Origin of the sequence: Paenibacillus sp. FSL K6-1217, from assembly GCF_045040735.1 — a bacterium.
Classification (GTDB): Bacteria; Bacillota; Bacilli; order Paenibacillales; family Paenibacillaceae; genus Paenibacillus_AQ.
The window spans coordinates 1,955,558-2,416,930 of the sequence record NZ_CP150271.1; the positions used below are offsets into that span (position 1 = coordinate 1,955,558).

At 52.4% G+C, this 461,373-nt stretch carries 446 protein-coding genes, 1 tRNA gene and 2 pseudogenes (1 of these 449 running past the window's edge); 83 read left to right on the plus strand and 366 right to left on the minus strand.

Annotated elements, in window-relative coordinates; translation table 11 throughout:
• Positions 1 to 989: the 5' portion of a Ger(x)C family spore germination protein gene (locus MHH28_RS08615; RefSeq protein WP_405113951.1), read on the minus strand. The gene continues 235 nt to the left of window position 1, outside the view; the window shows 989 of its 1,224 coding nt (coding positions 1-989); its start codon is at positions 987 to 989; its stop codon lies beyond the left edge, outside the window.
• A gap of 1 nt (position 990) precedes the next feature.
• Positions 991 to 2,499 carry a spore germination protein gene (locus MHH28_RS08620; RefSeq protein ID WP_405113953.1) on the minus strand — a complete coding sequence of 503 codons (1,509 nt, stop codon included), beginning with the start codon at positions 2,497 to 2,499 and terminating at the stop codon, positions 991 to 993.
• 175 nt (positions 2,500 to 2,674) lie between these two features.
• Between MHH28_RS08620 and MHH28_RS08625 the strand changes: the two genes are divergently transcribed.
• From MHH28_RS08625 to MHH28_RS08635, 3 genes are all read left to right on the plus strand, one after another.
• Positions 2,675 to 3,775, plus strand: a complete 1,101-nt coding sequence (locus MHH28_RS08625; protein WP_405113956.1) for an endospore germination permease — start codon at positions 2,675 to 2,677, stop codon at positions 3,773 to 3,775.
• A gap of 125 nt (positions 3,776 to 3,900) precedes the next feature.
• Complete coding sequence (locus tag MHH28_RS08630) at positions 3,901 to 4,758, plus strand: helix-turn-helix domain-containing protein (RefSeq protein WP_405113958.1); 858 nt, start codon at positions 3,901 to 3,903, stop codon at positions 4,756 to 4,758.
• Between the two features lie 122 nt (positions 4,759 to 4,880).
• A complete protein-coding gene (locus MHH28_RS08635) occupies positions 4,881 to 5,987 on the plus strand; it encodes a glycoside hydrolase family 88 protein (protein WP_405113960.1) in 1,107 nt (368 codons plus the stop codon).
• Between the two features lie 420 nt (positions 5,988 to 6,407).
• Here MHH28_RS08635 and MHH28_RS08640 read toward each other — a convergent pair whose 3' ends face one another.
• Positions 6,408 to 8,525: a glycoside hydrolase family 52 protein gene (locus MHH28_RS08640; RefSeq protein WP_405113962.1), complete on the minus strand. Its 2,118-nt coding sequence runs from the start codon at positions 8,523 to 8,525 to the stop codon at positions 6,408 to 6,410.
• A 175-nt stretch (positions 8,526 to 8,700) separates the two neighbouring features.
• Between MHH28_RS08640 and MHH28_RS08645 the strand changes: the two genes are divergently transcribed.
• The 4 genes from MHH28_RS08645 (at position 8,701) to MHH28_RS08660 (ending at position 12,020) form a co-directional block, all read left to right on the plus strand.
• Complete coding sequence (locus MHH28_RS08645; protein ID WP_405113965.1) at positions 8,701 to 9,669, plus strand: helix-turn-helix domain-containing protein; 969 nt, start codon at positions 8,701 to 8,703, stop codon at positions 9,667 to 9,669.
• On the plus strand, positions 9,669 to 10,037 hold the full coding sequence (locus MHH28_RS08650) for a cupin (RefSeq protein ID WP_405113967.1): 369 nt from the start codon (positions 9,669 to 9,671) through the stop codon (positions 10,035 to 10,037). The genes MHH28_RS08645 and MHH28_RS08650 overlap by 1 nt, the downstream gene beginning before the upstream one ends.
• Before the next feature lie 374 nt (positions 10,038 to 10,411).
• Positions 10,412 to 11,164 carry a YdcF family protein gene (locus MHH28_RS08655; protein WP_405113970.1) on the plus strand — a complete coding sequence of 251 codons (753 nt, stop codon included), beginning with the start codon at positions 10,412 to 10,414 and terminating at the stop codon, positions 11,162 to 11,164.
• Between the two features lie 34 nt (positions 11,165 to 11,198).
• A complete protein-coding gene (locus MHH28_RS08660) occupies positions 11,199 to 12,020 on the plus strand; it encodes a phosphotransferase (protein WP_405113972.1) in 822 nt (273 codons plus the stop codon).
• Here the strand turns inward: MHH28_RS08660 and MHH28_RS08665 are convergent.
• From MHH28_RS08665 to MHH28_RS08690, 6 genes are all read right to left on the minus strand, one after another.
• Positions 12,017 to 13,162 (minus strand): choline esterase, encoded by a 1,146-nt coding sequence (locus MHH28_RS08665; protein ID WP_405113974.1) that lies wholly within the window; start codon positions 13,160 to 13,162, stop codon positions 12,017 to 12,019. The two genes, MHH28_RS08660 and MHH28_RS08665, sit on opposite strands and share 4 nt — an antisense overlap.
• Positions 13,163 to 13,196: 34 nt before the next feature.
• A complete protein-coding gene (locus MHH28_RS08670) occupies positions 13,197 to 13,856 on the minus strand; it encodes a TetR/AcrR family transcriptional regulator (RefSeq protein WP_405113976.1) in 660 nt (219 codons plus the stop codon).
• A 167-nt stretch (positions 13,857 to 14,023) separates the two neighbouring features.
• Positions 14,024 to 14,500, minus strand: coding sequence for a Cys-tRNA(Pro) deacylase (gene ybaK, locus MHH28_RS08675; RefSeq protein WP_405113978.1), 477 nt, complete (start codon positions 14,498 to 14,500; stop codon positions 14,024 to 14,026).
• A 12-nt stretch (positions 14,501 to 14,512) separates the two neighbouring features.
• A complete protein-coding gene (locus MHH28_RS08680; RefSeq protein ID WP_405116946.1) occupies positions 14,513 to 14,785 on the minus strand; it encodes a YolD-like family protein in 273 nt (90 codons plus the stop codon).
• A gap of 85 nt (positions 14,786 to 14,870) precedes the next feature.
• Positions 14,871 to 16,286 carry an aspartate ammonia-lyase gene (aspA, locus tag MHH28_RS08685; protein ID WP_405116948.1) on the minus strand — a complete coding sequence of 472 codons (1,416 nt, stop codon included), beginning with the start codon at positions 16,284 to 16,286 and terminating at the stop codon, positions 14,871 to 14,873.
• Positions 16,287 to 16,534: 248 nt separating this feature from the next.
• The gene (locus tag MHH28_RS08690) at positions 16,535 to 18,208 is read right to left on the minus strand and encodes a hypothetical protein (protein WP_405113980.1); all 1,674 of its coding nucleotides are present in this window, start codon (positions 18,206 to 18,208) and stop codon (positions 16,535 to 16,537) included.
• Positions 18,209 to 18,501: 293 nt separating this feature from the next.
• Between MHH28_RS08690 and kduI the strand changes: the two genes are divergently transcribed.
• Genes kduI through kduD form a run of 3 tightly spaced genes read left to right on the plus strand, consistent with a single transcriptional unit; the run spans position 18,502 to position 20,912 of the window.
• A complete protein-coding gene (gene kduI, locus MHH28_RS08695) occupies positions 18,502 to 19,335 on the plus strand; it encodes a 5-dehydro-4-deoxy-D-glucuronate isomerase (RefSeq protein ID WP_340940149.1) in 834 nt (277 codons plus the stop codon).
• Between the two features lie 34 nt (positions 19,336 to 19,369).
• Positions 19,370 to 20,125: a DeoR/GlpR family DNA-binding transcription regulator gene (locus MHH28_RS08700; protein WP_405113982.1), complete on the plus strand. Its 756-nt coding sequence runs from the start codon at positions 19,370 to 19,372 to the stop codon at positions 20,123 to 20,125.
• Positions 20,126 to 20,156: 31 nt separating this feature from the next.
• Positions 20,157 to 20,912, plus strand: a complete 756-nt coding sequence (gene kduD / locus MHH28_RS08705; RefSeq protein ID WP_405113984.1) for a 2-dehydro-3-deoxy-D-gluconate 5-dehydrogenase KduD — start codon at positions 20,157 to 20,159, stop codon at positions 20,910 to 20,912.
• A 90-nt stretch (positions 20,913 to 21,002) separates the two neighbouring features.
• Here kduD and MHH28_RS08710 read toward each other — a convergent pair whose 3' ends face one another.
• The gene (locus MHH28_RS08710; RefSeq protein WP_405113986.1) at positions 21,003 to 21,533 is read right to left on the minus strand and encodes a hypothetical protein; all 531 of its coding nucleotides are present in this window, start codon (positions 21,531 to 21,533) and stop codon (positions 21,003 to 21,005) included.
• A gap of 236 nt (positions 21,534 to 21,769) precedes the next feature.
• Between MHH28_RS08710 and MHH28_RS08715 the strand changes: the two genes are divergently transcribed.
• Complete coding sequence (locus MHH28_RS08715; RefSeq protein WP_405113988.1) at positions 21,770 to 22,396, plus strand: NUDIX domain-containing protein; 627 nt, start codon at positions 21,770 to 21,772, stop codon at positions 22,394 to 22,396.
• A 135-nt stretch (positions 22,397 to 22,531) separates the two neighbouring features.
• On the opposite strand, the gene MHH28_RS08720 is transcribed toward MHH28_RS08715, so the two are convergent.
• Positions 22,532 to 24,610 (minus strand): beta-galactosidase, encoded by a 2,079-nt coding sequence (locus MHH28_RS08720; RefSeq protein WP_405113990.1) that lies wholly within the window; start codon positions 24,608 to 24,610, stop codon positions 22,532 to 22,534.
• Positions 24,611 to 24,801: 191 nt separating this feature from the next.
• On the opposite strand from MHH28_RS08720, the gene MHH28_RS08725 reads away from it, so the two are divergent.
• A complete protein-coding gene (locus tag MHH28_RS08725) occupies positions 24,802 to 25,674 on the plus strand; it encodes a helix-turn-helix domain-containing protein (RefSeq protein WP_405113992.1) in 873 nt (290 codons plus the stop codon).
• Between the two features lie 623 nt (positions 25,675 to 26,297).
• On the opposite strand, the gene MHH28_RS08730 is transcribed toward MHH28_RS08725, so the two are convergent.
• The gene (locus MHH28_RS08730) at positions 26,298 to 28,037 is read right to left on the minus strand and encodes an ABC transporter ATP-binding protein (RefSeq protein ID WP_405113994.1); all 1,740 of its coding nucleotides are present in this window, start codon (positions 28,035 to 28,037) and stop codon (positions 26,298 to 26,300) included.
• A complete protein-coding gene (locus MHH28_RS08735) occupies positions 28,034 to 29,773 on the minus strand; it encodes an ABC transporter ATP-binding protein (protein WP_405113996.1) in 1,740 nt (579 codons plus the stop codon). The genes MHH28_RS08730 and MHH28_RS08735 overlap by 4 nt, the downstream gene beginning before the upstream one ends.
• Before the next feature lie 161 nt (positions 29,774 to 29,934).
• On the opposite strand from MHH28_RS08735, the gene MHH28_RS08740 reads away from it, so the two are divergent.
• A complete protein-coding gene (locus MHH28_RS08740; RefSeq protein WP_405116950.1) occupies positions 29,935 to 30,804 on the plus strand; it encodes a LysR family transcriptional regulator in 870 nt (289 codons plus the stop codon).
• Positions 30,805 to 30,970: 166 nt separating this feature from the next.
• Here MHH28_RS08740 and htpG read toward each other — a convergent pair whose 3' ends face one another.
• On the minus strand, positions 30,971 to 32,854 hold the full coding sequence (gene htpG, locus MHH28_RS08745; protein ID WP_405113998.1) for a molecular chaperone HtpG: 1,884 nt from the start codon (positions 32,852 to 32,854) through the stop codon (positions 30,971 to 30,973).
• Positions 32,855 to 33,068: 214 nt separating this feature from the next.
• On the opposite strand from htpG, the gene MHH28_RS08750 reads away from it, so the two are divergent.
• Positions 33,069 to 33,527, plus strand: a complete 459-nt coding sequence (locus tag MHH28_RS08750) for a GyrI-like domain-containing protein (protein WP_405114000.1) — start codon at positions 33,069 to 33,071, stop codon at positions 33,525 to 33,527.
• On the opposite strand, the gene MHH28_RS08755 is transcribed toward MHH28_RS08750, so the two are convergent.
• Together MHH28_RS08755 and MHH28_RS08760 are read right to left on the minus strand one after the other, a co-directional pair.
• Positions 33,490 to 34,209 (minus strand): MBL fold metallo-hydrolase, encoded by a 720-nt coding sequence (locus MHH28_RS08755; protein WP_405116952.1) that lies wholly within the window; start codon positions 34,207 to 34,209, stop codon positions 33,490 to 33,492. The two genes, MHH28_RS08750 and MHH28_RS08755, sit on opposite strands and share 38 nt — an antisense overlap.
• 45 nt (positions 34,210 to 34,254) lie before the next feature.
• Positions 34,255 to 35,151 (minus strand): LysR family transcriptional regulator, encoded by an 897-nt coding sequence (locus MHH28_RS08760; protein ID WP_405114002.1) that lies wholly within the window; start codon positions 35,149 to 35,151, stop codon positions 34,255 to 34,257.
• Positions 35,152 to 35,270: 119 nt separating this feature from the next.
• On the opposite strand from MHH28_RS08760, the gene dapA (MHH28_RS08765) reads away from it, so the two are divergent.
• Positions 35,271 to 36,176 carry a 4-hydroxy-tetrahydrodipicolinate synthase gene (dapA, locus tag MHH28_RS08765; protein WP_405114004.1) on the plus strand — a complete coding sequence of 302 codons (906 nt, stop codon included), beginning with the start codon at positions 35,271 to 35,273 and terminating at the stop codon, positions 36,174 to 36,176.
• A gap of 100 nt (positions 36,177 to 36,276) precedes the next feature.
• Here dapA (MHH28_RS08765) and MHH28_RS08770 read toward each other — a convergent pair whose 3' ends face one another.
• From MHH28_RS08770 to sleB, 19 genes are all read right to left on the minus strand, one after another.
• Complete coding sequence (locus tag MHH28_RS08770; protein WP_405114006.1) at positions 36,277 to 37,809, minus strand: DEAD/DEAH box helicase; 1,533 nt, start codon at positions 37,807 to 37,809, stop codon at positions 36,277 to 36,279.
• A 319-nt stretch (positions 37,810 to 38,128) separates the two neighbouring features.
• Positions 38,129 to 38,701, minus strand: coding sequence for a phosphate propanoyltransferase (gene pduL, locus MHH28_RS08775; protein ID WP_405114008.1), 573 nt, complete (start codon positions 38,699 to 38,701; stop codon positions 38,129 to 38,131).
• A gap of 161 nt (positions 38,702 to 38,862) precedes the next feature.
• On the minus strand, positions 38,863 to 39,849 hold the full coding sequence (locus MHH28_RS08780; RefSeq protein ID WP_405114010.1) for a dipeptidase: 987 nt from the start codon (positions 39,847 to 39,849) through the stop codon (positions 38,863 to 38,865).
• A gap of 157 nt (positions 39,850 to 40,006) precedes the next feature.
• Positions 40,007 to 40,267 (minus strand): stage V sporulation protein S, encoded by a 261-nt coding sequence (locus MHH28_RS08785; RefSeq protein WP_019910496.1) that lies wholly within the window; start codon positions 40,265 to 40,267, stop codon positions 40,007 to 40,009.
• Between the two features lie 233 nt (positions 40,268 to 40,500).
• Positions 40,501 to 41,295 carry a TIGR00282 family metallophosphoesterase gene (locus MHH28_RS08790; protein ID WP_341023368.1) on the minus strand — a complete coding sequence of 265 codons (795 nt, stop codon included), beginning with the start codon at positions 41,293 to 41,295 and terminating at the stop codon, positions 40,501 to 40,503.
• A gap of 219 nt (positions 41,296 to 41,514) precedes the next feature.
• A complete protein-coding gene (gene rny, locus MHH28_RS08795; RefSeq protein WP_405114013.1) occupies positions 41,515 to 43,056 on the minus strand; it encodes a ribonuclease Y in 1,542 nt (513 codons plus the stop codon).
• 309 nt (positions 43,057 to 43,365) lie between these two features.
• A complete protein-coding gene (locus MHH28_RS08800) occupies positions 43,366 to 44,094 on the minus strand; it encodes a regulatory protein RecX (protein WP_405116954.1) in 729 nt (242 codons plus the stop codon).
• A 114-nt stretch (positions 44,095 to 44,208) separates the two neighbouring features.
• Positions 44,209 to 45,273 (minus strand): recombinase RecA, encoded by a 1,065-nt coding sequence (gene recA / locus MHH28_RS08805; RefSeq protein ID WP_405114015.1) that lies wholly within the window; start codon positions 45,271 to 45,273, stop codon positions 44,209 to 44,211.
• A gap of 294 nt (positions 45,274 to 45,567) precedes the next feature.
• Positions 45,568 to 46,857, minus strand: coding sequence for a competence/damage-inducible protein A (locus MHH28_RS08810; RefSeq protein WP_405114017.1), 1,290 nt, complete (start codon positions 46,855 to 46,857; stop codon positions 45,568 to 45,570).
• 58 nt (positions 46,858 to 46,915) lie between these two features.
• A complete protein-coding gene (gene pgsA, locus MHH28_RS08815) occupies positions 46,916 to 47,503 on the minus strand; it encodes a CDP-diacylglycerol--glycerol-3-phosphate 3-phosphatidyltransferase (protein ID WP_405114019.1) in 588 nt (195 codons plus the stop codon).
• Positions 47,504 to 47,652: 149 nt separating this feature from the next.
• A complete protein-coding gene (locus MHH28_RS08820) occupies positions 47,653 to 48,144 on the minus strand; it encodes a YajQ family cyclic di-GMP-binding protein (RefSeq protein WP_405114021.1) in 492 nt (163 codons plus the stop codon).
• Between the two features lie 232 nt (positions 48,145 to 48,376).
• Positions 48,377 to 48,538 carry a hypothetical protein gene (locus tag MHH28_RS08825; RefSeq protein ID WP_179090467.1) on the minus strand — a complete coding sequence of 54 codons (162 nt, stop codon included), beginning with the start codon at positions 48,536 to 48,538 and terminating at the stop codon, positions 48,377 to 48,379.
• A gap of 83 nt (positions 48,539 to 48,621) precedes the next feature.
• A complete protein-coding gene (locus MHH28_RS08830) occupies positions 48,622 to 49,566 on the minus strand; it encodes a RodZ domain-containing protein (RefSeq protein WP_405114023.1) in 945 nt (314 codons plus the stop codon).
• Positions 49,567 to 49,620: 54 nt separating this feature from the next.
• Positions 49,621 to 50,388, minus strand: coding sequence for a DUF3388 domain-containing protein (locus MHH28_RS08835; protein ID WP_405114025.1), 768 nt, complete (start codon positions 50,386 to 50,388; stop codon positions 49,621 to 49,623).
• Positions 50,389 to 50,535: 147 nt separating this feature from the next.
• Positions 50,536 to 50,796 (minus strand): DUF3243 domain-containing protein, encoded by a 261-nt coding sequence (locus MHH28_RS08840; RefSeq protein WP_036692667.1) that lies wholly within the window; start codon positions 50,794 to 50,796, stop codon positions 50,536 to 50,538.
• Between the two features lie 136 nt (positions 50,797 to 50,932).
• The gene (gene ymfI / locus MHH28_RS08845) at positions 50,933 to 51,700 is read right to left on the minus strand and encodes an elongation factor P 5-aminopentanone reductase (RefSeq protein ID WP_405114028.1); all 768 of its coding nucleotides are present in this window, start codon (positions 51,698 to 51,700) and stop codon (positions 50,933 to 50,935) included.
• Entirely contained in the window at positions 51,700 to 52,980 is a 1,281-nt protein-coding gene (gene yfmH, locus MHH28_RS08850; RefSeq protein WP_405114030.1) for an EF-P 5-aminopentanol modification-associated protein YfmH, read from the minus strand. Before yfmH ends, ymfI begins: the two co-directional genes overlap by 1 nt.
• A 2-nt stretch (positions 52,981 to 52,982) precedes the next feature.
• Positions 52,983 to 54,263: an EF-P 5-aminopentanol modification-associated protein YfmF gene (yfmF, locus tag MHH28_RS08855; protein ID WP_405114032.1), complete on the minus strand. Its 1,281-nt coding sequence runs from the start codon at positions 54,261 to 54,263 to the stop codon at positions 52,983 to 52,985.
• Positions 54,264 to 54,410: 147 nt separating this feature from the next.
• The gene (gene sleB, locus MHH28_RS08860; RefSeq protein ID WP_405114034.1) at positions 54,411 to 55,262 is read right to left on the minus strand and encodes a spore cortex-lytic enzyme; all 852 of its coding nucleotides are present in this window, start codon (positions 55,260 to 55,262) and stop codon (positions 54,411 to 54,413) included.
• A 172-nt stretch (positions 55,263 to 55,434) separates the two neighbouring features.
• Between sleB and MHH28_RS08865 the strand changes: the two genes are divergently transcribed.
• Entirely contained in the window at positions 55,435 to 57,411 is a 1,977-nt protein-coding gene (locus tag MHH28_RS08865) for a helix-turn-helix domain-containing protein (RefSeq protein ID WP_405114035.1), read from the plus strand.
• Between the two features lie 73 nt (positions 57,412 to 57,484).
• Here the strand turns inward: MHH28_RS08865 and MHH28_RS08870 are convergent, their stop codons facing one another.
• From MHH28_RS08870 to MHH28_RS09260, 79 genes are all read right to left on the minus strand, one after another.
• Positions 57,485 to 60,157 (minus strand): DNA translocase FtsK 4TM domain-containing protein, encoded by a 2,673-nt coding sequence (locus MHH28_RS08870; RefSeq protein WP_405114037.1) that lies wholly within the window; start codon positions 60,155 to 60,157, stop codon positions 57,485 to 57,487.
• A gap of 97 nt (positions 60,158 to 60,254) precedes the next feature.
• The gene (locus MHH28_RS08875) at positions 60,255 to 60,470 is read right to left on the minus strand and encodes a YlzJ-like family protein (protein WP_405114039.1); all 216 of its coding nucleotides are present in this window, start codon (positions 60,468 to 60,470) and stop codon (positions 60,255 to 60,257) included.
• A complete protein-coding gene (locus tag MHH28_RS08880; RefSeq protein WP_405114041.1) occupies positions 60,467 to 61,261 on the minus strand; it encodes a ClpP family protease in 795 nt (264 codons plus the stop codon). Before MHH28_RS08880 ends, MHH28_RS08875 begins: the two co-directional genes overlap by 4 nt.
• Before the next feature lie 165 nt (positions 61,262 to 61,426).
• A complete protein-coding gene (locus tag MHH28_RS08885) occupies positions 61,427 to 62,446 on the minus strand; it encodes an anti-sigma factor (protein WP_405114043.1) in 1,020 nt (339 codons plus the stop codon).
• Complete coding sequence (locus MHH28_RS08890; RefSeq protein ID WP_405114045.1) at positions 62,443 to 62,943, minus strand: RNA polymerase sigma factor; 501 nt, start codon at positions 62,941 to 62,943, stop codon at positions 62,443 to 62,445. The genes MHH28_RS08885 and MHH28_RS08890 overlap by 4 nt, the downstream gene beginning before the upstream one ends.
• Before the next feature lie 153 nt (positions 62,944 to 63,096).
• Positions 63,097 to 64,779, minus strand: a complete 1,683-nt coding sequence (locus MHH28_RS08895; RefSeq protein WP_405114047.1) for a ribonuclease J — start codon at positions 64,777 to 64,779, stop codon at positions 63,097 to 63,099.
• A 646-nt stretch (positions 64,780 to 65,425) separates the two neighbouring features.
• The gene (dapA, locus tag MHH28_RS08900) at positions 65,426 to 66,301 is read right to left on the minus strand and encodes a 4-hydroxy-tetrahydrodipicolinate synthase (RefSeq protein WP_405114049.1); all 876 of its coding nucleotides are present in this window, start codon (positions 66,299 to 66,301) and stop codon (positions 65,426 to 65,428) included.
• A 16-nt stretch (positions 66,302 to 66,317) separates the two neighbouring features.
• Positions 66,318 to 67,538 (minus strand): aspartate kinase, encoded by a 1,221-nt coding sequence (gene dapG, locus MHH28_RS08905; protein WP_036692638.1) that lies wholly within the window; start codon positions 67,536 to 67,538, stop codon positions 66,318 to 66,320.
• Positions 67,539 to 67,706: 168 nt separating this feature from the next.
• Positions 67,707 to 68,303: a dipicolinate synthase subunit B gene (locus tag MHH28_RS08910; protein ID WP_405114052.1), complete on the minus strand. Its 597-nt coding sequence runs from the start codon at positions 68,301 to 68,303 to the stop codon at positions 67,707 to 67,709.
• Entirely contained in the window at positions 68,304 to 69,200 is an 897-nt protein-coding gene (dpsA, locus tag MHH28_RS08915) for a dipicolinate synthase subunit DpsA (protein WP_405114054.1), read from the minus strand. It lies immediately after the preceding gene.
• 179 nt (positions 69,201 to 69,379) lie between these two features.
• Positions 69,380 to 69,826: a dUTP diphosphatase gene (dut, locus tag MHH28_RS08920; RefSeq protein WP_405114056.1), complete on the minus strand. Its 447-nt coding sequence runs from the start codon at positions 69,824 to 69,826 to the stop codon at positions 69,380 to 69,382.
• Positions 69,804 to 71,069, minus strand: coding sequence for a M16 family metallopeptidase (locus MHH28_RS08925; RefSeq protein WP_405114058.1), 1,266 nt, complete (start codon positions 71,067 to 71,069; stop codon positions 69,804 to 69,806). Before MHH28_RS08925 ends, dut begins: the two co-directional genes overlap by 23 nt.
• A 79-nt stretch (positions 71,070 to 71,148) precedes the next feature.
• A complete protein-coding gene (locus MHH28_RS08930) occupies positions 71,149 to 72,135 on the minus strand; it encodes a polysaccharide deacetylase family protein (RefSeq protein ID WP_405114059.1) in 987 nt (328 codons plus the stop codon).
• A gap of 264 nt (positions 72,136 to 72,399) precedes the next feature.
• A complete protein-coding gene (pnp, locus tag MHH28_RS08935; RefSeq protein WP_405114061.1) occupies positions 72,400 to 74,502 on the minus strand; it encodes a polyribonucleotide nucleotidyltransferase in 2,103 nt (700 codons plus the stop codon).
• 224 nt (positions 74,503 to 74,726) lie between these two features.
• Entirely contained in the window at positions 74,727 to 74,996 is a 270-nt protein-coding gene (gene rpsO, locus MHH28_RS08940) for a 30S ribosomal protein S15 (RefSeq protein WP_019910460.1), read from the minus strand.
• Between the two features lie 149 nt (positions 74,997 to 75,145).
• Positions 75,146 to 76,093 (minus strand): bifunctional riboflavin kinase/FAD synthetase, encoded by a 948-nt coding sequence (locus tag MHH28_RS08945; RefSeq protein ID WP_405114063.1) that lies wholly within the window; start codon positions 76,091 to 76,093, stop codon positions 75,146 to 75,148.
• Between the two features lie 36 nt (positions 76,094 to 76,129).
• Positions 76,130 to 77,044, minus strand: a complete 915-nt coding sequence (truB, locus tag MHH28_RS08950; RefSeq protein ID WP_405114065.1) for a tRNA pseudouridine(55) synthase TruB — start codon at positions 77,042 to 77,044, stop codon at positions 76,130 to 76,132.
• Positions 77,041 to 78,018 carry a bifunctional oligoribonuclease/PAP phosphatase NrnA gene (locus MHH28_RS08955; protein ID WP_405114067.1) on the minus strand — a complete coding sequence of 326 codons (978 nt, stop codon included), beginning with the start codon at positions 78,016 to 78,018 and terminating at the stop codon, positions 77,041 to 77,043. Before MHH28_RS08955 ends, truB begins: the two co-directional genes overlap by 4 nt.
• A gap of 26 nt (positions 78,019 to 78,044) precedes the next feature.
• Positions 78,045 to 78,392 (minus strand): 30S ribosome-binding factor RbfA, encoded by a 348-nt coding sequence (rbfA, locus tag MHH28_RS08960; RefSeq protein ID WP_036692621.1) that lies wholly within the window; start codon positions 78,390 to 78,392, stop codon positions 78,045 to 78,047.
• 18 nt (positions 78,393 to 78,410) lie between these two features.
• The gene (infB, locus tag MHH28_RS08965) at positions 78,411 to 81,062 is read right to left on the minus strand and encodes a translation initiation factor IF-2 (protein ID WP_405114070.1); all 2,652 of its coding nucleotides are present in this window, start codon (positions 81,060 to 81,062) and stop codon (positions 78,411 to 78,413) included.
• A complete protein-coding gene (locus MHH28_RS08970; RefSeq protein ID WP_036724725.1) occupies positions 81,055 to 81,378 on the minus strand; it encodes a YlxQ family RNA-binding protein in 324 nt (107 codons plus the stop codon). The genes infB and MHH28_RS08970 overlap by 8 nt, the downstream gene beginning before the upstream one ends.
• A complete protein-coding gene (rnpM, locus tag MHH28_RS08975; RefSeq protein WP_036692616.1) occupies positions 81,371 to 81,679 on the minus strand; it encodes an RNase P modulator RnpM in 309 nt (102 codons plus the stop codon). The genes MHH28_RS08970 and rnpM overlap by 8 nt, the downstream gene beginning before the upstream one ends.
• Before the next feature lie 30 nt (positions 81,680 to 81,709).
• Positions 81,710 to 82,807: a transcription termination factor NusA gene (nusA, locus tag MHH28_RS08980; protein WP_405114073.1), complete on the minus strand. Its 1,098-nt coding sequence runs from the start codon at positions 82,805 to 82,807 to the stop codon at positions 81,710 to 81,712.
• A 26-nt stretch (positions 82,808 to 82,833) separates the two neighbouring features.
• Positions 82,834 to 83,301 carry a ribosome maturation factor RimP gene (gene rimP, locus MHH28_RS08985; RefSeq protein WP_405114075.1) on the minus strand — a complete coding sequence of 156 codons (468 nt, stop codon included), beginning with the start codon at positions 83,299 to 83,301 and terminating at the stop codon, positions 82,834 to 82,836.
• A 202-nt stretch (positions 83,302 to 83,503) separates the two neighbouring features.
• Positions 83,504 to 87,835: a PolC-type DNA polymerase III gene (locus tag MHH28_RS08990; protein WP_405114077.1), complete on the minus strand. Its 4,332-nt coding sequence runs from the start codon at positions 87,833 to 87,835 to the stop codon at positions 83,504 to 83,506.
• A gap of 171 nt (positions 87,836 to 88,006) precedes the next feature.
• Entirely contained in the window at positions 88,007 to 89,455 is a 1,449-nt protein-coding gene (gene proS, locus MHH28_RS08995) for a proline--tRNA ligase (protein WP_405114079.1), read from the minus strand.
• Between the two features lie 94 nt (positions 89,456 to 89,549).
• Positions 89,550 to 90,824 (minus strand): RIP metalloprotease RseP, encoded by a 1,275-nt coding sequence (gene rseP / locus MHH28_RS09000; protein ID WP_405114081.1) that lies wholly within the window; start codon positions 90,822 to 90,824, stop codon positions 89,550 to 89,552.
• Between the two features lie 149 nt (positions 90,825 to 90,973).
• On the minus strand, positions 90,974 to 92,113 hold the full coding sequence (locus MHH28_RS09005; protein WP_405114083.1) for a 1-deoxy-D-xylulose-5-phosphate reductoisomerase: 1,140 nt from the start codon (positions 92,111 to 92,113) through the stop codon (positions 90,974 to 90,976).
• Positions 92,114 to 92,136: 23 nt separating this feature from the next.
• Complete coding sequence (locus MHH28_RS09010; protein ID WP_405114085.1) at positions 92,137 to 92,940, minus strand: phosphatidate cytidylyltransferase; 804 nt, start codon at positions 92,938 to 92,940, stop codon at positions 92,137 to 92,139.
• A gap of 20 nt (positions 92,941 to 92,960) precedes the next feature.
• Positions 92,961 to 93,728, minus strand: coding sequence for an isoprenyl transferase (locus MHH28_RS09015; protein WP_405114087.1), 768 nt, complete (start codon positions 93,726 to 93,728; stop codon positions 92,961 to 92,963).
• Positions 93,729 to 93,806: 78 nt separating this feature from the next.
• Complete coding sequence (frr, locus tag MHH28_RS09020; protein WP_405114089.1) at positions 93,807 to 94,361, minus strand: ribosome recycling factor; 555 nt, start codon at positions 94,359 to 94,361, stop codon at positions 93,807 to 93,809.
• Entirely contained in the window at positions 94,362 to 95,090 is a 729-nt protein-coding gene (pyrH, locus tag MHH28_RS09025) for a UMP kinase (RefSeq protein WP_036692582.1), read from the minus strand.
• A gap of 103 nt (positions 95,091 to 95,193) precedes the next feature.
• Positions 95,194 to 95,844 carry a translation elongation factor Ts gene (tsf, locus tag MHH28_RS09030; protein WP_405114092.1) on the minus strand — a complete coding sequence of 217 codons (651 nt, stop codon included), beginning with the start codon at positions 95,842 to 95,844 and terminating at the stop codon, positions 95,194 to 95,196.
• 144 nt (positions 95,845 to 95,988) lie between these two features.
• Positions 95,989 to 96,690, minus strand: coding sequence for a 30S ribosomal protein S2 (gene rpsB / locus MHH28_RS09035; RefSeq protein WP_036692565.1), 702 nt, complete (start codon positions 96,688 to 96,690; stop codon positions 95,989 to 95,991).
• A 161-nt stretch (positions 96,691 to 96,851) separates the two neighbouring features.
• The gene (locus MHH28_RS09040; RefSeq protein WP_405114094.1) at positions 96,852 to 97,481 is read right to left on the minus strand and encodes a hypothetical protein; all 630 of its coding nucleotides are present in this window, start codon (positions 97,479 to 97,481) and stop codon (positions 96,852 to 96,854) included.
• Complete coding sequence (locus MHH28_RS09045; protein ID WP_405114097.1) at positions 97,478 to 98,050, minus strand: hypothetical protein; 573 nt, start codon at positions 98,048 to 98,050, stop codon at positions 97,478 to 97,480. Before MHH28_RS09045 ends, MHH28_RS09040 begins: the two co-directional genes overlap by 4 nt.
• A 69-nt stretch (positions 98,051 to 98,119) precedes the next feature.
• Positions 98,120 to 98,428 (minus strand): hypothetical protein, encoded by a 309-nt coding sequence (locus MHH28_RS09050; protein WP_405114099.1) that lies wholly within the window; start codon positions 98,426 to 98,428, stop codon positions 98,120 to 98,122.
• Positions 98,429 to 98,497: 69 nt separating this feature from the next.
• A complete protein-coding gene (locus MHH28_RS09055) occupies positions 98,498 to 99,901 on the minus strand; it encodes a DUF342 domain-containing protein (protein ID WP_405114101.1) in 1,404 nt (467 codons plus the stop codon).
• A 30-nt stretch (positions 99,902 to 99,931) separates the two neighbouring features.
• Positions 99,932 to 100,720 (minus strand): FliA/WhiG family RNA polymerase sigma factor, encoded by a 789-nt coding sequence (locus tag MHH28_RS09060; RefSeq protein ID WP_405114103.1) that lies wholly within the window; start codon positions 100,718 to 100,720, stop codon positions 99,932 to 99,934.
• Between the two features lie 76 nt (positions 100,721 to 100,796).
• Positions 100,797 to 101,210, minus strand: a complete 414-nt coding sequence (locus tag MHH28_RS09065; protein WP_405114105.1) for a hypothetical protein — start codon at positions 101,208 to 101,210, stop codon at positions 100,797 to 100,799.
• A 2-nt stretch (positions 101,211 to 101,212) separates the two neighbouring features.
• The gene (locus tag MHH28_RS09070) at positions 101,213 to 101,710 is read right to left on the minus strand and encodes a chemotaxis protein CheD (RefSeq protein WP_405114107.1); all 498 of its coding nucleotides are present in this window, start codon (positions 101,708 to 101,710) and stop codon (positions 101,213 to 101,215) included.
• Positions 101,703 to 102,329: a chemotaxis protein CheC gene (locus MHH28_RS09075; protein WP_405114109.1), complete on the minus strand. Its 627-nt coding sequence runs from the start codon at positions 102,327 to 102,329 to the stop codon at positions 101,703 to 101,705. Before MHH28_RS09075 ends, MHH28_RS09070 begins: the two co-directional genes overlap by 8 nt.
• A gap of 3 nt (positions 102,330 to 102,332) precedes the next feature.
• Positions 102,333 to 102,794: a chemotaxis protein CheW gene (locus MHH28_RS09080; RefSeq protein ID WP_036692546.1), complete on the minus strand. Its 462-nt coding sequence runs from the start codon at positions 102,792 to 102,794 to the stop codon at positions 102,333 to 102,335.
• Positions 102,795 to 102,821: 27 nt separating this feature from the next.
• A complete protein-coding gene (locus MHH28_RS09085; RefSeq protein WP_405114111.1) occupies positions 102,822 to 104,912 on the minus strand; it encodes a chemotaxis protein CheW in 2,091 nt (696 codons plus the stop codon).
• Between the two features lie 34 nt (positions 104,913 to 104,946).
• Positions 104,947 to 106,335, minus strand: a complete 1,389-nt coding sequence (locus tag MHH28_RS09090; protein ID WP_405114113.1) for a chemotaxis response regulator protein-glutamate methylesterase — start codon at positions 106,333 to 106,335, stop codon at positions 104,947 to 104,949.
• A gap of 34 nt (positions 106,336 to 106,369) precedes the next feature.
• Positions 106,370 to 107,251: a MinD/ParA family protein gene (locus tag MHH28_RS09095; protein WP_405114115.1), complete on the minus strand. Its 882-nt coding sequence runs from the start codon at positions 107,249 to 107,251 to the stop codon at positions 106,370 to 106,372.
• Entirely contained in the window at positions 107,248 to 108,594 is a 1,347-nt protein-coding gene (flhF, locus tag MHH28_RS09100) for a flagellar biosynthesis protein FlhF (RefSeq protein ID WP_405114117.1), read from the minus strand. Before flhF ends, MHH28_RS09095 begins: the two co-directional genes overlap by 4 nt.
• Positions 108,591 to 110,624: a flagellar biosynthesis protein FlhA gene (gene flhA, locus MHH28_RS09105; RefSeq protein WP_405114119.1), complete on the minus strand. Its 2,034-nt coding sequence runs from the start codon at positions 110,622 to 110,624 to the stop codon at positions 108,591 to 108,593. The genes flhF and flhA overlap by 4 nt, the downstream gene beginning before the upstream one ends.
• A 20-nt stretch (positions 110,625 to 110,644) precedes the next feature.
• Positions 110,645 to 111,739, minus strand: a complete 1,095-nt coding sequence (flhB, locus tag MHH28_RS09110; RefSeq protein ID WP_405114122.1) for a flagellar biosynthesis protein FlhB — start codon at positions 111,737 to 111,739, stop codon at positions 110,645 to 110,647.
• A gap of 22 nt (positions 111,740 to 111,761) precedes the next feature.
• The gene (gene fliR / locus MHH28_RS09115; protein ID WP_405114125.1) at positions 111,762 to 112,553 is read right to left on the minus strand and encodes a flagellar biosynthetic protein FliR; all 792 of its coding nucleotides are present in this window, start codon (positions 112,551 to 112,553) and stop codon (positions 111,762 to 111,764) included.
• A 4-nt stretch (positions 112,554 to 112,557) separates the two neighbouring features.
• Complete coding sequence (gene fliQ / locus MHH28_RS09120) at positions 112,558 to 112,827, minus strand: flagellar biosynthesis protein FliQ (RefSeq protein WP_405114127.1); 270 nt, start codon at positions 112,825 to 112,827, stop codon at positions 112,558 to 112,560.
• Between the two features lie 22 nt (positions 112,828 to 112,849).
• Positions 112,850 to 113,614, minus strand: a complete 765-nt coding sequence (gene fliP, locus MHH28_RS09125) for a flagellar type III secretion system pore protein FliP (protein ID WP_405114129.1) — start codon at positions 113,612 to 113,614, stop codon at positions 112,850 to 112,852.
• Positions 113,611 to 114,141, minus strand: a complete 531-nt coding sequence (locus tag MHH28_RS09130) for a flagellar biosynthetic protein FliO (RefSeq protein ID WP_405114131.1) — start codon at positions 114,139 to 114,141, stop codon at positions 113,611 to 113,613. Before MHH28_RS09130 ends, fliP begins: the two co-directional genes overlap by 4 nt.
• A 9-nt stretch (positions 114,142 to 114,150) precedes the next feature.
• A complete protein-coding gene (locus tag MHH28_RS09135; RefSeq protein WP_036692515.1) occupies positions 114,151 to 114,516 on the minus strand; it encodes a response regulator in 366 nt (121 codons plus the stop codon).
• Between the two features lie 26 nt (positions 114,517 to 114,542).
• Positions 114,543 to 115,877, minus strand: coding sequence for a flagellar motor switch phosphatase FliY (fliY, locus tag MHH28_RS09140; RefSeq protein WP_405114133.1), 1,335 nt, complete (start codon positions 115,875 to 115,877; stop codon positions 114,543 to 114,545).
• Positions 115,867 to 116,865, minus strand: coding sequence for a flagellar motor switch protein FliM (gene fliM, locus MHH28_RS09145; protein ID WP_340753176.1), 999 nt, complete (start codon positions 116,863 to 116,865; stop codon positions 115,867 to 115,869). The genes fliY and fliM overlap by 11 nt, the downstream gene beginning before the upstream one ends.
• A gap of 40 nt (positions 116,866 to 116,905) precedes the next feature.
• The gene (locus MHH28_RS09150) at positions 116,906 to 117,373 is read right to left on the minus strand and encodes a flagellar basal body-associated FliL family protein (protein ID WP_405114136.1); all 468 of its coding nucleotides are present in this window, start codon (positions 117,371 to 117,373) and stop codon (positions 116,906 to 116,908) included.
• Entirely contained in the window at positions 117,370 to 117,594 is a 225-nt protein-coding gene (locus MHH28_RS09155; protein ID WP_036724671.1) for a flagellar FlbD family protein, read from the minus strand. Before MHH28_RS09155 ends, MHH28_RS09150 begins: the two co-directional genes overlap by 4 nt.
• Before the next feature lie 113 nt (positions 117,595 to 117,707).
• Positions 117,708 to 118,526 (minus strand): flagellar basal body rod protein FlgG, encoded by an 819-nt coding sequence (flgG, locus tag MHH28_RS09160; protein WP_405114138.1) that lies wholly within the window; start codon positions 118,524 to 118,526, stop codon positions 117,708 to 117,710.
• A gap of 125 nt (positions 118,527 to 118,651) precedes the next feature.
• The gene (locus MHH28_RS09165) at positions 118,652 to 119,035 is read right to left on the minus strand and encodes a TIGR02530 family flagellar biosynthesis protein (protein WP_341185372.1); all 384 of its coding nucleotides are present in this window, start codon (positions 119,033 to 119,035) and stop codon (positions 118,652 to 118,654) included.
• Positions 119,032 to 119,568 carry a flagellar hook capping FlgD N-terminal domain-containing protein gene (locus MHH28_RS09170; RefSeq protein WP_405114140.1) on the minus strand — a complete coding sequence of 179 codons (537 nt, stop codon included), beginning with the start codon at positions 119,566 to 119,568 and terminating at the stop codon, positions 119,032 to 119,034. Before MHH28_RS09170 ends, MHH28_RS09165 begins: the two co-directional genes overlap by 4 nt.
• Positions 119,569 to 119,595: 27 nt before the next feature.
• Positions 119,596 to 121,080 (minus strand): flagellar hook-length control protein FliK, encoded by a 1,485-nt coding sequence (locus MHH28_RS09175; protein ID WP_405114142.1) that lies wholly within the window; start codon positions 121,078 to 121,080, stop codon positions 119,596 to 119,598.
• 27 nt (positions 121,081 to 121,107) lie between these two features.
• Positions 121,108 to 122,055, minus strand: a complete 948-nt coding sequence (locus MHH28_RS09180) for a MotE family protein (RefSeq protein ID WP_405114144.1) — start codon at positions 122,053 to 122,055, stop codon at positions 121,108 to 121,110.
• Positions 122,056 to 122,073: 18 nt separating this feature from the next.
• Positions 122,074 to 122,517, minus strand: coding sequence for a flagellar export protein FliJ (gene fliJ / locus MHH28_RS09185; protein ID WP_405114146.1), 444 nt, complete (start codon positions 122,515 to 122,517; stop codon positions 122,074 to 122,076).
• A 6-nt stretch (positions 122,518 to 122,523) separates the two neighbouring features.
• The gene (fliI, locus tag MHH28_RS09190; protein WP_405116956.1) at positions 122,524 to 123,837 is read right to left on the minus strand and encodes a flagellar protein export ATPase FliI; all 1,314 of its coding nucleotides are present in this window, start codon (positions 123,835 to 123,837) and stop codon (positions 122,524 to 122,526) included.
• Complete coding sequence (locus tag MHH28_RS09195; protein ID WP_405116958.1) at positions 123,830 to 124,678, minus strand: FliH/SctL family protein; 849 nt, start codon at positions 124,676 to 124,678, stop codon at positions 123,830 to 123,832. The genes fliI and MHH28_RS09195 overlap by 8 nt, the downstream gene beginning before the upstream one ends.
• Positions 124,671 to 125,687, minus strand: a complete 1,017-nt coding sequence (fliG, locus tag MHH28_RS09200) for a flagellar motor switch protein FliG (RefSeq protein WP_405114148.1) — start codon at positions 125,685 to 125,687, stop codon at positions 124,671 to 124,673. The genes MHH28_RS09195 and fliG overlap by 8 nt, the downstream gene beginning before the upstream one ends.
• Positions 125,688 to 125,691: 4 nt before the next feature.
• Positions 125,692 to 127,281, minus strand: coding sequence for a flagellar basal-body MS-ring/collar protein FliF (fliF, locus tag MHH28_RS09205; RefSeq protein ID WP_405114150.1), 1,590 nt, complete (start codon positions 127,279 to 127,281; stop codon positions 125,692 to 125,694).
• 34 nt (positions 127,282 to 127,315) lie between these two features.
• Positions 127,316 to 127,624, minus strand: coding sequence for a flagellar hook-basal body complex protein FliE (fliE, locus tag MHH28_RS09210; protein ID WP_405114152.1), 309 nt, complete (start codon positions 127,622 to 127,624; stop codon positions 127,316 to 127,318).
• A 29-nt stretch (positions 127,625 to 127,653) separates the two neighbouring features.
• Positions 127,654 to 128,100: a flagellar basal body rod protein FlgC gene (gene flgC / locus MHH28_RS09215; protein ID WP_036692480.1), complete on the minus strand. Its 447-nt coding sequence runs from the start codon at positions 128,098 to 128,100 to the stop codon at positions 127,654 to 127,656.
• 6 nt (positions 128,101 to 128,106) lie between these two features.
• Entirely contained in the window at positions 128,107 to 128,514 is a 408-nt protein-coding gene (gene flgB / locus MHH28_RS09220) for a flagellar basal body rod protein FlgB (protein WP_405114154.1), read from the minus strand.
• A gap of 376 nt (positions 128,515 to 128,890) precedes the next feature.
• Positions 128,891 to 130,291: an ATP-dependent protease ATPase subunit HslU gene (gene hslU, locus MHH28_RS09225; RefSeq protein WP_405114156.1), complete on the minus strand. Its 1,401-nt coding sequence runs from the start codon at positions 130,289 to 130,291 to the stop codon at positions 128,891 to 128,893.
• 33 nt (positions 130,292 to 130,324) lie between these two features.
• Positions 130,325 to 130,867, minus strand: a complete 543-nt coding sequence (gene hslV / locus MHH28_RS09230; protein WP_405114158.1) for an ATP-dependent protease subunit HslV — start codon at positions 130,865 to 130,867, stop codon at positions 130,325 to 130,327.
• Positions 130,868 to 130,907: 40 nt separating this feature from the next.
• Positions 130,908 to 132,287 carry an FADH(2)-oxidizing methylenetetrahydrofolate--tRNA-(uracil(54)-C(5))-methyltransferase TrmFO gene (trmFO, locus tag MHH28_RS09235; RefSeq protein ID WP_405114160.1) on the minus strand — a complete coding sequence of 460 codons (1,380 nt, stop codon included), beginning with the start codon at positions 132,285 to 132,287 and terminating at the stop codon, positions 130,908 to 130,910.
• Between the two features lie 23 nt (positions 132,288 to 132,310).
• The gene (gene topA / locus MHH28_RS09240) at positions 132,311 to 134,407 is read right to left on the minus strand and encodes a type I DNA topoisomerase (protein WP_405114162.1); all 2,097 of its coding nucleotides are present in this window, start codon (positions 134,405 to 134,407) and stop codon (positions 132,311 to 132,313) included.
• Positions 134,408 to 134,507: 100 nt separating this feature from the next.
• Positions 134,508 to 135,626 (minus strand): DNA-processing protein DprA, encoded by a 1,119-nt coding sequence (gene dprA, locus MHH28_RS09245; RefSeq protein WP_405114164.1) that lies wholly within the window; start codon positions 135,624 to 135,626, stop codon positions 134,508 to 134,510.
• A gap of 174 nt (positions 135,627 to 135,800) precedes the next feature.
• Positions 135,801 to 136,730 carry a succinate--CoA ligase subunit alpha gene (gene sucD / locus MHH28_RS09250; RefSeq protein WP_341185361.1) on the minus strand — a complete coding sequence of 310 codons (930 nt, stop codon included), beginning with the start codon at positions 136,728 to 136,730 and terminating at the stop codon, positions 135,801 to 135,803.
• 35 nt (positions 136,731 to 136,765) lie between these two features.
• Positions 136,766 to 137,923 (minus strand): ADP-forming succinate--CoA ligase subunit beta, encoded by a 1,158-nt coding sequence (gene sucC / locus MHH28_RS09255; protein ID WP_340940063.1) that lies wholly within the window; start codon positions 137,921 to 137,923, stop codon positions 136,766 to 136,768.
• Between the two features lie 419 nt (positions 137,924 to 138,342).
• A complete protein-coding gene (locus MHH28_RS09260) occupies positions 138,343 to 138,813 on the minus strand; it encodes a MarR family winged helix-turn-helix transcriptional regulator (RefSeq protein WP_405114166.1) in 471 nt (156 codons plus the stop codon).
• A 148-nt stretch (positions 138,814 to 138,961) separates the two neighbouring features.
• Between MHH28_RS09260 and MHH28_RS09265 the strand changes: the two genes are divergently transcribed.
• Entirely contained in the window at positions 138,962 to 139,390 is a 429-nt protein-coding gene (locus MHH28_RS09265) for an organic hydroperoxide resistance protein (RefSeq protein WP_405114168.1), read from the plus strand.
• 119 nt (positions 139,391 to 139,509) lie between these two features.
• On the opposite strand, the gene MHH28_RS09270 is transcribed toward MHH28_RS09265, so the two are convergent.
• The 11 genes from MHH28_RS09270 to MHH28_RS09320 all read right to left on the minus strand — a co-directional run bounded on the left by MHH28_RS09270 (position 139,510) and on the right by MHH28_RS09320 (position 149,102).
• Positions 139,510 to 141,201, minus strand: coding sequence for a YifB family Mg chelatase-like AAA ATPase (locus MHH28_RS09270; RefSeq protein ID WP_405114170.1), 1,692 nt, complete (start codon positions 141,199 to 141,201; stop codon positions 139,510 to 139,512).
• Positions 141,202 to 141,413: 212 nt separating this feature from the next.
• On the minus strand, positions 141,414 to 141,923 hold the full coding sequence (locus MHH28_RS09275; protein ID WP_405114172.1) for a phosphoesterase: 510 nt from the start codon (positions 141,921 to 141,923) through the stop codon (positions 141,414 to 141,416).
• Between the two features lie 35 nt (positions 141,924 to 141,958).
• On the minus strand, positions 141,959 to 142,177 hold the full coding sequence (locus MHH28_RS09280; RefSeq protein WP_405114174.1) for a hypothetical protein: 219 nt from the start codon (positions 142,175 to 142,177) through the stop codon (positions 141,959 to 141,961).
• A gap of 330 nt (positions 142,178 to 142,507) precedes the next feature.
• The gene (locus MHH28_RS09285; RefSeq protein WP_405114177.1) at positions 142,508 to 142,894 is read right to left on the minus strand and encodes a YraN family protein; all 387 of its coding nucleotides are present in this window, start codon (positions 142,892 to 142,894) and stop codon (positions 142,508 to 142,510) included.
• The gene (locus tag MHH28_RS09290) at positions 142,891 to 143,193 is read right to left on the minus strand and encodes an EscU/YscU/HrcU family type III secretion system export apparatus switch protein (protein ID WP_405114179.1); all 303 of its coding nucleotides are present in this window, start codon (positions 143,191 to 143,193) and stop codon (positions 142,891 to 142,893) included. Before MHH28_RS09290 ends, MHH28_RS09285 begins: the two co-directional genes overlap by 4 nt.
• A complete protein-coding gene (locus MHH28_RS09295) occupies positions 143,190 to 145,385 on the minus strand; it encodes a hypothetical protein (RefSeq protein ID WP_405114181.1) in 2,196 nt (731 codons plus the stop codon). The genes MHH28_RS09290 and MHH28_RS09295 overlap by 4 nt, the downstream gene beginning before the upstream one ends.
• 167 nt (positions 145,386 to 145,552) lie before the next feature.
• A complete protein-coding gene (locus MHH28_RS09300; RefSeq protein WP_405114183.1) occupies positions 145,553 to 146,185 on the minus strand; it encodes a ribonuclease HII in 633 nt (210 codons plus the stop codon).
• Between the two features lie 367 nt (positions 146,186 to 146,552).
• Entirely contained in the window at positions 146,553 to 147,416 is an 864-nt protein-coding gene (ylqF, locus tag MHH28_RS09305; protein WP_405114184.1) for a ribosome biogenesis GTPase YlqF, read from the minus strand.
• A 36-nt stretch (positions 147,417 to 147,452) separates the two neighbouring features.
• Entirely contained in the window at positions 147,453 to 148,073 is a 621-nt protein-coding gene (gene lepB, locus MHH28_RS09310; protein ID WP_036701218.1) for a signal peptidase I, read from the minus strand.
• A 203-nt stretch (positions 148,074 to 148,276) separates the two neighbouring features.
• Entirely contained in the window at positions 148,277 to 148,621 is a 345-nt protein-coding gene (gene rplS, locus MHH28_RS09315) for a 50S ribosomal protein L19 (protein ID WP_036701215.1), read from the minus strand.
• Between the two features lie 154 nt (positions 148,622 to 148,775).
• Positions 148,776 to 149,102: a hypothetical protein gene (locus MHH28_RS09320; protein WP_405114187.1), complete on the minus strand. Its 327-nt coding sequence runs from the start codon at positions 149,100 to 149,102 to the stop codon at positions 148,776 to 148,778.
• A gap of 246 nt (positions 149,103 to 149,348) precedes the next feature.
• On the opposite strand from MHH28_RS09320, the gene MHH28_RS09325 reads away from it, so the two are divergent.
• The gene (locus MHH28_RS09325) at positions 149,349 to 150,293 is read left to right on the plus strand and encodes a hypothetical protein (RefSeq protein WP_405114189.1); all 945 of its coding nucleotides are present in this window, start codon (positions 149,349 to 149,351) and stop codon (positions 150,291 to 150,293) included.
• A gap of 106 nt (positions 150,294 to 150,399) precedes the next feature.
• Here the strand turns inward: MHH28_RS09325 and MHH28_RS09330 are convergent, their stop codons facing one another.
• Positions 150,400 to 150,657: a hypothetical protein gene (locus tag MHH28_RS09330; RefSeq protein ID WP_405114191.1), complete on the minus strand. Its 258-nt coding sequence runs from the start codon at positions 150,655 to 150,657 to the stop codon at positions 150,400 to 150,402.
• Positions 150,658 to 150,885: 228 nt separating this feature from the next.
• Here MHH28_RS09330 and MHH28_RS09335 point away from each other — a divergent pair, with 228 nt between their 5' ends.
• Complete coding sequence (locus tag MHH28_RS09335) at positions 150,886 to 151,080, plus strand: hypothetical protein (protein WP_405114192.1); 195 nt, start codon at positions 150,886 to 150,888, stop codon at positions 151,078 to 151,080.
• Positions 151,081 to 151,175: 95 nt separating this feature from the next.
• Here the strand turns inward: MHH28_RS09335 and MHH28_RS09340 are convergent.
• From MHH28_RS09340 to MHH28_RS09385, 10 genes are all read right to left on the minus strand, one after another.
• Positions 151,176 to 151,249: transfer RNA gene (locus tag MHH28_RS09340), tRNA-Pro, on the minus strand.
• Between the two features lie 535 nt (positions 151,250 to 151,784).
• Complete coding sequence (locus tag MHH28_RS09345) at positions 151,785 to 151,910, minus strand: hypothetical protein (RefSeq protein ID WP_405114194.1); 126 nt, start codon at positions 151,908 to 151,910, stop codon at positions 151,785 to 151,787.
• A 247-nt stretch (positions 151,911 to 152,157) separates the two neighbouring features.
• Positions 152,158 to 152,958 (minus strand): tRNA (guanosine(37)-N1)-methyltransferase TrmD, encoded by an 801-nt coding sequence (gene trmD, locus MHH28_RS09350; RefSeq protein WP_405116961.1) that lies wholly within the window; start codon positions 152,956 to 152,958, stop codon positions 152,158 to 152,160.
• Complete coding sequence (rimM, locus tag MHH28_RS09355) at positions 152,958 to 153,482, minus strand: ribosome maturation factor RimM (protein WP_405114196.1); 525 nt, start codon at positions 153,480 to 153,482, stop codon at positions 152,958 to 152,960. Before rimM ends, trmD begins: the two co-directional genes overlap by 1 nt.
• Positions 153,483 to 153,586: 104 nt before the next feature.
• Positions 153,587 to 153,817, minus strand: coding sequence for a KH domain-containing protein (locus MHH28_RS09360; RefSeq protein WP_020432321.1), 231 nt, complete (start codon positions 153,815 to 153,817; stop codon positions 153,587 to 153,589).
• 22 nt (positions 153,818 to 153,839) lie between these two features.
• Positions 153,840 to 154,112: a 30S ribosomal protein S16 gene (gene rpsP, locus MHH28_RS09365; protein ID WP_036701203.1), complete on the minus strand. Its 273-nt coding sequence runs from the start codon at positions 154,110 to 154,112 to the stop codon at positions 153,840 to 153,842.
• Positions 154,113 to 154,449: 337 nt separating this feature from the next.
• Positions 154,450 to 155,838 (minus strand): signal recognition particle protein, encoded by a 1,389-nt coding sequence (gene ffh, locus MHH28_RS09370; protein ID WP_405114199.1) that lies wholly within the window; start codon positions 155,836 to 155,838, stop codon positions 154,450 to 154,452.
• A 21-nt stretch (positions 155,839 to 155,859) separates the two neighbouring features.
• A complete protein-coding gene (locus MHH28_RS09375; RefSeq protein ID WP_405114201.1) occupies positions 155,860 to 156,216 on the minus strand; it encodes a putative DNA-binding protein in 357 nt (118 codons plus the stop codon).
• A 170-nt stretch (positions 156,217 to 156,386) separates the two neighbouring features.
• Positions 156,387 to 157,034: a hemolysin III family protein gene (locus MHH28_RS09380; RefSeq protein ID WP_405114203.1), complete on the minus strand. Its 648-nt coding sequence runs from the start codon at positions 157,032 to 157,034 to the stop codon at positions 156,387 to 156,389.
• A 150-nt stretch (positions 157,035 to 157,184) separates the two neighbouring features.
• The gene (locus MHH28_RS09385) at positions 157,185 to 158,702 is read right to left on the minus strand and encodes a carboxypeptidase M32 (RefSeq protein ID WP_405114205.1); all 1,518 of its coding nucleotides are present in this window, start codon (positions 158,700 to 158,702) and stop codon (positions 157,185 to 157,187) included.
• Between the two features lie 232 nt (positions 158,703 to 158,934).
• Between MHH28_RS09385 and MHH28_RS09390 the strand changes: the two genes are divergently transcribed.
• The 3 genes from MHH28_RS09390 (at position 158,935) to MHH28_RS09400 (ending at position 160,472) form a co-directional block, all read left to right on the plus strand.
• Complete coding sequence (locus MHH28_RS09390) at positions 158,935 to 159,513, plus strand: beta-class carbonic anhydrase (RefSeq protein ID WP_405114207.1); 579 nt, start codon at positions 158,935 to 158,937, stop codon at positions 159,511 to 159,513.
• Between the two features lie 237 nt (positions 159,514 to 159,750).
• The gene (locus MHH28_RS09395; protein WP_405114209.1) at positions 159,751 to 160,185 is read left to right on the plus strand and encodes a hypothetical protein; all 435 of its coding nucleotides are present in this window, start codon (positions 159,751 to 159,753) and stop codon (positions 160,183 to 160,185) included.
• The gene (locus MHH28_RS09400; RefSeq protein ID WP_036701193.1) at positions 160,185 to 160,472 is read left to right on the plus strand and encodes a YxcD family protein; all 288 of its coding nucleotides are present in this window, start codon (positions 160,185 to 160,187) and stop codon (positions 160,470 to 160,472) included. The genes MHH28_RS09395 and MHH28_RS09400 overlap by 1 nt, the downstream gene beginning before the upstream one ends.
• 85 nt (positions 160,473 to 160,557) lie before the next feature.
• Here the strand turns inward: MHH28_RS09400 and MHH28_RS09405 are convergent, their stop codons facing one another.
• From MHH28_RS09405 to MHH28_RS09415, 3 genes are read right to left on the minus strand one after another with little or no spacing between them, the layout of a single operon-like run.
• A complete protein-coding gene (locus MHH28_RS09405; protein ID WP_405116964.1) occupies positions 160,558 to 161,517 on the minus strand; it encodes a pectinesterase family protein in 960 nt (319 codons plus the stop codon).
• Between the two features lie 46 nt (positions 161,518 to 161,563).
• Positions 161,564 to 163,066 (minus strand): extracellular solute-binding protein, encoded by a 1,503-nt coding sequence (locus MHH28_RS09410; protein ID WP_405114211.1) that lies wholly within the window; start codon positions 163,064 to 163,066, stop codon positions 161,564 to 161,566.
• A gap of 41 nt (positions 163,067 to 163,107) precedes the next feature.
• Entirely contained in the window at positions 163,108 to 163,965 is an 858-nt protein-coding gene (locus tag MHH28_RS09415) for an ABC transporter permease (protein WP_405116966.1), read from the minus strand.
• A 380-nt stretch (positions 163,966 to 164,345) separates the two neighbouring features.
• On the opposite strand from MHH28_RS09415, the gene MHH28_RS09420 reads away from it, so the two are divergent.
• Positions 164,346 to 165,230, plus strand: a complete 885-nt coding sequence (locus tag MHH28_RS09420) for a carbohydrate ABC transporter permease (RefSeq protein WP_405114213.1) — start codon at positions 164,346 to 164,348, stop codon at positions 165,228 to 165,230.
• A 140-nt stretch (positions 165,231 to 165,370) separates the two neighbouring features.
• On the opposite strand, the gene MHH28_RS09425 is transcribed toward MHH28_RS09420, so the two are convergent.
• The 3 genes from MHH28_RS09425 to MHH28_RS09435 all read right to left on the minus strand — a co-directional run bounded on the left by MHH28_RS09425 (position 165,371) and on the right by MHH28_RS09435 (position 169,183).
• Complete coding sequence (locus MHH28_RS09425) at positions 165,371 to 167,614, minus strand: AraC family transcriptional regulator (protein WP_405114215.1); 2,244 nt, start codon at positions 167,612 to 167,614, stop codon at positions 165,371 to 165,373.
• A gap of 180 nt (positions 167,615 to 167,794) precedes the next feature.
• Entirely contained in the window at positions 167,795 to 168,163 is a 369-nt protein-coding gene (locus MHH28_RS09430; RefSeq protein ID WP_405114217.1) for a hypothetical protein, read from the minus strand.
• Positions 168,164 to 168,343: 180 nt separating this feature from the next.
• Complete coding sequence (locus tag MHH28_RS09435) at positions 168,344 to 169,183, minus strand: DegV family protein (RefSeq protein WP_405114219.1); 840 nt, start codon at positions 169,181 to 169,183, stop codon at positions 168,344 to 168,346.
• Positions 169,184 to 169,334: 151 nt separating this feature from the next.
• Between MHH28_RS09435 and MHH28_RS09440 the strand changes: the two genes are divergently transcribed.
• Positions 169,335 to 169,565 carry a hypothetical protein gene (locus MHH28_RS09440; RefSeq protein WP_341185341.1) on the plus strand — a complete coding sequence of 77 codons (231 nt, stop codon included), beginning with the start codon at positions 169,335 to 169,337 and terminating at the stop codon, positions 169,563 to 169,565.
• A gap of 141 nt (positions 169,566 to 169,706) precedes the next feature.
• Here the strand turns inward: MHH28_RS09440 and MHH28_RS09445 are convergent, their stop codons facing one another.
• Entirely contained in the window at positions 169,707 to 170,576 is an 870-nt protein-coding gene (locus MHH28_RS09445; RefSeq protein ID WP_405114221.1) for a phosphotransferase family protein, read from the minus strand.
• 130 nt (positions 170,577 to 170,706) lie between these two features.
• Positions 170,707 to 171,393 (minus strand): metal-dependent hydrolase, encoded by a 687-nt coding sequence (locus MHH28_RS09450; RefSeq protein WP_405114223.1) that lies wholly within the window; start codon positions 171,391 to 171,393, stop codon positions 170,707 to 170,709.
• Positions 171,394 to 171,619: 226 nt separating this feature from the next.
• Here MHH28_RS09450 and MHH28_RS09455 point away from each other — a divergent pair, with 226 nt between their 5' ends.
• Positions 171,620 to 172,387: a PaaX family transcriptional regulator C-terminal domain-containing protein gene (locus tag MHH28_RS09455; RefSeq protein ID WP_405114225.1), complete on the plus strand. Its 768-nt coding sequence runs from the start codon at positions 171,620 to 171,622 to the stop codon at positions 172,385 to 172,387.
• 52 nt (positions 172,388 to 172,439) lie between these two features.
• Here the strand turns inward: MHH28_RS09455 and MHH28_RS09460 are convergent, their stop codons facing one another.
• The 11 genes from MHH28_RS09460 to MHH28_RS09510 form a co-directional block, all read right to left on the minus strand.
• Positions 172,440 to 174,542 carry a thioredoxin domain-containing protein gene (locus tag MHH28_RS09460; RefSeq protein ID WP_405114227.1) on the minus strand — a complete coding sequence of 701 codons (2,103 nt, stop codon included), beginning with the start codon at positions 174,540 to 174,542 and terminating at the stop codon, positions 172,440 to 172,442.
• A 333-nt stretch (positions 174,543 to 174,875) separates the two neighbouring features.
• The gene (locus MHH28_RS09465; protein WP_405114229.1) at positions 174,876 to 175,184 is read right to left on the minus strand and encodes a hypothetical protein; all 309 of its coding nucleotides are present in this window, start codon (positions 175,182 to 175,184) and stop codon (positions 174,876 to 174,878) included.
• Positions 175,141 to 175,545 (minus strand): hypothetical protein, encoded by a 405-nt coding sequence (locus MHH28_RS09470; protein ID WP_405114231.1) that lies wholly within the window; start codon positions 175,543 to 175,545, stop codon positions 175,141 to 175,143. The genes MHH28_RS09465 and MHH28_RS09470 overlap by 44 nt, the downstream gene beginning before the upstream one ends.
• Complete coding sequence (locus MHH28_RS09475; RefSeq protein WP_405114233.1) at positions 175,529 to 176,260, minus strand: HNH endonuclease; 732 nt, start codon at positions 176,258 to 176,260, stop codon at positions 175,529 to 175,531. The genes MHH28_RS09470 and MHH28_RS09475 overlap by 17 nt, the downstream gene beginning before the upstream one ends.
• A gap of 160 nt (positions 176,261 to 176,420) precedes the next feature.
• Complete coding sequence (locus MHH28_RS09480) at positions 176,421 to 177,251, minus strand: hypothetical protein (RefSeq protein WP_405114235.1); 831 nt, start codon at positions 177,249 to 177,251, stop codon at positions 176,421 to 176,423.
• Positions 177,252 to 177,388: 137 nt separating this feature from the next.
• On the minus strand, positions 177,389 to 177,670 hold the full coding sequence (locus tag MHH28_RS09485; protein ID WP_405114237.1) for a hypothetical protein: 282 nt from the start codon (positions 177,668 to 177,670) through the stop codon (positions 177,389 to 177,391).
• A 6-nt stretch (positions 177,671 to 177,676) separates the two neighbouring features.
• Positions 177,677 to 177,892: a hypothetical protein gene (locus tag MHH28_RS09490; protein ID WP_405114239.1), complete on the minus strand. Its 216-nt coding sequence runs from the start codon at positions 177,890 to 177,892 to the stop codon at positions 177,677 to 177,679.
• Positions 177,893 to 177,914: 22 nt separating this feature from the next.
• The gene (locus tag MHH28_RS09495) at positions 177,915 to 179,309 is read right to left on the minus strand and encodes an ADP-ribosylglycohydrolase family protein (RefSeq protein WP_405114241.1); all 1,395 of its coding nucleotides are present in this window, start codon (positions 179,307 to 179,309) and stop codon (positions 177,915 to 177,917) included.
• A 112-nt stretch (positions 179,310 to 179,421) separates the two neighbouring features.
• Positions 179,422 to 179,745, minus strand: coding sequence for a hypothetical protein (locus MHH28_RS09500; protein ID WP_405116968.1), 324 nt, complete (start codon positions 179,743 to 179,745; stop codon positions 179,422 to 179,424).
• 32 nt (positions 179,746 to 179,777) lie between these two features.
• Entirely contained in the window at positions 179,778 to 180,440 is a 663-nt protein-coding gene (locus MHH28_RS09505; RefSeq protein WP_405114243.1) for a hypothetical protein, read from the minus strand.
• A 76-nt stretch (positions 180,441 to 180,516) separates the two neighbouring features.
• Positions 180,517 to 180,687: a hypothetical protein gene (locus MHH28_RS09510; protein WP_405114245.1), complete on the minus strand. Its 171-nt coding sequence runs from the start codon at positions 180,685 to 180,687 to the stop codon at positions 180,517 to 180,519.
• 96 nt (positions 180,688 to 180,783) lie between these two features.
• Here MHH28_RS09510 and MHH28_RS09515 point away from each other — a divergent pair, with 96 nt between their 5' ends.
• On the plus strand, positions 180,784 to 180,963 hold the full coding sequence (locus MHH28_RS09515) for a hypothetical protein (RefSeq protein WP_405114247.1): 180 nt from the start codon (positions 180,784 to 180,786) through the stop codon (positions 180,961 to 180,963).
• A gap of 94 nt (positions 180,964 to 181,057) precedes the next feature.
• Here MHH28_RS09515 and MHH28_RS09520 read toward each other — a convergent pair whose 3' ends face one another.
• From MHH28_RS09520 to MHH28_RS09530, 3 genes are read right to left on the minus strand one after another with little or no spacing between them, the layout of a single operon-like run.
• Positions 181,058 to 181,918 carry a DUF1648 domain-containing protein gene (locus tag MHH28_RS09520; RefSeq protein ID WP_405116970.1) on the minus strand — a complete coding sequence of 287 codons (861 nt, stop codon included), beginning with the start codon at positions 181,916 to 181,918 and terminating at the stop codon, positions 181,058 to 181,060.
• A gap of 47 nt (positions 181,919 to 181,965) precedes the next feature.
• Positions 181,966 to 182,208: a helix-turn-helix domain-containing protein gene (locus tag MHH28_RS09525; protein ID WP_405114249.1), complete on the minus strand. Its 243-nt coding sequence runs from the start codon at positions 182,206 to 182,208 to the stop codon at positions 181,966 to 181,968.
• A 32-nt stretch (positions 182,209 to 182,240) separates the two neighbouring features.
• Positions 182,241 to 183,236: a hypothetical protein gene (locus MHH28_RS09530; RefSeq protein ID WP_405114251.1), complete on the minus strand. Its 996-nt coding sequence runs from the start codon at positions 183,234 to 183,236 to the stop codon at positions 182,241 to 182,243.
• Positions 183,237 to 183,578: 342 nt separating this feature from the next.
• On the opposite strand from MHH28_RS09530, the gene MHH28_RS09535 reads away from it, so the two are divergent.
• Together MHH28_RS09535 and MHH28_RS09540 are read left to right on the plus strand one after the other, a co-directional pair.
• Positions 183,579 to 184,280 carry a response regulator transcription factor gene (locus tag MHH28_RS09535; protein ID WP_405114252.1) on the plus strand — a complete coding sequence of 234 codons (702 nt, stop codon included), beginning with the start codon at positions 183,579 to 183,581 and terminating at the stop codon, positions 184,278 to 184,280.
• Between the two features lie 6 nt (positions 184,281 to 184,286).
• Positions 184,287 to 185,678, plus strand: coding sequence for a sensor histidine kinase (locus MHH28_RS09540; RefSeq protein ID WP_405114254.1), 1,392 nt, complete (start codon positions 184,287 to 184,289; stop codon positions 185,676 to 185,678).
• Here the strand turns inward: MHH28_RS09540 and MHH28_RS09545 are convergent.
• The 4 genes from MHH28_RS09545 to MHH28_RS09560 all read right to left on the minus strand — a co-directional run bounded on the left by MHH28_RS09545 (position 185,577) and on the right by MHH28_RS09560 (position 189,951).
• On the minus strand, positions 185,577 to 186,020 hold the full coding sequence (locus MHH28_RS09545) for a YxeA family protein (protein WP_405114256.1): 444 nt from the start codon (positions 186,018 to 186,020) through the stop codon (positions 185,577 to 185,579). The two genes, MHH28_RS09540 and MHH28_RS09545, sit on opposite strands and share 102 nt — an antisense overlap.
• 5 nt (positions 186,021 to 186,025) lie before the next feature.
• Positions 186,026 to 187,945, minus strand: coding sequence for an FtsX-like permease family protein (locus MHH28_RS09550; protein ID WP_405114258.1), 1,920 nt, complete (start codon positions 187,943 to 187,945; stop codon positions 186,026 to 186,028).
• Complete coding sequence (locus MHH28_RS09555) at positions 187,932 to 188,699, minus strand: ABC transporter ATP-binding protein (RefSeq protein WP_405114260.1); 768 nt, start codon at positions 188,697 to 188,699, stop codon at positions 187,932 to 187,934. The genes MHH28_RS09550 and MHH28_RS09555 overlap by 14 nt, the downstream gene beginning before the upstream one ends.
• Before the next feature lie 154 nt (positions 188,700 to 188,853).
• The gene (locus MHH28_RS09560; RefSeq protein WP_405114262.1) at positions 188,854 to 189,951 is read right to left on the minus strand and encodes a VanZ family protein; all 1,098 of its coding nucleotides are present in this window, start codon (positions 189,949 to 189,951) and stop codon (positions 188,854 to 188,856) included.
• A gap of 368 nt (positions 189,952 to 190,319) precedes the next feature.
• On the opposite strand from MHH28_RS09560, the gene MHH28_RS09565 reads away from it, so the two are divergent.
• Complete coding sequence (locus MHH28_RS09565; RefSeq protein WP_405114264.1) at positions 190,320 to 192,206, plus strand: PAS domain S-box protein; 1,887 nt, start codon at positions 190,320 to 190,322, stop codon at positions 192,204 to 192,206.
• Positions 192,207 to 192,337: 131 nt separating this feature from the next.
• On the opposite strand, the gene MHH28_RS09570 is transcribed toward MHH28_RS09565, so the two are convergent.
• The 4 genes from MHH28_RS09570 to MHH28_RS09585 form a co-directional block, all read right to left on the minus strand.
• On the minus strand, positions 192,338 to 193,264 hold the full coding sequence (locus MHH28_RS09570; protein WP_405114266.1) for a hypothetical protein: 927 nt from the start codon (positions 193,262 to 193,264) through the stop codon (positions 192,338 to 192,340).
• Between the two features lie 193 nt (positions 193,265 to 193,457).
• Positions 193,458 to 193,838, minus strand: coding sequence for a hypothetical protein (locus MHH28_RS09575; protein WP_405114268.1), 381 nt, complete (start codon positions 193,836 to 193,838; stop codon positions 193,458 to 193,460).
• A gap of 235 nt (positions 193,839 to 194,073) precedes the next feature.
• The gene (locus MHH28_RS09580; protein ID WP_405114270.1) at positions 194,074 to 194,766 is read right to left on the minus strand and encodes an SAM-dependent methyltransferase; all 693 of its coding nucleotides are present in this window, start codon (positions 194,764 to 194,766) and stop codon (positions 194,074 to 194,076) included.
• A gap of 221 nt (positions 194,767 to 194,987) precedes the next feature.
• Complete coding sequence (locus MHH28_RS09585) at positions 194,988 to 195,161, minus strand: DUF4275 family protein (protein ID WP_405116972.1); 174 nt, start codon at positions 195,159 to 195,161, stop codon at positions 194,988 to 194,990.
• A 1,104-nt stretch (positions 195,162 to 196,265) separates the two neighbouring features.
• Between MHH28_RS09585 and MHH28_RS09590 the strand changes: the two genes are divergently transcribed.
• Positions 196,266 to 196,754 (plus strand): hypothetical protein, encoded by a 489-nt coding sequence (locus MHH28_RS09590; protein WP_405114272.1) that lies wholly within the window; start codon positions 196,266 to 196,268, stop codon positions 196,752 to 196,754.
• Positions 196,755 to 196,814: 60 nt separating this feature from the next.
• Here the strand turns inward: MHH28_RS09590 and MHH28_RS09595 are convergent, their stop codons facing one another.
• The 3 genes from MHH28_RS09595 to MHH28_RS09605 all read right to left on the minus strand — a co-directional run bounded on the left by MHH28_RS09595 (position 196,815) and on the right by MHH28_RS09605 (position 199,292).
• A complete protein-coding gene (locus MHH28_RS09595; RefSeq protein WP_405114274.1) occupies positions 196,815 to 197,507 on the minus strand; it encodes a metallophosphatase in 693 nt (230 codons plus the stop codon).
• Between the two features lie 76 nt (positions 197,508 to 197,583).
• Complete coding sequence (locus MHH28_RS09600; RefSeq protein WP_405114276.1) at positions 197,584 to 197,796, minus strand: hypothetical protein; 213 nt, start codon at positions 197,794 to 197,796, stop codon at positions 197,584 to 197,586.
• A 14-nt stretch (positions 197,797 to 197,810) separates the two neighbouring features.
• Positions 197,811 to 199,292 (minus strand): serine hydrolase domain-containing protein, encoded by a 1,482-nt coding sequence (locus MHH28_RS09605; protein ID WP_405114278.1) that lies wholly within the window; start codon positions 199,290 to 199,292, stop codon positions 197,811 to 197,813.
• A gap of 240 nt (positions 199,293 to 199,532) precedes the next feature.
• Between MHH28_RS09605 and MHH28_RS09610 the strand changes: the two genes are divergently transcribed.
• Both MHH28_RS09610 and MHH28_RS09615 read left to right on the plus strand, forming a co-directional pair.
• Positions 199,533 to 201,383 (plus strand): PA domain-containing protein, encoded by a 1,851-nt coding sequence (locus MHH28_RS09610; protein WP_405114280.1) that lies wholly within the window; start codon positions 199,533 to 199,535, stop codon positions 201,381 to 201,383.
• A gap of 118 nt (positions 201,384 to 201,501) precedes the next feature.
• Positions 201,502 to 201,768 carry a VOC family protein gene (locus tag MHH28_RS09615; protein ID WP_405114282.1) on the plus strand — a complete coding sequence of 89 codons (267 nt, stop codon included), beginning with the start codon at positions 201,502 to 201,504 and terminating at the stop codon, positions 201,766 to 201,768.
• A 2-nt stretch (positions 201,769 to 201,770) separates the two neighbouring features.
• Here the strand turns inward: MHH28_RS09615 and MHH28_RS09620 are convergent, their stop codons facing one another.
• The 3 genes from MHH28_RS09620 to MHH28_RS09630 form a co-directional block, all read right to left on the minus strand.
• Complete coding sequence (locus tag MHH28_RS09620) at positions 201,771 to 202,163, minus strand: VOC family protein (RefSeq protein ID WP_341185306.1); 393 nt, start codon at positions 202,161 to 202,163, stop codon at positions 201,771 to 201,773.
• 21 nt (positions 202,164 to 202,184) lie between these two features.
• Positions 202,185 to 202,454, minus strand: coding sequence for a DUF6809 family protein (locus tag MHH28_RS09625; RefSeq protein WP_341185305.1), 270 nt, complete (start codon positions 202,452 to 202,454; stop codon positions 202,185 to 202,187).
• A 276-nt stretch (positions 202,455 to 202,730) separates the two neighbouring features.
• On the minus strand, positions 202,731 to 204,017 hold the full coding sequence (locus MHH28_RS09630; protein WP_405114284.1) for an amidohydrolase: 1,287 nt from the start codon (positions 204,015 to 204,017) through the stop codon (positions 202,731 to 202,733).
• A gap of 78 nt (positions 204,018 to 204,095) precedes the next feature.
• Between MHH28_RS09630 and MHH28_RS09635 the strand changes: the two genes are divergently transcribed.
• The 3 genes from MHH28_RS09635 to MHH28_RS09645 all read left to right on the plus strand — a co-directional run bounded on the left by MHH28_RS09635 (position 204,096) and on the right by MHH28_RS09645 (position 206,256).
• Entirely contained in the window at positions 204,096 to 205,091 is a 996-nt protein-coding gene (locus tag MHH28_RS09635) for a methyltransferase domain-containing protein (protein ID WP_405114286.1), read from the plus strand.
• A 206-nt stretch (positions 205,092 to 205,297) separates the two neighbouring features.
• Positions 205,298 to 205,828, plus strand: coding sequence for an AAA family ATPase (locus MHH28_RS09640; RefSeq protein WP_405114288.1), 531 nt, complete (start codon positions 205,298 to 205,300; stop codon positions 205,826 to 205,828).
• 128 nt (positions 205,829 to 205,956) lie between these two features.
• Positions 205,957 to 206,256, plus strand: a complete 300-nt coding sequence (locus MHH28_RS09645; RefSeq protein ID WP_405116974.1) for an inositol monophosphatase family protein — start codon at positions 205,957 to 205,959, stop codon at positions 206,254 to 206,256.
• A gap of 38 nt (positions 206,257 to 206,294) precedes the next feature.
• Here MHH28_RS09645 and MHH28_RS09650 read toward each other — a convergent pair whose 3' ends face one another.
• The 3 genes from MHH28_RS09650 to MHH28_RS09660 form a co-directional block, all read right to left on the minus strand.
• Entirely contained in the window at positions 206,295 to 206,744 is a 450-nt protein-coding gene (locus tag MHH28_RS09650) for a GNAT family N-acetyltransferase (protein WP_405114290.1), read from the minus strand.
• 259 nt (positions 206,745 to 207,003) lie between these two features.
• On the minus strand, positions 207,004 to 208,326 hold the full coding sequence (locus MHH28_RS09655) for a sensor histidine kinase (RefSeq protein ID WP_405114292.1): 1,323 nt from the start codon (positions 208,324 to 208,326) through the stop codon (positions 207,004 to 207,006).
• Positions 208,327 to 208,328: 2 nt separating this feature from the next.
• On the minus strand, positions 208,329 to 209,042 hold the full coding sequence (locus MHH28_RS09660) for a response regulator transcription factor (RefSeq protein WP_405114294.1): 714 nt from the start codon (positions 209,040 to 209,042) through the stop codon (positions 208,329 to 208,331).
• A 182-nt stretch (positions 209,043 to 209,224) separates the two neighbouring features.
• On the opposite strand from MHH28_RS09660, the gene MHH28_RS09665 reads away from it, so the two are divergent.
• Together MHH28_RS09665 and MHH28_RS09670 are read left to right on the plus strand one after the other, a co-directional pair.
• Positions 209,225 to 210,124, plus strand: a complete 900-nt coding sequence (locus MHH28_RS09665) for a trypsin-like peptidase domain-containing protein (RefSeq protein WP_405114296.1) — start codon at positions 209,225 to 209,227, stop codon at positions 210,122 to 210,124.
• A 117-nt stretch (positions 210,125 to 210,241) separates the two neighbouring features.
• The gene (locus MHH28_RS09670) at positions 210,242 to 210,658 is read left to right on the plus strand and encodes a hypothetical protein (RefSeq protein ID WP_405114298.1); all 417 of its coding nucleotides are present in this window, start codon (positions 210,242 to 210,244) and stop codon (positions 210,656 to 210,658) included.
• A 176-nt stretch (positions 210,659 to 210,834) separates the two neighbouring features.
• On the opposite strand, the gene MHH28_RS09675 is transcribed toward MHH28_RS09670, so the two are convergent.
• A complete protein-coding gene (locus tag MHH28_RS09675; protein WP_405114300.1) occupies positions 210,835 to 211,443 on the minus strand; it encodes an ankyrin repeat domain-containing protein in 609 nt (202 codons plus the stop codon).
• Between the two features lie 8 nt (positions 211,444 to 211,451).
• Positions 211,452 to 212,036, minus strand: coding sequence for a TetR/AcrR family transcriptional regulator (locus tag MHH28_RS09680; RefSeq protein ID WP_405114302.1), 585 nt, complete (start codon positions 212,034 to 212,036; stop codon positions 211,452 to 211,454).
• A 169-nt stretch (positions 212,037 to 212,205) separates the two neighbouring features.
• On the opposite strand from MHH28_RS09680, the gene MHH28_RS09685 reads away from it, so the two are divergent.
• Positions 212,206 to 213,192, plus strand: a complete 987-nt coding sequence (locus MHH28_RS09685) for an NADP-dependent oxidoreductase (RefSeq protein WP_405114304.1) — start codon at positions 212,206 to 212,208, stop codon at positions 213,190 to 213,192.
• Between the two features lie 154 nt (positions 213,193 to 213,346).
• Here the strand turns inward: MHH28_RS09685 and MHH28_RS09690 are convergent, their stop codons facing one another.
• Genes MHH28_RS09690 through MHH28_RS09700 form a run of 3 tightly spaced genes read right to left on the minus strand, consistent with a single transcriptional unit; the run spans position 213,347 to position 215,235 of the window.
• The gene (locus tag MHH28_RS09690; RefSeq protein ID WP_405114306.1) at positions 213,347 to 213,823 is read right to left on the minus strand and encodes a DUF6756 family protein; all 477 of its coding nucleotides are present in this window, start codon (positions 213,821 to 213,823) and stop codon (positions 213,347 to 213,349) included.
• Between the two features lie 56 nt (positions 213,824 to 213,879).
• Entirely contained in the window at positions 213,880 to 214,497 is a 618-nt protein-coding gene (locus MHH28_RS09695; RefSeq protein WP_405114308.1) for a CPBP family intramembrane glutamic endopeptidase, read from the minus strand.
• Between the two features lie 30 nt (positions 214,498 to 214,527).
• Positions 214,528 to 215,235, minus strand: coding sequence for a MerR family DNA-binding transcriptional regulator (locus MHH28_RS09700; RefSeq protein WP_405114311.1), 708 nt, complete (start codon positions 215,233 to 215,235; stop codon positions 214,528 to 214,530).
• Between the two features lie 148 nt (positions 215,236 to 215,383).
• On the opposite strand from MHH28_RS09700, the gene MHH28_RS09705 reads away from it, so the two are divergent.
• Positions 215,384 to 216,268, plus strand: a complete 885-nt coding sequence (locus MHH28_RS09705; protein ID WP_405114314.1) for an alpha/beta fold hydrolase — start codon at positions 215,384 to 215,386, stop codon at positions 216,266 to 216,268.
• 115 nt (positions 216,269 to 216,383) lie between these two features.
• Here the strand turns inward: MHH28_RS09705 and MHH28_RS09710 are convergent, their stop codons facing one another.
• The 9 genes from MHH28_RS09710 to MHH28_RS09750 all read right to left on the minus strand — a co-directional run bounded on the left by MHH28_RS09710 (position 216,384) and on the right by MHH28_RS09750 (position 228,671).
• On the minus strand, positions 216,384 to 217,610 hold the full coding sequence (locus MHH28_RS09710) for a glycoside hydrolase family 5 protein (protein ID WP_405114316.1): 1,227 nt from the start codon (positions 217,608 to 217,610) through the stop codon (positions 216,384 to 216,386).
• A 576-nt stretch (positions 217,611 to 218,186) separates the two neighbouring features.
• A complete protein-coding gene (locus MHH28_RS09715; RefSeq protein WP_405114318.1) occupies positions 218,187 to 220,487 on the minus strand; it encodes a glycosyl hydrolase in 2,301 nt (766 codons plus the stop codon).
• A gap of 458 nt (positions 220,488 to 220,945) precedes the next feature.
• Positions 220,946 to 221,500, minus strand: a complete 555-nt coding sequence (locus MHH28_RS09720; protein WP_405114320.1) for a hypothetical protein — start codon at positions 221,498 to 221,500, stop codon at positions 220,946 to 220,948.
• 117 nt (positions 221,501 to 221,617) lie between these two features.
• Positions 221,618 to 223,033, minus strand: coding sequence for a M56 family metallopeptidase (locus MHH28_RS09725; protein ID WP_405114322.1), 1,416 nt, complete (start codon positions 223,031 to 223,033; stop codon positions 221,618 to 221,620).
• Positions 223,034 to 223,041: 8 nt separating this feature from the next.
• Positions 223,042 to 223,401, minus strand: coding sequence for a BlaI/MecI/CopY family transcriptional regulator (locus tag MHH28_RS09730; protein WP_405114324.1), 360 nt, complete (start codon positions 223,399 to 223,401; stop codon positions 223,042 to 223,044).
• A gap of 107 nt (positions 223,402 to 223,508) precedes the next feature.
• Positions 223,509 to 225,269 carry an ABC transporter ATP-binding protein gene (locus MHH28_RS09735; RefSeq protein WP_405114326.1) on the minus strand — a complete coding sequence of 587 codons (1,761 nt, stop codon included), beginning with the start codon at positions 225,267 to 225,269 and terminating at the stop codon, positions 223,509 to 223,511.
• Positions 225,266 to 227,008, minus strand: a complete 1,743-nt coding sequence (locus MHH28_RS09740) for an ABC transporter ATP-binding protein (protein ID WP_405114328.1) — start codon at positions 227,006 to 227,008, stop codon at positions 225,266 to 225,268. The genes MHH28_RS09735 and MHH28_RS09740 overlap by 4 nt, the downstream gene beginning before the upstream one ends.
• A 280-nt stretch (positions 227,009 to 227,288) precedes the next feature.
• Positions 227,289 to 228,383 (minus strand): radical SAM protein, encoded by a 1,095-nt coding sequence (locus MHH28_RS09745; protein ID WP_405114330.1) that lies wholly within the window; start codon positions 228,381 to 228,383, stop codon positions 227,289 to 227,291.
• A gap of 9 nt (positions 228,384 to 228,392) precedes the next feature.
• Positions 228,393 to 228,671 carry a PqqD family protein gene (locus MHH28_RS09750; protein WP_405114332.1) on the minus strand — a complete coding sequence of 93 codons (279 nt, stop codon included), beginning with the start codon at positions 228,669 to 228,671 and terminating at the stop codon, positions 228,393 to 228,395.
• Between the two features lie 244 nt (positions 228,672 to 228,915).
• Between MHH28_RS09750 and MHH28_RS09755 the strand changes: the two genes are divergently transcribed.
• Complete coding sequence (locus tag MHH28_RS09755; RefSeq protein ID WP_405114335.1) at positions 228,916 to 229,668, plus strand: LytR/AlgR family response regulator transcription factor; 753 nt, start codon at positions 228,916 to 228,918, stop codon at positions 229,666 to 229,668.
• A gap of 2 nt (positions 229,669 to 229,670) precedes the next feature.
• Entirely contained in the window at positions 229,671 to 230,369 is a 699-nt protein-coding gene (locus tag MHH28_RS09760) for an ATP-binding protein (RefSeq protein WP_405114337.1), read from the plus strand.
• 43 nt (positions 230,370 to 230,412) lie between these two features.
• Here MHH28_RS09760 and MHH28_RS09765 read toward each other — a convergent pair whose 3' ends face one another.
• Entirely contained in the window at positions 230,413 to 231,600 is a 1,188-nt protein-coding gene (locus MHH28_RS09765) for a CynX/NimT family MFS transporter (RefSeq protein WP_405114339.1), read from the minus strand.
• Between the two features lie 126 nt (positions 231,601 to 231,726).
• On the opposite strand from MHH28_RS09765, the gene MHH28_RS09770 reads away from it, so the two are divergent.
• A complete protein-coding gene (locus MHH28_RS09770; protein ID WP_405114341.1) occupies positions 231,727 to 232,614 on the plus strand; it encodes a LysR family transcriptional regulator in 888 nt (295 codons plus the stop codon).
• Between the two features lie 47 nt (positions 232,615 to 232,661).
• Here MHH28_RS09770 and MHH28_RS09775 read toward each other — a convergent pair whose 3' ends face one another.
• From MHH28_RS09775 to MHH28_RS09795, 5 genes are all read right to left on the minus strand, one after another.
• Positions 232,662 to 233,513, minus strand: coding sequence for a MurR/RpiR family transcriptional regulator (locus tag MHH28_RS09775; protein WP_405114343.1), 852 nt, complete (start codon positions 233,511 to 233,513; stop codon positions 232,662 to 232,664).
• 61 nt (positions 233,514 to 233,574) lie between these two features.
• Positions 233,575 to 234,312 carry a MupG family TIM beta-alpha barrel fold protein gene (locus MHH28_RS09780; RefSeq protein WP_405114345.1) on the minus strand — a complete coding sequence of 246 codons (738 nt, stop codon included), beginning with the start codon at positions 234,310 to 234,312 and terminating at the stop codon, positions 233,575 to 233,577.
• A 74-nt stretch (positions 234,313 to 234,386) separates the two neighbouring features.
• Complete coding sequence (locus tag MHH28_RS09785; protein ID WP_405114348.1) at positions 234,387 to 235,805, minus strand: PTS transporter subunit EIIC; 1,419 nt, start codon at positions 235,803 to 235,805, stop codon at positions 234,387 to 234,389.
• Positions 235,806 to 235,831: 26 nt separating this feature from the next.
• The gene (gene murQ / locus MHH28_RS09790) at positions 235,832 to 236,719 is read right to left on the minus strand and encodes an N-acetylmuramic acid 6-phosphate etherase (RefSeq protein ID WP_405116976.1); all 888 of its coding nucleotides are present in this window, start codon (positions 236,717 to 236,719) and stop codon (positions 235,832 to 235,834) included.
• 196 nt (positions 236,720 to 236,915) lie between these two features.
• Entirely contained in the window at positions 236,916 to 238,073 is a 1,158-nt protein-coding gene (locus MHH28_RS09795) for a copper amine oxidase N-terminal domain-containing protein (protein ID WP_405114350.1), read from the minus strand.
• Between the two features lie 150 nt (positions 238,074 to 238,223).
• Here MHH28_RS09795 and MHH28_RS09800 point away from each other — a divergent pair, with 150 nt between their 5' ends.
• Complete coding sequence (locus tag MHH28_RS09800; protein ID WP_405114352.1) at positions 238,224 to 239,198, plus strand: helix-turn-helix transcriptional regulator; 975 nt, start codon at positions 238,224 to 238,226, stop codon at positions 239,196 to 239,198.
• A 34-nt stretch (positions 239,199 to 239,232) separates the two neighbouring features.
• Here MHH28_RS09800 and MHH28_RS09805 read toward each other — a convergent pair whose 3' ends face one another.
• Both MHH28_RS09805 and MHH28_RS09810 read right to left on the minus strand, forming a co-directional pair.
• The gene (locus MHH28_RS09805) at positions 239,233 to 239,592 is read right to left on the minus strand and encodes a hypothetical protein (protein WP_405114354.1); all 360 of its coding nucleotides are present in this window, start codon (positions 239,590 to 239,592) and stop codon (positions 239,233 to 239,235) included.
• A 219-nt stretch (positions 239,593 to 239,811) separates the two neighbouring features.
• Positions 239,812 to 240,726 (minus strand): hypothetical protein, encoded by a 915-nt coding sequence (locus tag MHH28_RS09810; protein ID WP_405114357.1) that lies wholly within the window; start codon positions 240,724 to 240,726, stop codon positions 239,812 to 239,814.
• Positions 240,727 to 240,866: 140 nt separating this feature from the next.
• Here MHH28_RS09810 and MHH28_RS09815 point away from each other — a divergent pair, with 140 nt between their 5' ends.
• Positions 240,867 to 241,382 carry a GNAT family N-acetyltransferase gene (locus MHH28_RS09815; RefSeq protein ID WP_405114360.1) on the plus strand — a complete coding sequence of 172 codons (516 nt, stop codon included), beginning with the start codon at positions 240,867 to 240,869 and terminating at the stop codon, positions 241,380 to 241,382.
• Positions 241,383 to 241,389: 7 nt separating this feature from the next.
• On the opposite strand, the gene MHH28_RS09820 is transcribed toward MHH28_RS09815, so the two are convergent.
• On the minus strand, positions 241,390 to 242,982 hold the full coding sequence (locus MHH28_RS09820; protein ID WP_405114362.1) for a PucR family transcriptional regulator: 1,593 nt from the start codon (positions 242,980 to 242,982) through the stop codon (positions 241,390 to 241,392).
• 132 nt (positions 242,983 to 243,114) lie between these two features.
• On the opposite strand from MHH28_RS09820, the gene MHH28_RS09825 reads away from it, so the two are divergent.
• The gene (locus MHH28_RS09825) at positions 243,115 to 243,900 is read left to right on the plus strand and encodes an acetoacetate decarboxylase family protein (protein ID WP_405114364.1); all 786 of its coding nucleotides are present in this window, start codon (positions 243,115 to 243,117) and stop codon (positions 243,898 to 243,900) included.
• Positions 243,901 to 243,913: 13 nt separating this feature from the next.
• On the plus strand, positions 243,914 to 244,678 hold the full coding sequence (locus MHH28_RS09830) for an SDR family NAD(P)-dependent oxidoreductase (RefSeq protein ID WP_405114366.1): 765 nt from the start codon (positions 243,914 to 243,916) through the stop codon (positions 244,676 to 244,678).
• A 93-nt stretch (positions 244,679 to 244,771) separates the two neighbouring features.
• Here the strand turns inward: MHH28_RS09830 and MHH28_RS09835 are convergent, their stop codons facing one another.
• The 4 genes from MHH28_RS09835 to MHH28_RS09850 form a co-directional block, all read right to left on the minus strand.
• Positions 244,772 to 245,392, minus strand: coding sequence for an HAD family hydrolase (locus tag MHH28_RS09835; RefSeq protein ID WP_405114368.1), 621 nt, complete (start codon positions 245,390 to 245,392; stop codon positions 244,772 to 244,774).
• Positions 245,393 to 245,521: 129 nt separating this feature from the next.
• Positions 245,522 to 246,133 carry a pyridoxamine 5'-phosphate oxidase family protein gene (locus MHH28_RS09840; RefSeq protein ID WP_405114370.1) on the minus strand — a complete coding sequence of 204 codons (612 nt, stop codon included), beginning with the start codon at positions 246,131 to 246,133 and terminating at the stop codon, positions 245,522 to 245,524.
• A 74-nt stretch (positions 246,134 to 246,207) separates the two neighbouring features.
• Positions 246,208 to 246,600 (minus strand): VOC family protein, encoded by a 393-nt coding sequence (locus MHH28_RS09845; RefSeq protein WP_340939924.1) that lies wholly within the window; start codon positions 246,598 to 246,600, stop codon positions 246,208 to 246,210.
• A 37-nt stretch (positions 246,601 to 246,637) separates the two neighbouring features.
• Complete coding sequence (locus tag MHH28_RS09850; RefSeq protein ID WP_405114372.1) at positions 246,638 to 247,102, minus strand: hypothetical protein; 465 nt, start codon at positions 247,100 to 247,102, stop codon at positions 246,638 to 246,640.
• Positions 247,103 to 247,322: 220 nt separating this feature from the next.
• Here MHH28_RS09850 and MHH28_RS09855 point away from each other — a divergent pair, with 220 nt between their 5' ends.
• Entirely contained in the window at positions 247,323 to 247,694 is a 372-nt protein-coding gene (locus MHH28_RS09855; protein ID WP_405114374.1) for an iron chaperone, read from the plus strand.
• 68 nt (positions 247,695 to 247,762) lie between these two features.
• Here the strand turns inward: MHH28_RS09855 and MHH28_RS09860 are convergent, their stop codons facing one another.
• From MHH28_RS09860 to MHH28_RS09880, 5 genes are all read right to left on the minus strand, one after another.
• On the minus strand, positions 247,763 to 248,260 hold the full coding sequence (locus tag MHH28_RS09860; RefSeq protein WP_405114376.1) for a YcxB family protein: 498 nt from the start codon (positions 248,258 to 248,260) through the stop codon (positions 247,763 to 247,765).
• An 88-nt stretch (positions 248,261 to 248,348) separates the two neighbouring features.
• Positions 248,349 to 249,272: a hypothetical protein gene (locus tag MHH28_RS09865; RefSeq protein ID WP_405114378.1), complete on the minus strand. Its 924-nt coding sequence runs from the start codon at positions 249,270 to 249,272 to the stop codon at positions 248,349 to 248,351.
• Between the two features lie 14 nt (positions 249,273 to 249,286).
• The gene (locus tag MHH28_RS09870; RefSeq protein WP_405114380.1) at positions 249,287 to 250,411 is read right to left on the minus strand and encodes a PTS transporter subunit EIIC; all 1,125 of its coding nucleotides are present in this window, start codon (positions 250,409 to 250,411) and stop codon (positions 249,287 to 249,289) included.
• 112 nt (positions 250,412 to 250,523) lie between these two features.
• Entirely contained in the window at positions 250,524 to 252,080 is a 1,557-nt protein-coding gene (locus MHH28_RS09875) for an ABC-F family ATP-binding cassette domain-containing protein (RefSeq protein WP_341147865.1), read from the minus strand.
• Between the two features lie 102 nt (positions 252,081 to 252,182).
• Positions 252,183 to 252,644 (minus strand): DUF3888 domain-containing protein, encoded by a 462-nt coding sequence (locus MHH28_RS09880; protein WP_405114382.1) that lies wholly within the window; start codon positions 252,642 to 252,644, stop codon positions 252,183 to 252,185.
• A gap of 133 nt (positions 252,645 to 252,777) precedes the next feature.
• On the opposite strand from MHH28_RS09880, the gene MHH28_RS09885 reads away from it, so the two are divergent.
• A complete protein-coding gene (locus MHH28_RS09885) occupies positions 252,778 to 253,296 on the plus strand; it encodes a hypothetical protein (RefSeq protein ID WP_405114384.1) in 519 nt (172 codons plus the stop codon).
• 86 nt (positions 253,297 to 253,382) lie between these two features.
• A complete protein-coding gene (locus MHH28_RS09890; protein WP_405116978.1) occupies positions 253,383 to 253,907 on the plus strand; it encodes a GNAT family N-acetyltransferase in 525 nt (174 codons plus the stop codon).
• Positions 253,908 to 254,314: 407 nt separating this feature from the next.
• Here MHH28_RS09890 and MHH28_RS09895 read toward each other — a convergent pair whose 3' ends face one another.
• The 12 genes from MHH28_RS09895 to MHH28_RS09950 all read right to left on the minus strand — a co-directional run bounded on the left by MHH28_RS09895 (position 254,315) and on the right by MHH28_RS09950 (position 263,228).
• Positions 254,315 to 255,127: an ABC transporter permease gene (locus tag MHH28_RS09895; RefSeq protein ID WP_405114386.1), complete on the minus strand. Its 813-nt coding sequence runs from the start codon at positions 255,125 to 255,127 to the stop codon at positions 254,315 to 254,317.
• Positions 255,124 to 256,146: an ATP-binding cassette domain-containing protein gene (locus tag MHH28_RS09900; RefSeq protein WP_405114388.1), complete on the minus strand. Its 1,023-nt coding sequence runs from the start codon at positions 256,144 to 256,146 to the stop codon at positions 255,124 to 255,126. The genes MHH28_RS09895 and MHH28_RS09900 overlap by 4 nt, the downstream gene beginning before the upstream one ends.
• A 181-nt stretch (positions 256,147 to 256,327) precedes the next feature.
• Positions 256,328 to 256,759, minus strand: a complete 432-nt coding sequence (locus tag MHH28_RS09905; RefSeq protein ID WP_405116980.1) for a hypothetical protein — start codon at positions 256,757 to 256,759, stop codon at positions 256,328 to 256,330.
• Positions 256,760 to 256,933: 174 nt separating this feature from the next.
• Complete coding sequence (locus MHH28_RS09910) at positions 256,934 to 257,848, minus strand: phosphotransferase (RefSeq protein WP_405114390.1); 915 nt, start codon at positions 257,846 to 257,848, stop codon at positions 256,934 to 256,936.
• A 22-nt stretch (positions 257,849 to 257,870) separates the two neighbouring features.
• On the minus strand, positions 257,871 to 258,713 hold the full coding sequence (locus tag MHH28_RS09915; protein ID WP_405114392.1) for a GNAT family N-acetyltransferase: 843 nt from the start codon (positions 258,711 to 258,713) through the stop codon (positions 257,871 to 257,873).
• A 114-nt stretch (positions 258,714 to 258,827) separates the two neighbouring features.
• Entirely contained in the window at positions 258,828 to 259,448 is a 621-nt protein-coding gene (locus MHH28_RS09920) for a DUF2185 domain-containing protein (RefSeq protein ID WP_405114394.1), read from the minus strand.
• Positions 259,449 to 259,555: 107 nt separating this feature from the next.
• Complete coding sequence (locus tag MHH28_RS09925; protein WP_405114396.1) at positions 259,556 to 260,437, minus strand: GyrI-like domain-containing protein; 882 nt, start codon at positions 260,435 to 260,437, stop codon at positions 259,556 to 259,558.
• A gap of 72 nt (positions 260,438 to 260,509) precedes the next feature.
• A complete protein-coding gene (locus MHH28_RS09930; RefSeq protein WP_405114398.1) occupies positions 260,510 to 260,842 on the minus strand; it encodes a DMT family transporter in 333 nt (110 codons plus the stop codon).
• A gap of 2 nt (positions 260,843 to 260,844) precedes the next feature.
• Entirely contained in the window at positions 260,845 to 261,168 is a 324-nt protein-coding gene (locus tag MHH28_RS09935) for a DMT family transporter (protein WP_405114400.1), read from the minus strand.
• A 12-nt stretch (positions 261,169 to 261,180) separates the two neighbouring features.
• The gene (locus MHH28_RS09940; RefSeq protein ID WP_405114402.1) at positions 261,181 to 261,714 is read right to left on the minus strand and encodes a TetR/AcrR family transcriptional regulator; all 534 of its coding nucleotides are present in this window, start codon (positions 261,712 to 261,714) and stop codon (positions 261,181 to 261,183) included.
• A gap of 123 nt (positions 261,715 to 261,837) precedes the next feature.
• Positions 261,838 to 262,974: an SGNH/GDSL hydrolase family protein gene (locus tag MHH28_RS09945; RefSeq protein ID WP_405114404.1), complete on the minus strand. Its 1,137-nt coding sequence runs from the start codon at positions 262,972 to 262,974 to the stop codon at positions 261,838 to 261,840.
• Entirely contained in the window at positions 262,971 to 263,228 is a 258-nt protein-coding gene (locus MHH28_RS09950; protein ID WP_405114407.1) for a hypothetical protein, read from the minus strand. Before MHH28_RS09950 ends, MHH28_RS09945 begins: the two co-directional genes overlap by 4 nt.
• A 176-nt stretch (positions 263,229 to 263,404) precedes the next feature.
• Here MHH28_RS09950 and MHH28_RS09955 point away from each other — a divergent pair, with 176 nt between their 5' ends.
• Both MHH28_RS09955 and MHH28_RS09960 read left to right on the plus strand, forming a co-directional pair.
• The gene (locus MHH28_RS09955; protein ID WP_405114409.1) at positions 263,405 to 265,288 is read left to right on the plus strand and encodes an LTA synthase family protein; all 1,884 of its coding nucleotides are present in this window, start codon (positions 263,405 to 263,407) and stop codon (positions 265,286 to 265,288) included.
• Positions 265,289 to 265,553: 265 nt separating this feature from the next.
• Positions 265,554 to 266,351 (plus strand): lipase family protein, encoded by a 798-nt coding sequence (locus MHH28_RS09960; RefSeq protein WP_405114411.1) that lies wholly within the window; start codon positions 265,554 to 265,556, stop codon positions 266,349 to 266,351.
• 175 nt (positions 266,352 to 266,526) lie between these two features.
• Here the strand turns inward: MHH28_RS09960 and MHH28_RS09965 are convergent, their stop codons facing one another.
• The 8 genes from MHH28_RS09965 to MHH28_RS10000 all read right to left on the minus strand — a co-directional run bounded on the left by MHH28_RS09965 (position 266,527) and on the right by MHH28_RS10000 (position 275,121).
• Positions 266,527 to 268,296 (minus strand): glycoside hydrolase family 2 protein, encoded by a 1,770-nt coding sequence (locus MHH28_RS09965; RefSeq protein WP_405114413.1) that lies wholly within the window; start codon positions 268,294 to 268,296, stop codon positions 266,527 to 266,529.
• Between the two features lie 166 nt (positions 268,297 to 268,462).
• On the minus strand, positions 268,463 to 269,401 hold the full coding sequence (locus MHH28_RS09970) for an ArsR/SmtB family transcription factor (RefSeq protein ID WP_405114416.1): 939 nt from the start codon (positions 269,399 to 269,401) through the stop codon (positions 268,463 to 268,465).
• Positions 269,402 to 269,421: 20 nt separating this feature from the next.
• On the minus strand, positions 269,422 to 270,147 hold the full coding sequence (locus MHH28_RS09975; RefSeq protein ID WP_405114418.1) for an MOSC domain-containing protein: 726 nt from the start codon (positions 270,145 to 270,147) through the stop codon (positions 269,422 to 269,424).
• Between the two features lie 43 nt (positions 270,148 to 270,190).
• Entirely contained in the window at positions 270,191 to 270,487 is a 297-nt protein-coding gene (locus MHH28_RS09980; protein WP_405114420.1) for an Rpn family recombination-promoting nuclease/putative transposase, read from the minus strand.
• A gap of 148 nt (positions 270,488 to 270,635) precedes the next feature.
• The gene (locus MHH28_RS09985; RefSeq protein ID WP_405114422.1) at positions 270,636 to 272,579 is read right to left on the minus strand and encodes an FtsX-like permease family protein; all 1,944 of its coding nucleotides are present in this window, start codon (positions 272,577 to 272,579) and stop codon (positions 270,636 to 270,638) included.
• Positions 272,576 to 273,331, minus strand: coding sequence for an ABC transporter ATP-binding protein (locus MHH28_RS09990; RefSeq protein ID WP_405114424.1), 756 nt, complete (start codon positions 273,329 to 273,331; stop codon positions 272,576 to 272,578). The genes MHH28_RS09985 and MHH28_RS09990 overlap by 4 nt, the downstream gene beginning before the upstream one ends.
• A 99-nt stretch (positions 273,332 to 273,430) precedes the next feature.
• On the minus strand, positions 273,431 to 274,435 hold the full coding sequence (locus MHH28_RS09995) for a sensor histidine kinase (RefSeq protein ID WP_405114426.1): 1,005 nt from the start codon (positions 274,433 to 274,435) through the stop codon (positions 273,431 to 273,433).
• Entirely contained in the window at positions 274,432 to 275,121 is a 690-nt protein-coding gene (locus tag MHH28_RS10000) for a response regulator (RefSeq protein WP_405114428.1), read from the minus strand. The genes MHH28_RS09995 and MHH28_RS10000 overlap by 4 nt, the downstream gene beginning before the upstream one ends.
• A 74-nt stretch (positions 275,122 to 275,195) precedes the next feature.
• Here MHH28_RS10000 and MHH28_RS10005 point away from each other — a divergent pair, with 74 nt between their 5' ends.
• From MHH28_RS10005 to MHH28_RS10015, 3 genes are all read left to right on the plus strand, one after another.
• Positions 275,196 to 275,501: a DUF6199 family natural product biosynthesis protein gene (locus MHH28_RS10005; protein ID WP_405114430.1), complete on the plus strand. Its 306-nt coding sequence runs from the start codon at positions 275,196 to 275,198 to the stop codon at positions 275,499 to 275,501.
• A gap of 87 nt (positions 275,502 to 275,588) precedes the next feature.
• On the plus strand, positions 275,589 to 276,170 hold the full coding sequence (locus MHH28_RS10010; protein WP_405116983.1) for a LysE family translocator: 582 nt from the start codon (positions 275,589 to 275,591) through the stop codon (positions 276,168 to 276,170).
• A 16-nt stretch (positions 276,171 to 276,186) separates the two neighbouring features.
• A complete protein-coding gene (locus MHH28_RS10015) occupies positions 276,187 to 276,960 on the plus strand; it encodes an AraC family ligand binding domain-containing protein (RefSeq protein WP_405114433.1) in 774 nt (257 codons plus the stop codon).
• A gap of 26 nt (positions 276,961 to 276,986) precedes the next feature.
• On the opposite strand, the gene MHH28_RS10020 is transcribed toward MHH28_RS10015, so the two are convergent.
• The 5 genes from MHH28_RS10020 to MHH28_RS10040 all read right to left on the minus strand — a co-directional run bounded on the left by MHH28_RS10020 (position 276,987) and on the right by MHH28_RS10040 (position 280,162).
• Positions 276,987 to 277,436 (minus strand): SRPBCC domain-containing protein, encoded by a 450-nt coding sequence (locus MHH28_RS10020; protein ID WP_405114435.1) that lies wholly within the window; start codon positions 277,434 to 277,436, stop codon positions 276,987 to 276,989.
• A 165-nt stretch (positions 277,437 to 277,601) separates the two neighbouring features.
• Positions 277,602 to 278,093, minus strand: coding sequence for an S-layer homology domain-containing protein (locus MHH28_RS10025; protein ID WP_405114437.1), 492 nt, complete (start codon positions 278,091 to 278,093; stop codon positions 277,602 to 277,604).
• The gene (locus MHH28_RS10030; RefSeq protein ID WP_405114439.1) at positions 278,077 to 278,757 is read right to left on the minus strand and encodes a hypothetical protein; all 681 of its coding nucleotides are present in this window, start codon (positions 278,755 to 278,757) and stop codon (positions 278,077 to 278,079) included. Before MHH28_RS10030 ends, MHH28_RS10025 begins: the two co-directional genes overlap by 17 nt.
• Before the next feature lie 200 nt (positions 278,758 to 278,957).
• A complete protein-coding gene (locus MHH28_RS10035) occupies positions 278,958 to 279,512 on the minus strand; it encodes a hypothetical protein (RefSeq protein ID WP_405114441.1) in 555 nt (184 codons plus the stop codon).
• 179 nt (positions 279,513 to 279,691) lie between these two features.
• Entirely contained in the window at positions 279,692 to 280,162 is a 471-nt protein-coding gene (locus MHH28_RS10040; RefSeq protein WP_405114443.1) for a GNAT family N-acetyltransferase, read from the minus strand.
• Between the two features lie 163 nt (positions 280,163 to 280,325).
• Here MHH28_RS10040 and MHH28_RS10045 point away from each other — a divergent pair, with 163 nt between their 5' ends.
• The 3 genes from MHH28_RS10045 to MHH28_RS10055 all read left to right on the plus strand — a co-directional run bounded on the left by MHH28_RS10045 (position 280,326) and on the right by MHH28_RS10055 (position 283,136).
• The gene (locus MHH28_RS10045; protein ID WP_405114445.1) at positions 280,326 to 280,820 is read left to right on the plus strand and encodes an RNA polymerase sigma factor; all 495 of its coding nucleotides are present in this window, start codon (positions 280,326 to 280,328) and stop codon (positions 280,818 to 280,820) included.
• Complete coding sequence (locus MHH28_RS10050) at positions 280,821 to 281,816, plus strand: anti sigma factor C-terminal domain-containing protein (protein ID WP_405114447.1); 996 nt, start codon at positions 280,821 to 280,823, stop codon at positions 281,814 to 281,816. It abuts the gene before it with no gap.
• 372 nt (positions 281,817 to 282,188) lie between these two features.
• Positions 282,189 to 283,136 (plus strand): serine hydrolase domain-containing protein, encoded by a 948-nt coding sequence (locus tag MHH28_RS10055; RefSeq protein WP_405114449.1) that lies wholly within the window; start codon positions 282,189 to 282,191, stop codon positions 283,134 to 283,136.
• Here MHH28_RS10055 and MHH28_RS10060 read toward each other — a convergent pair.
• From MHH28_RS10060 to MHH28_RS10080, 5 genes are all read right to left on the minus strand, one after another.
• Positions 283,129 to 284,202: an endospore germination permease gene (locus tag MHH28_RS10060; RefSeq protein ID WP_405114451.1), complete on the minus strand. Its 1,074-nt coding sequence runs from the start codon at positions 284,200 to 284,202 to the stop codon at positions 283,129 to 283,131. The genes MHH28_RS10055 and MHH28_RS10060 overlap by 8 nt on opposite strands.
• Positions 284,203 to 284,237: 35 nt before the next feature.
• Positions 284,238 to 284,462 carry a hypothetical protein gene (locus MHH28_RS10065; RefSeq protein ID WP_405114453.1) on the minus strand — a complete coding sequence of 75 codons (225 nt, stop codon included), beginning with the start codon at positions 284,460 to 284,462 and terminating at the stop codon, positions 284,238 to 284,240.
• Positions 284,459 to 285,661 (minus strand): Ger(x)C family spore germination protein, encoded by a 1,203-nt coding sequence (locus MHH28_RS10070; RefSeq protein ID WP_405114455.1) that lies wholly within the window; start codon positions 285,659 to 285,661, stop codon positions 284,459 to 284,461. The genes MHH28_RS10065 and MHH28_RS10070 overlap by 4 nt, the downstream gene beginning before the upstream one ends.
• Positions 285,662 to 285,663: 2 nt before the next feature.
• Positions 285,664 to 287,163, minus strand: a complete 1,500-nt coding sequence (locus MHH28_RS10075; protein ID WP_405114457.1) for a spore germination protein — start codon at positions 287,161 to 287,163, stop codon at positions 285,664 to 285,666.
• Between the two features lie 947 nt (positions 287,164 to 288,110).
• A complete protein-coding gene (locus tag MHH28_RS10080) occupies positions 288,111 to 288,869 on the minus strand; it encodes a CPBP family intramembrane glutamic endopeptidase (RefSeq protein WP_405114459.1) in 759 nt (252 codons plus the stop codon).
• A gap of 190 nt (positions 288,870 to 289,059) precedes the next feature.
• Between MHH28_RS10080 and MHH28_RS10085 the strand changes: the two genes are divergently transcribed.
• Entirely contained in the window at positions 289,060 to 289,428 is a 369-nt protein-coding gene (locus tag MHH28_RS10085; protein ID WP_405114461.1) for a hypothetical protein, read from the plus strand.
• A 151-nt stretch (positions 289,429 to 289,579) separates the two neighbouring features.
• Here the strand turns inward: MHH28_RS10085 and MHH28_RS10090 are convergent, their stop codons facing one another.
• From MHH28_RS10090 to MHH28_RS10100, 3 genes are read right to left on the minus strand one after another with little or no spacing between them, the layout of a single operon-like run.
• The gene (locus MHH28_RS10090) at positions 289,580 to 291,577 is read right to left on the minus strand and encodes a chemotaxis protein CheW (RefSeq protein WP_405114463.1); all 1,998 of its coding nucleotides are present in this window, start codon (positions 291,575 to 291,577) and stop codon (positions 289,580 to 289,582) included.
• Positions 291,578 to 291,592: 15 nt separating this feature from the next.
• Positions 291,593 to 292,018, minus strand: a complete 426-nt coding sequence (locus tag MHH28_RS10095; protein ID WP_405114465.1) for a chemotaxis protein CheW — start codon at positions 292,016 to 292,018, stop codon at positions 291,593 to 291,595.
• 23 nt (positions 292,019 to 292,041) lie between these two features.
• Positions 292,042 to 293,631 carry a methyl-accepting chemotaxis protein gene (locus MHH28_RS10100; protein WP_405114467.1) on the minus strand — a complete coding sequence of 530 codons (1,590 nt, stop codon included), beginning with the start codon at positions 293,629 to 293,631 and terminating at the stop codon, positions 292,042 to 292,044.
• A 308-nt stretch (positions 293,632 to 293,939) separates the two neighbouring features.
• Here MHH28_RS10100 and MHH28_RS10105 point away from each other — a divergent pair, with 308 nt between their 5' ends.
• Together MHH28_RS10105 and MHH28_RS10110 are read left to right on the plus strand one after the other, a co-directional pair.
• On the plus strand, positions 293,940 to 295,277 hold the full coding sequence (locus MHH28_RS10105; RefSeq protein ID WP_405114470.1) for an MFS transporter: 1,338 nt from the start codon (positions 293,940 to 293,942) through the stop codon (positions 295,275 to 295,277).
• Positions 295,278 to 295,655: 378 nt separating this feature from the next.
• Positions 295,656 to 296,411: a PIG-L deacetylase family protein gene (locus tag MHH28_RS10110; protein ID WP_405114473.1), complete on the plus strand. Its 756-nt coding sequence runs from the start codon at positions 295,656 to 295,658 to the stop codon at positions 296,409 to 296,411.
• 437 nt (positions 296,412 to 296,848) lie between these two features.
• Here MHH28_RS10110 and MHH28_RS10115 read toward each other — a convergent pair whose 3' ends face one another.
• Positions 296,849 to 297,679 carry a GNAT family N-acetyltransferase gene (locus tag MHH28_RS10115; protein WP_405114474.1) on the minus strand — a complete coding sequence of 277 codons (831 nt, stop codon included), beginning with the start codon at positions 297,677 to 297,679 and terminating at the stop codon, positions 296,849 to 296,851.
• Between the two features lie 127 nt (positions 297,680 to 297,806).
• Between MHH28_RS10115 and MHH28_RS10120 the strand changes: the two genes are divergently transcribed.
• A complete protein-coding gene (locus tag MHH28_RS10120) occupies positions 297,807 to 298,844 on the plus strand; it encodes an asparaginase (RefSeq protein ID WP_405114476.1) in 1,038 nt (345 codons plus the stop codon).
• Here MHH28_RS10120 and MHH28_RS10125 read toward each other — a convergent pair.
• The gene (locus MHH28_RS10125) at positions 298,841 to 300,220 is read right to left on the minus strand and encodes an ATP-binding protein (protein WP_405114478.1); all 1,380 of its coding nucleotides are present in this window, start codon (positions 300,218 to 300,220) and stop codon (positions 298,841 to 298,843) included. The two genes, MHH28_RS10120 and MHH28_RS10125, sit on opposite strands and share 4 nt — an antisense overlap.
• A 29-nt stretch (positions 300,221 to 300,249) precedes the next feature.
• The gene (locus tag MHH28_RS10130) at positions 300,250 to 300,957 is read right to left on the minus strand and encodes a response regulator transcription factor (RefSeq protein WP_405116986.1); all 708 of its coding nucleotides are present in this window, start codon (positions 300,955 to 300,957) and stop codon (positions 300,250 to 300,252) included.
• Between the two features lie 157 nt (positions 300,958 to 301,114).
• Here MHH28_RS10130 and MHH28_RS10135 point away from each other — a divergent pair, with 157 nt between their 5' ends.
• Positions 301,115 to 301,672: a hypothetical protein gene (locus MHH28_RS10135; protein ID WP_405114481.1), complete on the plus strand. Its 558-nt coding sequence runs from the start codon at positions 301,115 to 301,117 to the stop codon at positions 301,670 to 301,672.
• Positions 301,673 to 301,748: 76 nt separating this feature from the next.
• On the opposite strand, the gene MHH28_RS10140 is transcribed toward MHH28_RS10135, so the two are convergent.
• Entirely contained in the window at positions 301,749 to 302,864 is a 1,116-nt protein-coding gene (locus tag MHH28_RS10140; RefSeq protein ID WP_405114483.1) for an NADH:flavin oxidoreductase, read from the minus strand.
• A gap of 176 nt (positions 302,865 to 303,040) precedes the next feature.
• Here MHH28_RS10140 and MHH28_RS10145 point away from each other — a divergent pair, with 176 nt between their 5' ends.
• Complete coding sequence (locus MHH28_RS10145) at positions 303,041 to 303,637, plus strand: TetR/AcrR family transcriptional regulator (RefSeq protein WP_405114485.1); 597 nt, start codon at positions 303,041 to 303,043, stop codon at positions 303,635 to 303,637.
• 103 nt (positions 303,638 to 303,740) lie between these two features.
• On the opposite strand, the gene MHH28_RS10150 is transcribed toward MHH28_RS10145, so the two are convergent.
• The 4 genes from MHH28_RS10150 to MHH28_RS10165 form a co-directional block, all read right to left on the minus strand.
• On the minus strand, positions 303,741 to 304,433 hold the full coding sequence (locus MHH28_RS10150) for a cupin domain-containing protein (protein WP_405114487.1): 693 nt from the start codon (positions 304,431 to 304,433) through the stop codon (positions 303,741 to 303,743).
• 105 nt (positions 304,434 to 304,538) lie between these two features.
• Entirely contained in the window at positions 304,539 to 305,405 is an 867-nt protein-coding gene (locus tag MHH28_RS10155) for a methyl-accepting chemotaxis protein (RefSeq protein WP_405114489.1), read from the minus strand.
• A gap of 39 nt (positions 305,406 to 305,444) precedes the next feature.
• Positions 305,445 to 310,868 (minus strand): diguanylate cyclase, encoded by a 5,424-nt coding sequence (locus tag MHH28_RS10160; protein WP_405114491.1) that lies wholly within the window; start codon positions 310,866 to 310,868, stop codon positions 305,445 to 305,447.
• Between the two features lie 12 nt (positions 310,869 to 310,880).
• Positions 310,881 to 312,047 (minus strand): small-conductance mechanosensitive channel, encoded by a 1,167-nt coding sequence (locus MHH28_RS10165; protein ID WP_405114492.1) that lies wholly within the window; start codon positions 312,045 to 312,047, stop codon positions 310,881 to 310,883.
• A 370-nt stretch (positions 312,048 to 312,417) separates the two neighbouring features.
• On the opposite strand from MHH28_RS10165, the gene MHH28_RS10170 reads away from it, so the two are divergent.
• The gene (locus MHH28_RS10170) at positions 312,418 to 312,843 is read left to right on the plus strand and encodes a VOC family protein (protein WP_405114494.1); all 426 of its coding nucleotides are present in this window, start codon (positions 312,418 to 312,420) and stop codon (positions 312,841 to 312,843) included.
• A 204-nt stretch (positions 312,844 to 313,047) separates the two neighbouring features.
• Positions 313,048 to 313,452 carry a CBS domain-containing protein gene (locus MHH28_RS10175; protein ID WP_405114496.1) on the plus strand — a complete coding sequence of 135 codons (405 nt, stop codon included), beginning with the start codon at positions 313,048 to 313,050 and terminating at the stop codon, positions 313,450 to 313,452.
• Positions 313,453 to 313,542: 90 nt separating this feature from the next.
• Here MHH28_RS10175 and map read toward each other — a convergent pair whose 3' ends face one another.
• The 7 genes from map to MHH28_RS10210 form a co-directional block, all read right to left on the minus strand.
• Entirely contained in the window at positions 313,543 to 314,289 is a 747-nt protein-coding gene (map, locus tag MHH28_RS10180) for a type I methionyl aminopeptidase (RefSeq protein WP_405114498.1), read from the minus strand.
• Positions 314,290 to 314,502: 213 nt separating this feature from the next.
• On the minus strand, positions 314,503 to 315,591 hold the full coding sequence (locus MHH28_RS10185; protein WP_405114500.1) for an RNA-guided endonuclease InsQ/TnpB family protein: 1,089 nt from the start codon (positions 315,589 to 315,591) through the stop codon (positions 314,503 to 314,505).
• A complete protein-coding gene (tnpA, locus tag MHH28_RS10190) occupies positions 315,563 to 315,961 on the minus strand; it encodes an IS200/IS605 family transposase (RefSeq protein ID WP_405114503.1) in 399 nt (132 codons plus the stop codon). The genes MHH28_RS10185 and tnpA overlap by 29 nt, the downstream gene beginning before the upstream one ends.
• A gap of 252 nt (positions 315,962 to 316,213) precedes the next feature.
• Positions 316,214 to 317,929 carry an assimilatory sulfite reductase (NADPH) hemoprotein subunit gene (gene cysI, locus MHH28_RS10195; RefSeq protein ID WP_405114505.1) on the minus strand — a complete coding sequence of 572 codons (1,716 nt, stop codon included), beginning with the start codon at positions 317,927 to 317,929 and terminating at the stop codon, positions 316,214 to 316,216.
• A gap of 32 nt (positions 317,930 to 317,961) precedes the next feature.
• On the minus strand, positions 317,962 to 319,818 hold the full coding sequence (locus MHH28_RS10200; protein WP_405116988.1) for an assimilatory sulfite reductase (NADPH) flavoprotein subunit: 1,857 nt from the start codon (positions 319,816 to 319,818) through the stop codon (positions 317,962 to 317,964).
• 251 nt (positions 319,819 to 320,069) lie between these two features.
• On the minus strand, positions 320,070 to 320,534 hold the full coding sequence (gene lspA, locus MHH28_RS10205; protein WP_405114507.1) for a signal peptidase II: 465 nt from the start codon (positions 320,532 to 320,534) through the stop codon (positions 320,070 to 320,072).
• Positions 320,535 to 320,802: 268 nt separating this feature from the next.
• Complete coding sequence (locus MHH28_RS10210; protein ID WP_405114509.1) at positions 320,803 to 321,777, minus strand: aldo/keto reductase; 975 nt, start codon at positions 321,775 to 321,777, stop codon at positions 320,803 to 320,805.
• Between the two features lie 307 nt (positions 321,778 to 322,084).
• Between MHH28_RS10210 and MHH28_RS10215 the strand changes: the two genes are divergently transcribed.
• On the plus strand, positions 322,085 to 322,399 hold the full coding sequence (locus MHH28_RS10215) for a helix-turn-helix domain-containing protein (protein ID WP_340750738.1): 315 nt from the start codon (positions 322,085 to 322,087) through the stop codon (positions 322,397 to 322,399).
• Between the two features lie 5 nt (positions 322,400 to 322,404).
• Positions 322,405 to 323,337, plus strand: coding sequence for an IS3 family transposase (locus MHH28_RS10220; RefSeq protein WP_405104868.1), 933 nt, complete (start codon positions 322,405 to 322,407; stop codon positions 323,335 to 323,337).
• Between the two features lie 315 nt (positions 323,338 to 323,652).
• On the opposite strand, the gene MHH28_RS10225 is transcribed toward MHH28_RS10220, so the two are convergent.
• The 3 genes from MHH28_RS10225 to MHH28_RS10235 are packed head-to-tail and all read right to left on the minus strand — an operon-like array spanning position 323,653 to position 328,983.
• Positions 323,653 to 326,940: an ATP-binding protein gene (locus MHH28_RS10225; protein ID WP_405114510.1), complete on the minus strand. Its 3,288-nt coding sequence runs from the start codon at positions 326,938 to 326,940 to the stop codon at positions 323,653 to 323,655.
• Positions 326,927 to 327,298: a response regulator transcription factor gene (locus tag MHH28_RS10230; RefSeq protein WP_405116990.1), complete on the minus strand. Its 372-nt coding sequence runs from the start codon at positions 327,296 to 327,298 to the stop codon at positions 326,927 to 326,929. The genes MHH28_RS10225 and MHH28_RS10230 overlap by 14 nt, the downstream gene beginning before the upstream one ends.
• A 50-nt stretch (positions 327,299 to 327,348) precedes the next feature.
• Complete coding sequence (locus MHH28_RS10235) at positions 327,349 to 328,983, minus strand: diguanylate cyclase (protein ID WP_405114512.1); 1,635 nt, start codon at positions 328,981 to 328,983, stop codon at positions 327,349 to 327,351.
• 233 nt (positions 328,984 to 329,216) lie between these two features.
• Here MHH28_RS10235 and MHH28_RS10240 point away from each other — a divergent pair, with 233 nt between their 5' ends.
• Both MHH28_RS10240 and MHH28_RS10245 read left to right on the plus strand, forming a co-directional pair.
• Positions 329,217 to 329,486 (plus strand): ACT domain-containing protein, encoded by a 270-nt coding sequence (locus MHH28_RS10240; RefSeq protein ID WP_405114514.1) that lies wholly within the window; start codon positions 329,217 to 329,219, stop codon positions 329,484 to 329,486.
• Positions 329,487 to 329,510: 24 nt separating this feature from the next.
• A complete protein-coding gene (locus MHH28_RS10245; RefSeq protein ID WP_405114516.1) occupies positions 329,511 to 330,869 on the plus strand; it encodes a PFL family protein in 1,359 nt (452 codons plus the stop codon).
• Between the two features lie 109 nt (positions 330,870 to 330,978).
• Here MHH28_RS10245 and MHH28_RS10250 read toward each other — a convergent pair whose 3' ends face one another.
• From MHH28_RS10250 to MHH28_RS10260, 3 genes are all read right to left on the minus strand, one after another.
• Entirely contained in the window at positions 330,979 to 331,941 is a 963-nt protein-coding gene (locus MHH28_RS10250; protein ID WP_405116992.1) for a sigma-70 family RNA polymerase sigma factor, read from the minus strand.
• Positions 331,942 to 331,970: 29 nt separating this feature from the next.
• Positions 331,971 to 332,417 (minus strand): carboxymuconolactone decarboxylase family protein, encoded by a 447-nt coding sequence (locus MHH28_RS10255; RefSeq protein WP_405114518.1) that lies wholly within the window; start codon positions 332,415 to 332,417, stop codon positions 331,971 to 331,973.
• 154 nt (positions 332,418 to 332,571) lie between these two features.
• Positions 332,572 to 334,026 (minus strand): MFS transporter, encoded by a 1,455-nt coding sequence (locus MHH28_RS10260; protein ID WP_405114520.1) that lies wholly within the window; start codon positions 334,024 to 334,026, stop codon positions 332,572 to 332,574.
• Between the two features lie 168 nt (positions 334,027 to 334,194).
• On the opposite strand from MHH28_RS10260, the gene MHH28_RS10265 reads away from it, so the two are divergent.
• Positions 334,195 to 334,662, plus strand: coding sequence for a MarR family winged helix-turn-helix transcriptional regulator (locus MHH28_RS10265; protein ID WP_405114522.1), 468 nt, complete (start codon positions 334,195 to 334,197; stop codon positions 334,660 to 334,662).
• Positions 334,663 to 334,735: 73 nt separating this feature from the next.
• Here MHH28_RS10265 and MHH28_RS10270 read toward each other — a convergent pair whose 3' ends face one another.
• On the minus strand, positions 334,736 to 336,154 hold the full coding sequence (locus tag MHH28_RS10270) for a helix-turn-helix domain-containing protein (RefSeq protein WP_405114525.1): 1,419 nt from the start codon (positions 336,152 to 336,154) through the stop codon (positions 334,736 to 334,738).
• Positions 336,155 to 337,409: 1,255 nt separating this feature from the next.
• On the minus strand, positions 337,410 to 338,285 hold the full coding sequence (locus MHH28_RS10275) for an SMP-30/gluconolactonase/LRE family protein (protein WP_405114527.1): 876 nt from the start codon (positions 338,283 to 338,285) through the stop codon (positions 337,410 to 337,412).
• 172 nt (positions 338,286 to 338,457) lie between these two features.
• Here MHH28_RS10275 and MHH28_RS10280 point away from each other — a divergent pair, with 172 nt between their 5' ends.
• Complete coding sequence (locus MHH28_RS10280; protein ID WP_405114530.1) at positions 338,458 to 339,084, plus strand: GyrI-like domain-containing protein; 627 nt, start codon at positions 338,458 to 338,460, stop codon at positions 339,082 to 339,084.
• 2 nt (positions 339,085 to 339,086) lie between these two features.
• Here the strand turns inward: MHH28_RS10280 and MHH28_RS10285 are convergent, their stop codons facing one another.
• The 5 genes from MHH28_RS10285 to MHH28_RS10305 form a co-directional block, all read right to left on the minus strand.
• Complete coding sequence (locus MHH28_RS10285; RefSeq protein ID WP_405114532.1) at positions 339,087 to 339,758, minus strand: hypothetical protein; 672 nt, start codon at positions 339,756 to 339,758, stop codon at positions 339,087 to 339,089.
• Positions 339,751 to 340,437, minus strand: coding sequence for a hypothetical protein (locus MHH28_RS10290; protein WP_405114534.1), 687 nt, complete (start codon positions 340,435 to 340,437; stop codon positions 339,751 to 339,753). The genes MHH28_RS10285 and MHH28_RS10290 overlap by 8 nt, the downstream gene beginning before the upstream one ends.
• 37 nt (positions 340,438 to 340,474) lie before the next feature.
• The gene (locus MHH28_RS10295; RefSeq protein WP_405114536.1) at positions 340,475 to 341,113 is read right to left on the minus strand and encodes a DUF4004 family protein; all 639 of its coding nucleotides are present in this window, start codon (positions 341,111 to 341,113) and stop codon (positions 340,475 to 340,477) included.
• 173 nt (positions 341,114 to 341,286) lie between these two features.
• Positions 341,287 to 342,624, minus strand: a complete 1,338-nt coding sequence (locus MHH28_RS10300) for a vWA domain-containing protein (protein ID WP_405114539.1) — start codon at positions 342,622 to 342,624, stop codon at positions 341,287 to 341,289.
• Between the two features lie 202 nt (positions 342,625 to 342,826).
• Complete coding sequence (locus MHH28_RS10305; RefSeq protein WP_405114541.1) at positions 342,827 to 343,441, minus strand: 50S ribosomal protein L25; 615 nt, start codon at positions 343,439 to 343,441, stop codon at positions 342,827 to 342,829.
• Positions 343,442 to 343,792: 351 nt separating this feature from the next.
• Here MHH28_RS10305 and MHH28_RS10310 point away from each other — a divergent pair, with 351 nt between their 5' ends.
• Positions 343,793 to 344,068 carry a GNAT family N-acetyltransferase gene (locus MHH28_RS10310; protein WP_405114544.1) on the plus strand — a complete coding sequence of 92 codons (276 nt, stop codon included), beginning with the start codon at positions 343,793 to 343,795 and terminating at the stop codon, positions 344,066 to 344,068.
• 12 nt (positions 344,069 to 344,080) lie between these two features.
• On the plus strand, positions 344,081 to 344,938 hold the full coding sequence (locus MHH28_RS10315; RefSeq protein WP_405114546.1) for a GNAT family N-acetyltransferase: 858 nt from the start codon (positions 344,081 to 344,083) through the stop codon (positions 344,936 to 344,938).
• Positions 344,939 to 345,100: 162 nt separating this feature from the next.
• Here the strand turns inward: MHH28_RS10315 and MHH28_RS10320 are convergent, their stop codons facing one another.
• The 4 genes from MHH28_RS10320 to MHH28_RS10335 all read right to left on the minus strand — a co-directional run bounded on the left by MHH28_RS10320 (position 345,101) and on the right by MHH28_RS10335 (position 347,837).
• Positions 345,101 to 345,880, minus strand: coding sequence for a hypothetical protein (locus MHH28_RS10320; RefSeq protein ID WP_405114548.1), 780 nt, complete (start codon positions 345,878 to 345,880; stop codon positions 345,101 to 345,103).
• 2 nt (positions 345,881 to 345,882) lie between these two features.
• Positions 345,883 to 346,335, minus strand: a complete 453-nt coding sequence (locus MHH28_RS10325) for a flavodoxin (protein WP_405114550.1) — start codon at positions 346,333 to 346,335, stop codon at positions 345,883 to 345,885.
• 212 nt (positions 346,336 to 346,547) lie between these two features.
• The gene (locus MHH28_RS10330) at positions 346,548 to 346,913 is read right to left on the minus strand and encodes a VOC family protein (protein WP_405114552.1); all 366 of its coding nucleotides are present in this window, start codon (positions 346,911 to 346,913) and stop codon (positions 346,548 to 346,550) included.
• Positions 346,914 to 347,018: 105 nt separating this feature from the next.
• Entirely contained in the window at positions 347,019 to 347,837 is an 819-nt protein-coding gene (locus MHH28_RS10335) for a helix-turn-helix domain-containing protein (protein ID WP_405114554.1), read from the minus strand.
• Positions 347,838 to 348,038: 201 nt separating this feature from the next.
• On the opposite strand from MHH28_RS10335, the gene MHH28_RS10340 reads away from it, so the two are divergent.
• Both MHH28_RS10340 and MHH28_RS10345 read left to right on the plus strand, forming a co-directional pair.
• Positions 348,039 to 348,902: a class I SAM-dependent methyltransferase gene (locus MHH28_RS10340; protein ID WP_209993087.1), complete on the plus strand. Its 864-nt coding sequence runs from the start codon at positions 348,039 to 348,041 to the stop codon at positions 348,900 to 348,902.
• Between the two features lie 3 nt (positions 348,903 to 348,905).
• Positions 348,906 to 349,652 (plus strand): RluA family pseudouridine synthase, encoded by a 747-nt coding sequence (locus MHH28_RS10345; RefSeq protein ID WP_405114556.1) that lies wholly within the window; start codon positions 348,906 to 348,908, stop codon positions 349,650 to 349,652.
• Positions 349,653 to 349,746: 94 nt separating this feature from the next.
• Here the strand turns inward: MHH28_RS10345 and MHH28_RS10350 are convergent, their stop codons facing one another.
• The 19 genes and pseudogenes from MHH28_RS10350 to MHH28_RS10440 all read right to left on the minus strand — a co-directional run.
• Positions 349,747 to 350,190 (minus strand): MarR family winged helix-turn-helix transcriptional regulator, encoded by a 444-nt coding sequence (locus tag MHH28_RS10350; RefSeq protein ID WP_036732955.1) that lies wholly within the window; start codon positions 350,188 to 350,190, stop codon positions 349,747 to 349,749.
• A 213-nt stretch (positions 350,191 to 350,403) separates the two neighbouring features.
• Complete coding sequence (gene gyrA, locus MHH28_RS10355; RefSeq protein WP_405114559.1) at positions 350,404 to 352,845, minus strand: DNA gyrase subunit A; 2,442 nt, start codon at positions 352,843 to 352,845, stop codon at positions 350,404 to 350,406.
• Between the two features lie 379 nt (positions 352,846 to 353,224).
• The gene (gene parE / locus MHH28_RS10360; protein WP_405114561.1) at positions 353,225 to 355,207 is read right to left on the minus strand and encodes a DNA topoisomerase IV subunit B; all 1,983 of its coding nucleotides are present in this window, start codon (positions 355,205 to 355,207) and stop codon (positions 353,225 to 353,227) included.
• 73 nt (positions 355,208 to 355,280) lie between these two features.
• Complete coding sequence (locus MHH28_RS10365; protein ID WP_405114563.1) at positions 355,281 to 356,270, minus strand: ABC transporter permease; 990 nt, start codon at positions 356,268 to 356,270, stop codon at positions 355,281 to 355,283.
• Positions 356,263 to 357,246 carry an ABC transporter ATP-binding protein gene (locus tag MHH28_RS10370; RefSeq protein ID WP_405114565.1) on the minus strand — a complete coding sequence of 328 codons (984 nt, stop codon included), beginning with the start codon at positions 357,244 to 357,246 and terminating at the stop codon, positions 356,263 to 356,265. Before MHH28_RS10370 ends, MHH28_RS10365 begins: the two co-directional genes overlap by 8 nt.
• A 50-nt stretch (positions 357,247 to 357,296) precedes the next feature.
• Positions 357,297 to 358,223, minus strand: a complete 927-nt coding sequence (locus MHH28_RS10375) for a GDSL-type esterase/lipase family protein (RefSeq protein WP_405114567.1) — start codon at positions 358,221 to 358,223, stop codon at positions 357,297 to 357,299.
• 511 nt (positions 358,224 to 358,734) lie between these two features.
• A complete protein-coding gene (locus MHH28_RS10380; protein WP_405114569.1) occupies positions 358,735 to 359,511 on the minus strand; it encodes a CAP domain-containing protein in 777 nt (258 codons plus the stop codon).
• Positions 359,512 to 359,767: 256 nt separating this feature from the next.
• The gene (locus MHH28_RS10385; protein WP_405114571.1) at positions 359,768 to 361,729 is read right to left on the minus strand and encodes a WG repeat-containing protein; all 1,962 of its coding nucleotides are present in this window, start codon (positions 361,727 to 361,729) and stop codon (positions 359,768 to 359,770) included.
• Positions 361,730 to 362,658: 929 nt separating this feature from the next.
• On the minus strand, positions 362,659 to 364,164 hold the full coding sequence (locus tag MHH28_RS10390) for an alpha/beta hydrolase family protein (protein WP_405114573.1): 1,506 nt from the start codon (positions 364,162 to 364,164) through the stop codon (positions 362,659 to 362,661).
• Between the two features lie 436 nt (positions 364,165 to 364,600).
• Positions 364,601 to 365,608, minus strand: coding sequence for a galactose/methyl galactoside ABC transporter permease MglC (gene mglC / locus MHH28_RS10395; protein ID WP_405114575.1), 1,008 nt, complete (start codon positions 365,606 to 365,608; stop codon positions 364,601 to 364,603).
• Positions 365,609 to 365,718: 110 nt separating this feature from the next.
• Positions 365,719 to 367,230: a sugar ABC transporter ATP-binding protein gene (locus tag MHH28_RS10400; protein WP_405114577.1), complete on the minus strand. Its 1,512-nt coding sequence runs from the start codon at positions 367,228 to 367,230 to the stop codon at positions 365,719 to 365,721.
• 130 nt (positions 367,231 to 367,360) lie between these two features.
• Positions 367,361 to 368,431, minus strand: coding sequence for a galactose ABC transporter substrate-binding protein (locus tag MHH28_RS10405; RefSeq protein WP_405114579.1), 1,071 nt, complete (start codon positions 368,429 to 368,431; stop codon positions 367,361 to 367,363).
• A gap of 216 nt (positions 368,432 to 368,647) precedes the next feature.
• Positions 368,648 to 369,670, minus strand: coding sequence for a substrate-binding domain-containing protein (locus tag MHH28_RS10410; protein ID WP_405114581.1), 1,023 nt, complete (start codon positions 369,668 to 369,670; stop codon positions 368,648 to 368,650).
• Entirely contained in the window at positions 369,667 to 371,493 is a 1,827-nt protein-coding gene (locus MHH28_RS10415; RefSeq protein ID WP_405114583.1) for a sensor histidine kinase, read from the minus strand. The genes MHH28_RS10410 and MHH28_RS10415 overlap by 4 nt, the downstream gene beginning before the upstream one ends.
• 2 nt (positions 371,494 to 371,495) lie before the next feature.
• Positions 371,496 to 373,145 carry a response regulator gene (locus MHH28_RS10420; protein WP_405114585.1) on the minus strand — a complete coding sequence of 550 codons (1,650 nt, stop codon included), beginning with the start codon at positions 373,143 to 373,145 and terminating at the stop codon, positions 371,496 to 371,498.
• Positions 373,146 to 373,884: 739 nt separating this feature from the next.
• The gene (locus MHH28_RS10425; RefSeq protein ID WP_405114587.1) at positions 373,885 to 374,349 is read right to left on the minus strand and encodes a GNAT family N-acetyltransferase; all 465 of its coding nucleotides are present in this window, start codon (positions 374,347 to 374,349) and stop codon (positions 373,885 to 373,887) included.
• Positions 374,339 to 375,529, minus strand: coding sequence for a formate-dependent phosphoribosylglycinamide formyltransferase (purT, locus tag MHH28_RS10430; protein ID WP_405114589.1), 1,191 nt, complete (start codon positions 375,527 to 375,529; stop codon positions 374,339 to 374,341). Before purT ends, MHH28_RS10425 begins: the two co-directional genes overlap by 11 nt.
• A gap of 571 nt (positions 375,530 to 376,100) precedes the next feature.
• Entirely contained in the window at positions 376,101 to 377,924 is a 1,824-nt protein-coding gene (locus MHH28_RS10435; RefSeq protein ID WP_405114591.1) for a dynamin family protein, read from the minus strand.
• Between the two features lie 1,225 nt (positions 377,925 to 379,149).
• Positions 379,150 to 379,758, minus strand: a pseudogene (locus tag MHH28_RS10440) (dynamin family protein); the annotation flags it as partial.
• A 252-nt stretch (positions 379,759 to 380,010) separates the two neighbouring features.
• On the opposite strand from MHH28_RS10440, the gene MHH28_RS10445 reads away from it, so the two are divergent.
• From MHH28_RS10445 to MHH28_RS10455, 3 genes are all read left to right on the plus strand, one after another.
• The gene (locus tag MHH28_RS10445) at positions 380,011 to 380,325 is read left to right on the plus strand and encodes an SDR family NAD(P)-dependent oxidoreductase (protein ID WP_405114593.1); all 315 of its coding nucleotides are present in this window, start codon (positions 380,011 to 380,013) and stop codon (positions 380,323 to 380,325) included.
• Positions 380,294 to 380,425: an SDR family oxidoreductase gene (locus MHH28_RS10450; RefSeq protein ID WP_405114595.1), complete on the plus strand. Its 132-nt coding sequence runs from the start codon at positions 380,294 to 380,296 to the stop codon at positions 380,423 to 380,425. Before MHH28_RS10445 ends, MHH28_RS10450 begins: the two co-directional genes overlap by 32 nt.
• 160 nt (positions 380,426 to 380,585) lie before the next feature.
• Positions 380,586 to 382,874 (plus strand): DEAD/DEAH box helicase, encoded by a 2,289-nt coding sequence (locus MHH28_RS10455; protein WP_405114597.1) that lies wholly within the window; start codon positions 380,586 to 380,588, stop codon positions 382,872 to 382,874.
• Positions 382,875 to 383,130: 256 nt separating this feature from the next.
• Here MHH28_RS10455 and MHH28_RS10460 read toward each other — a convergent pair whose 3' ends face one another.
• From MHH28_RS10460 to leuC, 8 genes are all read right to left on the minus strand, one after another.
• Positions 383,131 to 383,397 (minus strand): hypothetical protein, encoded by a 267-nt coding sequence (locus MHH28_RS10460; RefSeq protein ID WP_036697991.1) that lies wholly within the window; start codon positions 383,395 to 383,397, stop codon positions 383,131 to 383,133.
• A gap of 2 nt (positions 383,398 to 383,399) precedes the next feature.
• Positions 383,400 to 384,107 (minus strand): endonuclease III, encoded by a 708-nt coding sequence (nth, locus tag MHH28_RS10465; RefSeq protein ID WP_405114600.1) that lies wholly within the window; start codon positions 384,105 to 384,107, stop codon positions 383,400 to 383,402.
• 212 nt (positions 384,108 to 384,319) lie between these two features.
• Positions 384,320 to 387,124, minus strand: coding sequence for an S-layer homology domain-containing protein (locus MHH28_RS10470; protein WP_405114602.1), 2,805 nt, complete (start codon positions 387,122 to 387,124; stop codon positions 384,320 to 384,322).
• A 34-nt stretch (positions 387,125 to 387,158) separates the two neighbouring features.
• Positions 387,159 to 387,824: a GerMN domain-containing protein gene (locus MHH28_RS10475; protein ID WP_405114604.1), complete on the minus strand. Its 666-nt coding sequence runs from the start codon at positions 387,822 to 387,824 to the stop codon at positions 387,159 to 387,161.
• Between the two features lie 105 nt (positions 387,825 to 387,929).
• A complete protein-coding gene (locus MHH28_RS10480) occupies positions 387,930 to 389,369 on the minus strand; it encodes an N-acetylmuramoyl-L-alanine amidase (RefSeq protein ID WP_405114606.1) in 1,440 nt (479 codons plus the stop codon).
• Between the two features lie 199 nt (positions 389,370 to 389,568).
• Complete coding sequence (locus MHH28_RS10485; protein WP_405114608.1) at positions 389,569 to 391,146, minus strand: N-acetylmuramoyl-L-alanine amidase; 1,578 nt, start codon at positions 391,144 to 391,146, stop codon at positions 389,569 to 389,571.
• 212 nt (positions 391,147 to 391,358) lie between these two features.
• On the minus strand, positions 391,359 to 391,961 hold the full coding sequence (gene leuD, locus MHH28_RS10490) for a 3-isopropylmalate dehydratase small subunit (RefSeq protein WP_405114610.1): 603 nt from the start codon (positions 391,959 to 391,961) through the stop codon (positions 391,359 to 391,361).
• A 30-nt stretch (positions 391,962 to 391,991) separates the two neighbouring features.
• On the minus strand, positions 391,992 to 393,416 hold the full coding sequence (leuC, locus tag MHH28_RS10495) for a 3-isopropylmalate dehydratase large subunit (protein WP_405114612.1): 1,425 nt from the start codon (positions 393,414 to 393,416) through the stop codon (positions 391,992 to 391,994).
• A 166-nt stretch (positions 393,417 to 393,582) separates the two neighbouring features.
• Between leuC and MHH28_RS10500 the strand changes: the two genes are divergently transcribed.
• On the plus strand, positions 393,583 to 394,494 hold the full coding sequence (locus MHH28_RS10500; protein ID WP_405114614.1) for a LysR family transcriptional regulator: 912 nt from the start codon (positions 393,583 to 393,585) through the stop codon (positions 394,492 to 394,494).
• Positions 394,495 to 394,707: 213 nt separating this feature from the next.
• Here MHH28_RS10500 and MHH28_RS10505 read toward each other — a convergent pair whose 3' ends face one another.
• From MHH28_RS10505 to MHH28_RS10515, 3 genes are all read right to left on the minus strand, one after another.
• On the minus strand, positions 394,708 to 396,588 hold the full coding sequence (locus MHH28_RS10505) for a collagen-like protein (RefSeq protein ID WP_405114616.1): 1,881 nt from the start codon (positions 396,586 to 396,588) through the stop codon (positions 394,708 to 394,710).
• 93 nt (positions 396,589 to 396,681) lie between these two features.
• On the minus strand, positions 396,682 to 398,550 hold the full coding sequence (locus MHH28_RS10510) for a collagen-like protein (protein ID WP_405114618.1): 1,869 nt from the start codon (positions 398,548 to 398,550) through the stop codon (positions 396,682 to 396,684).
• 243 nt (positions 398,551 to 398,793) lie between these two features.
• Positions 398,794 to 398,991: a hypothetical protein gene (locus tag MHH28_RS10515; protein ID WP_405114620.1), complete on the minus strand. Its 198-nt coding sequence runs from the start codon at positions 398,989 to 398,991 to the stop codon at positions 398,794 to 398,796.
• Positions 398,992 to 399,429: 438 nt separating this feature from the next.
• On the opposite strand from MHH28_RS10515, the gene proB reads away from it, so the two are divergent.
• From proB to proC, 3 genes are read left to right on the plus strand one after another with little or no spacing between them, the layout of a single operon-like run.
• Positions 399,430 to 400,533: a glutamate 5-kinase gene (gene proB, locus MHH28_RS10520; protein ID WP_405114622.1), complete on the plus strand. Its 1,104-nt coding sequence runs from the start codon at positions 399,430 to 399,432 to the stop codon at positions 400,531 to 400,533.
• Positions 400,534 to 400,562: 29 nt separating this feature from the next.
• Entirely contained in the window at positions 400,563 to 401,810 is a 1,248-nt protein-coding gene (locus tag MHH28_RS10525; protein WP_405114624.1) for a glutamate-5-semialdehyde dehydrogenase, read from the plus strand.
• A gap of 30 nt (positions 401,811 to 401,840) precedes the next feature.
• Positions 401,841 to 402,707 (plus strand): pyrroline-5-carboxylate reductase, encoded by an 867-nt coding sequence (proC, locus tag MHH28_RS10530; RefSeq protein WP_405114626.1) that lies wholly within the window; start codon positions 401,841 to 401,843, stop codon positions 402,705 to 402,707.
• Positions 402,708 to 402,950: 243 nt separating this feature from the next.
• Here proC and MHH28_RS10535 read toward each other — a convergent pair whose 3' ends face one another.
• The 24 genes and pseudogenes from MHH28_RS10535 to MHH28_RS10650 form a co-directional block, all read right to left on the minus strand.
• On the minus strand, positions 402,951 to 403,721 hold the full coding sequence (locus MHH28_RS10535) for a DnaD domain protein (RefSeq protein ID WP_405114628.1): 771 nt from the start codon (positions 403,719 to 403,721) through the stop codon (positions 402,951 to 402,953).
• 23 nt (positions 403,722 to 403,744) lie between these two features.
• Positions 403,745 to 405,040: an asparagine--tRNA ligase gene (asnS, locus tag MHH28_RS10540; RefSeq protein WP_405114631.1), complete on the minus strand. Its 1,296-nt coding sequence runs from the start codon at positions 405,038 to 405,040 to the stop codon at positions 403,745 to 403,747.
• A 21-nt stretch (positions 405,041 to 405,061) separates the two neighbouring features.
• On the minus strand, positions 405,062 to 406,270 hold the full coding sequence (locus MHH28_RS10545) for an acetate/propionate family kinase (RefSeq protein WP_405114633.1): 1,209 nt from the start codon (positions 406,268 to 406,270) through the stop codon (positions 405,062 to 405,064).
• Positions 406,267 to 407,139, minus strand: a complete 873-nt coding sequence (locus MHH28_RS10550; protein WP_036698052.1) for a 3-hydroxyacyl-CoA dehydrogenase family protein — start codon at positions 407,137 to 407,139, stop codon at positions 406,267 to 406,269. The genes MHH28_RS10545 and MHH28_RS10550 overlap by 4 nt, the downstream gene beginning before the upstream one ends.
• 132 nt (positions 407,140 to 407,271) lie before the next feature.
• Positions 407,272 to 408,774, minus strand: a complete 1,503-nt coding sequence (locus MHH28_RS10555) for an AAA family ATPase (RefSeq protein WP_405114635.1) — start codon at positions 408,772 to 408,774, stop codon at positions 407,272 to 407,274.
• On the minus strand, positions 408,767 to 409,309 hold the full coding sequence (locus MHH28_RS10560; RefSeq protein WP_405114637.1) for a hypothetical protein: 543 nt from the start codon (positions 409,307 to 409,309) through the stop codon (positions 408,767 to 408,769). Before MHH28_RS10560 ends, MHH28_RS10555 begins: the two co-directional genes overlap by 8 nt.
• A gap of 398 nt (positions 409,310 to 409,707) precedes the next feature.
• Entirely contained in the window at positions 409,708 to 410,229 is a 522-nt protein-coding gene (locus MHH28_RS10565; protein ID WP_405114639.1) for a DUF5590 domain-containing protein, read from the minus strand.
• A gap of 29 nt (positions 410,230 to 410,258) precedes the next feature.
• Positions 410,259 to 411,560, minus strand: coding sequence for an amidohydrolase (locus MHH28_RS10570; RefSeq protein ID WP_405114641.1), 1,302 nt, complete (start codon positions 411,558 to 411,560; stop codon positions 410,259 to 410,261).
• Complete coding sequence (locus MHH28_RS10575) at positions 411,550 to 412,200, minus strand: redox-sensing transcriptional repressor Rex (RefSeq protein ID WP_405114643.1); 651 nt, start codon at positions 412,198 to 412,200, stop codon at positions 411,550 to 411,552. Before MHH28_RS10575 ends, MHH28_RS10570 begins: the two co-directional genes overlap by 11 nt.
• Positions 412,201 to 412,379: 179 nt before the next feature.
• Positions 412,380 to 415,241: an ATP-dependent DNA helicase DinG gene (gene dinG / locus MHH28_RS10580; RefSeq protein WP_405114645.1), complete on the minus strand. Its 2,862-nt coding sequence runs from the start codon at positions 415,239 to 415,241 to the stop codon at positions 412,380 to 412,382.
• Positions 415,242 to 415,356: 115 nt separating this feature from the next.
• Positions 415,357 to 415,971 carry a hypothetical protein gene (locus tag MHH28_RS10585; RefSeq protein ID WP_405114647.1) on the minus strand — a complete coding sequence of 205 codons (615 nt, stop codon included), beginning with the start codon at positions 415,969 to 415,971 and terminating at the stop codon, positions 415,357 to 415,359.
• 138 nt (positions 415,972 to 416,109) lie between these two features.
• Positions 416,110 to 416,493, minus strand: a complete 384-nt coding sequence (gene panD / locus MHH28_RS10590; RefSeq protein ID WP_036727238.1) for an aspartate 1-decarboxylase — start codon at positions 416,491 to 416,493, stop codon at positions 416,110 to 416,112.
• Positions 416,486 to 417,376, minus strand: coding sequence for a pantoate--beta-alanine ligase (panC, locus tag MHH28_RS10595; RefSeq protein ID WP_405114650.1), 891 nt, complete (start codon positions 417,374 to 417,376; stop codon positions 416,486 to 416,488). The genes panD and panC overlap by 8 nt, the downstream gene beginning before the upstream one ends.
• A gap of 1 nt (position 417,377) precedes the next feature.
• Positions 417,378 to 418,244 (minus strand): 3-methyl-2-oxobutanoate hydroxymethyltransferase, encoded by an 867-nt coding sequence (panB, locus tag MHH28_RS10600; protein WP_405114652.1) that lies wholly within the window; start codon positions 418,242 to 418,244, stop codon positions 417,378 to 417,380.
• 664 nt (positions 418,245 to 418,908) lie between these two features.
• A protein-coding gene (locus MHH28_RS10605) for an IS630 family transposase (RefSeq protein ID WP_405114654.1) occupies positions 418,909 to 420,049 on the minus strand; the annotation gives its coding sequence in 2 pieces (ribosomal slippage) (positions 418,909 to 419,611 and positions 419,610 to 420,049; 1,143 coding nt in all).
• Between the two features lie 456 nt (positions 420,050 to 420,505).
• Positions 420,506 to 421,306: a biotin--[acetyl-CoA-carboxylase] ligase gene (locus tag MHH28_RS10610; protein WP_405114656.1), complete on the minus strand. Its 801-nt coding sequence runs from the start codon at positions 421,304 to 421,306 to the stop codon at positions 420,506 to 420,508.
• Positions 421,299 to 422,003, minus strand: coding sequence for a hypothetical protein (locus tag MHH28_RS10615; RefSeq protein WP_405116994.1), 705 nt, complete (start codon positions 422,001 to 422,003; stop codon positions 421,299 to 421,301). The genes MHH28_RS10610 and MHH28_RS10615 overlap by 8 nt, the downstream gene beginning before the upstream one ends.
• 81 nt (positions 422,004 to 422,084) lie before the next feature.
• A pseudogene (locus MHH28_RS10620) lies at positions 422,085 to 422,918 on the minus strand (CCA tRNA nucleotidyltransferase); the annotation flags it as partial.
• Positions 422,919 to 422,928: 10 nt separating this feature from the next.
• Positions 422,929 to 424,086 (minus strand): N-acetyl-alpha-D-glucosaminyl L-malate synthase BshA, encoded by a 1,158-nt coding sequence (gene bshA / locus MHH28_RS10625; RefSeq protein ID WP_405114658.1) that lies wholly within the window; start codon positions 424,084 to 424,086, stop codon positions 422,929 to 422,931.
• 94 nt (positions 424,087 to 424,180) lie between these two features.
• Positions 424,181 to 424,885: a bacillithiol biosynthesis deacetylase BshB1 gene (gene bshB1 / locus MHH28_RS10630; RefSeq protein ID WP_405114660.1), complete on the minus strand. Its 705-nt coding sequence runs from the start codon at positions 424,883 to 424,885 to the stop codon at positions 424,181 to 424,183.
• A complete protein-coding gene (gene mgsA, locus MHH28_RS10635) occupies positions 424,882 to 425,307 on the minus strand; it encodes a methylglyoxal synthase (protein WP_036727258.1) in 426 nt (141 codons plus the stop codon). Before mgsA ends, bshB1 begins: the two co-directional genes overlap by 4 nt.
• Before the next feature lie 15 nt (positions 425,308 to 425,322).
• The gene (gene dapB, locus MHH28_RS10640; RefSeq protein WP_405114662.1) at positions 425,323 to 426,126 is read right to left on the minus strand and encodes a 4-hydroxy-tetrahydrodipicolinate reductase; all 804 of its coding nucleotides are present in this window, start codon (positions 426,124 to 426,126) and stop codon (positions 425,323 to 425,325) included.
• Positions 426,127 to 426,158: 32 nt separating this feature from the next.
• On the minus strand, positions 426,159 to 426,680 hold the full coding sequence (locus tag MHH28_RS10645; RefSeq protein WP_405114665.1) for a tetratricopeptide repeat protein: 522 nt from the start codon (positions 426,678 to 426,680) through the stop codon (positions 426,159 to 426,161).
• A 59-nt stretch (positions 426,681 to 426,739) separates the two neighbouring features.
• Complete coding sequence (locus MHH28_RS10650) at positions 426,740 to 427,069, minus strand: nucleotide pyrophosphohydrolase (protein ID WP_036698080.1); 330 nt, start codon at positions 427,067 to 427,069, stop codon at positions 426,740 to 426,742.
• 167 nt (positions 427,070 to 427,236) lie between these two features.
• Between MHH28_RS10650 and MHH28_RS10655 the strand changes: the two genes are divergently transcribed.
• Positions 427,237 to 428,109: a YitT family protein gene (locus tag MHH28_RS10655; protein ID WP_405114667.1), complete on the plus strand. Its 873-nt coding sequence runs from the start codon at positions 427,237 to 427,239 to the stop codon at positions 428,107 to 428,109.
• Positions 428,110 to 428,186: 77 nt separating this feature from the next.
• Here MHH28_RS10655 and MHH28_RS10660 read toward each other — a convergent pair whose 3' ends face one another.
• The 40 genes from MHH28_RS10660 to MHH28_RS10855 form a co-directional block, all read right to left on the minus strand.
• Entirely contained in the window at positions 428,187 to 429,086 is a 900-nt protein-coding gene (locus MHH28_RS10660) for a sporulation protein YpjB (protein ID WP_405114669.1), read from the minus strand.
• Between the two features lie 55 nt (positions 429,087 to 429,141).
• Entirely contained in the window at positions 429,142 to 429,789 is a 648-nt protein-coding gene (locus MHH28_RS10665) for a DUF1405 domain-containing protein (RefSeq protein ID WP_405114671.1), read from the minus strand.
• A 103-nt stretch (positions 429,790 to 429,892) separates the two neighbouring features.
• Positions 429,893 to 430,768, minus strand: coding sequence for a c-type cytochrome (locus MHH28_RS10670; RefSeq protein ID WP_405114673.1), 876 nt, complete (start codon positions 430,766 to 430,768; stop codon positions 429,893 to 429,895).
• Between the two features lie 23 nt (positions 430,769 to 430,791).
• A complete protein-coding gene (gene qcrB, locus MHH28_RS10675) occupies positions 430,792 to 431,463 on the minus strand; it encodes a menaquinol-cytochrome c reductase cytochrome b subunit (RefSeq protein ID WP_036698729.1) in 672 nt (223 codons plus the stop codon).
• 4 nt (positions 431,464 to 431,467) lie between these two features.
• Positions 431,468 to 432,013 carry a ubiquinol-cytochrome c reductase iron-sulfur subunit gene (locus MHH28_RS10680; protein ID WP_405114676.1) on the minus strand — a complete coding sequence of 182 codons (546 nt, stop codon included), beginning with the start codon at positions 432,011 to 432,013 and terminating at the stop codon, positions 431,468 to 431,470.
• A gap of 221 nt (positions 432,014 to 432,234) precedes the next feature.
• A complete protein-coding gene (locus MHH28_RS10685) occupies positions 432,235 to 432,660 on the minus strand; it encodes a DUF2487 family protein (RefSeq protein WP_405114678.1) in 426 nt (141 codons plus the stop codon).
• Between the two features lie 152 nt (positions 432,661 to 432,812).
• Positions 432,813 to 432,992 (minus strand): IDEAL domain-containing protein, encoded by a 180-nt coding sequence (locus MHH28_RS10690; RefSeq protein WP_036698090.1) that lies wholly within the window; start codon positions 432,990 to 432,992, stop codon positions 432,813 to 432,815.
• Between the two features lie 18 nt (positions 432,993 to 433,010).
• Positions 433,011 to 433,517, minus strand: a complete 507-nt coding sequence (locus MHH28_RS10695) for a gamma carbonic anhydrase family protein (RefSeq protein ID WP_405114680.1) — start codon at positions 433,515 to 433,517, stop codon at positions 433,011 to 433,013.
• Positions 433,518 to 433,528: 11 nt separating this feature from the next.
• Positions 433,529 to 434,617 carry a hypothetical protein gene (locus tag MHH28_RS10700; RefSeq protein WP_405114682.1) on the minus strand — a complete coding sequence of 363 codons (1,089 nt, stop codon included), beginning with the start codon at positions 434,615 to 434,617 and terminating at the stop codon, positions 433,529 to 433,531.
• A gap of 91 nt (positions 434,618 to 434,708) precedes the next feature.
• The gene (locus MHH28_RS10705; RefSeq protein WP_405114684.1) at positions 434,709 to 435,296 is read right to left on the minus strand and encodes a histidine phosphatase family protein; all 588 of its coding nucleotides are present in this window, start codon (positions 435,294 to 435,296) and stop codon (positions 434,709 to 434,711) included.
• A gap of 168 nt (positions 435,297 to 435,464) precedes the next feature.
• On the minus strand, positions 435,465 to 435,911 hold the full coding sequence (locus MHH28_RS10710; RefSeq protein ID WP_339218728.1) for an anti-sigma factor: 447 nt from the start codon (positions 435,909 to 435,911) through the stop codon (positions 435,465 to 435,467).
• A gap of 152 nt (positions 435,912 to 436,063) precedes the next feature.
• Positions 436,064 to 436,651, minus strand: a complete 588-nt coding sequence (locus tag MHH28_RS10715) for a sigma-70 family RNA polymerase sigma factor (RefSeq protein WP_209993900.1) — start codon at positions 436,649 to 436,651, stop codon at positions 436,064 to 436,066.
• Between the two features lie 583 nt (positions 436,652 to 437,234).
• Positions 437,235 to 438,329, minus strand: a complete 1,095-nt coding sequence (locus MHH28_RS10720; protein WP_405114687.1) for a prephenate dehydrogenase — start codon at positions 438,327 to 438,329, stop codon at positions 437,235 to 437,237.
• Positions 438,330 to 438,385: 56 nt separating this feature from the next.
• Positions 438,386 to 439,483, minus strand: coding sequence for a histidinol-phosphate transaminase (hisC, locus tag MHH28_RS10725; RefSeq protein ID WP_405114689.1), 1,098 nt, complete (start codon positions 439,481 to 439,483; stop codon positions 438,386 to 438,388).
• Positions 439,484 to 439,541: 58 nt separating this feature from the next.
• Positions 439,542 to 440,363, minus strand: coding sequence for a tryptophan synthase subunit alpha (gene trpA, locus MHH28_RS10730; protein WP_405114691.1), 822 nt, complete (start codon positions 440,361 to 440,363; stop codon positions 439,542 to 439,544).
• Positions 440,360 to 441,559 (minus strand): tryptophan synthase subunit beta, encoded by a 1,200-nt coding sequence (gene trpB, locus MHH28_RS10735; RefSeq protein ID WP_405114693.1) that lies wholly within the window; start codon positions 441,557 to 441,559, stop codon positions 440,360 to 440,362. Before trpB ends, trpA begins: the two co-directional genes overlap by 4 nt.
• Positions 441,556 to 442,236 (minus strand): phosphoribosylanthranilate isomerase, encoded by a 681-nt coding sequence (locus MHH28_RS10740; RefSeq protein ID WP_405114695.1) that lies wholly within the window; start codon positions 442,234 to 442,236, stop codon positions 441,556 to 441,558. Before MHH28_RS10740 ends, trpB begins: the two co-directional genes overlap by 4 nt.
• Positions 442,229 to 443,059 carry an indole-3-glycerol phosphate synthase TrpC gene (trpC, locus tag MHH28_RS10745; protein ID WP_405114697.1) on the minus strand — a complete coding sequence of 277 codons (831 nt, stop codon included), beginning with the start codon at positions 443,057 to 443,059 and terminating at the stop codon, positions 442,229 to 442,231. Before trpC ends, MHH28_RS10740 begins: the two co-directional genes overlap by 8 nt.
• A complete protein-coding gene (gene trpD, locus MHH28_RS10750) occupies positions 443,049 to 444,089 on the minus strand; it encodes an anthranilate phosphoribosyltransferase (RefSeq protein WP_405114699.1) in 1,041 nt (346 codons plus the stop codon). Before trpD ends, trpC begins: the two co-directional genes overlap by 11 nt.
• A gap of 78 nt (positions 444,090 to 444,167) precedes the next feature.
• Positions 444,168 to 445,721, minus strand: coding sequence for an anthranilate synthase component I (gene trpE, locus MHH28_RS10755; RefSeq protein WP_405114701.1), 1,554 nt, complete (start codon positions 445,719 to 445,721; stop codon positions 444,168 to 444,170).
• 355 nt (positions 445,722 to 446,076) lie between these two features.
• On the minus strand, positions 446,077 to 446,448 hold the full coding sequence (aroH, locus tag MHH28_RS10760; RefSeq protein ID WP_076079179.1) for a chorismate mutase: 372 nt from the start codon (positions 446,446 to 446,448) through the stop codon (positions 446,077 to 446,079).
• Positions 446,442 to 447,545 (minus strand): 3-dehydroquinate synthase, encoded by a 1,104-nt coding sequence (aroB, locus tag MHH28_RS10765; RefSeq protein WP_405114704.1) that lies wholly within the window; start codon positions 447,543 to 447,545, stop codon positions 446,442 to 446,444. Before aroB ends, aroH begins: the two co-directional genes overlap by 7 nt.
• Before the next feature lies 1 nt (position 447,546).
• Positions 447,547 to 448,716 (minus strand): chorismate synthase, encoded by a 1,170-nt coding sequence (gene aroC / locus MHH28_RS10770; RefSeq protein WP_405114706.1) that lies wholly within the window; start codon positions 448,714 to 448,716, stop codon positions 447,547 to 447,549.
• A gap of 281 nt (positions 448,717 to 448,997) precedes the next feature.
• Positions 448,998 to 449,174 (minus strand): hypothetical protein, encoded by a 177-nt coding sequence (locus MHH28_RS10775; protein WP_405114708.1) that lies wholly within the window; start codon positions 449,172 to 449,174, stop codon positions 448,998 to 449,000.
• A 109-nt stretch (positions 449,175 to 449,283) separates the two neighbouring features.
• Positions 449,284 to 450,087, minus strand: a complete 804-nt coding sequence (locus MHH28_RS10780) for a CheR family methyltransferase (protein WP_405114710.1) — start codon at positions 450,085 to 450,087, stop codon at positions 449,284 to 449,286.
• Between the two features lie 27 nt (positions 450,088 to 450,114).
• Complete coding sequence (gene ndk / locus MHH28_RS10785; protein WP_405114712.1) at positions 450,115 to 450,558, minus strand: nucleoside-diphosphate kinase; 444 nt, start codon at positions 450,556 to 450,558, stop codon at positions 450,115 to 450,117.
• A 111-nt stretch (positions 450,559 to 450,669) separates the two neighbouring features.
• Positions 450,670 to 451,638 (minus strand): polyprenyl synthetase family protein, encoded by a 969-nt coding sequence (locus tag MHH28_RS10790; protein WP_405114714.1) that lies wholly within the window; start codon positions 451,636 to 451,638, stop codon positions 450,670 to 450,672.
• Positions 451,635 to 452,495: a menaquinone biosynthetic enzyme MqnA/MqnD family protein gene (locus tag MHH28_RS10795; protein WP_405114716.1), complete on the minus strand. Its 861-nt coding sequence runs from the start codon at positions 452,493 to 452,495 to the stop codon at positions 451,635 to 451,637. The genes MHH28_RS10790 and MHH28_RS10795 overlap by 4 nt, the downstream gene beginning before the upstream one ends.
• Before the next feature lie 3 nt (positions 452,496 to 452,498).
• Positions 452,499 to 453,044, minus strand: coding sequence for a UbiX family flavin prenyltransferase (locus MHH28_RS10800; protein WP_405116997.1), 546 nt, complete (start codon positions 453,042 to 453,044; stop codon positions 452,499 to 452,501).
• 53 nt (positions 453,045 to 453,097) lie between these two features.
• Positions 453,098 to 453,973: a UbiA-like polyprenyltransferase gene (locus tag MHH28_RS10805; RefSeq protein WP_405114718.1), complete on the minus strand. Its 876-nt coding sequence runs from the start codon at positions 453,971 to 453,973 to the stop codon at positions 453,098 to 453,100.
• The gene (locus MHH28_RS10810; protein ID WP_405114720.1) at positions 453,966 to 454,718 is read right to left on the minus strand and encodes a demethylmenaquinone methyltransferase; all 753 of its coding nucleotides are present in this window, start codon (positions 454,716 to 454,718) and stop codon (positions 453,966 to 453,968) included. Before MHH28_RS10810 ends, MHH28_RS10805 begins: the two co-directional genes overlap by 8 nt.
• Before the next feature lie 3 nt (positions 454,719 to 454,721).
• A complete protein-coding gene (locus MHH28_RS10815; RefSeq protein ID WP_405114722.1) occupies positions 454,722 to 455,591 on the minus strand; it encodes a heptaprenyl diphosphate synthase component 1 in 870 nt (289 codons plus the stop codon).
• 114 nt (positions 455,592 to 455,705) lie between these two features.
• Complete coding sequence (locus MHH28_RS10820; RefSeq protein WP_405114724.1) at positions 455,706 to 456,248, minus strand: hypothetical protein; 543 nt, start codon at positions 456,246 to 456,248, stop codon at positions 455,706 to 455,708.
• A gap of 106 nt (positions 456,249 to 456,354) precedes the next feature.
• The gene (mtrB, locus tag MHH28_RS10825) at positions 456,355 to 456,603 is read right to left on the minus strand and encodes a trp RNA-binding attenuation protein MtrB (protein WP_051478165.1); all 249 of its coding nucleotides are present in this window, start codon (positions 456,601 to 456,603) and stop codon (positions 456,355 to 456,357) included.
• 102 nt (positions 456,604 to 456,705) lie between these two features.
• Positions 456,706 to 456,978 (minus strand): HU family DNA-binding protein, encoded by a 273-nt coding sequence (locus tag MHH28_RS10830; RefSeq protein WP_019909963.1) that lies wholly within the window; start codon positions 456,976 to 456,978, stop codon positions 456,706 to 456,708.
• A gap of 354 nt (positions 456,979 to 457,332) precedes the next feature.
• Entirely contained in the window at positions 457,333 to 458,811 is a 1,479-nt protein-coding gene (gene spoIVA, locus MHH28_RS10835) for a stage IV sporulation protein A (RefSeq protein WP_036727319.1), read from the minus strand.
• A gap of 430 nt (positions 458,812 to 459,241) precedes the next feature.
• Positions 459,242 to 460,000, minus strand: coding sequence for a hypothetical protein (locus MHH28_RS10840; RefSeq protein WP_405114728.1), 759 nt, complete (start codon positions 459,998 to 460,000; stop codon positions 459,242 to 459,244).
• A gap of 52 nt (positions 460,001 to 460,052) precedes the next feature.
• Positions 460,053 to 460,421, minus strand: coding sequence for a 2Fe-2S iron-sulfur cluster-binding protein (locus MHH28_RS10845; protein ID WP_405116999.1), 369 nt, complete (start codon positions 460,419 to 460,421; stop codon positions 460,053 to 460,055).
• A 26-nt stretch (positions 460,422 to 460,447) separates the two neighbouring features.
• Positions 460,448 to 461,068 (minus strand): hypothetical protein, encoded by a 621-nt coding sequence (locus MHH28_RS10850; protein WP_405114730.1) that lies wholly within the window; start codon positions 461,066 to 461,068, stop codon positions 460,448 to 460,450.
• Positions 461,069 to 461,145: 77 nt separating this feature from the next.
• Positions 461,146 to 461,325 carry a DUF2768 family protein gene (locus MHH28_RS10855; RefSeq protein ID WP_405114732.1) on the minus strand — a complete coding sequence of 60 codons (180 nt, stop codon included), beginning with the start codon at positions 461,323 to 461,325 and terminating at the stop codon, positions 461,146 to 461,148.
• Positions 461,326 to 461,373: the final 48 nt, after the last annotated feature.

Here is a 461,373-nt window from a genome sequence, read left to right on the forward strand (position 1 = left end):
GCCTCCGTCTTCTCTTCAAGTGATCTGATCTTCGCCTCCGTATCCAGCTTATCCGCACCTTCAACTTCCTCCACATTGGATAGCGTTTCCACACTCAAAAAAATATGCGGCTCGCCGTCTATGATTTTCACCTTCCTGCTGGTAGCGGAGGTAAGCGCCTCTATAATAATCATGCTTCCGGTTTCGTCTTTGAAATGCCCTGTATTCTTGGTGACATTATCAGTCACATAATTGAAGCCAACCGTTAAGTTATCATCTATCCAGCCCACCAGCTTATCCTTTCGGAATACGGCCACACTCTCATAGCGAAGTTTCGTTCTGGGGTCTGTCTGTTCCACGTTGCTTTTCTCACTGCCTGCCTCGGGATCACCCTCCACCTCCACTCCGGTTAACACTGGACTCTCCCCTTGGAGGAGCAGGTCCTCGATGAATTGATCCAATGTAACCGCAACGGTCTTGGAAGAAATTTTGTAGGACTTATCCAGGGAACTGAATAATTTAGTAGCCGGCAGCCGGTCCAGCGGGGTCAGCACCTTCAGAACATTCTCGGCGGTCGTCTTCCGTGCAACCATCACATAGAAGTCCATGCGCGGCTCCCGGCTTCTTTTGATCACATCCAGCGTCTCGCCCACCCCCTCCCGCGCCAGCTCTTCTCCGATCACCAGTACCCGGATATGGCCCAGATACGGGGAGCGGGAGCTGATCAGATTGAACTTGCGGAGGGATTCATAGACCGTTGGCACTGTAAAATTATACACAACCACGGGAACCCCGCTTCCCCCTGTTCCTCCCGCATTCTGTGAAGAGATCGAGGAGGGTATGACCACCTGCATCGTTACGTTGTAGCCGTTCTCCGCTTTATCGAGACCCAGCGCCAGCACAAAAGCCAGTTCATTCAGCTCCTTCCTCTCCCAGCACCCGCTAAGCAGCAGCGAAATCAACAGGAGGGGAAGGCAAACAGCAACGGCTCTCTTTATTCGGCTTGTCATATCAGGAACCTCCGCGTTTGGATCTGTTCTGGCGGTGCAGATTCTGTGTTCTATTCTCTTGCGGTCTTGTTCTCAGGAACGGCCAGGGGAACCTAAAGATAGAATCCTTAAGGTCTGCCGGCCGGAAGGGCCCCAGCGGACTCATATAAGGAACGCCGAAGGAGCGCAGGCTGACCAGATGCAGCACTACTATGAATACTCCGCACAATATTCCGTACAGCCCCATGAATCCGGCCAGTGCAATCAGGAAAAACCGGATAATACGTGCGGCGATGGACATTCCGGCTTCGGGAATCACAAAGCTTGAGATCGCTGTAATAGATACAATGATGACCATAGCCGAGGAGATGAACCCCGCCGCAACCGCCGCCTGACCGATGACCAGCGTTCCGACGATGGATACAGCCTGACCCACGTTCTTAGGAATCCGCACGCCTGCTTCCCGCAGAATCTCATAGGTCAACTCCATCATCATCGCTTCGAGAAAAGTCGGAAACGGCACCGTCTCCCGCTGGGCCGCCAGACTGATCACCAGATTGGTCGGGATCATCTCCTGATGATAGGTTGTGATAGCCACATAGAACGCAGGGGCAAACAAGGTAAGGAAAAAGGCCAGAAACCGGATGAACCGCAGCAAGGTAGAGATATCCGCCCGCTGGTAATAATCCTCCGCCGACTGAAAGAAGGAGACAAATACGGTTGGGGCCAGCAGCACAAAGGGGGTGCCATCGACTAAGATAGCCACCTTCCCTTCCAAAATGCCCGCCGCGATGGTATCCGGCCGGTCACTGTTATAGATCGTGGGGAAGGGTGTCGCCACCTTGTCCTGAATAAATTCCTCGATATAGCCGCTCTCCAGAATACTGTCCGTATCAATGCTGTTCAAACGCCGCTTCACTTCCTGCACCAGCTCTTTATTCGCAATGTGGCTGAGATACATAATCGAGACACTGGTCTGGGTGACACGGCCGATCTGTATCGTTTCCAGCCACAATTGACTGTCTTTGATTTTACGCCGGATTAACGCAGTGTTGGTCCGCAGATTCTCGCTGAACCCCTCCATAGGTCCGCGGACCACAGACTGCGAGCTGGGTTCACTTACCCCGCGGTCTTCCCAGCCGGGCAGCCCGATCCGCAGCCCTGAGTCCGTCCCCTCCACCATCAGCATCACGTTGCCCGATAACAGGTCGTGTACGAACTCAGCGTAATCCTGAACCACGCTAAGATCGCCGGCCATCAGCACACGGCTGGTTAAGATTTCTATCTTCTTGTCCGGGTCCTGTTCTTCCAGGAGAGCCGAGGTCCGTCCCTCCTGGAGGGAATACAGAATTGAATTATGTAGCAGCTGATTATCTATCAGGCCATCAATATAAAAAATAGCCAGCTCCGTATGCTCTCCCAGCTTCAGCTGTTTTCTCACCAGGTCAGTGCTCTCGCCCAGCAGCTTGTACAGCTGTTCATTATTGACCTCCAGCCGGCTGGACAATTTCCCCTCAACCGTACTCTTCATCCAAGCAACCTCTCCTTCCCGTGAACATTCTATTCCGGTTAGTTTGGTAGCATTGCCTGATAATTATTCCTAAGATCAGACCCTTACTCGATTCACATAATTCTGGAAGGGGGTGCCATACTAAGAGGAGTTCCGGGTTAATAGGCCTGGAGGTCACATGTAAAGGGGGATAGAGATGAGCATTGAAAAAGAGCGGATCAGCACAGCACAGATGGTAATCCTCGGTCTTTTCACCTTTATCGGGGATATGGCCCTGGTCTATCCTACAACCATGACTGCCGAAGCCCATCAGGATGCCTGGATCGCCGCCTTGTTCAGCATTCCGCCGGGGATTGCACTAGTCTTCCTGTTTGTTGTAGTAGCGAATATCAGTCCGGACCAAAATATTATTGAGATCAGCAGGCAGGTACTGGGGAAATGGTTAGGCAGCGCGGTAGGCGGGTATTATCTGTTCTTCTTCATCATCGCGGCCTCTACGTATGTCCGGGAAATTGAGGATTTCATGTGTACCCAGATCTATGAGGGAACTCCCGGCGGCGTGATCCGGTTCATGAGCATTGTTCTGCTGGTGTACGGTCTGCGTCTGGGGCTTGAGACGGTCGGCCGGGCAGCGCAGGTGTTCTTTCCGCTGTTTGCCTTATTCCTGGTGGCCCTGATGGTGCTCTTATTTCCGCAGGTCCGGCTGGACCGTATCTATCCTATGATGACTACACCCCTGCCAGATATGCTGCATACGATCATGATCGGCGTATTTTATCCCTTCGGAGAGATCTGTGTATTCTTCATGGTCTATCCCTATACCCGCAAGAACAGTAAGATTAACCGTGATATCTTCATTGCGCTCTGCCTGGGTGCAGCAGGTCTGAACCTGATTCTGTTTCTCTCGCTGACCGTTCTCGGCGTCTATTTCTCCGAGCATAATTTCTATGCCGCTTATATCCTGGCCCAAAAAATCAATATCGCCAACTTTCTGCAGCGGCTCGAAGCACTTATGGCTACGGCCTGGATTATCACGACCTATTTCAAAACAGCACTCTACTTCTATGCCTTTGTACTCGGAACCGCGCAAATATTCAAGCTGAAAAGCCACCGCCCTCTAATCTTCCCTGTCGCGTTCCTGATCTACGGACTGTCTCAGCTTATCTCCAAGGACATCGTCTTCTATGTCAAAGAAATCCCCCCATTCTGGGTGGACTGGAATCTGACCCTTTCGCTCGGACTTCCCCTGCTTATTCTCGTAGTATACAAAGTGAGGCAGCGCGCCGCTGCCCCCTAAGCAGCTAGGAAGTCCCTGCCTAATGTAAGTTTGCTTTTTATTGTAGCGCCTGAAGGAGCAGAAAGTTATAATGGGTTATAATAAAATGTTTGTATTTTGTCTTATTGGAGGCGTCAGAGCGTGTTATGAAACAGCTGTTCGAGCCTGTACTGTTCGATTACCGGCAGTTGCTGATCTGGGAGTACCAAATCTATACCGACGATCATTACAAAGGGTATTACCACTGGCATCAGTGCTGTGAGATCATGTTCGTGCACCGCGGACAAGGAAGTATTGTAGTCAACCAGCAGATGTATGATATCCGTCCGGGGATGCTGTTTTTTTTCCAGCCTTATCAGCTGCACCGGATCTATTCGGAAGTCTCCCCGGAGCGACCGTTCGTCCGCACCATCTTCTATCTCGACCCGCAGTCTGCCGGACAGCTGCTACAGGACTTCCCCAAAAGGAAGGCCGTCTTCACTGCTCTATGGCAGGGCAACAATCCTTACTGCGGCTTCGATCTCAGCGACCGCAAAGAGACCATGGAGTGGATCTATGCCAATTACAACCAGTGCCGGAGCCAATCCTCCCTAGAAGAGACCGAGGATATCTCCATGCTGCTTCTGCAGATGCTTAGCTGTCTTGGTACGGGGGAGCAGTCACTGATTCATGCCGGAGAACGGCGGAAGCTCCGCTATTCGGAGCAGATCATGAACTGGATTGAAGCCCATTACCATGAAGAGATCAGTCTGGAGCAGCTCGCGGCGCAGACCCATCTGTCGAAATCCTACGTGTCTCGGGTCTTTCATCAGGAGACCGGCGGGCGGCTGGTAGATTATCTTACAGCCAGGAGGCTTAAGCAGGCCTGCCGGCTGCTGGAAACGACAGATCTGCCTGTGGAGCGAATCGGCATTGCTGTCGGATTCCCTAATCCTTCCTACTTCAACCAGCTGTTCAAGCGGGTGCTGGGAATCCCTCCGCTGCAGTACCGCAAGGGAATCTGAGAGGAGCTTGCGGGGAACATGACATAACAATAAAACAACATTTTGTCATATCAAATAACAACTTTCTGTCTCTGCGGGGCGTTATACTGAAGCCATAATCTTTTTTCATGTGGAGGCCTCAGATGACTACAGCTTATTGGCAGGAAGTAATGAACCGTCTGGACGCGAAGGTAACGAAGATGATAGAGCAGATCGGCGGGAGAAGCCCGCATCTGGCCGGAGAAGACGGCAGATACGACAGTCCCGCTACGGACTGGTGGACCTCCGGCTTCTGGCCGGGAATGCTCTGGATCATGCAGGACATGACTGGCAAGGAATTGTATAAGAACGCTGCGTGGGATTGGGACAAGACGCTGGAGCAGTGGTTTGTTAGGCCCAGCGAAGAGCTGCATCACGATGTCGGATTCCAGTTCCTGACCACAGCGGTGATCAAGAACACCCTGACGGGCGATGCGGATGGACTGCGCCGGGGGCTGGAAGCGGCCAACTTCCTGGCGGGACGCTATAACCCGGCGGGCCGGTTCATCCGGGCCTGGAACGGGGACAAGTACGGCTGGGTCATCATCGACTGCATGATGAATATCTCGCTGCTGTTCTGGGCCAGCCGGGTAAGCGGTGATCCGCGCTACAGACAGATCGCGGTCAGCCATGCCGAGACCGCCATGCAGTACGGCGTGCGTGAGGACGGATCGACGAAGCACATCCTCTCCTTCGATCCCGCAACCGGCGCTTATCTGGAGAACTTTGGCGGCCAGGGTTATTCCGCAGAGTCCTGCTGGAGCCGGGGCGCTGCCTGGGGGCTGTACGGCTTCATTAACACGTACCGCCACACCGGAGATGAGCGGTTCCTGAATACCGCCAAAAGAATCGCCCATTACTTCATCGCCGCCCTTCCGGAGGATCAGGTACCGCACTGGGACTTCCGGCTGGCTGACGACAAGCGCATAGCCAGAGACAGCTCTGCCGCAGCCATCGCGGCCTCCGGCCTGCTGGAGCTGGCAGACATCCTGCCTGCCGGTGAGAAGAGCCTGTACGCGAGTGCCGCAGAGCGGATTCTGCGTTCCCTGACCGAGAGCTATGCCACCTGGGATCAGCCCGGGCATGAAGCCATTCTGCTGCATGGCGCAGTCAGCGGCGACTCCCACATGGATGTGTCGCTGATCTACGGCGACTACTTCTACGTGGAAGCGGTCGCCAAGCTGAACGGCTGGAAGCACCGGATTTTCTAGTCAACTCTAAGAGAAGCGAACACCCGCGCTGCCAGCGGACAGCACGTAACACAAAGAGCGAATCTCCATTTTTAGGAGATTCGCTTGTTTGTGTTTGCAGCCCTGCCATATTTGTTCCGTGCAAGCTCGCCTGTGCACAATGTCTTCGGTTTTCCGCATACATTTGGCACACGCGCACTCATGCTGCTTCAATGTGTTCGGTTTTCCACATACATTCGGCCATACGCGCTCAAGCTGCTACAATGTGTTAGGTTTTCCGCATACATTTCGCCATCCGCACTCACGCAGACACATTGTGTTCGGTTTTCCGCATACATTTCGCCTCACACGCTCACACAGGCACATTGTGTTCGGTTTTCCGCATGCCTCTGAAGTCGCCTAAGTTAGCAGAAGCTGCATATGAGGGACAATAGTGCCCCTCTATCTCTTCTGCTCCTCCAGCCACAATATCGCCGTCACCCCGCGCGGGTAATATTTGCTGCCGGTGATCTCGCCGGAGATAATCTGGTCGCTCCAGCTCCAGATGGAGAGCTGCGGATGCGTAAGCCAGGCCGTGTGGGCACGGTCCGCTGCGCGTCCCTGCTCCTCCCATTCCAGGCCGAGAATCTCTCTGGCGATGAACTGGGAGAGATAGATTTTGCTCAGCCAGCTGTTGTTGCTGGTGGAGGAGATTTTCCAGCCGCCGTCTTCGAACAGGCAGACACCCTCAACAAGCACAGCCTTCAGATGATTGTCCAGCGCTGCGATATAATCGCCGAACCGTCCCCCGCGCTCCAACGCCTCCTTGCAGCCGGTGAAGTAAGGGAACACCAGGCCTTCGATGGCCGGGATAATCTTGGAGTCATTGCCTTCGCCGATAACCGCCGGGATGTAGCCGCCTTCGGTCACACTCGCCACAATCGTTGCCGCACACAGCTCAGCTTGCCGGCCGGCAGTCTGAGACAGCTCCGTATTGCCGTTGTCACGGAAAATCCGCTCCATCGCCAGATAAGCAGCCCAGCATTTTCCCGCCAGATAAATATTGTTGCGCGCCTGGCCCAATGAGACATCCAGACTGTCATAGGTCGTAATCTCCGCACCGCCCATGGTCCGCGAGCTGTCGAGTGCCATCACACCGTTACGCTGTGCCGGGTCGGGATGATCCCGGTTCAGCATGCTCTGCAGGCAGCTCTCCAGAACGGTAAGATTGCGCTCCATCCAGCTGCGGTCGCCCGTGTGCTCCACATAGGTTGCCGCAGTGAGAATCCAGTTGACCAACTGCTCGTGGGTCATATGCGAGAAGCAGCCGTCAATGCCGTACAGCTCATAAGAGGAATATCCCGGACGCGACACGGCGTTGGCTACTCCCATATCATGCGTGAAGCTAAGTCCGCCCGGATACTCGGTGCTATCTCCCGGGAAACGGACGGTGTCCACATAACTGAACCGGTCTACGAACATATCCAGCTCATTGCGTACGGTCCACGGGTTCATCTTCAGCTCGTAGAACAGCTGGTCTACCGTAAGATCGAAGGTGTTCATCATCCGGTATTCGCCTTCGTTGACGACCCAGAACGGCTGGTCTTTGTACTCCAAGAGTTCGGTTGAGCCGTAATAGCTGCGGATGGCGTGAGCAAGCATGAAGGTCTGGTCGTCACTGAGGCCCGTTCCCTCCAGCATCCCGTTGGCCTCTTCGGCCTGCTTCTTCAGCGCGTCGAACTGGGATAACGCGTATTCCGCAACAGCTTCTACATTGCTGTAATAGCGGTTATAGTAATAACTCGCATCCATTCCTGATGTCACATAGCCGGAGCGGTGGAAGCAGACGGCGAACTGGTACACCTTGCGCTCACCGGCGGGCACATCCATAATAAGCGCACCAACCTGCCCCAGCCCGAACGTCCAGTTCTCCTCCAGCTCCGCTGCAAGAATATCCTCCATCGTAAAATGCATTGCCGCCTTAACACTTCCCTGCTTCGCGGCAATCGCCAGGAACCGGCCCTGGCCGACACCCGTCAGCTCCTCCCGGCCGCCATCGAATCTTCTCAGGGCGTTATACGGGTCATTCCCCTGGAAGCCGAAGAAGGCACGGCGTGCAGAGCTGCCCGCAGTGTTATCGACTTCAAGCTCTACCAGCACGGCTGGCAGCAGCGCTTCCTTCATCTCTGCGTCCGTGGCTGTCTCAGGGTCCGGAACCGGCCGGACCGGCGACAGAATGCGGAAGGTCAGATCGCCCGCCTGCCAGCTGTCCGTAGAGAGCCGGAAATCGCGCGTAATCTCGTCCTCCCCGAAGTGAAAGAGAGTCTGCGGCTTATCCGGGCTCGGGTCCGGGTTCTCGATGTCGTAGCGCTTGCTCTCATCGTCGCTGCCCTGCTCATGGAAGGGCAAGGTATCGTAACCGCGGCCGTCCTTGCGCGCAAGGCCAATATATATGTTCTGTCTCGGCGGTCTGCCCAGTTCCAGGTCGAAGCCGCCGGACGCTCCTTGAAATCCGAGGGTGAAGCTTGAGAATGATCCAATCGGTGAATGATGGGCGTTGAAAAATTTGTTCGTTGGCATACAGTAAATGCACTCCCTCCAGGCTGTGTCCCGGCAGTGCCGGGCTCCTAGCTATAGGATAGCGTTACCTCCCCTCAGGCAACAGGCGCAAAGCCGCCAATTATTTGGACAAATCAATCGGACGCAGCGGCCTATGCTATAATAGATCCATCTTTTAACAAAGAAGAGGTTGAACATGAACGTATTAGATCCCGGCACACAGCATTCCATGGATGGACGCATGTCCCCGGATGTTCAAGCTGCCTTTCATCTCTTTGCCGCCCACTGGCGCAAGGTGAATAAGGAGTGGCAATATCCGGCCCACACTCACCCGATGTTCGAGATCAACATCGTTCTGCAGGGCTCGCAGCACATGGCCGTAGGCGGACAATCCTACATCCAGGAGAGCGGCGACATTCTGTTCATCCGCCCCGGTGTGCTGCATTCCAGTCTGGGCGCAGCCGCAGGGGATGAGATGTCTTATTATTGCCTCCACTTCGATATTGACGATCTGGTTCTGCGCCGCTCCTTGATGACGATGGATACCGTCAGTCTAAGCGGAGCCACCCCGGAGCTGAAGGCAATCCGTTCCTCCCTGGATGACATCATCCGCTCGACCATTCTCCCGGAGGCCAGCGATGCGCAGCGGGGCCGGCTGGTGATGCTGAATGCTTCGCTCCAGTTCTTCGCCGCCCTTACCGGCTGGGTGCTGGCTGCCCTGCCTTCCCCTGCCCGGAGCACCCTGCCAGGCGTGACGGAGAAGACCGTTGCCCTAGCGAATACCATTGAAGGACTGCTGCAGGAATCCGTCTTCACCGCTGCGGCAACCGGCAGCAGAGCTGGCAGCATCGAGGAGATCGCGGCCAGGCTCGGCTATAGCCCGAGCCACTGCAACCGTGCCTTCCGGCAGATCTACGGGCTGCCGCCGAGGCAGTATCTCTCCGATCTCATTATCCGCCATGCAAAGCTGCTGCTGCTGGACAACAGCCTGTCTGTAGAGAGCATCGCCTACCGGCTGGGCTACCGCGATGTGTCTCATTTCAGTAAGCAGTTCAAGCGCTGGACCGGCCTGCCCCCCATGGGCTACCGCCAGCTCACGGAGGAGCCGGGCAAGACGGACGGGCACGCGTTGTTCACCGGGAAGCACACACAAGGAGGTGTCTAATGGAGATCTATCATTTCGGCAGAGATACCGGTAAATCCATTTCCGCCTTCCAGTCCGACTTCATCCTCTCCCGTATCATTCAGACAGAAGAGCAAGCTCATATAGGTTGCGTATATCTAGGTGAGCAAGGAAACATCGGGTATCATCAGGCTGCTTCTTCACAACTGCTGCTGATTCTGAACGGTGAAGGATATGTGCGGGGAGAGGAAGCGGAATTCACAGCTGTTGTTGCGGGCCAAGCAGTCTTTTGGGAGCAGGGGGAGTGGCATGAGACCCGCACAGATTCAGGATTGACAGCGGTTATGATTGAAAGTGATTCACTAAACCCTGCCGCCTACATGACTCTAACTGACAAAGGAGCGGACTGAGATTCCGCTATATGAGCAAATCAGGTGAAATTCTGGGACAATCGGACTGAGATTCCGTTATGCGTCCTAACAGGTGTCCTCTGAGGCTCAAAATTACCTATTAGCGGATTCTCAGTCCGTTTCGGCCCTAACACACGTGATTTTGGCAAAATAGCGGAATCTCAGTCCGCTTCAGCTGGAAGATCACCGAGAGCGCGCATGGAGGGCACCTGAAGCACGAAGCAGCGCAGCGCCGGATCGCCAAATCAGCCCTGTGAAGCCGGAAACTCCAGACGGACCCGTAGAACCATACAACCAAAAATGACCTGCTATGCGGGTGAATTGGATTTCTTGTTAAATGTCTTATATCACAATCTCTAAAAGTTGGTGAACTCTTGATCTATCTCATTAAATTCGTATACAGCTTCGTCCTGCCGCCCGGGATATTCGTGCTGCTGCTGCTGGGAATGACAGTCTGGCTGTGGAGCAAAAACCGCCGCCCGGCGATAGTCCTGCTGGGCATCACCCTGCTGCTCTATCTGTCGATGACCTCTGCCGTCAGCGACACGCTGATCGGGAGCCTGGAGCGGAAGTACCCTCAGCCTGCTGCCGCAGAGGGGGATGTGATCGTAATCCTCGGCGGCGGAGCCACCTCCGGCACCCCGGATCTGGACGGGCAAGGCAATATGTCCGGTCCGGCGGCGAACCGGCTGCTGGCGGCCGTGCGGCTGTACCACAACACCGGCCTGCCGATCATTTTCTCCGGGGGACAGGTGTTCGCCGACAGCGGCAATGAAGCGGATATCGCCCGGCGGCAGCTCATCGGCCTTGGCATCCCCGCCGAGGACATCCTGCCGGAGAACCGCTCGCTCAACACCGAGCAGAATGCGGTCAACACCGCGAAGCTCATGCATGAACACGGCTTCAGCCGTCCCGTGCTGGTGACCTCCGGCTTCCATATGCCGCGCAGCATGGTCCAGTTCGAGCATGCCGGACTTACACCGCAGCCTTTTCCGGTAGATTTCCAGGCCAGCCGTCCTATGTCACTCTATGTAAGCAAATTCACTCCGTCCGCCGGAGCCGTCTCCACCACCGGACTTGCACTGAAGGAGTATCTGGGCTTAATCGCCGCGAAGCTGATGCCTTAGCCGGCCTACTAATAAAGCGAGGTATCTGTAACCAATGAACCCTTATGATGAAGAGAAGTTAACCGGAGGAAATATAAACGAGATTATCCGCAAGGGAGACACCGTCCGCCGTCCCACGGGGAGCTGGAGCACAAGTATTCATGCACTGCTACAGCATTTGGAGCAGCAGAATTTCGAAGGTGCACCAACATTCATGGGCGTGGATGAAGCGGGGCGCGAGATTCTATCGTTCATTCCCGGCGAGGTTCCTGGGAACACCTATCCTGAGCTGGAGCCCTACATGTGGTCTGAAGAGACCCTCACGGGCCTGGCGCGTCTGTTACGCAGCTATCATGATGCAACGGTTGGATTCGTGACGGATAGTATTCATACGGAGTGGCAGCTCCCTTATGCCGATCCAGCCGCTTATGAGGTGATCTGCCATAATGATGCGGCGCTGTACAACGTGGTGTTTCGGCATCATACACCCGTGGCGCTGATTGATTTCGACATGGCCGGGCCGGGCCCGCGCCTGTGGGATATTGCCTATACCCTCTACACCACTGTTCCGCTTGCCGGCTTCGCACCTGACTATCTGACAGGCTCCACGGTACCTTACCAGGCAGACCTGCATGCGGCGGACCGGCAGCGGCGGATTCAGCTGTTTTTTGAAGCCTATGGACTTCCTGTCCCTGAAGATCTGGATGCATGGGTGATCCGGCGGCTCACCGCAATGTGCGATACGCTGAAGCAGGGGGCCGAAGCGGGCAACCCCGCTTTTGTCAAAATGGTGGAAGAAGGCCACCTGGCACACTATGAGCGCGAAATCCGGATCGTAGCCGGCCATTACAGCGAATGGACCTTGCGCAATCCTTAAACCTTAGGTACGGTCTTCTTGATCAAGTCTACGCCATCGTATGCCAGACTTTCCACATTTGAAGCGTTCTGCAGGATATAATGACCAAAAAAGTTCTTCGAATAATCTGTAATCAAATTTCGCATCTCCCCGGCATCACGTTCGCCTCGGAGCTCCTCATTTACGCCTGTAAACACGATATCGCAGTAGTCTAAATGGGCCACACGGTCAACAGAGAAATAATAAGTCTCCCTGCTATTGTTAGCACCAATTATCGCATTCATATTATAGTTCGGTTCAGAAAACAATAGCAGGAATGGCTTGTTAAGGTTGCTGTCCAGAAGGCCGAACGCACCGCTATCCAAGCCAATCCCGCAGGCGAACCGCTCGTCATCCCGGCAAACCATCGCCGCCGTAAGCCCTCCATACGAATGTCCGACGATGCCCATGCCGGTGTCAAGGAGCAATCTGCCCTTAAAGATGGAGTCCACCTCTCCAGCGTCCAATGTGTACAGATAATCAGCTACAACCCGTACATCTTCTGCCTGCAATTCACTATACTCTGTAACATTGGAAATTACCGGGAGTGCAAGCACGTTGCGGTTCATCCGGATGGCCGTCTCATCGTCAGGCCGCATCTCCCTTGCACCAGCCAGCGCCAGCATCTGCGGATCTTCCCCCAACGACATAATGGCATCCGAGAAACCCTTGGATACATTGAACAGGCGCCCGTCTTTGCGCTTGTACATTGTGCTGTTCGGATGGCCGATGCTTACCACAACATATCCCAGGCTCGCCAAGTCTGTACAGAGCACTGTCCCCCACTCCGGAGAACCGCCCCCGCCGCAAACATAGAATAACACCGGATAGCGCTTGTCCTTTGCAGAGAGCGAAAGGTCATCGTAACACCGGGTCTTGACATCTATAGAGAAAATATCCCCTGTAATATACCCGGTGACGAGCGGCTGCTCCTTGAGCATCTCGCGGACTTCAGGAAACATGTAGACTGATGTAGTCTTACCTTCGCTACTGTCGGACGGATAGTACACAAACGCTGTCAGTTCTCTGGTTGAATGATCTGATGCCGTATACTCAAAATCCATCTGGGTTCGACCGGCAATATAACCGCCAACAGGTTCTGGAAATGCGTCATAAGCTTTCATTCTCTTGTTCCTCCTTCTATTCAGTGAATTCTGTCTATTCCTTAGCTTTCTTGAAATCCCTGACCATTTCAGCATATTTATGATCTTCCAGCAGCCCATGACCCATAAAGTCAGTGAAGTACCTGCTGATCTTCTGTTGCAGCTTAGCATCCTTAATATCAAATTCTCTAAAGAACATGATTAGATTAAACTGCATGGACTCAAACATAAAGGAAATCAGATCGTCGTCAATATCAGGCCGTAAATCTCCTTCAATCCTCATCCGGCGTAAAACATCCTTGATAAGGGGGAACGACTGCCCCTTGAGCACCTCCAGATAGACTTTTAGCAAAATGCTCTCGGGAATGTGTAAAAATGTTTCAGTGAGTTTGATCTCCAGTTCATTCAGCGGCTCGGTCAGAGCGCCATTAACGTTGCCCAATAAGCCTGTAAGGAAGAAACGGGAAAGGGAATCTTCATTACGGGTATTAAAAAACGCAGCTCTTTTCTGCATCACCTTACGGATCAAGTGACAATACAGATCATCCTTGTCTTCAAAATACCGGTAGAAGGTTCCGGGGTGCATGGACAAGCTATCCAAAACCATCTTCATCGATATATCCTCGTACAGATGATCAACAAAAAGCTGCATAGCACGATTGGCTAGTTCCTCGCGCTTTAGTTCATCCAAACGAAAGAAAGTATTTTTCGGCATAAATTCCTCCTTAATGAGAAGTGTGAACCTATTCACACTATAACGATAATTGATTCACATGTCAAACCGTCCAAAGCGTTGATCCGGGTACCCGCCGCCGCCAAATCAATCCCGAACGAATAACAAAAGCCGGAACCCTATACCCATAGGAGTCCCGGCTTTACCCGCTACAATTGCTCTTTAATCAAATCAGTAAATACTGCAGACACCGCTTCCGCCAGCAGCTTAGATTCAAGCTCCATCTGTACGCCAACCCGCCCTGCGCTGACCGCGATCCTCTGCTGCTCCTCGGCACTGCTGTGAATAAACGTAGGATAGAGCTTCTTCATCCCGACCGGGGAACAGCCCCCGCGGATATAGCCCGTGTGCTTCAACAGCTCCTTCAGCGGCAGCAGCTCGATCTTCTTCACGCCGGCGGCTCTGGCTGCCCGCTTCAGATCCAGTTCTTCCGCAACCGGAATCACATAGACATAAGGCTGCGGACCGCTATGTGCGACCAGTGTCTTGAATACCGTCTCAGGAGGCAGGCCAATCTTCTCAGCCACCGCCGTTCCGTGAATTAATCCGTCCTCATTGTCGTAGGTATGGATAGTGTAGCTTGTCTTCCTTGCATCCAGTATGCGCATGGCATTGGTTTTGTTCATTTGCCATTCCTTCTAATCCCGGGGATAATTGACTTGCATAATGTCCATGAACGGCACCTTGATAATCTCTTCGTTATTTCTGATATGCACCCTGCCGGTACGCGAATCCATCTCCACAATCACTCCGCGCACCTCTTCTTCCTTCCCCCAGACACTCAGCAGAATCTCGGAATCCTCCTGCTTCGCCTCTACCAGCTGGTTGCCCAGCTCCTCAAGCACGAATTCGTCGCGGGTTGGACGTTTTGCCACTTTTGCCTTCGCCACACTTTGCCTCCAGTAAGCCATTACAGAATTTAGGATCATGCCCGGTGTAAATGCTCCTGTCTATTATACCATGAGCGGAACGCTGATTTTACACAAATCGCGATGTTTATTCATGATTCAAAAGTGCAGCCCCCGCGATACCGGGATGGGTCATTTCATACGGATCCAGAATCAGATTCAGCTCTTCCTCGCTAAGCACATTGTACTTCAGACACAAGGCCCGTACCGATTCTCCGGTCAGAATAGCTTCCCTGGCAATACGCGAGACGACCTCATACCCCAGATGCGGATTCACGGCGGTAATGATGCCTACACTTCTCTCCACCTCGCGTGCAAGCTTCTCCTTGTTGGCTTCGATTCCTGCCAGACAATAGTCAGTGAACACCCTGAAGGAGTTGTTCATGATGCTGATCGACTGGATCAGATTGAACACCATCACCGGTTCCATGACATTCAGCTCCAGTTGACCGGCCTGGGCGGCGAGACAGATCGTATGATCATTGCCAATCACCTGAAAAGCCACCTGGTTAATCACCTCGGCCATCACCGGATTCACCTTGCCGGGCATGATGGACGATCCCGGCTGGCGGGCCGGCAGCGTAATCTCATTAAAGCCGGAGCGCGGGCCGGAGGCCATCAGGCGCAGGTCATTGGCGATTTTGGACATATTCATCATACAGACCTTCAGGGACGCCGAAACTTCGGTATAGGCATCCGTGTTCTGCGTGGCATCCACGAGATGCTCCGCGCTGACCAGCGGCAGACCGCTGATCTCAGCCAGCAGCTCGACGACCCGCGTAATATAACGGGGATCGGCGTTCAATCCGGTACCGACGGCCGTTGCTCCCATGTTCACCTCATAGAGATGGAACCGGGTATGCTCGATGCGCTGAATATCGCGCTCCAGCACCCGGCTGTACGCCTCGAACTCCTGGCCCAGACGGATCGGCACGGCATCCTGCAGATGGGTGCGGCCCATTTTGATCACCGGATCGAATTCGGCAGCCTTCTGCAGGAACACCTCATGCATCCTGCGCATGGTGATAAGCAATTGCTCCAGCAGAGAGAGCGTTGCGATATGTATCGCCGTCGGGAACGCATCGTTCGTCGATTGCGCCATATTTACATGAGTGTTCGGACTGAGCTGCAGGTAATCCCCCTTGGCCTTACCCAGCAGCTCCAGCGCGCGGTTCGCAATGACTTCATTGGCATTCATATTCAGCGAGGTGCCTGCGCCGCCTTGAATCGGATCCACGATGAACTGCTCATCCCAGGTCCCCGCAATCACCTCGTCTGCCGCTTGGACAATCACCTTACCCAGGCCTTTATAGAGCCGGCCGATTTCCATGTTGGCGAGCGCAGCCGATTTTTTGACAATCCCCATTGCCTTAATTAGCTCATGATGCACACGGTAGCCCGTAATCGGGAAATTCTCCACCGCCCGCAGGGTCTGTATCCCGTAATAGGCCTGATGCTCCACCTGTTTGCTGCCCAAAAAATCCTTCTCCAGCCGATATTCCATCTCTGTCACACTGCTCCCCCCATGTCTTCAGTAGTAGATCGTCAGCTGCAAATTCGTCAACTTATTCTTTCCTTGCAGCGCTAAAGATATTACCTTCATTGCTGCGCCGTGATGTAGCCTATGCGGGTAGCGCAAAGAACCCGGCAGCCATTGCTGAACCCCCGGGCTCTTTGTCCATTGTAGCTTAAAATTTGAGATAGTTCCAATCCGAAAAAATCCTGACTCCCTAGGGGAGCGCGCCCTCCCGTTCAGACCTTATAATGTTCAAAGGATACCGGCTGGCCGTTAATTAGCGCCTGTATTCCCGCATGTTCATTGCCTATGCTGAGCTGTAAATGCTCCTTCCCGCACCAGGCAGTATATGCTGCCGAGAGGATCTCTCCCTCCGAAAATTCCGGTGCCCGCCGCATGGCGGCTGCGGCAAATTCCTCCAGCCTGTGTATCCCCTGCTCCGCCGCCTGTTCTGCGCTAAGCGCTTCGACAACGACGCCTCCCGGCATCCCGGCACAGGTCACCTCAAGGTAGTTCTTCCGCTCCAGCAGCTCATACTCATGGGATAAATAGACGGCAAAATACACATGGCCCGCATAGCCAAACAACGCCTTGGGTTGTCTGACCCATTCGCCTGGCGGAAGTACACCGACAATAGCGGAGTCCTCTCCTTGCGGCACAGGGAACAGCGACAGGATGGTGTTCTGATGATACAGCACTTCCATATAAGGACTCTGGTGCCGGGGATCATTCGGCTGATACCCTTGACCGGGATGGAAAAAGTACAGCCGGTTCACACCTTCCGCTGCGCCGACCGGCAGCGAGAAGGCCCAGCGCAGCTGCTCATTGTCGAATTCCTCCACCCGCTCCCACATCCCGCCTGCCGCGTAATCCTTGCAGATGTAGGCGTAAGAATGCAGCTGCGGCTGGCGCTCCCCGGCTCCCTCAACCACCTTCTCCGTCTGCCTGCAGACCTCTGCCGGTAGCTGGCGGTTCAGGGCAGCGTTGCGTACCTCTTCTGGTGCCTCATAACAGAGGAATCCGGCATATTCAGTGCGGGGCATCTCCTTAGGAAGAGCGAAATCCCCGAACTGCACATAATCGTGCAGCAGGTTGCCGTCCGCCGGAACATCATGCGGCCAGCCCCGGGAATGGGCGCCCGCCCAGGCCCCTTGAAGATACCACTGGCTCCGCTCGGTCCACAGGAAGTCCAGCATCTCGCCAAGCTTGCTCTTGGTGCCGCTGTCCTCCTCCAGCTCCCGGGCGCAGGTGAATGCCTGCACCCAGTGCCAGAACCACGGCAGGCTGCCATACTCCGGCATGCCCTTCGCACGGATATGCGCAAGCGTAATCTCCAGGCTGTGACGGCCGTCTTCCCGCAGCTCCTCATCCTCGAACAACTGGCCGAAGATCAGCTTGGCCGCCGTATATTTCGCTTCATGGTGGCCGAAGGTCGCTACCTGCTTCCGGAAGAAGCCGCTGCGGTAGATATGGCCGAGCGCCGTATGGAACGCTACGCGCAGCCCCGCGCTGAACCGGGCGGAATATCGCTTGCAGAACCAGACCATCAGGCTGCCCATGATCTCGACCGGCAGCTCATGCGGTGCCGCCTCTCTGGGGACAGGACTCAGCCCAAGCGGCCAGTGTCCGTACAGCTTCGTTCCAGGCTGACGGTTCTGCAGCAGCACGGTCTCCAGCAGAACGGCATCTGCCTTGCGCTGCGCTTCCTCCCGCGCGAACGGGAGCTCCAGGCTATGATCCGCCGCAGCGGCAAATAAATAGGAAGCATAATAGAAGTTGTTACGCACATCATCGTGGAACCAGAGTCCGCTGCTATGCAGCGGGAGACGATCCGCCTCGACTGCGACTGCAAGAATAATTTCCTTCTGGCGTATTTCATAAGAAGTCTGATCGTGAAGCAGGTCTGCCATTTCTCTCACCCTCCAACCTATGTTTTCTGTATCATGAGTCCCCTATGCCGGGAGTCACACCTGAGTGTATATACATAGAACAAGCTCCCTTTTCTACAGGTACACTTCACCGGGTATTCTCAGTGCTTTCCAGCTCTATTGTGCATGCTTTCAGTTCATATGGCAATCTTATCGTCGAATAAATAAACTAAAATAAACGTACTAAAAAAGATTATGCTTGATAAATGAACATAAATGGATTAAGTTGTACCTATACGAACGAAAATATGTTTTCTAAGGAGACTGAATATTCGATGGAAAGACGTTTTGCATCACATCCGAATGAAGTGAAGCAGTTTGACACTGAGCGCCTGCGCAAGGAGTTCCATATCCCGGTTATCTTCGCTCCAGACGAGCTGAAGCTTGTCCTGACCCATGAAGACCGCATGATCGTCGGCGGAGCTAATCCGGTGAACGGCGAGGTGGCTCTGACCACGGACCTTAAGGAGCTTGGGGTAACCTACTTCCTGGAACGCCGTGAGCTGGGTGTTATCAATGTCGGCGGCAAGGGTTCGGTTGTTGTGGACGGAACGGAATATGAGGTTGATTTCAAGGAATGTCTGTATGTGGGCCAAGGCTCGAAGGATGTTATTTTCAAAAGCGCAGACAGCGCTAAGCCAGCCAAATTCTATCTGAATTCCGCTCCGGCACACCAGTCTTACCCTACTACAAAGACTACACTGGCTGAATCCGAATCCGGGGCCATGGGCGGTCTGGAGAATTCCAACGAACGTACGATTCACCGCTTCATCCATACGAACGGCGTGCAAAGCGCACAGCTTGTCATGGGCATGACCCAGCTGAAGCCGGGCAGCATGTGGAACACGATGCCATCGCATACCCATCCGCGCCGGATGGAAGCCTACTTCTATTTCGATCTGCCGGACGATTCCATCGTCTTCCACCTGATGGGCGAACCTACAGAAACCCGCCACATCGTGATGCACAATGAACAGGCTGTCATCTCCCCGAGCTGGTCCATTCACAGCGGTGTGGGTACACATAACTACACCTTCATCTGGAGCATGGCCGGAGACAACAAGCGGTATGACGATATGGACCCCGTAGGGATGAAAGAATTACAATAGAAGCAAATCAACTACGGAAAGATGAGGCAGGCGGATGAACCCGATACGGCGGCACGAGATGATTATGGAAGTTATGCTGAACCAGAAGGATGTAACGGTGAACGAATTGAGCGACAAGCTCCAGGTCACCGGCAAAACCATCCGCGAGGACTTAAGCAAGCTGGAGGAACAGGGACTGATTATGCGCGTCCACGGCGGCGCCGTGCTGGCACAGAGCGATCAGTTCGGCATTCTGCCCCTGCGTACCCCGCTGGATAAATATGCGGAGGAGAAGTCGGAGATTGCCCTGCGCGCGCTGGCACATATCGCCCCGGATGACATCATTGCCCTGGACGGCGGAAGCACGACGCTTGAGATTGCCCGGCGGCTTACGAATATGCCGCTTACGGTCATTACCAATGATGTCTACATCATCAGCGAGCTGGTTCTGAGAGATAATATCCGTCTGGTCGTGCCCGGCGGTTACCGTGTCCGCAATATGCTGGCCGGTCCCGAAGCCGTCTCTTATGTGCAGAAGCTTAATATTCAAAAAGCCTTTCTCTCGGCCACAGCCGTTCATATTGAACATGGCCTGTCCATCTATACCGGTGACTTAATCGATTTCAAACAGGCGTTAGTATCTACCGCCCGGCAGGTGTTCGCTGCCTGCGATCATCACAAATTCGGACAGACTGCGCTCCGCACCTTCGCATCTCTGCAGGAAGTCGATGTGCTGCTGACTGACAGCGGGCTTGCCCCGGAGACCGCAGAGCTGTTCCGCAAGGCGGGCGTCAACATTGAATGCGGCTAATTTAAGATAGCTCAAAGGAGAGAATAATCATATGTCATCATTATTTAGCTTGGCAGGTAAAACAGCAATCGTAACAGGCGCGGCCCAAGGTCTTGGACAAGGCATCGCTATTGCTTTTGCAGAGGCTGGCGCTGACGTAGTCTGCGTGTCCCTGAATGCAAGTGACGAGACCGTAGCAGCCGCTGAAGCTTTTGGCGTCAAAGCTCTGAGTATCTCCACAGACCTAAGCAATCATTCCACGCTTCAAGGCGTGTTCGACGAAGCAGTTGCCTTCACCGGCAAAGTCGATATCCTGGTGAACTGCGCAGGTATGATCCGCCGCGCTCCGGCCAAGGACCACAGTGAGAAAGACTGGTTCGATGTCATTAACCTCAACCAGAACACAGTATTCCTGCTGTCCCAGATCGCCGGACGCCACTTCCTGGAACGGGGCAACGGTAAAATCATCAACATTGCCTCCATGCTCTCCTACCAGGGCGGCATCAACGTGCCGGGCTACACAGCAAGTAAACATGCAGTTGCCGGTCTGACCAAAGCCTTCGCCAATGAATGGGCAGGTTCCGGCCTGAACATCAACGCTATTGCTCCAGGATACATGGCTACGGAGAATACCGCTCCAATCCGTGCGGATCAGAGCCGTTCCGACTCCATCCTTGACCGCATTCCAGCCGGACGCTGGGGAACTGCCGATGATGTGAAGGGCCCTGCCGTATTCCTGGCCTCCGCTGCTTCCGACTACCTGAACGGACATATCCTGAATGTGGACGGCGGCTGGTTGGCAAGATAAGTATTGTTTAGCCAGAGCCATTGACAGCTTAAAGAACCCCGGAGGCTTCGATTGAAGCTCCTCTGGGGTTCTTTTGCCGTTTAATAAAAATCAGGCTGTCTGCTCACTGAAGACCACGAATTCTTCGGGCCTCTCGCGGATATATTCCGCTATGATCTGCAGGCTGCTTGCTGTAATCTGCTGATACCGGGTGTAGAGCCTGCTTACCGCTGTTTGTAGCTCGATATCTATGTTCAGGTCTGGGATCGCCGCCTCGCCCCAGCCTCGTCCTACCCGCCGATTCCTCTCCGCGAATATCTCCTTAGACTCTTCCAGAAGCTGAATCAGCGCAGAGTCTCCAAAAAACTGCAGTCCCTCCAGCACCCCCTCCCAATGCCCGGGCTGATCCAGCAGATAGCAGATCCAGCCATAGTATTCTTCCGCAGAGTTAGAACTATGGCCATACAGAATCCGGAACATACAGAGTGCCTTCTGTCCTCTTCCAAGATACGAAATTGCCTCATTCTTCACCTCCGGAGATTTCGCGCGGATCTGCTGGAAGATCGGCTCCATACAGGCCCAGCCGAGCCGCTCAGCGCTTAGGGAATCGAAAAGAATACGGTCCATCTTTACCAGCGTCAATAACGTTCCTCCTCAATTGTTATACATATAGAACAGGAATCCGGCCAGAGCGAAGCCGAAGCCACAGCCTTCATGGCGCCCCCTGTTCAATCATCAAGCGCTCTAGGGTTCCACCCTCTAATTAACTGGATATTATTGTATTTCCTTGTTTATGGTAAACTGTTTATAAATTATCGTCAACTCCTGCGTGGTATCATGCACGGGATCAATTGGCATTTTGTGAAGGAGCAACTATGATGGCCCAGGAAATACTGACTACATTTGATGAACAAGGGAATCGTACGGGAACGGCTCCCCGGGACGAGGTTCACCGCCAAGGTCTCTGGCACGAGACCTTCCACTGCTGGTTCATCCGCAAGGATGACAGCGGGCTGAGGATCTGCCTTCAGCTGCGCAGTCAGCAAAAGAAAGATTATGCCGGGCTGCTCGACATCACCGCTGCCGGACATCTGCTGGCGGAGGAGACGGCCTTGGACGGTATCCGTGAGGTCCAGGAGGAGCTGGGGCTTGCGATTGCTTTTGACGAGTTGCAGCCGCTGGGGGTCATCCCCTATCAGATGAATTACGCCGGATTCATGGACCGTGAACGGGCGCATGTATATGTTTATGAGAGCCGCTATGCGCTCAGTGCATTCACCCCGCAGCTGGAAGAAGTGGCGGGAATTGTAGAGGCCCGCTTTGCTGACTTCCGCAGCTTCATCTCGGGAGCAGACAGCAAGCTTCATGTGCAGGGCTTCCGGGTCACCGCGAATGGTGAACGAACCTGCATCGACGAACTGGTGGACTTCACGCAATTTGTCCCGCATGAGCATGATTATTTCAGGCGGGTGATTGAGGGGATTGAGCGGTTGTATAGAGTATGAGGAACTAGCACCGGGCGGGGGCGTCATGGACAGAAATAATCAAAAGGCAGAACCCGACGATGGGGTTCTGCCTTCTGCATCTTAATGTATCTTTGCCCGATACATGTAACTATATTACGCGATTAGACGCTTCAATTAAGCTTTAACAGCCGCGCGCTTCAGAATCGCCAGTCCGTTCACTGCCAGCTTCAGCTCGGCCGGAGCGTCTGCGCCAGACTCTACATCTGTGTAAGCCTGTCCATCCAGCGTGACTACTTGCTCGGAGCCGCTGAAATTCTGCACGAAGACATACTCATGCTCGCCATCAGAGCGTAGCTGGGCAGTTACTCCGGTCGGAAGCTCACTGTTCAGTGTGCGGCTGATCCGCTCTTTTCCGGTAATTGCGGCGTACAGGTCCACATAGAACTGCGCGTCCTTCACGCGTGTTGCCAGATGATAAGCCTTACCCGCTCCCAGCTTGTTCACAGTCAGTGCAGGACGGCCCGCGTAGAAGTCACTGCGGTAATGGCCCAGCGCCTCAGCGCCTTCCAGATGAATCAGCTCAGCAATCTCATGCGCATCGTATTCGCCGCTCAGCTTCAAGCTGTTGCCCGGGTCCATCACCAGACCGTTCAGATCGCGGCTGTGCAGCCCTTCTGTCTCTTCGGCCCAAATGCCCAGTGTTCTGCGCAGCGGTCCAGGGAAGCCGCCCAGGTGACACAGATCAGTCTCGCCGACCACTCCCGACCAATAGGTTGCGAGGAAGGTGCCGCCCTGCTCTACGTATTTCTCAATCCGCTTCCCGTTCTCTTCGCTGATCAGGTACAGCATGGGAGCAATAACCAGCTTGTAGCCGGACAGGTCATCGCCTGAGCCCACCACATCTACCGGAATTCCCAGCTCCCACAGTCCCCGGTAATGCTGAAGCACGGTCTCTTCATATTTCAGGCCGGAATTGCGGATACCCTGGGCATCCTTCACCGCCCAGCGGTTATCCCAGTCGAACAGGATTGCGGTCTCGGCAGGAGTCGTGGTACCCACAACATCCTCCAATCCCGCCAAGGTACGGCCCACCTCTGCTACATCTTTGAAGACACGGGTCTCCGTATGTCCGCTATGGTCGATCACAGCGCCGTGGAATTTCTCGCTGGAGCCGCGGCTTTTACGCCACTGGAAGTATTGTACCGAATCTGAACCGTGTGCCACTGCCTGGAGCGAGGACAGCTTGTGCATCCCCGGACGCTTCAGCTTGCTGACAATTTGCCAGTTCGTGAGCGAGGGCGTGCTTTCCATGAGCAGGAACGGCTTCTTTTTGAAGCTGCGGTACATATCGTGGTGCATTGCTGTCCAGGCAGCCAGCCGGGCGTCATCATCGTCTTCAGTATATCCCCAGTCCGGGTAAGCATCCCAGGATACGACATCGAGGATCTTCGCCATCTTGCGATAGTCCACGCCGTCAATCATGTGCATGTTGGTCGTCACCGGCAGATCAGGGTTGAAGCCGCGCACCGCATCGATCTCATGCTGGCAGAAGTTGATCGTCTGATCACTTACGAACCGGCGCCAGTCCAGATTCAGGCCGTGAACCTGTGTCTCGCCATGCGGAGCAGGGGACTCGATCTGTTCCCAGGAAGTGTACGTATGGCTCCAGAAGGTAGCCCACCAAGCGTGATTCACCTCATCCAGATCATTATTGTACTTCACCTTAAGCCAGTCTCTGAAGGCATCCTGACAGTAATTACAGTGACATTCCCCGCCGAATTCATTACTGATATGCCAGCCGATTACCGCCGGGTGATGCGCGTATCGCTCCGCCAGCTTGGAGTTGATCAACGCTGTTTTTTCACGGTAGACCGGAGAAGTGAAGCAGTGATTATGGCGGACGCCGTGCAGGTTGCGTACCCGGTTGCGTTCCACCCGCAGCACTTCAGGATATTTCTCGGACATCCATGCCGGTCGCGCTCCGCTCGGAGTCGCCAGGAAGGCGTAAATTCCGTTGTCCGCAAAACGGTCCAGAAGCTGGTCCATCCACTCAAAGTTAAATACTCCTTCTTCACGCTCCAGTGATACCCAGGAGAAAATCCCTACAGACATGACATTACAGCCTGCCAGCTTCATCATGCGGATATCTTCTTCCAGCACCCCCGGATATTTCAGCCATTGCTCGGGATTATAGTCGGCACCGTGAAGCATTACAGGAGCCTTACAGCTGATTGCAGGAACTTTGCTGCTCATATGATTTCATCCTCTCGTTTATGTGTGATGTTAGATGTCAGGATGGGACTTTTCACTGATAGATTCTCTTGAAGTAGCTCTGTCCCTGTAGCTTGTTACCGTTTATACTATTTATAATATAGGATAATCTGTGATCAATGGTAGGATAATAATAGCGTTAACATAGCACAAAATGAATATGAGGTGTTCACATGCTCCCCTTCTCTCTTATTGAAATGCCGCGTGACCTGAGCGCTTTCCCGCTCTACCCGTATTCGGTCGGCCGACATATCCAGTATCACCATGTGCGTCCTGCCGGATTCCCGGTGCATCAGATTTTTCTGATCCGCAGCGGAAGCGGACGGTTCCGGGACCTGGAGGACGGCACCGAAACGCTATTGCAGCCGGGTATGGCCTATACGTTTCCGCCCGACCGCGGGCATGAATATTATCCGTTATCCCACGAACCGTGGCATGTCGGCTTCATCGGGTTCCACGGCAGCCAGTCTGCCTCTGTTCTGGAGGGTCTAAGTCTGCTGCCTCCGGCTCCGTTCCGCCCTGAACGGTTCGAGGACTGCTGGGAGATGCTCGGCGGGATCTGGCACACGGTGAACGGGAACAGCTCGGTGCGTCAGGAGGAACAATCGATGCAGGATTTGTCAGTGACGCTGTACCGGCTGCTGCTGATGCTGCGCAGAAGTGAAGTCTCCACTGGTGCAGCGACCCGGCTGGAGAACGAGAATGTCCGCAACGATGCGCTGAACAAAGCGGTCAGCCTGATCAACGAGCATTTCACCGAGCCGCTGCTGATCACCAATCTGGCGGCGGCCGTCGGTTATTCCGTCCAGCATTTCCAGCGTCTGTTCCTGCAAGAATACGGGGTCACTCCACATAAGTACCTGCAGAACCTGCGGCTACAGCGCGCCATGCAGATGCTGACCGAGGACCCGGAGCGTCCCGTGCAGGATATCGCCCTCAACCTCGGCATGGAGACCAATTACTTCATCCGGGTCTTCCGCAAGGCCCATGGAGTAACTCCCGGTGTGATGCGGAGCCGCCTGCATCCAGGCAAGGATCATTCCTGAGCTGCGCACGGAAGCCGATCAACCCGAACGGCCATGGCCTCAGGACCATGTGTTCGGTTTTCGGTATACATTTGGCCCAACTGCCTTCTCGACAGCGATTGTGCACCTCATTTCCGTCTTTCGCTCGCATCCATTGAAATCAGGTGCACTTCTGCACCTCATTTGCCCATTTGGCTAGCATCCGGTGAATTCAAGTGCACTTCTGCACCTCATTTACCCATTTGGCCCTCATCCGATGAATTCAAGTGCACTTCTGCACCTCATTTGCCCATTTGGCTAGCATCCGGTGAATTCAAGTGCACTTCTGCACCTCATTTACCCATTTGGCCCGCATCCATTGAATTCAGGTGCACTTGTGCACCTCATTTCCGCTTTTCGCTCCCATCCGATGAATTCAGGTGCACTTGTGCACCTCATTGTGTTCGGTTTTACGCATACCTTTGGTACAACTGCCTTCTCGCCAGCGATTGTGTTCGGTTTTCCGCATACATTCAAGTCGCTGTTCCTCGCCCTCAATTTTCCGGGGGCACTTCCCCTGTTCCTTCTTCTTTCCCATAAAATAAAAACAGCTGCGGCAGACTTCCGAAGAAGCTCTGCCGCAGCTGTTCAAGCTAACCGTATGCCTACACCGCCGTAAACTGGCTGTTGTACAAGCGGGCGTAGTAGCCCCCGCTCTCCAGCAGCTCGTCATGCGTTCCGCTCTCTACGATATCGCCATCCTTCATGAACAGGATGAGGTCCGCCTCGCGGATCGTCGATAGCCGGTGGGCAATCACGAAGCTGGTCCGCCCGGTGATCATCGCCAGGAACGCCTTCTGTATCCGCACTTCTGTCAGCGTATCAATGCTGCTCGTCGCCTCATCCAGAATGAGCATCGGCGGATCAACCAGCATGACGCGGGCAATGGTGAGCAGCTGCTTCTGGCCTTGGGAGAGATTGTCGCCCGAGGTGCTGATCTTGGTGTCGTAGCCTTCAGGCAGCCGCTTGATAAAACTGTGCGCATTCGCGGCCTTAGCCGCTGCAATCACTTCCGCTTCGGAGGCATCCGGTTTGCCGTAGGCAATATTATCGCGGATGGAAGCCCCATACAGCCAGGTCTCCTGGAGCACCATTCCGAAATTGCGCCGCAGACTGTCCCGGGTGATGGAAGTGATATCTATTCCGTCAATCCGGATCGTTCCGCTGTCCACCTCATAGAAGCGCATCAGCAGGTTGACCAGCGTGGTCTTGCCCGCCCCCGTCTGGCCGACAATCGCCACGCGTGTGCCCGGCTTCACCTCCAGACTGAAGTTCTTGATCAGCGGGCGCTCCGGTGTATAGGCGAAGCTTACCTTGTCGAAGGTGATCGTTCCCCGGCTGTTCTTCATCACATAGGCATCCTTCTGATCCGGGATCTCTTGCGGGAGATCCAGAATAGTGAAGATCCGCTGCGCAGAGGCGGTTGCGGACTGTAGCTGTGTGATGACACCGGTAATCTCATTGAACGGCTTCGCGAACAGACTGGAATAGATCAGGAAGCTGGACAGATCCCCGACGGAGAACATCTCTCCGATGACCAGCACACTTCCGATCATCGCAATCAGCGAGAAGGTGACATTGTTGACCAGCCGGGTGGTCGGGTTCGAGAGCGAGCCATAGAACTGCGATTTCGTCCCCGTCTTGTACAGCTCGTTATTCCGCTCGGCAAAACCTGCAAAGGAACGGTCCTCGTAATGGTAAGCCTGCACCACCTTCTGCCCGCCGACAATTTCCTCGACATAGCCGTTCAGCCCCCCGAGAATCTTGGCCTGCTCCCGGAACAGCTGCTGGGAGCGCATCGTAATGAAGCGGGCGACGAAGAAGGTCGCCGGAGCAGACAAGAGCACCACCAGCGTCATTACAGGGCTGATATAGAGCATCAGCCCGATGGCTCCGGCAATGGTGACGATCCCGGTCAGCAGCGTGGAGAAGCCTTGCAGCAGCCCGTCAGAGACCGCATCCATGTCATTCACGAACCGGCTGATGCTGTCGCCCTGGGGATGGTTATCATGGAACTTCAGCGGCAGCGCGTCCAGCTGATCGAACAGCTCGCGCCGCAGATCATAGACTGTCCGGAACGCCAGCTTATTCGTGTAATAAGTGAGCAGCCAGCCGAAGAAGCTGCCGACCAGATACACAGTGCCCAGGATCAGCAGCAGGCGCAGTATCTCCGGGAATGCTACCCGGTCCGGACCGATCATGTGGTCAATGGCGCGGCCAATCAGGAGCGGGCCGATCAGGCTGGCAACTACACTCAGGATTGCGCAGAAGATAGCGCCATACGTGATTTTCCGGTACTGGCGGGTATATTGAAACAGACGTTTCCAGGTCATCGTGCTGTTCATTGTAAAGCCTCCTCGCTTGAGAGCTGGGACATGCAGATTTCCTGATAGACTGCACAGCTCTCCAGCAGCTCCTCATGGGTGCCGATTCCGGCAATCCGCCCTTCTTCGAATACGATAATCTGATCGGCCTGCCTTACCGTGCTTACCCGCTGGGATACCAGCAGTATCGTCATATCCGTGCTGTTCTTGCTCAGTGCGCGGCGCAGGGCTGCATCCGTGGCGAAGTCCAGCGCACTGGAGGAATCATCCAGAATCAGGATCGGCGGACGTCCTACGACAGCGCGGGCAATGGTCAGCCGCTGCTTTTGCCCGCCGGACAGATTGTGTCCGCCGCGAACCACCAGCGTATCCAGCCCTTCGGGCAGCCGATCAATGAACTCCTCAGCCTGTGCAACCGCCGCTGCGGCCATGATCTCCTCCCGGGTAGCTGACGCCTTGCCCCAGCGGATATTCTCAGCAATCGTGCCGGTGAACAGCAGCGCCTTCTGCGGCACAATGCCGATTCGGCTGCGCAGCTGCTCCAGCCGGTAACCCCGTACATTTACACCCTCAATCCTCACTTCCCCCTCCACAGCGTCATAGAAGCGCGGAATCAGATTCACGAAGGTGGTCTTGCCTGCGCCGGTACTGCCGATCAGCCCCACCGTCTGCCCCTTGTGGATATCCACAGAGATATTCTCCAGGGCCAGCTCACCGGTGGTGTTATAGCCGAAAGAAACATTGCGGAAGGAAATCACCGGCGCCGTGTCGTCCCGCTTCGCAGCAGGTGTATCCGCGGGCACCTCGGCAACTGACGCCTTCATGGCCAGCACCTCATTGATGCGATTCGCAGACGACGAGGCTTTGGTGAACAGAATGACCAGATTGGAGACCACGATCAGGGCCAGCAGGATCTGGGTTACATAGTTAATGAATGCAATAATCTCACCCTGCGACAGGCTCCCGGCTTCAATATGAATGCCGCCTGCCCATAGAATAGCAATAATCGCTCCGTTCACTACCAGCGTCGTCATCGGTCCCAGCCAGGCGGAGATCCGTCCGACCCGGATGGCCGTCAGCGTCAGGTCCTCAGAGGCCTCATTGAAGCGCTGCTTCTCGCGGCGGCTCTCTGCGAAGGCCCGGATCACGCGGATACCCGAGAGATTCTCGCTGAGCACCAGCGCCAGCCGGTCCAGCTTCGCCTGATATTTGCGGTACATCGGCGAGCTGCGCGTAATGATGAAGTATAGAATAACTCCGAATACCGGAGTGGCGGCAACCAGGATCAGCGACAGGCGGAAATCCAGAATCATCGCCATAATAATGGCCCCGATACAGATGAACGGCGCACGGATTACCAGCCGGATCAGCATGGCGACTGCCACCTGCAGCTGGTTGACATCATTTGTGATGCGGTTGATCAGCGAAGGCGTACCAATAATATCCAGCTCGGCATACGACAGCGAAGAGATATGCTTGAACATTTTATTGCGCAGCGAGGTGCCGAAGCCCTGTGAGGCCCGTGCCGCATAATATTGACATACCATAGAGCAGCCGAAGCCCAGAATGGCCATGACCACCATCAGCGAGCCCATCCGGTAGACATAGCCGCTATCTTGCTTGGCGATTCCGTTGTTGATGATCAGGGCTACAATGGTCGGCAGCAGCAGCTCCAGAATGGCTTCCAGCAGCTTGAAAATCGGCCCGATCGTCACTTCTTTTTTGTACGGTTTTAAGAAAACAGCAATTTTGTGCACATTCATCCTCACCTAACTTAGCGTAGTATGTAATTCCTCTTGAAAATAACACAAGACCCGTTATGATTATGTCATACCTGCTTACATATTCATAATATTGGTTTCGTATCTATCCCATATGGATAACATATGTCATAACCCTTGAGAACGGAGGCTGCACCCTGGATATCCGCCAACTGAAATATTTCCTGGCCATTGCCGAGGAAGGACAAATTACCTCCGCCGCAAGGAAGCTGCAGATGGCCCAGCCGCCGCTCAGCCAACAGCTCAAGCTGCTGGAGGAGGAGCTCGGCGTCAAGCTGGTGGAACGCGGTCCGCGCAGCATTCAGCTGACGGATGCCGGCATCATTCTGCGTAACCGGGCCCAGCAGATCCTGGAGTTAACGGACTCCACCGCCCGGGAGATCAGTGATTACGCCAAGGGGCTGAAGGGCAGCCTGACCATCGGAACGGTCTCCTCTTCAGGCGCTACCCTGCTCCACGAGCCGCTCACAGCGTTCCACAAGAGCTATTCGGGTGTAACCTTTGAAATCCATGAAGGCAATACGTTCATGATTATCGACCTGCTGAACAGAGGCATTGTTGAAGTGGGCATTGTCCGCACCCCATTCAGCACCAGCAATCTGGAGTGCCTGTATTTCCATTCGGAGCCGATGATCGCGGTGATGACCACAGGTTATGACTGGGCCCCAAGCCAGAGTGCTGTCCAGCTGGGTGAGCTGCAGGCCAAACCGCTGATTATCTACCGCCGCTTCGAGCAGCTCATCCGCGAGACCTGTCTGGAGCATGGCTTCGAGCCGCAGATCTTCTGTATGAACGATGATGCGCGGACCACGCTGCTGTGGGCCAATGCGGGACTCGGGATCGGGATTGTGCCCAAATCAGCATTTGAGCTGGCCAACCACAGCAACCTGATCTATAAAGAGATCCTTTGCGAGAACCTGCGCACCCGCGTAGCTGCTGTATGGATGAAGGATAAGTATTTATCCTCCATGGCGGTCAAATTCATCGAGACCTTCAAGTCGCTATGAACACGCCCCGCTCAGTCCCTCCCTTCTGCAGGATGTCCTTTGTCCCCTCCCCTCATCCTGATGCCAGGATCTTCCTGGCTTGACAGCAAAATACCCCGCGCCGGCCTAAGCCGGTCGCGGGGTTTCTTATTAAGCCAGGGTCAACAAGCCGGCGGCACCGCCGCTGTTAGACCATGATTTTACAAATATCGTTCGTGAACTGTACCGGATCATTGACCTGAAGGCCTTCGATCAGGAGCGCCTGGTTGTACAGGAGGTTGGTATACAGACCCAGCTTCTCCTTGTCGCCTTCGGCCGCGGCCTTCAGCGATTTGAAGACATAATGGTGAATGTTGATTTCCAGCACCTTGTCCGCTTGCACATCCTGGCCGCCGTTCGGCATGGCCTTGAGGATTTTCTCCATCTCGATCGTCAGCTCGCCTTCGGTGGACAGGCAGACCGGATGGGATTTCAGCCGCTTGGAGGCTTTGACCGCCTTCACCTTGCCGGACAGAATGCCCTGCATAGCTTCGAACAAGCCCTTATTCTCGTTCTCTTCCTCTTCGGACGGCTTATCCTCCGCACTCTCTTCAATCCCCAAGTCACCGCTGGAGACATTTCTGAACTCCTTCTCCTTATAAGCCATGATCATCTTGATGGCGAATTCATCGATATCATCGGTGAAGTAGAGAATCTCGTAGCCCTTGTCCAGCACCATTTCCGTCTGCGGCAGCTTCTCAATACGCTCTACCGACTCACCGGAAGCATAGTAGATATACTTCTGGTCTTCCGGCATTCTCTCTACATATTCAGCCAGCGTAACCAGCTTCTTCTCCTTGGAGGAGTGGAACATGAGGAGGTCCTGGAGCGTTTCTTTTTCCATGCCATAGTCGTTATAGACCCCGAACTTCAGCTGGCGGCCAAAAGATTTATAGAACGTCTCATACTGCTCGCGCTCATCCTTCAGCAGGCTCAGGAGCTGGCTCTTGATCTTGCTCTTGATGTTCTTCGCAATCAGCGTCAGCTGGCGGTCATGCTGCAGCATCTCGCGGGAGATATTGAGCGACAGATCCTCGGAATCCACCATCCCCTTGACGAAGCTGAAGTAATCCGGCAGCAGATCCGCACATTTGTTCATAATCAGCACGCCGTTGGAATAGAGCTCAAGCCCTTTTTCATATTCCTTGGTGTAATAGTCGAACGGAGTATTCTCCGGGATGAACAGAATGGCGTTGTAGACCACTGCACCGTCGGCACTGATGTGGATGTGCTTCAGCGGCTTGTCGAACCCGTAGCGCTTCTCTGCATAGAAGTTATTGTAGTCTTCTTCAGTCAGCTCTTTCTTGTTCTTGCGCCAGATCGGCACCATGCTGTTGACCGTCTGCTCTTCCGTCACATCGATGAATTCATTCTCGGCGCCCTCTTTGGGCTGTCTGCCGGTGATGTCCATCTTGATCGGGAAGCGGATGAAGTCCGAATATTTCTTGATGATCAATTTCAGACGGTATTCTTCGAGGAATTCGTCGTAGTTATCGTCTTCGGTGTTCTCTTTGATCTTCAGCGTAATCTCGGTACCGACCGCATCCTTCTCGCAAGGCTCAATCGTGTAGCCGTCTGCACCCTGGGATTCCCACTTGAACGCCTGTTCACTGCCCAGCGCCTTACTGATCACCGTCACATCGTCCGCCACCATGAATGCGGAATAGAACCCGACCCCGAATTGACCGATGATGTTGTGGCCGTCCTTGGCTTCATTATCCTTCTTAAAAGCAAACGAGCCGCTGTTCGCGATAATCCCCAGATTGTTCTCCAGCTCTTCCTGAGTCATCCCGATGCCAGTATCGGCAATGGTTAACGTGCGGCTCTCCTTGTCGGCGGTTACTTTAATGTAGTAATCCTCTTTATTGAACACCAGGCCTTCGTCGGCCAGTGCCTTGTAATAGATTTTATCGATGGCATCACTTGCATTTGAAATCAGTTCCCGCAGAAAAATCTCGCGCTGCGTATAAATGGAGTTAATCATCATTTCCAGCAGTCTTTTGGATTCAGCTTTAAACTCTTTTTTGGCCATGAATAAATAAATCTCCTTTCAAAAATAACCTTCGGATTGCGGAGCATCGCTTAGCACTCCACAGAGCCGAGTGCTAACACTCCCTTTTATATAACATATTCTCGTTTTTGATGTCAATATCTTGCTGCCTAAGAAGTCCACAAAAAAAGAAATGAATTCTATTTTAGTCCATGTTAGCATTCGGATTGTACTCCATTTGACCACAGAAAGGATCATGAACAAGATGAACATTCAGCTCGAAAGCATTCCGGCAACACGCATAGCTTATGTACGGCAGACAGGTCCCTACGGGCTTGGCAACGCTCAGGCGATGGAACAATTGAAGCATTGGGCGCGCGAACACGGCTTGCTTCAAGGCTCGGCGGTGCTGTTCGGCATTCCGCAGGACAACCCTTCAACTACACAACCGGAGGATTGCCGATATGATGCCTGTATCAGCCTGCCTGAGAATCCTCCGGCCGGGGCCTCAATCCCCTACGGAGAGCTTCCCGGCGGAGCCTACGCGGTAATTACCATCCTGCATACAGCTGAGGCCGTTCAGCAGGCATGGGAGGAGATTCTCCCGGCCCTGTACAGCAGCGGCCATAAGCTTGATCCCGGGCGGCCGGTTATGGAGAGATACACGGAGGACAGGGTCAGCAGGCATCTGTGTGAGCTGTGTTTTCCCGTGTGATACGGTATTGTCCGCCATGGTAGCAGTAATAGGTATGTGCGTTAAGTGCTCGTAACCTCTCCAGAGATTGCTTTGCACGCTCCAGGTCCAGACAGTACTGAGGATTAGCCACTACCAGCTCATTCTGCTCGTGCGCCGCCGCATCGCCTGTAATCACACTGCCCAGCTCAGGACAATACAGCGAGATATGGCCAGACGTATGTCCCGGGGTGGCAAGGAGCTGAAGCCTAGAATTCAGAATCCACTCGCCATCCCTGACCGTCCGGTCTACCGCCACATGCTGCAAGGCCTGAAGCTCCTCTACAAACCTTGCGCCAAAAGCCTGCTCATCCTCCGCCATCTGCGCCAGCAGCGCTTTAGCCTGAACGAGCCGCTCCGATTCGGCCGCGCCCGAGATAGACGGGGCTTCTGCTTCGCTTGCGATAATGGCAACCGCCGGGTACTTCACCCGGAAATCATGCAAAGATCCGATGTGGTCGTCGTCGTAATGGGTGATGATGATGTGGCTCAGCTTCGCCGGATCATACCCTTGTTTCTGTATCTCTTCCTCTATTAGCGGCATGAACCCCGGATATCCGGCATCGACCAGCACCAGCTCTTCCCCGGATACGATCAGGCTAGGATAGATCAGATAAGGCTGTCCTTCATATTCAAACTTAATAGGCAATTCAATAATCTCCATAATGACCTCCGTAAGTGACATTGTCCTTCCTATTATAACACCGCTCTATATCACCGCCGTCTTCGCCTTGGCATCCTCAAGCAGCATCTGAATCAGCGACTGGAGGGGCAGTGACTTCCACTTCTTCGGGTGCAGCAGCAGTTGCAGATCGAAATGAATCTCCGGGTGGGCAAAAGACAGCTCGGACAGGTTCCCGCGCTCGATCTCCTCCTCAGCCACAATCCGCGGCAGCAGCGCTATGCCCAGGCCATTGCGTACACAACGTTTGATCGCTTCCAGATTGGACAGCTCAAAACCAATCCGGAACACGATCCCGTGGTCCCGGAGCAGGTTCTCGAACAGGCTGCGGTAAATGCAGCTCTCCTCGGAGACAATCAGCTCGCAGTTGTTCAGATCCTGAAGTGTCACGTGCTCCAGCCGGGCCAGCGGATGGCTGGCTGGTGCCACCAGGACAAGCGGCTCCTCGCGGATGATGGTCCGTGTAAGCGCGCTGTCCGCCGTGCTGCGGTCCAGCAGAAGGCCGATATCGACCTCGCCGTCCCTGATCTTGGAGATCAGATTGGCCTCCTGCTCGGTCTGCAGATGAATGTTCAGACCAGGGAACATCGTCCGCAGTTGCTGCAGGAACGGCGGCAGATAAAAAGCCGCCAATGAATCAATCGTTCCAATGGTCAGCGTTCCGCCAATCTGCTGGGCGATCGTTTCCTTGGAGCGGTCGTAGAGATCCAGAATCTCCACGAACAGCTTGAGCAGTTCTTCTCCCGGCGGGGTCAGCCGCAAGGCGCGGCCGTGACGTTCAATGAGCGGCACTCCATATTCCTTCTCAATTTTCTGTATCTGCATCGTGACGCTGGACTGTGCATAGCCCAGCTCCTCAGCCGCGCGCGTGAAGCTCTGCCGCTTGGCCACTTCGCGGAAGGTCCGCATATAAGTTAAGTCCATCGTCTCACCCTAACATCAATATTATTGATAGCCTACATCATTTATTATAGCTAACAACGATGCATTAATCCATGATACAGTAGAACAAAAGGATTTCACATTTTTGGAGGACGATATTCATGTTAACAGAAGAACAGATTTATGGAATCTATGTTCCCGTGGTCACCCCGTTCCATGCTGGCGGCGAGCTTGATCTCGAATCCTATCAGCGTTATGTGAACAACATCATCAAGAACAATATTCAAGGTCTGGTCGTCAATGGAACCACTGGAGAATCGCCGACAGTCAATATACAGGAATTACAGACACTCGTGGATGCCTCACGGAAACTCTTGAAATCCAGCTCCATCCCGCTCGTGGTGGGCACGGGCACGAATGATACTTACTCTACCGTAGCCCGTACTGAGCAGGCTGCGAACGCAGGTGCCGATGCCGCACTGGTGGTTGTTCCTTATTACAGCCGCCCTTCACAGGAGGGCATTATTGCTCATTTCCGTAAGGCGGCAGAGGTAGGCCTTCCCATTATGGCCTATGATATCCCCAGCCGCGCAGGGGTCGGCCTGACGCTGGACACCGCCCGTACTATCCTTGAGATGAATAATGTCGTAGGGTTAAAAGACTGCTCCGGCTCTCCCCTGCTGGTCTCCGAGCTGTCCAAGAGCGGCAGCAAGCCCGTGCTCTGCGGCGATGATCTGCATTTCTTCGAGATGCTGGGCTACGGAGCCGCCGGAGGCATGCTGGCCTCGGCCAACGTATATACCGGCTGCTTCATCAGCATCTACGAGCAGTACAGGGCTGGCCAGGTTGAGGCAGCGCAAGCCGCCTATGACCAACTGGTGCCGCTGATGAAGCTGCTGTTCAAGGAATCGAACCCGGCCCCGATCAAATGGCTGCTCAGTGCACTCGGAGAGCTCTCCTCAGACACACTCCGCCTGCCAATGACCTCCATCAGTTCCGCGCTGCGTGAAGAGCTGGGTGCATACCTTGCTGAAGAAGCGCTCAGCACCAGACAAGAAGCCATTTAACAGACAAACACCCGGCATTCTCAGTATCCTACTGAAAATGCCGGGTGTTTGTAGTTAGAGATGTCATAGCATTGCTGTACAGAGTAAGCCTGCTGCGCTACTACGAACGCCCCGCGTTAGCCGCCGGACGGCTGCCCTGACGTCCGCTTTGGCTGCCACCGGGTCTGCTGCCCGACTGGCTTGAACGGCCGTATGAGCTGCCGCCTGATTTCTGACCCTGGCTGCCGCCTGAGCGTCCTCCAGCATTGCCGCTGCCCGATGTACTTCTCGCTCCACCGCCTGTATAACCGCCGCCGCCAGTTGAAATTCTCGCTCCGCCGCCTGCATTACCGCTGCCCGAGGCACTCTTGGCACCACTTGCGTTGCCGCCGTTCTGCTGTTTGCCTTGCGCGAACCATTCCGACTTCGGCTTGCGGGCCGGATTGGTCTTGGCTTTCTGCGACGGCTTGACCTGTGCCTTGCTTGGACGGTCGGCCAGCAAAGCTAGATTGCTTTTGGACATCGGATACGCATGCTCCTTGATCTCCGGAATCGTCTTGCCGATCAGCTTCTGAATATCCTTCAGATACGGAATTTCCTCCGCTTCGCATAGCGAGATGGCAATGCCGCTCATGCCCGCACGGCCGGTCCGGCCAATCCGGTGAACATAGGTTTCCGGGATATTCGGCAGGTTGAAGTTGATGACATGGGAGAGCTCATCAATATCAATCCCGCGGGCGGCGATATCTGTAGCGACCAGCACCCGTGTCGCTCCGCTCTTGAAGTTTCTAAGCGCATTCTGACGCTCATTCTGTGATTTGTTGCCGTGAATGGCCTGTGCTGTAATATTGATGCGGGTTAAGTCCCGGGTTACCCGGTCCGCGCCGCGTTTGGTGCGTGTGAAGACCAGTGCCGATACAATCGACGGGTCCTGCAGCAGACGGTTCAGCTGATTCTGCTTATTTCCGTTCTCCAGCAGATAGATCGCCTGCTCGATTCTGTCCACCGTAGAGGATACCGGAGTAATCTCGATTTTGACCGGATTCACCAGCAGTGTCTTCACCAGTTGCGAGATCTCTGTAGGCATGGTTGCCGAGAAGAACAGGGTCTGCTTCTTAACCGGCATCTTGGCGATAATCCGCTTCACGTCGTGAATGAAGCCCATGTCCAGCATACGGTCCGCTTCATCCAGCACCAGAATCTGCACATGCTGCAGATCTACACGCTTCTGGCTGATCAGGTCGATCAGCCGGCCCGGTGTGGCAATCAGAATGTCGACACCGATCGCAAGCGCCCGCTCCTGGGCCTTTTGTGATACGCCTCCGACAATAGCTGTCGAACGGATCGTTGTGAACTTGCTGTAGGCCTGAATATTCTCCTGAATTTGCAGCGCCAGCTCGCGGGTAGGCGTAAGAATCAGGGAACGGATGCGCTTTCCGCTACCGGATCTGCCTGGCTGCTGGCTCAGCAGCTGGATGATCGGCAACGAGAAAGCCGCCGTTTTACCGGTACCCGTCTGTGCGCAGCCCAGAATATCTCTGCCGGCCAATGCCGCAGGAATAGATTCTTCCTGAATTGGGGTTGGGGATGTATAGTTTTCCAGGCTAAGCGCCTTAAGAATCGGGGGTATCAAATTCAAATCGTTAAATGTCATTTTATCTCCTTCATTGTGCATACATATATTAGCAAATCGTTCATTCCATTTACGAATACCTCTTTTGCGGCGTCTCCACATAGCGCTCAGCAAAGTTGTAACACATAATGATAACACAGAAATACAAATATGAAAACTTTCATTTCTTTCTTTTCAAGTGGAAACGGCATTGCCGTCCTTTTAGAGGACGGTACCGTTACAGCGAGAAAGATAAGGATAATTATAATGCGAAGCATATACATTCTTATCTTTCAAAAAAAAATACAACAAAAAAGCAGAGGAAGGCTCCCCTGCTCTTGTCTTAACTATAAGTAAGATACTAATCTACGATTTCAGCGAGATCCCCATTATTGGCACCGGCAGCGTTGGCTTCATCGGTATCAATGTGCATGTCCAGCTTGAAGTTGTCGGATACGCGTGCAATTACGTTCTCCAGCACCAGACCGCGTTCGCCGCCCAGACGTACCTTCAGGAGCTGCTTATCGGCAATGCCCCAAGCTTCTGCTTCCGAAGTGTGGAAGTGGATGTGGCGCGCTGCTACAATAACGCCAGTCTCCAGCTCAACTTCACCGGCAGGTCCTTTAATCGTAATTCCTGGTGTTCCTTCAATATTGCCGGATTCACGGACAGGTGCCTTCACGCCGAGGCTGAAGGAGTCTGTACGGGATACTTCCAGCTGCGAAGCCGGACGGGCAGGTCCGAGAATTCTCACTTTGTCGAACTTCCCTTTCGAACCAATGACAGCCACTTGCTCATTCGCTGCGAATTGTCCGGGCTGGGACAGGGGTTTGAACTCAGTCAATTGATAACCTGGGCCAAACAATGCTTCTACGTGCTCCTGCGTAAGGTGAATATGCCGGGCCGACACACCTACGGGTACAGTCTTGCTCATTTTTAAGTCACTCCTTGAATTTTCTCTAGTATCTGTACAAGCCACTGAACATTATACCTCTAATTACCCACAAATAAAAAGACCCGCATCACAATGCGAAGCTTTTTTCCGGGCATATTACGATTCTGTGAATGGGACATCCTGGTTTTGCCAGTTTCCAATCATTCCTTGGACAGAAAAGAGCTTGAACCTGCGGAAGAAGGCAACTGTTCCCTTAAGAACCCCAGCGCATTCTCATACAGCCAGCCCCGCACATCAGCCTCGGGATAATATTTCAGCAGCAAATCGGCGAACTCCGCATATTGTCCCGGATGCTCCAGCCCCTCCACCCACTTGTCAATTCCGTCAAAATCCGAGCCGAACATCAACTGTCCGCTCCCCCCAAGAGCACAGACATGCTCAATATGCCTCCGCATATCCTCCCGCTTGGCCCCTCCTCCATCCCGGACGAACCAGGGGACAAAGGTCAGCCCGATCCGCCCATCCTTTGCAATCAGTGCCTTTAGCTGATCATCACTCAGGTTGCGGGGATGGCTGCATACCGCAGCGCAATTCGAATGCGAAGCAATGAACGGCCGGGTGCTGTGCTCCAGCAGCTCCCAGAATCCTGCCGGAGCCAAATGCGACACATCCAGCAGCATTCCACTCCCGTTGCACCAGTCGATCAGCTTCCGCCCCTGCTCGGTGAAACCGCCGTTCCGCCGCTCCAGCACACCGTCCGCCGCCCAGTTGGCATAGTTCCACGTAATCCCCAGGCAACGCACGCCCAGCTCGAAGCACAACTGCGCATAGAACAGATTGCCCTCCAGACCGTCCACGCCTTCCAGAGAGAGCATTCCACAGGCCGGCGCAGTTAAGCCGCCTTCCCGCACTTCCTCCTTCCATCGCAGCCACTGGAGTCCTCCAAGACCGGCTACCTTTTGGTGGAAGCACTCAATTTGCCCGAGAATATCCTCGAATTTTGCCCTTCCGCGCACCGCAGACAAATAGATGGCAAACACCTGCAGTCCGACATTCCCCTCCGCCATCCGCTCAGCAGTCACATCCAGCCGGGGATCATCCCTGAAGTCGATCGCTGGATTCGCTTGCAGCTTGCTCAGGGCATCACAATGAAAATCCGCCACCTTCAGCTTCCTGTTTCCCACCATAGGTCAGCTCTCCTTCTTCCTTCACCTTCTGACTATCCGAATGAACCGGTGACAGCCCGCGTCTATTTGATATATATGCGCCTGACGGAGACATCAGTCAGAACAGCAAAAAGCCTGTTTACAGTGTAAACAGGCTTAATCTAAATGATTCACTTTATTATCTGGGTTCTACAATAAGTTTGATTGCCGTCCGGTCTTCCCCATCAATCACTATATCCGTAAAAGCCGGAATACAGATCAAGTCCACTCCGCTGGGTGCGACAAATCCCCGGGCGATGGCAACGGCCTTAACGGCCTGGTTCAGTGCTCCTGCTCCAATAGCTTGTAGCTCGGCCGATCCACGTTCGCGAAGAACACCTGCTAATGCGCCAGCAACGGAATTTGGATTGGATTTAGCTGATACTTTTAATACATCCATAGTAAGTACCTCCCCTGGGAAAATGATGGTGTTCTTCTTCCACTACAGTAGATGTTATTCGCTTCAGAAGAATTAATTCCTTCTTTTTGCGGACCTCTCTGGAGAAAATAGTTCAAAAGATACTCTTTTTCGATATAATAAATATCACACTTTACCCAAAACAAAATGAGTTTTACCGAATTACCTATTTGCAAGTAGAAACGGCATTACTGTCCTTTTAAAGGACGGTACTCCTAGCTCATCACCCATTCATCCTCACGCAGCCGGATCTTCTCCAGTCGTGTCGCTTTTCCTGTAGCTTCATCAAGTTCTGCGAATAAACCATGCAGCTGCCATTTGCCTTCGTCGACTACAAACCGGGAGGGAAGCTGAGTTGTAAATTTATAGATGATCGCATCCTTTTCCATACCCAGAATCCCTTCCCTTGAACCAACCATACCCGCATCGGTAAGATACGCCGTACCTCCCGGCAGGATCACATCATCATTGCTCTGGACATGCGTATGTGTGCCGACAACAATCGAAGCGAGCCCATCCATGAAATAACCCATCGCTATTTTCTCGGAGGTCGCTTCCGCATGGAAGTCCACCAGAATGCACTTATGCTCTCTGCGCAGTTCTTCCACAATCTCCTCGCCTACCCGGAATGGATCATCAATCGCCGGAAGAAAGGTACGGCCCTGCAGATTCACAATCGCCAGCTGTTTACCATTGCCCTTAACGACAGTATACCCGCGGCCGGGTGTCCCCGGCGGAAAGTTAGCCGGACGGATAATCCGCGGCTCGTCATCGATGAACTCAAAGATATCCTTATTGTCCCAGGTGTGGTTGCCCATCGTAATACCATGGATACCCCAGTTGAAGAATTCGTTCGCGATAGCAGCGGTGATGCCTCTGCCGGCAGCGGCATTTTCGCCATTGGCAATGATGATGTGCGGCTGATATTTACTTTTCAGGGAAGGCAGCATTTCACGCAGCGCTTTTCTGCCTGTATTGCCTACAATGTCTCCGATAAATAAAACTTTAATGATCTTCTCCTCCTACGTTTTTGTTTGTGAATGATTCGCCAACCAAAAATCGCTGCATAAGTATAATTTCACCTATTCTGCTCCAATCCAAACTTCAAGTCGCCTGCGGTGCTGAGAGCATGACGGATGGCCTGACAGGCTTCAGTGTAATTAAATATACCAGCAACTCCTGGCTTGCAAGCAAGAAAAAAGGCCCCGCAAGGGGGCCGATTTCCTGATTTATTTCGCATATTCAACAGCGCGTGTCTCGCGGATTACCGTAACCTTGATATGACCCGGATAATCCAGCTCACTCTCAATCATCTTCGTAATATCGCGGGCCAGACGGAAGCTTTCGGCATCATCAATCTTCTCAGGCTGTACCATTACGCGAACCTCGCGGCCCGCCTGAATGGCGTAGGATTTCTCGACGCCCTCGAAGGACTCCGAAATCTCCTCCAGCTTCTCCAGACGCTTGATGTACGTTTCCAGGGTCTCACGGCGTGCACCTGGACGGGCAGCCGACAATGCATCAGCAGCTCCAACCAGCATGGCAATCACCGAGGTAGCCTCGCAATCTCCATGATGGGAAGCGATACTGTTGATAACCACCGGATGTTCCTTGTACTTCTTCGCCAGTTCAACGCCAATTTCAACATGCGAACCTTCCACTTCATGATCAAGCGCTTTGCCGATATCATGCAGCAGTCCGGCACGTTTTGCAAGCACGATGTCTTCCCCAAGCTCACCGGCCATAAGTCCAGTCAAATAAGCAACCTCCATAGAGTGCTTAAGTACGTTTTGACCGTAGCTCGTGCGGAATTTCAGACGGCCCAGAATTTTGATCAGATCCGGGTGCAGACCGTGAACACCAACCTCGAAGGTAGCTTGTTCACCGTATTCGCGAATCCGCTCATCCACTTCTTTGCGGGATTTCTCCACCATTTCTTCAATACGTGCAGGATGGATACGTCCATCTGCCACCAGCTTCTCCAGTGCCGTACGGGCCACTTCGCGGCGGATCGGATCAAATCCTGACAGAATAACCGCTTCCGGCGTATCATCAATAATAAGATCAATCCCGGTCAGAGTCTCCAGCGCACGGATGTTGCGGCCTTCACGACCGATAATCCGGCCTTTCATCTCTTCATTCGGCAGTGTAACAACAGATACCGTTGTTTCCGCCACATGATCAGCCGCACAGCGTTGAATCGCCAGGGTAATAATCTCGCGGGCTTTCTTGTCCGCTTCTTCCTTGGCCTGCTGCTCGATTTCCTTGATCATCTGGGCAGTTTCATGGCGAACTTCCTGTTCTACATTACTGAGAATGATACTTCTGGCATCATCGATGCTTAGATTGGAGATACGCTCCAGTTCAGTAACCTGATTCTTGTAAATGACATCAATTTGCTGTTGGGTTTCATCAATTCGTTTCTCTTTGTTAGCTACTTGTTCTTCTTTTCGTTCAAGCGATTCCATTTTTTTATCCAGCGATTCTTCCTTTTGCAGCAAACGTCGCTCTTGCCGTTGGATTTCATTCCGACGTTCACGAGTTTCTTTCTCAGCTTCGGTACGGATTCTATGAACTTCGTCCTTAGCCTCAAGTACCGTTTCCTTCTTCAGCGCCTCCGCCTCTTTCTTCGCGTTCTCCACGATGACTACGGCTTCTTTCTCTGCGCTTGAAATTTTAGCTTCTGCAAGGGATTTACGAATAAAATAACCGAATCCAAAGAATGCTGCAGCTACAACGAGAACGATAATGACCCAGATCCATGATTCCATCTGTTCACCTCCTCGTTGATATCCTCCAAGGTTCTTCCCTTGGGTATTTGTGCAGTTGTTAAACTATCCGTTCATCACCATACAAAAAACCGGTAATACACCGATTGCCATACTGCACATGTTGCACATGCACATTGCCCGCCTTATCCGGCGATTACATTTCATATGAGTTGTACGCGAACCGGAACATAAGAGTCTGCTTTTTGGGAAGGAAAAAGGATTCTTAGTTTATGCCGATTCATGTTATATTTTATTATTTATAAAAAGACCTTGTCAAGAGAGTCGATAACCGCATTAAAGTCAAGAGAATCAATCCGGGAAGTAAAACTCCTCTTCTTCCCCCTCAGAATCCTCCTCACCCCGCAAAATCCCAATGACCTGACGCACCATTTCACCAGTAAATCCGCGGCGCATCAGGAACGCCCCTGTCTTCCGGCGTTTGTCATTCAGATCTCCCTGGAGCGTATTCCACTTCTTCCGTCCGGTCTGCAGTGCGCTCTCCAGTTCCTGCTCGGGGGTGATCTCATCCAGCGCTTCCGCAATCAGCGACTTATCAATCCCCTTCTGCCGCAGCTCCTGCCGAATCCACATCTTGCCCTTTCGCTGGTTCAGCATACGCTGCTCCGCCCATTGCCTGGCATACAGAGGGTCGTCAAGCAGACGTTCCTCCTGCAGCCGGAGCAGAACTTCGGCAATAACAGTCTCCCCTATTTCCTTCTCCCTTAAACGGCGGGCCATTTCCTGCGCGGTTCTGGGCTTCCGCTCCAGATACCTGAGCCCCTCGACATAGGCTCGCTGGCGCTCGTCAGCAGCAACGATGTCCTCCAGATCCGCCTTTACAAAAGTGCTTCCGGTAATCATCCGGTATTTAATCATGACATCTTCATGAACAGTCATGTTGTAGTCTCCGAAATGAATCAGATAACGGTAGTTCGACTTCTTGAGCCGCTCTACCCGTGTAATTACCAGCTCTACATCTGCCGGGAAATCCGCCAGCACCTGCTCATCCTGGTCTTCGGATTCTGAATCCAATTGTATAACCATCCTGTCAATCACCTACTTAAGCTAGAAATATTTACGAAAAGGCACCCTGTTATCTCTTCACAGGGCGCCTATCCATCTGGTCTTCATTATTCGATTAGAGCGGTTATATTACTCGATCTCAAGCAGCAGCTTCTCTTCTTCCTCTTGCTCCGCAGCCACAGCCGCTTCGGATGGCGCAGCTACCAGAGTCGTCAGATTGCTGGCCTCACGGATCTTGTTCTCGATCAGCAAGGCAATATCCTGATGTTCCTTCAGGAACTGCTTGGAATTCTCACGTCCTTGACCCAAACGTTCGCCTTCATAAGAATACCAGGCACCGCTCTTGTTGACGATATCCATCTCCGTGCCGATATCCACAAGGCTGCCCTCTCTGGAGATTCCTTCACCGTACATGATATCCACATCCGCTTGCTTGAACGGAGGCGCTACCTTGTTCTTCACAACCTTGATCTTCGTGCGGTTACCCACGACATCATTACCCATCTTGATGCTCTCTACCCGGCGCACATCCAGACGGACGGAGGAGTAGAATTTCAGAGCGCGTCCACCCGGAGTCGTCTCAGGGTTACCGAACATAACGCCGATCTTCTCACGAAGCTGGTTAATGAAGATCGCAATGGTGTTGGATTTGTTGATGGCACCCGACAGCTTGCGCAAGGCCTGGGACATCAGACGGGCCTGCAAGCCTACATGGGAATCGCCCATGTCGCCTTCAATTTCTGCCTTCGGTACCAATGCTGCTACAGAGTCAACTACAATGATGTCTACTGCTCCGCTGCGTACAAGCGCTTCAGCGATTTCCAGGGCCTGTTCACCCGTATCAGGCTGGGACAGCAGCAATTCATCAATGTTAACGCCAAGTGCCTTGGCATACTTGGGATCAAGCGCATGCTCAGCATCGATGAAGGCAGCTTGTCCGCCCTGCTTCTGTACCTCTGCGATTGCATGAAGCGCAACCGTTGTCTTACCGGAAGATTCCGGTCCATATACTTCAATGATACGTCCTTTGGGAAGTCCGCCAATACCTAGTGCAATATCAAGTGCCAAAGATCCGCTAGGTACAACTTCCACTTTCATGTGAGTGGATTCTCCCAGTTTCATTACCGAACCTTTACCGAATTGTTTTTCTATTTGACGAAGCGCCATATCAAGCGCTGCACGACGATCTGACAATCAGACCACTTCCTTCACTGTTTATAGTATTATAATAACGTGTTTTGGAGGTCTTGCCAAGTCTTTTTTAGAACATACATTCGTTTTTTTTGCTCCCAGGGATAATGCTCCCTTATATTGTAAGACCAAGGCCTCCTTCCGAATGTAGAACATAGCAGGTGTTGCTCTTCTGCCCGGTACATAAGGGACAACCCATAGAATCAATCGTGTACCCTATATAAAACAAAAAACCGCAGCATGATTGCTCAAGCCACGGTTCTTCCGCATAGATGAATTATATACCAGCCAGAACAGTTATTGCAAGGCCGAGCCTTCCAGCGGAGTAGCCACCTTGCGTTCCTCCAGCCGCCGCCACAGGCGGTACAGCAGTGCCTTGACTGTACGCAGGCGGATGTTCTCCCGGGTCCCCTTGAGGTTCAGCTCGAAGACCTCTGTCTTGCAGCCCCGCTCAGCCAGTCCGACGAACACAAGGCCTACCGGCTTGCGCTCAGAGTACCCCGGCCCGGCTACACCGGTAACCGATAAGCCGAAGTCCGTGTCGGCAATCATGCGGACCTGCTCAGCCAATACTTCTGCAACCTCGCGGCTCACCGCTCCCGGGGCATCCGGGCCTTCAAGCATGGCGGAAGGCACATTCAGCAGTTTTTTCTTAATATCATTGGAGTAACACACGATCCCCCCGGCAAACATGGAGGCGCTGCCTGGGATATTCGTAATGCTCTCCATCAGCAGCCCGCCCGTACAGCTCTCGGCAGCGCTCAGAGTGAGTCCGGCATCCGCCATCCAGTCCACGATCAGCTGCTCCAGCGGCACATCGATGTTGGCATACAGATTCTCCGGCAGAATGTCAGCAATTTTCTTCTCAAGCAGATCAAGCTTGACCATAGCCTCCCGCTCGGACGGCGCTTTGGTAGAGATGCGCACGGTCACTTCGCCTTCCTTGGCATAAGGGGCAATTGTAGGATCGCTCTGGCTGCGGATCAGGTCAATCAGTTTGTCTTCCAGTAGCGATTCGCCGATTCCTGCGAACTTAAGCATCTTCGAGTAGAGCGGCATTTCATTGGTCAGTGCATGCTGCTGCAGCCACGGCTTGGCCTTATCCGTGAACATCGGCTTCATCTCCCGGGGCGGACCCGGCAGCACGATATAATATTTGTCCTCTTCGGCAAAAGCAATCCCCACAGCAAGGCCGGTCTCATTGGACAAAGGGGTCGTCCCTTCAATGACAAGCGCCTGCTTACGGTTATTCTCCGTCATTACAATCTTGCGGTCATCAAAGAAGCGCTGCACATGGTCCATGGCCAGCTGGTCGATATGCAGGGTCCGGCCCAGCGCTGCAGCCAGCGCATCCTTGGTCAGATCATCCTCGGTCGGACCGATGCCGCCGGTGAATATGATAACATCCGCACGGCTCTGTGCAATCTTGATGGCCTCCAGAAGGCGGCTTTTGTTGTCTCCCACAACGGTCTGAAAATAAACGTCAATGCCTAATGCAGCCAGCTCTATTGAAAGAAACTGTGCATTGCTGTTCACGATTTGTCCAAGTAAAAGTTCTGTACCAACGGCAATAATCTCTGCTTTCATAGCTGGCGTCCTCCTCCTGATTGTCGAAATCCTGCAGGCTTCAAGCCGAACCGGCGGCTCAGGCTTTGTTCAAATCCAGCAGATCCTTGTTCTTCACGAAATAATCAATACCAGAGTAAATGGTGACAATGGCTGCTGCCCAGATGGCAATGTCATCCACAGGGATGCTGACGAACTGGAACGGGAAATTATTAAGCAGCAGCAGTGAAATGGCAACAATCTGAATCACTGTCTTTACCTTTCCCCATTTGCTTGCTGCCACTACCTTCCCTTCCAGCAGTGCCACCTGGCGCAGGCCGGTCACGGCAAACTCGCGGCTGATGATGACGATGGCAATCCAGGAGTCGCATCTTCCCAGCTCGACCAGCGAGATCAGCACGGCTGAGACCAGCAGCTTGTCTGCAAGCGGATCGAGCAGCTTACCCAGATTGGTGACCATGTTATACTTTCTGGCTATGTAACCATCAATTCCATCGGTACTGGCTGCCAGCAGAAAAATAACCGCCGCGACCAAATGATTAATTGAAAGCTGAAAGGAGCCCCAATGTATCGGTTCCGGATAGAAGCTGAAGTCCACCAGCAGAAAAAACATCATGATTGGGATAAGGCAAATGCGCGATAATGTGATACGGTTGGGTAAATTCACTGAAGGTTCCTCCCCTAGTCCATTCAAATCCGGTATTCCAGCATTTTCTTCAAAACTGCTTAGCTAGTATATTATAGCCATAAATAAGTGTCAAAAAAACATGAAGCACCCCGCAAGTAAGGTAAGTATACACTGCGGGGCACATGGTCTTACTTTAAATTGTTAAACTGTAAATCCAGCGGCAAATCAGCTTTGCGCAAGAGCTGGATAATCTGCTGGAGATCGTCGCGGCTTTTGCCGGTCACACGGATCTGGTCGCCCTGGATCGTGCTCTTGACCTTAAGCTTGGAATCGCGGATCAGAATATTGATCTTCTTCGCGTTCTCCTGATCTATTCCTTGCCGCAGCCCCAGCCGCTGGCGCACGGTGCCGAGTGATGCCGGCTCCACTTTGCCGAAATCCATATTCTTCAGCGTGATTCCCCGCTTCACCATCTTGGTCTGAAGGATATCAATCACTGCATTCAGCTTGTATTCATCCTCTGAGGCGACTACAAGCGCATCCTTCTCCAGCTTCAGGCTGCTCTTGCTGTTCTTGAAATCAAACCGGTTATCAATCTCCTTCTCGGTCTGATGAACCGCATTGGTCAACTCCTGCATATCCATCTTGGATACGATATCAAATGAACTTTCCGAACTCATCGTTCCACATCCTTTACTACAATTAGTCTGTTCCTATTATATGAGATAGGGGCTATTAAGTCTAATACTGGAAAAGAGTCAAGTGGAAACGGCTTTGCCGTCCTTTGTAAGGACGGTACCGTTTCAGCGAGAAATAGAAGGATAATTTATAGCGTGAACATATAAATTCTTATATTTACACCTAAAAACACGCCTCCCGGAACCCGTCCGGGAGACGCTTAACCTCTTAATATTATCTGCTGCGTGCAGGAGCCCGAAACATATCCAGAATCCCCAGCAGAACATGTGCCAGTCCAAAGCCCAGAATACCATATCCCCAGGCGCCCGGTGTTAAATAATACCCCAGGAGACTGACAATAATACCAAGCCCTGTTACAATCCAGCTGACGGTCATGAGAGAATACACCTCACTTTGGCGAGAGAACTGTTAAACACTTCTAGGTTCTCCATTCTGCCAAAGACTATACATCAGGTCTACTATTCTCCTGTAGTACTCCCGCCAGTAGCGCCGTCCGTCCCACTTTCCAGTTCAAGCAGCAGACGCGAGGAGGTTTTGCCGTCGGTGATAGCCTGTCCGTTGACCGAAATTGCCGTAGCCGGTGAATATCCCGATTTGATATACATTCCGCCGCTGTCCAGTGTAAAGCTCAGATTCTCGCCGGCCTTGGTGTTCCCGAAGCTGAGCTTCTCCCCCTTGGAGTTCTCGCCCTTGTACACTTCAAGCCAGCTGACTCCGGTAGCGGCAATCTGTACCTGAACCGGGGTTCCGGCAGGTGCAGAGACCTTGTAAATGGTCGTCTTGCCCGATTTGCGGTCCTGAGTCACAGTGACGGCCCCCGGGGAAGCAGATGGAGACGGCTCCGGAGTTGCAGAAGGCGCTGTTGTTGCCGCGGCCCCTGCATCAGCCGTAGCTGCCGCAGCAGCTGTCGCTGTCGGCACTGCACCGCCGCCGCCAGCAGTTGCCGTAGGCTTCACCTTGGCCGGATCCTGCGTTGCGGTAGTCAGGCTTCCATTATCTGCTTTGTCGGCCTCATCATTCATCGTTGAGGAGGCATATAAGTAGATGACCACCAGGATCAGCACCGGGAAGGTCCACATCAGCAAGGTCGGCAGCCACTTGGCGTTCCGTTCCGTTTCAGGCTTGCGGCTCCGCTTCTGGATCACGGTCTCCATGGTAGTATCGACGGGAGCGGCAGGCACATTGCCATGCTCCTCCATCAGCTCATCCGGGTTAACCCCGACCGCCTCGGCATAGGTTTTGATAAAGGCCCGGACATAAAAACTTCCCGGAAGCACCTTATAATCCCCTGCTTCGATGGCTTCCAAATATTTTTTGCGGATCTTTGTAACTTCCTGGACATCATCAAGGCTCATCCCTTTTTGCAGACGAGCCTCCTTCAAATGCCGGCCCAGTTCCGACATACCATCACCTCCTGAATGTTGTGTTGTGTGAGTTAGGATTCTAAAATAAATATATTAAAGATCTTCACTGTAGCTTGTCGTAAACGACTCGTACAATATCTCTTCGTTCGGTGCATTGCGCAGCTCAATAATGATATCGAAGTCATCAAAGGTGAATTCGGACTCCCGCACAAAAATATCAGGATGCTCAATCACCTTGGTGCTGTCCATGCTCATGACATTCTGCAGCAGGTTATAATGCTTCTCATTGGAGCGGATAGTGCTGACAATTCCGTCAATGATAAATACATTATGCGGATTCATCTCGTCTTCGGCGAGCTGGCTGCGGACCGTCTGGCGCAGCAGCGTCGAAGAGACAAACGTCCAGCGCTTCATCGCACAGACGCTGCCGGCAATGATCGATTCCGTCTTGCCTACCCGCGGCATACCACGTAGTCCTATAACCTGATTACCTTCCCTCTTAAACAGCTCACCGAGGAAATCCACCAGCAGCCCGAGCTCATCCCGGGTGAAGCGGAAGGTCTTGCGGTCGTCCGAGTCACGGTCGATATACCGTCCATGCCGGACGGCCAGCCGGTCGACAAGACGCGGTGTACGGAGCGCCGTAACCGTTATATTATCAACTTTCTTGAGCATCTCGCCCATCAGCATAATCTTCTCATCGTCGCTGGTTTCCAGCAGCATACCGCGCGTCTTGCCTTCTACGCCGTTAATCGTCAGAATATTGACTTCCAGCATCCCCAGCATAGACGCGATGTCGCCTAACAGACCGGGTCTGTTCTTATGTATCTTATACTCCATATACCACTGTTTATATTCCACTTGTGCGCACCTCATAGATTCCTTTTCCCTGCATGTTGTTTCAGATACACGGGTCATGTTAATGATATATAAAAAAAAATTGAAAGGCAAGGACACGATTGTAATAATTGCAGAAAAGCTCCCGCAAGGGGAGCTTCTTCCGCATCACTATGCGTTTTTCTTCGCCAGTTTGACCATGAGTCCGGCAATGGTATGCTTCTCGTCATCCGTTCCGACATCCCACAGCTCTTTGATGGCCCGGTTGGAATAGTTGCCCGGATCGACCTTCTTGTCGAGGAATTCCCCGATTTCGAACGCCAGCTTGGTGATGGTCTCGTCGCTCATCCCCATTTTTTCGGCCTGAATGACCCGGTCTCCCAGAAAGCTTTTCCAGGTATCAAAATTCTTCACTACGGAATCTGTTGACATCTTAAATCCTCCTCGGCTTTGTAATGATATTGAGATTTAGAAGCAACAGTTATAATATGTCTCAAGCCGGAAGGTCTTATGCTGGAGCATTTCTCCAGAGGGGCTCACGGTCACTGGCGTAACTTTATACCGGCAATTAAGTAATCCAGCCGCCGTTCGGACTGATGACCTGCCCGGTAATATAACCGGATTCAGGCAGGGCCAGAAAATAAACAAGTGAAGAAATATCCTCAGGGGTAGCCAGTCTCCCCGCAGGAATCTCCTCCTCCAGCATCTTTAACTCATCCTCCTGCAGATTAGCCAGCATGGCCGTGTGGACCGCTCCTGGCGCTACAGCGTTCACAGTGACCTTGGAGGGGGCCAGCTCCTTGGCGAGCGCCTTGGTAAAAGCATTCACTCCGCCCTTACTCGCCGAATACGCCACTTCACAAGATGCGCCCGAAATCCCCCACACTGAAGAGACATTAATAATCCGCCCGTACCGTTGCGAGACCATATAAGGCATGAAGATCTGACTGCACATGAACGTGCCCTTCAGATTCACCGCCATGATATCGTCCCACTCCTCTTCGGTCAGATCGGCTAACATGCCATAATGGGCTTTCCCGGCATTATTGACCAGGATATCCGGCATCATGCCGCTGCTCTCCAGCCTTTCGGCCATGCGCACAAGCTGACTGCGGTCCTTCATATCCGCCGCGACGGTCATGACCTTCGCTCCCAGCGCCAGACAGCGCCGGGCCACATCATTCGCCGCTTCGTGCGAGTTCATATAATGAATTACAATATTCATTCCCACCGAAGCAAAACGCTCGGCGATTGCCCCGCCGATTCCCCCGCTGCCTCCGGTAATGAGCACTGTCATTTCGCCAATCGGTTTGCTGTCCTCTCCCGGTAACGCCATTAAGGACTCACCACCAGCGACACGGCCAGCTGCTCCCAATTGACATGGTCGTGGAGCCGGGCATTGACTTCATCCAGGGTGATCAATTCATACAGGGGAAGCACTTCAAACAGATCTCCTCCACGGAACTGGTAACGCGTGAACTCATGGGCAATGCTCTCCGGCGAATTCAGCATCCGCAGGAAGCCGCCGATTTTCTTTTTGCGGGCCCGTTCGAAATCCTTCTCCGCGAAGCCCGTCTCCAGAATAAGTCCCACTTCTTCTTTAATCCGCGCAAGCAGCAGCCCCGGATCTTTGGTATCGCCGCCGATTGCCGAGAAGGCATACTCAGGGGAGCTGTTATATTCATGGCCGAAGCTGTCGGAGATTAATTCTTCGTCATAGAGCTTCTGATACAGCGCCGTACTGCTGCCGAAGAGCAGATCCAGCATCAGCTTGGTGGTCAGATCCCGGCGTACCGCCGCTTCACCGGTCAGTCCATCCACCTTTTCCTTGAATCCGAACATCATTTTGGGAATGGAGACAGCCAGCCTGCTCTCCACATGCTTGGAGGCTACCGCCTCAGGCTCCTCCGCGAAGATACGGGTAATTTCGCCCTGCTTCTCATAGCTCTTGCCCTGCTGGTTGCTGCGGATCAGTTCAAATACCTGCTCAGGGTCCACGCCGCCGACAACGAACAGCAGCATATTGCTGGGATGGTAGAAGGAATTGTAGCAGGTATACAGCGTTTCTTTGGTGATGGTTGAGATGGATTCGATGGTCCCCGCAATGTCGATGTGAACCGGATGAGTAGCATACATGGCTTCAATCAGACCGAAATATACACGCCAGTCGGGATTGTCGGCATACATATTAATTTCCTGGCCGATGATTCCCTTCTCCTTCTCCACATTCTCATCAGTGAAATAAGGACGCTGTACAAAATCAACCAGGGTACTGAGATTCTGCCCGATGTTCTCCGTTGCAGAGAAAAGGTAAACCGTCTGATCGAAGCTGGTGAAGGCGTTCGCAGACGCACCATTGGAGGCAAAGGTGGCAAAAATGTCGCCTTCCGGCTCCTCGAACATTTTATGCTCCAGGAAGTGGGCAATTCCGTCAGGCACAGTGGTCTCTTCGCCGCCCGCAACCTTGAAGTGATTGTCTACCGAACCGTATTTCGTGGCAAAGGTGGCATAGGTTTTGAGAAAAGCCGGCTTCGGCAGCACATACACCTGCAGACCGTTATCCATAACCTCGTGATACAGCGTTTCTTGAAGTCTTTCGTAATGGAGCTTCTCCATTCCTATTCCTCCTTCCCTGTCAGGAAATAAATCGTATCCAGCTCGAATGTGTCCGCCGCCGCCTTCACTTCAGCCGCTCCCATGCCGTCAACCTGATCCATCAGCTCCTGGGCGGAACGGTCTTTGCCGGATAACTGGCGGTTGAAATCGAAGGAGATCATCTCGAACGCGGAATCCTGAATCTCGGACAGCAGGTTGCGGATCATCGCCTTGGTCTGGCTAAGCTCCAGGTCACTGATATTGCCGGCCTTCAGCTCCTCCAGCTGTTTGCGGATAATATCCACGGCTTTGCCGTAGTTCTGGGTCTCGATCCCCGATTGAATCGTCCCGATGCCCTTGTGCCCGTCATAACGGGAGGAGGCGTAATAAGCAAGGCTCTCCTTCTCGCGCACGTTCACGAACAGCTTGGAATGCGGGTAACCGCCAAGAATGCCGTTGTACATCAGTGCAGAAGCATACCGGTCATCCTTGTAAGTAATAGAGGTCCGCAGTCCCATATTCAGCTTGCCCTGGCTCACATCCAGCTTCTCCTCCACCGTCCGCACTTCCGTAACTGCAGTTGGAGTGAAATTGGAGGTATACGGTGCCGATTCGGAAGAACGGGCCCGGCCAAAATGCTCCGTAACCAGCTTCTCGACTTCCTCAGGTGTGGTATCGCCCACTACGTACAGATCTAACGTAGCTCCATTCAGCCAGGAGGTATAGGTCTGGTACAGCGTCTCCGGAGTGATGGCATCCAGGTCGGCCCGCTGGCCGAGGGGATGCAGACGGTAAGGCTCGTTGCGGCACATTTCCTCAATGCAGCGTTCTGCCGCGTAGCGGATTTTGTCATTCACAATGGATTCCAGCTTCTTGCGGATCGTCTCGCGTTCTGTAGCTACATAAGAAGACCGGAAGGTTCCATTCTCAAGCAGGGGCCGGGTCAACACCTCTCCGAGAAAAGCAAAGGATTCCCCAAGCAGACTCTCCTTGCTCTGTACAAAGGAATCGTTGATCGTATCCATCCGGAACTGGACAATCTGGTAATCCCCGCGCTTGTAAATATCGAAGCCGAAGCCTGCACCGTAGAGTTCCTCCAGACGCTCGCGGAACTGGGTGGTCTCCGGGTAGGAAGCTGTACCCCGCCGGAGCACAAACGGTACCAGTGCGGTAGAGGTAACTGTACGTTCTTCAAGCGGAACGCCTGCGTACAGTGATATGGCGAACGTCTTGAACGCCTTGGTCGGCAGAACATGTATACGCATGCCTGCGGCATTGCCATGTTGAAATCCATTATTAGTCAAGTCCAAAACTCCTTTGCGGCGTGGATTGATGCTCTATAACAAGTTTATGAAGTATTATCCATTCTAAACCATTCCAAAGTAAGGAAGCAACCGGAGGACAGCGTACCGGTTGCTCTTACGGAAGGATGTATACAGGTCAGATGGAGGCTACATGCAGAAAATATGCTGGCCGATCGTCTTCACCTGCGGACGGGACCAGATCCACTTGGAGGTTGCCGTCTTAGGATTGAAGTAATAGATACAGCCGCCCGACGGATCCCAGCCGCTCAGCGCCTGTTGTACTGCCTTGCGTGCCTGTTCATTAGGCTCCAGATAGATCTGGCCGTCGGCTACAGCGGTGAAGGCTCCAGGCTGGAAAATGACGCCCGAAGGCGTATTCGGGAAGCTCGGTGATTTCACACGGTTAAGAATTACAGCGGCTACAGCCACCTGTCCCTCAAAAGGCTCACCGCGCGATTCGCCGTAAACCGCATTGGCCATAATTTTCAGATCATTGTCGGACAGACCCATCGTGTTGCCGGAGGAGAGCTCAGCCGTATTGGATTTGGCCGCGGCCGCGCCGGATGGCGCTTTTTTCTGGGCGGTAGTGGTCCCGGGTGCTGTAGGTTTCCACGCTTTGGTTGCATTGTACAGCTTAAGCTTCGTCTTGGCCCCGACTACCCCGTCGGATTTGAGGCCGAATTTCCACTGGAACCAGGTGACGGCATTTTTGGTTTTGGTGCCGAAGTGGCTGTCAATCTTCCCATTAAAATAACCGAGGTGCTTCAGTCTTCCCTGCAGCTCATAGACATCCTGCCCGGAGGAGCCAACCTTAAGCGGAGTTGTGCCGAACACGGGCATGGCCTCCTCCTCTTCATAAAGAGGTTCTGCGGCTGCCTGATCTGCGGCATACGGCTTGGCATAGATCACCTCATGATCTTTGAAGATGACACCCGCAAACGGTGCAGCTGCAAGGGCAAGGGTTACTGCGGCAATGATCCACTGCTTATGTTTTGTCATAGGATTCGCTCTACCTTTCTCTTGGAAGTTCTGCATGAATGGCTAAAGTTATTATGACGACTGGCAGGACTTCCTATGCATGACCGTAAGACTGGGAAGCGTAAATCCATTGCAAATGAGAACGATTATCAATTATACTTGAGTTATGAACCAACAGGAGTTGAGAACAATCATGGATTTTAAGGACCATATCGTGCTGTGGAACCATGCTTTAATAGAAGTTATGGATATCCGCAAGGCCTCGTTCACTTCCGTACAGCCTCCGCTGAAGTACCGCCTTCCGGCTAGTACATACATATATATCGTACGCGGCAGTGCAACTGTGCTTATAGATGACAGACCGTATGAACTCAGCGGCTCCAATGTCTTGCATGGGGGAAAAGGCGCCACCATCAAATTGCTGAAAACAGAGCAAATTCTGGATTATTACCTTATTATGTACCGCTCCACATTAACCCTGCCTGCACGGCGCAATCTGACAGCACTGCTGGAACGCAGCAAGCCTTTTACCGGGACATATCACTTCACTCCTGCCCACCCTCTGCCGCTGTATGAGATTATAGAGCAGATGTATGGTCAGTGGCAGACAGGCCGCAACCTTGAGCATCTGCATGTCAAAGCCCTGTTCTATCAGTGGGTTCATGAGCTGTTTCATCAGATGCAGGGGCAGGAGTTACAGCCTCTCAGGGCAGATACGCTCGACCAGGCTATACGCTATATGCACGATTCTTATAGTAAGCCGTTCACCCTGGATACACTGGCCGGCACGCTAGGCACCAGTCCGAGGACGCTATCAAGGTTATTCCGCATGCGGCTGAACACCAGCCCTGCCCAATATCTGGTTCAGCTCCGCATGGACAAGGCCCGTGAGCTGCTGCTTGGCACAGAGGCCACTCTGCACGATATTGCTGTGGCTGTGGGTTACCCGGATGCGTACTCTTTTGGCAAAATGTTCAGGAAGCACTTCGGAAACTCTCCGGTGAGATATAAAAATTCCCTGCAGGCTGCTTCCCTCTGGCCGGATGTGCCATCTGCGCTGTCTGTATATGACATTGCCGGTGAAGACACTCTCCGATATATTGATGATGATAATCATTATCAATATGAGCTAAAAGGAGCGTCATCTATGTTCAGAACGTCCAAGCCATCCCTAATGTTCACCTTGTTGTTATGCTTCACCATAGTATTAAGTGCCTGTTCCACCGGAAATGCCGGTTCCAATGCAGCAGGCAATGGCGGCCCGTCGCCAACCGCATCTCCCGCAGCCACTGCACTCGCCACACCTTCTCCCGACAACACGGCAGCCGAGACACAGACCCGGACAATCTCTACGGTAAAAGGAGACATCGAGGTACCCGCCGATCCTCAGCGTGTCGTTGTGCTGTACTTGCTGGGCGATGTTCTTGCTCTGGGAATTAAGCCTGTAGGTGTATCCAGTGTAAATGAAGGCGCTGCCTTCGAGAACGAATTGAAGGATGTACAGAATCTGGGAAGTTGGTTCGAGGCCAGCCCGGAAGCCGTTTTATCGCTTGATCCCGATCTGATTATCGTTCCTTCCGAGGAGACCTACAATGCATTGCATGACATTGCACCCACTGTGTTAGTACCTTATGAGAAAATGACGACTGCTGAGCGGGTCAGCTTCATTGGACACACTCTTAACAAGGAAAATCAGGCCACCAGCCTGTTAAACGACTTCAATACCAAAGTGGAGAATAGCAAGCAGAAGCTGCGGGAGGCGGGAATTCTAGATTCAACCATCTCCATCATGGAAGGCGGTGGAGAGCGGAGTATGTTAGTAATTATGAGCAAACAATATGGCCGGGGCTCGCAGGTCTTATATGAATATCTTGGCATGAAAGCACCGGAGAAGATTCAGCAAAAGATAGATAGTAAAACCGATGTTGGCGGTGAGTCTGTATCCTTTGAAGTCATTGCCGATTACAGCGGGGACTATATCTTCCGTTCCTCCTATGACGGGATGACTGACCTGACGGGAGACCCGCTCTGGAACAGTATTCCCGCAGTCAAAGAAGGCCGGCTGATGAATATCGACTTCGGATTATCCTATTACAATGACATCTACTCCCTGAACGCACAGCTTGATTACATTGTGGACGCCCTGCTTGCAGCACCACGGGTGAAGTAATACCGTTCAACCCCAATTCATAGTTGTAGCCAAAAAAGAGATGACCCGGCTTGCGGGTCATCTCTTTTGCAGTTTATGAACTCAGTCTATTGTGCTGATACTGCTCCAGCGACATCAGCACCTCACGCGGCTTGCTGCCCTCGTAAGGGCCGATGACCCCTCTGGCCTCCATGGAGTCGATTAAGCGTGCAGCGCGGGTGTAGCCCACCCGCATACGCCGCTGAAGCAGCGATACCGAGGCTTGCTTGGCTTCCAGCACGATCTGAACCGCTTGTTCATACAATTCATCCTGCGGCTCCTGGTCATCGCTCATGGTGTCGTCCACCTCCGGCACAAGCGATTCATCGTAATTCGCTTCCCCCTGGCTGCTGACATACTGGACAATCGTCTCCACTTCCTGATCGCTCATGAAAGCACCCTGAACGCGGATCGGCTTGGAAGCGCCCATCGGCAGGAACAGCATATCGCCGCGTCCCAGCAGCTTCTCGGCACCCGGCATATCCAGGATAGTCCGGGAATCCACATTCGAGGAGACGCCGAAGGCAATACGCGAAGGAATATTGGCCTTGATGAGGCCGGTAATAACATCCACGGAAGGACGCTGTGTAGCAATAATCAGATGGATTCCCGCCGCCCGTGCCATCTGGGCAAGCCGGCAGATCGCATCCTCCACATCATTGGCCGCAACCATCATCAGATCGGCAAGCTCGTCCACGATGACCACGATATACGGCAGCACCGCTGCCGGATTATCCTTCATCAAGTTGTTATAGCCTTCCATATTGCGTGTGCCTGATTTGGAGAACAGCTCATAGCGCTTCTCCATCTCCACCACAATCTTCTTCAAGGCCAGGCTGGCCCGCTTGGGGTCCGTAACGACCGGAGCCAGCAGATGCGGAATGCCGTTATATACATTCAGCTCAACCATCTTAGGGTCAACCATGAGGAATTTCACTTCATTTGGCTTAGCCTTATACAGAATACTGGTGATAATCCCGTTGATACAGACCGACTTACCGGAGCCGGTAGCTCCCGCTACCAGCAGATGGGGCATCTTGGCCAGATTGCCGATAATCGTCTGGCCGGAGATATCCCGCCCGAAAGCAATCGATAGCCGGGACTCCGCATCCTGAAAAATCTGTGTCTCCATCACTTCCCGCATGGTGACTACCGAGACCTCTGAATTCGGCACTTCGATGCCGATTGCGGATTTGCCGGGAATCGGCGCTTCCATGCGGATATCCTTGGCTGCCAGCGCCAGTGCAATATCATCGGTAAGATTGACAATCCGGCTGACCTTCACGCCGATATCCGGCTGAATCTCATACCGGGTCACGGCCGGTCCACGGACCACCTCCAGCACCTTCGCCCTTACACCGAAGCTCTCCAGTGTGGCCTCCAGCTTACGCGCCGTCTGCATGTAGTCATTCTGATCGCCTGCCTTCGCCCCGTTACTGGGCTTGGACAGCAAACGGAAGGACGGCAGCTTGTACGGCTTGGGCGGCGGAGGGGGCGGTATAATGGGAGCCGCCTCACCATCCTCTGCCGTTTCCAGCAGCCCGTCCAGCTCCACTGGCAGCAACTCTTCTTCGGACTCACCGCGCGAAGCAGGATCTGTTCCCGTTCTCGTCAGCTCGGCAGCGCCAGTACCTGTGGCAACACCGCCCCGCGCTGCCGGTGAGAATTCACTCCATTCCTCCCGGTCCTCGGCATTTAGCCCTTCAGAGCGGATATGCTCGAAGAAGTCACGGATGATCGGCGTAACAGGTTCAAGCTCCTCATCCGGGAAGTCCTCCTCCCCATACTCCTCAGGAGGAACCCCTCTTGCAGCTGTCAGCCCGGAGATTACAGGACCATTGCGAGGATCGGTAATGATGATATCCGGCAGTTCATCCTCCGGATCATCCATAATTTCCGGCTGACTCTGGCGGGCAGACCCGCCGAACCATCCGGTTATTCTGTCCAGCAGCTTCGACTGTCCGCGTCTTGGCAGCTGCTGCCCCGATCCGTCATCCTCTTCGAAATAATCGTCATCATCCGCAGGCTCAGGCACCGTGACTCTGCCGGCCTTGGCCGGTCTGCTGTTCACCACCGGAACAGCAGCCGGCCGGTTCGCCGCCCGCAGCTTTATACCTTCAATCAGCTTGACGGCTCTTACCCGGAGTAATGTAAACAGCTCCACATAGGACAGATTGGTAATCAGCATGAAGCTGATTGCCAGCAGGACAATCATCAGCAGCTTGGCACCCAGATTGCCGAACAGCCATAGGAGCGCAGCATATTCAAGTGCCCCGATGTACCCCCCGCTGATGTCCTTGCCGAGCATATACACGCTGCTGTCGCCGGCACCCGGCGAGAGGGCGCCGGATAGATCATTATGTATTTGAGACAGTACATTGCCCGGATGCAGCATCCCGAGCGGACCGAGCTTCTGCTGCATCGCCGATATGGTACTCATTAGGCACATAGACAACAGCAGGAGCAGGCCGCCGGTATAGCGGCTGTTCCAGGTAGACGGCCATTTCCTGTGAATCATCACCATCAGGCCATAAAAGGTTCCCGCCAGCGGCAGCACAAAATAGAATCTGCCAAGCAAATAACCCGCCATGCTTGAGAGCGAGCGGCCGACAGCCGCTTCCCCCGACAAAGCAATGACGGAAATCGTAATCAGCAAGATTCCGTAGATTTCATATTTTAAAACACTGCCCAGCAGCGCTTTCTTCTTCTTTCTTCTCCGTTTAGCCACGCCAGCCACCCCCGAGTCAACATTATACCATATAATGGCGTGGCGTACCTATGTTCTCTTTTGTCAGAATATGCATCTTTAGGGGGTTTGTTCGCCTTTAGCTGTCCAGTTGAATAATTGCACCCGGGGAGAAGGCGGCATCGAGATATTTATCCAGCGGACACTGCAGCAGCCGGACCACCTTCGCCTGTCCTCCGTCAAGCAACTCTACCTGCATCAGCATGCCTTGAACGGTTACCTCCTGCACAGGACTGGCATAGTTCAGCGCTCCCTCGAACACCTGCTCCATCGGCAGAATGGTATAAAAGGTCATTGGGTCAGCCCCCCTTGCGGAAGCGAATCGTTCGCCAGAGCGGGGGCAGCGGCAATCATCCGGTTCAGATGGGCCAGTGCGGCACCGATCCCGCCCACCTCATCCATCAGGCCGTACCTCACGGCATCCTGGCCGCCCACTGCGGTGCCGATGTCGCGGTTCAGCTCTCCGGTCTTGAACATCAGATCCTTGAACTGAGATTCCGTAATGCGGGAATGAGAGGTCACGAATTTCACCATCCGCTCCTGCATCCGCTCCATATATTCGAAGGTCTGCGGCACGCCGATCACCAGGCCGTTCATCCGGATCGGATGGATCGTCATGGTTGCACTTTCGGCAATAATCGAATAGGTGGAGGATACCGCAATTGGTACACCAATGCTGTGACCGCCGCCGATGACAACAGTGACCGTAGGCTTCGACAAGGACGCAATCATCTCGGCAATGGCCAGTCCGGCCTCTACATCCCCGCCGACCGTATTGAGAATAATCAGCAGCCCTTTAATCGTCTTGTTCTGTTCTGCTGCCACAAGCTGGGGAATAATATGCTCGTATTTCGTGGTTTTGTTATGCGGCGGCAAGACGAAATGACCTTCAATCTGTCCTATAATCGTCATGCAAAAAATATCCGGCTCCCCGGTCGGAACCGCCGTCTGCCCCAGCTCCTTCAGCACCCCTACAGGTCCAGGCATCCCTGGCGGAACTGGCTCATTCACTGCGGGTTTAATCTCGCCGGGCATAATCTCTTCGTTGCGTCCCCCGCCCGCCTTGCTTGCTTCTGTGATTTCCATCGTACACAGCGCTCCCCTTCTGCCTGCAACACCCGTGTGCTTCAGGTTTCTAATTTCTGTTAGTATGACATTCCGGGGGACTCCCTTATGCACTATATAGATTGTCCTTGTTTTTTTCTGTTGCTAAAACAGAGGACGGCCGTTTCATGAACGGCCGCCCTGCAATTAATACTTATCCACTACAGCCCCCAGCGCTGCTCCGCGCACGTAAGGCTGACCTTTCAGGCTCTTTAACCCGTCCGCCGTTCCGGTCACAACCACGCCCAGTATCCGTACATCCCCGTCCTGCGGTGCATCCTTGTCTTTTTTTAAATAATTGTAGATCCGCTGATACTCGCTGTGGTGATTGTCTTTCTTGTCTACCCCAATCTGCACTGCGCCGATGAAATCCTCGGGTTTCGCCTGATCCCAATCCGGCCGGTTCCCGAAGCCATAGACTCCATAATTCGCACTCATCGGGGTCGGATAGTTCATTTTAGCGGGATCATTCTCGTCCGGAAACGGTTTGAAGCTGAACCCCTCGCGATCATCATACGTATCGACCCAGTACCAGACCGGCTTCAACCCAGCGGGCAGCAGGCGGTTCACCTCTTCGAACGAATAGTCCTTGTCAAAAGATATCGCCAGCTCCACCCGCTTGTCTTCATTCATCTGGTCCAGCTCGGGAAGATCATTGATGATTTTTCCGTTGTAATCCACTCCCGGGATATAGAAGGCCATCTCTCTTTGACCATTGTCAGAATTATAATTCCGGTAGTACTCGTACCCCTCCTGTTCCATACGCGGATCTTCTACAGTCAAATTCGATGCTCCGCCGTACGCACCCGTTGTGAAAGGGAACCACCAGGGATTGTAATTGAGCCATCTGGTTTTCCAGGGGATAGGTACGTCATCGACGATTTTGTAGGTATTCATTTCCAGGACGCCTGACAAAAAACCGCGGTTGTCCTTGTAGCCGGACTCGTATTCATTGGGACTGCTGATCATCCTGTATTTCTGTTCGCTATAGTGGGCATTCATGGACAGATGACCTACAAGCTGCGCTGCTCCAAAGAAGACGATCAACAGCGTAAGTATACTGACTCCAAGTGAGATCAGAATGCTGCGGATCATGCTTTTCCGTTTGGTTTTCTTCAGGGTCTGGATAATATTCTGATCTTCTGCGTCTTCCCATGGGGCTGTCATTCGCCCTCACCTCCGTATAATTGTTGAAATTGCTGTCTGGCCCGGTAGAGTGTTGCTTTCACTGTTCCTTCGGAAATGCCGAGCAGAGCGGAGATCTCCTTGTAGGACAGCTCCATTTCATATTTCAGCAGAATCAGCTGCTTGTTGACCGGATTCAACCGGGCCAACACTCCCTCAATCTCCTCTTTCCGCTCCCTGCGCAGCAGTACCGCCTCCGGCAGCTCCTGCTCCTGGGACGGATGTTCTTCCACTTCCCCGCCGTTATATTGATATCTCTTCTGCCCTCGGCAATGGTCAAAATAACGGTTGATCGCAACCTTATACAACCAGGCGCTGAACTTGCGCTCATCGATCGCTTCCAAATACAGCAGAGCCTTGTACACGGTATCCTGCACTATATCCTCTGCATCTGAGGGCCCGGCGCCGAGGCGGATCAAGTAGCGGCGGATCTCCGCCATTTTGGGTTGGAGCACCTTCTCCATGTCTTTTGGCTCCATGCTGCACCTCCTTGCCTGTATAACGGTCAGGTTGCCCAAATGTTGTTCCGGCAGATGCAAAACATACAAAAAAACCCCTTCCCCCAGGAAACCGTCCAATATTTCCGGGAAAAGAGGCTATTGCCAAAGATATATTGTTAAGAAAAGCTTCTCTTATACTTCCATAATAATCGGCAGGATCATCGGTCTGCGGCGGGTCTGCTCATAGAGGAAACGGCCGAGCGAGTCTTTGACACTGGTCTTCAGGGAAGCCCATTCATTGACCTTCTCACTCATCAGACGCTGCAGCGTACCCGAGACAATCCGGTTCGCTTCGTCCAAGAGGCCTTCCGATTCCCGCACATACACGAATCCGCGTGAGATGATGTCAGGACCGGAGACAATCGCTCCGTTCTGCTTGCTGAGGGTAACCACAACCACCAGAATACCATCTTGCGACAACAGCTTACGGTCACGCAGTACAATGTTGCCGACATCGCCCACACCTAGTCCGTCGATCAGCACGTTGCCTGCAGTAACCTTGCCTGCTCTGCGTGCTGCTCCTCCGGAGATCTCAATCACTTCACCAAGCTCAGTAATGAAGATATTGCTTGGCTCTACGCCAACGGATTCGGCCAGAAGCGCATGCTTGCGCTGCATCCGGTATTCGCCGTGGATAGGCATGAAGTATTTCGGCTTCATCAGGTTGAGCATCAGCTTCAGCTCTTCCTGGCTGCCGTGACCGGATACGTGAACGCCGGAGTTGGAGCCGCTGTAGATAACATTGGCACCCAGACGGAACAGTTCATCAATGGTACGGCCAACATATTTCTCATTACCCGGTACCGGTGTAGCCGCAATAATAACGGTGTCGCCCGGCAGAATGTCCACCTTGCGGTGGCTGGAACGCGCCATACGCGTCAGCGCCGACATCGGCTCGCCCTGGCTGCCTGTACACAGCACCACTACGCGGTTACCAGCCATTCTGTTCATCTCTTCAGGCTCAATCAGCATGCCGTCAGGGATATGCAGATAGCCAAGCTCGGAAGCAATGGATACTACGTTAACCATGCTTCGTCCGATAACGGTAATCTTGCGTCCGGTAGCTTCCGATGCGTTCACGACCTGCTGGATACGGTGTACGTTGGATGCAAAGGTAGCAACCACTACACGCTGTTCAGCTTTGCGGAAAATATCCTCCAGCACGATGCCGACATTCTTCTCCGAAGGTGTAAAGCCCGGCTTCTCAGCATTGGTGCTGTCTGACAGCAAGGCCAGAACACCCTTCGAGCCGATCTCAGCCATCCGGTGGAGATTGGCAAATTGGCCGTTGACTGGCGTGTGGTCGAATTTGAAGTCACCAGTGTGGACTACATTGCCCTCCGGGGTTTCGACGCATACTCCGACAGAGTCTGGAATACTGTGATTGGTTCTGAAGAAAGTAGCCTTAAGGGAAGTACCCAGTTCCACCTCTGAATTCTCGTCAATCAGAATCCGCTTAGTTTCACCGAGCAGGTTCGCTTCCTTGAGCTTGTTCTCGACAAGTCCCAAGGTAAGTCTTGTTCCATATACAGGAACATTCAGGTTCTTAAGCACATAAGACAATCCGCCAATGTGATCCTCATGGCCGTGGGTAAGGACAATGCCTCTTACCTTGTCACGGTTCTCAGTGAGGTAGGAGATATCCGGGATTACAATATCAATACCCAGCATATCTTCTTCCGGGAATTTCAGGCCGGCGTCTATTACTACAATGTCATTGCCGTACTGAACTACATACATGTTCTTCCCAATTTCGCCGACTCCGCCAAGTGCGAATATCGTCAGTTTGTCGTTGTTGTTGTTTTTTTTGGACAAATGAATCTAACCCTCCTATGATGTTGGACGTCATACTTTTTATTTGTTAACAATGAGCTTCAATATTTCAGCGGCGCTGTAATATACATCAAAATGCTGTTAACTCCTTATTCGACAAGGAATTCCCGGTAAGTCTGTATAAGCGCAGGCCTAAACTCCCGAATCCGGGCAGTAATATCCTCTTGAAGCGGGCAATTGCCCTCAAAATTCCACCACCGCGCCCCTCGCGCGTAAATCCGGCATATTTAGCACAGACTTATTCAAGGACCTATCCTGTCTCACAATGCAACAATCCGCATTGCCGGAAGATTACCGCATATTCATTTAACCGCACCAAGTCACTTAAGATCATTATACATGATTTTTTTGGCAAAAGACAAGTCACCCTGTACCTGGTCCTATTCTTTCCTTAACATTCAGCTATTATTTGAGGAAAAGACAAGCAAAAAAGTGCTGGATTGCCTGACTTTTTTAACATAGAGTTCATCCGGCAGAAATAAAGGCCAAAATAAAATCAGCTGCTTGGGACATCCACAGCATACGCAAATCGTTATTCCCTAAATAAATTAAAAACCGGCCGCTCCTGTGGAGCGGCCGGTTGCCGTTGTTACTATCGTGGACTCAATCACTATCCATCCTGCCGGGACTACCTTAGCAGAGCTGCAATGAAGGCCGCCTCTTCTGCTGTCGGTGATACCAGCGGCAGGCGGACCGAGCCGACATCCATGCCGCGCAGCCCCAGCGCATACTTCACGGCTGACGGATTGGGCAGCGGCTGCGGACATTCGAACAGCCCCTTAAAGACGGGAAACAGCTGCCGGTGAAGCTCGCCGGCCCGGCGGACATCCCCGGAAGTGAAGGCTTCGATCATCTCCAACATCTGCGCCCCTACGATATGGCTGGCCACACTAATGATCCCATACCCCCCCACAGCCAGTGTGGCGAGGCCTGCTGAATCATCTCCGGAGTAGACATGGAAGTCTTCAGGACAAGCTGAGGCAATCCATGTAATCTGATCTACCGAGGCACATTCCTTCGTAGCGACAATATTAGGAATCTCCGCCAGTCGCAGGGTGGTCGCTACACTCATGCTTACCGAAGTACGGCCTGGCACATTGTACAAGATGCAGGGCAGGGAAGTCGCAGCAGCAATCGCAGAGAAATGCTGGTAGAGCCCTTCCTGATTCGGTTTATTGTAATAAGGGACGACCAGAAGCACACCGTCCACGCCGATTCTCTCAGCTTCCTTAGTGAGTTCTATGGAATGTCTGGTGCTGTTGCTGCCGGTACCGGCAATGATTTTACAGCGTCCGGCGGCCTGCTGCTTCACAAAGGAGAACAGCTTCAGCTTCTCCTCATCGGTTAAGGTCGGCGATTCGCCGGTAGTTCCGCAGACGACGAGCGCCTCGGACTTTTGTTCCTCGATCAGATAATCGACCAGCTTTGAAGTTGCTTCCCAGTTGATTTCTCCCTCCCCGTCAAACGGGGTTACCATTGCAGTGATCAGTCTTCCGAAATCCACTTTGAATTCCTCCTTGTCAGCGGTGCAATTCAAACTTGGCATGCAGGGCTCGAACCGACTGCACCATATCTTCTTTTTTCACAAGAACCCAGATGGTTGTATTGGAATCGGCGGACTGCAGGATCTGGATATTCTGCGAGCTGAGCGCTTCGACGATATGCGCCATGATTCCCGGAACGCCGTTGATACCTCCGCCGATGACGGAGACCTTAGCACAGCCGGACAGGCTCTTGGGACGCAGGCCCAACTCCTGCAGCGCGGCAATCGCCTGCTCCGATTTGTCGTCAAATACCGTATATACGGCCTCGGTCGGCGTCACATTGATGAAGTCCACGCTGATCCCGTTATCGGCCATGCTCTTGAAGATCTGCAGCTGCACACCGGTTCCGTTGCCCTCCGGACATTCCACCGAGATCTGCGTAATATTGCTCACATACGCAACCCCTGTGACGAACCGGTCCACGACTCCGTGGGATACATCACTGAAGCCTTCCGGATGGGTCACCAGCGTCCCTTCCGCTTCGGAGAAGGTCGAGCGTACACGCACCGGAATCTGGGCCTGCATGGCAATCTCCACAGCGCGCGGATGAATGACCTTGGCTCCCTGATACGCCATATTGCAAATCTCGGTGTAGCTGACATAAGTAAGCTGCCTTGCATCTTCGACAATTCGCGGATCAGCAGTAAGAATGCCGTCCACATCCGTATAGATGTCTACCATATCTGCACGCAGTGCCGCTCCCAGCGCTGTAGCCGAGGTGTCGCTTCCTCCGCGGCCGAGAGTGGTGAAATCACCAGCTTCCGTCTGACCCTGGAAACCGGTTACTATTACTACCTTATGCTCGCGCAGTTCGCGTAGAATGCGTTCTGTCCGCACATCCAGAATTCTGGCATTGCCATAGCTGTTGTCTGTCAGGAACCCAGCTTGCGCCCCTGTCAGCACCGTTGAACGAATCCCCTCCTGCTCCAGCAGACCGCACAGATTGGCCGCCGAGATGATCTCCCCGCAGCACATCAGCAAGTCCCTTTCCCGGTCCGGCAGTGAATTGCCGCTCTGAACCGCCAGATCAAGCAGTGTATCGGTAGCGTAGGGTTCTCCCTTGCGGCCCATAGCCGAGACTACAACCACCAGGCTGAACCCGCTGGCCAGCTCCCGTTTGACATGACGGATCACATGTTCTCTGGCCACCGGTGTGGAGAGTGAGGTTCCGCCGAATTTTTGTACCAAAATACCCATGTATAATTCCTCCATTGCTTCTCTCAGCAGGCCTACTGAACTCTACGTGAAATAAATCACCCCGCGGGGCGGAAGTATTCGTAGGCGCGATAACCTGACTCTTATTATAGCGTAAAATTGTTCGTGCCGCCCCCGGGTTGGGGACGGCAGAAATGAAGCTTATGTGAGCTATGCGGAATGAAACCGTTGTACCAGCATAGGCTGCAGCTGATTCCCCTGCAGGGCGGCATAGCAGGCCTCGGGAATGAGATCCATCTGTGCTACCAGCGAATTCGGCTTGCCCTCGGGATTATCCTGTCCGAAGGGGACGAAATAGATATGTTTGGCTACCAGAAGCTTCGCAATATTCGCGGCGTTCAGACCCAGGCCATCATTCGTCGAGATCGCCAGCACCAGCGGACGCTGGTTGCGCATCTGCGATTTGGCCGCCATCAGCACCGGACTGTCCGTCATCGCGTTCGCTAATTTGCTCGTGGTGTTCCCTGTGCAGGGAGCAATCGTCAGCACATCCAGCAGCTTGGAAGGACCCAGCGGCTCCGCTTCAACAATTGTAGAAATGATATCATTCCCTGTTATATCTTTCAACTGTTTTAACCAATTTTCCGAGGTTCCAAAGCGGGTATCCGTATTCAGGACCGAAGCAGAAATAATCGGCACCACATTCGCCCCTCCATCCATGAACCGCTGAATCTGCGGCATCACCTCAGCGAAGGTGCAGTGCGAGCCGGTAATGGCATACCCTACTGTTTTTCCGTGCCAATCCATTCATTCATCCCCCCTGATTAAAGTCTCGTCCGATATCGACTGTACCAGCGCACCTGCCATAATAATCCCGGCGCTCTTAGGGGCCACTATCCCGGGCAGGCCCGGTGCCAGCATCGCCTTGATCCCGCGCTTCTCGGCATAGCGGAAATCGCATCCGCCCGGTGCGGACGCCAAATCAATAATTACGCAGTGCGGCTGAAGCCGGGACAGGACCTGTGCGTTGATAATCATACTGGGAATGGTGTTAAAAATCAGATCCGCCTCAGGTGCATGCAGCAGCAGTTCCTCCGTCATAAAAGGCTTCCAGCCCATCTCCGCTGCCCTGGCATAATGCTCCTGCTTCCTGACGCCCACTTTGACCGTTGCTCCCATTCCCTGCAGGGTTCTGGCCATGGTGAAGCCGGTCCTGCCCATCCCCAGCACCATTGAGGTGGAGCCGTGTATTGTAAAATCCGTATGCTGGACAGCCATCACCACAGCTCCCTCCGCCGTCGGAATGGAGTTGTAAATCGCCACATCGTCCCTGTTCAGCAGCTCCACCAGCTTCAGCGAGTGTCCTGCACACAAGGCGCGCAAATAGCTCTTAGCCATACCGGTGTACACGATGGCCCTGGACGGCAGGGACGCGATATGCTCCTCCTGCAGCTGGAGCCGTTCCGAAGAATACAGCGCGTTAATATACCCTTCATCATCGCAGCCGACCGCCGGCAGCACCAGCACATCCGCCTTACCAAGCAGCTCGGTCGACAGCAGTTCCAGGCTTACCCCCGGGCTTGGGGCGTCCCACTTATCGAATCCGGCAACGCTTACGGCCGCATCCATTTCCACACATTTCCGAATCACTTCAATTTGTCTCGCGTCCCCGCCCAGGAACACGATCCTGATGCCAGTAAGCATAGGGATGACGCTCCTTTCCACAACCACATTCGACTATAGAGCATCTTATGCCGGAAGCGGCCGATGGGTGATGAGCGGAGAGGAATTCCCGGGAACATGACAAAAAAGCCTGCGGTCACGCACCCGAAGGCGGAGTTTCCGCAAGCTTGTATTAACTCTTCCAATATTATTCCCGTATACTATTTGCCAGTATGCCCGAATCCGCCGGCTCCGCGCGCCGTGTCAGTCAACTCATCCACTTCCACCAGAGTCACCTCAGGTATCGTCTGGAATACCATCTGCGCGATCCGCTCGTTGCGGGCAATCGCAAACGGCTCCTGTCCGAGGTTGACCAGCAGCACCTTAATTTCACCCCGGTAGTCCGCATCGATGGTGCCCGGAGTGTTCAGGCAGGTGATCCCGTGCTTCAGGGCCAGCCCGCTGCGCGGACGGATCTGCGCCTCCAGCCCTGCCGGCATCGCCAGTGATATTCCTGTGGGGATCAGCGTCCGCTCGCCCGGAGCAAGCACCACAGGCTCTCCTACAGCCGCATACAGGTCATACCCCGAGGCCTGCTCCGACATTTTGCAGGGCAGTGAGACATCCTCATTCCCCGGAAGCTTATTAATTTGTACGTAATGTGACAAGATCATCTCTCCTAACATTGGCTATCGCTTTATCCGTGGAGCCAACCATTGCCAGAGACAACGGCTGAGCGAACATGAAGTCGAGCAGAGCATTGATATCCTCCATGGTCACCGCCCCGATTTTGGCTATCATTTCATCCAGCGTATCCTGACGGCCGAGCATCAGCTCATTTTTGCCCATCCGGTTCATCCGGCTGCCCGTGCTTTCCAGACTGAGGATCAGGCTGCCCTTGAGCTGCTCCTTGCCTTTACGCAGTTCATCCTCGCTCAGTCCGTTCACCGCCAGATCGCGCAGCATCTCTTTGATCAGCTCGGTCACTTCCTTGGTCTGCTTCGGCGCTGTCCCCGCATACACCGTGAACAATCCGCTGTCAGCCTGGGCACTGTGATACGAGAAGACGGAATACGCCAAACCGCGTTTCTCGCGGATCTCCTGGAACAGCCGGGAACTCATGCCGCCGCCGAACGCATTATTCAGCAGCGCCATAGGATATTGCAGCGGACCGCCGCTTTGGACACCCGGCAGAGAGATACAGATGTGGTTCTGCTCAGTCTTCTTCTTGTGGAATACCAGTTCGCCCTGGTATGCAGGCTCGGTCAGCACCGGCGCTTCCCCATGATTCGTGAAGGAACCGAAATGCTGCTCCAGCAACGGGATCAGCCCGTCGTTAATATTACCGGCAACGCTGATAACTGTATTCTCAATGGTGTATTGCTCTTTCATATACGCACGCAGGTCGTCAGGGGTCATCTCCAGCAGACGTTCCTTGAGTCCCAGAATAGTGTAGGCCAGCGGGTGTTCGCCGTAAGCGGCGGCACACATCAGCTCATGGACCAGATCATCCGGCGTGTCCTCGCACATGGCGATTTCCTCCAGGATGACATTCTTCTCCTTGGCCAGCTCTTCGGCATCCATCCGTGAGCGGAAGAACATATCTGCCAGCACATCCACGGCAATCGGCAGATGCTCATCCAGTACTTTGGCATAAAAGCATGTATATTCCTTCGAGGTAAATGCATTAACGTTGCCGCCAATGGCATCGAACTCTTCGGCAATATCCTTGGCGCTATAGCGGTCGGTTCCCTTAAAGAGCATATGCTCGATGAAATGGGAAATCCCGTTGTTCAGCGGGTTCTCGTTGCGGGAGCCCGTCTTGACCCAGATTCCGAAAGATACGGACCGGCCGGTCGGGATCTTCTCGGTCACTACCCGGAGTCCGTTCGATAATAATATTTTGTCCAATGTGTAATCCTCCTGGCACAGCCTCTGGTTCTGTCTGTATTTATTATTCGCGCCTCTTATCCTATCAGATATAGAGCGTTCACTCAACTTCCGCAGTCACGATACGTTCAGGAGAGAGCGTCTGACTGACGGTTCCCAGCTGCAGACCCTTGGCCCTGATCCCCCGGATCATCCCTCTCAGTGCTTGTGAGGACGAGGCTGTGGGATGCATCAGTATCAGAGTTCCCGGCTCCACCCGGCTGCTGATCTTGGCCACCACCGACTCCGGGGACGGATTGCGCCAATCCACCGTATCGAGCGTCCACAATACCGTTTTCAGTCCCAGCGAGGCAGCGATCTCCACCGTCTGCTGGTTAAAGTCGCCTGACGGCGGCGCAAACCACCTGTTCGTCACACCCAGACTCTCCTTCAGCAGCTTCTGCGTCTTCTCAATCTCGGCAGCGGCACGCGTCCGGCTGAGCGCACTCATCTTAGGATGCGTATACGCATGGTTCTCCACCTCATGACCGCGTTTCAGCATCTCTGCTGCAAGCTCCTGGTTGCGGCTCAGCCAGCTTCCGTCCAGGAAAAAAGTCACCTTCACCTTCTCCGCATCGAGAATATCCAGCATCGGCCGGATGTATTCATTCCCCCACGCCACATTAATCATCATCGAGACCATCGGCTTCGCTGGATTCCCCCGGTAGATCGGCTGCGCCCCCAGATCATCCAGCGAGACCTTAGGCTTAATCTGGCGGTACATCAGCTTGAGGCTCTCCGCAGGTCCCCGCAGCAACGCGTTCCGGTAGGTTGCCTCCACATCGATCTCAAGCCCGTTATACCCCGGTATGGCTTTCCATACCCGGTCTACTACAGCATCCACCGGCTGCGCATTTAGTGCCTCGGCCCGGCGGGTAATCTGCGCGCGCAGATCATCCTCCGCCTGATTCAGAGCATAGCTCATCACGGCTGCATCCGCCTGCGGCTTAAACCCGGCGATCATCTCTTTCACGGGTCCGTTGGTACTCCCTATTCCGATTACAACTGCGATGCAAGCCAGCACAAGCGCCGCCTTGTCCGTCTTCATGACGTCTTACCTCCCCGGCAGAAACGGTCTGTTCCGTCCCCGCACAAGGGTCAAGCCGTGCAGGGACGCCTTGTCCCAGCCTATGTATGAATGGTGCAAATTATGCATACTGCATAGATTTCACCTTCAAGCGGGTAAGGCTTAGCCGTCCTGTCAGGAGCGTACCGATGCTTGGATTTCCAGAAAAAAAGAGCCAGAACGGTACTGCTTCTGTCTCTTCTTCCTATCTATAATTGGGATGACGGAAAAGCGGCGGCGTAACTCTTACGCCTTCGCTCCGCTCTCGGAAGTCAGAACCGCTTTACGCGAGAGGTTGACACGGCCCTGCTGGTCGATCTCCGTTACCTTCACGGTAATGGTGTCGCCAATCGCCACAACATCTTCCACCTTTGCCACACGATCTGTGGAGAGTTGGGAAATATGCACGAGGCCGTCTTTGCCAGGGATCAATTCAACGAATGCGCCGAATTTCTCAATGCGTCTGACGGTACCCACATAAATCTCACCAACCACTACTTCCTTCACAATCCCTTCAATGATGCCACGGGCCTTCTGGATCATGGCTTCGTCAGAGGAACCGATGAATACGCGGCCATCCTGCTCGATGTCGATCTTGACGCCGGTCTCTTCAATGATCTTGTTGATGATTTTACCGCCAGCACCGATAACATCACGAATCTTGTCCGGGTTGATATTGATGATGATGATTTTCGGAGCATATTTGGACAGGCTCGGTCTTGGAGCAGCGATCGCTTCATTCATTTTACCAAGAATGAACATACGGCCTTCTCTTGCTTGCTCAAGTGCCTCCTGTAGAATGTTGCGGTCGATGCCGTCGATTTTGATATCCATCTGAATCGCCGTTACGCCTTCTGCTGTACCCGCTACCTTGAAGTCCATGTCGCCGAGGTGATCTTCCATACCTTGAATGTCGGTCAGGATGGAGACATGGTCCCCGTCCTTGATCAGACCCATCGCCACACCGGCTACCGGCGCCTTGATAGGCACCCCTGCATCCATCATAGCCAAGATACTGGCACAGATACTGGCCTGGGAGGTGGAGCCATTGGATTCAATCGCTTCGGATACAAGACGGATGGTGTAAGGGAATTCTGTCTCGCTTGGAATCACCTTGGACAATGCGCGTTCACCCAGTGCCCCGTGGCCGATCTCGCGGCGTCCCGGTGCTCTCAATGGACGGGCTTCCCCGACGCTGAACGGAGGGAAATTGTAATGGTGCATGAAGCGCTTGGTTTCTGCCGGATCAATACCATCCAGAATCTGCACATCACCGAGTGCGCCCAGTGTACATACGCTGAGGATCTGTGTCTGGCCGCGTGTGAAAAGACCGGAACCGTGTGTGCGCGGCAGCAGGGCTGTATCGCATTCGATCGGACGGATCTCATCCAGCTTACGTCCGTCAGGGCGAACCTTGTCATGCGTGATCAGACGTCTGACTTCATCCTTCACGATATCATGCAGGGCTTCCTTAACATCCTTAAGAAGCTCCGGAGTTTCTATGTATTTCTCTGCGAAATACGCCACTGCTTCATTGTTCACCAGATCGATAGCATCCTGACGGGCATGCTTCTCAGCGATTCTTACGGCTTCCACCAGACGGCTCTGCGCAAAAGCACGAACCTCTGTATTCACATCCGCATTCACCGCATGCAGCTTCACAGCCATCTTCTCTTTTCCGGCAACGGCTACGAGCTGCTCAATCACAGCCACAATCTTGCGGACCTCGTCATGTCCGAACATGATCGCTTCGAGCATTACATCTTCAGTCACTTCGTTGGCCTCGGCTTCAACCATCATGATGGCGTCCTTGGTACCGGCGACAACTACATAGATATCGCTGACAGCCTGCTGGGCTACATCCGGGTTGATGACGAACTCACCGTTCACACGGCCTACAGCTACGCCCCCGATAGGACCGTTGAACGGCACATCGGAAATACTCAGCGCAGCGGATGTACCGATCATGGCGGCAATATCAGGCGCACAGTCCTGATCCACACTCATTACCAGGTTCAAGACTTGAACGTCATTGCGGAACCCTTCCGGGAACAATGGACGGATCGGACGGTCGGTCAGACGGCTGGACAGAATGGCTTTCTCGCTTGGACGTCCTTCACGTTTGATGAATCCGCCCGGGATTTTGCCCACTGCATATAATCTTTCCTCATAGTTCACTGTAAGCGGGAAGAAATCCAGATCTTTAGGCTCACTGGATGCTGTAACCGTACACAATACTGATGTATCCCCGTAACGCACCATCACGGCTGCGTTCGCTTGCTTGGCCAGACGGCCTGTTTCGAGCACAAGGCGTCTTCCGCCCAGCTGCATTTCCACACGTTGTTCCATAAAACCCCTCCTTGAATGGTATAATACGTTCCTGTATGTTCTACAAGCAAAAACGGCTTGTCCTCCGGAGAGGGGTATAGCCGTTTTTGCGAATGCTATCAACTTGTCAACTGTAAAAGTTTACCCGAAATTTTCAAAAAGCAACCCGGCTGTCCCGCTGTCGCTCGTAATGAAGGACATACGGTATACAACCAGGCTGCTTTAGGGCTCTTACTTATGGAATATTAACGACGCAATCCCAGTTTTTCGATCAGGGCGCTGTAACGTCTGATGTCTTTGTTCTTCAAATACGCCAGCAGTTTACGACGTTGTCCAACCATCTTCAGCAGTCCGCGGCGGGAATGATGATCCTTCTTGTGCGTACGCAAGTGGTCAGTCAAATTAACGATGTTCTCCGTAAGGATAGCAACTTGCACCTCAGGGGATCCAGTGTCGGATTCATGAGTTTTGTGCTCGTCAATCAATTGGTGTTTACGTTCTTGAGTCAATGCCATCCTGTTCACCTCCTTCATTATAATCGCCAGTAGCCTCGTCACCGTCGGTGAGAACAAGCAACCAAGCTAAGGTTCTGCTGCTGTCATTCCAGCAACGTTAATCAGTATAGCACCTTCGCAGGCAAATGTAAACGGCTTGTCCGGAAAGATCAGGAATGATATCCCAGAAGAGCTTTGGCCGTCTCAGCATCTGCACCGATCTGTGCAATCAAAGCATCAATAGACCCGAACTTGCGCTCAGAGCGGATATAAGACACCAGTTCCACCTTAAGCTCCTGCCCATAGATATCTCCGGCAAAATCAAACAGGTGAACCTCAAAGCTTGGCGTGGTCACGCCTTCGTGAAACGTTGGCTTCACCCCGACATTCATTACCCCGTACAAGATGTCTTCCTTATAAAAGACTTTCACGGCATATACGCCCTTGGCCGGAATAACATAGCGGTCTTCAAGCTGCAGGTTCGCCGTCGGAAAGCCGATGGTCCGGCCCCGCTTCTCCCCGTGCCCCACTACACCGCGCAGGTGATAACAACGTCCAAACCAGGCATTCGCCTTATCCAGATCCCCGCTCAGCAGGCTCTTGCGGATACCGGAGCTGCTGACCTTCTCTCCGTCAAGCAGGAACGGGGCGACTGTCTCTACCTTCATCGCACCCTGTCCCAGTTCCGCCAGCATGTCCGCATCCCCCCCGCCCCTGTAACCGAAGCGGAAGTCGAACCCTACAACCGCAGTTATAATCTGCAGCGGCCGCAGCATTACAGAGACAAAGTCTGCCGGACTCACCCGGGAGAGTTCTTCATTAAATGCAATGATATATAAAAGCTCAACACCCATTCCGGCAAGCAGCTCCTGCTTATCCTTGGAGGGTGTCAAATATCCCTCGTAATCCCCTTTGCCCATAACATCCTTGGGGTGGGGGTAGAAGGTCATTACCGCTGCGGGTACGCCTGCCTCGCCGGCAAGAGCAACAGCAGATGTGATGACACTGGCATGCCCGAGGTGCAGTCCATCGAACTGTCCCAGGGCAACTACTTGAGGCTGCGCGTACTGCGCCGCCGTCTCCGGCAGCATCGGATAGTTTAACGTTACGGTTCTCACGCTGTTTCTCACCTACATTCGCAAATAAATTAAAGTTTAGAGCTGGGCAAACACCTTGACCGGGGCAATAGCACCGGCAGCCTCCAGAGCATAGATACCGAGGAACTCCCCTTGCTGATCATAGAGACGGAAATCTCCGGCTTGTGACACTTCCGGCATCACCGAACGAATCGACAGGCGCTGCCCCTGCAGGGCTGCTTTCTTCTTCTCTTCGGCAACGGTATGTCTGGGCAAATGGGAAATCGCCTCGTCGGCAGCAATCAAATGCTCATCCAGCGTGCCGGCTTCCTTGTGCTGCGCAATTTGCTCCAGAGTCAGGCAATGACTGGCCGCAATCCCGGCCGACATCGTACGCTCCAGCTTCACCATTACACCGGGAACGCCAAGTTTACGTCCGATATCAACACACAAGGTGCGGATATACGTTCCTTTGGAACATAGCGCCCGGAAGGTAATCTCCGGGTACTTGCCGTTCCAGACCATCCCTTGCATCTCAATCTCATAAATCTCCACTTCACGGCTCTTGCGTTCTACCGTCTTGCCTTCCCGGGCCAGCTCATACAGACGCTTGCCGTCCACCTTCACTGCGGAATACATCGGGGGCACCTGTGAGATCACGCCTTGGAAGGAGTTCAGGACAGTCAGCACTTCGGCTTCGGTGACCTGAACCTCCTCCACGGATTCCGTAATCGTCCCGGTCAGATCCTCAGTGTCGCTGGCCATTCCCAGCCGCAGCGTGGCCACATATTCCTTGGGCAGCTCCTGGATGTACTCCACTACCCTTGTAGCCCGGCCCAGACAGAGCGGCAGCACCCCGGTCACCTGAGGATCAAGTGTCCCGGTATGTCCGATCCGCTTCATGCCCAGAATCCGCCGTGCCTTGGCTACAACATCATGTGAAGTGAACCCTGCCGGCTTATATACAGCCAGAACTCCTGTAAGCTCACTCATAAATGTCGTTTGACCTCCTCAAGCACCAGCGCGACAGCTTCTTCCAGACTTCCGTTAATACGGGCGCCTGCTGCACGGGTGTGCCCGCCGCCACCGAAGGCCTGTGCCAGCGCCGCCACATCCACCTTGCCCGCTGAACGCAGACTGGCCTTCACTGCATGGGCATCAATGACCTTGAACAGAATGCCTACCTCTACCCCGCGGATATTGCGGGGATAGTTGACAATCCCTTCAAGATCCTCATTGGCTGCTCCGCAGTCCAGCATATCCTGAGGCGTAACATATACCCAGGCTATATCCCCTTCAGGACTGAGCTGTAGTGTGCTGAGTGCCCGGTTCAGCACCTTCACCTGGGGAAGCGTCATCTCTTCCAGCAGGGTCTCGGCGAGATCCGGTCCATTCACGCCCAGTGCCAGCAGCTCGGATACCGCCGCCATCACCTTGGGAGAAGTATTGCTGTAGCGGAAACCGCCGGTATCCGTTAACAGCCCGGTATAAATAGCGGTGGCAATATCAATATCCCACTCCATCTCAAAGGTCTTCAGCAGATCGAACAGAATCTCAGCTGTCGCTGCTGCATCCGGCTTAATGAGGTTCACCGCGCCATAGCCGTTATTGGTTGGATGATGGTCAATGTTCAAGATCAGTGCATCACTGGTGAAGTACTGCTGGGTCATCCCCACCCGCTGGAAATCCGCACAATCGACACAAATCACATGGCTGTACTGGCGGGGCAAAGGCTCCTCAGACAAATTGGCAATCTGATCGGCATGCCACAGATATTCCATTCGCTGCGGAATCTGACCCTCGTTCAGCATCAGATATTTTTTGCCCAGACATGAGAGAAGCCAGCCCACCGCGAGGGTGGAGCTGACTGCATCTCCGTCCGGCTGAACATGCGACACTACAAGATAATCGTCGTGTTCCAGCAGAAACTTACGCGTCTGCTGGAGACTTTGTTCATAGCTCTGCATTCGCCGTCTCCTTTATGTTCCGTAGCCTATTCGTTTTTGCCGATTTCGCCGAGCAGCTTCTCAATGTGACTTCCGTAAGCAACGGATTCATCAATCTTGAAGATCAGCTCAGGCGTATGGCGCAGGCGGATCGCTTTGCCAAGCTCCGAGCGGAGAAAGCCGTTGGCTTTCTCAATCGCTCTCAGCGAGTCTGACTTCTGCTCCTCGTCCCCGAATACGCTCAGGTATACCTTGGCCTGTGACAGATCGTTCGTCACATCTACGCCAGTTACCGTTACGAACCCGACACGCGGGTCCTTCAGTCCGCTCTGGATAAGCTGGCTCAGCTCTTTCTTGATCTGCTCGCCAACCCGTCCGGCTCTGATTTTAGACATCTTAATTCACCTCTTCGCTTAGCGCTCTACCGTTTCCATGATGAATGCTTCGATAATGTCGCCTTCAACGACATCATTATAGCGTTCCAAAGTTATGCCACATTCATAACCCTGTGCCACTTCTTTTGCATCATCTTTGAAACGCTTCAAGGTGTCGATTTTGCCTGTAAAGACAACAATACCGCTGCGGATCAGGCGCATTTCAGCATTGCGGGTAATTTTGCCGTCAGTAACCATACAGCCTGCGACACTGCCCACTTTGCTGATTTTGAATACACTGCGCACTTCGGCATGGCCGATAACGCTCTCTTTATAGATAGGATCAAGCATGCCCTTCATGGCACTTTCAATCTCTTCAATGACATTGTAGATGATGTTATGCAGACGCACATCCACCTTCTCCTGCTCAGCCGCCGCTTTCGTCTGGGCATCCGGACGAACGTTGAAGCCGATTACGATTGCATTGGAGGCTGCTGCCAGAGTAATATCGGATTCCGTAATCGCACCGGCACCGCTGTGAAGGATCTTCACGCGTACGCCTTCGACTTCGATCTTGGCCAAGGAGCCCTTGAGCGCCTCTACCGAACCTTGAACGTCAGCCTTGATAATTACATTGAGATCCTTGATCTCGCCGTCTTTGATGTGCTTGAACAGATCATCCAGCGTAACGCGGGTGTTCGTGTTCAGCTCGGACTGGCGCTGTGTTATAGAACGTCTGTCAGCGATGGACCGTGCTTTACGTTCATCTTCGAAGGCCATGAACGGATCGCCCGCCTGCGGCACTTCGGTCAGACCGGTAATTTCCACCGGAGTGGAAGGTCCCGCTTCCTTGATTTTGCGTCCCTTGTCATTCACCATGGCGCGCACGCGGCCGAAGCAGTTACCGGCTACAAAGGCGTCTCCGACCTTCAACGTACCGTTCTGCACGAGGATACGGGCAACCGGTCCACGGTTTTTGTCAAGCTCAGCTTCTATAACAGTACCGCGTGCCCGTTTGTCCGGGTTCGCCTTGTACTCATTCACTTCAGCAACGAGCAGAATCATCTCCAGCAGCTCTTCAAGATTAATACGCTGCTTGGCGGACAGGTTGACGAAGATCGTGTCGCCGCCCCACTCTTCCGGAACCAGCTCATAGCTTGTAAGCTCCTGCTTCACCTTGTCAGGGTCTGCGCCCGGCTTGTCGATCTTGTTGACTGCAACGATGATCGGAAGTCCGGCTGCCTTGGCATGGTTGATCGCTTCTACCGTCTGAGGCATAACGCCGTCATCGGCAGCTACGACGATAATCGTCATATCTGTGACCTGGGCACCACGGGCACGCATAGCGGTGAACGCCTCATGGCCCGGTGTATCCAGGAATGTGATTTTCTTGTGGTTGATTTCGACTTGGTACGCACCGATATGCTGCGTAATTCCGCCTGCTTCGCCGCCGCTCACATTCGTGGAACGGATGGCATCGAGCAAGGTTGTTTTACCATGGTCAACGTGACCCATGATGGTTACAACCGGTGGACGGGTCATCAGTTCCTCTTCGGTATCATTCTCTTCCACAGTCTCGAAGCTGTCTTCATCTACCGGGATCTTCACTTCTACTTCTACGCCAAATTCGCCGGCCAGCAGCAGAATCGTATCGATATCAAGCTCCTGATTGATCGTCGCCATAACTCCCATCGAGATCAGCTTCTTGATTACTTCCGAAGCATCCTTGTGAAGCAGCTTCGCGGTTTCACCGACAGTCATGCTGCCGCGGACAATGATCTTCTTAGGTGTGTTGTCAATCTTCTCACGATATACGGTCGGCTGGTTTCTGCCGCGGTTGTTCTTGCCGCCACGGCCACGATAGTTGCCGCCTTTGTTGTCGTCGTAACGTTTCTGGCCGCTGTTGTTGCCGCCAGGTCTGCCGCCGGTGGTATTCTTCTTAGGCCCGTCGCTGCGTGAGAAGCCTCCGCCCGCATTGCCTTGACCTTGCGGACGGTCACCCGTACGCGGTGCGCCGCCTTGTCCTTGCGGACGGCTGCCGCTAGTGGAGCTGCCTTGCGGACGGCTGCCGGTAGTGCTGCTCTGCGGACGGCTGCCAGTGGAGCTGCCTTGCGGACGGCTTCCAGTGGAGCTGCCCTGTGGACGGCTTCCAGTGGAGCTGCCCTGTGGACGGCTTCCAGTGGAACTGCCCTGCGGACGGTTGCCGCTAGTGGAGCTGCCTTGCGGGCGGCTGCCAGTGGTGCTGCTCTGTGGGCGGCTGCTGCTTGAACTGCCCTGAGGGCGGGAGTTCTGTGCTGCGCCTGTTGTTTGTGTTCTGCGGGATTCTTGTCCGCTTTGGGGCCTTGGGGACGTCGTCGATTGGTTGTTGTTTTGGTTACTGTTCATACCTACCTGCTTTTCCGATTGAATTTTGTTGGTATTCTGAGCACTATGGGATTCGGCGGATACCGCACCGGTAGTCACTACCGGACGGCTGCTGGTGCCGGTGTCCCGCTTGGCTGCAGCGTTTGATTTGATGTCCTTGAAGAACTGTTCAACTTTGTTCACGGAGCCATTCTCCATGACACTCATATGATTATTCACCGGGACATTCAAACGCTTCAGAATGGTAATAATTTCTTTACTGCTCATGTTCAAAGACTTTGCATATTCGTATACGCGCAGCTTATCCTTATTGTCTTCTTTAGTCAATAACTCCACCTCCGACAGTATCTCCAAGCGTTCTGGAGATCATTTCCGCGAATCCTTTATCCGTAACGGCCAGCACTACGCGCTGGTCCTTACCAATACTTGCACCGAGTTCATCCCGGTGAAATGCGATTACTAGTGGAATATCGTAGGTTCCGCATTTATCGCGGAACTTCTTCTGGGTATTATCTGAAGCGTCACCTGCCAGGACGACCAGCTTCGCCTCTGAAGACCGCACTGCCTTAAGCACAGCCTCATCGCCGGTGACAATCTTGCCTGCTCTCATCGCAAGCCCTAAATAAGAAAGTGTCTTACTCATTGTCCTCACTATCCTTCGCTGCCAAAAACTGCTCCTCCACGGATGCAAAATCCCGGGCAAGCTGGGCATAGATTTCAGGACTGACCTGACATTTCAATGCCCGGTCAAGTGCTTTGGTCTTCTGTGCTAGCTTAAAGTATTCCAGTTTGCCGCATATATAAGCACCACGGCCCGACTTCTTGCCTGTCAGGTCGATCAGCACCTCGCCTTCCGGCGTTCTCACCACTCGAATCAGCTCTTTTTTGGGCATCATCTCCTGGCTGGCAACACATTTACGCAGCGGCACCTTTCTTTGCTTCATAACAAAGCACCTCCCGTCAGTCAGCATTCATTAATCGATGGAGACGGAATCCTGATGCATTTCATCATTGGACGTTTTGGGTCTGCCGTATTCCTGCTCCGCCTGCGTCTCGCTCTTGATATCGATCTTCCAGCCGGTCAGCTTGGCGGCAAGACGGGCATTCTGCCCCTTGATGCCAATCGCCAGCGACAGCTGATAGTCAGGAACAATGACGCGGGCCATTTTCTCAGGCTCAAAGACTTGAACCTCAAGCACCTTGGACGGGCTAAGCGCGTTGGCAACATACTCCTGCACCAGCTCGGAATATCTGACGATATCAATCTTCTCGCCGCGAAGCTCAGTCACGATGGTCTGTACCCGTGTGCCTCTAGGGCCAACGCAGGAGCCCACCGGGTCCACTTCGGGATTGCGCGAGAACACGGCGATCTTGGAACGGAAGCCGGCTTCGCGGGCCACGGAGCGAATCTCAACCACCCCGTCAAAAATCTCAGGCACCTCCAGCTCGAACAGACGCTTCAAGAGACCCGGATGACTGCGGGACAGCATGATCTGCGGCCCTTTGGTCGTATTCTCCACCTTGGTGATATAAGCCTTGATACGCTCGCTCTGCTTGAACTTCTCTCCAGGCATCAGCTCGCTCAGCGGAAGAACCGCCTCGATTTTGCCAAGATCGACATAGATGTTACGCATATCCTGACGCTGTACAAGGCCGGTTACAATATCATCTTCCTTGTCGATAAAAGCGTTATAGATCAGGCCGCGTTCCGCTTCGCGGATACGCTGGGTAACCACCTGCTTCGCAGTCTGGGCGGCAATGCGGCCGAAATCACGCGGCGTGACTTCCTGCTCGGCAATATCCTCCAGCTGGAAATGCGGGTTGATCTCCCGGGCAGCCATGAGCGAGATCTCGGTCCGTGCATCGAGAACCTCCTCCACAATCAGCTTGCGGGCAAACACCTTGATTACGCCTGTGTTGCGGTTCATATCCACACGCACATTCTGCGCCGCATTGAAATTGCGTTTATAGCTGGAGATCAGCGCCGCTTCGATGGCTTCGAACAGCACATCCTTGCTGATGCCTTTCTCCCTTTCCAGTTCATTCATAGCTTCAATAAACTCCATACTCATGAAATTCCGGTCCCCCTTTCAAGACGTTAAAAAATAATGGCCAATCTCGCACTGGCGACCTTGGCGTACGGTACCACATGTTGTTTTTTGCCCGCGGAGATGAGCAGTTCCTCGTTCTCGAACGAGAGCAAGCGTCCTTCGAATTCTTTGAGTCCTTGAATCGGCTCATAGACCGTTACATATACGTCCTTGCCTACCGCCTTGGCGACATCCGCAGCTTTCTTGAGCGGACGCTCTGCTCCCGGCGAGGAGACTTCCAGGAAATACGCTTCGGAGAACGGATCATTCTCATCCAGCTTCTGGCTGATATATTCGCTGATGGACCCGCAGTCATCGATATCGATGCCGCCCTCTTTGTCTACGAATACGCGCAGAAACCAGTTGGAGCCTTCCTTCACGTATTCAACGTCCACCAGTTCGAAACCATTGTCCTCGAGATAGGACCCGAGCAGCTGCTCTACCGTTTGTTTAATTTTGGATTTGGGTGTGCTCAAAAGAAGATTACCTCCACGAACTTGTCTTTTGCTATATACCAAAGATAAAGAGTGGGTTTCCCCACTCTTTACACAACGGACTTATCTCATTATTACCAAAAAAATTATACCATAGTGAGCCAGCACTGACAAGTACCAGCCCTTGACTCCCATTTTCAAGCGGACATTAGAGGGCTGTATTTCATATCCATTGATGCTGCTGTCAGAACAGCGAAAGCTGGTTGCTCTCCGGCAATCCCCGGAAGCAGCCCATTCCGGTGAGCAGCTCAATCACCGTTTTACTGGCCTTGGATTTCTGCTGGAAATCCTCAATAGAAAGGAATTCTCCCGCTTCCTTGGCGGCAGCGATATTAATCGCGGCATTATCCCCGATTCCGGCAAGCGAGGAGAACGGAGGGATCAGGCTGGTGCCGTCCACCGTGAACTTGGTGGCATCCGAACGGTACAGATCAATGTTCTTGAAGGTGAAGCCGCGTGCGGTCATCTCCAGGGCCATCTCCAGCACCGGAAGCATTGCTTTTTCCTTAGGCAGTGCCTGGAAGCCCTTGGCTTCGATCTCCACAAGCTGGCGTGCGATGGCTTCGTAGCCCTTGCAGCACAGCTCGATATCGAAATCCGCAGCGCGGACCGTGAAATAAGTCGCATAGTATTCTATCGGATGATACAGCTTGAAGAAGGCGGTGCGCACCGCTGAAATAACATAAGCCGCGGCATGGGCCTTCGGGAACATGTACTGGATTTTGAGACACGAGTCAATGTACCACTGCGGCACCTTGCACTTCTTCATCTCCTCAATCCACTCCGGCGGCAGCCCCTTCCCTTTACGCACGCTCTCCGTAATTTTGAAGGCCAGACTGGCGTCCATGCCCGCCTTATAGATCAGGTAGAGCATAATATCATCACGACAGCCGATTACCGTCTTGATGTTGCAGGTATTGTTCTTGATCAGCTCCTGGGCATTCCCCAGCCACACGCCTGTGCCGTGGGACAGCCCGGAAATCTGCAGCAGGTCGGCAAAGCTGGAAGGCTTCGCTTCGACCAGCATCTGGCGGACGAACTTCGTCCCCATCTCCGGCACTCCGTAAGTGGCCACCGGTGTACGGATCTGATCGGGTCTTACCCCAAGCGCATCCGTGGAGTTGAACATGCTCATCACCTTGGGATCATTCATCGGAATGGTCGTCGGGTCCACGCCGGTCAGATCCTGCAGCATCCGCATCATGGTCGGATCATCGTGGCCGAGAATATCTAGCTTCAGCAGGTTGGCATCGAAGGCATGATAGTCGAAATGGGTGGTCTTCCACTCGGCCGTCACATCATCCGCCGGGAACTGCACCGGAGTAATATCCTCGATCTCCATATAGTCAGGCAAAACAACGATACCGCCGGGATGCTGCCCCGTACTGCGCTTCACACCGGTACAGCCGGCGGCGAGCCGTCCGACCTCCGCGCCGCGCCAGCGCTTCTGGTGATGCTCTTCATATTTCTTGGTGAAGCCGAAGGCTGTCTTCTCCGCCACCGTACCGATGGTTCCCGCACGGAATACATTGTCCGGCCCGAACATCGTTTTGGTAAAGTTATGGGCGTTCGGCTGATATTCCCCGGAGAAGTTAAGGTCGATATCGGGAACCTTGTCCCCTTTGAAGCCCAGGAAGGTCTCAAACGGAATATCCTGTCCTTCTCCCTTCAGCTTGCCGCCGCAATCCGGGCAGTCCTTATCGGGCAAGTCAAAGCCGCTTGGCACACTTCCGTCCAGGAACCATTCACTGTGCCGGCATTCGGAATTGGTGCAGATATAGTGGGCCGGAAGCGGATTAACCTCCGAGATGCCGAGGAACGTCGCCACCACCGACGAGCCTACCGAGCCACGGGAACCGACGAGATAGCCGTCCTGGTTCGACTTTTTGACAAGCCGCTCCGAGATCAGATAGTTGGCAGAGAACCCGTATTTAATAATCGGGGCCAGCTCCTTCTCCAGACGGGCAACCACCACCTCCGGCAGCTCCTCGCCGTAGATCGATTTGGCTGTGTCATAGCAGGTGTTGCGGATCTCATCATCCGCCCCTTCAATAATAGGAGTGAACAGATCGCTAGGGAACAGGTCGTATTCCTCAAACCGCTCCGCCAGCTCAACCGTATTCGTAACTACGACTTCCTTCGCTTTGGCCGCACCCAGGTATTCGAACTCGGCAAGCATCTCATCGGTCGTACGGAAGTGGGCATCCGGCTTGTTCTGGTCCTTCAGCGGACTGAATCCGGTGATCCCGTGGATCGTAATATCACGGAATAGCTTATCGCGCGGCTCCAGGTAATGCACATTGCCGGTGGCGATCACCGGCTTGTTTATCTGCTCGCCGATCTCACAGATTTTGCGTACAACCCCCCGCAGATCCTCCGGACTCGCTACGAACCCTTTATCCACGAGATGCATGTACATGGTCAGCGGCTGGATTTCCAGCACATCATAGAACTGGGCAACCTCAATTGCCTCTTCCACGGTCTTGTTCAGCACAGCCTCGAAGAACTCGCCCCGCTCACAGCCGGATATGACGAGCAACCCGTCCCGATGCTCTTCAAGCTTCGATTTGGGAATGCAGGGCACCCGCTTGTAGTATTCGGTATGCGACATGGAGATCAGCTTGTAGAGGTTCTTTTTGCCAATCGGATTCAGTGCATAGATACCGCAGTGAAACGGCCGTACATTCGACAGGTCATTGCCTACATAGTCATTCAGCCGGTCCAGCCGGGTCATGCCCTTCATCTTCTCCGCATCAGCCAGTAGACCGTTCAGAATCCCGCCCAGCGCAATCGTATCATCCACCGCACGGTGATGGCTCTCCAGCAGTACCTTGTACTTGTCAGCAAGCGTATTGAGCCTGTGGTTCTTCATTTTGGGGAAGAGCAGGCGCGCCAGCTCCAGCGTATCCAGTGAAGGATTCGGCAGCTCCGGCTGGCCCAGCTTTTTCAAGGAAGCCTGAATGAAGCCCATATCGAAACGTGCATTGTGCGCAACGAGAATACTGTCTCCCACGAATTCCACGAACTCCTTGAGCACAGGCGCAAGATCCGGGGCATCCTTGACCATCTCATCGGTAATATTCGTTAGCTGCTGGATATGGTATGGGATTTTCTCATGCGGGTTGACGAAGGTGGTGTAACGGTCCAGCTCCTTGCCTTCGCACATCTTGATCGCCGCAAGCTCTGTGATGTTGTTGCGTGTGATGGACAGCCCGGTGGTCTCGATATCGAAGACGACATAGGTTGCCGTCTTGAGCTCCAGCGGCTGCGCATTCTCCACGATATTGACCGCGTCATTGACGACATTGGCCTCCACACCATAGAGCATTTTGAGCTTATGCTTATGGGCCGCATGATTCGCATCCGGGAAGCTCTGGACATTGCCGTGGTCGGTAACAGCAAGTGCCGGATGGCCCCATTTCGCCGCTGTTTTGACATAGGCATCAATCGGAGCAACCGCATCCATCGTACTCATCGTGGTATGCAGGTGGAATTCCACCCGCTTCTCCTTGGCATTGTCCTTACGGGCCGGCGGCGCCGGCACCTCGGTCAGATCCGAAGGAATCATCACCAGCTCGGGAATCTGCATGAAACGGTCATATTCCACCTTGCCGCGCGCCCGGACCCATTTGCCGTTAGCCAGCTGGCCCATGATCTTCAGATCTTCCTTGGTCTTCGCGAACATCTTCATCTGCAGGGAATCTGTAAAGTCTGTGATGCAGAAGGTGTACAGCGTATTTCCATTGCGCAGCTCCTTGCTGTCCAGCCCGAAGATCGTCCCCTGGATCGTAATTTTCTTCTCTTCATCCTGAATTTCCAGAATGGAGACAGCCTGCTCTTTGATGTCATTCCCTATCTGAAGCTTAATGACCTCGCCCGGGTCCCCGGCTTCTTCAGGCTCGTCCGGTTCACTGTTCATCATCATCAGCTCTACCAGCTCACGCTGCTCCTGCTGGAGCTTCTGCTGGAATTCCTCATAGGCATCCGCTTTGTTCTTGCTATCGTCCTCAGACATCTGCAGCTTGACTTTGAGAGGAAGCGCGAAATATTTATCATAATATTTAATAATGGCGGCTTCGATACCTTTTTTGCGGGCCAGCTCCAGCGACATGGAATCATTCAGGCTAAGGATAAGCGTCCCGTCCTGCAGCTCCTGACTGGAGCGTGTCAGCCAACCGTTGACGGAAGGAATCTCACGCTGGACCCACTCCAGGAACATGCCCCAGTACTCCTGCACAATATCGGCCCTGCTTACAGTATCATCATATAGGAACAAGAAGCTTACCTTGGCAATATGCTGCAGCTTCTCACGCATTCTAAGGATAAAGGCACGGTAGGTCTGGGCAGGAATCAGGGTTGTCTTGGCAATCACGATATGCCAGTCATGGTTGCCGCGGCTGATCTCCACCCGTTCAATCTGTCCGTCTACAAAATAGGGATCAATCATGGCAGGCGGAATCTCCCCCTGCTTCATCAACAGCTCAAACCTCTTTCTTCTCTCCACATTCTGCTCCATGCATTCCCCACCTAACTCGGCAATAATTGGCGTAAGACTTCGACGTCAATCTAATGTTGTAACTCTATTGTAAGAAAAAGCCTCCGGCTTAAAAAGCATTGGGTACTTGCGGCCCGCCGACTCCTCTCGCCAGAAGCTGATATAAAAGGTTAACAATTATAAGGTTGCAGATTAATACGCTTTGGCAAATACAACCGTATGCTGGGCAGGCTTGCCGCAGCAGATACAGGTCTCTTTCGTTTCTGACGGGTGGAACGGAATATTACGGCTGCCAGCGCCAGTCTCTTCCTTGACCTTAGTCTCACATTCCTCAGAGCCGCACCAGCCTGCAAGTGCAAAGCCGCGTTTCTCCTCCATGGAATCCTTCATTTGCTCCAGAGTATCTACCGAATAGAAATGATCCTCGCGGAATTTCAGTGCCCGTTCATACATTTCCTGATGGACCTGCGCAAGCATCGCATTCACTTCTTCAACCAGATTCTCCTGCTGAATGACCTTCTTCTCGCCGCTGATCCGGGAGACGAGCACGCAGACTCCATTCTCCATATCACGCGGTCCAAGCTCCAGCCGGACAGGAACGCCGCGCATTTCATATTCATTGAACTTCCAGCCCGGAGTTACATCCGCACGGTCATCTACACGCACGCGGATTCCGGCGTTCTTCAGTTCATTGAACAGTTCGTCGGTACGTCCGATGACGGCTTCACGGGTCTTAGGCGGTCCGATTGGAATCATAATGACCTGCGTAGGCGCTACCTTCGGCGGCAGAGCCAGTCCACGATCATCACCATGCACCATGATGAGGGAACCGATCAGGCGCGTGGTAGAGCCCCAAGAGGTGGTGTGCGCATGTTCCAGTACATTCTCCCGGTTCAAATATTGGATATCAAAAGCAACTGCGAACTTGGTGCCCAGATAATGTGAGGTAGCAGCCTGAACGGCCCGTCCATCCTTCATCATCGCTTCAATGGAATACGTATCCACAGCACCGGCGAACCGCTCGGATGGCGTCTTCTGTCCGGTCACTACCGGAATCGCCAGAAAAGTCTCTACGAAGTCGCGGTAGTTATCAAGCATCTTCATCGTTTCTTCGCGCGCTTCCGTCTCATTCTCATGCGCGGTATGGCCTTCCTGCCAGAGGAATTCCGTCGTGCGGATAAACGGCAGCGTGCGCTTCTCCCAGCGGACCACGTTAGCCCATTGGTTGATCAGCACCGGAAGGTCGCGGTAAGATTGAATCCATTTGGAATACATATGGCCGAACATCGTCTCGGATGTTGGACGGATCGCCAGACGTTCTTCCAGCACATCGCCTCCGGCTTCCGTAACCCAAGGCAGCTCCGGGTTGAAGCCCTCCACATGTTCTTTCTCTTTCTGGAAAAAGCTCTCGGGGATAAACAGCGGGAAGTAGGCGTTCCGGTGACCGGTAGCCTTCAGACGGCGGTTCATCTCCTCCTGGATATGCTCCCAGATCTCGTAGCCGTCCGGTTTGAACACGATACAGCCGCGGACCGGCGAATAATCCATCAGGTCCGCTTTTTTGATTACATCGATATACCAGCGTGAGAAATCTTCGCCCTGCGGCGTGATCTCTGTAACGAACTGCTTGTCTTTGGCCATGTGAAGAAATCCTCCTAATATTCGCCCCTCAAGTTGCACCTTAGCTATGAAGCTGATTCAAATGCATCACGGGATAAAAATGATATGACATCCGTCAGCCGCTGATGAGGCGTAAAATATCATTATAAGTAACTGCGATCATCACCAGGAACAGCAGGGCAAAGCCTACAAAGTGGACCATGCCTTCCCTGCTCGGGTCCACCGGCTTGCCGCGCAGAGCCTCAACGCCAAGGAACACCAGCCGGCTGCCATCCAAGGCAGGAATCGGCAGCAGGTTGAAGATCCCCAAGTACAGGCTGAGAATCGCCGCCCAGTACGTCAGATACTGAATCCCCTGCTGGGCAATCTGCCCGGTCAACTGGAAGGTGCCTACCGGCCCGGAGATATCATCCATATTAAATTTGTTGATCAATTGCTTGAAGCCGATAAAGATCAGCTTGGTGGTGTCCACCATAGCTGTGCCGGACTTGGTAATCGTCTCTCCTACACCGGCCTTACGGGTAGGAAGGTCTGGTGTAATTCCGACTTTGCCGCCTTGCTCCCCTTCCATTCCGCGGGGAATCATGGCCACATTGAAGGTCTCTTCGCCGCGCTTCAGCGTCCAGTTCATCTCTTTGCCTTTGGAGGCCGAGGTGAGCTTGATCATCTTCTGATAATCTCCGCCGATAGCTTGGCCGTTCACCGAGACGACGATGTCGCCTTTCTGCAGACCGGCTTCTTGGGCAGGCATTCCTTCACTGACTTCACCGATCTTCACATAGGTCGGATTTTCCAACGGGATACCGGCCATCTGCAAATGCAGTGCAAATAGTACAAACGCCAGAATAAAGTTCATCACCGGACCGGCCAGGATTGCTATAGCGCGCTGACCGACCGTTTTGCTGCCGAACTGGCGGTCCTTAGGTGCGATTTGCGTCTGCTGGGTGCCCTTGATCATCATCGCCTGCGGGTTCACATCGTACGTGGTGACTTCGCCGTCCACATCGAGGCGGATCTTCAATTCATTCTCCAGATCCGTGAACTGCGCTTCGCCGCGGATCACATTTCTGCGCGTATCCAGAGAATCGAGGTAAATATTCTTCACCTTATTATCCTGGCCCAGCCGGACAGCAATGGTCTGCCCGGGTCCGATCTCAACCATCTCCGGGTCTTCGCCGGCCATGCGGGCGTATCCCCCGAAGGGCAGCAGGCGGAGCGTGAACTGGGTTTCACCGCGTTTATAAGAGAACAGTTTCGGACCGAAACCGATCGCAAATTCCCGTACAAGAATTCCGGCGCGTTTGGCAAAATAATAATGTCCCCATTCATGGACAGTCACCAGAACAAAGAACATAAACACCGTTAAAAAAACAACTCTTACCATCTCCATAGCGCAACATTCCCCCTTAAGGTGTAAGACCGAAGTATGTCCTCTTAATTTATCATTATTCCAAGGCAGGGCACAAGAGAATCAACAGTCCACACCTATTTTTCAGGGCACAACCATGTTCACCGTTTCTACAGATGCTTCCTGTCCCGTTACAGGACCGCTGCAAGCTCCCGGGAAGCGATGTCGCACAGGTGAATCTCTTCCAGTCCGGGGTTCGTTTCGCCCTGATGGCGCTGAAGCACTTCATCAATAATCTCATCAATCCGCAGGAAAGGAATTTCACCGCGCAGGAAGCGGGCAACGGCAACCTCATTGGCTGCATTGAAAGCGGTCGTGAATGTGCCGCCGGCCATTCCGCAGTCAATGGCCATCTTCAGAGCCGGATAGCGCTCATAGTCCATCTCCCGGAAGGTCAGGCTGGCTACCTGAGCCAGAGACAAGCGCTTCGCAGGAGACTGCCAGCGGTCGGGATAGGTGAGCGCATACTGAATAGGCACCCGCATATCAGGCGTCCCCAGCTGGGCTATGATGCTGCTGTCGCGGAACTCCACATACGAATGGATGATGCTCTCCGGATGCAGCAGCACATCAATCTGCTCATACGGAAGTGCGAACAGATGGTGGGCTTCGATAACCTCCAGGCCTTTGTTGACCATGGTGGCCGAATCGATAGTAATCTTGGCCCCCATGCTCCAGTTGGGATGGCGCAGGGCATCCTCTACGGTCACATTCTTCAGCTGTTCGCGCTTATAATCACGGAATGAACCGCCGGAGGCAGTAATGGTGATGGAAGCTACATCTTCACGGTTCTCGCCGTTGAGGCATTGAAAAATCGCCGAATGCTCGCTGTCCACAGGCAGCAGCTGCACGCCTTTGCGCTTTGCCAGCTCTGTAACCAGATGTCCGGCGGTCACCAGCGTTTCCTTATTAGCCAGTCCGATATGTCTGCCCGCTTCAATCGCCGCAAGCGTAGACTGAAGTCCTACACTGCCTACGAGCGCAGTCACGACCGTCTCCGCATCGCCTCCGGCAGCAATCTCTACCAGACCTTCACTTCCGCTGTACAGCTCCACACCGGCAGGCAGGCGGGGTCTGATCTCCTCTGCAAGCTCCTTCGTGGATACCGATACACGGCGCGGCCTGAACCGGCGCACCTGATCCAGCAACAGCTCTGTATTGCTTCCCGCCGCCAGTCCATCGACTTCAAAAGCATCCGGGTGCATGGCGACTATATCCAGTGTCTGGGTGCCAATGGAGCCTGTGGAGCCGAGAATACTAATTCTTTTCACAGTTGCTCTCCTTCTCCCTGTCGTTAATAGTAAGGCATCAGCATTACGATATGTACGAAAGGAAATACGATGATCCAGCTGTCGCAGCGGTCCAGGATGCCTCCGTGACCCGGCAAGAGTGAGCCTGAATCCTTAATACCGTACACCCGTTTATAGGCAGATTGTACAAGATCTCCGAGTTGACCGAGCACGGCGCAGGATATTCCAATCAGCAGCGCGCGTCCGATCGTCAGCAGATCAGGAACCAGTAAGGCAAACACAATCGATAGGACAGCAGAAATCAATACTCCGCCAAGAGCGCCCTCAATAGTCTTGTTAGGACTGATTGCAGGCCACAGCTTGTTCTTCCCGAAGCTTCTGCCGACAAAATAGGCTCCGGCATCACTGCCCCATATACAGCACAGCAGCAGGATAGTCCAGAAGAGGCCATGACCATCTTCCGCACCGCGGGCGATTCCCATATAGGAGAACCCCATCCCTATGTAAACAATGCCGGTGAACATCATCGCGGTGATTTTGATATCCAGCTTATTCTTGCTGAACACAGTGACCAGCAGGAACAGCAGCATTACGAGCCATACCCCCTGTTCCCAGGAGAATAGCTTATTCATTCCCAGAAGGTCCCAGGGAATCATAAAGCCCACTACAGATGCGTAACCAAATACAGCAGTCAGACCAAAGGTGGCTGTACCTGTCATTTTCACAAATTCATAAAAGCCGATGAGGGCCATGGCAGTCAGCATCAGCTGATACGGCCAGCCGCCCCAATAGCATAACCCTAAAAACAAGGCCCCGGCAACAATACCGGTAATGAGTCGCTGCTTCAAAGAATCCCTCTCCCATCAGGCTACTTCAATCCACCATAACGGCGTGTGCGGCGCTGATACTCAGCCACAGCCTGCATCAGATGCGTCTTGTCAAACTCCGGCCAGTACGCATCCGTAAACCAAAATTCACTATATGCGATTTGCCACAGCATGAAATTGCTGAGCCGCATCTCTCCGCTCGTACGGATCAGCAGGTCAGGATCGGGTAATCCGCTGGATAAAAGCCTGCTGTCAATCAGCTCTGAAGTGATCTCTTCAGGTGACAGGATTCCCGCCTTGATATCCTTGCCCAAGTCGCGCATACAATCCGCAATTTCCTTACGCCCGCCGTAGTTGAGTGCAAAATTCAGAATAAGTCCGGTATTACTCTGTGTACGGGCCACCGCTTCTTCCATCGCCTTGCGTGTATGGGAAGGCAAAGCCTCGGCATCACCCATTACACGTACCTGCACATTCTTTTCGATCAATTCATCCAGTTCAATCGCCAGGAATTCTACGGGGAGACGCATCAGGAAATCAACCTCGTCCTTCGGCCGTTTCCAATTCTCTGTAGAGAAAGCGTACATGGTCAAGAACTCTACCCCCAGGTCATTCGCCGCAATCGTCGTACGCTTGACCGCCTTCATCCCGTTCTGATGGCCTACAATACGGGGCAGACCGCGCCGTTTCGCCCAGCGGCCATTGCCATCCATAATTATAGCTACATGCCGGGGAATATTATCCGGTGAAATCTCGACTGGCTCCTGCCTGTCTTTACGGCTCAGCCATTCTTGAATCCGTTTGATCATTTCCGTTTCCTCCAAGCTCTTATCAGAAAGAGACAAACCCCACCATAAACGGAGGGGCCTGAAGTCTCTTGAATTTCGTTATACTTCCATAATCTCTTTTTCTTTGGACAAGAGCACTTTGTCGACTTCAGCTATGAACTTATCCGTTGATTTCTGGATATCTTCCTGATGTCCATGTGATTCGTCTTCTGAAATGCCGTTCTTCTCCATCTTCTTGATGTCGTCGTTCGCATCGCGGCGGATGTTGCGGATCGCTACCTTAGCTTCTTCACCGAACTTCTTGGTGAACTTCACCAGCTCGGTGCGGCGTTCTTCGGTAAGCGGAGGAATCGACAGGCGGATGATCGTACCGTCATTGGCTGGTGTAATCCCGATGTCGGATTTCATAATCGCCCGCTCGATGTCAGACATCGAGGTTTTGTCCCACGGCTGGATCAGCAGAGTCCGGGAATCCGGTGTGCTGATGTTGGCCAACTGGTTGATCGGAGTTGGAGCACCGTAATATTCAACCTGGATGCGATCCAGCAGCGACGTCGAAGCACGTCCTGCCCGCAATGTTGCCAAGTCGCGTTTCAGCGCGAGAATCGCTTTTTCCATACGCTCTTCGGCATTCTTCTTAACCGATTGTGGCATTTAATTTACACTCCCTTTAACGATCGTCCCGATCTTTTCGCCGAGAACGACGCGTTTGATATTGCCTTGCTCTGTAATAGCAAACACAATGAGCGGTATATTATTATCCATGCAGAGTGAGGAAGCGGTAGAATCCATAACCCCCAGATTCTTGTTCAGAATATCCATGTAAGTAAGCTGCTCGTATTTCACGGCTGTGCTGTCCTTGAACGGATCTGCTGAGTAGACGCCGTCTACCTTGTTCTTGGCCATCAGGATAACCTCGGCTTCAATCTCGGCTGCTCTAAGCGCTGCCGTAGTATCTGTCGAGAAGAACGGATTCCCTGTTCCGGCGGCAAAAATAACTACGCGGCCCTTCTCCAGATGCCGGATCGCCCGGCGGCGGATATAAGGCTCAGCAATCTGCTGCATGGCGATGGAGGTCTGCACCCGGGTTGGGACATCGATCTGCTCCAGAGCATCTTGCAATGCCAGCGAGTTCATCACCGTTGCCAGCATGCCCATATAATCGGCTGTCGCCCGGTCAATACCGCTTGCACTTCCGGCGATTCCGCGCCAGATGTTGCCTCCGCCGCACACAATCGCAACCTGAACTCCAAGCTCCACGACTTCCTTGACCTGCTCCGCAATAGAGATGATCGTATCGGCATCGATGCCATAGCCATTCTGTCCGGCGAGCGATTCACCGCTCACCTTAAGGACTACTCTCTTAAATACCGGCTGTTCCAAATGTATACCCTCACTTTCTTACAAAAGACGGAACACTTCTTGTATGTGTTCCGCTCTTTTGATGCTTGCCTGTATTCAATTCTTATTCAATGCTTCGCAGCAATTATTGTTTAACTTGTGCCATAACTTCTTCTACGAAGTTGTCGACTTTCTTCTCAAGACCTTCACCCAGTTCGAAACGAACGAAGCGGCGGATTGTGATGTTTTCGCCAATGGTGCTTATTTTTTCATTCAGCAGTTGGGAAACGGTCTTATCAGGGTCTTTAACGAAGGATTGCTCCATCAGGCAGTATTCTTCATAGAACTTGCTGATGCGGCCTTCCACCATTTTTTCAACGATTTTCTCAGGCTTGCCTTCGTTCAGCGCTTGAGCCTTAAGAATTTCTTTTTCCTTCTCAACGTCTGCAGAAGGCACTTCTTCACGGCGCACATACAGCGGGTTCGCTGCTGCGATCTGCATGGCGATATCACGGGCAAATTCTCTAAAGGAATCGGTTTTGCCTACGAAGTCAGTTTCGCAGTTGATTTCTACCAGAACGCCGATCCGGCCGCCAGCGTGGATGTAAGATTCTACAGTACCTTCCGTAGCAATACGTCCTGCTTTGTTAGCTGCTGCGGACAGACCTTTTTCACGAAGCAATTCTGCTGCTTTGGTGATGTCGTTGTTTGCTTCTTCCAGCGCTTTCTTACAATCAAGCATTCCTGCCCCTGTTCTTTCACGAAGTTCCTTCACTGCTTTTGCATCTACTGCCATTGTTATTCCCTCCAGGATCATAGTCGTTGTCATACGCAGGCATAAAATGTTACGTGCTTGCATTTTAAAAAAAGGGCAGTGAGAGGTTATCCACCTGCCAACCACCCTTTTCATTTATGTTCTTATTTATGTTCCGGTTGCTACTTAAGCTGTAGTTGTGTCTTCGCCCTGATGAGCTTCAACAACAGCATCAGCCATCTTACCAGTCAAGAGTTTCACGGCGCGGATCGCGTCGTCATTGCCTGGAATTACGTAGTCAATTTCGTCCGGATCGCAGTTAGTATCAACGATAGCTACGATAGGAATACCCAATTTGCGAGCTTCTGCTACTGCAATGCGCTCTTTACGCGGGTCAATGATGAACAGCGCGCTTGGAAGACCTTTCATGTTCTTGATACCGCCCAGGAATTTCTCAAGACGATCTTTCTCTTTGCGGAGAAGGATAACTTCTTTCTTAGGCAATACTGCAAAGGTACCGTCTTCTTCCCAAGCTTCCAATTTCTTCAGGCGGTCAATACGCTTCTGAATAGTCTGGAAGTTAGTCAGGGTACCACCGAGCCAACGCTGGTTAATGAAGAACATACCCGAACGTTCAGCTTCTTCTTTTACGGAATCCTGTGCCTGCTTCTTTGTTCCTACAAATAGGATTGTGCCGTTGTCGCCAGCGACGCTCTTTACAAAGTTGTAAGCTTCCTCTACCTTCTTGACTGTTTTTTGCAAGTCAATAATGTAAATTCCGTTTCTTTCAGTGAAGATATAACGATCCATCTTTGGGTTCCAACGACGAGTCTGGTGACCGAAGTGTACCCCAGCTTCGAGAAGCTGCTTCATGGAGATTACTGCCATCTTCACACACCTCCTAAGTTTGGTTTATTGTGTGTCTCCTCCGCCGCGTGTCATCTTTCAGCAAGACTTTCTTCAGAAGAAAGCACCCCTTGTCGAAATCAACCGGCGTGTGTTTTAACACCGTCAATTAATATATCATATTAAAACAACCTATGCAACGATTACTTTTTTACGGTAATCAGCTTGTCAATAATGGAGTTAATGCTCTCTCCCTTGGTGAAGCTATAGCTGCCGTATTGAATGATGGTGTTCACCTTACGGCTGTCCGCTGTCTGGAGAAATTTGTTCTTATCCTCGATTACCCCGGCTTCCGCAAGCAGATCCGCCGTCTGGGCGAGGGTAATTCCAGTGGGGATCTTTAGAGAAATCACCCCGTTCACAGCAGCCGCAGGCGCTTCAGGCGTAGCCGGAGCCTGGGTAACAGGCTCTGTGGTACTCTGCGGCTGTGCAGGAGCTGATGGCTTCCCCGGAGCCGCAGCGGCGCTTGGCGTTGCAGCCGGCTTGGGCGGAACTGCTGGCGCTTGTGATGCAGTTGGGTTGGCTTTCGCTGAAGACTCCGTTGCCGCCTGGGAAGGCTGGGCCCCGGCTCCTTGCTCCGGCGATGGCGTTGCTGTTGCTGTTGCAGAAGCCGCCGCCGGATCTACAACTGTGAGATTCAGACGGGTTGCTTGCCGGATCAGCTCTTCTTTGGTCAGCGGCACCGCCCGCCCGGCTATCATCAGCTGCAGCAGCAGCGCACCGGCAATCAGTCCGACTCCTAATCCCAGCATAAAGAACCTGTTCTTCATCATACCGATTCCTCCTGCTGGGCAAGCTGCAGAATCAGTTGCACCTCTCCCCGCTGCAGGCCAGCGGTCTTAGCGATAGAATCGATCGATTTCCCCTGCTCATGCAGCTCGAATAGCCGGGGATACCGTAGCTTAATGGAGCTGACAGGCTTTGGCTTAACAGGAGGTTCAACCGCAACCGCTGGCTCAGCGCCTTGGGGATTCTCCGCGAAGCCGGATGGAGCTTCACGCGGTAAGGTGGCTGCCAGCTGAAGCAGCCCCTTCTCTTCGGCAGTCAGCCGGGCATCCATAAGCAGCAGGCTCTTCTGCAGCTCGCCCACCTGCTCCCGCAGTACACCGATCTCTTCCTGAAGGGCTGCCTTATTGCTCTGTGACTGAGTCTTAATACTGCCCACCAGCTTCAGCAGCTCTGAGTTCTCATGCTCGATGTCAGCCATGTAGAGCTCCAGAGCCGCCTCTGTCTCCTTCAGGCTCTTCTTCTCCGAGTCTTCTCTGCCCGCCTTGGCCGGCAGCCGCAGGGCATAAAGAATAGCAACTGCGCCTACCAGCACGATGTATACCCAAGGTTCCAAGTGTGTAATCTCCTTCTGCGTTTAATTCATAGGATGCCTTAACTGCATTTGCAGTTATTCTGGTCCAAATCAGAGACTGAAATCAATACGGTGCCCCTTATAGGGATGTTCGGCATCATGGGTGTTCTCCTGTTTGTCCTGCTTGCGCGGATGAGGCTGACTGCCTGAGCCGCTTCCCTTGCCGCCGTCCCGCAGCGCCGCTTCGGCTGATTCGTCCACCTCCGTGCTGCGCAGCGAGATTTCCTGGCTATGCTTGACATTCTGGCCTGCCAATTGCTGCTGGTCGAGTGCAGGACGCTGCTGAAGGTTGTTTTGAACCTTGCCCGCATCATGAGTGCGTGGCAGTGCAATTTGCAGTTCCACCGGTTTCAGACTCATAAGATCCCTCTTCTCCGCTCATGGGTTTCAGAATCAAGGAATGGCAGGCCGCCACGGCTGCCCGCCTGATTACACGTACGGTATGATAGATATATCCCCTTCACTATAAATGAAGGTTACCCGCTCCGTCGGGTCCTTGACGAACCTCGTGTATCTGCCGATTACGATCTTGGAGCCTCCATAGATCGTCTTGACGACATCAACCTTAGCTCTGCCGGTGTCCTCCAGCATGCGCTCGATCTCCAGCACACGCTCTTTAATTCTCTTTTCATCACGCATATGGGACTGCTTGGTGGCATTAAGCTTGACGCGAAGCGCCACCTTGTCCGGCGATAGCTGCCCATTGTTCGCCAGCTGATTAAGCAGATACAACGCCTTATTGGTCTTGTCCTCATTCTCGAGAAGCTGCCGCAGCTCCTGGCGCAGTTCGTTGATCTCATTTCTCAGCTCGGGAACAACGCCCACTTCAATCGCTGTAGCTGTAGACATGGTATTACCGATGGTACGGGCAATCACGCGCTCACCTGCCTGTACGATACCGCCGACGATTAAGCCTTTGGCCCCGTTGCACAGTACATCATGACCTGCCCGGATGCTGGAATGCATAATGCTCTGGGAGACGATAATATCCTCCCCGGCCACAACATTGCCCTCCTGGATGAACGAGACCTTAACATTTTTACCGGCACTTACGTGGCCTTTATTATATCCGATGATACCACCGGTAATCTCGATGGACCCGCCCGCTATCAGTTCTGCCCCCTCTACCCCGCCGACCACCCGGATATCTCCTGCGGATTTGACGGTGAAGCCGGTAAGCACATTGCCGCGGATGACCACCGTGCCCACGAAATCAATATTGCCTGTGCTGTAATCCACATCCCCGTTGATTTCATACACCGGAAATACATTGATCTTGCCTTTGTCTGTCAGCGTAACCAATCCGTCGATCGCCGAATACATAGAGGTCTCTTCCTGATCCACCACCACATTCTTGCCGACCTTGAAATGAGCCTCCTTTCCTGCACGGAACGGAAGCTCCTCTCCGGTCACCATCTTGCCGCTCACGCCGCCTGCCGCCGGGATAACCTTGGCAATAAGCTGTCCCTTTCTTACATTGTGGAGCCGGACCAGCTCTTTGTAATCCACCTTGCCGTCCTCTTTCTCCAGCGGCTTGCGGTCCTCCTCCATATCAACGGTCAGCACCACGCGTCCATCCTTGCCGTTGACAGCAGGCTGTCCAATCGCAATAGGCACCCGGTTCCAGAAGTATTCTTCCGGGTTGCTGCTGATCCGCTGAACAATATCATGCTGGATGCCGAAACGAATATTGTGACTGGACAGGAAGCTCTCAAGGTCCTCTACTGAACAGGTGAAATTCTCATCCTTCTTGGTGAACTGAAGGTAAGCAATCCCCTTATCCTCCGAAAAAGTAATACTCAGGTATTGGCTCAACACATATTGACCGATCAATTTCTGCTCCCCCTTGTCACCGTCACCCGGTTAATCATTTTGCATTAGAAGGTCCCGGTTCTTCTCAAGTGTTCCTCTTAGCCGCAAAATAGCTTTGGAATGAAGCTGGGAGATTCGCGAAGGAGACAGTGACATCACTTCCGCAATCTCGCTTAAGGATAAATCCTCATAATATAAAAGGGACACGACGGTCCGTTCTTTCACTGTTAGTTTCTCGATGCCCTTGGTTAGCGTATCCCGCAGGTAGAACTCATTCACTTTACGGTCCGGATTCTTGGCCTTGTCATCTACCAATATGGACATTCTTGTCTCTGATTCTTCTTCACGTATAGGATCTTCGAGTGAACAGAGCGACATGACAGCAACATCCTGCAGCATCGTCTGAAACTCCGTTTCCGAAATATTCAGATACTGGCTCATTTCATCGTCACTTACCGATCTCAAATACTTTTGCTCCAGCTGCTGGTAGGCATCCTCGATTTTTTTCGCTTTTTCGCGTACGGATCTGGGAACCCAGTCACTTTGCCGCAGAGAATCAAGGATTGCTCCCCGTACCCGCCACGATGCATAAGTCTGGAATTGAAGCCCCCGCTTGTAGTCGAATTTTTCGATGGCGTCAATGAGTCCCATGACACCGTTGCTGGCCAAATCGTCCTTGGAGACGTTTTTGGGCAGCCCTACTGCCAGACGGCTGGACACATAATCAACAATATGGAGATAACTCTCAATCAGCTTTTTTTTGGCTTCAGGATCGCCGTGCTCTTTCCACTGCTCCCAAAGAACGTCTGTTTCCGACTGAGCTGCTTTACGCTCGTTCAACGGCTTTCACCCTTCCCAAAGTTTAGTCAGCGGGCCTCATGCGGCGCAAGATGACGGACTTCGCCGCAGCACTCGCTTATTCTTCTTTCAGGTGACGAACGGCCTTGGCCAATTCTTCAGGATCTTTCATAGAGACTAGCTTCGGAGGCTGCAAAGGCGTGAACCCCCCGGGCTCTTCACTGGCCGCCTCCCTTTTCGGGGTCAGCAGGTCCTTGAGCTCCTGATCCTCTTCCGGTGTACTAATATCAAGCTTAACGCCAAGTGACTCTCCGTTATCGAACAAACCGGACTCCGGGTCTGGGGATGCTTCTGCGCCGGTAATAAAACCCAATACCCATCTCAGGATGAAAGCAAGCACAAACCAGATAATAAATCCGTACATGCCCCGGATCAGGCTGGTACCCAGCAGGTTCTGTCCGTTGTTCGCAAGGAAGGTTAGTACAAATCCCGTCAGTCCGGCCACAACATTCAGCAATAGTTTCCGGCTCATGGCTAAATTTCCTTCGGGCCTTTTTGAACGCTGCGGATAAAAATCACTCCGGTGGTGCAGGAGATTTCTATCGTGCGCCCATAATTGCCGCCCGTATCCTCCGCAATAAGCGGAATATGAAGGTTGTCGAGAGCAAGCTTGCAGGATTCCACATTTCGAGGCCCGATCCTCATGGTGTCACTCCCTCCGGCAAAAGCAAACATCTGCGAGCCTCCGGCCATCTTGGCCACAATCCGGCTTCTAACCGCTCCCAGCTCCAGCAGGCGGGCCAAAAGCTCAGGCACGGCGGTATCTGCGAACTTGGCAATGTTCAGCTGCCCTTCCCGGGCAATCTCTGACGAGGGCAGCATCACATGAGCCATCCCCGCCAGCTTTTTACCGGGATCAAACAGGGTCAGACCTACGCAGGAGCCAAGACCGGTCGTACGAATCAGGCTGTCCTGGCTGCCCACGTTCAAATCCGCCATCCCTACTTTAATGATGCTCTGCTCTTCAATCATTGTCGAACGGTACTCCTAAAGCCTTGAATATTTTGGGGAACGATTCCGGATCGGGAATAAGGAAGAATTGTCCTTCAATTTCATTTTGGCCTTCTAAAAATGTCGTATCGATCAGCAGCGCATCATCGCCCATCTGACCGAACTGCAGCAGCCCGTAGCCCAGTATGGCTCCGGCCATATCCATCGCAAGCGCCGGCACGGTCGGATACATGGACAGGGAGGTGAAGTCCGCCAGGGAAGAGAGGTAGGAGCCGGCCAGGATATTGCCGATCTCGCTTAATGCGGATAACTCCATCTCACTCAGCTCACCGCCGCCGGAGACTTCAATTCCGGCAATCCGGCTGAGCAGGTTGCTCGCAGCTTCCGGTGTAAGAATGAAGAACAGGTTACCCGGGGCTTCACCTTCCACGCGCAGGAACACCGCATACACCAGTTCCTCTGCTCCGCCCACCTTATCGGTGATCTCCTCGAAGCTGAGCAGCTGTACCTTTGGAACCGCCATGTCAATCGGCTTATTGAGCAGCTGGGACAAGGCAGTGGCAGCATTGCCGGCTCCGATGTTCCCTACTTCCTTAAGCACATCCATCTTGAAGTCTTTGAAGTTCTTGAATAGCTCCATAGGCTAGCCCTCCAGGCTTTCCAGCTGCACGATTTCACTCTTGTTCAGCACTTCAGACAGGTTAAGCATAATCAGCAGACGGTCATCCCCAATTTTGGCTACTCCGTCCAGATACTTCGCTTTGATGCCGCCCACGACATCCGGCGGTACATCAATAATATCACGGTTCAAGTCGATGACGTCATTGGCTGAATCGACAATGAAGCCCACTTCCATCTCATTCACATTCACGATAATGATCCGGGTCTGGTCCGTATGCTCCGCTTCCTCGATACCGAATCGTCCGCGCAGATCGATAACCGGAATCACCACACCGCGCAGATTGATCACACCTTTGATGAATGAATAGGTCTTCGGTACGCGGGTAATCGGCATCATACGTTCAATCGTCTGGACCTTCTCTACTTCAATGCCGTATTCTTCAGTGCCAAGCTTGAATACAATTACTTTGATATCTTCAGCCATGGAATGACCCTCCCTGTTCTAACCTGATTATTTGATAAAAGCATTCGGATCGATAATGAGCGCTACCTGTCCGTCCCCAAGAATCGTGGCTCCCGAAATTCCCTGCACCTCAGGCAGATACTTGCCGAGGTTCTTGATCACAATCTCGTTCTGGCCAATGAAGTCCTGCACAGCCAGAGCAACCAGCCGTTCTCCCTTGCGGACAACCACGATCTCCGTCTCCTCTTCCGTGCTTTCATCATAGTCCGGAATGGAGAAGATCTTGCTCAGGGAGACCAGCGGAATATGACTGCCCCGGAACTCCAACATCCGGTTGCCGTGAATGGTGCGGATCTGGGATTGCTTCACAATTCCGGTCTCTACAATAGAAGAGAGCGGAATGGCGTATTTCTCTGAGCCGAGGCGAACCAGCATCGCGGCGATGATCGACAGGGTCAGCGGAAGCTGAACGGAGAAATTCGTACCTTTGCCCGGTGTTGAATAGATGGTGACGTTGCCGCCCAGCGAAGAGATTTTGGCTTTGACCACATCCAGCCCGACGCCCCGGCCCGATACGTCAGAGATCACCTCAGCCGTACTGAAGCCCGGCGCGAAGAGCAGCTGGTACGCTTCGTCGTCCGACATCGTATTTGCCTGCTCCTGGGTAATCGCGCCTTTTTTGACGGCAGAGGCCAGTACATTCTTCGGATAGATGCCCCTGCCATCCTCTTCAATCTCAATGAAGACATGATTGCCGCTATGGAAGGCCCGGAGCTGCACGGTTCCTGACTCCGGCTTCCCGGCAGCAACCCGGTCACCGATAGATTCAATCCCGTGGTCGACCGCGTTGCGCAGCAGATGCACCAGCGGATCGCCAATCTCATCAATCACCGTACGGTCAAGCTCCGTATCGGCTCCTGTGATGATTAGATCCACCTTCTTGTCCAGCGATTTCGCCAGATCGCGGATCATCCGCGGGAACCGGTTAAATACGGTGTCCACCGGAACCATGCGGAGCTTCATGACTATATTCTGCAAATCTCCGCTCACCCGGCCCATATGCTCGACCGTTTCGGTAAGATCCCCGTTCTGGACCTCGGAGGCCAGCTGCTCCAGCCGGACACGGTCAATCAGCAGCTCGCTGAACAGATTCATCAGCACATCCAGCCGCTCGATATCCACACGGATGGTCCGGGAAGGCGACGGCGTTCCGCCTGTGCGGGCCGGGGCAGCTTTGCCGTTCTCTTCCTTGGAATGCAGTGAAGCGGCGGGAGAAGCATTATTGGCAGACGCGGGAGCAGACTCCTGCACCGGAGCCGGAGCAGGCGCTTCGGCGGTAGCTGCCGCAGTGTCTTGTCCCATCTGGCGGAGTGACTCCTGATCGAGTGCTACAGCCGTAACCGCTTCGATCTCCGACAGATTCAAAATCATCTTCTGAATCTCACTTGCATCCTTTTGGGTTATGTAGTACAGGGAGAATCCATAATCGAATTTCTCCTGTTCTATGTCCTGAACCGAAGGGAAGGATTTGACGACTTCTCCTGAACGCTCCAGAAGGTCAAAGACCATATAGGCACGTACGGCTTTGAGCTGACAATCCTTGCGGATAGCCACATCCACATACAGCACCTGATGGCCTTCCTGTAGGGACTGCTCCAGCACAGAGTACTGGAATTCATCCAGGAATACCTGGGCGGCGCTCGCATTGCCGGACGCAGCTGCCGTTACTTCGGCAGAAGCATTGCCGGCGGAAGGGACCTCACCGCGAACGATAGCCTGCAGGGAAGAGACAATGGCCGTTACATCGGCCTTGCCCGCGCCCCCGCCGGTGATATCCTCCACCATGGATTCCAGAGCGTCAATACTTTTGAACAGGGTGTCAAAAATGAAGTCCTGCATCCGCAGTTTGTTATTGCGCACCAGATCCAGCACGTTCTCCATCTGATGCGTAAGCGAAGCCAAATCTTCAAAACCCATTGTAGCCGCCATACCTTTCAAGGTATGGGCGGAGCGGAAAATCACCTGAACAATACTCAGATCCTCCGGATTCGCTTCCAGCCCCATCATGCTCTCGTTCAAAGACTGCAGATGATCATTTGACTCATCAATAAACATGGATAAGTATTGGTTCATGTCCATGAGCGGGTACCTCCCCTTCAAGTTCGCAATTCCATTATTTAACGGCTTGTACCAGCCTTGGAGCAATTTCTTGCAAAGGCAGGATGTGTCTTACACACTTCAACTCTACTGCAGACCTCGGCATTCCGTAAACCACACAGGTCTCTTCACTCTCTGCAAAGGTCGATGTCACCCCCGAATCATAGAGTGCTTTCATCATACGGGCCCCGTCGCTGCCCATCCCCGTCATAATGACGGCGTGACGTTCCAGCGCGGTGAGCTGCAATACCGATTCAAACAGTGTATCTACAGAAGGACGATGTCCATTGCGGACCTCTTCCTTAGTAAGCTCTATCATGTATTGGCCGCCGGCCGCCGGAACCACTGTCAGGTGATATCCCCCGGGGGCAATATACGCCGCGCCCTGCCGGAGAACCATCCCGTGCTCCGCTTCCGCAACCTCCAGTGCACTGAAGGTATTCAGCCGCTGAGCCAGCGATTTGGTGAAGTTGGGCGGCATGTGCTGGACAATGACAATCGGTGCCGGAAAATCACCGGGGATATTCTCCAGGAACGCCTTCAGCGCTCTCGGACCTCCGGTTGAGCAACCTACAGCAACCAGCTTACGCACGCTCCGGCTTCCGCTTGCCTGGCCTCCGGTGGCAACAGGAGGCTCGATGAACGAGCCTGCCGCAGTCTCGGCAGCCGCCCGTTGTCCCGGCAATCCGGCGCCCTTCTCCTCCCGGGACCGGCCTTTGAACCTTTCGGGTGCCGGTTTGGGCACTGGAGGCGCGGGCTTGACCACCCGCTTCGCAGTCAGCGGCTCAGTGCCGGTCTCCGGCTTCCGCTTGTCAACAGGCGGCTCAACCGGCGCCTTGGCTCTAGGCTTCTCCGTGCCTTGGAGCGGCAGCTTACCGGCTTCTTTTTTGAACGGCTCCGGTATCCGTCTCACTGGCTCCACTACAGCTCGCGGAGCAGGCGGCTCAGCGGCGGGTGGCGGCTCCGGCGGTTTGGCGGCAGAAGCGCGGGCTTCCCGCTGCTCACGTGCCAGCATGGCCTCCTTCATCTGCTCCCGGAGGGATTCTCCGACAGCGATGATATCCTGGGAGTTTGAAATGGACGGCTTTCGGATGAAATCGAAAGCCCCCCACTCCAAGGCCAGAATCGTCTCCTTCATGCCCTCTTCATTAATGCCCGACAGCATAATCACCGGAAGCGGACGCTGGGCCATGATGATTTTGAGTGCCTCCAGGCCATTCATCTCCGGCATCTCCACATCCATGGTTACGAGATCCGGGCGAAGCTCGTTCACCTTCTCAATCGCCTCGCGCCCGTTCGCAGCCGTTGCTGTCACTTGAAAATCGGCATCATTCTCTATCAAATCGGAAATGATCTTGCGCATGAACGCAGAATCATCAACAACCAGAACTTTATATGGCCTCATAGCTTTTCCACCTCTGCCCTCAAATTCAGAACAATTATCTGTTTCGTTTCAACCACTTGCTGATGAATCCCTTGATGCCTTGAACTTTAGCGGTTTCTACTGAATCAGCAGCCAGATAGCTCTGCGCAAGTCTCTGCACATCCCTGGCTGCGATACTGTTCGGAAAAGCCACTGAGAATGGAATTTGTTTCTTCACGGCCTGGACTACATGCGGATCGCTGCTGATATAGCCGAGGAAAGGAAGCTCAAGCTGCAGGAACCGGCTGGCCGCCATGCGGATTTTGTCGCTGGTCGCCCTGGCCTCCCGCTCATCCCCCGCCTGATTGACAATCAGCCGGAACGAGACCTCCTCATGAGAATTATGAACAACCTTCATAAGCGCGTAAGCATCTGTGATTGCAGTAGGCTCGGGTGTGGTCACCACCAGGCAGTCGTCGGCAGAGGTGATGAATTTCATTGTCTCCTTGGAGAGCCCGGCCCCTGTGTCAAACAGGATGAAATCCATACTATCGGCAATGCTTGCAACCTGTGTGGTAAAGTAATTCAGATCCGCCTCCGAGAGGGTGAACAGCTCGTCCATACCGGAGCCCCCGGCAATGAAAGGCAAGCCTAGCGGTCCGAGCTGAATGATCTGTCCGATCTCCGCCTCCCGCTTGAGCAGGTGGTACAGGTTGTACCGGGAAGAGACCCCCATGAGAACATCGATATTGGCCATTCCGATATCGGCATCGAACAGAAGAACTTTCCGTCCCATAGCCTTCAGGGCAAGCGCGAAGTTAAGGGTGAAATTCGACTTCCCGACTCCCCCCTTCCCGCTGCATACCGTAATGATCCGGGCGGTGGCACCGCTTCCGGGAGCCAGCCTTGTATCCTGGCTGGAGACCAGCCGTCTTAACGCCTGCGCCTGGTCCATCACCCGCCCCCTGTTCCCAGCAGCATGCCGCCAATCTGCTCCCCTGTTGCCATAAGAAGATCATCAGGAACGTTCTGTCCGTTGGTAATATAGGAGAGCTTCAGCGGATAATCGTTCAGTACATTGAACAGCGGACCGTAGCTCCCCGTTTCATCCAGCTTCGTGAAGACCACCTTATCCAGCTGGTATCTGCCGAAATGCTCCGCAATCTTTTTCATATCACGGCTCTTCGAGGTCAGGCTCAGCACCAGCAGAGTCTCGCTCTTAAGCTCCTTGGCCAGCAGGCTCTGCAGTTCAGCCACCAGCAGTTCGTTGCGGTAATTCCGTCCGGCGGTATCCATAAGCACCAGATCACAGCTCTCCAGCCGGAACATCGCCCGCTGCAGATCCCCCGGCGACTGGACCACCTCCAGCGGCATATTAAGAATAGAGGCATAGGTTCTAAGCTGTTCCACGGCTGATATCCGGTAAGTGTCCGAGGTAATCAGCCCGACCTTTCGGCCCTGCTTGAACAATTGCTCCGCTGCCAGCTTGGCTATCGTTGTCGTCTTGCCGACGCCTGTCGGACCGGCAATATATACAATCCGTGTATCCGGGGCGATACCTCCAGCAATCCGGTCCGCCAGAAAGCCGTCAATCTGCTCTCTAAGCACTTCTTCGAATCGTTCCGAACTCCAGCCGCTTCCTTCTTCACGATAGCGCTCCAGAACATATCCGATCCATTCCTCTACGAGTACAGCGTCAACCTCCTGGTCAATCAGGCGGCTTCGCCAGGTTTCCAGTGCATCCGGCAGCTCGGCAGCCCCCGAGGAATAACGTGCGATACGTTCCATCCATTGCTTCATGTCCCGGATCTCCCGCAGAACATCACTCTCAGCGGCAGCAGCAGGCTCAGGTTCAGGCTGCTCTGCTGCCGTATCCTCAGAGCGGATATCCGGCGGCTCAGTCTTGGTCAAAGGCGGCATCACCGCGACGCCTCCGCCCTGCTCCAGCGGATCAGCCAGTGCTGCGGCAATCTCGGCAAACGACTTCCCCGCTGCCGCCTCCCTCACCGTCACAGGCGGCGGGAGGGGAGGCGCAGCGGCTGAGGCAGCCTTCTGATAAGCCTCTGGCACAGCCTTTCGCGGTACATTCATCGGCGGTGCAGGAATCTTCTCCTGCGCGGCCGCCTTTGTACCGTTCTCTACAGCAGCCACAACCTCAATCTTCTTTTTCGTGAACATGCCCATAAATCCGCCAACCTTTATTTCTTTGGTGCTTAAAATAACGGCATCGCTTCCAAGCTCGCTGCGGATCGAATGCATGGCGTCAGGCATCGTATCGACCACATAACGCTTCACTCTCATAAGTTCACCACCCCGACGCTTTGAATTTCAATGTTTGGCTCCAGCTCGCTGTAGGACAACACCGGGATATCCTGCATGGTTCGCTCAATAACCTGGCGCAAATACATGCGGATCGTTGGAGAGGTCAGTACAATCGGCTGCTGGCCGGATTGCAGGAGACGGTTGATCTGCTCCGTAAGCCGCTGATAGACGGTTTGGGTAGAGACCGGATCGAGCGCCAGATAACTGCCCTGCTCCGTCTGCTGTACGCTCTCGGATATCTTTTTCTCAAGTCCGGGACCCACTGTAATGACACGCAGGGTCTCCCCCGTCTGAGAGAACTGCTGGGTAATCTGTCTGGAGAGGGATTGCCGCACATATTCAGTCAAAATATCAGGGTCCTTGGTATATGTGCCGTAGTCCGCAAGCGTCTCGAAGATAGTTACAAGATCGCGGATCGATATTTTCTCCCGCAGCAGCTTGCCCAGCACCTTCTGTACATCCCCGACTGCAAGAATGGAAGGGATCAGCTCGTCCACCAGCACAGGATAATTCTCCCGCAGATTGTCGACCAGCTGCTTCGTCTCCTGACGTCCCAGCAACTCGTGTCCATGCCGCTTGATCAGCTCGGTCAGATGTGTGGCTACAACGGAAGGCGGGTCAACTACGGTATAGCCGGATAATTCAGCCCGTTCTTTCACCGACTCATCGATCCATAAGGCAGGCAGACCAAAGGATGGTTCAATAGTCTCAATCCCGCTAATCGACTCATCATCATAACCAGGGCTCATGGCCAGATAGTGATTAAGTAATAATTCACCGCCGCCCACGTTATTTCCTTTAATTTTGATGACATATTCATTCGGTTTTAGTTGAATATTGTCGCGAATGCGAATCACCGGCACGACAAGACCCATCTCCAGTGCACATTGCCGTCGAATCATGATGATGCGGTCGAGCAGATCACCGCCCTGTCCCGTATCCGCCAAAGGAATTAGACCATAACCAAATTCGAATTCGATCGGGTCCACCGTAAGCAGATTGATAACACTTTCGGGACTGCGGACCTCTTCGATCTGCTTCTCCTCAACCATTTGTTCATCGGCAATCAGCTGCCTGCTGGCCTTCTGTCCCATACTGTAAGCCGCATATGCCATCAGCCCCGCCAAAGGAAGCGTGGACATAATCGTAATCGGGGTAAAGAACCCCAGAAACGCAATGGTTGCAGCCACTATGTATAGAAGCTTGGGATAGGACAGCAATTGTCCGGTCAGATCCTCGGCCAGATTGCCCTCCGAAGCCGCCCGGGTAACGATCAGACCGGAAGCCGTGGAGATCAGCAGGGCCGGAATCTGGCTGACCAGGCCGTCACCGATGGTCAGGACAGAGTAGGTTGAGAGTGCTGTCTGGAACGACATACCATGAACGGTCATACCGATAATGAAGCCGCCGATCAGGTTGATAATGAGGATGATGATACTGGCAATGGCGTCCCCTTTGACGAACTTGCTCGCACCATCCATAGCTCCGAAGAAATCCGCCTCGCGTTCAACATTGCGGCGGCGTTCCCGTGCCTGCTGCTCATTGATCATCCCTGCATTCAGATCCGCGTCAATACTCATCTGCTTACCGGGCATCGCATCCAGCGTGAAGCGGGCGCCTACCTCGGCCACGCGCTCCGAACCCTTGGTGATGACAATGAACTGAACCACAACCAGGATCAGGAAGACAATGAACCCGATGGCGATCTGTCCCCTGGCAATCCAGCTTCCGAAGGTCGCTACGACCTCCCCGGCATGGCCATCAGCCAGGATCAGCTTGGTTGTTGACAGGTTCAGGGCTAAGCGGAACAGCGTTGTGATCAGGAGCAGTGAAGGAAATATCGAGAACTGCAACGGATCTCTGGTATTCATGGCGACCAATATAATGGTCAGGGCTATCGAGATATTGACAATTAGCAGTACATCCAAAAGCCAGACAGGGATGGGCAGAATCATCATAAGCACAATACCGATAATACCCAGTAGAACTGTTAGATCTTTAGCTTTCAATGTCCTTAACCTCCCCCGGCTTATCTCCTCTTGCCTTTAAGCTTGTATACATAGGCCAGCACTTCGGCAACTGCCTGGAACAGATCGGCCGGTACTACATCACCGATCTCCGCTCTTTGGAACAATGCCCGTGCCAGCGGCTTATTCTCCATCGTTACAACACCATGCTCCTTGGCCAGTTCCCTGATGCGGAGTGCCACATAATCCTGGCCCTTGGCTATTATCTGAGGAGCCTCCATTGTAGAACCGTCATACTTCAGGGCGACTGCAAAGTGGGTCGGATTCGTGATGATAACATCGGCCTTGGGGACCTCCTGCATCATCCGCTGCATCGCCATTCTGCGCTGACGTTCCCTGATCTTGCCTTTGATGATGGGGTCGCCCTCCATCTTTTTGTACTCATCCTTAATGTCCTGTTTGGACATCTTGAGACTCTTCTCATGCTCGTATTTCTGATAGATATAGTCCAGTACAGCCATTATAAAAAGAGCCGCTGCAATCTTGATGCCCAGGCTCATGGTCAGCTTCGCAACGAAGGCGTATGCCCCTTCCGCATCGACATGCGAGAGGCGTGCAAAACTCTCCTTCTGTCCCCAAAGCGTACTGTAAACCAGATAGGCAATCAGGATGAGCTTGAAGATAGATTTGAGGAACTCTACTACGGAACGCATGGAAAAAATATTTTTGAAGCCTTTGATGGGGTTGATCTTGCTGAACTTGGGCGTAATACCTTCGCCTGAAGCCATGAAGCCTACCTGTGCGAAGTTAGCCACGAGCGCCAGCAGGAAGGTGATGCCCAGCAGCGGAGCAAGCAGAATGAGGATCTGCAGCCCATACTGGTTGAACAGTGCAGAGATATTCTCCGGTGTTACCTCAAGCATCATCCGGTTCTGGAATACATCTGTGTAGAGCTTGATAAACCGTTCTTTCATGAAGCCGCCGAAGACGCTCAGTGACAGCAGCGCCGAGAAAAGGACTACCGCACCTGACATTTCAGCACTTTTGGCAACCTGCCCCTTCTTGCGGGCGTCCTGCCGTTTCTTCGGAGTGGCTTTCTCTGTCTTATCTCCTCCGAACAGCTGAAGATTCAGTTTGTATCTAGTCGGCTTAGCCAAGACCATCTCTCCTTACCGTAGCCTAAGGACTCTTCCCAATGAGACCAAGCAGGTTGTGCATGGACTCGAACATAATCTCGAAGAGATTCTGGAACAGCGCAGCCAGCCCCGGCATCAGTATAAGAAGCAACGCCAGACCAATAATGATTTTGAGCGGAACACCGATGACAAACACATTATATTGCGGAGCCGTTCTCGCCAGGAAGGCCAGGCCTACATCTGTCAGGAACAGTGCAGCGACCAGCGGAGCCGACATTTGAAAGGCCAGCATAAAGGATTGGGCAAAGGTGCGGATCAGAAATTCAGACAGGCTTCCATTGATCATTTTGAGGAACAGATCATTATCGATCGGCACCCATTTGTAGCTGTATACGATAGCATCCAGCAGGTAGTGGTGACCATTCATGCTTAGGAACAGCAGCAGCGCGATCATATACTTGAAGTTGCCGATAATCGGCGCCGATGCCCCGGTCATCGGGTCGATGACGTTCGCAATCCCGAACCCGATCTGAATATCGATGAACGAGCCCGCAGTCTGAATCGTCATAAACATCAGGTAGGCGATAAATCCGAGCAGCAGCCCGATTAAAGCCTCCCTGATAATCAGGAGGATAAAACCCAGATCCTGCGGAACCGTAATATTCATGCTGCCTGTGCTGAAGATGACCATGGACACAAAAAAAGACAAACCAATTTTGAATGTTGTCGGCACGCTTTGCGACGAAAAGACAGGAACGACAACAAAAAAGGCTGTAATTCGACAAAAAATCAACAGAAAGACAGGAAAACTTTGCAGCAGGGTCTCTATATTCATAGACTCAACCGATATACATGTAGAGACTGCCCAGGATTTGACTGGTGAAATCCACCAGCTTCGTTATGATCCACGGACCGAACAGCAGCAAAGCAAGCAGTACGGCAACGATTTTGGGAACAAATGCCAGGGTCTGCTCCTGAATCTGGGTTGTGGCTTGAAAAATACTGACGATCAGTCCTACCACCAGACCAAGAATCAGCATGGGGGCGCTGGTCTCCAGCACTAAATATACGGCTTGGCCGGCCAGACCGATAATAAACTCCGGATTCATCCCATATGCCTCCTCTTACGCGTCAGGTGTTAAAACTCAGCAGCAGCGATTTGACTACAAGGTACCAGCCGTCCACCAGCACAAAGAGCATAATTTTGAAAGGCAAAGATATCATTACCGGCGGCAGCATCATCATCCCCATGGCCATCAGGGTGCTGGACACCACGATATCAATAATAAGAAATGGAATAAAAATCATAAAGCCCATGGTAAACGCCTTTTTCATCTCACCGATTGCAAAAGCAGGCACCATTACTGTTAAAGGAATATCATTATAGCTGGCCGGCTTAACAGAAGCGTTGCTGCCGGTATAGTTCATGAACAGCAGCAGGTCCTTGGTGTTCGTCTGCTTGAACATGAATTCCTTAATCGGCTCCTGCGCTTTGTTCAGTGCTTCGCTCTGGGTCAGAGTGCCCTTCATATAGGGCTGTAAGGCCGTCTCGTTCACAGTTGCCAGCGTCGGCGACATAATGAACAGGGTTAAGAACAGAGCCAGTCCCACCAGCACCTGGTTCGGAGGCATCTGCTGGGTACCGAGTGACGTTCTTACGAATCCCAGTACGATCACTATCCGCGTGAAGCTGGTCATCAGCACCAGAAATGATGGAGCTATGCTCAGCACCGTTACCAGCAGCAGGATGGATATGGAGCTTGTTCCCCCGCTTGGGGCATCGTTGTCCCCCACCGAGATGTTGATATTAGGAATCGGGTCAGCATGAACCGGATGCAGGAGCAGCACACTGAAAATACCAAACAGCAGTAAAGAAAGAATCAGCTTTTTTTTCATAAATCCTCCGACTCTTTCCTGAGATCCTCATCCCTGCGCAGTTCCTCCAGCTTCTCTTTGCGTTCAGGCGCCAGGGCAAGCTTGGATTGCAGCGTCTCATAGAAAGACGAAGTCTCATGAATCTCAATTTCCTGGGACGGCACCTCACCGCGCAGCTTGGACTTGATTTTGGCGATAAGCGGTGCAATGAAATTATCCGTTCCTGAGGCCTGGTCTTCAAAAGCGGAAATAATCAGCGCCACCTCTGCCGGATCGGTGATCTTATCCATCATGGAGATATCATCGCCCACTCCGATCAGATAGAGGCTGCCGCCCAGCTCAATGACCTGAATCGACTTATTCGGACCCAGCCCCAGCGCACCCAGCGTACGAATGGAACGGCCGCTCATCAGAGTCTGATTGCGGCGTCCCAGAAAACGGATCAGCAGCACGATAAGAATAACAATGACTGCCAGAAAAAAAACAACCTTCAATAAATTCAGCAGGGCATTACTACTGTCTCCGAGCGTGCCGGAAGCATATAACATACCTCGTTCCTATATACCCAGCGTTTTATTGATAGCTTCAATGACGCGGTCTGCCTGGAAAGGCTTCACAATAAAGTCCTTGGCACCGGCCTGGATTGCATCAATAACCATAGCCTGCTGACCCATGGCTGAACACATGATGACTTTGGCATTGGCATCCACTTTTTTGATTTCCTTAAGGGCGGCGATTCCGTCCATTTCAGGCATGGTGATATCCATCGTGATCAGATCCGGACGCAGTTCCTTAAATTTCTCTATAGCCTGTGAACCGTCCTGGGCTTCACCCACTACCTCAAATCCGTTCTTCGACAAAATGTCCCGGATCATCATTCTCATAAATGCTGCATCGTCCACGATTAGAATTCGGTTAGCCATTTTTACAAAATCCTCCCTAAGTATGCTTATTGTAATTTTTGTATGCGGTCCCACTGGCTGACGATATCCGTAACGCGGACACCGAAGTTCTCGTCGATTACTACGACTTCCCCCTTGGCAATGAGCTTGTTGTTAACCAGAATATCAACAGGCTCACCTGCCAGCTTGTCCAGTTCAATAATTGAACCTTGCGACATTTCCAGAATATCTTTGATCTGCTTCTGGGTCCTTCCTAATTCTACGGTTACCTTCAGTGGTATGTCCATCAATAAATTTAAATTATTTTCGTCGATATTGCCAAAAGCTCCAGCACTCAGATTCGCAAATTGTACAGGCTGCACATTCACATTGCGGCCCTGTGCAGGATTCTGCGGCTGAGCCTGCGGATAGGGCGTACCCTGCGGCGGCATTCCGTAAGGCGGCATACCCGGCATCCCGTACGCCGGCATGCCCGCTGGAGGATAATAATATCCGCCTTCCGGCATTCCCGGATAAGGCGGCATGCCCTGACCCTGCGGCGGATATTGCGGCGGGTACCCTCCTGCATCCGGCGCAGGCATCTGCTGCTGTGCTGGAGGAGGAGCCTGCGCCGGTGCAGGTACAGGCTCTGGTGCAGCCGCAGCAGCCGGAGGAGGCGATGCTTCAGCGGAGGAGACAGCCGCCTCCTGATCCGCCTGGCTGACATCGCCAAGCAGCATGGTGACCATATCCTTGGCGAATTGTACCGGCAGCAGCTGCATGATGGTGGAATCGATCAGATCGCCGATTTTCAGCCGGAAGGAGATCTGGATCAGGGTCTCATCATTTGGAAGGCTTCCTACACCTTCTCCGCTGGACATGTTAAGAATGTCAATGCCGGGCGGAGATATATTGACGAATCTGTTGAAGATCGTTGACATCGAGGTGGCGGACGAGCCCATCATCTGATTCATCGCTTCCTGAACGGCACTGATATGAATCTCATTCAGTTCCTCGTCTTTGGGCTCACCCTCACCACCGAGCATCAGATCGGCAATGACCTGTGCATCCCTGATCTTGATCACCAGGGAATTGATTCCCTGGAAACCGTCCACATACTGTACGTGAACAGCCACATGAGGTTTAGGAAAAGCTTCCTCGAACTCCCCGCGGGTAATGATGGATACCTTAGGGGTAGTAATGTCTACCTTCTTGCCCAGCAGGGTGGAGAGTGCGGTTGCCGCACTTCCGAAGGTGATATTGCCGATCTCTCCTAATGCATCCTGTTCAAAAGGTGTTAAGTAATCATCCACGGTCTTCGGTGAAGGAGCCAAATTGCCTTCCGCAGACTGTCTAAGAAGAGCATCTATCTCTTCCTGGGACAAATAATCTTTACTCGTCAAACTCTTCAACCCCTTCGCTGACAATCTCGTCTATTTGCACAGCCACACGTTCTTTGATCATCCCCGGACTTCCAATGAATTTCAGCTTGTCCCCTACCTTAATCGACAGACCGGAATCCACCGTCTTGTTAAGAGAAATCACGTCGCCGATGCTGAGCCCGAGAAATTCAGCAATGGATAAATTCGATTCCCCCAGCTCAGCCACGATTGGAAGCTGCGCGCGGTGGACTCTTGCCCGGATCGCTTCGAGCTCTACCTCATCCCGCACCTTTTTCTCGGAGACAAACCACTGGTGTACGGACAGCCTGGACATAATCGGCTCCAGCACAACGTGCGGGATACAGAGGTTGATCATCCCTGTCGTGTCCCCTATTTTGGTGCTGAGGGAGATCAGGGCAATCGTTTCATTCGGCGATACAATTTGCATAAACTGCGGATTCGTTTCAAGCGCCTCCATCCGGGGATGGATATCAAGCACCGTCTTCCAGGCTTCCTGCAGGCTTTCAAAGCATCTGCTGAAAATCCTCTCCATAATCGTCGTTTCGATTTCAGTCAACGCATTGATTTTGGAGGGTGCCGTTCCGAAGCCGCCGAGCAGCCGGTCCAGCATGGCAAAGGCGATATTCGGATGCACCTCCATCACCATCCGGCCCTCCAGCGGCTCGGCTTCAAAAATATTCAATATCGTCATTTTGGGAATGGAGCGGATAAACTCATCATAAGGGAGCTGCTCTACTTGAACGACATTGATCTGCACGAAGGTGCGCAATTGGGCCGAAAAGTACGTTGTAAGATAGCGGGCAAAGTTATCATGAATCCGGGTAAGACTGCGGATATGATCTTTGGAGAAGCGTACGGCCCGTTTGAAATCATAAGAGCGGATCTTTTTCTGGGTTTCTTCTTTTTTAAGTTCGTCGGCATCCATTTCACCGGATGAAAGTGCAGCAAGCAGAGCATCAATTTCGTTTTGTGATAGTACATCAACCAATTTCAATCACCCCCCCATCAAAGAATTGACCCGCCTGCAGCTACATAGAAGCCAGAATAAATTTGGTGAATTCAATCTGGGTGATCGAACCTTCAGTCAGGTTCTTATTGATAATATTCACCAGCTTGCTGCTGAACTGGTCTTTGCCGCTGGCCCCATTCAACTCCTCGGGTTTGGCATCGGCAATCGCTTTGATAATCAGCGGTGTGATTCTAATAGATTTTATCTTTTCGAATTCTTCCTTGGAGCTCGCCGAATCTAATTGTAACGCGATGTCGACGGAAAGGATGTAATCGGGATCTGCAAGATTAGTTTTGATATCTTTGATTTCGGCCGTCATCTCAACAATTTGATCAGCAGTCATCTTCTTCGTTTCCACGTTCTGGACAGCCTGGTTCACCTCATTCCCGTCACCCGGGAAAAACTTGTCCATCAGTAAAAATGCAGCGACTACGATAAGTGTAACGGCCAGCAAAATCGTAATGAGCCACGGCAGCATCTTTTTCATGAAAGCTCCTCCATTGACTGGACCTTAATGGTGGCAGCATGTGTGCCTATGTCCCTGTTATATTCCTTGATCTTGCTAATGACTTCATCGGCCTTTTCCAGCACGATCAGCCTTTTGCCGGTTACCAGCGTAATATACGTATCCGGTGACTCCTCAACCATTTCAACCAGCAGGGCATTCAGCCACATCCCCGCCCCGTTCAATCTTGTTACCGAAATCATGACAGGCCTCCTAACCTAAATAGGGGGAGGAGTTCCTCCCCCACGACTGCAATAACATTTCCGCGTGCTGGCAAAATGTTATGATTCAGCAAATTACATATTACGCTTCAAGCTTAACGCTTCAGATTTACTACTTCCTGTAATACTTCATCGGAAGTAGTGATAATCCGCGAATTCGCCTGGAATCCGCGCTGGGTCACAATCATTTCCGTGAACTCTCCGGTCAGGTCCACATTGGACATTTCCAGCTGGCCGGCTACGATAGTCCCTGTTCCCACTTCTGCATTGTTGGCAGTAGTCGGTTCCAGCGCGCCTTCGGCATTTGCATTTAAGGTCATACGATACAGATTGCCGCCGATTTTCTCAAGCCCCTGCGGATTGCTGACTTTACCCATGCCAATTTGAACACCGGATTCAGTAGTGCCGTCCGCCATCGTCTGTACAATCGTTCCGTCACTAGAGATAGAGAATGCCGTAACATCGTCACCGATCTGAATGGGTGCGCCCCCGGCGTCAACGACATGTAAGCCATCCGATGTAATCAGATTGCGGCTGGCGTCCACATGGAAATCCCCGGCGCGGGTCAGGAACGGTACTTCCTGGTCACCCGAGAGCTTCACCAGAAAGAACCCGTCTCCGTCGATCCGCAGATCTGTAGGATTATTCGTTGTCATTGCACTACCAGCTGTGTGCATAGTGTCAACAGAACCGATGGATACCCCAAGACCGATCTGCTTGGCATTGACACCGCCTTGCCCCTCTTCACCAGGCGCTGTAACCCCGGAAACAGTCTGGCTCATGATATCCTTGAACATCACGCGTCCTGACTTGAAGCCGATGGTATTGACATTCGCAATATTGTTACCAATGACATCGAGCTTGGTCTGGAATCCGCGCATACCTGAAACCCCTGAGTACATAGATCTTAACATTATTAATCGTCCTCCCGGTTATAGAGTCTTCTGACTCTTAAGAATTTAAAAAGATGAAGCTGGAACGGTGGCCGCGTCAGTCGGTCGGCAGCCACTGTCGGCTCTCCAGTAAGGACCAGCCGATATCAAGATATAATTACTGCACTGTCTATCTGTGTGAATACATTGTCTTTCATTGAGTTGCCGTCCATCGCAGTAACAACTGTCCTGTTCTTTACACTTACAATCAATGCCATATCCTTCATAAGAATCAGAGATTCTTTGCTGCCCTTAGCGGCTGCTTTGTCTACCGCAGAGGAGATCTGATCCAGTTGGCGGCTGCCAAGCTCGATTCCCCGCTGCTCCAGGCGTTTGGCTGCATGGTTGCTGAACTTCAGCATATTCTTCTGCAGTACGCTCTCGAACGACGCTTCAGGACCTACCGAACCCTTAACAGATTGCTGACGCTGCAGAGCGGAAGGATGAACCGCTGCCGGATACAACTGGCCGATGGTTATTCTGTCGCTCATGTTGTCTCCCCGCTCTCCCCGCCACCTGCTGGAGGTGTACTGCTTGCCGGAGACTCGTTGCTTGCCGGAGTCTCACTGGGCGCTGGTGTCTCCCTACCTGGCGGAGGTGTAGTGCCGGCATTCTGGATTTGCATAATATCCTTTAGAGCAATCCGCTCCTTGCCTACCACTGCGTATTGCACACCGCTGCTGACTACAATCGATTCAACATTGCCGGATTTAGGCAATTTCGTCTCGGCATCCGTCCAGGTGATATCCTTCCCGATCAATCCGGATACAGAGCCAAGGGACTGATTCAGCGCTGTAAGCTGGGTGGATATGTTCATAAGCTGCTCTACGGATGAGAATTGAGCCATCTGGGCGATGAATTCCTTATCCTCCATCGGCTGCATCGGATCCTGATTCTGCAGCTGGGTAATCAGTATTTTCAAGAACTGATCCTTGCCCAGTGTAGAGGTGCCTGTGGTCTTGGGTGTTTTATCATCCGCTACATAATTCCATTGGTTGCTGTTAGACACGGGATTCGTTGCCATATCATTTCACCTCGCTTGTTCTGTTCATCAAATCTTGGTTGAGAATCCGCCGCTCTGGTTACTGTCCTGCTGAGCTGCTGACACCCAGTCCTTCCATTCTCCATTAAGCTCTGCGGCAAGCACGGCATCTGCCGATTCTTCCTGGCGTTCACGTGAACGTCTGCCTTGCTGCTGTCCGCCCGCCCCGGTCTGCTGGCCCTGCTGCCCGCTCCACTGAGATTGAGGAGAGTTGTTGTTCTGCGTCACTTCGAGGCGTTCTACCTGAAGTCCCTGAGACTGCAAAGCCAAACGAAGCTGGCTCATCTGCTGCTCAAGCATATCCTTGGTTCCGGCATGCTGGGTCATGAACTGAGCCACCAGATTTCCGTTCTGCATGGTAATCTTCACATCAACTTGTCCAAGATTCTCCGGGAATAAGGTAATCGTAGCTTCAGCCACTCCGCCCTTCTTGACAATCTCAAGCTTGCCGCTGATGAAGGTATTCATCTCCTGGGCGAATTGTTGAACCGGCACAGGTGCTGCTTCCGCCTTGAGCGGGGCAGTCATTCCGTTCCTGAGAGATAACTGGCCTGCGGTTATCACCTCCGGCTCGTTTGTCAATGCTTCAGCGGCAGCCGGTAAAGTATCTTCAGCAGACACTTCCTTCTTCAAAGCGGCAGTCATTCCCATAGTAACAGGAGCAGAATCCTCATATGCAGTTGCAGTTACAGCTTCGGAATTGCCAGCCGCAGCTGCTGCATCCAACATGGAACGAGTGCTCGCTGAAGCCCCCAATAACCTGCGGACATCCGTTGCCAAATCTGCTTTGCTGTACATTTCCACCTTAGGCTCGGTTCCCGTTGCCTGCTTAGGCGCTACTGCTGGAGCATCAACAACTGCTGGAGCCTTGTTAGCCATGGACTTCTGATTAACAGGTGCGCTCTCCGCCACAATAGCCGAGAATTGATTCAGCAGCGCCGCTCCTGTGGCTGCTGTCTCCTGATCGCCGCTGACAGCCGCCGTCTGAACCAGTTGAACCAGGCTGTTCAGTTCATCTTGAACGGCAAAGCGCAAGGTTTCAGGGTTCTGGGCAAGCGGTGACAAGCTAATGGATGCGTCAGCAGCAGTCGCTCCGGCATTCTGCGAACCTGTAGAGGGATTGCCGGACACAAGAGCAGATACTTGAAGCAGCCATCCTTGAAGCGCTGCAATCAGCGCCGGATCAGCCGTAAGGCTGGTATCCAGCTTTTCAACGTCCTGTACAAGCCCTTCGAGCAGATTCGTTTGCTTGGCATCTGTACTGCCTGTCTCTTCTCCCTTAGCCTGTACAGCACTCAGGAGACCCTGCAATAATGAAGCCAAATTACCGGCTACTGGAGTCTCAGAGCCTTTGGCAGCGGTAACTCCCACCATGCTCTGCACAAGCGTCTGGGCAAATGGCGTCGCCGGGTTAACCGTCCCGGTTGTCCCCTGCGTTGTTCCGCCGGAAGCAGCCACATTGCCTGCGGTTAAAGTTTGTAGAATAATACTCATTTTTTATTTTTCACCTCCCTTCAAAGGTTATTTTCCGCCCATCAGGCGGTTTACAATTTTGGCTGTCTGCTTGCTGTCTTTCTTGGTCATCTCCCCCAGAATAGAGGAGCGGACGGAGTCGCTGACCGTATTCAGCACCGTGATGACCTTATCGGGACTAAGGCTGTACATGGAGCCGAGCAGCACGGCCGCATCCGCAGCGGGCATGCTGGTGAAGGTCTGGCCAAGCTTCTCCTGATCCAGATTGGCTGAAGGTTTGGGAGCAGCGGTACCCGCCTCCTGCTTCAACCGGGATTGCAAGGCTGCAATAGCCATATCGGTTGAATTTGTGGTTTCTTTTAGCTTTATGGAGACATCTGCAGCTTTTTTGGCATCCATTTTTTCCAGGATGGCCGATTTTGCCGAATTGCTCATCACACTGAAGATTTGAACCATCTCATCGGTTGTCAAATTCTCCATAATCGGCGCCGCTTTGGAGGCTTTCATGCCGGCGTACAGCTTGGCCAGATCCGTCACTTTCTTCAGATAAGGATCTTCCTCCTCCTCGGTGGCTGCGGCCGTTTCAGCGGCGGTCTTTAACTCATCCACCTGCTTCTGGAGCGCTTCAGCCTTCTTGGTCTCTGCTGTTTTGTCCTCCTCCGCCTGCTTCAGCTTCTCCTCCCCAGCGGCAAGCTGCGCTTTGAGTTCTTTAATGGTGCTCGCGGAGCTCGCAGCCTGCTCTTTGCTCTCTGCCGGCGGCTTCTCTGCTGCTTCGCCTGGCGCTGCCGGGTCCGGCGGCGGATCAGGCACCCATTTTTCGATAACAGGAATTTTGTTCGCAATCTCCAGGACGTTGTTGCGGATATCCATATTAAATAGGGTCAACAATACCCCAAGCAGTACAAGCGTGAAAATGATTGGAATCATCAAGAACAAAAAACGCTCTAATTTGCCTGCCGACCCTTCATCTTCAAATTCCATCTGATTATTTGCCACTAGCGGAAACCTCCCGGGTTAGAGGGATTTCATCGCGAAGCGGACGGTAGCCATCTCATCCAGTTCGTTTTGTTCCCGTAAACTCATATTCTGCAGAAATGCGGTCTGTGCTTTGTCTTTGGCTTTGAGCCATACCTTCTCATCCAGAACCTTCGTACTCAGGTGATCCTGCTTATTCTGAACCTCAACATGTGCCCGGCTGATATCGGAATGCTTGCGGGCAATGCACTTATCGAGGTAATCCACGTAATCCTGCATTTCCCGAAGCTTCGCCATCGGTGTCTTCTGCTGTGCCGCATTTTGCAGGGACAACATGAGCGTGCTGCGCTGGCCGATTAATTCATCAAGGCTTTTTTCCTGTGCCTGCAGTTCTCCGAGCGCGCTTGAGAGCATCCACTCTGCCTGTGTTTTTTCGTTACCCTTCAAGTCCACCACTTTTTGAAAAGTATAATGGAATCTCATGATCAATCAACTCCTCGAGAACTGTGAAATTAAAGTCTGCTGCACTTCGCTAAGGGTAACCTTCTCGTTCACTTTTTGCTTGGTGAAATCCCAGATGCTGTCGATGTAATGCATCGACTCATCGATTTGGGCATTAGAGCCTCTCTGGTAGGCCCCGATGTTAATTAAATCCTCGGAATCCTTATACACCGCCATCAGGCGCTTTACATTCTCGGCTGCGGCAATCTGCTCCTCCGGGGCGATATCCTTCATCACCCGGCTGATGCTTGCGAGAACATCGATCGCCGGAAAATGTCCTTTATTGGCTATATTCCGGTTCAGAACAATATGCCCGTCCAGAATACCGCGTACAGCGTCTGCAATCGGCTCGTTCATATCGTCACCGTCCACCAGCACGGTGTAGAATGCGGTAATTGAACCTGTAGGACCCGTCCCGGCCCGTTCCAGCAGCTTAGGCAGACTGGCGAACACAGAAGGTGTATACCCTCTCATCGCAGGCGGCTCGCCGACTGCCAGTCCCACCTCGCGCTGCGCCATCGCATAACGCGTTACCGAGTCCATCATCAGCATGACATTCAGCCCACGATCGCGGAAGTACTCGGCAATCGTAGTGGCTATCAGCGCCCCCTTGATCCGGATCAGCGCAGGCTGATCGGAAGTGGCAACAATGACTACCGAACGCTGAAGGCCCTCCGGCCCCAGATCGCGCTCAATGAAATCAAGTACCTCTCTGCCCCGTTCACCGATCAGCGCAATCACATTGACGTCTGCCGAGGTGTTGCGGGCAATCATTCCCATCAGAGTGCTTTTCCCGACACCCGAGCCGGCAAAAATCCCCACACGCTGCCCCTTGCCGATCGTCAAAAGTCCATCGATAGCCCGGACTCCAATACTGATCGGCTCGGCGACCCGCGGGCGGTTAAGCGGATTGGACGGAATGTTGAAGGTTGAGCTATGCGGCATCCGGGCTGGTATCAGTGAACCGTCCAGCGGCTGTCCCAGACCGTCAAGAACCTTCCCCAGCAGCTCCGACCCCACTTGAACGCTCAGCGGCTTGCCGGTGCCCACCACATCACAGCCTGGTCCGATAGCCTGCAGTTCGCCAAGCGGCATTAACAACACCTTGTTATCCCGAAATCCTACAACCTCCGCTTGGAGCGGCTTAGATCCTTTGGCAGGATAGATATAACATACATCACCGATGCTGGCGTCAGGCCCTTCCGACTCCACCATCAGCCCGATAACCTGCGTAACCTTACCGTTAATCCTTACGGGATCGAAGTTACGCAGCTGATCCTTGTATCTTCCGCTGTCAAGCATCGTCGTCCCCATTTCTGTTTTCATCCGAGTCCAGAGCGATTCTCAGCAGTTCTTTTTTAATTTCGGCAAGCTGGGTATCGACACGGGCATCAATGCTGCCGAAGGAAGAACGGATCACACACCCCAGATCTCTGACCGTTGAATCCGGGAGAATCTGCAGTTCAGCCTGTGAGTCCACAGCAAGCGATAACTCCTCCCGGGCCGCATTGACAAAAGCAAACTGCGCAGGAGACACGCAGAGTGAGATCAGACCCTGCTCGCGTTTGCGGGCCAGATTCTTACGGATCAGATCCATCGCAAACTTCGGTTCAACGGTAAGCTGCTTATCCACGATCTTCTCGGCAATATCGCAGCTCAGCTCCACCAGGAACGGTTCCGCCTCTTGAATAATTACATCTCTTGCCCGGTATGCTTCCTGAAGCACCGTCCGCGCTTCTTCCATCATCTCGGCAAGACGCCGGGACATCTCCTGCTCCGCTTGGGCCAGACCTTCCTGATAGCCCTGCTGGTACCCTTCGGATTTGACAGCCTCGATCAGCAGCTCATCCTGCTCCCTGCGCTGCCGCCACCATTCTTCAGCTTCAGTCCGCGCTGATTCCACAATATTCTCCGCTTCCTGGGAGGCGCTGCGGACCTGGCTCTCCGCGAATTCCTGAGCATCCTTCAGCATCTGCTTGCGTGACTGCTCCGCCGCTTCTCTGGCGGGGTCCTGGTAATGGACTTCACCCGGAGCCTCCACAGGAGCCGGCTCTTCCGTCAGGCCTGCATGATGTCTGGCCTGTTCGAGCCGCTTCAGCACATCTACCGGAATATATTGAGAATGTTTGATCAGCTTAGACAATAATGTCATCTCCTCCGCCACGGGCGATGATAATTTCACCAGACTCCTCGAGTCTGCGGATCGTGCCTACGATGCGGGTCTGCGCTTCTTCCACATCACGCAGCCGCACGGGTCCCATATACTCCATTTCCTCGCGGAAGGTATCGGCCATACGCTTGGACATATTGCGGAAGATTACATCCCGCACTTCCTCGCTGGCCACCTTGAGCGCAAGCTGCAAATCCGCGTTGTCGATATCCTTGATAATCCGCTGAATGGAACGGTTGTCCACATTGACGATATCCTCGAAGACGAACATCCGCTTCTTGATTTCTTCGGCCAGCTCCGGGTCCTGAATTTCCAGGGAATCGAGAATGGTACGCTCTGTACCGCGGTCTACGCCGTTCAGAATCTGTACAATCGATTCGATACCGCCTGCATTCGTATAATCCTGGGTTACTGTAGCAGACAGCTTCTGTTCCAGTACACGTTCGATCTGGGTTACCACCTCTGGAGAGGTGCTGTCCATAATCGCTATTCTTCTGGCTACCTCCGCCTGCTTCTCCTGAGGCAGGGAAGACAGAATGGAGGCCGCCTGTTCGAATTGCAGATAAGAGAGTACAAGTGCAATGGTCTGAACATTCTCGTTCTGGATGAAGTTGAGAATCTGGTTCGGATCTGCCTTGCGGGCGAAATCGAACGGTCTGACCTGGAGCGTGGCTGTCAGGCGGTTGATCACTTCGAGCGCCTTGGCCGAGCCGAGAGCTTTCTCCAGAATCTCCTTGGCGTAGTTGATACCGCCCTGCGAGATATATTCCTGAGCGAGACAGATCTGATGGAATTCGGACATGATCGACTCTTTTTCCCCGCTGTCCACTTTGCGTACATTCGCAATTTCCAGCGTCAGCTGTTCGATTTCCTCATCCCGCAGATGCTTGAATATTTGTGCCGATACTTCAGGCCCTAGTGTGATAAGCAGGATCGCCGCCTTTTGACGGCCGCTGAGTCCCTGCTGGCTAGCTTTTGCCATTTCTTCACCTCTGTTCTTCAGCAAGCCAAGTGCGGAGCAGATTCACGAATTCATCCGGCTTCTTCTTCGCCAGACTTTCCAGCTGCTTGCGGACCTGACTTTCATTCGTCACGCTATCCATATTAATTGAAGGGAACTCGGTAGGAACCTGCAGTGGAATATCTTCTTCCACCTCTTCCTCCTGCTTGTTCTTGCGGCTGCGGTAGATCAGATAACCCCCGCCTGCACCGACCAGCAGCGCCGCTGCGCCAATGGCCCAGATCATCCAGGTTGCCAGTCCGCCGGATGTGTTATCGGCAGCAGCACCTCCAAATTGTTGCGAGTATACCGAAACTTTTTTGGTCAGATCGGCGTCTGTATAAGTGATACCCGAATCTGCAAGCGATGCGCGGACAATATTGACCAGAATGTTCTTGATCGCCCCTGAAGTTGCATCATCCAAAGTTGTTTCGCCTGCAGGTGGTTCAACCGCAACATTTATGGTTAAATCTTTTACAGTATATGGACTTGCGATAATATCTTTGGTGATTCTCGTAACTTCAAAGTTCCTTGTCTCCGATGATTCCTCAGAAGAAGAAGCACCTGTGTCAGCCCCCGCAGGATAACCTGCAACATCTTCAGACCCTGTACCTGCGACTCCTCCGGATGTGTTCCCTTGGCCCGAGAACGTTTTGCTGATAATCTGCGAGCTGATCTCAATCCCCTTCATATTCTCAGCATCCACCGGTACAACGACATCTTCCTTTCTGTTCTCCTTATCGAAATTAAGCTTGGAGAACACCAGGACATCTACCTTATCGGGACCAGTGAGGGTACTCAGGAATTGCTTAACATCCTTCTTGACATCTTCTTCGAACTTCTTCTTGAGTGCGAAGTTCTCTTCAACCTGGTTGGAGATGCCCGCCTGGCCGCCCTTGGCTGTCGGTCTGAGCTCCACCTCGTTATTGGTGATCGTAATATTGTCGATCGGAAGATTCGGGACAGCGGTCTTCACGAGATTGAAATAGCCGTCAATATTCTCCTGGGAGGGTCTGAATCCCGGATCAAAGCTCATCACCACGGAAGCCTGCGCTTTCTCCTGATCCTCTTGTGCGGCGAAGACCGTCTCTTTCGGCAGGGTAATGAGCACCTTGGCATCTTTAATCCCCTGCATCCTTCTCATCAGCTGTTCAACTTCACCATTAAGCGCATTGTTGTATTTAACATTGAATTCACTGTCTGTAGTGCCGATCATCGACGAGGATTCATTGAACACCTTGTATCCGATCGAGCCTTGCTGAACGATTCCCTGAGAACCAACAGCTATCTTGATACGCGCAGCGTCCGTACTGGGAACTGAGATGCTTTTGCCATCCGGGCTCAAACGGTAAGACACACCCGATGTGTCCAAATAACTCATAACTCCCGCTGAATCGGTACTGTCCAGGTCCTGAAAAGCAACCTCGTATTCCACCTTCGATAACTGCATAGTCGTAACTACGATTATTATAATGATAATAAACAGAGTGGAGAAAAATAAAATCTTCTGTTTACCGCTGAATCTGTTCCAATACTGGGTTATCTTCTCCCGGTACTGGGCCAATCTTTCATTCACAGTGTCACCCCATCCGAAACGTAGCTAGGATTATTTAGATTTGAGTTCTCATAATTTCCTGATAGGCTTCAATTACTTTGTTCCGGACTTGTGTAGTCAACTGCAAACTCAGCAATGCCTGTTGGGACGAAATCATAGCCTCATCAATGTTGACCTCTCCCAGTACAAATTTGTTACTCATGTCTTTCGCCTGCTGTTCCTGATCTGCCACCTGGTTAAGCGCATTCTCCAGATATGAACCGAAGCTCTGTCCCGGATCTTGCACGGCTGAGGATTCAGCAGCAGCGGACTTCATAGCCAGCGGCTGAACAGCCTGGTTCCCGATTAATAAATTCTGTATCAATTCTTTTCCCCCTAGACAGTCAATTCATTTTACCGGCCGATTTCAAGCGCCTTGGTCACCATCGATTTCGATGCGTTCAGCATAGTAACATTCGCTTCGTAAGAACGCGAGGCTGACAGCATGTCCACCATTTCCTTGGTTACATCCACATTCGGCATATAGACATAACCGTCAGCGTCTGCATCAGGATGGCTCGGATTGTACACCGGCTTCAGCGGAGAAGAATCCTCGATAATCGATTTCACCTTGACGCCATCATTGCCGCCGCTCATCTTGGAGCCAAGTATATTTGCGAAGCTGTCAGCCTGGGTAGTCTCCAGAACTGTGAGCTTACGGCGGTAAGGTACGGCCTTGCCGTCCACCACGGAGGCTCTTGTGGTCTCGGCGTTGGCGATATTGGAGGAGATCACATCCATCCGCAGACGCTGGGCGGTTAAAGCCGAGGCGCTAATACCAAAGCTGCTGCCAAAGTTCATTATTTATTACCCTCCCTGTACAACTGTACGCATCATGGTAATCTGACTGTTCAGCTGTTCTACATAAGAGTTGTATCTCAGCTGGTTCTCGGCGCTCAGCGACTGTTCACGATCCATATCCACATTATTGCCGTTGTTATTCATAGATGTAGTCTCATCGGTACTGACCACAGCCGCCGGCATCCCGGTCACTGTTCCGAAGCGGAAATGACGGGAATCTGATACCTTTGCACCCAATGTGGGTTTAAGTCCGCTCTCCTGATCTCTCAGGAAGCTCTCAAAGCTGACATCTGAACGTTTAAAATTTGGTGTATCATTATTTGCTACATTATTAGCCAGAACACTTTGTCGTTTGGTGGCGGCATCTAGGCCTCCCTGTAATCTCTGAAAACTGACACTGTTCAGCAAACCCATAGTAATCCCCCTTCCAAAGCTATCATAATGAAAAGAATTCCACAACTTTGTTCAAATCCCTGCTTATTTTCGACAAATTAAGTCATTTTTTTCACAACATTTTCGCCTTAAAGTCGAACCATGTCGATGAATGATTTTTGTGTCAATCTCACATACATTGATTCTCTTAGAATTTGTATATTATTACAATAAGAAATAAGCCCTATCTTTTCAGAAAAGAGAGGGCTTAAAGCATGTTTTTACAATTATTTTCCTTTTATATTACATTTTATTCTTTTTTATAGAATATTTTAACTTTTTGTGCATGAATTTAGAATCAAATTTGTATAGCCATAATTCTAATTACCTATATTGATTATTTTATGGCTCTGTCACCTTACAAAATATATTGGCTTAAGTCGCGGTCTTGCGCGATTCCTGCCAGTTTTTCGCGAACATACTCCGGAGTAATGACCATTGTGTCGAGAGTTAGCTCAGGTGCCTCGAAGGACAGATCCTCCAGCAGCTTTTCCAGGATCGTATGAAGACGCCGTGCCCCGATGTTCTCCATATTCTGATTCACGGAGGCCGCGATCTTGGCAATTTCCTGAATGGCTTCCTTCTGGAACTGTATTTCGATGTTCTCCGTCTGCAGCAAATGGACATATTGTTTCGTAAGTGCGTTCTCGGGCTCGGTAAGAATAGATACAAAGTCCTCAAGCGTAAGACTGCTCAGCTCTACACGGATCGGGAAGCGCCCCTGAAGCTCAGGAATCAGATCCGAAGGCTTGGCAATATGAAAAGCTCCTGCGGCGATGAACAGCACGTAGTCTGTCTTCACAGGCCCGTATTTGGTCATGACCGTCGATCCCTCGACGATTGGCAGAATATCACGCTGCACGCCTTCGCGGGATACATCGGGGCCCGAGCCCTTGCCCTGGCTGGCCACCTTGTCAATCTCATCAATGAAAATAATCCCGGATTGTTCCGCGCGGGCGACTGATTCCTGAATCATATCGTCGGTGTCAATCAGCTTGGCCGCTTCATCCTGGATCAGCACCTTGCGGGCTTCACGGATCGGCAGCTTGCGCTTCTTCGTACGCTTCGGCAGCAGATTGCCGAACATCTCCTGCATATTCATGCCCATCTGGTCATTGCCTTGACCGGCGAACATATCCATCATTGAGGGAGTTGTGTCCTCCACATCAATCTCGATGACATCATCCTCCAGCTGGCCGGCAAGCAGCTTGAACTTGATCCCTCTGCGGCGTTCGCTCAGGCTTCCGTCCTCCGGCTCTTCCTTGGTCTCTTCCGCCCCGCCGTTGTTTCCGCCAAAAATCATCTCGAACGGGTTGCGCTGCGATTTGCCCTTCGAAGAGGATGGGACCAGAATCGCCACAATCCGGTCATTCGCCAGCTCCTCTGCGCGGTCCTTCACCTTTTCGGTGCGCTCCAGCTTCACCATACGGATCGATGTCTCCACCAGATCGCGGACCATGGACTCGACATCTCGTCCCACGTAGCCGACTTCCGTAAATTTGGTGGCCTCCACTTTGATGAACGGGGCGTTAACAAGCTTAGCCAGCCGCCGTGCAATCTCTGTTTTACCTACACCGGTAGGGCCGATCATCAGAATATTCTTGGGCACAACCTCGTCCCGCAGCTCCTCGGACAACAGACTGCGACGATACCGGTTGCGGAGGGCAACGGCCACTGATTTCTTGGCCTGCTTTTGACCTACGATATACTTGTCAAGCTCTGTTACGATCTGGCGTGGCGTAAGCGATTGATTCACCATTGTGACTTCCTCCCTTTATATATGGCACCTTGCCTATAACTGTTCGACAATGATATTAGAATTGGTATATACACAGATCTCGGAAGCAATCTGCAGCGCTTCTCTGGCAATATCACCGGCACCCAGCTGCGGGGCATGACGCTTCAGCGCCCGCCCGGAAGCCAGCGCAAAGTTCCCGCCGGAGCCGATGGCCAGCACATCATCATCCGGCTCAATGATTTCACCGTTGCCGGAGATCAGCAGCATGCCTTCCTTATCCATAACGATCATGAGCGCTTCCAGCTTGCGCAGAATGCGGTCCTGTCGCCAATCCTTGGCCAGCTCTACCGCTGCCCGCTGCAGATTGCCGTGATGCTCCTCAAGCTTCCCCTCGAACTTCTCGAACAGCGTAATCGCATCGGCCACAGAGCCTGCGAACCCGGCAATGACCTGGCCTCTGTACAAACGGCGGACCTTCTTGGCCGTCGTCTTCATAATGACACTCTCTCCGAATGTAACCTGGCCGTCACCGGCAATTGCCGCATGGCCGTTATGTCTTACCGCACAAATCGTAGTTGCATGAAAGCTGGGTAACATGATGGGCACCCTCCTCAGATTAGGTAATACAGAACTGAACCTATTGGGCCGGACGATCCGCTTCAGTCGGATCAGCCTCCGCCGTCTCCGGCTCTGTATAAGTCAATTCATGGGCTGCGGCGTAAGCTGCAAGGCTGTCAAGTGCCCGGTAGGCCAGACGTTCGTTCTTCTCTTTTTTGCTGCGGAACCGGGTCTCAAGCTTCGGCAGCAGGCCGAAGTTGGCATTCATCGGCTGGAAATGTTCAGGATCTGCAGAGGTGATATAGGCAGGCATGCTGCCCAGCACCGTATCCTCCGGGAAAATCAGGCTCTCTTCGCCAAGCGCAGCTCTAGCCGCATTCATACCGGCAATCATACCGGAAGCCGCAGATTCCACATACCCTTCCACTCCGGTCATCTGGCCGGCAAAATACAGTCTCTCCCGCCCCTTCATCTGGTAAGTGGGCTGCAGCAGCTTCGGGGAATTAATGAATGTATTGCGGTGCATAACCCCATAACGCACATATTCGGCCTGCTCCAGGCCCGGAATGAGTGAGAATACCCGTTTTTGCTCCCCCCACTTCAGATGAGTCTGGAAGCCAACCAGATTATACAGCGTACCGGCAGCATTGTCCTGGCGCAGTTGCACAACCGCGTAAGGCAGCTTGCCCGTGTGAGGATTAAGCAGTCCTACAGGCTTCATTGGGCCGAACAGCGCCGTCTGTTTGCCGCGTCTCATCATAATTTCAATCGGCATACAGCCTTCGAAGTAAATCTCTTTCTCAAAATCTTTGAGTGCAGCCGTCTCCGCCGAGATCAGCGCATCATAAAAAACATCGAATTCCTCTTCCGTCATCGGACAGTTTAGATAGGCGGCTTCGCCTTTATCATAGCGGGAGGCCAGATAGACCTTGTTCATATCGATGCTGTCTTTCTCTACAATCGGAGCCGCTGCATCATAGAAATAGAAATATTCCTCGCCAAGCAGTCCCTTAATCTCCGAAGACAGGGAGGGTGAAGTCAGCGGCCCGGTGGCAATTACAACAATCCCTTCCTCCGGTATATGCGTAAGTTCTTCGTTTATGACTTCAACCAGCGGGTGGTTATGCAGCATGGAGGTGATTTCGCCGGAGAAGCCGTCCCGGTCAACAGCCAGAGCGCCGCCTGCCGGAACAGCATGCCTGTCGGCTGCACCCAGCACCAGGGAGCCCAGACGCCGCATTTCTTCCTTAAGTACACCCACTGCATTCCCGAGGCCATTGGCCCGCAGCGAGTTGCTGCAGACAAGCTCTGCGAACTGATCCGTATGATGCGCCGGAGTCTTCACGACCGGCCGCATCTCGTACAATCTGACCGGAACTCCGCGCGAAGCGATCTGCCAGGCGGCTTCACTCCCCGCCAGACCTGCTCCGATGACGGTTACTTTTGTTGTTTCTGTCAATTTCCGTTCCTCCTGTGACCCTATTATTCTGCTAATTCATCGTTGTCGAGTACAGCCTCAGTATGATCACATGAGGTGCACTGCAGCTTGGTTCCCTGCTTGTTGCGCTTCTCTATCATCCAGGAGCCGCAAGCCGGACACGGCTTCACGGACGGTCTGTCCCACGAGACAAAGTCACAGCCCGGATACTGGTCGCAGCCGTAGAAGACACGCCCCTTCTTGCTGCGCCGCTCCACCACCTTGCCCTCATGGCATTTCGGACAGCTTACACCGATATCCTTAATAATCGGCTTCGTATTGCGGCATTCCGGGAATCCGGAGCAGGCCAGGAATTTGCCGAACCGGCCCAGCTTGTAGACCATCGGCTTGCCGCACTTCTCGCACAGCTCGTCGGAGACCTCATCTTCAATTTCGATTTCCTTCATTTCCTCTTCCGCGTAGACGAGCCTCTTCTCAAAGGATTCATAGAACTCGGCCAGCACCTTCACCCAATCCTCTGCGCCTTCCTCCACATGGTCAAGATCCCCTTCCATATGGGCGGTGAATTCCACATTGAGAATCTCGGGGAAGAACTCTTCCATTTGCTCGATGATCAGCTCTCCAAGCTCAGTGGGCATGAACTTCTTTTCTTCAATCGCCACATACCCGCGCTTCTGGATCGTCTCCAGCGTCGGAGCATACGTACTTGGACGGCCTATGCCCAGTTCCTCAAGCGTCTTGACGAGACGGGCTTCTGTGTATCTCGGCGGCGGCTGGGTGAAATGCTGCTTCGGCTCAATCTCGCGCTTCACCAGCTCATCGCCTGCCTTAAGCGGCGGCAGAAACTTCTCTTCGTCCGTTGTGCCGTCATCATTGCCTTCCACATAGACCTTCATGAAGCCGGGGAACGAGACCTTGGACCCTACCGCTCTGAATATCGCTGTACCAGCGGTAATGTCTACCGACAATGTATCCAGCAGGGCCGAAGACATCTGGCTGGACACAAAACGCTCCCATACCAGCTTATACAGCCTGAATTGGTCACGGCTCATGAATTCCTTGACCGAATCCGGCTCACGCAGCGCAGAGGTCGGGCGGATCGCTTCATGCGCATCCTGGGCGCCGGCAGCCTTCTTGGAATATTGGCGCGGCGTCTCGGGAATGAACTTCTCACCGTATTTGGCCTGGATCAGCTCCTTGGCCTCATCCTGGGCCGTAGTGGAGATACGGGTCGAATCCGTACGCATATAAGTGATTAAGCCGACAGTGCCTTCCTTGCCCAGCTCCACACCCTCATAGAGCTGCTGTGCGACAGACATCGTCTTGGACGCGCGGAAGCCCAGCTTACGGGCAGCCTCCTGCTGCAGTGAGCTTGTCGTGAACGGAGCGGATGGATGCCGCTGTCTCTCCTTCTCTTTCACTTCCTTGACCTGGAAGGCGGCATTCTTAATCGCTTCCAGCACTTCCTGTACATCGCTCGCCTGGCCCAGTTCCTTCTTCTCGCCGTTCAGCCGGTGGAACTTGGCCTCGAATTCAGAATCCCGAATCGCGAGGCGGGCAGTAATGCTCCAGTATTCTGTAGGAACGAATTCGGAAATTTCATTCTCCCGGTCCATGATAATTTTGACCGCTACCGATTGTACCCGTCCGGCGGAGAGGCCTTTTTTGACTTTCTTCCATAATAGAGGGCTAATCTTGTAACCGACAAGCCGGTCCAGAATCCGCCGCGCCTGCTGGGCGTTGACCAGATCCATATTAATCTTGCGCGGTGTCTTGAAGGCATCCTTCACCGCCTGCTTTGTAATTTCATTGAAGACTACACGGCATTCCTGTGTGTTGTCCAGATTCAGTGCATTTGCCAAATGCCAGGCAATGGCTTCCCCTTCGCGGTCCGGGTCAGCTGCGAGATAGACTTTTTTCACTTTTTTACTGGCATCCTTGAGTTCCTTCAGTATCGAACCCTTGCCGCGGATCGTTATATATTTGGGATTAAAGTCGTTCTCTACATCTACGCCGATCTGGCTTTTTGGCAAATCTATGATATGCCCCATTGATGCCTTAACAATATATTTGCTGCCCAGATATTTCCCAATCGTCTTCGCTTTTGATGGTGATTCTACAATAACCAACGCATCTGCCATAGGTTTTCCTCCCAAAAGTTTGCAAGCAGTCAACCTCCTGAATCCAGTCCTCAGACCAAGCCGAACCAGGAAGTCTATGCTTGCCACAGTTACTTCTATATTAAATTACCTTATAAATTGCACCCGGTAATTGTGTTACCGCTTTTTTTATGATTAAAGATAACAGAACTGAATGCAAATGTCCAAAATCCCACCTCGTTGACGCCAGCAGCTCATCGAGCGTAAATGGGCCTTGATGCAGTATATGGTAAAGGTGCAGCTCCTCACTTGTCAATTTCTTTTCCATCTGATCCGCTGGACTCTCCCGCTCCAGGGCTCCTGCTGAAGCTGCTGCAGCCCCCTTGGAAGGCAGGTAGGAGAGGTATTCTTCCACAATATCTGAGGCGCAGGTTACCAGCTTCGCCCCTTGCTTGATCAGCTCCAGGGCCCCCCTGCTCTTGGGAGAGGTCAACGGACCCGGCACTGCAAAGACATCCCGGCCTGCTTCCAGCGCAGCATCGGCGGTAATCAGAGACCCGCTGCGGCTGTCTGCCTCCACCACCAGTGTTCCCAGTGACAGGCCGGCGATAATCCGGTTGCGCTGCGGGAATAATCCCGGGTGGCTCGGAGTCCCGATAGGATATTCACTAAGAACCAGCCCTTCCCGCGAAATTTGCCGCTCCAGCTCACGGTTATCCGGAGGATAGACCTTATCCAGGCCGGTGGCCACCACCGCAATGGTCCCTCCGGTGCCGCCCAGTGCCGCTTCATGACAGACGCTGTCAATCCCTCTTGCCAGGCCGCTTACCACCGTCAGACCGGCTGCACTTAGCTGTCCCGCCAGCATCTCCCCCACCTTGCGTCCATAAGCAGTAGGCACCCGGGTCCCAACCATGGCTACAGAGGGGCGGGAAGCCAGCTCCAGACGGCCACGGTAGTACAATACCCAAGGCGGCTGAGGCGTTTCTTGCAGCTGAACAGGGTAGTGATCATCCAGAATGGTCACCATCGCTACACCGCTTTCTTCCATTAAAGAGCGGCGCCTCAGCACCCATGCTTCATTAAAGTCTGCAGCCAGCCGGGCAGATACAATACTGCTGATCCCGGCCCGCTCCAAAGTCTCCGCAGAACAGGAGAAGACAGCATTCGTCAAAAGACCCGCCCGGCGGATCTTGTCGATACTTTTCCAGCCGATCCCTTCCATCTCATGCAGACCGAACAGCAGCTCCCGAATTTCCATATGTATTCTCTCCCTGTGCGGAAGGACCAGCCTTCCTTATTGTCTTATACCAACTCAAAAAAGCAACCTTTCATCCGCGTGATCCGGGATAAAAGGTTGCTTACCTTCAATATTTATTATACCTGCCTCAGCAGGAAAAGCTGTGATGAATTGCAAGGTGCGTAAGGATACGCTCTAGTGAGTCGTGAAAGCATTCAGGATGCCGCGTTCCTCAAGTACACTGACGAGGGTAGAGCCCATTTCGGCAGGCGTTGGCGCTACCTTGATGCCGCAGGATTCCAGCACAGCGATCTTCTCGCTCGCCGTACCTTTGCCGCCCGAAATAATCGCCCCGGCGTGGCCCATCCGTTTGCCTGGAGGTGCAGTAACCCCGCCGATGAAGCCCACTACAGGCTTGGTCATATTCTCTTTGATCCACAGCGCAGCCTCTTCCTCTGCCGTCCCGCCGATCTCACCGATCATAATGACAGCCTTCGTGCCAGGATCTTCATTAAATAGCTTCAGGATATCGATGAACTCCGAGCCCTTCACCGGGTCGCCCCCGATGCCCACCGCAGAGGATTGGCCGATTCCGCGCTCTGTCAGCTGATGAACAGCTTCGTAGGTCAAGGTGCCGCTTCGTGAAACTACACCCACATAACCCGGCTTATGAATATAACCCGGCATAATGCCGATTTTACATTCTCCAGGAGTGATGACACCGGGACAGTTGGGACCGATCAATACCGTGGAGCGACCTTCCATGTATCTGGACACTTTAACCATATCCAGCACCGGAATGCCTTCCGTGATACAAATGACCAGTTCCATCTCCGCATCCACTGCTTCCATAATCGAATCTGCGGCAAAGGCAGGCGGTACATAAATGACGCTTGCAGTTGCACCTGTGGCTGCTTTGGCGGCAACAACCGTGTCGAAGACAGGCAGACTTTTCTCAGTGCCGTTGTCCAGGGTTATCTGAACCGTAGTCCCCCCCTTGCCAGGAGTTACCCCTCCAACCATCTGAGTACCGTAGTCCAGCGCGCCCTTCGTATGAAATAAACCTGTAGCGCCGGTAATTCCCTGCGTGATGACTTTCGTATTTTTATCTACAAGAATGCTCATGCCTTAGGTCACATCCTCACTTTTATTGTCGAATATTACACCAGAGCAACGATTTTGCGGGCACCGTCCGCCATCGAGTCAGCAGCAACGATATTCAGTCCGGAACCGGCGAGGATCTCCTTGCCCAGGGCCACATTCGTGCCCTCAAGACGTACGACCAGCGGCTTGGTTAAGCCAAGCTGTCTTGCCGCTTCGACTACACCGGTAGCGATGACATCACAACGCATAATTCCGCCGAAAATATTAACAAAGATACCGTTCACCTTGTCATCCGACAGGATGATTTTGAACGCTTCCGTTACCTTCTCAGTCGTCGCACCGCCCCCTACATCGAGGAAGTTGGCCGGTTCGCCGCCGTAGTATTTGATGATATCCATCGTCGCCATCGCCAGGCCCGCACCGTTCACCATACAGCCGATGTTGCCGTCAAGTGCGATGTAGCTGAGGTCGAATTTGGAAGCTTCGATTTCTTTGGCATCCTCTTCGTCCAGATCACGCAGCTCCAGAATATCCTTGTGGCGGAACAGGCTGTTGGAATCGAAATTAAGCTTGGCATCCAGCGCCATCACATTACCGTCTGCGGTCACGACCAGCGGGTTGATCTCCGCAATTGAGCAATCTTTATCCACAAAAGCCAGATATAGCGCTTGCATGAACTTGACAGCTTTATTCACCAGTTCTGGAGGAATGGCAATGCTGTAAGCCAATTTGCGCGCCTGGAAGGTCTGAAGCCCCACCGCCGGATCAACGATTTCCTTGAAAATCTTCTCGGGATGTGTAGCCGCCACCTCTTCAATCTCTGTGCCGCCTTCCTCGGATGCCATCATGACGACCCGTCCGGAAGCGCGGTCTACCACCAGACCGATATAATATTCTTTGACAATCTGACAGCCCTCTTCAATCAGCAGCCGCTTCACTACCTTGCCTTCGGGTCCCGTCTGATGGGTAACCAGTGTCTTGCCGAGGATCTCGGACGCAAAGCTGCGGACCTCATCACTGTTCTTCGCCACCTTGACGCCCCCGGCTTTGCCGCGTCCGCCTGCATGAATCTGTGCTTTGACTACAACCACCGGTGTACCCAGCGCTGCGGCAGCTTCCACTGCTTCGTCCACTGTATAAGCAACTTTTCCATTCGGTACGGCTACGCCATACTTCTTAAGTACTTCTTTTCCCTGGTACTCGTGGATATTCATTCCGGAAGCCTCCTAAAGTGTTGCGGTGACCTGTGCAGGCAGCCTGCGGTCATTCCGCATTCCGTTTTGATTGTCCAAAGCCGGGTCCAGACCGGTGTTAACCGGCAATATCCCGGTACAAGCAGAGCGCCGGCGCCTGAAGCATACGCTGCAAACGGTACAGTTCTCTGCCAGTAGCATATAGTTCCTATCACAAAGTGATATCTATAATTACCTATATGCCAGAATGTGAAACCCAGAATATTGTAACATGTTTTAAAAACGCTTTCCTTAAAAACTTTCACTATTTATACATACATTTTCGCTCGGTTTCATGCCGGAATGCGAACGATTGCATTGACATTCATGCCAAAACGGCTTTGCCGCCCTGATTCAGGACGGCGAAACCTATACATTTCTATATTTGTAATGGAGCAAGACTACGATTTCGAATTGCTAACATTAGCTTCATGCACCCGGTTCAGGAGATCCTTGAACTGTCCCAGTAAATCTATGAACTCTACCGGGGAGAGCATGGTGCCCTCTGCCATTTTTCCGGGAATGCCCATAGCTTCCTGCCGCAGGTCCACGCCTTGGGGTGTTAATGAGATCAGCACCTTCCGCTCATCCTGCAAGGAACGTTCACGCACAATCAGTCCGGCAGCCTGCAGCCGCTTCAGCAGCGGGGTCAGCGTACCTGAATCGAGGAACAGGGCTTCCCCCAGCTCCTTGACCGTACATTGCTGTCTCTCCCATAGGACCAGCATGACCAGATACTGCGAATATGTTAATCCGATCTTATCCAGATGAGGCTGGTATAGCTTCGTAAATTCACGCGAACAGGCATAAATCGTAAAACAGAGCTGGTTCTCCAGCATAAGCTCAGGGGTTGTAGTTGATTCTTTTTGCATTTCTTCTTCACCTGCCTTTGTGACATTAGTTTATCACAATTCATCCATAATATCATGTTAATAGTGGAAAATAGATTGACTTTTATTTTAATTGTGTTAAATTAAGTTGTGTAAAATATATTATGAAAACGAACGGGAGCGATTTATTATGATGACTATTCAACAGAAAATGTACGAAACAACCGTGAAAGCGGTAGGCGGCAGACAGGGCACTATCGAATCCGACAGCCCTAAGCTGAACCTGGCCATCAGCACACCACGTGAGATGGGCGGTGCCGGCGGTGAAGGCACGAATCCTGAGCAGCTGTTCGCAGCCGGATATTCCGCTTGCTTCGACAGCGCGCTGAATATGGTTGCCCGTATGGGTAAGGTAAAGATCGAAGGCAGTGAAGTAACCGCTACTGTCAGCTTCGGCAAAGTGGAGGACGGCGGCTTCGGCATTGCTGTGAAGATGGATGTTCTGGTCAAGGGCGTAGACCGCGAGACCGCTGAACGGCTGGTACAAGAAGCTCATGGCGCATGCCCTTATTCCCGCGCTACCCGGGGCAATATTGAAGTAGAACTGAACGTGCTGTAAGAGTCACTTCATACAGTTGCAGAAACGGATATACCCGCTTATCAAAAGCCGGTAACGTTTCAGCCTGCAATTCCCCTATCCGGCGGCCCCGGATGGGGATTTTGGCGTTCCTTGCCCGCTCAGCATTCCTCCTCCGCAATCACCTGGCGGTCCAGATTGCGGTATTGAACCGCTTCGGCCAGATGGGCTGCGCCAATCTCCTCCGTTCCTTCCAGATCGGCAATGGTGCGGGCCAGCTTAATAATCCGGTCATGTGCCCGCATGCTGAGCCCGAGACTCTCCAGAATATTGTTCAGCAGCATGTCCTCTTCCGGCCGCAACGCAGCATACCGGCGAAGTGCAGCCCCCGACAGCTCGCTGTTCCAGGAGATCGGCAGACGGCCATACCGCTCCGCCTGAACCGCCTGAGCCCGCAGAACCTCAGCGCGCATCTGTGCCGTCGAGACTGGAGGCACATTCCTGTCCCCTTCCCGGGGACGCGGAACATCGACCTGCATATCCATCCTGTCCAGCAGAGGACCGGAGATTTTGGCCCGGTACTGGGCGATTTTGGCCGGACTGCAGCTGCACCGCTGGTGTGTACTGCCATTGCCGAGAAATCCGCACATGCACGGATTCATAGAGCAGGCGAGCAGAAACCGGGCAGGGAAAGTGAAGGACGCCCGTGCCCGGCTGATCGTCACAATTCCGTCCTCCAGCGGCTGGCGGAGCACTTCAAGCACGGTACGGGAGAACTCAGGCAGCTCGTCCAGAAAGAGAATGCCGCGGTGCGCGAGACTCACCTCCCCGGGCTTCGGGATTCCGCCCCCGCCGATCAATCCGGCTGCCGAGATGGTATGATGCGGTGAACGAAACGGGCGCTCGCGCAGCAAGCCGCTTTCGAAGTCCCTGAGCTTCCCGGCAGCGCTGAATATCTTCGTCACCTCAAGCGACTCATGATCGTCAAGCTCGGGAAGGATGCCGGGTAACCGCTTAATCAGCATGGTTTTCCCCGTGCCTGGAGGGCCGATCAGAATAATATTATGCATCCCCGCAGCCGCAATCGTAAGCGCCCGCTTCACATGATTCTGCCCGATGACATCGCTGTAATCTTCATTCATGAACTCTTCTGCTCCGTGAGTAGAAGGAGTATTCTCCGCCAGCTCCGGCTGGTATCTCAAATGCTCCAGGGACAGTGCCTGAACAGGCGGACGCTTTCTGGAGGACGCTTCAGCACTCACAGATACGGATACCGGAAACGGCAAGCCAGGCTGCGGCAAGTCAAGCCCGCCATCTTCGGAGCCTTCAACCGGATGCGGCGGCGGCTGCTGACCCGGCTGAGGCAGTTGCCGCAAATGCCCGGCTGTGTACACCTTCATTCCCGTGATCAATGCGGCTTCCGCGGCATTGCCGGGCGGAACCAGAACAGCATGAATCCCGGCCTGCCGCGCAGCCTGGACCATGGACAGTACCCCGTTCACCGGCCGTAGGCTTCCGTCCAGCGCAAGCTCGCCGATCAGCAGCATCTGCCCGGCCTCCGGCATAACAAGCTGGCCGCTGGTCGTCAGAATACCCAGGGCGATCGCGAGATCAAAGGCCGAGCCCTCCTTGCGCAGATCCGCCGGAGCCAGATTAATGGTGACACGCTGCTGCGGATAGCTGTATCCGCAATTCTTGACAGCAGCCCGTACCCGTTCGACCGCTTCCCGGACCGCCGAATCCGGCAATCCGATAATATGGGTCTGCGGCAGGCCGTTCGCCAGATCCACCTCTACTCCAATCATTACACCTTCAATGCCATATAAGCATGCGCTATGCATTTTTCCATACACCAAAAAAGCACCCCTTCTCCAGAAATACACCCGTAGCGGGCGTTCGTTTCCAGGAAAAAAGGTGCTTCCTCTTTTTCCGTAAGCTCTATTGCACTCAGTATACACAAAACCCTATACAACAGGCAAGGTATATTGCGTACTTAGCACTGCACAAAATGAATCTTTATTTCGTCTTGCATAATTGCGCATCTATGACCAAAGGATCATCTTGTTCAGCCTTCTTCACTGGCTACAACGGCATCCCTTATTTGCTCAAAGGACAGCGGAGTGTAATTCCAGTGTTCGACGCAAATATTAAAATGATGATTGCCTTCATATTTCTGTCCATGAATATGTCCATGCACATTTACGTAAGGCATATGCTTGTTCATATACATAGGCTCATGCGAGAGCAGAAAAAACTCCTTGTATATCATCGGATACTCACTGACCTCATCAAACCCGGCTTCGAGCCACCAGCCCCGTCCGCGTCCACGGTCATGATTGCCAAGAATCAGTATCTTGTACCCGTTCAGGGCAGCCACAATTTTCCGGGTATCCTCCTGATTCCTGAAGGAAAAGTCCCCAAGATGAAATACCGTATCCTCCTTGCCAACCACAGCATTCCAGTTCGCTATCATCACCTTGTCCATCTCTTCTGCACCGCCAAAAGGCCGCGATTCAAAATCAATAATCAGCTTGTGGCCAAAATGATGATCTGAGGTGAAAAATACGTTGGACACGTTCGCTCCCCGCTTTCGCTAATGTGCTTCATTGCTCATTCATTCCACTTCCGCTTGGCTCCGCGCCGGTTGACATCCATTTGTATTAATTCTGCCACCGGCGGCGATTCCTCATGCTCGATCAGCCATTTGCGCATTTCCTTAATGGCCTCCACTTGTCCATTGCCCTTGTCCCGCCAAGTCAGCAGCTCGATCACATTGATGACCAGTGACAAGAGGCTGCTGTTGCTGTCTTGGGTTTTCTCAGCACGCATCTTGTGGAATAACGCTTCATTCTCCCAGTCAATCAATATCTCTTCCGCTATTGCAGGCCGCATAACGGTAAATGTCTTATTACAATTACTGCAGCATACAACTGATAAGGGCTCTGCGCCAAGTTCCGCGATTATATTATGCTCACAATTTTGGCAAGTAAAGCTTACCTGTATATTCATTGGTTGATTCCTCATTCCGGCAGCCCTCCTCATGGTGGCATTAAAAGTTACACTAATGTTTACCCACTTCTTTTGAGAAATGACCCATGAAGTCCGGCATATGTCAAGGATTATTATAAAATTCCACCCGATTTCTACGGGCCGGGACAGCTAAAACGCTTCCCGGATATGCCGCAGAGAGGCAATGCTTAAATCCGGCTGAAGCTGCACCGCAATCACATCGAAGGAGACTGCTGCGGGCTGAAGTCCCTGCATATGCAGGTAGACCCGGGCTGTCTCTCTCACCTGACGGATTTTGCGCGCATCAACCGACTCTTCCGCCGTGCCCTGCATGGCCGATCCGCTCCGGCTGCGCACCTCAATGAAGACCAGAGCGCCTTCATACTCCGCGATAATATCCAGCTCTCCGCTGCGGCAGCGCCAGTTATAGTCCCGAATGAGGTATCCCTGTGAAGTCAGATACATGCGGGCTGCCTGCTCGGCAGCGGCACCTTTCTCCTGACGGGTATAATTCCCGCCATCCCTGCTATGACTCACTTCTGTCTCCGTTCCCCGGCTGAACGGTCGCTCTGGTAGACATAGCTAAGAATCTCCGCCACCAGCTGATAGAGCTGAGGCGGAATCTGCTGGTCCAGGTCCAGCTTTGACAGCACTTCTACCAGCGCCGCATCCTCCTGCACCGCCACTCCGTTTTCCTTTGCTTTTTGCAGGATGATGTCCGCTACCGGGCCTTGTCCCTTCGCGACAACCACCGGCGCTTCGCTCTGGCCGGGAATATATTTGAGGGCCACCGCCTTCTTGAGGTTCTGCGGAACCTTCTGCTCAGACTCACTCATATGCGGTAATCTACTCCTTTGTACTCATGTGGGGCATAATCGGACGGCTTCACCGCAGCAGCGGCCTCGCTCCGTTCCGGCAGCGCCTCCGTGCGCAGGCTGGACAGCTGATAGCCGATGGCTTCGACCGCCGCCTTCATCTCCTCACGGCGTCCTTCCAGCAGCTCCAGCACCCAAGGCTCGTTGTTATGCAGCTTCAGGCTGACAATCCGGTCCACCACCTGCACATCCACCAGCGTCTGGCCGAGCTGCTTCATGTCCAGATCAAACCACAAGCGGCAATTCGCCGCGTCGAGCTCTCCTTTACGGCCGCGCCGCGACTGGATGTGGACGGAGGCCGTCTCCCGGCCGTCCGGACCCTGCAGCGGCAGGAACATCGTCACCTGCGCGAACGGCGCGGTGCGGTCTGTATTCAGCAGCAGCTGCTGGCCTGTCAGCTGCTGCACCAGCTGGCCCGCGGCTTCCTTCACCGCGGGCGGAGCCTCGCTGCTGCCGAGCACCTGCAGCAGCACACCCTTGAGCGTACCGGCGGCATCTTCTGTGCCGCCGGACGCCGCCTGCGCGGCCCCCGCTCCGCCGCGCAGGATCTGCTGCTCGTGCTCCGCACCGAGCAGCTTCAAGATCCGCCCCACCCAGGGGGCTATACCCTGGGTGGCGGCGGTGTCCCCCTGCGGCTGCGCCGCCGCAGGGGCTGCACTGCCGCCCGCTGCGCCGGAGGCGGGCGGCGCTTCGGCAAGCTGCGGCAGACTGCCGCGCAGCTCGGAGAGCACGCCCTGCAGCTTCGCGAGCAGGGCCGGGGCCGCAGCGCTCTGCGCCTGCGCAACAATGCCCGCGCCTTCACGCGCTCCCGCTACGCTTCCCGCACCGTCTCGCACTCCAGCCACGTCCCCCGCGCCTTCACGCGCTCCCGCTACGCTTCCCGCGCCGTCTCGCACTCCCGCTGCCATTCCCGCTCCTTCACGCGCTCCCGCTACGTTCACCGCACCGTCTCGCGCTCCAGCCACGCTTCCCGCACCGTCTCGCGCTCCAGCCGCGTTCCCCGCACCGTCTCGCACTCCCGCTGCCATTCCCGCACCGTCTCGCGCTCCAGCCACGTTCCCCGCACCGTCTCGCGCTCCAGCCGCATTCCCCGCACCATCTCGCACTCCAGCCAAGTTCACCGCACCGTCTCGCGCTCCAGCCACGTTCACCGCACCGTCTCGCGCTCCAGCCACGCTTCCCGTGCCATCTCGCGCTCCAGCCACGCTTCCCGCACCGTCTCGCGCTCCAGCCACGCTTCCTGCACCGTCTCGCGCTCCAGTCACGTTCCCCGCACCGTCTCGCGCTCCAGGCACGTTCCCCACACCATCTCGCACTCCAGCCGCATTCCCGCTTCCTGCCGGTTCCGCATCTCCCGGTGGTACTAGTGCAGCTTGTCCATTAGCACCGGAAGCCTGTGAAGCTCCCGCATTACCCGTTTGTGCTGTCTGAGCATTCGCCCCGGCGGCTCCTCCCGGGACAGCTCCGGCTGGAGAAGCATTCGCTCCGCCCGTCAGTCCCCCTGCCACAGGTCTGCCCATTCCCGCAGCTTCACCTGATCCGTCACCGTCCACACCTTGCTTCACCCACACGTTCAGCTCCGTCTCCAGCTTCGCCAGCAGCTCATGCAGCTTCGGTCCGAATACGGCCTGCTGCAAGCCCTTGACTGTCTCCGCCGTTACCGGCAAGCCTCGCTTCACCGAGATTACAGCCGCCTCCAGCCACTCAGAAGCGGGGACACCCGGAGGTTTGGCGCTCATTACTGCGTCCAGCTTCGCTGCAGTCTCTTTGGTGAAGGCAAGCCCTCCAGCCTGCATAGCCTGAACAATCTCCCGTCCCGCCTTGGAATTGGCAAGCCCAAGCGATTCAATCGCCTCGCCCATGCTCTGCGGTGAGACCATTGCTGCCTCTCCAAGAGAGACCGGCTTAAGCACCGGGAGGCCGCCTTCTCCCTGCGCACCCACCTGCAGGTTCAGTGTCTGACCGGCTGCCAGCGGCGTTTCCAGCTCAGCACGCACCGGTGTTCCCTGAATCTGCACCACAGCTTCTTTTCCGGAATCTGATACACTTAGCACAACGCCGCGAACAACCTGACCTTCCTTAAGCTCTACAGATTTGGCCTCTCCCGCCTTGCTGTCGCCAAGCAAACCGCGAACCAGTGATCCGATATTCATGTTGTCCGCCTCCCTTCTTTCTATTTATATCGGTATCTCGCCTTCATTTGTGATTATCTGCATGACACGCCAAGTGGAAACTGCTATGCCATCCTTTTAGAGGACGGCACCGTTTCAGCGAGAAATAGAAGGATAATGTAGACGTGAAACTATACATTCTTATATTTTTAGAATAAAGACAGCTGTTCCTGCTCCGCAAGAATATTGCCGATGAAGCTGCGGCGGTGCATCGGAGTTACGCCCAGTGCCTTGATCTGTTCACGGTGCAGCTTGGTAGCATAGCCTTTATGTACTTTGATCCCATAGTCCGGGTATAATTCCTCCCACAAGCCTTCACAGAGCCGGTCACGCGTCACCTTGGCTATAATGGAGGCAGCAGCAATCGACTGGCTGTTGGCATCTCCTTTGATGATGGCGCGCTGCGGCAAGGGCAGGTCCACCTTCTCCGCATCTATCAGCATATAATCCGGCTGCTGGCTTAGCCCTTCTACCGCCAGGCGCATCGCCAGACGCGAAGCCTGCTTAATATTAATTTCATCGATTACCGCCGGTTCCACATGTCCTAAGCTTACAGCCAGCGCCTGCTCCATGATCGTCTCGTACAGGGCATCCCGCTTTTTGGCCGTCAGCTTCTTGGAATCATCCACCCCCTCAATAATCAGCCCCGCCGGCAAAATAACCGCTGCAGCCACCACATCTCCGAACAAGCAGCCCCGGCCCACTTCATCCACACCCGCGATGTGACGGAAGGATTGCTCCCAGCCTTCTTTTTCATATCCAAGCATATCTATCTCACTCATCGTCTCTCCACCTGCCCATTAAAAATAAAGTTAGCTGCATCCATAGTCAACCTGCGAATATATGATAAATCCCGAACCCGAAAAGTGCTGCGGCTCCCGCGATTTCCATCTAATCCCAATCTACAAACTTAAAATTCTGCACCCAATACAACAATCCCTTCATTAATACTGCGCAAATCCAAAAAAGTTGTAGGAACAGCAGCATTTCTCTTGCTCTAAGTCGCCTAACCGGGAACATTACTGCATTTCATGCAACTTTGCTGCATAGCAGCCCACCTCACTGTGTCCCCTACTCCCCACACATCCACGCAAAAAAAAGAGCCACCCCACATACACGGATGGCTCTTCCATTCCACACATCATTCTACTATTCAGGTGTCTCCAGCGTGAAGCGCCCAAGCTTGCCGTCACGAAGCTCATGCAGCAGCGCGCGTGAAGCCTTCTCCAGATCTACACGGCCGCCGCTCATCAGACAACCGCGCTTACGTCCGACCGCTTCCATAACGGCTACGATTTCGTCCGGGTTCTCCAGATCCTCCGGCAGCTTATCGATACCGAAGCGCTCCCGGAACCGGCTTCCGTAATCCTTCACCAGATATTTCACCGCATAGTAAGCAACATCCTCAATGTTGAGGATTTCTTCCTTGATGGCCCCGGTTACTGCCAGCTTATAGCCTACCGTCTGGTCCTCGAACTTCGGCCAGAGAATCCCCGGCGTATCCAGAAGCTCCAGATTCCCTCCGGTCTTGATCCACTGCTGGCCCTTGGTTACCCCCGGGCGGTCACCGGTGAGCGCAATACTTCTTCCTGCCATCCGGTTAATGAGAGTCGATTTGCCTACGTTGGGAATGCCCACGATCAATGCCCGCATCGCGCGCGGGTTAATGCCCCTGGCAATTTGCCGGTCGATCTTGTCCTTCAGCAGCAGCTTCACCTGCTCGGGAATTTCTTTAATCCCGGTGCCGGTAGAAGCATCTACAGGATAGGCAACATGACCCTGCTCCTTGAAGTAAGCCAGCCACTTGCGCGTAGCTTCCGGATCGGCCAGATCCGCTTTATTCAGAATAATCAGCCTTGGCTTGTCCCGCAAAATATCGTCAATCATCGGATTGCGGCTGGAAAGCGGCAGACGGGAGTCAAGCAGTTCTATTGCAACATCAATCAGCTTCAGCTTATCCTCGATTTGCCGCCTAGCCTTCGTCATATGACCAGGAAACCATTGAATGGCCAATGCCGTCACCTCCTTTGACTTCTGTCAGCTTCATAATTAATGATTTATTAATGAGATATTCTTCACCGGCCAGAAAATAAGATCCGCACGGCCGACAATATCCCCCAGCGGCACATAACCGATCATCCGGCTGTCCGTACTGTCTGAGCGGTTATCCCCCATGACGAACACATGGCCTTCCGGCACCTTATTGTCTGTAAACTGCTCATTCGGGAAGTTCTTATTGTTGTATAAAATGTTGTTATTATGCGCATCGTCGATCGCACCCTGGATATACGTTTCGTTCACAGGCTCTCCGTTAACCGTAACGACATCCCCTTCAACCGTAACTGTGTCGCCTGCCACACCAATGACACGCTTAATGAAGTCCCGGCCCTCAGACGGTACATGGAACACAATGACTTCCCCGCGCTCCGGCTTGCGGATATCATAGAGAATTTCGTTCACAATCACACGTTCGCCGGTATGGAAGTTAGGCTTCATGGAAGGGCCGTCTACGATAAACGGTTTGAACAAAAGCCAGCGTATTAGAATAACCAGAACCAATGCAATCGCTATCGCTTTAATCCATTCCAGGACTTCATTCTTTGGCTTCCGGGGGCTCTGGCCGTTAGAATCAATCACTTCGCCTTGCCCTTGCTGCAAATCCTGCTGCATAGTTCACCGTCCTCTCCATCAATAGTTATCTCCACTATACAATACAAAAAAGCTCCTGCCAAAAACTCCCCCGCGATTACTCCTTCAGGAGGCCTTTTCGGAGAAGCTGTTCCTAAGGCACATAGGTGTATAAACCCAAATTCTCATAATTGCAAGAAATAACGAAAGGGGCTTGATAACAAGCCCCCTCGTTTGTTCGCATTCTAGCGACGAATTTCTTTAATTCTTGCAGCTTTACCGCGCAGGTCACGAAGATAGTACAGCTTCGCACGACGTACTTTACCACGGCGAGCCACTTCGATTTTCTCGAGTTTAGGGGAGTTGACTGGGAATGTTCTTTCCACACCAACACCATAAGAGATTTTACGAACCGTAAAAGTCTCACCGATACCGCCGCCGCGACGTTTGATTACAACGCCTTCGAACAGCTGGATACGCTCACGAGTTCCTTCGATAACTTTTACATGCACCTTCAAAGTGTCACCCGGGCGAAAACTCGGGATATCTTTACGAAGTTGCTCTTGTGTAATTGCTTGTAGGATATTCATTAAGGACTTCCTCCTTCCGTACAGGTGTTCTTGCATCTTCCGGAGAGCCATTGCTCTCCCTCATTATCCGCAGAGGACCACCGTATTCCACACAACAGATGTAATAATATCACAAAAGACAGGCTTGTGCAATAGTTATATTTAGTTTATAGAATCATAGCGGCAGCATATCCCGTTTCTTCGCCTTCACCTTGCAATCCTTGCAAAGACCAACCACACTTCCGTCATCCTGGGCATAAAAGATCAGCTTGCCGTTCTTCTTCTTGCACGATGAGCACAGCTGATCCGCAGCATTCTGCTTGGCCTTGCGGTGCCCTTCCATAGAGATCACATTGCTGGCCTTGCCCTGCTTCGGCGCTTCAGACTGTTCCTGGCTCATCCGGCTGCGGTACACGGTATAGACAACTGCACCCACCAACAAAACAATCAAGAATGCTGCATATTGCATTTGCTCCTCCGCCCCTCTGACTTCTTCAGTCAAAATAGTAAACAGACCGTCTTCCGGTCTGCTTCCGTGCCGGCCCTCCAGTTGTCACAGTTCAATCTTCCGGTCTTTATTCTACCGCTAGTGTACCATAGTGCCGGGTTGAAATGTAGCCGGAAGCTTACTGGACTATAGTCCAGTAGAACAACCCGCCGCCAGCCTGTTATCCGGTGTTTTCCCATAATATATAATAACCAGTATACATAAGCAAATAATAATCAAACCTTTAGGAGGACATATATAATGAAGAAACATCACAGTACAGCAATTATCGCAGCAATGGCCGTATTCTCTATTGCACTGGCCGGCTGCCGGGAGCTTCCCGGCAAGGAAGCGGCGGATAGCCTGCTGGAGAAGACCAGCAGCTTCACGCAGGATGCGGCAGAAGCCGTGAAGCAGAATCTCAGCGATGCCAGCGCTTCTGTAGGTGACGCCATCAAGGACACAGCGGGCATGCTTGAGGAGCAGATGAACACTACCGGAATCAGCCGCGAATTCTCCACCTCCCTGCCTATTGCTTCGGCTTCCGTGCTTAAGCTGGATAACGCGGTGGGAGAAGTTACAGTAGCGCCCGCTTCAGGTGACGAGATCACCGTCCAGGCCACTGTCATTGTCCATGAGCAGACGGGCCACAAGCTGGTATCCGGTGTGCTGGATCATGCAGAAGTCTCTATTGAACATACAGGAGACTCGCTCATCGTCTCCACTCACGGTGAAGGCAATTCGAAGAGGGATCTCTGGGAATGGGCGCAGCATGAGTATGGCGATTCCAACTTCAGTATTAATTATGTAATCGGGATTCCGGATACCGTTGACAGATTTAAGATTGATAATAATGTAGGCACCGTTCAGCTGCGCGGTCTTGAGGGGACTTTTGAGATCAACAGCAATGTCGGCAGCATTATCCTGCAAGACGCCGTCTTCACAGGCAAGTCCAGCGTAGAGTCGAATACGGGTAGTATTGAGCTTGGAGTGTCCGGTATGAACCAGGGCAGCAGCCTTAAAGCCAAGAGCGATATCGGAAGAATCTCTGCCGATCTGTCAGCATCCACCGAATGTACGGTCAAAGCCCGCAGTGAACTCGGCCACATCTCTGGCGCAGACAACGGGAAATCGAAGGATTATAACGGCGGCGGTCCGCTGATGTCGTTAACCACGCAGATCGGAGCCATATCCGTTAACCAGTAGTCTCAGTGTTTGGAGCATATAGCGTTAGCCAGATCTTCCTATAATCATTCAAAAAGTGGGCCACCCTGACTTCCAGGAGCCCACTTTTGTGTTGTTCAGACAGTCGTCAGATCAGCGCAATGGCTAGAAGCGTGAACAGGCTCAGGGTAAGGATCTGGCTGCCGTAGCCATAGTAGCCGCCATAATAATTTCCCGCTCCGCCCGGATAGAATGCCGAGGTTTTCATTTTGCCATTGCCCTTTGTTTTCAGATACACATTGTTCTGATCCACATCCACAATAATTCCTTCATGGCGTTTACCGTCAGTAGTCATAATGCGCACGCGTTTATCCTTGCAATGGAGACAATTATAATAAGCTTCCATCTGCTGTTTCCTCCTTATTCGTCTTTCTGTATCTTATGAGGGGAGGGATAAGCCGGTAACGGCTATCATCACGTAGCAGGTGTCTATATGTAAAATAGCTGTGAAATGAAGAACTTGTGAACATTGTGTATCAATTTTGTGTAAAAAGGGGTACTATTAAAGTAATAAATCCAATTAAAACGCTTTCGGTGTGACCAATCTTCTACAATTCATAAGGAGGCAGGAATCATGAGTACAGCAGGCAGACGTTTTATTAATGAAGGAGTTCTGCGGATCGCCTGGTTTATCATCTTCGCTTCGCTCACCTACACGGTGCGCCATTATACTTGGGCTATTGTATTGCTTATGGTTGTTGCCTTGTATTCACTGGTTACGGGAGTCATCATGCTTACCCGCCGGGATGGAGACAGGGGCAGGTTTTAGCTTAACCGTACCTGAGTCTTATGATCTAACTAAAAACACTTCCTACAGAGCGTGGACGCGATGACGGAAGTGTTTTTTGCGTTAAAATGATATGATCGGAGTAACAGGATTTGAACCTGCGACCTCACCCACCCCAAGGGTGCGCGCTACCAGGCTGCGCTATACCCCGACATTTCAATCCCTTGCCGTCTCTCTGCAATTACCGAATACCTACAATTACGATACGCTCATCAACTTCTTAATATGCCAGAAAGCGGTTACTACCTGTTTATACTATAAATATACCTCACCGGCGAAGTAGTTTCAAATGCAGGTTTAATAGAGTTCGATTTTTTTTGAATTTCTTTAAAATTCCATGGATTTTCCGTAAAGGCTGTGCTATACTCTTGGCACAAGGAAAGGAGGTGCGTTCACATCAAGCATGACATGCTGAACGTATCCCTTACCCGGACCAACGGCTGAATAATGAGCCTTGGTGGCGCGGGATACGGATCAAAGTTACAAACTAGCGCCTCGGGTAGAGAGACCGTCTTCGGACGGTCTTTTTTTGTTGCGTGCACTCTTCGCGCCCCTGTACACAAATAACCGCCAAAGCCTGCGAACCTGGGGTTCGCCTGTCTTCAGCGGTTATTTGTGGAATTTGCTGTATTACTGAGCCTATTGAACCTGCTACCAGGGTCTAATTCATTTCTTGGATTATAAGATTACGATTTACGATTCTTATAAAAATCAATAATATCGCTAACCGTGCGGAGCGGCTCCGCCTCCTTGTGGACAGTGTCCACGGCTGGCTTGAATGTTTCATGCGTATTCGTAGTCACTTCAGTCATTCCTTTCGATAGTTAAGCTAGCTGCGTCTATAGCTGCATGTCTACTTGCGGCACCTCTACTCATTACCCTAGAAAAAGGGTATTGACGCACATCTGCTCGTATTTATTATGCTGGCATAACTTCTTCTCTGTCTATCCGTTCTAGTTCATAATTCCCGTTCCCGGTTCTCAGTACACAGCAAAAAACGCCTCCCTACGTAATATACGTTAGAAAGACGCTGGCTATGACTCTATTTAAGCCCAAATTTTACAGTTCATTGTGCTTTAGGCTTGTCTGCTCCCGCAGCCGCTTCAGCGTCTGCTTGTCCTTCACCGTCAGCTCGGCTGTCTCCAGCAGATCCGGTCTGCGTTCGAGGGTACGCTGCAGCGCCTGCTCCCGCCGCCACACCTCAATATTGGCATGGTGTCCGCTGAGCAGCATGTCCGGTACCTTCCAGCCCCGGAACTCTGCCGGGCGGGTATAATGCGGGTACTCCAGCAACCCGGTGCTGAAGGAGTCGGAGACCGCAGAAGTCTCGTTGCCCAGCGCCCCCGGCTGCAGCCGCACGACCGAATCTATTACCGTCAGAGCAGGCAGCTCACCCCCGGTCAGCACATAGTCGCCTATCGACAGCTCGTCCGTCACCAGATGCTCACGGATTCGTTCGTCATAGCCCTCATAATGGCCGCAGATGAAGATCAGATGCTGCTCCTGTGCCAGTTCTTCGGCGATCTGCTGGTTATACGTCCGGCCCTGGGGGCACATGAGAATAATGCGCGGCTTCACCGCCGCTGTGTCCTCAGTGTCCGTGCCCCCTTGCTCACCGCCAGCGCTGCTCTGGGCTAGAACATGCTCCACGGCTGCGAAGATCGGGTCAGGTTTCAGCACCATGCCTCCCCCTCCCCCGTAAGGCGTATCATCCACGCTGTTATGCTTATTGCCCGAGAAGTCGCGGAAGTTCACAGTGTTCAGCGAAGCGATACCTTTCTCACGGGCCTTGCCGAGAATACTGGTGCCGAAGACGCCCTCACACATATCCGGGAACAGCGTCAGCACATCGATGCGGATCATGGAAGTAGCCCTTCCATGAGGTGTACGGTGATTTTTTTGGCTGCAATATTGACGTCCAGCACTACATCGTTAATGACCGGAATCAGGATATCCTGACCTTTCGCCGGCTTCACTACCCAGACATCATTGGCTCCGGGCTGCAGAATCTCCGTAATCGTTCCCAGCGGCTGGCTGGCATCTTCATCCGTGAAGACTTCACAGCCCACGATCTCGTGGAAGTAGTACTCGTTCTCCGGCAGCTCAACCAGATCATCACTTGGCACCTTAAGCATGCTGCCTTTATATTTCTCGATCTCATTAATATTCGTATACCCCTTAAGCTTGGCAATATACATCCCTTTGTGCTCTTTTGCCGATTCTATCGTAACCTCGAATTTCGGGCTTCCGTCTGAGGGAATCAGCAGCAGCTTTTTGCCGGGTGCAAACCGTACTTCCGGAAAATCGGTATGCGACAGAATTTTGATCTCCCCGCGGATGCCGTGCGTATTCACCAGTCTGCCTACGGTTAACTCTTGTGTCATGTGTTCATCTCCTTCACATTGATTACGAACAGCTTATAAATTCTTATATTTTCAACAAAAAGGAGCCGGGATATACTATCCCTAGCCCCTCCTTGTACGCATTCTTAAGATAAAATATCCACGGTAACGCGTTTATCACTTTTGACTGCTGCAGATGTGACTACGGTACGAAGCGCTTTGGCGATCCGCCCCTGCTTGCCGATGACCTTACCGACATCATCAGGATGCACGGAGAGCTCATAGACAATCAGGTGATCCTTCTCCACGGTCCGTACGGCCACATCCTCCGGATGATCCACTAAAGCCTTAGCAATAACACCAACTAATTCTTCCATAGAGGACCCTCGCAATCAGTCATTATTTCTGCAGCTTTGACTCATGGAACTTCTTCATCACGCCAGCTTTGGAAAGCAGGTTGCGGACGGTATCAGATGCTTGCGCACCTGTCTGAAGCCATTTAAGAGCCTTCTCTTCGTCAATCTTAACGACTGCCGGTACTTCAATCGGATTATAATAACCGATTTCCTCGATAAAACGACCGTCACGAGGAGACCGGGAATCGGAAACCACTACACGGTAGAAAGGCGCTTTATGTGCACCCATTCTTTTCAAACGAATACGTACTGCCACGAAATTCACCTCCTTAAAAGAATATCGGAATATAGGAAAGCGTTTGGGGCAAACCCTTTTTCCATCCCTCCCAAACCCTCCCTTCCCCAAGAGAGGGCCCCAAGGGCTCTGCCCTCTGGACACCCGCTAAGTGCAACTAGCGTAGGCGTTCAGACTGGCGTTCCTTGGGATGGGTTCGGCGCGAAAGACCGCTTTTCCTCCCTGCGGGATACGCTTGACTGGCGGCGTTCCCCGGTAACGAGGTTAAAGATTAAGCACAACAGAGCAAGGTCAAAGGACCTGCGATCTTCTGATGTTATACTATATCAGATCTATGAGTAAATCTTAAAGATTAAGATCAACGGAACGGGAACTTCATTCCGCCTTTACCGGCAAGGCCCTTGAGCTGCTTCATGGCGTTCTTCTTGCCGCCCTTGCCTCCGCCGCCCATCATGCCGGAGAACTGCTTCATCATCTTGCGCATTTCATCGAATTGCTTGATGAGCCGGTTCACCTCGGCAACGTTAGTACCGCTGCCTGCTGCAATACGCTTGCGGCGGTTGTGGTTGATGATCTCAGGCTGGGCTTTCTCGGCCTTGGTCATGGAATGAACAATGGCTTCAACGCGGCCCATCTGCTTATCATCTACCTTCAGATCCTTCATGCCTTTGGCTTTGTTCATACCGGGCAGCATATCAAGGATCTGATCGATAGGTCCAAGTTTCTTGACCTGATCCATCTGCTCCAGGAAATCATCGAACGTAAACTCCGCATTACGCATCTTACGTTCCATTTCCTTGGCCTTCTCGGTATCGATGTTGGCCTGGGCCTTCTCGATCAGCGACAGCATGTCGCCCATGCCGAGTATCCTCGAAGCCATCCGCTCGGGATGGAACGGCTCCAGCGCGTCGATCTTCTCGCCGAGAGCGGCGAACTTGATCGGACAGCCGGTGACCGCCTTGACGGATAATGCGGCACCGCCGCGGGTATCGCCGTCAAGCTTCGTCAGCACTACGCCGGTAAGCTCCAGCTGCTTGTTGAAGCTGTCCGCCACATTTACGGCATCCTGACCGGTCATGGCATCGACAACCAGCAGTACTTCGTCCGGAGTTACAACGTTATGGATCTGCTTCAGCTCTTCCATCAGCTCTTCATCAATATGCAGGCGGCCTGCCGTATCGATAAGGACATAATCCAGATTGTTATCCTTCGCATGCTGAACGCCTTGTCTGGCAATCTCTACCGGACTCGTCTGATCACCCAGCGAGAAGACCGGAACCTTGATCTGTTCTCCGAGCACCTGGAGCTGCTTGATCGCCGCAGGACGATAGATGTCAGCCGCTACGAGCAGCGGGCGATGATTGCCCTTCTGCAGCAGCTTCGCCAGCTTGCCTGAAGTGGTCGTCTTCCCTGCACCCTGCAGACCGGTCATCATAATGACCGTCGGCGGCTTGTTCGACTTGGCCAGCTTCGCCTGGCTTCCGCCCATCAGCTCGGTCAGTTCCTTGTTAACAATATCGATGATGACCATGCCTGGCGTGAAGCTGTCCATGACTTCCGTGCCAATGGACTTCTCCTTCACCTTGGACACGAAGTCCTTGACGACCTTGAAGTTAACATCGGCTTCCAGCAGGGCCAGCCGCACTTCACGCATCGCTTCGTTTACGTCATCTTCGGATACCTTCCCTTTGCCGCGCAGTTTGCTGAACACATTCTGCAATCTTCCGGTTAACCCTTCAAATGCCATAGGCGGCTCGCTCCCTTCTTCCTACTCTAACCCCTGCAGCCGGTCCATGAGTTCCATGAACTGCTGCTTATATTGCTCCGGCAGCATCCCGTTGTCAGGCAGTCTGCGCAGTTCTTCTAAGTATTTGGTGCGGTCTTCATGCTTGGACAGAAGTTCAAGCTTCTCTTCATAATTCTCCAGCACCTGCTCCGCCCGCTTGATATGCTCATACACAGCCTGGCGGCTAATTTGAAATTCCGCAGCGATCTCTCCCAGGGAGAAATCATCATGGAAATAATATTTGAGAAACGTCTGTTGCTTGTCAGTAAGCAGCCGTTCATAGAAAGCAAATAACAGGTTGATCCGGTTGGTTTTCTCGAGCCTATTCTCCTGACTCATCAAGGGCACTCCCTTCGTCAAGGAAAAACACTTTACAGCTTCACAACGTCCCTTATGATACCGAAAACAAAGAAAGATGTCAAGCCTTTTTGCTTGTCATCTGTATCTTTGCCCGAAACCTGCATTTCGGCGGTGAAATCCGCCCCTATTCTCTACACCTTCCTCCTATATTAATGAATAGGAAGAACGTATATCAATACCACGAAGAAATGCAGCACGGTACCGGCAAGCACGAATAAATGCCAGATCGCATGATGGTACGGGAAGCCCCTCCAGACATAAAACACGGTGCCCAGAGTGTACAACAGTCCGCCAATCATCAGCAGCGTCATCCCGCCGCTGGCGACAGCCTGGGACAGAGGGCTCCAGGCAATGACGATCATCCAGCCCATCGCAATGTAGAAGATGGTGGACATGAACAGGAATTTTTTGACGAAAAAAGCCTTGAAGAAGACGCCGAATACCGCCACACCCCAAGCGATGCCGAATAAGGTCCAGCCCAGCGGTCCGCGGATCGCCACCAGCATAAACGGTGTATACGTTCCGGCAATGAACAAATAAATTGAAGAATGGTCAAGGAATTCAAAGAAATCCTTCGCCTTCCCGTCCCTGAGACTATGCACCATGGTTGAATTAAAATACAGCAGCAGCATAGTAGCGCCGTAAATGGAGAAACTGACTACATGCCAGACCGTGCCGTTCTGGACCGCATATACGACCAGCAGAACCAGCGCAGCAATGCTTAAGAGAGCGCCGATCCCGTGAGTAACCGCATTGGCGACTTCTTCCCTGCGGCTGTAAGTGTGAGTATTTGCCATGCCACGATTCCTTCCGTTAGCGGTTTCCTTCTATTATAGCCGTTTCTCCGAAGTCCTTCCAGCTTACTAACGCTACAGGCAGGCTGCGGCTGCATCATTCCATCTCTTGAGAAGCCGTCATTTGCTATTGCAGTAAAGCTTCTTCTAACCTTATAGCTGGTAGAGCTCGGTATACTTCGCTTCCAGATAATCTGCCAGATAATCGGGATTCAGCGGTTCGCCTGTGACCTGCTCGATAATCTGCGAAGGGGTCAGGCTCTGGCCGTAACGGTATACTTTGTCCGTAAGCCATTCTTTGATCGGCAGCAGGTTACCGGCAGCAATCAGCTCTTCGAACTCCGGCAGCTCCTTGCGCAGGGTATTCAGCATCTGGGCCGCATACATGTTCCCGAGGGAATAGGAAGCGAAATAGCCAAAGTCTCCGCCGGACCAGTGAACGTCCTGAAGCACGCCAAGCGCATCTGTCGGCGGTGTAATGCCCAAGTACTCCTGATACTTCGCGTTCCAGGTCTTAGGCAGGTCCTTCACTTCCAGCCCTTCATTGAAAATCAGCTTCTCGATCTCATAGCGTACAATAATATGCAGGTTATACGTCAGCTCATCGGCTTCAATTCGGATGAAGGAATTACCAACGCTGTTGATTGCCCGGTAAAAGTCTTCCATCTCCACGTTCGCAAGCTGCTCCGGGAAATGCTGCTGCAGATCGCCATAGTAACGCTGCCAGAAGGCCCGGCTGCGGCCGATCATATTCTCCCATAATCTGGACTGGGATTCATGAATCCCCATGGATGCGCCTTGTGCCAGTGGTGTGCCGATCAGCTCCTCACCGAAATTCTGCTCATACAGGGCGTGTCCGCCTTCATGCAGAGAGCTGAAGATCGAGCTGGTCACATTATCGAGCAGATAGTTCGTTGTAATGCGCACATCCCCGGGATTCAGGCCTGTAGCGAACGGATGCACGCTCTCATCCAGACGTCCCGCTTCAAAATCATAGCCCATCTGTTCGAGTAAGAAGAGACCGAACTTCTCCTGCTGCTCTTTGGGGAAGATCTGGCTCAGGAATTCCGTATCCGGCTTGTTCGGCGAGGCATTGATCGCTTCAGCCAGCGGTACAAGACGGCTGCGCAGGCAGGTGAAAATGGCATCCACCTTGTCCACGGTCAAATCCGGTTCGTACATATCCAGCAGGGTGTCATAACGCGAGCCTTGCACGCCCCAATAATCGATGAACTCCTGTTTGAAGGCCACGATCTTGCTCAGATAAGGCTCGAAGGAGGCAAAATCATTATTATCCTTGGCCTCTTCCCAAATAGTCTGTGCATGGGCGGTAAGAACAGAGTACTCCTCGAAGGTTTTGGAGGGAATGCTCTTGCTGCGCTGGTACTCCTTGCGGGTATCCTTCACAATCTTATTCTGATTGCTATCCAGCTGCTCCGCCACTTCGGGACGGCTGAAATACTCCGTGAACTCCCCGATCTCCTCCGATACCTGGAGTTTGAATGCCTCAGCACTCAGCATACCGAGCGTGGCGGAACGGATCTCTACACCTTTGCGGGGCGCGCCTGTACGCAGATCCCAGCCCAGAAGTCCAATTGCTTCATAATAGCCTTTAATTTTAGATAATAGCTCGCTGAATTTATCCCATTGTTCCCGGACCTGCTGTTCCATGTCTGAGCACCTGCCTTGTCATTTTTTTCTACTCCTCTTGATGATACTTTTTATAATCGTTATAATCAAATTCGGACCGCAGCTCTTTAAATTTGAAATAATCGACGTCTTATAAGAGCAGCAGCAGAACCCGTTTAATTTTTGCGATTTTTAATTAAAGGAAGCACTTTATGTTCGCGGCAAGACGCAGTACAATGGATTACAGTTTAATCAATTAAGGAGGCGCATGCTCATGAGTCAGATTACAGACATTATGGAGTTCAACAAGCATTTTGTAGAGGAAAAGGCATACGAGAGTTATCTGACCAGCCGCTTCCCGGATAAAAAAATGCTGATCATTACCTGCATGGACACCCGGCTTGTTGAGCTTCTGCCCAAGGCAATGAATTTCAAGAACGGCGATGTCAAAATCATCAAGAACGCCGGAGCCGTCATCTCCCAGCCCTTCGGCAGCGTGATGCGCAGCGTCATGGTTGCGCTATACGAGCTGGATGCAGACGAAGTTATCGTCGTCGGGCATTATGAATGCGGCATGGCTTCCTTGAATGCGGACCGGATGATTAACTCCATCAAGGAGCGCGGCGTGTCCGAGGAAGTGCTCAGCACACTGGAGAATTCGGGAATTAAGCTGACGAAATGGCTGCGCGGGTTTGACAATGTCGAGGAGGGGGTAATTCAGACTGTGGAGCTGATTAAGCGCCATCCCTTACTCCCCCCTAACGTACCTATTCACGGCATGATCATCGATCCGGCTACCGGAGCGCTTGAGCTTGTCTCGGACGGTTACGCGGAGCCTAAGGCAACTCTCTGATACTGCTGTTTGCGCGGGTCCCGGACCCGCGCATTTTTTGTGTGCGGATGTCCGGGCCCGCCTAATAGACGGTACCGTTTCAGCGAGAAATAGCAGGATAAGAGATAAGTTATCGTGTGAAACATATAAAATCTTATATTTTAAAAATTGAAACCTTAAACCTCCGCTCTGCGTATTACCGGACAACAGCCCGGTAAACCGGGTGTTACCAATACTTCTAGGAGGTTCTTGTACTCAATGAAACCAATGAAACGTGTAATGATGATCCTTATGGCCTTCACCCTGTTCTTCGCCGTCACTGTTCCTGACTTCGCAGATGCCCGCCGCGGCGGGGGCTTCAAATCCGGAAGCCGGGGCTTTACGACAACTCCGAAGAAATCGACCACTGATAATGTGAAAAAAAGCGATAGCACCAAAAGCAACACCAACGGAACAGCAGCGAACGCGAACCGCGGCTTCTTCAGCGGCGGCGGACTGATGAAAGGCCTGATGATCGGCGGGATCGCCGGCTTCCTCTTCGGCGGAATGTTCGCCGGGATGGGCGCTATGGGTAATATCCTCGGATTCATGATTAACATGCTGGCAATCTACTTCGTCGTTATGCTGATTATGAACTTCTTCAAGCGCAGACAGGAACGCCGCCGCCTGGAAGAAAGAGACGGACGCTACTAATGGGTGTTACCGTTCTTAGTATGGACGAGATTATCAACGCGATCTGTCTGCATATGGCGGAACGCAAGGCCGTACGGGTCGAGGAAGTCCAGGTTGAACTCAGCTGGGACGAGGATACGGGCTACACTGCAGAGGTCTGGATACAGGGAAGAAGCCAGTACCTGGTGGAGTCCAATATGATTGAGTCCATTCTTCGCTACGTACACAGCGAATACGGCATCCGTGCCTACCGTGAAGATGTACGGCTGGAGCTGGACGAAGAGATTACAGCGGTTGTGAACACGTAAGCGTTGCGATACTTTTGAATAAAGGGATGACCCTGATAGCGGGGTCATCCCTTTTATTGTCACTGCGTCATATTCACAAGATTACTTATCCTTCTAGCGTATGGAATCCGGCCAGCACATCGTCCCGGCCAACCCGCGCACTGCCGCTTCCATGCAGCTCTGCCCAAGGCACACGCTGCTTCCGCAGAGTTGCCGCAGTTCCTTCGGAAGTGTATTCCTCGTACCTGACCGTCTGCTCATTGGCAGGCTGGCCCCAGTTATCCCAGCCCCGGGGATGGATATGCTGGCCCATCCTGCAATCCACAAAAGCGGTCTTGGCATGCTCCCGCCAGGGGCGGCCCAGGAATACCGGTGCCGTTCCCGGCTCAGCACTGAGATAGCAATGCTTAAACACGTAACCATAGGCTTGCCCTTCAGGGGTGGATGCAGCCGTGATATAGCCTGCATGGCCTCCGCTATTCCGCAGGCTGTGCAGCGTGCAATGCCCGAAATAGGCCGTTGCTCCGCCAAAGATAAAGTCTACGGTTCCCTCAATATAACAGTGCTGGTACAACTGGCGGTACTGTGCATGATGCTCCCGCAGCGGAACGCCGCCGAAGTGCAGGCGCTCTCTGGGGGCGGGCGGCAGCGGACCGGTGAACAGCGTGTCCTGATGGCCCTTGAAGGTACAATTTCGGAATACGCTCTCATCACAATGGGCGTACACCGCCACTGCCTGCCCTACCTCACTGCCTTGCCCCGCTGTATTGGAGATAGTCAGATTCTCCAGCACCAGCTTCCGGCCGCCAAGGAACAGAGTCGGAGTCGCAAAGGTCCCGATCTCTTCCCCCTGCTCATCCCGCTCCCGGGCATAGCGGTTCATCGTGATCTCCACTTGTCCGATGCCGATTATGGTGAGGCGGGAGCGGTAGACCCGCACCTCTTCCTTGTATACGCCCGGCATAATGTAGAGCGTGGCCTCTATGTCCGGGTCCAGCCGTTCCAGGGCATCGACCGCCGCCTGAATGGTAGAGTAATCGCAAAAGCCCTCCTTGCCTACAAGCATCCCTTTTCCATCCCCTCTAAGACTCCAGCCTTCACTCAAAGCCTGCTTACTTCTGTGTCAGTTTGTATGCAGCTTCATATTCCTCAGTGATTTTGGTGCCGCCGGAATCCTTCCAGGTCTGCACCGCTTTCTTGAAGGCTGCCTCATCCGACTGGCCCATGATATATTTGAAGGTAGCATCTGTGATGATTTTTTGCAATTCCGTTCCCTGCTCATTATTGGTTGCCGAGTCCAGCGGAACGGTAGGATCGAGTACGGCAAATTTATCATTCTCGCGGATCAGCTCATTGGCCAGCTGCTTCTCAGGGTTCGCATCCTTAAGGGTGTAAGCAATCTCGCTGGGTCTGCTGGAGGAGAAGGGCTGTACATCCGCCTGCCACAGCTCGGTGTTCAGAATTTTGAAGGCGCCGTTCTCATCATATTCATAGTGGGTGCCTTCGATTCCGCCGGTCATCAGCATGAACGCCTTCTCATCGATCAGATCATTGACGAACTTCAGCAGCCGTTTGAGCTCTGCTTCGGTCTTCACCTCTGATTTCGGAAAAGCCATCAATCCGCCGACCCCGCTGCCCTCGGACCAGATATGATACTGCCCATCGCCGCTGGAGATCTTGTTCACCGGCACCAGCTCCATGCCCGGCTGCAGATCCTGAGCCAATGTTCTCAGACTGCTGATGTCCACCATGCCGGTATAGATTCCGGTCTTCCCCTGCGCGAATTGCTGCTGCTGGTCCGTTTTGGCTGTAACGGCGAAATCCTGCGCCAGATATCCGTTCTCATAGAGCTTTCTGGAGAAATTCATCGTGTCGATATATTCTGGTGTATCGAATTCAGGGGTGAACTTGCCGCTATCATCCACCTTCCAGCCATTCGGCGTGCCGAAATAAGAGCTTAGCGTTTTGAAGCTGCTGTATTTCAGCTCTGATCTGTCCCCGAAGCCTGTCGTATCCTTCACACCGTTGCCGTCCGGGTCGTCCTCTGTGAACGCTCTGGCCACTTCATAGACCTCATCCAGCGTCTTCGGAACTGGCAGGCCCAGCTTATCCAGCCAGTCCTTGCGGAAGATCAGCCCGGAACGGGCCAGATTCTTCTGGAAGGGAACGCCGTACAGCACGCCTTCAATGGAAGCCGCTTCCTTAAGCTCGGGAGCAATCTTCGCCAGATTACTGAACTCTGCGAGATAAGGACCCACATCCCAGAACAGTCCTGATTTCAGGGAGCTTCTAACCGATGAATTGGTCATCATGGTCAGCGTAACAATGTCTGCAAGCTCCCCCGAAGCCAGCGCCGTAGTGATCCGCTCTTCCTTGGAAGCATCGGGCACCCAGTTGAAGGAGATTTTGCTGTTGGTATATTCCTCAAGCAGGGATTTAATCGTGTCGGTCGGCGGCGAGGCCGTGTGCAGAATATTCAGCCAGGTTAATTCCAGCGTCGAGTTCAGATCCTCTGCAGCGGCATTCTGCTTCTCTTCCTTGTCACCGCCGCATGCCGAGAGCATTGTGGAAGCCATGGCAGCGACTGCAATTAGAGCGACCCATCTTTTGTTCATAACACTTCTCCTTTGGTAGATAGATATAGTTAACCTTAGCCTTAATACACGCCGTCTTCGCCCATCCGCTTCGCCAGCTTGTTGGAGAGCATCACGAGAATTAACCCGACAACCCCCTTGAACAAGCCGATCGTGGTGCTGAAGCTTAATTGCCCGTTCTTGAGGCCCGCCGTATAGATATAGGTATCAAAAATCTCGGCGACACTGCGGTTCAGCGAATTTAGCAGCAGATACATATGCTCGAAGCCGAGATCCAGCGTGCTGCCGATTTTGAGAATCAGCAGGGTAATAATCACGGAACGGATGGCCGGCAGTGTCACATGCCAGGTCTTGCGCAGACGGCTTGCCCCGTCCATCTCTGAAGCTTCATAGAGCTGCGGATCCACAACTGTGATGGCTGCCAGATAGATAATGGTCGACCACCCCAGCTCCTTCCAGATAATCTGCAGGATATAGATCGTCCGCAGCCATTCGGAGGAGGTCAGGAAGCTGATTTTGGTGCCGCCAAGACTTGCGATCAGCTCATTGATGACCCCGCCATCCACCGTCAGGAACACATAAGTAATGGAGACAATGATAACCCAGGACATGAAGTGCGGGATGTAGATAATCGTCTGAATCCAGTTCTTCAGATAGCGGCCCTTCAATTCGTTCAGCATCAGGGCTACGATAATCGGCAGGGGGAAGAAAATCACAATGTTCATTGCAAACAGAATCAGGGTGTTGCGCAGCAGCTGCATGAATGTAGGCTCCGTAAATAGACGGATGAAATGCTTCAGGCCTACCCACTCACTCCCGGTAATCCCCTGGAACGGCTGATAATTCTGGAACGCAATGATCAGCCCGCCCATGGGCAGATATTTGAAGATGATGAAATACAGCAGCCCGGGCAGGATCATCAGATACAGCAGCTTGTATTTGTTCAGAGCCGTAAGAGCACGTGCGCCTTTCCCCTTTTCTATGGTAAGATTTGGTGTTGCGGTGATGCTTGTAGCTTTCACATGTCAGCCTCCTTCGCTCGTTCCTGTTACGTCCTCAGCGTAAGAAATTTCTTACATTACGTATATAATCATTATGTGATAGCGTTTACAGAACCCGCGCGGCTGCGGGGTTACGGGCCGCCATATCTCCTCTGAGGATTACCCGCCTAGCCTAATGATTATTCTCCGGAGAAGGGGCGCACAGGGCTGACCCGCCAACACCTCACGCCCGGATTATATACGTAATTTCCGCTCCTTGGTACAGTGAAGAGGTACTGAAATACGAGGAGGATTACCGAATGAACCATAGCTCACGTAGAAAAGAATCGATCGGCGGAAGAATATTCACGTTCGTTAATACTGCCATACTCATTCTGCTTGCGCTTGTCTGCTTATTGCCCTTCATCAATATCATTGCCAGCTCCTTCGCTACCACCCAGGAGGTCATGGCGAAGCGGTTCATCTTATTCCCGACTACCTTCTCCCTGGATGCGTACCGCTACATTCTCTCAACGCCTACGATCTTCAGGGGACTCGGGGTATCGGTAGGTGTCACCGTTGCAGGAACCGTAGTCAGTATGCTGCTTACCGCACTGATGGCCTACGGCTTGTCCCGAAGATATCTGCCTGCCCGGAACACTATTAACTTCATTGTCGTCTTCTCCATGCTGTTCAGCGGCGGAATGATTCCCACCTTTCTGGTCGTCAAAAGCGTCGGCCTGATCAACTCGTACGGGTCCCTGATTTTCCCGGTTGCCGTCAATGCCTTCAACATGATCATTATGCGCAACTTCTTCCAGGCGCTGCCTGACAGTCTGGAGGAGTCCGCCAAGATCGACGGGAGCAATGACTTCGGGATCTTCATGCGGATTATGCTCCCGCTGGCCCTGCCTTCTATCGCGACTATCTCCCTGTTCTATGCGGTTGCTTACTGGAATACGTACATGAACGCGATCCTCTACATGAATGACTCGGCCAAATGGCCGATCCAGGTGCTGCTGCGCCAGATCGTTATTGTGTCCAGCGGGATGCAGGCCGAGGGAACCTCGGTCGATATTGTGCCGCCGGCCCAGACGATCAAAATGGCGGTCATTGTCATCGCCACCGTGCCGATGCTGGCAGCGTATCCTTTTGTACAGAAGCACTTCACCAAGGGCGCTCTCCTGGGAGCGGTCAAAGGCTGACGTCCGCCGTCCATCTTTCTTCCTAATCCATAGAACATATACAGAAACGGTACCGCCTTGAAGCAAGGACGGTACCGTTTATGCATGAACCCCTGAACCAGTCTCTCTCCTGAACCAAGCCCTATTCCTGCTATAATCTGCTACCCGCCCTGCTTCAGCTTCCGGTATGCACCAGGTGTAACCTGCTCCTTCTTGCGGAAGGACCGGATGAAGTTCTGCGGATTATGATATTGCAGCCGTTCGGCAATCTCCCTGATCGTCATATCCGTCTCCGTCAGCCACCGTTTGGCCATCTCCAAGCGGTAGTTCATCAGATATTCGCTGAAGGCGGTGCCATACTCTTTTTTGAAGATGCTGCTCAGATAATTCGGATTGTAATGCAGGCGCTCGCCGATCCCCTCCAGCGTAAGCTCACGGTCATATTCCGCATGCACGATGTCGGTGATCTTATCCGAGAGACAGCGGAACTGCTTGCTGGTCTTGTCCTTCATGCTGTACATCATCGGGAAAATAACCTCATGCACCAGCAGCCGCTCCATCTCTTCGGGATTGCGGATATCCAGCAGGCGGTGATACAGCTTATTGTTATCCTGGGTCAACAGGACGGTAACTCCCAGATGCTGCTCCAGCTGGATCAGGTTATTCACGAGCCGCACCAGCATCACCTCGAATTTCAGGGTGCTCTTGTTCTTGCCCATCAGCTCCGCCAGGAACGGATAGAGCGCAGCGGTGACCTGCTCCTTGTCTCCCAGGCGGATCGCATTGAATAATTGGGTCTCCAGCTCTGCCGGGTAATGCAGCGACACCGGACCGGAGACGACCATGGATATATCCTCATAAAAGATGATCGATTCCTTGCCCAGATTCAGCCGCTGGTGCAGTGCCTGCTTGCTCATCTCCCCGGCTTCCTTACTCTCCAGCAGGCTGGTATACAAGCTGCTGATGCCGATGCTGATCGACACCTTCAGATAGTCGCGCGCTGCCTTCAGGAGTGCCGTGGCATAATCCAGCACTTCCTTATTCATCCCGGCATCACTGGACCCGGCGAAGGTCAGGATGGTTGCCTGGGTATCATCATTCAGGATAATCGGCTGCAGCCGCTGACCTGCGGGGATCAGCTCCTCCACCATCTTATTGATTGCCAGCAGCAGTACATCCTTGTCCGAGGCCTCCCGGTCGCCCAGGCTGTCCAGCTGTATCAGCATCGCCGCATAACGGTGCTTCTCTGACAGGTTGTACCCGAACCGGAGCAGACTCTGCTCCAGCTCCTCCGCCGAGACGCGGCTGCGGAACAGATTAAGGATCAGCTGGGTCTCCAGCCGGGGCATCTCCGATTCGATCAGACTCTCAAGCGAAGCCTTCTCCGAGATAATCGTATCAATCGAATGCCGGATATATTCCAGCTCATTCCTGGAATTCACCTGCGGAATAACAGGCAGACTGCGCTTAAGCTGCTCTATCGGCTTGGTGAAATATTGGGAGATCATATAAGCCACCACCCAGATCAGGAGAATCGACAGCAGCCCCATGACCGAGATCCCGAACTTGGCCATCTCCAGGGAGCGGGTAATCTCCGCCTGATCCAGCACGGTCAGATAGATCCAGTTATTATACGAGGACTTGGCATAGATAAGCTTGAGACTGTCACGGCCTGCGACCTTCTGCTGCACCGTCCCCTTGTCCTCCATGGAATTAATAGTCCCGGCCAACTGGCCGAACTGCTCTGGGGCTAGGCCCCCGTTACCGGGATCGGATTCATACATCAGCTCACCATGCTTGTTCAGAATGTAGACGTACGCATCTTCGCCGCTCTTCATCGTGGCATTCAGGGTATGTAAGGAAATGTCGGATAGGGCAATGGCCTGTTTCTTGCTGGAGAACACCGGCAGTGTATTCACGAACCGGATGCCCTTCTCCGTCTTCATCCAGAAGAGGCTCTGCTTCTGGTTGTCAATATACTGCTCCCGGAGTTGCTGGACTTCCTGCGCGCTGAGATGGGTGAGCTTCTCGTTCAGGATCTGCCAGTTCTGCACCAGACTGATCAGCGAATATTCCGTCCCTTCAGCAGCCATGGAGGCGATATAATTCAGCTGTGAGTTCACATTCCGGTAGGCGATGAAGTCCTGCACGGTAATCGGATGGGTCACTACCTCCTGGAAGGAGCTGGTGGTGCTATAGGTATTGAAGGCATATTCTATCGTTTGGATTTTGTGCTCCAGATTGTTCTTGATCTGCTCAATGTAGCTCTGCTTGCTGCTGGAGAAACGCTCAACCACCGAATTTATAGTACTGATGTAGATATAGCTTCCGAAGCCGACCACCAGTCCCACGCCAAGGATTAAGACAGGAATAAAGATGCTGTAGAACATTCTTCCTTTGCTCATTGTGTTTCCCCTTTAATTTGATAGGCTCCACTAGATTATAGCGCTTCCATGAATGCGGTTCCATGATTATTTTAACGTGTGCATTCAGCGGCAGTCCCGGTGAATATAGCTTGATTTGCAGAAAAACCGGATCAGTCATAGGCTGGTCCGGTCCATTCACCTCCGCAGGGTGTACCTTGCTTAGAGTAACGAAATCGCCAGCAGCTCATACAAGACCAGCGGCATAATGACGTTGCTGTTCACGGTACCGGGATAATGGTAGCCCGGGCCCGGATACCCCGGACCTGGATAGGGCTTGTAATATGGATTGTAATAGCCGCGGCCCATATCAGTGGGGATCGTTACGACCAGGAACAAATGCTTGCTGTCCATACCCGCAATCGTGCCCTCATGCATCTGACCGTCAAGTGTCTGGACCTGTACATTATGATTCAAATACGGCTTGCAGGACTGGTGAAGCGAATCGCGGACACCGTTCAGGTGCTGGACCACCGCAGGGTCTGCCTGATAGATCACCGACGTTTGCGGGCCGGATGAAGTTGTCGTCATAGGTGTATGACCTCCGTGTAATTGGATTTGCTTCATACTATGCACCTGCCCAGCCCGGGGTGCCTAGCCTGCTTCCCGCCGTTCAGTCTATCCGCAGACGCAGGCCAAACAGCCGTACACCGGACAGTCCGGTATACGGCTTAATTATCGTTTAGTATCAGGGCCTTCCGCTCAGAACGCTTAAAAAGCCACTCCGATTCCGCCCTGGCCGGCATAGGTTCCCATCACAGGTCCCATCGTGGACAGCAGAATCTCCTTGAAGGGATGCTTCTCCAGAATACGCTGCTTGATCTCCAGCGCCAGCGCCTCACAATTGCTATGAACAATCGCGATGACCGCCTGCTCATAATCATGCTGCTTCTGGTCCAGCTTGGCCAGCAGATGGGTCAGCGCCTTAGGCAATCCGCGGGTCTTCTCGACCACTTCAACAATTCCCTCGTCACTGATCTTCAGCAGTAGCTTGATGTTCAGCACAGATGCGACAGCCCCGGAGATTCGGCTCAGACGCCCGCCCTTGATTACATTCTCAAGGGTGTCCAGTGTGAAGTACGCGGTCGTCTCTTCTACCTTGCCCAGTACTTTATCCTTCAGTTCGGCCAGACTTGCTGCGGTGAGCGACCATTTGGCCGCCATGGCGACAATCAGGGTCAATCCGCCGGAGAACAGCTTGGAATCTATAATTTCAATCGCATTCGGATGTCCTTCTTCCTCGTACATCTCCTTAGCGATCATTGCGGTCTGATAAGTACTGCTGATATTGGAGGACATGCAGATGACCAGAATGTCAGTGCCTGCTTCCACTTCTTTGAAGCTGTCCAGGAAGGTCTGCGGACTCGGGCTTGCAGTCGTCGGCAATTCCTTCGATTGATGCATTCTGTCATAGAAATCCTTCGCATTCATATCATCCGGCATCAGTTCATGGCCGAAATGCACCGGCAAATGAACAATGGAGATGTCATACTGCTTCGTGTAGTCAGGGGGTAGATCCGAACCGCTATCCGTAATTATCTTGATGGGCATCAGAATGCTCTCCTTTCAATTCTATACTAGTATAGACAGCATTCAAGCATACCAATAGTACAATTTATAACTTGTCAAAATCGGAGTTTTGTGCTTAGTCTTACTTATGATATGGTTGAAGCATAAGTATACAGAAATGGAGTGTACCAGGATGAGCAAGAACAGAGTATGGAACAGAGGCAAGCATAATGGTGCCGGACTGTCCAAGAAAGCCCCGGCCGCCGTGGAATCTGAGGTTGGTGCCGAGACCGCAGCGCCAGAGGACCACAGCGCCGAGGTTATTAACGAGCGGATTGATACGGTGAAGCCGATGAACCGCAGCAACTGGGTCACCCGGCCCGCCCGCGTAAAGCCGCAGAACCCGGAGCGTAATAAGAAGTAACTCAACCGCTGACATGCACCGCATTCCATGGAAGCCAACACAAACGGCTACGCCGTCCTCTTAAGGACAGCGTAGCCGTTTGTGTTTGACTACACGGAGAACCGAGCACTTTTGGGACAGAGAGTTCCGGCTAGGTATCAGCTACAAGGATTTAGACAGATGATCCGGCACATACCTGTTCTGCCGCATTAGCTCCCGTACAACCTTCAGCGTGTTCCGCTGAACCGGGACACCCGTTGTCCGGTGCAGCTGAAGCCAGCGCAAGGCAGCCAGTGCCTCGAAGAGCTCCAGCTCTGCCGGGCTATAACTGCTTATGGCGGCAAAGGCTGACCGGTAGACGCTGGCATTCCGCTCCGACAAATACACTCTAAAGAGCAAAATCGACCACGCAATATCATACCTCGGATCGCCAAGCTGGACATTGGTCCAATCGATAATGGTGAACGTCCCGGAGGCCTCCAGAATATTGCCCAAATGATAATCGCCATGAATAAGCTTAAGAGCGGTCAGTCCGGCCTGCTCTGCCAGCTCCTGTGCCAGCGTTCGGATCTCCGGCTGCTCCGCCCAGGCAGGGAAGAAGTAATCTGCGAAATCATAAGCCGGTACCTTCAAACCGCTGGAAGAATCGATCTGCAGCTTATGTACATCGAGCAGATTGGCTGCTATGGCTGTAAGGCTGCCGGCACTTACCTTCTTGACCGGTATACCATCGAAGCTGGTTAACAGCACCTGATGACCCTCAGTGTCGAGCCCCCAAGCATACGGCCGTGAGACCGCGCATCCCTGCCGGACCAGCTGCTCCAGCACTTGATACTGGATCGAGACGTCCGGCCTGGACTCGCGGTTCCAGATTTTCAGCACAAGCTTCCTATCAGGCAGTGTAATTCCGCACACCTCTGCTTCCAGCCCCCCCTTCATCGGGGCAACGACCGCCTCTTCCAGCCTTGCCAGCAGCCGCTCGCTCTCTGCACTCTGCTCTTGCCAGCGGACACTGCTTAGAACATTCTTCATTGTGATATAATCCCCTTTCGCTAGGTATAACAATTATATCAATGATATCCATTCGCTGGTATCCACCCTAATCACAAAAAAACCGCCTAAGGCCTGAACCAGCGCCCTACACGGTTATAAATATCTATTCTTACAGCTCCAGCGTCTCACCATATTCAAGCGCTGAGCCTCTGATCCCCGCTTCTTCCAGCGCCTGAACAAATGCCCCTGCATCCTGCCGGATTGGCGGGAAGGTGTTATAGTGAACCGGAAGCACCTGTCTTGCCCCCAACCACTTCGCCGCGATAAGTGCATGCTCCGGCCCCATGGTGAAATGTCCGCCGATTGGCAGAATAGCGAGGTCGATCTCATACAGCTCTCCGAACATTTTCAAGTCACCGAACAGCCCTGTATCGCCAGCATGCAGCAGTGTGCGTCCGTCCGCCTCAATAATGAAGCCCGCCGGTGTGCCGCCATAGATACTCTGTCCGTCTTCGAGGGTTATGCTTGAGGTATGGAAGGCATGGATCATCGTCGCCTTGGCGAAGCCCAGATCCACCGTCCCCCCGATGTTCATGCCAATCGTCTGCGCTCCCTTGGATTCAAGGTAACCGGCCAGCTCCACGATCGCTACAATCGGAACATTATTGCTCTTCGCAATCGGTGCAGCATCCAGAATATGATCCATATGGGCATGAGTCAGCAGCACCGCATCGGTCTTAATCTCCTCTACTGTCGTCACCGCCGCAGGATTACCGCTAATGAACGGATCGATAATCAGCGATTTGCCGTTCACTTCAATCTGGACACAGGAATGGCCGTGGTACGTAATCTTCATGGATATTCTCTCCTCTACATAATTAATTTCAATGGGAATGACGGGCTTAAATCGTGCAAAAACCTAAAGTTTACGTTACAATGACACCAGGTTGCTCTGAAGCCAATACCAGCAGTGCGATCGACCAATATAACACAAATAATTACGTTCGTTATTTTTTATGATATATTCATTTCTGCCAGCTGTCAAGAGAGGTGTGAAGAAGTTGCTGTCCGTTGAGAAAACCATGCTGTTTCTGTTATCCAAGGTGAGGCAGATGAGCGCCCAGCAGTTTGTCGAGATCTATGAACAAAGGGGGTACACCTCCACCTACATCCGCAATGCCCTATCCCGCTTGAAAAAAGAGGGCTATATTGCGTCCCCGGCACGCTCCTGGTACAACGTCACTGCCGAGGGCCTTGCTTACATTAGAGCGATTAACAGCAAGCCCGCCCGTTACCAGGAGCAGTGGGATCATACCTGGGATGTGGTGATGCTGGAAGTTCCCGAATCCGAACGCAAAAAACGCGACCTGTTCCGCACAGCGCTCGGTCAGCTTGGTTACGGGCTGCTCTATAACAGTGTGTACATCTCACCGTGGAACTACCGTGACGAAGTTGCAGCTCTGATCCAGAAGCTGGAGCTGGACGGCAAGGTATCCATCTTGCAAGGCCAATTCCAGGAAGGCTCCATTACACCGCTCAAAGCGCGGGCCATCTGGCAGCTGGACGACATCGAAGCCCTATACCTGAAGAAATCGAATTGGCTCCAGACAGAATTCGTTCCATCGTTGCAGGATGCACTACAGGCCGGACAACCGCTGCCGTTATTCCTGCTATATTTGCAGATGGGAGAGGAATTGAGCGGGCTGTTCATGGCCGATCCCTACCTCCCGGATGAGCTGCTGCCGGAGCATTGGCCCGGTAAAAAAGTTATCGCCGCAATGAACGAACATATGCGCAGAGCCGCGCAGGCGATTCCTGCGGATTCGTTCTATGCTCCGTTCGTCAGATAGCGCTTGTACGCCAAAGAGCAGCCCGGATTAAGGGCTGCTCTTGGTATATGCACTACTCTTCACGGCTGCCGGAAACCAGCAGCTCCCGGACCTCTTCCTTGTTCGTAAGCGGCGCACGGCAGGCGAAGTTACGGCAGACATAGGCGGTCGCCTCGCCGCGAACGGCCGGTTTGTCAGCCAGATGCGGCAGCAGGCGAAGCATCTCGTCGCCGTCCCCTTCCCAGTTGACGATCAGTGCCGCGTCCGGCAGATAGGCCTGCTGGACCTGGGCGAGCATGGCGTGCAGCGCGGGATCTTCTTTTTTGCCGGACAGGACCCATTCTCTGCCCCCCGAGACCATTCCCAGATGGGCCTGCAAATACATGGCATATCCCGGCGGATACTCCGAAGCAGCCGAAGCAAGTACCGCAGCGGTGCGCTCGGCTATCTCCTTCAGCTCCGTATCCTGGGTGATCACCGACAGCTTCCACAATAGCTTCGCCGCTACCGAATTCCCGGAGGGAATCGCACCGTCATACAATTCCTTCGAGCGGACCGGGAGCTTTTCCCCGTCATGACCAGTGAAGAAGAACCCGCCGCCTTCCGTATCACGGAACAGCTCCAATAGCCCGTCCTTAAGGGTCAGCGCCCGCTCCAGATAGACCGCCTGACCCGTAGCTTCATATAATTCACTGAAGCCCCAGATCAGGAAGGCATAATCATCCACATATGCGGGAATCGCCGCCTCCCCGTCACGGTAACGGGCCAGCAGCCGTCCATCCTCACGCCGCAGCTTATCCCAGATGAAGTCCGCTGCACGTTCCGCGGCCTTGGCGTATTCCGGCTTCTGGAGGGCTTTGGCTCCCCGGGCCAGCGCCGCAATCATCAGCCCGTTCCATGAGGTCAGCACCTTGTCATCCTTCAGCGGATGAATCCGCTGCTCCCGGTACTCGAACAGCTTCGCGCGCCATTCCTCCATTCGGGTCCGTAGACCCAGAGGGTTCATGCCCATACGCTCCGCAATCTCTTCCGGCAGCCCCTGGAGCAGATTCGGAATATTCTTGCCTTCGAAATTGCCCTCCGGCGTAATCCCGTACACATGGCAATACGAATGCATATCCTCCAGCCCCAGCGCTTCCTCAATCTCCTCACGGGAGAAGACATAGAACTTGCCCTCCACACCTTCAGAATCCGCATCCTCTGCGGAGTAGAACGCGCCTTCAGGCGAAGTCATATCGCGCAGCACATAGGTGAAGATCTGCTCGGCAATCTCCGCATACAACGGCTTCTCCGTAAGCTGGAATGCTTCAAGATAGACGTTCGCCAGGAGCGCGTTGTCGTAGAGCATTTTCTCAAAATGCGGTACCAGCCACTCCCGGTCCGTGGAATACCGCGAGAACCCGTAACCCACATGGTCGTACATTCCGCCCTTATACATCGATTCCAGCGTATGCTCGACCATCCGCAGCGCTTCCGGCTGATCATGGAGCTGGCTGTACGCCAGCAGGAACGACAGATTATGCGGCGAAGGGAACTTCGGCGCATTGCCGAACCCGCCGTACTCCTCATCGAACTGCCGCCGGTACAGCTCATACGCCTCATGCAGCAGCTCCGCGCCGGGAATACCGCCCGCAGCTTCAGGATTGTACGCATTCTTACGGTCAAGCGTATGCAGCTCAGCCAGCAGGTCATCGCCCAGCTTATCCAGTGCCGCTCCATCCTGCTCCCACTTCGTATGGATCTGCTCCAGCACATCCATCAACCCGATCCGCCCGAACATCTGCCGCTTCGGGAAATACGTCCCGGCATAGAACGGCTTCTTCTCCGGCGTCAGCAACACCGTCAGCGGCCATCCCCCGCTCCCCGTCAGCGCCTGACACACCGACATATACAGCGCATCAATATCCGGCCGCTCCTCGCGGTCTACTTTGATCGCAACGTAGTGATCGTTGAGGAGCTGGGCGACTTCGGCGTCCTCGAAGGATTCGCGCTCCATTACGTGGCACCAATGACAGGTCGAATAGCCAACTGATAAGAAGATTGGCTTGTTTTCGGCCTTCGCCTTTGCAAAAGCCTCCTCCCCCCATGGATACCAGTCCACAGGGTTGTGGGCGTGTTGTAGCAGGTAGGGCGATTTTTCATTCGCTAATCTATTGGGTGTTTTATGAGTCGTCACCAGGCGTCCCCTCATTTCGGATAATTTGGGTAAAGTGTTGTCTAGGGATAGTTTACCCAAATTGGTGGGGGAGGGCTCAGGCAAGGAGAAAAAGATACCTCGTTAAGTATCTTATACTTTGCTACTACTTATTTAGACTCTAACTACCCCCTCGTTAATCATCTAACCCTATACTCCTAAATCTTCTTATGCTTAACTCCCTATAATCTTGCTTTGAAAAGCTTTCTTTTTCGAGTAATCATCTTACAGTTACCTGCTCCTTTAATTCAATATTTATTTGTCAACACACTAATTATCCTTTATTTATTACATTGAAATGTTTCCTTAATTAATCTACACTTCATCGTATGTGAAAACATCATTTATAGAAATAGCCTTAACAAGTTCCACAAAGTGAGTTTCAATTTCTTCATTGATTGATAAATATGTAGCATCTACAGGCAAACCTGAGTATTCCATAATTTCTTTTATTAAACTCAGACAAACATTATAGATGTTTTTACCAGAATAAATTTTAGAGTCGTAAATTACTATTAGGTCTACGTCGTTAGGCCTCTCAGAAATTATATATGAACCAAATACATAAATATCTACATTTTCAGGCACCTTCCTGAGGCTTAGTGGTACTTTTTTCTTTTGCACTTTGTTTGTACTCCTTCGGGTTTTTAAAATTAAGCGCTCCCATAAATCCTGAATAATTAAACAGTGCGAGACCATTTTCTTTAGCCACTTTATATGCTTCACCGGTAGCTGCGTTCCAATTCCCACCGTATACTATAAAATCTATATTCCCAAACTCCTCAATAGCTTTAAATACTGCTGCTGCTCCCATTCTGTATTCATCAAGCAACAAAACTTTGTAATTCCCATCTTCATTAACTTTAATTGTAAATAAAATATCTTGCTCCCGCTCCACATGAATAATCTTTGTATGAGCTCTCATCACGTTACCAAACCAAACTATAGAACTATAGGGGACATTCCAGTTATTTTTCGTAGACATATTTATCAATCACCTCTGTGAATTTTTTCGGAAATCTTTTCGTATTCTCGATAACAGAGTAACAACTCTTTTCAAAAAATTCAGCATGAACTATAAAATCAATACAAATCTCATATTCGTCAATTTCAAAGATATCCTCATGGGCCCCAACGATAGATATAATCTTTTTATTGTTTGGCACTATTACTGATAATTTTATTAAATCCCAATAATCACTTATATTACTAATAGGATTTTCTCTTGCTCTAATAGACTCAGGACCAAATTCTTCCCACACCTTATGATTCTTTAATAATATCCTTTTTATTGCTCTTGCTAATTCATTTATAGTAGAATACTTAATAGTCTGCATATAATTATTAATTTTTTCTTCATGTTGTTGTTTCCAACCCTTAAGTATCTCAACTGGATAGATTCCCTCAGGCGCTTTATCTATTGTAGTATGATGAGTAGGACATAAGAGAATTAAATTCTCATATCTATCTTCACCGCCACTAGGTATGCCTCTGGGTCCATCAGGTTTCTTAGCAATTATATGTGCCATCTCACCTATGATAGTAGGACTATCTCCATCTAAAAATGGTATGCAATCCACCCCACATTTTGGAAAAGAACACCTGCCAGCAGCTAACCCCCACAATTTTTTTATATCTTTATCTCCTATACTCATGTCGACACCCCATAAAGTTAATTTAGGCTTAAATCTTTTATCCAAAATGTTATCCTTAGATTTACAAATAATATGTTCTTTTATTATACAATCAAATGGAATAATTTTACGATTAATTTTAGTTCACTTTCGAAAACAAAAACACTTACAAAGATAAGCAGAGGGCTTCTTAATAAACCAGTTTTGAAAACTCTTCAATTATTTTTCACTCATCTTCAAATAACTGTTTTTTGTACATCTTTGGAATATTAATATTATTATCTACAGACAAAAAACCGTCCCACTTTCTAAAAATTATCGGTGCATGCTTTTTCATTATTTTTCTAATCAGACTCTGTTGAGATGTAGATGTTAAAATTAAATATTGAATGTTAAGAAACAACAATACAAGAGTAACTAATGCACTTGATCCTAAAATAAATAGACTTAACATCCAAAAGTCCTTCGGAAATAAATCTTTACCTATTAAATTTGATGCTCCAGAAAAATAAGTTAAAAAAATTGAAATCCATACTATCCCTTTAAATGTTTCAAATAAAAAATTTATTATTTCAAAATAAAATTTCAGCCAGTAAGGTTTTGATTGAGTATACTGTTGCCAGTTAAAATCTCGATATAGTAGGATAGTTGAATTCTCATACTTTTCTTTCAACTTCAAAAAAAATTTAAAGTAAAAGTCCTTATAAAATTCCTCCCACAGTAGCTCACTTCGTTCTTTTTTAAATATATTGTACTTTTCGTTTAAACCGTAGAAGGTATTCAATAATTCCAAGTTTCCTATTTTATATATTAAAGTATCTCTTTCCAGATAATTCATAAAAAAAGAATCGATTAATTCTTCTTTTTCTCTAGACCTTTGCTCAGAGTTGATTTTCAGGAAATCATGATATATTGGACTGAAAACTTCTTTAAGGTTTTCTTCCGTGTAACGAATAAGTCTCTCATTAGTTTTTGACCGTACTCCAAAAAGATAACCAAGTACGGCTGAAAAAATCGCAGCAATTACTGGTAGGTACTTAATAAAATCAAATTCCATTGTCCACCTCAAATTATAGATTATTTACTTCATAGTCTAGAGCATAGCGATCGCATTAAGTTAGTAAAGCTATTCAATATACTCGTTCATCACTATCACTAATTCCTCATTATCTAGCCCTATCTACAATCGTAGCCTTAACCGCAAAGCCAATCCAGCGGTAAATTCTTTTGAGAATCCAGCTTCAGTTCGTTATACACTTTGGTCATGCATGCCTGTGCTTGTTCCATATCACCTGTTAAGCGATAGAGTGCAGTTAAGTGATGCGGGTTCTCGTATATTCCAGCTTTCTCCCTTAACTCCATTACTCGAATGACATCTTCAACCTCTTCAAACTGCCGCAGGTGAGGGAGTATGTGCTCTGAAATATCTTTCGTTATTCTTTGTTTAAGTTCTTCAACGTTAGAATCTGGGGTCAATTTGTATCAATTATCCATATTCGTTAGTTCAGTACCACGTATCTGTAGAAATGAACTTACGACTGTTGGAAAAGATGGTTTCGGGTATAATTCCTCCATATAGATTTCGGTATTGAAACAAATATGGGCAAAGTTATTGCCCCGCCTCATAAATCCTGCTCCTTTTAACAAGGGAGCAATGGTCTCCTTGATAACATCCTTAAGTACTTGCTGCATTCCCATGCTCCCCATCCTCCAAAACCTTTCAAATCCCCAAATTCTCATTCACATACAGCTCGCTAGGTTGAATACAATGCTTCCCTGCATGCAACAGCTCTGGCAAACGCCCGATGCGCTCAGCCAAACGGGACAGCTGTTGCTCATGGAAATAAGCTAAGCCCGTATGAATCCGGTCCTGGAAAGGTTCAAGCCATCTCGCTTCCAAGCTGTCCGCGCCGAAAAATACCCCGAGCAGTGAGCCAGCAGTTGCTCCGAAGCTGTCGGTGTCGTTGCCTTGCATGACCTGTTTGCATATCCCGTCACCGGCATTCTCTGCGAAGCGAAATGTATTGATTAAAGTGCCGATTTCCTGATACACCTGACAGTGGCTGTAATTCGCGTACTTCTGATGAATCCTCTGATAAGTGTCCAGCCAGTTATCTGCATTCGCTACGATCTGCAGGCAATCCGCAGTAATCTCATAGAATCGGCTCCTTCTAGGGACGAATTGTAGTGCAGTCTTTATTATTTCAAGCGGATCGCGCAGCACGTGTGCGGCAGCAATTGCAGCGGCAATGAACATAGTGGCATAGATTCCCGTCCGGCGATGTGTAAAACTGGCATCACGCCAAGCCAGCTCGGCCGCAAGAGCAGGTTGACCAGGGCAGGCATATCCGTAAGCATCTGCACGAATCGCCGCCCCGCATAATTCTGTATCTTGCACCAGAAAATCGGGCCAAGACTCTATTTCAGAATGATTGAATATTTCCCGGTCATGCTCCAAATAGCTAATCCCCGACCGAACCAGGATGGCCCTCTCTGGCCCCCATGTTGTACTTATCGGAAGATGATTTATCCATAAATCTCTTAGGTTTCTTTTCGTAAAACCCTTACCGAATTGCTCTAACGCCATCATTCCCATTAAGGTGTAGTTGATATCATCATCAGGTGCCACATAACGAATCCGCCCCCGTGTCGTCTCGAACCAGGACCAATGACGACGCTCTAACGCATGGAGAGCTTCTTCCGAAATATAATCATTCAGCGGCCATTCCCCCACAGCGGTTAACGCTTGACGTAATTCCGAGAAGGTGGGATTGACCTCGATCGGCTTGCCCAGCATTGAACCACAGACTGAAGCGAGGAAGCCTGCCTCTACACGCTTGGCACTGTCCTTCAGATTCAAGACTCCTATCTGGCCTAGAGGTCTAACCGGGTCGCATTCCAGCCATATCTCCTCCAAATCGTCCGGCTCGTAGTAAGGCCAATTGTCCCGCATTGGAATATCAGCCAAGCTATGGGCGAATTCCAGATAAGCATCATAGCTTGCAGGCAGCTGTTCCAATCGGGCTAAATAACCGGAGGTTTGGTGCCCCTGTGCAAATTTATTACGCAGAATCCCCTCTAATTGATGTTTTAGAAACGTTAGTGATGGCAGCATATTGTATCTCCTTTGCTCTGGTTATTATGTTGCTTCGCTTGTTTTATTTTGTTGTCCTTAATTAATTCCTCTAACTTTACACGTCTATCATCAGCCATAACATCACCTTCATTCACTCTAAACTATCCTCTTCACACCTGCTAAACATCACTTCAAAGTCACCGCTAGTTATCAAATGCGCAATCACCTCTTCAATCCGCTGACGACTGCACTCGTCCACAAGCACCATGTCACTTCCCCGAAAATACTTGCCGTGCAAGCACTCACCCGTTTGTTTATTTTTTTCAGCCAGTGTCTGAATGTTCTGGTATGTAAAAAATGAAGCCACCCACCTTGAGCCATCTTCAAACGTTACTATAGCATCCGTGTTACCATCAACGATGTTCCATTCCCCTTCAGCCCATTCTTCAGCTTCAATCCAAATAGAATACTTCATTTCATTCACCCTAGCCCCTCCCCAATCCTGCCTCACAAAATAAACACAACCGCAATCATCAAATACGAATACCGCACATTCTTTCTCAACATTATGTATATCGTTCCGTACAGCAGAGACATGAAGAACGCATAAACGCCCGTCGCCCCGCCCTGGAGCAGAATATGAATGAGGCCCCAAGTGAGCGCGAGGAACATCCCGCCGTAAGGTAGACCGTCTATTTTAAAGAGGGTTTCACCAAATTTCTGTCCAAAAGCAATCGTCAGCAGGATTAACGCAGCTTCGAACAAGTAATAGACATTCTGAAAAACGAATCTCACCACATCCTTGTACTCCTGAACCGGTTTAAAGCCTTCCCATACGATAGTTGTTGCTGCAATAGCGATCACCGAAACCACCACTGCGAGCAAGCTTCCCCTGGCGTCCGGTTTTGCGTTCAACCTCATGATGTCAAAATCGTATTTGCGCTTGGACAGCCTGATGAGGAATACGGCCATACTCCCCCACAACAAGCACGTAATTCCCCAGTGGATACATTGATGAATAAGTGTATAATCCGAACCTCTGACGCCCAAGACAGACGGCAAGATCATCGACAATACCACTTCCAGACCAAACCCTGCAAACGCATACAATGCTAAAGCCAGATAATCGCTAGCCCCAACCCTTTTCTCTGCCATCCCTGTGTTCCCCATGATCCTCATCTCCAGTTCAATTCAACTTCATTTGCCAAAAGCTCATCCAACCCGCCACGCACATCAATCTAGATTGCTATTCCCCCTCATACTTCCTCATAATCCCCCGCACACACGCCTTGGACCCGCTACGGATCTCAGGCGGCCCCAACACCTCACACTTATCTCCAAAAGTGAGCAGACGGTCGTAGCCATCATGCTCCAGCAGGATCATAATAAGCGCAATTAAGCGATCCATTTTCATCATGACCAACTCTAATCAAGTATGCCATACAGATGTCACCATTGGTAGATTATGCTTGCTTGGAATACACCAATCCCACGATTCAGGAGGTACATTGTCATGATTTCGACCAGAATTGAAACGAAGGAAGCATACCGCATCATCGGGTACAAGACGGCTATAAGTGAAGGTGCTAACCAATGGCAATCCTATGGATGCAGAAGTCGAAGTATGGGTGCCGGTGAAGAAGCGGAAGGCGGTTTGAGGACTCCACTAAGAGGAAATAAAGTTACGCTGTAGGTAGAAAGCAGCTTCATTGCGATGTAGCGCGTTGGATCAGCGGCACTCAGAATTTGAGGCGTGGCTGATCCAGCGCTCAATCACCTGCTCATGTCTAGCGGCTTTCGCGCTGACCAGCCCAGTACGTTAAGGTGCAAGCGTATAGGATGATAAACGCAACTATGATTAGGACAACGGGGATAACAAAATTAATGTTAAGTAGAGAGATCATATTGAACTGCACTACGGATAACAGGATAACGAACAAGAAGCTTGCTGTAATCATAAAAATCGACCAGGCACGCCGGTAAGATACGTCTTCTCTAACCTGCTGCTTCCCTCTGTGCATTCTCCAATATTCATATATGAACAGAAGTGTCCCTAACACCTGCATGATTGTAGGTATAAACACGATACTATAAGATTTATCTACATAGCGGTCTACGGTCCAACTGCTGTCGAAATGGACTGGGAGCTGGTCAGGAATCAGATCGTAGTTGCGCAGCACCGTTACAATACTAACAACAACAATAACAGCATGAATAAGGAACCAATGACTGGACAGGCCAACATTTCCTTTCCGAAATGCAGATTCCATCCCCATGACCGACGATTCGGGAGCAGCAGATTGCATAGACAGTACGCTTTTCATTTTCAAGTGATACCTAAAGTTAATAAGCAGGGAGATTACGAGCATGGCGAGTGAATAGGAGATAATGATCCAACTGATTCGCTTCGAATGTTCATCACTGTATATTAGGTACAGGATGCCAACAATGAATAACATGGTATGTAAAATAGCACTAATCCTGGCATATGATCTCCGCATCTGGCGCAGCGGCTCACTGTGGAATTGTTCAGTGCTGACGGTGACTCCGAAACTAATCGTCTCTTTTGTTAAATAAGTCATACTCACCATGATTATAATGGTAGGTACAAATACTAAGATAAATATTATAACAGGTAATATCGTCATATCATTCACCTCATTTACTGAAAAATTCACACTCTTCATATCTCCTGCTAATTCATCCCTATTGCTTCTTTAATTTGCGGGATCGATAAGCCTTTCGCTTTCAGCTCCTTTATCCAGAGAATACGTGCGACGGTTGCCTCTCTTGAATATCTGCGTGTTAAATTCTCTTCAGCCTGCTCAAAGGGCAGCATGCCTTCTTCGGTGTAATGTTTCAGCGTGCTATAACGGGAGCCTGTAATTCTTACCAGTTCACCTATTGACACATATTCTGAGGCCAGAATCGCCTCCATGGAACGTTGCCTGGACATGGATACTAACCCCTTTACAATGGGCGCTTCGGAACAAGACGCACACCTTGAATCGGCACTCTCATCATCACATAATGCGGTACCGCATCGTATAACAAATTATCGATTTTGAGGGTCGCAATGGATCCCTTCTCCATCACCTTAACATCATGTCCATAGGACTGTAACCTCGTAAGAACCGCATTTAGCCTTGTATCCGAATTATCGAACCAGGCCTCTGTCTCAATAAAGACAGCTTGTGACCGCTCAAGGACAGGGAAGATAAAATTAATACTGCTGCCCGCATAGGTCTTCATAATCTTCGACTTCGTTTGCAGAAACTGTTTGATCCCTAACTCAATTCCATGATGGATTTGAATCGGAAACAATGACTTTGCCCATACATTACTACGGTATAGATCGTGCATTCTGGTATTGATCTTTTCCAGTTCATTCTGTGAGAAGAAGTCATGCATATATCCACTCTCGCGAAGGAGCCACAGCAGGCAAATGATCTCATCCGTTACCGTTCCCTCCTCCAAAATTTCGGCTCGAAGGTTCTCTGTAATACTTGTATATACCCCATTGCTGCTGCGATAGGCTTTCATTTCAACGCCCGCTGAATCGAAGTACATGTCACTCCCTAACAGACTCGGGATCTCTTCCAGCAAATCCATTGCCTTTAGATCATCCGACATCGCGATTTCAAACTTCTTTAATTTTTTATTAGACAGCTTGGAAACTTGCTTCATCCACCAGCCCAGATCACCTTGCACCTCAGCCTGATTATGAAGCAAAGGGAATAGAACAGCTTCTCTATATTGCGTTGGACTGGATTGGTTAAGAACTTCTTTGTGTAAAATTAGCTCGTTATCTACTGGTGTAAAACATCCCTCAAAGTAGGCTTCCAAAATAACTGCAGCAGCCATAGCACGCAAAGACACTTTCTTTGCATTCGTCATGTAAAGACTGCTACTTTGACCATTTAATGCGATCAGCGCAAAACTCTGTGCTAATTTCAAATCCATCATAACCATCCACCCCTACCCATGATTTAGACAAGCTGGTTCATCATTCATGTGTATAAAGAACTTTTGACTTCGCAGCACTTATTACTTACTACTTATCACTTACTACTTAGTGTACGTCACTTGCTATTAATTGTCAATTCGAACCCGCTCGCATCATCAGACCAATTCATTAATAGCTGGCGTAAAACCCTCCTCTGCTCTATTACCGTATTATGTCAGATCTGTTGGAACCGGAACATGCCGTAAGTATGGCGAAGCGCTGTTAACCATATCATGGAGATGGTGCAAAAGAATTAAAGTCCTTTATAATGTAAATAAAGAGAGTGTTATGGAGGGGTACAAATGGCAGGTCCTAAATGGGTTTTAATCATTGACGATGAAGAGGATTTAGCTCGGCTGATGAAGACCGTTTTACATAAAGAAGGTATTCGGGACGTTGTCACTGCGGGGACCATTGCAGAGGGTTGGGACAAGTTTCAGGAGTATAAGCCTGAGCTAGTATTATTAGATATTATGCTCCCGGATGGAGAAGGCTATGAGTTATGCCGGAAAATGCGGGAAACGTCAAATGCACCAATCTTATTTATGTCTGCAAAGGATGAAGAAATCAATAAGCTTGTAGGGCTGGCGATAGGTGGCGATGATTATATTACTAAACCGTTCAGTCCCAAAGAAGTGGCTTATCGGGTAAAGGCACAACTGAGAAGGGCTGGCTTCACAGCGGAAAAGAAGGCTCCGAAAAGCTTGCAGGTTGGCCCCTTCGAGCTTAGTGCAAATGAGACAGAATTAAAGAAAAATGGCGAACCCCTTGTACTTACCGCCAAAGAGGTCGGTTTAATGAGCTGCTTTATGCACCATCCGAATCAGATCATAAGCAAAGAGACCTTGTTTGAACAGGTGTGGGGTGAAGATTTTTTTGGTTCCGATAATACTGTGATGGTACATATTCGGCGCTTACGCGAAAAAATTGAGGCTGACCCTTCAAAGCCCTCCTTTTTATTGACGGTCAAAGGGTTAGGATATAAATTACATACCCAGGGGTGAGACCAGTTGAAATGGAAATTGACATTCCGCTTTTTAAGAACGGTGATGACTATTGTTGTGATCGTTGGTTTAGTTAACGCCATTTTATTCCTGTTTCTGTTCTTTATACAGCTAAAGAATAATCATTTCGGCACGGAAGAAGCGTCTGCTGAAGCCTTCAGCCGGACCTTTTCCCAATATGTAGAATTACATTCAGGCAAACCTGTGGTGAACGAGGCAGGGCTGAAAAAACTACAAGAAATGAGTGCTTGGGTACAATTCTTGAATAACCATGGAGAGCAAGTAGCAGCTTTTTATACTCCCAAAGAATTGCAAACCGTGTATACCCCTGTTGAAATTATACAAATGTACAAATATAAAGAATTAGATGCAAGCACGACTGTTTTTGTCAGCTCAGCTCAAAGTTTCAGCTACTTTCTAGGGATTCAAAATCCAAAGATAGGCCGCTACGTAATGACCTATGATTATGCTAAACTCTTTAAAAACATTAATGTTTTTCTCATCCTGTTCCTTATCATTGATATGCTTATTGTCATCCTCATTGGATTTTTATTCGGGAAAAAATTAACAGCCCCACTACATACACTAATAGAGGGTATTCAACAGCTTAGGGAGCGGCGGTTTAAGAAAATGCCTGCTCCCAAAGGCGTTTATGAAGATGTTTTTCGAAATATGAATGAACTGTCTGAACAGCTCGACCGGCATGAAAAGGAACGTAAGCGTCTCGACCAAATGCGCGAAGAATGGATTAGCAATGTATCACATGACATGAAGACCCCCCTCTCTTCTATTCAAGGTTATGCAGAATTTATATACGACAGTGCCACAGACTTAACAGCCCAAGAATTGCAGGAATACACGTCAATTATTAAAGGTAAATCTATGTATATGAAAGACTTGTTAGATGACCTTAATTTAACGACGCGTTTACGTAATCACCAGCTATCCCTGCAATTCGAAGAGGTAAATCTCGTTCAATTTCTACGGGAGATGACGATTGAACTTTTGAATGACCCGGCATATGGGGAACGCCGGATAGAGTTCGAGGCAGATGTGCTTAAAGCCGTGCATAAAGCAGATAAAAAATTATTAAAGCGAGCATTCCTTAACCTTATCTATAACGCACTGGTGCATAACGATGAAAATGTTGTGGTAAAGATTCGAGTGGAAAGCATTAATCTTCATCACCAAATAACAATTTCTGATAACGGCCAGGGTATTCCTGCTAAAGATCTGGAACAGGTATTCGAACGCTACTATAGAGGTACAAATACAACGAGTAAGCATGGTACAGGGTTAGGAATGGCAATTGCCAGAGATATTATTTCGGCTCATGAGGGGAAGCTCGATTTGACGAGTGTTGAACATATAGGCACCACTATCACTATCGTCTTTTAGTGCCTTTAGCGGAATATCCTCTAATTTCACTTCATCATAGGATGACACTTGATTACCTTTTTTTACATAGATTTTCAAGTAGGCGCCTTTACGAAGATTTTTTTGGGCATTAAATTCAAGTGGAATTGTTGTACCTTTGGCATTGGTAGCCTCCAGTGAATACGAATAGGAAGTCATCACTGTTCCATCACTCAGTTTATATTCCTGGGGTACCCCATCCTCTGTTATTTGTAAATAGTAATCCTCGGCATTGAAGCGATTGAAGTCAATTTTTGCCAGAGCAAAGACACCAACTGCTCCTATAACAAATACAATACCAATAGTAATTAGAAATTTCTTCATCTCAATCATCCTTCTGTTCTATTATTTAGTGTGATCATACGATTATAAGAAGCCACGGTTAAGCAATAATACAGCCCGTAAATTGCGCAATAAGCAATCATCCAGAGTAACACAGGTTTTGCTAAATCCATCAGCAGCAGGCTAGAGAATGCTTTTAGAGCCACTACACTATGCAATAACCCTACTATAAGCGGTACAACAAAGATAACGAGCACCTGTGAGGCAATGGATTTTCGCATTTCTTTTGCACTGACACCCATTTTATGCAGCATATTGTACTGTGATTTATCTTCTTCTGCCTCTGTTAGAACTTTAAAGTAAATGATGCTGCCTGTTGCGGCCAGAAATACGAGCCCCAAGAAACTTCCGATAAAGAGCAGAGAACCTACGCTTTCTAAGCTTGTCTGGTAATCTTGAGGACCACTGGAGAACAGCGTTCCTTCCGGTAAGTGATTTGCAATTTTTTCAGATAATTCTAATGAGGCATGATTTACCCCAAGAATGCGATAGTGTAGCTCTTCTCCATCAGCCCGTAAGACTTTATACTGATCATCCGAGACTACTACTGTTATACCTGCTGTGCCTCTGTTTAATACGGATTGTGTTTCAAAGCTTTGAAAGGTGAGTAGCTGGCCGTTGCCTGTTGTAATTGTTTTCCCTGTATACAATGGTGAGATCCTTTGGTCATATCCGATATCTAAAATAACCGCGTAGCCCTCACTTACAGCTAATTTCTCTTTATGTTGTAGACTTGCTAATTTGTTGTATGTTTTTTCATCGATAACTGTATATTCTCTTTTGTCAGAGCTATCGTATGTTGAAGGCGAATTTAACTCTTTGGTATGAAACGAAATGGATAGGGCTTCGATATTCTCATCGTATGTTGTATCTGACAGGACAGCACTCACTTGATGATCCACCTCGGCATCCGTTGATTGATACATAAAGGTATTCGGATTGATGGTTTTCGCTGAGTCATTCGTATTGTAATACAGGCTATAGACTGCTCCACCAGCAGTTACTGTCGTAGCACTTAACACGGCAATCACCGTTAATGTCCGTGCATTCCCTCGGATACGGTAGAGCAGCTGCGAAATGGTTAACACATGCAGTCCCTTCCACAGCCACTTTTCATTTTTCTTAATCATTGCTAACACAAAGCCAGTAACGCTGTGGAACAATAAAAATGAACCTATAATGACTGTTATTAAAATAATTAACACGGTCATGAGAAATCCAATTGTCTCCCATACCTTAGAAGTGAAAAGATCCTGCATCGCGAGCCAATAGCCCAACACAATGAACAATACTCCCAGAACAGCTATTATCATAGATGGTTTAGGCGCCGCTTCCCCCTTTTTGGAAGCGTGAAATAAATCAATCAGCTTAAATTGATATATTAAACGATAGCCTTGATACGATGTCACTAAGAAAATAACCAGAAATATGATAGCAGTGTTCATCGCTGCCGCCGCTGAAAAGGTAAAGGGTGCTACGACGTCATAACCCATTAAATGAATTAAAATTGTCATAAAGCCTTTTGAACATAGAAACCCTAGAACAATCCCTACACTCAAAGAGAATAGCCCTAATAATAGATTTTCAAAAAAGAGCATCAAGCCTATTTGACGATTACGTACACCTAGTAACGCGTATAACGCCACTTCTTTTTTACGTTTTCTCATAAAAAATGAATTGGAATAGGCTATGAATATGAAAACGAATAAGATCAGGATGACCGCAGCCCCGCTCATCAGTGAATCTAATTTTTGGGATGAAGCTGTCTGTTCTGCTATCGTGTCGCTATATTTCAAGGTCACAAATGTAAAGTAAATCATGATACTAAAGACCATTGACGCTATATATAAAAAATATTGAGCAAAGTTCCGTGCTATATTCCGGCGTGCAAGACTAAATAACGTCATCACCCTCACCTCCAATGGCCGCATGGACATCTACAATCTTCTGGAAGAAGGCTTTGCGTGTCTGATCACGACGATAGATTTCTGTTGAAAATGAACCATCCTTGATGAAAATAATCCGGCGGCAGAAGCTTGCGGCAAATGCATCATGGGTTACCATCATAATGGTCGAATTGTTATTTTCATTTAAAAGACTTAAGCTTTCCAGTAAATCTGTTGCTGATTTGGAGTCAAGCGCACCTGTTGGTTCATCAGCCAAAATCAGTGCAGGCTCTGTCACGAGCGCTCTAGCCGCAGCGGTTCTTTGCTTTTGACCACCTGAGATTTGGTAAGGATATTTTTCAAGTAAATCTTCAATACCAAATACTTTAGAGATCCGGGTCACGAGCTGATTAATATCCTTCGCTGGAATTTTAGCAATCGCCAGAGGAAGCAATATGTTCTCCTTTACCGTTAAGGAATCGAGTAAATTGTAATCTTGAAAGATGAATCCGAGATTATCACGCCGGAAGTCTGACAAAGCCGCTTCCTTCAGATCATGAATACTCTGGTTCCTCATATAAATCTTCCCTTCAGAAGGAGAGTCGATGGTTGCTAACAAATTTAGCAAGGTTGATTTCCCCGCACCGGAAGGTCCCATAATCCCTACAAACTCACCTTCATGAATATCAAAAGACACGTTCTCTAACGCAGTGTAAGCAGCACTTAACTTCCCGTACACTTTTTTTATTTTTTCTACTTTTAATAATGGTTCCAATCATTTCACCTCTTAATTTGCTGATACTTATACTATAGACCGCGAAGCTTACAGCAAATTCATCCCAACCTTACAACAAGCTTAAATCCAGAAAAAGAGGTACCCCGCAGCCATTGAAGACTACGGAGTACCTCTTGCCATTGAATAGGATTCGTTATTTTTGTCTGGTTGTATACAAATCGGAAGCTTCATCAAAGTAGAAGCGGCGTTTTTCTTTACCGAACAAGACTAATATAACATGGATGAACAACACGATCGTTAAAATGAGCGATGTCAAACCAGCACCTACTGTTAAGAATATAGATGCTTTATAGAATGGAGAATCTATTGATATTTCCACGTTATTCAAAATCTTCGCAATTACTGTTATGAAGTACACCGCATAAATCGCACCAAAGCGTTTAAATAATCGCTTGTTAGTCTCCCCCCGGCCTTGTTTACTGTCATAGCGATAGCGCATAATTCTCGTACCCGCTGTCGATCCGTTCCAACGCCATGGAATAATAAATAAAGTTACAGAAAGTACTATAGTAGTCGCAATGAACTCACTAATTATATTTATGTTGATCATACTCATCACAACATTAACTAACATAACCGCCAATAATACAGACATCACTCTAACTTCATCAAGAGCCAGTAATTTTTCTGCTTTTTCATTAATCTTCTTTTTGGATGGGAATAACGCCAACACAGCCGGAGCAATGAAGAACCCCAGTACACCGCCGGTAGTATTCAACAATAAATCATCCACATCAAAGATACGATAGGGACAATTATAGATTCCGTAAATCCCGGTTACCTGTGTTACCTCATAAAATAATGTTAATAAGAACGTGAGCCCGAGCGCTCTCTTCCAGTGTTTCTTGTCATGAAAAAAGTACCGTAAATACACACCAAAAGGTAACAACAGCAAAAAATTAAAAAACGCCTGATAGAATGAGGGCTGGCTAAATAACAGTCTATAGGTTGCAGGCTGAGACAACACAATACCACTATTCTTCAAAGTGTTCACTACAAATTGAAACGGCAGAAGTGAATAATGCTGTGTGCCCGGTTTCTGTAACGAGCAAGTATTGCGTATCTCTGGTAACGGCAACAATACTAAAAATAATGCTGCTAAAAAGTAAAAGATAAACGAAAAAGCAATAAAAGTGGTAGATAACGGTAAATAATTATACTTTCTATATGTATAAATGAGCCAAGGGATAAATGCCGCAGAAGCTAAAATAACAAAAACGATTGCTGCCACAAAGACTGGTTGAGTATATACTGACAATGTTGTTCACACCCCAATTTAAATTTAGTATTCATATTAACCATAAAACTGCTTCTAATACAACTGGAGTTTGAACATTTCATCATATTTAAGGATCCTGTAATGTTGGCATCAATCTAATGTAAGGTTCGCAACTAAGTCCACATAACGAATTGGCCATGGCAGCATGTTATACATAGGGTTAGGGATAGTCGAATGGTAATTGTTTCGATGAGCAATAAAGAGGGGAAACTATACTGGAGTATAATGTTTAAATTTTAATATTTCAATTGTGATAATACATTTAAAATAGAGGGTCTGTATTTCGTGAAAATATTATCCCTTACCCTATGGAGGCCGCTATGCATCGAGTAAATCTAAATGAGAATCAATTCTACAAACAAGTGTTTGATCATGCTCCATCCGGGATTGCACTTGTTACCCCAGACGGTATGATTTTGACAGTAAACTCCGCTATGGAACGAATCTTTGGCTATTCCCAAGCCGAATTTGACGGTATGAGATTAGAGGACCTCTCCCGCGATAAGGATGACATCAGAAATATTAACGATCTAAAGGCACTCATGGGTGAACAAACGGAAGTACAGATCGAAAAACAGTTTCTCACAAAGATGGGTGACGAGCTGTGGGGATCACTCTCGCTCAAGCTTTTCATCGACGAGGCGAACAAACCCACGTATTATATCTGCCAAATCATCGACATCACCAAGCAAAAGGAATCCGAGCAGCGCCTTCAGGAATCCGTTGAGCGGTATACGTCACTTAAAAAATACAATCATGACAGCGTCATCTCGTTTGGCCTTGACGGCCGGATTATTAACGCTAACAGCATGTCGGAAAGGATAACAGGCTACTCCGTCGAGTCTGAACTGATCGGTATGGAGCTGGCAAAGCTGATTGGTCAGGAGAATGTACAGAACATTCTGGACCGGGCACTGTACGATAATTCAGTGGAGCAGTATATAAACACGCTTATCACCAAAAACGGAGAGATCGTTGAAGTGCTTACCAGCATTGCCCCCATCTTCGTGAACGGACAAAATATCGGATTCTATCTCATCTGCAAGGACATCTCCGAGCAGAAGCAGTTGATGCTGGCGAAGGAGACCGCTGAGTCTACGAACAAAGCCAAAAGTGAGTTTCTAGCCATGATGAGCCACGAAATCCGCACTCCCATGAACGGGGTGGTCGGAATGACGGATATTCTGCTGGACCACACGGAACTTAGTGAAGAGCAACGGGGCTATTTGGAGATCATCCGTAAAAGTGGGGATACACTGCTCAATATTATCAATGACATCCTTGATCTTTCTAAGATTGAGGCTGGCCGAACAGAACTGCAAGAGGATACATTCGAACTGCGCAAATGCATCAACGAGAGCTTCAGTGTCATTTCACTGCGAGCTGAGCAAAACCACCTGGAGCTCTCAAGTACTATAAATCACGGAGTTCCTGACTATATTTACGCCGACGAGGAACGTTTAAGACAAGTGCTCATCAATCTGCTCGGGAATGCCGTAAAATTCACGTCCAAGGGAAGCATATCCGTAAAGGTAAAGCTTGCAGAGCAGGATCCATCCCTGTTGGAATTTACGGTATCCGATACAGGTATTGGGATTGATCCCTCACAGATCAACAATATTTTTGAGCCGTTTGCACAAATTGACAGTTTTATGATGCGCAAGCACGAAGGCACGGGCCTCGGGCTCGCCATCAGCCGCAGACTGATCAGCTTGATGGGCGGTAAGATCTATGCGGAAAGCGACGGTAAGCACGGCTCGTCATTTACTTTCACAATCAGGCTTAAGAAAATAGTGACTCCTCCGCAACAAGAGGTTCACACACAAAAGCTTCCTGCTGCACGAGTGGCGAGCATTTTGATTGCTGAAGACAATCATATCAACCAGCTGGTGTTGACCAAAACACTTGAAAAATTAGGGCACAAGGTTACTAGCGTCACAAACGGTTTAGACGCGGTTCAAGCAACGCACAAAGCGTCGTTTGATCTCATTTTAATGGATCTGCACATGCCTATAATGAACGGCTTCGATGCAATGAAGACGATAAAAGAAGAGCTCAAGGAGACCTGTCCGCCCATCATTGCAGTCACGGCCAATGCTTTAAAGGGTGATCGGGAAAAGTCCCTCACTGAAGGAATGGATGAGTTTATCAGTAAGCCTATAAAGCGTGAAGTTGTCCAAAAGCTTTTAAACCAGTTTTTGAAGTAGCTGGACAAATAGCCGATTCAGCTTCTGGAAGATTCTCGTCCATCCTAGCGGATGAAAGCCGACTCCGAACCTTTTCTCGACGATTAGGTTTGGATCTTTCCGGTCCGCAGCCACTTGGCTGTAATTTCTCATCAGAGCAATTCGCTAATCGAAACTTGATACAACATATCATTTGCACAGAACAGCACGCGATCTTCCCGGAAATCTTGCGTCACGGGTACAAGCGGCTCGGATTTTTCATTAAGGAACTGTATCTTATGCCCTTTGGTCAAGCTTGCTTGCTCATGTTTCTTGATAACATATTCTCCGTGTTTGCCGTAACCCCCATCGAACAAGAAGTGACAACCATCCGTGCAAAACCCGGACGAACCGGAAATCTCAGGATTCATAAACGTAACTTTGGGCTGACTGGGTCCGCCTGAGATGCAGCCGAGCAAAAAGTCTGTATAATAATAAAACCAGACCTGCTCTTCACGGACAACATTCAAAGCGTAACAATCGGCAATATCCGACACATGATCTTCGTACAATTTGTTTCCATGCTCATCCCAGGCCACAAGGCCGTGTTCACCGACAGGTTGATCCCACCCGTTGTTCCCGAACACGCCTTCGTCAAAATAACTGGTCCAGATGGTTCCTTTCTCCGTCACTTGAACATTCTGAATCCCGTCTCCAAGCAGGAACTCACGAACGGTACGTCCTGTATAATCACACACTTTGGCGTTCAGATCATATGTGCCTGCACCATAATACGAGCAGCGCGCTCCAACCAGCAGCAGGTGTCTGCGAAGCGGCTGAACATAATGATAATTAAAATGCTGATCCGGAAATATTATTTCATCAATATAATGTTGACTTTCTACCATCAAAACCTTGTAGGTATGCGGTTGCTTCAAAGCCGGCTGGACGAACATTCCACTTTTCCGTTCTGGGATCTGATTAATCAGCAGGACATATATGCAGCCATCTCCACCTAATTGAGCCGAGACGATCTCGAACCCCTGGGTATGCACCGAAATATCTGCAAAAGGCTGCAGCGTCACTGTTTTATGAAACATGCCAATTCCTCCTTAAGAGCTGGTGTAAAACCATCCTCTGTTCTATTACCGTATTATGTCAGAGTAGATGGAACCAGAACATGGCGGAAGTATGGCGAAGCTTAGGAACGAACAAAAAGACACTAACATGGAGTTAGCGCCTTTATCTATTCAACTCTATTTCTACTGTATCTAAGGGGCGTGGTTTTCTTGTCTAGTCCTCAAGGTTAGCAACTCCAGCATTCAAACTATATATAATATAAAAATGATTCCATTGCTGCGTTGTGACGATTTCTTCCCTACCGTCTTTTTCGAAAAAATAACCTGATCCCTCCTGCTGACTATATACCCAATCTTCTCGTTCCATGCGTGACTTTAACAGTTCCTGTGGATCACCCTTTTCTTTCGTGAGAAAGCGCTCTAAGCCAGGAATATCGCTATCCATCCGAATAACCGATTTACCGGTTGATTCTAAACGATACATATGTTTCACATTATTAAATCCAATGTTATTGACGTATAATGCTCCTAACACGACTACAAGCATACTAGCCCCAATAAAGCTAAATATAATGATCTTCCATTTCTTCTTCATCAGTTCCCATTCCCCTTAAAAAATTGATTTCTTCTTATATTTATAAACGGAAACGGGCCTCACTTAGTTACCAAAAAAATTCAATTCTTCTTCCACGTTCACATACAATTCCGTCAAATAGTTCTGTGCAGAAAGAACGTTCCAATCTACATTAGGGCCAATAAGAAACCCTTAACGCTCCAAAGCCTGTCGGCACTCAGGGTTTGTGAGTTTGGCTGATCCAGCGCTTTTTAATCTAAAGAGTGATTTTCAACATGCTGTTTGCTCCCTTTTGAAACTCGTATCCGGCCGTTATTTCCTCAGTTGAACAGCCCTGTTGATGTAAAAAGGTGAGCAGCTCATCCAATTGACGATATCTCTCTCCTGAAAGGCTGACTAAAGGGAAAATCCGGATTTCCTGTTTGGTTACACGAAGTAACTCTTGAATCGCTCTCAGATGGAAATCAAAATCAAGTTTATCTGAATACATAAACAAAAAGTGTGCAGACAATGTCATATCAAATTGCTTATCGTTGAATGGGAGCGTAGGCAGTGCCGATGCGATATAACGCCCGGGATGGTTTTTCATATCATATGAACAGTCAGTTAATGCGTGGTATCGATGTTGTTTTAGTTCTTCAACGGATTGGAAATAATCCCATACGTAGTTCGTTTGGGCACTTTCCATTTTGGCCATGGCGTGTTCCAAGTCTTGCATGCCTTTTGCGTGAAGATCCTCATAGTCATGAAAATAAGCGATATCCGTTGCCGTTACATCGGCACCCAGTTTATTCGCGTGCGCCGTGAACGAACATGCTCCAGCGGGGCAATCCAGAATGGACCGTCCCTTCAATTCCGTCTGTGTTAGATTAAACATGGACATATATTCTTCAAAGGTCCGTCCAATAAACACGATACGGCTTAAATCCAATTTAACCTCTTTGCTCATCTCAGCTCACCTGTCCTTTACTCATCTAGTCTCAGCTCAATCATAAGCATAGCTACAAACTGTTTTTTAGTAAAGCTGTTGTAGAAGTCTTATAATGAAATCATGATGAGCGGAAGCTGATCCAGTGCTTAGCCGTTGGTTATGTGAAGATTCTTGTTTTTATGGTAAAAATAAGGTCCGCACGCGTATTCATGTGTGTTCACATACATCCATTGGAATTTTTATCGACGATATTTCCCCCTTTCCTCGCTGCTAATAGACTCTGCAAATTCCCTCTCCCAAACGTCTCTAAGATACTTCCCCCATTTACCAACCTCAGTATATTCAATACTTCGTTTTGAAGTATTTCTGTAAGCTTTGTCTTTGCCATAGGCTTTCAGCTCTTTCGTTGCTATTTAGCATGATGTTCCAACATTAGAATATTTTGTTAATTACTTGTATATAAAATCCATTAAATTTTAAGGAGAAGTATATTAAATGAAGCAAAAGTTAACAAGAATGTTTCTACTTTTCGGATTTTTATCACTTATTATGAGTTCGGTTTCTTCTGCACACTATTATTCAAATGGTTACAGTCTGTATTCAATACAATATCGTCTTATTGACTCTGCAGGAAATACTGCTTGGACAACTGCTGGCTCCAATTGGACAAATTCTGTAGGGACAACGATATCACAAAATTCAACTCTCTTAACGCTGCCCATTATGGGGAGTTAGCTTATAGCTGGTTTGGTTTATATTCTCCTACAGGCACACCAACTAAATATTTTCATGTTTACGTTAATACCAAGGCCATACATGAATATCCAGGCTGTAACAACAACCCAGGTGCATGTGCAATTAGTTCAGCAACTCACGAATTCGGACATGCACAGTTTTTAAATGATATTGAGAGCAATTATGGTAACACTTCCATTATGAGTTATGAAAGAGATAGGACTACAATAACCACTCCCCAGCCTCATGATATTAACGATATAAACTCTTATAGAGCAGCACCAAATCCTCAAACGTCCCAGATAATTACAATCCAACCCCTCATGCCAATTGGCCGTAATATAACTTTAATGAGCTTATTTCTAAACAGTCAGATGTAGTAGTTCTAGTAAAAGTCATAGATACGCAGCAAAAGCCAGTTGATGACAATCTCCCACCAGCTCAACTATCAACTCTCAAAATTCTGGATACTATTCAAGGTGATGTATCTGGTGAAATTATTTTAGATCAGGCCTTGGATTTTGTAGAAAAAGGAAATACCTATATTATGATCTTAAAAAAGCAAGGTGATTATTATTATGAAAGTGACAAAAACTCTATTCTTATAGATCAAAATGGCACATACAATAGTAACATTCCTGATTTTAAAGGAAATTTCACAGAGTTCGATACCTTTAAGTCAACATTTGCGAGCAAGAAATTAAGTTTATAATATTTTAGCCGAGAAGGAACTATTTCATATGCTTCTTCGTCCTTTTATCATAAAAGGAGATGAAATAAAGATGAACAGAACCGGACTCACAAAATTAATATTGTTATTTTTGTTTGCACTTTTGATTAGTTCGTGTCAATCCTCGACTGAACCGAGTACCGAGAATAATAGCAACACTGGGGATTGGCCTTCTTACACCTTTGAAGAATTGGTCTCGAATTCAGACTTGGTTGTCTATGGCCAAATAACTGACACTAAAAATCTTGACGGTGACCCTCCTTCACAAGAATCAAATCTGAATGTTTTGAAAGTGTTGAAAGGTGACGAAACGAATAAAACAATATCTATAAAACTAACAGACCCTTCATATTATGTTAGTTCTGATTCTAAGTATGTTATGTTCTTAGATAATACCGGCTCTTACTACACACAAAAAACGTATAACTCCCTTTTAATCGAAAAAAATGGAGTTATCTCATCTAGTCTTCAAGGATTAAGCGGCGATTTTACAATAGATGAGGTTCAAAATCATATTTCTAGTGTTATGGCAAAAAAATAATTATTATTAATGAGTCTTAAAGGGGCAAATCTTTTCTGCCCCTTTTTGGGGTTTAACCGGTCACAATATCCTCACCCTGTTGTCATATAACAACACCTGATCCTCCGGCAGTTCCGCATTATGATGAAAATGCCCAATGTACCATTTCCCATAATCCAGTCTAGACTTGATTTCGTTGAAATACGTATGCATGGGATCAACTTCCACATTCGTATTATAGCGCTCTTTGATCCACTGAAGCGCATCATAGGAGCAGGTGTGGGTCAAGACATAGTCCACTCTCCAATGGTTCTTTTCCAGATTGCGGATGCCTTCGTGATACTCCTCCGGGCTTGGCATTTCGCGCTCCCACCAGGAGACGCCAGCCTTTCTGTACTCCTTGTCATGTGAAGCCGCCCCACCGAAGGTGAAGAACGTCTTCCCTTCAATCTCAAAGACCTGGCCGCGCATAAGGTGAATAATACTAGGAGTAATGTGATGCATCTGGCCGCCGTTCCATTCGGAGACTGGGTAGGATTCGAGCAGATCAAAGTTCTCGTGGTTCCCGTCAATGAACAGGGTGGTCCATGGTTTCTCTGTCAGCCATTTTAGCCAAAAGCGGTCCTCCGCATCATCTGCCCACAACAAGCCAAAGTCCCCAACGATAATAACATAATCCTGCTTCGTCAGCGCCCTGCCTTCAGGAAAGTTCTTAGAATTAAAGCGGCTGGCCACGCTGATCGAACCGTGAATATCACCAGTGACATAGATCATGGGATCTGCTCCTTTCAGAGAGCGTTTGATTGGATTGCAAAAGCATATTTCTTCTCCTGCTTCTCCCAGATTGCATTTATGATAAAACCTCTAAGGAGAACGGGGAAGCTGTCTGACCGGATAAAGAAGCCTTTTGATCACTGTTTAGAGTCGCATATTTAATATTTTCTTTTCCGCCAAGAATGGTAACGCTACTCTTAGAGCTACCATCACAGCCGATAAATGCCACAAGTAATGACCCTAAAAGCATACTCAATATTATTTTTTTACAACGTTTAATAAGGATCATCCCCTTAGTTATAGTTACCGCCAGTATCTCCCTGCCAGAATCATCGACAATACGCATCTTAGCGAAGCTAGCCCCATCCACAGCAAGACCGAATAGGACATCCATATACTAATCATAGTGTAATTGTAATTTACCAATAAAGGCCAGCCCAGCACAACTAGTAGCAGCAGCGCTCTGATAAGCAGGGTAACACGTGCCTTGATTTTTTGACGGCGAATCTCCTTCTCCTCCGTGGTGTATTTGCTTCTCCCTCCCGCCAGCCGGATGAGCTTAAACACAATCCCAATCACAGTGAACACAACTAACAACGAAGCGATCCCGTCCATTAGGATATAGGTGTCGTCATACTTGAAGGCCTTCATCGGCTGCCCTTGCATCTGGTCATAGATATTTCGGGCAATCAGCGTAGGTGCGGTAGAATTCAGATTAGCCAGTACGAACACTGCCTCCTTCCGCTGCGGATCGATGATTACCTGGGAGGAATAATTCGGGTTGCTTCCGCTATGACGGATCACCCGCGTCTCCCGTTCCTGGCTCCAGCCGAAGGCATAGCGCAGGTCCTCACTTTCATGTCCCGCTGTATGGAGGCCAGGCTCATGTGATTGCCCAATGGCCTTTTTCAGCTCATCTGGAATATCGCTGCTTTCCATCTGGGCATTGACCCAGTGCTGCAAATCGTTCAGATTCGTCACCAGATAGCCTGCGGCTATATTTCCGTAGTATCTGGGAGCATCGTAGGCCATGCTTTTGCCAAAAAACACCCGGTACCCCTGCGCAAGCTGCTCCGGCTTCCGTTCCTGCCCTGTCGAGAAATAGCTGTCGTTCATCCCCAGCGGCTTCAGGATGTGCTGCGTCACATATTCCTGATAGCTCATCCCTGTAACCCGTTCAATAATTGCAGCCAGAATATCGTAGTTCACTGTTGCGTACTCATATGCGCTCCCCGGAGGGGTATCTAACTTAAGGCTGGACATCTTATGTATGGTTGCTGCAAGCTGCTCCTTCCCTGAGCCTTCAGGGATCAGGCGGATGCTCCAGGACGGTATTCCGCTCGTATGTGCCAGTAGCTGATTAATTGTGACTTTAACCTTCCCCCCCTCGTAGGCCGGAGCAAACTCTGGCAGATATTGCGAGACATCATCGGTATACGCCAAGGCACCCTGGTTCTGTAACATGATTACAGCCAGAGCCGTAAATGCCTTAGTCGTTGAGCCTAGCTCAAAAAGCGACTCCGCAGTAACCCGCCTTCGCTGCTCCTTATCGGCGTAGCCGTAGGTTTGGAAATCGGTCTTGCCGTTACTGGCGGACAGGACCGCTACACCTGGGGTGGCTGTCTTCTCCATGATGCTCTGCACCATAACGGACTCACTGTCAATCTTCCCTGAGGCTAAAAGAGTTCCAATCTCATGCCAACATGCAGCCGTAGCAAGGATTACGATCAGCAGCATCGCAATGGCTTTCAGCAGCATTTCTTTTCTCTGCGTGGTCTTCTTCATGATTAAGCTCCTTCTACATCGGTCGTCTGGATCAATCTATACTTATCTAGTATGACGGCTTGGAGGAGGCGTTCCCTGCACAATACGTGATTAGCCCTTTCCCCTGACAAAAACAAACCCATATACGGAGTATAAAGAATTTTTTTGTTTGACCTTGCAGTATAGTTCAACCCTTATAGTGAAATATAGTTAAGGATGCTTTTAAACTAAATTTATAAAAGATTGTGAGAGAGGTATATTATGAGAAGTAAATGTAATGGAGAATTGTCGGGGATTCTATTCCTGATTCTAGCGCTTGGAGCTTCTGTATTCATTGGGAAAGAAATGTTGTTCGCTGTACTAGCAATAATCGTTCTGTTGGCACAATTAGGTATGTATACTTTCCAACGCAATAAAAGAGGCAATAGGTTCTGGGTCTATGCAGTTGCCCTGGTAACCGAGATTTTATTCTTAGTCACTAATGAACCTTGGATGTTCATGCTCGCTATTTTACTGCTTATCGTCGCAGGGGTATGGAATGTGTTTTTTGCTGGTGAAGTGCGTAAGAGCGGCAAGGTCTTGCTAGTGGTTCGAAGAGTGTTGTACGGTATTGTGGCTGTAGTTGCCAGTGTTTTGTGGATTGTTAACATCTATGCTCAGCCTATTACGAGGTCTGTTACTCTGCCAGCTGAATTGACCGCTGAAATCAATAATGACCAGCTTGATTCTCCTACCACCATGTTGGAAAATATCAAAAAAATGAATTCTTTTGGCAGCCGTACAACGGGCTCTGAAGGTCACAATCAGTTCATTGCCTGGTTACAGCAGCAGGTGACGGATATGGGGCTTACTGTGTACCGTGATAAGTATACTTTTGACCGATGGGAAGAGAAGAACAGCTCTGTGATCCTTGATAACCAGGAGATTCATGTATCCTCAGCGTTCCCTTACTCTGGGGAGACCGATAGCAATGGAGTAACCGGAGAGCTTGTCTACACCAAACCTGGTGAGTATGATGAAGCCAAGGGAAAAATAGCCGTCGTTGAAATCAAGAACTTCAAGAATTTCCCCATGGCAATGGTAATGAATATACGCGGAAAATTTCAAGCGTCGGGCGGTATTCCTTCAGATGAAGGCGATCTAGTCCTTACCACCGCTCTCAAGCAGGTGAAGTTGGAAGAAGCCAAGGAACAGGGCGTTAAAGCAGTCATCATCGTCTGGGATGGTGTATCTGATGGAAAGGCTGAAAAGCAGTACCTCCCATTTACCGAGCATTATTTCGGAATTCCGGCAGTCTGGGTCAATAAAACAGAAGGGCAAAAAGTGGTCAATGCAGCTAAGGAGCATAAGGCGGGCACAGTGATTTTAGAGGCAGAGAAACAGGAACATGCGCCGACCGAATCTTTTTATGTGAAAATTGAAGGAAAGAACAAAAAGGAATCGATCATTGTAAATACGCATACCGATGGTGTGAATGTGGTAGAAGAAGACGGTGCGATTGGCATGCTCTCCATGATTCGTTACCTGCAGCAGCAGGAGCAGCCAGAACGGACTATGATCTTCGCCTTTGTAACAGGACATTTCAGATTGCCCGAATTCAAAGGTACCTCGCAGGCAACCTCAACCTGGATGCAGGCTCATCCTGAGCTGTGGGATGGTAAAGATGGACACCTGAAAGCTGTGGCTGGACTCACTGTAGAACATCTGGGCAGCTTGGAATGGAAGGACATTGCTTCCGGACAATATGGACCCACTGGCAAAATAAGCACAGAATTCACCTACGCAGGAAATGAAAGAATGGAAGCCATTTGGATGAAAGCTGTTGAAGATAGAAATAACACCCGGACCGTTATCTTGCGTGGACATAATAATTTTCAATTCGGGGAGAGTCAGCCCCTGTTCAATGCCGGGATTCCAATGATTGGACTGATCCCCATGCCGGATTATCTCCTGGTAGATAGCGCAGACAGAGAAATGGATAAATTCGATGTGAATCTGATGCACGAACAAGTCGGGTCTTTATTGAAAGCATTGCAGCTTATTGATCGTACAGAGACTACTGAGCTGGGGACGGCGGATCGTTATTCGTTTTTCTTCGGGCGGACGAAGTAGTTGAATGATGACAAAGGAAGAAGGTATTCACATGAAGCTTTGTGGAGTTTGTATCCTCACTGACAATGCGCCGCGCCTAGCTGCGTTTTATGAAATCGTGCTCAAGGAGTCTCCGGTTGTGGAAGGACAGCATTACGGATTCGACAGCGCCCAGCTTGCGGTCTACAATCCGGGCCATGTGAACGTCGTCAATGACAAAAATATGTCTCTAATGTTCTATGTCCATGATGTCTTGGCTGAATATGACCGTCTAAAGCAAGCTATCCCCGGCATCGGGATTACCTCTCCACCTGAGCGCAGACCGTGGGGCGCCTACTCCTTCTGGTTCCTTGATCCTGACGGGAATACGGTAAGCTTCATTGAAAAAAAGGAGCTTGAAGGCTAGATCTATACAGCGATATACCAGTATACACCGTACTTATCGACGACTTCAGCACAGCAGGAGCTCCAGGGAAGGGCGCCTAACGGAACTAGCACCGTGCCGCCCTTCACTAGCATTTCGTATGCCTTCTTCACTTCTTCTTCACGCTCGAAGTTAATCCCATAACTCATAGTTGGGCGTGATTCCGCTAATGATGATGAGAGCATAATTCTAACTAAGTTATCATTGTGTGATTCGCTGACAGCAAATATTTCTTGTCCATCTCTAAGTAATGATGCGTGCATAAATGTGCCATCCGGGAATTTCTCATGGTTCCCCAGGTTAAGTCCAAAGGCTTCTGAATAAAACGCTACAGCTTCACTGGTATTTTTGATGTATAAGGTTGCTCCTAGTTTCATGTTGTAGACTCCTTATTATATTTAATTCCTCTCCCCACCAAAAACCTCAACCATCATTAACGCACCTATTTTATAACCTTGGATAAAAGATAAAGCCGAATGCAGCGAGCAGGATTCACTATGTAGCTCCAGTAGCCCCTCGACCTGATCAAAATCCTCTTGGGGTAATCTTTCTTTAAGCATCTCTAATGAATCAATAATCCGCTGATTGATCCTTCGCGATTCTGGATCGTTTGGCTTCATCCGCTCATTGGGACGCAAACTCCCATAATACAAATCCTCCAAAATCATGATTATCAGGCCTCCCTTTGCATGTGATCCGAATACTTGTGGACAATAGTGATCCCTCCCCATCAAGTTTAACTGATAAAGTGGGTATATATCGTTTTTTATGCAGTATTCGCATAGAATCACAGCCTCAACAAAAACAAGCCCATATTCCAATGTTTAAAGGACATTAAATATATAGCTAATGCGTGTGCTTCATTAAGCTAACGGACAGTTTAACGCAACAATAATCAACGAAAAACGCGGACAGGATCTGCCCGCGTTTTAAGTAATCCGGAATTAAATGCCTTCAACGATACGCGTAGAGCGTAGCGATACTTGCTCTAATAACTCGTCTTCATCAATCGTGAGCAACTGACGGCCTTGCATTAACACTTTTCCGTTAACGATGCTGGTGTCCACATCCGCTCCGTTAGCGCAGTATGCGAGCAATGAATGGAGGTTGTGCACTGGCTGCAAGTGGGGTTTTCTCATATCAATCAAGATGATATCTGCCTTCTTCCCGATTTCGAGTGTGCCCACCTCATCGGCGATGTGCAGCAACTCCGCACTTCCAGCCGTCGCCATCCGAAGAGCATCTATTGCGGGAAGCTTCGTAGGATCGCCGTAATCCAACTTTTGCAGCCATGTTGCCGCCCGGATCTCCTCGAACATATCTAACGTGGTGGCGCTGCCCGCCCCATCCGTGCCTAAACCAATGGTAATCCCTTGGTCAGCCATATCCTTGATCGGCGCTATGCCGCAGCCTAGTTTGAGATTGCTCACTGGATTATGGGATACTCCGCCCCGCATACCCTTTAAATACCCAATATCACGACGATTTAGATGCACGCTATGTGCGAGGAGCACATGTGCTTTTTCAAACAATCCGAGGTGATACAAATATTCAGTTGGGGTCTGATTGTACTTTTCCCGAATCTTAATGACTTCCTCTTTCGTTTCGGCCAAATGAGTATGTATCGGAATGTTCTCCTGCTCCGCCAAGTCGATAAGCTCTCTAAATGGCTGCGGAGGAACTGTGTAAGGGGAATGCGGACCCAGCATGGCCGTGATTCTGCCTTCTGCTGCACCGCTCCAGTGACGAACGAGATCGAGCGCCTCGGACATTCGCTGCCCTCCGTCATTATCGAGGAAAACCAAACCCCGCGTTAAAGAAGCCCGCATACCGACCTCTTCTACCGCTGCCGCGATTTCATTCATGTGGATGTACATGTCGGCGAAAGCAGTCGTACCCGATTTAATCATTTCCGCCATCGCCAGCTTCGCTCCCCAATAAATATCCTCTGGAGTCATTCGGGCTTCAGCAGGTAGCATCTTTTTGTTTAACCAATCCATAAGTTTCAAATCGTCGGAAAACCCCCGCAATAAGCTCATAGGCGTGTGTTGGTGAGCGTTGATCAGCCCAGGCATTGCTGCCATACCCTCGCCATGAATGACCACATCTGCCCCAGTGGATATGATGGACTGAATGTCCGCTATGCGGTCCCCGTCGATGAGGATATCCCCGATATAGGGTTCCTCCTTTCCCATAGTTAAGATGGTCGCGCCTTTAATTAATGTCTTCATCGTGACAGCCTCCTTTTCTAGCGTTTATACTAAACCTTGACGTTGAGTGAGGGTCAAGAACATAAAGGAGTCTATCTCATGAAAATAAAAGAAGTCGCTGATATGCTGAAAATATCGCAGCGTGCTATTCGGTTCTACGAAGACAAAGGTCTCATTGCTCCTTCCAAACAAGCTGACAATCAGTATCGGATATTTGACGAAGAAGACATTTGGCGCTTGCAGACGATTATTGCACTCAGGGAATCAGGGATGTCGGTTAGTGGCATTCGGGCCGCACTGCTTGATATCGAAGCCAAAGGAAACAGTCAATTACAATATTTGTTGGAACTTCAGCGCTCTGTCATGTTCACTAAGTGGATTGAAATGCAGCAGATTATCGAGACAACCGACCAGATGATTGAAACCCTCAAGAAGGACCATGCACTTCCGCTTGACGACATTTACATTCTGGCTGAGGGTTCGAGAAGACTGAGGGAACAACGGACATGGGAGGACAAATGGGGTTTTGACCGCTTGGCAAGCGTTCACGATCAGTTAGTTCAGGAGGACAAACGGAAATATGGCGACTATGATGAGGTGCTGCAACTCGTCGTGAAGTGGGTCTCGACCATCCACGGGGAAAGAGGATTGGATATTGGAACGGGTACGGGAAATTTAGCTGGCCGACTGATCCATGAAGGCGCGGTAATGGCTGGAGTCGATCAGTCCAACGAAATGTTAAAGGAGTGCCAGCGCAAATTTCCAGAGATGGAGACCAAGCTTGGCAATTTCCTGGCCTTGCCGTACCTTGACGGGAAATTTGATTTTATAGTTTCGAGCTTTGCCCTGCATCATCTGACGAGTGACCAAATGCTGCTCGCTATTCAGGAGATGCGCAGGGTATTAAAACCCCACGGACGGATCTGCATCGCGGATTTGATGATTGACGGGGAAGGAAGTACAGCGCATGAAGGTGATGAGGATTATATTCTACTTCCCAAGCTCATTGATTTATTAGAGGATAGCGGATGCATCACCAAACACCTTAAAGTAAATAAATTATTGCATGTTGTTCTAGCAGTACCTATTCGGTAAACCAAAAACCTTACCCCTGCGTCAAGGTTCATCGTACTGCGCCAAAGCTCTCTGGTTCTGTAGCAAAATCACTGCCAGAGCCGTAAAGGCCTTGGTCATTGAACCGAGTTCAAAAAAGCGACTCTGTAGTGACAGGCCTTGGCTGCTCTTTATCTGCGTAGCCGTAGGTTTTGATTTTGGGCGATTGTAAAATGGAGGGTAGCAAAATGAATAAACCCCATGGAATAATTGTATTCGGGGCAAATGGAAGCGGAAAGACTACACTTGGGCGTGAACTGGCGTACATATTGAACTTTAAGCATATGGATCACGAGGATTACCACTTTAAAAAATCAGAACTTCCATATACCGCAGTACGTCCTTATGAGGAGTGTTTGAACTTAATGCTTGCCGACATTGAAAAATATCGTGCGTTTGTCCTCACCGCTGTCATGGGTGATTTTGGCGACACAATTCCTAAGCTTTACGACCTCGCCGTATTTATCTCAGCACCAATTGAACTGCGTATGGAACGTATAGAGCAACGTACATATAATCAACATGGAGAACGGATCCGCAAAGGCGGTGATATGTACGAGCAACATTTGAAATTCATCGATTTCGTGGCTTCGCGTTCGCTGTCAAGAATTGAACAATGGGCGGAAACACTAACGTGTCCTGTAATACATATTGACGGTACCATTGATTGGCACACGAATGCGATGAATATAGCGAAACGATTTTATAAGATCGAATGATAAAAGCAAATGAAATTCGAAGGTAACTCTAGAATGAAGACGTACCTCACCGCAGACCAATTGCATGTTTAGGGGATTAATGAAGATGATGGTATTTTCATTTATGAATTAGGACAATTTAAAAATGAATTCTTTCGGAGGAAGATGGCGTACATAATTGGGATAAGTTCAATTTTGACGGTCCGGTTTGGGTGATTGATCCTTTAGAGGGAACAGTTAATTTTGCTAGGAACCTGCCGCATTACGGCATTTCATTGGCTTCTACCCTTGATGGCGTAGTGCTGGAAGGAGCCGTGTATGCACCAGATTTGAATTGTAGATATGTAGGAATTAAAGGGCAAGGCTCCTATTGCAATGGTGATCTATTAAGAATTCGTGAATGCACTTCACTACTAGATAACTCAATTACGCATAAGGGCGTATCATAAATAGGGGCAAATTTTTGGCCTCACGCTATGCAAGCTACTTATTTAATGGAGAAGTGTACCCAATCCTTTCCTTGGACCGCGTTCATTTTATTGAAGAAAGATTGAGCTCGTGTGTTATTTATTGATGTTATCCAAGTCATATTGGCGAATCCTTGATCAATGCAATAATTTTTACATTTCAGGTAGAGCTGAGATTCTAACTCTGTATCTCTAAAAGCTTCTTTGACGAAGAGGTCGTTCATGACAGCAATTTTATCTGCTTTCATAGTGCTAAATGTAAAATAAAGTGTAGCAAAACCAACGAGTCTGCCATCCTCTTCTGCAACGAATTGGATACCTTGTTGTGTGTCACAAAGAGCTCGAATCAAATAATGGACCTTATCGATAGGTGGACTGGGATTCTGATAGAAACCTACAATATAATCATACATTAATTCAGTTAAATCGTTTAAATCTTCAAGTTCTGCGGGTCTTATTATAGTTGACATAGCGAAACCTCCATAATTTGATTTCATAATCATACAAATAAACGAATAAAAATACAACTTTTTTTGTTTAATCAGCAAGAATGTACAGAAAAACTTTCTGTTACAGCTAGCGCGGTGAACCTTATCATAGTTCACAGACAATACATTGCGCTAACAGGAAACTAAGTTGAACAACAACAGCAGCAGTCTAAGACTTATTTAGTCTTGTTCTGCTGCTAATTGTTTGGGTTATATCCGCCCCTACACACTTAGCACCTTCTTACCCAACCTTCCTCCTAAAACTAAACCGCGCCCCGCCCAGCTCTGAGCGGTAATAGGTCAGTTCCCCGTCCAGCCGTACCGCAATCTGGCGGCAGATAGCCAGGCCGAGGCCGGTTACTCCGTTCGCTCCGGTGTAGAAACGCTCGAAGACCGCTTCCCGCTCCTCCTCTGCCAGACCTGGACCGTTATCTTCAATGTGGATTGCCCACGCAGCTCCCGGTACATCCGTCTCCACCCGGATGATCACCTGATCCTTGGTATGCCTAACTGCATTCTGTAACAGATTGACCAGGATACGGAAAAGCTGCTCGCCGGGAATCGTAACTTGCAGGCTGTCGCCTTCCACGGTGAGCTCCAGGTTCCGCCGGGTGGCCTCGGGCATGAGCAGCATGGCGGCTTCTTCGGCCATGGTCCGCAGGTCTACATTAGCAGCAGGCCAATGCTCGTCTACGGCTTCCAGCCGGGAGAGCTGGAGCAGCTTGTCTACCATATCAATCAGGCGCTGCGACTGGGTGGTGATTACCTCCAGCCCCTCCTCCTGCGTAACCACCTGATCCTGAATGGCGAACACGAAGCCGTGGATAGACATCAGGGGGGTTTTGAGCTCATGGGAGATATTCTGTAAGAATTCAATCTGGTTCCGCTGATGCTGCTGAATACGCCCCGACATGGATTGGAAGGTGGTCATCAGCTCCCCGATCTCCGTCCGGTCCCCCTGCGGAAAAGGATTACCCTGTGCATAAGACGGCTCGTACCGCCCAACCGCCTCCTTCAACTGGTTCAGCGGACGCACCACCCGTGAGACAGCGAACAGCCCGATCGCCAGAATCACCACAAAGCTGGCACTGATGGCAAGCAGAGTAGTTCGCATGAGTGAGCCGTATAAGGCTCTAAGCGAGGACAGCGGCGAATAAATGAAGATTTCATCGGACAGCCCTCTCAGCTTTTCTTGCGCATATAGAACCTTCCTGCCGTGCAGGACGGCAATTCCATTTTTCCCCGTTGGCGTATAGTACAGCTGCTTCCCTTCTTCCTTCTCATTGCTGGCATCTACGATCCTCTGATCCGCATCCAGAATCATATAGTCTGCGTTCATCATCAGTCCCTTGACGACATACTTGAACTGCGTGCTGCTCAGATTGTTGAGGTCACCATCGCTGAGCAGCTTCTGCGCCTTCCCTACCTGTATGTGCAGCTCAGCCTTCACCTGATTCATCAGGATGTCGTCGATCAGACGCACGAACAGCATCACCGTAATTGCTACAGTGACGAGCATGGCAATACAGAGGGAGAGCAGCATTTTACCGCGTATCGTCCGCATGGCTACACCTTCCGCACGGATGCCCGGTATCCGAAGCCCCACACCGTATCAATCAGGAGCGTGGAGTGATGCTCGGCGAGCTTTTTACGGATTCTTTTGACCACATCATCTACGACCCGGACATCCCCGAAGAAGTCATATTCCCACACCTGCTGGATCAGATGCTCACGCCCGAAGGGCCGTTCCAGGTGGGAGGCCAAGAAAAGCAGCAAATCGAACTCCCGCGAGGTTAAGCTCACTTCCTCTGCATTGACCTTCACCTTGCGGTAATCTGCGTCAATCTCCACATTCCCGGACTTGCAGACTTGCTTCGCTGGCACCAACGGCGGAGTCTCCTCCGCAGCAGCATTGCCCGCTCTAGCCAGGCGAAGCATAGACTTCACCCGGCCCACCAGCTCACGCGGATTGAACGGCTTGCTCAGGAAGTCACTACAGCCCAGCTCCAGACCCTGAATCCGGTCACTCTCTTCGCCGCGCGCGGAGATCATAATAATGGGAAGCTCGGTGAAGGTGCGGAGTTCGGTGAGCAAGGCTAGGCCGTCTATCCCGGGCATCATAATATCGAGGATCAGGCAATCCGGGTGTTCGGAGCGGACATGCTCGACCAGCGTGCGGCCATTCGGGAACGAGGTCACTTCGTACCCTTCCTTGCGCAGATATTCAGAGAGCAGCTGCAAAATGAACAGGTCGTCGTCAACGACTACAATTTTGGCCATCACGTAAACTCCTTTCCATCCTTCATCTAGCTCTATCATACAAGGTTATATAGGTGGATAAAAGACGGGACTCTTCCTGAGCCCTGCCCTACTCTTCCTTACTATTGTCCTTACATATCCGCAGACTGACCGTCACAACATGTCTCACTCTTCAATAGTATAAAACTAAAGGAGGAGTGATTATGACTCGATGGGTTAGTAGCATCCTCTCAAGCATATTGGCTGTTGTAGTTCTAACGTGTAGCCTCCATATCGCCGCAGCTTCTGCGGGCAGCAAAGTGACCATTAAGTCCATGACCGTCACCAAATCCGGCATTGAGGTCCGGCCTTACACCAGTAACCCGGCTCTATCCCAAGAAGCACAAGACACAGCGTATCGTAAGTATAAGAATCTGACACGTGTCGTTATGATAGAAAAGTATGTACTGTCCAATCAAGGAACCAAGAAAAAGATAGGCATCGGTGCTGGCTTCATGTTACCCGGCGGATACATTGTCACTAATAATCACGTGGCCCCCGCAAGCTATAATGGAAAAGCATTACGATTCCAAATCACCTTGTATGCTCAAAAATCGGACGGGTATCTGCTTGGCTCCCTAGTGGCGACAGATGTTAAGGAGGACCTCTCCCTGCTGAAGATTGACGCTAACAAGCTTCCCAAGAGTTATCAGAACAGCTATTTCAAGGACTTCAATCTGGAGCCGGCGGTCAATGAAAAGGTGACAGTCATCGGGCACCCTACCATGCCAATAGGAAATACAGACACTGTGACTACCAAGAGGTACCCCTGGACCCCGCTCGACGGAACATTCACCGCCGATGATGTGGCCGTTATCCGAAAATCGAAAAATGCATCAACTCCCGATGTGTACACCCACTCCATGGAATTCAATGTGCAGACCTGGCCCGGAAATAGCGGCAGTGCTGTCATAGATTCGAGCGATAAAATAGTCGGCGTAATCTCCTCTACGATCCTTGGTGAACCCCGTTCCTTTGCCACCAGTTCGAAGCTTATCTTACAGTTCATAGAGAACAACCATCTGTCAGAATCCATTTTTGGACACGCCGCTGACGGAGGTTAGAGTTAGTTAGGTCAATAGATCAAAAGCGGGACTCTTCACGAGCCCCGCCTTCTGTGGTTATAAGTATGCTGCTGCGGAAGACTGCAAGGACTGCACTATTTCTTCTTTGGTGTTACGATGATCTTGCTTGCCGATTTAGAAGGTGTCACAGCTTTGGATGCTGTTTTGTGTTTGGCGGCTCTGACTGTTTTTGCAGCAGCTTTGTGTTTAACGGTTACGGCGGTCTTTACTGCCGCTTTCTGCTTGGCTGGGGTTGTTGCCTTGACCGGACTCTTAGTAGCTGCTGTACTCTTCACAGAAGTTACTGCTTTGGCGGGAGTTGATACTTTCACAGGAGTTACCTTCGCCGGGGTGGCAGATTTCACCGCTGGTGCAGCCACCTTCACCTCTTTAACTGATTTCACTACAGGTGCCGTTGCTGCGAATGCGCTCGTTGAGCCGCCCACTACACTCACGACTGCCAACACTGTGATTACTCTTCTTGTCCATTTGATCATTTCAATCACCTCTTCCTTGAAAGTATCTTCATCTTAGCAGGCGATTGCGGGAATTCTGTGGAACAAGTATGAGTAAAGTATATGAAAATGGCGTCATAGAATGTGAACGGTGGCAACGTCCTTTCCTGCCCACAGATTTGATCTCTCCATAATGAACAACGATATCTCGTATCCATTCATTTCTTGAAAAATTGCCCGGGTCCTGGTGCGTATTCAACCGCTCTTCCCTGCTTTTTTCGTCAACATATCCAGTATTTCCTGATAACCGCTTCTTTGGGCATGCTCAATCGGACTAACGCCTTCAGAATCGGCAAGATTCACATCTGCCCCATGATCGATCAGCAGTTGTACAATAGTCTGATGAGCCTCTCCCCCATCACTCAGAAGAATAGCTTCCAGCAGTGCCGTCCAGCCAAGATTGTTGATATGATTCACATTGACGTCAGAAGTGGTTAGTAACTCTTCCACAATATCCACATGACCACGTTCAGCAGCCGGAATCAGTGCCGTTCCCCCAAACCGGTTCAGGATAGTTGTATCCGCACCTGCGGCAATAGCCACCTTAACGAAATCAAGCATCCCTTCTGCGCCCGCATAAAGAAGCGGATTGTCTAAGCGGTTATCGCGAATATCGATGTCCGCCCCTTGTTCAATCAACAATTTGAAAATTTCCAATTGATTCGTGTGTACGGCGATCATTGCAGGTGTTCTGCCTAAGGAGTCTGTAGCGTCGATATCAGCACCCTCTAACAGTAAATTGGTCACACGATCCATATCGCCTTGCTGAACAACAGCCCATAGCTGTTGATTTAGCTGGTCCATTTCATGGTTCACCTCCTGAGTGTTTCCCTGCCCAGACCGTTCATTACATAAGGACGAACAATGTCTACGAGCACTTCCGTCCGATTCTGGTCCTCGGCATTTAACCAATAATGCGCAGCGCCATAGATGGCCGAACCGGTCATGGCCGCCATGATTTTGATATGATGAATGTCTATCCCATGGAGGGTATCCCCCTTCACAAATATGCCTTCTATGGTTTGCTGCAGCAGTTTCTTGATTTTGTCATCGACCAGCTTAGCCATCGGATTGGAATCTATTCTACAGATCCGGTAAAAATCCGTGATGTATTGGTGCGTCATTATGATCAGCTGGTCACAAATATCATCCGTGAACTCCTGTGCATCCGCCACTTGCTCAGGAATTCTCTCATGAAAAGCCTGTTCTGTGACTTCGTCCAGCAAAGCATATTTATCTTCAAAATGGGCATAAAAGGTGGCACGGTTAATGGTTGCTTCCTGAGCAATATCTTTGATCGTGATTGCATCAAATCCTTTTCTCTGCAGCAAGTCTCTGAACGCGGTTCTAATTAACTGTCGTGTGCGCAATACCCTCGGATCTTCCTGATTTACCATCCCTATATCTCCTTGTTAAACATCAATATTCACAATGTGTTGCCTATACAACTTTCCTCTAACTCTGCCGGTTGAACTCTCAAGTCCGGAATATTATTATCATATCAAACAGGTGTTGCTTAAACAATCTGTGAATCATTATTATGTTTAATTTAAGAGGAGGATTATCATGAAAGCTATTGCTTTGACAAGCTTTGGAATTCCCGAAGCGCTAGAAGAACTGGAAGTACCCATTCCCGAAATCACCGATACACAGGTTCTCGTCGAAATGCACGCCTCATCCATCAATCCCGCAGATGCTCTATTTCGCAGCGGCGCAATTCTTGAGGGTTCGTTGGCCGATAAATTTGCGGATCAAATCCAATTGCCGCTTGTTCTTGGTAATGAAGTAGCTGGTATTGTTAAAGAGGTTGGTAGAAAAGTCCGGCATTTCAAGCCGGGGGATCGTGTCATGGGTATGATTCCGCGAGGTTCCTACATGGACTATGTTGCCGTGGAGGAAGATCTCCTGGCCGTTATTCCTGAGAGTCTCTCCTTCGAAGAGGCCGGCGCCGCGCCTGCCGTTGCCCTGCCAGCCTGGCAAGCGCTGTTTGAGCATGGCCATCTTCAACCGGGACAACGCATCCTTATTCAAGCTGGCGCTGGAGGAGTCGGACACGCTGCAGTACAGTTAGCCAAACAGCATGGAGCATACGTTATCGCAACCGCCAGGGACTATAATCACGATTTCGTCAAAGGACTAGGTGCTGACGAGGTGATCGATTATACGAAAACCGACTTCGCCACCCAAATCACAGAGCCTGTTGATTTCGTGTTGGATACCGCTATGGACCCCGCCACTTTCGGTACCGGGTTACCGGGAGACATCGGAAGGAAGAACTACTCGGTCATCAAGGATGGCGGGACCTATATTTCAGTGGTGGCATTCGCGCTCAATGAATACCCCAAGGTCCGCGGCATTAACGCCTATTTCTTCCAGGCAAGAGCTAACCGTGCCGATTTTGAATCCATTGTCCGCCAGATGCAAGAGAATAAATTGAATATCCATATCCATGAGGCCTATCCCTTCACTGCCCAAGGCCTGCTTCAGGCGTATCGCAAAAGTGAAGAGTCCACCAAACGGGGGAAAATCGTCATATCGAAAAATCTTGGATAAATAGCATGCCTGTCGGGATGGGAATTTGTAATCAGCACAAGTGGAAACGGCTATGCCGTCCTTTTTAAGGACGGTATCGTTTCAGCGAGAAATATAAGGATAAGTTATCATGTGCAACATATAAATTCTTATATTTTGAAGAAAGCTCTATCCTCTAAGGGTTAGAGCTTTCTTCACGCATCCATCGTTCAATGATCGGCTGGCCGCTCAGGTGCAGCATGTCATGGTGATCTTCGCAGAGGAGCCATTGGACCTTTTTGGAGATCAGGTAGTATTCATTGAGGCGGCAACACTCAGTGATCACCTGGAGAATCGTCGCCGTCTTCCCCTCATACAGCCACAGCTTATCATAACAGTCCTCAGCAATGAACCAGATGGATTCATCTTGGATGATGTCTCTTAGTTTGGCATAGTCCTTGTCTGCAAAGCTTACACTATAATGGGGTTCTTTCAGCCGGTTCCAGCCCCAGTGTAGTCCGTGCGTATGGTGGGCCTTCTCCAGAAACCGTTCCTCGATTTCACTCAAAATGCGCCTCCACTGGTCTTTGCGGACTTCAAATAGCCTGCTCCGGTCCAGCTTCAGCGACTTGATTAGTTCTTCAATCTCTGTTCGGACAGATAGGGGATCCACAGCTTCACCTCATTTTCGGTTACATGGATTGACTTAGGCAGTCATATTGGCTTCTATTATCGTTTCTCCCCTCTCATCTGAATTACTTTATACTTGAACAACAGCGTAATCCCCAGATTCATGAAAAAATGGACCAGGATCGGAACCAGTAAATTATCCGTCTGCACATACACCCACCCGAAGACCAGACTTGGGATGGTAATATTCAGCAGCATCAGCGGCTTGCTATAGTACTGGACATGCATTCCCGCGAACAGCACCGTGGTGATTGCGATAGCGATCCAGGGGCTGGGCAGGTAAAGGGTGAGCACATTTTGTATAATTCCCCGGAACAGCAGCTCCTCGAATAAAGCTCCGGCGAACGTGAAGGATAGAATCGCTGCGGGCGAGTAATTCTGATAGCTCTTGTTCGTCTCGTCAATGTGACTGGCGGGCGTAAGCAGGGTCAGGATGATTCCGAACAACAGCAGGCTGATGGATGGAAGAACAACGTACATTGCCAGTTGCAGCGGATTTTCAAAGGATAACAGGTCCTGCAAGGTCAGGACATCGTAGATGACAAGGGCAAAGAGAACGGCTGCGCTGATCAGGGCGAAGGCGAGGAAAACCAGTACAGCGTCTTTGGGATTGAATTCTTTTTTGCCTGGTGGCGGGGTCTCAGTAGCACGATTCATAGCATAGCTTCCCTCCTTGTCTTCCAGGTTCTATTTCTGCACGGACAATAGATTCATATAGTTCATCACTTCTGCAATGCCCTTGCATTGAAGCATTAGCCGGGTGTTCAGCTTCTCCAGCGCAACCTGGAAGGAGCGTTCGATCTCCTGATGATCCCGGGTATCCAGAGTACTTAACAGACTCCTCATATTGTCTATGTAATAGACCGTCTTCCGTAAGCTGCTGATCACGAGGATCTTGCGCAGTTCAGCTAGAGAGAACATCCGGAAGCCATTCTCCGGGTTGCGCTCGGAACGGATCAGTCCTTCGGCCTCCCAGTGGCGGATCGCTGAAGTCTTCACGCCCGCTATGGCAGCAGCTTCTCCTATATTCATGGGCGTTTTCCACTCCGCATTAAGGGTTCTTGGGATATCCGTATGTCTTATCATGACGAGGATGTCCTCCACCCGCTTCATCTCCAGATGAATCTGATATTGCTGCCCGTTAATCAACCATAACACTTGTTCGTCCTGCCCCTGCTTCAAGCTTCTCATCACTTCATAGGCAACAGGAATATCATAACCTTGTAATAGAACCCGGATCGTCGTAAAAGCCTGAACATGCACCTCTTCATAATAACGGTGATTGCTTGGCGTTCTGGGCACAGTGGGAATCAGATCCTGATCCTCGTATCTTCTCAGGGTTGTGGTGCTCACCTGGAGCATACCGGCAATCTGGTTAGGGGTATATCTCTCCATCCGAGTCCCCTCCTTCAAGTCTAACCTTCAAGTGCTACGATAACATATCTTAGCTGCGATTCATATTCCACATTGGCCCTGAGCACCCAAACCGAAAGATTGCATGAATGTTATATGCTTACTATATAAACATTCAAGGAGTGAACATATGGATAAAATGATTAGACTGCTAGACGGATCACAGCTTAAAGCTGGCCTGACCGGTCCTTCCGGCGCTCCAGTGCTGATGCTTCCGGTAGCCAAAGAATCTGTATACGGCCAGGAAGCGGATCACCTGCGGCAATGGGGTGTTGATCCTGAGCTGGGAGAACATTTCATCGCTGGGCTGCGAGACAAATTCCAGGTGCTGTATTTCGATTATGAGGGCCACCGGCTGCGCCAGCCTAATCCGCTTGATCTGACCGCTTCAAGTATCACAGAAGACTTCCTGACTATTGCGGGTGAAATGAATGTTAGCAAGTTCAGCTACTATGGCTATTCCTGGCTGGCGCTGGCTGGACTGCAATTGGCGATCCGCACGGATCGGCTGGAGAGCTTGCTGATGGGCGGTTTCCCGCCGTTAGACGGCCCCTATGCAGAGATGCTGATCGTCACCAACCATACGTACATGATGGCTCTAAGCCAACCTGCTCCCGCCGATCCCGCAGAGACAGAGCAGAAGACCGCTGCTCCCGAGGCGACCGATTGGGACAATATCCAGATTCAAATGGTCCCGGAGCAAACCAGGCAGTTCGTGACGCTGTACGAAAGTCTGGCCGATTTCAGGGATCGTGACATTCAGCATTTACTGCGGATGCCAAGGCTGGCTTTTGCCGGGGAGCAGGACAAGATTGTATACGGGGACAACTTCGGGGGTGTAACGGTGGATATCGCCGGTAAGCTTGTAGACCACCAATCTCGGCTGGAACAGCTGGGATGGGATGTAGCCATACTGAAGGGCAGCGGCATGGACCACACGAAAGCGATGCAGCCCGAGACCGTTCTGCCGGTGCTGAGGCCTTGGCTGATCCGAAATGTATTACGAGAGAGCTAAGCCATCCGCGTGAACATACTTTGGCGCAAAAAAGCTCCTGTGATCGCCAATCGCCACAGGAGCTTTCCTTCTTTTTTTGCAGCAGAATGTGATCCTCCGCTTCATGCTTAATAGATCATTGCATACCCTGCATAATAGCATTGATAATGCCTTGCTGGGTGACGGTGTTGTTATAACGGTTGAACAGGGCGAAGCCATGCTGGCCGTTATAGCCATTGTCCCAATAGACCGGTACGGCCTTGTACTTCTTGGCGGTTGTGGTTACGGCTTTGGCATAGGCGGCGCGGTAGTTATTATTGCTTGAATCATAGGACGATTTGTCAATCGAACCGAATTCTCCGATCACCACCGGGTAGCCTTGGGTTGTGAATTTATTGTACATGGATTGGAGCTGCGAGTTCAGATAATCCTCCTGTCCCCAGGTGGATTTCTTGGCAGGGTTCGTCGCTGAGGCTCCCCACTGCGTGATATTCCCCGATTCCTCACCGGCAAAATCCCAAGGGGAATAGTAGTGGGCGGAGATCATGATTCTCTTTTCGGAGGCGGGTATGGTGGATGATCTGTAATTGTCGGTTGGGAGTACAAAACCGTAATTGCCAGCCGTATAGTCGATATTCGTGTTCCAGCCCGGAATCAGCAGCCATCTCGCATTATTGTTGCCGCCGGTCTGTCTGACCGTATCTACGAAGATCTGATTATAGGCATTCAGGTTGGAGTAATACGCCGGATTTGGATTGTTGTAGCTGCCATCGAACACCTCGTTCATAGACTCCAAAATCAGCCGCTCGCCATAATTAGCGAACTTATTCGCGATCTGCTGCCAGACCTTCTGGTACTTCTGCTTAATAGCGGTCTGGTTGCCGCCGTTCACCAGAAGCCAGCTGCCCTGAACCGAATTGAAGCCGTCCCCGTGAATATTAATGACGACATACAGGCCTTCATTGTAGGCATAATCTACGACTGCTTTCACACGGTCCAGCCATGCCGAGTTAATCGTATAATTGGGAGCGCTGCCGATATAATTCAGATAGGAGACCGGGATGCGGATCGTTTTGAAGCCTGCTGCTTTGACCTTTTGGATCAACTGCGGCGTAATGGCCGGGTTGTTCCACGCGGTTTCGCTGGGTATCCCGTTCACCGAAGCTTCGAGCGAGTTGCCCAGATTCCATCCGGCCCCCATCTCGCTGACGATCTGCGAAGCCTGCAATGATCTGAAGTCTGAAGTCAGCGAGGCTGACGCATCGGCCGCAGATGCACGGGAACCTGAGCTGCCAAGCAGGGTCGAAGCCAGTAACACTAAGGCTAGGCTGTAGACTCCACATTTTTTGATTTTGGCAAACATATCATAACCTCCGTCCCTTTAATTGAATTCTTACTATAAGACAAGACACAAGCATCGCTATAGAAATCCCAAAAATCAAAATGTATCCATTATAAAACAGAGTATTGGTATATTGATTAAGCCAGCCGAAACGAAAGACTACGGAATCCTTATCATTTGTGAAGCCGTTCAAGTTTTGTTCTAATGCATTAATTGTGTTTAGTTCACCAAATATCATAAGCACTAAAGTAACGAGCGAAAGAGCTGGAATGACTATCGATGTAATTGTTAGGGGCAGCTTTCTTAAATATTCAATAGATTTCACAACCAAGTTTATCAGGAAAATAGCAAACAATATCAGGCTAAGGATTAAAATTAATATCCCGGGATTCCCGTTACCTGATATCCCTTTTCCAACCCTATATTTAATAGTAGCAATATCGACCGCAAAAATACAAAGTACATTTAACGCCAGCAGTATTATTGTTGACCTATACCTTCTCATCAAAAGAACACCTCCGGTATAATGTATTCCCCGCTAAATAGATAATTTTATTACTTAGCGGAGAATGAGTCAACAACTACGGTTGAGGGCGCTTAAGGCTCAATCCCCCACACCAACTGCCCGTTCACATATCCGGTAACCTGCTCGTGATCGGCGAATTGGGTGCTGGCAGCGTTAAAAGAATAGTCGTTGGCCTGATTGTAATTGGACCAGTCTTGTTTGGAGAAACGGGTCTGAATTTCGGCGCTCTGGCCGGGGTTCAGGGTTCCGGCGGCACTGGTGAAGCCAATCTCAAGAGCATAATCGGCACCGGCGACCGGGGTGTCCAGCTTCACGAAGGTCCCGGTTACATTCGCGCCTCCGATGCTGGCCCAATCGGTCCAGAAGCTCTGCTGCTGCTCGCCGTCAATCGTGTAGTAATACCGGAGCTTCACATCGCTGAGCTGGACCGGTGAATTCCCGGTGTTGACTACTTTGAATTTGGGTGCGATTCCGTTGGTCGAGGCGCCGGTACTGCCGTTGTAGGCCTGAATGGTCAGCTCTCCTGATGGTGTGGGAGTACTGCTGTCCGTAACATTAATAGTAAGAACCGCATTGCTCCCTCCGCTGAATTGAAAAGTGATCTTCTGCTGGCCGGGTGCCAGCGTAGCAAGATAAGCTTGTGACAAGACAACAGCAGTGCCGGTTGCGGTATAATCCTGGCCGGACTGAAGCGTGTAAGCTCCATTCTTCAGACCTGTCAGCTGATGCCCGTTCAGATTAAGGGTTACCGCAATATCCTGGGCAGGACTCTCCCCCAAATCGTAATCAACGTTCACAGGTGAAATCACCGCGCTTGGATTCGGCTGGTTTCCGTTCAGATCAGGCAGCTCGTCCAGCGTAATGACATAATCACTCTGGTATAAGGCGGTCAGCGTAGCCGGATAATTGAACGCCGTACTCATCAGATGCTCTCCGTACCATGGCAGGAAGTAGAGCCAACCCGCCTTTTCATCGGTCAGATTCTGCACGCTGGGAACGGTGTCGTTCTCGGTCATGGCTACCATCTTCTTGCCCCCGGTTAAGTCTACGAGCTGATAGAACGTCGAAGTGATAGCATCCTCATTCGGCACGCCGGACAGTTCGTCATAACGGTTGTAAATGGTATTGTATTTATCGTAGCCGACAATATCCACCTGAGCATCCCCTGGATACCAGGCCGGAGAAGTGCTGTACACATAGCTGTTATAGGTCCAGATCAGGTTGTGCAGGCCGTAGGTCTCCGTAAGCTCCGTATAGAGCTGATCCCAGAGCTGCTTGTACACCTCCGCGCCTGCCGAAGCCCACCAGAACCAAGCCCCTTCCCCATTCAGCCCGCCGTTGCCTTCTGCCTCATGGTAAGGACGGAAGATCACGGGCACATTATTCTCCTGGAGAATCTGTAGCTGCTCCGCCAGATCCTTGATTGCCAGTTGCAGATACTTGAACTCTTTGGTTCCGGGAATTACGGCATTGGCGGTATTGAAGTTGGTTTCGGTCGGTTTATAGGTCGCCTGCTTCCAATCCACAAATTCCCCAAGCTGATAGGCGGTGAAGTCACGGGGAACGGTAAGATGCCAGCTATTGGTCGCAATCCCGCCCTTGTTGTTGACCCAGTCGATCATGCGGGCGGTAGTGCCGTCCTCCCAGCCATACAGCGGATTGTAATTCATGAGGTCGAACCCGCGGACTGCCGGATACTTGCCGGTCAGGCTGTGAATCCAATCGAACTCCAGCTCGGAGTTGCCGTCATTGCCCCCGCCGTAGATCTCCTGCTGCCCCGAGAGGATATGCTTGCCGTACACCTCCGTCAAATAATTCATCAGTTGCTCGGTTTCCGGCGTGGCCTGGGCATCAGAGAGAACAGGCTGTACAATCAGCGGATCGAGCTGGGCATGGTCTACCGTGAAGGCGTCGAAGTAAGCGAAGCCCCAGCCTGCCTTCAACTGGATCGTGTTGCTGCCCTGAGTCAGCTTATGATAGCCGAAGTTGAAATCCTTCCATGTAGTGGTGTAGGGCAGCATATACGAACCCTTCGCAGCACCGTTAACGATTAATGCCTGCTGTCTGCCTTCTGTGCTAAGCTCCTGCATATAACGGGTGGAGATCGTGTACATACCGGTTTCCGGGACTGTTACATTAAAAGTAATCGTGCCGGAATTCTGCATCCAGACAAAACCGCTTCCCGAATAGCCGGGCTTCGGCGTTCCGTAAATCTGGGTGACCACTTGAAGATCCGGAGTGAGCTGGGCGTCCTCGCCTTCAACAGTGAACAGTGCAGGGTCAGCGTGGGCCGCAGGCGGTGCAGCCAAGCCTCCCAGCAGCAGCGTACAGGCCAGCAACATTGTTCCTGTCCTTTTGAGCCATTTCTTCATTTTCTTCCTTCCTCCCCATGAACAAAATGGTAAAACTTTGTTTAACCTATCAGATCATGGTTGCGCTTTCATAGCAAAGATAGCATGTATTCCATAATTTGTAAATACAAATTAGCAAGTGTGCTCAGTGGCATGCATTGCAAAGGGGAGAGAATGTTCAGTCTATCGCGCACGGAGGGAATCTAGCAGGAAAAAGTACAACTAGTCGAGCGCTAACGGGGAAATTGCAGGTAGCAGTTGGATTAACAACACTTACTTTGTACACTTTCAGCCGATTCCATAGAATCGGCTGAAAGAAGTGCCATTTCCCAACTATTGCTTGAAAGGGGGATGATTCGGTGGGAATAAGTGCCTTTTATCCAACCAGGTTTCCTTGTTGATTGGCTTCTGTGCCCCCTATCCCCCAAGCCCCTGCGAAATCGCAGGGGCTTGTCCGCAACAAGGGCCATTTCAGCATTTCACGGGGCAAAAACTTCCGGGTTATCGCTCGTCCAGGCGCCGATGCAGCCGATCAGGCAGGCTGTGCAGCTTTTCAGCACCCGCCCGCTCCGGCTGTCCTCATACTCTAAGACGATATTGATGCCCTGCCCCCGCCAAGCGAGAATCCGGCCGGAGAAGCCGGGCCATTCACATTCCTCATCCATCGCGGGCTGGCCATATGCTGCCATCGCCTCTACCGGAGAGGAGCTCAATGTAAGGCTCCCGGGAAGCAGCCCGGGATAAGGGGTCTTAATCCGGTCATCCGCTCCGGGCGCGAGGAACTGAACCGAACCGATAATCCATTCTTGCGGGTCCGGATGCTGGAGTCCGGTCAGAGCCTCCAGCTTGGGTCCGCGGTACAGATCCATGCGTAGGGATGATTTCGCAGTCCAGATGATATCGTCGTTGAAATAGCTTTTTGGCGCGGGCAGTCTCCGGACACCGTAAGGCTTCAGCAGGGCCTGGATAGTCTTGGGATCATACGGCTGGCCCAGCATTTCCACCAGTTGCTCGGAGGGTTGCTTCGTAGTCATGCCTGTCCTCTCCTCTTCACTTGTTCTTCTGTAATCCGCTCTTATTATAGCAAAAGCGCACTCCCAGATGAAGCTCAAGGAAGCGCGCTCACTTATAGGTGCCATCCTAACGAAAGCTTAGTTGGCATTGCTGAATTTCAGGCCCTCCTTGCCCAGTTCAAAGCCATATGCCTTGGCCAAAGCCTGAAGCTCACTGTCATCCAGCAGCTTAATCTCCTTAACGGCATTGTCTTTATCTCTGATGACCCGGAAATCAGCCGAGCCGTTCCCGTCATAGTAGAATTTGTTGAATTTGCCTTCATGCTGAAGGTCCGGGTCCATGAACAGGCGGATATGCTTGCCGTTGTACAGGAAGCGGTCCTGGGTCTTGTCATACGTTAAGCCGTAGGCTACGTAATCCTTCAATGCATCGTAATTGAAATCGGTGAGAGCTCCGCTTCCATCCGACGAAGCCGCGGCCGCATCCGGCCCGCTGCTGTCACCAGTCTCCATTGCGCTCATTTGAGCAGCGCTGTCTGGTTGCACACCGCTCACGGCTCCGCTGGATTGTTCTGCGAACGCCGATACCGCTCCGGCCACCAGAATGATTGATATGGCTGCCGTCAATACCGTCATTTTCTGAAGTTTCATGATCGACACGATCCTTTCCTTGGTCGCATTTGTACTGAAGCCTGTATACAGGGGCATGAACCCCCTCTGCTGTTCCGCCACCTCCAAGAGACATAACGCATAATCCGCCTTGTGCTCTGCACCCAGCTTACGGATGACTCTGGCATCACAGACCATCTCCAGCTCCCGGTTCAGATAGAAGACCATCACCCAGACCAGCGGATTGAACCAGTGCAGGCATAGGGCCGCAGACGCAGCCAGCTTCCACACCGTATCGAAATACCGGATATGCATATATTCATGGGTGAGAATATAATCCATGACCGATGCATTCCCGGTATTCAGAGTCCTGGGCAGAATAATCTTCGGACGCCAAATTCCGCACGTAATCGGGGTATTCATCCGGTCAAACATCAAGATGGTAAGCTTACGCCGCAAGGGATGCCGGGCACGCCAGGCCTCGATTACAGGCTCCTGTCTCTGCAGAGGCAGTGCTGTCCGCAGCTCTCTCTTGCTTCTGTAGAAGATCACAGCCAGGGTCATAAGCAACAGCGCCGCACCGCCAAGCCATATGGAACCCAGAAGCTCCGGCTTCAGGAACCGTTGCTCTGAATCCCCGCCGGTAAAAGCCGTGAACGCTATATCCCGGGCGAACATCCCTGTGTGCAAGGCTGAGCGTTCCGGCAACTGCACTACGGCTGCTGTGTGCGTGCTAACCTGATCAATCGCAGCAGCAACCTCTGCCTGAGATGACAGCTGCGGAAGAATCGGCACAGAACCCGGAATCAGCAGTCTGGCGATGACAATGCCCCACAGGACCAGAAAGAGCTGTCTGGGTAATTTGTGCAGGGTCACAGAGCGCAGCGCGATCACAAGAACGATCAGCACGCTTGCTGAGATACTCATCTGTAAGATATCCATCATCCCTCGCCTCAGCGCAAGCTTTCCACGATTTGCCTGAGCTTGTCGATATCGGCTTTGCTGAGGTTCTTCTCATTGAGAAATGCCGAGAAGAACATCTCCGCCGAACCGCCATACATTTTGTTAATCAGCTCTTTGGTCTCATATGTCTGCACCTGCTCTTTGGCAATCAGGGCTGTGCAGACAAAGCCGGGGTCTGTCCGCTCTACAGCATCTTTGGCAATCAGCTTCTTAATCACTGTATAGGTTGTATTTCTGTTCCAGCCTGTCTCCTGATTCAGAATTGCGGCCAGATCCCCTGCGGGCAGCTTGCCTTCCCTCCATAGAATCTCCATGACCTTCAGCTCGGAATCATACAGCTTAATTTCCATGAACCAGCCTCCCTCCTTTTGACTACTGCAGTAGTCATATTCCAATACTACTCCAGTAGTCAACCAATGTCAATTATATCCTTTTGTTTCTTGTTTATTCCATGTCATTAAGCATACAAATAGCTCTGGGCCGTATACATCTCATAATATTTCCCCCGCCGGTTCATCAGTTCTGTGTGCGAGCCCGCTTCACAGATCTCCCCCTGGTCAAATACGTAGATGGTATCGCAGAGCCGGGTCACACCGAGCCGGTGTGAGATCATGATTGTCGTCTTGTTCTCACACAGCGCGGAGAACTCTTCATAGATCTGCGTCTCCACCTTGGGGTCCAGGCTGGCTGTCGGCTCATCCATAATCAGAATTTCGCTGTCCGCGCGGCTGAGCGCTCTGGCAATTGCCAGCCGCTGCCATTGTCCGCCCGACAGCTCCGTATCATTGTTCTCCAGCTGGCCTAGCTGGGTATCCAGGCCTTGCGGCAGCTGATCGATGAAGTCCTCCAGATGGAAGATCCGCAGCGACTCCTTCTGGAACTCTTGTCCGAAATTTCCCGCCCGGATATTATCCGCGACCGAGAACTGGTATTTAATAAAATTCTGAAATACACAGACCGTCTTCCTTCTGAACGAATCTATGACATCGGCTAACGGGTCTCCACCGATCAGCACCTCCCCTGAAGTCGGCTTGTACAAGCCGAGCAGCACATGGATGAAGGTCGTTTTACCGCTGCCGTTTTCGCCCACTAAGGCAATTTTCTCGCCTTTACGGATTGTTAATTCAATATTCTTCAGTGTAAGGCTCCCGCTGCCCGGGTATTTGAAATCCACCTGCTTGAACTGAAGGGTGGAAGCATCCGCAAGCGTCTTATGTCCGCCGCCGGCATCCTCGGGGAGATCCAGGAAATTCAGCATATCTTCCATATACAGCGTGTAATTGTTCATGGAACTGATTTTATTCACCATACTGCTCAGAGCGCCTGTTATGGCCTGCATCGCTGTGATCACCAGCATAAAATCGCCTACACTCATTCTATTCTCTATGACGCCTATGCAGGTGATGAGCAGACAGATTCCCAGCGCAATATTCCGCAAGAGATCAACGAGCGCTCCGCCCAGCGTATAATGCAGCAGCAGCCCGAACTTCTCTCTCCACACCTCGCTTCGGATCTTTTCCGTGCGGTCATTGAAATAATCAATCAATCCGAACATGCGGATCTCCTTGGCATATCTTCGGCTTGTCAGCACATCGTACATATAGTTCAACCGGCGCAGCGGCTTGCTCTGTTCAACCGCCTGGAAGTAGCTCCGCTTGCCCTGTGCATTCATCAGCAGCAAATACGGTATGGTGGCAAGCACCGCAATAACGGGAAAATACAGATTAATCTTCAAAAGCAGCAAGATAAAGGAGAACATGGAGAACACGGGAAGTACGACAGACAAGGAGTTGTTGACGTAGGCCAGAATCCCCTTGTTCACATTGGACTGGACCCGCTCCAGCAGATCATAGACAGCCGGATTCTCTAGCTCTTCCATATCAATAACAGACAGCTTCTTGTTCACCTGTCTGATGAATTCACGGTTAATGTTATATTTCAGACGATTGTTAACATGCGCCGTAATATGCTCTATCCCTTCCAGGACAATCTTCAGCACGGTATATCCGGCGACAAGGATTAACAGCTTGTGTGTTACGGCAGAGGCAGACTGGACGAAGGCGAGGCCATCGATCAGGAGCTTGTAGAGCCAGGCTCCCACCGGGGCCAGCAGTGCACTGAGCGCCATAAGTACCAGTGACAGGTACAAATCTTTGGTGCAGAACAGCCTGACGATCATCTTGAGATTGCGGACATGAACCAGCATTTTCGTTGTCATATGACTTGATCTCCCGTATCATACCATTTGGCCTGATTGCTGAAGAAGCTGTAATATTCACCCTGCAGCTGCATCAGCTCGGCATGGGTGCCCGCTTCCACGATCTCCCCCTGCTTCATAAATACGATCCGGTCGGCGAGCTTGGCAATTCCGATCCGGTGCGAGATGAGCACAACACTTTTGCCGCGAAAATATTTGCCGATATTGCGGAACTGCTGAATCTCCGACAACGCATCCAGGGAAGCAGACGGTTCATCGAAGATAATAAAATCAGCCTCGGGCATGAACGCTCGGCTGATCGCCACCTTCTGCCACTGGCCTTCCGACATCTCAATACCGTCCGCATCGAACTTTTTGCCCAGAATCGTGTCCAGTCCCTTGGGATATTGCTGGATGACCTGGTGAATCTGGCCTTTAACCGTTGCTTCTGTAACTCTGTCGTTGTCGTTGATACCCGCTACATCGCCCAGGCCGACATTATCCCGGACCGAGAATTCGAATTTGGCATAATCCTGAAAAGCTGCGGTTGCTGTCTTACAGTAACTATGGACGCTTCCTTCCGTCGGCTTCAGCAGGCCCGCCATAATTTTGGCCAATGTGCTCTTGCCGCTTCCGTTCTCACCGACCAGCACGATGCTCTCGCCTTTGTCGATGTGCAGATTAATATGTTGTAACACTGCGGGGGCATTGCCGTATGAGAACGAGACATTGTTCAGCTCCATCGCCAGTCTGGCTCTTAATAAGACCGGAGAAGGGTTGTCCGAAGGAACCGCTGTTTGTGTCTGAGGAGTAATCAGTTCTCTGAATTCTTGAATGTAGATCTTATTCTTGCGGGCTTCGGAGAAGAATTCGGCGAAGGAATTGACCCCCTCGATGATCTGACCCTGCCCTTGCGTTAACACGATCAGCTGATCCAGACTCAGCGTTGTCAGCGCCACAGCATAACACATGAACAGCAGTGTGCTATTCTCCAGGCTCAGCATCAGCCCTGACCATATACAGCCAATCACCGTCCATTTCAGGCTGAAGGCCATATTCAGGTCTCTGATCTCATCGAATTTGGAGAGCCGCTTCGCCTCCAGCCATTCAAAAATCCGGAAGCTCCTAATCTCCTTCTGGTTGCTCCGGTCCTGCATCAGTTGGCTCAAGTAGTTCAGCTTCCGGTCCTCATGCTCCTGCCGCTTCGTTACAGCAATATGCTCCTCCGTGTTGCGCTTCACGAAATAGTTATAGAGCAGCCCGAGTACAATAAAGACAGCTGCATACAGAACTCCCAGCCTGACTATAATCAGTGCAGACATGCAGAAGCCCGCAATGGACCCGAGGAAATGGAATACATCGTTAACGGCATTCGTGAGTTTGTACCACAAAGTGTCCTTCGCCCGCTCAATTTGAAGCAGATAATCCGCCTGATCCAGCTTGTCTAACTCGGCCCGGGCAATAGCACCGAACATCTGTCTTTGCAGCAGTGCACCGACCTTATTCTCCAGCAATTCTATGAACAGCAGCGAAAAGGCGTATTGAATATTCTTGAGGGAGTATACGAGGATATAGGCAATAATGAGGATGGCAATAGACATCACCCCGGACGGGTGCCCAAGGCTGACGATGATCCGCCCAAGCAGGAGCAGCTCCAAGGGCTGCAGGGCGTACATTAAGATATAGAGCAGGAGGATAGATACCATGGTTACCGGCTGTTGTCTGAAAAAGATGGACAGAACCCATTTATATTCCTTCAAGCGCTCCCCCTCCCTTTCCTGGAAAAGAACATGATTATAGGAAATAACCATGTTCTTGTCAGTGATATGGAATGTATTAAGTATGCCGCGGATCAGGGTTTACCAGTTTCCGCATTTAAAGTTCTTCTTACAGGAGTAGCTTCCACAGTTGAATGTTTTCGGACAGCTGAAACCATTTGTGCAAGCTGCAGGAGTGATCATTGAATCTGTGCTTGCTTTTTCAATCATAGGTCTGATATAGCTCATATTCTCACCTCCTTTCAAGTCACTGGCTACCGGATTACTGCGGCACCAGAGCCTTTCTGTTCTTCTTCAGCTCAGAGACATAATATTTCGTTCTAACCTTGCAGCAGCCGTCTGTATCCTGAATTGAGCCTCCGTTGGCTACTGCGAGCGCTACGCACCCCTTGCCGCAAGTCCCATTCCATATACAGCTCTGGCACTGGTTCATATAGTTCTGTCCCACCTGCATGAACTTGACGAGATTCACCAGTTGCTGCGACTCAAGCATGGAGGACAGGCTGGTCTCATTGACATTACCGATCGCATACTGGGCGTCCGTGAATAATTGGCAGAGGAACACATTACCGGAGGAATCTATTCTCGGTGTTAACGGAATCCGGTCAGCATCTTCGGTCACTCCATTCAACAACGGGCAGGCTCCCGTAAAATCATCGGGCAGTGTGATCTTCACACCGCTGCTTATAAGCTCCACTACCTCCGGATGCTGCTCCAATGTCTCCACCAGTGCGGATTTCTCCAGAATATCCAGGTACAGATTATTGCGGTTGTCCTCACTCCGGCCCAGGTTACTGAGGCTCGCTATCTCAGCCTGCGGTATCCCAAGCTCAGCGGTCATCTTCAGCAGAGGAACGATGTCATCCTTGTTGAAGCCCGTCAGCACACTGCGGATCAGGATCCGCTCACTCATCCCGGCATCGATTAAATGCTTCAGGCCCCGCATCGTCTGGTTGAAGCTGCCCCGCCCGCATAATTGATCATGAATCTCCGCGCGCGAACCATTCACACTCAGCTGTATGGCAACTTTGCAAGCAGCGAACTTCCCGGCAACCTCGCGGGTAATATAAGTGCCGTTCGTGATGACCAGCACCATGCCGAACTGCTTCTTCTGCAGCGCCTCCATGAAATCCCAGAACAAAGGATGCGAAGTCGGTTCTCCCCCGGAGATGGTAATGCTTGTATCGGGATGATCCGGCAGATCATCAATGATGCTCATGAAGGTAGGCATATCAATCTGATCCTGCAGAACGCCGGATTCGTTATAGCAATGCAGGCAGCGCAGGTTGCAGTTTGAAGTGATCTCCAGATAACAACCGCCTAATCTAAAGCTCTTGGCCGGGGATAACAATTCCACACTAGCACCTCATTTCCTTATTTTCACAAAACCTCTCTGCTCCAGCTCTTCAAATGCGCCAATACAGTCCTTAATAATATCGCTTAACTCAAGCTGGTCCTTCTCCAGACACTGCTCGTGGAGCATACCGGCAACTTCGGATATCGTTCGTCCATTGCAGTGCTCCCACAAATACTTGGCGGTCTGATTCAAGAAGAACATCCCATGATTACGGTCCATCACCAGTGATTCTTCACCAAGATCCTCATGGATAACATTGACTTTGGACAATAACGTACTTGCGTTCATTCACTCACATCCTTACGGGAAATAACAGATGGTTGTTGCTGGATAGCCGCGGCATAACGTGATTTGTTTCACATTTGAATCTATCATTGATCTCTTCCATCTCTTCTGAATTCAATATAACGTATCTCTTCATTTTATGGAATATTATGTATGTTAATGGTATAATAAGGCATGCAAACGCATTCCCTGATCCATTTTACTGCCAATCTATGAGGAATGAAGCCACTTAAAAGGAGAGATAGAATTGTTTCATGTAGGCGTGTGCGATGATGATGCCAAGGTTCTAGGCAAGGTGAAGCAGTACTTCAAGCTGCTGTCGTTGTCGACTAACTATTCATTTGATGTCCACTGCTTCTCTTCCGGCGAACAGCTGCTGCAGGATTACAAAGCTGTGCAGGGAGAATACACCTATCACCTGCTGATTCTGGATGTCGAAATGCCCGGAATCAGCGGAATTGAGACCGCCCAGGCGATCCGCTCTTTGCCCGACCGCGATGTGCAAATTATCTTCCTGAGCAGCTATCCTGAATACATTATGGACAGCTTTGACGTTCAGACCTTCCAATACCTGCTCAAGCCGGTCCCTTATGAATTGTTCCAAGACAAAATACTTAAGCTGTGCAGGTATATTCATTCCAGCCCGAACCGATTCTTCACCATTAAGGTAGAGGATGATCAGGTGGTGCTGCGGCGGCCCGATATTATTGCCATTGTCAAAATCAAGCATTCCCTCGCCCAAAACAAGCTGAAGCTCATCACTGTCTCCCGGGAATACCTCATCAATGGCACCTTGCAGAGCTATGCGGACAAGCTGGGCAATCCGTTCCTGCTGATTCACCGTTCCATTATTGTCAATCTGGAGCATGTCCGCAGATTCAACGCGAACTCTGTGGTCATGTCAAGTGATGAAGAATATCCTATTGGACGTTCCCAGTCGAAGGCCTTCAAGGATGTCTATGCGGGGTATGTGCTGGAAGAAATTCAAGGGAGAGGATAACGATGGTCCTATGGTTCAGGAGGAGGAATGAGGCTGCGCGGCTGGCCGAGGTGAATGTCCGTCTGCACAGACAGCTCGAAGCCCAGGAGCTCAGCTATCAGGATACCTTACATTCCTTCATGGGCATCAAGCGAATCATTCATGATATAAATAAGCAATTGATATACATACGCACCTGTATTGAAGCAGGTCATGCGGCAGAAGGCGCAGCTCATATCAACGGGATTTTGCACCAGATCGAGGCCTCCTGCAACACCATCACTACCGGCAACCTGGCGGTGGATGCCTTGGTCAGTCATGCGCTTAACCTCGCCTCTGACCTGAATATTGCCATGCAGCATAAGGTACAGCTCACCGGTGCACCTGTTAACATTGAACGCTATGATCTGTGCATAGTCCTTGGCAACCTTTTGGATAATGCCATAGATGCTGCAAGACAGGTCCGGCCGGCAGAGAACAGATCCATTCAGCTTCATATCCATTCGAACAACAATGCCCTAGTTATCTATATTGGCAACTCCATGGCCGCTCCCGCCAGCACAGCAGCGCCATGCCGCCGGGCCCATCCGGAGCTGCACGGAATCGGCTTAAGTACTATTCAGCAGGTTACCGGCAAATACGGCGGGCATCTGAGAACGACGGTCAAGCCCGGGAAGTACGAAACGGTTGTTGTTCTGCCTTATGCGAAGATCGGCAGCTAAATACAGATTGCCGTGCAGGCATATGGAACAGGAAGTCCACACCTCAATTTAACTGTTCCTTAGAGCGTAGCCCTTCACGGGAGCTTCTGCCGATCATGAGCTGTACCGCGATCATAAGCACAGTGACCACAGCCAGGCCGGTCAGGGCAAGCCGGAATGAACCCGAGGCATCCAGGATGCGGCCCACCGCCAGCGGACCCAGGGCTCCGAGGATATAACCGCCTCCCTGGCTCAGGGAGGACCAGGCACTCACCTCTTCCGCCCGCTGAGTCATGAGCAGCGGCAGCATGAGCGCCAGCGGGAACAATCCTCCGGCACCGATCCCAAGCAGGATTGCGCTCAGGAACGGTGAACCTGAGCCGAGCAGGAGTAGCAGCCCGCTTAGCTCGAACAGGCTGCACAGCACCAGCCATAAGGTTCGACGCTGGAACCTGGCGACCAGGACAGGCACCAGAATACTCACCGGAATCTGAATCAAGGTGAAGAGTGTGAGCAGGTTGCCCGCATCATGGCGGCTATAGCCCATAGACATGGCTATCGGCGCCAGCCAGGCGGTCAGCGAATAAAAGACACTGGCCATCAGGCCGAAGAATACGGTCAGCAGCCACGCCCGCTTGTTCGCCAAGGGCAGTCTGGCATGCACACTCTGAGCCTCCGGCTGTACAGACGGCTTAGCTGCAATTCTCCACCAGGCAGGAAGAGCTACCAGTGACAATACGGCCCATACCGCCAGCGACAGCTGCCAGGAATTGTCCAGCCAGGTGTACAAGGGGACAGACAGCCCTGCTGCCAGGGATGCTCCCAGCACTAATGCAGCAGAATAGACACTAACCATAGCGGAGCGGCCGGGGAAATAACGCTTGATGAAGCCTGACAGCAGCGGACCGGCAATCCCGATGCCTACGCCTGCTGCGAGCGCCGTGATAATAAGCCCACCCGCCGAGGATAACACTCCGCGTGCGGCAGTGGCCGCCCCGATGAGCACCATGGAGGCAAAGATTGTACGCTCCATACCGAAGCGGCGGCTGATGCCCACGGCAACCGGTGCGAATAAGCCCATACACAGAACAGGCAGCGTAGTCAGAAGGCTGGCGTGCAGACTGCTCATTGCCAGGTCCCCCTGAATATTGCTAAGCAGCGGAGAGACGGACGTAATAACCGGACGCATATTTAATGAGGCAGCCAGTAGGGCGATGAATAATAACAGGAAAGGCAACGATATCAACTCCAAGCCATATAATTTGTGTGTTTCTTGTCTAGCTCGAGTATATATGCGTGCCTTGTATTGTTCAATACTATTATTTCTATTATTATAATAGGATATAACTATGATAATTCTATGAACGGAGTGATTCCATTGGAAACCCGCCATTTGCATTATTTTCTGGCTGTCTGTCAAGAGCTGCATTTCACCCGGGCCGCCGAGAAGCTGGGGATCAGCCAGCCCACGCTAAGCCAGCAGATCAAGGTACTGGAAGGAGAACTGGGACTGCCCCTCTTCGACCGGATCGGCAAAAAAATTGCCCTTACCGAAGCCGGTACTCTCCTGAAGGACTATGCCACCCGGATGATTCACAATGAACGCAGCGCCAAGGCCGCGATTGACGAGCTGCGCATGGATAACCGCGGCACCATCCGGCTAGGGCTGCTGCCTTCCGACCTCGATTACCAGTTAACTCCGCTGCTGGTTAAGTTCCACCAGGATTATCCTAATATCCGGCTTCAGGTGTTCGCCTCGACGATTATCCAGCAGGAAGTACTGGATAACAAGCTGGACATCGGGATCTGCCTCCAGGGGCCGCGCGATGAACTGTTAACCAGGGTTGATCTCGGCTGGGAGCCGTATCATCTGATTGTCCGCGAGGATCACCCTTACGCTGCCAAGAGTCATATCGAGCTGTCTGAGCTTCAGCATCTCCAGCTTGTGATGTACCCGCGGACCTTTATCGGCAGAGAGCTGGTCGAGAATACGTGCCGGGAGGCCGGCTTCGCGCTGGAACCGATCATGGAGACCGGATCGGCCACCTCGCTGATCCGGCTGGTCAAGGCGGGGATTGGCGGTACCGTGCAGCCCGGCAGTCTCATGGACGCGATGAAGGAGAGCGGACTCCGCTCCATTCCCATCCTTGACTCGCCGCCGATCCGCCAGCTCAGCTTAATCTACCGGGCAGACCGTTACATCAGCAAGGCTACCCATACTTTTATCGATGATTTGAGGGAGTTCTGGATGAACCATCTTAAATGAAATATCCAGACATTAGAACGCTGTTCAGCTTGTGTAGGCGTTCAACATTAATCATACAGGTTTTCTATCATCTTCCGGGTCTTCGCCAGCTGCTCCACCGTAAAATCATGCTCGGCTGAAGCATATACGCTAAAAACAATATCGAGTACAAATAATTGGGCGAATCTGGAGCTTGTTGCCGCACTGCGCAGCTTGGCTTCCGGCGCACGGGCTGTAAACAAAGACACATCCGCCAGCTGGGAGAGCTTGTTATTTCCAGGACGCGTGAGACTGATGGTGTTAATGCCCTGCTCCTTGGCCCGTTTAATGAGCTGGATGACCTCACTCGTTTCGCCGCTATACGAGAAGCCCCAGAAGACCGCATTTTCTGACTTCGTGGCCATGGCCGCTGCCAATAAATGACGATCTGAAATAGCGTATACATTTTTCCCAAGCCGGAGCCATTTCTGCGCTGCATCCTCGGCAATAAGAAAAGAGGCGCCGATCCCGTAAACATAAATCACCTCGGCCTGTTGCAGCAGGCTAACGGCCTGCTCAATGGACTGCGCATCCAGTTGGCTGGCCGTATTTTGAAAGGTCAGGATTGTATTCGATAACATTTTGTCAATAATGGAATGCACCGTTTCATTCGATTCAACATCGAAGTATCCCACATAATTCGAGTTCTCTACTTCAGCGGATAAACGGATCTTCAGCGCGGGGAACCCCTCGATGCCCAATGACCGGCAAAAACGGACAACCGCCGCACTGCTCGCCTCCGCTTTGGCTGCTAACTCATGTATGCTCATATGCATCACTTCTTTAGCATTGGCAAGAATGTACTCCGCTACTTTCTTTTCGGATTCCGGCAGTTCATTTAAGACCAGTTCAATTTGAGAAATCATACTTCCTGCTGCCAAGTTCTTAACTCCTCTCCTCAGTCTATTCTCCTTATTGTAACAAAATAGAGGGGAGTAATCATTAAGTAGCAGCGGTGAAGCTAAAGCGTCTTCCCCCTTGGCTGACATAGTCTAATAGAGGAAGGTCCTCTTCTATCACATGACCAATCACATTAACAGCTTCATGCGCCGGCAGGTCTCTTAAGGTGATCTGCAGCTCATGTTCATAACGGCCATACAAATAATTATCGACGGTAATCGTCCCTCTAGGCCGCTTGTTTGTATGCATAGGCGTAATACTTCGGGTCATGCTAAATCGTTCTGAATCTGTCCGTGCCGTCTCGGAGCGAATCACATCACGGGCAGCGTCAAGGCGGTTGCGATGGATCTTATCCCATAAGGCATAAGGCCATTCTTGGGTAACCCGCAAAGGAATAATCCCTTCTTCATACCGCTGAAATTGAATCTGTGAGTCTTCAGAAAGGGTTAAATCGCCTACGAAAATTTTGTCCACTGCACAATCCTGCTCCAATTCCAGGTAGGCTAGAAAAGAGGATTGATTCCGGTGCTTCTCTAAGGTTGGCAAACTTTGAAATAACGGTTTTCTCTTCAGCCCGTCCCCCGGAATAAAGGCCATCGTCGTAATCCCTTCCGCTTGCAGCCACCTATTCTTCGCTATGAACGGTTCTTTATCCAGACCTGTCTCCGGGCGGGGGTAATAATTATGCCAGGCCTCAATGTTCTCAAGACAAATGGAATGCCCTTTCAATGCTGCTAAGAATTCCGGGGTTAAGGTGCTGGCATTTAAGGCGATTCTCATTTTGTTGGAATAGGCGGTCCGCCACAAAAATTGAAATTCCGAGCACTGGAATCACCTCACTCTTTCAGGGTCGCTTAATCCTGTTCTGCCATAGCCTCTTTGGGTGTACCGAAAAGATAAGTAGCGATAAATCCGCCAGCGTAAGCTGCAACTAAGCCTATTACGTATTTCAGCCATAATCCACCCGCAATCAAGGGAATTAACGCAACCCCGGAAGGGCCAATAGCAATGGCTCCAACGTTGCCGAATAAACCAATGACTGCCCCGCCAATCCCGCCGCCGATACAAGCTGTAATAAACGGCCGGCCCAGCGGTAAAGTAACCCCGTAAATCAGGGGCTCGCCGATGCCCAGAATACCGACCGGAAGGGCACCTTTAATCATGTTCGTTAATGATTTATTCTTCTTGCAGCGAATCCATAAGGCGATGGAAGCCCCAACCTGACCCGCACCGGCCATAGCCAGCATCGGAAGCAACAGCGTCATCCCTGAATCATTGATCATCTCAATGTGGATCGGCGTCAATACCTGATGCAGCCCTAACATAACAAGCGGCAGGAACGCTGTTCCTAGTACAAAGCCTGAGAATGCTCCACCCACTTCTAACGTCCAGTTAATCGCTCCGATTAAATTACTGGAGATGAATCCGGCGAACGGCATGATGAAAAAGATGGTAATCAGCCCTACAGCCAGCAAGGCGATTGTAGGGGTAACGATAATATCAACCGCATCAGGAATCACTTTACGCAAATATTTCTCAACGATGGACAGCATCCATACGGCGATGAGAACGCCGATAACCCCGCCTTGACCCGGTGTCAGAGGTGTACCCGTAAATATATTAGAAATCGTAAGGTCCGCTGTAACCCCTGTTAACAGCGTTACGCCGCCGATCACTCCTCCCAGAGAAGGAGTAGCGCCAAATTCCTTGGCTGCATTAATGCCGACATAGATAACCAGGTAGCTAAAAATCGCATTTTTAATTACATTTAATATCGTTACATATTGCTGCCAGGTTGCAGTATCCAGGTTGCCCGCTGTAATATTATTCGATAGAATCGAGCCAATACCCGCAATTAAGCCCGCACCCACGAAGGCAGGAATAAGCGGTATGAAGATACTTCCTATTTTGCGCAAAAAGTTCTTGAACGGCGTGTCATTCTTCTTCTTCAGCTGCGCTTTCATTTGTGCGCCCTTTGCCTGTAATTGTTCAGCCGAAGTTGAACAGTCGCTCTCAGAGCTGCTTTCTTCTAACACTTTACCGAATTCTTCAGCTACCTTGGTTACAACTCCAGGTCCGAGAATGACTTGATAGGTTTCATCATCCACTACTCCCAGAACCCCGTCGATATGCTTCAAGTCTGCTTCAGCGATCCGGCTGCGGTCCACAACGGTTACACGAAGACGAGTCATGCAATGGGTGTACTCAGATACATTCGCACGGCCGCCGATGGCCCCTAATATTTTGACCGCTAAATCATGATATTTACTCATGTTGTTGCCCCCTTCTTCTTATCGTATTATTGAATCGCCTGACGGACGAAGCCTTGAGATTCTTCCAGCCGTTGCACAGCTTCTTCTTTAGTTAGCCCCGTAAGAATCATCACAATAGCAATCTTCGGTTTGCGGCCTGCCCGGTTCAGATAATCCTCTGCCGTGTCCGCATCACAATCTGTTGCATCCATCACAATCCGTTTGGCACGTTCTACGAGCTTTTCATTGGTTAACTGTACATCCACCATTAAATTTCCATATACTTTGCCCGTCCGAATCATGGAAGCGGTTGAAAGCATATTACAGATTAATTTCTGCGAACTCCCTGCCTTCAAACGTGTTGACCCGGTTAACACTTCCGGTCCATTTACGACTTCAATCGCAATCCCGGCGATTCTTCCAATCGCTGAATCTTTGTTGCAGCTCACGGCCACCGTGGGGGTTCCAATAGAATTGGCATATTCTAATCCGCCGATTACATAGGGTGTGCGTCCGCTGGCGGCGATGCCGACGACAACATCTGAGGCTGTCAGCTTAATATCCTGTAGATCCTGCATCCCTAATTGTTCATTGTCCTCTGCACCTTCGACTGCCTTGATAAACGCCCTCTCTCCCCCGGCAATTAGCCCGACTACCTCCTCAGGTGCTGTTCCAAAGGTTGGCGGACATTCAACAGCATCCAGCAGGCCGATACGGCCGCTTGTTCCAGCCCCCATGTAAATTAAACGTCCGCCTTGTTTGATCGCCATTGTAATCACTTCCACGGCTTCGGCAATCTGCGGTATGACTACTTTCACTGCTTGTGCAACCTTGTGGTCTTCTTCATTCATCACTTCCAGAAGTTCAAGCGGTGTTAATTCATCCAGGTTCATTGTCTTCTTATTGCGGGTCTCCGTTGTCAAATGCTCTAACATGATTTCCATCATCCTTTTCCGTTTATGAAATCGCTCTCTAAATGCAGAATAACATTACTGAAATATTATTTCAACATAATTATTATTTAATTAAAATTAAATATCATATAAAGATTAAACGCATAAAAAAACAAACCCCTGCGATGAACACAAGAGTTTGTTTCGCTTATCCTTATATTTCCCCTCTACTCTTCCATCAAACCCCACCCAACAGATAAGTAAAAGATTGCTTCTCCTTCTTACTACCGGTGAACTCAAACCGCAGTTCTGATTCGTCATCACTGCTCCCTGCAAATTGAATCCCATCGTATTTAAATCCTGTCATATCCAGCGGATCAATTCCGAATTCCTTGTAGAGGAGGACCGCCCGGTTAGCGCCGATATCCAGTAGCGTCAGCAAACCTTCCTTGGAAGAACGGGCTATCAGAAAGTTCCCGCCTATGGCTTCGATAGCATAGGTCTCATCTGGCGTTCCTGCCAGCTTCGACAGATTCCAGGTCTGCCTGACAGAGCCATCGGGGGCGATTAGACGGACCGCATGACCATCGTTCATCACGGCGTTACCGCCATACGTCTTCAGATCCTCTGGAGTGAACTGCCAATAGTTCGCTTTGGATTGGCGCAGAATCGCTCCTTTGGCCACAAACAGGTGGTATACCGACAGATTCATTGCAGGTTCACCGTTAGAGTTCTGAATCGTCACAAGGTCCGCATCCTCAGCAATCTTCACCGAGGTAATCTGCGTGCCCGCAATATAATAAGGCTCAAGCTTGCCTGAAGAGACTCCCACAGAGTGAACTGCTCCCGCAGCATCACGTTTGTATAAAGTGCCGTCCACCCCGTTCAAGAAATACGCATTCTTGTGTGTCATACCGTCGCCGACAAATTGAGGATAGCTGATGAACGCTTCACGTTTCTTAGCATTCCAGTCCAGTGATCCGCCAATGGCATCATTCACGAACCGCAAAGGTATGTATAGCTGCTTATTCACCTGCTGGAAGGCTGCGGAATAGGTGATCTGCTTCCCGTTCACAGAGGCATTCCGGCTGCCGATCTTCATGCTGCCTGTCGTGAACAGGTTATTAATGGTGATCATCCTCGTATGTTCATCATAACTAACTGTAGCCCCACTGACATATAGCTTGTCCAGTGAGAGCATCACAGTCCCATTCATCAGTGTGGCTCCTCCTGCGGAGGTGGTGATCGGCAAGTTATTCAGATAGATTTGAATCGCGGGTAACTGGGCGGGTTGGTTGGAACCGGAAGCTGCTGCAGCCGGGGCCGGGGAATGAGTCGCACCCGTGACCAGAACACTAAGACCAATAATCTGCATGATTTTTTTAAAAGTGATCATAAAGCGCCTCCTCCTCCTCTCTCAGAAAATACCATATTTCACATCATAGCATAAAGCGGATGGAACAGCAGAATATTAAATGGTAGACTGAGAAAAAAATGCCCGCCGTTCACCGGATGAATGAATGGCGGGCTTGGGAGAGAGACACAATTGGCAAAATGGGATAATATGCTGGCTATGTTATGGATGCTGCGGGCCGGAAAAAAACTCACTGCCGCACAGATTGCGGACAGTCTGGAGATCAGCGTACGTACCGTGTACCGTTATATAGATGCGCTTGGTGCCAGCGGCGTCCCGGTGGTTGCGGAAGCCGGGCATGACGGCGGAGTGTATATTCTGGACAGCTTCAGCGAGACCCCGCTGTTCTTCAATGCGTTAGAGCTGAAGGCACTGGTAGATGCTTATAAATTCGCGGTAGGCGCAGGTTATCCTTATGCGAAGGAGCTGGAGAGCGCCCTCAAGAAGGTGGAGAACGGACTGCACGAAGAACAGCGCCATGACTTGTCGCTTCAAACAAGCGGCCTCGATGTCATTGCTCCGTCCCGTGCGCCGTCTGTGGTTCCCTTGCTGCGGGAGCTTGAGCAGGCGGTAAAGGACGGACGAACCGTACACCTCACCTACCGCAAGGTGAATTCTGCGCAGGCCGATGAACGTGATGCCGATCCGTATGGCCTGGCTTATGACCGCAGCGAATGGTATGTGGTCGCGTTCTGCCACCAGTCCAGGGCCATGCGGACCTTCCGTGTGGACCGCATTGCCGCGCTGGAGCTGACAGAGAACTGCTTCGAGCGGCCGGAGCAGTTCTCTGTGTCAGATTACTTCCGCAGCCAGGCGGAAGAGGAGCGGGAAGAAGACGGCCCCCTTGCGGTTATCCGCATCGAAGGGGAGCCGGATACGCTGAACAAGCTGTGCAGCAATTGGCATCTGCGTCACTATTTGACGGAACGGACCGACCGGGAGGCACGGTTCCTGCTCGATGTTCCGTCCATGAACAAGTACCTCCCCAAGTATCTGCTGTCGTTCGGTACAGCGATCCGTATCCGGGAGCCGCTTGAGCTGAAGCTTCTGATCCAGGACAGAGTCCGTGAGATCAGCAGGCACTACATGGACGATGCGGGCTATTAAAAAGAAGAGGAGAATGTACCGATCAACTCCGTGTCTATACCTTAAATAACACAATAATTTCGGTAATCAGAATGAGTCCGGCAGCTGACAGGCCCAGCGAATTAATCACAGTCAGCGCATCCGGGTAGTTCTCCTTACGGAACTGGGAGCAGAGCGAGACCGTCCATAACACGCTGAAAAAAAGTCCGGTGCTTCCGCAGCCCCTCTCGTTCAGAAGCTGCCTTCTGCGCCGGAAGAATCTGCCGAGCCCGGCAAAGGTAAGCACCATATAAAGGATAAGCTCAGCGGATGAAATCACGATCACCTCACCTGCAGATAAGAGATGCATTAATGCATACTGAAGGCTAAAACCGGTAAAGACAAGCATGTTAAAGGACATCTTGTGTGTACTCAAAGCCATCTTCCTCCCTTTGCGTATAAATGTAAACGATCAGTAGATAACGCTTACATTATAATTGTAATCGTTTTCCTATTCTGTGATTTATGACGCTTCCGGCCTATAGGAAGATATGCTTTGCAGGTCTTTCAGCCCTGGGCATGCACGCCAAGAAACCGGGCTGCTTCGAGAACAGCCCGGTTTCTTCACTATATTACGCTCATTCTTGCTTCAAGCTCATAAAGCTTCCAGATAATCTGTCACTGCCTGTGTTCGCTTGTCCCCGTTCTGCTCAACCAGCAGCAGGAAATCATCCAGCTGGGTCAACAGCCTGCTGCCCTCAATCTGTTCCGGGCCTGCTTCGGATAGAGAATTCTCATACGCGATCGCTGCCTTTTCCAGCATGATCTGTGTCTTCTTGTCGAACAACGGAGTCTTCGGTGTGCCGTTGAAAACAATCCTCTTCGCCCGTTCCAGAGCTTCTGTCATTGCGGCAGCACGGTTAGAGGTCTTATACGTCTGCACAAAGGACTCGACCTGCACAGCCCGCTCCAACACCTGATACCAGTCTACCTGTAACCTCCCGCCAGCTACTGTCGGCTGCTCCGACTCTACGGCCATCAGGTCAATATAGACCTGCAAGTCTTTGCTGACGTACGGCTTGAAGACTTTGAAGCTCTTGTAAGGAATGGCAGGAACAAATTCGTCATCCAGCGCCAGCTTGTAGCCCATACCCTCCAGATCCTGGAGGACTATACGGACCTCCGCCTGTCTCACCTTGGAGCGTGCGAGCGCCATTGGCATGCCGGGAGTATATATATTCTTGATATTCAGTTGAACAACAGGCGCGCTTAGACGTTTGGTTGCAGTAGGCAGGTAAGCCTTCAGTGCATTCTCCAAATGCAGCACTGCTAGATTCGCCTCTGTCTGCGTCATCTGACTGATCCGGTTAACCAGCGTAGCTTGGGCCAGGCCAAGGGAAGACGGCTTCTGCAGTCTCTGTTCGAATAAGCTGAAGGCTGGTGTAGGCTTCGCTGCCGCTGCCTCGATCTTCTGCGGGAAAGCGCCAAGAACGGTAATTCCGGTACCCGTGAACAATACTGCAGATGCAAGTGCGGCTGCCAGGTTTTTGGTTAATCTCTTCGGCCTCATAGGCACACCCCTTCAATAAATAGACGTAGTGCTTATATTTTACCATACATTAACATACCGTTCACGTTCATAGACAGCCTGAATATACGCTCCCATAATGAGAGTATACAATATTGCTTGATGAACTGGAGACTACATCAATGAATCAATCCAAACCTTTAACAACACGCCGTCTGCACTTCCGCCTCCTGAATCTGGAGGACACCGATGCGGTCTACAAGCAATTCTCGGACCCTGACATGTGCAGGTACTTCAGTGAACCGCCGTGCGATTATAACGAAGCTATCGAGATCATTCAGCACTATGCCCAGCCTGAAGGCAAAGGCCACCACCGCTACGGAATGTTTGACCGGGAGACCGGTGTCTTCATTGGCACCTGCGGCAATCATTACTGGGACCCGGAGCGGAAGCAGGTGGAGATCGGTTATGACATCTGGAAGGACTATTGGGGACAAGGTTATATGTCGGAGGCCCTGCCCGTACTGCTCGACACGTGCTTCACCCGCCTTGATGTGGACTCTATCTATATCCTGACCCATCCGCACAACGCTGCGTCGATGGCCACTGTGCGCAAGTTTGGATTTCAAGTGTGTGAGCCGTGCCGGGAAGTGGAGGAAGAACCTCAGGTCTGCATGAAGCTGATGCGCAGCAGATAGATCGGCTTCACAATGATGAATCAGGATGAAACGTTACTCCCGCTGCGTTCAGCTTATCCAGATAATCTGTCATTTGATACGACATATACAGCCTTAGCACCTGATCGATCTGGCTCAAGTCAAGCTGAATCAGCTCGTCAATCTGGCGTAAGCGGTAACGGAGGGTGTTGCGGTGGACGAATAGTTCATCGGCGGTCTTTTGCAGCTGACGGTTGTTCTTCAAATAGCTATAGAGGGTATGGTACAGGTCGGCATGATGCTTCTCATCGAATTCACGCAGGACCGTAAGTGCCGGATGGCTGACCTCCCGGGAATCGCGCTGCGCATACGGGGACAACAGGTCATATAGCAGCACATCAGCGTACAACACGCGCGGCTCGTGAGGCCAGACCATCCGCCCAATCTCCAGGGCCTTGAGCGCTTGCAGATAATATTTGCGGCAGTCCGTGAGGTCTGTGAATTCCCGGCTGATCCCCAGGCGGATCTGATGGGTGACCAGGAATTCCCGCAAGCCAGGTTCATCCCCTCTTGACCTGGACGCCACAGCGTCCCCTTCGCAGACCCCCACCATATGCTCATGGTAAAAGATCAGGCGTTCCTCCCTGAAGTACTGGTGCAGCTGATCCCTCAGATATCCGTTGTATTTGCTTGCCGCCTCATATCCCGCCAGATCCAGCACCAGCACGGACAGTCTGCCTTTCGGAAGAAGCTTGCCGCTCCGCAGTCTCTCCTGGACCAGCATCTGCCCGCTCTCCTCATTCTCTAACAGCCCATAGATCAGTTCTTCATATTCAGCCTGGCCGGAATTCCGGTAAAAGCTGTTCTTCGCCATTTCCGCTGCCACCAGCTCTGCTGTAAATCCGGCCAGGTCATGGTCCTTCTGGTGAATCGGGCGTGTGCTGCCCAGCACAATCACATTGCCGACAGGCTTGCTGCCGATCCTGACCTTAGCAACCAGCTTGGTCACCTGGCTTCCGCTGCATTCCACTTCGTAAGCCTCCAGCGACTCTATGCCGGTCTGCACGCATTTCATCTGATGGACGGCGGCTATGAAGTCATAGGAACAATAGCCTTTGTGCAGATTATCGCTCCAGATAGGATCGGTAACCCCGCCACAGTCCGAAGAAGCCAGAATCCTGTAGCTTCCATCGATGATAATCACCGGATTGCCCAGCAGCTCCGCCGCTGCCGAGACGATAGCATCCAGACCTTTGCCGGCGACACAGGCCTCAAGCATTCTGCCCTTGGCCTGCTCCCGTTCAGCCTCTTTCAGGAACAGCGCCCGGGTCTGATTATAAATCTCGAATACATCCGCTTCTGCCTTGAACTCAATACGGTTCTGTCCGCTGTACCTCTGCTGAAGCGGCCCGCCAGGCTCCACAGCGTCATTGATCAGCATCAGGCTGGCCTGCTCCCACCCTTCTGCGTGATCCGGCAATCTGGAGCGGTGGCCCACATAGATCCATTCAGGTGCAAAATGAGTCAGGCTCTTCGTAATCAGCATCGTATCCGCATACTCTGTTGTTAACGTTTGGTTCCACTGGATATGTACGGCTTGCCTGGTAAAATGTCTGCTAATCTGTTCAAAGGTAACACTCATCGCTCTCACCCACTGCTTATTATAGTGCGCCGCGCACAAATTTCCCATTTATTTTTATATTTACCATATATATAATCACTGGAAGGGTCATGTTACATTAGTCGTGACCCTAAATCACAGGAGGCGCTTCCGATGAGCAGCTTTGTCAAAGATGTAAATGAGATTGCCAAGAGAATTAATACACCCACGACCTTCTATAATGCCGAGACCTTAACCGTCTATTGGGAGACCTCTCCCGAGGTAATCCGCAGGATTCTGCCTGCCCCGCTTACGCCGGGTCCAAGACCGCTTGTGCACGCTTTTGTAGCCAACTATCCCCGCACCAGCTTCTGCGAGCCTTACCGGGAAGCCGCGGTCTTCGTCCTGGCAGCCTACAACGGACAACCGGGGACTTACTGTCTGTCGATGCCGATCAGCGATGATATCGCGATGGGTCTGGGGCGTGAGATTTACGGCTTCCCCAAGAAGATGGCCGACATCAGTCTGCAGAAGGAGGATCAGCATGTGGCAGGCAGCGTCTCGCGGAGGGGCACCGAATTCTTCCACGTTGAGGCTGCGCTTAGCGGTACCATGAATGCCGCAGACAGTGAGAGTATCATCTTCGCACATTACGGTAACGGCCTGCCTGTCTTCAACATGAAGTATTCCAAGTCTCCGGATGGCCGCGGCTTTGATCTGGGACCGCTGCTGATCCGGCAGACGGCTTCTATGGATATCAGCGTGCGCAGAGCGGCAGAAGTCGAGATTCACTTGCAGGACTCTCCGCATGACCCTTGGGCCGAGCTGGAAGTCGTCCGTATGCTGGGCGGCATGTACACCGTCAGCAATACCGTCCTTGAGCGCGGTGAGGTCCTAACAAAGGTCGATCCGGCCCAGTTCCTCCCCTATTCCAACCTTCGCTGGGATTGGTGGACCTGAAGGAGGGGTTCTTATGAGAAATCTATTGGATTTGAGCGGAAAAGCAGCGGTGGTGACGGGAGCAGCAGGGGGAATAGGCGCGGAATTGAGCCAAGCTCTGGCTGGGCAAGGGGCGGATGTGGCCCTGCTGGATATAAGCTTGGACAAGCTGGATGCGATAAGGGAGCAGATTGAAGCCCAAGGCCGCCGGGCGCTGCCGCTCCAATGTGACGTAACCTGCGGCAACGATATTACGTCAGCGGTAGCAAGCATTCTGGAGTCCTTCGGGCGGATCGATATCCTGGTGAATAACGCCGGGGTCGCCTCCGCAGGCTCTGTCGAGGAATTGGCGGAAGCCGAATGGGACCGGGTGATGGATACCAATGTGAAAAGTATTTATCTCATGTCCAAAGCGGTGATCCCGGCGATGAAAGAACGCCAGCAAGGCCGCATTATTAACCTTGCTTCCATCTGCGGTGTGAACGGCAGCAAGCTGGCCGCCCTTCATGCCTATAATGCCTCCAAAGGCGCTGTTGTGAATCTGACCCGCGGCATGGGCGCAACCCTCGCGCCTTTTGGAATTACGGTGAATGCGATCGGCCCCAGCCTGTTCCCAACCGGGATGACCCGCGCGCTTTATCAGGATCACTTTCTGGAGCAGTACAATACGCTATGCCCCATGGGCCGTCCCGGCAACCCCGATGAATTGAACGGCGCTGTCCTCTACTTCGCCTCGGATGCTTCCAGCTACACGACCGGCCAGACGCTGTATGTAGACGGGGGCTGGACAGCCGTCTGATCCTAGCATAAAGAGCTGTCTTCCGAGCCGTGGAATGGCTGGAGGACAGCTCTGGCTTTTGCAGAAAGGGACGTCTCTTATCCGAAGGGTGATTTAGAACAAATCCAATATCCCATCCAGCCGGTCAATCACATAATCATAACTGCCCACTTCGCCGAAGCCGTATCCCGCATATACAAAAGGAATCCCCGCGAACCCCGCCGCCTTCCTATCCCCTTCTGTATCGCCTACATAGACAGCACTCATCAGATGATTTCTGTCCATGACCAGCCTGATGTTCTCTCCCTTAGACAGTCCGGTTCTCCCCGGATTCTCGTAGTCTGTGAAATACTTCTGCAACCCGTGATACTCATAAAAAGCCTCAATGTACCCCGTCTGGCAGTTACTTACGATGAACAGCTTATATTTCGCTGACAGTGCCTGAAGCACCTCTTCCACCCGAGCGTACAACCTTCCGCCTTGCTGCGACAGAACAAGACACTCCATGTCACAACATTCATCCATAATCTTCTGCCGGGTATCCTCATCCGTATCAGGGAACAGCTTCCGGCCAACCTCCGGCACCGGCAGACCCATAATGCCTTGTAAATTTTCTATAGTTATTTCATGTGCCGCTCCCAGATAGCCCTTAATCACATGATTCCATCCGCCCACTACAGTCTCCGTCGGGTCCCATAACGTGCCATCCAGATCAAAAATAATACTGTCCACCATTTCGCATTCCCCTCACCTTCAGATCATAGTTGTTGTTCCTCAGGCCCCGCCCAGATCAAATGCACCATATTCAGCGAATAGCTCTCTGTTCTGCGGATCTGCATCCATCCCCGCCGTTCACTCCTCTTCTTAATACAGCCGCTTCTCATAGCTCTCCTCTATCCCGCGCCGCACTACTTCCTCCGTGAACTCTGCTGCATTCACATGAGCCGTGATGATGGCCGGAGCAGACGGGAGCAAGGCTTCAGCAGGCCAGGTGCCGGGGGTCCAGACCTGCGATCTTTTGAAGGCCTTGGCACAGTGCATATAGCATTCCTCCACCTTCACCCCAATCCCCAGCGCAGGCCGCTTGCCTCTGGCTCTCATCCGGTCCAGAATAGGCTCATCCTTAATGATATAGGCTTGCCCGTTAACCCGCAGGGTCTCTTCAAGTCCCGGGATCACAAAAATCAGACCGATATGCGGATTGGCCAGGATATTCAGCAAAGAGTCCAATCTGCGGTTCCCCGGCCGCTCAGGAATGACCAGATGCCCTTCATCCAGCACCAGCACCGAACCGGGCGCATCCCCGCGCGGAGAGACATCGCAAGACCCGTGTTCATCTGCTGTGGACAAGAATAACAAAGGGGACATCGCTATATAATCACGGCAGTGATGATCCAGCTGATGGATCGATTTACGCTTCACCACTTCACTCGGATAGCCCAGAAGCTCTCTCAGCTCATTTTCCGATGTCAGCATGTCATGAAAAGGTTTATTCATCCCGCACCCCGCTTCTACTTGATTCTATTTGCATATTAACTGCTGTACTCCGCCTAACGCCAGACCTTCATCCGTTCATCCAGAGTGGAAGTATGCAGCTCCAGCTGAATCCCATCCGGGTCCAGGAAATTCACCGACCAGCCGGTGCCCCGCTGAACGGGTCCTCTGACGATCTCAACGTGATGCTTCTGCAGGATGTCTACAGCATCATTGAAATCTTCCTCTGCGATATAAAAAGCTACGTGATCCATCCCGGCGAATTCGTCTAAAGGCTCCTTGGTAACCGTTCGCTCAAGTAGACAGACCCAAGCGCTGCCCCACTCCAGATAGGCATCGATCCGGCCGCGGTGTCTGACATTCATACCCAGAATGCCCTGATAGAACTCCAGAGATGCCTTAAGATCGCGTACCTTAAGTGTGATATGACTGAATCCGGTGACTTTCATACGATTAGCTCCTCCTATCGTCTATTACCTTGGTTACTTACATCCATCTAACAAACTTCTTATATACTACTTCGATCTGATGATGCTCTGCCCATTCCGTTAGCGCCCGTATCCCCTGATCCTCCTGCTCCGGGAAGCGAAAACAGTATTTATAACTAACCAGCAGATAGCCTTTGGGCTTAACTGCGATCACGGGCATGAAGTAGCCTTTGATGAAAATCCGCTTAATAGTAGAGGCTTCAATCTCTACATTCTTAATCTGCAGGGCATCCGGCCTGATCTCTATGTTGAACGCTCGGTTAAAGGTCAGTAAGCGAATGATCATTATTGCTGCAACGGCGGTTGCGATTCCAACGACGAGATAGACCAACAAATACTCCAGCGGAGTAGTTCGGTCAAAGCGAAGGAAATAGTATATCCAGAATACCATAAGGGCCAACACACTTATAGTCGCCGGCATTTCAGCAGGACGTTTGCCCTTGAACCCAATCATCTTCTCCATCCCTATCCCCCTTCTCATTTATCCTGAGAGCAACAAGCTTCTTCTATCATACAGGGAAATGCTGGAATGAGGAAGGGAGAGGGTTCTGACCACATATCCATATCAAGCATATTTTTAGCCACTTTTTTAATGAAATTTATTTATTAAAGTTTTTGACTATCCTGCGGCTACAAGATATTATGGATGGCATAAGGGCTGACAGAGATCAGGAGGATGAACCATGGATGTGTTTGCTGAGTATCTGGCGAAGATTGATGATCCGGTGCACCGGGCTACGGTGGAGGAAGTACTCGCCTGGGTGTTGCAGGAATTCCCGCAGCTTGAACCTAGAATCGCCTGGAACCAGCCGATGTTCACCGATCACGGAACGTACATTATCGGCTTCAGTGTAGCCAAAGGGCATATGGCCGTCGCCCCGGAAAAAGCGGGCATGGATCATTTCGCGGAGGTCCTGAAGCAAGGCGGCGTAGATCACACCAAGCTGCTGATCCGCATGAAATGGACGAATCCGGTGGATTACGGCCTGCTGAGACAGTTAATCGAGTTCAATATCGCCGACAAGGCGGACTGTACAAGCTTTTGGCGGGTATAGCTGAGGCTAAGTGCCTGCTCCCCAGGTACAGAAAAGGACATGCCATATAGCATGTCCTTCTTTTTTTATCACCAAATCACGCCACTGCTAATCTTGCGGTGATCTGACACATACGCTCTGAATTTATGCTCCTGTGCGGCATCCTCGAACGATTGCTTCGCAACGAACCAATACTCCTGCGGCCCGTGGAACAGCAGATAGTAGCTCTGGTTCTCCCATACCCGGGTGAAGGAGCCCCATGTCATCACGGAAGCATCCTTTTCCGGACTGAAATTGATCCCCTCTGCATCGAACAGATATTCAAATTCCTTATTGTACCTTGTATCTGCCGACAAAATCTTCGGTAAAAGCAAGGTTCGCATCACGATCGACATCCCCATGGTCAGAATCAGCGTGATCGAGATCCCGAGCAGAATAACCGATTGGTTCTGAGCATATAGAATCATGCACACCGCTATGAATACCGCTTGAACACCAATGGACAATATAGATTTCCAAGAATGAAAATATAGCGCCCGTGCTACCTTGGAAATATGCCGTCCATAATGAAAGCTGATTGTCTCCATCCTGCCACCCTCTATCTCTTCACTTCAATACTTATAGTAGTATAGCATCCCATTCCCGAAACCCATAGCGGAGATAATCCCGCCGCACTCACACTTCCCGTGTCTCTTCCGGATGATACAGAATTCGCTGGTAATCCCAATCCTTCGTATCCATATCGCCAAGATACATCCGTTCATGCTCCGGCACCAGCTCATACTTGATTCTAAGCTGCTCCCGGTAGTACTCACTCGGATTCTCCAGATAGGCGTAATAGGCAGCCCGGCACGCTTCATGCGCCGTTTGTTCGCCGTTAAGCTGCTTGTGGAGGTTGTGCAGCTCTTTGAGCTTCTCCTCTGCATCGGCAGAATACAGCGATTCGGATAACGTTACCTCGCCCAATTGCAGAATTTGCACCGGAGTAGAGGCATCAATGGCCGTGAAGAGCGTCCCATCCGCAAAAAGCCCGTCCAGCTCCTCCAGCCGATACTCGGCTTCCGCAGGCAGATTATATAAGACTACCCGGCCATCCTTATACACGACAGCAGCGGCTAAGTAATTCTGACCGCCGTACTTCATGAACAGGTGGATGCTTTTGCCCTCAACAGTCTGGTAAAAGGTCTCGCTGGATACATAGAACTCTGTAGCTGTCGGAGAATGGGCAATGCGGCGCGCTTCATTCCGCTCCTGCTCCCGGACCGAAATCTCATAGATATTCGTAAGCTCAGGGTTCAGCAAGCTAACCGTTTCCTGTATATGCCGGTAATAGCCTGCTGCATCGTATGTCCACTTCGCTGACTCCACGGTGTATGCTCCGAGTCCATGAATGGACAGCTGCTCCCCGGCGGGGACGGCCGGCGTTAACCAGCCCGAATTTATTTTGCCGGATAAGCCCTTAAGATCTGTAAGCTCCCAGCAATTGACCATGCCGTCTTCGTACACATCCACATTGATATAGAAATAACTTCCTCCGTTATGGATAATTCCGGGAATGGAAGTGCCTTCCACCGTCTTGGTTCTTCTAATGGCTCTCATGTGATCCTCCAATCTTATGGCTTGGCGGAAGGTTCAATGACAGGCTCCGGTCCCAGCTTCACCGCCAGTGTAGCAATCAGGGCAATCAGGAACCCGGTGGCACATGCGATCAGGAATCCGCCGAAGCCGTCCCCCAGATAAGCAGGCAGCGTAGCCAGCCCCGGAAAAGCGAACGAAATCGCAGACGAGCCGAACATCCCTACCATCCCGCCGCCAATCGAGCCTGCACAGCAGACAATAATCATCGGCTTACGCAGCGGCAGATTGACCCCGAACATGGCCGGCTCCGTCACACCGAACAAGGCCGATATCGATGCCGACAGGCTTAGGGTACGGAACTGCTTGTCTTTGGCTTTGATGAATACCGCGAGCGCGGCTCCCGCCTGGGCGAAGGCAGCAGGACCCATCAGCGCCAGGATCGTGTCAGAACCGCCCGTGCTGATGTTGTTGATTGCCAGCGGCACCAGACTCCAGTGCAGTCCGAAGATCACCATCGGCTGAATGATCGCCCCCAGTACCATTCCGGCGCCGACTGAACTGAAATTGTACACTGTACGGTACCCGTCTGCCAGGGCATCCCCGGCCAGCGCCCCCATCGGTCCGAATACCAGCAGTGTCACCGATGATACCACGATCACAGAGATCAGCGGAGTGAAGAAGCTGCGGATGACCTCCGGTAGTATTTTGACACAGAACCGCTCCACGTAGACCAGCAGGCCTACCGCCAGAATGATAGGAATCGCGCTCGCCGGATAATTCACCGGCTTAATGCTCATGCCCATAAACACAATAATTTCGTTGTTCTCGAACAGTGTAGTCAGACTGGGATATAACATAACCCCGCCTATAACAACCGCCGTAAAAGGATTGGCTCCGAATTTACGGGCTGCCGTAAACGCCAGCAGCAGCGGAAGGTAATGGAACAGGCTGTCTGCCATCGCATTCAGCACCGTATAGGTGCCTTCGGTCTTGCTGATGAGCTCCAGTGCAACCGCGCCTGCAAGAAGCCCTTTCATGATGCCTGCTGCGCTCAATATATTAACTATGGGAAGAAAAATTCCGGAAATGCCGTCGATGATCACATTGATCAGACTGCGTTTGGATGGCTTCACGACTGTTTCCTCATTCACTGCGTTCATATGATCCCCCTGCATCCTTACTCTGCGCTCATATAAATGACCCGTAAGAGTCACTTTTCACAAAGTTCCCCTCCTACGGGTCAAGCTCTACACCGGCGTTATTGCCGGTTCTTTAGAATACTTTGGTCGTCCATGACTCGCAGTTCCAGGTATCGGTCACGATATCACGGTAGAATTCAGGCTCATGCGAAATTAGCAGAATGCTGCCTTTATAGGCTTTGAGCGCACGCTGCAGCTCTTCCTTCGCATCGACGTCGAGATGGTTGGTCGGCTCATCGAGTACGAGCAGATTGCTCTCACGGTTAATCAGCTTGCAGAGACGCACCTTGGCTTTCTCGCCGCCGCTCAAGACAGCAATTTTACTCTCAATATGCTTGGTGGTCAGGCCGCACTTCGCCAGCGCTGCCCGAATCTCGAATTGGGAGTAGGACGGGAATTCGTTCCAGATCTCCTCAATACAGGTGTTGTAATTCGATTCCTTCATTTCCTGCTCGAAATACCCGATTTCCAGCAGATCGCCAAGTCTGGCTGTACCCGAAATCGGTTGAATCTGGCCGAGAATGCTGCGCAGCAGCGTGGTTTTACCGATACCGTTCGCACCGACGAGAGCGATCTTCTGCCCGCGTTCCATGCTCAGGTCCAGCGGACGCGACAAGGGGGAGTCATACCCGATCACCAGATCCTTGGTCTCAAAAATCACCTTGCCGGACGTCCGCCCCTGCTTGAAGTTGAACTGCGGCTTCGGCTTCTCCTTGGCGATCTCGATGACCTCCATCTTATCCAGCTTCTTCTGCCGGGACATCGCCATATTGCGGGTAGCGACGCTGGCCTTATTGCGGGCCACGAAGTCCTTCAGATCGGCAATCTCCTGCTGCTGGCGCTTGAATGCGGACTCCAGCTGCGATTTCTTCGCTTCGTACACCTGCTGGAAATACTCATAATCGCCCACATAACGCGACAGCGACTGATTCTCCATATGATAGATCAGGTTGATGACGCTGTTCAGGAACGGAATGTCATGCGAGATCAGAATGAAGGCATTCTCGTATTCCTGCAAGTAACGCTTCAGCCAGTTGATATGCTGTTCATCCAGATAGTTCGTAGGTTCATCGAGCAGCAGAATGTCAGGCTTCTCCAGCAGCAGCTTCGCCAGCAGCACCTTGGTCCGCTGACCGCCGCTGAGGTCGTTGACGTCCTTGTCCAGACCGATGTCGGTTAAGCCGAGTCCGCGTGCGGTTTCATCGATTTTGGCATCGATCATATAGAAATCCTGGCTGGTCAGCATGTCCTGAATCGTTCCGACATCCTCCAGCAGCTGCTCCAGCTCCTCAGGGGTCACATCCCCCATCTTCCCGTACATGTCGTTCATCTCTTGTTCCATATCGAACAGGTATTGGAAAGCTCCGCGCAGCACATCCCGGATGGATTGCCCCTGCTGAAGCACCGCATGCTGATCCAGATAACCGGCGCGCATCCGCTTCGCCCATTCCACTTTGCCTTCGTCCGGCTGCAGTTTACCGGTAATGATATTCATGAAGGTCGATTTACCTTCACCATTGGCCCCAATCAGACCGATATGCTCACCCTTCAGCAGACGGAAGGAGACATCGGTGAAGATGGCCCGGTCGCCGAAGCCGTGACTAAGCTTTTCTACATTTAATATGCTCATGAAGTTACACCTTTTCCTTTATTCTATATTCTCGTCATATTATAAAGGCTAACGCGCCACAACTCCAGAAGGTTTATCAAAAAAGCCTGCTTCATTTATATTTCACCTTAACATATCCAGGTAATTTGGCGGGAATTGATGCCGCTCCGGTCCCTTTAGGTGCTTGTAGTTGATTAGCTCGACTTGCGATGATGAGATTCTATACGTAAACAGATCCTCCCCCACACTGATATGCGGCCCCACTGTTGGATAGGCTCTCAGCGTAATCCGAAAGTCAAAGCTGCGGAAGCCGTTCAGCCGCTCTACCTGCTCTACTTGAACCAAATATGGATATAGCTGAGGGGCAGTGGTCAAAAGACTGAAATAGGCCGTCTTCAGCCGTTCATCCATATATGGCAGCAATTGCAGCACAAGCATGTCTTGCAGCTGCAGCTCCCTGGAATCCGCCTGTGGCTTCTGTAATTGTGATGGCGGTTCTGCTGCGGTATATGGAGCCGGTGCAATTCCGTCTGTTATAAGCGCGATAATTAGCAGTATGGTAATGACTCGTAGTATTCTTTTCACCAGATTCTCCCCTTGTTCAATAGGTATAGTATTAATTTGCCTAAAGGGGGAGGAAGTATGTGAGTTCATGTATTATATTAATTATAAGTGACAATGAACAACGGGAGGATAACCCAAGTAAGCGGAGGTAAGGATGGAAGAATTCAAGGGAATAGGGATCAGTACCGTTAAATACGCACTGCTGAATTTGGTTCTGGTCATAACAAACTTACTATTATATGCTTCAGGACCGGGTGGAGGCGGAACCGGGGACCGTGAGGAAGGGCTGATGTTCTATCAGATGTACTTCATCTGCCTGCTTGCGGGATTTGTCCTCTATGGAGTATGGTCCATTACAGCAGGCAGATATGAGAAAAAAACGAGAGGTCTAACTGCTATTCCTGTGTTATTATCCTCAGTTTGTATCACCAGTGTATTCATTTATGCTAACAGCAGATATAAGAATCTGTACGATGGCGAGTTTGTGAATGACGCAGGGTCCAAGGTTTTGGCACTCTACGCCGACACTTCCCTGTACCTGGTATCCTTCCTTCTACTGTTCTCCGTTAGCATCAGTGTGCTTGGAATTCTTAAACGGAACAAATTATCTATACTGGGGTTGCTGCTGAATCTATCGCTGCTAGTGCTCATAACCCTGGTGCAATTTGTATAAAACAATGCTCTCCATTCTCGTGTAAATCATGGCATGTTACGATGAAGCTATGATGATCCGGAGTCAAGGAGGTATGCAAATTGTATATGAAACAAGGAAACTTGGTCATACGGGATGCAACTATGGCCGATACAGAGCTGTTATGCAACTGGTGGAACGACGGAGAAGTCATGGCGCATGCCGGATTTCCTGAGGGCTTAGGAATCACTGAACAAGAGGTGTTAACTCGATTGCAGACCGGGACAGATTCTGAACGTAAAGGACGTCTGATTCTGGAAATCGATGGTACTCCTGCAGGAGAAATGAGCTACAGTGCCGTTTCAGAACATGTGGCGGAGATGGGTATCAAAATCTGTGATTCTAGCCAACAAAACAAAGGGATAGGCACACGCTGTTTAGGAATGCTGATCCGCTATTTGTTTGAAGCACAGGGGTTTCACAAGATCATACTGGATACAAATCTTAAGAACACCAGAGCACAGCATGTGTATGAGAAACTAGGCTTCCGGAAAATAGCGGTGCGAAAGAATGCCTGGGCAGATCAGCATGGTGAATTACAGACTTTTATAGACTATGAGCTAACCTTAGCAAAATGGACTCAAAGTCCCTGACCGTGACTGGCCACAATGTGTTCAGCTTTTCGCATGGGCAAAATTATCCTAACGGATGAATAAGCTTACCTTCGCGCGATCTGAATGTATGCTGTTTTTCACATACATTCAGATCGTGTACCTGCTTGTGAGTATAATGTATGCTGTTTTTCACATACATTCAGGCCGTGTGCCTGCTTGCGAGTATAATGTATGCTGTTTTTCACATACATTCAGGCCGTGTGCCTGCTTTTGAGCACAATGAATACTGTTTTTCACATACATTTGGTCCATATTCCGCTGTAACAGCCAAATGTTTTCGGTTTCAGGCATACCCTCACCTTCAGTCATATTCAGCATCTTAGTTACAGCAAAAAAAACGCCAACAGATGCATCCCTGCATTCGTTGACGTCTTACTGAACCAGATTTACGTCCGGCGCATATACGCACGCACGGTAATCGGAGCGAAGACCGCCACAATCACAGCGGCTCCGATCAGGGAGTAGACCAGATCACTGCCTACCGTTCCATGGTTGACCAGTTCACGGACAGCAGTGACCAGATGTGAGATCGGATTGATATTTACGAACCACTGAAGCCATTTCGGCATCGTATCCACCGGCACGAAGGCATTCGAGAGGAAGGTTAGCGGGAATAACACGATCATTGAAATCCCCTGTACACTGGAAGCCGTGCGGGCGATCACACCGAAGAAGGCGAAGATCCAGCTAATGGCCCAGGAGCAGCCGATGACCAGAACCGCCGCCAAGGCAACCCCGCCGATGCCGCCTTCCGGCCGCAAGCCCATGATGTAGCCCATGACGAAGGTGAGTACCGTAGCAATTGTGTAACGTATTGTATCTGCTAACAGTGCGCCTGCGAGAGGGGCAATCCGGGCAATCGGCAACGATTTGAAGCGGTCGAACACCCCTTTCTCCATGTCTTCCCGCAGTTGGACACCGGTGACGACAGAGGTAGTGATTACGGTCTGCACCAAGATTCCCGGAATAATTACCGGCAAATAACTTGCCACATCACCGGCAATCGCCCCGCCGAAGATATACGTGAACATCAAGGTGAAAATGATCGGCTGAAACGTGACGTCAAACAATTGCTCCGGTGTACGCCGGATCTTGAGCAGTCCTCTGTAGGCCATCGTTAAGGAATTACGTACCGCTTGGCCGAAGCTGGTAAGTTTTTTTAATTTACGCTCTACACCGGGCTTGATTAAAGTACTCATCCTAATGCTCCCTCCTTCTTCTGTGCGCTATCCGTGACAAGCCCCGCATCTTCCTTGACGCCATGACCGGTTAAGGTCAGGAATACTTCATCCAGCGTCGGCTTCTGCACACTCATCTCAAGCAGCGGTATGCCTGCCTCACGAAGGGCGATCAGCAGATCGGTTACCCGGTCCACGTTCCCCATCGGTGCGATAATTTTGGCTGCTTCTGCGGACAGGTTAGAGCGTACCTTAAGCACCTGCTCCACAATCTGCCGCGCCTTCAGTAACTGCTGCGGTTGGACCACCTTCAGGTGAAGCGAGGAGTTGCCAACCGAGCTCTTGAGTTCATCAACGGTTCCCTCTGCAACCACCTTACCGGTATCAATCACGGCAATCCGGTCCGCCAGTTGATCCGCTTCTTCAAGATATTGGGTCGTCAGCAGGACTGTTGATCCCGTCTTCACCAGCCTGCGGATCGTCTCCCACATCTGATTGCGCGTCCGGGGATCAAGCCCTGTTGTCGGCTCATCCAGGAAAATGAGCGGCGGCTGCGCAATTAGACTGGCCGCCAGATCCAGCCGCCGGCGCATCCCTCCGGAGAAATTCTTCAGCGGGCGCTTCGCCGCTTCCGTCAAGCCGAATTCCTCCAGCAGGTCAGAGGCTTTGCTGCGCGACTCCGCACGGCCCAGGCCATGCAGCCTGGAGAAGATCACCAGATTCTCCGTTGCGCTAAGCGATTCATCCACCGATGCATATTGACCCGTCACTCCGATTAACTGACGCACGATCTGCGGTTCTTTTGCCACATCATGTCCGAAGATACGCGCCGAACCTGCGTCAGGCCGAAGTAGGGTCGCCAGCATGCGAATTACGGTTGTCTTCCCGGCACCATTGGGACCCAGCACCCCATAGATCATTCCTGTGCCTACCTGGAGATCCACACCATCCACAGCCCGGTTGCTCCCGTAGATTTTGACCAATCCTTGCGCTTCAATGGCGTAGCTGCCGCCCTGCCCTGCTGATTGTGTCAGCTTCATGCTTTATTCCTCCTTGATTGCTGAATCTATAAGGATAGTAACCGACATATTTAAACTGAATTTAAACCTCCTCCTACTCTGTCCGGTTGCTGTTTCCCTATCCCATTAAACCAAAAATCCGATCCTTTGGGATCGGACTTGCGGAGTACGCTTGCAGTCGTACCTCTATATGCAGTTCTCATTATTCATAGCCGCCTTCAGCTTCGGGCAATGCCTGGTACTCTTCTTTACCGGCTACGATCTCCGCGATGAAGGTCCGTAGTTCCCGCAGTTGCTCAGCATCTTCCGTAAGCTCACAGTTCTCGCCGGACCAGGACTCATTCCGTGTGAATCCATTTACCGTGATCCTCCAGCTGTCTTCCTCATAAGGGACTACCGCGCAGCTCTGCTTAAGGGGCACAAGCTCCAGCTTCCCCATGATACGGATGTCTCTCATCCGCTCATAGATGCTGCGCATTTCATCTTCGGTCAGCGTAATATCCGCTGTGGCTGTTCCGTTTACGATCAGATCTTTGACCACTGTATTCTCGTAGGTGTTGATCTCATTCTTGGTGACCTCCCCATACCAGTACCGAACGAGAAAATCGAAATCCGCAGGCATCTCTTCAGGCATCTCTCCCAATAGCTCCGGCTGCTCAGGAACAGGTTGAGTATCCTTATTCGTGTTACAGCCAGCTAGGAGCAGTACGGCCAGCAGCAAGTAATATATAGGCCTCAGGCTGGTCACCTCCTCAATGTGTATTTTCAAAGGGCTATGTTAAATTCTAGCTGCAATGAAAGAATGAGCCTAATCCGACAGCGCCCGCATGATGTTGGATTTCGCCTCTGCCGCAATCGCTTCATTCCCGTCATCGACCGCTTGCATGAAGATCAGCATGGGGATGTATACCGCGATCAGCCGCGCCAGCAGCTTCGTTTCCTCGTCCGCTCCTCCGTACGTTTCGAAAAACACGCCGCGGGCGGAAGGTGGTAAAAAGCTATACGCAACGCTCAAATCGCAAGCCGGATGGCCTACGCTCAGATCGCCCCAATCAATGATGCCGGAGACGATCCCATTCTCATTCACAAGCATATTTTTGAAATGAAGATCGCCATGCAGCAGTACATTCACCGCCTCGACACGATCCTTTTGCAGACTGTTAATATACGCTTCGATCCTACCAGACTCCTCCGGCGACAAGTGTTCAGCCACCTTCGATAGAAAGCCCTCCAACTTCACTTTGCGAGATGCTATGTCCGTCAAGCTTCGATGATCTTGCTGAACTCCGCAGTTCAGCGCCGCCTGCACCGGAAACTCATGCAATCTCCGCAAAAATTTCGCCAGCGTCTCTGCCGATAAAGCCCGGCGTTCTTCCGTCAAACCGATGGGGAAATCTCCTGGCACGTGGGCATAGCCAAGAAATGGCGCCGGATATTCGTCACTTGCTTCGCCATAAAACAACGGTTTCGGATAAGGGATGGTCAAATAGGCCTCCAGCTTCGGCAGCAGCTTCCCTTCCATACGAATCGCGCCAACGGCAAATGTCCTTCTTGGAAACCGGAACACGTACTCGTCACCGGTGAGAAAAACCGTATTGTCCCAGCCCCACCCTAGTCGCTTCACTTGCTTCAATGACAGCTCTGGGAATTGTCTGCCAATAAGCGTCCGCGCCTGCTCTTCGTTAACCTCCCACTCCGCATCCCATACATTCGTTCCTCCCATGAATTGTCTGCCTCCTCGTTCCTTAGTTACTATAGTTGTAAGTGGCTAAATACTTCGCAATGACTTCCTTACTCTCATGCCACCACAGAATAGGGACATCGCCTACCTTCACCAGACCTAACTTAGCGGCCAGCTGATTGGAGCCAGTATTGCCGGTATCACAATCCCAATACGTTGTTAGCTGCCGCTGACGGCCAAGTTCTATGAATTCTTGACACAGTCTGAACGCCAACCCTTGATTCCGGTAATCCTTGTGCGTGATGATATCCGGTTCAATATAGCCGCCACCTACATAAAAAGTGTTACAAGCGCTTACAAATCCGCCCTCATTCAAATAACAATAACCAAAGGCCCTGTCCAGATAGGTCTCAGCTGAAGTCCACAGTAACCGGTAACTATCGTCCATCTCCCGAATGTACCGTTCAAACAATTGTCCATCTATTCTAGTTAAATTCAATTCTTCAGAATCCTCTAGAATGTCGGCAGGAGCTTTAGCGTTACTGTTCATCTTATAATGTGTTCTACTGAGCTCTACTGTGTTGTCTTTCAACGGTTCTTTCAGCAGCGCAAGCCATGGACTGGAGGAGAAGTACAAATCATAGAAATTCGCGTGATTGGCCGGATTGGCTAAGAAATCAAGCAGGCTTCGATTGAACAACTCATCATCTTCCTGCCCGAACAGATAATATTTTCCGCCTCGGCTTGTGACAATCCCGGCAGTCGGCTGATCTAACTTATTCACAAATATTCTGCCTGGCTGATTAAGATCTAGAACCCCATGAACAAATACAAAGATGAATTCTCCTTCTCTATGCGCTAGAAGATGCTTGATTCTACTATACTCACTAGACTGTAATTCAATCATTCTAATCCTTCCTCTCAGCTAATTACCTGTTATGTATATCTGCCCTCCTGCCCTTCTCCTGGCAAAAAAGCCGGGGCCACAGTCCCCTGTGTCCGCCAGCCTAGTATATCATGCTTACCGCCAATTCTTCACTTCTACCCACGCGGCACCGGGTCCGCTCCGTTCAAACGCTGTACCCACAGCTCCCTTAAAAGGCTCCAGCAGGCTCGGGTCCCGGTCTATCAGATCATACACATTCATGATGGCCGTATTCTTCGGGTCGCTCAGATAAGCGTTATCTTCTTCTCCGGTGAACAGCCGCCAGCCGCTGTCCTCCTCACGGGTGGTAGCCTCCCGGTACATCCAGCGCACACCGCTGCCTGGCGTCAGGCATTGCCTGGTGACCATAGCCGCCTTCTCTCCGGCTTCAACCCAGGCGGGGTCCCCTTTTCGAAGGATCGTCTGAGCAATATGTCTTGGCTCGAATTGCACCGAATCTCCCACCTGCAACGACTGGATAACCCCGGGAACATTAGTCAAAAGGCCGGTGTACCGTCCGGTAACCGGATCTTGCCCGGTAATCTCCACCCACATCCGTTCAGCCCGCGGCTGCCCTTCGGCCGGGTTCGTCAGCATGAAATGCAGCCGCACCATTCTCCCCGTGCCCTGTGACTCCCGCTCCTGTCTGGAGGGAATAAAAAACGATTCCGGATGCAACCGGCTCGTCTCTTCCACATCTTCCAAAGTCCATTCCATGAAGTACGCCTCCTAGTCAGTTATACTAGACTACCATTACCCGATTGTAGGAGGCACTATTCATTCTGATAGGAAGACCCATCCGCTCCGGTTGGATACGTGCACCATTAAGGTCGCTTAACTTCCCGCACCGGAATCCAGATTTCACTTTTAAATGTTGGCGAGCCGGTATCCTTGCTTTCATTCCACAGAAGCTCCGGTCCTTCGACCTGCTCGTAATTGGAAGAAGGGAACCATTCGGAGTAGATCCGGCCCCAGATATTCTGAAGTGTGTCCGGAAATGGCCCCACTGCTTCGAACACAGCCCACGTAGACATAGAAACCTCAAGCTTGGCGTAGGATGGCGGAGCTTCCAGAGTGGTGGCAACACCAATATAATGATCCAGCTCCCCGCGTTCCTCCATCCGTCCTTCCGAGAAATTCACCGATGCGCTGATCATTCCCGCCGGAATGATATTCGACAGCCCCTTCAGCTCATCGATCATCTCCATATTCAGACTCTGCCACATGGCGGCGATCTCCGGGTTCACACCACTGAACTGGATAGCTACCCGTTTCTTGAGTCCAACGATCCGAAAGGCCTCTTTCTCTTCAATGCGGTAATTCATTTCACTGCCTCCTCTAATGGTTAACTGAAAAGTCATTCGAGGAAAGGCCTTCAGAGGGGTCCCTGCTATTCTTGCTTCTGAAGGCGTTACGCCATGAACCTGATAAAAGGCCTTCGTGAACGCATCCGGCGAAGTATAGCCATATTCCAGGGCAACATCGATAATCCGGTGCTGGCTCCCCTGCAGCTTGAAGGCAGCCAGCGTAAGACGTCTGCGGCGGATGTATTCAGAGAGCGGGATACCGGCCAGGAAGGAGAACATCCGTGTAAAATGATACTCCGAGCATAACGCGAAGCCCGCAGCCACTTTTACATCAATCTCGTCGTCCAGGTGCTCTTCAATGTAGAAGAGTGCAGCATTCATATCTTCCAGCAGGTTCATCGTGCACCTCCCTTTCCTCACCATCAGATTAACAGCTATGCCGGGGCAGCATCCGACAGTTCCTGCACCATATTAACGGGTACCAGCATGACCGGAAGAATTCAGCAGGACGAGCCCCCCGATGATAATGAGCAGACTAATGCCCGTAAGCAGGTTGAACGGATCATTCCAGATCAGGATGCCGATCAGCGCCGTGAGCGCCGTCCCCACGCCGGACCAAATGGCATAGGCCAGGCTTAGGGGAATGGTCCGCAGGCTAATCGATAAACAGTAAAAAGCCATTCCCATTCCAAGCACTACACCGATAGACGGCAGCACACTGCTGAACCCGTCCGAGAGCTTGAGCATGGTTGTGCCGAAGATTTCCGAAATAATAGCGATGCTAAGAGCATAGTACCCTCTCATCCCTACACCCCCGTAGACAGCTTCAGCAGAACCACGCCGCCGATGATGAGGATTAATCCTGCCACTTTTTTGATATTCAATTTTTCTTTATAGACCAAGACGCCAACCAGGGCGGTTAATGCCGTTCCCACGCCGGACCAGATGGCATAAGCTGTCCCAAGGGGGATCTCCTTCAGCGCGAGGGACAGATTGAAGAACGCCAGCCCCATGCCTACAACCACCGCAATCGAGGGAAGCAGCTTCTTGAACCCGTTAGAAGCCTTAAGCATGGAGCTGCCGAAGACTTCACTTACAATAGCTAATGATAATAACACATAAGAATTCAAGGGGGTTGCCTCCTAATCAATCATTTCTAATAATTTACAGATAACCTTGCCGCGTATTTCATCACCAATCTCGCCGATTCCGAACACCTCAGACAACCACAGGCCGTCCACTGCCAGCCGGACAATCGACGCCATCACGGGATCAACACCATCATTCTCTATGTGCTGTTGCCAGACAGAGTACTGTTCTCTTAGTTCATCCAGCAGAACCCCGTTTGTAAAAAGCGCTGCGTTAAGCGCAACATTCATGTCCTGCCCATCCTTCTCAGCATCTACGGTAGACTGTAAGTAGGCCCGGGTCCATTTCCCTTGAATCCGTGTATCCTGGGCCGCTCTCTTCTGAACATCGGCGGTGAAATCACGCGTTATGCCCGAGACCATGCTTTGGATCAATGCGTCCTTATTCGGAAAATGGTGCAGCAGACCGCCCTTGCTTACCCCAGCTTCGGCGGCGACTGCTTCAAGCGTGAGCTTCTCAATCCCGTTCTGCTTCACAACTGTAGAAGCTGCAGCCAGGATCAGGCTGCGTTTTGAATTACTGTTCACCTGTCTCACCTCTAAATTAACTATACCGTCCAGACGGTTTTTTTGTCAAATTCTTTATAGCAAAAACGCCCATCAGCTGATGAGCGTCCCGTATCTTCATATAGAAGGTGTCTGCCACAGTAGCTATGACCCTGATAACAGCCCTCGGATATAGCCGCTTAGTTCCTGTGCAGTCTGCTGATGGGCAAGTAGCCCCGGATGGGTCCGCGCGCCTGCTGTCTCGCTGGTCGTATTCGGCAGCTGGAACACCGACACATTCTTGTCGCCCGTAGACCTCGTATATTCGTCCACCGCACGGTATATCGTTGGCATCAGAGAGAGGCCCAGCATGCCATACACCCAGAGAAGATGCGCTTCGGGATTATAGCTTCTCAGCTTCATCAGGAACTTCGTGACCGCGGCCTGGAAGGCAGCCAGGTCCTCCTCATGATAGCTTCCGTCTTCATGGAGCCGCTGCTTGTAGATGCGCCCGGTGTCCTCATCCAGCCATTCCGGGGAGTTGAACGCACCGTCATCATTGGTGCCCAGATTGACTACCACCACATCCGGCTGCCAGGCAGCAAAATCATTCACCTGATGTGCCCCAAGCGCCTCATTACGGGGACCTGTCAGCAGACCGCAGACCTGCTCGTAGATATCAGGAATGTTCCCCTTGGGATTATTGTCCCAGCTGGAGAGCACGCCCCATCCGCTCTGTGAGATCACCCGGAAATCGGCCTCAACGGCCTCGGCAGTCATTGCTGTATAGTTATGAACGCCGCTGAACCAGGCAGGAATCCAATCCTCTTCGGTCTTGGCCCCGATGACACCTTCCCCTGAGGTGATGCTGTCACCGATGAACTCCAGCCGGTACGGCTTGTCTTCAACAGGCAGGAACCCGCCGTCTGTGCGGACCGCATGGAACTGGAGATAGGCGCCGGGGTCGCCGCTCATCGCCTGGACTTCTTTTACAATCCGGATATTCTTCACGCGCTCAGGGTTCATGCCTCTGAATACGCAGACCCAGTGCCTTCCGGCATTCACCATCTGTCTGCTGACGGGAACGGAGTTGATCAGCACACTGATCCAGGACTCGTGATGATCGTAGCCGGACTCCACTTCAAGCCACAGCTCGGAGGCCCGGAGGTTCACTTCTATCGCACTGCCCGTCCAGAATAACGTCAGCGGGTTAAGCTCCCCGGTCGTTCTGCCGTGAATCTTCAGATGCTCTATCTCTGTCAAAGGTTGTACCTGTAACTGCAAATGAGAATTGCTGCTCATTCTAATCCCTCCTGTCTGCTGGCGATGGTGAAGCTGCGGACCTTCATCCACTTCCCGCCCACCCATTCGTCAATGGTACCCTTGCGCGTTCTAACACAGAACTTATGCGAGGTACCGCGGTCAAAGCCCGTGGCTTCATATAACAGGTCCTCGCCCTGCTGTCCCTTGAAATATACCTGCTTCAGGCCGAGTCTGTTCAATAGTTCCTGCTTCACACTGTCTGTATATTGGCGCGAGAATTCTTTTGTCATCATTGTTCCTCCTGCTTCGTTTATCAACGGTTCAACTTCCCGGATGCTTCTTAGAGAATAACGTATATGCGGCGAATTTTCACCTTTATTTTCACCAAACCGCCCTTAAATCCGGTTGATTTTGAACTCGGCCCTGTAATAGAATTAATGGATTATATAGAAAAGGATGCGCATACGCAATGCCTTACAAGGAATCCCGTTCTCTTAGAAAAAGATCGATTCTGTTCTTCTCGCTGATCATGCTTGTGAAGAGTTATTTCGCCTGGTATTACTTATTCGAGGACGGTCCGACCTGGACCACCTGGCTGAAGGAAATCCCCTTTGTCCTGCTTCTGTTCTGCCTCATTGAATGGTTCGCCACGAGGCACAAGGTCGCCATCTACCTGATCGTCAATCTGCTCATTACCGTCCTGTTCTTCTCTCTCATCGTCTATCATAATCATTTTGGTATGATTGCTACGTCACAGGTCTTCGGACAGGTCAAACAGGTAGGCGCCGTCAAAAAAAGTATATTCGCCGTCGTGCATCCACAATATATGCTTATCTTCGTAGACATCATTATCATCAGCCTGATCATGCTCCGGCGGAAAAAGGCGCTGGCCTGGAAGCATTCCATGTCCCGCCCCAGCAACCGCAAGGCGGTAGCCATCCTGTTCTGCATCTCGCTCACGCTGTGCATGATGAATATTTTCCCCAATAAAGCCAGTATGAACGAGAATGTCAAGGCTGAGCAAATGGGCATTCTCAATTATGAAGCCTACGCCCTGCTGGGTGAACCCGCAAAAGAGGAGCCTATGGACCCTGCGCAGATCTCCCAGTCCGGCATCGACATGACGAAGGGCATTCAGCAGAAGGCTGATCCGGTGCTGTTCGGGGCAGCAAAGGGCAAGAATCTGATCATCCTGCAAATGGAGTCTCTGCAGACCTTCCTGATCAACCTGTCGGTGGACGGCACCGAAATCACGCCTAACCTGAATAAGCTGGCTGGCGGGAGCTACTATTTCCCCCGGTTCTTTCAACAGGTGGGGCAGGGGAATACCTCGGATGCCGAATTCATTGTCAACACTTCCTATTATGTTCCGCCGGACGGTCCGGCCACGGATAAGTATGCTCCGAAGGATCTGCCCAGTCTGCCCAAGCTGCTGGAGGCTCAGGGCTACGACACCGCGACCTTTCATACCAATAATGTGGAGTTCTGGAACCGCGGGGAGCTGTACAAGGCGCTGGGCTTCAACCAGTATTATGACAAAACCTACTTCGGCGAAGAGGATGCCGTCTTCTACGGCTCTTCGGATGAAGTTCTGTATAAGAAGACCTCTGCCGAGCTTGCGCGGATGGATCAGCGTGAACAGCCCTTTTATGCCCATGTCATCTCGATGTCTTCGCATAATCCGTTCTCGATCCCGGAGAGCAAATACAAGATGACCTTACCGGAGCGTTACGAGGGGACGCTGGTCGGCGACTATATCCGGGCTGAGAACTATGCGGATTATGCGCTGGGCCAGTTCATAGAAGAGCTTAAGAGCAGCGGTGTGTGGGATAACAGCGTAGTGGTCCTTTACGGCGATCACCGGGGCCTTCCTATATTCTCGCTAAAAGAGGCCGACAAGGTCCTGCTGGAGGAGATTCTGGGCCATGAATATAATGAACGCGATCTAATTAATATTCCGCTCATCATGTCAGCCACCGGCATAACCTCTCCTGCCCTGAAGGAGCAGCTCGGCGGTCAGGTGGATATTCTTCCTACGGTATCTAACCTGCTCGGTGTCCCGCTGGACTATCATATCCACTTCGGACAGGATCTGCTTAACCAGACCGCGTATAACCTGCTGCCGCAGCGCTATTATCTGCCTACGGGTTCCTTCGTTAATAATGAAGAGCTGTTCCTGTCAGGCAGCGGGTTCGAGGACGGCCAGCATTATACGTTATCCGGTGACGGAACCGATCTGCTGCAATCGACAGAAGATGAGTTCACCCGGGCGCTGGAGCTGCTCCGCATGTCGGACAGCTATGTGTCTCAGCTGCCGGACCGCCCGGTGGAAGAGACGGATGTGAGTGAGTAAATGGGCAAAGCCCGGTTCGGGAGATATCTCCTGAACCGGGCTTTTTGTTCTGAGTCACATTCATTGGTCAATCAGTTGATGGCTCCGCAAGCACTGGACTAGGCTGCCTCAGCCAGGCGGCTATGGGAGGTCTCGCGGCAACTGACACAGGCGGATTTCGAAAGCATTGTGAGTGGCTGACGACTCTTAAGCCGGGGCTAGCTGCCCGCTAGGCACCAATCCCGTCTTTCCGTCATACACAGATAGAAAAGAAGGGGGATGCGGAATGCTTAACATGACAGATGAAGAAGAGTGGGCGATCTTTCTGGCAGCTGTCTGCGGACAGACCTATACCCAATTTGCCAATGCGGATGGTTCTTTCGTGGTACCGGCGGACTTCTCGGCCGTGCATAGCTTTCAGGCGAAGTCCAAGGGGAATGTGTGGGAACTGTTCGGATTCATTCTGGAATCCCCGCAGGAGATTATTATCGCCTGGCGCGGAAGCATCTCGACCAATGACTGGCTGTCGAATATGAATGCGAGTCAAATGAAATTCAAATACATTCAGGAACCCTGCCTGACCCATCGAGGGTTCACCGATATTTATGCATCCGCCCGGGATGCAATTCTAGCTGTACTGGGCACTTTGTCCACGGAGAAGACGCTATATGTAACGGGCCACAGCCTTGGCGGGGCACTGGCCACCCTGTGTGCGCTGGATGTGGCTGCCAATTCCGCGTTCGCCGCCCCACGGCTGTATACCTACGGGTCTCCGCGTGTCGGGGACCCGGCTTTTGCCAAGGCCTTCAGCCGGTATGTCAAGAGCAGCTACCGCTATGCCAATCTTTTTGACGTCACTACGTATGTTCCTCCGACCGTCTACAAGCTGCCTAAGCAGAAGACCAAATACTATTACACTCATGTTAAGACGCTTAAATCCTTGTCCTTCCAAAATGGCAGCCCTGAGCTGAACCATGTCATCCGCAATTATTTCGCTGTGCTAAGGATGACGCGGCCGGACTTCACCACAGCTATGTGCGCCGCGAACCCAAGATTCTGCCCGGTCCCGGAGCTGGTCACCTAATTGCGGACAGCGAGATGAACCATTTTATGAACATTTCAACCCTCCTCTTAATCATCATTGGTGAAGCCTGTTGACCGCATCTGCATGCATGTAAGTGGTTTCACCAATGATTCTAAAGGGCTTCCCGCTGTCATAGAACCGATAATTCACCGCTATTTAGGCCACAATGTTACGATTATCCTCTCTGCTTCCCGTTGATCTTACGAATCTCCTCCAGCGGAAGCTTCGGTGTCCGGTCTGCCGTTAATAGTCCGTTCACTTCCTGCTGGACATCCGTAATCTGGGTGTAGCAGTATCCGCAGATGTACGGGGTGTCCTTAATCGCCTGCGTGATGCTGCGGAAGCGCTCAATGAAGGCCTCTGTGCTGCCCACCTGCTCCCCATAGCCCCATCCTTCGCCGGTGTCGAAGGCAATGCCCCCGAATTCACTGACCATGACCGGCTGTCCCCGGTATTCGTAGCCTTGGGCCATCGCATATTTCCAGTTATTGAACGAGAAGCTGCCGCCAAGCAGACTGCCCGGATCTGCATACCGCTCAAGTAGCACTGCGCCACTCTCTTCATAATCATGCAGGGTAATAATATCGCTGATGGTATGCTCCCAGCCGTCATTCACAATCACCGGACGATTCGGATCAATTGCCTTGGTCAGATGATAGATGCCCTCTGTGAATTGCTGCTGATGCTTGTTCGTGTAGACCTGCGGAATCCCCCACGATTCGTTAAAAGGCACCCAGGTAATCACCGAGGGATGATTATACTGCTGCCGGACAATCTCTGTCCATTCATTCGTGAATTGCTCCACCGCCTCATCATTGAACTCATAGGTGGCCGGCATCTCCGACCAGACCAGCAGACCCTTCACATCACACCAGTACAGGAAGCGCGCATCTTCAATCTTCATATGCTTGCGGACTCCGTTGTAGCCCATCGCCAGAACCGCATCGATGTCAGCAATCAGCGCCTCCTCCGAAGGCGGGGTCAGATGGCTCTGCGGCCAATATCCCTGGTCCAGAATCAGCTTCTGATACACCGGCGTGTTGTTGAGCAGCACCTTGCCCTGTTCAATGGAGATTTTGCGGAGTCCGAAGTAGGAGTATACCCGGTCGATCACCTGCTCCGCCTGGTACAGAATGAACTCCACCTCATACAGCACCGGAGAGGCCGGTGACCAGGACTGGAGCTTCCACGGGCCGTTTGCTTCATGCGTAAGTTCAACTTCCAGCTGGAGCGAAGCCCGGTCCGCCTGAAGCGAGACCTCCTTGAAGATCTTCTCGCCTGTGCTGATCCGGGTCTCCAGCCGGAGACTAGGGTCTGCTCCATGGGTGTTGTATTCAAAACGGACCGAACGGGTATCGAGCTCCGGCGTGATTTTGACAGACCTGAGGTACGAAGGAGATACATACTCCAGCCACACACTCTGCCAGATTCCCGTCGTCTGCACGTAGAAGCACTCGAAATTGTCATCCACCCAGCGCTGCTTGCCCCGAGGCTGTGTGCAGCTCTGGCTGTCCTCTGCCTTGACGCTCAGAGTGTTCACCGCTCCAGTATCCGTGTTCAGATAATCGGTAATATCCAGTGTAAAAGCTGCGTACCCGCCTTGGTGCCCCCCGGCATAGCTGCCGTTCACCCACACCTTCGCAATGTAATCTACCGCCTGGAAATTCAGCAGCACCCGCTTATTGCCCAAGCCTTCAGGCAGTTGCAGCTCCCTCTCATACCAGACATATGGATGGAACGCGGTCTCGCCGATCCCGCTGGCTTCTGTCTCATAGGTGAACGGAACCTGAATCTTCAGATCGCCGTTCAGCGCCTCATGCCACCGCTTCCGTTCCCCTGTGTTGTCATCGTCATACCGGAAATTCCATTCCCCGTTCAAGCTCTGCCAATCGTCACGGATGAACTGCGGCCGCGGATAATCCTTGATATAATGCCGGGTTGTCATGGAAATGCACACTCCTTATGAACAATAATTTTGTTTTAATACAATAAATATGTATCAATTATTGCAGAAACTGCTGAAATGTCAATGCTGACGCAAAAAAGAACCTTCGCCGTAAGCAGCAGGTTCTTCGCCGTAAATAAAATCTTCCGTTAAGCTTAATTCTCATCTAAGGCTCAATGCTGTAAAAAATCTTCATCACCAGATCCTGCTCATAATCGCCGAACTTCTTCCCGAACAGGTTCATGCCGCCCTTGTACCTGGCATCCTTCTTCACACCCAGCCGCAAATCCACATAGTTCTGTCCGGTCAGCTTCAGCTGCTCCAGAGTCACAGCGGACAGCTCCTGATGGTCAATGGTGCTGCGGGTATCGTCTACACTCCAGGTCTTGAGTGCGCCGAACTGGGTCCCTGTATCAATCCACCAGGAGGGATTCAGCTTCCCGCGTCTGCCGCCGAAGTCACCGGGCGAGGTCCAGGTCCCCACCTCCACCCCGTTGATCCACAGCGTAATATCCGAAGGCCAGTCATTCTCATAATTCGGCGCTTCCGAGCAGATCTCCATGGAGAACTGAATCCGGTGGATGTCCGCCCCTTGCGGGATCTCCAGCGGATAGCGGTATTCGAGATAGCCTTTGCGCAGCCAGAGAAGCTGGGCATGCACCCTGTCCGGATGGAAAAATCCCGCCGGGGAGTCCTCCGTTATAATCGGACCGCTCTCACTGACCATGCCGCAGGTAGGCGACACTTCACAGGCCGTGAAATTGCCGATCGGCATGGCAATCTCATAGCAGTAATCGCCGTGATCGGCCGACGCGAGGCGCTCCGGGACATTGATGATGATCTTGATATCATCATAGATCCGGCTGCACACCTTCATCGCCCCGCGTGAAGCGGGCAGCAGCTCGGTCTCAATCAGCCCCGCCTGCTCCAGCACCTTCACATTGGAGGCTGCCGTGGATACCGGAATCTCCAGCGCCTCCGCCAGCTCCGCCACATTCATTCTCCGGCTGTTGAGCAGCGCAAGCATTCTGAGCCTCAGCTCTGTAGAGAGCGCATGTGTCACCTTCACCAGCTCATCCGCATGTTCCATGGATAATTCCAGCATATTGTTCACCCCTGTCCAGCTTAGTTATCCAGCATCACAACCTGATCACCGAGCCGAACCTCTCCTGGAGTGATGACTGAAGCATAGACGCCGAACTGCTGCTTCAGCTCTTTGTAGACTTGCTTCAGCAGGGAGCTGTCCCGTTCGAGGGTATCCGGGTTCGTGGTAATCATCACGCAGCGTTCACAATAGCTATCCACTTGCAGTACTGTACTGCCTATCGACAGACGGCGGCCGAGCCACTCTTCCTCCCCGAACGAGTCCTCACTCACTTCCACGAGGAAGTTGCCCCGGAAGCGGCGCTGATCGACCGGTTTGCCCCACAGGGCTTCCAGCTTCTTCAGGCTCTTATCCGTCACCAGCAGAATACTCGCCCCATCTACCGATAACAGCTCCGGGTGCTTCTCCTCCGGGTGTGGTGCCATGAACTCAGACATGGTAATTTCGGTGGAAGTCAGACTTTGAATTTCGTCCAGCAGCTCCTGATCCCAGCCGAACACGCGGCCATCCGCAGCCGTCACCCGGATATCTTCACCTGTATATTCAGCCTTATAGGACATCATCTTGGGAATCTTCCGGGCAGTGATATACTGCGACCAGTCTTTTTTGGTCATATCATAAAAGGAACAATACCGATCTCCCTCCACTCCGTAAGATACAACCTTACAAGACTCCAGCGCCTCCCCCGCAAAGGATTTCACCGGATAACGGTTAATCGATTTAATCTCCCCAACTGTAACTGACACGCCCACACCTCTTCTGTCTATAATCTACAGTCCCTGGCTATTTTTACTGTATCGTCCTTAACTTCTGAATCTCTTCTATGGTAAGGCCCGTTGCCTCGGCGATAACAGATAGGTCTATACCTAGAGCAAGCAGTTTATGAGCTGTTTCTTTTTGAGCGTCTGCTTTGCCCTTAGCCTCACCTTCAGCCCAGCCCTTAGCCTCGGCCGCCTTAGCCGCTTCATACATCGACGCTTCGTCATGCAGATAGCGTTGACGCGCTTCATATTGTCTGCGCGCCTCCTCGTTCTGACTCAGAAACTCCAGCGTGTTCATGGCTTTTTTCAGCACACGTTCGTTCATCGTAAGCACCTCCCATTTGAATGGGTTTGCTGCGTTTCGGTTTTATTATACCATTATCGCTGCCTGTTTTGCGTAAGGCAAGAGCCGGACAGCAAAATAGAAAAGGACAGCCCGAAGGCCATCCTCATCGTAACATATATTTAGATATTTACAGTGATTCCCGGATTACCCGCTTGTAATACAGTACGGACAAAAGACCGAAGATCGAGTATAACACAGTATATACCGCCATCACTACGAACATCGGAGTAAGCATCTCGGTGCCGAAAAAGAACCAGCCGGATTTTACCGCAAAATAACTGTGACACAAGCCGACAACCAGCGGAATGCCGAAATTGAACAGCTGCTTAAACTGGATGCCGCGCAGAAGATCGCCTTGGGTGAAGCCCAGCTTGCGCAGTATCGTGTATCCCTCCCGCTCCTCCTCGCTCTCATCCATCTGCTTGAAGTAGAGAATACAACCGGAGGTAATCAGGAACGTCAGGCCCAGGAAGCCTACAATGAACATAATGAGGCCCATATTGGTCCGCTGGTTGAATTCAAATTCATATTGCGAGAAGCTTGGAAACTCCGGCTTCTGTTCCAGATAGATTTCATATGCCTCTTTGACTTGCGAACGATTCTTCAGCACAATACCACGGTAATTCCCGCTGCCCGGTTTTTTGTACTGCAGATTCGGGTCCTGATGCGCTGTCAGCTCCTTGAAGACCGACTCGTCTACCACGAATACCCCGATCACTCCACCACCATAACTATAAGGCAATACGGGCTTTTCAGACAACCCGTTAAGCTGCTGTTTCATGATGCCGTCCTTAGTGTAAAAGTCCACTTCACCGCTGTCCTTGAGCTTCAGCATGGTTTGCAGCGTATGGGTGTAGCCTGTAATCATTACATCACCCGGCTGTACATCCATCCCTTCCAGACTGCTGTCACTGATCACGGTAGCCTCGAGACTGGTGTCATAGTCCGGGAATGTACTGCTCACCAGGACTTCCCCAAGATCCAGCTTCACCCGGACTGTTGGAATCTCGAGCACCGTGTACCCGATCTTCTTCTGATCCAGCGCCTGAACGAAGTCGCTCCCCGCTTCCTTCATAACAAAGCCGAAATCATGCGGAGAGCTTTCTCTGGCTGACGTCTCCACGGAGTAATAAGAGATATAGCTCAGAGAGAGCAGACCGATGGCCAGTGCGGATACCGTGGTGATGACGGTCAGCAGCAGGGCGTTGGATTTCATCCGGAACATAATCGAAGAGAGTGACAACACTTCGTTAATGGACAGATAGCCTTTTTTCCGCTTACGGATGAGATTGAAGATGAAGCTGACCGAACCTTTATAGAATAGATAAGTACCGGCTATAACCAGCGCCAAAATGATAATCATCGCCAGCATCAGTCCGTTCATGTCGCTGAATTTCCCGCTGAACAGCTGGCTGGATACATAATATCCTGCAGCAATGAAGCCAATGCCGAGCAGCCCCATAATGATCTCCCACAGGGGCATTTTCTTAACCATTCCTTGGGAAGTGGACGTTGTCTTGAACAGCGAGAGAATGCTCTGCGCCCGGATGAAGGTGTAATTCATGATCATAATCAGCACATACACCGCTGCAAACACCAGTACAGTCTGCATTAGTGCCTCAGGGGAGAAGCGCAGGGCCGCCAGCTGGTCGATCTCCAGGATTTTGAACAGAATCATCAGGATCAGCCGGGACATGACGAACCCCGCCCCGATACCGATGAAGAGCGAGCCGAAGTACAGAATCAGATTCTCGGCGCTCAGCAGTGCGAAGATTCTCGTCTTGGTCAGTCCGATCAGCTGGAACAGACCGATCTCCTTGCTGCGGCGCTTGATGAAGATGGTGTTCGCATACAGCAGAAAGATGGCAACAATCGCAACCAGCAGAACAGAGGAAGCGCCGATGGCGGCCCCGCCTTTGATCGAACCGCTGACCTCATCCATCGCGGGATCATATTGCAGCGTCACGAAGGAGAAGTACAAGGCCACACTGAAGATTAGGGCAAAGACGTAGAGATAATAGTTCTTAATATTCTTTTTGAGATTCCGCAGGATGATATAATTCAGATTCATTGCGTGACACCGCCAAGTACTCCCTGGGTACTGATAATATCATTGAAGAAGGACTGGCGGGATTCATCGCCCTTGTTCAGCTGTGTGTAGATCTGCCCGTCACGGATGAAGACCACCCGGCTGCAGTAGCTTGCGGCAACGGCATCATGCGTAACCATCACAATGGTAGCATCACGCTTGCTGTTCATGGCGGCCAGCTTGTTCAGCAGATCGGACGCAGATTTGGAATCCAGGGCCCCCGTAGGCTCATCGGCAAAAATAATGCTCGGCTCATGCACGAACGCCCGCGCCGCAGAGGTCCGCTGCTTCTGCCCGCCGGAGATTTCCGCCGGATATTTGTCCTTCAGCTCATAGATTCCCAGCTCGCCGGCCACCTGGTCGAATTTCTGATGCGCCTCCTTCTTGGACATGCCTGTAATCGACAGCGGCAGCATGATATTCTCCTTGACCGTCAATGTGTCGAGCAGATTATAATCCTGGAAAATGAACCCGAGATGATGCTTCCTGAACTCGGCGAGCTGCTTCTCCTTCATTCCGGTGAATTCCTTGCCCTCAATTTCGATCGTGCCTTTGCTTACCCGGTCAATCGAGGAGAGAACATTCAGAAGTGTCGTTTTACCTGAACCGGAAGGGCCCATGATTCCTACGAACTCGCCTTTATCGACCTGAAGATCAATGCCCTTAAGGACTTCCTGTTTATTGAATTTGTTGCCATAGGTTTTATAGATTTTGTTAGCCTGCATGATAAGCATCTGTTTCCCCACTCCTTTTCTATAGCTTTATCATAAGCGGGTGGAGGAGTATTTTCCTGCGCTTCGCCGAACAAATGGAATAGGCATGTGACAATAGTGTCACATGCCGTTCAACCGCTGAAAGTCATTCTCCCTTGGAAAAGTCAGCGTAAACACACTCCCCTGCCCGGGAATGGAAGCAGCGTGAAGCCTGATCTGCAGCGGCTCCGCCACCTGCCGGGTCAGGTACAGCCCCATGCCGGTGGCTGCCCCCTCCTGGCGGAAGCGCGATGAGGTGAAGCCCTTATCATAGATCCGCGGCAGATCCCGGAGATCTATTCCCTGTCCGCTGTCTTCAATGACAAGCGTGACATGACCGCCCTCTTCACGGCTGCGGATTATTATATCGGAGGCTTCGCTGTATTTCACGGCATTGGTCAGCAGCTGTCTGAGCATGAAGGCCAGCCATTTGCCGTCTGTCAGCACCGTGCCGGACTCAAGCTCTACGTCGAACCCGATTCGCTTGGTGATGCACCAGGATTTCAGGCCCCGGATCTCCTGATTGAGAACAGAAGCGAGACTAACCTTCTCAATGAACAGATCATTACGGATAAAGGGAATCCGCTTCTGATGCAGCTGCTGGTCGAGCAGATGGTGAATCCGCAGCCATTCGTACATCAGCTGTCTTTGCAGCGTCTCGTCCGGCAGGCGCTCGATCATAAGCTGCATGGCAGTCAGCGGGGTCTTGACCTCATGTATCCAGGCCAGCAGCTCGTCCTTCTCCGATTCCAGCAGTTGGACATTCACGAAGGACTCACGCTTGTAGCGGTCCGTCTGGGCGCTTACCGCCTCATGAACCAGCCGCTCCATCGGACTACCCGGCTCCAGGACTGCCTGCAGCTCATAGACCTGATCCCAGGAGGCAAGGCTCTTGTAGAACTTGGTCTCCCGGGAATACCGCAGGAAGATGAAGGCCAGGCAGAGCAGCGTATTGAGCAGTACTATGTACAGAATCGGCAGCAGCGGGATCGCAGAGTCAACATAGGCCACGAATATAATAATCAGCTGGAGCGCGGCCAGCAGGAGCAGCCAGCTCCGCTTCTCGGTGATATATTGTCTTATCATTGTTCCGCCTCTTCGGTCGCCATATACCCTTGCCCGACCTTGGTCTCAATGAAGGAATCCAGCCCGAGCGGCTCCAGCTTCTTGCGCAGCCGATTCACGTTCACAGTCAGCGTGTTATCGCTGACAAAATGCTCGTTGTCCCACAGGCTGGTGATGATCTCCTCACGCTCCACAATGCTGTTTTTGCGCTCCAGCAGGATTTTGAGAATCAGCATCTCATTCTTCGTGAGCAGCGCCGCTCCCCCGCTCCCCGTAACCGTATTCTTCACGAATTCAATCGCCGCTCCGCGCCAGGTCTTCAGCTCCGTGCCTTCCATGCTATAATTATAGACCCGGCGGAGGATAGCCTGAATCTTGGCAATCAGCACCTCGAAATGGAACGGCTTCTGAATGAAATCATCGGCCCCAAGCTGCATCGACATCACCATGTCGCTCGGATGGTCCCGGGAGGAGAGGAAAATAATCGGCACCTTGGAGTGGCTGCGCAGAATCCGGCACCAGTGGAAGCCGTCGAACTGCGGCAGCTGGATATCAATCACCACCAGATCCGGCTTCACCTCCGTGAATTCCTGCAGGACCTTGCCAAAATTCGTAATCCCGTACACCTCGTAGGACCACTGGGCGAGCCTTTCTTTAATCTCCCCAAACAGGGTGATGTCGTCTTCGATCAGCATAATTTTGAACAAACCGGACTCTCCTTCAGAAGAATTACTATCGGACTATTATACTTCACATGTATTACTTTTGTGAAACCTGCCCTATGCCAAGTAACGTATTAGATACTGACATCCAAAAATTTAAACATATCAGGGAGCTGATTATCATCGGAACGTTTAGCGCAATCTTCATCTTGTTATTTGGAATTGCAATCAATGCGTTTGCCTTATATGTACGCCGAAATCCCACTTTCACCTGGCAGTCGAGTGAAAGCTGGAAAATGAAAGGCGACGGTGAACCCAGCGATGCCTACATCAGCTCCATGCGCTTCAGAGGGGCCGTGGGCTTATGGATAGGCTCATTCGTTATGGTGATGGGGATATTGACACTGTGGAGTGCTCTTAGCTAAAGGAATAGCGGACTGACTGCAATAATGTACTATAGCGATTCGCGGTCCCGGTGTATATTCATGGAACTACTTCTACTGGAGGTCATCATGAATATCGCTGCTTTTATCATCTATTGTATTGTGGTTACCTTCACACCGGGCCCGACCAATATTGTGATCCTCTCCTCTGTGCAGCACCATGGGGGCAGAAAAACAATGGGATACGTCGGCGGAGCCACACTCGCGTTCGGACTGCTCCTTGCCGCATCCGCTCTGCTGAACCGTCTGCTGGCGGGCATTCTCCCGCATATTCTCGGGGCCATGCAGATTATCGGCAGCCTGTACATGCTCTACCTCGCTTATCAGGTGTACAGGATGGGCCGTTCTGAAGCGGCAGGCCGGCAGGCTTCCGGTTTCCGCTCCGGGCTGCTGATGCAATTCGCCAATCCGAAGGTGCTGCTGTTCACGCTGACCGTGATCCCAAGTTATGTTATGCCCTATTATAGCTCACCCGCAGCAGCCTTCATCTTCGTCATAGTCATTACTGTGATCGGTTTCCTGGCCTTTATGGCCTGGGTTATATTCGGCTCCGTATTCAAGAGCTATCTGAAGCGGCATCAGCGGGTGATGAATAGTATAATGGCTCTGTTTCTAGTATACTCTGCTGTAATGGTATCCGGTATTTTATAGAACGGCGGTGATTCAGGTGGAGCAATTCAATTATAAAAAGTCAGCAGAGATCCTCGCCTTATCGGCCAGCATGACGGATTTCACTTACAAAAAGCATTGCCACGAAGAATACGCCGTCGGCGTTACCCTGCGCGGCATTCAGCAATATACACTGGACGGCAGCCGGCAGGCTTCGCACCGGAATGGGGTCATGCTGTTTAACCCGGAGCAGATTCATGACGGAAGCTCCTATGACCGGGCAGGTATTGACTATGTCATGCTGTATCTTAAGCCTGACCTGATGGCCGAGCTTCTGGGCAAACAGGAACTGCGCTTCACCACTCCGATCGTCTATGACAGAGAGCTGGCGCAATGCATCTGCAACCTCAGTCACGCTGTCCAGAGCGGGGCCGATGAGTCACTGGGCAGCGAACTGCTTGTTCAGCTATCCAACCTCTTGTCCCATACGGAAATTCAGACCCCGCGGCGGATGAACAATGCTTTTGTCACCAAAGCCAAAGAAATGATGTACTGCAGCCTGGACCAGGTACTCAGGCTCGACGACCTCGCGCGGGAGTTCAATCTATCCAAATATCAGTTCATCCGTGAGTTCAAAGCCCATACCGGAACCTCACCCTATCAATTTTTCCTGAACTGCAAGGTCGAACATGCCAGACAGTCCATCGAGAAGAATAAGGATATCTATTCCGCAGTGGCTGCATTCGGCTTCACAGACCTGACCCATCTGAACCGCCATTTCAAAAGTGTATATGGTCTGACTGCCTACGAGTACATGTCACAGCTGGCTTAGTAACTGCAATTCTGTTATCAGAGCTGTTACTCTGCCGCCAGCATCTTCTCAAGCTGCTCCAGCACCATCGGCCACGCCTGCTCATGCCGGTCTCTGGATTCCGCATCCGGGAAACCGGCATGTACCAAGCGAAGCATAGTGCCTTCTTCTTGAGGCTCAAGTACAACTCGCACTACCGTTTCCGCCCCCTTGGTTCCTCCCGCACCTGTAACCCAGGTCAATTCCACCAGACGGCCCTGCTCTAGCTTCAAGAAGCGCCCGTAATGCGGATACCGCTGCACTTCATGACGGGTCTCGAAAAAGAATACGCTATTTACAGTCCCCTCCATTAACACGGTTCCCGGCGCCGCAAACCAGCGGTCGAACTGCTTCGTCCAGGCTTCGTACAACACTTCGGGTGAGGCCGTCATCAGGCGTTCCACACTCAAGCTATACGGTCTCGAGGAAAGATCAGGTGCATTTACAGTCGTATTCATAGAAATCGCCCCTTCTTCTATTGGATCTCAGCTTCCAAGAACAGATAACTCTCCTGTATTCTACATCTGTCCTCCATAATATCAAAGATTAACTGGCATAAATCGCACAAAAAGAAGGGCTGCTCCCGTCATCCTCATGACTTGGACAGCCCTTCCTAGGTAAGCCTACTTCTTAATAATTATCTCGCCGCCTTCAGGCCGGCTAGTGTAGCTGTGATCCCGGGAAGCTTCCTCGATCTGATGGAACGCCCAGTGGATCATCGGCACATCGGACCATACCGGCACGGTCTCACCGTACAGCGGTCCTCTTTCCAAAATCCGGTTGAACACAGCAACTCCTTCGGCACGGGTCAAGGCTTTGTTCGGCTGGAAGCTGCCATTCGTCATGCCTTCCATATAACCGGCCTCTTTTGTTTGGCCGATTGCATTCTCAGCCCAATGGCCAAGAGCATCGTTATAGCTGTGTTCAACTGTACCTGAGAGTGCTTTCCAGCGCGCAATGATGACTGCCATTTCCGCTCTGGTGATGCTCTGCTCCGGTCTGAAGCTTCCGTCTGTCAAGCCCTTCATAAGTCCGGCACCTGTGACCTGACGGATGGCTTCTGCTGCCCAGTGGCTGCCTGCGCTCTGATCATAGCATTCACCGGCTTGATTCAATCGACCCGCTGCCTCTTACATCTGTAATAACCTTGGCAGCAATTATTTTCCCCGCCTGATCCAATCCTTCGATCTCGAACGGCACGCCCGCCGTAGCCGGCTGAAAAGCAAACCAGATCGTCCGGCCGGACGCCGCCGTAATCAGCTTCGCTTCGGATTTGTCCGTCCCGGCCTCCTTCTGCTGAACAATAACCTGCTGAATGGACGGGTCGAGCACCTCACCGAACAGTAGGGGAAAAGGCGTAGAGACCTGCTCTATTTCTGGCACCCTCATATAATGCATGACCGCCGGGGAAGGATCTTCACCCATTCCATATCCCGCTCCCCAGACCCATTTCCAGCCGAGCCAAGTCTTACGGACATACTCTACCTGGAGATCGCCGCCTTCCTCCCGGCCCGGCCGGGTAAGGAACACAAGCTCCCCCCTGCCCACAGTCTCCTCATGCACCACCGTCATCGCATCGGACTTACGGAATAACTGCACGGCTTCCTCAGGGCTGCCGCCAAGCGGAATCTGGAGGGTCTGCTCCAGTCCCAGGGATTGCGACATCCGCCGGTCAGACCAGCCGCCGGGTCTTTCATACATATATAATAAGATATAGAGTACCGCGACAGAAGCAAGAATCACTCCGGCCGCGATCCCCCATCTCCGGGCAGTTTTCATCTCTTTATACATCCCCAATCCCAAGTGTTTACGCTTACAATGGCTTCCATCTAACTATAGAATATTTCCGGGCGGATTACAAAAGTACCCCTTGACCAAGCTGAGAAATCATTTATTTCAAGCAAAAAGCCAGCAGACAAGGCTCCTGGCGGGCCTGCATCTACTGGCTTATCTCATTCACATCTATGAGTTGAATTGTATTATTTAACTTCAGTAGCTCCGGTAACTTTACCTTCCAGAACTGCTGTTGCCTTCACATCTTCGCTGGAGAAGTACAGGTTGCCGTCGATAGTAGCATCCTTGTATACGTTGAAGCCGTTAGCTTCTACATATACATCACCCTTGATCGTACCGCCTTGAACGCGGAAGTTCTCGCTCTGTACCGTTACTTTCGGTGCAGTAAGGGTGTAAGAAGCTGTAACCTTGTGGTCTGCATCCTGTGCGTACAGGGCAAGCTTACGGTAGATCGGCTTAGCAGCATCGTTCTTGTCGTGGAACTCGCCTGCTACAACTACATCCTTGTCAACGGTCAGATCATTCAGCACTGCAACAATCCAGGTTCCCTTGTCGCTTACTGCATTAATGAAAGAATCTGCCTGGTTCACGATCGAAGCGGAGGTTTTTGCATCTGTCTGCTCTGTTGCTGGTGCAGTAGTCGCTGCCGCCCCTTTGTCTGCATTGTTTTTATCCGATCCGCAACCCGACAACAAAGCTACCGATACCCCTGCTACTACTAATACTTTGAATAATTTCATTTTAACTCCCCCTGTTTCTTTTAATTAACTTTATTATATATTAAAATTTTATGAATACAACGTGATAAATTTCACGAATTTGTGTCTTTTTTCACAAAGTTTCATATTTGCTCTTTCAAAGTATCCTCCCACTCCTCTCTAAGCAGCCCCATCCGGATAGAATCATAGAAGATTCCTTTTTAGTAGCGGCATTTTCTAAGCCTGGCTTCCGTCATCAACCCCAGCTTCACTCCTGCCTTCATCATGCGCTCATTCCCGGACCAGGTGGTGTAGCCCACTCGGATTAACGGCAGGATACAGAACAAATGACCGATCCACAGCTTGAGGGCTCTAGTCCCGTAACCGCTGCTGCAATAAGCAGGATCATAGATAACAATCCCCATCTCCAGCCAGTATGACGGCTCATGCTCCCAGTAGTAGCTGACATCACCTATAACAACGTCCTCTACTTCTATTACCCAATTGTTCCCACATCCAATAATCTCGGCTCGCTTCCCGTAATACGTCTCCCATGTAATCCGCTTGTGTTCATAATAAGGCGCATCCCATTTCTTCCATTCCGGCGCTTCCTCTTTATAAGCGAGCTCCCACAGCCTGGGCAGATCCCCTTCGGCTATTGGACGTATCCGCAATTCGTGATCCTGAACCATTGATCTCCTCCGTCCAGCTAATATTTTACATACTGATATTATATTAGCTGAAGTGCTGGAGCGGTTGCCGGTATTGAACAATTATAATTAAGGAATACAGAATGTACAGGCTACTGTAAACTTTTCACGGAGCTTAGCGTTGTATTGGGGAAGGGGGCAAGACATGGCCAAAGAAACCATTCATCACTTTCTGCACCAAGCGGGAACTTTGCTATACCGGTACTTGAGGAAGCGCGGACTTGCCCGCGAGGACGCTGAAGATATCGTTCAGGACACCTGTTATAAATATCTGGTCTATCAGGACGGAATTGGCTCCAAGCAGGTTATGAGCTGGATGTTCCGTGTCGCGACGAATCAGTTCTATGATCTCAAGCGGAAAGATAAACGCCATCCGGTGGTCGATGTTGACGATATTCAGCTTCTTTCTTTAACCCATCTGCCGGAGATCCAGCTGCTGAGGCGGGAAACTGCACAGACGATCCGTGACACACTGGCTCTGCTTTCTGAGCAGCATCAGGAGCTGCTAATCCTCAAATATGAGTTGAATCTGACCTACAAGGAGCTCTCCTCCCTGTACGGTATGAATGAGAATACGCTCAAGACACATGTCACACGCGCCAAAAACAAATTCATCAAACATTATAAGGAGGGTATTTAAATGGAACAGAATCAGGAGCAGGACCGGTTTATTCTCGGAGGGAAAAAGACTCAGCAGCTCATCAGAAAAGCCAGACTCCGCTCCACCCTGAAGACAATTGCCATCATTCTCGTTGTAACCCCGGTTATTCTCGCTGTTATCTGGTATGGCCTCTACCACTTGAGACTGAACCAGGGAGACAAGGTACAATCTGAAATTCTCTGGAAAAACGAGATCAGCGCCCCTAATGTTCATCTCAGCAACCAGTCAGTGAAATTGGATAGCTTTGGAGGCGAAACCTACAACCAGACTTACAAATGGCTAGGAAATAAACCTTATATTTGGGAGACCATCGAGGAATCCTATAATTTATGGGGCCGCTCCACCGGAAGATACGGCGCATCTGGAGCGATTTCGCCGCCGGAAAAGCTGCGCCCTTCCTCCTCATATCCCCGTTACAACTCAGCCACCGGGGACCGGGAAATGTCCTTCTACCATCCAGAGGTTCAGTATGATTCATATGAGGACAGCATCAGTCTGCTGAAGCAGCTGGGCGATGGCACACTTGTGGAGATGGCGTTGTCTTTTGACCAAGCCTATACGCTGGATGAGACGCAGAAGCTTCTACCTGCCGGGGTACAGCCTGTCTGGTTCTGGGTGGATGCCTATACTCCCTCTTATAAAAAATACCTGAAAGAAACGCGCCAGACCATCGCAGCCGATTCAATGATCATCTACGGATTCCATGGAGAGCAGTTTGCTCCCTACGGCGGTGTAGACTCCTTCATTAATAGTGTCGAACGGCTGCGGAAGCAGGGCAAGAACTTCACCTGGGAAGCTGATCAAGTCCATGAGAGCCTTGCCGGGGATAATGATATACTGGAACCGGATGATATTACGATTATTGGTGTAGTCGTAACCGGTACTGCTAAGCAGCTAGAAGCTCTGCAGAATCAGGCTTATATCCAAGGATCAACCTTCGGTGTGGTCTCTGATGCAATATCACTTCCTAACTAACCTGCGGTAATAGAGCTCTCCAGTCAAGGTGCAGCATGAATTGGACATCTGTATAGTTGATTGAGATAATGTGTACTGGATCTGTGGAAGACCTTGATGCTCACCAAGATTGAAGTGCATTTCGGTTTAGCATAAACGAATACTTGGTTGGAAATCAGACGTTTTAGTTGAGCGAAGTGCAGTTAAGCCTGCCGCAAACGCAACCCCCATCAACGGGCACGACAAACCCTCAGCCAGCAATGTGCCCAAATGATTTTCACTAGTTGTGGCAAGCTGATGCTTCATTAGAACCGCATAAGAACCGCACGCACACCCTTCACGTGGTGGCCGTGCCTATATAGATATTTACGTATAATAGAAAGGATAATCCCTATGAACCTGTCTACCCTATCGGCCTCGCTTGCGCCGCTGAATCTGCGGAGCTGTCTTATTCAGCAGCAAGGAAGGCTCATCTTCGAACATTATAGAGATCCGCGCACAGCCACTGAGCTGGCCAAGATCAACTCCTGCACCAAAAGCATTCTCTCCGCGCTGATCTGTATCGCCATGGACCAGGGGCTGCTTCCCGGCCCTGCGGCTCCGCTCAGTGATTTCTTCCCGCAGGTCCGTCAGGATAAGGACGCTCGGAAGGAGAACATTACGCTCGAACAGCTGCTGACCATGTCCGCAGGCTTTCGCTGGACGGAGTTCGGCGGGGCCAATTCCTTCCCTAAGATGACCCGTTCCCCCCATTGGGTGAATTATGTACTGGAGCAGCCGCTTGCGGATGAACCGGGAACCCGGCTGGAATACAATTCGGGAATCTCGCAATTGTTGTCATCCATTCTGGCACAGGCCACAGGACAAAGTACTGCAAGCTATGCCGAACAGTTCCTCTTCGGTCCGCTCGGCATCCGGGATTATGACTGGGATACAGACCCCCAGGGCATCCATACCGGCGGCTTCGGGCTGAAGCTGCGCCCTGTAGACCTGCTGAATTTCGGACAGCTCTATTTGCAGCAAGGGGCATGGGAGAATTCACAGCTCATATCCGGCAGGTGGGCCGCACGCTCGGTACAGCCTGTCCTGAAGACCAAGCCTCCACGCCACGGCGGGTACGCTTGGCACTGGTGGACAGATTCCCTGTCCCGCAGCTCAACAACCGGGGAGCATGATCTGGTTGAGTACTACTACGCACGCGGGTACGCCGGACAATTCGTATATGTAGTGCCGGAGCTTCAGCTTGTTACCGTACTGACCCAGGATAACAAGCGCGGGAAGAATAATCCTCCGGCGGATGTGTTCCGTGACTATATCGTGCCTTTACTGGGAACTATTTAAGCTTGCTCCTGATCTTGCTGGCAGCATACCACAGCAGCGGACACAGCAGGTTGAAGAAGAATACATTGAGATACCAGATTTCATTAAGCTCGGCAATCACCGAAGGGTTATCCCAGACATTCATCGCCAAGGGAATGCTGGCCAGGGCCAGCGGGATCAGCAGTCCCTTATAGTGCTTGATCCCGAACAATTCAGCGCAGCCATAGGCAGAGACGAAGAGCGTAAGGATCAGCCGGTAAAAAATAACGATGAACCAGATGATCGTAACGATAGTCTCGATCCGTTCATAGAACCCGCCTATCGTTACCGTTTTGGCAGCGAACTGGCTGACATAAGGAATGTTCGGCGGAAGGCTCTCTCCCAGTACCGCAATGATCAGCACCGTCAGCAGGAGCAAGGCGGCACAGGTAATCCAGGTGCTATGGACGAGCGCTTTTTTATAAGAAGCTTTATCCTTAATGAACGGAACCAGGAACAGGCTTAAGGCCACTTCACTGCTCGGATAGCCCAGGAACATAACCGTGCCCTGGAATATGGGCTGAACCCCCTTCTCAAAGACGGGCAGGAAGCTGGTCCATTCCGCACCGTACAGCAGGGACAGCAGGAACAGAATCAACAGCGCCATGGCAACCGGGAATGTAATCTCAGCAGACCGGCCCACCGCAATAATTCCTTTATACAGGCAATAGACCAAGGCGAATAGAATCAGGACATAGATCGCAGATGGTGGAGTCTCTATAAACAGGTCATTGCTGGCAAAGTCTCCGAGACTGCGGAGCGTCAGGATGAAGATAAGAAAGGGCACACAACAGATATACAGGGCCAGCATGATTTTACCAGCCGTCTTCCCCAGAACACGGTTTAGAAATTGCCCCAGGGAATCGCCGTTCATCTGTGTATAGAGGGCAACGAACAACCGGATAATCAGCAGTTGAATCAGCATGCCCAGCAGAATCGGCGCCCAGGAATCTTTACCGGACAGTCCAATGACCATGGAAGGCAGTCCCAGCAAGGCACTTCCCCAATAATGCAGTGTCAGCAGCATCATTAACTGGCGGGAGCTCATCTGTCCATCCCCTCCTTTGTTCAGTCTGCCCCCAGTCAACCCAGAACGTCCCCCGGCTTCAAAAATTGCAGCAGGTTAATGAACGGCCTCAGCAGATCCGGGGTGAACCCGTCTTTGGCCGATATCATAGTTAAGCCGAGCGCTAATGCGTAGAGAACGTACACCAGCGTTTTTTCCCGGAGTCTGCTCCGTTTCTTACGGAACCGGCCGATTTGCCACATCCATAGCAGCACATTGATCGAGATCAGAAAAGCATTCATGCGTCCGGTTCCTTAAATGGCGGATTTACGATTCTTCCTCTACCCTTAATGATGTATTGCACAATTACCTTCACATCCATCCTGCTGAATTTCTCATTCCACTGATCATGCCATTTACTCCAGTACCGGGGATGCTTCTGATGAAATTTATTTCCGAAGCCGAAGATATCGACGCCAAAATGGGTCTGTACATCCCTGATTCCTGTGGCAATCAGCGCCTCCGTCCGTGCAGCAGCCATCTCCTTCATCTTCTCCAGCGTCCCGCGGCTGTTCAAATCAAGGTTACATCCCACCTCGCCCACATTGGCCTCAATTCTTACCTTAACCGTTGCAGAGGGCTCCCCGTTTCGCACCTCAGGCTTAATGGAGGTCTTGGCATCCAGCACCTCCATTACAAAATCCCCGTCCATATCCGGGCAGTCTACCTTACCTACGGTCGATTTCACTTTCCCCGTCACATAGTTATAGGCTTTACTGTCCCCTTCATTCAGCCAGCCGAGCAGGACATCATCCTTCATCACGCCGATGCCCCGGTACTCAAATTTGAGCGGGCTGTTAATGGAATCCACATTTTCTTTGGTCTTCCCCTTCTCAAGATCCCCCACCAGATGCAGACCGGTCAATACAGCCTCCTGGCCGTCCAGATCAAACCATTTCATCAGATCAAGCAGGCGTACCGCCGAGGTCGGTGCCCAATTCTTCTGCGATCCGTTCAGCGAATCATAGAGATCTCTGGCCGGCAGCCGCTCCAGGGGCGTCATGATCGACAACGCATCGTAAGCCGTCCCGTCCCGGACGATGGCCACATCGAAATCCGGCCGCACCTCATGATCCCTGAACAGGAAATCCAGCGGCTTGCGGATGCCTTCTCTGGCCATGGCCTCGTCCAGCAGCAGCATGCTCAGATGGGATAGATATACCTTACGCGGCAGCATGGTGGTCAATTTACGCAGGGCTTCCATAATCGTGGCCGACTCTGTGGCAACCACAAGGGCTGGGGGGCCTCCCGCGCCGCCGCTGCTGGCCGCCGCCAGACTGGGCGCAACAATCTGCACGGTGACCCGGTAGCCCTTGTCCGTCCGGTCAATGCCAAGACCGATGGCGACCGCCAAGTCTCCGAGCTCCTTGCGGCTCCAGCAGCCCGTCAACGGAGTTACCATCAGAGCCAGCACGCAGATCAGGATTACCGTTCTTCTCATGGCTAAGCCCCGTTCCTGCTGCGTTTATTCCGCGAGCTTGACCAATAGGGACTGCGGAAGACACCGTCCGCCTGTTCGCTCTTCAGATAAGGCGCATAAGGCCGCATGTAGGGGACCCCTGCAGACTCCAGGCTGCAGATATGCACGGTCAGAATGACGAACCCTACAGTAATCCCGTATATTCCGAAGGAGGCCGCTGCCCCCATGAACAAAAACCTGATCAGCCTTATCGGGATCGACATATTGTAGGCCGGAATGACGAAGCTTGAAATCCCGGTGATCGCCACCACGATAACCATCCCGGCCGAGACAATTCCAGCGTCTACCGCGGCCTGCCCCACAATCAGAGTTCCTACAATGGACACCGCCTGACCGATGTTGCGGGGCATGCGGATTCCCGCTTCGCGTATGATTTCAAAGGTAATCTCCATTAACGTCGCTTCCACAAATGCCGGGAACGGAACGCCCTCGCGCTGGAACATAATGCTCAGCAGCAGCCGGGTGGGCAGCAGATCCTGATGGAAGGTTGTAATAGCTATATAGAGTCCGGGAGCAAAGATACTGATGATTACAGCGGTAAGCCGCAGAATCCGAATCAGGCTGGAGAACAGATAAGGCTGATAGCTGTCCTCCGCCGACTGGATGAAATCCAGGAACAGGGAGGGAACAATCATAACAAATGGGGTCCCGTCCACCATAATGGCTACCCTGCCTTCCGCCAGGCCTGCCGTGATGCTATCCGGACGTTCCGTGTTCAGCACGGTCGGAAACACCGTATATTTGTTGCTCTGCAGATATTCCTCTATGAATTCGCCTTCCAGTACAGTCTTCAGCCCGATCTGTTCGAACATCTCCGAGATCCGGTTCAGCACCTGCTGATCGACCAGCCCCTCAATATAGAGGATGGAAATATCCGTCTGTGTGACCTGCCCTACGGAACGGGTTACAATTCTCAGACGCTCATCCTTCATTTTCCTGCGGATCATGGTAATATTCGTGCGCAGATCATCGGTGAAGCCTTCCTGCGGCCCCCGGATCACCGTCTCGGTCTTGGTCTCATCAATACTCTTCTTCTCATAGCCCTGGATAGCAAGCACAAGCGCCTCTTCACAGCCGTCAATAAGCACCAGCACACAGCCGGATAAAATATCCTTGACCGCTCCGTCCAGCTCCCCGGTCGTTCGAACCTGCCCCGCACTCAGGATGTGGTTGCTGAAATAGTCCAGCAGGCTCTGCCCGTCCGGGGCGGGCGGGGCGGACTGAATCGCCGGAATGAACGACTCCTCCAGCACCTGATTATTCACCATTCCGTCCAGGAAGATTAATTCAATGACGCATTCCCGCTGTTCATGGGTCCAGTCCAGACGAAGCGACCGGGCGCTTACATCCGAGCTGTTCCCCAGTCTGCGGCAGATCCGCTCGGTATTGATGTGAGACGCCCGGCTCAGGCGCTGCGGATGCTCACTATGTACTTGGCCGGGGCTTTGTTCATGAAATTTCATATGTAGTCTCTCCCTGCTGCATATCGGCGTAGTTATGTACTTCAGTGTTGCCTAAGTAGGTTTATTTCTAAACCACGCAGCAGCCGCTTGCAGCACAAAAAAAGCCCCCTTCCCCCAGGGTAGGAGAGCAGGTGCTTATTATGTACAAACGCACGAATCCCCGCTGCCTGATTGCTTAGGGCCCGGGGATTCATGTGTTAATTACACTATTCAATTCAATCATTTCCTCCAAGTAACAAAAGCCATATCCCTGACATGGTGATTGTTCTCATAATCATATTACCGTGTTGCCCGTTCTCTCCTGTCCGGAGTGTTGCTCCATGTCCAGCATATGGGGTGGATTCCCGCGTACACGATTTCACGAAAAACGTTTTCACGGACGTTTTCCCTACTGTGATGAATCGCAGTTGTACGCTTCGCTAACCTTTTTCATTGGAATCACGCTCTTTCTTCCGCAAGAGACTTCTCCTGCTTGAATGATCAGCTTCGTTCTTCTTCCAAAAAAGATTTGCTCCTTGATTCCCGCATACCCACGATCTGCCAGAAGATGTTATCATCCACCTTCTCTATCAGCAGCCGATTCCGGCATGCTTCGCTAACGCTAGTACATCGGGGCTCTCTCCTTTCCTTCATTCATTGCTAAATTTAGGAATGAGACTATCACCTGCGGTACCACCTTGTGTTGCTGCTCTTGTTGCTGTGGTTCCTGTGGTGATGTCTACATTATACCTCAGGAATACTTAATTTTAAACTTTCAAAAACCTGCATATCCCCGCTTAATCTGCGATATTACAGGAGGAATGTAAGTAAAATGCCTATCTCTAAAAATTGCTTCGTTTACGGATTATATGCTCCCGTTAGCTGCTCTTTTCCATGTATGCGCTGTCATTTTGCCGTTAAATTTATTGGCCGGACTGAAGATTTGCTCTCCAGACCGGCCGCTGTACCTACAGGGTGAGACTATGATTTCTATGCTTGCGGGTCAAGACCATGAGCAGATAAATTCCATATAGCAGATACAGAATATTAAGAATGGAGACGATCAATCCCTCGTGCTTCAGATTCTCATTGCTGACCATAGCCAGCGCATCGTAGATGAAGTGGAACGCGATCAGCGGAACAATATTCCTGCCAGTCACGATCAGCAAGGCGAGCACACAGCCCAGCAGCAGGGCATTCATCACCTGGAGAAGCGTATGTATAAGATCATTTCCGCCAAACGCGTTGGCCATATGTAGAACCCCAAAAAGAATTGACGAGAACACAATATAAAACAGCGGGCCTTTGGAGCGCAGATAATTCCAGATCACTCCTCTAAAAATAGCTTCCTCGGTGTAGCCCACCAGCAGGGTCATGATGACGATGCTGATCACTTCAGGCGCTCCCAGTTCAATATTAATTCCGTTCATCAGCGGCTGGGCCACGGCAATAATGAGCAGCGGGATGTAGAACAGTACCGCTCTGGACGGCTTGACCTCCAGCTTGCGGAAGCCGAAGCTTACGAGCGAAGAATCCTTTCTTTTCATATATGCTGTTACAATAATGCCCATCACCAGGAAGGCGCAGGCTTGGGCGTTCCGTATCCCCATATCGCCAAGCTCCATAATCATGGCAACAGCGGAGGCTATGGATACAACCAGAGTCAGGATTACCCCCCATACCAGCGAGTAAATGACAGGATGTCCTTGTGCAGCAGTCTTCTTCATCTCTAATCTCCTTTATAGTGGGGTACCGTATTGCCGCAACAGGACAATAATGGATTAATTGTAAACGATCCTGCGGATTTATACTATATAATCTTCCAGTGGGCATCCGGGTTCTTACATGCTATAATCTCTGAATCCTACAATGAGAATGCAACATAGAATGTGGGGGTTGCAGGAGGTTACGATCAATATGAACAGTCCTATTAAAATCTTAAAAGTGACCGTGCAGCTGGAAAAAGATGAGTGTGGCCTTGAAGTAAGCCACTGGCGTCTGCTGTTGGAAACCAACCGCTATTATGAGATCAAGCCGGAGAACGGACCGGTCAAACGGATCTACAAAGAAAAACTGAATACGGTAACGGATGATACCAAATCCTATACAGATGGCTATCTGGCTTGTTCAGCGTTCTGTACCCCGGACCGTATTGATGATATGCATACTGAGATGCTGCATACGCTGCAGGTTAAGATCAAGGCCTATATTGCTGAGCTGCATTTGAACCAGCAGGCCATTGAGCTGCAGTTCAAAAGCCTGAAGCCTTCGCAAGGCGGGATCTAGGCCTCAATAACAAAAAACCGGAAGGCCGCAGACTGCGGCTTTTCCGGTTTTTTGGCTTTGCTTATTCTGTTACAGCAGTCCTGCATTCTTCACGGCGTGTTCCCAGCTTGGGGAATAATACAGCGCGCTTCTCCCCCTTCCGGTAACGTCATCAATGGCTGACCAGATAGGAGGCATCCAGAATCAGGGCGACCCGTCCGTTCCCCAGGATGGTTGCCCCGGATAGGTGGTTCATTGTCCCGAGATACGCGCCCAAGGACTTGATGACCACCTCCTGGTTGCCGATGATCTCATCGACCGCGAAGGCGGCGATCCGGTCCACAGACCGTACAATCACAAGCGGAATCGTCTTGGAATGGCGCTCTGTGCGCGGATAATGCAGCTTGTCTCTGAGCCAGGAGAGCGGTACAATCCGCCCGTGGTTGATGATGGCCTGCTCCCCTTGAACCACCTGGATCTCTTCGGGGGAGATCCGCACAATCTCAGCCACATTATACATCGGCAGGATCAGTACACGCCCGGATACCTTGATCAGCAGTCCCTTGATAATGGCAAGCGTAAGTGGCAGGCGAATTGTAAACAGTGTGCCCGTACCCGGCTCGGTCTGAATATCTATGATTCCGTTGAGCCGTCCGATCTGACTGCGGACAATATCCATCCCCACGCCGCGCCCCGACACTTCGCTGACTTCGGAGGCTGTTGAGAAGCCCGGCTCGAAGATCAGGCCAACGGCCTCCTGCGGCGTTAAGTAGCCTGCCTGCTCTTCCGTAATGATCCCCTTGCTGAGCGCAGAGGCTGTAATTCTGGCCGCATCGATACCCTGCCCGTCATCCTGGAGACGAATCACAACCTGATTCTCCTCATGAAAAGAGGTAAGCGTAATTCTGCCCTTCGGAGCTTTGCCCCGCTGCTCCCGCACCTCCGGGCTCTCAATGCCGTGGTCAGCACTGTTGCGGATCAGATGGATCAGCGGATCACTCAGCTCCTCAATGATCATCCGGTCCAGCTCCGTCTCGCCTCCCTGAATCACCAGCTCAATATCCTTGCCCAGCTTCTGGGCCAGATCCCGGACCAGCCGCGGAAACCGGTTAAACAGCTGATCAATCGGCAGCATCCGGGTCTTCATGACCCCTTCCTGGAGCTCTTTGATGATCCCGCCCATATGGTCCGATATAGAGCCTATATCAGGCAGCACCTTGGCCGGATCGCTGCGTTGACCCGCAGTGCTCAGATCGGCGAGCGAGGTCTGCTCGATCAGCAGCTCCCCCACCAGATTCATTAAATGGTCCAGCCGCTCTACACTCACCCGGACCGTTGATTGTACCGCGTGGGATTTCTCCTTGCCCGCAGAAGAGGCCCGAGGCTCAGCCTGCACGGATTCTGCTGTGGCCTGAGTATCCGTCCTGGCAGCGGATTTTTCGGGCACGAACGGTGTAATCACAATACGCTCGACATCCGTCTCTTCCGCGAGCTGTTCAGACACCTGCCGGATCTCACGCGTGGACGCTGCGACTACAGCAAACTGGCTGTAGCGGGCGTCTTCATCGGCTCCAGGGGCCGCCGGGGATGCCAAGGCAACAGCAATCACCGGCCCGCACGCCTCTTCTATACGCTGCAGCAGGATATAATGCCGGGCCGCCTTCATCTGGCAGTCCTCTCTCAGGGTGACTACCAGCGAGAGCAGCGAGTATCCCGCAGCTATGGCCTCCTCCGCCTGAAGCAGCTCCGCTGCAGTTAAGACCGGGAGCCGGACCGGCTGAGGTTCAGCAGGCTTATTGATCAGCGCCTTGATCTCCGCAACCACTGCGGAACAGTCTGTGAAGCCCTCTCCGCTGACATACTGAGTGCGCAGCAGCTTCATGGCGTCCAGCGCCTGGAAAAGCGTATCAATCAGATTGCCGGTAATCTCCGGCTTCTTCTCCCGCACCCACTCCAGCGCATACTCCACCTCATGCGTGAGATCGCTCATCTCGCGGAAGCCCATCGTGGAAGCGGAGCCCTTGATCGTATGGGCTGCGCGGAATATGGTCTGAATCAGCTCAGCGGTTGGAGCATGCTCCAGCGCGAGCAGGGACTGGTCGATCCGCTCCAGCTGCTCATTCAGCTCTTCTATGAATATATCGCGGTAAGCCGACAGTTCCATCATCATTGCTTGTTCCCCTTTTCACCCGCCCAATATTTCTTCGAGCTTCAAAATACCGATCAGCTGGTCATCCCGTTGCCCCACTCCGTGAAACACCGCATCGCGGCTGCGATTATGCCCGCCTGCCGGCGGATGAATCTCGGCGTACGTAGTGACCTTGTTCACCTTATCTACAATCAGTCCGACGAATTCGTCCCGGTAATTGACGACAATAATTCTTGTGTTCCGGGTGTATGGCTCATCCGCCATGCCCAGCAGATTGCGCAGGCTCATGACACAGACCACTTTGCCGCGAAGATTGACTACACCCTTCACTTCATTCCGGCTGAAGGGAATGTCTGTGATATTGAGCATCTTGATAATTTCGTGAATTTCCTCAATACGGATGGCACAGGTCTCGGCTCCTACCGCAAGCTCAATATATTGTTCCTTCTGTAAGGTTGACATGGCTTCACCTTCCGTCTTTAGGCTTAATGGGTTTTGAACGCGGCAGCGGACTGGGCCAAATCCTCAGATAACAGGGCCAGTGCCTGGCAGGTTGTTGCCGTCTCCTCAGAAGCCGCTGCGGACTCTTCGCTGGAGGCGGCAATGGACTGGACCGAGTTCATCACTTCAGCGGCCTGGGCGGATTCCTCCTCACAGGCTGCAGCAATCTCATTCACCTTGAGCGAAGAGTTGTTCACCATATGGATAATCTGTTCAAAAGCCTGGCTGGTCATGGAAGATTGCTCTACACTCTCAGCCACGGCCCGGACACTCTGCTTCGTATTCTCCTGCATCACCTTGATGATCTTCGTAATCTCTTTCGTGGCATCGCTGCTGCGTTCCGCAAGCTTACGGACTTCATCCGCTACTACGGCGAAGCCGCGTCCCTGTTCTCCGGCACGCGCCGCTTCAATCGCTGCATTCAGGGCGAGGAGATTGGTCTGCTCGGCAATATCGTCGATCACTTCGATGATATCTCCGATTTTGCTGGAATCCTCTTCAAGCTGTTTCATCTGGTGGTTCACCGCCTGCATCCCTTGCAGCGAGCTCTCGACGACATATCCGCCTTCCCGGGCCGTACGCACCGTGTCATTGGAGAGCTCTGCCGCTTCCTCTGCACTGGAGGCTACAGAATCAATCGCGATGGACAGCTCTTTGAACAGCTCGGTAATTTCAGCGGCCGCCGATGACTGGCTCGTACTGGTACTGGCAATCTCCTGGGTGCTTGCCGAGATCTGCTCGGAAGAGGCGGCTACGCTCTGCGAATTCATCACAATCCCGTTGATCAATTCCTTCAGGTTATCCACCATCCGGTTGAGTGCCGTTGCCAGTTGTCCTACCTCATCCTTGGTGGAGATATCCGACTGCTGCGTCAGATTCCCGTTCGCCACCTCAGTGGCTACATGCAGCATCTTCATCAGCGGTCTGGAGATCGACCTTGCGATCAGATAACCAATGATAATACTGAGGATGACAGCCGCAATAACCACCGACATTGTAAGGATGAACGACGTAGAATAGGCATTTTGTGAACGGCTGTTCGCTTGCTCCGCCAGTTCAACATTCACCTTGATCAGGCCATCCAGATTGCTGAGCACATTCTGACCCTGTACGGTCAGCTTGGTGGTCAGGAAGGTATTGAATGCTGCTGTATCGTCCTGAGCCGCGAGAACAAGTGCTTCATCAAACAGCTTTTCATAGATTTCATATTCTTTGTCAAAATCGGCCAGCAGCTCTTGCTCACGTACCGTAGTCGCCAGCGGCCGGTAGTTGTCAACCTTCCGGTTAATATCCTGGCGGCCTGCGGCAATCTTATCCTCATAATCGGCAATCTTGACGGCATCAGTGGTGTTGCTCATATCCCGCGTATAGACCCGGTTAAGCTGATAGCTGATCTCGGCAGCGGACAGATCTCTGACGGAGATCAGATTGTTGTTGTACATTTCCTTCATATTCTGGTTGCTGGTACGCAGGGATATGATGGAGTAGATTCCAAGTCCGGCCAGCAGTAAAGAGACAATCAGAAAAGCGGAGATAATTTTTGTGGCTGTTTTCATGTTTCCGAACCATTTCATGTGGCTTCCCCCTGTAGTTAACATCATAGCGTCCTTCTTGCCGGCGTTAATCTTACACTCCCCCATCAGCCGGCGGGACATCATTAGCTATATTTCGACATTTTATGCTAAAAAAATTATATTCAGATTTGTGTTTTTCATATTTTTTTCGTTAAACCCGGTGCAATCCTCTCTTTACAAAGCGAAATGTTCATTATTCCGCTGCTTGCTCCAGAATCTCCTTGACAGAACATTGAAATAAGTTATAAATAGACATCATTAGCAATTGATTCTAATCGTATTTTATCCTGCGCGAAAAGAGGCTTGTCATGTCAGCAAAAGTACCTGTGGCCGAAAAACTGGTTTTCTCAGGCGGTCTGCTGGGCCAGAATATGCTCTACAGCTTCATGTCGATGTACATCCTGTTCTTCTACACCGATCTGCTGGGGATTCCGGCCACTACCGCCAGTGTCATTCTGGTGGCAGCGAGCATTATCGATGCTTGCCTTGATCCGCTCATGGGCATGATCACCGACAAAACACGCTCCAGGTGGGGGAAATTCCGGCCTTATCTGCTGTTTGCCCCTTTTCTGATCGCGCTGGCGACCATCTTCTGCTTCTGGGACTTCGGCGGCTCCCGCACCCTGACGCTTGTCATCGCCACAATCTCGTATCTGCTCTGGGGAATGCTGTATACCGTCTGCGACACACCGCTCTGGGCCTTGTCGTCCGTAGTGTCCACAGATCCGGGGGAACGCACCTTATTCGTCACGCTGGGCAAAATCGGCGGAACTCTCGGCGCGGTCGTCATTACCGTTGGCGGTATCCAGCTGCTGCTCGCCTTCGGCGGTGAACGGAATACGCAGGCTTACCTGTACTCTGCAATCATCATCGCGGTCATCGCGGCACTCTCAATCTTCCTGACCGGGATGCTCACCAAGGAACGGGTCATCCCGTCCACCGAGAAGATTTCATTCCGCCAGAACCTGCAAACGGTGTACAAAAACAAGCCGCTGCTCACCCTGCTCGCCTCCCTGCTGATTATCAACCTGGTGAACGGCATCCGGCAGAGCATTCAGCTCTATTATGTGGTCTATGTCTGGGGAGATGCGGGGTATGCCACACAGGTCGGAATCAGCCTGGTGGTCGGTATGCTGCTGGGGATGATCGCTACGCCGCCGCTGCTGCGCCGCTTTTCCAAGAAGAAGGTGTTCATTATCTCCTGTATTCTGGGGAGCGCCGCCTGCATCCTGCCTTATCTGCTGGGTGACCATAACGTCCTGAATACGCTGGTGTTCTTCGCGGTCAGCTTCTTCTTCTCCGGCATGACGACGATTGTCAGCACCTCGATGCTGCTCGATACGATTGATTATTCGGAATGGAAGCTGGGCTTCCGGGGCGAGGGCATTGTGTTCTCTACGAACACCTTCATTACCAAGTTCAGCGGGGCGGTATCGCGGATGATTATCGGGGCCAGTCTCGGCCTGCTTAGTTACGTAGAGAATCAGCCTGCGACTCCGCAGCTCCAGAACGGCCTTAGCTTCGTGATGTTTCTGCTGCCTGCTATCTGCTTCCTGGCCGCTATTCTGCCGATTCTCTTCTACAATATCACTGAGAAGCAGCGGGTACAGATCCTGAGCGATCTGAATCATAGCCGGTCCTTATAGTGGGGCTTGTGGGGGGATGAGCGGATGGAGGAGAGATGATGGCGGGGAGATACTTTTCCCTGATTGAAACGTTCATGCTCATGCTTTGGGGTGCGGCTAGGTGTAACGGACTCAGCTGCGCTTATTTCTGCCAAAAGGCACGATTGGAGCAAGTTACGGACTCCACGGCCCTTATTGCCGGATTTTCCGCGCCATAACATTGATTATGGAGCAATTAAGGGTGCCTTAGTCCGCAAGGCAACCAATTAAGTCTGTTTCTTGTAAATAACGACTCTCCTGTCCGTAAGGAGCAGGCCCGGTTGAGTAATTTCTCTTCATACAACCTTGAGAGGGACTAACTGAACCCTTACCCTAGATTAATAAGGAGGTAGTTGGAATATGGATGCATCCACAATAGCCGCACTGCTGTCCCCTCCCAACCTGTTCGAATGCCGGAGGATTTTATGTATACAGCCGCACCCTGATGATAATGAGGTTGGCATCGGCGGCACCATTTCTTCATTCGCGGAGCGGGGCTGCGAGATTCATTATCTTACCGTCACGAACGGAGATCTGGGCGCGGTGGACGAGCAGTTGTCTTCCGCCGGGATCGCCGCAATCCGCGCAAACGAACTCGTAGCAGCCGGAAGGTCGCTGGGAGCTACGGTGTTCCACCAATTAGACCATGGCGACGGTACACTGGAGCATATCCCTGCCCTCGCGGGCGAGATTGCCGAGATCATCCGGACGGTGCAGCCGGACCTGATTCTATGTCCTGATCCGTGGCTGAGCTATGAGGCGCATTATGACCATATCGTTACCGGCAGAGCCGCAGCGCAGGCTGTCCTGTCCTCCGGACTGCCCCTCTATCCGAGAGGCACCCTTACCCGGCCATGGCAGCCGAAGGCCATCGGCTTCTACTTCACAGCAGAGCCTAATACGGTCATCGACATTACGGACCACTTCGAGCGCAAGTTCGCAGCCATGGCCCTACACGCCAGCCAGTTCAGTGAAGAGCAGCTCGCCATGTACCGGTTCTATTTCGGCGAGCAAGGCCGCCAGCTGGCCGAAGGCAGAGGCTTCGGGCTGGGCGAAGGGCTGAAGGTGCTGTCGCCGCTGCACCTGCACTGCTTTGTGGATGCCCGGCGGATTTGACGGCTGAGTGCTGGGGCATGTGCTAGCGGGGCGTGTGCTGGCATGGCGTGGGTGCTGGGGTGTGGTGTGTGCTGGCGGGGCGAAGGTGCTGGGGTGTTGAGTGCAGAGAGGCTAGGCTACGGAAGTTGGGCCGGTAGAGCGCACGCCACACCATTAGCAGGTGCCCCAACCTCCCCTTCAACTAACAGGTGGATAAAAGTATCTTAATTCAGCGATTCCCGGCACTTTCAGGCAGACAAGTGGAAAAACAACATCTACTATTGTCTGTTTTTCCATTTCAGCGTAATTGTGATTTATTAAGTGCTATTTTTCCAACTATCATCCTAGCACCCCTCATTCGTTCATCAGCAAGTGTTGAAAATCCACCTATTGTACCGCACACTTAATGCAAAAGAGCAGCAATCCCCCAATCATAGGGAGATTTGCTGCTCTCTTTCTTAAGCAGGAAGCTCGGCCAAGCGGTAGTATGGTATGTTCAATACTGGCTTGAAGCCCAGCTTTTGCGCCAGTCTGAAGGAACCCACATTCTCCATACGGCAGCACCATACCGGCTCCAGTCCTTGCTCCAGGCAATAATCGATCAACTTACAGCTCACAGAGAAGGCGAAATGCTTCCCCCGGTGACCCGGTGCCGATTCGATTCCAATCTCAAGCATATCCTTTGTCCGGTAAGCCGAGAATGCGCTGGAGGCTTGCTCCCCCTCCCATATTAAGGTGTATCCCCTGCCTGAGGCCAGAAAGTGTTCTGCATCCCGCCAGAAATACCGGGGAATGACAGCACCTGTCTGCTCACCGAACCCTTCTCCGTTCATCTGAACAATTTCTGCATCCTGCCGGAACCATTGCGCCTTCGCACGGTAGAAGACTTCAGGGTCAAATGTAAAGTTCACCCGGGTTTGAATGTACATACTGCGTGTATCCGCTGCATCAAGTAACAGATTATACTCTGTAAGCATAGCTTCAATCAGCGGGTCCCAGCCCCCTGCCGGATCAGCCTGCAGCCATTCCGCTGAATGCCTGTGCCCCGTCTTGTTCGTAATATAATCCGCTAAGCTCCGGTTAAATTCCACATTGCCCGAATCCCCATAGACCAGCGACATCCCGTATTCATGAGCCACGTAGAAGGTACGGGGGTTATGTACAGAGTCCACATACACATTGCCTGTCGTCTGCCCGCTCAGCACGCCTTCAGCGAACAGGGTGTTGATCTTCACTTCCTTTAACAGTGGCCAAGCCAAGGCATAATCCTGTTTATCCAACTTTAGCATGTTTTGCTCCTCTTATTTTTCTACTTATTATACCTCACTCTGTCGCCCATGAAGGAATGAATGTTATAATACACAGAGTGTCATGCTAATGACTTGAATCCTGATTCGACCCGAAAGGAAATAATCTATGATGAATACGATTCCCGAAGTGAACTTCACCGCTTCCCCTTACTATAATCCCGGCCTCAAAAATGTAGTCATCCTCGCCACCGGCGGTACCATTGCCGGCAGCGGCGAAGCCCATAAAACCTTGAATTACGAGCCGGGCGCCCTGCCCGTGCAGGATCTGCTGGATAGTGTGCCGCACCTGGAACGGCTGGCGAACTGCGCCGGGGTACAGGTTAGCAATCTGTGCAGCGCCGATATTACCAGCGAACACTGGCTTACCTTGGCGACCTACATTAACACCCTTGCTCTCCGGGAGGATGTGCACGGATTCGTCATCACACACGGCACCGATACCCTCGATGAGACGTCATACTTCCTGAACCTGGTGATCAAGACCGATAAGCCGGTAATCATTACCGGCTCCATGCGCCCGGCTACTGCCATCAGCGCCGATGGCCCTCTGAATCTGTATCAGTCGGTGGCACTGGCAGCGAATCCCGAGGCTTTCGGCCAAGGCGTGATGGTTGTCTTCGCCGAAGGCATCTATAGCGGGCGGGATGTGCAGAAGGTGAACACCTTCAAGGCCAACGCCTTCGATGAACGTGATTTCGGCTGCCTGGGATATATGCGTGACAGCCATGCTTTCTTCTACACGCGAACCCTGAAGCGGCATACCACTGCAACCCAGTTCAATGTATCTGTGATCCAGGAGCTGCCGGAAGTGTCCGTAGCTTATTTCCATGTGGATGCCAATCCCGGGATTCTGGATTATCTGGCTACGGTCTCCAAGGGGATTGTCATTGCCGGAGCAGGCGGAGGGATCTACAGCAAGCCCTGGATTGACAAGGTCGGCGAGCTGAAGAACAATAATATCCCTGTAGTCCGCTGCTCGCGGATCTCCAGCGGAATTACACTCAAGGACTCATACATTGACTTGTCTGCCAATTCTATTCCCTGTAACAGCCTTGTCCCGCAAAAAGCGAGAATCCTGCTCTCCCTGGCGCTTACGCAAACCACCGGCTACGACGAGATTGCCGCTATGTTCAACGAATACTAAACGCTGTAAGCAGATGGCGGGAACTCAAAGGTGAAGACTGCGCCGCCCTCCGGGCGGTTCCGGGCACTAAGCTCTCCGCCGCAGCGTTCCACAATAGCACGTGCGATGGCGAGTCCAAGCCCGGATTCGCCATTTTTCCCTTTGACGAACCTGTGAAACAAGCTGGGCAGCAACTCCTGCGCAATGCCCGGACCATCGTCAGCAACCGTTAATGAAATCCTCCCTCGGCTTGCATGCACCTCTACCTCAATACGCTTCTCGGCATAACGGGCTGAATTGGATAATACGTTAAGCAGAGCTTGCAGCAGCTTATCCCGGTCCGCTCTTACCATCCCCCCACGGTCCCCGGAGACTGCCGGATGCAGCGTCAGCTTCCTTACCGCCAGCAGCGGATTGACCCGCTCCACCGCCTCGCTCAGCAGCTCCTCCAGATCCGTATCTTCCGCCTGATAAATATCCTCTTCACTGTCCAGCTTCGCCAGAAGGGTCATTTCGCTGACCAGGTCACGTAAGCGTCCGCTTTCACTTAGAATAATATCCAGTCCTTTACGGACGCCCTCTCCTTCAAATACTCCATCCCTTATGCCCTCCGCATAACCGGCTATCGACATCAGCGGAGATTTCAGCTCATGTGAAGCATTCTGGAAAAACTGCTTCTGCACCCGGTTGAACCGGTGCAGCTCACCGGCCATCTCGTATACCGCCCTGGCGACAGAACCGATTTCACCGCCCGCCCGGATCAGATTCACCTCGGCAAACCGGCGGTTTTTCACTTTCCCCAGCTCCTGACGCAGGCTGATGAGCGGATCAATCAGCTTCCGCGTAATGAACAGGCTGAACAGGAGCATCGCTGCCGCTCCCGCAGCAAAGACAAGGATCAGCCGTTTCAGCAGTGACTGCTCAATGGCCTTGATTCTGCTGACAGGGGTCAGCAGGGTGAGCTTGCCTTGGGGAAGCGTGTTGACCTGCACCAGATAACGCGGATCATTGCCATCCCATAAGCTCTGCAGGCTCCCCTGCTCCATAGCTGTGATATCTACCGTTGCCCCGGACTGCACAGGCTGGGCCGGGAGATTTCCCGAGACCACATTTCCCTGCTGGTCGGTCACGATGGCCTGTACCCCGCTGAAGAGTGTAGGATATGGAGCCGTAAGCGGCTCGCTTTTTCCGAGTGTGAACTCCCCTCCTTCCGCGGATGGAGCCCTCTCCAGACTCGCGCTAAGGGAAGCGCCCAGCGTCCTTAATCCCTCTTGCTCCTTGCCAATGAAATGGTCCATCAGCACATAATGGATCATCACTCCCGTGATAGACAGGACCAGCAGCAGAGACAGTCCAAAGGCAAAGTTGATCTGATGCACCAGCTTCAGCCTCTTCATGCGCAGGTTTAGCCTTTCCGTCATTCTCTTCATTCCTGCACCTCTCTCATACGGTAGCCGTGGCCCCAGACCGATTCCAGCGGCAGGCCGTTCATTTTTTTGCGGATGCGCTTGATCAGATGGTCGACAGCTCGGTCGCTGCCGAAATAATCCTCTCCCCAGACATGGCCCAGCAGCTCTTCGCGTGTAAAGGCCCGGTTCGGACTTCCCGCAAACACCATCAGCATCAGGAATTCCTTGCTGGTCAGCTCCACTTCATCTCCCCGCCAGAAGGCTCTTCTCTCCTCGGGATGCAGCAGCAGACTGCCCAGCTCTATCCCTGAATGCACAGCAGGCAGGTCAGCCGCAGGCTGCGGGGGATAAAGACGTTCCCAACGTTTCAGCTGGCGGTTGATCCGGGCTACCAGCTCACGGGGACTGAAGGGCTTGACCAGATAATCGTCACTGCCGAGCTCCAGACCCAGGATTTTGTCCACTTCATCATCCTTCGCAGAGATCATAATAATCGGCACCTCCGCCTCATCGCGGATTCGCCTGCACAGCTCATAGCCGTCCATTCCCGGAAGCATAATATCGAGCACCCACATGCCGGGAGGATCATTCCTCCATAAATCCCACGCCTCTTCGGCACTTCCAAGACCAATCGTCCGGTAATTCTCCTTATGTAAATAAGCTTCCACCAGATTGCGTATATTCTCATCATCGTCCACAACGGCAATGACCGTTTGATTGTTCATCCAGGTAACCTCCATGGTTTTAATCTTCTCCATTATAGCAAGCGGCTGAGAGGGATTGGGCACTGCCATTGTTTTTCCACATTGCTGACCCTCTACTGCCACAGAAGCCCGCTATAGTGAGAGCTGTAAGACAAACCACATGAAGGAGTGTTCGTACATGAATCGTCTAATCGTGAAAAGAATGGCTCTATCCACCCTGCTGCTGTCCAGTATCGCCACCCCGGTCTTCGCGGATACGGGAATCGCGTCTCCCCCAGTACAGGGGCCCACAGCCACCTTAAGCACGGCTGCTGCATCCACAAATGGCAGTAAGCTGCTCCCCTTGCTTGAACCGCAAATTCTGGCGCTGGTGAACAGCCATGCACCGGAAACATCCCAGGACTGGCGGGATACGCTCAACCGCTACCATGCATTAACAAGCACGAAGGCACTTAGCGTAGAGCTCACCACGACAATGTCTGCCGCTCCGTGGACAGTAAAAACCGGCATGATGGAGGTGCAATTAGCCACGCCTGGAACGTTGACAGACGCCGAGACGGTTCCGCTTGCCAATGTGGTAACATTGCATGCGGCGTATATCGACGGCTTATTCAAAGCACAGGCTGCACTGGCAGAGGCTGCACAGGCCACAGATGCAGCAGCAATTAAGCAGGCACTCTCCGAACTGCTGAGACAATATAAGGACCTTAACCACAAGCTGGAGGAAGCGAAATAAACTACGCATACCCTGTATTCTATAAAAAAGCAGGCCAAGGAATCCCTCCCTGGCCTGCTTTCTCATTCCAAAACGATTAGTATAGCGTGGCTGCCGCTTCCGGTGTAAAGGCCTGAAGCTCGCTCTGCCGTCCGTCCCGTATCTTAAGCGCCCAGGCCGGGTCACCGAGGAGCGCGCGGCCCACGGCTACAAGATCGAACTCATTGTTGTTCAGCCGCTCGACAAGCCCCTGTAAGCCGGGATGCACCTGCTCCTCCTGTTCATCCGCATCACTCTCCATGCCGACTGAGCCGACCGTGATTGTCGTCTTACCGGTCAGCTTCTTCACCCAGCCGGCGAAGCTAAGCGGAGAGCCTGCGAACTCGGGTTCCCAGAAGCGGCGGGAGGAACAATGAAAGATATCCACTCCAGCGTCTACCAGCACGTTCAGCAGTTCCTCCAGTTGCTCCGGCGTCTCCGCCAGCCTGGCCGAGTAATCACCCATTTTCCATTGGGACAACCGCATTCCAATCGGATAATCCGGCCCTACCGCAGCACGGACCGCCTCCACGACCTCCGCTGCAAACCGGGCGCGCTTCACAAGATCACCGCCGTAACGGTCTGTACGCTGATTCGTCTTCGCCCAGAAGAACTGATCGATCAGAAAACCATGGGCACCATGCAGCTCAATACCGTCGAAGCCCGCCTGCTTGGCATGAAGTGCGGCAGCGGCGTATGCCTGAACGACTGCCGTGATCTCTTCCTCCGTCATCGGCTCTCCGGCCTTATTCCCTTCCAGGTCCAGCCCTGAAGGCCCAATGGACAACGCCTCGGGATACGGCTGCGATCCGTTCGGCCGAATCATACCCATATGCACGATCTGCGGGAAAATGGCACCGCCCGCCTTATGCACCTGTCTGACCACTTCGGCCCAGCCGTTCAATGCGTCTTCCCCATATAATCTAGGCAGCCGTGGCTCACTGCTCGCTGCCGGATGATCGATTACGGCGCCTTCCGTAATAACCAGACCTACGCCATTCTCGGCACGGCGGCGGTAATAGGCGGCTACATCCGGTCCCGGCACCCCGTCAGGGGAGAAGGCGCGGGCCATTGGCGACATGACAATCCGTGTCGGCACGGTCAGCTGATGAAGCGTAAAGGACTGGAACAAGTCCTGTATGGAATGATGGTTATTCTTCTGCGGATGGTTCATGAACCGCACCTCCAATATGTTGTTGGCCCCTGTACTGCCGGGCTACACAAGCAATATTAGCAATGCGCCTTGTCCCGCTCAACCGACAATTTGCTCTTTCTGTTGCTTAAACGAAGGGATAATTGTATTGTTGGATAAGTTGATTATCACTATATACAGAAGGGAGCTGGTTACAGATGCCCAGTGTCATTTCCCCCAACCCGAATGATCCGCGCGTCATCCGCACCCGCCAGTTAATTTACGACTCATTCGCCACACTGCTGAATACAATGGATTTCAATTCCATAACCATCCAGGATATCACGAGACAGGCCACGATTAACCGGGCAACCTTTTATGCCCATTTCCCGGATAAATACGCGCTGCTGGAAGCTTTTTTGTCGAATGCCTTCACTGAGCTGGTTCTTCGCAAGATAGAGGAGCAGGCCCTGCTGACAGAGGAGACGCTCCATACGCTGGTGGAAGCCCTGTGCGAATACCACGAATCCAGCCATCACTGCCTGAAGAAATATGATTCGCTGGCGTTGATCATTGAAGAGAATATCAAGCTGCAATTGGAGCAATTGCTGCATCAGCTTCTAAGCCGCAGCAATAATACTGCCGGAAACGCTGCTCTTCAGACGGCTTCTACTCTATTAAGCTGGTCCATCTACGGGGTAACCTACCGCTGGAATAAGGAGGGACGGCAAGAGCCTCCTGCCGCACTGGCCGGGAGACTGGTGCCCTTAATAAGCGGCGGAGTATCCACGTTGAACGCCCCCGATACAGAGTGAAGCAGTGAGGCAGAATGATCCGAATAGGGACGGCAAAAAGGGATATCAAGAAACAGCGGAAGCTTCCGCTATCTTTTGAAATCCCTGCGTCTGTAGCCGCCGCCTAACGGCGGGGATACATCGGATAAGGATAGAACGCTGCCGCCGGCTGCTGGGCTGTGTAGGCAGGCATGCTTTTGGCGGCGCTCATGTACATTCCTTCCGGCATTGCAGCATTAGACATCTGTTGGGCATTGGCAGCAGGATAGCTGTTCTCAGAGGCTCCTACTGTGGCGCAGCCCGGCGGCGGTCCAAGAATAATCGATTCCTTCAGCGGGGCCACGGCCTTGGCATACTCCTCCTCATTGATGCAATAGGCGCGCTGGATCACCTCTGCAGGAACGGCCCGCAGGAAGTCTGAACCATACACAATATCCGGTGTCGGCGCATCGAAGATGGCCAGGAAATGGGCTTGTTCGCTCTCGGCCAGAATCCAGTGGAACCAGCCCTTCGGGAAGACAGCAATTTGTCCGGCCTTCAGATGATAGGTCATCAGCTTCTGGGTGAACGGATCGAATACGGAGGCAATCAGCTCCCCGCTGATCACGAAGATCATCTCCGTCACATTCGTATGCCAGTGCGGCTGGACGATGAAGCCTTTGCTCATATGGGCATTGAAGAACCCGTTACGTATAGCGGGCAGCTGTTCGGCAAAAAGCTGTGTAATATAATTGTTCGCATCCCGCTTATAATTAAGCACCTGGTTCGAATCGGCGGCAAGCTTCAGGTCCGGTGCCTGCAATACTGGATCTAGCATGGTTAGTTCCTCCTCTGACTGGATTGTAGCCTTGAGTAACACTGGGCATTCGTCCAGATACTGTATGCAGCGGAGGAACTCTTTGACACCAGAGACAGGTACGGACTAGATCAGACGGGCGATACTCTCAATCTCTACGGCGGAAGCTGCGAGCTGCTGCATGGAGGCGGTAATCTCTTCTGTCGCTGCGGCTTGACGTTCGCTTTGCGCAAGACAATCCGTAAGCACGGCATCCATCTGGTTAATCTTCTGCTTGATCATCTGCAGAATACCGGCAATATCCTTCGCCGATGAAGCACTGGACACTGACATTTTGCGGATCTCTTGGGCCACGATGCCGAAGCCCCGTCCATGCTCAGCGGCATGCGCCGCTTCAATCGCTGCATTCAGCCCGAGCAGGTTGGAATTCTCCGCCACCTTGCGGATGAAATCCAGAATCTCGTCGGTCTGCTGCAGATCCTCTACCACCTTCTGGCCCAGCTCCTTCAGATCCCCTACGGTATTCGCCAGATCCGAGGCTGTGCCTGCAATCTCTACCGAAGTCGAGCTGATCTCGTCAGAGGTCACAGCCAGCGCATTCGCTGCATCGCTGAGTGTAACCTGATTGCTGAGGCTGATTCCAATCGTGAACACGCCTGTCACAACCCCGTTCCGGTCCCGGACCGGCATAGACGATGACTTGAAGGGTATCCCGTAGACTTCTCTTGGGATCATAGCACTGACTTGTTCCCCGCTGTCCAGCGCAGCCCGGATTCCCCCGCTGGGCGGCACTGGAGTTCCCAATTGAATCCCCGCATTCAATTCCTTCCCCGGCAGATAATAGATGAATTTCTCCAGATCCGCCAAGGCAAACATAACATCCAGCGGAAAAAGCCGCTGTACCAGCGGCAGCGAACTTTCAAGCGCCTTCTGCAACTGGTCTATTTCTGATTCTTGTACTGATTCATGTGCTGATTCTTGTCCGGTATTCATTGCTTCAACAGCTCCCTGATTCATATTTATGTATCTCTCTTATCTCTCGAACAGTGTGACACAGTTGCGGCCTTCCGCCTTGGACTGATACAGCGCATCGTCACCCAGCTTGTAGATATCCTCCTCTCGCAGACCGTCCACCAGTACGGCAGCTACACCTATAGAGACGGTAATTCTGCCGTATTCCGGACTGAGATCATGCTGTATCCCAAGCTCCGCGATGCTTCGTCTGATGGATTCGGCATACATGCGGGACTCTGGCGGGGTAAGTCCGGCTGCCACAATCCCGAACTCCTCCCCGCCCAGCCGGAACGCGGCACCGTCCGCCTGTTCAGCCAGCTCCTTCAGCACCCCGCCCACTCTGCGCAGTACGGTATCCCCTTCATAATGTCCGTAGGTATCATTGAATTTTTTGAAATAATCAATATCCAGCATTAGATAGGTCAGATAACGCTTGCCGGCGGCAGCCTTATCCACCTCATCCAGAAACAGCTTATTGAAATATCTGCGGTTGTATAGCCCGGTCAATTCATCGGTGATCGAGATCCGTTCAATCAGTCCGATATATTTGCTCAGCTCCCCGTTGTTGAACTCCAGCTCCTTCGTCCGCTCGGCCACCAGCTCCTCCAGATGCTCCTTATGGCGCTGCAGCTCCTCCTCTGCCTTTTTGCGCTCGGTAATATCCTTGATGGTTCCCTGAATCGCCGGCTTGTCCTGATACATGATCCGTACGACCTTGTGAATCACGATGACTTCAAGGGACTTGTCCTTATGCAAAAGCCGGGTCTCATACTCTTCCGGTGCCTGCTTGCCCTCGACTCTTCTGGCATAATAATGCATCACCTTCTCCCGCTCCAAGGGGGTAATGAAATTCCCGAAGGGCTGCTCCAGCATCTCGCCGCTCTGATAGCCCAGCATCTCCTCCAGGGCCTCATTGACATAGACACACCTCATATCCTGAACCACGAACACTCCGTCCTGCAGGTTATTGACCAATTGGCGGTATTTCTCCTCCGAACGCTCAAGCTCATTGTACAGACTGGCGTTCTCCAGCGAGAAGACCATCTCTCTGGACAGCAGATTAATAATCTTCATCCGCTCCTCGGTGAATACGCCGGTAACCAGGTTGTTCTCCAGATAGATAATTGCAATCGTCTTATTCTGGTTGATCAGCGGCATGCAGACCATCGATTTCGGCTGCTGCCTCACAATATAAGGATCATTCACGAACGGAGTCTCGGAATACGCATCATTGTAGATCAGGCTCTCCCGGCTCTCCTCCACCTGTCTGATAATTGCGGCCGGCAGATTATCCAGCTGATGTGACTCATGAATCGCCACAGAGATCCGGTCCGTGTCCGCCTTATATTCCCCTTCGACCAGCAGGTGGGGCTTCGAGGTCATCAGGATGCAGCCCCGCTGCGCCCCGGCGTTCTTGATAACGATCTGCATCAGCGCTTCCAGCAGATGGTTCAGCTCAATCTCTTTGGAGATGGCCTGGGACGCCAGAATGATGGAATTGAGGTCGATGCTCGCCGTATAGTCCGTCACCGTTCTGCCGTGCATGAACTCCTTGGTGCTGATTTTCTGAACCAGGGCGGGGTAGCGCTCCTTGATGAACGCGATCTTCTCCTTGGCGCCCCAGACCGAATAATAGTATTCGGATTGTCTGAGCAGGTAAGCGGCGAACTCATTGAAGCCCTTGTCCATATAGAACCGGGCTGCCAGCTCGTTGCTGAGTGCCTTATAGCGGACGAAGCTTCCCTGCTCGCTGGCCTCAATCGCCAGATCATAATAATAGCCTGCGCGGCTGCCGTTCCCGGAGATCCGGGCCCACTCGGCCCTCATCAGATATTCATGCTGGCGGAAGGTGCCCGGTGCATGGCTGGCCCATTTGCGTACCCGGCCGAGTTCCTTGCGCATCTTGGACCTGGCCTTCCTTTTACCGCCCACACCCAAGCCCTTGTAAGCATAAGCGAGATTCAGGAATGTATAGAGCGAGAACTCCTCCATAAAAGCTGATCCCGCCAGCGTCCCGATAATCGGATACGCCCGCTCGATGTACTCCAGCGCTTCATCATGCTTCCCGTAGAGGAACAGCAGCTTCATTTTGTAAATATAATAGATGGCAATTCCCGAGTAATACCTTGCCTCCTGCAATTCGTGCAGATAGACCTCTTCGCTGAAGGCTTCATCGTTGAATGAGGTGCGCTCCGGCAGCTCTCCGGCAAGACTGAGGTAATACTGGCGGGCAAGCTGCGCTGTAGCAAGCGACTCCTTATACTTCGTGTTCTCAATCATCGAGATCGTACGGGCACTATCCTGAAGCAAGGCCGGAATGTCCATCGTAGGATTCCAGAGATTCACGTAGAAGGCGGAATGAGCCAGATAGAGCAGATCGCCTGTCCGCAGACTGGCTTCAATCGAGGTACCGAACCAATCCTGCAGCGTATCCCAAGGCTCGGTCCAGGCATGGCTGAACAGGGTGTACAGGACATGCGCCGCGCCTTTCCACTGCAGGTCATTGAATTTATCGTTAATTCTGATTCCGAGGCGTCCGTAGGCGAAGGCTCCCTTGGTATCCCCGAAGCCGGACAAAAGCATGGCATAGCCGATAAAAGCAAGTGCAGACTCCGGCGAGTTGCCGTATTTCAGCGTCAGCCCTACCTTCTTCAGCACCACCAGCCCAAACAGCGAGGTCTCCCCCGAGATAAACGCAGGCGGGATGAAGTTAATCAGCAGCCGCATGACCAGCTTCATCTCCGGGTCCCGCATCTCCGGCAGTGCAAAGATTGCTTCCGGCGTTCTCCCCCGCAGTGCAGCCTTAACCGCCAGCAGCTCCTTAAGGACTGCGGCCATACCTGTCTTGGCCGGAATCTTAATGCCGAGCGCCTTCAGTCCCAGTCTCCCGGAAGCAATCGACTCGGGCATCATGCCCAGATACATATAATGATTGGTCTGCATTTCATAGATCTCCGCTGTGGCCATCCGGTCAGTCGTATGCTCCAGCAGGAGACGGCAAGCCTCGTCCCCCTGTTCAATATGATGGGTTAGATAGCTGCACTCCGCGTACAGCCTGTAAATCTGTGCCGCCTGCCCCGGGTCTGTGCTCCAGGCCTGCTCCGGGAGCAACTCCATTGCCGCTTCAAGCAGCATGAAGGCCGAATCATACCCGTATCCTGCTTTGGCCTTATGGGCTGCCCGCAGATTCAGCGCAACAACCTCACTTGCCTCGGCGCTGTCGGTGATTAATTCCAGCCCTTGATTGATATGGGTTGCGATATCGACCAGCTTGTCCTCGACCTCCTCCTCTCCGAGGTTCCGAAGCAGGAGACGGCCGATGCTAAGATGAAGCCTCTTTGCCCGTTCAGGATCAAGCAGCTGGTAGAATGCCTGCTGAATCCGGTCATGGGCGAATTTCAGCCGGATACCCACCTGCGCAGCCTCGCGGCCGGATTCAGCAAGTGTAGCGGAGAATATGGCGTACTTATGGTCAGCAGGCATGATATATTCTTCCTGGACCGCCCGGATAATCGCAGCGGCGATCACCTCCGGTGCTTCTTCTCCGATCAGCGTCAGCATGCCGTAGTCGAACACACTGCCGGCCGCCGAGCTAAGCATCAGAATATGACGGACCTCCTCCGGCAGATGCTGCAGCTGTCCGACCAGGAAATCGACCACACTGTCATGGACCGGCAGCGCCTCCAGCCGCTCCAGGCTCCAGCTCCATTCCCCGTTCTGCTTGTCGAAATAGATAATTCCGCGCCGGTGCAGATCCTTCAGCATTTCTGTCAGGAAAAAGGAATTCCCCTTGGACCGCTTGTATAACCGCCCGCTAATGCCTTCAACCCGTTCCATGCTGCTGTACAGCGTGTCCGCCACAAGGCTTTGCACATCCGTCTCTCGCAGCGGCTGAAGATGAATCCGTCCAACCTCGCGGTTTTTTTCGATCTTGGCCATCGCGGCGAACAGGGGATGACCTTCATGGATCTCATTCTGCCGGAAGGAGCAGATCACAAACATCCGCTGCAAATGATTATCCAGCACCAGCTTCTCCACAAGCTGCAGACTGGAGTAATCCGCCCACTGGACATCGTCCAGGAAGAGGACCAGCGGCCGGTCCGGATGCGTAATGGCCTGCACGAACTTGGCGAAGGTCAGGAAGAACCGGTTCGTCTCCTCGGCCGGACTCAGCGGCTCTGGCTCCGGCTGAGTACCGATCCAGGCGGCAAGCTCCGGGATCAAGCCCGTAATCACACCGCCGTTGCCGCCAAGCAGCCGGGTCAGCGAACGGCTGACCTCACGCTTGTACTCCTCATCCGGACTCTCCAGCAGCTGGCTGACCAGCCTGCGGAAGGCCTGGATGAGCGCACTGTACGGAATATTCTTATTGTACTGGTCGAACTTCCCTTCAGCGAACAGCCCCTTCTCCCGGCTGATCGTCCGGTGCAGCTCATGGACGAGTGCGGTTTTGCCTGCACCGGCATCACCCGAGACCAGCATGACCTGTGAACTCGCGTTAACGCTGCTGCGGAAGGCTCCCTCCAGGCTGGACAGCTCCGCTTGTCTGCCGACTATTTTTTGCGGAATACGGAAGGTGTTCAGGAGGTCCTCCGTTCCAATTACGAAATCCTCCTGCCCGGCCAGGCATTTCTTCAGATCCGCCTTGATGCCGTATGCGCTGCGGTACCGGTCCTCCGAGGATTTCTCCATCAGCTTCATGATGACGGCCGACAAGCCGCTGCTCACCCTGCCTCCGGTTGCATGGTAAGGAGAGACTGCTTCCTTCGCAATAATGGAATAGATCTGCTCCAGCATTTCGGGCGCTTGATACGGCATGGTGCCGGTCATCATCTCGTACAGAACGACACCCAGTGAATAGTAGTCACTCCGGTAATCAATATTCCGGTTCATCCGGCCGGTCTGTTCAGGAGAGATATACAGCAGACTGCCCTCCAGCACGCCGCTGTTCTGGAAATCGCGCCTCTCCTTGGACAGCTTCACCGCAAGGTCGAAATCAATCACCTGGACCATATCCCGCTCGCGGTTCCAGATAATATTAGACGGCTTGATATCCTTGTGGATCACGTTCTGCTCGTGAATTGAGCCCAGAATATCCACAACCTTGACCGCCAGCTTCAGCAAGGCCTCCTTCTCCGGCTGCTCTTCCGCCAGAATCCGCTTCAGGGAACGTCCGGCGATATCCTCCAGGACCATAACGTACAGGCCGTTCTGCTCTTCAAGCCTCAAGGGACGGATAACCCCTTCAGTACTCACGCTAAGCTCTGTAAGCAGCTTATATTCCTGCTTGAAGCGCATCACGGCTTCGGTGCCGGCAAACTCGGATTTCAGCACCTTGAGAATGACCGTTTCTGCCGTTGAAGCTTCCGTGCACCGGTAGACGGCTTTGACGGGATTATCTGAAATGGTCTCCAGAACCTGATAATGGTCATTAGCAATCATTGTACTCCACCTTTAGTCTTGTTCTCCCGTAACTTCAATATCGGCGTCGAATTTGAACACATAGGCAGCGATCAGCCAGATAATCCAGCAGTTCAGCCCAAAGAACAGATATCCGAAATAGCCCAGAACCGGCATCTCGGAGAAAATATGAAACTTGTCCAGATAAGGCACCGAGTATTTCCAGTAATTCGGATTGGTCGGAGCATCGTCATGGAACCACTCACTGCCGAAGTTCCAGAACTCCCAGAAAAATCCGTTGAACACCGTAGCCAGACCCACCAGAATGACCTTGGACCAGTCTCCGTTCTTCACCGGCGTGAAGGGGGTCCAGTAACCGGCAAGCGCCATGGCTGCGGACAGCATCGGAACCAGTGCTACCCACAGAACCCAGAACAGCAGGTACGGATAATAACCCATGCCGAAAGCCAGGATCAGGCCGAGCACATAATAGACGATCAGCCACAGCCGGGACACCTTCAGCTTAGGCCCATGGCTATAACGGCTGCGGAACAGACGGAAGGTCTTGAGGAGTAAGTACCATTCGAAGATAGCCGGAAGGACCGTGGTATAGGATAAGGAGAACCAGAAGACATTACCGAAGTTAGAGAACACCTCATTATTGGGGTAATACCAATTCTCCAGGACGAAGAAGTTCAGGTATTCAAAAGCAAACCAGCTGAAGCAGGACACCACCGCCAGCAGCTGCATCACCCGGGGCTTGCGCGAGATGATCGAGGCTCCGTGATTCCTCCGGTAGACCAGCCCGTCGAGAATCAGAATAAAGGACCACCAGAGGGGAACAAATGTGTAATGCTCCAGGGAAATAAACAGCTTCACCCGCGCCCACATCAGGAACCAGCTAAGCGCAAGCACCGGAAGACTCCACCAGAACCAGACAGGGAACGGAGTGGCTGTGCCCGCCTTCCGGGGCGCCTCCTCCGTCTTCTTGAAGCCGAACCAGCCCGGGAATACCAGAACCAATGTGATGATCACAGCCACAACGCAGGCAAGCGAGAAATAGAGCAGGCTGAATCCGGGGTCTGCTTCGACCTTCTGGGCAGGGAAATCCCCGTAACCGGGAGGCATCCCCTTCCATTTCGCCAGACTTCCGAGCAACGGGAGCAGAAAGATCAGTCCGAAGGTAACGATCAAGAATGCTGTCTTTTTCCAAGTTTTCATTGTGCAAAACCCCGCTTATGTATGTAGTTGAAAGTCGAATTTTGTTGATAATCGCTAATATTCGATAACACTCCAGTTTATTCCTGCCGGCTGCACACAAAAAAATGCCCCACCGTCCGCTTCCATGACGTATGGGGCGTCAGCAGCAAGGCTGCGGGACCCGCTATTCCTTCAGATCAAAGCTTCATGCCAAGTGGACCCTTCAGTGTACTGGTTTCCATAACCCTCTAATAGTAGCATAATTAAGGAATTTTTGCCCATTGATTTGAGTTCAGCCACCGCAGCCCCGGATATTTGTAAATGGACAGGCACATGATACAATGGGACAGTATTGGATTTCCCTTAATTTAACATCAAAGGAGTGGCGTACATGGCAATTGATGTTTACTTGAATTTCAATGGCAATACCCGGGAAGCGGTGGAGTATTATGCCGGGGTGTTCGGGACAGAAGCTCCGCATATTATGACCTTTGGCGAAGCTCCGCCAGATCCGTCCCATCCGCTGCCCGAGGAGGCCAAATCTCTCGTCATGCATGCCAGACTACAGATTGCCGGCAGCACGGTGATGTTCTCGGATGTGTTCCCCGGCATGCCGTTCACGCAAGGCAACAATATCAGCCTGACGCTGTCGGATACAGATGAAGTGAAGATCAGGCACTGGTTCAACCAACTGAAGGAAGGCGGCACCGTCAGCATGGAATTGCAGGAGACCTTCTGGAGCAAGGCCTATGGTAACCTGAAGGACAAATTCGGCATCCACTGGCAGCTTAGCCACGACAACGGCCAGAACGGCTGACTTCCTTAGGCAGTTTCCTTTTTCGCAAAAGCAGCTCAGGATATGACGGTTCTTCCCCTGGAAGGTCGGCATATCCTTTTTAGTATGGCCCCGTAACCGTAACATTTCAAAGTTGTAACCTGATTTTTGATGCGCTTACATACGGTTATATGTTTTAATTGTACTAACGTTATGTAATCATCCTACTGAAAAGGAGACTAACTTATGGAAATATCCTCATTTTTGCTGCCCAAAGATCAGGTGGCGTTCATCACCTCCTCGATCTCCATGCGGGAAGCGCTGGAACAGCTGGAGAATCATTATTATTCGGCCATTCCGATTATTGACGATGCCGGTAAATATGTTGGGACCTTGTCGGAGGGCGATCTGCTATGGAAGCTGAAGAATACCGACGGTCTGAGCTTCGCGAATATGAATGAGGTGACCGTTGGCACTATTCAGCGTCATGTGCATAACGAGAGCGTCGAGATTCACGCGCAGATGGAGGATATGCTGACCCTGGCCGCAGACCAGAACTTCGTTCCGGTAGTGGACGACAGCGGAATCTTCCTCGGCATTATCCGCCGCAAGGATATCATCGAGTATTACACACGGAATATTACCGATTAATTCAGGTGAAGCTGCAGCAAAGGCAGGACTGTCCTCCATGGACGGCCCTGCCTTTGCTGCGTGATGCGGGTCTCTGCACCCTTAATTCTTCTATAGCTCTGTCAAAATAATCGTACCCTGCGCGGTGACCGCCAGCGTATGCTCATACTGGGCCGACAGGCCTCCGTCAATGGTGCGTGCTGTCCAGCCGTCTGCATCCACCTTGGTCCGGTAGCTGCCCGTATTGAGCATCGGCTCAATGGTGAACACCATGCCTTCCTTAATCCGCGGGCCTTTGCCTGCGGGGCCGTAATGAGGCACTTCAGGCGCTTCATGCATCTCGGAGCCAATCCCGTGACCGATGAAGTCCCGGACCACGGAATAGCCGTTAGATTCGGCATACACCTGGATGGCATGAGCTACGTCGCCAATGCGGTTGCCGGCTACAGCCTGCTCAATGCCTTTGAACAGGGATTCCTTGGTCGTCGCAAGTAATTTCTCCGCCTGCTCACTAATCGTACCCACCCCGTAGGACCAGGCCGAATCCGCCAGCCAGCCGTTCAGGTTGACCACCATATCAATCGTTACAATATCTCCATCCTTCAGCTCCTCATGCTTTGGGAAGCCATGACAGATGACATCATTCACAGATGCGCAGGTAGCATAAGGATAACCGTGATAGCCTTTTTGCTCCGGGGTCGCCCCTTGGGAGAGGATGAACTTCTCCGCAAACTGGTCGATCTCCCAGGTGGTAATTCCAGGCTTGATTAACCCGGCGATCTGCCGGTGGCATTCCGCCAATATTTTGCCGGCTGCCCGCATCTTCTCAATCTCTTCCATCGATTTCATAATGATCATTCAATTCGCCTCTTCTGTACAGAATCCATTACTCACTATATATAATGGCTCTTGGTTATAATGGGGTCGTGCTACTCTATATTATTTGAACTTCCACACCCTTAGAAGGGTGAAATTCTTAGCTAGTTAGCGGGCGCATACGTTTCCGCTTTGCCCTACTGCTAAGTTAAGGGCGAGTTCATTCGCCCATCCTAGATCAGAGCTTATAGCTATCTAGGCTGGTAGACTGTTACCATCTGCCACAGGTTGACGCATAATGTTGATGGCACCGACCCGATCCCGATGTGCTGTATAACCGCAGTCGCACTGATACGTTCGATCCTTTGCTTTGTTCCGCTGTCCACAAGAGGGACAGGTTTGCGAGGTGTATGCCGGATTCACTTCAACCACTTGGATTCCAGCAAGTGCCGCCTTATATCCGATGAACATTTGCAACTGATAGAACGACCATTGATGCAGATTTTTAGCGTTTTTACGACTTGTTCTTGTCGTCTTACGAATTTTAGTCAGTTTCTCCAGCTTGATGACAGACACCTTTTCTTGAATCGCCATATTCACGATCTGGCGGCTGATTTTGTGATTCTGATCTTTCATAAAACGACGTTCCTTGTCGTTCTGTTTACGGATCGCGGATAACTTTTTAAGCTTTCCTAATTTGCGGCGATAGCTACTGTACTTACGGCGAACAAACTTGTTTTTACGTCCGTTTCCGCAAAATGTTGTCTTCCCGCTAGAAGTTACGACAACAGCAGGCACTTTCAAGCCTAAATCAACTCCCATCACTTCATGACCATCGGCTGGCTTAGTGGGGCATTCGATTGAAATTTGAACAAACCATTTCGCTGATTTTTGAACCACGCGCAGAAGTCCAAGCTTCCCATTCGAAAGGATGTCTCTCTCCCGATCCGAAAGAAGCGCAGGAACCACAAGACGTTGTACTTTTCCATACAGGATTACTGGGAACGAAATGTTGTTGCCCCAAATCGTATAATTTTGATTGTTCACGTAGTACACCCTCTTTTGGAGAAGAGGTCGCTTCTTCGTTTTCTTGAACCGCTGAAATAGGCTTTTGGCGTCTCGAATCACTTGATTCTTTACGGCAGAGGGTAGATTGGCATGAACGGTTTTTGAAGTTAGTTTCGGAAACGTTCCAGACCTTTCAGCTTGCTCCGTTAATTCGTTGACGGTTCGAATATATTCGCCCCCCATATCTACTAATATAGACGGACGGGGTGGAAAAATGCGGATTTGAATCGTTACGGTTTGCAGGGTCTCACCCCCTTGTTTTTTGTCCCTCAACATATCGTTTGATCGTTTCGCTTGAAAAGTTCCCTGCCGTACTGACCAAGTATGAACGAGTCCAGAGGGATTGCAAGTGGTTCAAGTGCTTAAATTGTTCACGGAGGCGCCGGGAAGTGATTCCTTTGAGTTTCGCCATCAGTTCTGCAGGAGAATCGGTGGGCAGTGCGCTTAGAAAAATATGCACATGATCAGGCATGACTTCCATTGCTAATAGCTGCCAATCCTGTTCGGCACATATCTCTGTAACGATTTGCTTAAACTGAATCTCGACTTGATCGACTAGCACTTTACGTCTGTATCTAGGGCAAAAAACAAAATGATAGTTAATGAAGGATACGGTTGTTTTGGTATTTCTGTAAGCTTGTCTCATACCTTGATTGTAGCATTTAAACAATTTAACTGCTACAAGAATACGCGCTCATTTAGTACAATTTTTACAACATAAGGATGTTTATTGAACAAAGACGGTTCATCCCAACCCTAAAGGAGTGGGCTTTCTCGACCAATTTCTGTAAGGAAATTGCCAAAAATCCAAATCCGCACAACAATTAAGCCTGTCTTCCGCCAAAAAAAGCAGAAAACAGGCTCATGCCTAACGTTCTTCCTCAATAAGCGGCTGCGGTCAGTCGTGGAAATTGAGTCCCGAGGTAACCGCCTTGACATATCCGCTGCGGATCACATAATCCCCGAAGTGTTCACCAGCAATGCGTTCCTTGGCATAACCATGAATAATCGGCCCGAGGGTGTCTAGAATCTCCTGCTCGTCAATGTTCTCCTTGTACAGTTTGTTCAGCCGGTCTCCGGTGAAGCCTGCACCCAGGTACATATTGTATCTGCCAGGACCTTTTCCGATAAAAGCAATCTCGCCAAGTGCCGGTCTGGCACAGCCGTTAGGGCAGCCGGTCATACGGATGATAATCTCTTCATTCCGCAGCCCGGCTTCATCAATGATAACCTCCAGCTTATCCAGCAGGTGCGGCAGATAACGCTCCGCCTCCGCCATGGCCAGCCCGCAGGTCGGCAGCGCTACACAGGACATCGCACTTCTGCGCAGTGCCGAATGATGGGCCCCGTCCGTCAGACCGTATTGCTTGGCAAGCTCCGTAATCTTGCGCTTCTTCGCCTGGGTCACTCCGCCGATAATCAGATTCTGGTTCGGGGTCAGCCGGAAATCTCCGCTGTGAATCTTGGCGATCTCGCGCAGGCCGGTCATCAGCGGGTAGCCCTCCTGATCCTGAATCCGTCCGCTCTGGATATAGAGCGTCAGGTTCCATTTGCCGTCCATCCCCTTCACCCAGCCGTACCGGTCACCATTATGATCGAAGTGATAGCCGCGCGCCGGCTCCAGCGTCCAGCCCAGCCGTTCGTGCAGCTCGCCCTTGAACCAGTCCAGCCCGTGCCGATCGATCGTGTACTTGAAGCGGGCATTCTTGCGCACCGAACGGTTGCCGTAATCACGCTGGATCGTAACTGTCTTCTCGGCCAGATCAACCATCTGCTCCGGACGGCAGAAGCCGATGATCCGTCCCAATTGGGGATACGTGTTCGTATCGCCGTGCGTCATCCCCATGCCGCCGCCAACCGACACGTTGAAGCCGGCCAGCTTGCCGTCCTCCAGAATGGCGATGAAGCCCAGATCCTGGGAGAACACATCTACATCATTGGACGGAGGCACTGCCAGGCCAATCTTGAATTTGCGGGGCAGGTAGACCGGGCCGTAGATCGGCTCCACTACCTTGCTGTCCACGACCTTCTCACCGTCCAGCCAGATCTCATGATATGCCCGGGTACGCGGCGCAAGATGATCGCTGATTTTGTTGGCCCACTCTTGAACCTCGGCATGAACCTCCGACTGATACGGGTTCGGACCGCTCATTACATTACGGTTAACGTCTCCGCAGGCCGCAAGCGTAGTCATCAGGGTGTCGTTGATCGTTCGGATGGTCTTCTTGAGATTCCACTTAAGCACCCCATGCATCTGAAAAGCCTGCCGCGTCGTCAGGCGCAGTGTCCCGTTGCCGTACTTGTGAGCCAGCTCATCCATGACAAGCCACTGTGCAGCAGTCGCCACACCGCCGGGCGCTACCACCCGCAGCATGAACTGGAAAGCCGGCTCCAGCTTGGAGCGTTCACGCTCATTGCGCAGATCCCGGTCATCCTGCATGTAGCTGCCGTGGAATTTCAGCAGCCGGTTGTCATCCTCCGGCAGCCCTCCTGTGATCGGGTTACTGAGGGTCTCGACAAGCGCCCCGCGCAGATAATTGCTCTCCTGCTTAATATGTTCTACATCACTCGGCGGTCCGCCAATCGGCTTCACCGCTGGTTCGTTGTTTGCCATCGCTGATTCTCTCCTCTTTCGCTTAGGTCCGCTTAATAGACATCCCGCTGGTAACGCTGCTCCTGCTGAAGGGTCTCCAGATAGGCGGCAGCCGCTTCCGGGCTTAGTCCGCCTTCCTCCTGGATCACAGTAATCAGAGCGGAGTGGACATCATGGGCCATATGCTTCTCATCGCCGCATACGTATACATGCGCCCCTTCCTGCAGCCAGCGGTACAGCTCCTTGCTCTGCTCCAGAATTCGGTGCTGTACGTACACCTTCTCTTCCGTGTCGCGCGAGAAGGCCACATCCAGCCTGCTGAGGACTCCGTCCTTCAGCATCCGCTGCCAGTCCGTCTGGTAGAGGAAATCTGTAACGAAATGACGGTCTCCATAGAACAGCCAGGTTGGACCCTCAGCACCCTGCTCTTCACGTTCCTCCAGGAAGGAACGGAACGGGGCAACGCCCGTACCCGGACCGATCATGATCACCGGTACACTGGTATCCGCAGGCAGCTTGAAGTTCGGATTGTTCTGAATATATACCGGCAAGGTCGCACCCGGCTGAACCCGCTCAGCACAGTGTACCGAGCAGACGCCGTAACGTTCACGGCCATGGGACTCATATCGCACAGCCCGCACGGTGAAGTGTACTTCGTCCGGGTTCGCGTTATAGCTGCTGGCAATGGAGTACAACCGGGCCGGAAGCTTGCGCAGGATGGTCACGAAGCGGCTGGCCGGAGCCTCCCATGGTCCATAGTCTTGAATAAGATCCAGCAGATCCCGGCCCTGGATATAATTCTTTAGCTCCTGCTGCGACTCCGGGGCCAGCAGATCCTTCAGGGCAGATGTGGAGGTAAGCCCGGCAGCCTGCTCCAGGAGCGGCTTCGTCAGCACCGTAATTTCGTAATGCCTCAGCAGCGCCTCCTGTAGCGTGCCTTCTTCCCCCTTCTTGTTCAGCGGAACACGTTCGTCCGCATTCCAGCCCATAGCGGCAATAATATCATCTACCAGCTGCGGGTGGTTCTCGGGATAGACGCCCAGGGAATCCCCCGGCTCAAAGGTAATATTCGATCCGGCCAGCGACAGCTCCAGATGGCGGGTCTCACGGTCTGAGCCGCGGCCGTTCAGATTCAGATTCTCCAGGACTTCGGCATGGAAAGGATGATTTCGGGAATATTCGGATTCCAGCGACTCTGCGCTCTCGGCAGCCTGAACCGCTGCATCTGCAATCCCTGAGGCATTCTGCGCACCGTTAAGCGCACTGATTACCTGTTCGAACCACTCTGCCACCGGCTCATCGTAATCAAGGTCGCAATCTACGCGCGGGCTTAACCGCTGTGCGCCCAGCTCCTCCAGCTTCTGGTCGAAGTCTTTACCGGTCTGGCAGAAGAATTCATAGGAGGTATCGCCCAGCGCGAGTACCGAGAAGCGCAAGTCTGGAAGCTGCGGCGCTCTTTTGCTATAGAGAAATTCATGGAAGGCACGGGCATTATCCGGAGGTTCTCCTTCGCCATGGGTGCTGACCAGCAGCAGCAGGTTCTCTGTCTTCTTCAGTCCATTCGGCTTGAAGCTGTTCATCGCGGACACGGTGACCTTGAAGCCCTGCTCCTCCAGCTTGCGGGAGAGGCTTACCGCGAGCCGCTGGCAGTTGCCGGTCTGGGAGCCGAACAATACGGTTACTTCACGCGATGCTGGCGGCTGAGCGGCGGCCACTGCTCCGCCTGGTACCGCTGCTGGAGCAGCGGCAGATACGGCCAGACCGCTTGTTCCCTGGCTTCCCTGCATTGACAGCGCAGACAAATACCCGCTTAACCATACTTGCTGCGAATGCGATAGCGTGGGCAGAAGCTGGTTCAAGAGCTCTGCCTGGTTCTCATTAAAAGGACTGTTCATAACTTGTAGCTGCAACAATATCGACCTCTCCTTAGCGTGCAATCTTCTTTTCCTCTTAATATCATGAACTCAGGCTAACACAATACGTGCAAACGATCAACGAATCTTATAACAGCCATTATGTTCATGATTAGGTAAATAATTGCATAAAATGCACAAAACCCGGCTAAATCATAGTAAAATGCTCTGATTTAGCCGGGTTCATTACTAATTATGATAAGTTGCATTAGATAAAATGATAGACCGGAGACGTCTTTGCCTGCCATTTATAACAGTCTGCGGGCTGCTCTTTGCCGGAAATGGTCCACAAACAGGTAGAGCAGAATCAGAATGCCTCCGGCATTGATCGCCAGATCGGCCAGATTCATAATCCCGCCACGATTCCCGAAGGCCAGGAAATCTGTAACCTGGTGATAAAGTACCCGGTCGATGGCATTGCCGATTGCCCCGCCGGCCAGGAAGCCGCTGGCTGCTTCGAGCAAGGGGCCGCGGATTTTGCCCTGGCGCCGGTAATAGAAGATTGCTGCTACAAAAATCACGGCCACAATCGCAAAATACTTCCCGTACCCCTGGAATGAGCTGAAGGCCGCGCCGCTATTCTCATAGTATATAAACCGCAAATGCGGAGTCCAGGAAGGAAGCATCTCCCCAAGCTCCATATGGGTACGCACCAGCCACTTGGTCGCCTGATCAAGCATCAGGACCAGGACGGATATCATATAAAAAAGCATCGGCAGCTCCCCTTTCTTCTCTGGTTGTTCAACTTCATGATCAGGGTTGTGGTCACGTTCTCAACCGCGGTTACTATTTGTCACAGAATCAGTCTATCACATTCATTAGGATACTTACAAAAATATAGCCGGACCATCCCTTCAGGGACAATCCGGCCGTTATTGGTTAGATGATTCCGTATCATACACCTGCTTCGGAATGAGCCGGGTTCCAAACCCTGCTTACTATAGGTATGTTTAGCAGATGTCTAAGAGATGCAAGCTTCGCTTACCAGGCGTAGGCTTCCGGTGCCGGCTTACCCGGTCCCGGGAAGATCTCGTCCAGCTTCTTCAGCGTAGCCTCATCCAGCGAGATCTCGGTCACCCGCAGGGAGTCCTCGAACTGCTGGATCGTGCGTGGCCCGATAATCGGTGCGGTCACTGCCGGATTCGCCAGCACCCAGGCCAGAGCGACCTGATCTTCATGCTCGCCCAGCTCCTTGCACAGTGCAGAGAACTGCTCAAGCTGGCTGCGGTGCTGCTCCAGCTTGGCCGAACGGGCGCTGCGCACCCCGGTCTTCGCGAGCGCATTGCGTCCCAGCAGGCCTCCGGCCAGCGGACTCCATGGAATCACTCCCAGGCCCAGCTCCTTGGAGGCAGGCAGCACTTCCAGTTCCGGCGTCCGTTCCAGCAGGTTGTAGAGATGCTGCTCAGAGACAAGCCCGAGGAAATGGCGTTCCTTCGCCTTCGCCTGGGCAGCAGCGATATGCCAGCCTGCGAAGTTGCTGGAGCCGATATAATCGGCTTTGCCCTGAGACACCAGGATCTCGAATGCGCCCCACAGCTCGTCCCACGATACGTTCCGGTCGATATGATGCATCTGATATAATTCGATATGGTCGGTCTGCAGGCGCCGCAGCGAGCCTTCGAAATGCCGTCTGATCTTGTAGGCAGACAAGCCTGAGCCGGAATTGGGACCATCCTGCTCGTCGAACATGTCATTGTAGACTTTGGTGGCCAGCACAACCTTCTCGCGCCGTCCGCCGCCCTGCTGAAACCAACGGCCGATGATTTCCTCTGTCCAGCCGCGGCGGTCCTGACCGCCGTACACATTCGCCGTATCGAAGAAGTTAATGCCCGCATCGAGGGCTGCATCCATAATCCTGAAGGCTTCCTTCTCCTCCGTCTCCGGCCCGAAATTCATCGTCCCCAGACACAACCGGCTGACCTTCAGCCCCGATTTACCCAAATAACTGTACTTCATCGCAATTCCTCCCTTTCATTCCTGCTGGATTGGCTGCTTCACCCTCACTATAACCCTTAGAGCCTACTCTAAAGCAAGTATTGCTGGGATATTTAAATAACTTTTCACTTGGCGTCAGCACCGAATGTATGCTTTTTTCCACATACATTCGTCCCACACACCCGCACACCAGCACAATGTATGTTGTTTTCCACATACATTTGGCCCACACGCTACCCGCAGCAGCAAATATCTCCACAGCCCCCTAATGAAGTTGGAGTCCTCCCCCACAAAAATGTAGACTAGATACAGGAGGAGGATGAACACTATGGGACACCTAACGGGAACAAGAGAGAAGGCAGCGCAAGAGGTGTTATCTGGCATTAAGGCGGCGGTGGTTGCCCGAAAGTATGGGGTGACTCCGTCCACGGTGAATCAGTGGGTGAGGGATTACCGGGAAGCCCATGGAGAACAAGATCATCCGTACCCCCAGGAGCAGGTAGAGGAACTGAAGCGCCTGGTAGAGGTCGAGCAGAAATATGAGAAGGCGGTGAAGATGCTCGGTGAAAAGGAGTTAGAGATTGAGATTCTGCGTGAACTGCTAAAAAAGCCCACCCCTGCTTATCCGAAAAAATCGAGGTAGCCGAGATGTTCATTAAGCAGGGATATTCCGCAGCGTTGGTACTACGTCTCATCGGGCTCGCAGAGTCCACGTACTACGACCGTAAGAAACGCAAGTCACAGGATGCACAGGCCGTACTCCAGGGGCGCGGAAGACCCGTACCCGGCTACTCTCTGACCGAATCGGGAGAGAAGATTAGCGACGAGCAGATCCAGGAAATGCTCCTGGAACTGGTCGCTGGAGAAGAGCACGTGTACGGGTACAAGCTGCTGGCCAAGTGCTTGTGGAACCAGCACCAGCTGAGGCTCAATCACAAGAAAAGCTACCGGCTATGTCAGGCGCTGGAGATCCTGCAGCCCCAGCGTCAGAAGCGCTTTAAGCATCCCCGGAAGTTGCCGGAGAACCGAGTCATTACCGGCCCGGGCCAGCTCTGGCAGATGGACATTAAATACGGATATGTGGCAGGACGGGACCGGCATTTCTTCGTTCTGAGCATTATCGATGTGTTTACCCGGGTCATCGTCGGTTATCACCGCGGATCGTCGTGTGAGGCCAAGCACGCCTGCCAGACGCTGGGACGCGCCATGGAGCAACACTGCGCCCCTGGCAGCGCGCGCCCGGTGATCCGCACCGACAACGGCCCCCAGTTCGTCAGCCATCTGTTTGGCGACATGTGTGAAAGCTGGGAAATGACCCATGAACGCATTCCGCCTCGAACGCCGGATTTAAATGCTTTTATTGAATCGTTCCACAGTAATATCGATCGGGATTTGTTCCGCAAAGAGGCCTTCGACACGTTCGAAGAGGCCTATGAAGCGGTGGACCGGTACATGGACTTTTACAACAATCGCAGAATGCATACGAGTCTTCGCAACATGCCGCCAGCTACCTTTGCGGAGTGGGTCCTGACCCTAGAAGACCGCTCCAGCTTCTTCTGGCCGAGAGAAAAAGCGAAATAAAGAGCAAGACTACGACAAGTACTGATTTTATATGGAGGACTCCGGGATAAGGGGGTCGCACCGATATATGCTGTTTTTCGCATACATTTTGTCATGCGCCTTCTAACTGGAAAATTATATTCGGTTTTTAGTATACATTTTGCCCCACACGAGAGAATCCCCAAATATACAAAAAAACAAGCCCCCCTCAAGAGACTTGTTCCGCATTAACTATAATCCATCATATTATTGCATTACCCCTGTATTCTCTAAGCACTCACCCTGCACTCACTCAGCACTCACTCAGCACTAACTCACACTCACTCAGCACCCACTCTAGCTCTCACCAAGCGCCGCTCCATGCCCGGCCTCACCGTTATCCGGGAACAGCACCTCGCCGGTCTTCAGCTGAATGTCCACAATCTCCTGCAGCGTACCCGACAGCTCGCCTGGCGGATAGGGCTTGGTCAGGTATTTTTGCACATTATCCATCATGCTCTTATCGTCCTTATCCAGCGCCGAAGAGATTACAATCGGCACCTTCTCGGTCCGGGGATCGTTCTTGAGCATGCGGATCAGATCCCAGCCGTCCAGCTCATCGCCCAGCATCAGATCAACAACGATCGCTACGAAGGGCGTTTTGACGGCCTGGTCAAAAGCTTTTTGCGGATGATAGTGGTGGGTAACCCGGAAGCCCTTACCCTTCAGCTCCTCCGAGAGCAGCAGTGACAGGCTGTAATCATCCTCCACAATCATCACATCAGGCTTCTGCTCCTTGCCGGCGTTCCATCTGTGGAATGGTTCCTCCTCCGGGTGTCCGGCCTCTGCCTGCATCAGCGGAAGACGGAACCATACCGTCGAGCCTTCGCCTTCAACGGATTCAATCCCGATCGTTCCCTTCAACTTCTCAATAATCTCCTTGCAGATGGCTAAGCCGAGACCCGTACCGCCAATCCGCTTGGAGGCGCTGTTGTCCACTCTGCGGAATTTCTGGAAGAGCTGCCCGATCTGATTCCGGGGAATCCCCAGCCCATGGTCCTGAATCCTTACCATAATGCAGCCCGGTTCGTTATGCAGCATGACCTTAACTTCATTCTCGCCCGGCGAGAATTTGATCGCATTACTCAGCAGATTGGTCAGCACCTGGATAATCTTATCCTTGTCTACCTCAACCTCGGGATTCAGCGCCTCGTCCTCCAGCAGAATATGGTGGGTACCGCTCAGCTTGTACTGGTCTATGACACTCAGAACGGTCTCGCTGAGGTTGACCTTCTCCACATTGTACAGCTGTGTGCCGGACTCCATCCGCTGCAGGTCCAGGAAGTCGTTGATCAGCTCTGTCAGACGTTTGGCTTCCTTATGGATAGTCTCCAGATATTTGAGCTGCTTCTCCGGCTTCATGGTCTTGGACAACAGCAGCTCCGTGAAGCCCAGCACACTGGAGAGCGGAGTCCGCAGCTCATGGCTGACAGTGCTGACCAGCTCCGACTTCATCAGATCCAGCTCATACTCGCGGGTAATGTCACGGTGGACGAACAGCGTCCCCACCCGGATCTCGCGGCGGAAGACAGGGATGGCATAGGCATCTACATGCTTCATCTCTTCCTTGCCGATGGAGTACTTCATCGCACTGGATTCTACGGTGTGCTCGGACATCGCCTTCTGGTAGAAACGCTTCAGCTCTTCCGATTCATTCACCCGGAGGGTGAAGTGATCCATCCAGCGCTCCTTGGGAATCAGCATGCCTTCCATCCAGTCTTCATAGCTGAACAATTGGCTCAATGCCTTGTTAATGTGCTGAATTACGCCGTCCGTATTGACGAACTGGATGCCCTCATTAACGTTGTTCACAATATCCCGGTTCAGCTCGCGGCCATTCTCAATCTCCTCGTACATGAACAGGCGTTCAATCGCCAAGGCGACCCGGTTCATCATTCCCTGGATTTCACTGGTCTCTTCTTCAGTGAAGGGATGCCCGATGCGGGTTCCGCAGAAGACCGCCAGAATCTCGTCCTCGGCGTTCACCACGGTCGTATAGTAGTCGTAACAATACACCTCTTTGGCGGATATGCCCTGTTCTCTGGCCGAGCCCACCCGTTTCACCATATACGACTTCTCCACGCTCAGGCGGTACAGGATTTCCTTGCTGCCCTCACCGATATACCGCTCAACATTCTCCTGCGGAACCCCCTTGACTACCGCTATCTTATCCTTGACCAGCAGGAAAAGACTGGAGTCGAACGAGTACAAACGGTTCATGAATTTGTTGAATTTGTCGGCGAACTCCTGCTTGTCCAGCGTATAGGTGATTTCATGATTCAGCTGATTGTTAAGCTCCAGCATCATGGATGTCTGCTCCGTGCTTTTCAGCGTCTCCGCCAGCTCCTGCTGCACATTCTTCATCGAGGTAATGTTATTGGCAATCAGGATATACTGGTAGATCTGGCCTTCATCGTTTAGATAAGGCATCACGGTCAGCTGCAGCCAGAGCGGCGCCCCCTCCTTGGCCGTAAGCTCCGCCTCCCCGCTCCACACGCCGCCGGTCGACAGCTTGCGGACCATTTGCTCCACCTGTGGTTCTGAAATATTATGCAGCTCAAACAGCCGGTATGTGTATCCGATAATCTCGGAGCTCTTGTATCCCGTGTAGACGCTCAGATTATCGTTCACATAGGTGAACACGCCTTTGTTCGACAGAATGCCGACGGCAGAGGTCTGATTCAGCGCCTTCATCATGCTCTCAATCTCACTGAGCGACCGCTCCAGCCTGAACTGCTGATCCTGAAGCTCGTCCTGCTGGGCATGCAGCTCTTCATTCTGCATCATCAGCTCTTCCTCTTTGTCCTGGATACTGTGGGCCATATTCAGGAAGGCCTCATAGAGCCGTCCGATCTCATCCTGCTTATGCAGCTTGCCGAGCATAACCGCCTCGCCAGCCGCCAGAGAATTCGTAGCCTCTTCCAGCTTCACAATCGGATCGATGATATCTTTGAGCATCCGCCAGATCAGCAGGGTGAAGAACAGCAGCAGCAAGGTGCTAAGCATAAAGGCAATGAAGGTGAACGTATCTGCCTGCCTGATAGAGCGGGAGTTCAGTTGATTCAAGAGCGCATCTGAGTTAGCTTTGAATTGCTTCGTATAGCCCAGGAATTCATTCACAGCCCGGGTGCTGCCGCTCTGCGACAAGCTCCTGATTCCCTCATAATCATTATTCTTCACCAGACGCATCACTTCGGGCAGGGTTTGGCTTTTGTACTGTTCATAGAACACCTTAAGATCATCTCTGTAACGGACTTCTTCAGGCGACAGCCTCAGGGATGAATACTGCGCCAGAATGCCGTCCAGCCCCTTAACCGCAGTGTTCAGCAGCGCAAGCTCATTATCACTCTGGGTAGCCACATAACCTCTCGCCCGGAAAAAGACTTCATTCAGCGTCGCCGCCAGCTCGTTGATTGTCGCAGTCTTATGCTGCAGCACATCGCGGTCCTGATCGAGCTGTTCCTGCTGGACATTGACATAGAAGACAAGCCCGATTCCTCCGGCCATAATGGCAACGAACAGCAGCAGAAGAATCCGGTAATATTTCGTTTTGATGCTCCGGCCTTTAAGCTTAAGGTTTCTCACTCAGGATGTCCTCCACGAGCTGCAGCAGCTCCATCGGGCTGAACGGCTTAGGCATGAAATAACGGGCTCCCGCCTCTCTGGCCCGGTTACGGTCCATCTCCTGTGCCTTGGCTGTCAGCATCATAATCGGCGTCCGGCTCTTAAGCTCCGCATCCAGCTCGCACAGCACTTCAATGCCCGTCATTACGGGCATCATATAATCCAGAATGACCAGGTCGTAAGGCTCTGCACCCAGCCTGGCGAGCGCCTCGCCCCCATTCTCGGCGGTATGAGTCTCCACATGCTCCAGATCCTCCAGCGTATCTTCAATCAGCATGCGCAGAACCTCTTCATCATCTACAATCAGTACCTTTTGCACCATAGTTCACTCTCACCTTTCAGAATCATCCCTCCCGGGACGCATTGCATTTAGAACAGAAATCTGTGGGCCAGACGCTCAATACGGGTCAGCAGCTCCGGCAGATGGAACGGCTTAATGACATAATCATCCGCCCCCATCTGCAAGGCATGGATAATATCCCGCTGGTTATTGCGGCCGGTCAGCATGATCACGAGAATGTTCACCTCAGGATAGCTGCTGCGGATCTTCTCCAGCACCTCCAGCCCGTCAAGCCCCGGCATGATGCCGTCCAGCAGAATAATATACTTCTCTTCGGGAGCATACCAGTCCGATTCCAGAAAAAACGCGCCGTCACCATAACTGGCGACCTTCACTCTGGCGGTAGTCCCCGGCTGCCATGCAGCGAAGTGAGTGGTCACTATTCTGCGGATCAGCGGGTCATCATCCACAATAATGACATTCAGCAGCGTCTCGCGCTGGCCCAGCAACAGCTCATGTCTGTACAGCGTGCTCTGGTTCCTGCCGTTATGCTTGCTGGCATAGAGGGCCAGATCCGCTTCCTCTACTAATGTATCGGCATCCGGCACCTCTTCGGTGACCCCGGTCACCCCGCAGGAGAAGGTAACATGGAAGCTCTCGCGTTTGGCCTGAAATTCCCGGGCCGCGAAGGCCGCCTGAATCCGCTCCATCACCAGCAGCGCCTGCTCCGCAGGCGTATTGGGCATGAACAAGGCGAACTCCTCCCCGCCATAGCGGCAGAAGGTGTCCTCCGTACGGATCGACTGCTTCACCAGCTCCGAGAAGCTCTGCAATACCTCGTCCCCCATCAGATGTCCGTACGTATCGTTCACCTGCTTGAACAGATCCAGATCCAAGAGAGCGAGGGAGAAGGTCCGTCCTGTCCGCCTGAAATCGGAGATCAGCTGCTTCATCGTCTGATTGAAGTACTTGCGGTTGAACGCCCCGGTCAGCTCATCGACAATGATCGATTCCTGCCACTCCTTTTTCAGCTCAAAACGGTTCTTGATCAGGACCAGGAACAGATTAATATCCACCGGCTTCTGGATATAATCCATAACTCCCAGCGAATAGGCATACTTCTGAACTTCAATGGAATGCTCGCCACTGATTATAATGATCGGAATCCGCTCTTTCTTGGCTTTGCCGATAATCTGCTTCAGCACATCAATCCCGCTGCGGTCCGGCAGCAGAATATCGAGGAGAATCAAATCCGGCTTGGTCTCATAAAAAAGCTTCAGTCCGCGTCCGGCTGACAGCGCGATGCTGACATAATAAGATTGGCGCTCCAGCGATTCCCGCAAAAAAGCGACCAGCTCGACATCATCGTCGATGATCAGAATCTCGTACTGCTGGTGGACATTGCCGTGGGACAATGCAATACCCGGAGTCAGCGGGGGCACCGCGCCCTTACTGTCCGGCTCCCCGAACAGCTCCAGCAGCGGGTAGATATAATCGCCCCACTCGGCTTCCGTCCAGCTTCTATGATTATCATCCGAGAAATAGAGCAGCGCATTGCCGGAGAAAGCCTCTACGGCATCGAGACCCACAGTGCCCGAGGTGCCCTTCAGATTATGCAGGAAACGATAAATCTCCTTCTCCTCGACTGCTGACTGTTCCGACCATTTCTGCAGCGTTTCTCTCGTGCGCTCTTCTACCAGCTCTTTATATTTTCTCGTTGTCATAATAGCTCCTTCAATCGAACATATCGTACAAAACTCCAATAAATCATATTTTACATCAGGTGTCAATATTATTATACCCTCATGAAAATGCAAGCTCAAATCTCTGATCGGCCCTACAAAAAAGCTTTGGTTGATAACCTTCCCTTCATTTGACATAATAATTAAAATCATTCATTCCGTTAATGCGGCAATGAGCGAAGATTACAGACCATGGATAACGGGAGGCTTTTCAATTGAAGGGGATTATTACGGTACTTGGAAAAGACAAGGTGGGCATCATCGCCAAAGTGTGTACATACCTCGCAGAGCACAATCTGAACATTCTGGATATCTCCCAGACGATTGTGCAGGATTATTTCAACATGATGATGATCGTGGACATCTCTGCCCCCAGCAAGTCCTTCGAGGAGATTGTCGAGGAGCTTCAGCAGATAGGGGAAGACATCGGTGTGGAAATCAAGCTGCAGCATGAGGATATCTTCAATATTATGCACCGGATCTAACCGGCAGAGAGAGGAGTAAGCCCTGTGATCTCACTTGTAGAAGTTCAGGAGACCAATAAAATGATCCGGGAAATGAACCTGGATGTCCGCACCATTACGATGGGTATCAGCCTGATGGACTGCGCCCATTCCGATATGAAGGTATTCAACCAGAAGGTGTACGACAAAATTACCCGCTCAGCCGAGAAGCTGGTCAAGACCGGTGAGGATCTGGAGCGTCAATTCGGGGTGCCGATTGTCAACAAACGGATCTCCGTAACGCCGATTTCGATTGCTGCCGGGGCTGTACATACCGATACCTACGTTCCGGTCGCACGGATTCTGGACAAGGCGGCCAAGGAGGTGGGCGTCAACTTCATCGGCGGGTATTCCGCGCTGGTGCAGAAGGGCTGCACCAAGGGCGACCGGATTCTGATTGACAGTATCCCGGAAGCGCTGGCGGTGACCGAGAGAGTCTGCTCCTCCGTCAACGTCGGCTCCTCACGCAGCGGCATCAACATGGACGCGGTGAAGCTGATGGGTGACATCATTCTTCAGACGGCGGAGCGCACCAAAGATCGCGACTCCATCGGCTGTGCCAAGCTAGTTGTCTTCTGCAACGCGGTCGAGGATAATCCGTTCATGGCCGGAGCCTTCCACGGGGTGGGCGAACGGGAGTGTGTAATTAATGTTGGCGTGAGCGGCCCGGGTGTAATCAAGCGGGCGCTGGAAGAGGTCAAGGGACAGGACTTCGAAACCTTGTGCGAGACCATCAAGCGCACAGCCTTCAAGGTTACCCGTGTCGGCCAGCTGGTCGCCCAGGAAGCCTCCAAGCGGCTGAATGTGCCCTTCGGGATCATCGACCTGTCATTGGCTCCTACTCCCGAGATCGGCGATTCCATCGCCGAGATCTTCCAGGTCATGGGCCTGGAGGAAGCAGGTGCTCCCGGCACTACGGCAGCACTGGCCATCCTTAACGACAATGTCAAAAAAGGCGGAGTCATGGCCTCCTCCTATGTCGGCGGCTTAAGCGGCGCCTTCATCCCGGTCAGCGAAGACCACGGCATGATCCAGGCCGTCCAGCGGGGAGCCCTGACGCTGGAGAAGCTCGAAGCCATGACTTGTGTCTGCTCGGTGGGTCTTGACATGATCGCCATTCCCGGCAGCACCAGCAAAGAGACCCTGGCAGGCATCATTGCCGATGAAGCGGCAATCGGTATGGTCAACAACAAGACCACAGCGGTCCGCGTCATTCCGGTCATCGGCAAGGACGTCGGTGAAATGGTCGAATTCGGCGGCTTGCTCGGATACGCTCCCGTCATGGCCGTCAACCCGTTCAATTGTGCGGGCTTCGTCAACCGCGGCGGACGGATTCCTGCCCCAATTCACAGCTTCAAGAATTAAGGGGGAGTGTAGGCCATCCGGCCGTATATGTCCCCACAGCCCTAACAACCAATAAGACACGTTGCCCTCCCGCTCAGGGAGAGTAACGTGTCTTTGGCAATGCCGGACATCAGCCGGGCGGCGGCTCCGGCGGCACTATAATATGGGACAGCTTCGCAGGGTCCATTAAGAGATACAGATTCTGAATCCGTTCCCCGCCCGGGTCCGTATTCAGGCAGAGCACGCACTTTACCTCCCCCTGATGGGTGAAGATCAGACCCGGCTCACCGTTCAGCAGGCCGTAAGAATGCTTCCACTCCCGCAGATAATGCATAACCCGCTTCGAGGTCAGCAGTGCAGTAACCCCCCGGCGGCCGGTCATCGGCCGGAGAATGGTATGCACCTCGCGGCCCCCGCCGTCGGCAACCAGGACCGGATGCTCGCCCAGCAGCTCCAGCATGCCGCCTACATCATAGGAAGTGAACGCGGCAGTGAACCGCGCCAGCAGCTTCTCGGTGACCGCTCCATATCCGGGCGAAGGTAACCGGGAAGCCGGCTCTGTCTGCAGGACACGCTTCGCCCGGCTGAAGATCTGCCGGCAGTTGCTGGCCGACTTGCCTACCATTCCGGCTATCGCATCATAGTCGTATTCGAAGGCCTCCCGCAGTACGAATACCGCACGCTCCGTGGGGGACAGACGCTCCAGCAGCACCAGAAAAGCATACGACAGATGGTCCTTGCGTTCTGCCGCCGCTTCCGGGCCATCATATCCTTCGCTCACCGGCTCAGGCAGCCACTCCCCGATATATGTCTCTCTGCGGCTGCGGGCAGAATTCAGCATATTGAGGCAGCGGTTGGTAACCCCTTTGGCCACATAGGCTTTGATATTCTGAATGCCGCTGCGGTCTCGGTGCTGCAACTCGGCATACATATCCTGCACAGCATCCTCTGCATCGGCAACTACGCCAAGCAGCCGGTAGGCAATGGAGAAGGCATAGCCTTTATAATTCTGGTACAGCTCCTCCATACCCGGATTCTCCGCCGCAGGTGTCTTCGCCTGAGCAGTTATTTTACCCCTGTCCACTTCACGCAGCTCCCTTCCTTACCCTTCTGTCCTCTTCTTTAGCCGAAGCAGCCCGGGAACATTCCGGTAGTAATTGCGATCCGGTTCCAGCTGTTGATGGTATTGATCGCCATAATCCAGTCCACCAGTTCCTCTTCGCTGAAGTGCGTAAGCATCTTATTGTACAGCTCCAGCGGAACGCCAGCTTCACTAATCAGCGTGACCTGCTCGGCGAATTCCAGCAGCACGCGTTCCTTGGCACTGAACAACGGCGCTTCGCGCCATACACTCAGCAGCAGGATGTGATCGGCATAGTCGCCCAGCTTCATCAGATCCTTGCCGTGCATATCCAGACAGAACGCACAGCCGTTGATCTGGGAGACCCGTATTTTCACCAGCTCATACAGCACCTTATCCTTGCTGCGGCTTCCAGCATGCTGCTCCAGCGCCATCATGGCCCGGAACGCCGGACCGTTAACCTCACGATAATTCATTCTTAGACTCAAATTAGGTCGCCTCCATTATGGTTATAATGCTCTTCATAACTGTAGACAAGACAGAGCCGGATGTTGTGACACAATAACCCTAGATACCTATAAATCTTATCTTACACAAAAAGGGCAGGACAGCGAAATTCCGCAGCCCTGCCCGTTCATTCCATTATGCGCTCAGGCTCTTGGCCCTGCGCGAGGAGAACAGCCGCCAGCCGGTCAGCAGCGCCGATAACAGGCAGATCGCGGACGACGTCAGGAAGACGACATGCATCCCTGAGAGGAACAGCTCCGGACGTCCTTCTACCAGCCCGGTTACCCGGTAGCCGGCCTTGCTGCTCATCACATTGAACAGAATCGAGGTGGCTACGGTAATGCCGACAACCATTCCCACATTGCGGACCAGTGAATTCACGCTGCCTGCCGAGCCAAGCTGTGTCCGCGGCACCGTTGACATGATCAGCGAATTGTTCGGTGAGCCGAACATCCCGCTGCCGATGCCGAGCATGGCGATCCAGACGCCGACCAGCATCACCGGACTGCCTTCATGCAGCCGGGCCAGCCCGAACTGGGCGACTACCATCACGATCAGCCCTGCAAAGGTGAGCAGCTCCGAACCGATCTTGTCGGACAACGCCCCGCTGAGCGGAGCGACAATCACCATACAGATCGGGTAGAGCATGAGCAGGAAGCCTGCATCAAAGGGGGACATGTTCAGCATATTCTGCGCATAGAACGGTGCGATAATATTGAAGCAGAAGTTCGACACGAATACCAGAAAGGCACAGAATATGCTCAGTGAGAACAAGGGATTCTTGAACAGGGTCAGCTGAAGCAGCGGCCCAGCGCTGCGCTGCTCCACGATCAGGAAGACGATGAAGGTAACCACCGATGCCGTAAGAGCTGCAAGAATCCGCGTATCCCCGTATCCCAGCTGCTGGCCGAGCAGAAGTCCTGCGAATAGAGAGACAATGAACACGGCAAACAGGAGGCTGCCGGGAACATCAATCCCTGACTTCACCCGCACCAGATCCTTCGGCAGCACCTTCCAGCCCAGTGCAATCGCCAGAATTCCAATCGGCACATTCACCCAGAAAATGTACTCCCAGCCCATAGAGGATACAATAATTCCGCCGAGACTTGGCCCCGCTATACTGCCGAGGGACACGAAGGTTCCGATCAGACCAAGGGCCTTGCCGCGTTCCGTAGACGGAAAAATATCCGTCACAATCCCCTGGCTGTTCGCCATGGTCATCGAAGCGCCGAGCGCCTGAACTACGCGTGAAGCAATAAGCAGCGGCAGGCTGTGGCTGAATCCGCAGAGCAGGGAGCCGATCGTGAAGATGACCATGCCCAGCTTAAATATCCTGATTTTGCCGGCAATGTCACCCAGCTTCCCGAAGAACAGAATCACCGAACAGATGGCCATCAGATATCCGGTTGTCACCCATTCTACCTGGGCTACCGGCAGTCCCAGCTCCTTCACCAGCACCGGCAGCGCAATATTCACAATACTTCCGTCCAGTGTCGACATAAAAGTAAACAAATTAAGAACGATCAGAATCAGCCAGCGCTTCTTCTGTATCGCGGCGTCCTCCTGATAAGTCGCCTCTAAGCTGCTCATCCACTAACACCCTCTTGGTTCAAATGTAATCTAGTTGCACACGCAACAAACTAATCCTTCACAGTGTACTGCAAATTAGTTGCGTGCGCAACAATATTACGGTAAAATCTGAGGCAGACGGCATCCCATACACAGGCTGCCGTTATTCCCCTCAGCGAGGTGTCCGTTGTGACTTCAGATAAAGAACCGGTTAGTGAACACAGTAGAGAACCGATCGGGAAGCTGATCTCCCATCTCCACCGCCAGAACCAAAAAATACTGGCCAAGGAGCTGCTTCCCTATGGCATAGGCAGCGGAGGCCAGCATAGCTTCTTAAAGCTGGTTCTGAGTCATCCGGGGATCACCCAGGATCAGATGACCAGCCGGATTAAATGCGATAAAGCGACAACCACCCGCTCCGTCAAGCTTCTGGAGACCTCGGGATATATCGAACGCCGGACTGACCCGCATGACCGCCGCTCCTTCCTGCTGTACCCAACCCCCCAGGCGCTCGAATTCGCCCCGGTCTTCCAGTCGCTGCTGGACGATTTCAACCGCGAGCTGTCCAAGGACCTCACCGAGAGTGAGCTGGATACGCTGATCGACCTGCTCCACAAGGTCACCCGCAACTCAGAGCGGCTGAACGGGCAGAGCTGACCAGGGGCTCCAGCAGATCTATAGGCTGAAGCTTACTTTAGCGGCAGGGGCTAAGAAGAATTAGTGTCGGAGACTAATCGCCCACTCCACGCTCGCGTATCCCTTCTGCACGGTATTCGCTGGGCAGCATGCCGACATGCTCCCGGAACAGCCTGCTGAAATAACGGTCATCCTCGAAGCCGGACCGGCAGGCAATTTCACACACTGGGTCGTGGGTTTCCAGCAGCAGCGACTTCGCCAGTTCCAGCCGCATGCCCCGCAGGCAGTCCCCGAACGTCTCACCGGCGAAGCGGGCGAAGCACCGGCTGAAATAACCGCGGCTCATATGGATGGCAGCGGCAACATCGCCCTGATTGATTTTGTGCCCGGCATGACTCTTCATATACCGCACAGCGGTGATCAGGCAGAGCATCACCTCTTTGCTCAGGCCAAGCTCCAGCATCCGCCGCTGAGCATAGCCTGCGAACTGGTGCAGCCAGACTTGCCAGTGACGCCAGCTCCGGTTGCTCTCCGCCGCCAGCGCAAGCTGCTGCGCCTCCCCTTCCGTTAGCAGCAGTCTGCTCCAGTCACGCAGCAGTTCTAGTCCAAAGTCCGCCACCGCTTCCGCGCCCGGCTGCTGTGAGACAACCCCGCCTATGAAGAGTTCCCATTCTCTCCGCTCCAGCGTCCAGCGGAGATTCTGCGCCTGCACCAGCGGCGAGAAACGGCCCGCCTCCGGCCGTTGCCGCGCGGCCAGCGCCTGCAGTTCACCATAGTGCAGCCTCGGGAGTGCCTGGCTGCTGGTCTCATAGAACAGCGCCTGCCGGACCGACTGTTCCAGGACCGTTGCGATCTCCTTCAGCGGCTGATCGCGCACCCCCTCCAGCATTGCCGTTGCCCAGCTTGTCCCAAGAGCCGCCGCAAGCTCCTTGCCGATTCGCTCCCCATCCACGCGGTATAGCAGGGGAGACAGCCACATGTCCTGTACAGCATGCAGTGTGGAGTTCTGGACCATGGACAGCGTACATAGCTGCTCTTCGTTCAGCTCCGGGACAAGCGGCACATAGAGCAGCGCCTTGTCCGTAGGCATCACCTTCAACGCTGCACTTGCCGGTGCACCTCTGTTCCCGTCCTCCCACCTGATTCGCTCCACCAGCCTGCGGATGGTTTCACCGGCATTCTCCGGCTCCAGCAGTGTTGTGACAATATAATCAACCGCTCCCAGCCGCAGCGCCTCCTGCACGTAGTCGAATTCCTGATGGCTGGTCAGCACCACACAGCGGACAGCGGGATACCGCATCCGCACTTGGCGGATCAGCTCGAACCCGGTCATGTCCGGCATCGTGATATCTACGAACAGCAGATCCGTCTCTTGCGCGCGCATCAGCTCCAATGCCGTCTTGCCGTCCCCGGCCTCTCCGGTAATCACCACACCGAAGGATGGCCAGTCCAGCAGCGAGATGAAGCCCCTGCGCATAAGCCGCTCATCATCTACGACTAGAGCCTTAATCATCGCGGTCCTCCTTGCTTTTGATATGGATAATGAGACTGATACTGTGATTCCGCCTTTCTCACCGTTCTTCATGGAAGCGTTTCAATATATAGATACAATACCATATTTTGTTTATTCTGAAAATAAAAAGGCATGCACTAAGCTTGAACTCGATGCTTGGTCGTCGCTGCGGTGAACATTTGGACTTCCGGCCGCTGTTGTCCCCGGATTACATGATTTATACAACATAAAAAGAGCTGCTCACAGGCAGAATATCCGCCGTATGAACAACTCCACTTCTGCTATGTAGTTACTGGTAGAGCTTCAGATTAAAAAGGATGGATAAGTTTGCTAAACCCTATCCACCCAAAATCTAACGGACCGGAGAGATCTTATCCCCGCGAAAACGCCACTTTTTGCAGCTTAACGGACTCAGGCGACCCTATAGTCTCGCTATGAGACGTTTCGGAGCTGAAGTGCAAAGGATAAGGCCTGTGGAGTCCGTTACTCGCCCCATTGGCGACTTTCTTCCCAGATAAGAGCACCTCAGTCCGTTACGCTAAGCCAAACGCCCCTGAAGAACAAGGAGCGCTTGGAAAAAAGATGTAATTTGAAGGGGAATGGCATCTGCTTCACTATTTTAAATCTGATAAGGTACTAGTAAGCATCAGATTTCAGTGCGTGCGTGAAAATCACTTTAACTAATCGCTTGCTGAGGGTTTACCGCCCCAATTAAGGGTCAAGGGGTAGGCTTAATTGCAGTTTGTACAACTAAATCGTCGGATGTGCTCCCTAATCTTTGTTTAGCTGTATTTCGTGCAATTAAAATAGTTCTATACCTGGCTTTTCGCCCATTCGGGCAAATATAGTTGTACAGACTACAGTTAGAAGAGGAAATCCTTCCATTTCCCTGTTTTTAGTTGCACAGAATACATTTATCTCTGAGCGTTCGCTACGAAGAGAATGAATTCTATCCTCCATGGAGTTCTTTACTTGGTAAAGGTGACTTCCTTCCAGATTAGGAGTTCCTCCGTTCGTTACATCGAGTCCTCCAGCTAAGGGGAGACCTGACTTCACCCTTTTAAATCTGACGCTGTACTAGTGCAGCGTCAGGTTAACATGTACGGATCGGATCAGTAAGAAGAAATCATACACTATATTGGTCGGGCTTTTCGCATACATTTGGCCCGGTTACCTATGCAGCATCAATTGTGTCCGGCTTTTCGCATACAATTTGGGGCTCTACTAGGGTAAGCGGCCCGCCCCCTCCCTTCACCTAAAAAGCCGCCCGATTAGCCTCCAGGCCCCTCACTCCCGGCTTAATGCGGAACAATCCGCCCGCCTGCGGCCAGCGTTCCAGCTCTTCTGCACTCATGTATCCGCATGCCGTAGTGATGTACAGCTCGTCCAGATTCTCGCCGCCGAATGCACAGGAGGTGACATAATGCGCCGGAACCTCAATTTTCTCCAACCGCTCGCCTGTATGGGGATTCCACCGCGAGATACAGCCACCGCGCCAGTGGGCAACCCAGAGCATGCCTTCGCTGTCGATCGTCATCCCATCCGGCCAGCCTTCGCCTTCCGCCAACCGGATGACCGTCCGGCGCCCGCTTACCGATCCGTCTGCCAGCGAATAATCCATCGCATCGATTCCCTTGGTCAACGTGTCAATGTAATACATAACCCCCAGACTGTCGTTCCAGGCTAAGCCGTTGGAGATACCGATGCCAGTCAACACCTGCCGGACCTCTCCAGCGGATTCCATTACATACAGGCTGCCGTCTCTTCCGGCAAACCTTCTGTTCATCGAGCCGAACCACAACCGTCCACGGCTGTCACATTTGGCATCATTTAGCCGGTTGCCGGGAATTCCGGTCTCCACCGCTGCCAGAAGCTCCACAGGCTGATGCTCCATATATCTGTAGATCCCGTCCTCCATCGTCAGAATCCAGCCGCCGCGCTCCGCCGGTACAGCTGCACTTACCTTTCGTTCAAAGGAATGAATATCATCCGTCCCCTGGCCAGGGTCATAGAGATGTAATTCATTGCGGTCAACATCCATCCAATACAATCTGCCCTTCCTGTGATCCCAATAGGGACCTTCTCCAAGTGCCGCCTTCGCAGCAACCACGCATTCCATAGTTCCGCTCAACGTAAACCCTCCTCGAATAAGTTCTCTTTCTTATGTAATGTTGCGCCTGTAATGTTGCACCTGTAATGTAGCGCCTGTAATGCTGCACCTCCAGCCGCCAACCTGACATACACCTGTCCGGTTCGCATGATATGCTTAAGGAAATACCAGCCTATGAACTGAGGTGAGCCGCATGAAATTCGAATGGAGAAAACAAGACAAGGCCCTGTACCTGCCCCCTGCCGAACCGGGGCTGATTCAGGTTCCCGCCTTCCCTTATTTCACCCTGCGGGGTGAAGGCAATCCGAACGGCAGCGCCTTCGCAGAAGCAGTTGCTGCGCTCTATTCCTTGTCCTATGCAGTTAAGATGCTGCCAAGACGAGGACCCGTGCCGGAAGGCTATTACGATTACACCATCTTCCCGCTGGAAGGGGTATGGGATCTCAGCGAAACCGGACGCCGCTTGGCAGCTCTTGACAAAGACGAGCTGGTATACACCATAATGATCCGGCAGCCGGATTTTGTAACCCCGGAGCTGGCCGCTGAAGTGCTGGAGCAGGTTAAGCGCAGCAAGCCCCACCCGCTGCTGGATAAGGCTGTCTTCACCCGCTTCGAAGACGGCCTCAGTGTGCAGATGCTGCATATCGGCCCTTATGATGATGAGCCGCACAGCTTCGCCAGAATGGAGCAATTCTGTGCCGCCCAAGGACTGCTGCGGGAGTCTCACCTGCACCGCGAAATCTATATCTCGGATGCCCGGCGTGTCCGCCCGGAGAACCTGCGAACCGTGCTGCGGTTCAAGGCCGCCCGGCAGGATTAACGCTATATTTTCACCGTGTTCCGTACGGTCGAGCTCTTATGAACCTCCAGCAAATCGCGGTATTCCACCGTCTCAATCTCGCAGCCGGCGCCGATCACCACGCTCCCGCCCCGTACGGTCTGCGCCTGCGTATGCTGAAGCTCGATCCGGTCCCCTTCGATCAGCCGGGCTGTGAAGCTCATGTTTTTGCTCATCCCAGGCCTCAGCAGCGCACTGGAACGGCTGCGCTTGATGGAGATGCGGCCGCCGCCGACTGTGTCTGCTTTACAGGGGCCGAATAACACCAGGTCGAGCTTCTCCGCATTGAACAAGCCGCTGACCTCCAGGATTCCGGTGAGCTCCACCTGCTCTGCCTCACAGTCCCCGGTAACTATAATCCCGCCGGTGAGCCTGATCTCCTCAATCCGCAGCCCGCCGCCTGCCGTAAGCTGACCCTGTCCGCGCAGGCTGGCTGCGTCCACCCGGCCCTTCACCTTACACTCCCCGGTCATTTTGATATGCTGTGCCCGCAGATCCCCTTCCACCGCCACCTCCCCGGTCTGGGCAAGCTTCAGGCAATCGACATCTCCCCTAAAGGTACATTCTCCCGTCACCTTCACATCCTTAAAGACTCCGCCTACGGAACTCGACGTCCCGAGTATCTTCAGATCATGGCGTTCTGCCGCTTCATTCACCAGTCTTCTCCTCCTTTTCTACATGGGCACCGGGATGTACAGTCAATTCCCCGCTATATTCAACCCGTCCAATGGAGCAGCCCTGCCCGATAATGACTGTCCCGCCCCGGACTACATCCGCAGTCGTGTATTCCAGATCAAGCGTATCGCCTTCAATAAGCTTGGCCTGCAGTTCGATTTTGAGCTTGGGAATCATTCCGCCGAGCAGTTTACCCCAGGCCGCGTTGCCTTTTTTGCGGATTACCAGACTCTCCACGCCAATCTCACCCGCCTCCGAGTGGCCCTGAAGCCCGAACTCGATCCGGCCCGCACTGAGCAGTCCGCCCACCGTAAATACCCCTTCACCGGTCAGCTCCTCCAGCTCACAATTGCCCTTCAGCTTCAGCATACCGTCCATAACGCAGCGCTCTCCCCGCAGACTGCCCTCCGCATTCACCACTCCATTCAGCTTCATTTCACCAACCTGCAGATTGCCCTTCAGATTGAGGGTTCCGTTCATCTCCATCTCTTCCGCCGCAAGGTCGCCGTTCAGCTTCATGACGCCGTCACAGTTGCAGGTATGCGCGCTGAGCGCTCCGTTAATCTTGCTGACGCCGTTGATATTCACTTGGTGATATCGGCCTCCGGCAGCCGTGTTGACTCCATCCATCACCAGATCCGGCAGTTCGTTCTTCTCCATGGTCCAGCCTCCTGTGCTTTATTGTTCCTTGCTCCTATCACTTGTGCTCACTCAAGCGCGCATTCAGTTGCTCCGCCAGATCGGCAGACTGAAGCCTGCTCACCAGCCGTACTCCCTCATCGAAGGCCAGCGCCGCTCCGGGCAGAGCCATAATGAAGAAGCTAACCCCCATCTTCCTTACAAAAAACAGCTCCCAGCCCTTCTCCCCGTACCCCGCAGCATGCGTCTCAAGCGTCTGATAGAGGCGGTCCGCTTCCTCCCAGCTGAGTTCCCCCTTGCTGAGCAGCCCATCTGCAGCGAATACATTAAGGATCTGCTCGAAGGTAAGCGGTATGTCTTCTGTCTCCGGCTTGCCGAACCGCTCCAGACTGCTTACTGAAACAATGTTACGTTCTCTCAACTGAGATACGCTCAACCCAATCCGGTATAAAGATGGCGGCTCTGACAGCTTATCCGCCAATTCATCCAGGGACAGATCATCCTTCTTCTGTAAAATATGCTGAACCCGCCCCAAAATCCGCACCCGCGGAAAAAAGGTTTCCTGTCCCGTAAAGGTAGATTTGCGGATGAACCATTCCTCGGGAATCAGCTGCTTCCGCTTCCAGCGGTACAATTGCCCGTAAGAAATGCCCGTCTCATCGAGCAGCTCCTTCTTGGAGATTAAATCCTCTTCCATATCATCACTCCTTGCGTTCATCGTAACATAACACTGTTACGTTGTAAACGGGCATGCCTCCATGGAGCTACATCTTCCCCTTGACCTTGCATCCCAAAAAAGAACAAGGGCAGACCCCAGCCATTACCCGGCTTCGGATCTGCCCTGTTTTGTCAGTTGTCTGTACTCTGATTCTATGAACGTACAACGCCCTTCTGCCGGGCTTCACGTAGCCATTTCGGGTACTCGTTGAAGAGGCGGTCATACAGGTCCTCATCGCTGACCTCGTCCAGATCATCCAGCGCGAAGAAGTCGGCATTATCCAAATACCGGCCCCGCAGATCGTCAAGCTCACGGAGCACGCCATAATCCGCATTGCCCAGCCCCACAAACTGCCAGAAAATATTATGCTTCGAGCTGTCGATCAGCAGCTTCGATATTTTGGGCGTCTCATAGATTCCGCCGTCGCTGAAGAACACAACATATACCGGCAGGCTGCCCGGCTCCTCCTTCGTGTACTTCTTGATCAGATCCGCCATCACCACCGGCTCATTGTTCCCGATGCCGAGTCCCCCGAACATTTTCGGCCCCGGATAGGTCCGCTTCACATAATCCTCATACCCGTGTTCATTCACGCTCGGCATTCGTTTGCTCTTGGTGGCGAAGAACCATACATCCAGCATTCCGTCATCATCCATCTGTGCAGCGATAGCCAGCACCCGTTCAAAAGCCCGCTGCACGACTCCCATCGAATATAAATGCGACATGGAGCCGGATGCATCGAATACCACCGCCACCCTTGCCTTCTCCTGGTCGAGATTCTTCTTGCGCAGTGAAATTCCGACCTGCTGCTTCAGAAGATCAATCTTCGTCAAGTTCAGTGCAGGCCGGGGAGCCTCCTCCAGGACTGTGTCCTTGGGAGGGCCGCTGTATGTAGCTGCTGCTTCCGTATGTCCCGGCATCCCTTGTGCGTGTACCTGTGCTCCGCTGCCGCTCTGCGGCGCTTCGTCTTCCACTTCAACGCCGTGCGCTTCCGCCAGCGGCTTCAGTCCGCCATGGAAGCCCCGCCCGACTGCCCGCAGCTTGAAGCCTGCACCGTGGCGGTACAGCTCGGCCAGCACCAGCGAGGTCTCGGCATTACCTTCCACAATCTCATATACCAGCTCCGTATCCTTCCCGGCTGCGCTGATTCTGCAGCCCCGGACATCGGCGAAGGTTCCGGGGCCGTCAAGCGTAGCGGCGAAGACGCATTTCTCAATAGCCGAATCACGGAGCGCGTGCAGATCTATGGCGAACTCTCCGCTGTATTTATCAATCGGATTGAATACGACCGTATGCTTGGGATCAGCCGGCTGATTATAGAAGATAAAAAAATCATCGGAAGGCACCTTGCCGTTCTCGCCCACCATGAAGCAGCTGATATCCAGAATAGCCGGAGAACTGCTGCAGGATATCTTCACGATTGCCTGGGTTGAAGCCTCGTCCAGCTTCGCATTGGAGCCGCTTACCAGCTTGATGATATTAGGATTCATGAATGCACTCTCCTGATCTCTCATAATGAATTTCCAGAATGTACCCGCCGGTTCCCGTTCTGCAAAAAGAGCAGACCATTCCCTCATAAGGATATGTCTGCTCCCGGTTGATTACCAGATGTTGACTCTCAGCACAGCCGTTATGTCAGGCAGCCTGCGAGTCCTTTGCATGTATAGATCGGTCGATGCCGCCAAGAAGATCTTATTCTTCCGACTTCTCAGCTTCGGCTGCTTCCTCTGGCGCAGGTGCGGCGGCAGCTTCATCAGCAGGCGCTTCCATCACAAGCGGAGGTGAGATCCGCACGATCAGCGTATCTTCAGGGGTAAGGATCTCCCAGCCCTCATGCTTCGGCAGATCAGATACAAGCAATTGATCGCCGATTTCAAGGCCGCTAATATCTACATCAAAAGAAGCTTCCAGCTTATCAGGCAGGGTACGGATGTCCAGCTCGTACAGCTCAACCTGCTGAACGCCGCCGCTCTTGACGCCGGCAGGGTCGCCGGTGAAGTTGAAGGCAACCTTGGTATCAAGCTCGGCCTTCATATCAATCTGCTGCAAATCTACATGAAGCAGAGTACGGGATAACGGCTGGCGCTGCACTTCCTGAATAACCGCATTCTTCGAGCCGGAGCCCGGAAATTCGACCTTCAGGATCGCACGCGGATTTTTGCCGAGAATGTCATTAAGAGTCTTAGCTTCTGCTGAAAAGGACTGGGTATCTGAACCTGCACCGTATACTACAACCGGTACAAAACCTTTGCTGCGCTGGGAAGAATTCGATCCGGATCTTTCAGTCAAGCGTACTGTGGTATTCATGATATTTCCTCCTAATAGTTTTTTGAGTGCTGCGCTCTTCGCTCAGAAGCCGGGCATCTGCCCGCGGCAAGCACGCCAAGTAGTGTCAGCATAGCTGCAATAAAAAACAAGACTAATTAGATCTTATGTCTAATCAGTCTCTTATTAACCATATTTGCCTGCTGTGGAATCAGTATAGCACCGGGAAATAGACAAGTCAAAATAGGTTGATCTTCAAATCCAATCCATTTCTATAAATGATTACGCTAAATAACAGACCCTAAATGGCCTGCATTGCTTCTCCCCGTTTCTCGCTTTTTGCCGGGCAGGGTAGTAAAATATAAACACTATACCGGAATGGAGTGAAGATACATGGAACAGATTGCTAAGGGAGAAGGACGTTTTTATATTGCTGGTGACGGGAAGGACCTGGCCGAGATTACATATAAAGCAGACCAGACAACAGGTGACCTGGTGATTGACCATACCTTTGTCTCCGAAGATCTGCGCGGTCAGGGTGCGGGAGAGAAGCTTGTGCGGGCGGTCGTTGATCTGGCCCGTGAACAGAACGTGCACATTGTACCGGAGTGCCCGTATGCGGCACATCAATTCGAGAAGCATGCGGAGTACCGGGATGTGCTGAAATAGGAGGAAGCAACATTGATTACGGCTGATATATTGAAACAAATCGAAGAGCTCCAGCAGCGCTGCGAGCAGTATGAAGGAATCTCGCTGAAGCTGAATTGGGATATGCTGCGGCATCCGGGGGAAGCCGGCGGTGCGGAATGGCTGTTAGCCTACGAAGGGGAACTGCTGACCGGATTCATCGGAATGTACGGGATCGGCGGTGACATGGAGGTATGCGGCATGGTCCGGCCAGGCTACCGCCGCCGGGGCATCTTCAGCTCCCTCTGGGAGCAGGCCCAGCCCCTCATCCGCAGAGGGAAGACGAAGACGCTGCTGCTGAACACCCCTGCGGCTTCAGCTTCAGGTAATGCCTATTTGATGACCTTGCCAGTTAGCTTCAGCCATTCGGAGTATCAGATGAAATGGGATGGTGCAGACAGCCGGGTTAGAGCCTCCGAGGCCAGCTCGGCCTCCGGCAAGGTGCTGCTCCGGCCTGCACGCCCGGAGGAGACCCCGCTGCTGATCGCCTTCGACTGCGACGGGTTCCAGATGACCGAAGAGGACGCCGCTGAAATGTATGTACAGCTGGAACAGGAAGTCTCCCAGGAGCATATCATCATCGAGCTCAGCGGCAAGCCCGCCGGGAAAATGCGCCTGTGGTCCGAGGACAACGAAACCTGGATATACGGATTTACCGTGGACAAGAAGCTGCGCGGTCTCGGCATCGGCCGCAGTGCCCTTCAGCAGACGATTGAGCGGGAGCAGCGGAATTATAACGGAGTGAATCTGGAGGTTGCGCTGGATAACCCCAATGCGCTGAAGCTCTATGAGAGCTGCGGCTTCGTCATTCAGAGCCAGCAGGATTATTACACCTTACCTTTGAACAGTTAGCCTGGCAACGAGTGTTCAAAGAAGCATACATTTGGGCCCATATGCCTGCTGCCAGCGCAATGTATGCTGTTTTTCGCATACATTGCCTAAATAATTAAAAAGCATCTCCTCTAGTCAAATGGGACTGAAGGAGATGCTTTTGGGTCGTCCTCATCTTCTGCTCTACATCAGCCCATAGCCCCGGACCAGGGATTCATCCCGGTCGCTGCGGCCGCGGCTGCATTCCGCGCAGCCCTCCGCATGCTCTTCCCGTTCCAGGAAGACGGACAGCAGACGCACATAATCCAGCGACTTCTGCAGCGGCATGCCTGCCCCGTCATGCAGATGCCTGCGGCCATCCAGCAGGGAGTAGATGGCGATGGTCTCCGCAGGCTGCCCGTAAGCCTTGTGACAGAACACATTCGCCATATGCAGAAATCCTGTAATCACCTGAGGGTTAGCGTGTACCATGAATTTCTGGATATTCAGGCTGCGCCCCGCCAGCTCCGAATTCCAGGCCAGCTGAAAAATCACCGCCAGCTCAATCTCAAGCTCCCGGACAGGAATATGCCACTGTTCAAACCGCATCACTGGAAGCTCTGCGGTGAAGCTGTCCGCCACAATCCGCATCAGCTCATCGGCCACCGCCTGCTTGACCTCCCAGTAATGCAGGAGGGAAGCAAAAGCATTTCCTTTGGGCGGCCAGCGGCGTTCCAGCAGAAACTGGACAGGTGTCTCCCGGCGCACCTCGGGCCGCAGACTGTAGAAGTCATTAAGTGTATGTCCGACGGCATACTGGACCTGCTGTCTCCAGCGGGGGAGCCCTGTAGCGGAAGCTCCGCTGCCGGCCCCCTCCGCTCCGCCCAGCATGATATGCTCCATGCGGTAATCATTCAGACGTCTGTACCGGACGGCTTCAGCATCCGGCTTCGTTCCTGTGAAGGCACCCGCCGCCGCGCCCATCCTTAAGAGACCGCCGCGCAGGTCTCGATGAACTGGCGTCCGTACGTGCGGCAAGCCTCTTTCTCGGCTGCATTCGGACCGTATTCAATCTTCAGGCTGGGCTGTACGATCTCGGCCCCGCGCTCCTTCAGCTTCTCTTCAATCTGATTCACTGCCCCGCAGTATATTGCATACCCGGAGTCTCCGCTTCCGAAGGCCGCCGCCTTACAGGAGCTGAGATCCAGCTCATCCAGCTCTTCATAGAAGTCCAGGAATTCATCCGGCAGCTCGCCGTCTCCCCATGTGTACGCACCCAGCAGTACAGCCCCGTAAGCCTTTATCTCATCCGCATTGCAGTCCGTGACCGATTTCAGTACGGCCTCTCCGCCTGCTGCGCGTATTCCTTCCACGATCAGTTCAGCGATTTCCTCCGTATTGCCAGTTAAGCTTGCATATGCCACAAGCACCTTAGCCATGACTTATATCCTCCCAGGGTAGAAATGAATTGGTCTCTCTATATCCACATTCTATTTGATAATGATTATCATTGTCAATATGTAAAAGCGCCTTGCTCTCTCCCGGGACAGACATGCCCAGGATAACACAAGCAGCGCCAGTTCAGGGCATGACTGCTGCCCGGAACTGACGCTGCTCCGTAATACTATGGTCAATATGAGGTGTAGAACGATTAATATCCGCCTTCCAGCAGGGTAATTGCGTTCCCGTCGGGATCACGGAAATTCATCTCTTTACCGCCGTACTCCATAGTTGCCGGAGGCTGGCAATCCAGTCCCTTCGCCTTCAGCTGCCCGTATGTTTCATCCAGACTGGCGCAGGAGAATACCAGATTAACGGTTCCGGTCGTAAGGTTCTCCCACTTGACTGCATTCCATATAATGATGCCGGGTTGGCTGGCGTCTATGGCAATCTTGGCCCCGCCGGCTTCTCCATAGCCCTCGAATGGAACCGGAATTCCGAGCACCTCTGAATAGAATGCGACCAGGGCCGCCGGGTCTTTGCTGTACAGATTGATGCCGTCAAAACTTGTAATCATAATGGTATCCTTCCCTTCATTGCTTGTGTTATGAGCGGACTGATGTCAGCCGTCTATGTTCATTGTACTTCTGCCTGCCAGGCTTGTATTGCAAAAAAACGACATTCAGCGCCGGGCATGGCTTAGCGCATCCAGCGGTGTTCTGCCCGCGAATTTCTTGAAATTGTTGATCAAATGCGACTGATGGCTATACCCGTAGTTGAAGACTATATCCTGCATGACGCCTTTGGTCTGGGGGGAACGGTACAGGTCCAGCCAGACATTCTGGAAACGGATAAGATCTGCCACCTTTTTGGGCGGAAGGCCGATATGCTGCCGGAACAGCCGTTCAAGCTGGCGGCTGCTTAAGCCCGAGCTGCTCTCCAGCGTACCAGCTGTCATGATTCCCCGCGATGTAAGCAGCCTATGGACTGCATTCATCATCCCGTCACTGCTGCGGCTTCCCTGCTCCAGTCTTCGCAGGAGGAAGGCCTCAGCCGCAGCGATGCGTTCAGTCATCGTACGCATATGCTGGAGCCTGTCCCCCAGTTCCTGACGGAAGGAGCGGAAATAATGCTCCACCGGAGCATGGACATTCAGCACCTCCGAGAGCGGCTCGTCCGCGAACAGATGAACGGCCCAGAAGTGAAAGCGGATGGCGAATCGCTGTACGGACACAGGCTGTGCTGCTTGTCCTGTCTCGAACGGAGTGTCGTTAATTCCGCAAAAAATGCCGCCTGCTTCCCCTGTCTGCTCATCCCATTCCCATATGATGTCCATACAGCTGTCAGGTATGATTATCTCTGTCTGCTGCGGCTGCCGGGGCTGTGCTCCTGATCCCCAGAAGCAGCGGACATAAGGCTGAAGCAGCCTGCCCGGCAGGTGTTCACCGCCCCCGGCAGGATTGGCTGTAATCGGATGATACAGCACCGATAGATTATACATCCCGCTTCCGCCTCCTTCCCTTATTGAACCCTTGTATTCAGATCATACACAATCCGTCAAGGAAGTGCCAGAACGCCTGCTGCCCGCTGCTTGTTGGCTGCACCTGCGAATCGTCGCAGCTTTGCAACCATTTTGTTTGTAGCGGCGGGCTTAAATGTTGTACAATGAAGGCTAAATGACTTTTTGAAGGATGGATCAATAATGTATATAGCCAGTGATTGGAAGGACTATGAAGTGATCGACACCGGGGGCGGGGAGAAGCTCGAACGCTGGGGCGATATTATCCTGCGCCGGCCGGACCCGCAGATCATCTGGCCGCTGGCCAGCGAGAGCGCCAAGTGGCGGGATGTGCACGGGCATTATCATCGCAGCTCCGCCGGAGGCGGGCAGTGGGAGATGAAGAAGACGATACCGGAGGACTGGAAAATCAGCTACGGCAAGCTCAAATTCCACCTCCGCCCGACGAACTTCAAGCATACGGGGCTGTTCCCGGAGCAAGCGGCCAACTGGCGCTGGATGATGGACAAGATCGCTGCGGCTAACCGGCCGATCTCCGTTCTTAACCTGTTCGCGTATACCGGCGGAGCCACAGTTGCGGCGGCAAGTGCGGGAGCATCCGTAGTGCATGTCGATGCAGCCAAAGGGATGGTTCAATGGGCGAAGGAGAATGTAGCCCTGTCCGGTCTTGCCGACAAGCCGCTCCGCTTCATTACCGATGATGTGTTCAAATTCGTCCAGCGCGAACAGCGCCGCGGCAGCAAATATGATGCGATTATTATGGACCCGCCGTCCTACGGAAGAGGGCCGGGCGGTGAAATGTGGAAGCTGGAAGCCAGTCTCTATCCGTTCCTGGAGAGCTGCATGGAGATTATGAGCGACCGTCCATTATTCATGCTGATTAACTCCTACACGACCGGCATCTCTCCAACCGTACTGCGCAATATGCTGTCGATGACGATGGGCAAACGTTATGGCGGCAAGCTGAATTCCGGTGAGATCGGCCTGCCGATTACTGCCTCCGGCATGAATCTGCCTTGCGGGATTCTCGGACGCTGGGAGGCGTAAGCCATGACCGGAACGAATAACGGCGCAGCAGGAGAGCCGGGCAGCAGTCCCTCCCGGTTCGATATTCTATATGAGGACAACCATCTGCTGGGGATTGTGAAGCCCGTGAATATTCCCGTTCAGGAGGATGCTACAGGAGACCCGGATCTGCTGACCCTGCTGAAGGAAGATGTGAAACAGCGCTACGGCAAGCCGGGCAATGTCTTCATGGGCCTGGTTCACCGACTGGACCGGCCTGTAGGCGGTGCGATGATCTTCGCCAAGACGTCGAAGGCTGCGTCCCGGCTATCCGAGAGTGTGCGGACCCACGACTTCCAGAAGGTCTATCTTACGGTGGTGCATGGTCAGCTTCCGGGGTCACAGGCCAGACTGGAGCATACCCTGCTGAAGGACCCCAAGAGCAATACCGTCCGGGTCGTCCCAGAGGGTACGCCGGGCGGCAAGCAAGCCATCCTCGATTATACAGTCATCGGTACCGCAGAAGGCTATTCGCTGCTGAGGATTGACCTGCTGACCGGCCGCTCCCACCAGATCCGCGTTCAGCTCAGCCATACCGGCTGTCCGCTCTACGGGGATCAGAAGTATGGCGCGGCAGTGAACCGGCCAGGACAGCAGATTGCATTATGGTCTGCACTCACCCGGTTCCCGCATCCGGTGACCAAAGAGGAAGTCGAGCTGCTCTCCCTGCCTCCCCGGGATTATCCCTGGAATCTATGGACTCCACATATTCAAAAGCAGGCTATCCTTTAACGGACAGCCTGCTTTTTTGCATTGTAAGAATGTATAGGGTCTTACCCGATTACTTATTCTTCTATTACCCGCTGGACCGGCTAGTAGCTGTTACTTATACAGACTGTACCGAGGCTGCGTCGTCCACGGCCGGAGCTACAGCCATCTTCCCCATGAGGTAGAGCAGCAGCTGCTGGTTATGGGAGGAGATCGGGTCCAGTGCTTCGGCAAAAAAGTCGCTGCGGACCTTTAGTCCGCGCAGCGTCTCCCGCTGGCCTGTCTCGGTGATGCTCACCCAGACAATTCTGCGGTCCGAGGCATCGCGCTCACGGACAATCAGATTGTGCTTCTCCATCCGGTCAAGCAGCATCGTCACGGCCGCCGGGCTGGTCGCCAGATGAGGGGCTAAATCAGAAGGCTTCATCGCATCACGCTCCTGCAGCAATTCCAGTACGGTAAGCTGGGCATCAGTCAGTGTAGGCGCAAGCTTGCTGTCCATATGTAGCTTATAGTCCTTTAATATCTTATGCCAGATTTTACTGAATTCAGTGGAGTGCACACTTATTCCTTCCTTTCCTGTGGATCTCTATCCGGTATACTTAACTTTTTCGCCAGAAAACTTCCATTTCCTTCAAGGCAAAAAAATATTTCTCCCCTCACAGCACTATTTCTTCTATGTATAAATAAAAGCGCAGGCAGCCTGTTACTCCTGAGCTGCCCGCGCCATTCCATACGGTCTTGTATCCTTACTCGATATTAGTCTTACCTGGTGTTACTTGACCGCCTGAAAAAGAATCGCGATCTCGTCCTTCTTCTCGACGGGTACGAGCTGCTTGCCGGTAGAACGGCGTTCGGCAATCGGCGCCGATTCGGAGGAGAATGAATGTACTGCCCCACTCTGGGTAATAACGGTCAGCTCCAGCGGCTCCTTGCAGTAGAACGCGCCTGCCAGCCTGCTGCCGTTCGGGCGGACACGCTTGCCTTCCTTGAACTCGAACGTCGGCATCCCTTTGCCGCCTCGGCTCTGGGAAGGATAGTCCACCATCAGGGAACGCTTGGCATAGCCGATGTCGGATATCGCCAGGATCTCGCCTTCATCCTCACTGACCCAGAAGCAGGAGACGACCTCATCTCCTTCACGGAGCTGTATTCCCCTAACCCCTGTGGCCACCCGGCCCATAGGATTCACTTCATTCTCATGGAAACGGATGCTCATGCCATCACGCGTAACCAGCACGATGTCCTTGTCACCCCGGCTCAGTGCCACTGTAATGATCTCATCGCCTTCAGCCACCTTACAGGCGGCAACGGCTCCGGAACGGCTTGTAGAGTACTCCTTGAGCTCGGTACGCTTCACCTGGCCCTTGCGGGTGATGAAGACCAGACTCGCCTGCGGGTCCTCCAGATTGCCGACCGGGAACATACTAACAACACCGTCCCCCTTCGCCAGTCCGATCACGTTGACGATGGCCGTCCCTGGCTCCTTCCACTTGAACTCCGGAATCTGGTGAACGGGAAGCAGGAAGTATTGGCCCTTGCGTGTGAAGACCAGTAGGCTCTCCCTGGTATTCAGATCCAGCAGCCTGACAATATGATCGCCTTCCTTGACGCCTGAAGAGTGGCGCTCCCCGCCTGAACGGGTGAAGGACAGCATGCCGGTCCGCTTGATATAGCCGTCTGCAGACAGCGCAACCAGCACATCCTCCGCGTTGACAAGCACCTCCATATTGACCTTAAGCTCTTCCACTTCTCCCTGGATCAGGGAACGGCGGTCGATCCCGTATTTATCACGGATCTCAAGCAGCTCCTTGCGGATCACGGTAATCAGCTTCTTGTCACTGTCCAGAATCCCTTGCAGCACCGCAATCCGGGCAAGCATCTCATCCAGCTCCTTCTGAAGCGAATGAATCTCCAGATTGGTGAGGCGGTAGAGCTGTAAGGTAAGGATGGAGTCAGCCTGGCGTTCGCTGAAGCCGAACATCCAGACCAGATTATTCTGGGCATCCTGCCGGTTCTTCGAAGCCTTGATAGCAGCGATCACTTCATCCAGAATGTTCAGTGCCTTAACCAGTCCCTCCAGGACATGGGCACGGTCCTCCGCCCGTTCCAGGTCAAACCGGGTACGGTGGGTGACCACTTCGCGCTGGTGAGCAATATAGGCTTCAAGGATCGCTTTGAGCCCCAGCTGCTGCGGAGCCTTGTTGACGATGGCCACCATGTTGAAGTTGTAAGTGACTTGCAGATCGGTTTTTTTGAGCAGGTAAGCTAAGACGCCCTGTGCATCCGCTTCCTTCTTCAGCTCCACCACAATGCGCAGGCCCTCACGGCCGCTCTCATCGCGGACCTCGGCGATTCCTTCAATCTTTTTCTCCAGACGGATGTTCTCCATGGAGGTCACAAGCCGTGACTTCACGATCTGGAAGGGCACTTCGGTAATCACGATCTGCTGCTTCCCGCCGCGCACGTTCTCAATCTCCGTCTTGGAGCGCAGATAGATACGGCCTTTGCCGGTGCGGTAAGCATCCATAATGCCGTCTCCGCCCATAATAGTACCGCCTGTCGGGAAATCCGGCCCCTTGATGAAGGTCATAATATCCTCCAGGGCAATGTCCGGCTTCTGCATCACAGCGATACAGGCGTCAATGACTTCCCGCAGGTTATGCGGCGGAATCTCGGTGGCGAACCCGGCTGAGATCCCGCTCGTCCCGTTCACCAGCAGGTTCGGATAACGGGAGGGAACAACCACCGGCTCCTTGGCCGTATTATCGAAGTTGTCCTTGAACAGAACGGTGCGCTTCTCAATATCGCGCATCATCTCCATGGCTATCGGAGACAGACGCGCTTCTGTGTAACGCATTGCGGCTGCCGGGTCATCGTCCATGGAACCCCAGTTGCCGTGTCCGTCTACCAGCACATGCCCCATCTTCCACGGCTGTGCCATCCGCACCATCCCGTCGTAGATCGAGGAGTCCCCGTGGGGATGGTAGTTACCCATGACATCTCCCACGGTTTTGGCCGATTTGCGGTATGGCTTATCCGGCGTATTGCCGGAATCGTACATGGCATACAGAATCCGGCGCTGGACGGGCTTCAGCCCGTCGCGAACATCGGGGATCGCCCGGTCCTGAATGATATATTTGGAATACCGGCCAAACCGGTCGCCCACGACCTCTTCCAGAAAAGCCGGCAAAAATTGCTCTGATAAACTGCTCATTTCCTCTTCACCTTCTGTTCCTCATTCTGTCCGCGTTTTTAAAGATTGATGATCTGGCGCTTTGCGCTGAGATATTCAACCCAAATTGCTTCAAAACGAAATCGTAATCTGGGTAGAAGGGATAACCGTAACTGCGGGTACTTTTGGACTTCCGGCCGCTGTTGTATTTAGATTTCTGATTCATACGCTTTAGCGGATGAAATCTAAATACAAAGGCGGTCGCTGACGCTCCTACAGTTCCAAAATCCCCTCCGTTACTTCCCCTTCAATTCGATTAACAATTCGTAGTTCAGCAAACCGTGAAAATCCCATTCGCTTCGCTGGAACCGATCATCAAAAAATTAAAAACAGCGGAAGGTTTCGTCACTTACCGCTAAAATTACTCCACAATCTCCGTAAAATCAACGTTCTCGACAATCCAGCGCTTGCGCGGATCGACCTTGTCGCCCATCAGGGTGGAGACGCGGCGTTCCGCCTTGGCGGCATCCTCGATCTGCACCTGAAGCAGCGTGCGCGATTCGGGATTCATCGTAGTCTCCCACAGCTGGTCCGGGTTCATCTCACCTAGTCCCTTATACCGCTGCAGCTCGAAATTCTTCCCGAATTCCTTCAGATAATTCTGCAATTCCTCGTCGCTCCAGGCATAGCGGACCGTCTCCAGCTTACCCGATTTGCGCGTCAGCTTATACAGCGGCGGCTGGGCGATGTAGACCTTACCGGCATCGATCAGAGGCTTCATGTAGCGGTAGAAGAAGGTCAGCAGCAGCACCTGAATATGCGCTCCGTCTGTATCGGCATCGGTCATAATGATGATTTTGGAATAATTGCTGTCCTCCACGGCAAAATCAGGCCCGATTCCCGCGCCGATTGCCGAAATGATCGCCTTGTATTCGTCATTCTTCAGGATATCCAGCAGCTTGGCCTTCTCCGGGTTCATCGGCTTGCCCTTCAGCGGCAGAATGGCCTGAATCTTGGAATCCCGCCCCTGCTTGGCTGAACCTCCGGCCGAGTCGCCCTCCACGATGAAGATCTCGGTACGCGTAACATCCTTGGACTGCGCAGGCGACAGCTTGCCGCCCAGGTTCGAGCTCTCGCTGCGTTTCTTGCCGCTGCGGATCTCATCACGGGCTTTGCGGGCCGCTTCACGGGCCTTGGAGGCCTGGATCGATTTCTTCAGCAGGCTCTGTGCGACCTGGGGATTCTCCTCCAGGAAGCGGGCCATTTTCTCGGAGACAATGAAGTCTACGGCGCTGCGGGCAGATGCGCTTCCCAGCTGATCCTTCGTCTGTCCGACGAATTCCACATCCGACATCTTGATGCTGATAACTGCCATCATGCCTTCGCGGAGATCGTTGCCCTCCAGGTTCTTATCCTTCTCCTTGAGCAGCTGCGTCCGGCGGGCATAGTCGTTGAGCACACGCGTATAGGCTGTCTTGAAGCCTGTCTCATGCGTTCCCCCGCTGCGTGTAGGGATGGAGTTCACAAACGAAGCAATCGTCTCCGTATACCCCGCATTATACTGCAGCGCGATTTCCACCTCGATCTCGTCCTTTTCAGAGCTGAAATGAATCACATCATGCAGTACATCCTTGCCTTCGTTCAGGAATTGCACGAACTGGCTGGCGCCGCCTTCGTAGAAGAATTCATCCTGACGCCCGCTGCGTTCATCGCTCAGAACGACTCTAAGCCCGGAATTCAGGAAGGCAATCTCCTGTACCCGTTCAGCAAGTGTATCATAACTCAGCGCAATGCCTGCGGAGAAGACGCGAATATCCGGCTTGAAGGTAATCTTCGAACCGGTTTTATTCGTATTCCCCAGTATCTCAAGACCGGTTACAGGCTCACCGACATGCTCTTTACCGCTTTTGTCGACCCAGTATTCAAAGCGCTGGCGGTGAATCTTCCCTTCCCGGTAGATCTCCACTTCCAGCCATTCGGACAACGCATTGGTTACCGAAGCCCCGACTCCGTGCAGGCCGCCCGACTTCTTGTAGCCCGAGCCGCCGAACTTGCCCCCCGCGTGCAGAATGGTGAATACCACCTGCGGTGTAGGGACTCCTGTCTTATGCATTCCGGTCGGAATTCCGCGTCCGTTGTCAATAACGGTCACCGATCCGTCTTTGCGGAGGGTGATATCAATCTTCGAGCAAAACTTCGCCAAATGCTCATCTACGGCATTATCCACTATTTCCCATACTAAATGGTGCAGACCCGAGGAACTCGTACTGCCAATATACATGCCGGGCCGTTTGCGGACCGCAACCAGACCTTCGAGCACCTGAATGTCGTCAGCATCGTATCCAGTCCGGCTGGCTTCGCCGTTCTTAGAGACTTTTGCAAACATATCGATCTGTTCGAGCATTCATGCTCCTCCTTCTCTTGTCTTCCTTGTCTCTCTAAAATGCAAACAAACGTTTTCGTTCGCTTTGTACATTCTAATTCAAAATATCCCGTTTCGTAAAGACGGCGAATGAAATGATTACGGCCGCAAGTCCCCAAATACCCAGAACCGCCATCGAAAAGCCCAGTGTCATGCCCTCTATCGGCGCGGGAGTTCCCGCTAAATAAGTCGTCAGCTCCATGTTCACCATAAATAAATATTTAGCCGCCGTCCAGGCCGAAGCCATATTGGTCAGGATCGTTCCGGCAATCAGCGCCGCCATCATCACGACAATGCTCGCAGCCGTGCTGCGGACCAGCACCGATACCATGAAAGCCAGCAGGGCCACCACGATGCTGACATACCAGATCAGCCCGCCCTGCATCAGCAGATACTTCCACTGTTCCACCGCATGAACCTTCGACATATCCACAGTGTCGCCGCTTAGCTGGAAGCCGGTGAAGACGGGAACATTGAACCCCTTATAGCCAAAAGCCAGCCCCGAGACCAGATAGCTGATCACGAATACCGACAGCACTATCAGCGAGACGAACATCAGCAGCGCTGCCATTTTGCTGAACAGCACCTTCCAGCGCCTGACCGGGCGGGTCAGCAGCATCTTGATCGTTCCGGTCGTCCGCTCACCGGAGACCAGGTCGGAGGCAACCGCCATGATCAGCAGCGGAATGAACAGGGAGACGGAATTGTTGACAAACTCCCGGGTGAACGTCACTCCGCTCGGCTCGTTCGGATTCACATCATGATCCAGATAATACTGCAATTGCTGGAGAAAAATCCGCCGGTATGACTTCCATTCCTCCGGTATCCGGTCGCTGCCGAGCGAGTTCTGGTTGTCGGTGATTTGCTGCTGGATCTCCAGCCTCCAGTCAGAGTTAAATTTGTCACGGCTGCGCTCGGCTATGCGCATTTGTGCATAGGTAAACATTGGCACCAGCACCAGCAGGATGAGCAGAATGACATAGAAACGTTTCTTTTTAATAATCTTCAGACACTCATTTCGGATGAGCGGCAGCAGGTTAGTCAATGGATTCACCTTCCGTTAGCTTCAAGAATAGCTGTTCCAGTGTAGGGTTGATTTTATGCACAGCCCGGACTTCCACCTCTTGTGCAACCAGCACGGCTACAATCTCCGGGATCAGATCCTCATCCATCGCCGTAACCAGGGAATTCACGCCCATGCCTGCGATGACCGAATCATCCAGGGTCACCTCGTCCAGCTCCAGCAGCGTGATATCCGGCCGCATGGCCATAATGTCTCTTGCCCGCTGAAGCGGCTCCAGCTCCCACAGGACATAAGGCGAGTTACGGGCCACCAGCTCGTCTACACCACCTACAGCGAGGACACGGCCTTTGCTGATAATGGCTACCCGGTCGCACAAGAGCTGAATTTCGCTCAGCAGATGGCTGGACACAAAGACCGCGAGTCCTTCGTCTGCCAGCTTACGGATGAATTCGCGCAGCTCCTTGATCCCCTTCGGGTCCAGGCCGTTGGTCGGCTCATCGAGAATCAGCAGCCGTGGACGGCCGAGCAGGGCTTGGGCAATCCCCAGCCGCTGGCGCATCCCGAGCGAATACGTGCTTACTTTATCCTGAATACGCTGATCGAGCCGCACAATCTCCACAACCTCGGCAATCCGCTGCGCGTCTACTCCGGGCTGCATGCGGGCGAAATGCTGCAGGTTCTCCCAGCCCGTCAGATATGTATAGACCTCGGGATTCTCGACGATGGAGCCGACGTATTGCAGTGCTTTCTCGGGATTCCGGTTCACATTGTAGCCGCAGACGGTAATCGTCCCTTCGCTCGGGCGGATCAGGTCCACCAGCATGCGGATGGTTGTGGTTTTGCCGGCTCCGTTCGGGCCGAGAAAGCCGAAGATTTCCCCTTTTTTAACGTCAAACGTAACATCATCTATAATCCATTTGCGGCCGATTTTTTTGCGGACTCCCCGGGCGGACAGAACGACTTCTTCTCCTGGTGCCTCATGCATGGTTCTCGCCATCTTTTATTCAGCTCCTTGCCACAGTCATTTCTGTTCAAAAAATAATTCGGTCAACGAACCGCTTGTACAATCCGCTCGCTCATCCGCTGATAGCCGTCCCCGTTCGGGTGAAAATGATCGCTTGACAGGTATTTCGCCAAATGGCGGTCAAACAGATCAAAGGTCGGCACCAGCGTCATGTTCTGATGGCTGTTGATCATATCCATCGCCGCATTGTTCCACGCTGTTACGGCCTGATTTCCGGGCATCAGCAGCTCCTCGATATCACCGAAGGGATTATACAATCCGATGTAATAGACCTGTGCCTGCGGATTCACCTCTGCAACGGTATCCAGTATATTACCCAGCCGTTTGGCGGCCCCAGGCAGAGCCGAGAGGAGCGTTTCCGGGGTCAGATCACCCGCAGAGGCGGTGGGAACCGGCGCTCCGCCTTCCACCTTGTTAATGGCAGGCGCTTCGGTGTTCTGCGGCGCCGCTTCCGGTGAATCCCCCGGATTCTCCGTTGCTGCGGCTTGTCCGCTGCTCCCGCCGGTCCCCAGAATATCCGAGCCCCGGAACAGATCATTCCCGCCAATGGAGATCAGGATGACATTCGCCTGACGCAGTGCATACTGAACCCCTTCCTCCTGAAGCTTGCTCTGCAAGGCGGCTGTGGTCAGGCCGTTAATGCCCATATTGCCCAGCAGCTCCGCCTTCCCTCCGTTTGCCGACAAGGCGTCCACTGTCCGTTTTACGAACCCTTGCCCGGAGTTGTCACCGGTCCCTTTGGCCAGCGAATCGCCAAGCGCCAGGATCTTGAATTCGTCACTTGCCGCGGCTGTCGGTGCAGCCGTCTCCTGCGGGAGGGAGGAGAGAAACTTCTCCCCCTTGGGGTTCAGGATGTCGCCCACCGCATACACAAATCCTGTAATCAAAAGTAAAGTTGCCAGGATGGACACCAGACTCACTGTCCTCCAGGTCCATTTGGAATCGTTCAATGCTATCCCTCCATCTGCCGTACTCTTCTGCCTCGCCCATCATTCACACTATTATTCACACCATTATTAACTATGTAGATAAACATAATTCTTCTTTGGATAATTTGCAAACGGGAAGGGGGTTTAGATGGGGGCGCGGCTGCGGTGATTTTGGACTTACGGCCGCTGTTGCCTCCAAATTTATTGAATAAACCGTTATACGGTTAAAATTCGGAGACTGCTGATGCTTCCGAAGCGAGCTTTCCTACGGAAAGCTTTCAGGCGGACGCTATCGCTCCTACAGTTCCAAAATCCCCTCCGCCGCTTCACACCTAAACGGTGGAAGCAGCAAGGGCGGCACGATAGCGCTGCGCTGATCGTGCAAAGACCGCGTACTGCGTGCGGCACGATGGTGCTACGCTGATCCTGCAAGAGCAATATTACTTCCTTATCCTAAAAAACATAAAAACGCCCCCCGGCAATGCCGGAGGGCGGAGTAAACGTTACTTTACGTTCTTTGAGTTACTGCATATTACTTACCGATGAATTCCTGGACCCAGTAGTTATTGTCGAAGCCAACGCCGATGTAGTTGAAATTGGCGCTCAGGATGTTGGCCTTATGACCCGGGCTGTTCATCCAGGCTGTCATGACTTCCTGAGGGGTCTTCTGGCCCATTGCGATATTCTCGCCAGCGGCCTTATACGTAATGCCGAATGCCGACATCATATCGAATGGCGATCCGTAGGTTGGCGAAGTGTGTGAGAAATATTTGTTCGTGCGCATATCGGAAGCCTTTGCCGCAGCCACTTTGTTCAGGCTGTCCAGAGCAGAGACAGGGGCTAGTCCAGCCGCAGCGCGCTCTTTGTTCACCAGTGCCACTACCTGCTGTGTGTAGCTGGATGCGTTATTGCCAACCGCAGCCACAGCCGTTGGAGCCGGAGTTACCGCAGGCTTTGCAGTGGCAACGGGTGCCGGGGCCGGCTTGGCTGTAGCCACCGGTGCAGTAGCTACTGGAGCTGGTGTCGCCACAGGCTTAACCGTAGCCACCGGCTGTGCTGCCGGGGCAGCGGCAACTGGCGTTTTGTAAATAACCGTTTTGGTGATGGTGTACGTATTGCCGTCCAGTACGATGGTCTGTGGATTGTTCTGTGTGAAATATTCCATGAACTGTGCGAAATTCATATCTGATCCGGCTGACGAAGGGGCACCGGCTGCTGCTGCATTTGCTTGTAATGGAAGAGAAATGCCAAGCGCCATAACAGCGGCTACGCTTCCACCTATCACTTTTCTCAAAGTCTTGCTTTTCATTCTGCCATCTCCTTAATCTTTGTTGTGGTGTATCGTGCTGCCAGGGGTGTCGGTCTGCAAATGTTACAAAGTTGTAATCTGTTCCTCAGTCATTGTAACACAAAACTATCAGCTGTGCGCTTCTAAATTCTGTCATTTTATAGATTTTATAGATAGATAGGCTTGTCCCCTCCAGCAGCGGCAAAGGAAGATAGAATGGCCGCCCTTTGCAGGACGGCTGTGTCTACCGTATATATCGGCGCTTCTGGCGCTTTTTTTAGTGAAAAGACTGCCAGAACTCCCCTTCGGTCGAGATCAGGCCCATAATCTCTGCATAGGGAATGCGGAAGGTTGGAAAGCCTGCGGCATACGGGGCAATCTCATAAGGGGCAAAATACAAATACAGCGCCTCCCCATCCACATAAAAGGGCTGATCGGCGGTAATGCCTTTGTACATGTCAGGAAAAACGTAAGAATACTGCGGGTCATTCGCAATCTGCTTGCCAACAATGTCACTGAGCTTCTGCACATATTTGCTGCCGGGCTTGAACAGATCGCTGAGGCTGTAGAATTTGCCTGTACGCAGGTTGATATGCTCATAGATCCGGGTAGGCATGCCATGGGCGGCGCCGAACGGGAAATGGTAACCGCTTAGCTCCAGCACCAGCAGATTCTTGCGGAAGAAGGAGACGGCGAAATCCCCTGTATAGCTGAAATCCTTAGTGCCTCCTCCTGTCCCCGCCCCGTAAGGGAGCGAGAGGCTTCGCAGCTTGTCATTCACCGACTTCGAGACCTCGGCGACGGCAATCCCTTCCACTACCGGATAATAGACGAGATAATCCCGGTTCGGCTTGTATTTCTTCTCCAGCACAGAGTATGGCGGTCTGAGCGGAATGACCCCGTTTTGCCGCCAGACCTGCTTGCCTTTACGGTCATAATAGGAGGTGCGCAGATCAATATCCGCGCGGATCAGACTGCCGCTGAAGGACAGTGATCCTGAGCCTGCGATGACCGGAGGCTGGGCGGCTTTTTTCCCGCTGGTGTCAATAAAATACGTATCCTTCGCATCGTACACCGACGCAAGTCCTTGCTGATAATTGTTCACGCCGAGCAGCGGGTGGGTGCTGAGAATTCTTCCGGTCAACGCATCCGCTATCACATAGCTGGAGCCTCTGTAGGGCTGATCCGCATACAGCGGGGTCCCCAGCGCCACCCGGTTCTCGCCTATCTGCTGCACCTCATAATAGACGGCGGGAATGATCATTTTCCCCTGCTTGTCGATCAGACCGTAGGCGTTGCCGTAATCAGGAGCTGTGTTAATCACCGCCCGGCCCTCCGAGAACGGCAGAGCTGCCGTATACTGCGGCTGGATAGCGATCGTACCGTCCGTGTGGAGATAACCGTATTTCCCATCCTCTGTCGCCTGAAAGGCCAGCAGCCCATCCCCCGGATACCCGACAAAAGGATGTTTGTACGTATGCAGCACCGCGCCATGAAGGTCAATCAGTGCATATTCCCCTTCGGCTACTTTGACCAGTGCAGTCCCGTTTACGAAATCCCCGGCATCCAGATATACGGCTGGCAGTACCTCCTTGCCCTGGGCATCCAGGTATCCGTAGAGCGAGTTCCCCCCCGTAGTATTCTGCTTGGAGAACAGCGCGCGGCCTTCGTGCAGCGAATTCAGATAGTCGTAGCGTGCGGACGTCACCGCTTTGCCTTTTTCATCAATAAAAGTGTAGCCCTTCGCATCCGACACCACGGCCCGCCCTTCGGAAAAAGGCCCAATAAAGGAATAAACCGGTTTGACCCGCTCCCGCCCGGTGCTGTCAATCAGACCGCTGACATTCCCCCGCTGCACCACCGCCAGGCCGTTCTCCTGAAACTCTTCGGCATAATCATATCTCGGCTCAATCACAATCCGGCCGTCATTGTTGATGTACCCCCACAGCGTCCCGTCCTTGAGTTTAAAAGGAGCCGGATGCAGCAGCTCTGCCCGCAGGCCTCCGCCGTCACCCGGAAGCACAATGAGCGCCTCCAGGGGCTTTTTGGAATAGTCTACGCGGTATAAGCCCGCCTCTGCCGGAATCGTCACGAACAGATCCTCTTCCGCCCGGATGAAATCCTCCTCCTGCTGCGGAATACACTCGTTCCAGCCGATGCCGTCCCACCGCCATACCTCTGTGTGAATCAGACCGTTGTCATTCCCTTTTCCCAGCTCGTTCAGCTTAATTCTCAGCATTCAGTCGTTCTCCTTTACAAGGGCTTTTGCCTATAGAATATGAGAGGAAGGGGGAAAGGGTGTGAATGTGCCTGGGAACGGCGGCTGGAGCTGAGGACTGAGGGCGTTTAGGGATTAAAAATTACAAAGGCGATGTCGTAACTGCGGGGCTTTTGGACTTCCGGCCGCTGTTGTCTCCCGAAATCGGGAGACAAAGGCGGACGCTGCCGCTCCTCCAGTTCCAAAATCCCCTCCGTTACTGCTGCCTTTCTGTGGGTTAAAACACAAACACACCCTTTCAGAGGGTGTGTACCGGGGATACAAGGGCTGCTGTGCCTGCCCTTGATAAGTAAGTGCATATGCGTAGGTGGCGAACCTGCCTGCTAACTCCTTGCCACTCGCTGTCCGCCGACTGATTGCTAACTCCTTCCCCCTACTGCCTGCCATCAGACTGCTAACTGCTTGCCTCCTACTGCCTGCCATCTGACTGCTAACTGTCTGCAACCTGGGCACTAACTGCTGCCACCTACAGCCCACCCACTCCCCTCAGCGCCTATGGAACAGAATAAAAACTATTAATTAGTCACTGGTAACTGCGAAATCCTGCCCAAAATGCAACATTCGGCTCCATACAACGACTTGAAACTAACATTGTTGCATGAAATGCAGCATTTTCTCAGCCGTGAGCCAATCCAAAGAGAAATTGTTGCATTTCTTGCAGCAATCAGCCAGTATCCCCCTGTTTCAGCCCGCCAGAGTTGCAATTATTGCAACATTTCACTATCGGCAATTCATGTTCCACACTCACTGTACAAACTACACCCAGTAATCTCGATCTGTCTCAATGGGTTTTAAATTCAAATTTCCTGTCAGATCTGAGTTCAGATCAGGCACCGCATACTGAGTAGGTGATGGAGAACAGCTTACCGCAAACTGGAATATTTTTAAATTTATTGCAGCGGAGTCACGAACTTTACTTCCGGAAAACGGCTAGCTGGTCCCTTCATTAAGGCTCCGGCTTTGTTTTTCAGATATAAATCGAAGAAATCCAGCATGTAGGCATTGATCAGGGAACTTGCTCTTTCAGGCGCCAGTTCTCCTGTAATCCCGAGCAGCTTAAACACGGGCGAGATATATTGTACATCCGTAAAATTCAAATGCTCCGTATGCTCGATATAGAGGAATTCTCCTCCTGCAGGAACCGATTCGCGCATCCGCTCAAGCTCCCGCTTTTTATCTTCCCGTTCTTGTTCCATCCACTCTCTTGTCTTCCCCATTTGTTGAAGTTCTTCATCGGTGTAGACCCGGTTATCCATCACCGTTTGTAAGGTGTGGTAGTAGCTCTCAGAGTTCAGGAACAGAAACGGCTTACGCAGTCTCTCGCGGTCCCGCAGCCGGTACAGTCCACCATCCAGGTCGATTCCAGCCGTAATTCGCGGATCATAAGCAGCGTTGTATGCCGTCGCCCCGCCAATGGAATGACCGAATACCCCGACATGCTTGAGATCTATCCTCCCTTGCATCCCGCTAGGAAGTTGCCCCGACTGGATAAGCTCGAATTGGTCCAGCACGAACGCCACATCAGCGGTCAGCACCTCTCCCAGCTTGTCACGGATTCTCGTTCCCGTCCGATAATCATCGTCAGGCGAGAATAGGTCATTGGTTGCAGCCGTTGTGATTCGACCATCCGGAAACTCGGTTGCAAATGTATTGTAGGTATGGTCGATCACCGCCACGATATATCCGTGACTGGCAAGATTCTCGGCTTGTGAGGTGTGAAGAAATCTGGAGGAGCCGAAGCCGGGACTAGCCAGGATAAGCGGGTATGAAGTCTGTGCCGAAGAGACCTTGGCCGCCGGGTAAGCATGGCCAGATACATACTTCAAATGATGGAAAGTAAACCCGGGAAGGCCGTAGTTCTCCGCCATATAAGGTAAAATTGCACTGTCGGGGATCAAGGAAGCAGACTTCCCGTTGCCGCTTTCTGCCGGATACCATACCTGGATCATAAGTTCCCTTTTGCCCGAGCCGGATTCTCCGAAGGTCTCCTCCCGGTTAAGATCGGTGAGATGAAAAACTTGCGTGCCTACACTTAACTTGCCCGTTGGTGCCGGAAGGCGGAATACCGGAAACGCATAGTTGAGGCCCGCCGTTGCGATTAGTCCAAACACAAGCAAAAGGCGGACCCACACTCTACGAATTCGAGACTCTCTTCTTACAGCAGTCTGCGTTCGGAGGAGATTGAACAAGGACAGCAGAAGCATCAGAACAGGAAGTCCGTATAAAAATACAAGCTGAATCCTGTACCCTTCGACAAAAAGCTGGATTACCACAACGGTGGAGCCCGCTCCGCTGTTCCATAGTAATGCACAGCTTCGGATTCGCGGATTAGAGACAAACAGACTTGCCAACAAACCCATACATGCCATAAACAGCAGCATTTCAAAAAGCCTCACATTAACTCCCCCTAGAACTAATCTCATTGATGATAGGACTACTATATAGGGTCCGCCAGGTTGAACCTATCGATCCGGATTACATTTGCCTTACATGCGTGTAATCAACATGCCAAAAAACGTTTGCGAGATACCGCAAACGCTCTTTGGCCTGCCTCCCCCACCCTTGGTGAGGTGATAGGAGTACCGGAGGGGATTTTGGAACTGAAGAACAAGCCAAAAAACGTTTGCGGGATACCGCAAACGCTCATTGCTTGCCTACCACACCCTTGGTGAGATGATAGGAGTACCGGAGGGGATTTTGGAACTGGAGGAGCGGTAGCGTCCGCCTTTAGGTTTGGATTTCTACCGCTAGCAGCGGTCCAAATCAGGAAATCCAAATCTAACAGCGGCCGGAAGTCCAAAATCCCCGCAGGTACGGATCATCACCGAACCCCTATTTTTTCGATGAGTATTTCCGCATATCAAACGATACCGCGGCGATGATGATCAGGCCTTTGATGATCAGCTGGTAGTACGGGCTGATGCCGATGAAGGTCAGGCCGTAGTTGATCAGGGTGAAGATGATGACGCCGACCAGGACGCCCGGCACGGTACCGATCCCGCCAGTGGTGGATACGCCGCCGACGACGCAGGCTGCGATGGCGTCAAGCTCGTACATGTTCCCGTAGTTGTTGGTAGCGCCGCCGGTTCTGGCTGCTTCAAGCACACCGGCCAGACCATACAGGGCACCGGCGATAGCGTAGATATAGATCAGGTTCTTGGAGACGTTGATCCCGGATACCTTGGCTGCCTGCATGTTGCCGCCGATGGCGTACATGTTCTTGCCCAGCTTGGTTTTGTTGAACAGCACCCAGACGATGGCTGCAACTCCGAGGGCTATGAGTACGATGTACGGTATGGAATATTGGCCGCTGCCGATGAAGCCGGAGCCGATGTCGGTGAAGTCGGAACGCAATCCGCCGATCGGCTGGGATTGGTTCGGGTCCATATCGAAGTAGAGCGAGTTCAAGCCGTACACGATGAGCATCGTGCCCAGGGTGGCGATAAACGGCGGAACGTTGAGCTTGGAGACGATAATCCCGTTGACGAGACCGCAGAGCAGTCCGGCAACAATCGCAATCAGGATCGGCAGCCAGACCTGGACCTGCGGCAGATCGGGGAAGAAGCGGCGCGAGTAATCGGGAATCTGCAGCATGGAAGCCGAGATGACCGCTGTGAATCCGACCACCCGGCCTGCCGACAAGTCGGTCCCGGCGGTGATCAGGATAAAGGCCACCCCGAGAGCAATAATCACGCGTGTGGATGACTGGATTAAGACATCCCGCAGGGTGTTAACGGACATGAAGCTTGGCTCGTATATGATAATCCCCATGATGAGCAGGACCAGCACGATGTAGATTGCGTTTTGAGTCACGAAGGACTGCGCTCTTTTAATAGTCATAATTGTGTTCCTCCTTAATTGTTACGCGAAGTTGATGCATTCATTGCTAAGCTTCTTCATCCTTGCAGCAGCCCTATGGTCTTCGCGGTCCTCTGAGCTGTAGTACCTGATTAATGCTGTGCAGCGAGACGCATCACTTCGGTTTCCGTAGCCTGCGCACCTTCGAGTATTCCTGTAAGCCGTCCTTCCGACATCACCATGACACGGTCAGACATTCCCAGCAGCTCAGGCATTTCCGAGGAGATCATGATGATGCTCTTCCCCTGCTTCGCCAGGTCGGCAATGATGGTATAGATTTCGAACTTTGCACCGACGTCAATCCCGCGGGTCGGCTCATCCAGCAGCAGCACCTCAGGCTCCGTCAGCAGCCATCTGGCCAGCAGTACCTTTTGCTGATTCCCGCCGGAGAGATTCATAATCTGCGTTTTGGTCGTTGGCGTTTTGGTGCGCAGCTTTTCAATCATTTTATCGACTTCAACCTTCTTCTTGCGGCTGTTCAGCAGCAGATAAGGCGTCTTGTAGCGGTCAAGGTTGGCGATAGCGCCATTCTCATGTACAGATAGCACCGGGAAAATCCCCGTTACTCGGCGTTCCTCGGTCAGCAGAGCCAGCCCGTGCTTCTTCGCATCCTGCGGAGAATTGATCTTCACCTTCTTGCCGTCAATCGAGATCGAGCCGGATTTCACCGCGCGAAGTCCAAACAACGCTTCAATGACCTCGGTTCGCTGTGCGCCGACCAGACCGCCGACTCCCAGAATCTCCCCGCGTCTTAACTCGAAGGACACATCCTTGAAGGATCTGGGCTCCGGTGAGGTTAGACCTTCTACCTTCATGAACACTTTGCCGGGAACATTGGTGCGCTCAGGGAAACGGTTCGTCAGATCGCGCCCGACCATCTTGGAGATAATCAGGTCCGTGGTCAGCTCGGCCGAGGGCCAGGTGCCAATCTTTTTACCGTCACGCATAATCGTCACTTCATCGGAGATCTCCAGGATTTCTTCCATTTTGTGAGAGATATAGATAATGGCTACGCCTCTTTTTTGCAGGTCCCGGATAATCCGGAACAGATGCTCCACTTCCACGCTGGTTAAGGACGAGGTTGGCTCATCCATAACAATCACGCGGGAGTGAAAAGAGACCGCCTTCGCGATTTCGATGGATTGGATCTTGGATACGGACAGCTTGCCCACCAACGTTTCGGGATTCAGATCGATATCCAGATCTTTAAATAAGTTTTCGGTGTCTGTGAACATTTTTTTGTGGTCAATGAACTGAATCGGCCCCATGCCCTTGGTTGGAAAACGTCCCAGCCAGATATTCTCCATCACGCTGCGGAAGGGTACGGGGTGCAGCTCCTGGTGGATCATTGAGATGCCGTGCTTCAGTGCCTCGCTTGAGTTCGAGATGGAGGCCTTCTGGCCGTCCAGGAAGATCTCACCGGCATCCGGTGAATAGATTCCAAAGAGACATTTCATCAGTGTGGACTTGCCTGCCCCGTTCTCGCCCATGAGTGCATGGACCGAGCCCGGCCGGACCTTAATGCTGACACCATCCAGCGCCTTCACGCCGGGAAATTCTTTGGTAATGCCGTTCATTTCCAGCAAAAATTCCGTATTTGCCATGTTGTTACGCCCCCTACGCTTTTTTTCTTTTTCCATGAGAGGCACAGCGGTTCCATCCTGCTCCCTACCCGTAAGGAATGCCGGAGAGCGCCTTGCAGCGCCCTCCGGGACTGGTATCTATGAAACTTGATTACTTGGCGTCTGCCACATTGTCTTTGGTAATCTTTTTGTAGGAGATCCATACATACTGGTTGTCGGTGATGTCGAAGCCTACGTTTTCTTTGGTTGGCGCTTCGCCTTTGGCCAGTAGTGCGGCCAGGGTGATCGCAGCTTTACCCTGGTTGTTGGCATCGTTCAGTACGGTACCGAGCATCGTTCCATCCTGCAAGGCCTGAACCGCAGGTGCGGTTGCATCCACGCCTACAACCGGCATGTATTTGTCGCCGCTGAAGTAGCCTTGCGCCTTCAGAGCTTCGATCGCGCCGAGTGCCATATCATCGTTGTTGGCCAGAACGGCTTCAATCTTGTCGCCATGGGAGCCAAGGAAGGCGGCCATTTTTTCCTGGCCTTTTACACGATCCCACATCGCGGTATCTTCAGCAAGCTTCTCCACTTTGATGCCTGCATCTTCGATAGCCTGGATGGAGAAAGTGGTACGCAGCTCGGCATCCTGGTGTCCCGGTTCGCCCTTCAGCATGACGTATTGCAGCACGCCGTCGCCGTTCTTGTCTGCTTCAGGGTGAGCCTTCCAGTAATCCACGATCAGCTGGCCGGACATGGTGCCGGATTCTTCGGCTTTTGCGCCCACATAGTAGACTTTATCCCATTTCTTCATATCTTCCGGCAGCGGCTCGCGGTTCAGGAAGACCACCGGAATGTTCGCGGTCTTGGCCTTGTCAATGATGACGCCCGCAGCGGTGCGGTCTACCGGGTTGATCAGCATGCCGTTATATTTCTTCGTGATGAACAGATCTACCTTATCGTTCTGTGTAGGCTGGGAGTTCTGGCTGTCTACGATATCTACCGTGGCAATGCCCTTGGCCGCAGCGTCGATCGAGTTGCGGACACCCGTCATGAACGTGTCGTCGAATTTGTAGATCGCTACACCGACCTTCGGAGTCTCAGCAGAACCGGAATTCGCGGTGTTAGGTGCAGCGCCTGTGTTGGCTGGGTCAGCAGCCTTGTTATTGTTGCCGCCGCAGCCTGCGAGAGCAGCACCCAGCAAAGCACTGGCAAGTAAAACGGAAGTGATTTTTTTCATTTTTAATTGACCTCCTGAGGATATTTCTTTATTTTGGGATGACCCGGTGTGTCCCGGGTACATCCTTATTATGCCTTACGTGAAAACGGTTGCGAATATAAAATCCTACTCATTTCCATGAAAATTCTAATATCCAAGCAGAAACGGCTTTGCCGTCCTTTTTAAAGGACGGTACCGTTTCAGCGAGAATCTTATCTTTTAAAACTTAAGTTTCTCCTACCGGACAAACGGAAACAGCAGCTTCTGATTCTCCGGCCACAGCATATTCTCCAGATCGATGAGCTTGGTACCGGTATCCACGCGTTCGGGAATCTCCACGCCTTCGAGCGCTTCCACGGCATATTTCACCGCCAGATACCCGTTGCTGAACGGATTCTGGATCACGGTCGCCTGTACAGTGCCGTCCTGAAGCGATTCCATCATAGAAGGCGAGCTGTCAAAAGCAATCATTTTCACACTGTCCCGCTTGAGTCCCAGAACTACCCTGGCCGCGCCTTGTGAAGCAATCTCATTCAAGGTGGCAATGCCGCGCAGCTTGGGATACTGGTTCAGCATTTCCCGGGTCAGATTTTCAGCGTCAGAGGTGCTGGAGGAGGTGTAGGCGATCTGTACCACTTTGATGTCCGGGAAACGGGCGGCATAATTCAGAAAACCCTTTTCCCGCTCATCTGCATCCCGCGCACCGTAGTCAATGCTGCCTGTGTTGCCGGGGTCCGGGCTAAGCGACGAGTTCGTGAAGTTAATGATCCCGATCTCGCCGTAGCCCTTAAGCAGCTCAATCAGCCGCTCGGCGGACTTCTGTCCGGCCTCATACCCGTTCGACCCCACGTATGTCCGCACCTTGGCAGAACCGACCTCGGCATCGACAGAGATCACCGGAATTCTGGAATACGCCGCCCGGTCCACTACCTGCGCCAGTCCCATATAGCTGCTGGCCGCGAGAATAATCACATCCGCCTTCTCCTTGATGGAATCCTCCACCATGACGACCTGCTCCTCAATATCACTCTCCGAATCCGGCGCCTTGAAGGTCAGATTAACATTGAATTCCTTCGCCGCGGCCTCTGCTCCCAGCTTCAGGGTGTTCCAGTAATCCCCTTTGTTCATCTTGACAATCAGGTGGATATTACGCGTCTTGCTGGTGCTGATATAGGCCGGAGAGGCATTAAAGCAAGAGGACACAGAGATCCATAACACTCCGCACAGCAGCACGGTGAGCCATACACGCGGGCTTTTCACAGTTTCGTCTCCTCCTTCTGCTCATCCTTAACCTCTCCCGCCGGGAGGGCCGGGAACACAATCGTAACAACCGTCCCCTCTTCCTGCTCACTCTGAAAAGCAAGCCCGTACTCCCGCCCGTAATACAGGCCGATCCGTTCGTGCACATTCCTTACGCCGACCCCTGATCCACTGGTGCTTTTGACGCTTCCGCTTAGAATGCCGTTCACTGTATCCTTGTTCATCCCAAGGCCGTTGTCGCTGACCCTGATGATGATTAGCCCGTCATGCAGCCCGGCGGTGATCGAGATCAGCCCCTCGTCCGGCATCATCTCGATTCCGTGATAGAGCGCGTTCTCCACGATTGGCTGCAGAATCAGCTTGATGGTCTGGCAATGCAGGACTTCCTCCTGCGCCGTAATCTCATAGCGGAATTTGTTCTTGAAGCGGAAGCTCTGAATCACCAGATAATGGCGGATATGATCCAGCTCCTCCTGAATGGTAATGATATTCTTGCCTTTGCTCAGGCTGATGCGGAAGAACTTCGAGAGCGACTGGATCATGGTCACAACTTCATCTGTCTTGCCGCGTTCTGCCAGCCGGATGACCGAGTTCAGCGTGTTGTACAGAAAATGCGGGTTAATCTGCGATTGCAGCACCTCCAGCTCGCCCTTGCGCTTGGTCTCCTGCTCATAAATGATCTGCTCCATCAGCTGGCGGATACGCTGGAGCATCATGTTGAAGCGCCGCGACAGCTGCTCTACCTCATAGGCTCCGCTGACATTAATCGGCGTATTCAGATCCCCCTCCGCCACCTGCTTCACGGTACGCTCCAGCTTGCGGATGGGGCTGGCGATCAGCCAGGACAGAAAGACGGACACCGCAATCACACAGACCAGAACAACCACAAGAAACCACGCCAGGAACTGGTTCAGGTCCCGCTTGGTGGTGACAATCTCATCGTAATAGGCCACTCCGACAATCTTCCAGCCGGTCTGCGCCAGTGTGCGTACGGTAATAAACCGCTTCTCCCCGGTCGATTCATCCAGATAGCTGCGGTAGGCGTATTCGAGCACCGGCTCTACATTCTCATACTTCAGCCCGGCGTAGATGAGCTGCTGCTGAGGATGGTAGACGATATTGCCGAGCGGATCGAGGATGTAAGCGTAGCCTCTTTTGCCCAGCTTGACCTGCTTGCTTAGCTGATCAATCGTTCTGAAGTTGAAATCCAGCAGCAGCACTCCTGTCTTAAGCTCCCCGTTCTCCTTGTACTGAATCAGCTTGCTGATGGAGACCACCCAGGTATACCTGCCCTTGAACAGATTCTGGACATGCGGGGCGGAATAGGAAATCTCTGAGGTACGCTTGGCTGTGGTGAACCAGCTCTGGCTCTCCAACTGGGTGTTCAGACGCATCGTCTGCCCCGGCGTTCCTACGACGTACCCTCCCTGCGGTGTAAAAACAGCCACGGACACCAGATCCTCGCGGCTGCTCATAAGCGTATCCATCCGTTCATAGAGCAGCGGCGAGTCGATGGACGGACTGGAAGTAATCTGCTTCTCAGCGGTTGCAAAAATACTGCCCATCCCCTTCACATACAGCTCCAGGTTATAGTTCACCTGCTCGATGATCTGCTGCATGTTGAGATTGGCATTCTCTTCCGCCGTGTTGGCGAACTTGCCGTACAGCATCACACTGACGATCACGGCCACCGCCGCAGTTACCGCCATGAAGGTCAGCGTGATGATGAGCTGGATACTCCGCAGCTTCGAGGACAGGCGCAGCCTGCCTCTCTTGCGGGACCCCGGCCGCAGCGGGAAGAAGTAACCCCTTGGCTTGTTCATGGCTATTCTCCCCGTGCGCTGTTCTTATACTCTTTGGGGGATTGTCCGTATTTCTTGCGGAAGCAGAAGCTGAAATAGTTCGGGTCGGCAAAGCCGATCCGTTCGGCGATCTCGAAAGCCTTCAGCTCGGTGGAACGAAGCAGCTCCTTCGCGGCCTCCAGCCGGATTTGCAGCAGGTAGCTGACGAAGGTCATTTTCATTTCTTTTTTGAAAATACTGCTGAAATAGCCCGTGCTGATATGCAGATGCTGGCATACCCTGCCGATGGAGATATCGGATTCTTCGTAATGGCTGCGGATATACTCCTTAGCCTGATCAATAAGCTGCTTATAGCTCGACTGACGCTCCAAGGCGATGGAATCCATAAGCCTGCTGCACACGGTAATAATCCACTGTCTGGCTTCTTCCAGATTGTTGAATTTGTTCATGTCGCTTAGCGAGGTTAGACCGGGTCCGATAAAATCATTCGTTCCGCTGCCGGATTCCTTCGCCACCCGCAGAATGGAGGTGATGATCTCCAGCAGGAAGATCTGATAATCCTGCGCCGAGACCTGCTCCGTATCCAGTCCCCGGAACAGCTCGTCCACGACTTCGCGCAGCTCCTGGACGGTGCCCAGCTTGATCGTGCGGATCAGCGACTGCTGGGTCAGCTCATCGTAGGCCGGCATCGGGCTGGACCGGGACTCTACATCCTCAATCCAGATGACCCGGTTGTTGCCGAGAATCAGCCGGTAATCCAGCGCCTGCTGGGCATCCCGGAAGGAATGGAACAACAGGGACGGTGCCTTGCATACGGTTCCGGCCCCGGCGGTTACCGTCAGCTTCAGGAAGCGCTGCACATTCTGGCAGATCTCTTCCAGAATGGCGAAGGTTCTGGCGGTGATGTCCGTCTCCTCGGTGCTCTGGCTGACCGAGAGCAGCACGACATCATCCCGGTGGATGAATACCTTCCCGAAGTCATGCTTCTGGCAGATCTCCTCGGCGATGTTCAGCACGGCATAGAGCTGCAAATTACGGTCGCCGGTATCCCGCAGGGATACGGGCCGGCCCTCCTGAAGCCCGTACGAACGGTCCGGACGGATATAATCGATGCTGATGACAGAGGACTGGAAGCGTTCACCGGTCAGCGCGATGCCATACTCCGTGCTTTTCTCAGCGATCTCGGCGGAACGCAGGCGGCGGGACACCAGAGTCGAGAGGAACTGCTCGCGCAGGACAGGCAGACTCTTGCGGTAATGCTCGCTCAGCACGAACACATTCTCCTTCTCGGCAATCTCAGTCTCGATGGCGGCGCGAACCTTGAGCAGAACGTCGATCAGCTCCCCGGAGGAGAAGGGCTTAAGAATATATTCATCAATTTGCAGCTTAATCGCCTTCTGGGCATATTCGAATTCATCGTAGCCGGTCAGAATGATAATCTTCGTATTCGGATGGCGGCTGCGGATCCATTCCGCCAGCTGCAGCCCGTTCATGAAGGGCATCTGAATATCGGTAACCACGACATCCGGCAGCAGCCGGTCGATCGCATCCGCCGCTTCCCGCCCGTTCTCGGCCTGCTCCACAACCTCGAAGCCGTACGCTTCCCAGTCAATCTGGGCGATAATGCCTTCTCTTACATCTTCCTCGTCTTCGGCGAGTATTAATTTGTACATGCGTCATCCCTCTTCGGCATAGGATATGGAGGTTCACAAACCTATAATAGCTGATTCAAATGGCCCGATCTATGTTTATATAGAAGGAGCAATTTACTATATAGCGTGGCCTGATATAACGCAAGCGGAAATTATGTACAGAGGTTAGAGTACTTAAAATTCAAACTCAAAGCTTGGTCGTCGCTGCGGTGAACATTTGGCCCTCCGGCCGCTATTGTATTTAGATTTCCTGACTAAAACCGCTCTTCGCGGTAGAAATCTAAATACAGCTGTTGCTGTATATAGCGAGCTTTCCTTCGGAAAACTTTCAGGCGGACGCTATCGCTCCTACAGTTCCAAATTGCCCCTTCGCTTCTTTTTGCTTTTTGTTAAATTCTTAAGTGCTATTAAGATTAAAAATATGTGCTACTTACATAATCAACAAGTGGAATTCGTACACTCAATTTGATTATTTTAACCAATTAGGCTATTTTAAGTGGATAAATGACATTAATTTCTGCGGATTTGCTCATAATGCGGGGAATTCAGACGAATAGATGTACTTTTTCCAACTGCTATTCAAGATACGGGATTTTTGAGTGAAATAGATGCCCTTTTTCCACTAAATTCCTTGGGTAGCCATGGGGAAAAGGCAGAACGGGAAGCATTCCGGACAAGTGGGTCCGAGTTGGCCGCGCTATCTCCAAAAAAAACCATCCCGATTACGCCGGGATGGGGATGTTCGGTTACACGTATAGGATTATAGCAGGGCTTTGTTGAAGCGGTACCCCGTTGATTTCTCAAAGCCGATATGGCGGTAAAATGCATGTGCAGGTGCACGCTCGACGCGGTTGCCGCTCCGCAGGAACAGCTGGCAGCAGCCCTGATGGCGCGCCCATTCTTCCGCTGCAGCTACGAGTCTTTTGCCAAGGCCTTGTCCTCTAAGCTCCTCTGCTACGATCAGCGCGGTAATCTCCGTAATACAATCGGCATGCTTGTAGTAGGACTTCACCTGCCGTAATCCGATCATTCCCACAACTTCGTTATTGAGCTCTGCGACCAGTGTGCAGTGGAACGGATCATGCTCCATGCCTTCCATTCTCTCTTTCATCACGCTAAGCGTTGTCGGATAGCCGAATTCACGCAAAAGGGCTGTCACTCTCTCCAGATCATTCATGCCGCATTTGCGAATTTGCAGTACCTGCTCCTGAGTACTACTGTTCATCCTTGTATACCTCCACTTGTAGCATAGACGCAGCCTGCTTGGCCGTCATCCGCGCGATTTCAACATCTTCCGCTGAACTGAGTGTTACTGCCATCCGCCGTCCGGGGCGGATCTCCGGCTTGCCGAATATCCGGACCTGCGTGCGGGGAAGGGCCAGTGCCTCTTCGATCCCGGTCACGGCAAAAGCTTGTCCGGCTCCATCTGACTTCAGGGTGGCCGAAGCTCCCGGTGTCAACAAACGTACCGCTTCCAGCGGAAATCCAAGAATGGCTCTGACATGCAGAGCAAATTCCGACAAATCCTGCGTAATCATTGTAACCATACCTGTGTCATGCGGCCGGGGAGACACTTCACTGAACACAACCCCATCCGATGTGAGGAACAGCTCCACACCAAAAATTCCATAGCCGCCAAGCTGATCCGTAACCGCCCGAGCGATAGCCTGAGCCTCTTCCAGCTGTGCACCGCTCATCTGATGCGGCTGCCAAGACTCCACATAATCGCCATCCTGCTGAATGTGGCCGATCGGCGGACAAAATACAGTACCGCTAACCGAACGGACGGTAAGCAGTGTAATCTCGCTCTCGAAGGTGACAAAGGCTTCCACAATAACGCGCGTCCCCTTGGCACGTGCGCCTTCGAGCGCCGTATTCCAGCAGGCTGCCGCATCCTCAGGTGTCCTGCACACACTTTGGCCTTTGCCGGAAGAGCTCATGATCGGCTTAATTACACAAGGCGTTCCCAGTTCCAGCACGGCTTGGCGCAGTTCATCCAGACTGTCGGCGAACCGGTAGGCGGCTGTAGGCAAGCCCAGCTCTTCTGCCGCCAGACGGCGGATGCCTTCGCGGTCCATGGTCAGCCGTGCAGCACGGGCGGTAGGGACTACAAGGAATCCCTCTTCCTCCAGCTCCACCAGTGCTCCGGTGGCAATGGCTTCAATCTCCGGTACAATCAAATCCGGCTTCTCTGTACGGATCAGCTGCTTCAGCGCCTCTGCATCCAGCATGTCCAGTACATAAGAGCGGTGGGCTACGCCCATCGCGGGTGCCGCTTCATAACGATCCACAGCTACGGTCTCTACGCCAAGGCGCTGAGCTTCGATAATGACTTCCTTACCCAGTTCACCGCTGCCAAGCAGCAGCAGCTTCTTGCTCCGGGCTGTTAAAGGAGCTCCCCACATTGTCGACTCCAACCTCTTTTCGCAAATTTGTCTGCTGACTTCTCTGTTTCTGTAAAATGTCGCAGTCTGATTGTAAATTTTCAGTCTTCTTTATTTTCATCCATCATCCGCCAGATTGCAAGTGTTCTTCGACATTTTCCTACAAACTTCACAGATGACTGTTCACCAGACAAGTGGAAAGGGCTGTGCCAGCCCTTTCGGGGGCACCGTTTCATCGGGAAATAGAAGGATAAGTTGTCAAGTGCATTGAACAAATTCATCCTAACGGATGAATGGGATTACCTGCGCTCCGGCAAAATGTATGCTGTTTTTCACATACATTTGAGCCATGCGCCTGCTTAAGAGCACAATGTATGCTGTTTTTCACATACATTCGGGCCACGCGCCTGCTTAAGAGCACAATGTATGCTGTTCTTCACATACATTCGGGCCACGCGCCTGCGTGCGGCACAATGAATACTGTTTTTCACATACATTCGGGACTTGCGCTGTTACTCTACACATCATTTAAAGAACTCTTATCCAAAAATTCACACATGCCTTGTACACAACAGGAGGAAACTATAGTTTCCTATACAACAGCGAAAGCTTGCTCCTGAAGCCGTAATTCTTCGGCGATATCGCCCCAATGCTGCGCCCCATCACCCCCTTTCAGCAGCGCCGACATGGCCGCCTCCTGCTCAGACAGGCCTTCAAATAGCCGGTCTGCGGCAAGAGATAAGGCGGCTGCAGCCGCATCGGAATAAAATGTCAACAGGGATTCCTCCTGGCCTTGCGCCGCCGCAGCCACCGCTTCTTTGAGCAACGGCTCGGCCGCTGCGCGGATCTCTGCCCGGCCTGGCCCTTCGAAGAAGTGACGGGGGGACTTGAAGCGGCTCCACAGCGCTGCCCAGTCCAACGGAGCAAGCACGCAGTCCAGCTTCGCCGGTGCCGGCCAGCGTTCCTCCGGGTTCTCCAGGAGCTGAAGCTCCTGAGCCGGGATGGACAGCTCCGCTGCGGCCCCGGCCGCAGCCTGGGTCACGAATCTGCGTCCTGCCGACTCCAGCCGCAGGGTCGTTGCCCACAGCTCCTGCTCCAATTCACGCAGGATACTGCGCTCCAGCTCCCGCCCGCAGGCGATGAAGATGTCCTTCAGGTTGCCCCCGTCCTCCCGGAGAATCGAAGGATGGAAGGACTCCTGGAAGGAACGCCCGAAGGAGAAGGCCAGCCGCTGCCGGACATGATAGAGCAGCTCCGCGCCTTCGCGGCGCAGATCCCGGAGCGGCCGGTCTTCCCGGGCAAGTGCGGCCAGCCGCAGATTCGCTGCTTCGCGGCGCAACCGGAATTGCTTCATGCCTTCCTCCTGCTGGTCCGCTTCCATTAACGCCAGCCGCTGCCATTCCTCTGCCCGGAGACGGACAGAGCTTAGACTGTCCTTGGCCGCAGCCAGGGACAATGCCGGCAGCTCCTCTCCGGCAAATTCGGAGAGTGCCGTTTCAAAGCTGCCGAACCCGGAGGCTTCATACGTCTCCCGGGCCCCGCTTGTCTTGCCCTCAAGCGCAAGCAGGCTGGACACGCTGTAGATCCGCGGCGAGGTCAGGCCCCCGGCCCGCAGATTTTGCGCCACATGCTGCTTCACCTCTTCAAGCTCAGCCTCGTCCGCTGCGAGGTCGGAGGCGTTGATGATGAAGAACATTTTGTCGAGTGCGAAGCTGTCCTTGATTCTTCCAAGCTGGGCCAGCAGGCTGCGGTCAGCCTTGGAGAACGCGTGGTTATAATAGGTCACGAAGCAGATGGCATCGGCGTTCTTCATGTAACCGAAGGTTACGCCCGTGTGCCGGGCATGTAAGGAATCTGCACCCGGTGTATCTACCAGTACGATGCCGCTCCGTGTCAGCGGACTGTCATAATACAGGTCCGTGCTTTGCACGAAGCAGGCGCGCTTCTCGTCGGCAACCAGGCTGCGGTATTCCGCCAGGCTGACAGTCCGCTCGGTTCCGAGCAGCGGAGCGGATTCCTCCCATCCGGCGGCTGCCGCCCGCAGGAACCCGGCATGCGGCAGCGCGGAGGGATGAAGCCCGCCTGTCTGCAGCCGGGCCACCGCTGCGGTCCACGAGCCGCGCTGCGGCGGCGCCAGCTGCAGCACGCTGAAGGAATGGAGGATGTCCTCCCAGACCTCCTCCTCCCGCTTCATGGTGATGGCCGCCGTCCCGTGGGCGAAGCCGCCCTCCGGCGCCAGAATCCGCCCGACGGCGGCCGTTGCCGGATGCGGCGACACGGGCAGCACCTCTTCGCCCAGCAGAGCGTTGGCGAAGGAGGATTTGCCGGCGCTGAATGCTCCGAACAGCGCCATCGTGAAGCGGCCGCCGGCGAGGTCCTCCGCCCGCGCCGCCAGGCTGCGCGCGGCCGAGGCCATGGCCGGCTCGCGGCGCAGTACCGCAGCCGCCGCGTGCAGTGCCGCTGCGGCCTGCGTCAGCCGGCGGCGCCCGCCCGCCGGCTGTGCCGTGCCCGCCGCCCAGGCGCGTGCGGCGGCGGCTTGCCGCCGCAGCTGCGCGCGGCGGCTCTGGGCTGGCCGCGCGCATAGGCGCGGCCGCTAGGGGCGGCACCACCGGCAGCGCGCCGGGGGTGAGGGTGCGGCGCGGCGGAAGCAGCGCCGCCAGGTCGTCCGCGCGGGCGGCAGCCGCGCGGTCCAGGGCGGCCAGCGCGGCGAGCGCGTGCGCCTGCCGCTGCAGGGCCGTCCGGCGGCGCGTGAGTTCCGCGCGCCGCTCCTCCACAAGCGGCGGCAGCGCATCCAGCAGCGGCTCGCCGAAGGCCAGGACCGCGCGGCGGAACTGTGCCTTAATCTCAGCCGCAAGCGTGCGGCAGAAATTAAGCAGCGCCTCGCCCGTAGCCCCGGTTCCCGGCTTCACCTGATCCGCCAGCCACTGCTGGCTCACCGCCGGGAACGCCTGCTTCAGCAGCGGCTCCGCCTCCTCCTGCCACAGCTCCAGGCCTTCTGCCCATTCGCGCACCAGCTGGAGGGTGTGCCACTCCAGTTGGGCAGTGATCTCTCTTTGCTGAAGGCTGTGCCAGTGCAGCAGGCGCGTTCCTTGCTCCTTCTCCCGCTTCGCAGCGGTGAAGAGCAGACCGCGCCGGAAGCCCGGTTGGAGGCTCTCGATGTACGCCCCCGCCGCGTCCCGCAGATCGGCTGGCATCAGATTCGTGTTGCCGAGCAGAGCGTCCAGCCTGCTTCGCAGATCAAGCCGCGCCTCTTCAGGCAACTCCTCCAGCGACGTTTCCTCCTGCATCGTTACCTGGATGTCCGCCTCTACAGCTTCCGCAGCTGCACCGCCTGTCTCTTCCAGCAGTGCGGCCCGCTCCTCCTGCTGCCCTTCACGATAGTCGGCAAGAACAGCATCGGCAGTATGATGCATGGAACGGGACAGGCTGTACTCCAGCAGTTCCTGCCGCTGCTCCAGCAGACCGGAGATTAATGCCAGCAGCTCCTTCCACTGATTCAACGGATGCTCTTCCACCTTAAGCGAAGTGAATAGCAGCCCGGCGGACTGAATTCCCCATTCCCGGAAAGCGCTTTCCACTTGCTGCCGGTATTCCACAAGCGGAATTTCCTGTTCCCTGTGCTTATCGATCTGATTAATGATCAGGTAGAGCGGCTTGCCCCAGTCACTGAGACTCTTGGCGAACGCGAGATTATTCTCCGACTGCACATGATTGTAATCCATCACATAGAACACGGCATCCGCCAGATGCAGCGCCGAGCGGGTCGCCGCCTGATGGCCCTCATCGGTCGAATCCACGCCGGGAGTATCCATCAGCACGCCATGAGCCCCCAGCACCGGGACATTCTCCCACACCTCTATCGCTGAATATTCAGTCCCCTGGCGGCAGTAATCCTGAAGCCGGTCGGGAGTAGTCTGAATTACCGGGTGATATTCTTCGGAGTTCTCATGCTGCGGATGAAGCAGCACCTGCGGTTCTCCACTGCGGATGGATACGATATTCGCACTGGTCGGAACCGGGCCCGAAGGCAGCACGGCCTTACCGCAGAGTTTGTTAATCATGCTCGACTTGCCCGCCGAGAAATGTCCGCAGAACGCCAGCGTCAGCTCATCTGCCTGTTCCTTGACCTGCAGATCCGCAACAATCTGCGCACTCTTCTGTTCTCCCCATTGCTTCAGCCGCTCCTCCAGCAGCCTAAGCGCTGATGACTCTGCTGTGAACTGTTCCGCCCTGCTTGGTCCTGCTCCCACGACAACCCCACCTTTGCTGCAGTCAATAACATGAATTGGATTCAGTAATTGCTCTATAATGACTACATTTATATGATTTATTTCACTGCAAGAATAGAATAATTACATTTTATCATCAGATCGTCACAAATCAAATATGCACGTTTACAAATTCAGCTATAAACCTTCACGAAAAACAAGATTTCGCAGCTGGCATCCCCCAGTAACACCCTCACACAGAAAACAGCACTCTTTCCCCTCCTCGGCGAACAAGTGGAAAAACTCTGGCTGTGCATGAAAGCCCAAATTACAGCAATGCTCCATACCTCCGGATCAGTTGCCATTGTCAATACCAGCAGTGTCGGCAGCTTAAAGTGCAATCCGGGCTTGGGTGCTTACGGTGCCTCCAAACGCGGAGTTAACAGCCTCACGCAAACAGCTGCCATCGAATACGGACCAGCGGGGATTCGGGTCAATGCCATCGCCCCCGGCACAACTATGACAGATATGATTCAACATTGGGTCTCCATCAATCCTGAGATTATAGAGCAAATCAGTGGCAAGACGCCCCCTCCGGCGTCCGGCTGAGCCCATAGAAGTCGCACAAGCTGCGGCCTGGTTACTTAGTGATCAAGCCTTCTTCGTGACCGGGGTCATCCTGCCGGTAGACGGCGGTCTGAGTGCCTAAAGGCCGCTTACCCTCCCCTTTTCTATCCGGCTAACTCTTGTCTCTAGAGCTTATAATCCATACATTGGTAAACCGAAACATGATTGAATTATAATATACAGGTAAAGTAGCCCGAAGACGTTCATGTTTGTAGTCGGAAGTGCGGGGAGAGGACATTACTATGAATATAGCTGTTAAATGGTTGCAGAAATTCAGAGACCACGATAACCGGCAACTGTTGAAGAACTATGAGGTTACAGCGGAGCTTATCCGCACACGGAATTTGACAGCCTGGGCTGATGCTGAGATTCAAGCAGAGTCCCTCCGTCTTCAACAAGCCGCCCGGTCAGGCGTAGCCCTTGACGAGCTGCTGGTGGATGCCTATGCGTTAGTCTGTGAGGCTGCTAATAGAACACTCGGATTACAGCCCTATCATGTCCAGATCATGGCCGCTATCGGACTACATCAGCGAATGCTGATCGAACAGCACACGGGTGAAGGCAAAACACTCTCAGCCGTAATGCCGGCCTATCTGAATGCGTTGACCGGTAAAGGCGTGCATGTGCTGACCTTCAATGATTATCTGGCCCGGCGGGATGCGCATTGGATGGGTCCCATCTACCGCTTCCTGGGAGTAACGGTAGATTCGGCTCAAGCGGGTATGAGCCTGACTGAGAAACGTTCTGCCTACAGAAGCGATATCACCTATGTTACGGCAAAAGAAGCAGGGTTCGATTACTTGCGCGACACTATTGCGCTTACGAAAGCCGCTACGGTACATCGCCCATTCCACTATGTCATCGTGGACGAAGCCGATTCCTTGCTGCTTGATGAAGCGCGGGTCCCCCTTGTAATCAGCGGCGTATCTGAGATCAGCCTTAGCGACGGCATGCGATACGCGGATCTGGCCCGGCAATTGCTGGCTGGAGAGCATTACGATTATGACGAATTCCAGCGGAACGTATACCTTAACGATGCAGGCGCTGCCAAAGTGGAGGATCTGTTAGGATGCGGTAATCTCTACGACAGCCGGAACAGTCAGCTGCTAACCTCACTGAATTGTGCGCTGCATGTGGAGACCTTATTGACCAAAGATATTGATTACATCGTCCGTGACGGTGCTATCGAGCTGATCGAAGAGTATACAGGGCGCGTGGCCGAGAACCGGTATTTACCGGACGGGCTACAAGCGGCTTTGACTGCCAAAGAAGGACTGAAATGGACTGCTGGCGGGAAAATTCTCGGTACGATCACCATTCAGCACTTCATTAGCCTATATCCGGAAATCTGCGGAATGACGGCTACAGCCTACGCCTCCGCTATGGAATTCAAGGATATCTATGCTCTGCAGGTGGTGCAGATTCCGCCGAACCGGCTGAGCGTCCGGACCGATCACCCGCACCGGATCTACACGCATAAGGAAGCCAAGTATCAGGCGCTCGTGCAAGACATCTCCTCTATCCACAGGGAGGGCCGTCCCATTCTGATCGGGACCGCAAGCGTTGAGGAATCGGACATGCTGGCTACGGAGCTTGCGGCTGCCGGGGTTCCCGCTCAGGTGCTGAATGCGAAGAATGATGCTGAGGAAGCTGATATTATCGCCAGAGCCGGAGAACTGGGCGCCGTAACGGTCTCAACGAATATGGCGGGACGCGGTGTCGATATCAGGCTCGGCGGCGGTGATCCGGTACAGGCAGACGCTGTCGCCCGGCTCGGCGGGTTATATGTCATTGGCACCCATGTGAACGAAAGCGTGCGGATTGACAACCAGCTTCGCGGGCGTTCCGGCCGCCAGGGTGACCCGGGGGCTTCTGTCTTCTATATCAGTCTGGAAGACGATTTGATGCGCCGCTTCAGCTCCCCTACCCCAGCTCATGCGCTCAGACAGCAGGAAGCTATTGCAGAGCCTTCGCTTGGCCGGAAGATCGCAAGTATTCAGCAAATTGTAATGAGCCAGAACTTCGAAATCCATAACGAGCTGAACCGTTATTCGGATATGATCGAGGACCAGCGGCGGATTCTATATGCGGAGCGCCTTAGCATCCTGCTGGGCGAGCAACCGATGAGCCCTGCGGAACAGCGGGTTCGGCTGTTCTATATCGATGAATGCTGGGCCGACCATCTGGCCTTCGTCTCCTATCTCCGCGAAGGCATTCACCTGGAGAGCATCGCCAGCCGCAGCCCGATCGATGAGTTTCATACGCAGATTACCGGAGCATTCGATCAGATCCCGGGTAAGATCGAACGTGCGGCAGAGACTATGCTTGCCAGGCTCGGCGGGTCCAATGATCCGGCTGAATGGGAACGGCTGGGACTTAGGAGCCCTGCTTCGACCCGGACTTATATCATCAATGATCAATATCTCCAGAATAAGCGCAGCTCATGGACGGGAACGACAGTCGTAGCTTTCTGGCTTCGTCCAATTGCACAAAAGCTATTGTCCCCCTTCATTAAGCAGCCGAAATACTAATAGAGCTCTTATTGCAGGAGAAGAAACAGCTACGCTGTCCTTAAGAGGATGGCGTAGCCGTTTGTACAGAAATTGAAAGGTATTCTGTCATACCCTACCAGTAGATGACATTCTTTATCACACTGCCACTCCCCTAACTTACAGCAGATTCTTGCCCGAAAACTATCATTATATGGGGTGGAAAAATAGCAAAGAGGCTGCCCCGCAGCCAATACATGGCTATGGGGACAACCTCTCTAATCAACTCTAATCGAATTTACGCTGTTTCCAGTACTGGAAGCAGAATTTCAAACACTTTGCCGTGCTGCAGAATAGTCAGACCACGGGATTTGTCCTTCATTACGACAACCTCCGGCTTCGCGGACATACGCTCCAGGTAGAATTCAGGCACATCGCCGGAATGGCTGATGGTGATGCCTTCCACTTCCTGCTCTTCATTCTCTTCCATCGGGCTGTCCACTACGCGGTCAAAAATATCGGAGAACGCTTCAAAATTATCGGTGTATACAGAAATGCATTTCATCTCTATCCCATCCTCTTCTTCTCTAAGTCTTTGTTAGGTTTCGTATGAACCTTAGCTTTCCTGATTACAGCGGTTTTCATACGTTTTTTGCCCTCCCGGCATACATCCAGCAGCGGGCAGATCTGGCATCCGGGGTTCTGGGCCTTACAGTGATAGCGTCCGAAAAAGATCAGCCGGTGGTGCGTCAGCGTCCATTCCTCACGCGGCACCGCCTTCATCAGCTTCTTCTCCACTTCCAGCACCGAGTCTTTCCAGCCCGCGAGTGCGAGCCGTTTGGCTACCCGCTCCACATGAGTATCCACGGCAATCGCCGGCACTCCGAACGCATTGGATACGACCACATTGGCAGTCTTGCGTCCGACACCAGGCAGGGTTACCAGCAAATCATGGGCCTGGGGCACTTCTCCCCCGTACTGCTCTATCAGGATAGCGCAGAGGTTCTGAATATGCTTGGCCTTGTTGCGGAATAGACCAATCCGCCGGATGTCCTGCTCCAGCTCTTCCAGCGGTACTGAGATATAATCGATCGGAGCTTTGTACTTCTGAAACAGGTCCTCGGTCACCTTGTTCACCGTTGCGTCCGTACATTGGGCTGAGAGCAGCACTGCTATAGTCAGCTCAAAAGCATTGCTGTGATTCAGCTCGCAATGCGCATCAGGAAACATGCCTCCGATAGTGTCCAGGATGTGGCGGACCTCTGCAGCTTTCATAGCGTCCCCTCCACGGTTCAGATACGCCCGCAAGTTCACTTGCAGCCCTATCTTCTCAAGTCTGAAGAAATATAAGCAAAGATACATTATATCGTATACTTTCGGAGCGTTCAAGCGAACACCGTGCTGCCTTATATTTCAAAAAAAACGCCTTGATCCAGGGCAACCCCCTGGATCAAGACGGTGTTTCACACGGAAAATCACCAAAACGATTATTGTTTCACAATTTCTACAACCTTGTCGTTGCTGAAATACATTATAATATTATCATTTTCTTTGAGAGATTGCACGGGTAAAGTCGTGTCACCTTGATGAATATATACATTTGGAGCAAGTCCAAACTTATAATTATCATTCAGTGAAGCACGTTTGGTCAAAATTTCATTCGTTGCGCTCTCATAACGGGAGAAGGACCGGTTAAGCTGACTGAACACGGAGATGACCATTACACCGCCGGAATCCTTACGAACCAGTACCCTGTCTGCTGTGGTAAGACCGCTTAGAGCGTTCGTGGTAACGCCGTCCCGGAGTATTTTCACTCCGCTGCCGGCAGTGAACGGCTGGGAGGCTCCCGTGTAATCCTTCACTGTGAACGTACCTGCTGCGGCATCCACTGCCACTACCTGTCCGGCAACCTGCTTCACCGATTGCAGAGACAACGGAGTAGAACCGTCGAAGCTGAGATTCACGAAATCTCCGGCCTTCAGCTCGGTAAGTGCGATCTTCTGGCCTGCTTCGTTGGTAAGCGGAACATTCACCAGGTTCAGCTCGCTGCTGATGCTGCCGCCCTCAAGCTTCACGGTCATCTTGCCCGTGCCTGCATTGATGGTAGCAATCTCAAACTGGGCCGACCCGTTCACCCGCAGCACGGAGATGAGTTCCTGATTGCTGGCAAGCACTGCCGTTACCGGCACATTAAGTGGAACATCGGTGATGACGGCCCCGCTTTTGCCAAACATTTCAATCGACTGCGGATAAGACATCGTCAGCAATTGTCCGTTGCCCAATTTGAACACAATCGTTCTGGCCGAAGTATTGATCGCTGTCAGAGTGCCGGAATATTTGGTTGTCAATTCAATAGACATTGCACGCTCATTGATGGAGGTCACATCAATCTTGCGGTTCTCAACCAGTCTGGACCCCATGGTGGTCAGCGAAGTGGTAATTAGTCCGCCGTACGACATTTTTGTTTTCTCATCCATTTTGACCACATGAGCCTTGCCGTTAGTGTCCGTGAAGGTCAAGTACTGGGTCTTGGTGTTGTAATCCACAACGGTAGCCGCAGCATACTGTTCAATCTGGCGGCTCAGCACCTCAATCTTCGTCACCTGGTCGCTGCTGTTCAGCGTAAGCTGCACATTGTCTCCGCCTGTTTTGTCAGCGATCAGGTCAGCGATCACCGGACTTACGGCGTTCGGAATTACAATGGACGGTGTTGCCGCAAGCAGATTGACCTCGCGGGTGCCATCACTCTTCTGATAGACAATGGTTGAATCTGTCAGCTCATAGATGAAGCCTTTCACTATGCGTTCCACTCCGGAGGTTACTTCCACGGAACGGATCGTATTATCCTTGATGGTATAAGAGACGGCAGCACCGGCTTTCAGCTCTGCGGGCTGGATAATAGAACTCTGGGAGCTGAACAGTGTAGTCCCGTCTTCCCATTTGAAGCTTTCTACAGTGCCGTCGGCATTCTTGAACGTGATGCTCTTGGCAGCCGTGTCAACGCTTTGAACCGTGCCTTTAGCCGTCTTGTTGACAATACCGGAAGTGACCTGCACCTTCACCACCTTGCGGGAACCGGTGAAGGTCTCACGCAGCAGCGTGAGTTTGCTGCCGGCGGTGATGGAAGCGGGCTGAATTACCGCTCCGTTCACATCCAGGAAGGCCGTACCTGAATCGTAGGGATACTGATCGTATCCGTTGGCGGAATCTACCCAGATGATACCCGGTGTGTGCTTGGTAAATACACCTTCCGCCTGCTCTACCTGGACTGCCGGATCTGTCAGCTCTACATAAGCTGCGCTATAGGTGGCTCCAATTACAGTCACCTTCGTATAGGGCTGGATCTCGTTCAAGGAGATGCGATTCTCGGATGTACTGGTGTAGTACGCGGTATTGGCATTCAGCGTGAATTCCAAGGTGCTGCCGTTGCTGTACAATCCCAGCTTGCCGTCCTTGAGTGAACTGATCGTTCCTTTGAAGGTATTATCATATTCCAGGCTATTATGCGCTTCAGCACGGCTGAAGAAGGTAGCCAGCTGCGCGCGGGTCACAGCGCCTTGCGGATCGAAGCGGTTGCCGGTTAGCCCGTTCGCCAGTCCCAGCTCCACCGCTGTGTTAATGTAGCCGCGTTTGTTCGCGGATACCTTGGCATCATCGGCAAAGCCTGTCGGCCGGCCCGCAGCCGCAGAAGCCGACGCACTCTGGCCAAGCGCGCGAATCAGCAGCTCCGCGACCCACTCACGGCTGGCCTTGCGCTCGCCCCACGAGGTTTTGAGATTATCTGCAGCCATCTCGGTGGTCTTGTCCAGCAGTCCCTGCTGGAAGGCCAGAATTACATATGGCTTATAATAATTCGTTACAAGAAAATTGTTAGGAAGTGCCGCATCGGTACCCGTGTTCACATTCCCCTGCTGCTTCATGAAGCGCAGCGCCATCAGCACCGCTTCCTGCTGGGTCACAGAGTCGCCTGGACGGAACAGGCCGTTATTACCGACCACAATTCCCTGGGTCGCCAGCTTGTAGATATGCTTTTCGGCCCAGAAGCCCGTCTTGACATCACTGAAAATCCCTGAAGCAGATGCAGCCGTCTGCGGAGTTGCCGCAGCAACCGCTGCTCCAGTTGAAGAACTGTCGGCAAAGGCAGCCCCTGCCCCGCCAAGCACCATCGCACCGGCCAGAACGGCAGAGACCGCTTTTACAGAATAAGATTGAACCGTACGCTTTAATCGTTTTGGACCGGACAATTCGATATTCCCCTCTCTATGGCTTATCTGGATTTCTATGTTGGACATTTCGTCAGCCATCCGGCTTATTCCTGCCTAATGCTTACAATCCGTTGTTCTCGCGGGTGATTGGATGCACAAGATCCACATGTCCCATCAGGCTCTCTACCTGTTCTCCGTCTACCAGCACATCGATATTCTTCACTTCATCAAACTGGAAGAACATCTGGGACAATGCGCCGATCGCCAGAGCCTCACCGCCTGCACCAAGCTGTGCCTCATCCGGTTTATGAATATCCATCACAATCTGTCCGCCCGAGAATTCCAGTGATTTCAGTTCAATCTTGTTCCACAACGGAATCTGGTCAGCATTCTCGCTCCTCTGGAGTGATTTGAAGGCTTCCGTATATTTCTGCTTGGCATCCTTGAAGGTGATAGTGACTTCAGCCGGAATCAGGTCGTTCTGTTGCAGGTCTGTATAATACGTCTTGATCTTAAGGCTCTGCTTCTCAGACACGGCTGGTGCTTCCGTAGCCGCCGGAGCCGCCGGAGTCACAGTTGCTTCAGGTGTAGGCTCAGGTGTACTTGTAGCTGCCGGGGTGGCCGTAGGGCTGTCATTCCCGGCATTATTTCCTTCAGCGCCGCTGGATACCGAGGTTGAATCCTGACCGGACGCATCGGCCGGTGCAGCCGTAGGTTTATCGCCGCAGCCCGAAATTACGAGAAGCAGCATCGCAGCGATCCCTGCATATGTCAATTTCTTGTTCATTTGATTAACCCCCTCAGATGAATATGGGCAGGAGGGACCGCAAAGTCCTTTTGACCACAATATAGGGTCTACATCCGACTCTGCGGCCCCTGCTGCCGCCCGTTGTTATTGAATCCCGAGATACTCTTTAATTCCGCTGGCCATCGATGCGGCTACATTGTTCTGCAGCGCTTCAGTGAACAGCAGAGCCTCGTCTTTCTTATTGCTGAGATAGCCAACCTCCAGCAGTACCGCAGGCATCTTCGTCTCGCGTATCACATGGAAGTTGCCGTAGCGCACTCCCCGGTTGCTGAGTCCTGTAGCCTGCACAAGATACTTGTGCATCACATTCGCCAGGGCTTTGCTGTCTCCGCGCTGATAGTAGGTCTCCGTTCCGCTCGCAGCCGCTGATCCGCTGCTGTTGGCATGGACGGAAATGAACAGATCCGCACCGAGGTTATTGGCGATTGCCGCCCTTTCCTTCAGTTCAAGGAAGGTATCATCGCTGCGCGTCAGCACTACATCAATTTTGTTCTCCTGCTTCAGCAGCGCAGCCGCCTTCAGAATCACGGCCAGGTTGAAATTCTTCTCATATTTGCCGGTAACGCCTACAGCCCCTGAATCCTTGGCGCCATGACCGGCATCCAGTACAACCAGCTTGCGCCCGCTGTTGCCGGGCTGCGTTGAAGTGTCGCCTGGAGTCTGGGCGTTCAAATCAATGACAATGAGCTTGGAGGCATCTCCCGATACCTCTACGCTATAATTTTTGGGGGTATTGAGATCAATCACAAAACGGACGGTATACGGATCAGTACCATACAGCGAATAGCGGATACCTGAGACATCCGGATAATCCGTAACCGTAAGGCTTCCGTTCAGGTCAGGGTCAAGGATTTGCCCTGTCCCGAATACATCCGAGAATGTGGCATTCGGGAGATCAATAATGATGCGGTCCGGCCCGCTGATCTTGGAGACCTTCGGCTCGGCATTGCCGTCAAGGGCAATCGTGAACCGGTTCTCATTGAAGCTGATGCCGTTGATCATACTCAGGTTGCTTGAGGGTTCTCCCGGCGGTACTACAACCGTTCCTCCGTCCCCGTTACTTTGTCCCGGGTCAGTGTTAGGCTCAGGAATCGGCGGGGTAATAAGATCTACAATCTTCTTCGTGTTATCCCATTTGACCGTAAGCCCGAACTGCTCACCTATGAACCGGATCGGTACGAGTGTCGTGCCGTTCCGCAGGAGCGGCGCCGTCGTCATTACCACTGTCTTGCCGTCGACGGATGCCGCAGTCTGATCTACGATCAGCTGTATGGTCTTACCCTGCTGTTCAATCTTGACGGTCTTGCTTGACTGATTCCAGTCCACCTTGTATCCAAGGTTCTCAGCAATCATTCTTAGCGGCACCATGATGGAGTTATTTACATTTTCCACCGTAACGTCTTGTCCTGCATTCATCTCCTGGCCATCCAGGAAGATCTTGTTCTGGCCGGCAGCGGCTTGTCCATGCCCCGGCAGCACCACAACAAAGAGCAGCAACAACAGCATAAAAGCAAATTTCTTCATTCTTCACCTCTAAGACTCTAGTATTCCGCCCCCAATCGAGCGTTCTTGATGGCATGCCAACTGACAACCTTCGACATAGTGTAGACGCCTTTAGAACTTAAAAGTTGCGAATAAATCCCAATCAAAGTGGAAATGTCTGTGTATTCTCCAAGCTAAACTGTATGTAGTACGGGTACAGACAACTCCGTTCGTTGCTAATCTACAGTCCAAGATATTCCTTAATTCCTGCTACGATCTCGCGGGCCAGATTATTCTGCATCTGTTCGCTGTACAGGGCTGCTTCATCTCCCGGATTGGTCAGATAGCCAGCCTCCAGCAGAATCGCAGGCATCCGGGTCTCCCGGGTAACATGCAGGCTCTTCGAGCGGACCCCATTGTCTTTGAGGCCGGTTCCCGCTACCAGATGCTTTTGCATGATCTCGGCAAGCGGCAGGCTCTCGCTGCGGCTGTAGTAGGTCTCACTGCCGTTAACTTTGCTCCGGTTCGGATAGGTTACATCTAGTGAATTCGCATGAAGAGATACGAACAGCGTAGCATTCGCCGCCTGGGCAATCTTCACACGGTCCTGCAGACCCAGCGTAACATCTGAAGTACGGGTATATATGACATCTGCCCAGCCTTCCTGTGTTAGAATAGCCCCAGCCTTAAGGATCACTGCGAGATTGAAGGTCTTTTCCAGCTTGCCGGTAAGACTGACCGCACCCGATTGCTTGCCCCCGTGTCCGGCATCAAGCGCAATAATCGGCCTTCCGGTGAATCCCGGATTTACAGGTGCCTCCGTCCCGCTGCCCGTTGCATTGAGATCTATCGTGACTAATCCTGTACTGTCATCCGTACTTACCTGATAATTCTGATAGCCCGCAGTCTGGATTACGAATCTGACCGTCGGGGGACTGGCGCTGAACAACGCATAGCGTATTTCAGACACAAGCGGGTAGCCGCTAACATCCAGCTTACCCTGCGGACTTCCTCCCGTGGACACGCCAGGGAAGCTCCCGCTGAAATCAGGGGCAAATGCCGCTCCGGCAAAATCCACTACAATCCGGTCGGGTCCGGTAACTCTCGTAACCGTAGCCTTGGCCCCTCCGGCAGCGGCTATAATCAGCCGGTTCTCGCTGAAGACCGCCCCCTTCACCACAGGTGATGTGGCTGCTGGAGTCGGAGTAGCTATAATGCTTCCGTCCAATTCCTCCAGCGTCTCTGAGCCCGCCTGAGGCGGAGTGGTCGGAGACGGTGTCTGAACTGCCACTGGAGCCCCTGCTGTTGATGCTGATGGAGCTGGAGTGGCTGACGGCAGCGGATCTGAAGTGACCGGCGCAGACTCACTCACTCCTCCGCTTAAGTAGACGGTCTTATCCGCATTGTCCCAGCCGACGCTAAGACCGAATTGCTCGCCGACAAAACGGATGGGCACCAGTACCGTCCCGCCGTTCTGCTTAGGTGCGGCATTGAGCGTCAGGTTCACACCATCGGCTTGTGCAGTGGTGCTTCCCACTGCGAGTTGTACAGATTTACCATCCTGCTGGACAGTGACCTTGCGGCTGCTCTGTTCCCACAGCACTTCGAAGCCCAGATTCTCCACCACCACGCGGATCGGGATCATAACGCTTCCATTCACGTTCTCGAGAATTACCCCCTTGGGCAGGGCAAGCTCCCTGCTGTCCATCACGATCTTTCCGGGGGTTGTCCCGGCTGCCGCAGCTTTGTGGCCGGCGAATGACAGTAGGAGCAGTGGCAGCAGCAGTAGAAGCAACACCCGTTGTCCGGCTTTCTTCATCCTTTCCTCTCCTTTGGCCATTGATAGATTTGCAGATAAGATTAAGACGACATGAATCCCCAAAAGTTGCCTTCGCAGGCAATAATATCTCGATTATAGCAAAAAAACTTCTATTTCCGACACCCGGAAATAGAAGTTTTGTGTAAAATCCGTAAACAATACGGATTATTTCGCCGGTTACCCGGTCTTTTGGACCGAAATAGGCTTACGGCTTAAGCGAAAAGCTTGGCTGCATGACGCTCTTCATAAGCAGCAATCTCATCGGCATGCTGAAGCGTCAGACCGATATCGTCCAGCCCCTGCAGCAGGAACTGGCGGCGGTGCTCATCCAGTTCAAAGGTGATGGCAAGGCCATAATCGTCACTCAGCTTGTTGTTCTCAAGATCCACTGTAAGCGTGTAGCCTTCATGCTCAGCCGTGCGGCTGAACAGATCGTCTACCTGCGCTTCCGAGAGCTTGATCGGAAGAATGCCGTTTTTGAAGCAGTTGTTATAGAAGATGTCGGCATAGGATGGCGCGATAACCACTCTGAACCCGTAATCCATGATGGCCCAGGGCGCATGCTCCCGGGAGGAGCCGCAGCCGAAATTCGCGCGGGAGATCAGTACAGAGGCTCCCTTATAACGCGGCTTATTCATCTCAAATGCCGGATTGTCATTGCCCGCTTCATCAAAACGCCATTCGTAAAAAAGAAATTGGCCAAAACCTGTGCGCTCAATCCGTTTCAGAAACTGCTTGGGAATAATCGCATCCGTATCTACATTAACCCGGTCTACCGGGGCTACAATTCCTGTTAATTTCTTGAATTCATCCATTAGCTGTATCCTCCTGCTCTCTCCATTATTCTATGAGTTGACGGCTTCCGTCTTGTAGTTCCAGTCACGTACATCCGTGAAACGTCCCTTGATGGCTGCCGCTGCCGCCATGGCGGGTGAGACCAGATGCGTGCGTCCGCCGCGTCCCTGGCGTCCTTCGAAGTTACGGTTGGAAGTAGAGGCGCAGCGCTGTCCCGGCTGCAGAACATCCGGATTCATCGCCAGGCACATACTGCAGCCGGCTTCACGCCATTCGAATCCCGCTTCGATGAATACTTTGTCCAGACCTTCCTTCTCGGCCTGCATCTTCACGCGCCCGGAGCCGGGCACAACGATGGCTGTAACCTTTTCGGATACCTTATGGCCTTTGGCTACTTCAGCAGCGGCTCGCAGATCCTCAATCCGGCCGTTGGTACAGGAACCGATGAAGACATAATCAATCCCGATCTCAGAGATAGGTGTTCCAGGGACCAGATCCATATATTCAAGCGCCTTCTCGGCTGCTTTGCGTTCATTCTCGGTAGTGAATTCAGCAGGATTCGGAACGGTGGAGTTGATATCCGTTCCCATACCAGGGCTGGTACCCCAGGTAACCTGCGGAATCAGTGTCTCCACATCGAATTCCACGACAGTATCATACTGGGCGCCTTCGTCACTTACAAGGCCCTTCCAGGTCTCAACGGCGGCATCATACGCTTCGCCCTGCGGCACATATTGACGTCCGCGCAGATAATTGAAGGTCGTCTCATCCGGTGCGATCAGGCCCGCTCTGGCCCCGCCTTCGATCGACATGTTGCAGACGGTCATGCGCTCTTCCATCGACAGCTCACGGATAGCTTCGCCGGTATATTCGATAACATAGCCAGTTGCGAAGTCCGTTCCGTATTTGGCAATTACGCCGAGAATCATATCCTTGGCAGTCACTCCCGGATTACGGCTGCCGGTGAAGCGGACCTCCATGGTCTTGGCCTTGGACTGCTGCAGACACTGGGTTGCAAGCACATGCTCAACCTCGCTGGTGCCGATCCCGAAGGCCAGTGCACCGAAGGCTCCGTGAGTGGAAGTATGGCTGTCCCCGCAGACGATCGTCTTGCCGGGATGGGTCAGGCCAATCTCAGGACCCATTACGTGAACGACACCCTGGTCAATATCATTCAGATCAAACAATCTTACGCCGAAATCACGGCAGTTCTGCGAGAGTGTATCAATCTGCTGCTTGGAGATGGGATCCGTAATATTGAAACGGTCTTTGGTAGGGACGTTATGATCCATCGTGGCAAAGGTAAGTCCCGGACGGCGGACCTTGCGGCCGCTCAGGCGCAGTCCTTCAAAGGCCTGCGGGGAAGTTACTTCATGAACCAGATGAAGATCGATATAAATAATGCTCGGCTTGCCCTCTTCCTGATGAATAACGTGATTCTCCCAAATCTTTTCAAACATTGTCTTGTTGCCCATGAATTTCACCTCATATAGTAGAATCGTTCCTATGAAGAGAGCGTGGAGTCTCTCTTGAATGTACTAAATATAACATCGGTACGTTTATAATTCCAAGATATGATTTCTATAGGGTTTATAGGTTATACTTATAAACAGATGATCTACTCATTAAAGGAGCTTATGTATGGAACTCAGACAACTGCAATACACGCTGCAGATCGCAGCCGAACGGAATTTCTCACGCGCGGCGGAGAAGCTGCATATCGCCCAGCCTTCACTCAGCCAACAGCTGTCGAAGCTGGAGAAGGAGCTTGGCGTGCTGCTCTTCCAGCGTAATACCAGCTCTGTGGAGCTGACCTATGCCGGTGAGAAATTCGTTGAACAGGCCCAGGTTATTATTGATGCTGTGGAACTGCTGCGGCAAGAGATGTCCGATATCTCCCAACTCCGCACCGGACGCGTCATGGTCGGCAGCATGCCGATCACCGGAGCGCATTTGCTCCCGCATGTGCTGCCAGTATTCAAACATAAATATTCGGAGGTCGAAATCACCCTGCTGGAGGACTCCTCCATGAATCTGGAGAAGCTGACGGCCAGCGGACAGACCGATCTCAGCCTCCTCTCGCTGCCGCTTGCCATACCGACTCTGGCCTACGAGGTGCTTGGTGAGGAGCGGATTGATCTTGCAGTCCCGCCTGGGCACCCGCTGGCCGGCCGTGAATCACAGGACATCCGCACAAGCTTGGCAGAGCTTAGGGATGAACCATTCATTGTCCTCAAAGAGGGCCAGGGCTTCCGTAAAATGACTGTGGAGCTGTGCCGCGCTGCCGGCTTTGAACCGCGGATCGTCTTTGAGAGCAATAATATGGAAACGGTGCAGTCGCTGGTTGCGGCCGGGATGGGCGTTACACTGGTGCCGCATTTCATCGCACGCGCTCCCCGGAGCGAATTCGTGCCGGTCTATCTTTCCTTGGCGGAGCCGGTGCCCAGCCGCACCCTGGTGATAGCCTACCGTCGCGGGCGTTATTTATCCCGCGCAGCCGAAGCTTTTATCGAAACCTTCAAGGCAACCGTTGCCGGCCTGACCGACAACTAATGTCTTGATCGCATCCATTTTCAGGATTTGAATATTTCAGTTTCACTCTGGCCTCGGGTAATTCATAGAAGAAAACACCTTCGCATCCCTTTCCCGTCTCTCGGCAGGTTTTCCGGACTTGAAGGTGTTTTCTCAGGATTAAGAGCAACCAGATATACGTTTATCATCCCGAACCGTTAGCGTTCTTGCTGCTCTTGCCCCGTGGCGATTGAACTACAAGACCTGAAAAATGCTCAAATTCGACCAAGTAGTGGGAGAAAACTGAGCGGTGCCCGCTGGAAGAGTGATAGATGCTGTCAAGGTTAACGTTGGAGTAGGTCCTGCGCCAGTCTTAATTAGACCACTGGATTCCTGTGTAAAGGCGCCAGAAGCAGTAACGCCTGCGTTTTTCTGCGTCCCAGTGCTTATATTTTGTTGAACGTTGTCCAGAAAAACCAATATCTGAGAGGCAGTGACAGGGCTAGTTCCAATCGATATCTGAATTCTTAAATTGAACGACACGAAGTAGATGCTATTGGGCAGCAACTGAATGCCGGTGCCGGCGTTCACTAAGGAGATACCAGTGCCATTAATAAAATTTGTTGTAAATGTAATATTTGTAGGTGTTGTTGTTACTGGACCCGAAGGGTAAAACATGGCATTGTTAGCCACAGGCCCCGTCGGGCCCGTCAAACCGGTTAAGCCCGTTGCGCCGGTTACCCCTGTCGCACCGGTTACTCCAGTTGCGCCCGTTCCTCCTGTCACCGCGCCCGTCACCCCGGTTAAGCCTGTTACTCCAGTCACGCCGGTCACACCCGTGGCGCCTGTTGCAGCACCTGTTACTCCTGTCATACCGGTGATGCCAGTCACCCCGGTCGCACCTGTTTCCCCGGTCGCTCCGGTCATACCCGATGCACCTGTCACACCTGTCGTGCCGGTCAGGCCGGTCGCTCCAGTCTCACCTGTTTCCCCGGTTTCGCCTGTAACACCTGTCACACCCGTGGTACCCGTTACCCCGGTGGCCCCTGTCTCGCCTGTAACACCTGTCACACCAGTTGAACCTGTCGCTCCCGTCGCTCCAGTTACTCCGGTCGCTCCTGTCTCACCCGTTGCGCCGGTCACGCCAGTGTCCCCGGTTATACCCGTCTCACCGGTTAGTCCCGTTGCTCCCGTCGCTCCTGTCTCACCGGTCATACCGGCTCCACCGGTTACACCTGTCTCACCGGTTAGTCCCGTCGCACCAGTAACACCCCTCTCACCGGTCAGCCCAGTCGCACCCGTCTCACCGGTCGCTCCAGTCGCACCTGTCTCACCGGTTGCCTGTGCCGCGCCAGTCACACCCATCGCACCTGTTAGCCCCGTCGCACCTGTTAGCCCGGTGGTGCCCGTTACCTTGGCTATGCCGGTCAACCCGGTTACCCCGGTTATGCCAGGCCCAGTCATCCCGCTTGCACCTTGCATTCCAACCGGGATCCAACCGCCGGGATATGTCACCCCGCCATCTTGACTGCTGCGATAAAACAAGGCCGGATTGGAGATATAAAGCTGCTGGACATAGTTGCCAACACGGGATACATATATCGTCCATACAGACGGGTGAGCGACCCCCGGAGGACCATTCACCGGCGCCCCCCCATTGGCGTCTCCCGAGCTATACACACCAGCACTATTGAAGCCATTCAAATCGCTGGTAGACGGTTCATTATTACTGATCGGAAAAACACCGGCTGTTACACCGAGCACCACATCTCCCGTTAACCCGTTGACACTAAGCACTCCCCCTGCCGGCCCTGTAACTCCGGTAGGTCCAATAGCACCAATAACAGGTTGAACGTTCGAAGCGGTCCGCAGCTTGGAATCCAGCATCATTTCCTGGCGGAACACCGTATCCAGCATGGATTGCATACTGCTGTTGACCTGAAGTACTTCGGCAAGCGTACTGGGAGTCGTTCCCGGAAGGGTGCCGAGTGCGAACTGAAGCTTCTCTCCTTCGGCATTGATGATATGCGCCAAGCCTAATTCCTCCATCGCAATGGAAGATACCAACAGATTGAGCACATCGTCTCGCGACAAGGATATTATTGGGGTGATATTTGGCAAATTAGGATTTGACAAGTGATTCCCTCCTTTTTCACAAGATGGACAAGGGACTTGTAGTCCCTTGTTCATCCCTTTTATTCTTCCTGTACAATTGCGATATCTGTCCGTTTAAGCAAAGCGTATAATACTCAAGTTGGACCGATCCGGAACAAAATTCGCCGTACCACTACTTAGAGTATAAATAGCAGCGATAGTCAAAACATTAGGGTTGGCGGCGGTAGGGATAAAACCATTTCCTTCTAGAGAAAAGTAAACGGTAGCTCCGGTTCCGCCATTTTTCTGTCCGGTAACCGTAATTGGCTGGACATTACCGTTCAAATTAACTACGATCTGTCCAGCGGTTACACTGTTTGCTTCATCCGATAACGCAATGGTTATGGTAAACGAGATATAATATAAGCTGTTTGGTGACAGATTTATGTTGCTTGCAGGTGTTCCAAGTTGAATTCCGCTGCCATTATTAAAATTTTCTGAAAATACAATAGGCGTTAGGGTTGAAGGGACAGCCACCGCAGTAGGTTCAAACATCGCATTGTTGCTAACAATAATAGGCCCCGTTATTCCAGTCGCCCCTGTAACACCCGTTGCACCCGTCACGCCTGTGGCCCCAGTCAAGCCAGTTGCTCCGCTCACACCCGTCGCACCCGTCGCGCCGGTCGCGCCGGTCATCCCGGTCTCTCCGGTCACTCCGGTCACACCCGTCTCCCCGGTCGCTCCGGTCATCCCGGTCTCTCCGGTCACTCCGGTCACACCCGTCACACCGGTTGCTCCGGTCATCCCGGTCTCTCCGGTCATGCCGGTCTCTCCAGTCACTCCGGTTGCTCCAGTCATGCCGGTCTCTCCGGTCATGCCGGTCTCTCCAGTCACTCCGGTCGCTCCAGTCATGCCGGTCTCTCCGGTCATGCCGGTCTCTCCAGTCGCTCCCGTCTCTCCAGTCACACCCGTCTCTCCGGTTACACCCGTCTCTCCGGTCACACCAGTGGCTCCTGTCACACCCGTCTCTCCGGTCATGCCGGTCTCTCCGGTCATACCCGTCACTCCGGTCATACCGGTCTCTCCGGTCATGCCGGTCTCTCCGGTCATACCCGTCACTCCGGTCATACCGGTCTCTCCGGTCATGCCGGTTTCTCCGGTCATACCGGTCTCTCCGGTCACACCGGTGGCTCCGGTCACACCCGTCTCTCCGGTCACACCGGTGGCTCCGGTCACACCTGTCTCTCCGGTCACGCCCGTTGCACCAGTCACACCCGTCGCCCCGGTTACACCTGTCGCCCCGGTTACACCTGTCGCTCCAGTCTCGCCGGTGGCTCCGGTTATGCCCTGCGCACCAATTTCTTCCCAAGGCGACCAGGTCTGCCCATTGTCCGGGCTGCTGCGGTAATACAATACCGGATTGGAAATATACAACTGCTGGATGTATGCTCCTACCTGGGAGACATAAATCGTCCATACCGGAGGATGGTCAACTCCTGGCGGACCATTCAGCGGTGCCCCCCCATTGGGATCTCCCGAGCTATACACCCCTGCATTTATTAATTGATCTAAGTCTTGCGTAGACGGTTCATCATTGTTGATCGGAAAAACACCGGCGGTTGCACCCAGCACAACATCGCCTGTCAAACCATTGACGCTGCTTACCTCACCAGCTAATCCGGTTATCCCTGTGGCTCCTGTTGGCCCGGGTAATGACGGGATAGCAGCAGCGGTTTTCAGTTTCGAATCCAGCATCATTTCCTGACGGAATATGGTATCAAGCATGGACTGCGTGCTGCTGTTGACCTGAAGAACCTCCGCAAGCGTAGAGGGTGTGATACCCGGAAGGGTACCTAAGGCAAACTGGATTTTTTCCCCTTCGGCATTAATAACATGCGCCAGGCCCAACTCTTCCATCGCAATGGAAGAGAACAGCATATTAAGCACATCGTCTCGTGATAAGGTGATCGTTGGCGTAATGTTGGGCAGATTTGGATTGGACAATCTAACTCCTCCTTCTTATGCAAGTTAGAATATTATAGTTCAGGCTAATGCTTATGGTGTCAGGCATATTGTTCAATTTAGCAGTGTTCTCGATATAAAAGAGCCTGTTTATCCTACAGCCACAACCCCCGGCGAAACGAAACAAGCGCCTGATTCATGCCATACGGCAGAATCGGCGCTTGTTTATCGCGTTATAGGCTGGTCCAGGTATTAGAGCCTCTTGAATAAGCCTTATTAATATTATTATTTACGCAGGTTATGCTGTGAAATCAGACGGTTCTGATCATCGGGCAGGCGGGCTGTGCTCTCGTCAACCGGTCCCTTTGTACGGTTATTTCCGGCCTTTTCCTCTACAAATTCGCGGATCGTCTGATTTTGAAATTCGGCGGCTTCTTTGGCATTCGGATTCTGATCCTGCCTTGCATCGCTGCTTTTACTCAAATCATCCACCTCCTGGTTATAGATTATAAGTATTTTACCCGTTCCCCCGAAGCCCAAACATCCAATCCGCCGCCTGCGCTTCCGGAATAAATTTGTCTGCGCCTCTTTGCAAACCCTGCTGCCCCATGGTATCCTAAGTGACAAATAGTGAAACGTGCTGACGGGACCAGTAAGAATTGGCGTATATTCGTGTGCAGAGAGTAGATTCCTGAAGGGTGGGAGAATCTACCGCGAATGACCATTCTGAATCCTACCCCTGAGCGGCCTGCCATGCAGGACGGATACTCCCGTTATGAGAATGAAGTCGGATGAACCCTCATCAATGAAGGTGGTACCGCGGAAGTTAATCAAGCTTTCGTCCTTTAAGTCTAAGGATGGGGGCTTTTTGTCATTTTCGGGCTTAACAGGTATTAATACTCGAGAGGAAAGTGAAAGACAATGACAACAAGAGTTGTGGTCAAAATCGGCAGCAGCTCGCTCACGGGTCCCGAAGGCGGCCTCAACCGTGAGGCTGTAGCCTTCTTCGCAGCCGAGATTGCCGCCCTCCGTGAGGAAGGCTGTGAAGTGCTGCTGGTCACCTCCGGGGCGGTCGCTGCCGGATTCCGGGGCATCGGTTATTCCTCCCGCCCCAGATTGCTGCATGAGAAGCAGGCGGCCGCAGCGGTAGGACAGGTTATGCTGATGCAGGCCTATCAGGAGGCCTTCGCAGAGCATGGCATTCCCACTGCACAAATTCTCCTGACCCGCACAGACTTCTGCAGCCGCCGGGCCATGAACAATGCCATGATGACGGTGGAAGAATTACTCCGGCAAGGCGCAGTGCCCGTGTTCAACGAGAACGATACCGTGTCGGTGGATGAGCTTAAATTCGGGGACAATGATACCTTGTCGGCGCTGGTCGCCAATCTACTGAAGGCCTCGCACCTGCTGGTGCTGACCGATATGGACGGTGTCTACAGCGGCGATCCACGCAAGCACCCGGATGCAGTGCGGTATCAGCACATTGAAGAGATTACGCCTGAGATCTATGCCATTGCAGGCGGGGCAGGCTCCAGCGTGGGAACCGGCGGCATGCGCTCCAAGATCGATGCGGCCAAGATTGCTACGCGGGGCGGCGTCCCGGTCTTCGTGGGCCGGGTGACAGAGCCCGGGGATTTATCCATGGCTGCGGCCGGAACGGGCAAAGGCACTTATTTTGCCACCACACTATCTTCTCTGCCCGTCAAAAAACAGTGGCTGGGCTTCATGTCCACCCCGCTTGGTTCACTGTATGTCGATGACGGAGCCGTTGAAGCTCTGCTGCATGGAGGGCATAGCCTGCTGCCGGTCGGGGTCAGACGAATTGAGGGCAGCTTCCATTCCGGAGATGTCGTCGAAGTGCTTGGCCCGGATGCGAAGCTGCTGGGACGGGGCATCGTCAATTATGATGACACCCAGCTCCGCAGCATTCAGGGGCTTCCCAGCCGCGAGATTGTTCCGAGGCTCGGTGAAGTACACCGGCTGGAGGTTATCCACCGAGACGAGTGGATTACGCTGCGTTAATCTCACACAACTTTTAAGGAGGAATAAGCATGAGTGAAGTGGTACACAAGACAACGCTGGCCAAAGCAACCACAGGGGTACTCGCAAGCCTGACTACCGGGCAGAAGAATGAAGCCCTGCTTGCGATGGCTGCCGCCCTGCGCGCAGAGGCCGAGTACCTTATTGCCGCCAACGCCGAAGACCTGGAGCGGGGACGGTTAAACGGAACACCGGAATCGATGCTTGACCGGCTGGCCCTGGATACGGGCCGGATTGACAGCATCGCCGAAGGCTTGCAGCAGATCGCCGTACTGCCTGATCCGGTTGGCGACAATCTGGAGACGATTGAACGACCTAACGGTCTGCACATCGAGAAGGTGCGGGTTCCGCTTGGAGTGATCGGCATTATCTATGAAGCACGCCCCAACGTCACCGTTGACGCTGCCGGGCTATGTCTCAAGACCGGCAATGCAGTGGTGCTGCGCGGCGGCTCCTCCGCCCTCTCCTCCAACCGCGCCATCGCCAAGGTGCTGCACCGCGCGCTTGCGGATACCGCCCTCCCGCCGGATGCCTTGCAGCTGATCGAAGATCCGAACCGCTCTTCTGTCGATGAGATGCTGAAGCTGAACGGGCTGCTGGATGTTATCATCCCGCGCGGGGGAAGCTCTCTGATTCAGAATGTGGTGATGAATGCCACCGTACCCGTTATTGAAACCGGCGCAGGCATATGCCATACTTATCTGGATGCAAGTGCCAACCCGGAAATGGCGCAGCGCATTAGCGTAAATGCTAAGGCACAGCGGCCTTCGGTCTGCAATTCAATGGAGACGCTGCTGGTTCACCGCGCTTACGCCGAAGAGCATCTGGCCGCACTCGCTGAAGCCTTCCGTGAGGCCCGTGTGGAACTGCGCGGCTGCCAGGATACCGTGGCCCTTATCCCGTGGGCTGTGCCTGCCGCGCCGGAGGACTTCGCCACAGAATACAACGATTATATTCTTAACATCCGTATCGTGGACACGCTTGAAGAGGCTCTTGGGCATATCGCAGAGTTCGGCACCAAGCATTCCGAGTGTATTGTGACTGAAGACGCTGCGAATGCAGCCCGCTTCCTGCAGGAGGTGGATGCTGCGGCGGTGTACCACAATGCCTCTACCCGGTTCACGGACGGCTTTGAATTCGGCTTCGGCGCCGAGATCGGCATCAGCACCCAGAAGCTCCACGCCCGCGGGCCTATGGGACTACCTGCACTCACTTCAACCAAATATATGATTCACGGCTCCGGCCAAATCAGGGGTTAACTCACTCAACTTATAGGGGGACTGCCAGCCATGTGCCAGCAACCAGCAATTCCGCTCATCAATCATAATATCGTTTTTTATGGCGCAGGCTCGATGGCTGAGGCCATTGTGCGGGGATTGATCGCCCGGAATGTAGTGGAATCGGATCGAATAATTATGCTGAACCGCAGCAGCAGCGAACGTCTGGCTGAACTCCGCAGCCGGTACGGCGTACTCGGCTATAACGCTCCCGAGTCCAAGCTCGAAGCCCTGCGTACTGCGCCGGTCATCGTTCTGGCCATGAAGCCCAAAGACGCTGCCGAAGCACTCCGTTCACTGGGCCCGCTGCTGTCGCCGGATCAGCTCGTCATCTCCGTAATTGCCGGGCTTACCATCCGTACGATGCAAGGCCTGCTGGGTAAACCGCAGCCTGTGGTGCGCTCCATGCCCAATACCTCAAGCTCCATCGGCCTTGGTGCTACCGGGATCGCCTTCTCCAAGGAGGTTGGCGAGGACAGCCGCCGCACTACCCTTAATATCTTCGAAGCGGTCGGCTTGACAGCGGTCATTGACGAAGAACGGATGGAGACCTTAACCGGGATCTCCGGCAGCGGACCGGCTTACATCTATTACATGATGGAGGCGATGATTGCCGCCGGAATCCGCGGAGGACTGCCGCTTGCGCAGAGCCGTGAGCTGACGGTCCAGACGGTGCTGGGCGCAGCCCGCATGGTTCAGCAGACCGGCGAAGAGCCTGCCGCCTTGCGCAAGAAGGTCACTTCACCGAATGGATCTACGCAAGCGGCAATTGAAGTGCTGGAGCGCGGAGACTTCTTCGAGACCGTCATTGCTGCCGTTAACCGCTGCGCGGAACGCTCGCGCGAGATGGGCTCGGCCCTGGAGCAGGAGCTGCACTAATTTTTTTGGCCTAGTTATTGATTACTTTCCACAACTTTTTACGACAACATAGCAGCCCGCAGTTCCTTCGAAGTGAAGGGACTGCGGGCTGTTCGCAGGTTGTGAGGCCTTATCCCGCCAGCTTTCAGCTAACTCCCAAGCAGCAAATACAAAAAGGTGTTCCTTAAGCCACATACATGACTTAAGAAACACCTTAACCAGCCAGGCCTTGCCCTGGACAAGCATATATCTACCTCGCTCCGCTCAACGTCCTCCGCCCCGGAATTTCTGGGAATAGGCTTTGACATCCTGGGCATTCTTCACCCGGTTGCGGGCCCATTCCAGCAGAATGCGGTCTATGTACCGGAAATGAACCTTCCCGGCAAAGACCGACTCCTTCAGCGCGAGCAGGATCAGTTCCTCGGGATAGCGGTCTTCATCCACCCAGCTGGAGATGGATTCGCATTCCATCGGTGACAGCGGACGGCCGAATTCCTTCTCGAAAATGCTGAACAGACTGCGGCTCTCCTCGGCGTCTTGACCCGCCGGTGCTGCCGGGCGGCCATACCCCCCTTCCGGGGCGGGAGCCCCGGAGTGATGAGCGGCTGCCCTTGAACCCGGCTCATTCCCAGTCCGGGCCGGCTTCTCCTGAGGATTCGCTGTCTGCGCAATTTCCGCCAGATAAGCACCCAGCTTCGCATATAAGCCGGAGAAGTTATAACGCTCATAATGGATGTCCCTCAGCTCGTCGTTATCTCCGTCAATGCTGATGAACCCTTCCTTCATGAGCTTCTGCAGCTCTCCGGCAATTACCGGAATACTGCGCCCGGTTACAGCCTGCAGCTCCTCCAGAGAAGGGAAATCAATTCCCTCCACCTGTCTGAAGGAGAGCAGATGAATCAGCAGCATCGCTTCGCTGCCGGTCAGATTCAGCTTCCGGTAATATTTCAGGAGTGCATAAGGAATGACGGCCATTCCGTTCTCCAGGCCGAAGGCTGCGCCTTCGCCCCAGGTATTCCAACCTTTTCCGTCCATACTTAAGCCCCCTTTCCCTATTCTTAAGGGTAAAGACGGTAGAGTGTACGAGGGAAGGCAATCGTCTCACGGACGTGGTCCAGACCGCAGATCCAGGCCACTGTACGCTCCAGCCCCAGACCGAAGCCGGAGTGTGGAACCGTGCCGTAGGTGCGCAGATCCATGTACCATTTGTAGGTGTCCATCGACAGGTTATGTTCCTTGAAGCGGGCTTCCAGCAGCGCCGGATCATCGATACGCTGTGATCCGCCGATAATCTCCCCGTAGCCTTCAGGAGCGATCATATCCGCGCACAGCACTACTTCCGGACGATCAGGATGCGGCTTCATATAGAAGGCCTTGAAGGAAGCCGGGTAGTGGGTGATGAAGACCGGTCTGTCGCTCATCTCGGCAATCGCCGTTTCATGAGGAGCCCCGAAATCATCGCCCCAGGCAATTTCATAGCCTTTTTCATTCAGGAACTTGATGGCATCATCATAGCTGATGCGCGGGAACGGCGCTTTGATATTCTCCAGCTTCGAGACATCGCGGCCCACCGCCTCCAGCTCAGCACGGCAATTCGTAAGCACGGACTGCACGACGAAGCTGATGAACTCCTCCTGCACGCACAGGCTCTCTTCATGATCAGTGAAGGCCATTTCCGGCTCAATCATCCAGAACTCGATCAAGTGACGGCGGGTCTTGGATTTCTCTGCCCGGAAAGTAGGGCCGAATGAATAGACGCGTCCCAGAGCCATGGCGGCGGCTTCCATGTACAGCTGTCCGCTTTGGGTCAGATAGGCGTCCTCATCAAAATATTTGGTGTGGAACAGGTTGGTCGTGCCTTCCGCTGACGTAGGTGTCAGAATCGGCGGATCTACCTTCGTGAAGCCGCGCTCATTGAAGAACTGCTGAACCGCGCGGATAATCTCCGCACGAATGACCATGACCGCCCGCTGCTTGGAGGAACGCAGCCAGAGATGACGGTGATCCATCAGGAAGTCAACGCCATGCTCCTTCGGTGTAATTGGATAATTCTCGGTAAGATGCAGGACCTCAATGCCTGTAACCGTCATCTCGTAGCCGGACTGGCTGCGGGGCTCCTCACGGATGATTCCGGTCACATACAGCGAGCTCTCCTGGGTCAGGCTCTTGGCATCATCCCAGACCTGCTCAGGGACTTCTGATTTCACCACAACCCCCTGGATATAACCGGTACCGTCACGAAGCTGCAGGAACTGAATTTTACCGCTGGAGCGCTTGTTGTTGACCCAACATCCGATGACAACACTCTCTCCGACATGCTCATTCACGTTCTTGATTACACTCTTATTAGCCATGCCTGTAATCTCTCCTCTAATTTAGCTGTTCATTCCCTGCACAAGGCGATAGGTATCGCGTGCAATCACCAGCTCTTCGTTCGTTGGAACCACAAGCACCTGTACCTTGGAATCAGCCTTAGAGATACGGCGCGGATCGCCGGAGCGGACCTTGTTGGCTTCAGCATCCAGTTCGATTCCGAGGAACGTAAGGTTGTTCAGTACTTTTTCGCGCAGCAGGGAAGCATTCTCGCCCACACCTGCAGTAAACACGATAACGTCTACGCCGTTCATGGCAGCTGCGTAAGAACCGATATATTTACGCAAACGGTACTCGTACATTTCAAAAGCAAGCGTAGAATTAGGCTCGCCTTTCTCCGCACCGTCAATAATATCACGCATGTCACTGCTAACGCCAGAAATAGCCAGGAGTCCGCTGTGCTTGTTCAGCATGGAATTCACTTCACCGACAGACAGCTCTTCTTTATTCATTACATAAGGAACAATGGCCGGGTCAAGATCTCCACTGCGGGTACCCATCATCAGACCCTCCAGCGGTGTCATACCCATGGAAGTATCTACGGATATACCGCCATCTACTGCAGTTACACTGGCACCGTTACCGATGTGACAAGTGATAATCTTCAGCTCATTAAGCGGACGTTCCAGATAATCAGCCGCTGCTTTGCTGACGAAATCATGGGAAGTTCCGTGTGCACCATAACGGCGGACCTTGTATTTATTGTACAGCACTCTTGGAATGGCATACATATAAGCCTTCTCAGGCATTGTCTGATGGAAGGCAGTATCGAATACAACAACCTGCGGCACACCAGGCATGTTATTCTCAGATGCGGTAATCCCCATCATCGCAGCCGGGTTATGCAGCGGCGCAAGGTCGAACAGCTGGCGGATCTTGGTCTTCGCATCGGCATCGACCAGTGCGGAGGATTTGAAGAATTCCCCCCCGTGCACTACACGGTGGCCCACAGCATTAATCTCATCGGTGGAAGCGATAACGCCATGCTCTTTGTCTGTCAGACAGGCAAGCACTTTGCGGATGGCTGTATTGTGCTCCAGAATTTCGCTTACTTCGGTTACTTCCTGCTTGCCGGTCGGCTTGTGATTCAGAATGGAAGAATCCATACCGATACGTTCTACCAGCCCTTTGGCGAGTACAGATTCATCTGTCATATTGTACAGCTGGTATTTCAATGAGGAACTGCCGGAGTTAATTACTAAGATATTCATATACGGTCACCATCCTTGTCATACTTGAAGAAGCCTTCGCCCGATTTCGCACCCAGTTGTCCTGCACGTACCATCTTCTTGAGGATTGTCGAAGGACGGTACTTGAGCTCGCCGTATTCACGGAACATATTCTCAAGTGCGGCAAGCACGGAATCCAGACCGAAGCGGTCTGCCATTTCAAGCGGCCCGTTCTGGAACTGGTAGCCGATGCGCATAGCGTCATCAATATCTTCAGGAGAGGCAACCCCTTCCTGCAGCACATGCATAGCCTCGTTAATGAACAGGCAAATGAGGCGCGAAGATACAAATCCGGGGGATTCGTAGATCATAACGCCTTTTTTCTCTACAATCTCATCGACAAAGGCTTTGGTATCTTCAAATGTGCTGTCCGAGGTTTTCAGACCGCGCACAATTTCAACCAGGTCCACCTTCCCTACAGGGTGTATGAAGTGCATGCCGATCACGCGTTCCGGATACATTGTAGAGCTTGCAAGCTCCGTCAAGCTAAGGGTTGACGTATTGCTGGCAAGAATAATGTGGCTCGGGCACACCTGATCCAGCTGATTGAATACCTTTTGCTTGGCTTCCAGATCTTCAACGATGGTCTCAATGACCATATCGCAAGAGCTGAGTTCAGCGAAATGTGTAACCTTTTGGATACGGGCCAGGATCAGCTTTTTCTCCGCCTGGGTAATCGCCCATTTCTCCAGCTGTTTGTCGAGACTGGTCTCGATCATTTCGTAGGAGTAGTTCAGCCGTTCTGCAGTTTTCTCCACCAGCATGACATCCAGGCCTTTGGCTGCCAGCATTTCGGCAATCCCTTGTCCCATTGTGCCTCCGCCGATGACACCGATCTTCTTAAAATTCATGTAAAAGTCTCCATCCTTTCAGGTATCTATACTTCTGTATTGTACCTTCTCTGTCGAAAAAAATAAGTAGCCCGACATATAATGATATCTTAGCATGTCTGAAAAGTAAAAAAAAATAACCGGCATAAAGAATTATGCCGGTAAAAGGACACTGTCACGAAATTGACAACGAAATTGCTCTCCGGAGAGAACTTCTTCCTTCATTAAAATGTCAAGGGAGTAATCAAATATATTTCTCTGCTGCTCCAGCAGGTCCTTTGTACGGATCATCAGATCATCCAGTATTTTACTGTTTTCCTTCATTAGCTCTTCAGTGGTAACCATTTGCAGATTCGCAATGCCGAGCGAGGTAAGCCCTGACTTCATCATGGTCTCAACAATATTCAGCGCCTGGTCGAAATCGCCGCGGGAACCGGTACTGCGTCCGCCGTAATACATCTCTTCCGCAGCAGCTCCGCCCAGGGCAATCATAATCTGATGCTCCAGATAGTCCTTCGTGTACAGATACTGCTCGGTCTGAGGATTATGCCGTACATAACCGAGTGCCTGTCCGCGCGGGGTGAGTGTGACCTGGCTTACGCTTCCGGGACGCAGCAGCTCAGCCATAATAGCATGTCCAAGCTCATGGATCGCTACCCGCTTCTTCTCTTCATGGTTGGTCTCACGGTCGGTCTTCTCGCCCATCATGACCTTGTCGATCGCCATCGACAGATGACGCTGCTCCACCAGGGTCAGATTCTCACGCATCATGTAGATTGCGGCTTCGTTCATCACGCTCTCCAGCTGCGCACCCGAGAAGCCGTAAGCTTCTTCGGCGATTTTATCCAGATTCACGGTGTCATGCAGCGGCTTGTTCTTGGCATGCAGATCGAGAATCGACTTGCGTCCCTTCTTGTCAGGCATATCGACCTGGATGTGGCGGTCAAAACGGCCCGGACGCAGCAGCGCAGAATCAAGCATCTCCTTGCGGTTCGTTGCGGCTACCAGCAGAATGCGCGGGGTATCATTGTTATAAATCCCGTCCATCTCGGTCAGCAGCTGATTGAGCGTCTGATCATACTCACGCTGTTGCCCGCCTTCGCGCTTCCCGCCGATAACGTCAATTTCATCAATGAAAATAATTGCGCTTTGCTTATTCTCCTTGAGCGCGCGCGTACGGGCATCCTTGAACAGATCGCGTACGCGTCCGGCGCCGACGCCGACGTACATCTCAACGAATTCACTACCCGAAGCAGCTACAAACACGGAGTTAGTATAATGCGCCGCAGCCTTGGCCATCAGCGTCTTCCCGGTTCCCGGAGGGCCTGTAAGCAGAATCCCCTTCAGCGGGCGAATCCCGAACTTGCTGATTTCTTCATGCCGGATCAGGAAATCCAGCGCTTCACGCAGCTCCTGCTTGGCATTGTCCTGTCCGCCGATCTCTTCAAAGGTCAGCTTGGAGGGGCCGTTCTTCTTGCGCTTCTTATCCGCACCTGCATTAACTGTCAGACCGCCGCGGGCGTGGGCAATGAACAGGAGCGCGGCAACCATGCCCAGTGCTATGATTACAGGAAAGATATTAATCCCCACAAAAGCCATAAAAATCAGCATGACCGGAACGAATCCGGCTACAACCTCTTTCCAGTACTTAGGCATGGTTCCACACTCCCATCTTGGCTGCTGCACGCGGCAGAATGATGAATTTGCTCTCTGTGCCGTTGCTCAGGCTTACATACACATTGTTGTCGTCAATCTCTGTGGCGGCTGTAACCCCGCTGTACTTGCTGTCCTGCTCCTTCAGTCCATCCAGCTTCGCTGGTATCAATGTATACTTCCGGCTCTCCATCGCTTCCGCTACAGAGAACATTGCTTTATCCCAGTATTCATCCAGCAGCTCGCTCGGCTTCTGCTCTACATCCAGCTTGAGGGTCCGGCCATCGATGGCGGCGCTGCCTTCCTTCGATACATACTGCACCAGCTCACGTAATTTCGTGCCCGGCTGCAAATCCAGTTTCAAAGTGACTTCATTGCGTTTAATAGTAATATGGGAATCCTTCACTCCCTCGTAGGATGATACCAGCTTCTGTAGCGGCTCCTGCACCACGAATTGACGGTAGGAATACCAGCCACCAAACAATAATGCAGCAGACAGCAGAGACGTTAGCAGTACAGGCATAAGACGCAGTTTCAAGAAACGTCCTCCTCTCAATAATGACCGAGCATAACTCTATAATAAAGACCAGCCAGCGTGTCTAGCGCCTATCCGAGACTGACATGCTCTTAAGCATGTCTTAATACAAGTAGTAGTATATCACAGGTGTATATACGATTTTACATAAAGTTGTGAATATATTTAAAATTTTTGATACTAATTTCTGGATGTTTCATGAGCTTATCTTTTTTTATCGGCCAATCGTTGGTGCAAAGTTAGCTCCTTGATCGAGCGTACATACAGATTGGCGCTAGCCAATAAGGAACACACTGAGTGTAGCAATTGGTATATCAATATCTCCAGCCCTTATATATAAAAAAACGGAAGAACAGATATTTCTGTTCTCCCGCAAATTATTCTGCCGCTGAGCGCTTAGCTTAACGGTTCGGCAGACTGTACCCTTCACCGATGGCGCTGCCGTCTGTGAAGCGGTAGAAGTTGTAATAGTAACGCCCGTCTTTTTTGTAAAATAACTGCCAGGCATATTCTCCGTTGTATACACCGGGCAGCAGCCGTTCAATCGTAATGTCCGGCAGCTGGGCGGCAATGATCCCGCGCATCTTCTCTTCCGAGGTTCCTTTACTCAGCTCTTCGGCATACAGGCCGTTGTCGCCTCCGGCAGGCTTGCCCTCCACGGTGAAACGGACCCACACCATCATCTCGGTCCCTGCCTCATTCTTGCCGGTCAGCACCCAGTAGATCTCATTCTCATCCCAGACGGATTTCTGGGCCTTGGTGACCTCTGTTAATCCGGTACGCGCCCGGGCCAGCTCCTTGGCTTCATTCCGCTCGTTCCACTGGTCCTTCATAATGTAGGCATAGAACTGGCTAAGTCCGAACAGAAGGAGCAGCACCAGGATAATTCCCAGCCATATCCATTTTCTCCTCTTCTTCTTCACCGCGTTGCTTCCTTTCCCGTTCTCCTAAATTACCGCTTCAGCAGGCTCTCGAACGTCTCCTGTGCTTTGCGGCGGATGGCTTCTTCATCAAGGGTCAGGCATTGTCCATGCTTCACAACCTGCCTACCGTTAACCCATACATGCTCCACATCCTTGGCACTTGCCGAATATACGGCGTGGGAGAGCAGATCGGTGTGCGGCAGCAGATGCGGCTGGTCAATATCCAGTGCGATGAAGTCGGCCTTCATCCCTGCTGCAAGCCGGCCTACCCCGCTCAGGAAAATAGACTGCGCCCCGTACTCCGTCGCCATCAGAAGCGCCTCAGGAGCCGGTACCGCTGTAGGATCGCCGCTTACGCCCTTGTGGATCAAAGCCGCCAGCCTCATCTCTTCAAACATATCCAGATTGTTGTTGCTTGCCGCGCTGTCTGTACCGAGGGACACTTTCACCCCGGCTCTCAGCAGCTCAGGAACCCGCGCAACCCCGCTGGCCAGCTTCAGGTTGCTGCCGGGGTTATGTGACACGCCAACGTTATGGCGGGCCAGAATTCCGATCTCCTCATCGTTCAGATGCACCCCGTGGGCCACGAGGGACGGACGGGTAAACATTCCGAGCTTCTCCAGATGCGCAACGGGACGCAGGCCGTAGTCGGCCACGTTCTGCTCCACTTCATGGCGCGTCTCGGACATATGGGTGTGCATCGGCAGGTCCAGATCATGGGCAGCCTGCACAAACTTCATGAAAAACTCTGGAGGACAGGTGTAGGGAGCATGAGGAGAGAGCATGGTCGTGATTCTGCCGTCAGCCTTGCCATGCCAGTTACGGGCAAAAGCAATCGCTTCCGCAAGTTTGGACTGCTGGATCTCTTCCGGGCACAGCCCGATCACGCCGCGCATCAGCACAGCACGAATGCCGGACTGCTCGGTCACTTCCGCTACCCGGTCCATATGATCATACATATCGAGGAAGGTAGTTGTGCCGCCCTTGAGCATCTCCAGCACGGACAAGGAGGTTCCCCAATATACATCATCACCAGTGAATTTCTCTTCCATCGGCCACATCTTCTCCTGCAGCCAGGACTGAAGCACCATATCGTCCCCGTATCCGCGCAGCAGTGACATCGCCGTATGCCCATGGGTATTGACCAGACCCGGCATGAACAGCAGACGGCTGCCGTCTACGACCAGAGCGCCTTCTTCCACTGCCGGCTCAGCTTCGCCTATGTAAGTAATCAGATCATTCTCGAGGGTCATATACCCGCTCAGAACCGGCTTGTCGCTGCCCGGAACCAGAAAGTATCCGTTCTTGATTATCGTGGTCTTACTGCTCATCTTCAGCCTCTTCCTTTCCATCATGCAAATAATAGGCCAGGCTCTGCAGATCTGTAGTGAAATCTGCGGCATGAATCCGGATATTGGCAGGCGTCTTGAGAATAACCGGTGCGAAGTTCAGAATCGCCTCGATGCCGGAGTCTACAAGAATATCGGCCACATTCTGGGCTTCGCTGTCCGGCACGGTGATAATCCCGATCCGGATGCCCTGAGAGCGGATCGTAGCGCTTAGCTCCTCCATCGGCTGCACCACCAGCGAGTTGATCTGCTGGCCCACCTTCGGCGGGTAGGCATCGAAGACGGCCGTGATTTTCATCGTATCCTTCAGGTAAGCATTGTAGTTGGACAAAGCATGGCCGAGATTACCGGCTCCGACCAGGGCCACATTAATTTGCTGGTCAAGCTTCAGGATATGGCGGATCTTCTCGATCAGATAAGATACATCGTAGCCGATGCCCTTTCTGCCGAAATCACCGAAATAAGCGAGATCCTTGCGGATCTGGGCGGGGTTCAGATCCAGCTTCTGGCCCAGCTCCTGGGAAGAGACTGTGGAGATTTCACGTTTTTGGAGATCGTTCAGGAAACGCAGGTACACTGGGAGCCTGCGGACGACGGCCTCCGATATTTTATCCGATTTCATGTATTCTCCTCCTTAAAAGTTTTGATAGCATATCCTGCTGTGATGAACTTCGCACAACTCGCTTCGTAACCTTATCCGATTATAGCAACCGTGCCCCGCAGCCTGCCGGAATGGCAGGACAGCGGAAAACGGATCTTCAGGTGAACCTTGACTTATTAATAATAGCAATAGCGCCCCAATTAGGAAACCCCGCCGTCTTCCAGCCATTCGGCAATTCTCGGGACCATCTGCTCGGTGAGCATATGCTCCATCTTGGGACCGGGCAGCGAATACAGGAAGTACTTCCCGTAGTACGATTCAATCACCCTGGTATCAAAAACAATCACGATGCCCCGGTCCTGTGCCGTGCGGACGAGCCGCCCGAAGCCCTGCTTGAAGCGGATAACGGCCTGGGGCACGGACAGCTTCATGAACGGGTTCTTCTTCTGAGCCTGAAGCAGCTCCGACTTCGCCTCTGCCAGCGGATGATTCGGCGGCTGGAACGGGAGTCTGACAATGGCCAGGCAGGTCAATGCTTCTCCGGGAATATCGACCCCTTCCCAGAAGCTGCTGGTCCCGAGCAGGACGGAGGCCGGGCTGTCCTGGAAGCGGCGGATCAGCTTGCTCCGGCTGCCTCCCTCCACACCTTGACCCAGCACTGCGATATCCTGAGAAGCAAGCGCCTCCTTCAGCGGCTCATAGACCTGGCGCAGCATTTTGTAGGAGGTGAACAGCACCAGCATCCGCCCCCGTGTTGTTACAGCCGTCTCGGCAAGGGATTGCACCAGCGTATCTACAAACCGGGCATCCCCTATACTTCCCTTGACGCTCGGGAAATCACGGGGAATGACCAGCAGCGCCTGCTCACGGTACTTGAACGGCGACGGAAGCAGAGCAGTCATCAGACGCCCCTGCTCCGCAGCCTCACCTAGCCCCAGGTTATCAATCATGAACTGGAAGGATTTATCCACCGATAAGGTGGCCGAGGTCAGGATAATACTCTTCTTCTTGTCGAAGAACAGCTCCCTGAGCTGGGTGCTGACATCTACAGGAACGGCATACATCTGGAGCGATTTGCCCTTATAATTGCCGCTTCCCTCCAGCCAGTACACGATATTCTCATCATTCAGGCTCATGAAGAAGCGGATCTGCTCTCTAATGGATGCCAGATCCTTGAACAACCCGCCTATGTCGGTCACCAGACTGTCCGACGAGGATTGGCTGTCCGTATCACGCATCTCGCTGAGCATCCTGTCCCCCTTGCGGATGATATCGCTCAGACTGAGGTTCAGCGTATTCTCAAGAGCAGCCAGCTCCTCCCAGTCCTTCGGCTTCTTGCCCGGCTGCAGGCGGGCCACCAGCTGGCCGGCTTCACCGGCCCCGGCATCGCTGCGCTCAGGCAGCAGACTGAAGAGCCTGTCGCTGAGCGCATCCCAGGATTCCTTCACGGTCAGCAAATCGGGATAGATCCGGTCGATCACGCCGCTCCATTCGGAAGCCTGCTCACTGCCCGAAGACTGCAGACTCTGGCGGAGGGCAGGCAGCTGCCCGCTCCGGCTGTCCTTGTAGAGACGGGTGAGCGTATGAGCGAATGTGAAATATTTCATCTGCATGCCAAGATGCTTGCCGGCAATATCCTCCAGATGATGAGCCTCATCAATAACAAGATGATCGTACGCCGGAAGAAGCTGATGCCCGGCTTTGACATCGGCGAACAGCTTGGAGTGATTGGTAACCACCACATCGGAGATCCCCGCCTCATGCTTGGCCCGATGGTAATAGCATTTGCGGAACCAGGGACAGGCGCGTCCCAGGCAGGAGTCGGTATCACTGGCTACCGTCTCCCAGAAATCGCCGCCCCGCCCGCTTAAGTTAAGCTCCTCATCATCGCCGGTGGTCGTCTGGGTCAGCCAGACAAGCATCTGTGCAGCGGTAAGCGCTTCTTCTCTTGGACTGGTGAAGTCCTTCTTGTTCATGCGGTGCTCGAACTTGCGCAGACACAAATAGTGCCCTCTTCCCTTAAAGATGGAGGCTTTGAACGGGAACGGCACAACGCTGGTCAAGAGCGGAATGTCCCGTTCACGCAGCTGGTCCTGAAGGTTGATGGTATGTGTGCTGACCATCACCTTCTGGTCACTCTTCACACTGTGGTAGATAGCCGGAAGCAGGTACCCCAGCGATTTGCCGGTGCCTGTCCCCGCTTCAATCAGCAGATGCTTGTCTTGCTCCAGCGCTGTAATAACCTCATGGATCATCAGCTCCTGGGCCTCACGGCTCTCATATTGGGGAAGAGCGGCCTTCAGCCGCAGCGTCACCTCATCCATATACTCTTCAAAGGTAATATTCTCCAGCGGGTTGACGCTTCCTTCCTCCCGCGGCAAAGCCAGCTCCGCCCAGTCCCCCACCGCCAGCGCAAGCTGGCGGTAGAAGCTCAGCTCCCCTTCCGGCTGGAAGGTCTCCATCTCCCGCTCCCGCAGCAGACCGTCGAAATACCAGGCCAAATCACTGTCTTCGTCCGCGAACAGCTCATTCAGCCGCTGAACGGTCAGCAGCGGCAGACTGCGCAGCTCTTCCAGACATTTGAGCAGCACAATAGCCGTGGCAAGCGCATCGCTGTCCGCCTGATGGGGACGGTCATGCGTAATGCCGAAGTGGTTGCTTACCGCGCCCAGCTGATAGGTGCTCAGCGAGGGGAAGCATATTTTGAGAAAATCGATTGTATCCAGAATCCGCCCCTGAAACGGCAAGTAACCGCAGCGGTCCAGCGCATTCTGCAAAAAATGAAAGTCAAACGCCACATTGTGTCCAACGAGGACCACATCATCCAGCAGCGGCACCAGCTCCATCATCATCTCATCAAGCTCCGGCGCATCCTGTACATCGCTGTCTGTAATTCCGGTCAGGCCCGTTATAAAAGGAGGAATGGGCGCTCCGGGCTTGACGTAGGAACCATACACCCGGGAAATCGTCCCGTCTTCTTCTATAATGGCAAGGCCAACCTGGATGATCTCTCCTACAGATTGGGTTCCCGTAGTTTCAAAATCAAGCACGGCAAATTTCATTATAAGTTCTATTCCCTTTCACTTGAGACTCTTTATCAGCATAACAGAAGTTACGAAAAAAGGCGATGCACACCCCGGGAAGTGGGGCGCATCGCCTGAAGAAACCGAGGATAAATTATAAAAGCGAAACCAGCTGCCGGCCGAACTCAAGCTTCCCGCCCCGCTTACGGCATACCTCCAGATTAACGTTAGGCTCCGGGAGCTCCGGATCATGCAGCAGCGACAGGCTGAACAGCTCGCTGGCTTCAACGAAGCGTTCCTGGGAAGCCCGGATACACCCCATCGCATTATAGATCATTGCCTTCAGCTTCACCTCACGGATCAGGCCCAGCATGTGCTCCAGATGGCCCCAGGCAATGTCGCCTTCCCCCTCCTGGAGGTAAGCCATTGCCAGATACAGGCGGGCAGCGAGGCTGTCCGGATACTTAGCCGTAACTTCCCGGAACTGTTCAATGCATTTGCGGTACATCAGCAGCTTGTAATAGCCCTGTCCCCTGACAAAAGCATCCATCGCAAGCTCAGGCGCTTCCTCTTCAGGCAGTTCCTCCGGCTGGGCCTGGAAATCAGCCTGTTCCCGGAATTCGCTCAGCTTCTCGGCAAAAACCAGCCACTCATCCATTACATTATCACTGATTCGGTGGAGCATATTATACTTGGATAAAAGATCGCTTCGGCGGGCACCCTCCGCAGTAGGATAGTCGGCTTTGATCTCCTGGAGCATCTTGTTCATCTCAGCAAATAAATGTTGAAACACCGGACATCCCACCCTTACTGATAATGAAGTCAGCTTAAGCTTGCCTACGTTCATTATCAGCAAGTACGGGGGTCTTCATCCCTGCCATTGATTACATGGCTCAAAGCGCGGACTTCAGGCAATTGTCGCGTGAATCTCATGATCCGCCAGCTTCACCGGCTTGTTGCCTGCATCAACGAACACTACAGTCGGCTTGTGCGCCGCCAGCTCCTCGGAGGACATCACAGCGTACGAAATAATAATTACGGTATCGCCGGGCTGCACCAGACGCGCCGCCGCCCCGTTCAGACAAATGACGCCGCTGCCGCGCGGGCCGGGGATGACATAGGTCTCCAGACGGGAACCGTTATTGTTGTCCACGATCTGCACCTTCTCGTTCTCCAGCAGGTCTGCGGCTTCCATCAGATCCTCATCAATGGTAATGCTGCCCACATAATTGAGATTGGCTTCAGTGACTGTTGCCCGGTGGATCTTGGATTTCATCATATGTCTAAACAAGAGCGTGTGCCTCCTTAGGAATAAATACATTATTGTCAATCAGACGGGTTCTGCCGAACTTCACTGCCAGAGCCATTATAATCTCTCCACCCGCATCCGTCAGCCTGCTTCCGCCTTCCAGTTCTTCCAGATCGGGGAAGGTTAGAATTTCGGCGTAATCAATGACCGCAAGCGGCGATTCCGAAATTATGGAGACCAGCATCCCCCGTGCTTCATCTATCGTGCGTATGCTGCCCTCTTCCATAGCCTGACGCACTTCGCGCAGGGAACGGGACAATACCAGCGCCTGTCTGCGCTCCTCGGCGCTCAGATAGACATTGCGTGAGCTAAGTGCCAGCCCATCTTCCTCCCGCACAATAGGGCAGGCGATAATGTCCACATTCATACTCAGGTCGGACACCATCCGGCGGAGTACGGCGACCTGCTGGGCATCCTTGAGTCCGAAGAAGGCGTAATCCGGCTGTACGATGTTGAACAGCTTGCTGACCACCGTAGTAACTCCGTCAAAATGCCCCGGCCGCGATGCTCCGCAGAGCTGCGAGGTTAGCGAGGCTACGGAGACGCCTGCACGGATCGGCTGCGGGTACATCTCTTCCACACTTGGGATGAACACCAGGTCCGCGCCTTCGCGTTCGGCAAGCTCCAGGTCACGCTGCTCATCCCGGGGGTAGGAAGCAAAATCCTCATTCGGGCCAAACTGCAGCGGATTGACAAAAATACTCATCACCACCGTGCCGCTCTTCTCCCCCGCCTTACGCAGCAGGCTGGCATGTCCTTCGTGCAGATAACCCATGGTGGGTACAAAACCAACGGGGCCATGGCCTCCTTGACGCATATATTCAAGCGCTTCGCGCATTTCAGCAATCGTTCGGATGACTCTCATGTTATTTCGCTCCTTTGCCGGCATTGCCGTATAAAGATTCCAGGACCGTCTCGTCTGCGCTGAACACATGCTCTTCCGCAGGGAATGAGCGGTCTTTCACTTCCTGAACATAGCTGCTGATGCCTTCACGGATCAGAGTGCCGACATCGGCGTAGGTTTTGACGAATTTTTTCTCCCGGTAAGGGGAGGCATACCGCAGTACGTCATGGAACACCAGAACCTGTCCGTCACAGTAGCGTCCTGCACCGATACCGATGGTCGGTATACTGACCGCTTTGGAGATCGCCTCCGCCACCTCTTCCGTCACCAGCTCCAGCACAATACCGAAGGCTCCGGCAGCTTCCAGCGCCTTCGCCTCGTCCATCAGCCGCTTGGCATCCTTGGCATCCTTGCCCTGAATCCGGTAGCCTCCGATCATATTAACCGACTGAGGGGTCAGGCCGATATGGCCGAGCACCGGAACTCCGGCTGCAACCACTGCGGACACAGCGGAGCAGATCTCAAGGCCGCCTTCCATTTTGACCGCATGGGCCTGGCCTTCCTGCATCAGTCTGCGCACACCGCGCAAGGTCTCATCCACGCTTCCGTGGTAGGTCATGAACGGCATATCCGCCACTATGAACGTATGGGGCGCTCCCCGCTTCACCGAACGGGTGTGGTAGACCATATCCTCTATGGTAACCGGCAGCGTGGTATCATAACCAAGCACGACGTTCCCCAGGGAATCGCCGACCAGAATCAGGTCAATTCCGGCCTCCTCTGCCAGCAGGGCTGAAGGGTAATCATAAGCGGTCAGCATGCTCAGGGGCACACCGTCCGTTTTCATTTTTTTCATTTTGATAATATTCAGTGCGTGTTTGTCGGCCATGTCGCTCTCTTCCCCTTTTCCATAAAATACGCGATCTTCGCGCAAACAAAAAAACCTTTTAGCATAGTCCGCTAAAAAGGTCCGAAGGGCAAAAAAGAGTCACTCGCGATCGTCCCTTCTGTCTCGGTCCTTACGGCTCAGAGCAGAATCCAACGTAACCGTTACATCCAGTTATGAAGGTACATCCGGTAAACAATGTCCTGTTAAAAGATTTCAGTTGCGTGAGTACAGCTCGCCATGCGATGCCGCCTCTGACCACAGTATAACAAAAAAATACAAAAATAAACACCTTAAAATATGACATGGCCGCCCTCGTGGTCGTGAGGAGCGGCCTTGTTGGCATTCTAACAAGGTAAAGTACAAAGCTGCGTTCATAGCTAAAAAGAGAGATAAGTGTATTATGTACAAATAACAACAGTGAAGCGGAAGACTTTCCTCTCCTAACTGTAGTCTGTACAACTACATTTGCCCGGATGGGCGAAAATCCAAGTATACATGTCATTTTATTGCACGAAATACAGCTAAAGCGAGATTCGGCGGTCATCAGACGATTTAGTTGTACAGATTGTTACAGATTGCAATTAAGCATACTCTTTGCACCCTAATCGAGGGGCGCCAAGCCCTCAGCATGCAATTAGTTAAAATCATTCTGACTAGTACCGCATCAGCCTTTAAATTGTGGATATAACCTTTTGAGTTTGACTCGTGCATCTTCCGTAGTGAATTGCCAATCCACTCCTTTTTGAACAGCGTTTCGAGTCGATTCCCATTCGGTTAGTTCGCTGGCTAGCTCTTCCATAGAGGGAATCCGTCTGTCTAAACATTGGCTTGTCATGACGCTCAGCTCAATTTCAGCAATGTTTAGCCAGCTGCCATGTTTAGGTGTGTAGTGGATCTCGAGTCGTTTGGCTAGACGTAACGCCGTCTCGGGTTCAAAAGCTTCATATAACGAGGCAATGGAATGTGTGTTTAAATTGTCCATCACCAAACGAAGGGTCGGTGCGCTCGGGTAATGAACGTCCAAAAGTTCCCGAACTTGCTCCGCCCATTCGATTTTGGTACGTCGTGGACGAACGCTGACATGCCGCCAGCCTGCAAGCGGTTCTGTGAAAATAAAGATACTACAGGTTCCATGGCGTACGTATTCTGAATCTTCTCTCAGTGGCTTGGCTGGTTTCATCGGAATGGGGTTTCGCACGTCATCCAGCAGTTGGAAGGGTTTTTCATCCATGCAAATGACAGGACATTCTCTATCGTAGGGCAAATGGTAGACCTCTAGCACATCTTCCATGGCTGCTACAAACGCCGCATTCTGCTTAGGCGGAATACACCAACATTTACGAAGATGGGGTTTGAGTTCGTTTTTTTAAAATCCGATCCACCGTGTCGTACGAAATGCTGTCAATATACCCCAGTTCTACGGTCTTATCTGCCAACAGTCGAAGGGTCCACCGACTTCTTCCGGCTGGGGGTGTACTGCAACTGAGTGCGATGATTTTCGCCTCCAATTCGCCAGTAACCTTTGGAGGATTCGGCGGGGTCAGTCTCTTTTTTCGTTCAAGTGCCGCCTGCATTCCGTTCACTGCAAAGGACTTGCGCACCAGATATACGGTGTTCGTATGGATGTGTAGCTGCTTGGCAATTTCTACATCTGTAAGTTTTCCGTCCAGTCGATTCTCATCTGCCCACAACAGAATTTGGGCTCGCCGAAGAGATCGTGCGGCCACCTTACCTTTCGAGCAAATCTCCAGTAATTCATTCTGCTGATTTGCGGTTAAGCAAACGGTATATTCACGGTTTCTCATAGTCGACACCTCTTTTTATCTCGACTATATCACATTCACCATATTTTAACTATTTTAAATCTGATACTCTACTAGTACAGTGTCGGATTTAAAAGCGTGGATAAGCTTGTGAAACTCAGGGGTTCGTGTAAAGAAACCCTATCATCCCCAAAAATCTAACGGACCGAAGAGACCTTATTCCCGCTATAACGCCCCTTTTTGCAGCGTGACGGACTCAGGAGATCTTATCATCTTTCTGAAAGACGTTTTGGGGCTGAATTGCAGGGGATAAGGTCCTTGCGGTCCGTTAATCGCCCAAGTGACGACTTTCTTTATTCATAAGAGCACCTCAGTCCGTTATGCTAAGCCAAACACCCTTAAAGAACCCCCCGCTTGGAAAAGATGTAAATTGAAGGGGAATTGTGTCTGCTCCACTAACTTTAATCTGATGAGATACTAGTTAAATCTGATGCTCTTCTAAATCATTTCAATTTCGCCGGACAGTACGCTCACTACCTCACCGGATGGGTTGCGCAGCAGCAGCCCGCCGTTGTCGCTCAGTCCGACAGCGGTGGCCTCGGTGCGGCCTTGAGGAGTGTTCACGCATACCTGACGCCCCAGTGTCACCGACATCGACTCCCACAGCTCCTTCACCGGCTGGAAGCCTTGCTCCAGATATAGCCGGTACAAGTATTCGAGCTCTTCCAGCACAGCTTCCGCAAGCCTCGTACGGTCTACAGGAATGCCGCCGCCTTCGATCAGCAGCGATGTACCGATTCCCCGCAGCTCCTCCGGGTAGTCCTCCTCCGTCAGATTGACGGCGATGCCAATTCCGGCGATGCAATAATGCAGCCCGCCTTCCCGCAGCGAGGACTCCAGCAGGATTCCGCAGATTTTGCGGCCGCCGGCCAGCAGGTCATTCGGCCACTTGATGCCGGCCGGCACTCCGGTCACCTCACGGATCGCTGTGCAGACGGCCACTCCGGCTAACAGTGTCAGCTGCGGAGTGAGGTCCAGCGGCAGCGCGGGACGCAGCACCAGACTCATCCAGATTCCCTTGCCGTGAGGGGAGTGCCATTTGCGGCCCATCCGCCCGCGTCCGCCGGTCTGCGCTTCGGCCATAACCGTTGTGCCTTCTGGAGCGCCTCCTTCGGCAAGCAATTTGGCTTCCTCCTGGGTGGAACCGACAGTATCCAGCCGCTGAATTCCCGAGGCCCAGCCGGGTACGAATGCCTCCCGCTTCAAGGCGGCGGGACGCTGCGTATGACCGCTATTCATCTCTATCCATCCTTTGCGCTGCCTGTAGCAGTAATTGTGTGTCATTGGCAATGTCGCCTGCCGCGACAGCCTGAAGCAGCCGGTGCAGCAGGACGCCCAGCCAAGGGCCGGGACGCTTCTCCAGCACCGCTGTCACCTCATGCCCGCTCACCGCCAGCTCCGCCAGCGTGCGGATCGGCATCTCTGCGGTCCAGGACCGCAGGAGGCTGGTGGTGAGGGGCGGGTTGGCAGCGGCGTCAGGGACAGCTGCATCCATGATGGGTGCGCCCGCGTCAGAGACTGCAACATCCGCGCCGGGTGCGGCTTCGGCCGTGGCAGGAGTTCCTGCGACCGTGGCGGGTGCGCCCGCAGCAGAGACTGCAACATCCGCGCCAGGTGCGCCTTCGGCCGTTGCAGGAGTTCTTGCGGCCGTGGCGGGTGCGCCCGCGTCAGAGACTGCAACATCCGCGCCAGGTGCGGCTTCGGCCGTGGCGGTAAGTCCTGCGGCCGTGGCGGGTGCGCCCGCGTCACTGGCAGGGACGCCTGCGGCCGTGCCGAGGGCACCGGCGCCAGCAGAGGCGGCGGCGTCAGCCCCCGCCGCCTCCAGCAGCGTCAGCCACCCTTCGGCGGCTGACTGGCCGTGGGCCAGCACGGCGGCGATCCACCGCCGCCGCAGCAGGTCTCCGGCGCCGGAAGCCTCCGGCCGCGCCGAGGACAACGCCGCGTCCCACGCTTCGCGGACGCGGAGCACGGCGACGACGCCGGTGCGCGTCGCCCCCGGGAACGTCCATGCCCGCAGGAGCTCATCGGCGGAAGCCGCCGACGATCCCAGGGCATGCAGCAGGAGCGCCCAGCGCAGGCGGGCGCTCTGCAGGTTCCCGAGACCGGCGAGGCGGGCGGCGGCAGCCGCCAGGTCCCTGCCGGTCCAAGGGAACGGCGCTTTGCCGCGCGGCAGCAGGCCGCTGCGCAGCAGGAGCCCTAGCCCGCGCTGCGGGTGCGGGCCTTCCAGGATGCGCTCGACCTCGGAGCGCACCCGCTCCACAGCAATATGCGCCAGCTTGTCACGCTGGCGCAGCAGGCCGCGCCAGGTATTCTTCGCAACCGCGAAATCCAGCACGGAGGCAAAACGTACGCAGCGCAGCATCCGCAGCGCATCCTCTTCGAAGCGCTCCTCCGCGTCGCCAACACAGCGGATCACGCGGAGCTTAAGATCCCGCTCCCCGCCGAAGGGGTCAATCCGCGCGCCGTCAAGGCCGCAGCAGATGGCATTGATCGTAAAGTCACGGCGGCGGAGATCCTCCCGCACATCCCTGACGAAGACGACATGCTCCGGGCGCCGGTGATCGGCATAGCCGCTCTCCGTCCGGTAGGTCGTCACTTCCAGGCTGTAGCCCTCCTGCAGCACCGTGATCGTACCATGCGCCAGCCCGGTAGGGACACAGCGCGGAAACAGGGCCATGACCTCCTCCGGCAGCGCGGAGGTAGTGATGTCGATATCATGCACCGGACGGCCCAGCAGCTCATCGCGCAGGCAGCCGCCGACGAAATAAGCCTCATGGCCGCCTGCCAGCAGGCCTGCAACTACAGTTCCGGCAGCTTCGGCCATGCCGGGTGGTGCCATTCTCCATTCCATATCGTACTCCTTACCCCCGGATCGGGTCTAACCCGGATACCTTGCGCCCGAGCACACGGTAATAGATATCTTCATATTGATTGGTAATCATATCTCTGCTGAAATCATTGCAGGAGCGCTCCAGGCAGGCGCGCCGGAAGCTCTCTGCCATCGCTTCGTCCGAGAGCAGCCGGATGGCGTACTCCGCCATCGTATCGGTATCGCCGACCGGCGCAAGGAATCCGGTCTTGCCATGCTGGATCAGCTCCGGAATCCCCCCGGCCTGCGAGCCGATGGTAGGAACGCCGCAAGCCATCGCTTCCAGGGCAACAAGCCCGAAGCTCTCCTTCTCTGAAGGCAGCAGCAGCAGGTCCGCCAAGGAGATCACCTGGGCAATCTCATCCTGCTTGCCCAGGAAGCGGACATGATCGTCAAGACCCATCTCGCTGATCTTGGCCTGAATCTTCGGCAGGTCAGGTCCTTCGCCGACCAGCAGCAGCTTGGAAGGCACCTGGCGGTTCACCTTGGCGAACACATCCACCACATCACTCACCCGCTTGACCGGGCGGAAATTGCTGATGTGCATGAGGATCTTCTCATCCGGGGCCGCGAAATCGCCGCGCAAATCCGTCACATCTCGGGGATAATAGACGCGCTTATCCACGAAATTATAGGTAAGATCAATTTCTCGCGTGATATCCAACGCTTTGCGGGTCTCCTTGATCAGATCGCGGGAGACGGCGGTCACCGCATCGCTCTCGTTAATCCCCAGCCGGATCAGATCCTTCAGGGATTCATCCTGGCCCAGTACCGTAATATCCGTACCGTGCAGTGTCGTAACCACCTTGATATCATTGCCCAGAATCTGCTTAGCGAGATACGCGCATACCGCGTGCGGAACCGCATAATGGACATGGAACAGATCCAGATTCTGCATTTTGGCTACCTGCGCCATCTTGGTCGCCAGCGCCAGATCATATGGCGGATAGCGGAATACATAATAATCGTTAACCTCTACCTCATGGTAGAAAATATTCTTCTGAAACGTTCCCAGCCGAAACGGGATGCTGTGGGTAATAAAATGAACCTCATGGCCTTTTTCAGCCAATAGCTTGCCCAGTTCAGTTGCCACCACACCCGAGCCGCCAAGAGAAGGATAACAAGTGATGCCTATCTTTAGCCGCTCCATAGCTCCGCCCCTTAATTTAAACTTAAGTCTATTACTTCAAGTAACGATATGAATTAATTATAGTTGTTTTCCGGGCGTTGTCGAGTGGCAACCTCTATTTGCGGGCAGAATTGAACAGATCTACGGTATACGGCACCTTGCCGGCGAACCCTTCGGCATAAGGAATAAGCCTCCGCTGGCCAAGCAGCATGTCTCTTGAACGAACGCGGTCAATATAACCTTCGGTCAGAGGCGTCGCTACGGCATCCTCACCCGGGGCAATTCCAAACTGTGAACGGTAGCAGGACAATGCCTGCTCCTTAAGCGGATACTGCGCGGTCACATCCACAATCAGGTCCGTCCGTCCCAGATCATTAATGAAGTAGAAATATAACTCAGGTTCCGGGATCGAAGGCTTGTCCGGCATAAATCTGCGCAGCTTGGCATTGAATACTGCTTCCTCCACCAGCTTGCTGCAGGCAATATGGTCGGGATGGCGGTCTTCCCAGTAAGGAGCAAACACCATAGACGGAGCATAGCGGCGGATCTCCGCTGTTACAGCCGCCAAATGGCCCTCTGTCATATACAGGCCTCGGTCAGGCAGCCGCAGATTGGTCCGCACAGACGCGCCCAGCACTGCGGCAGCCTGCTGCGCCTCCTGCTCCCGAAGCTCCACCGTTCCGTTCGAGGACATCTCCGCCCTTGTCAGATCGCACATTCCCACCTTGAAGCCGGCGGCCGTATGCTTGGCAATCGTTCCTGCCATGCCAATCTCGGCATCATCCGCATGTGCGCCGAATACCAGAATGTCGAGCTTCATGACTCGTCCACACCCGGCTTGTATTTATGTACCAGCTCACGCCAGCCGAAATCTCCCCGGTCAATAGCCTTCACCAGAATCTCCGCTGTAGCAATATTCGTGGCAACCGGAATCCCGTACACATCGCACAGCCGGAGCAGCGCCGTAATATCCGGTTCATGCGGCTGGGCCATCAGCGGATCACGCAGGAAAATAATCAAATCCAGCTCATCCGTAGCCACCATCGAGCCGATCTGCTGGTCGCCGCCAAGCGGCCCGGACATGTAACGGTGAATGGACAGCTTGGTCACTTCCATGATGCGCTGGCCCGTAGTTCCGGTGGAGAATAGCTTATGCCCTTCAAAAACATGCTCATAAGCGGTTACGAAATTAACCATTTCATCTTTTTTGCGGTCATGTGCGATAAAAGCGATTTTCAACATTCTGTTCTCTCCTGTCTATTCTAAAAAATGCTCGAACCCGTAAATCAAGCCGGTATAGCCCATCACCTTTTGAATTCCGAGCTTGACACCAGGCATATAGCCCGCACGTTCATAGGAGTCATGGCGGATCTTCAGCGACTGTCCGAACCCGCCGAATACAACCTCTTCCTGGGCAAAGACACCCGGAAGACGCACACTGTGTATACGGAAGCCGTTATAATACCCGCCGCGTGAGCCTTCAATAATCTCTTCTTCCTCCGGATTTCCCTGGCGGAGCTCCTGCCGCGCCTCAGAGATCATCTCTGCCGTCTTAATCGCTGTTCCTGAAGGAGCATCCAGCTTCTGGTCTCCGTGATATTCGATAATTTCGAGATGAGGGAAATACTTCGCAGCCTGGGCAGCAAATTTCATCAGCAGGATCGCGCCGATCGAGAAGTTAGGCGCAATCAGCCCGCCGATCCCCTGCTCCTGGCATTGCTTGTCCAGCCCGGCGATCTGCTCCGGCGTGAAGCCGGTGGTTCCGATAACCGGACGGACGCCGTATTTGATCGCCAGTGCAGTATTGCTATAAGCGGATTGTGGAAGCGTAAAATCCACCATGACATCCGCAGCTGTACCTGCAAGCGCAGATTCCAGATCCGAAGTCACGATCACACCGCATTCCTCTAAGCCAACCAGACGTCCGGCATCACGGCCATGTGCGGAACGGTCTACCGCAGCTGCCAGTTCCAATTCATCCTCCTGCAATACCAGCTTCACAACCTCTTTGCCCATTCTGCCTCCTGCTCCGGAGACAACAATCCTGATCTTGTCACTCAAATGAATTCTCCCCGCTTTCCCTGGCTCTGTTATTATTGTATATATTGTTGCAGCGATTTCTGCAGATCCTTCATCAGCAGACGCAGTCCGCTGTCATCCGGGTGCAGCGACATGACTTCTTTCAGTACCGCAATCGCCTGCAGATGTTCATTCATCCGGCTGTGCGCAATCGCCAGCCATACATAAGCATCCCCGTATAACGGGTCAAGCGATACTGCTTCCTTCAGCAGCGTAATCGGATGGTACGGATTCAACGTCTCCCCGGACTCATCCTCCAGCAGCCGCTTCGCTTCCTGCACGAGCTGAAGCGCCTGCAGATGCTGAAGATGCAGCTGATACTCCGGTTTACTCCCGTCCAATCTGCGCGCGGCTATAGCATGTTCCAGCGCTTTGTCCAGCATCCCGCTGCGTGCATAGGTAATAGAGCAGCGGTATCTGACTTCGGCATCATCCGGACTTGCTGCAATAGCCGCCTCGAACAGCGTGATCGCCTCAGCAAAGTCACTGCGCAGTATTGAGCGGTAGGCCGCTTTTACATAATCATTATGATCCATATCCTCACCATCCTGACGGCTAAATCCCGTTCGTTTGGTACAGCATATGTAGCATGGGCCTAATCGGTGTTTTTGGGTGTCCAGCGTCCGGCATCACGCGTATTGAATTTGTGCATAACCTTATTATGGGCTTCCGTTAAGTCTATGCCGAGTGAATTGGCGAAACAAACGGTAATGAAGAGAATGTCGCCCAGCTCCAGCTCGATTGAATTATCGGCTTCATCCGCTTTTTTCGGCTTCTCGCCGAATTGATGGTTGACTTCGCGGGCCAGTTCTCCGACTTCCTCGGACATCCGGGCCAGCATGGACAGCGGACTGAAATAGCCTTCTTTAAACTGTGAGATGTAGGCATCTACCTCACGCTGAATGTCACCAAGACTTTTATCCATATATTGCCCTTTCACCCCCGTGTGATCTTGCCTTCTGTTTGCCCCTATGTTATCGTAAAGACGTTTTGAAGACAAATCTTTTTTGCAATGCCGCCTGGGGCTTACGTGCTCTCCGGGGGGATCATTACATATAAATTGCCCATTTTGAGGCGTAGGCGAGGGATTATATGAGTTCATCCGTTAAAATCAGCACAGTTAGCAAAACAGTGGCCCCCATCATGCTGGGCACGGCCATCTACGCATTCGGATTACTGTATTTCATTATTCCCAACCAGCTGATGGAGGGCGGAGTTACCGGGATTACCATCCTGCTCAATTACGCCTTTAACATCCCTATCTTCTTAACCACGCTGCTGCTGAACCTCCCGCTCTTTCTGCTCGGCTGGAGGGTGCTCGGGGCGAATCAGATCGTCTATACCGGACTCGGCATCGGCTCCCTGTCTTTCTTCCTCTGGTTATTTGAGCGGATGATCAAGGCGGGCTGGATTGTAACGTTCAGTACAGAGCATGATTTTATTCTCGCTTCATTATATGCGGGGGTCACCCTGGGCCTGGGTCTGGGGATTGTCTTCCGCTTCGGGGGCACCACCGGGGGTGTAGATATTGTAGCGCGGATTCTCGGACGCAAGTTCGGCTGGAGTATGGGACAGATTATCCTGGCCGTGGATATCATCATCATCGGGGCTTCCCTGCTCTACATTCCCCGTGAGAAAATACTGTATACCCTCGTGGCCGTCTTCATCGCCTCACGCGTCATTGATTTCATCCAGGAAGGGGCTTACGCCGCCAAAGCCTTCACCATCATCAGCGATGAGGCTCCGCAGATTGCGGAGCTGATCACCGCAGAGATGGACCGCGGTGTAACCTTGATCCCGGCGATCGGTGCCTATTCCAAGCAGGCCAAGCACATGGTCTACTGCGTGGTCTCCAGACAGGAGATCCGCAGGCTCAGCCTGCTGGTTAAGTCCGTCGACCCCAAGGCCTTCGTCATTATCAGTGACGTTCATGATGTTCACGGGGAAGGCTTCAAGGAGACCTGATACACACACAAGGGCGGACCCCAGTAGCCGGCAATGGCTGCTTGGGTCCGCCCTTTGTGTATCCTTTGCTCCCTGCTCTACACAGGCTTCAAATCCCGCTTCTGGCCCCGATACTTCCGGTACGCTGTATACGCCAGCACCGTTAGGATGAATGCGCCTGCCAGCAGCCCCCAGCCGCCGTATTGCGGCGGAGCCAGCGGCAGTGACAAGACCGGCTCGTTCCGGTTCTTGCCGAACATCACTCTTGCTGCGTCCTGCCCGTAGGATACAATCTCCAGCAGGCGGGCCCGTTCCGCCGGCTGCTGCGAGCCCGCCACCCCGCCCGCGTAAGACAGCCAGGAATCGAAGGTGTTCACCGTCTCGGAAGGCCGGGAGATGATCACCGCTGGCCGGATATTCGCATACCGGCTCTGGAGTCTGGCCAGCGCCGCTGTCCAGCTCTTCAGATCACCCGCGGCAGCACTCTGCTCCATATCGTTCAGATCCTCGCGGACCAGCTTGTAATACTGCAGCCACATGGGCTGGCGGGGATGATTCAGGCTGTTAGCGGCAAGCCGCAGCTTCGCCGCAGCCGCTTCCCATCTCTCCGGGGACGGCTGGGCCGCAGCCAGCGCCGACTTCATATCCAGAATCACAGACGAGAGTGCATTAACGCCCTCCACTGAGGTTAACCCTTCGAAGGATGAGGAGATGAAGATCTGGGAGATCTCCTCTGCTTCACTCCGGGCCTTCTGCACATTGCCTTCAAGCACATAGCTGTACAGAGCCTCCGCCGCCTGCTCCAGCCGCTGCGCTCCGCTTCTGGCCGTGAGGGCAGCGGGATCACTGGCGGTACTCCCGGCTGCTGCTATGTAAGCTACGCTTCCCGGGCCTGCACCGGCATCCCCTGCTTCAGCCTGAACACGGCCTCCGCTGATACCGGCCAGCAGCCAGCACAGCACGATTCCTGACCATATGAATATTCTTCTGCGCGGCATGAGACATCCCTCCCACCTTAATGTATGGCGGAAGGACAAGAGTTAGAACAGAGGGTCAGCGCTTCACAGCAGATCGGCCTGGAAGTGCCGGACGCCTTGTCCGACCGCAGAACAGCCAGGCAGCGGCCGTGCTTATCAGCGTAAGCCCCATGGTGAAATACTGTACAGCGATAAGATCATCATCAAGCACCGATGGCAGCCATGGATACACGCCTTGTGAATAATCCACGATATCATTGGCGAACGTCCACGCAAGCGCCACAGGCACCATCCTCCGGAAGGTGAAGAACCGGGCATAGATCAGGGCTTCCACAGCCATCCCGGTATGGGAGATCATCAGCATCCAATCTTGCCAGGTGACGGAATCGCCCTGATAACCGCCGGCCACAATGATGCTGACCGCCCATATCCCGTATTTCACAGAGGTTAGGACAGCCAGCGCTTCAATCAGCTCCCGCAGCAGCGTTCCGGCAAGACCCCTTGGCGGATAGAGCAGCAGCAGTAACGCCGCCGTGAAGAACAGGCTGGCCGTAGGGCTGTCAGGAACAAACGGCAGGAGCCAGAGCGGTTCAGTCTGCGCTGTGAACGTGAGCTGATTGCCATACCACATATACCCGTAGACTGTCCCCAGCAGATTCACGATAAACAGCAGCCATATAATTCTTCGGTCCCTAAAAAATCTCTCAAACCAATGACCCGGCATACGAACAACTTCCCCCCGACTGTTGCAGCTTCATTTCATACCAACTTCATGACATAACAAAAACCTGAGCGCATACACGATCAGGTCCTGCGTTACTGTTATTTTACTGTCCGCTTTTTTGTTTGGCAAGCCAGCCGGCCAGCTCATCGATGTCCTGCTCGGTCAGCCCTGCCCCCATAGCCGTCTCATACATAGGAGGCATCTGGCCTTTACCTTCTTTTATAATAGTAAGAATCGCTGCCTGATCATGCTTGTCACCGACCCCGCGCAGCGAAGGAAAACTGCCGGAGCCCTTCATATCTACTGCATGGCAGGTTACACAGGTTGCTTTCTTATAGAGTGCCATCGCCGGATCATCCTTGTCCACAATGGCTATATCCTTCGGCTTCACGGCACTTGTGGTTGGCAAGCCCGCCGCCTTGTTCTCGGCCGCCTTCTCCTCACGCTGAACATCCTCGGGAATCTGGCCGGTTTCCGCCATCTCATGTTTGTATTCTGTCCAAGCGGTGTTAGTCAAGTAGACAATTGCTGCCAGGGACAGGAACATCAGCGAGGATGCAATCGGTCTGCGGTAGAACCGCCGCTCCGGGCCTGTATCCAGAAAAGGAGCCAGCAGCAGCGCCCCGAAGGCCACGCCCGTCACGCCCAGCGTCCCCAGCACAATATAGTCGCCGGATGCGTAAGGGAGCTTCAAATATTGATAGAGGAAAAGAAAATACCAGTCGGGAATCGGAATAACCGTAGCTGCCGGATTGGCAGGGAACCCGAGCGGAGCGGGCTCCGAGATGGTCAGAACCAGAATGCCCACCAGCACCACTACGCCAACCATCCATTCCTTGAGCAGAAAGTTAGGGATAAAGGCCTCCGACTTGCCCGGATACGCCGTATAATCCGGCGGGGTAATGAACCCGTTTCCTCTGCGGACCCGGGAATCCCCGACGAATACCACCTTCTCTTTGGAGTCGTCTCCGTGTGCCATGACCGTGCCTCCTAAACGTTATTTTACAGCGGACCGGATATGCCTTGTCTGCGGATCATAATGAAGTGCCCGACAAGCAGAATAAGCAGAACCGCCGGGAGGAAGAATACATGTAAGGCGAAGAACCGGGTCAGCGTCTCTGCGCCGGCAATGTTGCCGCCCTGCATCAGCTCCTTAAGCACCGGTCCCATGAACGGAACCGAATTGGCGATCTCCAGCGTAACCTTGGTGGCGAAGTACGCCTTGTTGTCCCACGGAAGCAGGTAACCGGTCAGTCCCAGTCCCAGCATGACGAAAAATATCAGCATCCCTACCACCCAGTTCATCTCACGCGGCGCTTTATAGGAGCCGGTGAAGAACACGCGCATCGTATGAAGGAACATCATAACAATAACCAGGCTCGCCCCCCAGTGGTGCATGCCGCGGACGATTTTACCGAAGGCGACCTTGGTCTGCAGATACTCCACACTGGCGTAAGCATTAATGATATCCGGGACATAATACATGGTCAGGAACATTCCTGACAGAATCTGAATGACAGTGATGAAGAATGTAAGTCCGCCGAAGCAGTAGACAAAGGCTGAGAAGTGGTGCGCCGGATTGACATGCTCGGGTACCTCGTGGTCGGCCACATCTCTCCAGATCGGTGTAATATCCAGACGTTCGTCAATCCAGTTATATACGTTTTTGAACACGCGCTCACGCCTCCTTCGCCGATTCAGTATTAGGCACGATTTCACCGAGGTACACCCAACCTCCGTCAATCTTGGTGGTGTACTGGTCCAGCGGCTTGGCAGCTACGGCCAGCTGCCGGCCCTGCTTCGTATAGCGCGCACCGTGGCAAGGGCAATGATATTCATCGGGATGCGCCTTGTTGTTGTTCCAGCCTACCGTACAGCCCAGATGCTTGCAGATAGGTGAAAGCGCATAAATATCTCCATTCGCGTCTTTACGGATCCACGCCGTCAGCGTCGCTGTACTGGCATACCATCCGTCCTGTTGCGGAAGTTCGAAGGTGAACTCCTGCGGCTCATCGGTAATTTTGGACGCTTCAGCTACCTTGATGAACTCTCCCTCGCCCTTTTTCTGCAGAATCGGGTCCACAGCAAACCGGACCATCGGCAGAATAACACCGGCACCCATAAAGGCGGTAGCCCCGCCTAACGTGTAGGTCAAAAACTGTCTGCGTGACATCTCGTTTCGGCTGGGCGGTAGTGACTCTTCTTCTTCATTAAGGCTGCTCATACTGTATGTAACCCCCTTTTCAAAATTTGAGAAGGCACCTGCAGATTTGTTGCATTGTTATTTAAGGTGAAAAATCCGTTTTCAATGAAATATATCACAGTTCATATAAGTTCATCCTAATCATAGCTTAGGGTCCAAAACCCGTCAAGAATATTGTCTAAATTGTGACAGGCGTTTAAGGGTCATTTTTGATAAATTGTTGATTTTTCGTCACATTTAACTCATTTTCCATTCTGCCATAAGGTTTGGATTCCCCCCCGTACATACGCGCTTACCGAAGTCCGTGTATCGGCAGCTATCTCAGGCAGGCAAAGGAGTAAATCGCTTTCAACAAGCTCCTCCGCGGGCAGCCCCTCATTGGCCGACATCACAATGGCGTACTGGAAACCGCTGGATTTGACTTTTCGGCAAAGGTCATTCATCAGGGCGATCATTCCAGGCCCTGCATACTGCACCGCCGGATAAGTCACGACACGCCCCTTGTAGGGCTGTTCGGCCAATTCCAGGAAATCACGCTGCCGTTCAAGCAGCGCCACGGTCTCAGGCGGAGACTCCGTGCCCTTAAGTCCGCTATAGGGAATGATGCAGGTATCATAGTAATGTCCATCGGTCTCCCAAGCTTTACTGTCAAAATCACTGAATTTCATAGAGTTGCCCCCTCCGGCCGCATCCCGCAGCCATCATTTCACGCTAAAAGCATCATAATCAAGTGTGCTCGGCTTGGCAATCCTTAATTCTGGATCTTTGCGGTCCTTGGAGCACGCCAAGACAAAAAAAGGAATGCGCCAGGCGCATTCCTCTATGCCAAACTTTTCAATTCTTCAGTCAGGTTCCGGAAAGCCGCCTCATCACCGGCAGCCAGCGCCGTGTCGATCTTCCGGTACAACATGTCGGTACGACGCTTTCTTAACGCTTCATCCCATACCATTTCCGCAGCAAGCCCCAGCATCACTTCATAAGTAGCCTTCATTTTGTCCATTCGATACACCTCCGCTGTTTAAGAGTTTCCGTATTCCAATGCTTTCTTCACATAGCTTTCACTTGTGCGCGCCATCCTCAGCAGATCCTGTTCTTTCAATTCACGGACCACTTTAGCCGGTGTGCCCAAGGAGAGCGTGTACGGAGGAATAATGGTTTTCTCGGTTATAAGGGAGCCGGCTCCTATTAAAGCATATTCACCAATCTCTGCGCCGTTCAGTACAATTGCACCCATTCCAATTAATGTGCCCTTGCCTATCCGGCAGCCGTGGATAATTGCTGAATGCCCCACCGAGATATCATCCTCCAGCACCAGCGGCAATCCTTCCGCCACATGGCCGACAACGCCGTCTTGAATATTGCAGCGCTCCCCGATGATCACCGGCGCCAGGTCACCGCGAAGTACGGCGTTGAACCAGACACTGGATTGTTTGCTTATTCTTACATCGCCAACGAGCTTAGCGCCTTCCGCCACATAGACTGATTCATCAAGCTGCGGTATGTAACTCCCATAGGCAATCCGCATCTCTCTCCCCCTTACCTGAGCAGGTGCTTCGGCACAGCGGCCTCACATCCCCAGGATGTCATCATCACTACCGTTCCTGCGGGTTCCTCACCAAGCTTAAGCATGCCCAGATGCAGCATCATCCGCAAGATACGCTGTTCCAGAATGGAAGCGGCATCATCGTAATAAAAGGGCTTGATCAGCCAGCCGATCCCCTCGGACAGCGAGGCTGTAGTCACCCAACTGCCGGCGCTTAGACTGATCCAGTAGACCAGCGAGGGCAAATTAGGAATAGCTCCTTTATACAGTCTTAACCAAAAGGAGAATAACTGCATCAGCTTTTCCGATTTCCCCTCGCTCAGAAACTGCTCGCCTGCGGCTGTAAGCTGCAGCCTGTAGCCCTCCTCGGAGATCCAGCGCCGGTGGCGGGCATAATCGTACAGCAGGGCAAACCTCGGCGGATAATGCTCACAAGCCCTGCCGTAGCCGAATCTCCAGCCGCCCTTGCCGAGCAGAGGCTCCGCAATCTGCAGCGCATTCATCACTCCCTGCTGATTACGTTTATAGAGCGCGCCCTCCTGGTTCAGCTCCGGCTCATTCTCCTTCACATACCGCAGGAACAGCAGCAGATCCCCGGCCAGCAGATCCCCTTCCCCCCTATACACCGCAGGCTCAGGGCCCGGAACAATCCGTTCCTTCAAATGCCGGCCCATCTGTTCGCGGAAGCGCTTCTTCAAATCCAGCGGCACCTGGTACTGATACCTGCTCTGCTGGGATGCTCCACTGAACAGCCAGCCGCTGTTCTTGAGCCGGCTGACCAGCTCGCGGTAGTCACCGCTTTTGCCGGGCGGGGCATCGAAGGACGCCTGCCGGGCTGCGGCCAGCAGATCCTCCAGGCTGAAATGGCTGCGTTCATCGAACAGCAGGTTGTTCAGAAACCGCAGCTCTCCCGGGGAACTCCCCTTAATATGGGACTCCATGAACTCCCGGCTGCCCAAGGTGATCAATATACTCTGAATCAAATCATGTTTGGAATTCCGTTTGCACTCACACTGGTAACGTCCCGCTATGGCGGTCAGCTGACCAATGTCTGCATAAGTGAGCATATCCGCCAGATTCATCTCTCATCGCCTCACCGTTTTACTACCATTATGGGAAATACAGCCCTTTTTATTCCTTCTGCCGCAAAAAAAAATAACCCGAAGGGTCGGGTTAATGCTGTTTTTGTAAAATATGACGGGTACAGTTGTACAGTAACGGATTCCATTCCTGCTCATTCTTCTCCAGAATCGTAAGTGAGAGATTGCCGAGCCGTTCCGAATATTTGTCTTTGTAGAGTGCGGTGTACAGCTGTGCAAGGAATCCGCCATGGGAGATGACCAGGACATTCTTACCCGGGAACCGGGCTGTCACATCCTCCAGAAATGCAAGACCCCGGACCTGAAGCGCCTCATCGCTCTCCTGTCCCAGGGACAGCTGCTTCCAATCCTTGCCCCACTTGGCTTCGCGGGCTTCTGCCGTCATGCCCTCCACCTGGCCGTAGGCACGCTCACGGATGCGGTCATCCGGCTCCAGCAAAGGGATGCCCAGCTTGGCCGTCACAATCTTGCCGGTCTCTGCGGCGCGGGAAAGACTGCTGGTAATGCAGTAGTCCCAGTGGTAAGGCTCCTGCAGCAGCCGGTCGCCCAGCATCTCAGCCTGCCGCCGGCCTTCCTCATTCAGCGGAATATCACTTTGTCCCTGAATTTTACCTTCCGCATTCCAATCCGTCAGCCCATGGCGTATTAAGCCGATCAGCATCGCCTATCACCGTTCCCTTCCCTTTATGTTTTGCTTAATAATGTAACACGAATGAAAACAAATGTCTTCTTTTTTAACGACAATTGGAAACGGCTTTGCCGTACTTGTAAAAGATAGTACCGTTTCAGCGACAAAAACCCTCTTCTCCATATCTCGGGAAGGGGGTTCTCATTGTCTGCGGTACCGGTTCAGGCGTACCAGCAGGAATATGGATAATCCGACGCCCAGCGTCGACAATACCATCCAGTACTGCGGATGTGCAGGGCCCATGTTGGCCACCAGCGGCTCAATGATCCCGCCGCCCTCGGATTCCACCGGATAAGAAGAAGACCAGTCCAGGGTTAAGCCTGCCACACCTGTCTCGACGATCCCGCTCTGTGCCGCCGTCGTATTCGAGGGGGTCTTGAACACGGTGAAATATAAGAAGCTGGAGATGAACACCGCTAGGAAGCAGGCAATCCAGAGGCTTAAGCGATGCCGGAAAACTGCCGAGCTCCCCGCAGACTTCCCGTCACCGGGCATGAGCCAGGGACTCTCCAGATAGATCCGTTCCATTACCTTACTGTTAATCGCTTCTGCCCGCTCATCGCTGACATCGAACCTTGTATCCTGCATAAGCTCACTGGTCTCCTGCCACAGCGCCCATTCGGCACTGCAGTAGGAGCAGGTTGCAATATGTCTCTCAAGTCTAATCCGCCTGGGATCTGTGGGGGGAGCGTCCCATAAGTGTGGAATGGAATCCTGCGCTTCCCTGCAATTCATAGGCCTTACACCCTCTCAGCCTGCTCTTCAACATCAGGCTCATAGAAATAGGATTCGAGCTGTAGCTTGACGCTGCTCCTTGCCCGGAACAGCAGTGATTTGACCGAGCTGACACTCTGATCCAGAATCACGGCAATTTCCTGGTAATCCATCTGATCATATTCACGCAGAATCAGCGCGGAACGCTGCTTCTCTGGGAGATTGTTAATCGCTTCGCGGACGAGTTCCATCCGTTCCTTGCGTAATGCCGCCTGTTCCGGGGCAACATCAAGCGGTGCCACTGGTGTATATCCGCTCTCTTCAAGCGATACATTCCCGGCACGGTTCTTACGAAGTTCACTAAGTACTGTATTGCGGGCAATGGTGTACAGCCATGTGGAGAACGATGCATCCACTTCACGGAAGGAATGAAGGCTCCGGAAAGCTTTGTAGAAGGTCTCTGAACAGAGGTCTTCGGCTATAAGCTCCATATGGGAGTTCTTCAGCATGTGGTACACAAACGCTAATATCTTGCGTTGATATCGTCGCATAAGTTCCGAGTATAATTCTGTATCGCCTTGCTTGATTAGCTGGATCAACTGGGAATCCGTCATGGTGAGTCGGCCCTCCTCGCCCTTGCACGTGTAATCCCGTCCGGTCCGTATCTACTTATACCGGGCAGGTAACAAAAAGTTGCGGCATTCCTTCAAATTTGCAGCACAAAAATCCAATACTTCCTATGTATATTCAACTCACCGTTATTTACAACTTTCATTTCCTTTTCAGGACAGAAGAATGGCAGGATTCTCCTTAACGGACGGCATTACCGTCTGCGCTTGGACAACAAGCAGTTACCTATACTTGGAAGAAGTCTATAAACATACTAACCCAGTATAGCATAGTTTCTAACAGGAGGAAATTAATAGACTTGCAGAGGGCTGCGGGCCGGCCAATGAGAGCGGTATTATTTAATTTGAATATAGGGTTGACAATATGTAAACGGATACATATAATAAAAGTACAGTATGGTTTCTCTCCACTCCTATCCAAACACTAGACGGTTCCAAGAAATTGTGAACTGTAACCGCTTATTATGTAAGCGGTCTTTTTTTTGCCCATTTTTACGAACATTTGGATATTCTTCATATAAAAGCATAGCCGGGGCACCCGGCCCCGGCTATGCTTTTATAGCTATTTTCACACATATACAGTGTAATCGTTCTGCTGCAGCAAGATTCTGGCCTGCTCCATATCATGCTCCTGGCGGAAGGATAAACGCATGATTCCGGGGACGTCCTCGCGGCTCTCAATAATCTGCACGTTGCTGAGGTTGATTCCCTGGTCGCCCAGTTCTGTAGCAATGCGGCCGATAATGCCGGGGTGATCGGGAACATCAATATGCAGATCGAACAGCGGAGTGATCATTCCCTTGCGCCGTTCCGGAAGCTGGCTGCGGAAGTGATTCGCCTCCTGGAAGGCCGACTCGATCCCTGTGCCATCCCCGCTCTCCAGCAGATGAATGAACGAGGACACCTCATCATTCCAATCCTTCAGCAGACGCAGCATCACGGAGCGGTTATTCAGCAGAATATCGCGCCAAATGATCGGATCACTTGAGGCAATCCGCGTAATATCACGGAAGCCCCCCGCTGCCAGCGTGCTGTAGAGGGAGTCCGAATGATCGTAGGCCTGAATCTGATTCACCAGCGCTACCGCAATAATATGCGGCAGATGGCTGATCGCTCCAACAATCTCATCGTGACGCTCCGGTTCAAGCCGGACAATCTGCGCTCTCGTATGTAGCAGCAAAGACTCCAGCGCCTGGTATGCCGCTTCCGGTACGCCCGGCGGAGGCGTAAGCACGTAATACGCATTCTCGAACAGTAAAGATGAAGCTGCCTCCACACCCGAGCGTTCCGATCCGGCCATGGGATGACCTCCGATGAAATGCACATCCGGAAGATCCAGTGTAAGGGCACAAGCGGCGATGCTGGCCTTCGTGCTGCCGACATCCGTAATAATGCACCCCGGCTTCAGGGGCAGCCTGCTTAACTGCTGAAGGTAGTCCTCAAGCATGCCGACCGGCACACACAGGAAAATATAATCCGCATCCAGTGCGGCTTCCTCAAGGGATAATGTTGCCTGATCGACCACACCTCTGCTCACATATTTAGCTGCAGATTCAGGGCGGTGGGCATGGCCTACAACGGTCAGACCCTCCTTGCCTTTGAAGCAAAGGGCCAGTGAGCCGCCGATCAGGCCGACACCGAAAATCGCTATTTTTGTCGTCATGTTCTTAGTACTACCTGCCTTCTGTGGTATCGTCAATCCAGCTTCTGTCCTTGCGGTTATGCGCGAATCTCCTGCTCCTTCAGCGCCTGCTCCAGCGCAGCTACGAAGGCAGTATTCTGCTCGGTGGAGCCGATGGTCACCCGCAGGTAGGTCGGATACCGGTGGAAGCCTGTTCTGACGATGATTCCTTGCCGGAGCAGCATATCGAAGACCTCAGCAGCCGGCCTCTTCACATCTACCATAATGAAGTTGCCATGGGCCGGGAAGGATGCAAGCCCAAGACGCCCGAATTCCGCCTCAAGCTGTACAATCCCTGCACTGTTCAGCGCACGGCACTGCTGCACATACTCCTGGTCGGAGAGGGCCGCCACAGCCGCGACCTGAGCCAGGCGGGTGGTGTTGAACGGCTCACGCACCTGATTAATCAGGGAGATCACCTGCTGGCTGGCTACGCCATAGCCGATGCGGAGTGCAGCAAGACCATAGATCTTGGAGAAGGTGCGCAGGACTACCAGATTAGGATACGTGTCGATCAGCTTAATGCCGTCCGTGTAGCTCAGATCCGTCACATATTCATAATAGGCTTCATCCAGGACTACCATCACGCCGGCAGGCACCGCATCCAGGAACGAAATCAGGGCGTCCTCGGGCACAATCGTACCGGTTGGATTGTTCGGATTACAGATCCAGACGATCTTGGTCCGGTCTGTAATCTTCGCCAGCATTGCATCCAGATCATGCGTTCCGTTCTTAAGCGGGACTTCTATCGTTACAGCCCCTTCTATATCGGCATTGCTCTTATATACAGAGAAGGTCTGATCCGCCATAATCGTCTCGTCACCGGGCAGGAAGAAGGCACGGGCAATCAGAGCAATAATCTCGTCTGATCCGCATCCAAAAATAATACGGTCACCCGCCACGCCCAGATGCTTAGCCAGCGTTGCCGTCAGCTCAGCGGCGGAGCCGTCCGGGTACAAATAGAGATTCTCCAGCTCTGCTACAATAGCGGCCTTTGCACTTGGTGCAGCCCCGTAAGGGTTCTCGTTGGATGCCAGCTTAATGACTTCGCTTAAGCCCAACTCCTTCTTGACTTCTTCGATTGGCTTTCCCGGCTTGTAGACAGGAAGGTCAACGATATTCGGTTTTGGATTCATGGGTGATCCTCGCTCTCCAATGGTTAATTAGCTAACATCTGGTCTGGAAAAAAGACCGTTATGGTCTTAATTGTGCCACAAATTCACGAATTTGCAACAGTCCGGCGCTTCTCGTCTGCGGCTGGGACAAGAGAGGAATAACCTCCTCCACCTTGCGGACAATCGCGCTTCCGACTACTACTCCATCGCAGATCTTGGCAAACCGGGATACCTGTTCTCCAGTGGAGATCCCGAAGCCTACAGCGACAGGCAGATTCGTAGCCCGGCGGACGGACGCAATGAACTCATCTACTCCGCTGTGGAAGCTAGAGCGTTCCCCGGTCACACCGAGTGAGGATACGCAATAGACGAAGCCGCTCGCGCCGGATACGATCCGGGCGATCCGTTCGCTGGAGGTCGGGGCCACGAGCGGAATTAGATTCACTCCGGCGGCGCGGCTGCGTACACGCAGGTCCTCCGATTCCTCCACCGGCACGTCAGGAATGATCAGCCCGCTGATCTCATGGGCATTCAGCTCCGCAAAAAACGTATCCAGCCCCATCTGCATCACCGGATTGTAATACGTGAACAGGATGAAGGGCAGCTCACTGCCTGCCTGCCGGGCCTTCAGCGCCGTCTCCATGCAGGTGCGCAGATGAACCTTGCTGAGCAGCGCTCTTGCGGACGCCCGCTGAATGACCGGACCGTCGGCCAGCGGATCAGAGTAAGGAACGCCAAGCTCCAGGATATCCGCTCCCGCTGCCTCCAGCTCGGCAATAATATCCAGTGTCGTCTCCAGATCGGGATCGCCTACGGTAAGGAACGGAATAAGGGCAGTACGGCCTTCCGCCTTCAGCCGGTTAAACGTCAGGTCCATCCGGTTCGTCGTTTCAGTTGTCATTGCTGTTCCGCCCCTTCCGTATAAGCCATAATGGATTCGACGTCCTTGTCGCCGCGTCCCGACAGGCAGATCACCACAATATCATCCTTGGTCAGCGTCTTGCCGAGCTTCACCACATGGGCAAGGGCATGAGCCGATTCCAGGGCGGGAATAATTCCTTCCGTCACACAGAGCAGCTTCAGCGCATCCAGCGCTTCCGCATCCGTCACCGGCACGTACTGGGCACGGTGAATGTCCTTGAGATAAGAATGCTCAGGCCCGACGCCCGGATAATCGAGTCCGGCCGAGATGGAATGGGCCTCGATGACCTGTCCATGCTCATCCTGCAGCAGGTAGCTCAGCGAGCCCTGAAACACACCGTGGCTTCCCTTGCTCATAGTCGCGGCATGGAAGGGAGTATCTACGCCTTTACCGGCAGCTTCAACACCGATCATCCCCACCTGCTCATCCTCCATGAACGGATAGAACATGCCGATGGCATTGCTGCCTCCCCCTACAGCGGCAACCAGCAGATCCGGCAGACGCCCTTCCGCCTCCAGAATCTGGCGGCGGGTCTCATCCCCGATAATCCGCTGGAAGTTGCGGACCATCATCGGATACGGATGAGGGCCTACCGCAGAGCCAAGCACGTAGAACGTATCTTCCACATTGCTCACCCAGTAGCGGAGCGCCTCATTCCCGGCATCCTTCAGCGTTCTGGAGCCGGAGGTGACCGGAATAACTTCAGCGCCGAGCAGCTTCATGCGGAAGACATTCAGCGCCTGGCGGCGGGTATCCTCTTCGCCCATGAACACCTTGCATTCCATACCGAGCAACGCGGCAACCGTAGCTGTAGCTACTCCGTGCTGGCCCGCGCCGGTTTCGGCAATCACCTTGGTTTTACCCATCATTTTGGCCAGGATGCCTTGTCCGATAGCGTTGTTGATCTTGTGGGCACCCGTATGATTGAGGTCCTCCCGCTTCAGATAGATCTTGGCCTCGCCAAGCTGTTTACTTAACCGCTCTGCATAATACAGCGGGGTCTCACGGCCCGAATATTGCTTGAGCAGATAATCTATTTCCTCCTGAAAAGCCGGGTCTGCCGAGAATTTATTGTAGGCTTCCTCCAGCTCAATCAGTGCAGTCATCAAGGTCTCAGGAACGAAGCGGCCTCCAAAAGAACCAAAACGTCCATTTTTGTCCGGTACTTGTATCATGATTGCTTCACCCTTTCTACGAAAGCTGTCATTTTGGCGATGTCCTTACTGCCATTGCTCTCTACTCCGCTGGAGACATCCACGCCATAAGGGGCGTAGCCTTCCAGCAGCTCATTCACATTGTCCGGATGCAAGCCACCGGCTATAAATAAAGGCAGCGCATGCTTCGCCGCCGCTTGCTGGTATAAGGGGATCTGCTCCCAATCAAAGGTGCGGCCCGTACCGCCGCTGTCCTGCGGATCATAGGTATCCAGCAGCAGCGCGTCAATGGTGCCCGCATAGCTGTCCAGCAGAGACTGAACCTCATCCCCTGCATCAGGATTACGACCGGCAACCGAAAGGGCCTTCCAGACCTTAACCCGGGGAAAAGCCGTCTTGACCTCCGCACAAAACTGCGGACTCTCCTGTCCATGAAGCTGCACCACATCCAGCGTTACCGTTCTCAGCAGCTCAGCCAGCTCGGACAGGCCGGGATTAACGAATACGCCCACCGGGCGGGGGGCAGGCTCTGACTTCCAGTTGCCCAGCTCTGCAATCAGCTCCGCAGCCGTTTGCGCAGTAACCCTCCGGCGGCTGGGAGCAAACACCAGGCCGACATAATCGAGCGGCAAACTATTCATAGATTTTAGCACTTCAACGCCCTGAAGTCCACAGATTTTTACGAGAGGTTCAGTCATGCCGCGCACGGTCCTTCCCGGCAGGAAGCGGACCGAGCAGCTGATGGACCGCCTGTTCCACATCCGGCTGGCGCATCAGGTATTCTCCGACCAGCACACCGGTTGCCCGTGTCTTGCGGAGATAAGCAATGTCCTCGGGGCCGGTGATTCCGCTCTCGCTGATGACCGGAAGACCGGCGGGCAGGAGCGCGGCCAGCTCCTCCGTAGCGGAGAGCGAGGTTTCGAACGTCTTGAGATTCCGGTTATTAATGCCCAGCAAGACTCCGGGATGTGCGGCTTTGCCAGTAGCCAGCACCGTCTCCAGTTCGCTGCGGTCATGGACCTCAATCAGGATATCGAGTCCTAGCGCGGCGGCGGTATCCGTGAACGCGGCGAGCTGCTGCGGGGTCAGAATGGCCGCAATCAGCAGAATGGCATCCGCACCAAGCAGCCGGGCCTCATAGATCTGCTTCTCATCAATGATGAAGTCCTTGCGCAGCAGCGGAAGCTGCACGGCCTCTCTTACCTGCTGGAGATACACGCCGCTGCCTTGAAAATAATCCTTGTCCGTCAGCACAGACAGGCAATCGGCTCCTGCCGCTTCATAGCCCCGGGCAATCGTCACCGGATCAAAATCGGCCCGGATCAGCCCTTTGGACGGTGAGGCCTTCTTCACCTCGGCAATCAGCCCCATCTCCCGGTTCCGGCGTTCAGTTACGGCGCTGCGGAAGCCTCTGGTTGCAGGCAATGCTGCAATGGAGCGCTCCGCCGCGGCGAGCGAGAATTGCCGGCTTAACGCTTCTACCTCTTTCACTTTCGTGGCAACAATCCGGTCAAGATACATAATCAAGCTCCTTTGTCATCGCTTTTAACTGTTCCAGCTTGCGCAGGGCCGCCCCTGAATCCACAACCTCTCGGGCACGGTCCACGCCTTCCTTCAGTGTATCCGCAAGGCCCGCGACATAGATGCAAGCTCCGGCATTCGCCAGTACAATATCACGGTACGGATTGATATTACCCTCCAGCACTGTAGTAATAATCGCCGCATTCTCTGCGGCATCGCCGCCCATCACATCCTCCAGCGGATGCTGGCTCAGGCCAAGCTCCTGCGGCGTTATTTCATAGGTGGTGACTACGCCCTGCTTCAGCTCAGAGACCTGGGTCGGTGCCGAGATGCTGATCTCATCCAGGCCGTCCAGGCTGCTGACAATCATCGCCCGCTTGGAGCCGAGTTCACCCAGAACCCTGGCAACCGTCTCCGTCTTATTGCGGTCATAGATGCCCATCAGCTGGCGGTCAGCTCCAGCCGGATTGGTCAGCGGGCCCAGCATGTTAAATACCGTCCGCACGCCCAGCTCACGGCGGGGAGCAGCGGCATGCTTCATGGACGGATGGTAGATTTGAGCGAACAGGAAGCAGATGCCGATACTGTCCAGACATTGCCGCGCCTGCTCCGCATTCAGATGAATATTGACCCCGAGCGCCTCCAGCACATCTGCACTGCCCGCTCTGCCGGACGCCGAACGGTTGCCGTGCTTCGCCACTCTTACAGATGCAGCGGAAGAGATGATCGCCGAAGCTGTGGAGATATTGAATTTATGAATGCCGGAGCCGCCCGTGCCGCAGGTATCCAGCAATTGGCTCCGCTCTGTAAGCACCTGTGTGCCGAAACCTCTCATCGCTTCGGCGAAGCCGGTAATTTCTTCAACGGTCTCCCCTTTGATCCGCAGGGCGGTCAGCAGCGCTCCGATCTGCGCGGGCGAGGCTGCACCCTCCATAATAGTGCCCATAATCTCGCGGGCCTGAGTGCGGGTAAGATCCTGTCCCTCGATTAAACCGGCAATTCCTGATTGTATTAACTGGCTTGCTTCCATAGTTGATGTCCTCCTAAAATTTTTAAGTTTTATGGAGCATTCTCTGCTCTTCTGATCTCGGCTCTGCTGATTCCCGGTTCACGGGGTATATTCGAACATATAATCCTGATTAATGACCTGCTTCTCCTTCACCTCGGCGGGGAACATCGCTTCCGCCATGCGGATCGCCTTCAGCATGCCCTTGGCCTTGTTCACCGTCTCCTCATATTCCTTCTCCGGCACCGAATCCCAGACGATGCCTGCTCCGGCCTGCACATAAGCGCGGCCTTTGCGGAAGATAATCGTGCGGATCGTGATGCATGAATCCATGTTCCCGGAGAAGCCGAGATATCCGATCGCTCCGGCATAAGCACCGCGGGCTTCCCGTTCCAGCTCGGCAATGATCTCCATCGCCCGCAGCTTCGGTGCTCCAGATACGGTACCTGCCGGCAGGCAGGAGAGGAAGGCGTCGAAGAAATCCTTATCCTCGGCCAGCGTCCCGGTCACATTCGAGACCAGATGCATGACATGCGAGTATTTCTCGATCTCCATGAATGAGTTGCATTTCACACTGCCGAACTTCGAGACCCGGCCCAGATCATTGCGGCCCAGGTCAACCAGCATCAGATGCTCGGCACGTTCTTTCTCATCCTCCAGCAGCTCGGCGGCTAGCTGCTGATCCTCTGCCGCGGTCGCTCCGCGCGGCCGGGTTCCGGCGATCGGCCGGGTCTCCACCCGTCCGCCGTCCACCTTGACCAGCGCTTCCGGCGAGGTGCCGACGATGATCTCCTCATCCATTTTCAGATAATACATATAGGGGGAAGGGTTCAGGATGCGCAGCATCCGGTACACATGCAGCGGGGAGACCTCGGTCTCGATATGCATACGCTGCGACAGCACCACCTGGAAGATATCTCCGGCACGGATATACTCTTTGGCCTGCTCCACATTATGGATATACTGCTCCTTCGTCAGGTTGGAGTGAATCTCTCCCAGTTCAATGTCCTGCGGAATGCTGCGGCGGTTGACGTTTTCCTTCGGGCCCTCCTTTTGCAGCTCCTCGGCCAGATTCCCTAAGCGGCTGCTTAGCTCCTCATAGTTCGCCCGGATATCCGAATCCGTATCGCCATCCTTGATATGAAGATTGCCCACCAGCAGGATCTGCTGCTTCACATGATCGAAGACGATAATGCGGTCACAGAACATGAAGCGGATGTCATCCATATTCAGGTCATCTACGGCATGCGCGGACAGCTTCTCATAATACTGCAGCAGATCGTAGCCGAAGAATCCGATCGCTCCGCCCGTGAAGGGGGGCATGCCGTCCAGCTTGGGACTGCGGTAAGAGCGGAGCAGCGCTTTCAGCTCCTCTACAGGTTTGCCGGACAGTTGTTTTTTCTCACCGCCGACTTCTACCTGGATCAGGCCCTTTTTGCCGGAGATCATCAGGAACGGATCACTGCCGATAAAAGAATAACGCGCCCATTGAACGCCGCCCTCTACACTCTCCAGCAAAAATGCGCGATCCTGCTCCGCAAACCGCTGGAACAGCCGGATCGGCGTTTCCATATCAGCCAGCAGTCTGGTCACAACCGGGATCAGATTGTATTCGCGCGACAGCGACACCACTTCTTCAATGCTCGGATTCGTCACTTGGGTAACCTCCTAAGGGTTAGAACGGATATTGTCCGAAATACAGAAAAACCTCTACCGGAGTAGAGGTTTGTTGATAGTCAGTATGTGAATAAGCGCCTCGGACCGGCATGAACCCATTCGAATGCAGGAGATTCCTTCATGGATACAGGGATAGCGAAGGTGCAACTCATGATAAGTCACCGCTATATAGGTATGCCAAAAAAGAATACTGACAGTCAATGGTCTGCTCGCTATAGGTCCTACACTCTGCTCAACTATACTCTACTCAACTCATTCAAAACTCTGCTTCACTCGGCTAACTTCACTATACATGATGACAGTAGTCATTGACAACCCCGTGGGCTATAATTTATTACTTGCTCTGTGAGAGATCCGGGCGAAGCCGCTGGGCTTCATTCAGATACACATGCCGGATATCCCGCTGGGATTTGTCGGTGTTCACCTGCACCATCAGACGGATGCAATTCGGCAGGCTGCCCTTCACAGGGATCTCAACGGAACACATCAACGGTACCATCTCCCAGCCTTCAATCTCACGGATCGCCCGCGCCGGGAAGGTCGCATCCAGATCAGCGGTCATCGTAATCCACACACTGCAGATATCCTCCGCGATTACATCATTGCGCTCCACAATCTCCCTCAGCAGGATCACCGTTTCACGTAAAATTTCAGTTTCTTCATTCTGGGTTACGGTTGTTGCACCGCGTATGCCCCGGTTCACCATGGGCTCCCCTCCTTCTTAAGCTGGGCTATGACTTCTGAGACATCGCTTGCCTGCACATCACTGATGATGCTAACTTCACCAATGGCCTCCGGCACGATAAAAGTCATCCGGCCTTCCTTGAATTTCTTGTCATGCATCATGGCTTCCATCAGCTCTTCCCCGCTATACTGCGCAGGCAGCCGGGTTGGCAGCGACAGGGCGGCAAGCATGGATACGGTATCCTCGTAGATCTGTCTGTCCCGGCCCAGCTTCGCTGCCAAGAGAGCAGATCCGGCCATCCCAATTGCAATCGCCTCTCCGTGCAGGAAGGTGCCATAGCCGCCGACAGCTTCAATGGCATGTCCGATCGTATGCCCGAGATTCAGAATCGCGCGCTGCCCCTGCTCGCGTTCATCCCCGCCGATCACATCCGCCTTGATGGCGCAGCCGCGTTCCAGCGCATATCCCAGCGCCTCAGGGTCCAGCGCCAGCAGCTCGCCCGCATGCTCCCGGCACCAGTAAGCGAACTCACGGTCCAGGATTAGCCCGTGCTTGACCACTTCAGCCAATCCCGAAGCGACCTGCCGGGGAGGGAGCGTCGCTAAGGTGTCCAGATCATAGAGTACCATGGACGGCTGATAGAAGGCGCCCAGCATATTCTTGGCCAGCGGATGGTTAACGGCCACCTTGCCGCCTACACTGCTGTCATGGGCGAGTATGGTCGTTGGAATCTGCATGAACCCGATACCCCGCATATAAGACGCGGCGACGAATCCGGCCAGGTCTCCCACAACTCCCCCGCCAAGCGCCAGTACGGCGGAGCTGCGGTCAAGCCCGCCCTGTATAGCTGTAGTAATGACTTCTTCATACACAGCGAGTGATTTGGAAGCTTCACCAGCCTGAATGACATGGCTGACCACCGTATATCCGCTGCTGCGGAGGGAGGCCTCCACCTGCTCCAGATAACGCGGCGCCACTTCCGTATCGCTGACCACCAGCAGCGGGCTGCGCTGCGCGAACCCGACTTCAGTGCAGCGTTCGCCGATGCTGCCCAGCAGACCGCTGCCGATATAGATCGGATAAGAACGTTCGCCTAAGTCAACAGTAATACTGCGCATCCTAGTAGCTCTCCAGCTGGGCCAGGTAATTATTATAGTTGGCGCGGATCTCCTGCAGAGAATCCCCGCCGAATTTGTCGAGGAACGCCTTGGCAATCTCCCAGGCGACTACACTCTCCAGTACAACACAGGCTGCCGGAACGGCACAGGCATCTGAACGTTCCACCTGGGCAGTGAACGGCTCCTTCGTATCGATATCCACACTCTGCAGCGGTTTGTACAGTGTAGGGATCGGCTTCATTACCCCTCTGACGACCACCGGCATGCCATTGGTCATTCCGCCTTCGAACCCGCCCAGCCGGTTGCTTGCCCGGTGATAGCCCTGCGAGGCTTCATACATGATCTCGTCATGGACCTGGGAGCCGCGCAGCCTGCCGGCTTCGAAGCCGATCCCGATCTCTACACCCTTGAAGGCATTGATCGACATCACCGCTCCGGCGATTGCACCGTCCAGCTTGCGGTCGGACTGTACATAACTGCCAAGGCCGACAGGCAGACCTTCGACAATACATTCCACAATCCCGCCGATGGAGTCGCCTTCCTCCTTGATCTTGTCTATGTAAGCCTCCATCTTCTGCTCGGTCTCCTTGTCCACTACCCGCACAGAGGATTCTTCAGTCCGGGCAATCAGCTCATCGATAGGCAGATCGTTAGCAGGTGCTTCGATCTCTCCGATCCGGATGACCTGTCCGGCAATCTTCACTCCGAAGGCTGCCAGCAGCTGGCGGGCTATTCCGCCTACAGCTACTCTTGCTGCCGTCTCACGGGCGCTGGAGCGCTCCAGCACGTTGCGCAGATCGGTATGGTTATACTTAAGTCCGCCGTTCAGGTCCGCATGACCGGGACGCGGACGGTTCACCCGGCGCTTCTCTTCATCGCTGCCCGGAACCGGCTCAATGTTCATAATGTTCTTCCAGTGTGTCCAGTCCTTGTTCTCCACAACGAGCGCTACCGGAGCTCCGGTAGTATAGCCGTGGCGCACACCGCCGACAATCTGGGCCGTATCCTTCTCAATCTGCATCCGGCGTCCGCGGCCGTAGCCCTTCTGTCTGCGGTGCAGCTGGAAATTAAGCTCTTCAAAGTCAAGTGTCAAATTGCTGGGCAATCCCTCAATAATGGCTGTAAGCTGGGGGCCGTGCGTTTCCCCCGCTGTTAAATAGCGCAAACTCATGCTGCGTTCCCCCTTCATACTTTTAGACTGTAAACCGCTAAAATGTTAAATGTCTTTGCTTATTATAGTATAGGCTCCCCGCTTTGACAAGAAAGCAATGGCGCGGTTCGCCGCTTCCCGCGCAAGTAGAAACGCTTTGCCGTCCTTTTAAAGGACGGTGCCGTTTCAGCGAGAAATAGAAGGATCATTTATCATGTGCAACATATAAATTCTTATATTTGGACAAAACAAGCGCCGCTCCTGCTCTTTCGAGTAGAAGCGGCGCTGCTGTGCTCCCGCGTTCAGGAGCCTGTCTCCAGACTGCCGCTGCCTGGTGCCGGAAGACGGCCGCCGGTTCTGCCCTCTTCCGCAGTAAGCAGGCTCAGGAGCTGCAGCTCCTCCATGCCGAGAATCTGCCCGCATTCGCGGACGGTGAGGAAGCCCCGCCGGTACGCGGTTATGACCTTGCTTTTGTCCATCTGGGTTAACGACCTTTCACTTGGCGTTAGGTATCTTACTACTACCCATTATCACTGAAAAGACGTTAAAGTATACCCGGGACCCCGTGAGACACCCCACCGGCTGACACTATTTCTTGCGGTAAAAGAAGGTTTCGGTAGACTCGAAGCCATACTGCGCCGGTGTGAAGATCTGCTCCGTGCTGCCGACGAACAGATAACCCCCGGGCCGCAGACTGGCCGAGAATTTGTGATACAGCTTATTCTTGGCTTCTTCGGTGAAATAGATCATCACATTGCGGCAGATAATCAGATCGAAGCCTTCATCGAATTTATCCAGCAGCAGATTCTGCTTGCGGAAATCGATATTCTTCTTCAGCCCGTCACTTACCTTGAAGACCGGCCCATCCGGTCTGAAATACCGCTCTGCCACATCTTTGGGCACATCCTTCAACGAGCGCTCCAGATAGATTCCCTGCTTCGCTTTGGCCAATGCCCCGTCATCAATATCAGTAGCCAGAATCCCGGTCTGGGTCAGAATATTCTTATCCGAGAGAATCATCGCCAGCGTATAAGGCTCTTCCCCTGTAGAACAGGCGGCACTCCATAGCTTCAGCCTGCGGCCGGAACGCTGAAGATCCGGCAGGATCACATCCCTCAGCACTTCCCAGCGGTTCGGATTCCGCCAGAATTCGGAGACATTGATCGTCATGCGGTCCAGAAACTCATAGAACAGAGCTTTGTCCTTCATCATTGCCGCATAGAATTCGTTAAATGTGTTGTACCCGTTCTTCATACGGAGCGTTGTCAGCCGCCGCTTCATCTGAGCTTCCTTGTATTGCGCAAGGTCAATGCCGGTGCTTTGTTTGATATTATGAATAAATCCGGTGTAATCAGGGTCCGGGGTTAATGAGGATTCTTCACGTTCAGCCATAATATTCTCCTGTCTCCTGCCCGGATCTTACATCCAGGCCGCGATGTCTTTACGATACTGTGCCAGCTCATCCGGAGCGAAGAAATTGGCGATTTCACGTGCTGCACTGTCCGGTGAATCCGATCCGTGGATCAGATTAAGCGGAGTGTGGCTGGCATAATCCCCGCGGATCGTGCCCGGCAGGGCCTCACCGACTTTGGTTTTGCCGATCAGTAGACGGGATAATGCGATGACATCATCGCCTTCCCACACCATGGCGAACACAGGACCGGAGGTAATGAAGCTTACCAGCTCCGGGAAAAAATCCTTGCCGTCATGCTCGGCATAATGCTTCTTGGCCTGCTCCTCTGTAACGGTAATCAGCTTGGCAGCGACCAGCTTGAATCCCTTGTCTTCCAGGCGGGCGACGATGCGGCCGATTAATCCGCGCTGTACACCATCCGGTTTGATCATCAGATACGTTTGTTCCATAGAGTCACTCTCCAATTCCCCTTATTCTGAATGAATGGGCTGTTTATGGTCTGATATTATCAGAAACCCCGGCATCTGTGAACGTAAATTTGCGGGTGAGTTCTTATATTTTCAATAAGCCCGGCCTGTCACGAAAAAGGCGATATCGCGCAAATTGCGCTTGGTCCGGTTGCCCGGCAGCTGATCCAGCGCTTCCAGCGCCTTGGCGATATAACGGGAAGCCAGCTCCTCCGCACGGGAAATGCCGTCGCCGGAGAGAATCAGATCAATAGCCCGGCCGACCCCGCTGTGGCCTTCACGAATCGCTTCAAGCTCTTCCAGCAGCCTGCCGCGCAGCCTGTCATCCTGCAGACTGTAGATTACAGGCAGCGTGATGTTCCCCTGCCGCATATCGCTGCCGGGAGGCTTGCCGATTTGCTTCTCCGTTCCGGAGAGATCGAGCAGATCATCACGGATTTGGAACGCCATACCTACGTTGTATCCGTAATTATAGAGGAGCCGGGCGGTTCCCGGCTCCGCATCAGCAGCCAGAGCGCCAAGCTGACAGCTCACGGCAATCAGCAGCGCGGTCTTGCGGCGGATTCTCCGCAGGTAGTGGCGCACGCTCTGTCCGCTGTTGAAGAAGTCGCGGATCTGCTCCATCTCTCCGATCGACATCTCTACCATGGCTTTGGAGAGAATCTGATGAATCTGGGGATTCTTCAGCCCCGAAGTCATCACCAGCGCCTTGGCATAAATATAGTCGCCGGTGTACATGGCGATCTTGTCGCCCCATTTCGCCTTGACGGTAGGCTCTCCCCGCCGGAGCTCCGCATCGTCAATGACATCATCGTGAACCAGTGAGGCGCTGTGGATCAGCTCCAGCGGAATAGCGACGCGCTTCAGCTTATCAAGGTCATAGGTCCCGAATTTGCCGCCCATCAGGACGAATACCGGCCGGAGTCGCTTCCCCCCTGCCTTCAGCAGGTGCAGCGAGGTCTCGCTCAGCAGCTCATCATCCCCCTGGACACTGCGGTACAGCTCTTTCTCAATCTGATCCATATCTTTGTTCAGCAAGCCGAATATTTGCAGTCGCTTCATTCTTTCACCCGTGTCAACAGATTGTGGCTCCAAAGCTCCATCTTCACTTCCTGCGGCAGCAGGCCCATTTCATAGGCATAGCGGAAATAGAGGTTCAGACCTTCCTGCTGCCTTTCCCCAAAGTCATAACATAAATTACGGAAGTAATCTCTCCAATAAGAGGCCGTGCCCCCGATCGTGCAGCAGGCTTCGTGAATTACCGGTCCCAGATCATTCAGGCCGCGTCTCTTGCTCCGCTCGAAGGCCTCGGCAATCTCGGCAATGGCCTCCGGATTCCGGGACGCAGCTCTGCGGTTGACCGCCCATACGGCAAAGGTCATACTATGGCCTGTCCATGCCTTCCACAGCTCGCCCAGATCCGTAACCTCATATCCCTGATCCTGCCAGGAGGCTCGAATGGCGTGATCGCCGATCAAGAGACCGGCATCCGCCTGCTGCATCATAGCGTTCAGATCGGGATCGGCGCTGATGTACTCAGGGCTGCATCCTAAGGCCTTATGCATCAGGATCTTCAGCAGATTGACCGAGGTGGCCGAGGTGTTCGTCACCGCGATCCTTCCGCTGCCGATCTGCTGTACCGGCATTTTGGAGAAGAGAAATATCGACCCTACCGGACCGTCCGCACTGACAGACAGGCCGGGAAGCAGCAGCAGCCGATCGCTGGCCGCTGCATATGCGAAGGAGGATAATGCCCCTACATGAATATCTCCTGCTGCCATGCCCCGATTAAGAACAGCAGGCACTTCGCTCACCATTTCAGCAGGAAAGCTTAAAGAAGAAGGATGGAAATGATGATAGACCGGCCATGAATTGGTATAGCTGATTTTGCCGATGACGGTGTGTTCCAGGTCTGTCATTCTTCATTCCCCCCATCTGCGAAATAAAGTATGTTCAATCCCGAAGCTGTCGAGCACCTTGCCCACCATGAAATTGATCAGATCATCCATCGTGGCAGGACCGTAATAGAATGCCGGCATCGCCGGAATCAGCTTGACGCCCATCCGTGACAGCTTCAGCATATTCTCCAGGTGAATCGCATGCAGCGGTGTCTCACGGGGAACCAGAACGAGCGGACGGCCTTCCTTCAGCATGACATCCGCCGCCCGCGTCATCAGATTGTCCGAGCTGCCATGCGCTACAGCAGACAGTGTTCCCATCGAGCAGGGCATAATAATCATCCCCTCGGTCCGGAAGGAGCCGCTGGCAATTGAAGCGCCGATGTCCTGTACCGGGTGATACAGAAGAGAACCGGGATAGCTGCCGAACTGCTCGTTCAGCAGTCCCTCCCGGTCTGAGACGGCATAGCCCATTTCCTCCTTGAAGACACGCCAGCCCGCATTACTGACAACCAGATGGACCGTGTATCCGAGGGAGAGCAGGGTCTCTGTCAGCCGGATGCCGTAGATAGCCCCGCTCGCACCGGTAATGCCAACCACGAAGTTCTTAGGCTTAGGTTCGGTCATTTGTTGAACTGCACCACCAGGTCAATCAGAGTAAAGGAAAAGACGACAATGCTCAGCACACCGTTCATGGTGAAGAAGGCAGTCTGCAGCTTGCTTAGATCACCCGGAGACACAATATAGTGCTCATAGAACAGTATAATATAGGCAATCACCATGCCGGCTACATACCACCAGCTCAGATCCGTGATGAACAGCAGGGAGATGAAGCCCAGGGCTGTCAGCAGATGAAGGACCTTGGCAATCCCGAGCGCGCGGGCCACCCCGAAGCGTACCGGAATGGAATACAAACCTTCCTTACGGTCGAAGTCCACATCCTGGCAGGAATAGATGATATCAAAGCCCGCCGTCCAGAATACGATAGTGAAATAGAAGATCATAGCCGTCATATCCACGGTTCCTGTAACCGCAACCCACCCGCCGAGAGGCGCAAGGGCAATTGTAAGCCCGAGGATCAGGTGACAGGCCCAGGTGAAGCGCTTGGTGAAGGAATAGATGACCAGCAGAAAAACAGCAATCGGCAGCAACTTCGCTGACAGCGGATTGAGCTTGAAGGCGGCCCAGAACAGCAAAAAGAACGAGAACGCGATGAACAGCGATACTTCTCCAACCTTCAGAAGTCCGGCCGGAATGGCTCTTCCCGCTGTCCGGGGGTTCTTCGCATCACTGATCCGGTCGATCAGCCGGTTAAGCCCCATGGCCGCGCTGCGTGCGCCGAACATGGCAACAACCACCCATCCGATCTGGCTCCAGGAGGGCAGTTCACCAAACATAACGACTGAACCTAGCAAAGCCCCCATAAATGCAAAGGGTAAAGCAAAAACCGTGTGCTCAAATTTAATCATTTGTAGAAAAATTCCGATTTTCTTAAACATTACAGTTCTCCTTGAGTCCAAGATGTAACGCCGCGATGCCACCGTTCAAGGGGAACGATTCCACTTCCGTAAGTCCGGTATCCCGGAAGATCTCTTCCAGCTGCTTCCGGTCAGGGAAGAGTGCCAGTGATTCAGGAAGCCATTTATATTGCTCATACCGCTTGGCGAACAGCCTGCCGAGCAGCGGAAGCACACGCTGGAAATAAAAATAATAAATACCTTTGAACGGCTGCTTCATCGGCTTGGACAGCTCCAGGCATACCACCATTCCGCCCGGCTTCACCACACGCTTCATCTCGTTCAGCACCTGAACGGGATCAGGCACATTGCGCAGTCCGAAGCCGATGGTCGCGTAGTCGAAGGAATTATCGCCGAAGGGCAGCTCCATCGCATTGCCCTGAATCAGGGAGATCCGGTCCTGGAGTCCGCGCGCTTCCACCTTGCGCCGTCCTACCTCCAGCATGCCTGCGCTGAAGTCAAGCCCCATGACATTCCCGGTCTCGCTCGCATCAGCGAGGGCAATGCTCCAGTCGCAGGTCCCGCAGCAGAGGTCTACGGCCGAGTCCCCGCGCTTCATGCCCATCTTGCGCATGGTGAACTTCCGCCACGCCTTATGCCGCCGGAAGCTCAGAATATCATTCATCAGATCATACTTGCCGGCAATGCTCTCAAATACCGAATGGACAAATTGCTCTTTCGGCTTGTCGCCTTGCTCACCTATTACGGTAGCTTTATCTACTGTCATTCTCTAACCCTCCACGGCAGCTTGTCCGGAAATTTTCATTTGCAGAAGAAGGCGGTCCAGTGCTGCTCTGAGCTGACCGGCCAGTTCCTCGTCCCTGATGCCCTGCAATAACGCCTGAATGGATTCAAGCGAAGCATGCAGCTTGTCCGTCAGCAGCGTATCGCATTTGCACCTCAGCTTCAGCTTCTGCCAGTCCTTGGGGTCCAGGGTCTGTCCCATAAGCTGCTGACGTTCTTCTTCGATGGCCGACTCCATCACCTTCCAGTAAGCATAACCCTCCAGCGCACTGTCCGGAGCTCCCCCCCGGCGAAGTTCCTGGGCTGCCGTCTCACACTGGCTGAATTCTGCGAGCAGCTTCTGCCAGATGTCTCTTTGCGGCTCTTCAATCATCGGTGTAAAAGAAAGAAACAGCCGCATATTGAGCTGTACCGTGTGCTTGAAGTATTGTTCGGCCGGGACAAGCGTTCCGCTCATCTTGCCGTAAAGATTGGCCTTCATCACATTGAAATCTGCAATAGCCGTGCTTAACGTGCCCACCATCTCAATCTGTCCGTGCTTCGCGAGCAGATGGTAGAACCAGCTGCTGAAATAATCACCGGCCAGAACCTTCAGCTGGCGGGTACGCATGAGATCGCCGCCGGGCTCATCATGATTCCGGTCAATGCTCTCATGGGTATCCAGTCCAAGCTGGACGAGTCCGGTCACGAGGGTGAACAGCTCTGCCTGCTGGAAGCCAGCCCCCCGGCCTCTGCCGAGAAAAATATATAACAAATGACCCCGCCCGTCTGAGAACGGCGGCAGTTCCGTATGCCGCTGAATCATATCGTAGTCGGTGTAGGGTTTAGCCAGTTGCGGTATGCGGTACGGTTTCATTTTAGCCTCCGAAGCCATTGACGTTTGTCAAACTCATTGTTCACAATCTTGTCTATTATATCACATGTTTTTTTGTCACGCACGAGTGCAGCCTTCTAGTTTCATTTACCCGGTTCAGGGATATATGAACTGCTTTTTCCACAGCTCGCTTTCGCTAATGCGGAAGCCCTTCTTCAGCGGCCCGGGAAGCGGCGAATTGCCTGCGCTCTGCAGTGCCTCCTGCAGCAGGGGGGTCCACTCGCTGCGGCGGATATCACCGGCAAGGAGCAGGCGGCGGGTATCCAGCCATTGATCCTCTGCCACCACACGCAGCAGCAGCTGGTCCACGTTCGAAGTCTCCTGAATAGCGAACCTGATCGCCAGAGCCATGTTCTTGTACAGCTCCTGCGGCTCGCGGGCATTGCCGTTCACCTTGAGATCCAGAGACAATACCCCGTTCTCCCAGCCTGCCTTGTCAATCATCAGACTCAGCGGAATCTCGCTCAGCGCATCTACCAGATTGTCATTCCCCAGTACCAGGCCGCCCGGCCCCATAGTTGTCTGAACTGCGCTGTAATTGCTCTGGGCCGTCAGAGCGTTGCCGGCCAGCTGCGGCAGCAGCAGGGTAGTAGCTGCACTGAGCAGCATTGCCGTTCCGATCAGCCAGCTCCGCTTCATGACAAGCCCCCTTACTCATAATTTCCGCTGCTATGCAGGAATATACGAACCGCAGAGCGGCCCATATCTAGTTATATTTTGAAAAAAAGCAGGCTATGCCTGCTTTTCAGCTTTCACTCTCTAATTGTCCGTGTTTGCTCCAGATTTCAGCCTTGCCGCGGATTTTCATGGCTGAGGTGTGATCGGTGAATTGGGCAATGAGCACCTCGCCTTTATCCAGCTTCTCCGTATGGTGAAAGCGTGTGTCCAGCCCTCTGGTCAGCCCGATGACCTGAACACCGTTCTCCTTGGCCTTGACTACGATATAGTCGCTGCCGGACGGTGCAGGATTCACTTCATTCTTCTTCTCAGTCATTGTAATCCTCCTCATCGTTTATGAGCCTCTCAAAAACAAATGCCGCCCTGGAAGGCGGCATCGTGGGTATTCAAGGACTATGGGGCAGATATGTAGAAATCATTATTTGATTCCGTCTTTCAGCGCTTTACCGGGTTTGAATGCCGGTACTTTGCTTGAAGGAATTTCGATTTCTTCACCTGTCTGCGGGTTGCGGCCTTTACGTGCGGAACGTTCGCGCACTTCAAAGTTTCCGAAGCCAACCAGCTGAACCTTATCGCCGCTTTGCAGTGCACCTGTGATCGCTTCAAAAACGGCATCTACCGCTTTCGTAGCATCTTTCTTGGGAAGTTCAGTTGCTTCTGTAACTACGTTGATCAAATCTGATTTATTCATGTCTTCTCACCTCCCTGGTTAAAAGTTCCGGTATCATACACTCTTTCCGTTTCAACGTAAAATATACGTGATAATCCCGTTTATTACTAGATACTGGCGCCTCTCTTCTAGAAGCGCAACAAACTTATAGTAATACAGCCCACCCATAATTTCAAGGCGTTCCTCAAAAAAGGAGCAGAAATTAGCAAGTTTGCCTTCATTCCGCTGTATTTGCGCAGTCTATTACTACCAGTTATTCCGTAAAAGCGGAAGCTTTCCAGGGAGAATTCCCCTTTTCGACTCTAGCAGAGAAGGCGCCGGACAACAGCAACAGAGCGGGAAATTCTCCCGCTCTGCATGACAAGCTTATGAAATTTAGAGGATGATGGCGATCAGGCCGCCTGAGCCCTCGTTGATAATCCGGCCCAGCGTTTCCTGCAGCTTGTAGCGGGCATTGTCCGGCATCATTGCAATCTTGCCCTGGATACCCTCGCGGACTATGGAATGCAGGGACCGGCCGAAGATATCCGATTCCCAGATTTTGATCGGATCGTTCTCGAAGTCCTGCATCAGGTAGCGCACCAGCTCTTCGCTCTGCTTCTCCGTACCGATGATCGGCGAGAACTCGGACTCGACATCCACCCGGATCATATGGATCGACGGTGCCGTCGCCTTCAGCCGGACGCCGAAGCGGGAGCCTTGACGGATCAGCTCAGGTTCATCCAGCGCCATCTCGGCCAGGGAAGGGGCGGCGATGCCGTACCCGGTAGTCTTGACCATCTCCAGCGCTTCCGAGAAGCGGTCATATTCGCGCTTGGCATGGGAGAAGTCCTGCATCAGCTGGAGCAGGTGATCCTTGCCCCGGATCTCGACCCCGACAACCTCCATCAGCACCTGATCATACAGCTCTTCGGGAGCATAGAGGTCGATCTCGGCTACCCCCTGGCCCATATTCATACCGCTGAGGCCTGCCCGGTCGATGAAGTCATATTCGGTAAACTGGGAGACCAGACGGTCCACATCACGCAGACGGCGGATATCCTTCACGGTATCGCGGACGGAGTTCTCATAGCTGCTGCGCAGCCAATGATTCTCGCCCAGCACCATCACCCAGCTTGGCAGGTTCACATTGACCTCATGTACTGGGAATTCATAGAGTACTTCGCGCAGTACGCCGGTCACATCATCCTCGGTCATATTCGCAGCGCTGAGCGTCATCACCGGAATATCATATTTGAGGGCAAGCTCACTGCGGAGCTGCTGGACTTCCTCACTGCGCGGCCGGGTGGAGTTAATGACCAGCACGAACGGCTTGCCGACCTCCTTCAGCTCTGCGATCACGCGTTCCTCGGAATCTACATACGAGCTCCGCGGAATCTCGGCAATCGTACCATCGGTAGTGACTACCACACCCAGAGTAGAGTGCTCCTGAATTACCTTGCGTGTCCCGATTTCAGCCGCTTCCTGAAAAGGAATCGGTTCCTCGAACCATGGGGTCGAGATCATCCGCGGACCATTCTCATCCTCATACCCTTTTGCGCCTTCCACTGCATAGCCTACACAATCGACCAGCCGGACGTTGACCTCCAGGCCTTCGGCCACCTTAATCTGCACCGCATTGTTGGGTACGAATTTAGGCTCGGTAGTCATGATGGTTTTGCCTGCCGCACTTTGCGGCAGCTCATCGACCGCTCTTACCCGGTCCGCTTCACTGGTGATGTTCGGCAGAACAATTGTTTCCATGAAGCGCTTGATGAATGTCGATTTCCCCGTGCGAACCGCGCCGACGACGCCGAGATAAATGTCTCCGCCGGTACGCTCGGCAATGTCCTTGAAAATATCCACTTTTTCCAAAAGAGATCCCCTCCTCATATTACTCCGAAGAAAAAATGCCTGAAGAGCATCGACTTCGCGTTCCGCCGGCAAACTGACCCTTGCAGGACAACCACCGGACTAAGCTTTGCCCGCCCGAAGCCTAGCTTACTTGCCTGAGGCGGAACAATGGTGCCCCGCGCTAAACTCCGAATGCTCGGACATGCATTTGGACTAGTATCATCATATGTATCCGTAACGGATTTATGACCAGCGTCCGCGCATTTTTGCATCTGAAATTTCGTATACCCGCTCTAGCTCGCCACTGCGTCAAGACGCCCGGAAGTCTTCTCATCAAGTCTATGAGGGCGGCCTGTTGCCTAGAACTGCTAATCTTCACGGGATCATCACAATAAAAAGCAGCAATCCCCCGTCCTTGGAGAACTGCTGCTTAAGTCATAACCGTATAACGCTATTCCTGCGGAGCCTGCGGCACAGGCCGTCCCTCCACCCACAGATAAGGGAGTGACTTGACGGGGACATAATAGGAGGCCTGCGTAAGCTCCAGACGCAAATCACGGTCTGCCGCAGGCACGCTGCCGTTCTTATCGATAGCCGAGGAGATATCCGCGCTATAATCCACATAGACGGTCCCGTTCTGATCCATCAGGAACTCCAGGGGCTGGCCCGAATACACACTGTCTAGCTTGATGGTCCCGGTTCCTGCCCGCTTGGCGTCAATCGATGTAAGGCCAGGATACAGCTCTTCCCCTGCCGGAAGCTTCCCGCCGTGCGCAGACTTATAGAGGTTCACCTTGCGCTGGGTATCGTTAACCTTCTGCACAGTCACCAGGTCCATCAATTTGACCTGAGGGTCCGTCTCCTCATCCAGCACCAGAAAATGGGCGCTTCCGCCCTTCTCAAACGCTGCCGCCGGAATCTCCTCCAGGTAGCCCTCCTGCTGCAGCTTATTCAGGTCAATCACGAATTTCTCGTATCGGGGGATCGTCTGGTCGCTGGTCAGGATCGGCAACAGTCCCTTCTCCGCCTGATAATCATCCAGCGCCGCCTGCACCCGCTTCACACTCTCGCGGTAGCCGCTGCCGGGCTGCTGCTGCTCCTTGGGATACATACAGCCGCTTAGCGACAAGGCGAGCAGGACAAGCAACGGCAACAGCACCGCCGCCCTCGTCCGCCTCTGCCGGAGCTTCAAAGTGTACATAGAGTTCATCAGCAAGCTCCTCTCTGTTCGCTTCTGTGTGCATATGCGCCGGGAGTGACAGTCACCATAGCTCCTCCGCTTCTCCACGGCGCGCCGCTTCCAGTCTGCGGCGTACCGCCGCCTTCAGCGGGTCCTCGGGAATATGCACACGGACATCGCCCCATACGGCAGCCTGACAGGCCAGGCGGACACCTTCATCCAGCAGGCTGCCGAGCTTGCGCTGCTCCGCTTCCCCTGGAGGTCTTAGTGCTCCCGCATCCGCATGCTCCACAGACACTTTGCACATCATGCAGCCTGCCTTGCCCCCGCACCGCGTAGGCAGAACGATTCCGGCTTTGCGCACAGCCTCCAGCAGCGAAATACCGGACTTGACGGAAGCTGTGCGCTGTGCCGGAAGGAAGGTGACCGTTATTTGCGATTTAGCATTCATCATACAGCCTCCTTCCTTGGTTCAGGTTATATACGTATGGATTCCGGTAGCCCCAGCAGCCCGTCCAGCCTTGCCTGCAGACCGGCTTCCAGATGATTCTCCGCTATGAGCTGCTCCAGAAGCGGCAGATGGCTCCCTACATCCCGCTTGATCCGCTCTGCAATAGCTTCGCAGCGCCCGTCCCGGCCGCGCAGCAGATTGAAGATCAGCTCATGGGCAAGCGGCATCAGGGCCAGGCGGCCGATCCCTTCATAAGTACATACCGGGGCATGAGCCTGCAAGGCTCTGACATCCACTGCATATTGCCCGGAGCCGCCGCCGATCCGGAATCCGCCCACCAGCTCAACCTTCGCCTCTCCAATGAAGTAGAGTCCGCGCAGGGAGTAACAACCACCGCTGTAATCCTCTTCCGGCGCACAGACAGTGTACCTCAGCAGTGCCTGATGAAGCTGCAAGGTATCCTCGAGATCACAATAGAGGTCAATATCGCGCGGAGCAGCACTCAGCTGAACCCCATGCAGCAGCAGTCCGCAGCTCCCCCCCAGCAGCCATACCGGCGGCTTACCCGGTCCAATATAATCCAGCTCCTCAGCTATAATGCCAAGTGCCGACTCCAGCACATAGGGAATCCCTGAACCGGCCATCAATCTACACACGCCCCATTCCTGTAAAATCAGTTAATGATTCTGTCAGAAATACGTCTGCCTGAGTATAATGTAAATGCTTACATAATTGAAGCGGCCCCGCCAAGAACCCCGATCAGCAGAATAACAAACGCAATGATCGATAAAACAGCCCTAAGCAGGCCCTTCGTCTTGCTGCGTGCAAAAGTAATCAAAAAAACGGATAAGCCCATAATCAGTACCGCAATCAGTGACAGCCACATTTTTGTCATCGGGTCCATTGGTCATGCGCCTCCATTTCACTTTTCCCGGATTGCGACTATTATAGC

What these genes read in the sequence shown, in the direction of transcription:
- MHH28_RS08620 (WP_405113953.1), bottom strand. Translation starts at nt 2,499, where the DNA reads ATGAAGAGTACGGTTGAGGGGAAATTGTCCAGCCGGCTGGAGGTCAAT.
- MHH28_RS08625 (WP_405113956.1), top strand. Translation starts at nt 2,675, where the DNA reads ATGAGCATTGAAAAAGAGCGGATCAGCACAGCACAGATGGTAATCCTC.
- MHH28_RS08630 (WP_405113958.1), top strand. Translation starts at nt 3,901, where the DNA reads ATGAAACAGCTGTTCGAGCCTGTACTGTTCGATTACCGGCAGTTGCTG.
- MHH28_RS08635 (WP_405113960.1), top strand. Translation starts at nt 4,881, where the DNA reads ATGACTACAGCTTATTGGCAGGAAGTAATGAACCGTCTGGACGCGAAG.
- MHH28_RS08640 (WP_405113962.1), bottom strand. Translation starts at nt 8,525, where the DNA reads ATGCCAACGAACAAATTTTTCAACGCCCATCATTCACCGATTGGATCA.
- MHH28_RS08645 (WP_405113965.1), top strand. Translation starts at nt 8,701, where the DNA reads ATGAACGTATTAGATCCCGGCACACAGCATTCCATGGATGGACGCATG.
- MHH28_RS08650 (WP_405113967.1), top strand. Translation starts at nt 9,669, where the DNA reads ATGGAGATCTATCATTTCGGCAGAGATACCGGTAAATCCATTTCCGCC.
- MHH28_RS08660 (WP_405113972.1), top strand. Translation starts at nt 11,199, where the DNA reads ATGAACCCTTATGATGAAGAGAAGTTAACCGGAGGAAATATAAACGAG.
- MHH28_RS08665 (WP_405113974.1), bottom strand. Translation starts at nt 13,162, where the DNA reads ATGAAAGCTTATGACGCATTTCCAGAACCTGTTGGCGGTTATATTGCC.
- MHH28_RS08670 (WP_405113976.1), bottom strand. Translation starts at nt 13,856, where the DNA reads ATGCCGAAAAATACTTTCTTTCGTTTGGATGAACTAAAGCGCGAGGAA.
- ybaK (WP_405113978.1), bottom strand. Translation starts at nt 14,500, where the DNA reads ATGAACAAAACCAATGCCATGCGCATACTGGATGCAAGGAAGACAAGC.
- MHH28_RS08680 (WP_405116946.1), bottom strand. Translation starts at nt 14,785, where the DNA reads ATGGCTTACTGGAGGCAAAGTGTGGCGAAGGCAAAAGTGGCAAAACGT.
- aspA (WP_405116948.1), bottom strand. Translation starts at nt 16,286, where the DNA reads ATGGAATATCGGCTGGAGAAGGATTTTTTGGGCAGCAAACAGGTGGAG.
- MHH28_RS08690 (WP_405113980.1), bottom strand. Translation starts at nt 18,208, where the DNA reads ATGGCAGACCTGCTTCACGATCAGACTTCTTATGAAATACGCCAGAAG.
- kduI (WP_340940149.1), top strand. Translation starts at nt 18,502, where the DNA reads ATGGAAAGACGTTTTGCATCACATCCGAATGAAGTGAAGCAGTTTGAC.
- MHH28_RS08700 (WP_405113982.1), top strand. Translation starts at nt 19,370, where the DNA reads ATGAACCCGATACGGCGGCACGAGATGATTATGGAAGTTATGCTGAAC.
- kduD (WP_405113984.1), top strand. Translation starts at nt 20,157, where the DNA reads ATGTCATCATTATTTAGCTTGGCAGGTAAAACAGCAATCGTAACAGGC.
- MHH28_RS08715 (WP_405113988.1), top strand. Translation starts at nt 21,770, where the DNA reads ATGGCCCAGGAAATACTGACTACATTTGATGAACAAGGGAATCGTACG.
- MHH28_RS08720 (WP_405113990.1), bottom strand. Translation starts at nt 24,610, where the DNA reads ATGAGCAGCAAAGTTCCTGCAATCAGCTGTAAGGCTCCTGTAATGCTT.
- MHH28_RS08725 (WP_405113992.1), top strand. Translation starts at nt 24,802, where the DNA reads ATGCTCCCCTTCTCTCTTATTGAAATGCCGCGTGACCTGAGCGCTTTC.
- MHH28_RS08730 (WP_405113994.1), bottom strand. Translation starts at nt 28,037, where the DNA reads ATGAACAGCACGATGACCTGGAAACGTCTGTTTCAATATACCCGCCAG.
- htpG (WP_405113998.1), bottom strand. Translation starts at nt 32,854, where the DNA reads ATGGCCAAAAAAGAGTTTAAAGCTGAATCCAAAAGACTGCTGGAAATG.
- MHH28_RS08750 (WP_405114000.1), top strand. Translation starts at nt 33,069, where the DNA reads ATGAACAAGATGAACATTCAGCTCGAAAGCATTCCGGCAACACGCATA.
- MHH28_RS08755 (WP_405116952.1), bottom strand. Translation starts at nt 34,209, where the DNA reads ATGGAGATTATTGAATTGCCTATTAAGTTTGAATATGAAGGACAGCCT.
- MHH28_RS08760 (WP_405114002.1), bottom strand. Translation starts at nt 35,151, where the DNA reads ATGGACTTAACTTATATGCGGACCTTCCGCGAAGTGGCCAAGCGGCAG.
- dapA (WP_405114004.1), top strand. Translation starts at nt 35,271, where the DNA reads ATGTTAACAGAAGAACAGATTTATGGAATCTATGTTCCCGTGGTCACC.
- MHH28_RS08770 (WP_405114006.1), bottom strand. Translation starts at nt 37,809, where the DNA reads ATGACATTTAACGATTTGAATTTGATACCCCCGATTCTTAAGGCGCTT.
- pduL (WP_405114008.1), bottom strand. Translation starts at nt 38,701, where the DNA reads ATGAGCAAGACTGTACCCGTAGGTGTGTCGGCCCGGCATATTCACCTT.
- MHH28_RS08780 (WP_405114010.1), bottom strand. Translation starts at nt 39,849, where the DNA reads ATGGTGGGAAACAGGAAGCTGAAGGTGGCGGATTTTCATTGTGATGCC.
- MHH28_RS08785 (WP_019910496.1), bottom strand. Translation starts at nt 40,267, where the DNA reads ATGGATGTATTAAAAGTATCAGCTAAATCCAATCCAAATTCCGTTGCT.
- rny (WP_405114013.1), bottom strand. Translation starts at nt 43,056, where the DNA reads ATGGAATCATGGATCTGGGTCATTATCGTTCTCGTTGTAGCTGCAGCA.
- MHH28_RS08810 (WP_405114017.1), bottom strand. Translation starts at nt 46,857, where the DNA reads ATGAAAGCAGAGATTATTGCCGTTGGTACAGAACTTTTACTTGGACAA.
- MHH28_RS08820 (WP_405114021.1), bottom strand. Translation starts at nt 48,144, where the DNA reads ATGAGTTCGGAAAGTTCATTTGATATCGTATCCAAGATGGATATGCAG.
- MHH28_RS08825 (WP_179090467.1), bottom strand. Translation starts at nt 48,538, where the DNA reads ATGACCGTCAGCTGGATTGTAACAGGGCTTGGTATTATTGTCAGTCTC.
- MHH28_RS08830 (WP_405114023.1), bottom strand. Translation starts at nt 49,566, where the DNA reads ATGTCGGAACTGGGCCGGCATTTGAAGGAGGCTCGTCTGCAAAAAGGG.
- MHH28_RS08840 (WP_036692667.1), bottom strand. Translation starts at nt 50,796, where the DNA reads ATGTCAACAGATTCCGTAGTGAAGAATTTTGATACCTGGAAAAGCTTT.
- ymfI (WP_405114028.1), bottom strand. Translation starts at nt 51,700, where the DNA reads ATGGCGTTACCGGGAGAGGACAGCAAACCGATTGGCGAAATGACAGTG.
- yfmH (WP_405114030.1), bottom strand. Translation starts at nt 52,980, where the DNA reads ATGGAGAAGCTCCATTACGAAAGACTTCAAGAAACGCTGTATCACGAG.
- sleB (WP_405114034.1), bottom strand. Translation starts at nt 55,262, where the DNA reads ATGACAAAACATAAGCAGTGGATCATTGCCGCAGTAACCCTTGCCCTT.
- MHH28_RS08865 (WP_405114035.1), top strand. Translation starts at nt 55,435, where the DNA reads ATGGATTTTAAGGACCATATCGTGCTGTGGAACCATGCTTTAATAGAA.
- MHH28_RS08875 (WP_405114039.1), bottom strand. Translation starts at nt 60,470, where the DNA reads ATGACCTTTTATACCATTCTGCCGATGGAGCAGGTGTTCGAGGGAGCG.
- MHH28_RS08880 (WP_405114041.1), bottom strand. Translation starts at nt 61,261, where the DNA reads ATGGAAATCACAGAAGCAAGCAAGGCGGGCGGGGGACGCAACGAAGAG.
- MHH28_RS08885 (WP_405114043.1), bottom strand. Translation starts at nt 62,446, where the DNA reads ATGACAGCCCCATGGGAAGACGCAGAAGATCAGAATATTATCCAGACC.
- MHH28_RS08890 (WP_405114045.1), bottom strand. Translation starts at nt 62,943, where the DNA reads ATGGAGCCAAAAGACATGGAGAAGGTGCTCCAACCCAAAATGGCGGAG.
- dapG (WP_036692638.1), bottom strand. Translation starts at nt 67,538, where the DNA reads ATGGGTATTTTGGTACAAAAATTCGGCGGAACCTCACTCTCCACACCG.
- MHH28_RS08910 (WP_405114052.1), bottom strand. Translation starts at nt 68,303, where the DNA reads ATGGATTGGCACGGAAAAACAGTAGGGTATGCCATTACCGGCTCGCAC.
- dpsA (WP_405114054.1), bottom strand. Translation starts at nt 69,200, where the DNA reads ATGCTTACTGGCATCAGGATCGTGTTCCTGGGCGGGGACGCGAGACAA.
- MHH28_RS08930 (WP_405114059.1), bottom strand. Translation starts at nt 72,135, where the DNA reads ATGAAGACGGACAAGGCGGCGCTTGTGCTGGCTTGCATCGCAGTTGTA.
- pnp (WP_405114061.1), bottom strand. Translation starts at nt 74,502, where the DNA reads ATGGAACAACGTGTGGAAATGCAGCTGGGCGGAAGACGCCTTGTGCTC.
- rpsO (WP_019910460.1), bottom strand. Translation starts at nt 74,996, where the DNA reads ATGGCATTGACTCAAGAACGTAAACACCAATTGATTGACGAGCACAAA.
- truB (WP_405114065.1), bottom strand. Translation starts at nt 77,044, where the DNA reads ATGAGTGAGCTTACAGGAGTTCTGGCTGTATATAAGCCGGCAGGGTTC.
- MHH28_RS08955 (WP_405114067.1), bottom strand. Translation starts at nt 78,018, where the DNA reads ATGCAGAGCTATGAACAAAGTCTCCAGCAGACGCGTAAGTTTCTGCTG.
- rbfA (WP_036692621.1), bottom strand. Translation starts at nt 78,392, where the DNA reads ATGTCTAAAATCAGAGCCGGACGGGTTGGCGAGCAGATCAAGAAAGAG.
- MHH28_RS08970 (WP_036724725.1), bottom strand. Translation starts at nt 81,378, where the DNA reads ATGAGTAAGACACTTTCTTATTTAGGGCTTGCGATGAGAGCAGGCAAG.
- rnpM (WP_036692616.1), bottom strand. Translation starts at nt 81,679, where the DNA reads ATGAAGCAAAGAAAGGTGCCGCTGCGTAAATGTGTTGCCAGCCAGGAG.
- nusA (WP_405114073.1), bottom strand. Translation starts at nt 82,807, where the DNA reads ATGAGTATGGAGTTTATTGAAGCTATGAATGAACTGGAAAGGGAGAAA.
- MHH28_RS08990 (WP_405114077.1), bottom strand. Translation starts at nt 87,835, where the DNA reads ATGGAGCAGAATGTGGAGAGAAGAAAGAGGTTTGAGCTGTTGATGAAG.
- proS (WP_405114079.1), bottom strand. Translation starts at nt 89,455, where the DNA reads ATGGCCAAAGACAAGCAGTTCGTTACAGAGATCACGCCGCAGGGCGAA.
- rseP (WP_405114081.1), bottom strand. Translation starts at nt 90,824, where the DNA reads ATGGAGATGGTAAGAGTTGTTTTTTTAACGGTGTTTATGTTCTTTGTT.
- MHH28_RS09015 (WP_405114087.1), bottom strand. Translation starts at nt 93,728, where the DNA reads ATGATCAAACGGATTCAAGAATGGCTGAGCCGTAAAGACAGGCAGGAG.
- frr (WP_405114089.1), bottom strand. Translation starts at nt 94,361, where the DNA reads ATGCCACAATCGGTTAAGAAGAATGCCGAAGAGCGTATGGAAAAAGCG.
- tsf (WP_405114092.1), bottom strand. Translation starts at nt 95,844, where the DNA reads ATGGCAGTAGATGCAAAAGCAGTGAAGGAACTTCGTGAAAGAACAGGG.
- rpsB (WP_036692565.1), bottom strand. Translation starts at nt 96,690, where the DNA reads ATGGCAGTAATCTCCATGAAGCAGCTTCTCGAAGCTGGGGTACACTTC.
- MHH28_RS09040 (WP_405114094.1), bottom strand. Translation starts at nt 97,481, where the DNA reads ATGATGAAGAACAGGTTCTTTATGCTGGGATTAGGAGTCGGACTGATT.
- MHH28_RS09050 (WP_405114099.1), bottom strand. Translation starts at nt 98,428, where the DNA reads ATGAGTCTGAAACCGGTGGAACTGCAAATTGCACTGCCACGCACTCAT.
- MHH28_RS09065 (WP_405114105.1), bottom strand. Translation starts at nt 101,210, where the DNA reads ATGAGCCGGAAACTATTGCTGAATGTTGTGGCCGGACTGACGGGATTT.
- MHH28_RS09070 (WP_405114107.1), bottom strand. Translation starts at nt 101,710, where the DNA reads ATGATTGAAGAGCAGAGCATCATTAAAGTAGGGATGGCGGATTTGAAC.
- MHH28_RS09075 (WP_405114109.1), bottom strand. Translation starts at nt 102,329, where the DNA reads ATGGAGCTATTCAAGAACTTCAAAGACTTCAAGATGGATGTGCTTAAG.
- MHH28_RS09080 (WP_036692546.1), bottom strand. Translation starts at nt 102,794, where the DNA reads ATGGCTGAAGATATCAAAGTAATTGTATTCAAGCTTGGCACTGAAGAA.
- MHH28_RS09085 (WP_405114111.1), bottom strand. Translation starts at nt 104,912, where the DNA reads ATGGACATGAACCAATACTTATCCATGTTTATTGATGAGTCAAATGAT.
- MHH28_RS09090 (WP_405114113.1), bottom strand. Translation starts at nt 106,335, where the DNA reads ATGAGGCCATATAAAGTTCTGGTTGTTGATGATTCTGCGTTCATGCGC.
- flhF (WP_405114117.1), bottom strand. Translation starts at nt 108,594, where the DNA reads ATGAGAGTGAAGCGTTATGTGGTCGATACGATGCCTGACGCCATGCAT.
- fliR (WP_405114125.1), bottom strand. Translation starts at nt 112,553, where the DNA reads ATGAATATAGAGACCCTGCTGCAAAGTTTTCCTGTCTTTCTGTTGATT.
- fliQ (WP_405114127.1), bottom strand. Translation starts at nt 112,827, where the DNA reads ATGAATCCGGAGTTTATTATCGGTCTGGCCGGCCAAGCCGTATATTTA.
- fliP (WP_405114129.1), bottom strand. Translation starts at nt 113,614, where the DNA reads ATGAAAAAAAAGCTGATTCTTTCTTTACTGCTGTTTGGTATTTTCAGT.
- MHH28_RS09130 (WP_405114131.1), bottom strand. Translation starts at nt 114,141, where the DNA reads ATGTTATATGCTTCCGGCACGCTCGGAGACAGTAGTAATGCCCTGCTG.
- MHH28_RS09135 (WP_036692515.1), bottom strand. Translation starts at nt 114,516, where the DNA reads ATGGCTAACCGAATTCTAATCGTGGACGATGCAGCATTTATGAGAATG.
- MHH28_RS09150 (WP_405114136.1), bottom strand. Translation starts at nt 117,373, where the DNA reads ATGAAAAAGATGCTGCCGTGGCTCATTACGATTTTGCTGGCCGTTACA.
- MHH28_RS09155 (WP_036724671.1), bottom strand. Translation starts at nt 117,594, where the DNA reads ATGATTTCGGTAACAAGATTGAACGGGGCGGGGATGTGGCTGAATGCC.
- flgG (WP_405114138.1), bottom strand. Translation starts at nt 118,526, where the DNA reads ATGTTAAGATCTATGTACTCAGGGGTTTCAGGTATGCGCGGATTCCAG.
- MHH28_RS09165 (WP_341185372.1), bottom strand. Translation starts at nt 119,035, where the DNA reads ATGAGCGACAGAATAACCATCGGCCAGTTGTATCCGGCAGCGGTTCAT.
- MHH28_RS09170 (WP_405114140.1), bottom strand. Translation starts at nt 119,568, where the DNA reads ATGGCAACGAATCCCGTGTCTAACAGCAACCAATGGAATTATGTAGCG.
- MHH28_RS09175 (WP_405114142.1), bottom strand. Translation starts at nt 121,080, where the DNA reads ATGAGTATTATTCTACAAACTTTAACCGCAGGCAATGTGGCTGCTTCC.
- fliJ (WP_405114146.1), bottom strand. Translation starts at nt 122,517, where the DNA reads ATGAGATTCCATTATACTTTTCAAAAAGTGGTGGACTTGAAGGGTAAC.
- fliI (WP_405116956.1), bottom strand. Translation starts at nt 123,837, where the DNA reads ATGCTTGACAGCGGAAGATACAAGGATCAGCTGCGTAACTTCGATCCC.
- fliG (WP_405114148.1), bottom strand. Translation starts at nt 125,687, where the DNA reads ATGGCAAAAGCTAGCCAGCAGGGACTCAGCGGCCGTCAAAAGGCGGCG.
- flgC (WP_036692480.1), bottom strand. Translation starts at nt 128,100, where the DNA reads ATGAACTTTGGCAGCAGCTTTGGTATTAGCGCCTCGGCTTTAACCGCC.
- flgB (WP_405114154.1), bottom strand. Translation starts at nt 128,514, where the DNA reads ATGGGTTTGCTGAACAGTGTCAGTTTTCAGAGATTACAGGGAGGCCTA.
- hslU (WP_405114156.1), bottom strand. Translation starts at nt 130,291, where the DNA reads ATGGTGAATCAATCGCTTACGCCACGCCAGATCGTAACAGAGCTTGAC.
- hslV (WP_405114158.1), bottom strand. Translation starts at nt 130,867, where the DNA reads ATGTTACCCAGCTTTCATGCAACTACGATTTGTGCGGTAAGACATAAC.
- topA (WP_405114162.1), bottom strand. Translation starts at nt 134,407, where the DNA reads ATGGCAGATGCGTTGGTTATTGTAGAATCACCATCAAAAGCGAAGACG.
- dprA (WP_405114164.1), bottom strand. Translation starts at nt 135,626, where the DNA reads ATGGAAATTCGGGAGCTGCTGTTCGGTCTGCATGAGATGGAAGGGATC.
- sucD (WP_341185361.1), bottom strand. Translation starts at nt 136,730, where the DNA reads ATGAGCATTCTTGTAGATAAAAATACGAAAGTCATCACGCAGGGAATT.
- sucC (WP_340940063.1), bottom strand. Translation starts at nt 137,923, where the DNA reads ATGAATATCCACGAGTACCAGGGAAAAGAAGTACTTAAGAAGTATGGC.
- MHH28_RS09260 (WP_405114166.1), bottom strand. Translation starts at nt 138,813, where the DNA reads ATGCAAAAAGAATCAACTACAACCCCTGAGCTTATGCTGGAGAACCAG.
- MHH28_RS09265 (WP_405114168.1), top strand. Translation starts at nt 138,962, where the DNA reads ATGATGACTATTCAACAGAAAATGTACGAAACAACCGTGAAAGCGGTA.
- MHH28_RS09280 (WP_405114174.1), bottom strand. Translation starts at nt 142,177, where the DNA reads ATGCGTGCTGAGAAAACCCAAGACAGCAACAGCAGCCTCTTGTCACTG.
- MHH28_RS09290 (WP_405114179.1), bottom strand. Translation starts at nt 143,193, where the DNA reads ATGAGTGAGTCTGAGCAGAAGGTTCCGCAGAACCTCAAGAAGGCGGTG.
- MHH28_RS09295 (WP_405114181.1), bottom strand. Translation starts at nt 145,385, where the DNA reads ATGAATATCGGATCACTGGTTCGCGGTTTGCTTGGCGACAGCAAGGCG.
- MHH28_RS09300 (WP_405114183.1), bottom strand. Translation starts at nt 146,185, where the DNA reads ATGAGTGAGATAGATATGCTTGGATATGAAAAAGAAGGCTGGGAGCAA.
- lepB (WP_036701218.1), bottom strand. Translation starts at nt 148,073, where the DNA reads ATGCAGCAGGATTTGCAGCAAGGGCAAGGCGAAGTGATTGATTCTAAC.
- rplS (WP_036701215.1), bottom strand. Translation starts at nt 148,621, where the DNA reads ATGAATATCCTACAAGCAATTACACAAGAGCAACTTCGTAAAGATATC.
- MHH28_RS09325 (WP_405114189.1), top strand. Translation starts at nt 149,349, where the DNA reads ATGAAGAAACATCACAGTACAGCAATTATCGCAGCAATGGCCGTATTC.
- MHH28_RS09330 (WP_405114191.1), bottom strand. Translation starts at nt 150,657, where the DNA reads ATGGAAGCTTATTATAATTGTCTCCATTGCAAGGATAAACGCGTGCGC.
- MHH28_RS09335 (WP_405114192.1), top strand. Translation starts at nt 150,886, where the DNA reads ATGAGTACAGCAGGCAGACGTTTTATTAATGAAGGAGTTCTGCGGATC.
- MHH28_RS09345 (WP_405114194.1), bottom strand. Translation starts at nt 151,910, where the DNA reads ATGACTGAAGTGACTACGAATACGCATGAAACATTCAAGCCAGCCGTG.
- rimM (WP_405114196.1), bottom strand. Translation starts at nt 153,482, where the DNA reads ATGACACAAGAGTTAACCGTAGGCAGACTGGTGAATACGCACGGCATC.
- MHH28_RS09360 (WP_020432321.1), bottom strand. Translation starts at nt 153,817, where the DNA reads ATGGAAGAATTAGTTGGTGTTATTGCTAAGGCTTTAGTGGATCATCCG.
- ffh (WP_405114199.1), bottom strand. Translation starts at nt 155,838, where the DNA reads ATGGCATTTGAAGGGTTAACCGGAAGATTGCAGAATGTGTTCAGCAAA.
- MHH28_RS09375 (WP_405114201.1), bottom strand. Translation starts at nt 156,216, where the DNA reads ATGAGTCAGGAGAATAGGCTCGAGAAAACCAACCGGATCAACCTGTTA.
- MHH28_RS09380 (WP_405114203.1), bottom strand. Translation starts at nt 157,034, where the DNA reads ATGGCAAATACTCACACTTACAGCCGCAGGGAAGAAGTCGCCAATGCG.
- MHH28_RS09385 (WP_405114205.1), bottom strand. Translation starts at nt 158,702, where the DNA reads ATGGAACAGCAGGTCCGGGAACAATGGGATAAATTCAGCGAGCTATTA.
- MHH28_RS09390 (WP_405114207.1), top strand. Translation starts at nt 158,935, where the DNA reads ATGAGTCAGATTACAGACATTATGGAGTTCAACAAGCATTTTGTAGAG.
- MHH28_RS09395 (WP_405114209.1), top strand. Translation starts at nt 159,751, where the DNA reads ATGAAACCAATGAAACGTGTAATGATGATCCTTATGGCCTTCACCCTG.
- MHH28_RS09400 (WP_036701193.1), top strand. Translation starts at nt 160,185, where the DNA reads ATGGGTGTTACCGTTCTTAGTATGGACGAGATTATCAACGCGATCTGT.
- MHH28_RS09405 (WP_405116964.1), bottom strand. Translation starts at nt 161,517, where the DNA reads ATGCTTGTAGGCAAGGAGGGCTTTTGCGATTACTCTACCATTCAGGCG.
- MHH28_RS09410 (WP_405114211.1), bottom strand. Translation starts at nt 163,066, where the DNA reads ATGAACAAAAGATGGGTCGCTCTAATTGCAGTCGCTGCCATGGCTTCC.
- MHH28_RS09415 (WP_405116966.1), bottom strand. Translation starts at nt 163,965, where the DNA reads ATGATCCTGCCCGGGCTGCTGTATTTCATCATCTTCAAATATCTGCCC.
- MHH28_RS09420 (WP_405114213.1), top strand. Translation starts at nt 164,346, where the DNA reads ATGAACCATAGCTCACGTAGAAAAGAATCGATCGGCGGAAGAATATTC.
- MHH28_RS09425 (WP_405114215.1), bottom strand. Translation starts at nt 167,614, where the DNA reads ATGAGCAAAGGAAGAATGTTCTACAGCATCTTTATTCCTGTCTTAATC.
- MHH28_RS09430 (WP_405114217.1), bottom strand. Translation starts at nt 168,163, where the DNA reads ATGACGACAACTTCATCCGGCCCGCAAACGTCGGTGATCTATCAGGCA.
- MHH28_RS09435 (WP_405114219.1), bottom strand. Translation starts at nt 169,183, where the DNA reads ATGCCCATCAAGATAATTACGGATAGCGGTTCGGATCTACCCCCTGAC.
- MHH28_RS09440 (WP_341185341.1), top strand. Translation starts at nt 169,335, where the DNA reads ATGAGCAAGAACAGAGTATGGAACAGAGGCAAGCATAATGGTGCCGGA.
- MHH28_RS09445 (WP_405114221.1), bottom strand. Translation starts at nt 170,576, where the DNA reads ATGAAGAATGTTCTAAGCAGTGTCCGCTGGCAAGAGCAGAGTGCAGAG.
- MHH28_RS09450 (WP_405114223.1), bottom strand. Translation starts at nt 171,393, where the DNA reads ATGAAGATTACGTACCACGGCCATTCCTGTGTCCAGATTGAAGTGAAC.
- MHH28_RS09455 (WP_405114225.1), top strand. Translation starts at nt 171,620, where the DNA reads ATGCTGTTTCTGTTATCCAAGGTGAGGCAGATGAGCGCCCAGCAGTTT.
- MHH28_RS09470 (WP_405114231.1), bottom strand. Translation starts at nt 175,545, where the DNA reads ATGTCTACGAAAAATAACTGGAATGTCCCCTATAGTTCTATAGTTTGG.
- MHH28_RS09480 (WP_405114235.1), bottom strand. Translation starts at nt 177,251, where the DNA reads ATGGAATTTGATTTTATTAAGTACCTACCAGTAATTGCTGCGATTTTT.
- MHH28_RS09490 (WP_405114239.1), bottom strand. Translation starts at nt 177,892, where the DNA reads ATGGGAATGCAGCAAGTACTTAAGGATGTTATCAAGGAGACCATTGCT.
- MHH28_RS09495 (WP_405114241.1), bottom strand. Translation starts at nt 179,309, where the DNA reads ATGCTGCCATCACTAACGTTTCTAAAACATCAATTAGAGGGGATTCTG.
- MHH28_RS09500 (WP_405116968.1), bottom strand. Translation starts at nt 179,745, where the DNA reads ATGAAGTATTCTATTTGGATTGAAGCTGAAGAATGGGCTGAAGGGGAA.
- MHH28_RS09505 (WP_405114243.1), bottom strand. Translation starts at nt 180,440, where the DNA reads ATGGGGAACACAGGGATGGCAGAGAAAAGGGTTGGGGCTAGCGATTAT.
- MHH28_RS09510 (WP_405114245.1), bottom strand. Translation starts at nt 180,687, where the DNA reads ATGATGAAAATGGATCGCTTAATTGCGCTTATTATGATCCTGCTGGAG.
- MHH28_RS09515 (WP_405114247.1), top strand. Translation starts at nt 180,784, where the DNA reads ATGATTTCGACCAGAATTGAAACGAAGGAAGCATACCGCATCATCGGG.
- MHH28_RS09520 (WP_405116970.1), bottom strand. Translation starts at nt 181,918, where the DNA reads ATGACGATATTACCTGTTATAATATTTATCTTAGTATTTGTACCTACC.
- MHH28_RS09525 (WP_405114249.1), bottom strand. Translation starts at nt 182,208, where the DNA reads ATGGAGGCGATTCTGGCCTCAGAATATGTGTCAATAGGTGAACTGGTA.
- MHH28_RS09530 (WP_405114251.1), bottom strand. Translation starts at nt 183,236, where the DNA reads ATGATGGATTTGAAATTAGCACAGAGTTTTGCGCTGATCGCATTAAAT.
- MHH28_RS09535 (WP_405114252.1), top strand. Translation starts at nt 183,579, where the DNA reads ATGGCAGGTCCTAAATGGGTTTTAATCATTGACGATGAAGAGGATTTA.
- MHH28_RS09545 (WP_405114256.1), bottom strand. Translation starts at nt 186,020, where the DNA reads ATGAAGAAATTTCTAATTACTATTGGTATTGTATTTGTTATAGGAGCA.
- MHH28_RS09550 (WP_405114258.1), bottom strand. Translation starts at nt 187,945, where the DNA reads ATGACGTTATTTAGTCTTGCACGCCGGAATATAGCACGGAACTTTGCT.
- MHH28_RS09565 (WP_405114264.1), top strand. Translation starts at nt 190,320, where the DNA reads ATGCATCGAGTAAATCTAAATGAGAATCAATTCTACAAACAAGTGTTT.
- MHH28_RS09570 (WP_405114266.1), bottom strand. Translation starts at nt 193,264, where the DNA reads ATGTTTCATAAAACAGTGACGCTGCAGCCTTTTGCAGATATTTCGGTG.
- MHH28_RS09575 (WP_405114268.1), bottom strand. Translation starts at nt 193,838, where the DNA reads ATGAAGAAGAAATGGAAGATCATTATATTTAGCTTTATTGGGGCTAGT.
- MHH28_RS09580 (WP_405114270.1), bottom strand. Translation starts at nt 194,766, where the DNA reads ATGAGCAAAGAGGTTAAATTGGATTTAAGCCGTATCGTGTTTATTGGA.
- MHH28_RS09590 (WP_405114272.1), top strand. Translation starts at nt 196,266, where the DNA reads ATGAACAGAACCGGACTCACAAAATTAATATTGTTATTTTTGTTTGCA.
- MHH28_RS09595 (WP_405114274.1), bottom strand. Translation starts at nt 197,507, where the DNA reads ATGATCTATGTCACTGGTGATATTCACGGTTCGATCAGCGTGGCCAGC.
- MHH28_RS09600 (WP_405114276.1), bottom strand. Translation starts at nt 197,796, where the DNA reads ATGATCCTTATTAAACGTTGTAAAAAAATAATATTGAGTATGCTTTTA.
- MHH28_RS09605 (WP_405114278.1), bottom strand. Translation starts at nt 199,292, where the DNA reads ATGAAGAAGACCACGCAGAGAAAAGAAATGCTGCTGAAAGCCATTGCG.
- MHH28_RS09610 (WP_405114280.1), top strand. Translation starts at nt 199,533, where the DNA reads ATGAGAAGTAAATGTAATGGAGAATTGTCGGGGATTCTATTCCTGATT.
- MHH28_RS09620 (WP_341185306.1), bottom strand. Translation starts at nt 202,163, where the DNA reads ATGAAACTAGGAGCAACCTTATACATCAAAAATACCAGTGAAGCTGTA.
- MHH28_RS09625 (WP_341185305.1), bottom strand. Translation starts at nt 202,454, where the DNA reads ATGATTTTGGAGGATTTGTATTATGGGAGTTTGCGTCCCAATGAGCGG.
- MHH28_RS09630 (WP_405114284.1), bottom strand. Translation starts at nt 204,017, where the DNA reads ATGAAGACATTAATTAAAGGCGCGACCATCTTAACTATGGGAAAGGAG.
- MHH28_RS09635 (WP_405114286.1), top strand. Translation starts at nt 204,096, where the DNA reads ATGAAAATAAAAGAAGTCGCTGATATGCTGAAAATATCGCAGCGTGCT.
- MHH28_RS09640 (WP_405114288.1), top strand. Translation starts at nt 205,298, where the DNA reads ATGAATAAACCCCATGGAATAATTGTATTCGGGGCAAATGGAAGCGGA.
- MHH28_RS09650 (WP_405114290.1), bottom strand. Translation starts at nt 206,744, where the DNA reads ATGTCAACTATAATAAGACCCGCAGAACTTGAAGATTTAAACGATTTA.
- MHH28_RS09655 (WP_405114292.1), bottom strand. Translation starts at nt 208,326, where the DNA reads ATGCGGACGATACGCGGTAAAATGCTGCTCTCCCTCTGTATTGCCATG.
- MHH28_RS09660 (WP_405114294.1), bottom strand. Translation starts at nt 209,042, where the DNA reads ATGGCCAAAATTGTAGTCGTTGACGACGACCTGTTCATTTTGCAGCTG.
- MHH28_RS09665 (WP_405114296.1), top strand. Translation starts at nt 209,225, where the DNA reads ATGACTCGATGGGTTAGTAGCATCCTCTCAAGCATATTGGCTGTTGTA.
- MHH28_RS09670 (WP_405114298.1), top strand. Translation starts at nt 210,242, where the DNA reads ATGATCTTGCTTGCCGATTTAGAAGGTGTCACAGCTTTGGATGCTGTT.
- MHH28_RS09675 (WP_405114300.1), bottom strand. Translation starts at nt 211,443, where the DNA reads ATGGACCAGCTAAATCAACAGCTATGGGCTGTTGTTCAGCAAGGCGAT.
- MHH28_RS09680 (WP_405114302.1), bottom strand. Translation starts at nt 212,036, where the DNA reads ATGGTAAATCAGGAAGATCCGAGGGTATTGCGCACACGACAGTTAATT.
- MHH28_RS09685 (WP_405114304.1), top strand. Translation starts at nt 212,206, where the DNA reads ATGAAAGCTATTGCTTTGACAAGCTTTGGAATTCCCGAAGCGCTAGAA.
- MHH28_RS09695 (WP_405114308.1), bottom strand. Translation starts at nt 214,497, where the DNA reads ATGAATCGTGCTACTGAGACCCCGCCACCAGGCAAAAAAGAATTCAAT.
- MHH28_RS09700 (WP_405114311.1), bottom strand. Translation starts at nt 215,235, where the DNA reads ATGGAGAGATATACCCCTAACCAGATTGCCGGTATGCTCCAGGTGAGC.
- MHH28_RS09705 (WP_405114314.1), top strand. Translation starts at nt 215,384, where the DNA reads ATGGATAAAATGATTAGACTGCTAGACGGATCACAGCTTAAAGCTGGC.
- MHH28_RS09710 (WP_405114316.1), bottom strand. Translation starts at nt 217,610, where the DNA reads ATGTTTGCCAAAATCAAAAAATGTGGAGTCTACAGCCTAGCCTTAGTG.
- MHH28_RS09715 (WP_405114318.1), bottom strand. Translation starts at nt 220,487, where the DNA reads ATGAAGAAATGGCTCAAAAGGACAGGAACAATGTTGCTGGCCTGTACG.
- MHH28_RS09720 (WP_405114320.1), bottom strand. Translation starts at nt 221,500, where the DNA reads ATGACTACGAAGCAACCCTCCGAGCAACTGGTGGAAATGCTGGGCCAG.
- MHH28_RS09725 (WP_405114322.1), bottom strand. Translation starts at nt 223,033, where the DNA reads ATGATGGATATCTTACAGATGAGTATCTCAGCAAGCGTGCTGATCGTT.
- MHH28_RS09730 (WP_405114324.1), bottom strand. Translation starts at nt 223,401, where the DNA reads ATGGAAATTAAGCTGTATGATTCCGAGCTGAAGGTCATGGAGATTCTA.
- MHH28_RS09735 (WP_405114326.1), bottom strand. Translation starts at nt 225,269, where the DNA reads ATGACAACGAAAATGCTGGTTCATGTCCGCAATCTCAAGATGATCGTC.
- MHH28_RS09750 (WP_405114332.1), bottom strand. Translation starts at nt 228,671, where the DNA reads ATGAACGCAAGTACGTTATTGTCCAAAGTCAATGTTATCCATGAGGAT.
- MHH28_RS09760 (WP_405114337.1), top strand. Translation starts at nt 229,671, where the DNA reads ATGGTCCTATGGTTCAGGAGGAGGAATGAGGCTGCGCGGCTGGCCGAG.
- MHH28_RS09780 (WP_405114345.1), bottom strand. Translation starts at nt 234,312, where the DNA reads ATGAGAATCGCCTTAAATGCCAGCACCTTAACCCCGGAATTCTTAGCA.
- MHH28_RS09785 (WP_405114348.1), bottom strand. Translation starts at nt 235,805, where the DNA reads ATGAGTAAATATCATGATTTAGCGGTCAAAATATTAGGGGCCATCGGC.
- murQ (WP_405116976.1), bottom strand. Translation starts at nt 236,719, where the DNA reads ATGTTAGAGCATTTGACAACGGAGACCCGCAATAAGAAGACAATGAAC.
- MHH28_RS09795 (WP_405114350.1), bottom strand. Translation starts at nt 238,073, where the DNA reads ATGATCACTTTTAAAAAAATCATGCAGATTATTGGTCTTAGTGTTCTG.
- MHH28_RS09810 (WP_405114357.1), bottom strand. Translation starts at nt 240,726, where the DNA reads ATGAGGCCGAAGAGATTAACCAAAAACCTGGCAGCCGCACTTGCATCT.
- MHH28_RS09815 (WP_405114360.1), top strand. Translation starts at nt 240,867, where the DNA reads ATGAATCAATCCAAACCTTTAACAACACGCCGTCTGCACTTCCGCCTC.
- MHH28_RS09820 (WP_405114362.1), bottom strand. Translation starts at nt 242,982, where the DNA reads ATGAGTGTTACCTTTGAACAGATTAGCAGACATTTTACCAGGCAAGCC.
- MHH28_RS09825 (WP_405114364.1), top strand. Translation starts at nt 243,115, where the DNA reads ATGAGCAGCTTTGTCAAAGATGTAAATGAGATTGCCAAGAGAATTAAT.
- MHH28_RS09830 (WP_405114366.1), top strand. Translation starts at nt 243,914, where the DNA reads ATGAGAAATCTATTGGATTTGAGCGGAAAAGCAGCGGTGGTGACGGGA.
- MHH28_RS09835 (WP_405114368.1), bottom strand. Translation starts at nt 245,392, where the DNA reads ATGGTGGACAGTATTATTTTTGATCTGGATGGCACGTTATGGGACCCG.
- MHH28_RS09840 (WP_405114370.1), bottom strand. Translation starts at nt 246,133, where the DNA reads ATGCTGACATCGGAAAATGAGCTGAGAGAGCTTCTGGGCTATCCGAGT.
- MHH28_RS09845 (WP_340939924.1), bottom strand. Translation starts at nt 246,600, where the DNA reads ATGAAAGTCACCGGATTCAGTCATATCACACTTAAGGTACGCGATCTT.
- MHH28_RS09850 (WP_405114372.1), bottom strand. Translation starts at nt 247,102, where the DNA reads ATGGAGAAGATGATTGGGTTCAAGGGCAAACGTCCTGCTGAAATGCCG.
- MHH28_RS09855 (WP_405114374.1), top strand. Translation starts at nt 247,323, where the DNA reads ATGGATGTGTTTGCTGAGTATCTGGCGAAGATTGATGATCCGGTGCAC.
- MHH28_RS09860 (WP_405114376.1), bottom strand. Translation starts at nt 248,260, where the DNA reads ATGGAGACAATCAGCTTTCATTATGGACGGCATATTTCCAAGGTAGCA.
- MHH28_RS09865 (WP_405114378.1), bottom strand. Translation starts at nt 249,272, where the DNA reads ATGAGAGCCATTAGAAGAACCAAGACGGTGGAAGGCACTTCCATTCCC.
- MHH28_RS09870 (WP_405114380.1), bottom strand. Translation starts at nt 250,411, where the DNA reads ATGAACGCAGTGAATGAGGAAACAGTCGTGAAGCCATCCAAACGCAGT.
- MHH28_RS09875 (WP_341147865.1), bottom strand. Translation starts at nt 252,080, where the DNA reads ATGAGCATATTAAATGTAGAAAAGCTTAGTCACGGCTTCGGCGACCGG.
- MHH28_RS09885 (WP_405114384.1), top strand. Translation starts at nt 252,778, where the DNA reads ATGGAAGAATTCAAGGGAATAGGGATCAGTACCGTTAAATACGCACTG.
- MHH28_RS09890 (WP_405116978.1), top strand. Translation starts at nt 253,383, where the DNA reads ATGAAACAAGGAAACTTGGTCATACGGGATGCAACTATGGCCGATACA.
- MHH28_RS09895 (WP_405114386.1), bottom strand. Translation starts at nt 255,127, where the DNA reads ATGAGTACTTTAATCAAGCCCGGTGTAGAGCGTAAATTAAAAAAACTT.
- MHH28_RS09900 (WP_405114388.1), bottom strand. Translation starts at nt 256,146, where the DNA reads ATGAAGCTGACACAATCAGCAGGGCAGGGCGGCAGCTACGCCATTGAA.
- MHH28_RS09905 (WP_405116980.1), bottom strand. Translation starts at nt 256,759, where the DNA reads ATGCCTGAAGAGATGCCTGCGGATTTCGATTTTCTCGTTCGGTACTGG.
- MHH28_RS09910 (WP_405114390.1), bottom strand. Translation starts at nt 257,848, where the DNA reads ATGGGAGGAACGAATGTATGGGATGCGGAGTGGGAGGTTAACGAAGAG.
- MHH28_RS09915 (WP_405114392.1), bottom strand. Translation starts at nt 258,713, where the DNA reads ATGATTGAATTACAGTCTAGTGAGTATAGTAGAATCAAGCATCTTCTA.
- MHH28_RS09920 (WP_405114394.1), bottom strand. Translation starts at nt 259,448, where the DNA reads ATGGAATGGACTTTGGAAGATGTGGAAGAGACGAGCCGGTTGCATCCG.
- MHH28_RS09925 (WP_405114396.1), bottom strand. Translation starts at nt 260,437, where the DNA reads ATGAACCTGCTGGAAGATATGAATGCTGCACTCTTCTACATTGAAGAG.
- MHH28_RS09930 (WP_405114398.1), bottom strand. Translation starts at nt 260,842, where the DNA reads ATGAGAGGGTACTATGCTCTTAGCATCGCTATTATTTCGGAAATCTTC.
- MHH28_RS09945 (WP_405114404.1), bottom strand. Translation starts at nt 262,974, where the DNA reads ATGAGCAGCAATTCTCATTTGCAGTTACAGGTACAACCTTTGACAGAG.
- MHH28_RS09950 (WP_405114407.1), bottom strand. Translation starts at nt 263,228, where the DNA reads ATGATGACAAAAGAATTCTCGCGCCAATATACAGACAGTGTGAAGCAG.
- MHH28_RS09955 (WP_405114409.1), top strand. Translation starts at nt 263,405, where the DNA reads ATGCCTTACAAGGAATCCCGTTCTCTTAGAAAAAGATCGATTCTGTTC.
- MHH28_RS09960 (WP_405114411.1), top strand. Translation starts at nt 265,554, where the DNA reads ATGCTTAACATGACAGATGAAGAAGAGTGGGCGATCTTTCTGGCAGCT.
- MHH28_RS09965 (WP_405114413.1), bottom strand. Translation starts at nt 268,296, where the DNA reads ATGACAACCCGGCATTATATCAAGGATTATCCGCGGCCGCAGTTCATC.
- MHH28_RS09970 (WP_405114416.1), bottom strand. Translation starts at nt 269,401, where the DNA reads ATGCTGGAATTATCCATGGAACATGCGGATGAGCTGGTGAAGGTGACA.
- MHH28_RS09980 (WP_405114420.1), bottom strand. Translation starts at nt 270,487, where the DNA reads ATGAACGAACGTGTGCTGAAAAAAGCCATGAACACGCTGGAGTTTCTG.
- MHH28_RS09985 (WP_405114422.1), bottom strand. Translation starts at nt 272,579, where the DNA reads ATGAATCTGAATTATATCATCCTGCGGAATCTCAAAAAGAATATTAAG.
- MHH28_RS09990 (WP_405114424.1), bottom strand. Translation starts at nt 273,331, where the DNA reads ATGCTTATCATGCAGGCTAACAAAATCTATAAAACCTATGGCAACAAA.
- MHH28_RS09995 (WP_405114426.1), bottom strand. Translation starts at nt 274,435, where the DNA reads ATGATAAGACAATATATCACCGAGAAGCGGAGCTGGCTGCTCCTGCTG.
- MHH28_RS10005 (WP_405114430.1), top strand. Translation starts at nt 275,196, where the DNA reads ATGCCAAGTAACGTATTAGATACTGACATCCAAAAATTTAAACATATC.
- MHH28_RS10010 (WP_405116983.1), top strand. Translation starts at nt 275,589, where the DNA reads ATGAATATCGCTGCTTTTATCATCTATTGTATTGTGGTTACCTTCACA.
- MHH28_RS10020 (WP_405114435.1), bottom strand. Translation starts at nt 277,436, where the DNA reads ATGAATACGACTGTAAATGCACCTGATCTTTCCTCGAGACCGTATAGC.
- MHH28_RS10030 (WP_405114439.1), bottom strand. Translation starts at nt 278,757, where the DNA reads ATGAAAACTGCCCGGAGATGGGGGATCGCGGCCGGAGTGATTCTTGCT.
- MHH28_RS10035 (WP_405114441.1), bottom strand. Translation starts at nt 279,512, where the DNA reads ATGAAATTATTCAAAGTATTAGTAGTAGCAGGGGTATCGGTAGCTTTG.
- MHH28_RS10040 (WP_405114443.1), bottom strand. Translation starts at nt 280,162, where the DNA reads ATGGTTCAGGATCACGAATTGCGGATACGTCCAATAGCCGAAGGGGAT.
- MHH28_RS10045 (WP_405114445.1), top strand. Translation starts at nt 280,326, where the DNA reads ATGGCCAAAGAAACCATTCATCACTTTCTGCACCAAGCGGGAACTTTG.
- MHH28_RS10050 (WP_405114447.1), top strand. Translation starts at nt 280,821, where the DNA reads ATGGAACAGAATCAGGAGCAGGACCGGTTTATTCTCGGAGGGAAAAAG.
- MHH28_RS10055 (WP_405114449.1), top strand. Translation starts at nt 282,189, where the DNA reads ATGAACCTGTCTACCCTATCGGCCTCGCTTGCGCCGCTGAATCTGCGG.
- MHH28_RS10060 (WP_405114451.1), bottom strand. Translation starts at nt 284,202, where the DNA reads ATGAGCTCCCGCCAGTTAATGATGCTGCTGACACTGCATTATTGGGGA.
- MHH28_RS10065 (WP_405114453.1), bottom strand. Translation starts at nt 284,462, where the DNA reads ATGAATGCTTTTCTGATCTCGATCAATGTGCTGCTATGGATGTGGCAA.
- MHH28_RS10070 (WP_405114455.1), bottom strand. Translation starts at nt 285,661, where the DNA reads ATGAGAAGAACGGTAATCCTGATCTGCGTGCTGGCTCTGATGGTAACT.
- MHH28_RS10075 (WP_405114457.1), bottom strand. Translation starts at nt 287,163, where the DNA reads ATGAAATTTCATGAACAAAGCCCCGGCCAAGTACATAGTGAGCATCCG.
- MHH28_RS10080 (WP_405114459.1), bottom strand. Translation starts at nt 288,869, where the DNA reads ATGAAGAAGACTGCTGCACAAGGACATCCTGTCATTTACTCGCTGGTA.
- MHH28_RS10085 (WP_405114461.1), top strand. Translation starts at nt 289,060, where the DNA reads ATGAACAGTCCTATTAAAATCTTAAAAGTGACCGTGCAGCTGGAAAAA.
- MHH28_RS10090 (WP_405114463.1), bottom strand. Translation starts at nt 291,577, where the DNA reads ATGATGATGGAACTGTCGGCTTACCGCGATATATTCATAGAAGAGCTG.
- MHH28_RS10095 (WP_405114465.1), bottom strand. Translation starts at nt 292,018, where the DNA reads ATGTCAACCTTACAGAAGGAACAATATATTGAGCTTGCGGTAGGAGCC.
- MHH28_RS10100 (WP_405114467.1), bottom strand. Translation starts at nt 293,631, where the DNA reads ATGAAATGGTTCGGAAACATGAAAACAGCCACAAAAATTATCTCCGCT.
- MHH28_RS10105 (WP_405114470.1), top strand. Translation starts at nt 293,940, where the DNA reads ATGTCAGCAAAAGTACCTGTGGCCGAAAAACTGGTTTTCTCAGGCGGT.
- MHH28_RS10110 (WP_405114473.1), top strand. Translation starts at nt 295,656, where the DNA reads ATGGATGCATCCACAATAGCCGCACTGCTGTCCCCTCCCAACCTGTTC.
- MHH28_RS10115 (WP_405114474.1), bottom strand. Translation starts at nt 297,679, where the DNA reads ATGCTAAAGTTGGATAAACAGGATTATGCCTTGGCTTGGCCACTGTTA.
- MHH28_RS10120 (WP_405114476.1), top strand. Translation starts at nt 297,807, where the DNA reads ATGATGAATACGATTCCCGAAGTGAACTTCACCGCTTCCCCTTACTAT.
- MHH28_RS10125 (WP_405114478.1), bottom strand. Translation starts at nt 300,220, where the DNA reads ATGAAGAGGCTGAAGCTGGTGCATCAGATCAACTTTGCCTTTGGACTG.
- MHH28_RS10130 (WP_405116986.1), bottom strand. Translation starts at nt 300,957, where the DNA reads ATGAACAATCAAACGGTCATTGCCGTTGTGGACGATGATGAGAATATA.
- MHH28_RS10135 (WP_405114481.1), top strand. Translation starts at nt 301,115, where the DNA reads ATGAATCGTCTAATCGTGAAAAGAATGGCTCTATCCACCCTGCTGCTG.
- MHH28_RS10140 (WP_405114483.1), bottom strand. Translation starts at nt 302,864, where the DNA reads ATGAACCATCCGCAGAAGAATAACCATCATTCCATACAGGACTTGTTC.
- MHH28_RS10145 (WP_405114485.1), top strand. Translation starts at nt 303,041, where the DNA reads ATGCCCAGTGTCATTTCCCCCAACCCGAATGATCCGCGCGTCATCCGC.
- MHH28_RS10150 (WP_405114487.1), bottom strand. Translation starts at nt 304,433, where the DNA reads ATGCTAGATCCAGTATTGCAGGCACCGGACCTGAAGCTTGCCGCCGAT.
- MHH28_RS10155 (WP_405114489.1), bottom strand. Translation starts at nt 305,405, where the DNA reads ATGAATACCGGACAAGAATCAGCACATGAATCAGTACAAGAATCAGAA.
- MHH28_RS10160 (WP_405114491.1), bottom strand. Translation starts at nt 310,868, where the DNA reads ATGATTGCTAATGACCATTATCAGGTTCTGGAGACCATTTCAGATAAT.
- MHH28_RS10165 (WP_405114492.1), bottom strand. Translation starts at nt 312,047, where the DNA reads ATGAAAACTTGGAAAAAGACAGCATTCTTGATCGTTACCTTCGGACTG.
- MHH28_RS10170 (WP_405114494.1), top strand. Translation starts at nt 312,418, where the DNA reads ATGGCAATTGATGTTTACTTGAATTTCAATGGCAATACCCGGGAAGCG.
- MHH28_RS10175 (WP_405114496.1), top strand. Translation starts at nt 313,048, where the DNA reads ATGGAAATATCCTCATTTTTGCTGCCCAAAGATCAGGTGGCGTTCATC.
- map (WP_405114498.1), bottom strand. Translation starts at nt 314,289, where the DNA reads ATGATCATTATGAAATCGATGGAAGAGATTGAGAAGATGCGGGCAGCC.
- MHH28_RS10185 (WP_405114500.1), bottom strand. Translation starts at nt 315,591, where the DNA reads ATGTTGAGGGACAAAAAACAAGGGGGTGAGACCCTGCAAACCGTAACG.
- tnpA (WP_405114503.1), bottom strand. Translation starts at nt 315,961, where the DNA reads ATGAGACAAGCTTACAGAAATACCAAAACAACCGTATCCTTCATTAAC.
- cysI (WP_405114505.1), bottom strand. Translation starts at nt 317,929, where the DNA reads ATGGCAAACAACGAACCAGCGGTGAAGCCGATTGGCGGACCGCCGAGT.
- lspA (WP_405114507.1), bottom strand. Translation starts at nt 320,534, where the DNA reads ATGCTTTTTTATATGATATCCGTCCTGGTCCTGATGCTTGATCAGGCG.
- MHH28_RS10210 (WP_405114509.1), bottom strand. Translation starts at nt 321,777, where the DNA reads ATGAAGTACAGTTATTTGGGTAAATCGGGGCTGAAGGTCAGCCGGTTG.
- MHH28_RS10215 (WP_340750738.1), top strand. Translation starts at nt 322,085, where the DNA reads ATGGGACACCTAACGGGAACAAGAGAGAAGGCAGCGCAAGAGGTGTTA.
- MHH28_RS10220 (WP_405104868.1), top strand. Translation starts at nt 322,405, where the DNA reads ATGTTCATTAAGCAGGGATATTCCGCAGCGTTGGTACTACGTCTCATC.
- MHH28_RS10235 (WP_405114512.1), bottom strand. Translation starts at nt 328,983, where the DNA reads ATGACAACGAGAAAATATAAAGAGCTGGTAGAAGAGCGCACGAGAGAA.
- MHH28_RS10260 (WP_405114520.1), bottom strand. Translation starts at nt 334,026, where the DNA reads ATGAGCAGCTTAGAGGCGACTTATCAGGAGGACGCCGCGATACAGAAG.
- MHH28_RS10270 (WP_405114525.1), bottom strand. Translation starts at nt 336,154, where the DNA reads ATGATTAAGGCTCTAGTCGTAGATGATGAGCGGCTTATGCGCAGGGGC.
- MHH28_RS10280 (WP_405114530.1), top strand. Translation starts at nt 338,458, where the DNA reads ATGAAATTCGAATGGAGAAAACAAGACAAGGCCCTGTACCTGCCCCCT.
- MHH28_RS10290 (WP_405114534.1), bottom strand. Translation starts at nt 340,437, where the DNA reads ATGGAGAAGAACGAACTGCCGGATCTGGTGATGGATGGAGTCAACACG.
- MHH28_RS10295 (WP_405114536.1), bottom strand. Translation starts at nt 341,113, where the DNA reads ATGGAAGAGGATTTAATCTCCAAGAAGGAGCTGCTCGATGAGACGGGC.
- MHH28_RS10300 (WP_405114539.1), bottom strand. Translation starts at nt 342,624, where the DNA reads ATGAATCCTAATATCATCAAGCTGGTAAGCGGCTCCAATGCGAAGCTG.
- MHH28_RS10305 (WP_405114541.1), bottom strand. Translation starts at nt 343,441, where the DNA reads ATGAATACCACAGTACGCTTGACTGAAAGATCCGGATCGAATTCTTCC.
- MHH28_RS10310 (WP_405114544.1), top strand. Translation starts at nt 343,793, where the DNA reads ATGGAACAGATTGCTAAGGGAGAAGGACGTTTTTATATTGCTGGTGAC.
- MHH28_RS10320 (WP_405114548.1), bottom strand. Translation starts at nt 345,880, where the DNA reads ATGGGCGCGGCGGCGGGTGCCTTCACAGGAACGAAGCCGGATGCTGAA.
- MHH28_RS10325 (WP_405114550.1), bottom strand. Translation starts at nt 346,335, where the DNA reads ATGGCTAAGGTGCTTGTGGCATATGCAAGCTTAACTGGCAATACGGAG.
- MHH28_RS10330 (WP_405114552.1), bottom strand. Translation starts at nt 346,913, where the DNA reads ATGATTACAAGTTTTGACGGCATCAATCTGTACAGCAAAGACCCGGCG.
- MHH28_RS10335 (WP_405114554.1), bottom strand. Translation starts at nt 347,837, where the DNA reads ATGTATAATCTATCGGTGCTGTATCATCCGATTACAGCCAATCCTGCC.
- MHH28_RS10340 (WP_209993087.1), top strand. Translation starts at nt 348,039, where the DNA reads ATGTATATAGCCAGTGATTGGAAGGACTATGAAGTGATCGACACCGGG.
- MHH28_RS10345 (WP_405114556.1), top strand. Translation starts at nt 348,906, where the DNA reads ATGACCGGAACGAATAACGGCGCAGCAGGAGAGCCGGGCAGCAGTCCC.
- gyrA (WP_405114559.1), bottom strand. Translation starts at nt 352,845, where the DNA reads ATGAGCAGTTTATCAGAGCAATTTTTGCCGGCTTTTCTGGAAGAGGTC.
- parE (WP_405114561.1), bottom strand. Translation starts at nt 355,207, where the DNA reads ATGCTCGAACAGATCGATATGTTTGCAAAAGTCTCTAAGAACGGCGAA.
- MHH28_RS10370 (WP_405114565.1), bottom strand. Translation starts at nt 357,246, where the DNA reads ATGGCGAGAACCATGCATGAGGCACCAGGAGAAGAAGTCGTTCTGTCC.
- MHH28_RS10380 (WP_405114569.1), bottom strand. Translation starts at nt 359,511, where the DNA reads ATGAAAAGCAAGACTTTGAGAAAAGTGATAGGTGGAAGCGTAGCCGCT.
- MHH28_RS10385 (WP_405114571.1), bottom strand. Translation starts at nt 361,729, where the DNA reads ATGCTGAGAATTAAGCTGAACGAGCTGGGAAAAGGGAATGACAACGGT.
- mglC (WP_405114575.1), bottom strand. Translation starts at nt 365,608, where the DNA reads ATGACTATTAAAAGAGCGCAGTCCTTCGTGACTCAAAACGCAATCTAC.
- MHH28_RS10400 (WP_405114577.1), bottom strand. Translation starts at nt 367,230, where the DNA reads ATGGCAAATACGGAATTTTTGCTGGAAATGAACGGCATTACCAAAGAA.
- MHH28_RS10405 (WP_405114579.1), bottom strand. Translation starts at nt 368,431, where the DNA reads ATGAAAAAAATCACTTCCGTTTTACTTGCCAGTGCTTTGCTGGGTGCT.
- MHH28_RS10415 (WP_405114583.1), bottom strand. Translation starts at nt 371,493, where the DNA reads ATGAACAAGCCAAGGGGTTACTTCTTCCCGCTGCGGCCGGGGTCCCGC.
- MHH28_RS10420 (WP_405114585.1), bottom strand. Translation starts at nt 373,145, where the DNA reads ATGTACAAATTAATACTCGCCGAAGACGAGGAAGATGTAAGAGAAGGC.
- MHH28_RS10425 (WP_405114587.1), bottom strand. Translation starts at nt 374,349, where the DNA reads ATGAACAGTAGTACTCAGGAGCAGGTACTGCAAATTCGCAAATGCGGC.
- purT (WP_405114589.1), bottom strand. Translation starts at nt 375,529, where the DNA reads ATGTGGGGAGCTCCTTTAACAGCCCGGAGCAAGAAGCTGCTGCTGCTT.
- MHH28_RS10435 (WP_405114591.1), bottom strand. Translation starts at nt 377,924, where the DNA reads ATGGCCTCGGCCGCGCGCAGCCTGGCGGCGCGGGCGGAGGACCTCGCC.
- MHH28_RS10455 (WP_405114597.1), top strand. Translation starts at nt 380,586, where the DNA reads ATGAATATAGCTGTTAAATGGTTGCAGAAATTCAGAGACCACGATAAC.
- MHH28_RS10460 (WP_036697991.1), bottom strand. Translation starts at nt 383,397, where the DNA reads ATGAAATGCATTTCTGTATACACCGATAATTTTGAAGCGTTCTCCGAT.
- nth (WP_405114600.1), bottom strand. Translation starts at nt 384,107, where the DNA reads ATGAAAGCTGCAGAGGTCCGCCACATCCTGGACACTATCGGAGGCATG.
- MHH28_RS10470 (WP_405114602.1), bottom strand. Translation starts at nt 387,124, where the DNA reads ATGTCCAACATAGAAATCCAGATAAGCCATAGAGAGGGGAATATCGAA.
- MHH28_RS10475 (WP_405114604.1), bottom strand. Translation starts at nt 387,824, where the DNA reads ATGAACAAGAAATTGACATATGCAGGGATCGCTGCGATGCTGCTTCTC.
- MHH28_RS10480 (WP_405114606.1), bottom strand. Translation starts at nt 389,369, where the DNA reads ATGAAGAAATTTGCTTTTATGCTGTTGTTGCTGCTCTTTGTTGTGGTG.
- MHH28_RS10485 (WP_405114608.1), bottom strand. Translation starts at nt 391,146, where the DNA reads ATGAAGAAAGCCGGACAACGGGTGTTGCTTCTACTGCTGCTGCCACTG.
- leuD (WP_405114610.1), bottom strand. Translation starts at nt 391,961, where the DNA reads ATGGATGAATTCAAGAAATTAACAGGAATTGTAGCCCCGGTAGACCGG.
- leuC (WP_405114612.1), bottom strand. Translation starts at nt 393,416, where the DNA reads ATGGGCAACAAGACAATGTTTGAAAAGATTTGGGAGAATCACGTTATT.
- MHH28_RS10500 (WP_405114614.1), top strand. Translation starts at nt 393,583, where the DNA reads ATGGAACTCAGACAACTGCAATACACGCTGCAGATCGCAGCCGAACGG.
- proB (WP_405114622.1), top strand. Translation starts at nt 399,430, where the DNA reads ATGACAACAAGAGTTGTGGTCAAAATCGGCAGCAGCTCGCTCACGGGT.
- MHH28_RS10525 (WP_405114624.1), top strand. Translation starts at nt 400,563, where the DNA reads ATGAGTGAAGTGGTACACAAGACAACGCTGGCCAAAGCAACCACAGGG.
- proC (WP_405114626.1), top strand. Translation starts at nt 401,841, where the DNA reads ATGTGCCAGCAACCAGCAATTCCGCTCATCAATCATAATATCGTTTTT.
- MHH28_RS10535 (WP_405114628.1), bottom strand. Translation starts at nt 403,721, where the DNA reads ATGGACGGAAAAGGTTGGAATACCTGGGGCGAAGGCGCAGCCTTCGGC.
- asnS (WP_405114631.1), bottom strand. Translation starts at nt 405,040, where the DNA reads ATGGCTAATAAGAGTGTAATCAAGAACGTGAATGAGCATGTCGGAGAG.
- MHH28_RS10545 (WP_405114633.1), bottom strand. Translation starts at nt 406,270, where the DNA reads ATGAATATCTTAGTAATTAACTCCGGCAGTTCCTCATTGAAATACCAG.
- MHH28_RS10550 (WP_036698052.1), bottom strand. Translation starts at nt 407,139, where the DNA reads ATGAATTTTAAGAAGATCGGTGTCATCGGCGGAGGCACAATGGGACAA.
- MHH28_RS10555 (WP_405114635.1), bottom strand. Translation starts at nt 408,774, where the DNA reads ATGCCTAAGTACTGGAAAGAGGTTGTAGCCGGATTCGTTCCGGTCATG.
- MHH28_RS10570 (WP_405114641.1), bottom strand. Translation starts at nt 411,560, where the DNA reads ATGAGCAGTAAGACCACGATAATCAAGAACGGATACTTTCTGGTTCCG.
- MHH28_RS10575 (WP_405114643.1), bottom strand. Translation starts at nt 412,200, where the DNA reads ATGAAATCGGATAAAATATCGGAGGCCGTCGTCCGCAGGCTCCCAGTG.
- dinG (WP_405114645.1), bottom strand. Translation starts at nt 415,241, where the DNA reads ATGAAATTTGCCGTGCTTGATTTTGAAACTACGGGAACCCAATCTGTA.
- MHH28_RS10585 (WP_405114647.1), bottom strand. Translation starts at nt 415,971, where the DNA reads ATGAACAAGATGCTCCAGGAGATCAAAGCCGACTATCCTACTGCGGAG.
- panC (WP_405114650.1), bottom strand. Translation starts at nt 417,376, where the DNA reads ATGAGAGTCATCCGAACGATTGCTGAAATGCGCGAAGCGCTTGAATAT.
- panB (WP_405114652.1), bottom strand. Translation starts at nt 418,244, where the DNA reads ATGGCCGACAAACACGCACTGAATATTATCAAAATGAAAAAAATGAAA.
- MHH28_RS10610 (WP_405114656.1), bottom strand. Translation starts at nt 421,306, where the DNA reads ATGAATAGCGGTCATACGCAGCGTCCCGCCGCCTTGAAGCGGGAGGCA.
- bshA (WP_405114658.1), bottom strand. Translation starts at nt 424,086, where the DNA reads ATGGAGCGGCTAAAGATAGGCATCACTTGTTATCCTTCTCTTGGCGGC.
- bshB1 (WP_405114660.1), bottom strand. Translation starts at nt 424,885, where the DNA reads ATGAAGCTCGACATTCTGGTATTCGGCGCACATGCGGATGATGCCGAG.
- mgsA (WP_036727258.1), bottom strand. Translation starts at nt 425,307, where the DNA reads ATGTTGAAAATCGCTTTTATCGCACATGACCGCAAAAAAGATGAAATG.
- MHH28_RS10645 (WP_405114665.1), bottom strand. Translation starts at nt 426,680, where the DNA reads ATGGATCATAATGATTATGTAAAAGCGGCCTACCGCTCAATACTGCGC.
- MHH28_RS10650 (WP_036698080.1), bottom strand. Translation starts at nt 427,069, where the DNA reads ATGGATAAAAGTCTTGGTGACATTCAGCGTGAGGTAGATGCCTACATC.
- MHH28_RS10655 (WP_405114667.1), top strand. Translation starts at nt 427,237, where the DNA reads ATGAGTTCATCCGTTAAAATCAGCACAGTTAGCAAAACAGTGGCCCCC.
- MHH28_RS10660 (WP_405114669.1), bottom strand. Translation starts at nt 429,086, where the DNA reads ATGCCGCGCAGAAGAATATTCATATGGTCAGGAATCGTGCTGTGCTGG.
- MHH28_RS10665 (WP_405114671.1), bottom strand. Translation starts at nt 429,789, where the DNA reads ATGCCGGGTCATTGGTTTGAGAGATTTTTTAGGGACCGAAGAATTATA.
- MHH28_RS10670 (WP_405114673.1), bottom strand. Translation starts at nt 430,768, where the DNA reads ATGGCACACGGAGACGACTCCAAAGAGAAGGTGGTATTCGTCGGGGAT.
- MHH28_RS10680 (WP_405114676.1), bottom strand. Translation starts at nt 432,013, where the DNA reads ATGAGCAGCCTTAATGAAGAAGAAGAGTCACTACCGCCCAGCCGAAAC.
- MHH28_RS10685 (WP_405114678.1), bottom strand. Translation starts at nt 432,660, where the DNA reads ATGAAATTCAGTGATTTTGACAGTAAAGCTTGGGAGACCGATGGACAT.
- MHH28_RS10690 (WP_036698090.1), bottom strand. Translation starts at nt 432,992, where the DNA reads ATGGACAAAATGAAGGCTACTTATGAAGTGATGCTGGGGCTTGCTGCG.
- MHH28_RS10695 (WP_405114680.1), bottom strand. Translation starts at nt 433,517, where the DNA reads ATGCGGATTGCCTATGGGAGTTACATACCGCAGCTTGATGAATCAGTC.
- MHH28_RS10700 (WP_405114682.1), bottom strand. Translation starts at nt 434,617, where the DNA reads ATGAATCTGGCGGATATGCTCACTTATGCAGACATTGGTCAGCTGACC.
- MHH28_RS10705 (WP_405114684.1), bottom strand. Translation starts at nt 435,296, where the DNA reads ATGCTGATCGGCTTAATACGCCATGGGCTGACGGATTGGAATGCGGAA.
- MHH28_RS10710 (WP_339218728.1), bottom strand. Translation starts at nt 435,911, where the DNA reads ATGCAGGATACAAGGTTCGATGTCAGCGATGAGCGGGCAGAAGCGATT.
- MHH28_RS10715 (WP_209993900.1), bottom strand. Translation starts at nt 436,651, where the DNA reads ATGACGGATTCCCAGTTGATCCAGCTAATCAAGCAAGGCGATACAGAA.
- MHH28_RS10720 (WP_405114687.1), bottom strand. Translation starts at nt 438,329, where the DNA reads ATGACGACAAAAATAGCGATTTTCGGTGTCGGCCTGATCGGCGGCTCA.
- hisC (WP_405114689.1), bottom strand. Translation starts at nt 439,483, where the DNA reads ATGAATCCAAAACCGAATATCGTTGACCTTCCTGTCTACAAGCCGGGA.
- trpA (WP_405114691.1), bottom strand. Translation starts at nt 440,363, where the DNA reads ATGACAACTGAAACGACGAACCGGATGGACCTGACGTTTAACCGGCTG.
- trpB (WP_405114693.1), bottom strand. Translation starts at nt 441,559, where the DNA reads ATGATACAAGTACCGGACAAAAATGGACGTTTTGGTTCTTTTGGAGGC.
- MHH28_RS10740 (WP_405114695.1), bottom strand. Translation starts at nt 442,236, where the DNA reads ATGACTGAACCTCTCGTAAAAATCTGTGGACTTCAGGGCGTTGAAGTG.
- trpC (WP_405114697.1), bottom strand. Translation starts at nt 443,059, where the DNA reads ATGTATCTTGACCGGATTGTTGCCACGAAAGTGAAAGAGGTAGAAGCG.
- trpD (WP_405114699.1), bottom strand. Translation starts at nt 444,089, where the DNA reads ATGGAAGCAAGCCAGTTAATACAATCAGGAATTGCCGGTTTAATCGAG.
- aroH (WP_076079179.1), bottom strand. Translation starts at nt 446,448, where the DNA reads ATGGTGAACCGGGGCATACGCGGTGCAACAACCGTAACCCAGAATGAA.
- aroB (WP_405114704.1), bottom strand. Translation starts at nt 447,545, where the DNA reads ATGCGCAGTATTACTGTTGACTTAGGCGAACGTTCTTATCCGATCTAT.
- aroC (WP_405114706.1), bottom strand. Translation starts at nt 448,716, where the DNA reads ATGAGTTTGCGCTATTTAACAGCGGGGGAAACGCACGGCCCCCAGCTT.
- MHH28_RS10775 (WP_405114708.1), bottom strand. Translation starts at nt 449,174, where the DNA reads ATGGACAAAAGCAAGGTCATAACCGCGTACCGGCGGGGCTTCCTCACC.
- MHH28_RS10780 (WP_405114710.1), bottom strand. Translation starts at nt 450,087, where the DNA reads ATGGCTGAACGTGAAGAATCCTCATTAACCCCGGACCCTGATTACACC.
- ndk (WP_405114712.1), bottom strand. Translation starts at nt 450,558, where the DNA reads ATGGAACAAACGTATCTGATGATCAAACCGGATGGTGTACAGCGCGGA.
- MHH28_RS10790 (WP_405114714.1), bottom strand. Translation starts at nt 451,638, where the DNA reads ATGAAGCGACTGCAAATATTCGGCTTGCTGAACAAAGATATGGATCAG.
- MHH28_RS10795 (WP_405114716.1), bottom strand. Translation starts at nt 452,495, where the DNA reads ATGACAGACCTGGAACACACCGTCATCGGCAAAATCAGCTATACCAAT.
- MHH28_RS10805 (WP_405114718.1), bottom strand. Translation starts at nt 453,973, where the DNA reads ATGTTTAAGAAAATCGGAATTTTTCTACAAATGATTAAATTTGAGCAC.
- MHH28_RS10810 (WP_405114720.1), bottom strand. Translation starts at nt 454,718, where the DNA reads ATGACAGTAGATAAAGCTACCGTAATAGGTGAGCAAGGCGACAAGCCG.
- MHH28_RS10815 (WP_405114722.1), bottom strand. Translation starts at nt 455,591, where the DNA reads ATGAAACCGTACCGCATACCGCAACTGGCTAAACCCTACACCGACTAC.
- MHH28_RS10820 (WP_405114724.1), bottom strand. Translation starts at nt 456,248, where the DNA reads ATGAAGCGGAGCTGGCTGATCGGAACGGCAATGCTGCTCAGTGCAGCT.
- mtrB (WP_051478165.1), bottom strand. Translation starts at nt 456,603, where the DNA reads ATGACTGAGAAGAAGAATGAAGTGAATCCTGCACCGTCCGGCAGCGAC.
- MHH28_RS10830 (WP_019909963.1), bottom strand. Translation starts at nt 456,978, where the DNA reads ATGAATAAATCAGATTTGATCAACGTAGTTACAGAAGCAACTGAACTT.
- MHH28_RS10840 (WP_405114728.1), bottom strand. Translation starts at nt 460,000, where the DNA reads ATGAACTCTATGTACACTTTGAAGCTCCGGCAGAGGCGGACGAGGGCG.
- MHH28_RS10845 (WP_405116999.1), bottom strand. Translation starts at nt 460,421, where the DNA reads ATGAATGCTAAATCGCAAATAACGGTCACCTTCCTTCCGGCACAGCGC.
- MHH28_RS10855 (WP_405114732.1), bottom strand. Translation starts at nt 461,325, where the DNA reads ATGGACCCGATGACAAAAATGTGGCTGTCACTGATTGCGGTACTGATT.